Below are 461373 nucleotides of genomic sequence, written 5' to 3'. Positions count from 1 at the left end.
GGCCCAGCGTGCCAGCATCGGTATCGCGCGCACCGGCGGCGGTACCGAGGATTCGAGCGGCGATATTTTTATCGCCTTCGCTACCGGCAACGACGGGCTGCCGCCTGCCGATTACGCCAACAAAGGGGCCTTCACCACCCCGTTGCAGATGGTGAATAACGACTACATCTCCGAGCTGTTTGCGGCGGCGGCCGAGGCGGTGGAAGAGGCGATTATCAATGCCCTGCTGGCGGCCAATACCGTTTCCGGCAACGGCCATCGGGCAGAAGGGTTAAGCGCGGATCAGTTGCTGACCGCGCTGGAACAAGCCGGCTGGCGAGCTTAAGGGTCGGGGCATCTCGCGCCCCGAGTTAATCAGGATTCGCCGCCCGGTTTGGGTGCCGGGTAATCGTAATCCAGCTTGATCGGTTCGGCATACACGCTGTCCCACAGCTGGCTGTAGAGCTTATCCACCCGCTGGCTCATCGCCGGGCTGTGCAGTACCAGTTCCAGATTGCGCGAGTTATCCAGATAACCGCCGGTCCAGTTGCTGGTGCCAATCCACGCCGTTTCGCCGTCGATGGTCATCATTTTGCTGTGGATCACCCGGGCGAACGGGATAAAACCGCTGCTGGCCGGAGGGACAGTGACGATTTTTATCTGCACGTTCGGCACCACCGCCAGGCTTTTCAGCCAGGCGATATCCGGCTTTTTGGTGTTCCAGTTGGCCACCATCAGCTCGATCTTCACGCCGCGTGCGGCGGCGCTGCGCAGGGCGTTGTCGATCACCGCGTAGTAAGGTCGGCTGTGTTCCGGGCCATAAGACAACGGCGCGTAGTCCATCACCTGCACCCGCACGCGTTGTTTGGCGGTTGCCAACAGGCGCGGCAACTCCACCTGCGAGTCAATCACCCCCGCCGGATTATAGGCGCGTGGACTGGCGACCAAATAATTACCCTGCGGCGTTTCGGCCTTTGGCTGGTAAGGCAGCTGCGGCACCGGCTTATCCGCCACCAGCAACGCCTGCGCTTGCCAGTCCTGCTCGAAGATCGCCTGGATCTGCCCGACCACCCCGGCATCGCTGATGCGCAGCCCGGTTTCATGGATATGCGCCAACGCACGCCAGTCAAAGTTCTGGCTGCCGACAAACGCCTGCTCACCGTCCACCAGCAGATATTTGGCATGCAAAATCCCGCCGCTCAGCCGCTGGTAAGGAATAATGCGCAGTTCCAGATTAGGGATCGCTTTTAGCTGTTCCAGCGTCTCAGGGGTAGAGATGCGGATGCCCTTCTCTTCCATCAGAAAACGGATTTTCACCCCGCGCTCGCCCGCCGCCTTCAGGTGTTGCAGCACGCCGTCCAGCAGCGAACCCTGTTGGTTCGCCACGTAGAACTGGCCCAGATCGATGCGGGTTTTCGCCGCATCAAACATTTGCTGCCACACTTCGGCGGTGTTGCGCAGGTCATCCGCCTGCAAAGCGGTTTCCACCGGCGCGGTATACACCAACTCATAGCCGGGAATATCAAAACGCGCCGCCGCACTCTGGCTCAACATCAACAGACAGCTACCCCATAACGCAGTGTAAAGGCGGCCCAGCGGCCGCCGTGGTTGACGGCCATTAGGCATAGCGCGGCGCCTCACTGTCAACCCATTGCTCGCGGTTGCCGTTTTCCGGACGGCTGGTTGGCGCACCGGCACGGATCAGCAGCACCTTCAGCAGTTCGTTAATCCGCTCCATGCGGCTTTGCAGATAGTTGTTGCCCACCAGACACAGCAACGCAATGGCGATACCCAGCCCGGTAGCGTACAACGCGGTACCCATGCCGGCAGAGACCAGGCTCGGCTCGGAGACCCCGGAAGCGGCCAGCGCCTTAAAGGTTTCGATAATCCCCATCACCGTACCCAGCAGCCCCAACAGCGGTGCAGCGGTAACGATGGTTTCCAGCAGCCACAGGCCACGCGCCATCAGCGGTTTGCTCAGCAGGTACTGGGCGTCGATCAGATCGCCGATCGCTTCGCGGTCACCGGCGCGGTGTTTTTGCTCCAATACCGGTGAGATCACCGCCAGCGGCAGGCTGTTGCGCTGGGTCAGCTCATCCGGCAGATCGGCGGTACGACGCACATCCAGCGTCAGCGCCTGCTCCAATTTGCGAGCCTGACGTTGGGTATAAGCGAAATACAGCGCGCGTTCGATAATAATCACCAGCGCTATCGCCAGCGCGGCGTACATCACGTAGAAAATAATGTCGTGCAACAGATTGGCATTCATCATTCAATCCTCCAACCCTGCGGCTTTCAGGCCGCAGGGTATAAATAGTTAAAAGGTGGCTTCCAGCGACACGCTGAAGGTACGTTCTTCCCCGACGTTGTAGTACGGCGTACTGGCCTTCACACCGTCATAAGGCACTGCGTTGAAGGTGGTGGTACGCACCGAAGTCAGGTACTCCTTGTCGAACAGATTGCTGATGCCAAAGCGCAACGCCGCACTCTTGACGATCTTCTTGTCCACCGGCAAATACACCCCTGCCGCCAGATCGACCACCGTGCGGCCGCCGATCTTCTCGTCGTTGGTCAGGTCACCGTAGAACGAACTGACGTATTTACCACTGACGCTGCCGTAATAACGGCTGTCGTCATAACCCAGCGTCATGTTGAGCAGGTTTTTCGGGACGTTCGGCACCTCTTTACCGCTACTCGGTAACGGCAGGCCATTGCTGACAATGTCGCTCTTCTGTTTGGATTGGGTGTAGGTATACGAGGTGTAGTAGTTGAAGTTATGCGGCAACTGACCGCTCCACTCCAGCTCCAGCCCTTTGTTCTCAACGTTGCCGATGTTCATCATCTCGTAGTCACCGGCCGGGTTGGTGGTGGAGATTTGACGATCGCTGTAGCGCATGTAGAACAGCGTGGCGCTCATCAGCATGTCTTCCTGCTGGAAACGCCAGCCCAGCTCATGGTTCCAGCTCAGCTCCGGTTTGGTGCTGATCGAGTCGCCCACGTTGTACAGCACGTAGTTTGGCGGGGTACGCATGTTACGCGTCAGGTTGTAGAACACCTGGTTTTCCGGGTTCAGCTTGTAGCTGGCGCTGAAGTTCGGCAGGAATTCATGGTATTTGGCATCACGCTTTTCCGGCACGTTATACAGGCTGCCCTTGTTATCCCCTTTTCGTTCAACGTACTGATAGGCCAGTCCGCCGACGAAGGTCCAGTCCGGCGTGGCAAACCAGGTATCCTGCAGCCACACTTTTTGTGCCGGGGTGATGGTGTACTGATTACGCCCCTGCACGGTGTTGCCATTGGCGTCCTTCACCTGATCGGAACCGCCCGGTTTGCCCGAGAGTTGTTCAGGGTTACCGTCGTCCTTGATGCCGATAAACGGCTGGGTCTGCGACTGACGCGCGCGTTCATACCAATAACCAATATCCAGGCTGTGCTGATCGTTGATATCCCACTTCAGCTTGGTGGTGATACCCGGCCGCCAGGTCTGGGTCCAGGATGGACGGTAATAGGTGTTGGACTTCAAATTACTGAGATCGTACTGACCGGCCTTATCCGACGTATTGGACAGCACCGAAGCAGTTTGCCCGCTGAAACTACCGCCGTTACCCCAGTAGTAATAGGGTTGCAGGGTCAACGCCAGGTTGTCACGCAGTTGCAGCTTCTGGGTGAATGACAGGGTGAAGGTGTCAAACGGATTACGGTTAAGTTTGTAGTACTTGTTCAACTGGCCCTTGCTGTTGTATTCCGGCGTAGCAGAGTAGTCGTTGGCATAGCGGCCGTCATTTTCAAACTGCGCCTTGCTCAGGGTGCTGTAGTTGACGTTATTCTGTTGGTTGTACTTCATGATCAGGTTGCTGCTGTTGCCGTTGCCGTCCTCATACAACGAGTTCATTTCGAACTTGTTGGAGTACTCGCGCCCTTCCCCGCGCCACTTTTTCGCCTCGGTGTGTGAGTAGGAGATCCAGTTGCTGAAGCCGTTGTACTCACCGGTCTCCAGACGCGCAAAGGTTTTGCTCAGGTTGTTGCTGCCCAGCGTCTGTTTGATGAAGCCGCCGAAATCTTTCGCCGGACGGCGCGTCACCATCCCGATGTTACCGCCGCTGGAACCGATATGCGGGCCGTCCACCTCAGAGGAACCCTGGGTAACGAATATCTCTTCCAGGTTTTCCGAATCGCCCAGCAGGTTCGGGTACACCGCATAGTTGCCGGAGTCGTTGATCGGAATACCGTCCATCGACAGACCGATTTGATCGGAGTTCATGCCGCGCATGGTGTAATCAACGCCGCTCAGGCCGCTGGCGTCGTTACTGTTGACGTTCAGGCCCGGAGTGTATTTCAGTTTGTCGATGGCGTTGGCCGCCGCCGGCATTTTATCCATCGCCTCTTTGGTGACGGTAGAGCGCGACTTGGCGCTGTCGTCCTGCACCATCATGCCACCACCCAGCGACTGCCCTTTGACATTGATGGTACCGACGTCGGTCGAGTCCGCCGCCAGCGCCGTACCCGGCAATATCGCCGACATCACTGCCAGATAAATCCCAGATCGATTGAAAGATTTCATTGTTTCCATCCCATAAAAATCAAACTGTTATGCCAGGCATCAAGGAGCCTGATAATTGAACGTGGCTGAAAATCGTTTTGTTGTTTGCCCGTTGAAAGCCTCGCTTGGGAACGGCTTCACCTGGCTGATGCTTTGCAGACTGCTCAGCGCCGCGCGGTTAAGCAGCATGCTGGTGGCCTTATTGGCGATGCCGGACGAGAGCACCCGACCGCTGCGATCGACCTCCAGCCAGACTTCGACGTTGCCCTGGGGCCGTTCAAGCGATGCCTGCCGACCGCTGGGGTAGCGCTTGCGCTGCTCCAGCTCACGACGCAACGCCTGCAGATAACCGTTTTCGATCGCCTGCGTATTCACTTTCGGGGCTGCCGGGGCTGCCGGAGTAGGTTGTGTCGCCGGCTTGCTGACCAATGCTCTGGGGGCGGTTGGGGCCGCGACGGGTTTGGCCTTTTCCACCGGCCTGGCTTTTTCTTTCACCGGTTTGGGCTTGGGTTTCGGCTTGGGCACCGGCTTGGCTTCGATAATCGGCTCCGGGGCCGGTACGACCGGCTCAGGAATAGCTTCCGGCTCCGGCGGCGGGGGTTCGGGTTGTGGTGGGGTTTCCACCGGTGGTTCCGGCTGAGGTTCAGGATCCGGTTCGACCAGCGCCAGCTCCATGGTGGTTTCGTCATAGCGCGGCTGAATTTTCAGCGCCGCCTGTTGGCTGGCAAACAGCACGCAGCCCACGACGATCAACGCCGGTAACCAGCTGAAAAGGTGACGTGAACGATAGAGCAGATACATGTCACAGCTTCCGTGTGGCGATAGAGACGGAGTAGAAACCGCCCTGGCGCAGGTTATCCATCACCGCCACCAGCCGCTCTACCGCGACGCCTTTGTCGCTGTTGACGATAATGGTGGTGGTCTGGTTTTCCTGCTGCTGTTGCTTCAGCGTGCTGACCAATGCGCTGAGCGCCAGCGGTTGACCGTCGAGTTGCAGTTGATCTTCAGCACCCAGCGTAATGATCGCCTTCTTCTGTGGTTTCAACTGCTGGGCGCTGCCGGCGGACGGCAACTGGGTTTTCAGCCCAAGGGCTGGGATCACGTTCAGGCTAATCAACACAAAAAACACCAGCAAAAACATCATCACGTCGATCATCGGGATCAGTTCGATGTGCGCTTTGTTCTTTTTCGGCTCGTTCCAGTTACGCATGGCACTCCCTCCCAAAAGCAAAGCAGCCAATATAGAGAGCCTATGTTTACCTTTTGTTACGCTTGTGTGATCTTATTTTCACAACGCACATCATTTGAGAGAATTTTCCCAGCGGGTAACGGGTCAGAGGGGTTTTATAACTGGTTAATTGGATATGATTTTTAATGGAATAATGACGACGGGGAACTTATAACGGTTAATGCATAGGCAGGTAGTTTGTGATTATCCTGACACTTTATAGCAAGATCTTCAGACCGTGCTTTTGCATCAGGACTTCGGAGGAGGAGTTCACACAATTAATGGCGGATTTGTGCCAGGTCATCGGCCGTCAAACCGGTCATTTTCATTACCGAGTCGTGGTCGATGCCGTTCGCCAGCATGGCGCGGGCAACGGTAAGCTTTCCTTCAAGCACGCCTTCTTGACGCCCTTTCTCAATACCTTTCTCAATACCTTTCTCTATACCTTTCTCGATACCCTTTTCGATACCTTTCTCGATGCCCTTTTCGATACCTTTCTCGATGCCCTTCTGTTCAAGCTGTTGTGCAATAGTCATTAGTTCATCCCCATGTTGCGGTACCCGCAGTGCCAATTCGCGTACAAAGGCTTCAGCATCGGACGCTTCTCCGGCCAGAAGAATATAGTGTACCAGCGAAATCACCTGTGGCGAAGACAGATAGCCACTCAGCAGGATGGTGGCAAGTTTGTCAGTCAGCTCTGCCAGGTCTCGTTGCCGAATATGTTTCTGCAGCAAGGTCAGTGCGGCCATGCTGCGATGGTCCATGATCTCGTTATCAGGGATAACCGTCACATCAACCAGCGGAAATTCGGCTGTATAGAGTTTTCCCGCCAGTTCCGGATCGTAAAACTCCCGCAGCCAGTTGGTGGAATAAGGATAAGGAGTGCGTTTGCCGGTATAAAACAGGACAGGTATCACCAACGGCAGTTTTTTGTGACCGGCATCCAAGTGTCTCTGCATAGCCGCTATTGCATACCGGATTAGCCTGAAAGCCATGTGTTTATCGGGGGTAGACTGATGCTCAATAAGTACGTGGATATAACCATCATCCTCAGTAGTGGTTTTCAGGCTGTAGAGCACATCGCTGAAATACTGGCGAAGGTCATCTTCAACGAAAGAACCGGATTCCAGTTTCAACGTACTGAGGTCGCAGATGGCACGCAGTTCTGGCGGAAGATGGAGCTCCATAAAATCGCGGGCAATCTCCGGCTGCGTCAAAAATTGACGAAATGCCGCATCGTGTGGCGTTGGCGTTTTGTTTTTCTTTTTCATTCCCAGATAGCCTTTGCGTATTATTTGATTCCACACTATCATAAGCAACTGCCGGGTTATATTATCGACCATGGTAAGATGAACGTGTAACACAGAACTTAATGCGAGATAACACCATGAATTAAAATGGAAATATAGATAAACTTTAAAAGTTAATTCTAGAAATAAATGTATTAACCTGAATTAAATCAGCATGATTATATTATTTAAAAATAGGTTAATCATGGTTGTTCACCTTTGTTATATAAATATCACCCAACGGTAAGAAACATTTAAAATATAACTACCCTTTCCACCGGGCGACAATTTACTTACTTGAGAGATAAATCTTTTTGTTTCAAATAACAGCCATAAAAAAAGACGCCCGCAGGCGTCTTGTTTGCAGCACTGATTTAATCAGTTCACTTTAACCGGCATACCGGAGCGGGCTTTCATCGCCGCGTCCACTTCACTCTGGTTAACGGCAGCATCCATCATCACTTTGCCCACTGGCGCAGAGATGGTCAATGGCACCGGATCTTTCGACTTCAGCTGTTCTTCGTTAGCGGAAAGTGGGTTGTGCACTTCCAGGTAACGGGAACCGTCCGGCTCAACGCTGGCTTTGATCGGCTCGTTGATGAACTGCACGCGGGTACCGACCGGCACGTTGTCGAACAGGAACTTGATGTCGTCAGCACGCAGACGCACACAGCCGTGGCTTACGCGCAGACCGATACCGAAGTTGGCGTTGGTGCCGTGGATCGCGTACAGACGACCGACGTACAGTGCATACAGACCCATAGGGTTGTCCGGACCGGCCGGGAATACCGCAGGCAGGATCTCACCGTCAGCGGCATATTCTGCGCGCATCTTGGTGGTTGGCGTCCAGGTTGGGCCGTCTTTCTTACGTTGCACGGTAGTGGTCCAGTTCAACGGGGTGTCTTTGCCCAACTGGCCGATACCGATTGGCAGCACGATCACCGTGTTGGTGCCTTTCGGGTAGTAGTACAGACGCATCTCGGCACTGTTGATGACAATGCCTTCACGCGGAGCGTCCGGCAGGATCAACTGCTGTGGGATGGTCAGGGTGCTGCCGGCCTTCGGCAGGAACGGATCCACACCCGGGTTGGCTTCCAGCATATTGCTCAGGCCCATCTGGTATTGAGCGGCAAAGCTCTCCAGCGGCAGCTTGCTGTCTTCCGGTACGGTGATTTGGATGTTCTCACCCACCAGACGGCTGTCTTTGGCAGGTAAAGGATAGACAACGGCGAAGGCAGCTTGGCTGAATACCACCAGTGCCGTAAACAGGGTTAGTAACGCGCGAATGCTCATTTTCATCTTCGTGTTGGTTGTGGCCACTGGCAGTTATAGGTTATTTCGGCCATGAATGACCGGATGCGCATTATATGTGCACATCGACCTAAGTGTGAAACATTACCGGCGCAATATCGAACTTTTTTGTAACCTGGTGCGGCACGAAGAGGTGTAACTGTGAAAACCGCCGCTAAAGCGCGGCGATTGCCGGTGATATTCTGCGAATGGGGATCAGGTATTCACAGCGGATCGCCGTGCCGCCGGCGCTACAAACGTCACCTGCCGCGGGATAGAAACGCTCGATATCCTTACCCGGCCGCCGAACGGCTTTCATCATTGGCATCGCGGTGTCGTACAGGCGGGCGATAAAGTTTTGTAACTCTTCTACCTGCCCCTGATAGGCAAAGCTGGCGTAATCGCCCTGCTCGATCAGGACAGCTTCGCCTTCCGCTCGCTCGTCCGCCAGTGCCAGAGTATAAGCCATGCGTTGCCCACCGCGTAGCCTGCTGTCTGCCTCCAGGCTGGTGAGACCATAGACCACCGACGACGACTCGGTCTCCATGGGGAGCATCTGACGCCAGGCGTGCTGACGCAGCTCATTTTTCGAATGCAGCAGTTGCCCCAGCGTACAGCTACGGTGCTGGGTACACCCGACCAATTGCATCGCCGGCAACGTAATGATCTCCGCCTGCGGCAATGGCCCTTCCATCAGCCGCAGCGGCGGCTGCATCCCCTGTCCTGACCAGTCCGTACTGCGGCGGTAACCGGCCGGCGGCATACCGAACTGCTTTTTGAAACAGCGAGTGAACGTCTGCTGAGAGTCAAACTGGTACTTGTCGGCAATGAAGGCCACACCGTGGCTGGTGAGCCGAAGTTCACGTGCGGCAGCCGTCAGTCTTCTGCGCCGGGCGTAAGTTCCCAGGATCTCGCCGGTTAACTCTTTAAACAGCCGCTGCAGGTGCCATTTGGAATAACCTGATTTAGCCGCAATATCATCGAGCGTCAGCGGCTGGTCGAGGTTTTGCTCGATCCAGGCCAGCAGTGCCGTAATCACCTGTTGCTGATACATACCGCTTCCTCAGAGTGCGAAAACCAGCGCTCACTGTATCGGTCGCCGCGCTAGACCACATTGCACAATCAGGACATAATGTTTTTCAATTACGCCAAACTGAGAATTATTCTCATGACCTTTATCACCGAGCCTCGTTTCGATATCGATCAGGTGCCGCGCGCCATTTTTGCCGTGCAGGGTTCCACCATTGATAAAGATTGGGAGATCACCCATCACCGACACCGCAAGGCACAGCTGATTTATACGGTGCGCGGTATGGTCCGTTGCGAGGTGGAAAACGGTCTGTGGCTGGTGCCGCCTCAGTGTGCTCTGTGGATGCCCAGCAATGTGCTGCATAACGCACAAGGGGCCAGCGCCAGCGAATGCTACTGCCTGTTTGTCGATCAGGATGCTATCGCCGGGTTACCAACCCAATGCTGCACACTGGCGGTATCCCCACTGCTGCGTGAGCTGCTGTTCCAGGCCAGCGGGTTCGAACAGCTGTACGACCAACAGGGGCCCGAAGGACGCCTGGCCAGCGTGTTGCTGGATCAATTGGTCAAAGCGCCGGTTGAGAACCTGCACCTGCCGGTCTCCAATGATGCACGCATTCGTCAGTTAACCGAGCGCCTGTTGGCCAACCCGGCAGACAAGGCGACGCTCAGCCAATGGGCGCAGCGTATTGGCATGAGCGAACGCTCGCTCAACCGCACGCTGCAACAGCAAATGGGCATGAGTTTTGGTCACTGGCGGCGACAATTGCACGTGGTATTGGCGCTGCAACGGCTGACCCAGGGCGATAGCGTGCAGCGCGTGGCGTTGGATTTGGGTTACGAGAGTGCCAGCGGCTTTGTCACCATGTTCAGAAAAGCGGTAGGCAAACCCCCGGCGCGTTATCTGGCGGAGAAAAACGCAGCGGATCGGGCACAAGGGACCGGGATCGTCATGTAATGACGAACACTGCCCCAACTAAAAAGTTACTGCGCCAACCAGCCGCCATCCATATTCCAGGCGGCCCCGCGCACCTGCACCGCCGCGTCACTGCACAGGAATAACGCCAGTTCGCCCAGTTGTTCCGGCGTCACAAACTCTTGCGAAGGCTGTTTCTCCGCCAGCAGGTCATTGCGCGCCTGCTGTGGATCGGTTCCGGCGGCAATCCGCTGGTCAATTTGCTGCTGTACCAGCGGCGTCAGCACCCAGCCGGGGCAGATGGCATTACAGGTAATCGCGCTGCGGGCGGTTTCCAGCGCAATGGTCTTGGTCAGCCCCACCACGCCGTGCTTGGCCGCCACATAAGCGGCCTTGTCTTTGGACGCCACCAGCCCGTGCACCGAGGCAACATTGATAATGCGCCCCCAGCCGCGCTCTCGCATGCCCGGCAACGCCAGACGGCTGGTGTGAAACACTGACGACAGGTTAATCGCGATAATCGCATTCCACTTGTCGGCCGGGAAGGATTCCAGCGGAGAAACGTGCTGAATACCGGCGTTATTGACCAGAATATCGGTGCCGCCGAACTCCAGCTCGACATAGCGCATCAGGTCGGCAATCTGCTGCGGATCACTGAGGTCCGCGCCGTGGTAGCCGGGCGCAGCGCCCAAACCCGCGATATGTGCCCTCGCCTGCTCCACTTCGCCAAAACCGTTGAGGATCACCTGGGCGCCCGCGGCGGCCAGACTGGAGGCCAGCCCAAGACCGATACCGCTGGTCGAACCGGTCACCAGTGCAGTTTTACCTTGTAAATTCATGTTATCGCTCCTTTAAACAATGCCGGTCAGGTAGAACACGCCGATCACAAACAGCACTGCGGCGCTCTTGATCAGGGTGATGGCAAAGATGCCGCCATAGGCTTGTCGATGGCTAAGGCCGGTGATCGCCAGCAGGGTGATCACCGCGCCGTTATGCGGCAAGGTGTCCATGCCGCCGCTGGCCATGGAAGCCACCCGGTGCAGCACTTCCAGCGGGATCTGCGCGGCGTGGGCGGCAGCGATAAAGGAATCGGACATCGCCGCCAGCGCGATACTCATGCCGCCGGAGGCCGAGCCGGTGATGCCCGCCAGCAGCGTTACGCTGACAGCCTCGTTCACCAGCGGGTTGGGGATGGTCGCCAGCGCCTTCGACAGCACCAGAAACCCCGGCAGCGCCGCGATCACCGCGCCAAAGCCGTATTCCGAAGCGGTGTTCATCGCCGCCAGAATCGCCCCGCCGACCGCCGTTTTACTGCCCTCCGCCAGCCGCCCGCGAACGTTACGGAAACCAAAAATCAGCACCAGCAGAATACCCGAGACCAGCGCCGCCTCCACCGCCCAGATGGCGGTGATCTTGCCGATCTCGGTGGTGATCGGCTTGGCCAACCCCGGCAGTGTCAGCTCGTGGCTAACGCCATACCACTGCGGGATCCAGTGGGTAAACCCCAGGTTCAACAACCCGACCAGGATCAACGGCATAATGGCGATCAGCGGATTGGGCAAATTGATATTGTCCGGGGTTTCAGGCTCATTCAGCAACTCGGTGCCGTAACCTTCGCCCCGTAGCTGCGCCTTGCGTCGCTGGCGTTCAAGATAAAACAGGCCGACCGCGATGATAAACAGCGAGCCAATCAGCCCCAGCCAGGGTGCGGCCCAGGCGTTGGTACCGAAAAAGCTGGTCGGGATGATGTTCTGGATCTGCGGCGTACCGGGCAGTGCATCCATGGTGAAAGAGAACGCCCCGAGCGCCACCGTCGCCGGGATCAGTCGTTTGGGGATACCGCTCTGGCGGAACAGCTCGGCGGCGAAGGGGTAAACCGCAAACGCCACCACAAACAGCGAGACGCCGCCGTAGGTCAGCAGCGCGCAAACCAGCACAATCACCGGAATGGCATGGCGACGGCCAAGAATGTTAATCGCCGCGGCCACTATCGAACGGGAAAACCCGGACAGCTCAATCAGTTTGCCAAACACCGCGCCCAGCAGAAACACCGGGAAATAGAGTTTGACGAAGCCGACCATCTTTTCCATAAACAGCCCGGTGAAGGTCGGGGCGACCGCGCCGGGATCGGTCAACAACACCGCGCCCAGCGCGGCTATCGGGGCAAACAAAATCACGCTGTAGCCGCGATAAGCGGCCAGCATCAGGACTCCCAGTGCTGCCAGGGCAATCAAAACGCTCATCATCACTCCCTATTGCCCTTGATGTCTGAACAACTCCAGCCATGTTGAGCAACTCATTATTGTTGTTGGGTGCGGTTAAGGTTTCAGGGCGAAACGCAGTTGGTGCGCCCGCCGCTGTTGAATGCGTTCCCTGCGTGCTTCATCCCAGTGATAAAACCCCTGGCCGCTGCGTTGGCCAGTGTTGCCCTGACGAAGCTGTTCCTCCACCAGTGCCATCATCTTTTCATCGGTCGCCAACTCTGGCAGCAAGTGGCGGGCGATATCCGCCACCGTCTCCAGCCCGGTCATGTCGGCGGCCTCCAGCGGCCCAACCATCGCGTAGCGCCGCCCAAGCGAAGCTCGCATCACCTGATCCACCACCTGTGGGCTGGCGATGCCGCTTTGCACGATGTACAGCGCCTCGCGCAGTAGCGCAAACTGCAGCCGGTTGCCGACAAAACCCGGTGCGGCGCGATCCAACAGCACCGCTTCCAGCGCCATGCCACTCAGTAACTGCTGCACCGCGGCCAGATGGCGGGGATCGGTGGCGCTGCCGGGCACAATTTCCACCAGCGGGATCAGGTGGGGCGGGTTCCAAAAATGGGCGATCAGCAAGCGCTGCGGATGGATCATCCGCACTGCCAACTCGTCCGGCGGCAGGCCGCTGGTGTTACTGGCGATCACCGCGTCGTCGGCAATCAGCCCTTCCAGTTGTTCATATAACGCGTGCTTGAGCGCCAGGCGTTCCGGGATCGCCTCTATCAACAGCCGGGCGCGGGCCAGATCATTGAGATCGCCGGTCACGCTCAGGCGCGCCAGCACCGCCGCCTGTTCCGTCGCTGCAAACTGCCCAACGTCGGTCAGTTCCGCCAAAATACTGCCCGCGACCGCCGGGACTTCCGCCAGCCGCTGCGGATCCGGGTCGTACAGCAGGATGTCATGACCATGGCGGGCGAAATGGGTGGCGATGCCAATCCCCATCAGCCCGGCGCCAAGCACTGCATAGTCAGGTGAATGCATAGCTTCCTCCCAGATAATCAGCCGCGCTCGACCGCCAGCGCCACGCCCTGTCCGCCGCCGATACACAGCATCGCCAGCCCCTTATTGACCTCACGCCGCTGCATCTCGTGCAGCAGCGTGACCAAAATGCGGCAGCCGGAAGCGCCAATCGGGTGCCCGAGCGCTATCGCCCCGCCGTTAACATTGACCCGGGCGCTGTCCCATTCCAGTTCGCGGCCCACGGCCAACGCCTGCGCGGCAAAGGCTTCATTGGCCTCGATCAGGTCTACCTCGCTCAGCGACCAACCGGCATTAGCCAGACAGCGACGCGCCGCCGGTACCGGGCCAATGCCCATGATCGCCGGATCAACGCCCGAAGCCGCATAACCGGCAATGCGCGCCAGCACCGGCAGCCTGAGCTCGGCCGCCTTCGCCGCACTCATCAACAGTACCGCCGCCGCACCGTCGTTAATCGAGGAGGCATTACCGGCAGTCACCGTGCCGTCCTGGCGGAACGCCGGACGCAGCCGGGCCAGACTCTCCAGCGTGGCGTCAGCGCGGGGCTGCTCATCCGACGCCACCCGCAGCGGTTCGCCCCTGGGTTTGGGCACCGCTACCGGGGTGATTTCCGACGCAAAATGCCCGGCCTGCTGCGCGGCCTGGGTTTTCTGTTGTGACCGCAGCGCAAACTGATCCTGCTCGCTGCGGCTGATGGCGTATTTCTCTGCCAGATTTTCGGCGGTGATGCCCATGTGATAATCGTTGAAGGCATCCCACAGGCCGTCCTGGATCACGCTGTCGATCAACTGACCGTGGCCCAGACGCAGCCCGGCACGCGCGCCGTTGATCAGGTAATGCGACTGACTCATGCTTTCCTGCCCCCCGGCGATAATCACTTCGGCGTCACCACAGCGGATCGCCTGCACCGCCAGATGGATCGCCTTCAGACCCGAACCGCAGACCTTATTGATGGTCAGCGCCGGTACGCTATAGGGCAGCCCGGCGTTCAGCGCGGTCTGACGTGCCGGGTTCTGGCCACAACCGGCCGTCAGCACCTGCCCGAGGATCACTTCATCCACCTGATCCGCTGGAACACCGCTGCGCGCCAGTAAGGCCTTCACCACCACCGTGCCCAACTCCACCGCCGACAACGTAGCCAGTGCGCCCTGAAAACTGCCAATCGGCGTGCGCGTGGCCGCCACAATCACCACCTGTTGCATGGTTTTCTCCTTGGGTAACGTCATCAGAAGCGCATCTCCGGCACCTGGGCGGGTACGATCAGCCGACCGGCGGTTTTGGCGACAATCTCTTCCACGCTGACGCCGGGGGCACGTTCGCGCAGCACAAAAGCACCGTTCTCAATTTCCAGGTAGGCCAGATCGGTCAGAACCTTGCGAATGCAGTGGGCTCCGGTCAACGGCAGCGTGCAGTGCGGTAACAGCTTGGACTCGCCACTCTTTGACGCGTGGGTCATCACCACGATGATATTTTCCGCGCCTGCTACCAGGTCCATCGCACCGCCCATGCCCTTCACCAGCTTGCCGGGGATCATCCACGAGGCAATATTGCCCTCAACGTCCACCTCAAAAGCGCCCAACACGGTGAGATCAACATGGCCGCCGCGGATCATGGCGAACGACTGCGCCGAGTCGAAAATCGAGGCGCCGATACGGGCGGTCACCGTTTGCTTGCCGGCGTTGATCATGTCGGCGTCCAGCTCTGCCTCGGTCGGAAAACCGCCCATGCCCAACAGGCCGTTTTCGGATTGCAGCATCACGTCCATGCCCGGTGGTACATAGTTGGCCACCAGCGTCGGAATGCCGATCCCCAGATTGACGTAGTCGCCGTCACGCAGTTCTTGTGCCACGCGCTGCGCCATTTGTTCACGGGTAAGCATCGGGTTCTCCTCAGGTCCGCAGGGTGCGCTGTTCAATGCGCTTTTCGAAACTGCCCTGGATCAGGCGGTCGACGTAGATACCGGGGGTGTGGATCGCCGCCGGATCCAGTTCGCCCGGCGCGACAATTTCTTCCACCTCCACCACGGTGATCCGCCCGGCGGTGGCCATCAGCGGGTTGAAGTTCTGTGCGGTGTGGCGATAGATGACATTGCCGAAGTGATCGGCTTTCCAGCCCTTGATGATGGCGAAGTCGCCGGTGATTGCCTGCTCCATGATGTAGGGGCGGCCGTTGAATTCGCGCACTTCCTTGCCTTCGGCTACCGGGGTGCCGTAGCCGGTGGCGGTGAAGAACGCCGGAATACCGGCTCCTCCGGCGCGGATTTTTTCCGCCAGCGTTCCTTGCGGTGTCAGTTCCACCTCCAGCTCGCCGCTGATCGCCTGTTGCTCGAACAGCGCGTTCTCCCCCACGTAGGAGGCTACCACCTTGCTGATCTGTCGATTTTCCAGCAGCAGGCCGAGACCAAAGCCGTCGATGCCGCAGTTGTTTGATACCACCGTCAGGCCGGTCACTCCCAAACGACGGATCTCATTAATCAGGTTTTCCGGGATGCCGCACAGGCCGAAACCGCCCGCCAGCACCGTCATATTGTCCGTCAGGCCTGCCAGCGCTGCCTGGTAGCTTCCGACGCGTTTATCGAGCCCTGCCATTCGCTGCCTCTGAGTGTTCTGTAGCAATGGGCGGTATACCCCTGCTGGTGTAAAGGCATCATCAGGTCACAAAAATGATTTGTTAATTTTGTTTTTGTGCCCCATTGATTTAGAATTTTTATTAATCAATTGTTAATAGCTGTTTTCAAAAGAGTTAAATAATTCAAAAATGAAAATGAGCATCAAACAGTTACGCGCGTTTTTAGCGGTAGCTCACACTCTTAACTTCGCCCAGGCGAGCGAACGGCTGAATATTTCGCAGCCGGCGCTGAGTCTGGCCATTCGCGGGCTGGAAGACGCGTTGGGGGGACAGTTGTTGCTACGTACCACGCGCCGCGTGGCGCTGACGCCGGAAGGGGAGAGCTTCTTCCCGATGGCGCGCCAACTGCTAGCGGACTGGGACAATGCGGAAGAGGCGATGCACCAGCGCTTTACCCTGCAAATGGGTAAGGTGGCCATCGCTGCCATGCCTTCATTCGCCGCTAATCCGCTGCCGCCGATCCTGAAAGTGTTTCGCGATCACTACGCCGGGATCAACGTGGCAGTGCACGATGTGATTAACGAGCAGGTGTTCGAGATGATCCGTGAAGGCCGGGTAGAAATGGGCATCGCCTTCGAACCGGAGCCCAGCGACACCCTGCACTTCACCCCGTTGTGCAACGATCGCTTTGTGGCGGTGGTACCGAAGGATTCGCCGCTGGCAGGCCGGGCGCAGGTGAGTTGGAAAGAGCTGCTGACGCTGGACTTTATTACCCTGCAACGCCCTTCTGCGGTGCGTTTGCTGCTGGAACAAACGCTGGCCAAAAGCGGCAGAACGCTGGAGGTGGCATTTGAAAGCCACCAGTTGGTGACGGTCGGGCGCATGGTGGCCAACGGGCTGGGTGCCAGCGCGGTACCGGCGCTGTGTGAACAACAGATGGGCGAGCTGGGTGCCACCTGCGTGCCACTGTTCGGCCCGGTGATCGAACGGCGAGTCGGGTTAATCCGCCTTGCTCAACACCGTTTGTCTTCGGCGGCCCAGGCGCTGGCCACCGTGATCGAACGGGAAATGGCCGCGGCCCCCTCCTCCACACTGTGATTTTCACCCCAGCCTTCACTGAAATAACTCCCATTCTCAATAAATAATGATTATTATTCGCAAGCATAAAGCCCGGTGCGCCACGACGTGACCGGCAGGACTTTACCTTCAATTCGATGATGAGCTTTCTTGGCCTCAGAGCAACGGCTCTGCGGCGATAGGCTTTTTAACTCCATGGAGAGGTTATGAACTCTGCAACAACTCGCAACCGTCGTTTCGGCGGGCGCACGGCTTTCCCACTGCTGTTACTCACTTCAATGCTGTTTTCCGCCCCGCTGCTGGCTCAGGGCGAGCCAGAACTGCTGCGTAAACCGGTCGGCAAAGGTGCTTATGAGATGGTCTACAGTCAGGGCGAGAACGCGCTGTACCTGGCCACTTCGCAAAGCCGCAAGCTGGATAAAGGTGGCGTAGTCTATCGTTTGGATCCACAAACGCTGGATATCACCCAGATTATTCACAACGACATCAAACCTTTCGGTGCGGCCATTAACAGCAAAACCGACACGCTGTTCTTCGGCAACACCACCAACAACTCGGTGACCGCCATCGACGGCAAAACCGGTGAAGTGAAAGGCCGCCTGGTGCTGGATGCGCGTAAACGCTCCGAGACGGTAAAGCCGTTAGCGCCGCGTGAACTGCTCGCCGACGCCACCACCGATACCCTGTATATCACCGGGCTGGGTGAATCCAGCGTGGTTTGGGTGGTTGACGGCAAGGATCTGACCCTGCGCACCACCATCACCGAGACCGGTAAATACGGCACTGGTCTGGCGCTGGACGCCGCTGCCGGCCGTCTGTATGTGACCAACGCCGACGGCGAACTGGTGACTATCGACACCAAAACCAACAAGGTTGTCAGCCGCAAGAAACTCGATGAGTCCAAAGAGCACTTCTTCCTGAACATCAGCCTGGATCCAGCCACTCACCGCGCCTTTATCACTGACTCCAAGCAGGCGCAGGTGCTGGTTGTCGATACCCGCGACGGCAAAATTCTGAGCACGATCGAGGTACCGGAATCGCTGGCGGTGCTGTTCAACCCGACGCGTAATGAAGTCTACGTGACCCATCGCCAGGCCGGTGAAGTCAGCGTGATTGACGCCAAGAGCTACAAGCTGCTGCAGACGATCAAGACGCCAACCCACCCGAACAGCCTGGCGCTGTCACCGGATGGCCAGACGCTGTACGTCAGCGTCAAACAGGCTTCCAGCCGTGAGAAAGAAGCCACAGATCCGGATGACGTGATCCGTATCGCTTTGAAATAACACCGACAGGCGTAAGGGCTAAACCGGTAGGGGTCGAACATGTTCGACCCGACTTAACCCATTGATTATGCAATAGGGCGCAGCATGCAACGCCCCTACCACGAAGACCTTTAATGCCAGTCAGTTAAGCCTGACTGGCATTTTTATTTCCTTCGATCGATTCCACCTCATTCATCCTGAGCCTGAATGGCGGCTACGGCTTACCCACCAACTCATCGGCGTCCTGGGTCACCGCTTTTTTGGTCGCACGCTGGTAAAGGCACAGCTCTTTACCTGGCTTGTTGTGCATAAACGCCTGCGGGTAACGGCCACTAATCAGCAGCGCCGAGTAACCGACGTCGTCGCCATAATGAATAATGCTGCCAGCGGCTTTGGCACCTTTCAGTCCGCTGGCTTTCAGACAGGCCGCTTGCAGCGCTTTATCGCCGCTGGCCCAGGCGGCTTCGGACGACGCAGCGGCATTGAACGCTGTGATGGCGGCGGCAAACACGATTAAGGCTCTGATCATGGATTTTCTCCGGAATAACCAAGTTATCCGCAGTATATGCAACCGTTTATTATCTAGCCATCAGACAGTGACTCACTCTTCCCAATCCCTTTTCCGCGTCCCCAGTGGGGCGCTGCCGCACAGCGCCCAACCGCTCACCCCGGGATTTTGACCGCTTAGCGCCCCTATAGCACCGCTGACTGAAATTCAGATGTCTTCCCCTGCCCCAAGCCGCAATGATGAGCTGTTCCTATACCTCTATCCGACAGTTATCCGCATTCGGGCCACGCGCCTAAACATCTTATAAGCGGATTAACTCACTCATTTTTTTGCAGATTTGAACTAAGGACACTTCAATGAACCGAGAGGGGATTTTAAAACACATACCCTGGATGCTGCTGGGGATACTCGGCGCTTCCTGCCTGGGTGTGGTGGCGCTGCGTCGCGGCGAGCACATCAGCGCACTGTGGATCATCGTCGCTTCAGTGGCGGTGTATCTGGTGGCCTACCGTTATTACAGCCTGTACATCGCCACCAAGGTGATGAAGCTGGACGCCTTCCGCGCCACCCCGGCGATGGTCAATAACGACGGCCTGAACTATGTGCCGACCAACAAATACGTGCTGTTCGGCCACCACTTCGCCGCCATTGCCGGCGCAGGCCCGCTGGTCGGCCCGGTGCTGGCTGCACAGGTCGGTTACCTGCCTGGCACGCTGTGGCTGTTGGGCGGCGTGGTGCTGGCGGGGGCGGTGCAGGACTTTTTAGTGCTGTTCATCTCCTCACGCCGCAACGGCGCATCGCTCGGTGAGATCATCAAAAAGGAAATGGGGCCGGTACCGGGCACCATCGCGCTGTTTGGCTGCTTCCTGATTATGATCATCATTCTGGCGGTGCTGGCCCTGATCGTGGTGAAAGCGCTGGCGGAAAGCCCATGGGGCGTGTTCACCGTGTGCTCCACCGTGCCGATTGCCCTGTTTATGGGCATCTACATGCGCTTCCTGCGCCCTGGCCGGGTCGGTGAGATTTCGGTGATTGGCATCGTGCTGCTGGTGCTCTCCATCTGGTTTGGCGGCGTGATCGCCCACGACCCGTTCTGGGGCCCGGCGCTGACCTTCAAAGACACCACCATCACCTATACGCTGATTGGTTATGCGTTTATCTCCGCTCTGCTGCCGGTGTGGTTGATCCTGGCGCCGCGCGACTATCTGGCGACCTTCCTGAAAATCGGCGTGATCGTCGGGCTGGCGATTGGCATCGTGATCCTCAACCCTGAGCTGAAAATGCCGGCGATGACCCAGTTTATCGACGGTACCGGCCCGGTGTGGAAAGGTTCGGTGTTCCCGTTCCTGTTCATTACCATCGCCTGTGGCGCGGTTTCCGGCTTCCATGCGCTGATCGCCTCCGGCACCACGCCGAAGCTGTTGGCCAATGAAAAAGACGCGCGCTTTATCGGTTACGGCGCCATGCTGATGGAGTCCTTCGTCGCCATCATGGCGCTGGTCGCGGCTTCCATCATCGAACCGGGCCTGTACTTCGCCATGAACACCCCACCGGCCGCACTGGGCATCACCATGCCAGACCTGCACCGCTTGGGCACCGAAGATGCACCGATGATCATGGCCTCACTGCGTGATGTGACCGCCCATGCGGCGGCGACCGTCAGTTCCTGGGGCTTTGTCATCAGTCCGGAACAGATCCTGCAGACCGCCAAAGACATCGGTGAACCTTCGGTACTGAACCGCGCCGGTGGCGCACCAACTCTGGCGGTGGGTATCGCCCACGTGTTCCACCAGATCATTCCTGGCGCCAATATGGGCTTCTGGTACCACTTCGGTATTCTGTTCGAAGCAATGTTCATCCTGACCGCACTGGATGCAGGCACCCGTTCCGGCCGCTTTATGCTGCAGGACTTGCTGGGTAACTTTGTGCCGTTCCTGAAAAAAACCGACTCGCTGGTGGCCGGTATTGTCGGCACCGCCGGTTGTGTGGGGCTGTGGGGCTACCTGCTGTATCAAGGGGTGGTCGATCCGCTTGGCGGCGTGAAGAGCCTGTGGCCGCTGTTCGGCATCTCCAACCAGATGCTGGCCGCCGTGGCGCTGGTGCTGGGTACCGTGGTGCTGATTAAGATGAAGCGCACCAAGTACATTTGGGTCACCGTGGTACCGGCCGTCTGGCTGCTGATTTGTACCACCTACGCCCTGGGCCTGAAGCTGTTCAGCAACAACCCGCAGCTGGAAGGCTTCTTCTTCCAGGCCGGCGAGTACAAACGCAAAATCGCCGAAGGCGGCGCCGAACTGACCACCCAGCAGGTGGCCAACATGAACCATATTGTGGTGAACAACTACACCAACGCCGGGCTGAGCATTCTGTTCCTGCTGGTGGTGTACAGCATCATCTTCTACGGGGTGAAAACCGCCATGGCGGCACACAAAAACCCGAACCGCAGCGACCAGGAAACACCGTACGTGCCGGTGCCTGAAGAAGCGCCTTCCAACGGCGTAACTGAGGGAGACGTCAAAGTTTCACCGCAGCACTGATGGTGATTTAACGGATACCCTGCATAATGAAATCTGTTATGCAGGGTAATTTTTTTGGGAGAAGGCTTATGTTCGGTAATCTCGGCCAGGCGGGTAAATACCTCGGGCAGGCGGCGCGCATGTTAGTCGGCGTACCTGACTACGATACCTACGTCCAGCATATGAAAGACAACCACCCGGACAAGCCGGTGATGACCTATAAAGAGTTTTTCCGCGAACGCCAGCAGGCCCGCTACGGTGGGGACGGCAAAGGCGGCATGCGCTGTTGTTAAAAGGATCCTGAATGAAACCCATCGCAGTCACCATTCTGACCGGCTTTTTGGGTGCCGGTAAAACCACCCTGCTCCGCCATATTCTGAACGCTGAACACGGCTACAAAATTGCCGTGATTGAAAACGAGTTCGGCGAAGTGCCGATCGACAACGCCTTGATTGGCGATCGCGCCAGCCGCATCACCACACTGAGCAACGGCTGCATCTGCTGCAGTAAATCCAACGAACTGGCAGACGCGTTACTGGACTTGCTGGACGGCGTGGACCAGGGCCAACTGGAGTTCGATCGGCTAATCATTGAATGCACCGGCATGGCCGACCCCGGCCCGATCACCCAGACCTTTTTCTCGCACGAGATCCTCTGCGAACGCTTCCTGCTGGACGGCATCATCACGCTGGTGGACGCCGCACATGCCGATCAACAACTCAACCAGTTCAGCATCGCGCAGGCGCAGGTGGGCTACGCCGACCGTATTCTGCTGACCAAAACCGACGTGGCACCGGACTGTGAAGCGCTGACCCAACGGCTGCAACAGATGAACGCCCGCGCCCCGGTTTATACAGTGACGCACGGCGATATCGATCTAAGCGTGCTGTTCGACATCGAAGGCTTTGTGCTGAACGACAAGCTGAACCTGACGCCGCCCGCCCCGCTGTTCCGCCGCATTCCGCAGGCGCAAAACAACATTCAGTCGATTGTGGTGTACCACGACCAACCGCTGGAGCTGATGCAGGTTTCAGAAGTGATGGAAGGCCTGCTGCTGGAATACGCCGACAGCCTGCTGCGTTATAAAGGGATTTTGTCGATCCAGAACGAGCCGCGCCGCCTGCTGTTCCAGGGTGTGCAACGGCTGTATAACGCCGACTGGGACCGCGAGTGGTTACCTGACGAAGAACGTCGCAGTACTTTGGTAATTATTGGGTTGGATTTGCCGGAAGACACCATTCGCCAGCGGTTTGCCGAGTTGGCGCAAGCCTGAACCTATAGGGCTGCACATTCAATTGCAGCCCACTCATTTAACCTGCCGATGCGGCCCCGCCGCTGCCAAATAAAATAATTTTAAAATCAATTATTGCAATATGGTCATATTCACCTGTAAAAATAAAAAAATAAATAATTAACGAGTTAACCATTAAAAAATAAAAAGACAATGCAAAAATTAATGAAATGTTAAAGTTATTAACCATTCATGTTGACAATAAACAACACAGAAGCTACTGTTATTCCGCCATCAAGGCACATAATAAAAATCTCATTCAACCAAGGTAAGAATAATGGACACCACACCATTTAATTAATAGCTAAGGAAATCCCCGTCATGATTTCACAATCAAAAATCGCCCACTATCAGGTTATTCTTGATGGTGAGGACACGGGTAGCTTTTGCGCCGAGAAGTCACTATTAGATAACTTTGAGAGCAAAGGTATCGATATTCCACATTTATGTCGCGCAGGAAAATGCGGCTGTTGCAAAATGTTGTTAGTCAAAGGTGAAGTGCGTCATGGAAAACAAAGCGCCCTCGCCGAAGATGAGCTTGAGGAAAATATTATATTAGCTTGCTGTGCCTATCCGCTGTCGGATATTGAAGTCGAACTCTATTAAAGAAGGATTCTTTCCGTGAGTATAATTGAAACAACCCTGAAAAAATGGGATCGCGCTGCTATTGTCCGCTCCCGTCCGCGTCGCATACTTAATGAGCAAGATTACCAATCCAGGCAATATTTCCCTACGGAACGTCTGCCGCTTTGCATGCACCCGCGCGTGGCGGCGTTGGGTGACGAAGCGCTGCGCTATATTCAGGTCCAAACGCTTTATCACTATCTGAATGGCATCGCCAACATTGAGCTGGAGATTATTAATGACTCAACCTACAAGTTGTACAAAAATACCGCAGGTGTCGATTTCCCCGCGAATATACGCCTGGAAGCATTAACCGTCGTTGTAGATGAGTCCTATCATGCTCTGGTCGCACTAGACCTTATCAATCAGGTCGAACAAATGACGGGCATAGCACCGCTGAGCATGCCGAAAGACACCGAAGCGTCCTTCGCGCTCGCGCTCGCGCTTGGCCAGACCCCGGATGAACACCGAGAATTATTCCGGCTGGTGTGCGTTTCCCTGTCAGAACAGGCGTTAACCACCGATCTCATCGATGTCATCGACAATGAAGATATTTTCCCCTCCTTCTATCAGATCATGAAAGACCATGTCGCGGACGAAGGCCGACACGCCCGCTTTTCTCAACAGATACTTGGGCATATATGGCGCCACAGCGATACGCATGCAAAAGAGGCGATGAAACGCCCCATCCTGACCTTTATTGAACACTATACGACGGATGCCATCGCTAAAGAATTTAGCGTCCGGATGTTAGATCATTTGAATATGGATGCAGAAACCATCGCCGCCGTCATTCACGACACTTATCCACCTGCCGACACCAAGCCATGGGAAACCAATAATATTGTTACGCAGCAGATGCTGCTGGCACTGGATAAAGCGGGCATACTCGAAGACCTGCCGATTTCGAAAATAGCGCAGGCATAAAACAGATAAACCGAATAAAAACTGGACATCAGCACCGGATGCTCACGTTACACTATTACTAGGAAGCCAATGTGGAACTATTAAACATAGTATTCTCAGGCAATATCCATTGCGGGGAAGCGCTCACCTCAGAAATACAAGAATATGGTCATCATATTTACCCGTTATCTTCATCATCTTTACCAGCCGGGAAAATCGACCTGATAATAACGACAAACAATCATCAGGATGAATTACAACGACTGCAGAAATTATCTGAAAACGTTCTGGTGATATCGTCAAATAAAGAAATAATCACCGATGTAGATAGTTTACAAAAACAAGAATACTTATCCCTGTACTTTATTCAAAAAGAAAAAACCGGCTACCTGTGCGGCAGTCTGATACCCGATACCCGACATAGCCAACGGAATAACGCAGAGCAGTTGAAAGACTTAATCTGCGACGTAGTGGTCTCTCTGTCACGCGGCATACTGCCTGACAATATCAGTTTGCCTCCTTGCATCGGCCAGAAATGTTATTCCGCTCCGCCAGAACGCCTGCGCGCTTTGATCGTCACGCTTTTACAACGCTTGGGTGACCAAACCCAGGGGCGTTGCGCGACCGATCTCTGTTTCGTCACCTGGCGAAAAGAAGCTGACTTTCATACCCTTGCCGAAGACCAGGTCACGCCGGAGAATCAAAACCTGCGGCATTTCTTCTTCAATGAAACCGGCATTCTCAAACAAAACCGATACGCGCAAGCCAATGCGATGATTACCCTCGCCCCCGCCGGCGATGGTGATGGCGTGTTGGTCACGGTAACTGGGGACGATGCCCGTTTCCAACGCTTCACCGACTATCTGGACGCGCTACTCATCTCTCAGGACGATCCCGCTACCGCACCACTGGTCATTTCTCCTGATGAAATACGCCAGTTGGCGTCCTTCAATGATACCGCGGACGCGGCCCTGCTTTCCCAAGATATTGTCACCCTGTTTCGCCGTACGGCGGCGGAAAATTCGGCGCTTATCGCCTTGCATGCCGACGACAGAGAATACAGCTACGCTGAGCTCGATGACGCCTCTGACAGAATGGCTTGTTGGCTGCTCGAACACTGCGGCGACGTAGACGGCCACGACATTATTGCCGTATCCATGCAGAAAACCGCCCTGCTGCCGATCGTAATGCTGGGCATCCTGAAAAGTAATAAGACCTATGTTCTGCTCGACCCGCAGGCCCCGGCAACCCGCAATCAGAATATCCTTAATGATGTGCGACCCACGCTGATCCTGGCCGATACTCTTCTGCAGGCGGGGAATGCGCCGTGCATTGATCCGGCAACCATTAACTACCCGGCAATGACCCTGCCGGCGTCACATCTTCCCCTGCCGTCTGATGGCCTGGCTTACCTCTGTTACACCTCGGGCACCACCGGCAAAGCTAAAGGCGTCATGATCACTCGTGAGGGGCTTGCCAACGTCGCGCAAAACCATCGCGACTTCATGCGGTTGGAAACCGGCAGTAAAGTCCTGTCGATTGCCTCTCTGGGTTTTGATGCTTTTGGCTGGGATGTTTACGGTGCCTTGATCAGCGGATCAACGCTCTACCTCGCGCCTACGACATTGCATACCGAAATCGATGCCTTATTCCGTTACCTCGCGCGGCACGAGGTGAACCATATCACCATTACCCCGGCCATCCTTGAATTGCTGCCACGTGAAGCCTGGAGCGGTTTAAGATCGATGATTGTGATGGGCGATGCACCGCCGGCGGATGTGGTGGCCTGGTGGGCTGAGCAGACTCGTCTGTTCAACGGCTATGGCCCGACAGAGGCCACCATCGCCACCTCCCTGTGCGAATATCAATCCGGCGTGGCCTGGAACTGCATTGGCAAACCGCTGAAGAATTACCGCTGCCATATCCTGGATGCGCACAATAATCTGCAGCCCCTCGGCTTCGAGGGTGAATTGTGCATCGCCGGGCACGGCCTTGCCCGCGGTTATTTGAATCAGCCCGAATTGACCGGCGAAAAATTCATCACGTTCGCCCTACCCGGCAGTCCGGGTAAAGAACGCATTTATAAAACGGGCGATATCGCCAAATGGGATAAACAGGGAAATATTATTTTTATTGGCCGCAAAGACCATCAGGTCAAGATCCGCGGCGTGCGTATCGAAATTGGCGAAGTGGAAACGGCCATTCGCACCCATCCGCAGGTAGAAAGCGTGTGCGTGGTAGCCAAACCGCAGGCCGCCGGCAAAGCGCTGGTGGCGTTTGTGCAAGCCTCGTCGCCGGCCCTGACCGCCGATGGCTTACGGCATTCGCTGGCCCCTCTGCTGCATGCAGCCGCCATTCCGACCGCTTTCGTTTTCTTGCCTGCATTGCCGTTGACCACCAATGGCAAAGTTGCGCGCCAGCAGTTGGAAAACTGGGTTATAGAAGACGGTGACGGCGATATGGCGTTGCCGGAAACCGAAACGGAAGTGATCCTGGAGCGCATCGTGACCGAGGCCATCGGTTGTACCCGCGCCGACGTCACGCAGGACTTTATCTGCCTGGGGGCACACTCGCTTACCATGAGTAAAATCGTTTCGCTGGTCGCCCGGGATTTGTGCTGTCGTCTGAATATCGCCGACCTTTTCCAAAACAATACGATACGTAATCTGGCGGAATATATTGAGAATAAGGCGGTCTCCGCCGACAGGACCGTCCCCATCGGCGAGCAACGCCGTGCGGCGCTCAGCCCCCAGCAAAATTTACTGTGGTACCTGAGCGCGCTGAATCCTGATGATTGCAGTTATAACCTACCCATTGCGGTGGAGATCCGCGGGCCGCTAAATCTTTCGCTGTTCGAGCAGGCCATCAATTTCATTTATGAAAAACATGAAAGCCTGCGTACTCAATTCGGCGAGGATCAGGGCATCGCCTATCAGCATGCGCTGCCGCATATTCCCATTAACCTTGCCGGGCATACCCTCACCGGGCAGCATCCTCCTCTGGAAGACAGGGTGAAACAGCTTTGCGCCGTCCCCTTCGATATTACCCGCCGCCCGCCGGTCACCCTGCGTTTGGTGCAGTACCATGACCAGCACCACGTGTTAGTATGGGTGAAACACAACATTCTGACCGATGCCTGGAGTGAGGACCTCATCCTCAACGATCTTTGGCGGCAATATAATCATCTGTGCGGCGGGGGCCCCTACGCACTGCCGGTACCAGAGGTTCAAACAATTGATATCGTCAATGATGCCGGGGAACCCCGCCTCGAGAGCGATATCGCCTACTGGCAGCAAAAACTGCACGCGTGCAGAGAATTGGATTTCCCCTTAGACATGCCTCGCCCCCTGGCACCGACGCATGCCGGTGAACGCATAGGCCGCCGGTTGGATCCCGCCATCGCGGGGCTGCTGGAACAGCGCGCCAGGGTATTAGGTGCGACTCCCTTCGTTTTGCTTACCGCAGCGCTGACCTATCTGCTGAGTAAATACACTAACCAAGACGATATTGTCATTGGCAGCGCCATCGCCGCACGCGACAATCTTTACCTCGAGCAGGTGAGCGGATTCCACGTCAATACCGTACCGCTGCGCACGGTGCTGAGCGCGGATGACACCCTGGCAACCCTGATCGGTAAAATGACGGAAACCTGTACGGGCGCCTATCGGCACCAACAGCTGTCCTTCGACCGCATTCTCCACCAGATTGATTACGAGCGCGTATCGAACAAAAACCCGCTGTTCCAAATCATGGCCATTCTGCAAAACGCCGGAGACGTGTGCCAGGCAGGCCTCCATGACTGCTCATTGCAAAAATTGCCGGTGTCTTCGGGTTTCTCGATGTTCGACATGACCTGGAACTTCAGCCTGGCCGCAGACGGCATCAGCATTGAGCTTGATTACGCCAGCGAATTGTTCCACGCCGCCAGATTGCAGATGATGCTGAACAATTATGAACAGGTACTGCATCAGCTGCTGACGCAATCCCCCTCGATGGCGCTTGCCGCTATAAACCCGCTCAGCGAGGCGGAGCAAACCCGGCTTTTACAGCTGGCGAGCAATACGACGCAGAGCTCGCGCGGGACGCTGATTGAGCAAATTCATGACCTGGCACGCAGGCAGCCGGATTTACCCGCGGTGAGCTGCGAAAAAGAGAGTTACAGCTACGAGCAACTGTGGCGCCTCTCAGAGCATATCGCCCATTACCTGAGCGAATTGGACAACAACGCGTTTTCTGTCGGTATTATGATGGAAAAGAGCTGCAGGGTGGCGGCACTGATCCTCGGCGCACTCAAGGCCGGCAAATACTATATTCCCATTGATGTCCATTACCCGGCGGATCGCGTGCGGTACATGATTGACGATGCGCGAACGAAAATCCTGGTCACCGACGAAGCAAACGCCACGGTGCCAGCGGATTGCCCGCACGTGACTTTCGAGTCAATACTGTCTGCCAGCCCCGCCGTTGAGCAAACGCGTTCGAACGGAGAAGAGGATCCGCTGGCTTACATCATGTACACCTCCGGCTCTACCGGCAACCCGAAAGGTGTGATGATTAGTCACAGTAATCTGACCAATTTCACCAATGACTTTGCCGACCGATTGGCCCTGGGGCCTGCTGACAAGATGTTGAGCCTGACGAGCATCAGTTTCGATATTTTCGGCCTGGAACTGTTTTGCTCTCTGGCCTCGGGCGCCCATGTCGTGCTGTGCCCGCGGGAAACCGCCATGGATCCCGTCAGGCTTTATCATTTTATCGAGCAGCAACAACCCAGCGTCATTCAGGCCACCCCGACCGTCTGGGGCACCATCGTCAGCCATTTACCGGCGGCGGGCAACCGGCCGCTGACGGTGCTGTGCGGTGGCGAGAAAATGCCCGTCGCGCTGCTTTCACAACTGCGGCGCATCGCCACTCAGGTGCTGCAGGTCTATGGGCCGACGGAAACCACCATCTGGTCAACCTGTGCCGATCTGACCTTTGAGGGCGACAGCACCTGCATCGGCACGCCGATAAACATGACCGAGGCTTTCATCATGGACTCGGCCGGCGGCCTGGTGCCCGGCGGTGCTTTCGGCGAGCTTTGCCTGGGCGGCGCCAGCGTATCTCCGGGCTACTGGAACAACGGTGCGCTGAGCGCCCAGGCGTTCATCAAACGCCAGGTCCTTGGCGCCGTCCGTTACCTGTATAAAACCGGCGACATCGCGCGCTTCAACAGCCGTGGGCAATTGGAATATCTGGGCCGTAACGATCACCAGGTAAAAATTCGCGGCCATCGCATTGAGCTCAGCGAGATCGACCTCAATTTATCCGCCATGGATAGCATCGCGCATGCCTTGAGCCTGATCGTCGGAGAAGGGAATAACGCCAGGATCGTCAGTTACCTGCAAATGGTGCCCGGCGCGGAGTTAAACGAGAAATCTGTGCGCGCGGCGTTGAAGAGCAGGCTGCCCAACATCATGATACCCTCCAGCTTTATGGTGCTGTCCGCTTTCCCGCTGACCAACAACAACAAGATCGACGTTCGCAGGCTACCTACCCCGACGATAACCTACTCGTCCTCCGAAACGGATTACGTGCCGCCGGCCAGCGAGGCGGAACGCGCCATGCAGGAAATCTGGCAAACCGTGTTGATGCAGGAACACATCAGCGTGACGGACAGTTTTTTCAGCTTGGGCGGCAACTCGCTGCAGATCCCACGGCTATTGCACGCCATTCGCCAGGCGATGCACATTTCCCTCACTATCCGCGAATTCATCCTGCACAGCCAAATTCGCGAGCTGACCGCGCTGGCGCTCACCAAAACCAGGGAGGAAGCAGATGGAGTGCATTGAGGTAACCTACCGCGGCCGGCGGTACCGGGTGCATCACCATGAGCGGATCCCGCTGTCCGCCATGCTGAAGTTCGGCGACAACCCAACCAATATCTACGGCGTTACGCCGGCGAGCGCGGCCCCCTTGCGCTACGGCGATTCGCTGGCCAGCGTAGAGCATGGGGGGGCGTGCAATGCCTCCCGCATCTCATTGGTGCCGCATTGTCACGGCACCCACACTGAGTGCGTCGGGCACATCATGCCTGGCGAACATAACGTGGCAGAGTTGGTTTTCGAGCCATTCATTGCCGCTACGCTGATTCGAGTGCCGCTGCAAAGGGCGGGCGAGATGTCGGAAACTTATAATGCGAGCGCCCGGGGAACGGACCTGGTCATTACCCGCACGGCGATCGACGATGCCTTGTCGCAGGTGGCGCCGCATTATCTTCAGGCGTTGGTGATCGCCGCCAAAGCGCCGAGCTGGCGACTGGCGGATGAAATACCGCCTTATTTCAGCCACCAGGCGATGGCGCGCATCGTCGAGCTTGGCGTACATCACCTGGTGGTTGATGTGCCTTCGATTGACCGATTGCACGATGGCGGCAGGATGGACAACCACCGCTGCTTTTGGGGAATGGGCCTGTCGACGGCGGAGGCGCGAGCAAGATTGCGCTGCTCCGTAACGGAAATGGCACAGGTTTCGCCGGCAACCCCGGCCGGCAGCTATTTCCTGTCATTGCATTTGCCGGATTGTTCGGGCGACGCCCTCCCCAGCAAACCCATTTTGTTTCCGTTCTCCCGAGGGAATGACGCAGCATGAATTACTCAGGTTATTTGCAGTTAAATCAGCTACTCGCTTTGCAACAACCGGCCTCGCCACCGAGCGAACACCGCAACGAGAACCTCTTCATCATTACGCATCAGACGTATGAACTGTGGTTCAAACAGCTGATCGATGAACTCCACTGCCTTATCGATCTGATAGAAAACGGAGACATAGCCGCCGCCAACAACGGGCTGATCCGCATCAACGCCATCACGAAAACCGTGGTGAACCAGATTGAGGTGATTTTCACGCTGAAATTCCATGAGTTCCAAAAATTTCGCGGTTACCTTGGTTCCGCCAGCGGATTTCAGTCCTACCAATTTGCGGGCATTGAGGCGCTGTTGGGTAAAGCGAACGGTAAAAAGTTGCAGCAGTACGGTGAAGATCCGGCCATTCAGAAAATGCTTGGCGCGATCATTCGCCCCATATCGCTCTGGCAAACGGTTCAGCGCCACCTGCTACTGCTCAACGATCGCCAGGGACAGCAGACCGAGTCCTTCAAAGACATCATAAAAACCGTGCTGGAGGAAGCTTCCAGCGAGTCGCTGTTGCTGAATCAGCTGCTGGATCTGGACTCGCTGCTGCAGGAATGGCGCTATCGGCACGTCAAGTTGGTAGAAAGAACCATCGGCCAACGTAAAGGCACCGGCGGCTCCGCCGGTTCCGATTACCTGAAATCCACGCTGTTTACGCCGATCTTTGACGAACTGTGGGAGGCGATCCACTGATCGCCTTAGCCGAGAACCAGGGGATCGCGCGATCCCCTTCCCCTTCATCCTGAACGGCGATTAACCTGCCATGCACACCATACCATTCCGGGGAGCCGAGCGATGCCTGAAAGCGCTGACTCCCACACGCCAGGGTAAATTGCGGCTGATTTGCTTTCCTCATGCCGGCGGCAGCGCCGGCACCTTCCGCGCCTGGAGCGGTTTGCTGCACCCGGACATCGAGCTGTTCGCCATGCAATATCCCGGGCGTGAAGAGCGGGCGAACGAAGCACCGGCGTGCCAGCACCGCAGGCTGGTGGCCGAACTGCAGCAGGCGTTGGCCCCCCTGCAGGACAAACCCTGCGTCTTTTTCGGCCACAGCCTTGGCGGCCGGTTGGCCTTGGCGACCGCACTCTCAGCCCGGCTGCCGCCCATAGGGTTGATCGTGTCCGCCTGCTCCACGCCCTACGCGGCAAAGCACGGTCGTTTGCTGCGCCTGACGCGCAGCGCGCTGATTGAAACACTTCACGAGTCCGGGCAAACAGGTGAGATCACCGACGAAAGCGCCGACCTGCTTGACGCCTATTTGCCGCTGATCCGCGCCGATCTCCTACTTGCCAGCCAGCTTATTTTTCCAAGGGAAACACATTTGCCGATCCCGCTGGCGGTTTTTTATGGCGAGGACGATCTTTGGGTCGACAGGCAGGATCTGGCAGATTGGCGGTTGCTGGCCGGGGGCGAAGTGCATGAACAACGCTTCCCCGGCAGGCACCTCTTTTTGAACGAACAGCGCAATGCGGTGATAGGGGCACTTCATACCTTGCTGGCGGGCCCGCTGAGCGCCCCGCCAACTCCGCGCTGAGGGTTAAGCCTGCTCGCTATGGCGTTTACCCAATGTGGCGGTGCGTTCGCCGCGCACCACGGTCCACGCCAGCAGCAGCGCGCAGGCGCTGCTCGCCATCAGCACGATGCCCGGCCGCTGCGCCAACCCGGCCAGCACCAGCCCCGCCGCCAGCATCAGGTAATACATCAGGCCAAGGATTGCGCCCGCAGTGCCCATGCAATCCTTATAATTCTGCAGCGCCCGCGCCAGAATATTGGGGATCGCGATGCCGTAGGCCATAACCACCAGCATCATCGGCAGCACGAACCACAGCTTATCCTCCAACAGGAACACCAGGCCGCCGCCGATCAGCGCCAATACGCAGGCCAGCATCAGCAGCGGCGTAAACAACCACTGTTTGGCGATGAGAAACTTGTTGATTGCCGCGCCGATCCCGACGCCGGCGGCCAGCACAAACCCGGTATAACCAAACCATTGCGGCGGAATGCCCAGCGCTTCAAACCGAAACGGCGCCAGCTGGTAATAGCTGAACATGCAGACGTTGAACAGGGCCACCAGCCATGCGCTGCGCCAGATATCGCCGTCTTTCGCCATGCGGCTAAACGTGCCGAAGAAAGAACTTTTCACCACCTGCGCCGGGCGCGTTTCCGGCAACTGCCATGCGGCATAGGCCAGCAGCAAGGCGGCCAACGTGGCCAGCCCGGCAAACACCCCCTGATAGCCCCAGTAATGGGTCAACAGGGCGCCGCTCAGCACCCCCACCGCAGGGCTGACCGCCATCGCAATCCCCATCACGGAAAACACCCGCGCCAGCTCATAGCCGTCGAACCGGTCGCGAATGGCGGTCTGAGTGCCTACGGAGCCCACCGCCGCACCAAACGCCGCCAGCACCCTGGCCGCCAACAGCAGGGTAAAGCTGGTGCTGAAGATGGCGATGATCGACGCCAGCAGATACAGTGCCAAACCGGCCAAAATGGTGGGACGCCGGCCGATCACGTCACACAAACGGCCCCAAACGACGACCCCGAATGCAAAAGCGAAAAAGTAACAGGACAGGGTTTGCGCCGCGACCTCCGCGCTGACGTGAAAACCGTCGGCAATGTGCGTTAGCGCCGGGCTATAGATCGTTTCCACAATCTGGGGAAACATCATCATCAGTGTCGCCAGGGTGAGGGTCAGTCTGCGTTGCATAGTACATCCCGTATCCAAAAAGAAAGTAGGCCACAAAGTAGCACCTTCCCCGCCCCGACCATTACAATATAAAAGACAAAAAACTTATAAAATCGGACACACTTATGGCATGGCTCAGCGCACAGGACGAATTTGATCCCGATGCGATCAACAATAGCGTGTTAGGCATTGCGGCCGAGCTGGCGCAGCATGATTCCGGGCCGCACTGGCACCACATGGGGCAGTTGCTATTCAGCCAGCAGGGCTGTATGCGCATCACGCTCAATGAAAGCATTTGCCTCCTGCCGCCGGCACGCATTGCCTGGATCCCGCCAAAGGTGGTGCACCGCGTTCAGGTTACCGGCGTGGCGGGCTATCGCTCGGTTTATCTCGACAACCAGCGCTATCCCGACCTTTCGCCCCATTTGGAAGTGCTGTCGGCCTCTTCTTTGCTGCGGGAAGTGCTGGAGCGGATCGCCCTCGCCGACTTTGCCACCCAGTGGGAAAGCGGCCCCAGCGCCAATATTCTTGCCGTATGCCTGGACGAAATACGGCATGCGCAGCGCGAGCTGACCTTATTGCCGCTGCCCAAGGACCGCCGCTTACGGCAACTGGCCGGCATGGAGGAGGTGCCGCCACTCAATGAGCTGGCGCGCTACAGCGGCGCTTCGGAGAAAACCATCAGCCGCATCTTTCGCAAGGAAACCGGGTTGAGCTACCAGCAGTGGCGCCAGCAATGGCGTTTGATCAAAGCCATCGAGCTGCTGGCGGAGGGATACGGCCTGTCAGATATCGCTGGCAAGCTTGAATTCTCCAGCGACAGCGCCTTCTCAACCTTCTTTAAAAATATGACCGGCAGCTCGCCGCGCGCCTATATGCTGATCCGCCGTTAACGGCACGCCTTTTCTGCCACTCAAATACGGCCCCACCGCGACTGAATCCCGCAGCATCAGGCTGGCCGGGAAAGTTGGGCGCTTGCTCAACTCACCGCCGTCCAGCATCGATACTAGCCGATGGATGGTTTCCTTAATCATTTCGGTCACCGGCATTTTCATGCTGGACAGCGAGGGAATGGTATAAGGCGCCAAGGGAATATCATCGAACCCGATCACCGACACGGCGGACGGCACCGGGATTTGGCATTCCGCCAGCCGCTTGATGGCGCCGATGGCCATCTCGTCGTTACTGGCAACAATCGCGCTAAAGGCGTGGCCGCTGGCCAGCAACGTATCGACCGCCGCCATGCCGCTTTGCGCGTTCCACTTCCCTTCGACAATCAGCGCGTCTGTTACGTCAATATCATGCTCCACCAGCGCGGATTTGTAGCCCGACAGCCGCTCCAGCCCGGTAGGGGAATCCAGCGAGCCGGTGATGAAAGCGATATCGCGATGCCCCCGGTCGATCAGCTGCTCCACCGCCGTCGCGCTGGCGGCGTGCTGATCGCTAAAGATGCAGTAGCTGTCGTTGAGCCGGAGTCGGCGGTTGATGACCAGGATCGGCTGCTGGTGCTGGGAAATGATCTCGTCCATTTCGGTAATCGACAAAAAACGCGGGTAGATGATCACGCCGTCGCAGCGCATATCCAGCAGGTATTGAATGGCGGCCTTTTCTTCTGCCGCGGTGTGCTTGCCGTCCGCCAAAATCAGCTGGCGGCCGTTTTCTTCCATAATGCGGGCAGACTGGAACATCAACTCGCTGAAGTAGTTACCGCTGTACAGCGTGTTGGTCACTACCAGCCCGATGGTCTGGGTGGTTTTTGTCGCCAGATTGCGCGCCAGCAGATTGGGCCGGTAACCCGTCTCAGCGATGGCTTTATCCACCAGCTCACGTTTTTCCGGGCTGACATAGCCGCTGCCGGACAACACGCGGGACACCGTCGCTTTCGACACGCCCGCCCTTTTAGCCACCTCAAGTATTGTTGCCATCTCTGCGCCGTCAAAATCGATTGGGTCAGCGCAGTCTACCCAAGACGCCCCCGGTTTGAAATGTTTTCACGCCCGCCTCTGCCGCCGCCCCTGAACTAAAGGTGAGCGGCATCACGAAACTAAAAACCAAAAAATCATAACTCTTGCCACCATGAACATATCACATCATGATTTTGTGAAACCGGTTTCTTGTGGGCGTTTCATTCAGATGGAACGGCGGATCGCCCAGGCAGTAAAAGTTCGCCTTTGGGCAATCCGAATTCCTATCTAGAGAGACGATAATTCCATGCCGAAGAATTACGCAGAGATCTCCCCCGCTATCGTGAAGGCGTTGGGTGGCCTCAACAATATCGAAGCCGTTACCCACTGCATGACCCGCCTGCGGTTCGTGGTGAAAGACAAGGCGCTGATCGACACCCCGGCGCTGAAGGCCATTGATGGCGTCTTGGGCGTGGTGCACAGCGGCGAGCAATGCCAGGTGATCATCGGCAATGAAGTGTCGAAAGCCTATCAGGCAGTGCTGGCGCTCGGTATGCCGGGTGCGACGCCCGCCGCCACACCGGCAAAACGCAAAATCAGCCTGAGAGGGATTGGTGCCGGCATTCTCGACGCCCTGGTCGGCACCATGTCGCCGTTGATCCCGGCCATCATCGGCGGTTCGATGGTGAAGCTGCTGGCGATGATCTTGGATATGGCCGGCGTGTTCGACAAAGGTTCGTCGACCCTGGTGATACTGAACGTGATTGGCGACGGCGCGTTCTTCTTCCTGCCGGTGATGGTGGCTGCCTCTGCGGCGCTGAAATTCAAAACCAACATGTCACTGGCGATCGCCATTGCCGGGGTGCTGCTGCACCCTAACTTTATCGACTTGATGGCCAAAGCGGCGCAGGGCCAGGCGGTGGAGTTCGCCTACATCCCGGTGACGGCGGTGAAATACACCTATACGGTGATCCCCGCGCTGGTGATGACCTGGATATTGTCGTACATCGAACGCTGGGTCGATCGCATCACCCCGGCGGTGACCAAGAACTTCCTTAAGCCGATGCTGATTGTGCTGATTGCCGCACCGATCGCGATTGTGTTTATCGGGCCGCTCGGCATCTGGATCGGCAGCGGGATTTCGGCGCTGGTGTACACCGTGCATGGCTACCTGGGCTGGCTTTCCGTCGCCATTATGGGGGCCATTTGGCCGCTGTTGGTGATGACCGGCATGCACCGCGTATTCACCCCAACCATCATTCAGACCATCGCCGAGACCGGCAAAGAGGGCATGGTGATGCCTTCAGAGATTGGTGCCAACCTGTCGCTCGGTGGCTCTTCACTGGCCGTGGCGTTCAAAACCAAAAACCGCGAACTACGTCAGACCGCATTGGCCGCCGCTGCTTCCGCCATTGTGGCGGGGATTTCCGAACCGGCGCTGTATGGCGTGGCCGTGCGGCTCAAACGCCCGTTGATCGCCAGTTTGATCAGCGGCTTTATCTGCGGTGCCGTCGCCGGTATCGGCGGGTTAGCCAGCCATTCGATGGCTTCGCCCGGCCTGTTCACCAGCGTGCAGTTCTTCGACCCGGCCAACCCGATGAGCATTGTCTGGGTCGGCGGCGTGATGGTGCTTTCCGTGGTGCTGTCGTTCGTGCTCACGCTGCTTTTGGGCTTCGAAGACATCCCGGAAAACGAAGAACCCCAAACCGCGACTGCTGCCCCCGCGGCGAATACCGCTAACGCCGTTAATACCCAATAAAACACTATTTAAGTTACAGAGGATTTCATGTCAGATTCTATATTCCCCGCAGGGTTTTTATGGGGCGGCGCCCTGGCCGCCAACCAGTCTGAAGGTGGTTATCTGGAGGGTGGGAAAGGGCTGACCACGGTCGACATGATCCCGCATGGCCCCAACCGCATGCCGGTAAAACTCGGCCTGGAGAAGCGCTTCACCCTGCGCGAAGACGAGTTTTACCCCAGCCACGGCGCCATTGATTTTTACCACCGCTACCGCGACGACATTGCGCTGATGGCGGAGATGGGCTTTAGCGTGTTCCGCACCTCCATCGCCTGGAGCCGGATTTACCCGAACGGCGACGAACTGACCCCGAACCCGGAAGGCATCGCTTTCTACCGCAGCCTGTTTGAAGAGTGCCGCAAATACGGCATCGAGCCGCTGGTGACCCTGTGCCATTTCGACGTGCCAATGCACCTGGTGACCGAATACGGCTCCTGGCGCAGCCGCAAGATGATCGAGTTTTTCACCCGCTATGCCCGCACCTGTTTCGAAGCCTTTGATGGCCTGGTGAAGTACTGGCTCACCTTTAACGAGATCAACATTGTGCTGCACAGCCCGTTTTCCGGTGCCGGGCTGGTGTTTGAAGCAGGTGAGAACCCCGAGCAGGTAAAATACCAGGCGGTGCACCACGAACTGGTGGCCAGCGCCCTGGCGACCCGCATTGCGCATGAAGTGAACCCCGCCAACCAGGTGGGCTGCATGCTGGCCGGCGGCAATTTTTACCCCTGGTCCAGCAAGCCGGAAGACGTGTGGGCCGCGCTGGAGAAAGACCGCGAGAACCTGTTCTTTATCGATGTGCAGGCCCGTGGCAGTTACCCCTCTTACTCTGCCCGAGTATTCCGCGAGAAAGGCGTGAGCATCGCGATGGAAGAGGGAGACAGCGAAATCCTGAAGAACACCGTCGATTTTGTTTCCTTCAGCTATTACGCCTCGCGCTGCGCTTCTGCCGATATGAACGACAACAACAGCAGCGCCGCCAACGTGGTGAAATCCCTGACCAACCCGCATATTCCGCGCAGCGACTGGGGCTGGGGTATCGATCCGCTGGGTTTACGCATCACCATGAACATGATGTATGACCGTTACCAAAAGCCGCTGTTCCTGGTGGAAAACGGCCTGGGCGCACACGACGAGTTCAACGCCGACGGCGAGATAGTGGACGATTACCGCATCAGCTACCTGCGCGAACACATCCGCGCCATGGCCGACGCTATCGCCGACGGCGTGCCGGTGATGGGCTACACCACCTGGGGCTGCATTGACCTGGTGGCAGCATCGACCGGGGAAATGAGCAAGCGCTATGGCCTGGTTTATGTCGACCGTGATGACAGCGGCAACGGCACCCTTGCCCGTACCCGCAAGAAGTCTTTCTGGTGGTACAAAACCGTTATTGCCAGTAATGGGGCGGATTTGGGCTGATGGGGTTGGATGTGGGATTCGGGGCAGCAGGGGCAAATGATGGTGAGAGTTGCGAGCCGCATTCCAGACCTGGTAGTAAGCCCCTGTAATTCTATACAGGCTGTTTTTTCGCCTTTTGGTCAGCGCTATAGTCTGTTGGCTGCGGCACATTCCGCAGCCGGAGTTAGCGTTCCGAACATACACTGAGCAGCATTATGTATATAATGCTGGGGCCTAGAACATCCAGAATTATGGTGGCCCAGGCGGAGGCTTCGCAAGAAGCGCCGGTTTCCTTAGTGTCCGGTAACGCTAACTCCGTTTGGGCTACCACCATGGGTTTAGCGTCTCATGGTGGTAGCAGCACACCACACTAAGGAGAACGGCCACATGGAAAACACTTTCACCTCACAACCCGCCATAAGTACCCTCACCCTCTATCGCCAACTGTTCAATCAGCTCGATCTTAGCACCTTAGACTCTACTCAGCTCTTAGACCTTGCCGCCCTCTCCGCTGAACAGGCCGAAGGGCTCTGCCACGGCCTGATGCTGTTTGGTGATCTACTGCAAAAGAACCCACAACCCGATGACACCCAATGGGAACAACTGAACCATTACCTCAATGCGACGGCCCACTTGGTGCCAGCACTTTGCAACCTTTATGGCCGTGTGCTGCGGCAGATGGAGTGCCAGAGCTGAGAGGCTAAAAGTCAGAGAAAAAAGAAATAATAAGAACGGTATTAGTTTTGTGCCGTTCTTATCACTCCAGTAAATTTTATAGATCTGACTGACATATCACGATAAACACATTCACGAAGGTAGGCATTTCCCCCGTGGCCTGGCATAGTTAACGCATTCGATAAATCGATGAGTTAGCTGCTGGGTGACAACGCATGGCCGCTGGCAGTACGAAAACGCATTGATCAGAATCTGTTCTGCAATGAGGGGATGGTTTTGCCTACTAAGATAGAGACGTTATCTTCGAAAGACGCTGTTTTAAAAGCCATCGAAGAATATAATTTACTAGGCCGTGATGCCTTCCTAGAAAAATACGAAGTCAAACGAATTAAAAAGTGTGAGCTTCTTTATAATAAAGAAAAGTACGATATCAAAGGTATCGTTGCTGCAGCCTATATTGAGCAGTTCGGAATACCATTCGAAAAAATAAATTCTAACAGTGGTGCTAAGAGCGCTGTCCAAGCACTTAAAAACCTCGGTTTCGAGATCGTCGACACACCACATCCTATAGAGCATTTAGTGAAAGGTAGGCTTTACACACGTAAAGAGCTTATCGACCTCTATGGTGGGCAACTGCAGGGCGGCATCTGGACACCTACAGAGTTCCCCGTCATCTTTATCTTTACCGGTGAGAGCGGCGAGGCTTACGGCTACAAAGACGGTTGGTCAGCTGATGGCAGTTTCGCCTACACCGGAGAAGGCCAAAAAGATGACATGCAGTTTATCCGTGGTAATAAAGCCATCCGCGACCACAAAGAGAATGGCGAAGATATATTCTTATTTGAAGATAATAAAAAAGATAAGGGTGTAAGGTTCGTTGGAATGTTTGAATGTGATACTTGGGATTACATTCGATGCTCCGACTTCGAACAAAAGGATATGCGGCAGGGAATAGTTTTTAATTTATTCCCGGTATCTTCTGCTCGCGAAGTTGATAATGATATTGAGACTTCAGAAGTCACTTCGAAGAAGGAGACGCTCGAGCAGCTACGTGCCAAAGCCATAAAATCATCCATGATGACGGGGCAACGCCGGCAGGGCGACAGTAAGACATCTTGGTTCAAACGCAGCGAGGACGTGAAAAAATACGTACTTCAACGTGCTAACGGCATCTGCGAATCATGTGAGCAACCAGCACCGTTCAAGAAAAAGAATGGCGAACCCTACCTGGAACCACACCACACAAAACGCCTAGCCGATGAAGGCCCCGATCACCCTCAATGGGTTGGTGCTATCTGCCCTACCTGTCACCGCCAGATACACAGTGGGGTTGATGGGAAAGCGCTGAATCAGACTTTGATGGTGAAGTTGGAGCAGAAAGAGACTAGTTTTAAATAGTTTTTCTTTATAAAAAACACTCAAGTAGAACTACTTAGATGATGATGTTTAAAGAGATGAGCCTACGCAAAAGGAGCATCTTTTCCCCACATCATCCTCTGCCCACGCTTTGCGGTGATCCGATAGGAGAGTACAAATGGCATTAGATCTAAGCAATACTTTGGTTATTGGTATAAGTGCTACCGCACTGTTTGATATGAGTGAGTCGGACCGTATGTTTCAAGAGACATCGGTAACAGACCCAGACAGTGCAATTGAGCAATATCGTGCCTATATGCTAGAGCACGAAAATGAACCACTCAAGCCTGGGACTGGCTATCCACTAATCAAAGCATTACTAGGACTAAACCAGCATAAACATGCCGAGGATAAATCACCGTTAGTAGAAGTCGTTGTTATGTCTCGTAATAGCCCAGAGACCGGTATTCGCGTATTAAACACCATCCGCCACGATAAGCTGAACATCTCACGTTCGGCGTTCACCGCCGGAGAAACGGTTGCCGATTACTTAGATGCATTTGATGTAGACCTTTTTCTGACTACAAATGTTGCTGATGCACAGAAGGTAATTGACTCATGCTTCTGTGCTGCAGCCATTTTGAAAGATCCTCCTGCAGATGCTCCAGAGATCCCTGAAGGCCAGGTGAGGATTGCTTTTGATGGCGATGCCGTACTTTTTTCTGATGAGAGTGAATTGGTCTATAAAACACAAGGGATGGAAGCATTCCACGCTCAAGAGAATGCGCAACAAGACATCCCTATGGGGGAAGGCCCTTATGCTACATTGCTCAAAAAGTTGGCAAAACTTCAGGAGCGTCTGCCAATAAGAATGGAATACTCTCCAATCCGTATTGCTCTAGTCACTGCAAGAAACTCCCCATCAGAGATGAGGGTAATTAAAACGCTTCGTAACTGGGGCGTTTACGTTGACGAAGCATTTTTTCTCGGCGGCGTTGGAAAAGATAAAGTTTTAAAGGCATTCAGACCACACATCTTCTTTGATGATCAAGATGTTCATTTGGATGCAGCAGCAAAGCTTGTGCCTTCAGGTAAAGTGCCTTATGCAAGTAATTCAGGGCTCTATTTAGCAGTAGACCCAAAGAGTTGATATGGTAACTAGTTACCAAGCGGGCAAGTGCGGGTAAATCATTCGTCGCAGAGCCTCAATACATGGAGCAATGTGAACGGTGCTCACCCCTTGTCCGCACAGCTATTATCTTCCCACCAGCCGCACGCACTGCTGCCGCATACCATCAAAAATACATGCTGCCAATTCTGGCGGAAACGAAGCAGGCAGCAACCCAGTGACACGTTCAATGACTCTCGGAGTCTCCGCAAGGAGCTCTTCAATAATGGATTCAACCTCCTGTTGGCCTAACCCGGTTATTTCACCCTGTTTTATCCAGTGGCGGCGTCGGATCTGGCTAATGAGGTAATGGTTACTGTTCCCGCGAACGGCCATTGCCAGTTTGCACTTCTGCCAGGCTATTTGGCTATTACCCGGGCCAATCACTGGCCACGCGGATAACACATCGTACAGTGGCGTTAGGTGGTAACGATTTTGTGGTAAATGCGCAAGACTGAAATTCTTTGCATGGCCATCGGTGGCGGCAAGCAGCCAAAAAATGATCTGCGACTTAAAAAAGTGTCTGCGATCTGCTGCAGCCTGATCTGAACGGCTCAGGATTTCCATAATATTGGTAATACCAGGGCCACCATCTGACTGATATTTCCTCAGAGGGGAAACGCCCAGAGCCTGACACATATCCTCTTGTGGCAGACGGATCCACCACTGCCTATCACTTGATAGCTTCCTGTCAAAACGCTCAACGATCAGTGCCTTTTGATCTTCAAACTGCGCAATAGCCGTTCTTGCGACAGGCACTCCATAGTGTTCAAGAATGAGAGAACAGAGCCACTCATTTTCGATGGATGTGCTCATATCAGCCCGCATATTTCCCACCAGCCCCAGCGCTAATTTGAAAATATGCGTGGTCGGCGTATTTCCCTCAGGTAAACACCACTGATTGTCATGCCACAACAGCGCTGTTTTTTCCTGAGCGCCGGCAATAGATAAACGCAGATCGTCATCCTGGCCGTGTTGTCCCGGTAACACCACGGCAGTATTGCGAAGCATCTCGGCAATTTGCGCCTCTGAAAGCGGGCGCTGCCTGATGGAAAAGATCTGGGCGGGTTGCTCGTCAATATCAAGAAGCTGTATAGCGCCAACGCAATCACGGCCAAGTTCAGCCAGTAAATCAAAGGGATCCAGACTTTCGGCATGATAACGCATTGCCAGCCGTCGGCGGATCCCTTCACTATCCGGCAGCAGGTTATCGAAATAATCGCGTACCACGCTACCGCGATAAGGCTGATTCCCCGGCGTGAAAGGCAAAGAAAGCGACAATGGCCTGCCCTGATTATCTGTAATCCAGTCAGGGTGATATTCCAGCCGATCCTCACCTCTGTGCTTTTCCCAATATCCCACTGGGATACCGTTCATCCAGATAGCTAACCGTTGTTGCAAACGACGCATATCATCACCACTGTTCCCGCCTGGCGGGTGAGTCTATATGAGTTGTAGAAGCATCCTCGGTTTCACATCCCGGAGAGATAAGCTCTGAGGAAAACACCATTTCAATACCCAGCACATTAAACACCCTAAACAGACGTTCCAGGCTGGCTGATGCCGGATTTGACTCCAGGCGTGCATAGGTCTGCTGGGTTACGCCCAGCCTCTCAGAGACATCTTTTTGCGTCAGCCCTTTCGCTTTACGAAAACCCACCAGTAAAGGGCGTAGCTGGCTTAGTGTTTTTAACGGATAGACGGTATTCATAGATAGCGGCTCGCTGCCTTATCGCTGTGTACAGATTATAAGCTGTATTATTCACATTACACCCCACAGGCTGTAAATGCAAAATACAGCTTATAGGGTGTTTCATCATAAATACAGCCTAAAGGCTGTTAGTTTAGCTAAATTGAGAGAGGGGTAACTTTGGGACGGAATGCTGACATTTACACCGCATACGGCCACGTTTGGCGAAAGTAGTTCTGGGAGGAATCCCGTGGGTGAGCAGGCCAAGAGCAAAACCGCGCTGAAGTAGAGAGAAGTATCATGCCCTCTCCATATCGAAGGGTCTGCTATTGTAAGTACCCCACCAAAACGGCCCATTCACTTTTTGAGATTTCCGGTTTCTCAGCCATCAGCCGATATTCTTCCGGCGTCAGGTTATTCAGGGATTCATGAGGCCGCTCACTGTTATATTCATTCAGCCAGCGCTCCGTTATTTCCCGTGCTTCATTCAGTGTTCTGAACAGATAAAAATCCAGTATTTCGGTCCGGTACGTTCGGTTAAACCGTTCTATAAACGCATTCTGTGTTGGCTTACCGGGCTTGATAAATTTCAGCATCACGCCATGCTCTTCGGCCCATTGCGCCAGAGCCAGTGATATCAGTTCCGGTCCGTTATCCATCCGCATCTTCAGCGGATATCCACGGTTTGCCACTATCCTCTCCAGCACCCGGACGACACGCTGCGCCTGGATATTCAGGTCAATTTCGATAGCCAAAGCTTCACGGTTAAAATCATCGACGACATTGAAAGTCCGAAAACGTCGGCCACATGTCAGCGCGTCGTGCATAAAATCAATCGACCAACTTTGGTTGAGTGCTTCCGGCGTTACCAGCGGAGCCGGATTACGCACCGGCAAGCGTTGCTTACCCTTACGACGAAAATTCAGTTTCAACAGACAGTAAATCCGGTGTACGCGCTTGTGGTTCCAGACGTGCCCCTGCCTGCGAAGCACCTGAAAAAGCTTCTTAAATCCGTAGCGGGGATAGCGTTCAGCCGCCTCGGTCAGCCTCTGGATCAGCGCTTCATCACGTCGTGTATCCGGTTGATAACGAAACACCGTCCTGCTCAGCGATAACGTCCTGCATGCCTGGCGTATGCTCATCGTAAACTGCGTGGTTAGGTAGCTAACGAGCTCACGCTTTATCGCTGGTTTTAAAGCTTTTTTTCGATGACGTCTCTCAGCGCCCGGCATTTCAGACTCAGATCGGCAAACATCTGCTTCAGACGACGATTCTCGTCCTCAAGATCTTTGATCTTTTTGATATCAGCGGCTTCCATACCGCCATATTTCGCCTTCCAGTTGTAATAGCTGGCTTCAGAAATAGCGGCCTCACGACACACATCTTTGACGGTCCTGCCCGCTTCGACAGATTTCAGGACGGCGATGATCTGGTGCTCGGTGAATCGAATCTTACGCATAGCGATCTCCTCAGGTGACATAATCAGTATGTCGGAAGATCTCTAAAAGTGAATGGGCCGTTTTGGTGGGGTACTTACAGTTGCCAAAGTATTAGGATGTGATATTAGTGCAGTTGATAAGGCTGTGGTCTTTGGGATTTTTCTTGAACTCCCTAAGCTGGATGAAAGCGATATTAAATTATGTCGGGCACAGGGGCAAACCTATATCGATAATGTTATAAACAAGCTAACGCAGTAAATTCCCTTTTCACATCCAAACGGTGAATCGATCTAAAACTTGTTTTTTGGTCGGTGAGCTGTTGAGTTAGTCTCACTGGGAATAGTGGTGATATTTTAAATCTAGAATTGTTATATTTATATTTTATAAGACATTGAATTAAATTGTAATTATTCAAAAAACCTTCAATGAAAAGTTTTATATATATTGACTAATCAATTTTGTTAGAAACCAACGAATTCAAAAGGGCCCAAAGGCCCTTTTTTATATGACTAATAAGTATGTTATATGAACTAAATTATTTAATAAAATTGTATATGATGTCATCCGAAAACTGAGTCTTGAACTCAACTTTAACAGATTTACTTATCTGATTGAAAAGTTCTTGTGCGTGTTTTATCTTGCGATCTTCCTCAAGTCGTAAGCTATCCTTTCCATCTACATTTTTTGTTTCAATGATAAAATTTAAATAATCACCTTTTGTTGTTTTAACAACATAAGCAAAGTCAGGAGAATACGTATAGCCACCCGCTACAGGGATTTTAATGGAGTTCTTCGGAATTTTTGTAAAAACAGCTACAGACTGGATCTCTCCATCGGTTATGTTGAGCCGTTCAAGCTCTGAGTCATAAAAGACTTCTTCAAAAAGATAAGAATCCAATGGTGGCTTTATATTATCATGTAATACACCAAGATCACTTGATAATACCTCATTTAGAGGATTACCGTCTGCACTAGTGAACTTTGTTGGATGAATAGAACCTGAAATCACATTGTAACCAACACTGAACCTGTTGAAAGAATTGTTCAACAAATACCTGCTAAAACCAGATTTAATCTTTCTGATTGTTTGAATGTTCAGGTAGTCAGTTATATTGATAGTGTCTTTTATATCGCAAAACACCTTATGCAAGGTATCCTGTTTAGCAAAAATAGTTTGTGATAAGTTATCAAGAAATTCTCGATAACTCATTGTATTAAGTTTTGCAAAGTTATCATCATCGCTGACGATACTTTTTGACATAGCAGTATCATTATGAATGTAAATTCTATCAATACGAGTATGAACCCCTGATTTAGTAAATCTTTCTGTTTCTTCGAGCATGAATGATTTTAAAATGGATAAGAATTCATTTTCGCTGTTTATCTTATACTCAATCACTGCTTTCTGATTGATTAAATCCCACAGTTCTTTCAGTTCACTGAACTTGCCAGTACGCATTTTAGTACGTCTTTTTCCATCTGTGGCTTTTTTGATTTTGCTTGGTTTTACGCCGGTCGGGAATGCTGCCGGGTATTTACCTTTTAAGCGTGTATAGGAATCAGAATCTTTGAAGTTGTCATTCTCATCAATGATTTCAGCGTCAAAGATTTCGTTCATGAGTATCCTTGATGAAAGATCAGGATACTGAGATAGTATTTTATCCTTAAGCTCCTGAGTAAACTTACTCGGAACGGTTTCTTTGAAAGAGCTATCGTTGACTTCTTTGACAAGAGAATCAACAAAGTCTTTTTCTGTAAAATCAACATAATAGTTGAGTGTAAAATTGCGGTCTTTCACTCGGCACATGTATTCATTCACTGGAAGACGTAACCCACGTCCTACCTCTTGAAGTTTAGATGTGATGCTACCGCTCGAACGAAGCTTACAAATCTGAAAGACGTTAGGGTTATCCCACCCCTCACGCAATGTCCACTTGGAGAAAATGAAACGACGAGGATTATTCAAAGATAACAAAAGCTCTTTGTCATGAAGGATTTCGTTGATTTCCTGCTCAATTTTATCATCTTTATCGCTGTTATCTTTTGAAAAATAACCTCCATGAACAGAAGAGATATCCTTAATAGTTTTTTCAAGGTAGTTTCTATAAAACTCATCTTTCTCTTTTTTTAACAGTTCATTAGCTTCAGCTAACACGAACGCTTCAAACTTAGTTTTCAGGCTTCCGGCAATATCATTACCATCACGATAGCCTTCAATGTCATCAATGAAGAAAAGAGTAAGAGGTTTTATGCGTGGTCTTTGTGTCAGATACTCTTTTTCTAACTTGAAGTGTTCTTTGACAGCTTTACGCATCATGTTATCAGCAAGCGTTTGATCATAAGAGTAGGGGTTTATAGAGCTACCAATTTTTAGCTCTATACCATTACTCAACACTGCAGTGCTCCTGTTTAAAGCATCAAGAGTTAAATCATGGATCGCACTATGCGTTTTAGATAGTGATTCATCTTTGGCTAACCTGAACGTTTTTTTATTGCCATTTTCGCTCAGTTCAAATGTGGCTTCTTTTCCGTCAGATTTGATGAACTTGAGGCTGGCGAAACCATCACCAACAATATCTTCAATGTAAGCATCAATACCTTTAACAAGATCTTCATTAAATGCATCTACGGCTGTAAGACGATAAACTAAGTTCTTATAGCCTTCACTAAAGGTAGCGCCATAACGAATGATATATTGAGCATTAAACTTCTCAATGTTTTCCCATGTTTTTTTACCCGTAGGGAACTTATGAGGCTCATCAATAATGATGAATGGTTTTACCGCACTAAGGGCAGCAAATGGTGTATCAAACTGATTATCAAGCAAACCAACATCATAAGTATCAGTTAAAGACTTGGAGTTAATCATCCCTGAGTTGATTACAAGAACGTGTATATATTTCTTATTGAAATTACTTGCTTCAACAAAATCATGAATAGCTTGGGGCATATACGATTTTGTGTTTTTACCAGAGTTTTTCTGACTCTCAACAACATAAGTCTTTAGCTCTCGCTCGTAATCATCTCGAAAGTGTTCTTTTAAAGCATCACTTTTTAAAAAGTTAACTGTTCCGGCTTTGATTGATAGTGTAGGAACAATAATTATAAATTTATTAATGCCAAATGACTTGTTCAGGTCAAAAATTGTTTTGGTGTAGGTATAGGTTTTACCTGTCCCTGTCTCCATAGAAACATCAATCACATTGCTTTTAGCATCGTAATTATCTTTTAAATGCTCAATGCCATTGAACTCCTGAACATTTTTTATATTGTTGTAGTATTGTTGTTCAGTAAGATTCAGTTCAGGGTTGGCTAACAAGCGGACAGCAACATTATTTGTCTGATGAGGTGTTGCGGAAACAAAAACATTCATCACCGCATCAACGCCTGCCTTTTGATGAGGTAAGTTCTTTTCGAATGTAAACCCTTTAGACATGATTAGTTCCTCACTACCAAATCTATATCAATAGATTTTTTATTAGCATAGCTTTTTAGTGCTTCATTGAGTTCCATCTGTTTTGCACTTTCAAAGTTGCTTCCATAAAACACAACTTTGTTAGGGGCAAAGTCTTTGTTTGAATCCAACTTTTGAAGCAAAGCTTTCAGAGCTTCACTGGTGAAGTTAGGCGCAATCAGATACAGACGACCATCACACAAGTGCGCTTTATAGCTATTAAGCTCAATATTTTCAATTCGTGTTGTTAGCAAACTGCCATCATACACACACCATGTAGTCAATAGGGTGTCATACTGTTCAGGTGTCAATACAGCATCGTCAAAGAAAGTATGGTTAGAAAGTGTTAATTCAGACTCATCTTTGGCGCGGAAATCATCAATTGTTTCAAAAATTTTGAAACCAAGATCGCCTTCATAATTAATCTTATCGTTGTGTATTTTTTTTCCACACTCAATAAGTCGGGCCTTAGTTATTTCAAAAATTGATGTGTATCCCGCTTTAAACGCATCACTGTCATTAGTTGTTTTTTCATCAATCTGTATATTAATGAAATTTCGATTACCACTATCTAAAGAATTTAATTCCATAATAGCATGGCCAGTTGTTCCCGAACCTGCAAAAAAGTCCATGACCATTGCATTGGGGTCGCGCAAAGCAACACACAATTTTTGAATAAGTTTTTTTGGTTTAGGAAAAGACATTAATCCTTTATTATCTAATATAACTCTAAGTTCTTCCTCTCCATCTTCATTAGATCCCCATCCATCACAGAAAAGATTATCTATGTTAATTGATTTGAAGCTACTTTCTGTATCATCACCAACTCGAGATAGTAGATCTTTTAGGGTTTTATATCTTGGTTCATTAACAATTCTTCTTAGATATAAGTCCTGAGTTATGTAAAGTTCACCATTGATAGCATACTCAGTCATTGCGTCTTGCTTATAACGCCAATTACCTTCGATCTTCAGGTCTTCTGCAAGTTTCGAGTTTTCAATAACAAGATCACTATGTAATACGAGATCCATTGTAGATGCTGAAATAACAGAGCCTTTTTTCATAAAAAAATCGCTATCCCTATACTTCGAAACTATACCTTTAGGGACTATTCTGATTTCTCTCTTATTACTTGCATTAACACATGGATAGGTCTCTGTGGCATGATTAACTTCACCAATTAACCCATTAAATTTTTCTTTTGATTTTGAATATACATATATATATTCTTTTACACTACTTATCGTATTTGAAAGAAAAGTCCCTTTTTTCTTTTTTTCCCAAACCAATTGAGAAACGAAATTATTTTCACCAAAGACCTCATCACAAACTAATTTTAATTGTGCGGATTCATTATCATCAATGGAAATGAATATAGCTCCATCTTCTTTTAAAAATTGTTTGGCTATATAGAGTCGTGGATAAATGAAGGTCAACCAAGCACTATGGCTGCTTGAACCTTTTGCAGTAAAATCGAGTATACGTATAGCTTCATCAATATCGATACCCGCCAACTCAGAAAGCTGTTCTGGTGTAAACTTGCGATTATCGTTATACGCAAATCCATCGGAACCAGTGTTATATGGCGGGTCAATGTAAATCATTTTAACCTTTTCAGCATAAGCATTAGCCATATGCTTTAATACTTCGAGGTTATCCCCTTTAATTAAAAGGTTCTGACTGCCCTTGTTTTCATCACGCTGGTTATGTTCTTTATCTTCGGTTAGAAACGTCTTCGGTGGCAGGTTTGCTAACAGCCGGGCATAGGACTTACCCAGCCAGTTTAAGCTGTATGATTCTTTTGATAGTTCAACATCCGACGATTTTAGGATCTCAAGTAGCTTGTCTTGAATGAAAGCCCCATCTTTATCAAAACACTGAGGAAAGTTAGATTTTAAAACAGCAAGTTGTTTACTGTTCGTGGTTTCAACTTCTGAAAAAATCGTTTCTTTTTGCATATCCATTTTAAACCTGATTATTTGGCGTTCGATTTAGTGGTGTTTTTGATTGAAGCTTCACTTAAGCCTATGCGCAGCAGTTCGGCTGCCGCACCATCAATACTTTTGAAGATACGTGCTTCATAAGGCTGTCTGGAGCTACATAAGACCAAGGGTTTACCATTCCACTCTGAACCATCAAAAATTACGCTATACCCGCCTTTAGAGCCTTCTATCATTGCTCTATCAAGTATGCCTGATTTGACCCTTTCCTTAGCCATTGAACTGAGGATGAAATTTCCACCATCAAGACCTGATATCATGGTTATTCCCTCGTTATTTAATGCTGCTACGATATCAAATATTGCTGAAAAATCATAATGAAATGGTTTAATAGCCATCAACCATTGATGACCATTAAACACATTTAAAACAAGTGGTTACATTTTTACGCAATAGGTTATCAAGCGGTTTACGGAGATTTTCTAACCAAAATGATCACCTGTTGGCAAACTCAAACGGTCGGATCACCCTTTCGCAATTAGCATCCAGATAATCGGCCCACCACTGCAGCATCAACCTGCGCTCATCAAGATGTTCAGCAAGATGGATGTAAGCAGCACGCACAGAATTACGTTCTTGATGGCTCATCTGGCGTTCCACGGCATCCTTTGACCACAATCCACACTCTGTCAAAGCACTACAATGCTCTAAAACCATGACCACATACCTCGGTTTTAGTGCCACAGCCCATCCCTCGGAGAGCTGTGTTCACAGTGTTTTCACTCATTGGCTTTTCAGGATTGTGATCGCCTATGAAAATCAGATGATGATCGCCACTGATAGCTTTAATCTCTTTCAAAACTACCAACGCCTGACTACTTAACGGAACAAGATGGGGTGTGCGCATCTTTGAACCACGATGGGAATGTTTCACGCCTTCCAGTGGTTCACGTTCTGTAGGGATGGTCCACATAGCACGTTCGAAATCAATTTCTGACCACCGAGCAAAAACGAAGCTCACTTGATCATATAAATACCATCAAGGTCAACTTGACGGCTAATTTGGTTAACTTTCTACCTTTAAAGCATTCGATACGGTCCAAAAGCTCAGGTATACGTTCAAAATCTAAAGCAGGACGATGCTCACGCTTCGCGACAGCTATTGCTCCCGCCATCTCTTGTGCAGGATTGTAGTCAATTAACCCACTTTGAACGGCATAACGCATTATTGCCGTCGTTCGCTGCTGTAGACGCGCAGCAACTTCATAACGCATGGATGCTTCAACAACTTTGATAGGGGTGAGCAAATCTCTTGTTTTGAGATCAGAAATTTTGCTTTTGCCAATGGAGGGAAAAAGATTATCAGCCAAACTCTTCAATACACGTTCACTATGAGAAGAAGACCATTTTTTACTACAAGAGGCGTGCCAATCTCTGGCGACCGATTCGAAGGTAGTCGAACCGCTTTGTTCAATTTTGTCTTCTGTTTTCTTTTCAGCTGGATCGATACAATCAGATACCAACTTTTTTGCTATTTCACGCCGCTTACGAGCTTCAGCAAGAGTGACCATTGGCTAACCCCCAACTGTTGGTATCAAATGTTATCGAATCGAGAATACCAACGGTTATACCATCAATAGTGGGTAGATGTTGATAGATATGAGTGGACGTCAGGAGATAAAAATAAGGGGAGAAAAGTAGGTAACTACTGGATTTCAGGCATAAAAAAAGACCTCAGTTGAGGTCTATTTACATACTAATGGTGCCGAAGGCCGGACTCGAACCGGCACGTATCTCTACGGTTGATTTTGAATCAACTGCGTCTACCGATTTCGCCACTTCGGCACTGCAAGTAGTATGCGGAAAACGTGGGCATTATACCTTTCAGCGATCCGCGTGCAACACTTATCCGTTGTTCAATGAGTTAAGTGCTGAAAAAATCGTCGCCGAGGTTACGTTGGGCCCGTTTTGTGGGCGCAGCATGCGGCTCCAATCCTGCAACAAACACCAGGGCGCGGCATGCGGCGCCCCTACGTATTAATATCAGCAAGAACAGCCCATCAGGCCAACAGAAACAAAAAAGGCGCAGCCCAATGGCTACGCCTTCTTAAACTGGCTGTCGCGCCGCTACTTGCGTTTTAGCAGCATATAAACGCTGATCAACAAGAACAGCATGCTTGGCAGCAACGCGCCCAGCACCGGCGGCATGTTGTACACCAGGCTTAGCGGGCCGAATATCTGGTCCAGCACGTAGAACAGGAACCCGAAGCTGATACCGGTCACTACACGCACGCCCATCGGCACGCTACGCAGCGGCCCGAAGATGAACGACAGTGCCATCAGCATCATCACCGCAACGGAGAGCGGCGAGAACACCTTACTCCACATGTTCAGCTGGTAACGGCTGGCTTCCTGGCCGCTCTGCTTCAGGTACTTCACGTAGTTGTGCAGGCCACTGATGGAGAGTGAGGTTGGATCCAGCGCCACCACGCCCAGTTTGTCCGGGGTCAGGTTGGTTTTCCATTCGCCGGTCAAGGTTTGGGTGCCGGTAACTTGTTTCGGGTCAGTCAGGTCAGAGGTATCCACCTGCGAAAGCTTCCACACGCCGTCTTCAAAGCTGGCGGTCGCGGCATAACGCACCGTCTCCAGCCTGCGCTGGTCGTTGAAGTGGTAGATGTTTACGCCGGAAAGCTCTTTCTCGCCCGCTACGCGTTCGATGTAGATAAAGTCGGTACCGTCTTTCGCCCACAGGCCGTTCTTGGTGGAAAGCAGTGAACCGCCGTACATCTGCTGTGCACGGTAGTTACGCGCCATCTGGTCGCCCTGCGGCGCCACCCACTCGCCAATCGCCATGGTCAACAGCACCAGCGGAATGGCGGTTTTCATCACCGAACCGGCGATTTGCATGCGGGTAAAGCCAGAAGCCTGCATCACCACCAGTTCACTGCGCGTTGCCAGTTGCCCTAGGCCGAGCAATGCACCCAACAGGGCCGCCATCGGGAAGAAAATCTCGATGTCCTTCGGCACGCTCAGCAGGGTAAACATCCCGGCGCTCAACGCCGTATACTCGCCCTGGCCCACTTTACGCAGCTGGTCGACGAACTTGATGATGCCGGAAAGCGACACCAGCATGAACAGCGTCATGATGATGGTGTTGAAAATTGTCTTACCGATATATCGGTCTAAAACACCAAACATCAGGCCGCTCCTCTCAGGCGTGCACGCAGCTTACGCATCGGCACGGTATCCCACAGGTTCAGCGCCAGCGCGATCGCGAAGTACGCCGCGTTGACCACCCACAGCCATATCATCGGATCCAGCTTGCCCTTGCCGCCGTTAGAACGCAGCGAGGTCTGCAGCAGGAAGAATATCAAATACAGCAGGATGGCCGGCAGCATGCTCAGCACGCGGCCCTGGCGCGGGTTCACCACGCTGAGCGGCACCACCAGCAACGCCATAATCACCACCGACAACACCAGCGTCAGGCGCCAGTGGAACTCGGCACGCGCGTCCGGGTCGTCAGACGCCAGCAGCGTCGTCATCGACATCTGCTCGGCCTGGTTGCCGTCCACGGCGACCGCACGGTGGCCTACCACGGCTTTATAGTCATTGAAATCGGTAATGCGGAAGTCACGCAGCAGCGCGGTGCCCTCAAAACGGGTGCCCTTGTCCAGCGTCACTACCTGCGAACCGTCTTTAATCTGGTTGATCTGGCCGTGCTCGGCCACCACCACGGAAGGGCGTTGGTTGCCGTTCGGCCGCAGTTGCGCCAGGAACACGTTGTTGAAGGTGCTGCCTTTAACGTTGCCGATAAACAGTACCGCGTTGCCATCTTGCGAGGTTTTGAACTGCCCTTCCGCCAGCCCGGCAATACTGGGGTTGGCTTTGGCTTCGCTGAGCACCACGTCCTGATAGCGCGAGGCCATGGGACCTGCCCAGAACACGTTGACCGCTGCCACAACGGAGGTGATCAACGCCAGCACCATCGCCGAGATAATCAGGGTTCGTTTACCCAGTCCGCAGGCATGCATGACGGTGATTTCGCTGTCGGTATACAGCCGCCCAAGCGTCATCAATAGGCCGAGAAACAGGCTTAATGGCAGGATTAGCTGCGCCATCTTCGGCACACCCAATGCGAGCAAAGAAAGAACTAAATTTGTCGGGACATCGCCGTCCACCGCATCGCCTAACACCCTGACCAGGTTCTGACAAAAGAAGATCAGAAGCAGGATGAACAAGATCGCGATTTGGCTCTTTAGCGTTTCCCGTACCAGATATCTTATGATGATCACGCTTATTACGCCTGTGAAAACTTGTCTTTTTGCAGGAAAATCGATAGTTTCATCGCTAATCCGCCATTTATTCTCATCATATGGCAACCGACACAGCTAAAATAGTATTACAACATCTAGCATTTGGGTGTCCTATAGGAACTTGCCTATAGTCGCCAAAACAGAGCAATTTACGCCGTTCAGGTTAACATAACTCGTTAACTCAATGGCGGGAGATCGTTACGGAGTGCGTCATTCTAGCCGTAGCGCCTGCCTTTGTCTTTAAGATTCAGGAGAGTGCATGGAGTTCAGTGTAAAAAGCGGTAGCCCGGAAAAACAGCGCAGTGCCTGTATTGTAGTCGGCGTTTTTGAACCGCGCCGCTTGTCCCCTATCGCAGAACAACTCGACAAAATCAGTGATGGTTATATCAGCGCTTTGCTGCGCCGTGGCGAACTGGAAGGTAAAGTCGGGCAGACGTTACTGCTGCACCATGTACCTAACATTCTCTCCGAACGCATCCTGTTAATTGGCTGTGGCAAAGAGCGCGAGCTCGATGAACGCCAGTACAAACAGGTGATTCAAAAAACCATCAATACCCTTAACGATACCGGCTCCATGGAAGCGGTCTGCTTCCTGACCGAGCTGCACGTGAAAGGCCGCAACACTTACTGGAAGGTGCGTCAGGCGGTGGAAACCGCAAAAGAAACGCTCTACACCTTCGATCAGCTGAAAAGCAACAAAGTGGAGCCACGCCGTCCGCTGCGTAAGATGGTGTTCAACGTGCCGACCCGTCGTGAACTCACCAGCGGTGAACGTGCGATCCAGCACGGGCTGGCGGTGTCTTCCGGCATCAAAGCGGCCAAAGATCTCGGCAATATGCCGCCGAACATCTGTAACGCCGGTTACCTGGCCTCACAGGCTCGCCAACTGGCGGACGCCTTCAGCACCAACATCACCACCCGCGTCATCGGCGAACAGCAGATGAAAGAGTTGGGGATGAACGCCTATCTGGCGGTTGGTGCAGGGTCGCGTAACGAATCATTGATGTCGGTGATGGAATATAAGGGCAACCCGAACCCGGACGCTAAGCCAATTGTGCTCGTCGGTAAAGGGCTGACCTTTGATGCCGGCGGCATCTCGATCAAACCTGCCGAAGGCATGGACGAGATGAAGTACGACATGTGTGGCGCCGCCACCGTGTACGGCGTGATGCGCGTAGTGGCGGAACTGAACCTGCCGCTGAACGTGATCGGCGTGCTGGCCGGCTGTGAAAACATGCCGGGCGGCAGCGCTTATCGTCCGGGCGACGTGCTGACCACCATGTCCGGCCAGACCGTCGAGGTGTTGAACACCGACGCCGAAGGCCGCCTGGTGCTGTGCGACACCCTGACCTACGTTGAGCGTTTCGATCCGGAGTTGGTGATTGACGTTGCCACCCTGACCGGCGCCTGCGTGATCGCGCTGGGCCACCACATCACCGGCCTGATGTCGAACCACAACCCGCTGGCGCACGAACTGATCGGCGCGTCCGAACAGGCCGGCGACCGTGCGTGGCGCTTGCCGATGTCCGACGAGTACTACGAGCAGCTGGACTCCAACTTTGCCGATATGGCGAACATTGGTGGCCGTCCGGGTGGGGCTATCACCGCAGCCTGCTTCCTGTCGCGCTTTACCCGCAAGTACAGCTGGGCACACCTGGATATCGCTGGCACCGCCTGGCGCTCCGGCAAGGCCAAAGGGGCCACCGGTCGTCCGGTCGCCTTGCTGTCGCAGTTCTTGCTTAACCGCGCCGGGTTAAACGGCGACGATTAAATCTGAGTGGTAATTCAGGTATAATCCCGAGGGGCACAGCATGCTGTGCCCCTACACTTTTTATAGGCAGCGGTGAATCAGACCATGAAACAGGCAACGTTCTATCTAATCGAACACGCGGAACCCGCAGGTGCGCTCAGCGCGCATGAGGCCGTGGCCTGCGCCGTTGCCGCCGAACGCTGGCGTTCCGGCAAGCGGGTGTTAATCGCCTGCGAGAGCCAGGAACAGGCCCAGCGGTTGGACGAAGCGCTGTGGCAGCGCGATCCACACCAGTTTGTGCCACACAACCTGGCCGGTGAAGGCCCGCATTACGGCGCCCCGGTCGAACTGTGCTGGCCCGGAAAACGCGGTAACTCCCCGCGTGACCTGCTGATCGCCCTGCTGCCTCAGTTTGCAGATTTTGCTACTGCTTTCCATGAAGTGGTAGACTTCGTCCCTTACGAAGACACCCTGAAACAGTTGGCGCGCGACCGATATAAAGCTTATCGCAGCGTCGGCTTCCATTTGACCACGGCCACGCCGCCAACTCACTGAACAACGATATAAAATGGAAAAGACAAACAGTCACCTCGATACCGCCTACGACCCGAAAGAGATCGAACAGAAGCTGTACGATCACTGGGAAAACCAGGGTTACTTCAAGCCCAATGGCGATACCAACCAGGAAAGCTTCTGCATCATGATCCCGCCGCCGAACGTCACCGGCAGCCTGCACATGGGGCACGCCTTCCAGCAGACCATCATGGACACCATGATCCGCTACCAGCGCATGCAGGGTAAAAACACCCTGTGGCAGGCCGGTACCGACCATGCCGGTATTGCTACCCAGATGGTGGTTGAGCGCAAGATCGCCGCAGAAGAAAACAAAACCCGCCATGACTATGGCCGCGACGCGTTCATCGACAAAATCTGGCAGTGGAAGGCAGAATCCGGCGGCACCATCACCCGTCAGATGCGCCGTCTGGGCAACTCCGTGGACTGGGAGCGCGAGCGCTTCACCATGGACGAAGGCCTGTCCAACGCGGTACGCGAAGTGTTTGTCCGCCTGCACAAAGAAGATCTGATCTACCGTGGCAAGCGCCTGGTGAACTGGGATCCAAAACTGCGCACCGCCATCTCCGATCTGGAAGTGGAAAACCGCGAGTCCAAAGGCTCCATGTGGCACCTGCGCTACCCGCTGGCCGACGGCGCTAAAACTGCCGAAGGCAAAGATTACCTGGTGGTCGCCACCACCCGTCCGGAAACCGTGCTCGGTGATACCGGCGTGGCCGTGAACCCGGAAGATCCGCGCTACAAAGATTTAATCGGCAAAGAAATCATTCTGCCGCTGGTTGGTCGCCGCATCCGCATCGTCGGTGACGAACACGCCGATATGGAAAAAGGCACCGGCTGCGTGAAAATCACCCCGGCGCACGACTTTAACGACTACGAAGTCGGTAAACGTCACGGCCTGACGATGATCAACATCCTGACTTTCGACGGTGATATCCGTCAGGAAGCGGAAGTGTTCAACACCCTCGGCGAAATCTGCACCGACTACTGCAACGAAATCCCGGCCCAGTTCCGTGGCCTGGAGCGTTTCGCGGCGCGTAAAGCCGTGGTAGCCGCCTTTGAAGAGTTGGGCCTGCTGGAAGAGATCAAACCGCACGACCTGACGGTGCCTTACGGCGACCGCGGCGGCGTGGTGATCGAACCTATGCTGACCGACCAATGGTACGTGCGTACTGCCCCGCTGGCGAAAGTGGCGGTGGAAGCGGTTGAGCAAGGCGAGATCCAGTTCGTGCCGAAGCAGTACGAAAACATGTACTTCAGCTGGATGCGTGATATTCAGGACTGGTGTATCTCGCGTCAGCTGTGGTGGGGTCACCGTATCCCGGCCTGGTACGACGTGAACGGCAAAGTCTATGTTGGCCGTAACGAAGAAGAAGTGCGTAGCGAAAACAACCTGGGCCCGGAAGTGGTGCTGAACCAGGACGAAGACGTGCTGGATACCTGGTTCTCTTCCGGCCTGTGGACCTTCTCTACCCTGGGCTGGCCAGAGCAGACCGACGCGCTGAAAACCTTCCACCCGACCAGCGTGATGGTCAGCGGCTTCGACATCATCTTCTTCTGGATTGCACGCATGATCATGCTGACCATGCACTTTATGAAAGATGAAAACGGCAAGCCGCAGGTTCCGTTCAAAACCGTCTACATGACCGGTCTGATCCGCGACGACGAAGGGCAGAAGATGTCCAAGTCGAAAGGTAACGTGATCGACCCGCTGGACATGGTTGACGGCATCTCGCTGGAAGACCTGCTGGAAAAACGCACCGGTAACATGATGCAGCCGCAGCTGGCGGAGAAAATTCGCAAGCGCACCGAGAAGCAGTTCCCGAACGGCATCGAACCGCATGGCACCGACGCCCTGCGCTTCACCCTGGCGGCACTGGCTTCCACCGGCCGTGACATTAACTGGGACATGAAGCGCCTGGAAGGCTACCGCAACTTCTGTAACAAGCTGTGGAACGCCAGCCGCTTTGTGCTGATGAACGCAGAAGGCCAGGACTGTGGCTTCAACGGCGGCGAGAAAGTGCTGTCGCTGGCGGATCGCTGGATCCTGGCTGAATTCAACCGTACGGTGAAGGCTTACCGCGAAGCGCTGGACACTTACCGCTTCGATCTGGCCGCCAACATCCTGTACGAATTCACCTGGAACCAGTTCTGTGACTGGTATCTGGAGCTGACCAAGCCGGTAGTGAGCAACGGCAGCGAAGCGGAACAGCGCGGCACCCGCCATACGCTGATCACCGTGCTGGAAGCCCTGCTGCGCCTGGCGCACCCGGTGATCCCGTTCATTACCGAAACCATCTGGCAGCGCGTGAAAACCCTGACCGGCGAAACCGCAGACACCATCATGCTGCAGCCGTTCCCAGAGTACGACGCCGCGCTGGAAGATACGCAAGCGCTGAACGACCTGGAGTGGATCAAGCAGGCAATCACCGCGGTACGTAACATTCGTGCCGAGATGAACATTGCACCGAGCAAACTGCTGGAAGTGCTGCTGCGCAACTGCAACCCCGACGCTGAGCGCCGCGTGCAGGAGAACCAAAGCTTTATTCAGCGTCTGGCGCGTCTGGAGTCGATCGCCCTGCTGCCTGCCGGTGACAAAGGCCCGTTGTCGGTCACCAAACTGGTGGACGGTGCCGAGCTGCTGATCCCTATGGCCGGCTTTATCGATAAGGACGCCGAGATCGCGCGTCTGTCGAAAGAGATGGGCAAGCTGGATGCGGAAATCGCGTCGATCGAAGGCAAGCTGTCTAACGAAGGCTTTGTGGCGCGTGCGCCAGAAGCCGTGGTCGCCAAAGAGCGCGAACGTCTGACGGCCTGTAAAGAAGGCAAAGTGAAGCTGCAGGAACAGCAGGCGACCATCGCCGCGCTGTAATCTGTCGGTTCGCTGCAACTGTTAAAAACAGCGGGGGCTTCCCCGCTGTTTTTTTTATTGCCGTTGCATCTGGCCCGCTTAAGATGTTATTACAAGATTTAAATGCTGCATGGACGCCGCTGGGATAAAACTCCGGCGCGTTTTGTGTTGCGATAAAAACGAAATTTCGGAACCACTAAGGTTCTTCTTATGGCGAGTGTAAATATGACAACAGCAACCCCAGTACGTCTTCTGGTGCGCCCAATAACGGCTGATGATAATGCCGCTATTGCTAATGTCATTCGCGAAGTCTCCGCCGAGCACGGTTTGACAGCGGACAAAGGCTATACCGTTTCCGACCCCAATCTGGACGTCTTGTATCAGCTCTACAGCCTGCCACGCAGCGCTTACTGGGTGATAGAAGTCGATGGCCAAATTGCCGGTGGTGGTGGTGTTGCGCCGCTGCAGGGCGGTGAAGACGATATTTGCGAATTACAGAAAATGTATTTCCTGCCGGTTTTACGCGGCCAGGGCCTGGCAAAACGCCTGGCGCTGCAGGCACTGGAGTTCGCCCGTCAACAGGGCTTCCGCTGTTGTTATTTAGAAACCACCGCCAGCCTGACGCAGGCCATCGGCCTGTATGAGCATCTGGGCTTTGAGCATATCGACCAGGCGATGGGCACCACCGGCCATGTCGACTGCGAAGTCACCATGCTGAAGACGCTTTAATCTTGCTACTGCGCCCGCGGTAATAACGGGCGCAGCATGCAGCGCCCCTACGCCCTTACCCCGCCTTCTGCTCTTTCCCCGTCACCTCTCCCTTGATAGCCAACTCAATCCGGCTCAGCACCAGGCTGGTCAGGTACGACACTGCAATTAACAACAGCAGGATCAGCGGCGTATAGCGCGGCGCAAAGATCAGCTTTTGAGTGAAGTAATAGCAATAAAAACTGTGGGTCAGCCACATGTACAGCGAATGCTTGCCCAGTTCGCTCACCACCCGGTTCACCGTACTGCCCAGCCCATCGGCGGTTTTCATCAGCGCGATAATAAACAACGGTGTCACCAGCAGCAGCCCCGGGTTATGGGCGACAATAAACACGGCCACCGTCACCATCAGCAAGATCAGCGGATGGGTGCGGCTCAGAGTGGTGATCAGTTTCACCAGCCACGAGTTCGGTGGCATTTTCTGGCTGCGGCCAAACACCATGCCAAAGCCAAATGGCAGCAGCCAGGTGCAATATTCGATCAACACTTCTGGCGCCCCGGCGACATACTGCAACCCCTTGCCACACAGCGCCGCCAAAAACAGCAGCCCCAGCAATGGGCCGATATTCAAGCGCGATAACAGCGGCAAAGAGAGCACGTACAAAACATAGAGTTTAAAGAACCACCACTCGCTGTTATAAGTGGATTTAATGCCAATCAGGTTTTCGAAAAACAGCGACGGCGACAGGGAATATCTTTCGCCCGGAAAGAAGATGATGCCGATCGGCACAAAGATAAACAGCACTATCCAGTAGCTGATATATAAATTTTTCAGCTTGCCCCAGATATATTTAAACGAGACTTCTTTTTTCAGCGAGAATCCGTAACCGGAGAGAAACAGGAACATCGACACGCAAATCTTGCCGAACAGGCCCACAAACATCTCAATATCGACGCTGTTAACCATATGATAAACCGGGATGTCCGGACTAATACGGCTCGGATAGGCAAACAGGTGATGGATTAACATCAGAATGATGGCAATCCCTTTTAAATAATTAGATTTATTAATCGAAATTTCCATATTTCTTAATATCTTATCCAATAACAGGTTTCGCCATCATATAGCAGCTATTTTGCTCTGACACCCTCTTTCCAGATCGGATAAGTCTCATATTTAATATTCCTTTAAGAAACAATGTGCCGGATATTTATAACCCCCCGATTTCTCTCGTCAGCCCATGCCCCTCAAAAAAACCAACAAAATATTAATATCATTATGTTATTTTTTATCCATAAAAATCATATATATAATAAAATTCACAAATGTTTTTTGTGATATTCATTAACAAATTAATGAATTCAAATTGACCTGCCGCCCGCTTGCGATACTCTGCCAATACAGGCTCATGCCGCAATCGCACAGGGAGCAGTCATGTCGGAAAACGCTTTTGATTACATCATTGTTGGCGCAGGGTCCGCCGGCTGCGTACTGGCAGCGCAGTTGATCCGTCGCACTCAGGCACGGGTGCTACTGCTGGAAGCCGGTGGCGACGACAATAATCTGTTCATCAAGATGCCGGCCGGCGTGGCGAAGATCATCGCCAAAAAAAGCTGGCCGTATGAAACCGAGCCGGAGCCGCATGCCAATAACCGCCGCATGCAGATAGCCCAGGGTAAGGTGCTGGGCGGCAGCAGCTCGGTCAACGGCATGATCTATATTCGCGGCCAACGACAGGATTACGACGAGTGGGCCGATCGTTATGGCTGCATCGGTTGGGGCTATCAGGACGTACTGCCCTACTTCAAACGCGCCGAGGCCAACGAAAGCCTGTCGGATGCCTATCACGGCGGTGAGGGTCTGCTGCCGGTCAGCGAGAACCGCTATCGTCACCCGCTCAGCATGGCATTTATCCGCGCCGGCCAGGAGCTGGATCTCCCCTACCGCAACGATTTCAACGGCGACAGCCAGCACGGCGTCGGTTTCTACCAGACCACCACCCACAATGGCGAACGCGCCAGCACCGCACGCACTTACCTGAAAGCGGTGCGAAACGAACAACGGCTGGTGGTGAAACTGAATGCGCTGGTGCACCGGGTGGTGTTCGATAACAACGTCGCCACCGGCGTGGTGTATAGCCAAAACGGCGGCGCCGAAGTTACTGCCCATGCCACGCAGGAAGTGATCCTCAGCGCCGGGGCGGTAGGATCGCCGAAGATCCTGATGCTGTCCGGCATCGGACCACGCGAACATCTGCAACAGTTGGGTATCGAACCGCTGGCGGATCTGCCGGTGGGCAAGAACTTCCACGATCACCTGCATATGTCGATCAACGTCAGTACCCGCGAGCCGATCAGCCTGTACGGCGCCGATCGCGGCCTGCAGGCGCTGCGTCACGGCACCGAATGGCTGGCATTCCGCAGCGGCGTACTGAGTTCAAACGTGCTGGAAGGCGCCGCCTTCACCGACAGCCTGGGTGACGGCAGGCCAGACGTACAAATCCACTTCCTGCCGCTGCTCGACAGCTGGGACGACGTGCCCGGCGAACCGCTGCCCAATATCCACGGCTTCACGCTCAAGGTCGGTTATCTGCAGCCGAAGGCACGTGGCGAAGTGTTGTTGCGCAGTCGCGATCCCAAAGATCCGGTGAAACTACACGCCAACTACCTCGGCCACCCGGAAGATCTGGCCGGCAGCGTGCGTGCGGTGAAGTTCGGCCTGCGTTTCCTGCAAACCGCCGCGCTCAAACCGATTATCAAAGATCTGCTGATGCCACAGCCGGCTTGGCTGAACGATGAGGCGCAACTGGAAGAGTTCGTGCGCAACTTCTGCAAAACGGTATATCACCCGGTAGGCAGCTGTCGCATGGGGCAATCACCGCAGGACTCGGTGACGGATTTACAACTGCGGGTGCACGGTTTTGAACGGCTGCGGGTGATCGACTGCTCGGTGATGCCACAGGTGACCAGCGGCAATACCAATGCGCCGACCATCATGCTGGCAGAAAAAGCGGTGGATTTGTTGCTGGGCGCGCCGGAATAACATCATTCACGGCTGCCCGGCAATCAGGCGGTGACGGGCACGCCGCTGTGGAAGCGGAACTCGCTGTCCGGGGTTTGGATCAGCGCCGCTTCGATACGACCAAAATGGGCCACCCGCTCGCTGATATCGCCACCGGCAATCTGTTCGGCCAATGTCAGGTAGTCCTGATAGTGGCGCGCTTCGGAGCGCAGCAGCGAAACATAGAAGCGGTTTAGCTCGTCGTCCAGGTGTGGTGCCAGCCGGGCGAAACGTTCGCAGGAGCGCGCTTCGATATAAGCACCGCAAATCAGTTTATCAATCAGCGTGACCGGATCGTGGGTGCGGATCTCACGGATCATGCCTTTGGCATAGCGGCTGGCAGTGATTTTCTTATACGGGATCTGCCGCGCCAGCATGATCTCCAGTACCTGCGAGAAATGATGCAGTTCTTCTTTGATCAGCAGCACCATTTTATCTGCCAGATCCTGACCATAGGCCGAGCCGTTTTTCGGCAGGATCTTGCGGGTGAAATTGTTTTGCTTGAACAGCGCTTCCGGCACGCCCTGCGCTTCATGCAGAAACGCCTCGTAAGGCCTGAGCAGGGCCAGCAGCGCATCGCCGCTCTCCTTGTCCGCCACGTAACGACGGATCAACCACATGCCGGTCTGCGCGGCTTTTAACTCACACACCATATGGTCGGTCAGCAACAGCGGCAGGTTTTCCGGGCGACGCGCGGCGTCAATCGAGGCGTCTGGGGTTTCACAGTGCAGGAAGTTTAAAATCGGGGCTAACAGGGATTGGTATTTCATCGGCTCTTATCAGAGGGCCGGCTAGCGCCGGCCCACAGCGTTTATTAATGGCGTTTACCGTCGTCGTCTTCGTCGATGAAGTCACCTTCTTCTTCTTCATCGTCGCCTTCTTCGCCGTTCGGATCTTCAAAGTAGGTGCCCCAACCGTCGTAGTTAACGCCACAACGTGCCGCCAACGCCACCAGTTGCTCAACCTGAGCGTCGATCACTTCGGCGTTCAGACCCACTTCGCTGATCACGTCACAGCACATCACCAGGGTACCGTCTTCCACTTCCAGCTCTTCGGCGTCGGTCACTTCAAAGCCTAACTTGAAGGCTTCGACAGCGGCTTTCTCCAGCACTTCAAACTTCTCGGCAGAGAGATGGTGTTCAATGGTGTAGAGCGCCTCTGGATCGCTGCCGTCTTCCAGCAGTTCTTCGATGATCAGGCGGGTCTCTTCACGTTGTTCGTCTAGCTGTTCGCTGTTTGCCATGCCTATATCCTCAAGTCAAATGGCCTGTATTGCGCCTATTTTCACACACCGTCGGCATTGCTTCCACGATAAACGTGAAAGATTTCCACTGCGGGGTTGAAATTGAATATTCATACATATAAAGTGAATTTAAATTCAATTTAAACGGTAAGGATATACGGCAATGAGTAGCATAAACCCGTTCTACAAACGTCACTTCCTGAGATTAATGGATTTCACCCCGGCGCAACTGCAAGCGCTGCTGAAACTGTCGGCCGATTTGAAGCTGGCCAAGCAACAAGGCAAGGAAACCCGCCACCTGCAGGGAAAAAACATCGCGCTCATCTTCGAAAAAGACTCGACCCGTACCCGATGCTCTTTCGAAGTTGCCGCATTCGATCAGGGTGCTCAGGTCACCTACCTCGGCCCGAGCGGCAGCCAGATTGGCCATAAAGAGTCGATGAAAGACACCGCCCGCGTGCTGGGTCGGATGTATGACGGTATTCAGTATCGGGGTTACGGCCAGCATCTGGTGGAAACCCTGGCCAAACATGCCGGCGTGCCGGTGTGGAACGGGCTGACCAACGAGTTCCACCCGACGCAGTTGCTGGCGGACCTGCTCACGGTGCAGGAACACCTGCCGGGTAAGCCGCTGAACGAGGTAAAATTCGCTTACCTCGGCGACACCCGCAACAATATGGGCAACACTCTGCTGGAAGCCGCCGCGCTGGCCGGGATGGATCTGCGTCTGGTCGCACCGAAGGCCTGCTGGCCGCAGCCGGAGCTGGTCGCGGAGTGCCAGGCACTGGCAAAACAGACCGGTGCCAAGATCACCCTGACCGAAGACATTGCCGAAGGGGTGAAAGACGCGGACTTCCTGTACACCGACGTCTGGGTGTCGATGGGTGAGCCGAAAGAAACCTGGCATGAGCGTATCGGGTTGCTGAAACCCTATCAGGTCAATATGGCGATGGTGAAACTGACCGGTAACCCGAACGTCAAGTTCCTGCACTGCCTGCCGGCATTTCACGATGACCAAACCACCCTCGGCAAGCAGATGGCGGAACAATACGGGCTGCACGGCGGCATGGAAGTCACCGATGAAGTGTTCGAATCGGCGCACAGCGTGGTATTCGATCAGGCAGAAAACCGCCTGCATACCATCAAGGCGGTGATGGTCGCCACCCTCAGCGAAACGCTTTAACACCACCAGCCAGGCATTACGGGCGGGTTCTTAACCCGCCCATCGCCTTCCCGACTAATTATTCCGCCTTCTTTCTCCGTTCAGTGGATTTTTATGCAACAAGCTCGCATAACCCTATTCTGGCCGGAACATACCTTGGTGCTAATAATTTGTTTATTCATCATAAAAAAAAGATAAACCGACCGTATCACAAAAATAAAAAACGCCGTTTTACCGTCAATAGGAATAAAAATTCAAAAAATCACGGATTGATAAGAATATAAATGACAACTTAGTGAATAATTACGCCAACCATCGGCACAAAGAAAACAAAAACAATAAGTTAGAATAAAGCACATTGAACTAAAACCCGCACAAACCTCTTTATTACTGGATAATTAACACCAGGCGCGAGTATTAATTCATTCTGAATAATAGATTTACAAACAAAACAATGACACCAATCAATTCATAGCTTGTTTCATTTCCCGTCCATTTATTACGTGATCTCCATCACAAAACACCCTAAAGCAAAGTTTATTATTCTCCGCAACGCAACGGTACCCATCCTTATGAAAGGAAATTACCTCTTTATTTCTTTTCGTTCGATGTTACTCAAATCTGAAAATAGGGAATGAAATGAATAAGAACTATGTAGGGTCTGAAATAGGCCAACTGCGCAGCGTTATGCTTCATCGTCCTAATTTAAGCTTGAAAAGATTAACGCCATCTAATTGTCATGAACTATTATTTGATGACGTGTTATCCGTCGAACGAGCAGGCGCTGACCACGATATATTCTCCAAAACGCTAAGAGATCAGAATGTCGAAGTATTACTGCTTACCGATCTACTGAAAGAAACCATGGGTATTCCCGCCGCCAAGCAATGGCTGCTGTCAACACAGGTCTCTGATTTCCGGCTTGGGCCGTCACTGGCGGCCGATATTCGTGGCTGGTTGGGCGACTTGTCCGATCTTCAACTTGCCCGCCATATGACGGGTGGCCTGACATATGCTGAGATCCCTGCCAGCTTCAGTAATATGGTGGTCGATACCCATCAGGGCACTGACTTTATTATGAAGCCACTGCCGAACCATTTATTCACTCGCGATACCTCATGCTGGATATATAACGGCGTATCTATTAACCCCATGGCAAAACCGGCACGACAGCGTGAGACAAATAATCTTCGCGCCATTTATAAATGGCATCCTTATTTTTCCAAAGGTGATTTCACCACTTATTTTGGCAACGAAGAACGCAATTATGATCACGCCACGCTGGAAGGGGGCGACGTCCTGGTTATTGGCCGCGGTGCGGTATTAATCGGTATGTCAGAGCGCACCACGCCACAAGGAGTGGAATTCCTGGCGCAGGCACTGTTCCAATCCCATCAGGCAGAGCGGGTCATCGCATTGGAATTACCTAAGCACCGTTCCTGTATGCACCTGGATACCGTAATGACTCACATCAACCTGGATACCTTTTCGGTCTATCCGGAAGTGGTGCGCAAAGAGTCACAGTGCTGGACGCTGACCCCTGACGGGAAAGGGGGCCTGCATCGCCAGCAGGAAAAACATTTCCTGACCGCGATTGAACGTGCCCTGGGTATTACTCAGGTGCAGCTCATCACCACCGGGGGCGACAGCTTCGAAGCCGAACGTGAACAATGGAACGATGCCAATAACGTCCTGACTATCCGCCCTGGCGTGGTTGTCGGTTACGAGCGCAACACCTGGACCAACGAAAAATACGACAAGGCCGGCATCACCGTACTGCCGATCCCCGGCGATGAACTGGGCCGTGGCCGCGGCGGCGCCCGCTGCATGAGCTGCCCGCTGGAACGCGACGCTATCTAACCCCCGACGGAATAAAAACATCATGACTAAACCTACTGTGGTGATTGCCCTGGGTGGGAACGCCCTACTGCGCCGTGGAGAACCGCTTGAGGCGGATATCCAACGCCGCAACGTCTTGCTCGCCAGCCGCCAAATCGCTGCGCTGAGCAAGGACTGGAACGTGGTACTGGTGCACGGCAACGGCCCACAAGTCGGATTGCTGGCGCTGCAAAACAGCGCTTACCCGCAGGTTGCGCCTTACCCACTTGACGTATTGGGTGCAGAAAGCCAGGGCATGATCGGTTATCTGCTGGTGCAGGAGTTGAAGAACTGTCTGCCGGAACAACAAGTCAGTGCATTGCTCACCCAGGTTGAGGTTGACCCTGACGACAGCGCCTTCGGCAACCCCAGCAAATATATCGGGCCGGTCTACGACCAGGAAACCGCGCTGGCGCTAAGCCTGGATAAAGGTTGGACAATCAAACCGGACGGCAAGTATTTCCGCCGCGTGGTGCCTTCACCCAAACCACTCAACATCATTGAAACCGCCGCGATTAACGCACTGATTGCCCAGGGACATCTGGTTGTCTGCGCCGGCGGCGGCGGCATTCCAGTGCTGCGGCAGGAAGGAAAATTACAGGGGATTGAAGCCGTGATCGACAAAGATCTGTCCGCTGCCTTCCTGGCGGAACAAATCAACGCCGACGCTCTGCTGATCCTGACCGATGCCGACGCCGTATATCTCGACTGGGGCACTCAACAGCAGCGAGCGCTGAGAAAGGTGACGCCGAACGATCTGGCCGACATCAGCTTCGACGCCGGATCTATGGGGCCGAAAGTCTCGGCTGCCAGCCATTTTGTACGCTCTCGCCACGGCATTGCCGGCATTGGCGCACTGCAAGATGCCACCCGCATTCTGACCGGCGAGCAAGGTACATTAATCACTCCAAAACATTGAATATAGAGGGAAATCTTATGAGCATCAACTTACGTCATCGCCATTTTCTGAAACTGCTGGATTTCCGTCCCGATGAGATCCAACACCTGATCGATTTGGCCTTCGCGCTGAAAAAAGCCAAATACGGAAAAGCAGAAAAACAACGCCTGTGCGGTAAAAACATCGCGCTGATTTTCGAAAAAACCTCTACCCGCACCCGCTGCTCATTTGAGGTCGCCGCATTCGATCAGGGTGCCCGGGTCACCTATCTCGGCCCTACCGGTTCCCAGATTGGCATTAAGGAGTCGATGAAAGACACCGCCCGGGTGCTGGGCCGCATGTATGACGGTATCGAATACCGCGGCTTCGGTCAGGCGATTGTTGAAGAGCTGGCGGAGTTTGCCGGGGTCCCGGTATGGAACGGTCTGACCGACGAATTCCACCCGACGCAAATTCTGGCGGATTTGATGACCATGCTGGAGCATAAGCCGGGGAAAAAACTCAATCAAATCTCCTTCGCCTACCTTGGGGATGCGCGCAATAACATGGGTAATTCGTTGATGGTAGGCGCGGCAAAAATGGGTATGGATATCCGCCTGGTCGCACCTAAGGCCTTTTGGCCGGACGAAGCCTTGCTGGCCCGGTGTGCCGACATTGCTGCCGAGACCGGGGCCCATATCACCGTGACCGAACTGGTGGATGAAGGCGTAAAAGGTGTCGACTTCCTCTATACCGACGTTTGGGTCTCTATGGGGGAACCCAAGGAAGCCTGGGCTGAGCGCGTCAAACTGATGCAGCCGTATCAGATCAATGCGGCGGTGCTGAAAGCCACCGGCAACCCACAGGTCAAGTTTATGCACTGCCTGCCTGCCTTCCATAACGAGCAAACCAAAGTAGGTAAAGAGATTGAACTTGCCTACGGTCTGAAAGGGCTGGAAGTCACCGAAGAGGTGTTCGAATCCTCCCACTCCATCGTGTTCGATGAGGCGGAAAACCGCATGCACACCATCAAGGCCGTGATGGTCGCCACCCTCGGCGACTGATTTGTGGCGCGGCGGTTAGCCTGCCGCCGCGTCTCTTCATATCTCTGCATCATTATTTTCCTGCTGCGCTGCGCAGCTGGAGGAGCCCTTATGTCTGAAAAAAAACTGGGACTGATGGCGCTTATTGCGTTGGTCATCGGTTCCATGGTGGGTGGCGGCGTATTCAGCCTGCCGCAAAACTTCGCTTCTGTAGCCTCACCCGGTGCGCTGTTGATCGGCTGGCTCATTACCGCCGTCGGGATGATTTGCCTGGCATTGATTTATCAGAATCTCAGCGCCCGCTGTCCAAAGTTGGAAGGGGGGATTTACAGCTATGCCCGCGCCGGGTTCGGTGACTTTATAGGTTTCCAGTCTGCCTGGGGTTACTGGTTCGCCGCCTGGCTGGGCAACGTCTCTTATTCGGTACTGCTGTTCAGCGCCCTCAGTTTCTTCTTCCCGGTATTCGGCCTGGGCAATAACTGGCAGTCAATCCTGGGTGCCTCCATTGTGCTGTGGCTGGTACATGCGCTGGTGTTGCGCGGCGTGCAAGAGACCGCGATGATCAATACCGTGCTGACGGTAGTCAAGGTACTGGTATTGCTGGTATTTATCGCCGCAGTGGTGATCGCCTTCCGCATCGGCATTTTCACCGCAGACTTCTGGGGCCGTATGATGGTGATCGACGGCAGTCATCCCGCACTGTTTGAACAGGTAAAAGGCACCATGCTAATTACCACCTGGGTGTTTGTCGGCATCGAGGGTGCCACCGTGGTCTCCTCACGGGCAGCCAAACGCACAGATATCGGCAAGGCAACCGTGATTGGGTTACTGGGCTGCCTGGTGATTTATATTCTGGTCAGCGTGCTGTCGATGGGCGTGCTGGATCAAGCCACGCTGAGCGGATTAAAAAATCCATCAACCGCTGGGGTGTTGGAATCCGTGATCGGTATTTGGGGCGCACGCCTGGTTGCCGCCGGGGTCGTTTTATCGGTAACCGGCGCACTGCTAGCCTGGACGCTGTTCGCCTCGGAACTGCCGTTTGTCGCGGCCAAAGACGGCATGTTCCCAAAAATATTCACCAAAACTAATGCCAATGGCTCACCCGCAACGTCGTTGTGGATCACCAATGGTTTGATTCAGCTGTTCCTGCTGCTGACGTTGTTCTGTAGTGCCGGTTATCAGGCACTGTTCTCTATCGCCACCGCCGCTATCCTTCCCCCTTACCTGTTCAGCGCCGCCTATGGTTTGAAACTGGCGATCACCGGAGAAAACTACCGGGCAGAGGAGACGCGCACCCGCGATCTGGCCCTCGGATTAATAGGTACCCTCTACGGTTTTTGGCTGTGTTATGCGGCTGGCAGCCAGATGTTGCTGAGTTCGCTGCTGTTCGTTCCCGGTTTGCTGGTCTTCCTGTGGCACAAGAAAACCCAGCGTGCAGAGCGGCTTTTGAAGGGCTATGAAGCACTAATTGCCACCTTTTTGGTCATTATCGCCTGCATTACCGTTTATATGATTGCGACCGGTCATATCACCCTCGGTTAATCATACTTTATTGCATTGATTTATATAGAGTTATCGCTCTTTTTCAAACCAAGGCAGTATTAAAATGACGAATAAAATAGAAACCTCATGGGCAAAGGAACAACGAAAACTGGCACTGTGCCGCAAACTGGTGGTCAGCCAACGTTATTCATCACAGGAGGAGATCCGTCATCAAATGATGCGCAGCGGCTATCAGGGCATTAGCCAGTCGACCGTATCTCGCCTGTTGAAAATTCTGGGGGTCATGAAGGTGCAGAATGCCAAGGGGAAAAAAGTCTATTCTCTCAATGCGCTGCACCACCCGGCGCCCGATATCAACGAGCCGCTGTCAGCGATGCTGATCGACGTCGAGCATAACGACAAGTTTGTGCTGATCCACATGAATTCCGGCTACGCGAAAGCCATGGCGCGTATTATCGATCTTTGCGCCTGGCCCGCCGTATTGGGCGTGATCGCCAGCAGCAATGTGGTGTGGATAGCGCCACGCGATACACGCGATGTCGCTCAGCTGCATCAGCGCCTGCTGAACCTGCTGGACAGCAATGCCGGTCTTTGATACCCCAAAAAGCCCTGGATCGCTCAGGGCTTTATTCGCCATTGAATATGGCGCTCCGCTTAATAGCCTCTTATAGTCTTTTTTTGTCTATCAAATAGCCGATTAACCTTTGTCAGCCACCGGCAAAGGTTCTACCGTGCATGCTGACGGCGAAACGCCGCGAAAACTAACGATAACAAAGACTTCTCGGCACCGGAGCCCGCGGTGCATTCAGGGGAAATATCAATGAAAGCCAAAGTCCTGCCGCTGTTAATTCTTGCCGCACTGTCCACCGCCACGCTGGCTGCCACGCCACCCAATACATTGGTGGTAGTGCAATCGCTGGACGATATCGTCAGCCTCGATCCGGCGGAAGCCAATGAACTGTCCAGTATCCAGACCGTGCCGAGCCTGTATCAACGGCTGGTACAGGCGGATCGCGACGATCCGGCGAAGGTGGTACCGGTGCTGACAGAAAGCTGGCAGGGCGACGCGGCAGCCAAAACCCTGACCATCAAACTGCGCCCACAGGCGGTATTTGCCTCCGGTAACCCATTGACCGCCGATGACGTGATCTTTTCCTACAGCCGCGCGGTGAAGATGAACAAGTCACCGGCGTTTATCCTCAACGTACTCGGCTGGCAGCCGGATAACATCGATGGACAGCTGAGAAAAATCGACGAACATAGCCTGCAACTGAGCTGGACGGCTGACGTCAGCCCGGCGGTGGCGCTGAATATTCTCTCCACGCCGATCGCCTCGATCGTCGATAGCAAGGCGGTGCAGCCCAACGCCAAAGACGGCGACTACGGCAACGCCTGGTTGAAAATGCACTCCGCCGGCAGCGGACCGTTCAAAATGCGCGTCTACCAGCCGCATCAGGCGATCGTGCTGGATGCCAACCCGACGTCGCCGGGCAGCAAGCCGCTGCTAAAAAGCATCATCATTAAAAGCGTGCCGGACTCTGCCACCCGTCGCCTGTTGATCCAGCAGGGCGACGCTGACGTGGCACGCGAGCTTGGCCCGGACCAAACCGTGGCGCTGAAGGGGCAGCCGGGTGTGAAGGTGATGGAGATCCCATCCGCCGAGCAAAATTATCTGGTGTTCAACACCGGCAATACCGCCAATCCGCTGCTGAAAAACCCGGCCTTCTGGGAAGCGGCGCGCTATCTGATCGACTATCAGGGCATCACCAAAGATCTGCTGAAAGGCCAGTACTTTGTTCACCAGAGCTTCCTGCCGGTCGGCTTGCCGGGGGCGCTGAAAGACAACCCGTTCAGCTTTGATCCGGCCAGGGCCAAAGCTATCCTGGCCAAGGCCGGTATCACCAACGCCGCACTGACGCTGGACGTGGAGAACAAACCGCCGTTTATCACCATCGCTCAGGCGCTGCAGGCCAGCTTTGCCGAGGGCGGCGTGAAGCTGGAACTGTTGCCGGCCGCCGGCAGCCAGGTCTATTCGCGGGTGCGCGCCCGCCAGCATCAGGCCGCGATCCGTCTGTGGATCCCGGACTACTTTGACGCCCACTCCAACGCCAGTGCCTTTGCCTATAACGACGGCAAGACCAGCACCGTAGCGGGCCTCAATGGCTGGCAGATCCCGCAGTTAAGCCAACAAACATTGGCAGCGGTGGCCGAAGCCGATCCGGCCAAGCGCACCGCGCTGTATACCGCTATGCAGCAGGAGCTGCAGCGCAGTTCGCCGTATGTGTTTATCGATCAGGCCAAAACCGAAGTGGTGCTGCGCGATAACGTCAAAGGCTACCAGCAGGGTCTGAATGCCGACATGGTCTACTACGATCGCGTCAGCAAGTAAGCGTTGTCCAGCGCAGGGTTACTCCACCGCCCTGCGCCAGGCGGCGGCAAAACGCCCGGCCTTATGCCAGGTTTCCTCCGGCGTTTGGCCTGCACGATACAGATCGGACCCCAACCCTGCGCCCGTGCAACCGGCGGCAAGGTAGTCCGCCAGGTTCTCCGGGGTGATGCCGCCCACCGCGTAAAGTTGGGTGGTTTTCGGCAGCACACTCACCAGTGCCCGGATGTAGCCCACACCCAGCGCACCCGCCGGGAAGATTTTCACGATATCCGCGCCCGCCGCCAGCGCCGCAAACACCTCGCTCGGCGTCATCGCCCCCACGCAGCTAATCAATCCCGCGGCTTTGGCTCGGCGGATCAACAACGGATCGGTATTGGGTGTCACCATCAGCGGCGCACCACTGGCGATCAGCGCCTCCAGCTTTTCGTCGTCGATCACCGTCCCGGCACCAATATGCGCTCGCGCACCGTAGTGCTGTTGCAACAACTGCACGCTTTGCTGCCAGTCGGGCGAGTTGGTGGGCACTTCGATCATTTCAAACCCGGCCTCGAGCAGGCCACTGGCATGCTCCAGGACCTCGGCGGGTGTAATACCACGCAGAATAGCCACCAGCGGTAATTTATAAGGCTGCATAAATCCTCCCGAATCCGTTCAACATGGCGACCTGCGCCTCGATAACCACTGCTTTTTTCCCGGCGATATGACACGCGGCCAGATAATGCGTCACCAGCGGGGCATCCCCCACCAGCGCCAGCCTCTCGCTTTGCGGCCAGCACCGCACCAGTTGTGCCAGTTCTTCACCAATCAACACGCCGGATAACCAGGACGCCACACTGGCCGCCGCTAAATAACCCAGCACCCGTCGCGAGCGGGCGTAGAACAGGCGATTCAACAGGCTATCTTCCCCTCGCAGCGACGCCTGTACGCCATCGGCAAACGCCTGTGGGTCGTTCTCGCCCTCCGCCAAACCTTTGCCCAACAGGCTATGTTGCAGCAACAACTGATACAGCTCACCGGTGATGGCGGTAGAGAAATCTTCTATCAGCACGCCATCGGCCTGAATACTGGGTTTGACCCACTTGCTGTGCGTGCCGGGGAACAGATAAATATCAGCCTGCTGGCAGGCCAGCGCTCCCAGCAGTTGCACCTCTTCACCGCGCATCACGTTGGCACCCTCCTCCTCCCACTGTGCCAGCCCCGGACGTAACCACACCGGGCTGCACAGCGAGGACGGCACGGCAATGCACCCGGCGGCAATCGCTTCCACCGGCAGTGGCAACCTTTGATAGCCGCTGTCCAGCCAGCCGCTGTCACTGCCGACCATGCCGGCCATCAGTACCGGAATTTGCCGCGCTTCGATCCACGCCCGCCACGGTGCCAGCAGCGCCATCAATACGGCATCGTGGCTGCCCGGTTCGACAAACTTTATCCCTTGCGCCGTCTGCTGTTGCGCGACACACGCCCCGTTCTCTATGCGCCAGGTACGCAGGTGGCTGGAGCCCCAGTCAATGGCAATATAATTTGCGGTCATGCTGTTCTCCTGCGCTTAAGCGTTACGGCCAACGGCGGCGCTTTTACCCAACGGCACCTTGACCGCCGGACGGTTTTCCCGCTCGCGGGTAATCATCTCCAGCGCCTGCTCGCGGCTCATTTTGTTGGCCGGTGTCACCAGCGTCACCACTACCGCGCCAATCAGGCTGAACATCACCGAAGGGAAGCAAGGGTTGCCCCAAAACGCCAGCCAATCGCTGTTCATCAGCACTGCCATTGAGGTTGCTGCCCCGCCGATCAGCGCCGCCAATGCCCCCTGCCAGTTAAAGCGGGTCCAGAAACGGCCCAGAATTGAGCAAATAAACAGGCCGGACATGATCATTGAGATCATTTTGGTGATGTAGCTGATGATGTCGTTGGAGGTCAGGGCAAACACCAGCGCCAGCGCAATCACCAGCACCAGGAAGATCCGCGACAGGCGAATCGCCTTGTCTTCCGCCGGCATATGGCCGGTAAACAAGGTGTAGAGATCACGCAGGATGATCGACACCCCGGCGATGGCATCTGAGCTGCCCGAGGACATGTTCGCCGACATCCCGGCCACCAGGATCACCATGGCCACCACGTGCGGCAGTACCTGGGTGCCGAACAAGAAAGCGAAACCGCTGTTTTCCAGATTGGGGTTCATGGTCCAGACCGCCATACCGATGATGGCCGGCAGGAAGGAGAAAAACAGGTAAAGAATGCCGGTAATGGTGAATGACTGACGCACTGACGAGACGGTTTTCGCCGAGTAAATCCGCTGGCGATAAGAAGGGGTGGCCAGTACGCCGACGGCGATCACCAAGGCCAGTGAGAACGCCGGTAACATGCCCAGTTTGTCGATGGCAAACAGGCTTTGCGCCGCGGGATCTACCGCGTGCTGAATGTTAGCCCAACCACCGACATGCTGTACCGCCAACACCGCCATCAAAATAAAGCCGAGGAACAGCACAATAGATTGCACCGTATCGATCCAAACCACCGCAGAATATCCGCCAATACCCACATAAACCACAAAGGCCAGGGCAATAATTACTTTAGCCACGTTAATATCAATACCGCTGGCCCAGGCCAGATATAATCCGCCCCCCAGAATATGGGCACCCAACCAGCCAATAGAGGCAATAAATATCAGCAGCGCGACGACGTTTTTAATTATTTTACTGCCGCCGGTATAATATGATATTTCTTCACTCATGGTCATAAAGCGCATTTTTCTGACCGGGGCAAATAGCCAGGCGACCAGCAATATGCCCGTCGCCCCGCCAATGCCATACAGCATACCGGCCCAGCCGTTGGCATAACCAAAGCCTACCGCACCGACGCTGGAGCCGGTGCCAACCATGGTGCCGACCGTCGAGCCGAGCGTCAGAAACATCGGCAGGGATCGGCCGCCAAGCAGAAAGTCATCGCCGTTTTTTTGGTGGCGCGAAACATACCAGCCAAGTGCAATCATGGCGAGGGCATAAATAGCGAACCAGATAAGGAAAGATAAATTATTCATATCTCACATCCTGTCAGTGTTGGGTAGCAGTAAAATAAGAAAATAAAAATAGCGTTATCTCGCCTGAAATAAATCAGGCGTTTTATTATTAAGGGTGGTTTAACCACCCCGTTACGTTTTATATTTTAGAAAGGGACTATCGGGTAATGCGTGCTGCGTTATAACAGGTAATATCAACTTCAACTTTGCAATCCACCACCAAATCGGCAACCGCGCAAATACGCGCCGGTGGATGAGCGGCGAAAAATTCACGGAACACTTTATTGAAGGACTGGAAATAACGGGCATCGGTCAGAATGACCTTTACGTGTACCACGTCCTCCAGGCCATATCCCGCTTCCAGCATAATATCCAGGCAGTTTTGGATCGCCAGGCGGGACTGATCAATAATACCGCCCTCCACCACTTCACCGTCTTTCATCGGCGTCTGGCCGGAGATATACAGCCAGCCACCCGCTTCTACCGCTCTGGAAAAGGGCAGATGTTGCCCACCAGTGCCGGTGCCACCATCAATACCGTATCTTTTGATCGTCATGCCTTGCTCCTGTCGATTTATTTGCCCTGGCGGCACAAAAACCGCCCGGCGCGCAGGCCAGTAACGGCCTGATGTTCATAACTCAGTACGCCGTTCACCCACACCGCGTCAATCCCGGCGGCGGGTTGTTGTGGCTGGCTGAAGGTTGCGCTGTCTTTCACTTTCAACGCATCGAACAACACCAGATCGGCGTAGTAACCCGTTTTGATCAGCCCACGCTGCGGCAGTTGATAACGCGCCGCGGACATGCCGCTCATTTTGTGCACCGCCACGGTCAGGGGGAAAAGGCCTTCATCGCGGCTATAATGACCCAGTACGCGCGGGAAGGCGCCCCACAGGCGCGGATGCGGCATCGGATCGTTCGGCAAGCCATCCGACCCGACCATGGTCAGCGGATAACTCAGCACCCGGCGTACATCCTGCTCATCCATGTTGTAGTAAATCGCGCCCGCCGGCATCAGCTGCTTGCCGGCCTCATGCAGGCTCATCGACCAGGTTCCGGCGATGTCCCGCAATGACTGCCCCGCCATCTCCGGGTGCGTTTCGGACCAGGTGATGACGATGTCGAATTCATCGGTGATCTGTTTTAAATCCAGCGTCGACGAGCTGGCGGAATAGGGATAGCAGTCACAGGACACATCCTGCGTCTGGCGCACCTTGTCGAACAGTTTTAGCGTTTCCTGGGTGCGGCCCCAGTTTTTGGCCCCGGCACATTTATGGTGTGAAATCACCACCGGCACCCGGCCATGACGGCCAATGCGGAAGGCCTCATCCATCGCCTCGAGTATAGGTTCAAACTCCGAGCGCAGGTGAGTGGTGTAAATACCCTGCTCGCCCGCCAACTCTTCCGCCAGGGCCATCACCTCCTCGGTGGGGGCCGAAAACGCCGTGGCGTAGGCCAGACCGGTGCTCAACCCCAACGCGCCCTGTTGCAATGCCGTGCGCAATTGCTCGCGCATGGCGACGATCTCCCCGGCATTGGCCGGGCGGAACAGGTCATCCATCTGATTGCTGCGCAAGGTGGTATGCCCGATCAGCGTCGCGACATTCACCCCAGGCGTCACGGCTTCCACCTGCTGACGGTAGGCCGCAATAGTCGGGTAAACGAAATGTTCTTTCTCACCCAGCAGGTTCATCGGATCCGGCACCTGGGTTCTGATCACCGCACCGGCCGCGCTGATGCCGCAGTTGCCGACAATCACCGTCGTCACACCCTGGGAAATCTTCGGCAGCATTTCAGGCATGCGGATCACGTTGGTATCATCATGGGTATGCACGTCGATAAACCCCGGAGACAACACCCGCTCCCGGCCATCGATCACCACCTCGGCGTCGGCTTCTATGGCAGGCGCAATCGCCGCGATCCGATCGTCTTTGACCGCAACATCCGCCCGGTACTGCGGCCCGCCGCTGCCGTCGATCACCGTGACATTTTTAAACAGATACTGATACCGCATGAATCATCATCCTTCCGTTATTGTCTGTGGGATACCGGCTCAATCACCCAACGGCTGCCGATCGGCCCCTCCGCGATGGCTGTCCAGCGCCAGCTTGATGCGACGCAACCGGTCCCTGGACTGGCGTTTATTCGCCATGGCCAATGCCGTCGCCAGCACGTCCACCATCGCCAGCATGGCGTAGCGCGAGGTGCTGGGTTTGTAGATGTAGTCATTTTCCCGCACCACCAGCGCCAGCAGTACGTCAGCCTGTGCCGCCAGCGGCGTTCCGGCGGGGGTAATCGCCACCACTTTGGCCCCGTACTGGCGGGCAATGGCGGCACTTTCCACCACTTCCTGCGTGTAGCCACCCAGTGACAGCGCCACCACCACATCCTGTTTGCTCACCGCCGCCGCCATCATGCGGACCAATAGACCGTCACTTTGCGCGATCACCGGCAGCCCGAGCCGGAACAAACGATGCTGCACTTCTGCCGCGCAAATAGTCGAGCCGCCGCCCATGCCAATCGCCAAAATTTGCCGCGCATCGCTGAGCCACCCTACCGCTTTGCCCAACGCCGCTTCATCGATGGTCCGCCGGTTAATGTTCAGGACATTGATGATGGTTTCATAAATCCCCTGGATCCCTTCCAGGTCCGGCTCTTCATGAATAAACCTTTGCCCCACCGCCAACGACTGCGCCAGCTTGACCTTGAGATCACGCACGTCCCGGCAGCCCAGCGTTTTGGCAAACCGCGTGATCGAAGCCTGGCTAACGTTAGCCTGCCGGGCCAGTTCGGCGATCGGCAGCGCAGTTACCGCGTCGGCATCGTCCAAAATAAATTGCGCGATACGTTTTTCGGCGCTGCTCAGCTCGATAAAACGCTCTGTAATGCGCGAGATAATGTCGATTTCAACACCCATCGCCTCACCTCATAGTGGTTAAATTTTGTCATTTACAATGCAAGAAAACAGTGGAAGACTACACAAAAAACAGTTCTAAAAATGATACTTTGTACCCAACTCACGATAATAAATATTTAAAAACCAGTTAAATCAATAATTTTAATAACGATACTCATTTTGAAAAAGATAGAACCCTTAAAGGATAATGTTATGAAATACCAAAAAGATTTCTCCGTTACCCACAAAGCCGCCGTGATGCACAATCACCCTGATGCGCCGGCAAACCTGCTCAATGAGGATGTCTGCCTGCCGGCCGCCGCCATTAAATCCAGCAGCCTGAAAAACAATATTGCCTGGATGCAAAACTATGCCGATATGCGCGGTGTCTCTTTGGCCCCACACGGTAAAACCACCATGACGCCGTGGATCTTCCAGCGACAGGTCGCGCAAGGGGCCTGGGCGATTGGCGTCGGTTCCGCCTGGCAGGCAAAAGTGGCCATGGAAGCCGGTGTGCCTCGGGTACTGATGGCGAACCAACTGGTCGGCAAGGCCAATATGCAACTGATCGCCGAACTCAAAGCGCAGCACCCCAATAGCGGTTTCTTTTGCTGTATCGACAGCCTGAGCAATGCGCAAACCCTCGCGGCGTTTTTCAGCCAGCGCGGGCAAACTCTGGATGTGTTGTTGGAGTTGGGGGTACCCGGTGGGCGCTGTGGCTGCCGCAGCGTGGCGCAGGCGGAACAACTGGCACAGGAAATAGCCGCGCTGCCGGGGTTACGTCTGCAGGGTATCGAACTGTATGAAGGCGTGATGCACGGCGATGACGCCCAGAGCAAAATCGAACAATTCTTGCGTGACGCCGCCGGTCTGCTGCGTACGCTGCACCAGCAAGGCTTGTTGAACGCCGGGGAGGCGATCCTGACCGGTGCCGGTTCTTCCTGGTATGACGTGGTGTGTAACGTCTGGCGTGAAGAAGCGCTGCCGGCAAACTGTCGGGTGGTGATCCGCCCCGGCTGCTACATCACCCACGATCAGGGCATTTACCAGGACGCGCAAAATGCCGTGCTGGCCCGCGACCGCTACGCCTGCGATCTGGCGGGAGAATTAACCTCGGCATTGGAACTGGTGGCGCTGGTGCAGTCGGTGCCCGAACCGGGCCGGGTTATCGTCAACTTTGGCAAGCGGGATGCGGCCTTCGACGCCGGTCTGCCACAGCCAATCGCCCATTACCGCAACGGGGTTCGCCAGGAAAGCGACACCCAGCACCTGATTACCCATGGCATAATGGATCAGCACGCCATGCTGAGCTGCCCGGCTGAATTCCCGCTGCAGGTTGGTGATATTCTGGTGTTCGCCACCTCGCACCCGTGCCTGACCTTTGATAAATGGAAAACGCTGTTTTTGATTGATGATGATTACAACGTTATCGAAACCATAGAGACGTTTTTCTGATGACAGAAAAGGATATCTGATGAATAACCTGCCCACCGACAGCCTCTTATCGGTGCAGAATATTTCCCTGGCCAGCCCAGGGAAACCCCCACGGATTAACCGGCTCACCTTTGCCCTGCAGCAAGGGGAGTCCGTTACCCTTATCGGCCCAAACGGCAGTGGAAAATCCACGCTATTACGGCTGATAACCGGTGAACTCAAGCCCAGCGAAGGTGAAATTCTCTTTCAGGGAACGCCCTTATCCGCCATTAAGCCCCAGCAACGCGCGCGCTCTATCGCCTTGCTTAGCCAGCACGACAATGCAGATTTACGGCTTAAGGTTAACGAGTATGTGACCCTGGGCCGTTTGCCCTGGCAGGCTGAAAAGGGGCAATCCGAGCACCCGTTGATTGTGGCAAAAGCCATGGATGACGTGGGTATCCGCCATCTGCAAGATATGCCATTAGGCCAGCTTTCGGGTGGCGAACGTCAACGTGCCGGGTTCGCCCGGGTGCTGGCGCAGCAGCCGACATTGCTATTACTTGATGAGCCCACCAACCATCTCGATCCCCTGGCCCGACACCAACTGCTGTCGCTGATCCATGAAAAAAACATCGCCACCTTAAAAGTGCTGCATGATCTTGAGTTGGTTCAACCTTTTTCCGACAAAGTCATCATGATGAATCAAGGGGAAATCCTTTGTTATGGCCCCCCCGATGCGGTGCTGGAGTCAGCGCATCTGCAACAGGTGTTTGGTATGAAATCGCTGCAAGCCCGCCACCCGATCACCGGCGCAGCCTTACGCTTTTTCGAGGCGTTACCGCCCTCATCCCGCTGAAATTCACCCAAATCGACGGTTGTTTGATCTAACTACATTTGCCATACAAATTATTCAGGTATGTTGCCCCGGTTTCCAATCAACCGGGCGACTGACTCCGGTTTATCAACCTGGAGTCGATGTGAAAAAGTTATTCCTCGCCGCATTACTGGTATTAACCTCAACAAGCGCCGCTGCTTCTGGCTTCCCTGTCACGGTAGACAACTGTGGCCAGCCACTGACTTTTAGCCAGGCCCCACAGCGTGCCGTGATTCAAGACATCAATATGTCGCAAATGGCGTTTGCCCTGCAGCTACAGCCGTCCATGGTTGGCGTCACCGGGATCTCCGGCTGGTATAAAAACATCCCTGAATTCACCCAGCAGCGAGGGACTATCCCTGAGCTGGCACCGAAATATCCGACCATCGAAAATCTTCTCGCCGTGGAGCCTGACCTGTTCTTCGCCGGTTGGAACTATGGGCTTCGTGGTGATGTAACCCCACAGGCGCTGGCAAAATTTAATATCAAAACGCTGGTGCTGAGTGAAAGCTGCATTCACGTCGACAGTCATCGCCCGCGTGCCAGTCTGGATTTGTTATACGACGACATCATCAGGCTCGGTAAAGTCTTCGGCAAACAGGAAGATGCACAAACGCTGGTCAATGGCTGGAAGCAGCAAGTGGCCGATATCCACAGCAAAGTTGCGACCCAAAAGCCGATAAAGGTGTTCCTTTATGATTCCGGTGAGGATAAGCCCTACACCAGCGGGGCTTACGCGATGCCGACGGCGATTATTGAAGCCGCCGGTGCGAAGAATGTGATGGATACCCTGAATACCAGTTGGACGACCACCAATTGGGAAAGCGTTGCGGCGACGGAGCCTGAATTTATCATTTTGGTGGATTACCAGTCAGAGGCCACCGGCGATATCGACGCACGGCAACGTTTCCTGGAACAACATCCCTTGATGAAACACACCCTGGTGGTGCTCCATCATCGTTATTTGAGATTAAAATATCAGGAGCTGACGCCGGGGCCGGTCAATATTGATGCCATCCACAAACTGGCTTACGCGCTTCACCCCACTGTCTTCATCTGATGACGGAAAAAATGCGTTTCCGGTTGGCATGGGTCATCGCCCCGCTATTGCTGGCAGGGCTGATCCTCGCCAATGTGGCACAAGGCAGCGTGTCGCTCTCCTTTTCACAGGTGATGACCGCGCTGGGTATCACCTCTGGCGAAGTGCCGCCGATGATCAAAAGCATTGTGCTGGAACTGCGTCTGCCCCGAACGCTGCTGGGGTTACTGGCCGGGGCCGGGTTGGCACTGGTCGGCGCGCTATTACAAACCACCACCCGCAATGACCTGGCCGATCCCTTCCTGTTCGGCCTTTCCTCAGGTGCCTCTGCCGGTGTGGTCATGGTGATCACCCGGCTCGGTAATAGCCTCGGGGCCTGGGCATTACCGGTTTCTTCTTTTGTCGGTGGCATACTTTCCGCTGCGGTGGTGATGATTATTTTTATGACTCAATCGCAGAAAGGCACCGAGAAACTGATTATCTGCGGCCTGGCGGTCTCTTTTTTATTCGGCGCGTTCACCAATTATCTGGTGTTTTCCGGTGATCAACGCACCGCCAGCAGCGTGCTCTTCTGGACCCTGGGCGGGCTGGGGCTGGCTCGTTGGGATAATTTGATTTTTGCCTTGATAGCTTTGCTGGTACTGGTGGCATTGATTGCCTTACGCTGGCGCTCGCTGGACGGCTTGCTGGCCGGCGAACAAACCGCAGGTTCTCTGGGTATCAACACCCGTCGCTTACGCACCGAAGTCTTTCTGTGTTGTTCGCTGGCGACCGCGTTACTGGTGGCATTAACCGGCGTGATTGGGTTTGTCGGTTTAATGGTCCCTCATCTGGCACGCCCCTTTACCGGCGTTCGTCACCGGCGTCTGCTGCCGTTGGTGGGCGTATTGGGCGCCATATTGCTCTCAGCCGGCGATCTGCTAAGCAGGGTCATTACCGCGCCCCAGGAACTGCCCATCGGGATTATTACTGCCGGTCTTGGCGGTATTTTTGTGCTGGTTATTTTGCTACGACGAACCCCATGATCGTCGAATAACGCAGTCCGTCTCTGAAAGCCACCAGCCAATCGATTGCGAAAGGACAAAAATCGGCGTTTTAGCGCTTGCAGTGATCAAAAGCGCGAGTATAATGCGCGACAATTTGCCAGGAGAAAGCATGAAAAACGACGTTTGTTTTGTTAGCCACAACCGACAAAACCGACTGCCAATCGGCAGCACACTGCCGTTGTTTCTCCTGTTGCTAAACCGATCGTTTCAAGCCCCTCGTTGAGGGGCTTTTTTTTGCCTGAAAAATCTGTTCAAAGCCCCGCGCCACGGGCACGAGTCGAGGAGAGTGAAAAATGGCCAACCCGCTGTATCACAAACATATCATCTCTATTAACGATCTCAGCCGCGAGGATCTGGAGTTGGTGCTGCGCACCGCCGCCAGCCTGAAAGCCAATCCACAGCCCGAGCTGTTAAAGCACAAGGTGATCGCCAGTTGCTTCTTTGAAGCCTCAACCCGTACCCGCCTGTCGTTTGAAACCTCGATGCACCGCCTGGGTGCCTCGGTGGTGGGCTTTGCCGACGGCAGCAATACCTCACTCGGCAAGAAGGGCGAAACCCTGGCCGACACCATTTCGGTAATTGGCACCTACGTCGATGCCATCGTGATGCGCCACCCACAGGAAGGCGCTGCACGGCTGGCGGCCGAATTCTCCGGCGGCATTCCGGTGCTTAACGCCGGTGACGGTGCCAACCAACACCCGACCCAGACGTTGCTCGACCTTTTTACCATTCAGGAAACCCAGGGCCGCCTGAGCAACATCAATATCGCCATGGTCGGCGACCTGAAATACGGCCGTACCGTGCACTCACTGGCGCAGGCGCTGGCCAAGTTTGAAGGCAACCGCTTCTTCTTCATCGCTCCGGACGCGCTGGCGATGCCGGCCTACATCCTGCAGATGCTGGAAGAGAAAGGTATCCAGTACAGCCTGCACAGCAGCATTGAAGAAGTGGTGCCGGAGCTGGATATTCTCTACATGACCCGGGTGCAGAAAGAGCGTCTGGATCCTTCCGAATACGCCAACGTGAAGGCACAGTTCGTGCTGCGCGCGGCGGATCTGGCCGGGGCACGCGACAACCTCAAGGTGCTGCACCCGCTGCCACGCATTGATGAGATCACCACCGACGTGGATAAAACGCCGTACGCCCACTACTTCCAGCAGGCGGGCAACGGTATTTTCGCCCGTCAGGCGCTGTTGGCGCTGGTATTAAACGCAGATTTGGCTCTTTAAGGGGGAACCGTCATGACTCACGATAACAAACTGCAGGTTGAAGCGATCAAGTGCGGTACGGTGATTGACCATATTCCGGCGCAGATAGGCTTTAAACTGCTGACGCTGTTCAAGCTGACCGCCACCGACCAGCGCATCACTATCGGCCTGAACCTGCCTTCCAACGAGCTGGGCCGCAAAGACCTGATCAAAATCGAGAACACCTTCCTGACCGAACAGCAGGCCAACCAGCTGGCGATGTACGCGCCAAAAGCCACGGTTAACCGCATCGACAATTACGAAGTGGTACGCAAGCTGACCCTCAGCCTGCCGGATCATATCGACGGCGTGCTGACCTGCCCGAACAGCAACTGCATCAGCCGCAGCGAGCCGGTGTCTTCCAGCTTTAGCGTGAAATCCCGCGACGGCGACGTGCACCTGAAGTGCCGCTACTGCGAGAAAGAGTTCGAACATCAGGTGGTATTGCAGGCGGATTAAATCTGCTGTTTTCGCCCGGGGACGGCACTGTTATTCTCCCGGCGACTGCCTATAATGGAAGTCCCCGTAGGGGCGCTGCATGCAGCGCCCAAATGAATCGGGACGAATTTATTCGTCCCCTACGGTGAGCCACGCAGCCCACAACGCTGCGGTTTGAAAGACGAAGGGTATATCAGGAGAAAAAATGTCACGTATTATCAGCACTGAACTCGCCCCGGCAGCCATTGGTCCTTACGTGCAGGGCGTTGATCTGGGCAGCATGATCATCACTTCCGGCCAGATCCCGGTCGATCCTAAAACCGGCGCCGTTGCCGACGACGTAGCCGCACAGGCACGCCAGTCACTGGAAAACGTTAAAGCGATCGTTGAAGCTGCCGGCCTGAAAGTCGCCGACATCGTGAAAACCACGGTCTTCGTAAAAGATCTGAACGATTTCGCCACCGTTAACGCCGCTTACGAAAGCTTCTTCACCGAGCACAGCGCGCCGTTCCCGGCCCGTTCTTGCGTCGAAGTTGCCCGTCTGCCGAAAGACGTGAAGATCGAAATCGAAGCCATCGCCGTTCGTCGTTAATTCCACGCTAACGCGCCCAGCGGTCAGCCATCGGCTGGCCGCTTTTATTTTAGGAAAATTATTATTCCAGTTATTTTATAAAGATAACTCCATTCTCAATATATTTTCATTCCCATAATAAAAATGCGTCTATAATTATTCTTCACCCGGCCGGGCCATGACTCTTCGTAGTTTGTTGATCAGACTAATAATCTCAGGAGAATATACCCATGGCTCAAAGCGTATTGGATCATTTTATCCAACAGGTTGCTTATTTCCCCGAGAAGTTGGCGATAGTCAGTAACAATAAGCGCCTCACTTATCGGCAGTTGGATGATGCCAGTAACCAACTCTGTGGTCGGTTGCAACAGCAGGGTATCAGCCCCGGTGACTATATACCTCTGGTGGCACTACGCACGCCGGAATTACTGATCGGCATGCTGGCGATTATCAAAGCCGGTGCCAGCTATATTCCCATCGATGCCCGATATCCTGAAAAAAGAATTCAAGATATCGTCAGACAAAGTGCGTCTAAAACAATAATATTAAGTAACTTATCAATCGATTTTGAAATAAAAGTCTCGAGCATAAATCCCCTTGTGATTGATAATATAACCTCAGGTGAATTATTTCCCTTTGAATTAATAAAGCCAAAAGGAGATGCAACGGCCTATATTATTTTCACCTCCGGCACCACGGGCAGCCCCAAGGGAGTGATGATTGAGCATCATTCACTGCTGAATATTGTTCTCTGGCATAACCAAAAATTCGCGGTGGATCACCAAAGTCGTTCAACGCTGATGGCCGGCATCGGCTTTGATGTGGCGCAGTGGGAAATCTGGGCGGCATTGACCAGCGGCGGCACGCTGTATTTGCCGGATGAAGAGACCCGCTTGCAACCCTCTGCCTTGCTCAACTTTTTTGCACACCACCAGGTTACCCATGCTTTTGTCCCCACGGTGCTGGTGGCAGACATCGTCAGCGCGCCGCAGCCGGAAAAGCTGACGCTACGCTACCTGTTTACCGCCGGTGAAAAACTCAACCCGGTCGATCTCAGCGGGATAAATTATCCGTTGGTGGATTACTACGGTCCGACGGAAGCGACCATCTTCGCCAGCTGGAATCCGGTCAGCTGTGCGACACAACATGCCCCTGCCACCATCGGTCGACCGGTGGCGGATACCGAGATCTTCATTCTCGACGACAACCTGCAACCGGTCCGCGACCAGCAGCCCGGCGAGCTTTACATCAGCGGCAGTTGCCTGGCGCGTGGCTACCTGAATAACCCGCAGCTCACTGCCGAAAAATTTATTACGCCGCCACATTTCGCCGGTAAACGTCTCTATCGCAGTGGCGATCGGGCACGCTGGCTGCCGGATCAGCGTATCCAGTTCCTCGGCCGCATCGACGACCAGATCAAAATCCGCGGCAATCGGGTGGAGTTGGGGGAAATAGAAAGCATTATGGCGCAGGTTGCAGGCGTGAAGGCAGCCGTCGCCATCGTCACCCAGCCACAGGATCCAGCCAACAAACAGATTCTGGCCTTTCTGGTGGCCGACAAAAATGCCCCTGAGTTACTCGAACGCGTGAAGCAACGGTTGAAGGAAACACTGCCGTCCTACTTCCTGCCCGCCGACTACCTGCTGCTGGAACGTCTGCCGATCAACGCCAACGGCAAAACCGATAAGGCCGCCCTGCTGGCCCTCTCCCGCCCGGATCAACCGACGGTAACAGAAACGCTAACCGGCCGTCGGCAAGCCATTGCCACCCTTTGGCGCAACCTGTTGGGGATGACCGATATCCGTGCCGACGACAACTTTTTCGACGTCGGCGGCCATTCACTGCTGGCGGCAAAGCTGGTGACGGCCATCGACCAGCAGCTTGGGATTAAAGTCTATGTGCGCGATATTTATGAGTACCCAACGATAAACCGTCTGGCACAAGCGCTGGATGAGCGCAGCGGCCATGCTCTGCCAACGGTAGACAGCGAACCGGTGCGTGCTCTGCAAGACGATGTCTGGCTGCCCGAGGGCGTCACCTTCAACCCGGATTATGACCTGCGGCAAATAAGCTCGCCCAAAGCCATTTTACTCACCGGGGCCACCGGATTTGTCGGCGCGCATTTGCTGGCGGAGCTACTGACCACCACCCGCGCCGAACTGCATTGTTTGGTACGTGATCGCCACCAGCAGTCCCCTCAACGACGACTCGATGAGATACTCGCTCGTTATCAGATTGCTTTATCCGCCGAACAGCGCGCACGGATCCATCTGGTCCCCGGTGACGTGGCAGAGCAGAATTTCGCCCTGCCACCCGAGCGCTATGCTGCGCTGAGCCAGCAGGTCGATATCATTTATCACTCAGCGAGCGCGGTGAACTTTATCCAACCCTATTCTTATATGAAACGCGACAACGTGCAGGGCCTGCGTGAAATCATTCGCTTTGCCGCCCACCAGCGCACCAAGCCGCTGATGTTGTTGTCGACGATTTCGGTTTATAGCTGGGGGCATCTGCACACCGGCAAACGGGTGATGCGGGAAAGTGACGATATCGATCAGAACCTGCCGGCGGTGATCACCGACATCGGCTACGTACGCAGCAAATGGGTGATGGAGAAAATAGCCGACCTGGCGGCATCACAAGGTTTACCGCTGATGACCTTCCGTCTGGGGTACGCCACCTGCCACAGCCGAACCGGCGTCAGTGCCAGTTATCAATGGTGGGGACGGCTGGTGAAAACCTGCATTGCCAGCGGCACGCTACCGGCATTGCAGGATCTGCGCGAAGGCCTGACGACGGTGGACTATATGACCCAGGCCATTGCGCATGTCAGCCGCAATCCGCAGGCGCTGGGGAAGAAATTCAACCTGATCCACCAGCACCAGAATAACCTGACGTTGCAGGGCTTCTTCAACCTGCTGGAGCGCGAATTCGGCTACCGTTTCCGACCGCTGCCTTTCGAGCAATGGCGGGCGCAGTGGGAACATAACGGCGATGCGCCGCTCTATCCGTTGCTCAGCCTGTTCAGGGACAATATGGTGAATGGTCAATCGACGGTGCAGCTCTACCAAAATACCTACCAATGGGATTGCAGCAACCTGAAGTATTTTCTGCAGCACAGCGGGATCGAAGAGCCGCGCTTTACCCGGCAAATGCTGCTGAATTATCTGCGGCAGTCTATCGGCACTTCACAGCAATCATTGCAGGTATAAAGACCAGGGCGCCCGGAAATGTGAAAGGTGATTATTGAACTGAATAATCTAATGGCCGCTATTGCGGCCATTGCTGATTACTTATGGGTTCGGTTTCGACGGATACCACCGGCAGCTTCGATAATCGGATCATTTTGAGGTTTAATGTGCTTGGCTGCTTGTTTCAAAACCGCTATCACATCCTCAGGTGAGGCGGTAATTGCCCTCCCACGTGGCGTCAGGCTGTTAATCTCCTCAGAGCTATAGGTTTTGACCATTGTCAGCCCTTCCCCTTCGGCTTTATACACTTCCAGCTCATAGAAAGCAGTTTCCGCTACAATCCGACCTGTAGTTTTAATGACCATATCACCCCCTATAATCCCGTCAGCAGGTCATCATTGTCGCTCAAATATTGTGCAGCATCAACCGAGGCCGATGAATCTGGACGGATTGAGTCTTCGATAAACCATTGGAATAAAGCCTGTGCATCACGATAGAGAATGCCATTATCACCTGAGGTGATATCAATAAAGTGATGTTCATTGATGTAGTAATCAGCGACTCTCGCATTGATCGGTGATATTAGCCGCAAGCCTACGCATTGGGTTTCGACCATGAACAACACGGCTGCATAGAGAGCAAAGCGAAAGGTATTGCCATCAAGACACGAGTCTTGGATGTGGAAATTTTGCAGCATTTCAACATTGAGCACCGCAGGCATATTGCCTGTCGCGGGGCAAAACTGACATATACAGGCACCAGCCGGCCTTTGATCCGCATCCAGAATTTTAAAGCTAAATCTGAAAGCATCGGGATTATCCAGCACCGCTCCGCTCAACGCCCAAGGGATACGCTGATTTTCAGGCTGTTGGCGCGTCTGCACAATGCACCATTCCAAATCCTCGGCGGTTAACATTTGCACCCGAATGTTATGTTCACCGGCAGCAAAGATTTCATTGGTTGTAGCTAATACCCTTTGTCCCAGCTCCTGAACATTAAAATCATGCGGCATTATCAGTCCCTTGAATACTTTATAAATTAATACGTTAGAAATACGACTTCAATTTTATAACGCACTTTTCATTCTGTCTTCGAGGCATCCACTGCTGGGTTTAGAGTTTGAGGCACGCGCCGCAGTTTTGCCCCGTTTTAAGGCGGTGGCCGGGTCGGCTGCACCGAAAGCGGGCTGTTTCCCACCGCAACCCGGCGTTTTCGCGCCATTTACGCTCCTTTATCACCTTGGCACATTTTATGCTGGATCGGTTTACAGCCTGCAATGTCGACGAGGTGACGATGCTGAATATCGATCTGTCCGCTTCACCGTTTTTTGATGAGATGCTTCTGGCTGAGGGTAAACACCGGGGCCACTACAAAGCTTACTGGCATTGGCTGCAACAGGCCGATCAAAAGGCCATTCAGCGCAAAAGGGAAGAGGCTGCACTGCTGTTTCACCGGGTGGGTATTACCTTTAACGTTTATGGTGAGGATGATGGCGCAGAACGGCTGATCCCGTTCGACAGCGTGCCGCGCATCATTCCTGCCGACGAATGGGCGATGCTCGATCGCGGTATTCGCCAGCGCGTCCAGGCGCTCAACGCCTTTCTGCACGATATTTACCATCAACAGCATATTCTGAAAGCCGGGATCATTCCGGCAGAACAGGTGCTGGCCAACGATCAGTACCAGCCCTGCATGCAAGGGGTCGACCTGCACCGTAATATTTACGCGCACATCGTGGGTGTAGACATGGTGCGCGGCGGCGACGGCCAGTATTACGTGCTGGAAGACAATCTGCGCACCCCATCCGGCGTGTCCTACATGCTGGAAAACCGCAAGATGATGATGCGCCTGTACCCGGAACTGTTTGCCCAGCAGCGTATCGCACCGGTAGAACGCTACCCGTCGCACCTGCTGCAAACCCTGCGTGAAAGCTCGCCGATTAACGATCCCACCGTGGTGGTGCTGACGCCGGGCCGCTTTAACAGTGCCTATTTCGAACACAGCTTCCTGGCGCAGCAGATGGGGGTTGAACTGGTGGAAAGCGCCGATCTGTTCGTCAAGGACGGCGCGGTCTTTATGCGCACCACCGCCGGGCCCTGCAAGGTGGATGTAATCTACCGTCGGGTCGATGACGCCTTCCTCGATCCGCTGGCGTTCCGCCCGGACTCGATGCTCGGCGTACCGGGGCTGCTGTCGGTGTATCGCACCGGCAACGTGGTGCTGGCCAATGCCATCGGTACCGGCGTGGCCGACGACAAGTCGATCTATCCGTACGTGCCGGACATGGTGCGTTTCTATCTGCAGGAAGAGCCGATCCTCAATAACGTGCCGACCTGGCAATGCCGTCACAAAAATGAGCTGTCTTACGTGCTGGCGAATCTGGAACAGATGGTGGTGAAAGAGGTCCACGGTGCCGGTGGTTACGGCATGCTGATCGGCCCGGCGGCGAGCAAAGACGAAATCGCCCACTTCCGCACTCTGCTGCTTGCCAAACCGCACAATTACATTGCGCAAAACACGCTGGCGCTGTCGACCTGCCCGACCTTCGTCAACGACGGCCTGGCACCACGGCATATCGATCTGCGGCCTTTTGCCCTCAGCGGGGCAGAAATTCGGCTGGTGCCCGGTGGCCTGACGCGTGTGGCGCTGGCGCAAGGCTCACTGGTGGTCAACTCGTCGCAAGGCGGGGGAACCAAGGATACCTGGGTGTTGGAGGACGACGCATGCTGAGCCGAACTGCCAGTGAACTCTATTGGATGGCCCGCTATCTGGAGCGGGCAGAAAGCATCGCCCGGGTGCTCGACGTCACCAACAAGCTGTCGATGATGCCGATCCGCGACAGCGAAGATCAGGATCTGCAGGTGCCGCTCAACCTGACCAGCACCGGCCAGTTGTACGCCGCCGCCTATCCTGACCTGACCATGGCCAATCTGGTGAGCTTTTTTGCGCTCGACAGCCGCAACCACAGCAGCATTTACAGCTGTCTGCAGATGGGCTGGAACAATGCCCATGCGGTGCGTGGCAGCCTGTCTTCCGAGGTTTGGGAGTGCATTAACGCCACCTGGATCGAGATGAAGCTGATCCGCCGTCAGGGCATCGGCTCGGTGGGGGCAGATGCCTTCTTCGACTGGGTGAAGGAGCGTTCGCACCTGTTTCGCGGCGCGATGTTCGGCACCCTGTTGCGCAGCGACGCGATGTGCTTTATCCGCCTCGGCACTCTGCTGGAGCGGGCCGACAGCACCGCCCGCCTGCTGGGGGTGAAGAACGCACTAATGGACAGCGACGGCGACCCGGTGCGCGAGTATTACCGCATGGACACGCTGCTGCGGGCAGTCAGCGCGCGCGAGGCCTATCACAGCATCTACAAGCAACAGCTCAGCCGCGACACCATTGCCGAACTGATGATCCTGCGTAACGAAATCCCGCGCTCCCTGCTGGCCTGCGTCGGCGATATGGTGCAGCAACTGGAACAGATTGGCGGCAACCGTTCGAATCAGCCACGCCGACTGGCACACACGCTGCACGCCGAACTGCGTTTCAGCAGCATGAAGGATCTGAACCAGGTCGGCCTGAACGACTGGCTGGACGCGTTTCTCGGACAGATTGGCGGCATTGCGGAGAGCATCCATCACACTTATCTGGAGGCACAATGAAACTTAACATTGAGCACAATACCCATTATACCTACGCCCAGCAGGTGCAGCGCAGCACCCAGTATCTGCGTCTGACGCCACAAAATTCACAGCACCAGCGCATCATCTCCTGGCAACTGACGCTGCCGGAAGATGCGGTATGTACCACCGACGCCTTCGGTAACGTGCTGCACGTACTGACGCTGGATCATCCGCATCAGGCGATCACCATTCAGGCCAACGGCGTGGTGGAAATAGAAGATGGCGTAGAGGATCAGGTGATGGGGCATCTGTCACCGCTGGTGTTCCTGCGCCACAGCCCACTGACCCAGCCCGACAGTGCGATCCAGGCGTTCGCCCTGCGCTACTATCAACCGCAGGCGGTGCTGGAAGGGTTGGAAAATCTGATGGGCGAACTGCTGCTGAAAATGCCTTACACCCCGGGCTCTACCAGCGTCACCGACAGCGCGGCTCAGGCGTTCGCGACCGGTACCGGCGTCTGCCAGGATCATACCCACGTGTTCCTGGCCTGTTGCCGCAGCCTGAATATTCCGGCGCGCTATGTCAGCGGTTATCTCTACAGCGAGGACTCAACGCACGTGGCTACCCACGCCTGGGCAGAAGCCTGGGTCGACGAACGCTGGCACAGTTTTGACGTCACCAATAACACTCGCCTGCCGAATCAACACCTTAAGCTGGCGGTGGGCATCGACTATCTGGACGCCTGCCCGGTGCGCGGCATGCGACTCGGCGGCGGCTGCGAGAATATGCAGACCATGGCCGAAGTGCAGATGATGCCCACCGGACAATAGCCTCTTGCCGAAAGTGAAGGTTTACGGCACGCTGGCGTTTGGCGGCGTGCCAGTCTTGTTTTGAGGGATTGTGGAATGACCTATTGTGTGGCCATGCGCTTGGCATCCGGGCTGGTCTTTGCTTCTGATTCACGCACCAATGCCGGAGTGGACCATATCTCCACCTTCCGTAAACTGCACGTGTTCCAGCAGGATGGCGAACGCATGCTGGTGCTGCAAAGCGCCGGCAATCTGGCGACGACCCAAAGCATCATCAGCCTGCTGCAGCGCCGCTGCAAGGACGCCGAGCGCCCCAACCTGCTGAATGCCCCCAGCATGTACGAAGCCGCCACCCTGGTGGGTGAAACGGTGCGAGAAGTGATCCAACGCGACAGCGAAGCCCAGCAAAGCGGCAGCACCACCGACTTCAGTTGCAGCCTGCTGCTCGGCGGCCAGATCCATGGCGAGGAGATGCAGTTATTCCATATCTACCCGCAGGGCAACTTTATCGAAGCCACCCGCGATACGCCCTATTTCCAGATTGGTGAAAGCAAATACGGCAAACCGATTATCGATCGGGTACTGAATTACCACACTCCACTGGAACAGGCGATGCAGTGCGCGCTGATCTCTCTCGACTCCACGCTGCGCAGTAACCTGTCGGTCGGCCTGCCGCTCGACGTGATGATTTACCCACGCGACAGCTTCAGCAGCGCACAACAGTACCGCATCACCGAAGATCATCCGCATTTCAGCGCCATCCGCAAAGGCTGGGGCGAAGGACTGGTCAGCATTTTCAAACAGTTGCCACCGTTGCAGCTGTAGTTTTTTTAGGGCTCAGCATGCGGAGCCCCTACGCATACTGAGCCCAACGATACTGACCTCATTCGATCGCGCTGGCGCGTAGCAAGGCCTCCAGCGGGTAAACCGCCGCAATCACCACTTCGTCGCGTATTTGCGCAGCCGCGTCCAGTTGCTGCTGTATCTGCCCGGCTTCGGCCTGGCTCAACGGCTTGCCCTGCTGATAACGCTCCAACAGCATCAGCCCCAGCGCGGACAACGAACCGACATCCTGCGCCACCGGTGCCAGATCCTGCATCACCCGGTTACCGGCAATCACCGTTTTCACCGGCGCGGTATTCAACTGCCAGCGTTGCAAACGCTCACGCAGCGCCTGTGCTGCCGCCCGGTCGTTGCGATCTTTCACCAACGCCGCAACCTGTCGGCCCATCTCACGCACCGCATTACTCTCCGGTGGCAACGCGTCGGCAAAGCGATTCAGCGGTTCGAACTGGTGGTAATTGCCGGCCCTGAATTTCAGGTGCTGGCGGGTGTAGTACTGGCCCGGCTCCACCGCCTCGGCCAGGGTTTGCAGCGGCGCGATCTGCACGCTGTTCGCCAGCCGGGTGAATTCGCGGGCGGTCTCTGCATGCTGCTGCAAGCCCACCGAGACTACCGACCAGGCATCAACCGCCGCCAGCCGCCGGTACATGTTATTTTCATCGGTCACATCCTGTGCCGACCACAAACGCTCCGCCACCGCAAACCCACGAGGCCACAGCTTGAGATCGAGGATCGGCGCCCTGATGTTCTCCGCCCACAGCGCCGCCTCGCCACCGAGTATATTGGCCTGCTGCTTCGCATCCGGCACCACCGGCATCTTGCCCTCCGGGATCGCCGCAAGCCGGCTGCCGCTGGTCGGGTAACGCATGTTGCCCACCAGCGTATACCCATTGAGTTGGTCCTGCGCCAACGTGAACACCGGACGCGTCTCCCCCATCCAGGTATCGACGCGGAAGCTCACCTGCTGCGGTGAACGCCAGACAATATCCTGCAAGGCGCGGCGGGATTTACCCTTGAAATCGATAAAGCCGCGCCAACCCTGCTTCCCTTCAATCAGGGTAAAACTGCCTTCCACTGCGCTGCCCTTCAGCCGTGGCATGCTGAACTGCCAGCTCTGCGCTTTTTCATCGGGCTGCACCTGGGTGTCTACCCCCAACGGCTGTGGCAGGATCTCATTGCGATAGTGATAGGCTGTGCTCTGCGGTTGATCGAGGTAGAAGCCGGTGGACAGAATGCCCTGATAGCCGTCCTGTGCACTGGCCCCGAGTGAGTCCTGCCCCTGCCAGGACTGAATGACAATGCTGCGCGGCAGCGACGGATGATAAATCTCATCCCAGCCGACCATCTGCCGTTGATGCTGCTCGAGGATTTTTTCCAGCTTCTGGTTGAAGTAGGCCTGCAGCGCGTGGGTGTCCGCCAACTGATGCTGCTGCATAAAGGCCTGAATGGTTTTTGATTGCTTCCACTGGCTGGCATCAACCTCGTCACCGCCGATATGCAGGTAAGGATCGGGGAAGATCGCCGCCAGTTCGCCAATGATGGCGTCTACAAATTGATAAACTTCCTCACGGGTGGGATCGAGCGTCGGCTGGTGTACGCCCCATTTGCGCTCCATGACGTACGGCCCCGGCGCGCTCATCAACTCCGGGTAAGCCACGGCGATGCTGGAAGCATGGCCCGGCAGATCGATTTCCGGCACCACCCGGATGCCTCGCGCCGTGGCGTAGGCCACCACCTGCTGCATCTGTTCACGGGTGTAGAACTGGCCATCGCTGGCCTGCTGTTGCAGTTTGGGGTAATGCTCAGAGGCAAAGCGCCAGCCCTGATCGTCGGTCAGGTGCCAGTGAAACACGTTGAGCTTGGCTGCCGCCATGCCGTCGAGCTGACGCAGGATGTCCGCCAGCGGCAGGAAATGACGCGCTGAATCCATCAGTACCCCGCGCCACGGAAAACGCGGCACATCGGTGATGCTCACCAGCGGCAGGAAGGTGTTCTGCCCGTCGGTCTGCACCAGCTGCAGCAAGGTTTCCATGCCACGTAGCGCACCAAAGCGGGTATTGGCGGTCAGCGTAACGCCCTGTGGCGCCACCGTTAATTTATAGCTTTCATCGCTACCCGGCAGCGGCTGCGCCGCCACTTTGTCTTTGATATTCACGCTGATCACCACGCCTGCGGCTTTTGTGGCCTGTGGTGCCAGCGTCCAGCCGGTTTGCAGCTCAATACGTTGCCGCCAGCGCTGCAGCGCATCGGCCAGATCGTCGCCCTGCAGGTTAATCGACAGCCGGTGATCCAGCACCAGCTTGCCCGCCGGCTGGGTCAGTTCCACCTGCTGCGGCCAAGGCATCAGCGGTAAATCACCGGCCGGCTGCGCCAGCGCGCCCAGGGAAAGTAATAACGATGAAGTCAGTAGCGTATAACGCAGGGATCTGTGCATCAGAAATTCCTCAGAGGAAAAAAATCAATAAAAACAGCGAAGCTATACAAGCTACTGACAAAGGTCGTTATTAGGGAGAGCGTGCCGAAGGGGTCGTAGCGGGCTTGCCCGCCGGAGCGCCCCTCGGTGCGCTAGGCCCGGGTATCTCGGGCGCAAAACAACATTGTCATCTAACTCAACAGCGAAGCTATAAATAAAGACTGAGCACAGGGCAGATGTCCAACAGCGAGGATGAAAAGCCGGGTTGGATCACAAATGCCCCTCCTGCGGACGCAAGAGGGGCGAGGGAATTACTGCCAGCCGTAGCGGCGCACAAACCAGCCTTTCACGCACTGGGTCAGCACCATATAACCAGTCAGGATCAACACCAGCCACGGGAAGTAACCGAGCGGCAGCGCCTGCAACTGCAGGAAACCGGCCAGCGGCGAGAAGGTCAGGCCGATACCGGTGGCAATCACCACCAGGGTCATGATGCACAGCGGCCACGAAGGACGGCTCTGGATAAACGGAATTTTGCGTGTGCGGATCATGTGCACAATCAGCGTTTGCGACAGCAGCCCTTCAACGAACCAGCCGGACTGGAACAGCGTCTGCATTTCCGGCGTGTTGGCCTTGAATACCCACCACATCAGACTGAAGGTCAGCACGTCGAAAATTGAACTGATCGGCCCAAAGAACACCATAAATCGCCCAATATCACCGGAGTTCCAGCGCTGTGGCTGGGTAATCTGATCGTCATCGACGTTGTCGAACGGAATGGCGATCTGAGAAATGTCATACATCAGGTTCTGGATCAGCAGGTGCAACGGCAGCATCGGCAGGAACGGCAAAAAGGCGCTGGCAATCAGCACGCTAAAAACGTTACCGAAGTTGGAACTGGCGGTCATCTTGATGTACTTGAGCATATTGGCGAAGGTGCGACGGCCTTCAATCACCCCCTGCTCCAGCACCATCAGGCTTTTTTCCAGCAGGATAATGTCCGCCGCCTCCTTGGCGATATCCACCGCGGAATCGACGGAAATACCGATATCCGCCGCGCGCAGCGCCGGAGCATCGTTGATGCCGTCGCCCATAAAGCCCACCACGTGGCCCTGTTGACGCAGCAGCTTGACGATCCGTTCCTTATGCAGCGGCGTCAGCTTGGCGAACACAGTAGTACGCGCCGCCGCCTGCGCCAGCTGCTCATCGTTCATCTGTTCGATTTCACTGCCGCGCAGCACATGATCCGCCGCCAGCCCAACGTCTTTGCACACCTTGGCCGCCACCAGTTCGTTATCACCGGTGAGGATCTTCACGGTTACGCCGCTGTTTTTCAGCGCCGCCAACGCCGGCGCCGTACTCTCTTTTGGCGGATCGAGGAAGGCCACATAGCCTTCGAGGATCAGATCGGATTCGTCGGCCACGCCATATTCGTAAGCCTGTGCCGGCAGGATCTTGTTGGCCACCGCCACCACCCGCAGCCCCTGCTGGTTAAGATCGTCGGTAACGCGCCGGATGCGTGCCAGCAACGCCTCGGTCAACGGGATCACCTCATCTTCCTGCCGTACGTGGCTGCAAATCGCCAGCATCTCTTCCAGCGCACCCTTGCAGATCAGCTCGTGGTATTGCGCGTCTTTGGCCACCACTACCGACATCCGACGGCGTTCGAAATCAAACGGGATCTCATCCACCTTGTGGTAATGCTGCAGCGCATCCGGCTGCTGGCTCTGTTCCGCGCAGCTCAGCACCGCCACATCGAGCAGGTTTTTCAACCCGGTCTGGTAGAAGCTGTTCAGCCAGGCGTAATGCAACACCCGGTCGCTGGCGACGCCAAACACGTCGGTGTGGCGCTCCAGCACGATTTTGTCCTGAGTCAGGGTACCGGTTTTGTCGGTGCACAAAATGTCCATGGCGCCAAAGTTCTGAATGGCGTCCAGACGCTTGACGATCACTTTCTGTTTGGACAGTTTCACCGCCCCTTTCGCCAGGGTAGAAGTGACAATCATCGGCAGCATTTCCGGGGTCAGCCCCACCGCCACCGACAGCGCGAACAGCGCCGCTTCCCACCAGTCGCCCTTGGTGTAGCCATTGATCAACAGCACAATTGGCGTCATCACCAGCATGAAGCGGATCAGCAACCAACTGACTTTACTGATCCCGCTCTGGAAGGCATTGGGTTGCTGATCCTGACTGATAACGCGCTGCGCCAACTGGCCGAAGTAGGTGTCGCCGCCGGTGCCAATCACCATCGCCAGCGCGGTGCCGCTCACTACGTTGGTGCCCATAAAGCACAGGTTTTGGCATTCCAGCGGATCCTCCACCTGCCCGCGCAGCTCGGCGATTTTCTCGACCGGCAGCGACTCGCCGGTCAGCGCCGCCTGGCTGATAAACAGATCCTTGGCCGACAACACGCGCAGATCCGCCGGGATCATGTCGCCTGCCGACAACTTGATGATATCGCCCGGCACCAGTTGCGAGATCGACAGTTCCAGGTGTTCGCTTTTACCGGTCAATGCGTCACTACGAATTACTGTAGCGGTATTGCTGACCATCGCCTTCAGCGCGTCTGCCGCCTTGTTGGATCGCGCTTCCTGAATGAAGTTCAGCAGCGTGGAGATCACCACCATCAGGGCGATCACCAGTGCACCGGTCAGATCCTCGGTAGCATAAGAGATCATGCCGAGCGCGGTCAGCAGCAGGTTGAACGGGTTACGGTAGCAGTGCCACAGGTGCTGCCACCAGGCCTCTTGCTGCTGATCGTCAATCACGTTCTCACCGCAGCGTTCACGCACCCGTTCCGCCTCATGGGCGGTCATGCCTTCCGGGTGGCTGTGGAAACGCAGGTAAAGCTCGGTGGTATTGGCCGCAGCACATTCCAGCCGCTGCTGTGCCAGACCGGCAGGCAACCCCTGCGCTTTGCCGCCCAGGCTATCCAACAGGCTGTCACGGTGCACCAAACGGCGCGGTAAATTGCGGCTGAGCAGGCCCAGCAGCTGACGGGGGATGTTTTTTAGTTTCATTTTTTTGCACCTCGTCGCCCATTGCCTCACGGCAGCGGGTGAACGCGGGATCGCCCCCAGCCGGGTTTTTGGACACGCCAAAAGCCTCTGCCTGGGCAGATCCTTATATTTTTTTATAGCAGCAGGAGCGAACGACGGGCGCGCGCTACCGGTTACCGTTTATTACTTCACCGGTAAAACAGCAGCGCAAAGCGGGCAGGTTTTACCGGGGAGCCGAGTCAGGGTCTAACGGGGTCGGATCGGGATCCATACGGTTGATAACCTCCGGTAAATGAAAAGATCAAACGACAAGAGCGGCCGTTCAGCGCAGTACGTAAATCCCTGCACAGCGCCAAGATCCGTTGCGGAAAATAGGCTATGCTGACGGGCATTCAGCGTAGGCCGCCAGTTTACGCCTTTTAACCTCAACGAAAATTAAACCATGCAAAACCGGCTGACCATCAAGGACATCGCACGCCTGAGCGGCGTAGGTAAATCCACCGTATCACGCGTGTTGAACAATGAAGGCAGCGTGAGCCCGCAGACCCGCGAACGGGTGGAAGCGGTGATCCGTCAGCAGGGGTTTACCCCGTCCAAGTCGGCACGCGCCATGCGCGGCCAGAGCGACAAAGTGGTGGGGATTATCGTTTCCCGTCTCGATTCGCCGTCCGAAAATCAGGCCGTACGCACCATGTTGCCGCTGCTGTATCAGCACGGCTTCGACCCGATCGTGATGGAAAGCCAGTTCGAGACCCGGCTGGTGGAAGAGCATTTGCACGTCTTGCAACAACGCAACGTCGACGGGGTGATCCTGTTCGGCTTCACCGGCCTGACGGCGGCCATGCTCAGCCCATGGCAGGATAAAATGGTGGTGCTGGCACGCGAATACGAGGGCTTTTCTTCGGTTTGCTACGACGACGACGGCGCCGTACGGCTGCTGATGGATCGCCTGCAACAGCAGGGCCACCGACATATCAGCTACCTGGGGGTGCAACTGTCGGACGCCACCACCGGTATGCGCCGCCACCAGGCCTACCTCGACGCCTGTCGCCAGCAGCAAATTACCCCGAGCGTGGCCTTGGGTGAACTGAGCTATCAGAGTGGCTTCCAGTTGGCCGCCTCGGCCATCGATGCCCGGACCACCGCGCTGGTGTGCGCCTCCGATACCATCGCCCTTGGCGCGATTAAATACCTGCAACAGGAGCATATTGCCCCGCTGCAGGTATGCGGTATCGGTAATACCCCGCTGCTTAACTTCCTGTTCCCCGAGACGTTTTCGGTTGACCTCGGCTACGGCACTGCCGGGCTGCAGGCCGCCCAACAGTTGCTGGGCCAACTCAGCGGCGAACAGGGCATCCGCCAGATCATCGTGCCTAGCCAACTCGCCTGAGGGCGGGTGGGTTTAGGTGGTGTGATAGCCTCCCCTCAAGGCCGGCCGTCATAGCCATCCCAGTAAGTAGCCACGGCGGAATCCAGCAGGATCTGCCGTTGTTTTTGCGGGTTATCCACTGAATATTCCTGATTGATAAATTTCCCTTTCTTCCCCACGTCGCTGAGGAATTCGGGGCTGCGGAAATAGGCTTCCCGCTGCTGTGCCTGCTGGCGAGTTAATCCCTTGGCCCGATCGGCCTTCCCCATTTGATAGAACTGGTCAAAGAACGGAATAGAGGCTTTTATCGAGTCCGGAATTTGGGTTCGTATTTCTGGGGAAAAATCCTCTCGCGCCATTTGATAAATCGCATGCTTGGCGTGGCGTTCCGGGCTGCTTTTTTGGCTGGTACAGGCACTCAGCAACAGTGCGGTGAAGGCAATAAGCAATCGAGGCAGTGTCAAAGTCATCATTCTTCCTTGAAAAAAGTACGTGGTAGCAACACTCACATAACGTATTGGAGTAATGAGTGCCACTAATCACAATCAACCTATTGATTGTTAAGGGTGACAGTATAGCCAGTGTTGCGCTTGTTCAAGAGAATATTTCCGGATGTTTCGGCCGGCTCTCAAATTCCCCCGCCGCATAAATGGTCATTTTTTTATCGTTTTGTGATCCTCGCCCCAAACCGGGAACGTTCCCATTTCATAAAAAAAGCGGAGTGACTAAGCTTTGATCATTACTCCGACAACACCTCTGCGGCAGTCCCATACCAAGAAAGGTATCTAATAATGAGCAAAGTAAAACAGCAGGATATCGATCGCCTGATTGTGCTGGTGGGCGGGCGCGAGAATATCGCGACCGTCAGCCACTGCATTACCAGGCTGCGTTTTGTTCTCAATGACCCAGCTCTGGCCAAACCGAAAGAAATCGAAGAGTTGCCGATGGTCAAAGGCTGCTTCACCAACGCCGGGCAATTCCAGGTGGTGATCGGCCCCGAGGTTGGGGATTACTACCAGGCCCTGATCGCCACCACCGGCGTCAATGAAGCCGATAAAGAGCAGGCCAAGGTGGCGGCGCGCCAGAACATGACCTGGAGCGAACGCGCCATCTCGCACTTCGCCGAAATCTTCTTCCCCCTGCTGCCTGCTTTAATCAGCGGCGGTTTGATCCTCGGTTTCCGTAACGTGATCGGCGACATCCCGATGTCCGGCGGCCAAACGTTGGCGCAGATGCACCCAGCGTGGAAAACCATCTACGACTTCCTGTGGTTGCTCGGTGAAGCCATCTTCATGTTCCTGCCGGTCGCCATCTGCTGGTCAACGGTGAAAAAAATGGGCGGTACGCCAGTGCTGGGTATCGTGTTGGGCATCACGCTGGTGTCCCCGCAGTTGATGAACTCCTATCAGCTTGGTCAGCAGATCCCGGAAGTATGGAACTTCGGCTGGTTCACCATTCAGAAAGTCGGCTATCAGGCGCAGGTGATCCCTTCCATGCTGGCCGGTATGGCACTGGGCTGGATTGAGACCCGGCTGAAAAAGATCGTGCCGGATTACCTGTACCTGGTAGTGGTGCCTGTGGTTTCACTGCTGCTGGCGGTGTTCCTGGCACACGCATTTATCGGGCCATTCGGCCGTATGATTGGCGATGGCGTAGCCTGGGCGGTAAAAGCCGTGATGACCGGCAGCTTCGCACCAATTGGCGCCGCGCTGTTTGGTTTCCTGTACGCACCGCTGGTGATCACCGGCGTGCATCAGACCACGCTGGCCATCGATATGCAGATGATCCAAAGCATGGGCGGCACCCCGGTCTGGCCGCTGATTGCACTGTCCAACATTGCGCAGGCTTCGGCAGTACTGGGCATTATCATTGTCAGCCGCAAGGCCAACGAACGTGAAATCTCGGTGCCGGCAGCAATTTCGGCCTACCTCGGCGTCACCGAACCGGCGATGTACGGGATCAACCTGAAGTACCGCTTCCCTATGCTGTGCGCGATGATCGGTTCCGCCTTTGCCGGGCTGATCTGCGGCCTGGACGGCGTGATGGCTAACGGCATCGGTGTCGGTGGTTTGCCGGGTATCCTGTCGATCAAACCGCAGTTCTGGATGATTTACACGGTGGCGATCCTGGTTGCCGTGGTGATCCCACTGGTGTTGACCATCATGGTCTACAAACGCAAAGCCAGCCGCGGTGAGCTGCCGGTCTGATTGAAATGTAGGGGCCCGGTACGCCGGGCCCGTTGTCACAAGTCAAAGGTATTACTATGAGCAATCCAATCCCCTGGTGGCAAAACGGTGTCATCTACCAAATCTACCCGAAGAGTTTTCAGGACAGCACCGGTAACGGCTACGGCGATCTGGCCGGTGTGACGGAGCGGCTGGACTATCTGCAGGAGCTGGGGATCGATGCCATCTGGCTGACGCCGGTGTATGTCTCCCCGCAGGTAGACAACGGTTATGACGTAGCAGATTACTGCGCTATCGACCCGGCCTACGGCACCATGGAGGATTTCGATCGTCTGATTGCCGCCGCCCACCAGCGCAGCATCCGCATCGTGATGGACATGGTGTTCAACCACACCTCGACCGAGCACCCGTGGTTCCAAGCCTCGCAGGATCCTGCCAGCCCGTTCCGTCAATTTTATGTCTGGCGCGACGGCGAAGGTGACGCCCTGCCGAACAACTGGCGCTCCAAGTTTGGCGGTAATGCCTGGCAGTGGCACGCCGACAGCGGCCAGTATTATCTGCATCTGTTCGCCACCGAACAGGCGGATCTCAACTGGGAGCACCCACCGGTGCGCGAAGAGCTGAAGAAAGTGTGTCAGTTCTGGGCCGACAAAGGCGTCGACGGCCTGCGTCTCGACGTGATCAATTTGGTCTCCAAGCAGCAGGATTTCCCGTCAGATAGTCAGGGTGACGGCCGCCGTTTCTACACCGATGGGCCACGTATTCATGAGTTTTTGCAGGAAATGAGCCGCGACGTGTTCCAGCCGCGCGGCCTGATGACCGTAGGGGAAATGTCTTCCACCACGCTGGAGCATTGCCGGCAGTACGCGGCGCAGAGCGGTGAAGAGCTGTCGATGACCTTCAACTTCCACCACCTGAAGGTGGACTATGCCGGTGGCGAAAAATGGACCCTGGCGGCACCGGATTATGTCGAGCTCAAGCAGATTTTCCGCCACTGGCAGCAGGGCATGCACAATCAGGCCTGGAACGCGCTGTTTTGGTGTAACCACGATCAGCCGCGCATCGTTTCACGCTTCGGCGATGAAGGCGAACTGCGGGTACCGGCCGCCAAAATGCTGGCGATGGTGCTGCATGGCATGCAGGGCACGCCTTATATCTATCAGGGTGAAGAGATCGGCATGACCAACCCGGGATTTAGCCGCATCGGGCAGTATCGCGATGTGGAAAGCCTGAACATGTACGCCGAACTCAGCGCCCAGGGCAAAAGTGACGCCGAGCTGCTGGCGATCCTGGCCAGCAAATCACGCGATAACGGTCGCACGCCGATGCAGTGGAGCGCCGCGCCGAACGCCGGTTTCACCCAGGGTACGCCGTGGATTGGCTGTGCGGAAAACTACCCGCAGATCAACGCCGAAGCGGCGCTGGCCGATTTGGATTCGGTGTTTTACGCCTATCGCCAATTAATCACTTTGCGCAAGCAGTATCCGCTGCTGACCCACGGCGACTATCGCGATCTGGCTCCTTCGCACCCGGCGTTGTGGTGCTATCAACGGAGCTGGAATGGCCAACGCCTGCTGGTAGTGGCCAACCTCGGCCGCGAACCACTGGCCTGGCAGGCGGAAAACGTAGAGTCGTCCGATTTGTGGCGTCCGCTGATGAGCAACTACGCCGACGCGCCTGTCCAGCCGCAGGCCACCACCCTGCGACCGTTCGAAGCGGTATGGTGGTTGCTGGAAGACTGATGCTGTCGGGGCGTGGCTTGCCGCGCCCTACAGTTTTTTCAGCAGTTCCACCACGCCGGCAGCCTCTTGCGCCAGGCGTTCATCGCTCATATCAAACACCCCCTGCACCAGGTGCGGCGGCAGGTAATCCATGCCGGTCAGGTTGGCCATCGCATGGAACGGGCGCAGCAGATCTGTCACCGGATAGCGGTTATAGCCTTCTGGCGTATAGGCCTGTTGATTGCCGCCGGTAGTGACCACCAGTTGCAAAGGTTTCCCCTGCAGTTGGGTGCCTTCGCTGCCGTAAGCGAAACCGTGGGTTAATACCGCGTCCTGCCATTCGCTGAGGATCGCCGGGGAACTGTACCAGTAGAACGGGAACAGCATCACCACCGCCTCATGACCCTGCAGCAACTCCTGCTCACGCGCCACGTCAATTTGATAGTCCGGGTAAGCGCGCATCAGTTCGTGAACCGTCACATTAGGCAAAGGACGTAGCGCGTCGATCAAGGCTTTGTTGATACGTGAGTCATCGGGAAAACGGTGGGCGGTTAACACTAAAATACGCGACATAGGAGATCCTTGATTAAAATTTGATATCGCATTTTTCCATTTCCTGCGCGTCGGGTGTAGGCTGTTGGTTGTCACTTCAATTTCAACTGAAAGTATCAACCATTATGTCACTGCCCTTTGACGTGCATCGCCTGCTGCCGGCCTTTCTCGCCGCCGCCCAGGCACAGAACTTTTCCGCTGCCGCACGCCAACTGGGTGTCACGCCGGCGGCCATCAGCAAAAATATCCGCGTGCTGGAAGAAAAGCTGGCTCTGCGGCTGTTCCAGCGCAACACCCACAACGTGGTGCTGACCGACGAAGGCAAGGCGCTGTTGCAGCAAGTGGCCCCCTTGTGGCAGGCACTGTCCGCCACGCTGGAAACCGCCGGCAGCGCACAGCAGGTGCCGTCCGGCACGGTGCGCGTCAGCATGATCCCGGGCTTCGGCCGCCAGATGCTGATGCCGTTGATCCCGCAGTTCCTCGAGCGTTATCCGCAGATCGACCTCGATCTTTCACTGGATGCGCGAGTGGTCAATCTGGTGGGGGAAGGTTTTGATGTCGGGATCGGTAGCCGGGTCGATCCCGATAGCCGGTTGGTGGCGCGGCCGCTGTACCCGATGCAGATGGTGCTGGCAGCCTCGCCCGGCTATCTGGCGCAACACGGCATGCCGCAGGATCCGCAAGATCTGTTGCAGCATAACTGTCTGCTGCACCGTAACCCGGCCACCGGCCGCAGCGTAAAATGGCCATTGCAACAACATGGCGAAGCCAAAACGCTGGAGCTGCAGGGTCGCCTGGTCGCCAGCCGACCAGAGATGCTGTTGGATACGGCGTTAGCCGGGCTGGGGATCGTCTGTCTGGCGCGCTGGTATGCGGAACCTCATTTTGCACAAGGCACGCTACAGCCCGTGCTGGCGGACAGCTGGCCGCAGCCGACCCAGCTGTGGTTGTACTATGCCTCCGCCGACCTGCCGCCACGGGTACGCGTCTGGGTTGAGTTCCTGCTCGAGCATTTTCGTCAGCGCCCGTCCTGAGTTTTCTGGCCAAAAATAATCGGTTGTACAGCTAGCGCCCGCTCTTTCCATTTCCTTGTCCTATGTCAAAAAAACCCCGCCAATATCTATATATAGTGCGTTAAGAAACACCGACACCTATATGTAGTAGTTATCAACAAAACTATCCACACGTCGCCTCAGCCCTTGTGCGCTGCGGCATTGCCCTGTGGATAAGCCGAAATCATACCGATACCCAACAGCGTTCAGTCTGCCGGGCATCAGCGCTCCCTCGGGGAACAAGGAGTAACAACGTGAAACCAGTAGTGATTAAACGGGACGGTTGTCAGGTACCTTTTGACGAGGCACGTATTGGGCAAGCTATCGAGCGCGCCGCGCTGGCCGCCGGTATTGTCGATGCCGACTACTGCGCAACCGTCGCCCGCGTAGTCGCTCAGCGGATGTCTCAGCAGCAGCGCGTTGATATCCATGAAATCCAGCAGGCGGTAGAAAATCAGCTGATGGCCGGCGAGTACAAGCAGTTGGCGCGCGCCTATATTGAATATCGCCACGATCGCGACGTCGCACGTGAGCTGCGCGGTCGGCTGAACCAGGAGATCCGCGGCCTGGTGGAGCAAAGCAATATGGCGTTGCTGAACGAAAACGCCAATAAGGACAGCAAGGTGATCCCCACCCAGCGCGATCTGCTGGCCGGGATCGTCGCCAAACATTATGCCAAGCAACACATCCTGCCGCGTGACGTGGTACTGGCCCACGAGCGCGGCGAGATCCACTACCACGATCTCGATTACTCGCCTTTCTTCCCCATGTTCAACTGCATGCTGATCGATCTGAAAGGCATGCTGACCAACGGCTTCAAGATGGGTAACGCCGAGATCGAACCCCCGAAGTCGATCTCCACCGCCACTGCGGTCACCGCACAGATCATCGCGCAGGTCGCCAGCCATATTTATGGCGGCACCACCATTAACCGGATCGATGAGATCCTGGCGCCGTTCGTCAGCGAAAGCTTCAACAAGCATCAGCAGGTCGCCGAGCAGTGGCAGATCCCGGATGCACAGAGCTATGCCATGGCGCGCACCGAAAAAGAGTGTTACGACGCCTTCCAGTCGCTGGAATATGAGGTCAACACCCTGCACACCGCCAACGGTCAGACGCCGTTCGTCACCTTCGGTTTCGGCCTGGGCACCTGCTGGGAATCTCGCTTGATCCAACGTTCGATCCTGAAAAATCGCATCGCCGGGCTGGGCAAGAACCGCAAGACGGCGGTATTCCCCAAACTGGTGTTCGCCATCCGCGACGGTCTCAATCACCAGTACGGCGATCCTAACTACGACATCAAACAGTTAGCGCTGGAATGCGCCAGCAAGCGCATGTACCCGGACATCCTCAATTACGATCAGGTGGTGAAAGTCACCGGATCGTTCAAAACGCCAATGGGCTGCCGCAGCTTCCTCGGAACCTATGAAGAGGATGGCGAACTGGTACACGACGGCCGCAACAATATCGGTGTGATCAGCCTGAACCTGCCGCGTATTGCGCTGGAGGCGATGGGGGATGAGAGCCGCTTCTGGCGTCTGCTGGACCAACGTTTGCTGCTGGCGAAGAAGGCACTGATGACGCGCATCGCCCGGCTGGAAGGCATCAAGGCCCGGGTTGCACCGATCCTGTATATGGAAGGCGCCTGTGGTGTGCGCTTGAAGGCAGACGACAATATCGCCGAGATCTTCAAGAATGGCCGTGCGTCGATCTCACTGGGCTATATCGGCCTGCATGAGACCATCAACGCACTGTTCGGCAACCAGCAACACGTTTACGACGATGAAACACTGCGCGAAAAGGCCGTTGCCATTGTCGCCCACCTGCGGGCCGCTACCGAGAGCTGGAAAGATGAGACCGGTTACGGCTTCAGCCTGTACAGCACGCCGAGCGAGAACCTGTGCGACCGCTTCTGTCGGCTGGATACCGCCGATTTCGGCGTGGTGCCGGGCGTCACTGACAAAGGCTATTACACCAACAGCTTCCACCTCGACGTAGAGAAAAAGGTCAATCCTTACGACAAGCTGGATTTTGAAGCGCCCTATCCCCCGTTGGCCAACGGCGGTTTCATCTGTTACGGCGAATACCCGAACCTGCAGCACAACCTGAAAGCGCTGGAAGACGTGTGGGATTACAGCTACAGCCGCGTGCCTTATTACGGCACCAATACGCCGATCGATGAGTGTTACGAGTGCGGCTTTACCGGCGAATTTTCCTGTACCAGCAAGGGTTTCACCTGCCCGAAATGCGGCAACCACGAGCCGTCCAAGGTGTCGGTGACCCGCCGGGTGTGTGGCTACCTCGGCAGTCCGGACGCCAGGCCGTTCAACGCCGGCAAGCAGGAAGAAGTGAAACGCCGGGTGAAACACCTGGGGAACGGGCAGATCGGCTAACGCAAAGCTCGCAAAGCCCGCTGAGCAACAGTCTGTTCATCGGGCGTTATTGTCGCCACCAATTTGTTCCCGGCCAGCGCGGAAGAAACGGAGCGTACACGCAGTACGTGAGTATTCCGAGCACTGCCCGGGGGCAAAATGGCAAGTAAAATAGCCAGATGGGCAGACCTCACATGAATTACCACCAGTATTACCCCATCGACGTGGTCAACGGGCCCGGCACCCGCTGCACGCTGTTTGTTGCCGGCTGCGTGCACCAGTGCCCCGGTTGCTACAACAAAAGCACCTGGCGGCTCAATTCCGGCCAGCCGTTTAGTCAGACGATGGAAGACCAGTTGATTGCCGATCTGAACGACACGCGTATTCCGCGTCAGGGCCTGTCGCTGTCCGGCGGCGATCCGCTGCATCCGGCCAATCTCTCGGCGGTGCTGCAATTGGTGAAACGGGTGCATGCCGAGTGCCCCGGCAAGGATATCTGGCTGTGGACCGGCTACCGGTTGGCAGAGCTGGATGCCCAGCAAATGCAGGTGGTGGATCGGATTAACGTGCTGATTGACGGTAAGTTTGTGCAGGATTTAAAAGACCCGGCGCTGATCTGGCGCGGCAGCGCTAATCAGGTGGTGCATAAGCTGCGTTGATCATCCCCTCACCCCGGCCCTCTCCCCCAGGAGAGGGAGATGGCCACGTCCACCTATACCAACCCCATTCCCACTACGCCCGTGACGATCCCGCATAGTGCCACCAGCGCGGCGGTCAGGCACAGGGCCTTGGCGGAAAAGGCTTTGTTCAGCATCAGCAGCGAAGGCAGGCTGACCGCCGGCAGGGTCATCAACAGCGCCAGCGCCGGGCCAGTGCCCATTCCCGCCAGCATCATGGTCTGCACAATCGGGATTTCCGCCGCCGTGGGGATCACGAACAGGCAACCGGCGATCGCCAGTCCAATAATCCACAGCAGGCTGTTGTCTATCGCACCATCGGCATGGGGGAATAGCCAGACACGCGCCGCTCCCAGCGCCAGCACCGCCAGAATGTAGATCGGAATGGTGGACCAAAACAGCGACCACAATGCCTTCAGCCAACGGCCAAGAAAGGGCTGAGCCTCGGTTTTCTCCAGTGGTATCACCGGCATTTGCAGTGCCGCAGGCTGCGGATCCTTGGCGGTGGCACGTTGCACCAGCCAGGCGATGCCCAACACCATAATCACCCCGGCCACCAGCCGGATAGCGGCAAACTGCCAGCCAAGCACGAAGCCCATAAAAATCAGCGTCGCCGGGTTCAATACCGGGTTACTCAACCAGAACGCCATCGCCGCCCCGCTGGACACCGACTGACGGCGCAGCCCGGCGGCGACCGGTGCGGCACAGCAGGTACACATCATGCCCGGCAGCGCGATCACCGCGCCCAACAGGGTGCCGGAGAACCGCGGGTGGCCCAACGTACGCATCAGCCAATCACGCGGGATGAGCACCTGCACCAGCGAGCCCAACACCACGCCGAGCACCGCCGCCTTCCACACCGCTGTGAAATAAACCAGCGCATAGTGCCAGGCCGCCAGCCACGGGCTGCTGTCACCGTTAGCCAGTATCGATTTGCCAATCGAGTGGGTATCCGCCGCCAGAAAAGCCTTGCCGTAATAAGGCTGCCATTTGACGTAGTAGAGGCCTACGGCCACCACCAGCAGAAACAGGATCGGTTTCCACAACGGCCAGGGGCGGCTGCGGTGTTCGGTTGCGGTCAGGGGATGTGGCATCGGGTTGGCTCGGTTCAGTAAACAATGACGTCAGCTTAGCGCGCCACGACCACGGGCGCATCATCAGCCTGTCCAAAATAGTTCATCTGTTCGCCACTGACGCGTAACGAGATTGTCATCTGGGCCCGGCAAGATAACGCCAGCTTGAAAGTCATAGGGTAAGCACCAGCACGGTAATAAAGGCTGACAACCCCTGGATTTTAATGAGTATTCGGCACGCCGAGGTTTTTATTATGATGGACTTATCTAGACATCCGACCAGTTTCCCTACCCGTTACCAGCAGATCGCCGCACAGCTTGAGCAAGAGCTGCGTACTCAATACCGCTGTGGCGACTACCTGCCTTCCGAACAACAGCTGGCAGAACGCTATCAGGTCAATCGCCATACCCTGCGCCGCGCGGTCGACCAATTGGTGGATCGCGGCTGGCTGCAACGTCGGCACGGCATCGGCATTTTGGTGCTGATGCGCCCGTATGACTACCCCTTGCATGCCAATACCCGGTTCAGCCAGAACTTGTTCGAGCAGGGCAGCCACCCCACCAGTGAGCGCTTACTAGCAGTATTGCGCCCGTGCAATGGGCATGTCGCCAGTGCACTGTCGCGTGAAGAAGGTGAAACGGTGATCCACCTGCGCACCCTGCGCCGGGTCAACGGCGTGCCAATGAGCCTGATCGACCATTATCTGCCCGATTTGGACTGGTGGCCGGCGCTGCAGCAGTTCCACAGCGGCTCGCTGCACGAATTTATCGAACTCAACATCCACCAGCCGCTGACCCGCCAGCAGACGCGCATCAGCGCACGCCGCGCACAGGCCAAAGAGAGCCGGTTGCTGGAAATTGCCACCCACGCGCCGCTGCTGTGCGTGCGCACCCTGAACGTCTGCACCGGCGGTGACAGCGTGGCGGAATACTCCGTCAGCCTGGCGCGCGCCGACATGATTGAACTGACCATGGAGCACTGAATGCAAGCCTTACAGCCAAGACAACGCTGGATGTCGGTATTGGCGCACAGCCAGCCGGCCCAGTTGCGCAGCCACTGGCAGGCGCTGAACCTCAGCCCGCGCTACCAAACCATTCGCGCGCCGGAGATTGACCTGGCGCAGTTACAGGGCCGCATGGGAGCCACCGGCCGCCGCTTTGTGCTGGGCGACATGACCGTCACCCGCGCGGTGGTACAGCTCGAAAACGGCGGCTACGGCTACAGCTATATCGCCGGACGTGACAAGGCGCATGCCGAACTTTGCGCCCTGGCGGATGCCCTGCTGCAACTACCGGAGCTGGCCGAATTACTGCAACAACAGCTGATTGAGCCACTGGCCGCCTTGCAACATGAGCAACGCCAACTGCGCGCCCGCGCCGTCGCCTCCAGCCGGGTCGACTTCTTTACGCTGGTACGAGGAGATTAACCGATGAGCCTACTGACAGGTTTTGCACAGCCGATTGAACAATCGCAACAGGCTTTCCGCTTGATCCTTAAGGCATTAAGTGAACCGGGCCATATCGTCACCCTGCCAGACAGTCCGGCCTGGGGGGCGCTGAACGCCGCCAGTACCGCTGCGTTATTGACGCTGGCCGATCAGGAAACCCCGATCCAACTCTGTCTGGCTCTGGAAAGTGAGCAAGTGCTAACAAACATTCGCTTCCACAGCGGTGCGCCGCTGGCCAATAACCCCGAAGAAGTGTGTTTTGCCCTGTTCGATGCGCAATTGCAGGCCGCTGATTTACAGGCGTTGCCGCACGGCTGTGAGATTTCCCCCGAGTTCAGCACCACGGTAGTGATACAGCTCGACAGCCTGGACCAGGGTAGCGCACTGCGCCTGACCGGCCCCGGCATTGAACAGCAACGGGTGATCTCGCCCTCGTTGCCGCCGGTGCTGCTGGACTACCTGATTAACCGCCCGCAGCGCTTCCCGCTGGGGCTGGATTTCCTGCTGACCTGCGGTGAGCGCCTGCTGGCGTTGCCGCGGACCACCCATGTGGAGGTGTGCTGATGTACGTTGCCGTTAAAGGGGGCGAAAAAGCCATTGAGGCCGCCCATCAGTTACAGGAACAGCTACGGCGCGGTGACGACAGCGTACCGGCGCTCGGCACCCAACAGATTGAACAACAACTGGGCCTGGCGGTGGATCGGGTGATGACCGAAGGCGGCATCTACGATCCTGAGCTGGCGGCGTTGGCCATCAAGCAGGCGAGTGGCGATTTGGTCGAGGCTATTTTCCTGCTGCGCGCCTATCGCACTACCCTGCCACGGCTGGCGGTCAGCGAGCCATTGGCGACCGAAAATATGCGGCTGGAACGCCGTATCTCGGCGGTTTACAAGGACTTGCCCGGCGGCCAGGTGCTGGGGCCAACCTACGATTACACCCACCGTCTGCTGGATTTTGCCCTGCTGGCCGAAGGCGAAGCGCCGCGTGCGCCGCAGGCCGACGAACCGCTGCCGGAAAACTGCGCCCACGTGTTCGACTTACTCAGTCAGCAGCAACTGGCACTGGCGGAACAGGACGACGGCACTGCGCCGGATGACATCACCCGTAATCCGCCGGTTTACCCCTGTTCACGCTCGGCACGCCTGCAACAGCTGGTGCGCGGCGACGAAGGTTTTCTGCTGGCGCTGAGCTACTCCACCCAACGCGGTTACGGTCGCACCCACCCGTTCGCCGGTGAGATCCGTACCGGTTATGTTTCGGCGGAGATAGTACCTGAAGAGCTGGGTTTCGCGGTAGATATCGGCGAGATCCTGCTGACCGAATGTGAAATGGTCAACGGTTTCATCGACCCGGCCGACCAGCCACCGCATTTCACCCGTGGCTATGGCCTGGTGTTTGGCCGCGCCGAACGTAAAGCGATGGCGATGGCGCTGGTGGACCGCGCACTGCAAAGCCCCGACTACGACGAAGGCATCGCCAGCCCGGCGCAGGACGAAGAGTTCGTGCTGGCCCACGCCGATAACGTCGAAGCCGCCGGCTTTGTTTCCCACCTCAAATTGCCCCACTACGTCGATTTTCAGGCCGAGCTGGAATTGCTCAAGCGCCTGCGACAGGAGTTCAGCGAGCGTCAGGAGGCCCGCGATGAGTGAAGTATTAACCGGCTATAACCTGGGTTATCTGGACGAACAGACCAAACGTATGATCCGCCGCGCCATTCTGAAGGCGGTGGCGATCCCCGGTTATCAGGTACCGTTCGGCGGCCGTGAGATGCCAATGCCTTACGGCTGGGGCACCGGCGGCATTCAGTTGACCGCCAGCGTGATTGGCCGCGCCGACGTGTTGAAGGTGATCGACCAGGGTGCCGATGACACCACCAACGCAGTCTCCATCCGCCGCTTCTTCCAGCGCGTCGCCGGGGTGGCGACCACCGAACGCACGCCGGAAGCCACACTGATCCAGACCCGGCACCGCATCCCGGAAACTGCGCTGCGCGAAGATCAGATCCTGATTTATCAGGTGCCGATCCCGGAGCCGCTGCGCTTTATCGAACCGCGTGAAACCGAGACCCGCAAAATGCACGCGCTGGAAGAGTACGGCGTAATGCAGGTGAAACTGTATGAGGACATCGCACGCTACGGCCATATCGCTACCACCTATGCCTACCCGGTGAAGGTCAATGACCGCTATGTGATGGACCCGTCGCCGATCCCGAAATTCGATAACCCGAAAATGCACATGATGCCGGCACTGCAACTGTTCGGCGCCGGGCGCGAGAAGCGCATCTACGCCCTGCCGCCATTCACCAAGGTGGAAAGCCTGGACTTCGACGATCATCCTTTCACCGTGCAGCAATGGGACGAACCCTGCGCCCTGTGCGGCTCACGCCACAGCTACCTGGATGAGGTGGTGCTCGACGATCAGGGCAGCCGCATGTTCGTTTGTTCCGACACCGATTACTGCCAGCAGCAGCTGGCGCAACCTTCGCAAGAGGTGCAGCACTGATGACTTCTACCCCTCTGAGCACCACGCCACTGCTGTCGGTGACTAACCTCACCCATCTGTACGCACCGGGCAAAGGCTTTAGCGATGTGTCTTTCGATATCTACCCCGGCGAAGTGCTGGGCATCGTTGGCGAGTCCGGCTCCGGCAAGACTACGCTGCTGAAATCCATCTCCGCACGGCTGGCACCGCAGCACGGACAAATCCTTTATCGTCCGCAGGCCGGGCAACAGCATGACCTGTACGCGATGGCGGAAAGCGATCGCCGCCGCCTGCTGCGCACCGACTGGGGTGTGGTGCATCAACATCCGCTCGACGGGCTGCGGCCCAAGGTTTCTGCCGGTGGCAACATTGGCGAACGGCTGATGGCTATCGGCCAGCGTCACTACGGCGACATCCGCCGACAGGCCGGGCAGTGGCTGGAGGACGTCGAGATCCCGGTGTCACGCCTTGACGATCTGCCGACCACCTTCTCCGGCGGCATGCAGCAGCGGTTGCAAATCGCCCGCAATCTGGTGACTCATCCCAAGCTGGTATTTATGGACGAGCCCACCGGCGGGCTGGACGTTTCAGTACAGGCGCGGCTGCTCGATCTGCTGCGCACACTGGTGGTAGAGATGCAGCTGGCGGCGGTGATTGTCACCCACGATCTCGGCGTGGCGCGCCTGCTGGCACACCGGCTGCTGGTGATGAAACAGGGCGAGGTGGTGGAAAGCGGCCTGACTGACCGGGTGCTGGACGATCCGCACCATCCTTATACCCAACTGCTGGTTTCTTCGGTGCTGTCGTAACGCAAGGTAATGATAAATGACTATTCAAATCCGGGTTGAACACCTCAGCAAAACCTTTGTGCTCCACCAGCAGCACGGCACGCAACTGCCGGTCCTGCACGACGCCAACATGACGGTCAGCAGTGGCGAATGCGTGGTGCTGCACGGCCATTCCGGCAGCGGTAAATCCACGCTGCTACGCTCACTGTACGCCAACTATCTGCCCGACAGCGGCCATATCTGGGTCAACCACCAGGGGGAATGGCTGGACATGGTGCAGGCCGAAGCGCGCCAGATCCTGGCGGTACGCCGCCATACCCTCGGCTGGGTCAGCCAGTTTCTGCGGGTGATCCCGCGTATCAGCGCGCTGGACGTAGTAATGCAACCGCTGCTGGAACAGGGCGTCAACCGCGCCGAATGCCGTGAACGCGCCGAGACGCTGCTCAACCAGCTCAACGTGCCGCAACGCCTGTGGCAGCTGGCACCGTCCACCTTTTCCGGCGGCGAACAACAGCGGGTGAACATCGCTCGTGGCTTTATCGTCGACTACCCGATCCTGTTGCTGGACGAACCGACCGCCTCACTCGACAGCCGTAACAGGGCGGCAGTGGTCGCGCTGATCGAGCAGGCCAAACAACGCGGCGCAGCGATCGTCGGTATTTTCCATGATGAAGGCGTCCGTCAGCAGGTCGCCGACCGGTTATATGACATGCAGGCGCCACAGGCGCTGGAGATCCTCTGATGATCATCAATAACGTGAAACTGGTGCTGGAGGATCAGATCGTCGAAGGATCGCTGGAGATCAACGACGGTATGATCCGCAGCTTTGCCGATACGCCAAGCCAGTTGCCGCAGGCATTGAACGGTGAAGGTGGCTGGCTGTTGCCGGGGCTGATTGAGCTGCATACCGACAATCTGGACAAGTTTTTCACCCCGCGGCCGAACGTCGACTGGCCGGCGCATTCGGCCATGAGCAGCCATGATGCACTGATGGTAGCCAACGGCATCACCACCGTGCTGGACGCGGTGGCGATCGGTGACGTTCGGGACGGCGGCCACCGGCTGGAAAACCTGCAAAAAATGATCGACGCGGTGATCTATAGCCAGCGCGCCGGGGTCAACCGCGCCGAGCACCGGCTGCACCTGCGCTGCGAACTGCCAAACGAGAGCACTCTGCCGCTGTTCGAGCAGTTGATGGACAAGCCCGGCGTGTCGCTGGTGTCGCTGATGGACCATTCACCGGGCCAGCGCCAGTTCGCCTCGCGTGAAAAATACCGGGAGTATTATCAAGGCAAATACCATCTTAATGACCAGCAAATGAGTGAATATGAGGAGCAGCAGGTCGGGCTTTCGGCCCGCTGGGCCACGCCTAACCGCGAGGCGATCGCCGCCCATTGTCGGGCGCGTAAAATTTCGCTCGCCAGTCACGACGACGCCACCGCCGACCACGTCAGCGAGTCCTGTGCGCTGGGCAGCGTGATTGCCGAATTCCCCACCACCGAAGATGCCGCTCTCGCTTCGCACCAGCAGGGATTACAAGTGCTGATGGGCGCGCCGAACATCGTGCGCGGCGGTTCGCATTCCGGCAACGTGGCAGCCCATCACCTGGCGGCGTTGGGCGTGTTGGATATCCTGTCCTCCGACTATTATCCGGCCAGCCTGCTGGATGCCGCGTTTCGCATTGCGGCCGATGAACGTAACGGCTACAGCTTGCCGCAGGCGGTGCAGATGATCACCCGTAACCCGGCCAGTGCACTGGATCTGCAGGATCGCGGTACTATCGCCGAAGGTTTGCGGGCGGATCTGGTGTTGGCACGACCACACGGCGAGCACATTTACGTGCAGAACGTGTGGCGTCAGGGCAAGCAGGTGTTCTGATGGCACAGCTTATCTATCTGATGGGCCCTTCCGGCTCGGGCAAAGACAGCCTGTTGGCCGCACTGCGCGCCGATGCCGAAAGTACGCCGCTGGTAGCGCACCGCTATATCACCCGGCCGGCAGACGCCGGCTGCGAGAACCATATTGCGCTCAGCGAAGCGGAGTTCCTGCGCCGCCGTGCCAAAGGGTTATTTGCCCTCGACTGGCAGGCGCACCAGCACCATTACGCCTTTGGCATCGAGGTGGATCTCTGGCTGTTGCAGGGGAGCGACGTGGTGGTCAACGGCTCGCGAGCCCACCTGTCGCAGGCACAGCAGCGCTATGGTGCACAGCTGCTGCCGGTGTGCCTGCAGGTCAGCAGCGATGTTCTGCGCCAGCGCCTGCAACATCGCGGGCGTGAAACTGCCGATCAAATCGAACAACGGCTGGCGCGGGCGGCGGAGTATCAGCAAAAACTGCCCCCTCTTTGCAGCCGGTTGGATAACGACGGCAACCTTGATGACACCCTGGCAGCGCTACTGGCGCTGCTGCCCGCTTCCGCCAAACAACCACAGGATGCCATGCCATGAACGATCCGGCGCAGCCGAAAATCGGCGACAACGTGACGCTTAACCGCAGCCGGCTCGGCCAGTATGTCCATCTGGCCGACGATGCGATCCTCGAAGAGGTGGAAATGGGCGATTACTCCTACACCGCCGGACATAACCAGATTTTTTACGCCACCATCGGTAAATTCGTGTCGATTGCCTCTTACGCGCGTATCAATCCCGGCAACCATCCCACCTACCAGCGCATCGCCCAGCACCATTTCACCTATCGCGCGTCGGAGTACGATCTGGGGGAAGATGACGAGGCGTTTTTCGACTGGCGGCGTGAGCACCACGTGACCATTGGCCACGACGTGTGGATCGGCCATAACGCCATCGTGATGCCCGGTGTCAGCATTGGCAACGGCGCAGTGATTGGCAGCGCGGCGGTAGTGACCAAGGATGTGGCCCCTTATGAAATTGTCGCCGGGGTGGCAGCTAAAAAGATCGGCATGCGTTTTGATGACGCACTGATTGAACGTATTGAACGCAGCCAGTGGTGGCACTGGGACCATCAGACGCTGCAACAACGGCTGGCAGATTTTCGTGATATCCATGCCTTCGCGGAGAAGTATTTATAATCGGGAGTGGCGACATGCAACTGACGTTTCTCGGTACCGGCGGTGCTCAGCAGATCCCGGTGTTCGGCTGTGATTGTCTGGTGTGTCAGCGGGCGCGGCGCGAGCCGGCATTTCGGCGCCGACCTTGCAGTGCAATGCTTAAATTTCAAGGGGAAACGACCTTGCTGGATGCGGGATTGCCTTCACTGGAACGGCGCTTTTCGGCGGGGGAAATTAAACGTTTTTTACTGACACATTACCACATGGATCACGTACAGGGGCTATTTCCTTTGCGCTGGGGCTGCGGAAATTTTATTCCGGTGTATGGCCCGGCCGATGAACAGGGCTGTGACGATCTGTTCAAGCACCCGGGTATTCTGGCGTTTCAGCCACCGTTCAAACCTTTCGAAACGGTGGAACTGGGCGGCCTGCAGATCACTCCACTGCCGCTGCAGCATTCGAAACTCACTCTGGGCTACCTGATCCAGGCTGCAGGGAAATCGCTGGCCTATTTGACCGATACCCTTGGTCTGCCACCAGAGACCGAAGCCTATCTGCGTGGGGTACCCATCGATTTAATGGTGCTCGACTGCAGCCTGCCACCCCAGCCGCAGGCACCGCGCAACCACAATGATCTGACCCGCGCGCTGGAAACCCAGCAACGCTTACAACCCGGCCGCACCCTGCTGACGCACATCAGCCACCATCTCGATCTGTGGCTAATGGACAATGAGCTGCCGCCGGGCCTGGAGCTGGCGTTTGATAATCTCAGCGTGCACTGCGGTAACAATGCAGCCGATCGGATTCCAGCACCTTAACGCCGCTGCCGGGGCTGAACGCCTGCTCCAGCAGCGTCTGTGCCACGTCTTTAGCAGCAACTCCGCGCCATTTTCCGGGCAGTAATTTGAACAAGGGAGCACTCACTCGCTCCAGCCAACGCGGCGAGGAGCGCTCACCCAACAGCATGGATGGCCGTACCAGCGTCAGGCGCGGCCAGTTCTGTTCACGCAGCGCCTGTTCCATTTCACCCTTGGTGCGGTTGTAAAGGAAGGTCGAGCGCGGACTGGCACCCAGTGCACTGACCACCAGACAATGCTGCGCGCCTAACCGCCGACCGGTCAGCGCACTTTCGATCACCAGCGTGTAATCGACGTAGTGAAAATTGGCATCACTGCCGGCCTCGCGCCGTGTGGTACCCAGACAGCAGAACACAATATCGACCGGCTGCTCCTGCTCAGTCAGCAGCGCGAACAAATCATCACCCACAGGGTTATCCAATTTTGGGTGCACCGGCAGTGGCTTACGCGTAGGCGCCACAATCGCCGTGACCTGCGGATCGCCCTGCAGCAGGCGCAACAGTTCGCCACCCACCAACCCTGTAGCCCCTACAATGAATACCCGTGCCATATCTCCTCCGCCAAATTGATCGCTCTGAAAAGTATAGTGTGTTGTGTCAGGCCCGCGTCCAATGCAGCTTTTTACCGAAGCCGAGGGTATTGTCGGTCATCTTCACTTCTTGCAGACTCAGTTGCCAAACTGGCGCTTTCATCACTTTGGCAATCGGGAAACGCTTGCAGTAGCGCGCACGTGCATGCTGTTCTTCATCACCGCTCAGCATCACCGCTTCGGCGCGATACTGCACACCACGGATCAACGCAATGGTCTTCGGCTTCGGCGCAATGGTGCCGACCACCCGGCTATTTTGCAGCATCAACTCGCCGTGACGGGTATGAGTTTCGGTCATTAGCCACAGCGTCATGCGCTCGGCATCAAACACGTAAAAACAGTTGGCGCACCACATGTCCAGGCCATTGCCGGCGCACAGCGTCAGCACATGCTGTTTGCTGAGGAAATGTGCAATCTGTTGCTGCTCTTCAGTCGTGTTCAAGGTCAATTCTCCCTTCTTTATCTGGCTTTATCTTACCCTGTGTTGTTGAAGTCGGTCACAAATAACGATAATTCCATCACCACACAAAATGGAATACATAAACACATTCACTGCATTTATATTCAAAATTTGAATAATTACCCTTCTAACATATATAAAACAAAGTAGATTTATTTTGGCATCATAGACCCGGTTTAAATCCATTTTTTTTGCTCATTCTACGGCGCGGTAAAAATTACCGCTCTGACCACTTCATTTTTTATCAAAATATTTACATCTCAAAAAATGCTCAAAATCATTTTTTATTCAAACCACTGCATAACAAGTGAATAGTTATTTATCAAACAGGCTATTTACGTGACGCTAATCACATATTTTAGTCTGGAGCACGTTAAAATAGCGCCATCTTTTCACTCCATAAGGTGGATTAGAAATGGAAAACAATAACCGTAAAATGGCACACATCAGACGGACCACTCATATTATGATGATGGCCCATCGTAGCTGCTTTAGCTTCGCCTTCTTTAACTGCAGATAACCCCCACCTCTCTCGTTGTTACTCTTAACAGCCTGTCACCATTACGCCTAAATTATTTATCCTGAAAAACCAGGATCGGTATCAATTTAATTTATCCGGTAAATAGTGTAGCTAAATGACTGTTTAGGGTACGCACGAAATAAAATCAAAAATAGAATGAACTCAGGTTATGCCTTTAAGCATTACCTCGTTCTCCTCATGCCTTTATTGAGTGAAGGTATTAACGACAAGATTATTAACTTGTCGATGGGATGCCTTTGCCTGAAGAATGATAAAAATGAATAAATTAAAAATTGCCGCTAATACCAAAACATTAAGCTGCTTTGAAACAGCACGCGAAGTTGTCGATGTACATCAGAGTGATTTTAATGATATTGCTGCCATTGTGCTGTCGGTGGAAGACGTCACGCAAGGCATGGTGGCGCACCTCGAAGAAATTGGCCTGAATATTCCTCTGTTCGTTGCGGTGTGTTGTGAAGAAGAATTGGATAATGACATCCTGCCGGCACTGCATGGCGTATTTGAACTCTGTGGCAAGAACACCCAGTTCTACGGCAAGCAACTGGAGGCCGCAGCGGTAAAATATGAAAGTGAACTGCTGCCACCTTTCTTTAATACGCTGACCCAGTACGTCGAAATGGGTAACGCCACCTTTGCTTGCCCTGGGCATCAGGGCGGTGAGTTCTTCCGTAAGCATCCGGCAGGACGTCAGTTCTTTGACTTCTTCGGTGAAACCCTTTTCCGTTCGGATATGTGTAACGCGGACGTCAAGCTGGGTGATTTATTGATCCATGAAGGCGCGCCCTGCGCGGCACAGCAACATGCCGCCAAAGTCTTTAACGCCGATAAAACCTATTTCGTTCTCAACGGCACCTCCGCCTCAAACAAGGTCGCGACCAACGCCCTGCTGACGCGCGGTGATTTGGTGCTGTTCGACCGCAATAACCATAAGTCCAATCACCATGGTGCGCTGATCCAGGCTGGGGCGACACCGGTGTATCTGGAAACCGCTCGCAACCCGTTTGGCTTTATCGGCGGCATTGACGCGCACTGCTTTGAAGAACGTTACTTACGCCAACAGATCCGCGAAGTAGCGCCGGAACGCGCCAATGAAGCCAGGCCTTTCCGTTTGGCCATCATTCAGTTAGGTACTTATGACGGTACCATTTATAACGCCCGTCAGGTGGTCGATAAAATTGGTCATCTGTGCGATTACATTCTGTTCGACTCGGCCTGGGTGGGTTACGAACAGTTCATTCCAATGATGAAAGACTGCTCGCCTTTACTGCTCGAGCTGAATGAAAACGACCCGGGGATCATCGTTACCCAGTCCGTGCATAAGCAGCAGGCCGGGTTCTCACAAACCTCGCAAATTCACAAGAAAGACAAACACATCAAGGGACAAGACCGTTATTGCAACCATAAACGCTTTAACAATGCCTTTATGTTGCATGCATCCACCAGCCCGTTCTACCCACTGTTTGCCGCACTGGACGTCAACGCCAAGATGCACGAGGGTAAAAGCGGTCGACGCCTGTGGAAAGAATGTGTTCGCGTAGGTATTGAAGCGCGCAAAATGCTGCTGGATACCTGCAGCTTAATCAAACCTTTTGTGCCGGACCAAATTGATGGCAAAGCCTGGCAGTCTTATGACACCGAGACAATGTCTAACGATTTGCGCTTCTTTAACTTCATTCCCGGTGAAAAATGGCACGCCTTTGAAGGCTATGAGGAATCGCAATATTTTGTCGACCCGTGCAAATTGCTGCTCACCACGCCGGGCATCGATACGGCTAGCGGTAACTACAGCGATTTCGGTATTCCGGCGACCATTCTGGCCAACTATCTGCGCGAAAACGGCATAGTACCGGAGAAATGCGATCTCAATTCCATTCTGTTCCTGCTGACCCCGGCCGAAGACATCGCCAAAATGCAGCATCTGGTGGCGCTGATTGCCCGCTTTGAAAAACATGTCGAGCAAGATTCGTTAATTAGCGAAGTTCTGCCTGCGGTTTATAAAAACAATCAGCAGCGCTATAAAGATTATACCCTGCGCCAGCTTTGCCAGGAAATGCACGACCTCTACGTAAGTTACGACGTTAAAGAACTGCAGAAAGAAATGTTCCGGAAAAGCTACTTCCCACGAGTGGCAATGAACCCGCAAGACGCTAATACCGAATTCGTCCGCGGTAATGTTGAATTGGTCTCACTGGCCAAAGCCGAGGGCCGAATTGCCGCCGAAGGCGCTTTACCTTATCCCCCAGGTGTTTTATGTGTGGTCCCAGGTGAAGTTTGGGGCGGTGCCGCTCAACGTTATTTCCTGGCATTGGAAGAAGGCATCAATTTATTGCCAGGCTTCGCACCGGAATTACAGGGCGTGTATATCCAGCAGGATGAAGATGGCTGGAACCGCGCTTACGGCTACGTAATGAAAAATTAATCACCTTACAAGGCGGTGAATTCTATTCACCGCCCGGATCGTATTATAAAAGAGAGAATGATCATGAGTAAGACCAATAATAAAATGGGGGTCGTGCAGCTAACGATCCTGACGGCGGTCAACATGATGGGCTCTGGCATAATTATGCTGCCCACCAAGCTGGCGGAAGTCGGCACTATTTCTATCGTTTCCTGGCTGGTCACCGCCGTGGGTTCAATGGCATTGGCCTACGCCTTCGCCAAATGCGGTATGTTCAGCCGCAAATCCGGTGGTATGGGTGGATATGCCGAATACGCCTTCGGTAAATCCGGCAATTTCATGGCGAACTACACCTACGGTGTGTCGCTGCTGATCGCCAACATTGCTATCGCCATTTCCGCCGTCGGCTATGGCACCGAGCTGTTTGGCGCCAACCTGTCGCCGCTGGGGATCTGTATCGCCACCATCGGCGTGCTATGGCTGGCTACCGTCGCCAACTTCGGCGGGGCGCGCCTCACCGGGAAAATCAGCGGCGTCACCGTCTGGGGCGTAATTATCCCGGTCGTGGGGATCTCGATCGTCGGGTGGCACTGGTTTAGCGGCAGCGCTTATATTGCCGCGTGGAACCCGCACTCGGTACCGACTTTTGAAGCCGTTGGCGCCTCTATCTCCATGACGTTATGGGCGTTCCTGGGGCTTGAGTCCGCCTGCGCCAACACCGACGTGGTGGAAAACCCGGAACGTAACGTGCCAATCGCCGTACTGGGCGGCACCCTCAGCGCCGCGGTCATTTATATCGTTTCGACCAACGTGATCGCCGGCATCGTACCGAACATGGAGCTGGCCAATTCGACCGCGCCATTTGGTCTGGCGTTTTCCCACATGTTCAACCCAACGGTCGGCAAGATCATCATGGCCTTGATGATCATGTCCTGCGTCGGCTCACTGCTGGGCTGGCAGTTCACTATCGCCCAGGTATTCAAATCCTCTGCTGACAGCGGCTTCTTCCCGAAAATTTTCTCCAAACTCAGCAAGGCCGATGCACCGGTCAAAGGCATGCTGACCATAGTAGTGATCCAGAGCGTGCTGTCGCTGATGACCATCAGCCCGTCGCTGAATAAACAGTTCAACGTGCTGGTGAATCTGGCGGTGGTGACCAATATCATCCCTTATATTCTGTCGATGGCGGCGCTGATCATCATTCAGAAAGTGGCGAAAGTACCGGAGAAAAAAGCGCGAATTGCCAACATCATTGCCGGCATTGGCGCACTGTACAGTTTCTATGCCCTCTACAGCTCCGGTGAAGAAGCGATGATGTGGGGCGCTATCGCCACCTTCCTCGGTTGGACGCTGTACGGCATGGTTTCACCGCGTTTCGAAATGGTGGGGAAAAAAGGCTCACAGCAGTAACACATTGACCGCCGGGGATGGGATTGCGCTGGAGAACATGCCATCATATTCCGTCCCTGGCCATCAAAGTTGCTGCATATTCATGACCGAAATACTCCCAACCTGGCACCTCTATATGCTACGCATGCCCAGCGGCATGCTGTATACCGGCATCACCACCGACGTGGCTCGGCGGCTGGCGCAACATCAGGCCGGTAAGGGTGCGAAGGCACTGCGAGGTAAAGGGGAACTGGTGCTGGCGTTTCACTGCCTGGCAGGGGATCGTTCAAGGGCACTGAGACTGGAATATCGGGTCAAGCAACTGAGCAAAATGCAAAAAGAGAGGCTGGTGAGTCACCCGCCTCTTTCGTTGGATTATTTACTGCCGGACGTTGAGGTTAAAGCCGGTTAAACGGCTCGGAGTATTCCACCGCCCCGCTAACGTCAAGCAAGGCATCTTCCGCCAGGGGATAAACCTGGAACGCGGCCTCGGTGTCTGGCCAGCGGCATTGCAGCCCATAGGCAGCAGCCGGCTTAAAGCCAAAGCGACCGTAGTAAGTAGGTTCGCCCAGCACCACTACTGCGGCATAGCTGAACTCGTTCAGCGCATCCAGCCCTTCGTAAATCAGCTTTTCGCCCAGCCCCTGTCGACGCAGACTTTCGTCCACCGCCAGCGGTGCCAGACCGACCCATTGACGATCCTCACCGGCTACGTCCACCGGGCTGAACGCGGCATAGCCCACCACGCCACCTTCGTCGTCGGTAGCAACGATGCCCAGCGTCAGCAGGCCGTCTTCGCGCAGTTGCTGCACCAGGTCAGCTTCGTCATCTCGCCCAAAGGCGCGACGCAGCAGAGCATCAATACCCGCCGCATCTACCGGAATTTCTACGCGGATTAACATGTCAGTGGCACACGGGAAGTTTGCACCGTGCCCTCCTGCAGCCCTGCTTCCACAAACTCGGCCAGTTGCAGCAGGCCAATGCGCAACGGCGCAGGCATGGCTTCCAGCTCGATGGCATCCATCAGATTTTTTACATACAGGCCCAATTCGGTATCCCCTTCAATCTGCAGCCGACGCTGAAAGAACAGCGTATCGGGATCTTGCTTACGCGCTGCGATCAGTATCAGATCGTTGGCGTCGCCGCTGAAGCTGACATCAGCTTCGGCGTGTTGGCTGACAACCAGTTTGTCGTTTTCTACCGTCATAAACCAGTGTAGCGCCAGATCGCGAACTTCGATCTTCAACCAGCGCGATTCGAGAAATTCCAGATCGCCATCTGCCAGCGCCTGACGGAACTGCCAGCCCAACACCTGTTCCAGAAGCTGGCGCTGCAAAGCAAACGGCGTGAATTTTAGCGGTACGCGCAGCAGCGACGGCCCTTGGCGTACAATGCGCGCTCGTAATTGTTCCAACACTGTCGTTCACTCCTTTCAACACAGATGCACTATTTTGCCACAGTGGCGCACGGCTGAAGCGCTCTATATCAACAAATAGTGCATTTCGCCGCCAGCTTTATCAATACGCCAGAAGCTGCCTCAAATCAAAACCTGTTCATCGCGCTTTCACTAAAATTGCCTCCCGATTAGCGTTTGCCGGTTGATGACCCTCACCGGCAACCATTGTGACAGTCTATGCCCGCCATGGGTGTACGGCTAAGTCAGGATAAATCTATGGAGCTGCTTTGTCCCGCCGGTAACCTGCCGGCCCTGAAGGCTGCGGTGGATAACGGCGCCGATGCCGTGTATATCGGCCTGAAAGATGATACCAACGCCCGCCACTTTGCCGGCCTCAACTTTACCGAGAAAAAGCTGCAGGAGGCGGTCGAGTACGTGCATCGCCACAAGCGTAAACTGCACATCGCTATTAACACCTTCGCCCACCCGGACGGCTATGCCCGCTGGCAGCGCGCGGTGGATATGGCGGCACAGCTGGGTGCCGACGTGCTGATCCTGGCTGACCTGGCGATGCTGGAATACGCCGCCGAACGTTATCCGCAGTTGGAACGCCACGTGTCGGTGCAGGCTTCCGCCACCAACGAAGAGGCGATCCGCTTCTACCAGCGCCATTTTGATGTCAGCCGGGTGGTACTGCCGCGCGTGTTGTCGATGCATCAGGTCAAACAGCTGGCGCGTACCAGCCCGGTGCCGCTGGAAGTCTTCGCCTTCGGCAGCCTGTGCATCATGGCCGAAGGCCGTTGCTACCTCTCTTCTTACCTGACCGGTGAGTCTCCCAATACCGTCGGAGCCTGTTCTCCGGCACGCTACGTGCGCTGGCAGCAAACGGCGCAGGGCATGGAGTCACGTCTGAATGGCGTGCTGATCGACCGTTACCGGGATGATGAAAATGCCGGTTACCCTACGCTGTGCAAGGGCCGCTATCTGGTGGACGACGTGCGCTATCACGCGCTGGAAGAGCCCACCAGCCTCAATACGCTGGAACTGTTGCCGGAGTTGCTGGCCGCCAATATCGCTTCGGTGAAGATCGAAGGCCGCCAACGCAGCCCGGCCTACGTTAGCCAGGTGGCCCGCGTCTGGCGTCAGGCTATTGATCGCTGCCAGGCCGACCCCGCCGCTTATCAGGCCGACGCAGGCTGGATGGAAGCCCTGGGTGCCGTGTCTGAAGGCACTCAAACCACGCTCGGTGCCTATCACCGTAAATGGCAGTAGCAGGAGGAAGCATGAAATACGCATTAGGCCCGGTGCAGTATTACTGGCCGAAAACTGAGGTCGAAGATTTTTACCGGCAGGCGGTGAACAGCAGCGCAGAGATTATTTACCTCGGCGAGAGCGTCTGCACCAAACGGCGCGAGATGAAGGTCGGTGACTGGCTGGCACTGGCGCAGGAGATTGCCCGCAGCGGTAAACAGGTGGCTCTCTCCACTCTGGCCCTGCTGCAGGCACCGTCCGAACTGAACGAACTGAAGCGCTATGTGGAAAACGGGGAATTCCTGATTGAAGCCAACGATCTGGGTACCGTGAACATGGCGGCGGAACGCAGCCTGCCGTTTGTCGCCGGCCACGCGCTGAACTGCTACAACGCCTACACCCTGCGCCTGCTGCACCGCCAGGGCATGACGCGCTGGTGTATGCCGGTCGAGCTGTCCCGCGACTGGCTGGTCAAGCTGCTGGAACAGTGCGATGAACTGGGTTTCCGCCAGCAGTTTGAGGTGGAAGTACTGAGCTACGGCCATCTGCCGCTGGCCTATTCGGCGCGCTGCTTTACCGCACGATCGGAAGACCGCGCCAAGGATGAATGTGAAACCTGCTGCATTAAGTATCCACAGGGGCGAGTGATGCGTTCACAGGAACAACAGCAGGTGTTTGTGCTCAACGGCATTCAAACCATGAGTGGCTACTGCTACAACCTGGGCAACGAGTTGACCAGTATGCAAGGGCTGGTGGACATCGTGCGCCTGTCGCCGCAGGGGGCAGAGACGCTGGCGCTGGTCGAGCGCTTTCGCGCCAATGAGCAAGGCACACAGCCATTAACCCTCACCGATCAGGCCGACTGCAACGGTTACTGGCGGCGGGTCGCCGGGCTGGAATTGGTGTCGTAATCGCAGGCACGCGACAGAATATCGGGCCTGCAGGATGGGAGTTTGGTTTTGTAGGCCGGGTAAGCAAGCGCCACCCGGCACAGCGGCAACTACTCTTTGAAGAACCAGTAGCCCTGATTTATCAGCTCTGTCAGCTCAGCCACAAACGCCGGGTTTTGCAACGCATTGCCCAGTTCTGGCTGACCCAGCTCGGTATAACGACACAGCGCATCGGCCGCCCGTGCATCGACGGTGTCCAGAGGTTCGCTGTTGACGAAGAAACTGTCGCCGATGTGCAGCACACGCAAGCCACTCAAACGGGTCAGGGTTTCACCGTCCATCAGTGCATTCAGCACCTCGTGGGCTTCATACGGCGGCTCCGCCATAGCGATATCCAGCTCATGACGCGGCGTGGTGGCAAAACGGCCAAACCACTGCTTAAAGTCTTCCGGCTGGTTGATCATTTCGACCATCATTGAGCGCAGGCGCTCAAGTTCGTGTTCTTCTACCCGGCCCGGATGCTCACGCAGGGTTAAATCAGGATCGCTGTAGTGCGCGCCCCCCAGATCGTTTTCCAGTGCGTAGTCAGCAAAGCTGCTGATCAGGTCGCGGCCATTTGGCCCACGGAAACCCACTGAATAGTTAAACGCCGTTTCGTGGGTGAAGCCGTCATGGGGGAAGCCTGGCGGGATGTACAGAATGTCGCCCGGTTCCAAATCCTCATCAATGATCGGTTCGAACGGATCAACATGCAGCAACGCCGGATGTGGGCAGAATTGACGCATCGGCAAGGCATCGCCAACGCGCCAGCGACGACGGCCCATTCCCTGAATGATGAACACATCGTAGTTATCGATGTGTGGCCCCACGCCGCCGCCCGGCACCGAGAAGGAGATCATCAGGTCATCCAGACGCCAGTCTGGCAAAACGCGAAACGGGCGCACCAGTTCGGCTGAGGGGGCATGCCAGTGGTTCACGGCCTGCGCCAGCAAGGACCAGCCTGTTTCGCCCAGGCCATCGAAATGTTCAAACGGACCGTTGCTGGCCTGCCATTCGCCATGGGTCTGGCTGACCAGACGGCTGTCCACTTCTGACTCCATCGCCAATCCCGCCAGTTCGTCTGGCGTGATGGGGTCGACAAAGTTCGGGAAGGCATTTTTCAAAACAACAGGTTTTTTCTGCCAGTATTTCTCTAAAAACTCGGGCCAGTTCAGATTCAGTTGGTAAGCCATATAATCACACCAGTAAGAGGATCCACGGGCGTGATTATGCGAGAGCCTGCGCCGGTCCACCTTGTTAAGGGTCAAGGAAAGGGTGGCTTCAGCCCTCCTTGCTGGATTGCCGTCTGCGGAGCAGGCTGCGCAGCGCTACGCTGTTGTGCACAAAACCCACGCCGACACCCAGCAGGGTATAAATAATCCCCAGCACCAGCAACATCATCACATCGCCCCAGACTTCGTTCAGCGACAGTCCCATCTGGTTTACCCCAGCAACCGCCTTGGTGGCCCAGGTCGAGGGAATACAATAGGAAATCGCCCGCACCCAGCCCGGCATCGCCTGTAGCGGCCAGATGGTACCGGAGAGGTAGAATATCGGCGTGGTGATAAATGCCAGCGTCAGGTAGATCATTTCAACGCTGCGCAGGCACTCGGTCACCAGCTTACCCAGCCCCAGTACCGCCAACAGGAACGGGAAGGTCAGCAGCAAAATTTCTGGAATGCCCGCCGTTTGGCGGTAACCCAGCACCCACGGCCACAGCACGAACAGCACGATCGACAGGAATAACCAGATCGGCAACAGTGCCGTCAGCCCGCCCAAATGGGCCGCCAGCGGTGGCTTGCCACCGGGCATGCTCTTCATGGCAATGCTGACACGTACGCAGGCAATCAATAACGAGTGCTGCAACAGCATCACCAGCAAGCCGGGGAAGATAATCGCCGCAAAGCTGATGCCGGGGTTGAACACATCCAGCGTCTGCCCCTGTATGGGCGTCAGGATCACCTGCGCCTGGCGTTCGCTGAAACCACTGCGCAACAATAAGCCATTGTTGTACTGGGAAAGGAGCTGTTGATAGGCCGCCACCACGTCTTGCTGGATCTGCCCATTGGCCAGCCGGTTGGTGGCATCGCCGTAAACCGGCACCACGATATTTTGGCCGCTCAGGATCTTTTTCTCCAGATCCACCGGCATGATGATCACCGCGAACAGCTTACGCCAGCCGAGGTCACTTTTTGCCTGCTCAATGCTGTCGTAAGTCACGATGGCAATCTTCGAGGTGGCATCCAGTTGGCGGATCAATTCACGGCTGGCCGTGCTGTGGTCCTGATCGATAACGCCGACCGGCAGATCCCACACCGTTCGGTTGGCATAGACCATGCTCATGACGCACAGCGACAGGATCAGCATCAGCCACATCGGCCGCTCCAGCATGCCCAACAGCACCCGGACGAAGGTTTTCCAGTAGATTTTCATCCTGCGTTCCCTTCTTTCTGCAACCGCGGCAGCAGTCGGTTACGCACCAGCAGCGCGGCCACCAGCGGATAGACAAACAACAACGCGCAAACGCTGAAGATGGCACTGGCCGGTACCTGCCGCAGGAACACGTCAAACATCGCATACAGCGCATGGGTCAAGGGCTCAATATTGGAGATGATGCGTGCCGGTAACGGCATCGACAGCTCCGGTACCGCCATCCCCGAGAAGGTCAGCGCAATACTCACCAGGATGGCGATCAGGCTATAGGCGGTGATGGTGGTGCTGGTAAAGGTATACAACAGCAGGCCAATGCTCTGCGCCGCCATCACGTAGAAGAAGGCTATCATCAGCATGAACAGCGGATTACCGCTGACGCGGGCATCAAAAATGCCCACCAGCGCGGCAATCTCAACCATCAACAGACTGGTGAAACACAGGGTGTAGGGTGCCAGTTTACCCAGCAGCGCCAGGCTGAACGGCCGGGCCGTCAGCAGCGATTTACTGCGCGCCAGCACGTAGATCATGCAGGTCACCACAAACAGCTGTAACAGGTGAATGGTGGCGGCAAACTGCTGGTAATAGATGTAGCTGCCGCTGGCATTGAATAAACTGCCGTACGACAGCGTCACGTCCGCCAGCGGCGGCAAGGTTTTCCCCATCTCGGCGGCGATAATGCTGCGGTAGTTGGCGTTAATCTCGGTCATCAGACCGCTGAAATCCTGGGTGGAATACAACCCGGCCCCATAGAACAACGCGTTGTAGTACATCACCACGCTCGGCTGCTTGCCCGCCAGCGCATTGGCTTCGAAATCCGGCGGCACATACAGCAGCGCGTAATCCTGTGCGCTTCGCAGGCGGTGCAGCGACTCGGCCAACCCGCCGTCATAGAGTTCGACATGGGCATGAGAGCCAGCATCCAGTCTGCGGGTCAGCGACTTGGACAGCGAACTGTGATCGTTATCCACCACCGACACCGGCAGATCGAGCAAGGTGCCTTCGGAAAAGTTGCTGCTGATCAGGCCAAACAGGATCAGCGGAAAAATCCAGCTCAGCCAGTGCACCACCGGGCTGCGGAAGGCAACGCGGCACTCGTTGTCAAACGCGTGGCTGAAGCAGCGCCAACCGGCCCTTACTCTTTCCATAGCCATAAGCTGCTCATCCCTGGACGCAGGCCGTCAACCGGCTGTGACGGATACAGGCGCACTTCAAAGGTTTTCAGATCGAAGTCACCGGTAGCGCGGGTGGCGCGTTTAGTGGCGTAGTCGCCCAGCGGCGCAATGTAACGTACCTCTGCCTCGATCATTTTGTTCTTCAGCGCCGGTACCCGCATCTGGATCTTATCGCCCTTGCGAACATGAGCCAAAATGTCTTCACGCAGGTTAAACACGAAGTAGGCATCCGGAACGCGGATCAGCGTCAGCAACGGGCTGCCGGCATTCAGCAGTTCTCCCACCTCCGCCGGGATCGGCCCCACTTCACCGGCCACCGGGGCTACAACCCGCAGATCGTCCGTCTGGGCTTTCACTTGCAGCAGGTTTTCTTCCGCCGCCCGCAGCGCTGCAGCATATTGCTGGCGCAGTTCGATACGGTCGCCGTTAGTGCCTTCGTCCAGATTGGCCTTGGCCGCCTGCACCTGTTGGAATGCGGTATCACGTGCACGGCGCGAGCTATCCAACTCGGACTTCGAAATATAACCTTTGCCGGATACGCTCAGGTTACGGTTGTAGTCATTCTGCGCATTACGGTATTGCGCCTCGGCCTGCGCCAGGTTGGCACGCAGATTACGGATGCTTTCTTCACGCGTACCGTGCAGAGATTGGTCGAGCTGCGCCTTGGCTTCATCGCGTGACGCCTGTGCAGAACGCAGTTGCGCCATCAACTCCGGGCTATCAAGCTGGATCATGACCTGTGCGGCTTTTACGTCGTCACCCCGCTCCACCAGCCGTTCAATCACTCGCCCCTTGGCTTTGGAGGCCACGATCACCTCCGGTGCGTCCACTTCCCCTTGCAATAACAAATCCTGATTATGCGCGCGGAACAAGATCGCCATGGCGACCGCCACCACCATCAACAGTAAGGTAAACAACGTCTTTTTTTTCATTCTCTCAGCTCCCTGAGCGATAAGCGGCGGGTGGAATCATCACGTCCATATTTCAATCGGCTCCCAAAAAAACCATTTTACTCATAAGGATATCACAAGCACATATATCCTCTTTTATAACCATAAATTGGATTATGCTTTTAACACTAAAAGCACATTTGGCTTTGTAGTTTGCAGACTTCTGCAATCGCCCTTTAAGCGATCAACTCTTTGATGGACGATGTCATGACTGAAAAAACGGCGATACCTGTCTCAGTATTGGATTTATCCCCTATCCCGCAAGGGGCCAAACCGCGCGATGCATTTCACGCCTCTTTAGATCTAGCACAACATGCCGAAAAATGGGGCTTCCAGCGTTATTGGCTGGCAGAACACCACAATATGACCGGCATCGGCAGCGCGGCCACCTCGGTGCTGCTGGGCTATCTGGCCGCCGGTACCCAGAGCATCCGCCTCGGGTCCGGTGGCGTGATGCTGCCCAACCATGCGCCGTTGGTGATCGCCGAGCAGTTCGGCACGCTGGAGTCGCTTTATCCCGGGCGTATCGATCTGGGTCTGGGCCGCGCTCCCGGTACCGACCAACGCACCATGATGGCGCTGCGTCGTCATCTGTCCGGTGAAGTGGATAATTTCCCACGCGACGTGCAGGAACTGCAGCATTACTTCTGTGATGTCCAACCGGGCCAACCGGTGCAGGCGGTACCCGGCCAGGGGCTGCATGTGCCGATCTGGCTGTTGGGCTCCAGCCTGTACAGCGCACAGTTGGCAGCACAGCTCGGCCTGCCGTTTGCCTTCGCTTCCCATTTTGCGCCAGAGATGCTGTTCCAGGCATTTAATCTGTATCGCGATAACTTCAAGCCTTCCGAGCAGTGCCAGCAACCGCACGCCATGGTATGTGTCAACGTGGTGGCCGCCGACAGTGACGCTGAAGCGCGCTTCCTGTTTACCTCGATGCAGCAGCAGTTTATCAATCTGCGCCGCGGCTCGCCGGGTCCGTTGCCAGCGCCAGTCGACAATATCCACGCCTTGTGGACCGCCGGGGAACAATACGGGGTCGATCAGGCGCTGCGCATGTCGGTTATCGGCAATGAAGCTACCGTACGCAGCGGGTTGCAGACGCTACTCAACGAAACCGGTGCGGATGAAATCATGGTCAACGGCCAGATCTTTGACCATCAGGCTCGGCTGCATTCGTTTGAGATTGTCGCCACCGTGAAGGGCGATTTGGTGAAAGGTTAATTAAGCCCGTGGGGGAAACCACTCCCCCACGTTGACTACCCCGTCAGATTTGTTTTACCGCTTCCCGCCTCTGCTGACGTTCTGCTCGTTGGTACTGCAGTGTCCGGCCCAGCAACACCAGCATCAGGCAAAACTCAGCCAACATCGCCACCAGTACCGCTTTGAGGTAGTTGCCGGGTTCAAGATGCAGCACCTGCACTAACAGCGTCCCCAGCAGGATCGGCCCCAGCCCCAACGCGGTCTGCTGAACCGTAGTCAACATCGCGCTACCGGAGCCCGCATGCTCAGTCGGCACGTCAGACAACCCAATACGGAAGAAGCTGCTGACGATAAAGGCCTGGCCAAAACCTATCAGCACCGTCGCCGGGATCAGGTTCCAGACTCCCGGCTGCGGCCAGACCAGCTTTAGTGTTAACATCAGCGCCAACAGGCCTGCTATCTGCATCAGACAGCCAAAGATCAGCGTCCGCATCTCACCGAAGCGCTCCACCACTTTGCTGCTCAGCAGCGATGAGATAAAAAATGCCGCCCCCAGCGCAATAAAGGCATTCCCTGACTGGAACGAACTCAGCCCGGCACCGGCCTGCAGCGTCAGTGCCATCACAAACATGAAGCCGCTCCAACAGGAGAAGAACAGGATGGCGAGCACCAGCCCGAAGCGCACGCTTGGCAAACGCAGTAAGGCAGGCGGTAATAATGGGGAGTTCTGCCGCTGCTCCTGACGCCGTTCAACCTGCCACAGTAACCAGAGCAAGGGAACGCTGGCCACCAACAGCACCAAACACTGCCACGGCCAGTGCCACATCGGTCCCAACGCCAACGGAAACAGCAGGCAGGCAATAGTTAACCCCAGTAACAGGGTGCCGGGCAGATCGAGACTGACTTGTTTCTCCCCACGGGTATTCGGTACCCAACGATAGGCGCAGGCCAGTACCAGCAAACACACCGGGATATTAATCAGAAACACGCTGCGCCAACCAAGTCCACCGATGTTAAAGGTGATCAACAGCCCGCCCAACACCTGGCCCACGATAAACGCCAACCCGCCGATAGCGCCATACAGTCCCAGCGCCCGAGTGTGTTCACGGCCCCGCAGCCCCACATGGATGGTGGCCAGGATTTGCGGCACGATCAAAGCAGCCCCTATCCCCTGCAACACCCGTGCGAGCAGCAAAAACCAGACAGCGTTAGCTAACCCACACATCAATGAGGCGATGCCAAATATCAGCACGCCCCACAGGAACAGATTGCGCCGCCCCAGATTATCCCCCAGGCGTCCGGCCATCGCCAGACACACGGCAAACGCCACGCCGTATACCGCGACAATCAGTTCCAGCTGCGTCGGGCTGGCGCCCAGCGATTGTGCTATCGAATCCAGCCCGACGTTAACGATGGAAAAGTCGATCGTCGGCAATAATTGCCCCGCCAGTAAAATAATCAATCCCGCGCGGCCTAGCCGGATGGCAGGTGGTGGTGTTTTCATTTTCTCATCCATTGAGTTAATCCCATCAAGTGGCCAGTATCCGCTTCAATTTCAACAGTAACCAGTGTTTGATTATGCTGGTATAAACACTACCGGTGTTTGTGGCTGGAGAGGGATTGTGCAATGAAGGGGAAAAAATGGGGCGGTCAATGCCGCCCCTGAGTTAGCGCTGGATCAGATAGCGGATGGTCGGTCCGTCCTGCTGGATATCCAGCACCTTATAGCCGTGGTTGCGTGCATCAAGGGGAATGTTGTTGATCGACTGCGGGCAGTCGCTGATCACCTCGAGGATTTCCCCCGGCTTCAACTGCGGCATCGCCTCCAGCGTCGCCACGGCCGGATAAGGGCAAGGCTCGCCCAGCATATCCAACCGGTAATCCGGCACTATCGCCGCTTGTTTCATGACACACTCCTTAAATTAACCACCTGCGCGTCGGGTTTGGCGCGGAAAAAACGTTTCTCCCACCACAGCATGGCGCCAAACGCCACTGCCAGCAGCAGGTAGGTCACCAACAGGCCGCCAATTGGGCCGAAGGTCTCCAGCAGGTTGACCTTATCGTAGTCGGTGGCCAGCGTTGGGGCCAAATCATCCCAGTAATAGGCCAACAGCGTAGCGCCAATGATATTCCCCAACCCTACCCACCAGTAATGCACCTGACCTTCTACCGCGCGGTACATCCAGCCAGTTTCGCAGCCGCCCGCGAGGACGATGCCGAAACCAAACAACAATCCGCCCAGTACCGCATTGGGGCCAGCCCACATGATTTTTGGTGCCACACCCAGTTGCACGTAGCTGAAAATACCAATGGCACTGGCGGCCATACCGAGAATGATCGCTTTCGCCATGTGAGTACGGCCGCTGATCCACAGATCGCGGAACGCCGAGGTGAAGCAAATTTGCGCCCGTTCAATCAGCAGGCCAAAACCAATGCCAAACAACATGGCAATCCCCAGCTTCGGGGCATCAAACAGCGTCCACAGCGACCAGGCGATCGCCAGACAGAAAACCACCATGCCCAGACGGAAACGACGGCGCGCCTGTTCCGGCTTTTGGGTCAGCGGCGCGGCGGCCTTCACTTTCTGCAATTTGATCGGAATGCGGAACATCGGCAGCAGGGTAAATTTGGCACCAAAGTAAGAACCGGCGGCGGTCGCCAGCGCAAAGAACCAGGCGTGCAGCGAGAACTGCGGAATGCCGGTAAAGAAGGCCGCCAGGTTGCAGCCCATCGCCAGGCGTGCCCCAAAACCGGCGATAATCCCCCCCAGCAGCGCCTGCACAATGCGGATGCGGTTCTGCGGCTGGCGCAGCTTGATGTTGTTGGCCCATAGCGCAGCGGCGATACAGCCGGCGAACATGCCGATGATCATTCTGCCGTCGATGCGCTGTAGTGGCGTCCCTTCAAGGCCGATGACCTTGAAGTAACCCCATTGCTCGGGGTGCAGACCGAACCACTGCAAAACGTGGCCGCCCCAGCGGGTAAACTCGCCGGTCACCGCCCAGAAGGCCCCGGTCAAACCGAAGTAGTAGGTAGAAAGGATCCCGGCGGCAATCACCGCAGGTAAAGGTGCCCAAAAGCGCACCAGGTATTGAGACTTAAACTGCTGCCAACTCATGGCATCTCCCGTGCGTAGTATCCATAAGAAAAAAACCTTATAAATGATACGCCATTTTCTGCCCATTAACGGCGAATTTCAGGCATAATAAATATCCTCCGGCATAGCCGGAGGTTTTTCATATGCGCCTATAAGGCTCTGTTACCAGCCGCGCCCTAACAGGCGCATAGCAATCTGACATTTGCATCTATGGATTACTTACGGCCCGTAAACGGGCTACCTGGATACGGGATCGAGAGTTGCTCACCCATTTTATCCTCTTCCAGTTGGTGCTTTATGTATTCTTGTATCCTGGCCGTGTTTTTCCCTACCGTATCAACGTAATACCCTCGGCACCAAAACTCCCTGTTACGGTATTTGAACTTCAAATCCCCAAACTGCTCATAAAGCATCAGGCTGCTCTTTCCCTTCAGGTACCCCATAAACCCCGATACACTCATCTTCGGCGGGATTTCCAGAAGCATATGAATGTGATCCGCACAGCATTCCGCTTCCAGAATATTCACGTTTTTCCATTCGCACAGCTTTCTTAAAATACTGCCAATCGCTTTGCGTTTTTCCCCGTAGAACACCTTTCTTCGGTACTTCGGCGCAAAAACTATGTGATATTTACAGTTCCATCGGGTGTGCGCTAAGCTCTTTTCGTCCCTCATTGGGACCCCCTTTTGATTTCTTGTTGAACATTTGCAGTTGCCAGACCGCAAACTGTTTTAACAAATCAAAAGGGGTTTTTATAACTGGCTCAAAGCTGAAAGCTTTACTGAACCCCCAGCCTAGCTGGGGGTTTTCTGTGCACAAAAAAACCAGCCCGAAGGCTGGTTTTTAGTCCGATTAACCGTGAACGGCTAAATCAGGCGTTATGCATCACCGAAGCGACGACGTGGTGCAGCCGGAGCGGCGTCATCACGACGTGGGGCGCGCTGGCCGTCACGGTTGAAGTTACCGCCACGACGCTCGCCACCGTTGCCGGCAGGTGCAGCAGCACCGCCTTCACGACGATCACCGAAAGAACGACGGCCTGGGTTTGCCCCTTCACGACGTTCGCCGGTGGAAGGACGAGCCCCACCACGACGCTCACCGTTACCGGCAGGTGCAGGACGCTCACGACGTTCATGCGGCTGTGCATCGCCCAGCAGTTGCATGTTCATCGGCTTGTTCAGGATACGGGTACGGGTGAAATGAGACAGGATCTCGCCCGGCATACCTTTTGGCAGCTCGATAGTGGAGTGGCCGGCAAACAGCTTGATGTTACCAATGTAACGGCTGCTGATGTCGCCTTCGTTAGCGATCGCGCCAACGATATGACGAACTTCAACGCCGTCATCACGGCCCACTTCAATGCGGTACAGCTGCATTTCGCCAACGTCACGACGTTCACGACGTGGACGCTCAGCGCCACCGTCACGGCTGTCTGGACGCGCGTCACGACGACGGTCGCTACCGCGATCGTCACGGTCGTTGAATTCACGACGCTGACGCGGTTTGAACACAGGATCAGCTGGCAGGATCAGAGGACGTTCGCCCTGTGCCATTTTCAGCAGTGCTGCGGCCAGAGTTTCCATTTCCAGCTCTTCTTCACCCGGCTGCAGTTTAGCCAGCAGGCCGCGGTACATGTCCAGATCGCTGCTTTCCAGCTGTTGCTGTACTTTAGCGGCAAACTTGGCCAGACGACGCTCACCCAGCAGTTCTACATTCGGCAGTTCAACTTCTGGAATGGTCAGCTTCATGGTGCGTTCGATGTTGCGCAGCAGGCGGCGTTCGCGGTTTTCAACGAACAGCAGCGCACGGCCGGCACGACCAGCACGGCCAGTACGGCCGATACGGTGAACGTAAGACTCGGAATCCATAGGGATGTCGTAGTTCACAACCAGGCTGATACGTTCAACGTCCAGGCCACGGGCAGCAACGTCGGTCGCGATCAGGATATCCAGACGACCATCTTTCAGACGCTCCAGGGTCTGCTCACGCAGGGCCTGGTTCATGTCACCGTTCAGTGCGGCGCTGCTGTAACCACTGCGCTCCAGCGCTTCGGCCACTTCCAGGGTCGCGTTTTTGGTACGCACGAAGATAATCGCCGCATCAAAGTCTTCAGCTTCCAGGAAACGTACCAACGCTTCGTTTTTACGCATGCCCTGCACAGTCCAGTAGCTCTGGCTGATGTCCGGACGGGTAGTGACGCTGGATTGAATGCGCACTTCCTGCGGATCTTTCATAAAGCGACGGGTAATGCGACGGATAGCTTCCGGCATGGTTGCAGAGAAGAGCGCGGTCTGATGTTCAGCCGGGATCTCCGCCATGATGGTTTCAACGTCTTCGATAAAGCCCATGCGCAGCATTTCGTCGGCTTCATCCAGCACCAGACCGCTCAGGTTAGAGAGGTTCAGAGTGCCACGCTTCAGGTGGTCCAGCAGACGGCCTGGGGTACCAACTACAACTTGCGGGCCCTGACGCAGAGCGCGCAGCTGAACGTCATAACGCTGGCCGCCGTACAGGGCCACAACGTTAACGCCATTCATGTGTTTTGCGAAATCGGTCATTGCTTCAGCAACCTGAACCGCCAGTTCGCGGGTCGGTGCCAGCACCAGAATCTGAGGTGATTTCAACTCAGCTTTCAGGTTGTGCAACAGTGGCAGCGAGAATGCTGCAGTTTTACCGCTACCGGTCTGTGCCATGCCCAGCACATCGCGGCCGTTCAACAGGTGAGGAATACACTCAGCCTGGATCGGTGACGGTTTTTCGTAGCCCAGATCGGTCAGGGCAGAAATGATCGGAGCAGACAGCCCCAGGTCAGCAAAAGAGGTTTCAAGCTCAGTAGTCATGTACACGTGCCTCATTAATAATGGCAGCCAGTCTACATAACTCGTCGAGAAAATTTTCAGTCATTTTCATTGAAAAGTGTGAACCGGCTCAAATTAGATTATAAAACGAACAAAAAAGCCCTCGCCCGTTAAGGCGATAACTTTGGCAAAAAACCAATGTATATCAGGCTGATAGTTGTTCGTCAGCTATTGCTGGTCCGATTCCGATAGGTCGTCTTGTTCTTGGCCCAACAGCGCCAATTCCAACAATGCATAGCGGTGCTCAACGAAGTTGTGAACGTTGTTAGCAACCGTCAGTTTGAACAGCGCCGAAGCGGTGTCCTTGTCCCCCAGACTCAGGTAGTGTTTACCCAAATAGAAGTCAGTTTCACTGAGATGCTCAGCGAGCGAAGTGTTATCCGTTGCATCTGCCTTGAGCCTTTCCATCAGCGTTTTTTCACTGATGTTGCCCAGGTAGAATTCGACAATATTCCATCCCCATTGCCCTCGGTTCGCTTTGTCATAACGCTGCTTGAGCGCTACGTCAGCCTTCTTGGGATCGATTTCTCTTTCCACAAGATACAGCCACAACGAACGGAAGGGATCGTTTGGGTCGTCTTGATAAAACGCCTGCAGATCATCCTGCGCCAACGGGAAGCGGCCGCCATAATAAAGAGCGATGCCCCGGTTTAAACGCGCGTAATTGTAAGTTGGATCAAGCTCTAGTACAGAATCAAACGCTTCATAGGCAGCATCAAAATTGCCTGCCTGCGTTAAGTAAATGCCCAGGTAGTTGAAAACTTCTGGCATATCAGGACGTATCGCCAGCGCTTGCGAGAAATCATTGCGCGCCAGTGCACGTAGCCCGAGGCTATCATACAGTACACCGCGCTCATATAAAAGCTGCGCACGCTCATCGTCCGTCAGTGCCCGGCTGGCAAGTATTTGTTCCATGCGCGCCAGGATCACTTCCTGCTGCAGAGTTGGCTGCAACGGGATCGCCAAAACTTCGTCTTTACGCCAATCATGGTTGCTGCATCCTGCCAGCATGAGTGCTGTCGCAACGTAACACCAGCGCAAGAAAGGCTTCATTTCCCACTCCCGAAGACAAACATTGGATGAACATCCTCTCATCCGTTTGCTAATACGCAGGCATCCTACCCGCGCGATACGAACAGCTCCCAACCCCATGGCTGGGAGCTGTAAATCTATCTATACAGTTATTCTGCTTCAGGCGCAGGTGAACCTGCTTCTGGTGCTGTCGCTTCTTTGATGCTCAGACGCACACGGCCCTGACGGTCAACTTCCAGTACCTTAACCGGTACTTCCTGACCCATCTGCAGATAGTCGGTCACTTTCTCAACGCGCTTGTCAGCGATTTGAGAGATGTGTACCAGACCTTCTTTACCGCCGCCGATCGCCACGAATGCGCCGAAATCAACGATACGGGTAACTTTACCCTGGTAAATACGGCCCACTTCGATCTCGGCAGTGATCTCTTCGATGCGGCGGATAGCGAATTTCGCTTTCTCACCGTCGGTAGCAGCGATTTTAACTGTACCATCATCTTCGATTTCGATGGTAGTACCGGTCTCTTCAGTCAACGCACGGATGACAGAACCGCCTTTACCAATCACGTCTTTGATCTTGTCCGGGTTGATTCGGATAGTGTGAATACGTGGTGCAAACTGAGAGATATCGCCACGCGGGGTGCTGATAGCCTGTTCCATCACGCCCAGGATGTGCAGACGCGCGCCCTTGGCCTGGTTCAGTGCAACCTGCATGATTTCGCGGGTGATGCCTTCAATTTTAATGTCCATCTGCAGCGCGGTAATACCGTCACGGCTACCGGCCACTTTGAAGTCCATGTCGCCCAGGTGATCTTCGTCACCCAGAATGTCAGACAGAACAACAAAGTTATCTTGTTCTTTCACCAGGCCCATTGCGATACCGGCAACGGCAGCCTTGATTGGCACACCTGCATCCATCAGCGCCAGAGAAGCACCACAGACGGAAGCCATGGAAGAAGAACCGTTGGATTCGGTGATTTCAGAAACCACACGCACCGTGTACGGGAAATCTTCTGGTTTAGGCATCATAGCCAATACGCCACGTTTCGCCAGGCGACCGTGACCAATTTCACGACGTTTTGGCGAACCTACCATCCCGGTCTCACCAACGGAGTACGGAGGGAAGTTGTAGTGGAACAGGAAGCTGTCGGTTTTTTCGCCCATCAGCTCATCCAGGTTCTGCGCGTCACGGGCGGTGCCCAGTGTTGCGGTAACCAGTGCCTGAGTTTCACCACGGGTGAACAGTGCGGAACCGTGGGTACGCGGCAGCACGCCGGTGCGCACGTCCAGACCACGGATCATGTCTTTTTCACGGCCGTCGATACGCGGCTCGCCACGCAGCACGCGGCTACGAACGACGTTTTTCTCAACGCTACCCAGGATGTCCTGAATTTCAGATGCGTCCAGAGTTTCGTCCTGTGCCAGCAAGGTTTCAACAACGCTGCTCTTGATCGCATTTACCTGAGCATAACGCTCTTGTTTTTCGGTGATGTGATAAGCGTCGCCCAGGCGGCCTTCTGCCAGTTCTGCAACGCGCGCGTGCAGCGCTTCGTTGACTGCAGGTGCCTGCCAGTCCCACTTGGCTTTGCCAGCTTCGGCAACCAGGGAGTTAATGTTCTCGATAACGATTTGCTGTTGCTCGTGGCCAAAGACCACCGCGCCCAGCATCTGATCTTCGCTCAGAACGTCAGCTTCGGATTCAACCATCAGTACTGCGCCAGCGGTACCGGCAACCACCAGATCCAGGCTGCTTTCTTTCAGCTCGTCGCTGGTTGGGTTCAACACGTATTGATTGTTGATGTAACCCACGCGGGCAGAACCGATTGGGCCATTGAACGGAATACCGGACAGGCTCAGGGCTGCAGAGGCGCCGATCATCGCAACGATGTCCGGGTTAACCTGCGGGTTAAGAGAAACTACGGTCGCGATCACCTGAACTTCGTTCAGGAAGCTGTCCGGGAACAGTGGACGGATCGGACGGTCAATCAGACGGGAGGTCAGAGTTTCACCTTCGCTCGGACGGCCTTCACGACGGAAGAAGCTACCCGGGATACGACCAGCAGCGTAAGTACGCTCCTGATAGTTAACCGTCAGTGGGAAGAAGCTCTGGCCTGGTTTGGCTTTTTTCTGGCCAACTACGGTAACGAATACGGCGGTGTCATCCATGCTCACCATAACGGCGGCAGTGGCCTGACGAGCCATCATACCGGTCTCAATAGTGAGGGTATGCTGGCCATACTGGAATTTGCGAATGATCGGTGTCAGCAAAATTATATCCTTAGATTAGGCGCGCAATCGTATTGACGACTCGACACGCCAGTGACTCGGTTTGCCTTCTCACTACATCCTCGCGACTAATGACAATCCTTATCTCAAGCCTGAGACAAAGCCTCTCATTAGCCGCGCGAACCTCTGTAACGGAAGATCCTGTTTGGAAACATCAGTAATACATTAACCTGATTTGCTTATGCTTCCTAGAAGAAAGGGGCCAAAATAGGCCCCTTTCCACTGAAACTCGCTTGATTAGCGACGCAGACCCAGACGCTCGATCAGGCTGGTGTAACGTGCTACATCTTTACGCTTCAGGTAGTCCAGCAGCTTACGACGCTGAGAAACCATACGCAGCAGACCACGACGGCTGTGGTGATCTTTTTTGTGCTCTGAGAAGTGGCCTTGCAGATGGTTGATCTGCGCAGTCAACAGGGCAACCTGAACTTCGGAAGAACCGCTGTCGTTAGTACCACGACCGAAATCAGCTACGATTTTAGCTTTAGCTTCAACACTTAGAGACATTGTCATACTCCAGATTATAGATAATAAATACAGGCGCCGATCTCTAATTCAGCAACCCAATGCATAAGCTGCGCCATTCTACTCTTAGCGCAGTGCGATCGCAAGACAGTGCGTTTTCTGCCCTTAGTCGAAATATTCAACTACCAGGCGGCGCGGCGCCACACGACCGTCATCGGCAATATCGCCCACGCCAATAAATTTACGCTCTTCACCTTCGGTGATACGCACCATGCCCGAGGCCGGTGCGCCGGCAACCTGAACCGGTTGCCCCTGCTTCACGTAACCCGCGACAACGGGCAGCAGATTCACTTCCGGGTAGTTTTCCACCGGGCTGTCCATTGGCATCAACAGCGGATCGAGAAGCTCGGCCGGGGCGATTTCCTGCCGATGGGCCTGCTCCAGCAATTCATTCAACTGCTCCAGCGTGACCATGCGCTCGGTCGGGTAGGTCGCCACCTGCAGACGACGCAGGTAGATCACGTGCGCACCACAACCCAGCAACTCACCGAGGTCATCGGTGATGGTGCGGATGTAAGTCCCTTTCGAACAGTGAATTTCCAGCTCCAGCTCATCCCCTTCCCAGCGAATAAACTGCAGTTCGTAAACGGTAATGCTGCGCGCTTCACGCGGCACTTCGATACCCTGGCGAGCATACTCATAGAGTTTCTTGCCCTGGTACTTCAGTGCCGAATACATCGAAGGTACTTGCTTGATATCGCCACGGAAGCTGTCCAGCGCCACATCGAGCTGCGCCTGGGTGAAATTCACCGGTCGCTCCTGCACTATCTGGCCGTCAGCATCCGAGGTGTCGGTACGCTGGCCAAGTCGGGCAATCACGCGATAGCGTTTGTCGGAATCGAGCAGGAACTGTGAAAACTTGGTCGCCTCACCGAGGCAAATCGGCAGCATGCCGGTCGCCAGCGGGTCGAGCGCGCCGGTGTGGCCCGCGCGATTGGCGTTATAGAGGCGTTTTACTTTTTGCAGGGCGTCGTTGGACGACAGCCCCTGCGGTTTGTCCAGCAACAGGACACCGTGGATATCACGGCCGCGGCGACGAGGGCGACTCATTAAGCCTCCTCGTCATCGCCTGATGCGGAACGGCGTTCGGCGTCATTCTTCACTACGTTGGTCACCAGGTTGGACATGCGCATGCCTTCAACCAGAGAGTTGTCGTAAGCGAAGGTCAGCTCAGGCACTACGCGCAGACGCATGGCTTTACCCAGCAGCGTGCGGATGTAACCTGAAGCGTCTTCCAGCGCTTTAATGCCTTTAGGCACCAGATCCGGATCGGCGTTTTCGGTCAATACGTTCAGGAAGGTGACGTAAACTTTGGCGTAGGCCAAATCACGGGAAACTTCTACACCAGAAACGGTAGCCATGCCGACACGCGGGTCTTTGACTTCACGTTGCAAAATGATAGCAATCTCTTTTTGCATCTCTTGTGCCACGCGCTGACCGCGGCTGAATTCTTTTGCCATTTTGTGGATTCTCCAGACAAATCGGGGGGCACAAGGCCCCCCAGAACAGACTTAAGCAGATGTGCTAGCGTTAAGCGATGGTGCGTTGGATCTCGATGATTTCGAATACTTCGATCATGTCGCCGACGCGCACGTCGTTGTAGTTCTTAACACCGATACCACATTCCATGCCGTTACGGACTTCGTTAACGTCATCTTTGAAGCGGCGCAGGGATTCCAGCTCGCCTTCATAGATAACCACGTTGTCGCGCAGAACGCGGATTGGGTTGTGACGTTTGATATTACCTTCGGTAACCATACAACCTGCAATGGCACCAAATTTAGGCGATTTGAACACGTCACGCACGGCGGCCAGGCCGATAATCTGCTGCTTGTATTCAGGCGCCAACATACCGCTCATCGCCTGCTTCACTTCGTCGATCAGGTTATAGATCACGGAGTAGTAACGCAGATCCAGGCTTTCTGCTTCAATCACGCGGCGCGCAGAAGCGTCGGCACGAACGTTGAAGCCCAGGATGATGGCGTTGGAAGCCGCTGCCAGCGTGGCGTCGGTTTCGGTGATACCACCTACGCCAGAGCCAACAATCTTCACTTTCACTTCGTCGGTAGAGAGTTTCAGCAGTGATTCGCAAATCGCTTCACAAGAACCCTGTACGTCGGATTTCAGTACGATGTTCAGCTCAGAAACTTCACCGTCGGTCATGTTCGCAAACATGTTTTCCAGTTTGGATTTCTGCTGACGCGCCAGTTTAACTTCGCGGAACTTGCCTTGACGGTACAGCGCAACTTCACGCGCTTTCTTCTCGTCACGCACTACAGTCACTTCATCACCGGCAGCAGGAACGCTGGACAAGCCCAGGATCTCAACCGGAATAGAAGGACCTGCAGAGGTCACTTCGTGACCCAGCTCGTCACGCATCGCACGCACACGGCCGTACTCGAAGCCACACAGAACGATATCGCCTTTATTCAGCGTACCTTCCTGTACCAACACGGTAGCAACCGGGCCACGACCTTTATCCAGGAAGGATTCGATAACTACGCCGCTGGCCATGCCGCTGCGTACCGCTTTCAGTTCGAGAACTTCAGAGCGCAACAGGATAGCTTCCAGCAGTTCGTCGATACCGGTACCGGCTTTCGCAGATACGTGAACGAACTGTGCTTCGCCGCCCCACTCTTCCGGCATAACACCGTACTGGGACAGTTCCTGCTTAACGCGGTCCGGATCGGCTTCCGGCTTGTCAATTTTGTTTACTGCAACGACCAAAGGTACCTTCGCCGCTTGCGCATGCTGGATAGCTTCGATGGTTTGCGGCATCACGCCGTCGTCGGCAGCAACAACCAGAACAACGATGTCTGTCGCCTGAGCACCACGAGCACGCATTGAAGTAAAGGCTGCGTGGCCTGGGGTGTCCAGGAAGGTGATCATGCCGTTTTCGGTTTCTACGTGGTAAGCACCGATATGCTGGGTAATACCACCGGCCTCGCCTGCTGCCACCTTGGTGGAGCGGATGTAGTCCAGCAGAGAAGTTTTACCGTGGTCAACGTGGCCCATGATGGTCACAACTGGCGCACGTGGCTCAGCCGCAGCACCGGTATCACGGTCGCTCATCAGCGCTTCTTCCAGCTCGTTCTCACGACGCAGGATAACTTTGTGACCCATATCTTCAGCAACCAGCTGCGCGGTTTCCTGATCGATAACCTGGTTGATGGTGGCCATTGCGCCCATCTTCATCATCGCTTTGATGACCTGAGAGCCTTTAACCGCCATCTTGTTAGCCAGTTCGGCCACGGTGATGGTTTCGCCGATCACAACGTCACGGTTAACCACCTGAGCCGGCTTGTTGAAGCCTTGCTGCAGAGTGCTTGGCTTACGCTTGCCTTTACCACCACGGGTCACGGCACGCGCTTCTTCACGGTCTGCTTTAGACTCGGAAAGTTTGTTGCCTTTCTTCTGCTTGGTCGCTTTACCGCCACGAGTGCGGGCGCGGCGTTCGCCTTCAACTTTAGCGTCGTTTTCGTCTTCGGCAGCACGGGCGTGCTGGGAAGTGGTTACATGATAATCGGCAGTTTCAACCGCTGCGCTGGCTTTCTCAGCAGCAGCCCATTCTTCGCCTTTCTCTTCGGCCATGCGGCGCGCTTCTTCCGCTACGCGTTTGGCGTCTTCTTCAACCTTGCGCCCAACTTCCTCTTCCGCTTTACGTTTCAGTTCTGCGGCTTCGGCTTCACGGCGTGCTTTTTCTGCCTGTGCTGGCTTGGTCATTTCGTCGGTATGTTGATTCGTCACTTTTTCTTTTTCCGCTGAATTACGCTTAGCGATCTCCGCGGCCTCACGTTTGGCTTGCTCTTCGGCTGCGCGCTTTGCTTCTGCTTCGCGTTTCGCCAGCTCTTCTGCTGCGCGCTGTGCCTGCTCTTCCGCTTCACGCTGTGCCTGCTCTGCCGCTTCAGCCTGTTGGGCTTCTGGCGTATCGCGATTTACATAAGTGCGTTTCTTGCGGACCTCAATTTGCACCGATTTACTTTTACCGCCGGTGCTCGGAATATTCAAGGTGCTGCGCGTTTTGCGCTGCAATGTAAGCTTACCCGGCGCGCTACCGTGTTCACGGTTCAAGTGCGCCAGTAAGGCTTCTTTCTCATGTTGGGTTACAGAGTCGCTCTCCGACTTGTTAATCCCTGCATCAGCAAACTGCTGTACCAGGCGATCAACTGGAGTTTGGATCTCTGCTGCCAGCGATTTTACGGTTACATCTGTCGTCATGCTGTTCCTTCCTGCTACAGTTTATTACGCGTTGTCGCCAAACCAACAGATATTACGTGCGGCCATAATCAGCTCGCCGGCTTGCTCATCGCTAAGCCCTTCAATATCAGCCAGATCGTCAACACCCTGCTCGGCAAGATCTTCCAGCGTACAAACCCCACGCGCGGCCAGTTTAAAGGCCATGCTGCGCTCAAGACCCGACAGGTTGAGCAAATCGTCAGCAGGTTTTTGGTCGCCCAGGCTTTCTTCTTGTGCCAGGGCCAGCGTGGTCAATGCAGCTTTGGCGCGATCGCGCAACGCTTCAACCATATCTTCATCCAGACCGTCGATTTCCAGCAGCTCTTTGATTGGCACGTAAGCCAACTCTTCCAGAGTAGAGAAGCCTTCTTCAACCAGTACGGTGGCGAAATCTTCGTCAATATCAAGATGTTTGGTGAAGGTATCAATGGCGGCATGAGCTTCGGCCTGGTGCTTGGCCTGCAGATCGTCCGCCGTCATCACGTTCAGTTCCCAACGGTCATCGTCACGATGTTGTTTTAACAGCTGGGATGCCAAACGCACGTTTTGGCCATTACGGCCGATCGCCTGTGCCAGATTGCTGGCTTCAACGGCGATATCCATGGTGCAATTATCTTCATCAACCACGATCGAGGCAACATCTGCCGGCGCCATGGCGTTGATGACGAACTGCGCAGGGTTATCATCCCACAGGATGATGTCGATACGTTCACCGCCGAGCTCGCTCGAAACAGCCTGAACGCGCGCACCGCGCATACCGACACAAGCGCCGACTGGGTCGATGCGCTTGTCGTTGGTTTTCACTGCAATTTTTGCACGGGAGCCGGGATCGCGGGCTGCCGCTTTAATTTCAATCACTTCTTCGCCGATTTCCGGTACTTCGATGCGGAACAGTTCTTTCAGCATCTCGGCGCTGGAGCGGCTGACAAACAGCTGCGCACCACGGGCTTCAGGACGAACGGCGTACAGGATACCGCGGATGCGGTCGCCAGGACGGAAGTTTTCGCGTGGCAGCATGTCTTCACGGCCAATGACCGCTTCGGCATTGCTACCCAGGTCCAGCGCAATGCTGTCACGGTTAACTTTCTTCACCACGCCGGTGACGATTTCACCTTCGTGCTGACGGAATGCGTCAACCACCATCGCGCGCTCGGCTTCACGGACTTTCTGTACGATAACCTGTTTCGCGGTCTGAGTGGTGATACGGTCGAAGGTCACAGATTCAATCTGATCTTCGATGTAACCGCCCAGCTCGATGCCTGGCTCTTCATACTGTGCAGCTTCCAGCGTGATTTCACGCGTTGGCTGAGTCACTTCATCTACAGCAACCCAACGGCGGAAGGTATCGAAATCACCCGTTTTGCGGTCAATGCTGACGCGAACTTCGATTTCCTGCTCGTATTTTTTCTTGGTGGCGGTGGCTAATGCGGTTTCCAGCGCTTCGAAAATCTTCTCACGCGGAAGGGATTTTTCATTGGAAACAGCTTCAACAACAGCCAGAATCTCTTTATTCATCCTAGTTGCCTCATCCAAACTTTAAAAGTGGGGTACCAGGTTCGCTTTCTGGATGTTGCTCAGCGCGAACACTTCATCTTTCCCTTCCACAGTAACCGTGATCATCTCGCCATCGACAGACTTGATAATGCCCTGCCATTTGCGACGGTTCTGTACGGCCATGCGCAGGACCAAGCTGACTTCGTCACCGAGGAAACGAGTATAGTGCTCGGCGGTGAACATCGGGCGATCAAGGCCAGGAGAGGAGACTTCCAAGTTGTAAGCGACTGTGATTGGCTCTTCGACGTCCAATACAGCGCTGACCTGGTGGCTGACATCAGCACAATCGTCAACATTGATGCCGTTTTCACTATCAATATAGATACGGAGCGTCGATTGGCGCGCACGAATAAATTCGATGCCTACAAGTTCAAAGCCCAACGCTTCTACCGGTGCCGAAAGCATCTCTGTTAATTTTTGCTCTAATGTGGACAAGCCCACCCCCAAGACATAAAAAAAGGGCCTAATAGCCCAGTGATTCTGTTGCCAAATAACAAAAAACCCCGAAAATTCGGGGCTTTATGCAACTGGACCCTGTTTGCCGCTAAGCGGCTTCGGTGCAACTTTCTAACAAGTGTCATTTTCAAATGTTGATCGAGAAAAGCGGAATTCAATCGAAAAGTGTATTTGAAAATAAACACTTAAAGGAAAGTGGTTGCGGGGGCCGGATTTGAACCGACGACCTTCGGGTTATGAGCCCGACGAGCTACCAGGCTGCTCCACCCCGCGTCCGAAAACGTGGCAAATATTACGCCGATAATCGCAAAATAGCAAGTTATCTCTGGGATTTGGTACCGAGGATGGGACTCGAACCCACAAGCCCGTTAGGGCACTACCACCTCAAGGTAGCGTGTCTACCAATTCCACCACCTCGGTACTGATTCTTACTGCTAACGGCTGTTATTTATATCGAGGTAACAACAACCGTTTTCAAACTCTGTTACTGCCTGGCGCTTACTGCGGGATATCGCTGCTCGGCTTGGTTGGTGCTGCCGGCGCGGTAGTCTGCTCAGATTTCACTGGCTGACCCAGATTTTCCCACTCGCTGCCTTTCTTGGTCTGGTTGGTGCTAAGGTTGCCCAGGATCAGACTGATGACGAAGAACAACGTCGCCAGCACAGCCGTCATGCGGGTCATGAAGTTGCCGGAACCACTCGAACCGAACAGCGTGCCAGACGCACCTGCTCCGAATGAGGCTCCCATATCAGCGCCTTTACCTTGCTGCAGCATAATCAGAGCTACCAGCCCGATTGAGATCAGCAGGAAAATTACCAGAAGAGCTTCGTACATAGTTGTACCCGTATCCTTGCGGCTTCACCGCGTGCCAAATGCTTCACACCCCATAGGCTTCTTTTCTAAAAAGAAGTCGCAGGCGTTATATCAAACTGCCCACTGAAGCGGGTGTGAATACTAACCAAAGGCGCTAAACCACGCAAGGGCAATTTGCAGCCACCGGCGCGTTTGCGGAAAAAAACACCAATAAAATTCGCAGTCTGTGATTTTCGGGGGCAACGACCGCCCCCGGACTCATCAGCGTTCAATTAACCCGCAGATTTCACGGCATCAGCGATACGATGCGCCAGCGCAGTCACCTGCTGCTCGTCTTCACCTTCCACCATCACGCGGATCAGGGGTTCGGTACCAGATTTGCGCAGCAGAACACGACCGCGACCGGCCAGTTCCACTTCAACCTGCTCGGTAATTTTACGCACTTCTTCGGATTCCAGCGGGTTGTGCTCGCCGACAAAGCGCACGTTGACCAGAATTTGCGGCAGCAATTTCATGCCGCTGCACAGATCGTGCAGACTCATACTGTTACGAACAATCGCGGTCAGCACCTGCAGGCCAGCGACGATACCGTCACCCGTAGTAGTTTTGTCCAACAGGATCACGTGGCCGGAGTTTTCCGCACCGATACGCCACCCCAGTTCCTGCAGCTTCTCCAGTACGTAGCGATCACCGACTTTCGCGCGTGCAAAGGGAATGCCCAACTGCTTGAGTGCCAGCTCCAGCCCCATGTTGCTCATCAGCGTACCGACCGCACCGCCGCGTAACTGGCCCTGACGCAGTCCTTCACGGGCAATGATATACAGGATTTGGTCACCATCGACCTTGTTGCCAAGGTGATCAACCATCATCACGCGGTCGCCGTCACCGTCAAATGCCAGGCCGACATGGGCTTTTTCCTGCAGCACACGCTCCTGCAGTTGACGAACGTCGGTCGCTCCGCATTTTTCATTGATATTCATGCCATCCGGCTCAACGCCGATGGCAATCACTGTGGCACCCAACTCGCGCAGCACGCTTGGCGCAATGTGATAGGTTGCGCCATTGGCGCAGTCCACCACGATTTTCAGGCCTTTCAGGCTCAGTTCGCTCGGGAAGGTACCTTTACAGAATTCGATGTAGCGGCCGGCAGCGTCGATGATCCGGCTGGCCTTGCCCAATTCTGAGGATTCCACGCAGGTCAGCGGTTTTTCCATTTCGGCTTCAATAGCTTCTTCAACATGGTCCGGCAACTTGGCCCCATCAATCGAGAAGAACTTAATGCCGTTGTCATAAAACGGGTTATGCGATGCGGAGATCACAATACCGGCTTCAGCACGGAAGGTACGCGTCAGATACGCTACCGCCGGCGTCGGCATCGGGCCGGTGAACGAGGCAGACAGCCCCGCTGCGGCAAGCCCGGCTTCCAGCGCCGACTCCAGCATATAGCCGGAGATTCGGGTATCTTTACCGATAATAATTTTACGAGATCCGTGACGTGCCAGTACCTTACCCGCCGCCCAGCCAAGCTTCAGAACAAACTCAGGGGTAATAGGACTATCACCGACCTTGCCACGAATGCCGTCGGTACCAAAATATTTGCGCTCGCTCATGTCTCTATCATCCCTTAGCTGAAAGTGTTGCCTCGACGACACGCATCGCCTCGACGGTTTCTTTAACGTCATGCACTCTGACAATCTGTGCGCCCTGCATGGCGGCGATCACCGCACAGGCCACGCTGCCGATGACCCGCTGCTCAGGGGGCACGTTAAGTAGTTGCCCAATCATCGACTTACGCGACATTCCCACCAACAACGGCAGGCCGAAGTGATGAAACTCGGACAATCTGGCCAGAAGCTGATAATTGTGCGCTAAATTCTTACCGAAACCGAATCCTGGGTCGAGCAGCAATTTCTGATTTGTAATCCCGGCGGCGTTACAGCGTTCAATATGCCGTTGGAAAAAGGCGTTTACGTCACCAATAAGGTCGTCATAGTGCGGCGCCTGCTGCATGGTTCGCGGTTCACCCTGCATATGCATCAGGCATACCGGTAGCCCAGTTTCTGCGGCTGCGGCCAGCGCACCGGGCTCCTGCAACGAGCGAACGTCGTTAATCAAATGCGCCCCCGCCAGAGCCGATTCACGGATCACCCCGGCTTTTGAGGTATCCACCGAGATAAAGACTTCAAAACGTCGGGCTATCGCTTCCACCACGGGCACTACGCGTGCGATCTCTTCTTCTTCACTGACCTCTGCCGCTCCCGGTCTGGTCGACTCGCCACCCACATCAATCATGGTCGCACCGGCCGAAATCAGTGCATGGGCATGCAACAACGCCTGATTTAGCGAGTTGTGTTGGCCGCCGTCAGAAAAAGAATCCGGGGTTACGTTGAGGATCCCCATCACCCGTGGATGGGAAAGATCGAAAGTCGTGTCTCGCACGGTTAACTGCATTACTAATCCACCTTACTGTTGCCTGGTTCACTGCCCGCCGGACAATAAAAAACCCCGGCATGCCGGGGTTCGATGTTATTACACAGCCAAAGTTACTTGTCTAGCTGTTCAGACATGGTATTGCCTGGGTTTGGCGTACGCGGCTCATCTACCGGCGTTGGGGCTTTTGGTGTGCCACCATTGTCGGAGTTGCTGCCTTTGCTCGCATCGTCCCAACCCGCTGGCGGACGCACGTCTTTGCGGTTCATCAGATCGTCGATCTGTGGCGCATCGATGGTTTCATATTTCATCAGCGCATCCTTCATTGAATGCAGGATGTCCATGTTTTCCATCAACAACGCACGCGCACGGATGTAGTTGCGTTCGATCAGGGATTTAACTTCCTGGTCGATGATGCGCGCGGTTTCGTCCGACATGTGTTTCGCCTTGGCCACGGAACGACCCAGGAACACTTCGCCCTCTTCTTCCGCATACAGCAGTGGCCCCAGCTTCTCGGAGAAGCCCCACTGGGTCACCATGTTGCGGGCAATCGAGGTCGCCACTTTAATGTCGTTCGACGCACCGGTAGAGACTTTCTCTGGCCCGTAAATGATCTCTTCAGCCAGACGACCACCGTACAGAGTAGAGATTTGGCTCTCCAGTTTCTGACGGCTGGCGCTGATTGCATCGCCTTCCGGCAGGAAGAAGGTGACACCCAATGCACGGCCACGAGGAATAATCGTTACCTTGTGTACCGGGTCGTGCTCAGGAACCAGACGACCGATAATGGCGTGGCCTGCTTCGTGATACGCGGTCGACTCTTTCTGCGCTTCGGTCATCACCATGGAGCGACGTTCCGCACCCATCATGATCTTGTCTTTGGCTTTTTCGAACTCAACCATCGACACGACGCGTTTGTTGCCGCGAGCGGCAAACAGCGCTGCTTCGTTGACCAGGTTAGCCAGGTCAGCACCGGAGAAGCCCGGAGTACCACGTGCCAATACTGAAGCATCAACATCTGGCGCCAAAGGCACACGACGAGAATGCACTTTCAGGATCTGCTCACGGCCACGTACGTCTGGCAGACCAACCACAACCTGACGGTCGAAACGACCTGGACGCAGCAATGCCGGGTCAAGCACGTCTGGACGGTTGGTCGCAGCGATGACGATAATGCCTTCGTTGCCTTCAAAGCCGTCCATCTCAACCAGCATCTGGTTCAGCGTTTGCTCACGTTCATCGTGACCGCCACCCAGACCGGCGCCACGCTGGCGACCGACGGCGTCGATTTCATCGATAAAGATGATGCACGGAGCCGCTTTTTTGGCCTGTTCGAACATGTCACGCACACGAGACGCACCGACACCCACAAACATTTCCACGAAGTCGGAACCGGAAATGGTGAAGAACGGCACTTTTGCCTCGCCGGCGATAGCTTTCGCCAACAGCGTTTTACCGGTCCCTGGAGGGCCAACCATCAGCACGCCTTTAGGGATCTTGCCGCCCAGTTTCTGGAAACGGCTCGGCTCGCGCAGGTATTCCACCAGTTCGCTCACTTCGTCTTTTGCTTCGTCACAACCAGCAACGTCGGCAAAAGTGGTTTTGATCTGATCTTCCGTCAGCATGCGGGCCTTGCTCTTGCCAAAGGACATCGCGCCCTTGCCGCCGCCGCCCTGCATTTGCCGCATAAAGAAGATCCAAACCCCGATCAGCAACAGCATTGGGAACCACGAAATAAAGATAGAAGCCAGCAAACTCGGCTCTTCAGGTGGTTCACCAACAACTTTCACATTCTTGGTTAACAACGTATCCAGCAATTTAGGATCGTTGACAGGGATGTAGGTCGTGTATTTGTTACTGTCTTTCTTGGTAACGTTAATTTCACGTCCGTTGATTCGCGCTTCGCGAACCTGGTCCTGGGTCAGCTCGGACATGAAGGTAGAGTAATCCACCCTACGGCCATTCGACTCGCTGGGCCCAAAGCTCTGGAATACAGACATCAACACTACCGCGATGACTAACCAGAGAATTAGGTTTTTCGCCATGTCACTCAAGGGATTAACCTCATATTACAACTGTGTTAACAAACAGCGTTAGGGTACTACAGCTTGCGCCCTGTCGCTACAATGTACACTTCGCGCGAACGTGCGCGGGAAGCGTCTGGCTTACGAATCTTAACCTTCGTAAACAGGGAGCGAATTTCCCGTAGGTACTCGTCAAAACCATCTCCCTGGAACACCTTCACCAGGAAACTTCCGCCTGGTGCGAGGACATCACGACACATTCCCAGTGCTAATTCCACCAGATACATCGATCTTGGAATATCGACGGCCGGAGTGCCACTCATATTCGGGGCCATGTCAGACATAACCACCTGAACCTTGCTTTCACCTACACGTTCCAACAGAGCCTTGATCACCAGTTCATCACGAAAATCGCCCTGAAGGAAATCGACGCCAACGATAGGATCCATTGGTAAAATATCACAGGCGATGATACGGCCGGAACCGCCGATCTGGGTCACGACATATTGCGACCAGCCCCCCGGTGCCGCACCCAAGTCCACTACGGTCATACCGGGTTTAAACAGTTTGTCACTCTGCTGTATTTCATCAAGTTTAAACCAGGCGCGCGAACGCAGCCCTTTTTTCTGCGCCTGTTGAACATATTTATCGCTAAAGTGTTCTTGTAACCAGCGACTGGAGCTAGCAGAACGCTTTTTATTAGCCATCTCGTTTTCCAACTATCATAAAAAGAGTCTTAATGTCAGGTTCGCTGCTCATGTAGACTCACACCGGTGAAGACCGATTTGGTGATATACATGAGATGGCGGTAGAATGTACCGTTTTCAATCCCAACTTAAGCAAAAAAGACAATGAATCTGAATAATAAACAAAAACAGCACCTGAAAGGCCTGGCGCATCCGTTAAAACCGGTTGTCATGCTGGGTAATAACGGTCTCACCGAAGGGGTGCTGGCTGAAATTGAACAGGCTCTGGAGCATCATGAGCTGATCAAGGTAAAAATCGCTGCTGAAGATCGCGAGACCAAAACCCTGATCGCCGACGCTATCGTGCGTGAAACGGGTGCCTGCAACGTGCAAGTCATCGGCAGTACGCTTATTCTTTACCGCCCGTCTAAAGAGCGCAAGATCAGTCTACCGCGTTAATAAGCATTGGGTTAACGAAAAGGTGCCATGCACCTGATTCAGATAAAAGGCCGCGTGCGGCCTTTTTCCTTTCTTTACAAAACCCTGGCGATTTTCTGAACGAATGCAGAGAGATCAGAGATAATCAACCTTCAAGATCTCATAATCGACATCGCCACCCGGGGTTTTTATCACGACCACGTCATCAACTTCTTTACCGATCAAACCGCGCGCCATCGGTGAATTCACCGAAATCAGATTTTTCTTGAAATCGGCCTCGTCGTCACCAACGATGCGGTAGGTCACTTCTTCTTCGCTATCCAGGTTCATCACCGATACGGTGGAGCCAAAAATCACGCGGCCATTATTTGGCATCTTGGTGATATCGATCACCTGCGCGTTCGACAGCTTGGCTTCAATTTCCTGGATACGCCCTTCGCAAAAGCCCTGCTGCTCACGAGCGGCATGGTACTCTGCGTTTTCTTTCAAATCGCCGTGTTCACGGGCGTCAGCGATGTCCGCAATGATTTTCGGACGGCGCACCCCTTTCAAAAAATCGAGTTCTTCACGCAGTTTTTCAGCGCCAAACAAGGTCATCGGAATCTGTTTCATAATGTAAATACCTCTAAATCTTTCCTGTTCAAATAACCGTCATCCTGACGTGTTCGAATGAAAAAACGGTGGGTACATGCCCCCCGCCTCCAGGCGACAAACAAAAGAAGCCTGACTCGGAACTGTTGCCCAAGTCAGGATCGATTTTGCATTTTGATACGCATTTTAGCGTAGAGTTCCTTGAGGGTCATCGTTTACTTTTTCCCTGAATGCACCGTAGTATGACGGCACGTTATCCAGCTGTTATCCCGAGATTATGCGTTTTTCACGAATTGTCAGTGCATTGGCTTGCGCATTTGTTCTAAATGCGAATGCGGCCCCGGTTGAAGATTACACACAATATTTGCCTGATGGGGCCAACCTTGCCCTGGTAGTTCAGAAGATCGGTGCAGACACACCGACCATCGATTATCACTCTCAGCAAATGGCGTTGCCGGCCAGTACCCAGAAAGTGCTGACCGCGCTGGCTGCATTATTGCAGCTCGGCCCCGACTATCGCTTCACGACCACGCTGGAAAGCCAGGGTGATATCAGTGACGGCGTGCTGCGCGGTAACCTGATTGCCCGCTTCAGCGGCGATCCGACCTTTAAGCGCCAAAGTCTGCGCAACATGGTGGCGATCCTGAAAAAACAGGGCGTACGCCAGATCACCGGCGATGTGCTGGTCGATACTTCGGTATTCGCCAGCCATGACAAAGCCCCCGGTTGGCCGTGGAACGACCTGACGCAGTGCTTCAGCGCACCACCGGCGGCGGCGATAGTCGACCGCAACTGCTTCTCGGTGTCGCTGTACAGCGCGCCAAATCCGGGCGACATGGCCTTTATTCGCGTGGCCTCCTATTACCCGGTGAATATGTTCAGCCAGGTACGTACGCTGGCGAAAGGTTCTGCGGACGCCCAATATTGCGAACTGGATGTGGTGCCGGGCGAGTTGAACCGCTTTACGCTGACCGGCTGTCTGACCCAACGCAGCGACCCACTGCCGCTGGCTTTTGCTATCCAGGATGGCGCCAGCTATGCCGGTGCTATTTTAAAAGATGAGCTGAAACAGGCCGGCATTCAGATCGACGGCCACCTGAAGCGTCAGACCCAGCCAGGCCTGAAAGGAACGGTGATCGCCCAAGCTCAATCAGCGCCGCTGCACGAGTTGTTGAAGATCATGCTGAAGAAATCGGACAACATGATCGCCGATACCGTATTCCGCACTATCGGCCATGAGCGTTTTGGCGTTCCGGGCACCTGGCGTGCCGGTGCCGACGCGGTGCGTCAGGTCCTTCGTCAGAAAGCCGGCGTCGATTTGGGTAACAGCATCGTGGTAGACGGCTCAGGCCTGTCACGCCATAACCTGCTGGCCCCGGCAACCATGATGCAGGCATTGCAGTACATTGCGCAGCATGACAGCGAGCTAAACTTTATTTCGATGCTGCCGTTATCCGGCTACGACGGAACCCTGCGTTACCGTGGCGGTCTGCATGAAGCCGGTGTCGACGGCAAGGTTTCTGCCAAAACCGGTGCGCTGCAAGGCGTGTATAACCTGGCCGGGTTTATCACCACCGCCAGCGGACAGCGTTTTGCCTTCGTACAGTATCTGTCAGGCTATGCCGTGCCGCCGGAAGATCAGAAACAGCGCCGTGCTCCCTTGGTGCGTTTCGAAAGCCGCCTGTACCGGGATATTTATCAGAATAACTGAGGGTTATGATGAAACTGCTGATTGTTGAAGACGATGAGCTGCTGCAACAAGGCCTGGCACTGGCATTAGCCGGGGAAGGCTATGCCTGCGACTGCGCCGCCACGGCGGCGGAGGCCAGTGCTCTGCTCCTCACCAGTCAGTACAGTATGATTATCCTCGATCTGGGTCTGCCCGACATGGACGGCGCCAGCCTGCTTCGGCAGTGGCGCCGCCAGCAAGTTGAATTGCCGGTACTGATTCTGACGGCACGTGACGCACTGGAAGATCGTGTCGACGGGCTGGATGCCGGCGCCGACGATTACCTGGTGAAGCCCTTTGCTTTGGTTGAGCTGCAGGCGCGCGTGCGGGCTCTGATCCGCCGCTACCAGGGCCACAGTGACAATCTCATGCAGTTGGACGATCTCCAGCTCAATCTCTCCAGTCAGCAGGTTTATGTTCAACAACAGCCGGTGGAAGTCACTCCAAAAGAGTTCGCCATCCTGTCGCGTCTGATGATGCGCGCCGGACAAACGGTCAACCGTGAACTGCTGCAGCAGGATCTTTATACCTGGCAGGATGATTTGGGCTCCAACACGCTGGAAGTGCATATCCATAACCTGCGCCGCAAATTGGGTAAGGATCGCATCCGTACGGTTCGCGGTATCGGCTATCGCCTGGAATCCTCATCATGATCAGCATGCGCCGTCGTCTGTTGTTGATGCTGGCGCTGATCCTTTTGGTCACCCAGCTTATCAGTGCCTTTTGGCTGTGGCATGAAAGCCAGGAGCAAATCAGCTTCCTGGTGGATGAAACCCTGTCGGCCAAGGTTCGTACCGAGCGTGTCGATACGGAAATCGCCGAAGCGATAGCCTCGTTGCTCGCCCCTTCACTGATCATGATGATCGTCACCCTGCTGGCCTCATTTTGGGCTATCAGCTGGATTATCCGACCGCTTAATCAACTGCAGCAACGGCTGGAAAAGCGCTCCGCCGATAACCTGACGCCACTGCCGCTCAACAGTGACAGTCTGGAAATGATGGCGGTTACCACCACACTCAACCAATTGTTCTCGCGACTGGATAACACCATCCAACAGGAACGGTTGTTTACCGCCGATGCCGCCCATGAGCTGCGTACACCTCTGGCGGGGATCCGTCTGCATCTGGAGTTAATGGAAAAGCAGGGGATCCCGCAAAGCGGACCGCTGATTACCCGCATTGACCAACTGATGCACACCGTCGAGCAATTGCTGATGCTTGCGCGCGCCGGGCAAGATTTTGCCAGTGGCCATTATCAACGCTTCGATTGGGTGAGCGACGTTATTCAACCGCTACGGGAAGAACTCGAGGAGTTGGCTGCGCAACGCGGACAAAGTCTGCAATGGCAGCTTCCGGCCACCGCGCCGGTACATGGCGACCCGGTGCTGTTACGTCTGCTGCTGCGTAACCTGGTGGAGAATGCCCATCGTTATAGCCCCGAGGACAGCAGGATCCAGGTGCAACTGACTCGGCAGGATCGCGGGCATCGGCTACAGGTGATCGATGAAGGACCGGGCGTCAAAGAGAAAATGGTCGGCGAACTCACCCAGGCCTTCCGCCGTATGGATCAGCGCTATGGCGGCAGTGGGCTGGGGCTGAACATCGTGACCCGTATTGTACAACTGCATCAGGGCCGCTTAACGTTGGAAAACCGTCAGGATACCCACGGGCTCAATGCTCAATGCTGGTTGCCGGAAAACGTATTGAAATAAAAAAAGGGCCCAGTATTAACTGAGCCCCTCTCTTCGCAAGATTACTTCTGGTAAACGATTTCGACGCCTTCGTCGTCTTCTTCATCCCAGTCGTCATCCCAGTCGTCATCCGCTTCAGCTTCCACTTCAGCGATCTGTTCACGATGGTAATCATCCCACATGAACTCGACTTTCTCCGGCGCGCTTTCTGCGATGGCCATGGCTTTCGGTTGGGTATTGATAAACTTCATCACATCCCAGCACAGCGCATTGACACCTTCGCGATTGACGGCGGAGATCATGTAGTATTTACCTTCCCAACCCATGCCCTCTGCAATCGCCTTGGCACGTTCGGCAGCTTCTTCTTCGCCTATCACATCAATCTTGTTGAAAACCAGCCAGCGAGGCTTCTGCGACAGATTCTCACTATACTGATTCAACTCATTGATGATGATTTTGGCATTTTCTACCGGGTCAGACTCATCGATTGGGGCGATATCCACCAGGTGCAACAGCACGCGGCAACGCTCCAGATGCTTCAGGAAGCGAATACCCAGACCAGCGCCGTCAGCGGCACCTTCGATCAGCCCTGGGATATCGGCAACCACGAAGCTTTGCTCGTGGTCCATACGCACCACACCCAGGCTTGGTACCAGAGTGGTAAACGGATAGTCAGCCACTTTCGGCTTGGCAGCAGACACGGCGCGGATAAAGGTCGACTTGCCGGCGTTCGGCAGGCCTAACATACCCACATCGGCCAGCAGTAACAGCTCCAGCAGGATGTCACGAGCTTCACCGGCGGTACCCAACGTTTTCTGACGCGGAGCACGGTTGACCGATGATTTAAAACGGGTGTTGCCCAAACCGTGCCAACCGCCCTTCGCCACCATCAGACGCTGCTCATGACGGGTCATGTCACCGAGGATCTCGCCGGTGCCCTGATCCTGCACGCGGGTACCTACCGGTACCTTGATGGTAATATCTTTGCCACGCTTGCCGGTACAGTCACGGCTCTGACCGTTCTGGCCACGTTCGGCGCGGAAAGATTTCTCAAAGCGGTAGTCGATCAGCGTGTTGAGGTTTTCGTCCGCCAACAGATAGACGTCGCCGCCATCGCCGCCGTCACCACCATCAGGCCCGCCGTTCGGGATATACTTTTCGCGACGGAAGCTGACGCAACCATTACCACCGTCACCTGCAACGACCAAAATCGCTGCTTCATCTACAAACTTCATTTACCGTCTCCGTAAATCATTCACCAGGCTGCTTCAAAGGAGCAACCAGGCGGGGTTCTGCCCGTCGCGGCCACCAACGGTGACCAATTGCGGAAAACATGGCGCCCGCTACCACCACGAAAGCACCGACATAGCCGACGACATTTAATGTCGGGGCGGCGAATACGTGTGGCCAGGCCAGCGCCAATAAATCTGAAAAAAGCAGGGTAAACAGCGGTGTCAGCGTCACTAACGCGCTCACCTGTGCCGCCTGCCAGCGCGCCATGGCCTCAGCCAGCGCACCATAACCAATCAGCGTGTTGGCACCACAGAACAGCAGACAGGCTAATTGCCAACCGCTGAGCTGGAAAATCACCTCCGGCCTGGCCAGAGGAAATAACGCCACTGCACATAAAGTGTACAACATTACCAGGATTTGCGGCGAGGCCAATCGACGCAGCAACACTTTCTGCGCAACGCCATAAGTAACCCAGACCGTTGCCGCACACACACCCAACAACACCCCAAGGGTGTAATCCGTCAGGCGGGTGAAAATTTCAATCAGGCTGACGTTGAAGAACAACAGCAACCCGCAGATCAGCATCAGCGCACCAATCACCTGGGTAATGCGCATGCGCTCTTTTAAAATCAGCACGCTGGCAAACATCATGCCGACCGGCGATAGTTGGCCGATCACTTGCGATGCTGTCGGGCTGAGATACTGCAGTGAAGAGCTGAAGAAAATAAAATTCCCCAGCAAGCCTGCGGTGGCGATGGCCAGAATCAACAACCAGCGCGGTTGACGGAACAGGGTCACCGGCGGCAACTTGCCACGCACGGCCAAAATAAGCCCCAATCCAAGTGCAGCAATGGTAAATCGATACCAAACGATGGTAAACGGCTCCATCACTACCAGCACTTCTTTCATCGCAATCGGCAATGCACCCCAGCAAACTGCCGTAGTCACCGCCAGAGAAATGCCAATTCCGACCTGCTGTTTCGTTTCCATCTTACCTTTGCCAGCGCTGACGGGCCGATACACAAGCAGCCCATAAATGTAAAAAGCCCCGCAACGAATTGCGGGGCTTACATCTATTTAGTAAGGCTCGGAAAATTATTCAGCTTCGATGCTGATAAATTTACGATTGCTCGGGCCTTTAACTTCGAATTTGACTTTACCGTCTTTCAAAGCAAACAGAGTGTGGTCTTTGCCGCAACCCACGTTGGTACCAGCGTGGAATTTAGTGCCGCGCTGACGAACGATGATGCTGCCTGCCAGTACTGCTTCGCCGCCAAAGCGTTTTACGCCCAGACGTTTAGCTTCTGAATCGCGACCGTTACGAGTCGAGCCGCCAGCCTTTTTGTGTGCCATTAATCTGCTCCCCTAACTTAAGCGCTGATGCCGGTGATTTTAACGTCAGTGAACCACTGACGGTGGCCCTGCTGCTTACGATGGTGCTTACGACGACGAAACTTAACGATCTTAATTTTCTCGCCACGACCGTGAGCAACGACTTCAGCTTTGATCTTACCGCCATCGACGTAAGGAACGCCGATTTTGATATCTTCGCCATTAGCGATCATCAGAATCTGGTCAAACTCAACTGCTTCACCAGTTGCGATGTCCAGCTTTTCCAAGCGAATGGTTTGACCTTCGCTTACTCGGTGTTGTTTACCACCACTTTGGAAAACCGCGTACATATAAAACTCCGCTTTCCGCGTGCCCAACTGTTTAGTACAGAGCGCGCTATAAATATTCACAATAGGGCGCGAATTCTACGCAATAATCCAGCATATGACAAGAGCAGAATAAGACCAGAAGCAGAAAAAAGAAGAAAAAAAGCACAGTTTCTTTCATGGCGTTTATCTGAGCCGTTTTTCAAGTACAATCAGAGGGACAGTTACCGCCATGTACCGATGTGAGCAGCGATCTCAACGCGGTGAAGAGAAACACAGCTGAAAAAAATACAATGAACCTAGAGCAAATTACCGAGTTAACCGCGCAAGATATGGCGGCCGTGAACGCAACAATTCTCGAACAGCTGAATTCCGATGTCACGCTCATCAATCAGCTTGGCTATTACATTATCAGTGGTGGCGGTAAACGCATCCGCCCGATGATCGCCGTTCTGGCGGCGCGGGCGTTGCATTATCAGGGTGATAAACACATTACCGTGGCTGCGCTGATCGAATTCATTCACACCGCTACCCTGCTGCATGATGACGTGGTGGATGAATCAGATATGCGCCGCGGCAAAGCCACCGCCAATGCCGCCTTCGGCAATGCCGCCAGCGTGCTGGTCGGCGACTTCATTTATACGCGTGCTTTCCAGATGATGACCAGCCTGGAATCGCTGCGCGTGTTGGCGCTGATGTCCGAGGCCGTCAACGTGATAGCCGAAGGCGAAGTGCTGCAGTTAATGAACGTCAACGATCCGGACATTACCGAAGAAAGCTACATGCGGGTGATCTACAGCAAAACCGCACGTCTGTTTGAAGCGGCGGCACAGTCCTCAGCCATCCTTTCAGATGCAAGTGAAGCAGAAGAAAAAGCGCTGCAGGATTACGGTCGCTACCTTGGCACCGCTTTCCAGTTGATCGATGACCTGCTCGATTACAGTGCCGACGGCAGCACGCTGGGTAAAAATACCGGTGACGATCTCAATGAAGGGAAGCCGACACTGCCGTTACTGCACGCCATGCATAACAGCGAAGGCGCACAGAAAACCATGATCCGTGGGGCTATTGAACAAGGTAACGGCCGTCATTTGCTGGAGCCCGTGTTGGAGGCCATGCAGCAATGCGGCTCGCTGGAATATACCCGCCAGCGTGCTGAGGAAGAGGCCGACAAGGCCATTGCCGCGTTGCAGGTTCTGCCGGAATCCGCTCATCGTTCCGCACTGGAAGGATTAGCGCATCTTGCGGTTCAACGTGATTTTTAAGAAACAATAAACGTCTTGCTGTTTCCACAGACCCGCACTGCGGGTCTGCTCATTTCTCCGCTGAAATACGCGCCAGTAAGCTACCGATCCCTTCTCGCATCAGGAACGCCAAAACTTTCTCACGTTCGCTCTCCGTCAGGTGATAGAAATATTCAATCCACACGGCCAGCGGCTCCTTGCGGTCAAACTCATAGCTCGCAGGTTCTTCTTTTAATACCAATAAGTTACGTATCCCGGCAGGCAAGCTGTCAATATGGTATTCCAGCGCTTTCCCCTGCACGCCTTTACGCTGGCGGCTGATCCAGCCTTCACGACGCGCCATCAAATTTATTCCCTGTGGTGAGGAGGGTAATCCTGCTACGCCTGTCAGCTCCTTGGCGGCAAACCACTCTTTTTTCATAGCCATGTTCTCTGGGCAAAAGTCGGCAAATATCTTTTTTTGGGAAATTTATGGGATATTTTTTAAGAAATTTAGTGGTATCCTAGTTTCCGTATAAGCGTTTCATGTTGTTCAAACGATTAATTTTGACCTGTTAGTTATACCACTAACAGAACTTTCGCTAATCAAAAAAGGAATGCAAACATGAACTCAAGGAACAAGGACTGGCATCCGGCGGATATCATTGCGGCTTTACGTAAGAAGGGAACCACACTGGCGGCGGTATCGCGCAAGGCAGGGCTAAGCTCATCAACGCTGGCGAATGCGCTATCGCGCCCCTGGCCAAAAGGGGAATGGTTAATTGCCGAATCACTTAACATCCATCCTGCAGAGATTTGGCCAAGCCGTTATTTCGATCCACACACCCATAACCTGCTGGATCGAAAAGCCCGCATCCGGTCATAGCTTCGGGCATAAAAAAACCGCCGGTACGCTGTCCGGCGGCCTATGTATACTCATGCACCACTGAATGATCAGTTATTGATAAACTTTTCGCCCAGTTCGATATCTTTGTGCAGAACATCCAGCATGTCTTCCAGCGCTTTCTGTTCGAACGCGCTCAGAGTCCCGATGTCTTTGCGTTCTTCAACGCCATTCTTACCCAGCACCAGCGGTTGTGCGAAGAAGCGAGCATATTTGCCATCCCCTTCCACGTAAGCACATTCCACCACGCCTTTTTCGCCTTGCAGCGCACGAACCAGAGACAGGCCGAAACGCGCCGCCGCCTGACCCATTGACAGGGTTGCAGACCCACCACCGGCTTTAGCTTCAACCACTTCAGTACCCGCATTCTGGATACGCTTGGTCAGATCAGCCACTTCCTGCTCGGTAAAGCTCACGCCAGGGATCTGTGACAACAATGGCAGGATGGTCACGCCAGAGTGTCCGCCGATTACCGGTACGTTCAGCTCTTCCGGCTGTTTGCCTTTCAGCTCAGCCACGAAGGTGTTGGAACGGATGATATCCAGCGAAGTCACACCGAACAGTTTATTTTTGTCATAAACACCGGCTTTCTTCAGCACTTCTGCTGCGATAGCCACGGTGGTGTTAACCGGGTTGGTGATAATACCGATGCAGGCTTTCGGGCAGGTTGTTGCCACTTGCTGGATCAGATTACGCACGATGCCCGCGTTCACGTTGAACAGATCTGAACGATCCATGCCTGGTTTGCGTGCAACGCCGGCAGAAATCAGTACCACGTCCGCGCCGTGCAGGGCTGGAGTCGCGTCTTCGCCACTGAAGCCTTTGATTTTAACTGCGGTTGGGATGTGGCTTAAATCGACGGCAACGCCTGGGGTAACGGGGGCAATGTCGTAGAGAGAGAGTTCAGAACCTGAAGGAAGCTGGGTTTTGAGTAGAAGGGCGAGGGCCTGGCCGATACCGCCAGCAGCACCGAGAACTGCAACTTTCATCCTATACTCCTTTATTATCTTAAATATATAAAGCGCCGTGAATATGTTGGGTACGGACCTTAAATTATTACACCTTTAAAAACAATCTCTTAACAGTCTGTTTGAGAACTGGCGCAATAAAACGGCCGATGTCGCGCTCATCTTAGATTAAATCGCTTACGCATTAAGGGCATAGCGCACACTAATCAAAAATACTGCGAGGTTATTCACGAGCAAGTTAACCGGCGGTTACATTACACCCTTACACAACATCAGAACAACATCATTTTAATAACATTTTCTTTACTACCGCAGACGGCTTTTTCGGTCACGGAAAGGGCATATTCATGGGATACGGATTTTGTTAAAATGCTGCCCTTTCCTCATTGTCCGGGCCTTTTTGTTTTTTCCGGGTGTCCTTTTATTGCATAAAAATTCATTTATATGCATAATAATCACTTCAATTGTCAACATTCCACGGTGCAAAATGCGTAATCCCGCAAAGCAGGAAGATCTGATCAAGGCGTTTAAAGCGTTATTGAAAGAAGAAAAATTCAGTTCTCAAGGCGAGATTGTTTTGGCGCTGCAAGAAGAAGGCTTCGAAAACATCAACCAATCCAAAGTATCGCGCATGCTGACCAAGTTCGGTGCGGTGCGTACGCGCAATGCCAAAATGGAAATGGTGTATTGCCTTCCGGCCGAACTCGGCGTACCCACCACCACCAGTCCGCTGAAAAACCTGGTGTTGGACGTCGATCATAACGATGCTGTGGTAGTGATCCACACCAGTCCCGGCGCCGCACAGTTAATAGCCCGCCTGCTGGACTCGCTGGGTAAATCTGAAGGCATCCTCGGCACTATCGCCGGTGACGACACTATTTTCGTTACCCCGGCCAGCAGCTTTACCGCTCGTCAGCTGTACGAAGCCATCCTGACGCTGTTCGAACAAGAGTTATGATGCATAGCGCTAACAAAATGCGGCCAACGGTCGCGTTTTGTTAGCACTTCTTTAACCCTACCCTTACCTTTCCCCCATCATCTACCACGTTTAAAACCAGGTTTCCTCCACACCACAACACATTTCAATGACATTTCACCGTAGCCAGTGATAGCTACTGCTATCTTCCGCACTTTTGGTCAAAAGCACTTACCTCATTGAAATTACATAATTTTAACATTGAAAGATCGTTTTATGAGCGGTTTTTATTCCATCTGGTTATTAAAAATAAGCAACACCATAATAAAGTTTCACAAGAAACTGTTAGCTAACTATTAATTTTTAGGGTTACTAGATGTATACTCATTTCCGTGACGTAAATCACAGTTCATTGGAACTGATAAAAGAATACGAAAAGGCTAAATCATGAAAATTAAAACTACCATCGCAACCATGAGCGTTCTATCCATGCTTTCTTTCGGCGCATTTGCAGCACAATCTGTTGATGCAAATCAGGCCGCAAAAATGCAGGCCGCAGGCACTATTACCGTCAGCGGCGTTGCCGGTGCACCTTCAGACATCCGCCAGGCACTGTCTGAAAAAGCCGATGCCAAAGGGGCAACCGCTTACCGTGTAATCGAAGCGCGCAACGAAGGCAACTTCCACGCCACCGCAGAAATTTACAAATAAGTACAAGGTGTTACCCGGAAACGGGCAATAAAACTCTGGAACCCAGCATTACCGATAACAGCCTTCAAGAATAAAAACGCTGCAAAAGCCCTTCCAGGCGGTTATCGCAACAGGACCCAATATCATGAACATGAAAACTACCCTCGCCGCACTCAGCCTGCTGTCAGTCGTTTCGTTCGGTGCTTCTGCCGCTACGTTAATCACTAATGACCAGGCCAACAATCTTCAGTCTGTCGGTACCATTACCGCCAGCGGCATTACCGGCGCGCCTTCCGATATTCGCCAGGCCCTGTCCGACAAGGCCGACAAGCAAGGCGCTAAAGCCTACCGCGTGATCGAAGCCTACGAAAACGGCAACTGGCACGCGACGGCAGAAATCTACAAATAACAATTCAGGGGACATGCTTACCGAACTGATTACCCTCGTCACTGCCACTGCCGAGTTCTGTCGTAAGCACTGATTCTCTGAAGAAACTTCGTCGTCCTATCCGACGGACCCCGTTGCCCTCGCTCGCGAGGGCTTTTTTATGGGCGTAAAAAAGGGCCGTTACCGGCCCTCTGCACAAAACACTTAAAATTCCCAAGCAATCAATAGGTTGCTTTCGGTTCCGGTTTGTTGGCCAAAGCCTCCAACAGCTGATCGTGGATCCCACCAAAGCCGCCGTTACTCATCACCAAAATATGGTCACCCGGCTGGGCCGTTTTCACGATCATATCCACCAGCGTGTCGAGGTCGGCACTCCAGTGGGCCGGCTGAACGCAGGCTTCCGCCACTTCCGCAACCTGCCAGGGGATATGGTGCGGCTGGAACAGGAACACTTCATCAGCACGGCCAAGGGATGGCGCCAGATCGTTCTTGCTAATCCCCATTTTCATGGTGTTGGAACGCGGCTCGAGCACAGCCAGAATGCGGGCGGTGCCGCCGACTTTGCCACGCAACGCGGCCAGGGTCGCCAGGATCGCCGTTGGGTGATGGGCAAAATCGTCATATACCGTGATGCCATTGGCTTCACCACGTAACTCCAGGCGACGACGAGCATTGATAAAGTCGTCGAGTGCACGGCAGGCATCGGCAGGCAGCACGCCAACATGACGGGTGGCGGCAATGGCCATCAAACCGTTATGCATGTTGTGTTCACCCACCAGCGACCACTTCACTTCACCTACCTGTTCGCCATTGAGGAATACCGCATAATGGCTGGCATCCGGCGTCAGTTTCTGCGCACGCCATGCTCCCTCTTCCCCAACCAGTTCCTGCTCACTCCAGCAGCCCATCGCCATCACCTGTTTCAGGTGGCTGTCATTATCAGGCAAAATGATCTTGCCCTTGCCCGGCACCAAGCGCACCAGATGGTGGAATTGTTTTTGGATCGCTTTCAGATCGTCGAAGATATCGGCGTGATCAAATTCAAGGTTGTTCAGGATCAGCGTACGCGGGCTGTAATGCACAAACTTGGAACGCTTGTCGAAGAACGCGCAATCATACTCGTCGGCTTCGATCACAAAGAACGGGCTGTCGCCCAGGCGAGCAGAAACGTCAAAGTTGCCCGGAACCCCACCAATAACAAAGCCCGGCTGGTAGCCGCAGGCTTCCAGGATCCAGGTCGCCATGCCCGCGGTGGTGGTTTTGCCGTGTGTCCCGGCAACGGCCAACACCCAACGATCGCGCAGCACATAATCGTGCAGCCACTGCGGGCCGGAAACGTAAGGGATACCCTGCTCCAGTACCGCTTCAACGCACGGATTGCCGCGTGTCATGGCGTTACCGATGATCACCAGATCTGGTGCAGGATCCAACTGAGCCGGATCGTAACCCTGGATCAGATCGATCCCTTCCCTCTCCAACAGCGTGCTCATCGGCGGATAGACATTAGCGTCAGAGCCGGTCACCTCATGCCCTAGCGAACGTGCCAGCACCGCCAGCCCGCCCATAAAGGTGCCACAGATCCCAAGAATGTGAATGCGCATAGTTTTCTCATAGAGTACGTCGAATGTTGCCCCCATTCTAACGCTCAGAATCGTCCAGAAGAAATGGATTTGCCTATGAATAGCGTTCATCTTTGGGCTACACTGCTCGCGAATACGTTGGCGGTTTGTTAACAAACCGCTACCCATCCGTAGATTCAGGGATTGTGTCATGAAAACGTTAGGCGAATTTATCGTCGAGAAACAGCACGACTTCTCTCACGCCACCGGCGAGCTGACAGCATTACTTTCTGCAATTAAACTGGGCGCCAAAATCATCCACCGCGATATCAACAAAGCGGGCCTGGTTGATATTCTCGGCACCAGCGGCGTTTCCAACGTACAGGGTGAAGTTCAGATGAAACTGGACCTGTACGCCAACGAAAAGCTGAAAGCAGCATTGAAAGCACGCGGTGAAGTTGCGGGTATCGCTTCTGAAGAAGAAGATGAAATCGTGATATTCGACGGCGAGCGGGCTGAAAATGCCAAGTACGTGGTGCTGATGGATCCGTTGGACGGCTCGTCCAACATCGATGTCAACGTCTCGGTCGGTACGATTTTCTCTATCTATCGTCGCATTACCCCGGTCGGCATTCCAGTGACCGAAGAAGACTTCCTGCAACCAGGTAGCGCTCAGGTCGCCGCCGGCTACGTGGTTTATGGTTCATCCACCATGCTGGTGTACACCACCGGTTATGGCGTGCATGCCTTTACTTACGATCCTTCTCTGGGCGTGTTCTGCCTCTCCCATGAGAAAGTCCGCTTCCCGGCTAGCGGCAATATGTATTCCATCAACGAAGGTAACTACATCAAGTTCCCGCGCGGTGTGAAGAAATACATTAAATATTGTCAAGAGCAGGACGAAGCGACGCAACGCCCTTACACCTCCCGCTACATCGGTTCACTGGTTGCCGACTTCCACCGCAACCTGCTGAAAGGCGGCATCTATATTTATCCAAGCACCGCCAGCCACCCGCAAGGCAAGCTGCGCCTGCTGTATGAATGCAACCCGATGGCGTTCCTGGCGGAACAGGCCGGCGGTAAAGCCAGCGACGGTAAAAACCGTATTCTGGACATTACCCCGGTGAAACTGCACCAGCGAGCACCGTTCTTCGTCGGCACCAAATCCATGGTGGAAGACGCCGAGCGCTTTATCGCCGAGAACCCGGACGAATAACCGGTTCTATGCGGGGGGCGCATTTCGCCCCCCTGCATTATAGTTTGAACGCCGCCATACTCTGCGCCAGCAACTGAGCCTGCTCCTCCAGCGAGCGTGTCGCTGCCGCCGACTCTTCGACCAACGCCGCATTTTGCTGAGCCACCTGATCCATCTGTGCCACCGCCAGGTTGACCTGCTCAATACCGCTGCTTTGCTCGCGCGTAGCCGCAGAAATCTCCCGCATCAACGCCGTTACACGCCCCACTTCACCGGTGATCCCATTCATGGTTTTCGCCGCTGACTCGGCCATCTGTTCGCCTTCCTGCACCCGATTTTGCGATGCTTCGATCAGTCCTTTAATCTCTTTCGCCGACTGCGCGCTACGTTGGGCCAGGTTGCGAACCTCACCGGCTACCACGGCGAAACCTCGCCCTTGTTCACCCGCACGTGCCGCCTCTACCGCCGCATTCAGCGCCAAAATATTGGTCTGAAAAGAGATGCCGTCCATCACGCTGATGATATCGGCGATGCGCCGTGAACTGTCGGTTATCGCCTGCATCTTGTCCATTACCTGGCTGACCACCTCACTGCCCTGATTGGCGATATCAGAGACGCTCAGCGCCAGTTGATTGGCCTGTTCGCAGTTCTCGGCATTCATTTTCACCGTTGAGGTCAGTTGCTCCATGCTGGCGGCGGTTTCCTCCAGCGAAGCAGCCGACTCTTCGGTACGCTGCGCCAGGTGCTGGTTACCGGCAGCCAGTTCGCGTGAACCGGTGTCAATTTGGCTACTGGCATCACGCACCTTACTGACTGAACTGACCAATGCCTGTTGCATCCGCTGCATCGCACGCACCAGACGGCCCATTTCGGTTTCCCCTTCGCCGGTGATGTGGTGCGTCAGGTCGCCGCCGGCGATATGTTCCAGCTGAGCGATAGATTCATCCAGTGGCCGCAGGATAATCACTCGCAACGCAAACCAGGCCAGTACCGCCAGCAATACACTGAGCAGGCCGGCGATCAGGATCAGGGTAATCTTGGTGCTGGCGTTGCTCTCCGCTTCATGCACCCTTTGCTGGCCAATCTTCATGGCAAAGCTACGGAAATCGCTGAGGTCTTTTTCGAAAGCGATGCTCAGGGCGGAGATTTTGGTTTCCTGGATGTCGTAATAATCATCAACTTTGCCGGCCTTGATGGCATCGGCCATTGGCCTGACGCCCTGCTCCAGATAAGCGCGATAGCTGTTTTGCAAACGAGTGGACAATTCGCGCCCACGTTCGGTAACGGTGCCGACGCTGACAAAGCGCGCCATTTCCTGCTTTGACTGCGCAAGGTAATCATAAATGCGGCCCACCGTGGCATCAGACACTTCGATCTGGCCAATTTCGCGCTGGCGCACCGCCAGTGAGGCGGCCGTTCTGGCCCGCAGCGTCAGGTTGGAACTGCTGGCCAGCGATCCCAGTTCTTCCCCCAGGATCTGGTTCAGGGTATTTAACGAACGCGAGCCTTCGTTAATGGCGTTGACGCCGATCGTGCTGACCATAATCAACAGCAGCGTCATCAGGCTCAGCAGGGCAATCAGCCCGGCCTTGACCGTAATCTTTTTTAACATGAGTTGTTCCCGGCTTCAGAAATAGTGAGTTCTAACGTAGAGGAGGTAAAACGCAGAGCCAGACTTCGCCGACTCATTATTATTTGATGAAGTTATCGGCAACCGCGGGAAAAACTTAACGCCGTTGGAGGATTAATCTGGAAATTCAGTGGATGGCCGTCTGCCGGGGTGAGGGTGATGAAAATGGCAGGAAATCGCAAAAGAGTCCGCTATAATAGCCGCCACTCCATTTCTGGTTTGATTAAAGGAAACCGACATGAGCTTGCTTAACGTCCCTGCTGGCAAAGACCTGCCAGAAGACATCTACGTAGTTATCGAAATCCCGGCCAATGCCGATCCGATCAAATATGAAATCGACAAGGACACCGGCGCGCTGTTCGTTGACCGTTTCATGTCCACCGCGATGTTCTATCCGTGCAACTACGGCTACATCAACCACACCCTGTCTCTGGACGGTGATCCGGTTGACGTATTGGTACCAACGCCATACCCGTTGCAGCCTGGCTCAGTGATCCGCTGCCGTCCGGTTGGCGTTTTGAAGATGTCCGACGAAGCCGGTGAAGATGCGAAACTGGTTGCCGTTCCGCACAGCAAACTGAGCAAAGAGTACGATCACATCAAAGATGTGAACGACCTGCCGGAACTGCTGAAAGCACAGATCTCTCATTTCTTCGAGCACTACAAAGATCTGGAGAAAGGCAAATGGGTGAAAGTGGAAGGCTGGGCAGACGCTGCCGCGGCTAAAGCTGAAATCATTGCTTCTTTCGAACGTGCTGCCAAGAAGTAATTCTTAGCCGCCGTCCGATAAAAAAACACCGCTCAGTGAGCGGTGTTTTTTTTTACTTTTCGTCGAGACGCTTCAGCCAGTCACCGCTATTAATCCGCGGGTAACCGTCCACGCTGTGTTTATACAGGTAGATCCACGCACTCCCATAAGGCGTCTGAATCAGCTCGCGCTTATAGTCCTTGGTGTTGCTTTTCAGTTCGTCCAGCTCAGCCAAAATCGATGAGTTGATGCGGTACACCTCACAATGTACCGTGCCCTCTCCAGGGATCGCCGCCGGGTAATGGCCCAGATTATAAATCTGATAGCCTTCGAGCTCATGCTCGCCGAGCCATTGGGCGTTGGTCATCCAATGGCTGTTTCCCTGTTTGCGTCGTAAACTGCCGTAGACAATTATTCGCATCGCTAAAACTCAAACTGATAGAGCAAATCTAATGCCTGGTCGAGACCAGACACCGCTTCAAGATACAATTTAGGCATCAGGCGGTAACGCAACGTCAGCGTGGCCAGCGAGTCGAAAATGCCCACCCCATATTTTACTTGTAAGCCTGGGAGAACATAACCACTCACGACAACCTGGGAACTGTCGCCAACCCCCTGAGTATCCAGGGCCAAATTACTTACGCCAAACGCCTCGCCGATTTTACCCACAAGTTGACCACTTTGTGCAACCCCCATCCCAATTAACATTGAGGTCATTGCGTTGCCATCTGCGCCGGAACTGCCCAATCCCTGCCCACGCAGCAGATAAGACAGCGCTTCCTGCTGGGATTTGGCCGGATCCGAGAACACTTCCAGCTTCGGTGCATCCGCCAACCCGGTGACCCGCACCCCTGCGGTGACGTCGTCTTCGGTAGAATCCGGATTACGGATCGCCTCAAGATTCAGCAACGGCTGATCCGGCGGCCCAGAGAACATCAACTGGCCCTTGCGAACGATCAAATCCTGACCATAAGCATGGAAGCGACCGGAAGGGATGTCAATCTGGCCGTTCAAGCCCAGGCCATTCTTATCCTGCACCACTTTCAGATCGCCCTTCAACCGGGCCTTCAGACCAAAGGCATCCAATCGCACATCGTTGCCAACGTGGATCATCAGGTTGCTGTTGATCGGGATCCCCGCCGTTTTTGGCTGTATCGGTTTAAGTTGGTCATCCAGCATCACTTCATCGGAAGAGACGCCCACCGCACTTTCCGGCAGCTCTTGTACTGTAATACGTGCCCACGGAATATCGACAGAGCCATTGAGTGAGAACAACTGCGGCGTCGCTTCGAATATCAGATCCGGTGAAACATCGATTCGGATCATCGGCGGCACCGTCACCCGCAATTTATCGCCCTTGGCAGCGATACGCGCACGCCAGGCGTTGATGTCGCGCCAGTCCGCATCGCCGGACAGATTAAGCTGACCGTGGGTGGTGCTGACCAGACCTTCCAGCGTCGAGGTCATACCGTCAAAGTTCATCGCCAGACGACCTTCGGTCATGTCAAACGGCATCCAGTGACCGTCGATATCGACCTTGTCCAATGCCATACGACCATATACCAAAGGTTTCTGCGCGTTACCGCCCAGACGCAGGTTGGCATTCAGCATGCCCGCGGCTTTCTCCCCCTGCATCAGCGCCGGATTAATCATCGCCAGGGAAATATTGGTGATGTTGACGTTACCGCTGATATTGCGACGCACCTGTGGATCGACAACCTGTACGTTACCGTCAAACTGACCATTATTCGTCAACTTGATCAACCAGTCGGCTTGCGCCCGACCATTGGCGAGGCCGGCATTAAGATTCAGCTTGTCAAAGGCAATCGGCAGCGCATTACCCTGCACCTGCTGTACCACCTTCACCCCGTTGCCCACCAGCGAGACTTTTGCCTCCGGCAGCGCACCACCCGGTTTCCAGCTCACGTCCGCCCGTCCGGTGAACACGCCACTCAGCGCCGTTTCCGGACCGAGGAAAGGTTTAATCATCGCCAGATCAAAGCGGTTCAGCACCACGCTGGCCTGGCCGCTTTGGCCGGCCTCAATGGTTTTCGGTACGCACAGTTCAGCATTCGGGTTCTGCCAGCAGTGTGGCCCAATGCTGATTTTCTGTGCGGTATTCAGGTAATCAAGCGCAATGGCGCGGGTTAACCGCCATTCCCCCACCGGGGTATCGAAGCGAGTATTGTTCAGGTTGCCACGCCAGCGTTGCTGTTGGCGATCAAAACTGCCCTGCAGCGCCAACTGGCCGGAGACCGGCTTGCCGTCAATTTTCAGTTGCAGCTGATGCTGCTTCTCACTGCCTTTGGCATCCAGCGTCAACAGACTGATGTCCAACGCATCCTGTTTCAGTTGTTCGACGCGTACCGCCAGTTGACCCTGGATCTGGTCGCTGGAGCGTACGTCACCGTCAATTTTCACCCGATTGATATGCAGCGCCTGCCACTGCAGACCGGAAGCGGTCAGGTCAGCCAGCAACTGAGGCGCCTGCAGGTTACCGCGCAGTTTCAGCAAGCCTTTCGCCGTGCCCCCCAATCCTGGCAGTGCCCCGTCCAGACGCGGTGCATCGATGTTCGCATCCAGGTTCCAACTCTTCTCGTCCAGTTGGCCTTTCACGTTCAGTTGGTTGCGTCCCAGGGTCAGATCGATACCCGGGATTTTCCACTGGCCGGCAGCATTGCCACTGAGCGTACCGCGCGCGGTGACCTTGTTTTGCTTCACGTTACCGTCGAGCTGCAGCACCGGCACCTGTAATTGCCAACTGCCGCCGTGCAGACTGCCGCGGGTGGTGATCTTGCCATCCAGCTTCGCCGGCCATTCCGGCCACTGTTTGGCGGTATTGATGCCGCTCAGCGTCAGTTGTGAATTCCAACTGATGGCCTTGCTCCAGTCCACCAGCGCGGTCAGATCGGTATTGCCCTGCAAGGCTGCCAAGCGCAGGCGATCCAGTTTGAACTGTTCAACGTTGCCTTTGCCGTCCAGCGTCAATACCGCCGGTGGCAAGTCCTGACCTTTGATATTGGCGCGGGTCGACAACGCATAGTCTGTTGCCTTGCCGTTAAAGCGCAGGCGGAAATCGTTGATCTGGTACTGCGATTCGCCGCTCAGCGGCCATTTCAGCTGTTTACTTTGCAGCGTCAGCGCCAGCGGTAAACCGACTTCGGCCAGTTGGGTTTGCAGGTCAAGCTGCGCGCCGACCGGACCGGACAGGTTTAGCGCCACCTTAAGTTCTTCACGCAACCCACCGCCGATGTTCAGTTTGACCTTTTCACCCTTGAGCGGATCGATGTTCAGCGTGCTATTCGCCACCATCTCCACCGGCCAGGTGCCCGTCAGCGTGGCCTGTCCCTGTGCCGACAACGTGCCTTGCGGGGATTTGACATCGAAATTGTCCAGCTTGATATGCTGATCCAGAGTACTGGCCTGCAACAACAGGCTGGTGATCAGCACGTCGGTGTCACCGGTCAACCGCAGTTGTTCACCGCTGATCTCCTTGACGGTGATATCCAGCGGCAGGCGAATGTCCGGTAAATCCGGCAGCAGTGGCTTGGCAAACAGGGCTTTCAGCGTTTCACCCAGCGGCTTCTCTTCCGGCTGTGGTGCCGGCTTCACGCCCTGACTGGCTTTTTCCTCTACCTTTTTCGCCACCTCGACCACCGGCTGTACTGCCTCCGGTAACGGGTTCTGTGGGGTTTTTGGCAGGGCAATCAGCAAGCCGCTGATTTTGGTTGGCAGCAGGGTCAGCGCACGTTCCTGCCACTGCGCCCCCGTGCGGAATTCGCCAAGGGAAATTGCCGTATCGTCTACGCTGACTTTGACGTTGTTCAACGCCAGCATTCGCAGGGTAATCGGATATGGCGTACTCAGGTTGGTAGTTGGCTCGCTGGCTTCTGTCACCGGCGCGGACGGCGTCATTTCTTTGGTTTTCACCACCACGTCCACGTCCTGTGCGGTCAAAGCATTGACACACAGCGAACTGTTTTTAAAACAGGCCAGATCGAGCGACAGATGGAACTGTCCGGCATTCACCGTCACGCCCGGCATCTGGTATTTCACACCTTTCAGCGTCAGGTCACGCCAGCCGCCAGTGACGCTGGCAATATCCAGCCCCGGCACCCAGCGCGCCGCACTGTTGATAACCAAATGCAGACCACTGGTGGTCCCGAGCAGGTATGCAACGCCGCCGATCAGCAACAGCAGGACAATCAGAAATCCGAGACAAATCTTTTTTATCAGGCTCATAATTCAGGCCCCAAGCCAATATAGAACTGCACCCCGTGGGTGTCTTTATCCCCAACCGGAGCCGCGATATCCAGCTTCACCGGACCAACCGGTGACTGCCAGCGCACGCCGAAGCCGGCACCGGTCTTAAAGTCGCTCTGCTTGATATCGTTCACCGCCTCGCCGGAATCGACAAACACCGCGCCCCACCATTTGCCGGTCACGTTGTATTGATACTCCAGCGAGCCGGTCAGCATTTTGGAGGCGCCGGTCAGCTTGCCGTCATCATCACGGGGTGAAATGCCCTTGTACTTATAGCCACGGATACTGCGGTCACCACCGGCGAAGAATCGCAGATCCGGCGGTACCCTTTCAAAGTCGTTGGTTTCGATCCAGCCCACCTGCCCACGCGCGACAAAACGGTGCTTGTCGGCCAGCGTACGGATCCAGACGTTCTGCGCCTGCATCAGCGCAAAGTCCACGTCGGAGCCCCAGGTGCTGTCGGACACATCGATAGAATAACGCTGGCTGTCACCCCAGGTTGGCATCAAACCGCCGCGCGAGCGGGTACGGTTAACGCTGACGCCCGGGTACAGCAGCATGGTGGTGTTGGTGACGTTACCCTGAGTAAAGTGGTCAAGACGCCAGGTCAGGTTCAACGCCCGTTGCCAGCCGCTGGAGAGATCCCAGTTACGGGAAACCACCGCTTTTGAGGTGACGGACTTGGTATCGTTGAGATCGACGTTCTTGAAGCCGCCCTGCAACAGGTAGTACTGCTCCAGCGGGTTCTTCAATAACGGGATTTTATAGGTCAAATCAAGCTGCTGTTCCGGGGCCGAAATGCTGGCGCTGGTTTCCAGACTGTGGCCGCGGTCATTGAGCCACGGCTTTTTCCAGGTGCCTTTGATCCGGGGACCCACGTCGGTGGAATAGCCCACCCCGGTTTCGATGGTGTTGCGAGTGCGCGGTGACACCAACGCATCTAACGGCAAAATCTTGTTCTCTTTGGCATCTTGGAAATCAGGGGACACCACCACCGAGTTAAACCAGTTAGTGGCGGACAAACGGCGATTCAGCTCGGCCAGATCTTCCGAACTGTAATAATCCCCCTGATGAAAGGGCACCAGATTTTGCAGATAGTCTTCACGAATTTGCGAGCCGGTGAACTTCACCTGGCCGAAGCGGTAACGCTGCCCACTGTTGAAATCGATGTCCCAATAGGCCTTATGCAGATCTTCCGCCACGCCGAGCTGGCTCTTGGTCATATCGGCATCGAAATAGCCTTTACGCAATGCCAGGCCGGTCAGCGAACCTTTAAAACTGTCGTATTTACCGTGATTGAGGATCTCGCCTATCGTTGGCTTGCCTTTTTTGACCAGCGTCAGATAGTCGTCATCGGTTTTCGCACCGCCTTCCAGCGCGATATTGGCACCGGCAATCCGCACCGGCTCACCCGGGTTAACCTTGGCGTGCAGCACCGGACGAGCCAGCCCTGGACGGTCATCCAGCGTAAAGTCGATGGTCGGCTCATAATAGCCGAGCGCTCGCAGGCCCTGACGGACGGCTTCATCCACACGAGCACGAAAACGGCCATCCGTGCTGACCTCTTCCGGCGTGATGGAAGACAGACGCACCCGGACGTTTTTTTCCAGTTCCCCGCTGAGTCCTTCAACCTGCAGCCGCACATTCGCCGAATACGCCGCAGGCGTGGCGAGCAGCGCACACAAAAAGCACAGGGCACGGTATCGTGGCACGCGTTCTCCTTAATTTATTTTACTTTCCTGTAATAACACTCGCTCTGGGGCCAGGGCCTACTCCGCGCTATCAAGACGGCAACCCTTTTCAGCATGATTCCAGACGCTGCATGTTACGGTTTTACTGTTGCAGTAAGACGCATTCTTCTCTTTTGGCGCTCTAAATACTGCGTTAAGCTGATACATAATCTCAACATGTAGCTTATTGTGAGCAAAGTTGCGGCTAGATACAACTTAACTGCCGCCTCTTAGGCCAATTCTTACTGTAACAACAGGAGTCAATCGTGGTGCCATTCTTTGATAAAACACACACCGTCGACAAGGCAAACTCACTGCCTGGCCGCACCACTCCCATGCCGGTTGCCGCACTCAACGTGGTCACCGATCATTCAATGACTCAAGTGCCGGACGGCATGGCGGTGGCGATCTTCGCCATGGGCTGTTTCTGGGGTGTCGAACGTCTGTTCTGGCAGCAGCAGGGTATCTACAGCACCGCAGCAGGCTACAGCGGTGGCTATACGCCAAACCCAACCTACCGCGAAGTGTGCAGCGGCCAGACCGGCCATACCGAAGTGGTACGCGTGGTATTCGACCCGAAAATCATCAGCTATAAACAGTTGCTGCAAGTGTTCTGGGAAAACCACGACCCGGCGCAGGGTATGCGTCAGGGCGGTGACGTCGGCACCCAGTACCGCTCAGCGATTTATACGCTGTCACCAGAACAGCAGGCCGAAGCGGAAAACAGCCTGCAGCGTTTCCAGCAGGCGATGAACGAGGCCGGCGATAAACGCGCCATCACCACCGAAGTGGCTCCGGCACTGCCGTTCTACTATGCCGAAGACGACCACCAGCAGTATCTGTTCAAAAATCCGGAAGGGTACTGTGGCCTGGGCGGTATCGGTGTTTGTTTGCCACCACAGGGCTAAAACACCGATTGACGGTAATTTTTTAACCGCTGGCGGCCCCTGTAGCGCTGCTGCTATACTGTGCGGGCCGCCTCTGCGGCCCGATAACCTTCTTTCTGGTTGTTATCGCTACTTTTTTTACAATGTACTACCCTTCCTCAAGAGCGCCGTCATCCCGTCGGTACGTATGGATAGATTATGTTAAACAGTATTTTACTGATTCTTTTTCTGATCGCAGTGAGTGCGTTTTTCTCACTGTCGGAAATTTCTCTGGCCGCGTCACGCAAGATTAAACTGAAACTGATGGCTGACGAAGGTAACGTCAATGCCGCCAAAGTCCTCAAACTGCAGGAAACCCCGGGGTTGTATTTTACCGTGGTACAGATTGGCCTGAACGCCGTGGCAATTCTCGGCGGTATCGTTGGCGATGCAGCCTTTTCCCCCACTTTCCAACCGATTTTCGACCGTTTCCTGTCGCCTGAACTGGCAGAGCAGGCCAGCTTCATCTGTTCGTTCGTGCTGGTGACCAGCCTGTTTATCCTGTTCGCAGATTTGACCCCGAAGCGCATCGGTATGATTGCACCAGAGACGTTTGCCGTCCGGATCATCAACCCGATGCGTTTCTCGATCATGATTTTCCGGCCGCTGGTGTGGTTCTTCAACGGCATGGCAAACCTGATCTTCCGCCTGTTCAAACTGCCGATGGTGCGTAAGGACGACATCACCTCTGACGACATCTATGCGGTGGTGGAAGCCGGGGCTCTGGCGGGCGTGCTGCGCAAGCAGGAGCATGAGCTGATCGAAAACGTGTTCGAACTGGAATCACGTACCGTGCCTTCGTCGATGACCTCGCGTGAAAGCGTGGTTTACTTCGATCTGCGTGAGACCGAAGAAAGCATTATCCAAAAGGTCTCGACCCATCCGCACTCCAAGTTCCTGGTGTGTGACGGCAATATCGATCAGGTAGTCGGCTATGTGGACTCCAAAGACCTGCTGAACCGCGTGCTGGGCAATCAGAGCCTGGTACTGAGCAGCGGCGTGCAGATCCGTTCGGCGCTGATCGTGCCGGATACCCTGACGCTGTCCGAAGCGCTGGAAAGCTTTAAAACCGCCGGTGAAGACTTTGCGGTTATTCTCAATGAATATGCGTTGGTCGTGGGTATCATCACACTGAATGACGTGATGACCACACTGATGGGCGATCTGGTGGGCCAAGGCCAGGAAGAGCAGATCGTGGCGCGTGATGAGAGCTCATGGCTGATTGAGGGCGGTACGCCGATCGACGATGTGATGCGTGTTCTGCACATTGATGAGTTCCCGCAGGCGGGCAACTACGAAACCATCGGCGGCTTTATGATGTACATGCTGCGCAAGATCCCGAAACGTACCGACTTCGTGAAATATGCCGGCTACAAGTTTGAAGTAGTCGACATCGACAGCTACAAGATTGACCAGCTGTTGGTGACCCGGTTGAGCGACAAGCCGGCATCGGTACTGCCGAAGGCACCGGAAGAAAACCCCGCCGCCTGATCCCAAGCGATAAAAACGTCAGCGGCCCCATCGGGGCCGCAATTATTTTAGCTTTTGCAGGTAACAACGCTGCAGCTTGAAAGCCGACGGGTAGTCTATCAACCCATCTCAGTCTGCAATAACAACACCTGACGATTGACCTCTGACATCACGCTGAAGTGGCGCCGGTCACGAATTTTCGGTAACAGGATTTTCCCTTCGTCGAATTCGAACGCGCCTACATCTTTGATATACAGCCGGCCACGAAACAGGGTCTTTACGTACTTCGCCACTTTCAACGGATTATAACGCTGGAAGATTCTCATTCTATTACTCTCCTCCGTTTGGTCCATGCGCTCAGCGAGCCGCCAAGGTGGCAGCCTCTAAAGTAAGAACGCAACTTGATTGCCATGTAGTAGACCTAGTAAAGACCATATCGTTCATTTCCGCCTGGTGATCTTCACTGGATTTACACTTTTTGACAGAATTGTATATGATTATATATAATTTTTTCAGTATATCCCTTCAAAATCCAGGTATTACTCCCCAGAAGGAAAAACTGAGATCCGGCTAACAGGACAGACCTCCGATCACCACCTATGCTTTAGGCTGTCGGGTGCTGTCGGCACCGTTTCCCCTTCAAGGAGAAGGCATGAAAAAAAGTCACATGCTCATTGTATCCCTGCTGTTTGCACCCCTTTTGGCCTCTGCGCACAACTTCCAGCTCCAGCAACGCGTCGCGCCAATTGGTGTCAGCGACAAGGGGGAGTTGAACTACGCTAATGATAAGTTTAGCTATCAAAACTGGAATAGCGCGCAGCTCAGTGGAAAAGTGCGAGTCATCCAGCATATTGCCGGGCGCAGTTCCGCCAAAGACATGAACGACCCACTGATAGAAGCGATTAAGAAAGCCAAGCTACCGCACGATCGTTACCAAACGACGACAATCGTGAACACCGACGATGCCCTGCTCGGCACCGCGATGTTTGTCCGCAGCAGCATTGAAGACAGCAAGAAAGAGTTCCCCTGGTCGCAGTTTGTGGTCGACAGCAACGGTAACGTGCGTAAAGCCTGGGATCTGCAGCCGAAGGGTTCAGCCATTGTGGTGCTGGATAAGCAAGGCAGGATCCAGTTCGCCAAAGACGGCGCGCTGACGCCGGAAGAGGTGCAGCAGGTAATGACCCAACTGCACCAGCTCCTGGCGAACTGATTTAGAACAGCGAGACCCGGAAGCCGGGGTTGAGAAAAGATTCACGCGGTGTATAGAGCAGCGGTCTGCCCTGCCAGTCGTGGATCTGCGCCCCGGCGGCCACCGCGACTGCGTGACCGGCAGCGGTATCCCAGATATTGGTGGGCCCAAAACGCGGATAGAGCTGCGCTTTGCCCTCTGCCACCAGACAGAACTTCAGTGAGGAGCCGACAGAAATGGTCTGATGCTCCCCCAACTGTTTCAGGTAATCCTTCAGTTCTTCGTCACTGTGCGAACGGCTCACCACCACCAGCGGCGGATTGGCATTACTGACGCCAATCACCTGACGCTGGCCCTTTTCTTCTTTCCAGGCTTTACCGCGCTCGGCCAGATACAGCACGTCGATCGCCGGGGCATACACCACGCCCATCACCGCCTCACCGCCTTCTATCAGCGCGATATTTACCGTGAATTCGCCGTTACGATTAAGGAATTCCTTGGTGCCGTCCAGCGGATCGACCAGCCAGTAGCGCGTCCAATTCTGCCGTTCTTCCCAGGCCGGTGGATCTTCCTCCGACAGCAAGGGGATTTCCGGCGTTAGTGCCGCCAGGCCACGTTTGATTATGTGGTGCGCTGCCAGATCGGCCGCAGTCACCGGGGAGTCATCTTTTTTCTGTGCGACATCAAGCGGTTGTTCACCGTCATACACCGCCATGATTGCCGCGCCCGCCTCGCGGGACAGTTGGCAAATTTGCTCTAACATCATTCACCTCAGATAGGCAGTTCCGTGGGTCATTTCCCCTTTCTCATTGCTAGCAGCCTAGTTTTTTTTGCATGGAATATCCATCACAACGATTTAACCTGCGGTAATCGTTCAAGTCTTTGCCGTCACAACTGTGACATTTCCTGCGCTCCCTCGGCTAATTTTCTGCCACACTTCACAGTTTGGTGAGACGACCAATGTTAATTACATGTCCCTCTGCGATAAAACTCGAAAAATGGAATGGAGAAAGCCAACAATGATGAAGCGTCCGCTGACGTTGTCTGCCCTCGCTGTGCTGGTTTGCGCCTCGGCACAGGCGGCAACGGTCGATCTGCGCGTGCTGGAAACCACTGACCTGCACAGCAACATGATGGACTTTGATTACTACAAGGATAAACCGACCGATAAATTCGGCCTGGTTCGCACCGCCAGCCTGATTGAACAGGCCCGCCAGCAAGCCGCCAATACGGTACTGGTGGACAACGGCGACATTATTCAGGGCAGCCCGCTCGGCGATTATATGGCGGCCAAGGGCCTGAAACCCGGTGATGTACACCCGGTGTATAAGGCAATGAATACCCTGAACTATGTGGTCGGTAATATCGGTAACCATGAGTTCAACTACGGGCTCGACTACCTGAAAAACGCCATTGCCGGTGCCAAATTCCCGTACATCAACGCCAACGTGATCGACGCCAAAACTCAGAAACCGCTATTCACTCCTTACATTATCGTCAATACGCCGGTAAAAGACCGTGACGGCAAAGAACATAGTTTACGCATCGGTTATATCGGCTTTGTACCGCCGCAAATCCTGGTGTGGGATAAAGCCAATCTGCAGGGCAAGGTCACCGTCAACGACATCACCGAAACGGCTAAACGCTACGTGCCGGAAATGCGCAAACAGGGTGCCGATCTGGTCGTTGCAATCCCACACTCCGGCCTGTCCAGCGAGCCCTATAAGGCCATGGCGGAAAACTCGGTGTACTACCTCAGCCAGGTGCCAGGCATCGATGCCATCATGTTCGGCCATGCTCACGCGGTATTCCCAAGCAAGGATTTCGCCAATATCAAAGGGGCTGACATCGCACAGGGTACGCTGAATGGCATACCGGCGGTGATGCCGGGCCAGTGGGGCGATCATCTCGGCGTGGTCGATCTGCAATTGAATAACGACAGCGGCACCTGGAAAGTCACGGCAGCCAAGGCGCAAGCACGGCCGATTTACGACAAAGAGAACAAAAAATCGCTGGCAGCGGAAGACGCCAAACTGGTGAAAGTGTTGGCGGAAGATCATAAAGGCACGCGGGACTTCGTCAGTAAGCCAGTCGGCAAGGCTGACGACAACATGTACAGCTATCTGGCGCTGGTACAAGATGACCCGACAGTGCAAATCGTGAATAACGCGCAGAAAGCCTACGTCGAGCACTATATTCAGGGCGATCCGGATTTGGCCGATCTGCCGGTGCTGTCAGCCGCGGCACCGTTCAAGGTGGGCGGGCGCAAGAACGATCCGGCCAGCTTTGTTGAAGTGGAAAAAGGTCAGCTCACCTTCCGTAACGCGTCCGATCTCTACCTTTACCCCAATACGCTGGTGGTGGTGAAGGCCAGTGGCAAAGAGGTGAAAGAATGGCTGGAGTGTTCCGCCGGGCAGTTCAACCAGATCGACGTTAACAGCAGCAAGCCCCAGGGCCTGATCAACTGGGACGGTTTCCGCACCTATAACTTCGATGTGATTGACGGGGTTAATTATCAGGTCGACGTCAGCCAGCCGGCGCGTTACGACGGCGAATGCCAGTTGATCAACGACAGGGCAGAGCGCATTAAGGATCTGACGTTCAAAGGCAAGCCGATCGACCCGAAAGCCACCTTCCTGGTTGCCACCAATAACTACCGCGCCTACGGCGGCAAGTTTGCGGGGACCGGCGATCAGCACATCGCCTTCGCCTCACCGGATGAGAACCGTTCGGTACTGGCGGCTTATATCAGCGCTGAAACCCAACGGCACGGCGCGGTACGGCCACAGGTGGATAATAACTGGCGCCTGGCGACGTTCAGTAGCCCGCAGCCACTGGATATCCGCTTCGAAACTTCACCGAGTGACAAAGCCACTGCGTTTATCAAAGCGCACGCCCAATACCCGATGAAAGCCGAAGGGACAGACAGCGTAGGTTTTGCGGTTTATCAGATTGATTTGAGCCGTAAATAAATAAGCAGTAGGCCGAGGGAATCTACCTTTCCTTGGCCATCTACCCCTTTTACTCTCTGGTGCGACCTTTAAATTGCATTTATAATACATGTTATAAATTCTTTCATTTAAAGAGGCACTCCCATGGATTACCGTAACCAATCCCTTGGCGCTCTCGCCATCGCCATTCCCCGGGCATCACGCCTGTTCCGCCTGAACGATTTGGATTTCTGCTGTGGCGGTAAACAAACGCTGCAACGCGCCGCCGAGCGTAAAGGGCTGGATATCGAGCAGTTGGAAAACCAGCTGGCTACCCTCGCCGCCGAACCGGAACCAAGCCATGATTGGCGCACGGCCCCCCTCGGCGACGTGATTGACTATATCCTGCCACGCTTCCACCAGCGGCACCGCGAACAACTGGCCGAGTTGGTACTGATGGCGGAAAAAGTCGAACGGGTTCACGCAGACAAGCCCACCTGTCCACGCGGTCTGGCTAAACAGCTGAACCTGATCCGGCTGGATCTGGAAAATCATATGATGAAAGAAGAACAGATCCTGTTCCCGATGCTCAGACAGGGTATGGGACGCCAGGCGGCTGGGCCGATCTCGGTAATGGAACATGAACATGACGAAGCGGGCGAGCAGTTAGAAGTGGTGAAATTCCTCACCAATAACGTGACGCCACCGGAAGGAGCCTGCAATACCTGGCAGGCGCTGTATGGCGGTATAGACGAGTTCATCGATGACCTGATGGAACACATCAATCTGGAGAATAACCTGCTGTTCCCCCGCGCGCTAAACGGCGCATAAAACAAGGGCGCCACCAAGGCGCCCAGAGAAACCTGTTATAGGATTACAGGATTTCCAGCAGTTCTACGTCAAACACCAACGCGCTGAATGGCGGGATGGATGCGCCTGCACCACGCTCGCCGTAGGCCAGGTCGTGTGGGATATACAACTGCCATTTTGAACCAACCGGCATCAGGGTCAGTGCTTCGATCCAGCCTGGGATCACGCCGCTAACCGGGAACTCAGCCGGTTGACCACGCTCTACAGAGCTGTCGAACACGTCACCGTTAATCAGACGACCGGTGTAATGCACACGCACGCGATCCTGACGGGACGGGATTGGGCCATTGCCCTGCTCCAGCACGGAGAACTGCAGACCGGATTCGGTCAGCGTCACTTCGTCACGCTTGGCGTTATCTTCCAGGAACTTCTGACCTTCAACGGCCATTGCCTGCTGACGATCACGACGCACGGCATCCGCACGTTCGTGGATTTCACGCAGGGCACGGTGAACCACGTCTACCGGAACCGCCGGAGCATTCCCTTCCAGCGCGTCACGCAAACCTGCCAGCAAAGCTTCCGGTTGTAAACCTTCCAGACCGGACTCTTGCAACTGCTGGCCGACCTGTAAACCAATCCCGTAACTCGCTTGCGCTTCAACGCTGTCAAAAGAAGGGGTTGTCATGGGGTTTTCCTTTAGTCTGTAAAAAGTCGAAAGCGCAGCATAACAGCGCCGCAAAGCCGGGTAAAATCTTGTGTGGAGAATGATGACTTTTGTCGTAGAAAAAGAAACAATAACCTTCTGTTAACGCCCGCTTACGCGATCCCAGGCGAGTCGCCTGCCGCAACAGACATGAGTTTGCTGCTGCCTTTCACTTCAATCAGTTAGCGGGCTATACTGGAAGCAGGGCATCGGGCCGTCGGTACAGCCTTTTGTACTCTGATATTTTACGCCGTTGAAGAGAGGTCACCATGGGCAGAATCTCGCCCAGGAGAAGGAAAACCACCCGTGTCTACCAGCCATTGCTGCGCACCTGGCTGAACTTCAGCCAGCGCCTGAAACCAGGCTCCGCGCCAGAGGCGGTAGAAGATCCGGATTCAGAACAACCACCGGAAAAGGGTAAGGGACAGAATATCAAAGCGTTACTGCTGAAGATCTGGCATCTGCCGGACGGTTTTGGTTGGATGGAGCCATTACCCTATTTTCACCGCCGCTGGACCCTGATTTTCGGCATCATCCTGCTGCTGGCGCTGCTGTGGCCATATTCTTCGCAAAACAGCGGGCAGCCCTTCCCGGTCACTCAGCAGGATAACAGCGTCCCATTGCGGGCCGATTTGCAAAATGACGCTCAGCAACAGCACGCCCCTGAGGCGGAACCGGCGGGTAACTGGCAACGCTACCAGATCCAGCCGGGCCAGACGCTGGCACAGCTGTTCCGCGACAATAGCCTGCCAGTGAACGAAGTGTTCGCCATGGCGCAGGTGGAAGGCAACGACAAGCCACTCAGCAATATGAAGGCCGGCCAGGAAGTGCGTATCGAACGGGATACCAACGGTGTGATCACCGCCCTGTCGGTCACTACAGCAGATAACAGCCAGGTGCTATTCCGCCGCCAGGCTGACGGCAGCTATCGCCGCGAGCGTTAATTCGCTAACTGCGCCAACAGAAAGTCGCGCAGCACGACGCCCTGGTTGTGCTGTGTGTCTTTACTGCCATAAAGCAAGGTCACGGGTTGCCCTTGCCGTAATAACGCCACCAGCGGCTGCCAGGCTTCATTTTCCGCCAGTTGCCGTCGGTAGCGGCTTTCAAACTCTTCCCACTGCTCGATATGCTGATGAAACCACTGCCGCAGTGCATTATCCGGCGCGACCTGCTTTAGCCACTGTACGCCCTGTAGCCGTTCCTTGCTGATGCCTCGCGGCCACAGTCGATCAATCAGATAGCAGTTCTCCGGCGCCGGGCCGGTAAAGTCATACACACGCTGTAGGTTAATCTCTGCCATTTGCCGCTGCTCCTCACCCAGGGTGATAACAGGGTAACGCGTTTTGCCGGACGCAGAAAAGCAAAACGCCAGCACGAGGCTGGCGTTTTAACTTGGTGAGCAGCAGCGATTAAGCTTCTGCTACCACAACTACATTCAGCTGTGCGAATACGTCGCTGTGTACCTGGAACTGAACTTCGTGTTCACCAGTGGTACGCAGAACGCCATTCGGCAGACGAACTTCGCTCTTGGCAACTTCAACGCCAGCCGCAGTAACTGCGTCAGCGATGTCGCGGGTGCCGATAGAGCCGAACAGTTTACCTTCGTCGCCTGATTTAGACGCGATGGTGACTGAACCCAGTTCGTTGATCTTGGTTGCGCGAGCTTCAGCAGCAGTCAGAATTTCAGCCAGTTTGGCTTCCAGTTCTGCACGGCGTACTTCGAAGAACTCTACGTTTTTCTTGGTAGCAGGAACAGCTTTGCCCTGTGGTACCAGGAAGTTACGGGCGTAGCCCGCTTTAACGTTAACTTGATCACCCAGGCTGCCCAGGTTTGCTACTTTATCAAGCAGAATAACTTGCATTACCTTATCCTCTTAAAGTCGTTAATAGACGGCGGCCGATTACTGATGACGATCAGTGTATGGCAGCAGGGACAGGTAGCGAGCACGCTTGATGCAGCGAGCCAGCTGACGCTGGTATTTTGCACGAGTACCGGTAATACGGCTCGGGACAATTTTACCGCTTTCGGTAATGTAGTTTTTCAGCGTTGCGATATCTTTGTAATCGATCTCAACAACGCCTTCCGCTGTGAAACGGCAGAACTTGCGACGACGGAAATAACGTGCCATTAGGCTAGTCTCCAGAATCTATCAATTCAATCTGCTCGGCATGCAACACCGTCTTGTTCAGTCCATTGCGCCCTTGATGGCTGCTAATGAAACCTGAAACGGTGAGAGGCGTACCGACCGTTATACTTTGAGTAATGGCCTGATGGGCTTTGCCGCTGATAATCACCGGCATACGACACCAGGCTTGCCGGGTAAAACCGGCTTCCACCTGCACTGAACGGTGCTCAAGCACGAACTGGCAATGTGGAATACCTGACGGGCTCACTTTACGCGTCGGCGTCTTGCACACTGTGCCAGACAACGTCAGCCGATTAGCCGTCACGGTAAATTACTCTTCAGAATCCCCAGCATCTGCATCATCTGCGGTTTCGTTAGCGAAGTCTTCGCGGCGATCGCCACGACGTTCGTCTTTCGCTTTAACCATCGGAGATGCTTCAGTTACCGCGTGCTTAACGCGCATAACCATGCTGCGGATAACGGCGTCGTTGAAGCGGAAGTTTGTTTCCAGCTCATCGATCGCTTCCTGCGGAGCTTCAACGTTCAGCAGAACGTAGTGAGCTTTGTGCAGTTTGTTGATCGGGTAAGCCAGTTGACGGCGGCCCCAGTCTTCCAGACGGTGAATCTGACCAGCAGCGTTAGTGATGGTAGCACTGTAACGCTCGATCATGCCCGGAACCTGTTCGCTTTGGTCAGGGTGGACCATAAAAACGATTTCGTAATGACGCATCGAATTGCTCCTTACGGATTATTCAGCCTCCTGTCAGGGTCAACCGCGGCCCATGGAAGCAAGGAACGTGTATGTGTGTGCGGCTGAAAAAATGACGCGTAATCATACTTGCGCAGGCTGAAAAACTCAAGGGTCGAAGGGGGCTTATTATCGGTAATGCGAAGCGGATGCGAAAATAGCACGATTTGCTGTTAGCAAAACCTATGTACACAAATCCATCAGTTCAAAAAATCCCTCAATGAAATCATCACTGCCGCGTGAATTTCATTCATTTTTTTTGAAGGAGGTCATCAAAATGACGGCCTTTTTAATCCGACGGGAAGGTCTAAAATGGTAGTTATCCGCCGCAGACAGCGCGACGAAAAAGATTTGAGGTTATTCAATACATGCAAATAACTTTTTGCTGCACTGGCATCCGCTGTCAGGCCGTTGAAGCAAACAGTTAAGAGAGGCAATTATGAAACGTATTACCATCGCTACCGCCATTGCTTTGCTGTTTTCCGCCAACGTCATGGCCGCGACCGAGATCACTTCCCATCAGGCTGACCAACGTCAGAGCGTAGGATTCGTCACGCTGAACCAGAATGTGGTCTCCCCGGATGACGCCACCAGCCAGGTGAGCAAGATAGCCGATCAGCGCGGCGCCACTGCCTATCGGATCATTGCCCTGCATGAGCCTGAAAACAACAGCACCATCCACGTCAGCGCCGAGCTCTATCGCTAAGTGAAAATGCAGTACCAGGGAAGCAAGTCGTGCCCAAAACAGTCAATTAAAATACGCAAGTCACCATCAGCCCCCTGCATGCAGGGGGCTTTTTTTACAGCGTTCTCACGAAGAAATCAGCGGTAGCACTGAGCGCCTGCGGCGTAATGCGATGCTTGACCCCCGGCTCAGTGAGCAACGTCAATTGCCGGTCCCAGCCGCTCTGGCGCAGTTCAGTCGCCAACCGCAGGCTTTCCGCCGCCGGTACCAGATCGTCCGCCTCACCGTGCCACAGCAACAGTGGGCGGTCGGCAATTTTTTCCAACTGGTGCTCCAGACCGTATTCCGCCAGCACGGCAATGCGCGTGTCAAAGCCGCTGGGCGACAAAGGCTCCCCCTGCTCATCCAGCGGCGGGAACAGCGTTTGCGCCAGGGAGGTGTAATAACCGGCCCCCATCAGACTGGCAGCAGCCTTCACCCACGGATAACGGGCAAAGCTGCCCAGCGTCGTCATCCCGCCCATTGATGCCCCAGCCACGCCAATACGCCCTCCGGCAACCAGATCGCGCTGCTCAAAATGCGCCTTCAGTGCCGGTAACTCGTCGATATTGCGGCGGAGGATCTCCCAAAATCTGGCCAGCCGCTTCGGTTCATCACCATCAAAACGCTCGCCGTGCAGATCGGCATCCGGCAGTACCACGCGAAACCCGACCTTGGCCAAGGCATAGGCAAAGTAGGCATAGACTTCTTTCGAAGAGGTATAACCATGGTAGAAAAATACCGTCGGCAGCGGTTGATGATACTGTCCCGCGGGCACTGCGTGGATCACCGCAATGTCTCCCACTCGCTCGTCATAGATTTCAATCATCCGTTTTCCCTCTGCGTTGCTGTTGGCCTTCATAATGGCAAACTTGCGCTAAAAAGCATTAGCTTAATCTGTTCCAATTTATAATGGGTTACACTGAAATCATGCTATCCGCTATACCGAGGTGCCTATGAAACCGTCCCGCCTGTTACTGCCCCTGACGCTGGTCACGCTGCTTAGCGCCTGCGGCATAATGACCACTACGCCAAAAGCCCCACCGGCACCCACCGGGCAAGCGCAAGAGATCACCCGGGCGCAAACCGGCAGTCTGGTGAAAATGGGCACCACCAGCGCGCTGGTCCGCGGTAGTCCAATGGATGTAGAGGCGGAAATTCAGAAGAAAGCCAACGCCAGCGGTGCACGCTATTACATGATCATGATGAACAGTGAAACCGTGGTTCCCGGCCAATGGTATTCGCAAGCGATCCTGTACCGGTAAACGCTGGAGTTTTAAAAAGATTTACATTGGCTTTGCACAGACTGAAGTTGGCTGTTGCACACTGGCGGTCAGCGCGCCGCAGCCTGCGGGCGTGGATCCAGGATCCGACCAAGGGGAACGCCATGACACGCTCCGCCGCACTCACCGCCCTCCTGCTTTCAATGGGGTTACTCAGCGCCAGCGCCCAATCCGCTGAATTGGCGCCCGCAGACCGCGTTACGCCGCTTAGCGAAATTGCGGAAATCACCCTGAATAACCTGTCCGGCTCGCCTCAGGATGTCGAACAATTGATTGCCCGCAAGGCTGATGAGCATGGCGCGAGCTATTACCGGATCCTGCGGCTGGAAGAACAGGCGCATCAGCAAGGCTGGCGCGCCTCGGCAATACTCTATCTTTAGTAGGTCATACAGGCCGCATTCAACACGCCGCCACTGATCGATACGCCCCCCAGGAAAATCCCGGCAGCTACGTGATTGGCTTCAATCTTGTCGCTGATACGCGGCATGTAGATTTTCACCGCCGCAAACAGCAGCAGCTGTACCACCAATGCCACCACGCCCCATAACAGGTAGTCCAGCAGGCTGACCGAGTTGATCGCCGCACTGGCCAGCGGGATCACATAACCCAGGCAGGCACCGACAAAACCAAAGGCGGCTGACTGATTGTCGGCCTTGATCAACGCCCATTCGTCATGCGGCGTAATGCGGGTATAGACAAACAAAAACACCAGAACCATGGCAAAGCCACTGAAGAAATAAGAGGCGAATGCCGCCAACGCGCTGAGAATATCCATGTCATTTTCCTGGTCAGAGGTCAGTATCCCTTACGGGCCAAGTGCTGAATTAAAAAGCTTTTCCCGCTGTAGCGCCACTGTTTTCCCTAGCCACCCATCGCTCGGGCGAACAGCGTCTCGCACAGTCGGTCTGGTAATGCTCGTTCACCGCGGGCATCAAGCATCATTTGACACCAGGCTTCCGCCAACGGCGGTGAACTGTAACGCAGAAGCTGCGCTGCGGCGAACAGATTGAATAACGCGCCGGTAACCGTGCGGCCCTGCTCTTCCTGGGGTTTGCGCATCAACTGGAGCAGCCGTCGCCATTGGTGATCAAAGTGGCGGTTCTGTCCCCTGACCTCGCCAAACTCAAGCTCCAGCGCCTCCTGCACCACCGGCAGCTTTCCCCAGGCCCGCATCACGTCCAGACACATAATATTGCCGGAGCCTTCCCAGATACTGTTCACCGGCATTTCACGGTACAGCCGCGGCAGTTCACTCTCTTCGCAGTAGCCAATACCGCCCAGCGCCTCCATCGCTTCGCCAACAAAAGGGATGCCTTGCCGGCAGACTTCAAACTTCGCCGCCGGGGTCATTACCCGACACAGCGCCTGTTCCAAAGGGGCTCCGACGCCAATGCTGTCATAGGCACGCGCCAGGCGCATCAAGGCCGCCGTCTGCCCCTCCAGCCGCAACGCCATCCGTGCCAATACCTGGCGCATCATAGGCTGCTCGATCAGGGGCTTGCCAAACGCCTGCCGCTGCAGAGCGTGGTATAGCGCCACCGACAACGCGCGGCGCATCAAACCCTGGCTGCCCAACGCACAGTCAAAACGCGTCAGACCGCCCATTTTCAGGATATGCCGCACACCGTCCCCTTCCTCACCCACCAGCCAGGCGATGGCATCCTGGAACTCCACCTCACCGCTGGCGTTGGAGCGATTACCCAGCTTATCCTTCAGCCGTTCCAGCCGAATGGCGTTGCGCGTGCCGTCCGGCAAAATACGCGGCAGAAAGAAGCAGGACAGACCGCCCTCGGCCTGCGCCAGCACCAGGTGCGCATCGCTCTGCGGCACCGAGAAGAACCATTTGTGTCCCACCAGCCGGTAAGCTTCCCCCGTGCCCCGTACCGCCAGCGGGTTGGCGGTGGTGGTATTGCTCAATACGTCGGAACCGCCCTGCTTTTCTGTCATCCCCATGCCAATCAACAAACCGCGCTTTTGCCCACCGGGCAACAAATGCGCATCGTAACGGTCGGAAAGCAGCGGCGTCAGCCAGGATTGGAATTCTGCAGGTAATGAGCGCTGCAGCAGTGGAATGGCGCCAAAAGTCATGGTCACCGGACACAGGGTGCCGGCTTCGACCTGGGCATGCAGTACAAAGCGCGCGGCGCGTGCCACGAACGAACCAATGCGGGCATCCTCCTGCCACGGCAGGTTATGCACCCGGTTGGCAATCAGCCCCTGCATCAGGATATGCCAGGCGGGATGGAAACGGACATCGTCCAACCGCTGGCCGGTGGCATCATAGCGCAGCAGCTCCGGCGGATTGGCATTGGCCAGTCGCCCCAGCTCCAGTGACTCCTGGGTGCCCAACTGTTGGCCCAGCGAGGCCAGCACCTCGACATCCCAACCGGCTTGTTCGCGCTGTACCGCTTCATGCAGCGGCGTATCGGACAGGAACAAATTACTGTTCCCCAGTGGCTTCGGCTGATTAAAAACGGTGTGTGTATTCCAGACCATGGGCTTGCTCCCTGATAAAAGCGTCAGGAGTAATTATGGTCGTCAGGGGGATTTCTGCCGCAGGTAAGATCACAGGGTGGGAATTGAGAAAGTAATAAGGGCACAAAATTCTGCGCCCTTACCGGTAAATCAGCTGCGCTGACGCACCGCTTCAAACAGACAGATGCCAGTGGCGACTGAAACGTTCAGTGAAGATACCGTGCCTGCCATCGGGATGCTGATCAACTCATCGCAGTGCTCGCGAGTCAGGCGACGCATACCTTCGCCTTCCGCGCCCATCACCAGCGCCATTGGGCCGGTCATTTTGCTCTGGAACAAGGTGTGGTCGGCTTCGCCGGCAGTGCCGACGACCCAGACGTTCATTTCCTGCAGCAAACGCAGGGTTCGCGCCAGGTTGGTCACGCGAATCAACGGAACGTTTTCCGCCGCGCCGCAAGCTACTTTCTTGGCCGTGGCATTCAGCTGGGCAGAACGATCGCGCGGAACAATGACCGCGTGTACACCGGCCGCATCGGCGCTGCGAAGACAGGCCCCGAGGTTGTGCGGGTCGGTCACGCCATCCAGCACCAGCAGGAACGGCGTATCCACGCTTTCAAGCAACTTCGGCAAGTCATTTTCCTGATACTGACGCCCTTCGCGCACCCGGGCGATAATGCCCTGATGCACCGCGCCCTCGACTTTCTCATCCAGCCACTGGCGGTTTGCCACCTGGATCACAATGCCGGTCGCTTCCAGCTCGGCAATCAGCGGCTGCAAGCGGCGATCGTCACGCCCTTTGAGGATAAACACTTCCAGGAAGCGTTGCGGATCGTTGTCTAACAGGGCCTTGACGGCATGAATACCGTAAATAATTTCGCTCATGATGCTCTTTTAACTGTGCGGCTGGCGTATGCCAGCCGGTGATAATGACGTGTGGCAGATTAAGCCTGCTCAGCACCTTTCTTCTTGCCGGCGCGTTTGGCCTTGGTCGCCGACGCTATTTTCCGGGTTTTGTCGGACACTTTCTTGGCTTTCGCCTTTTTGTCTTTCTTCACCTTGTCAGCGGGTTTGGCTTCGTCTTTACGGAAGGCGCTGTCAGGTTCAAAATTGGCTGGCGCTTTGCCACCACGACGTTTGCGTGGCGCAGAAGTACGGCCTGCACCGGCCCCGCCACGCAGAGTGCGTTGGCCACCATTCTTGGCACGATCGCGTTCGGTTTTGCCTTCACCACGCGGTTTGCGAGTGCTGGAGACCAGAGCGAAGTCGATTTTACGCTCGTCCATATGCACCGCTTCAACGCGGATCTCCACCGTATCACCCAGGCGATAAACCACACCGGAGGATTCGCCAATCAGACGCTGACCGATATTATCGTAGCGATAATAGTCATTATCCAGCGATGATACGTGCACCAGACCGTCGATAAACAGATCGTTCAGGCGGACGAAGAAACCAAAGCCGGTCACGCTGGCAATAATACCGCTGAACACTTCGCCAACGTGATCCTGCATAAAGTCGCATTTCAGCCAGTCGGCCACGTTACGCGTAGCTTCATCAGCACGGCGTTCGGCCATCGAACAGTGTTCGCCCAGCTGCAGCATTTCTTCAAACTCGCTGTGCCAGCCACCGGTCGGCGTCCAGCGCTCTTTCGGCTCACCGTGCTCTTTAGCCAGCTGATATTTGATCGCGCGGTGCATCGCCAGATCCGGGTAACGGCGGATCGGTGAGGTGAAGTGGCCATAAGAAGCCAGCGCCAGACCAAAGTGGCCCCGGTTTTCCGGATCGTAGACGGCCTGCTTCATGGAACGCAGCAGCATGGTTTGCAGCATTTCATGGTCAGGACGTTCGGACACTTCATCCATCAAAGTGGCGTAGTCCTTCGGCTGCGGCTTGTTGCCGCCGCCCAACGTCAGACCCAGTTCGCCCAACACGCTGCGCAATGCGGTAATGTGATCGTCGCTCGGACGATCGTGCACACGGAACAGCGCCGGCTCGTTATTCTTCTCAACGAAGCGCGCCGCGGCGACGTTCGCCATGATCATGCACTCTTCGATCAGCTTGTGGGCGTCGTTACGCACCGTTGGCTCTACGCGCTCAATACGGCGTTCGGCGTTGAAGATAAACTTGGCTTCTTCGGTTTCGAAAGCAATACCGCCACGTTCGGCACGCGCCTGATCCAGCACCTTGTACATGGTGTGCAGTTCCTCCAGGTGCTTGACCAGCGGGTGATAATGCTCACGCAGCTCCTGATCGCCCTGCAAGATGTGCCAGACTTTGTTGTAGGTTAAACGGGCATGAGAACTCATTACCGCTTCATAGAATTTGGCCGTCGACAGACGCCCCTGGGCGGAGATGGTCATCTCACACACCATACACAGGCGGTCAACCTGCGGGTTCAGCGAGCACAGGCCGTTGGACAGCACTTCCGGCAGCATCGGGATAACCTCCGACGGGAAGTACACCGAAGTCGCACGGTTACGCGCTTCGTCATCCAGCGCCGTGCGCGGGCGTACGTAGTAACTGACGTCGGCAATAGCTACCCACAGGCGCCAGCCACCGCCGCGTTTCTTCTCGCAGTAAACCGCATCATCGAAATCGCGCGCGTCTTCGCCATCAATAGTCACCAGCGGTAACTGACGCAGATCGACACGGCCTTTCTTGGCGGCTTCCGGTACCTGTTCGCTGAGGTCGGCAACCTGTTTTTCTACCTGTGGTGGCCAGACATGCGGGATCTCATGGGTGCGCAGAGCGATATCAACCGCCATGCTGGTGCCCATTTTATCGCCGAGGATCTCAACGATCTTGCCCACCGCTTTGGTACGGCGGGTCGGACGCTGGGTCAGCTCAACCACCACCATAAAGCCCATGCGCGCACCGCTGGCGGCCTCAGCAGGGATCAGGATGTCAAAGCTCAGGCGGCTGTCGTCCGGCACCACAAAGCCGGTACCGGCGTCCATAAAGAAGCGGCCGACGATTTGGCTGGTTTTTGGCACCAATACGCGGACGATACGCGCTTCACGGCGGCCCTTACGGTCTGCAGCCATTGCCTGTGCCAGCACCACATCACCGTGGATCGCCATTTTCATCTGCTCGGCTGACAGATACAGGTCGTCTTTGCTGCCTTCAATACGCAGGAAACCAAAGCCATCACGGTGACCGATAACGGTGCCGCGCAGCAGATCAAGGCGTTCCGGCAGTGCATAGCACTGGCGGCGGGTAAAGATTAACTGACCGTCACGCTCCATCGCACGCAGACGGCGGCGCAACGCTTCTAAAGGTTCTTCACCGGTTAAATTCAGCTCTTTGGCCAGCTCTTCGCGGCTAGCCGGCGTTTCTCTTTTCGCCAGATGGGCCAGAATGAATTCACGGCTTGGGATTGGGGATTCATATTTTTCTGCTTCTCGTTCCAGGAATGGATCTTGTGACATTGCGGTTCCTCCGTTGTCATCAGCAGGGTGCCGCTGAGCCTTGTCTTCTCAGCGACGCTTTATTCGACAAGCAATAGCTTGTAGAGCGATGGATTGTCTTCGACCATATCGGCCAGCGTATGGCTGTCCAGCTCTTCAAGGAAATTCTGTACGCCCTGTTGCAGCACCAGTTTCAGGCGACAAGCAGGGGTTATGTGGCAAAAGTTACTGCTGCAGTTAACCAGTGAGAGCGGCTCCAGCGCCCTGACGACATCGCCGAGGCGAATGGTTTCGGCCGGTTTGCCCAAACGGATGCCGCCGTTCTTACCGCGCACCGCGGTCACAAACCCAACCCGGCTTAACTGATTGATGATCTTTACCATATGGTTTCTGGACACGCCGTAGACCTCGGTAACTTCCGAGATGCTGGTCATTTTGTCCGGTGGCAGCGAGGCCATGTAGATCAACGCCCGCAGGCCGTAATCAGTAAAACTTGTTAACTGCACATCTACCTCTGGGTATCATTTTACCCGTCTGATACGCCGATTTTCGGCATTATTCAAAAGATTACTTATTGGATAATAAACCAGCCAGAGAGTTCGCCGCTAATTATTTAGCGTATCTCGGGCTCTGGATAGGTTAAAGAAAGGATTTTTCGAAGTGAAACCGCAACCGGGGAGAAACATGATAAAAACAAACCGGGACATTGCCCGGTTTGTTTTACTGCAGCAAGGCCAGATTATGCGTCGAACGGGTCGCGCAGGATCATGGTTTCGCTACGGTCTGGGCCAGTAGAGATAATGTCTACCGGTACGCCAGTCAGCTCTTCAATGCGCTTGATGTAGTTCAGCGCCGCCTGTGGCAGTTTGCTGTGTTCTTTCACGCCAAAGGTGGTGTCGCTCCAGCCCGGCATGCTTTCGTAGATTGGCTCGATACCTTCCCAACCTTCAGCCGCCAGCGGAGTGGTGGTCATTTCGCGGCCGTCAGGCATGCGGTAACCCACGCAGATCTTCACTTCTTTCAAGCCGTCCAGCACGTCCAGCTTGGTCAGGCAGAAGCCGGACAGGGAGTTGATCTGTACTGAGCGGCGAACAGCTACCGCGTCCAGCCAGCCGGTACGACGACGACGACCCGTAGTGGCGCCGAACTCGTTACCCTGCTTGCACAGGAACTCACCGGTTTCATCGAACAGCTCAGTGGGGAACGGACCTGCACCCACACGGGTGGAGTAGGCTTTAACGATGCCCAGCACGTAATCCACGTAACGCGGACCAATACCTGAACCGGTAGCAACGCCGCCAGCAGTGGTGTTGGAAGAGGTTACGTACGGATAGGTACCGTGGTCGATATCCAGCAGGGTGCCTTGTGCGCCTTCGAACATGATCAGATCGCCACGCTTGCGCGCACCGTCCAGCAGTTCGGACACATCAACAACCATGGCGGTCAGGATATCGGCGATAGACAGCACGTAATCCAAAGTCGCCTGGTAATCAACGGCTTCAACTTTGTAGTAGTTGACCAACTGGAAGTTATGATAATCAACGATTTCCTTCAGCTTAACGGCGAAGGTTTCTTTGTTGAACAGGTCGCTAACGCGCAGACCGCGGCGAGCAACTTTATCTTCGTAAGCCGGGCCAATACCGCGACCGGTGGTGCCGATGGCTTTCGCGCCACGTGCTTTCTCGCGCGCGTTATCCAGCGCAACGTGATAAGGCAGGATCAGCGGGCAGGCTTCGGACAGTAACAGACGTTCGCGTACCGGGATGCCGCGCGCTTCGAGTTCACCCATTTCTTTCATCAATGCGTCTGGAGCCAGAACCACACCGTTGCCGATGATGCTGGTCACGTTTGCACGCAGAATGCCTGAAGGAATCAAATGAAGGACGGTTTTTTCACCGTTAATAACCAGAGTGTGGCCAGCGTTATGGCCCCCTTGGTAGCGCACTACATATTGAGCCCGTTCGGTCAGCAGGTCTACGACCTTGCCCTTACCTTCGTCACCCCATTGAGTGCCCAGTACGACGACGTTCTTACCCATTTTAAAAATCACCGGTTGCTTAAAAATGGATTCTACCACCGTAATTCGTGAGTTTCAGCACTTTTAGCATAGGGTTGCATATTTTTTAGGCTAAACTTTAAACCCCTGCGTGTGTACGCAACATGTAGTAGATCACGCAGCCCGCAACCACTATTCCACCGCCAAATCGACGCAGTGTCGCGTCAGGAAACTGGGTCATCGCCAGTATCATTTTACGCCAGGCCTGCGGGAACAACATCGGGCCCAAGCCTTCCAGCACCAAAACCAGCCCAAGTGCCAGCCAGATCGTTGAATTCATCAGTGACTCCCAAAAAGAAAGGGCCCGCGTTTAAACGGGCCCTCGATCATTAACCTGTCGTGGTTACTTGCGCACGGAATCAGGCGACTTCATGTAGCGGAAGAAATCGCTGTCCGGGCTCAGTACCATCACGTCCTGGTTACTGCTGCTGAAGCTGGTTTCATAAGCACGCAGGCTACGGATGAAGGCGTAGAAGTCCGGATCCTGGCTGAATGCGTTAGCAAACAGTTTGGCCGCTTCGGCATTACCGTCACCACGAGTGATACGCGCCGTACGTTCGGCTTCTGCCAGGGTACGAGTCACTTCATAGTCTGCAGTCGCGCGCAGCTTCTCAGCTTCTTCCTGACCCTGTGAACGGTGACGACGGGCTACCGCTTCACGCTCGGCGCGCATACGCTGGTAGATTGCATCAGACACTTCGGCCGGCAGGTTGATCTGCTTGATACGCACGTCGATTACTTCGATACCCAATGCCGCCATGCTGTTCGGGTTAACCTTCGGCAGTTTGCCGGTGGTTTCCTTTTCAACACGCGCCGCCGCAGAGGCGATAGCGTCATCGGCTTCGGTGGTCGCCACTTCCTGGTCATCACCCACGGTACCGGTGTTCAGCGCGTCACGTACGTCGGACATCAGCTTGCCGCGCGAGTCGGTTACGATGTCTTTCACATCCAGACGACCAATCTCGGAACGCAGACGGTCACTGAATTTACGTTTCAGCAGCACTTCGGCCTGTGAAACATCACCGCCGCCGGTTGCCAGGTAGTAACGGCTGAAATCGCTGATACGCCATTTCAGGTAAGAATCGACGATCAGGTCTTTCTTCTCGCTGGTAACAAAGCGGTCAGCCTGGTTGTCCATAGTCTGGATACGTGCGTCCAGCGTTTTCACTGACTCAATGAACGGGATCTTGAAGTGCAGACCCGGCGCATATACCAGCGGTTTATTGTCGCTGTCACGCAGTACCTTGCCAAAACGCAGCACGATGCCACGCTGACCTTCCTGAACCACGAACAGAGAGGCGTACAACGCCACCAGCACCGCGAGGACGATTACTACAAAAGACTTACGCATTGATTATTCTCTCCCTACGCGAGTGGTGTCGTCACGCTGTGCATTAGCCCGGCGCTGGTCCATGACCGAGCCGTTGCTGGTGCGCTGGCTGCTGGAGCTGGCGCCGCTGTTGGCAGATGTACCCGGGTTGAGACGAATCAGGCTGGTGTCTTTACTGCCGTCAGCTGCCGCGCCGGCTTGGCCACGCAGCATTTGATCCAGTGGCAACACCATCAGATTGTTGCCTTTGTCATTCACCAACACCTTACGGGTGTGGCTCAGGACTTTTTCCATGGTTTCGATATACAGACGCTCGCGGGTAATTTGCGGTGCAGACTTGTATTCCGGCAACAGCTTGGCAAAGCCAGCAACCTCACCCTGAGCTTCCAGGATGGTACGGTCTTTATACGCCTTGGCATCTTCTAGCAGACGCTGCGCCTGACCGTTCGCACGTGGCTGAACTTCGTTGGCGTAAGCTTCTGCCTCACGGATGTACTGCTGCTCGTTTTCACGTGCGGCAATCGCATCATCAAATGCGGCTTTTACCTCTTCCGGCGGACGAGCGGCCTGGAAGTTGACGTCCAGCAGCGTGATGCCCATGTTGTACGGACGAATAGTTTCTTCCAGTACGCGTTGGGTATCGCTACGCACGATAGTACGGCCTTCGGTCAGGATCTTGTCCATGGTGTACTTGCCGATAACGCCACGCAGGGCGCTGTCAGTAGCCTGGCTCAGGCTGTCGTCGGCATTGGTCACGCTGAACAGATACGCTTCCGGATTGGTCACACGGTACTGCACGTTCATTTCTACGCGCACCACGTTCTCATCGGAGGTCAGCATCACGCCAGAAGCGGCCAGTTCACGCACCGATTCCACGTTGACCGGACGAACTTCATCGATGAAGGTCGGTTTCCAGTTCAAACCCGGCTGTACCAGGTGACTGAACTTGCCAAAACGAGTCACGACACCGCGCTCGGCTTCTTTGATGGTGTAGAAGCCGCTGGCGGCCCAAATCACCACCACCGCAACCGCGGCGATACCGATAATACGACCGCTGAGGCCAGGACCCGAGGTGCCCGTGCCGCCGCTGTTATTGCCGTTGGAGCCTTTGCCCCCGCCCAAGCCGCTCAATTTCTTGCTCAGCTTGCGGAAGATATCGTCCAAATCAGGTGGCCCTTGATCGCGACCGCCTTTGTTATTACCGCCAGAGTTGCCGCCATTGTTATTGCTGCTCCCCCACGGGTCGCGGTCCTGTCCGTTATTACCGGGCTGATTCCACGCCATGTTTTAGCTCCATATTCTGTGATTGGGTACTTCAGGCTTACGCGAAGCTCAAATGTAACAGGATATGATCATACTATAAAGTTAATCAGATCCTGTTCCTGTTTGCAGAGGCGACGCCATTCGACGATGGGCATACGCACCACCACACCAATGCTGCCGTCTTCTTCGTTCCACTCTTTCTCAATTGCCTGAAGCTGGTAAAAACGGCTACGAAGACGGCCTGCCTCTGGCGGTAAGCGCAGCTCATAATGCGCGATTTCCCCCGATAAGCGCTCCGTCAACGCCTGATACAGCAACGGGATACCTTCACCGCTGGCGGCGGACAGCCACACCCGGATCGGTAAGTTTTCATCGTTGCGGTCGATACGCGGAACAAAATCATCCAGCATATCTATTTTGTTCATCACTAACAGTGTAGGGATCTCATCCGAGTCAATCTCTGCCAGCACGGTATTTACCGCTTCAATGTTTTCATCGACACGGGTATCCGCGGCGTCGATTACATGTAACAGCAAAGAGGCCTGACGCGTTTCTTGCAGCGTTGCCTTGAAGGCGGCCACCAGATCGTGCGGCAGGTGCCGGATAAAGCCTACGGTATCCGCCAACACGGTATCGCCCACATCGGCCACATCAATGCGCCGCAAGGTTGGATCCAGGGTGGCAAATAGCTGGTCTGCAGCATAGACATCCGCAGACGTTATTCGATTAAACAGGGTGGATTTACCGGCGTTGGTGTATCCCACCAGCGATACGGTTGGCACTTCAGCACGGGTACGCGCACGTCGGCCCTGTTCACGCTGCTTAGCTACCCGCTCCAGGCGGCGTAGAATCAAGCTAATGCGATCGCGTAACAGACGACGGTCGGTCTCTAACTGGGTTTCCCCTGGCCCGCGCAGGCCAATCCCCCCTTTTTGACGCTCAAGGTGCGTCCAGCCACGAACCAAACGCGTGGCGATGTGACGCAACTGCGCCAGCTCTACCTGCAGCTTACCTTCATGGGTACGGGCACGCTGGGCAAAGATGTCTAGAATCAACCCGGTGCGATCGATCACCCGGCATTCGCACAGGCGTTCAAGGTTTCTCTCTTGCGCCGCAGAAAGGGAGTGATCAAACAGGACAACAGATGCGCCACTGGCTTTTACCGCATCTGCAATTTCTTCGGCCTTTCCTTCACCGACAAAGTACTTGGGATGTGGGGCTTTGCGGCTACCAGTCACCACTTGCAAAGCTTCGACACCCGCAGAGGACACCAGGGATTCGAACTCACTGAGATCTTCTGTATCTTTGTCTTGCGAGAAATAGATATGAACCAGGACGGCCTGCTCACCGGCTTCATAACGGTCAAACAAGCGTGCAACCTCTCAAACGGGAACCCGTGAGTTTGGGGGACATAAACAGCCCACGGCTGCTTATGCTCCCCGTCATGGTTGACTCGCAACGCGCTTTATTCAGCGTCATCGCTTTCCTGCTGCGGCTGTTGCGGCGCAGACGGGTTGTTACCATGGTGATAATTACTGGTGCCGCCGCTCGGAGTATTGCTATGGTGCGAAACCGGGCGTGACGGGACAACGGTAGAGATAGCGTGCTTATAAACCATCTGGCTCACCGTGTTTTTCAACAGGATGACAAACTGGTCAAAAGACTCAATCTGGCCTTGCAGCTTAATACCATTCACCAAATAAATAGAAACCGGAACACGTTCACGACGCAATGCGTTCAGGAACGGATCTTGCAAAGATTGCCCCTTAGCCATTCTATCTTTTCCTTATTTGCTTGTTGTTTTTAACTAAGAACCTGTCGGCTCTAAAATAAACGACCTAAAAAATTTGCGCGCTGAATACTCATCAATTGTACACAATCACTCAACCTATGCACTAACAACCTGTATTACCGAGTCCAAAGCCTCTCCCGGCTTCTCGCTGTCCAGCCAATGTACCGAGTCCCAGCCTCGTAACCAGGTCATTTGGCGCTTGGCCAACTGACGCGTTGCGCAAATACCACGATAAACCATCTCATCGTAACTAATCTCGCCAGACAAATATGACCACATCTGGCGATAACCGACACAGCGAATGGAAGGCAAATCCGTATGCAAATCACCCCGTGCAAAAAGTGCACGCGCTTCCGTTTCAAAACCTGCCGCCAACATTTGATGGTACCGCAGCTCGATACGTTGATGAATCAACTCACGGCTGGTCGGTGCTATCGCAAATTGGTGAACATGATACGGCAACGATTCACCCGAAATTTTAGTCAGTTCCGTTAAAGTTTTACCCGAAATAAAAAAAACTTCCAGTGCTCTGGACAGTCTCTGCGGATCATTCGGATGAATTCTCAATGCCGCAACCGGGTCAATCTCTTGTAACTGACGGTGTAAAGCGTCCCAACCCTGCTCTGCCGCCTGCTGTTCGATGCGTTCGCGCACCGCCGGATCGGCGGGCGGTAACGGCGATAATCCTTCCAGCAACGCCTTGAAATAAAGCATGGTGCCACCCACCAGCAGCGGGATACGCCCGGCAGCGGTAATGGCAGCCATTTCTTTCAGTGCGTCGGCACGAAAATCCGCAGCGGAGTAGGCTTCGGCAGGATCGCGTATATCAATCAGCCGATGCGGCGCCTGCGCCAATTCTTCAGCGCTCGGTTTGGCCGTGCCGATATCCATACCGCGGTAAATCAGCGCGGAATCCACGCTGATCAATTCCACAGGCAGGCGTTCACGCAGCGCGATCGCCAATGCGGTTTTGCCCGAGGCGGTCGGCCCCATGATAAAAATAGCCGGGGGACGTGGTGTCATTTCAGTTTCAATCATGCCTAAGTGCTGCCAGTGCAGCCTGTAAATCAACAGGTTGTAAAAGTCCGCTCGGTGGTGATTTGACCAGCTGCGGGCAAAGTCGTTCAACGTCGGTCAACAATTGTATCGCTTGCGAGGTGTTCCATTGCTCATGTTCGCTCCCTAAATGGCGGGCGAACCAGGTAGCCAATACCGCGGGCGACATCTCCTGATGCTCGGCCAAGTAGCCTAACAGTTCGGGTATCAGTTTTTGTAAATTTTGTTGGCGTAATGGTAAAGGTACTGCGCGCAGCGTCACACGCCCATGATCGGCCTGCAGATCCAGCCCCATTTTTACCAATAGCGGCTGATGGTGCACACAGGCAGCCGCTTCTTGCTTGTTCAACGTCAGCTTGATCGGGATCAGCAGCGGCTGAGGCCGCAAACCTTCTGGCGAAGGATTGAGTTGCGCCTGGCGCAGCCAGCGTTCGGCCACTGGCAGATTAAGCAACATCAATTGCTGACGGTTTTCAATCAGCGCATAGCAGGGAGGGTGGATCATCAGCACCCGGCCGAAACTGTGCTGACTGCCGGCCAGCGGCGTTTCCTGCTCGGTTTTTACCGGAGGGAACAGCGGCTGTTTCGGTGTTTCTTGCCGTAGAGGCTCAGCCGCCGGAGTGGCCTGCAACAGTTTGCTGTACAGCTCACCTTCACGTTTCTGATAACCACTGCCCGAATGATAAGCCGGTTGTGGCGCACGCTCACGCGCGACGGCAGGTTCGGTCGATGCGGTTTCGCGGCGCGGTGCCGGCTGCGAGAAGTGGTTGCCACCGGCGGCGACGCGGTTTTCCGGCTGCCAGACTGGTGCAGATGGCTGATCTGTTTCCTCGGCCAGCGGCAGTGGTGCATTGCCAACCTGCTGCAATACGGTGGTTACCGCCTGATAGATAAAGTCGTGCACCAGCCGCGCCTGATGGAAACGCACTTCGTGCTTGGCCGGATGGACATTCACGTCCACCTGATGCGGGTCAACCTCGAGATACAGCACATAAGCCGGCTGCTGGTCGTCTTTCAGTTGATCCTGATAGGCCTGACGGATGGCGTGATTGATCAAACGATCGCGCATCATGCGGCTGTTGACGTAACAATATTGCATTTCGCCCAGTTGGCGCGCGCCGGCAGGATCGGCCACCCAACCGCGAATGGTCAGATCACCGTGCTGCCAGGATATGTTCAATGCATGCTGTAAAAAAGCCGGTCCACAAATGCTGCCCAGGCGACGCTCGTACTGGCTTTCATCTTTCGCCGCACGATACTGGCGCATCAGTTTGCCATTGTGGCTGAGGTTAATTGCCACATCGAAGCGTGCCAGCGCAATGCGTCGCACCACTTCATCGATATGGCCGAATTCGGTTTTCTCGGTGCGCATAAATTTGCGCCGCGCCGGGGTGTTGTAGAACAGATCCAAAACTTCCAGCGTGCTGCCTGTCGGGTGCGCCGCCGGCTTGACCGTTACTGCCTGGTCACGGCCTTCGGCATAAGCCTGCCAGGCTTCGTTTTGTTCTGCGGTGCGAGAAGTGAGAGTCAAACGGGAAACCGAGCTGATGCTGGCTAAAGCTTCACCGCGAAAGCCGAGGCTGACAATGGCTTCCAAATCGTCGAGGGTGCTGATTTTACTGGTGGCGTGACGGGCCAGCGCCAGAGCCAAATCATCCTTGCCAATACCGCAGCCGTTATCACGGATGCGAATCAGCTTGGCGCCACCGCGTTCGATATCAATATCAATGCGCGTCGCCCCGGCATCCAGACTGTTTTCCACCAGTTCCTTGACCACAGACGCGGGGCGCTCGACCACTTCACCGGCGGCAATCTGGTTGGCAAGCTGGGGCGGTAACACCTGGATGGGCATGCTGACTCCTGTAATGTGGGCACTAGGCCTGCGGAATGGTCAGCGTCCGATCCAGCGGCGCGACGTCCGACTTCAGTTTATTCACGCGTTTCAGGTCGCTGACGCTGACACCATAACGACTGGCAATAGATGTCAAAGTATCACCGCGGGTCACTTTGTGCTTCGACGGCTTCTTCACGCTGGGCTTGGCCTTGGCGACCGTGCTGGCTGCGGCAGTTTTACCCGCCGGCACTTTGAGGCGCTGGCCGACCCACACGCCATCTTTCTTCAGCTTGTTCAGCTCACGCAACGCCGCCATGGTGGTGCCATAGCTGTCGGCGATACCGGAGAGCGTTTCCGCCCGCTTCACCACGTGAATCTGTGTTTTGCCGCTAATGCGGCTGCTGCCGGCCGAACTGACGACCGGTGCAGGCTGACTGACGTCTGGTGTTGAGGAGTTAACCGCCGCTGCGACGTCCAGCGGTCGGTTTTCCACCTTTGGGTCGGCTTGTAGCGGATGCGCCAGGAAATAACTGCGCAGGCCGTTATGGATCGCCTTGGCAATTTTTTCCTGATACGCGCTACTGCCGAGCAGCCGCTCCTCCGTGCTATTACTGATAAATCCTGTTTCCACCAGCAATGATGGAATGTCCGGCGAACGCAACACGCCAAGGCTGGCATGTTCCGGACGACGTTTATGCAATGAACCGACGCTTTGCAACTGCTGCAAGACTTTAACCGCGACATCGTAACCCACGCGTTGCGAGTGACCGAACTGCAGATCCAGCACCGCCTGGCTCAGGTAAGGGTCCGCCTGGCTGTTGGCCAGCAGATCACCCGCCCCACCCAGTAATTCAGACTGTTTCTCATGCTGTTCCAGCCAGCCCGCCATCTCACTGTTGGCACGGCGGTTGGACAACACCCAAACCGAGGCCCCGTTGGCACTGCGGTTTGGTGCAGCATCGGCGTGAATGGAGATCAGCACGTTTGCGCCCTGCTTACGCGCCACGTCGGAACGTCCCATCACCGAGATGAAGTAGTCGCCATTACGCGTTAAGACCGGTTTGAACTGAGGATCGGCATCCAGCAACGCCTGCAGGCGACGAGCGATGGCAATAGTGATATTTTTCTCTTTCAGGCCGTTCGGCCCGATGGCACCCGGATCCTGACCGCCGTGACCGGCATCAATCGCCACCACGACCCGATCGCCGGAACCTGCGGAAACGCGGCTGCTACGCGGCGTAACTTCCGATGCGGTACCTGCAACCACGGTTGGCTTATTGGTGAAGGGGTTCGAACCACTCGGCGCTTTACGCACCGGGACTGGCTCAGGCTCAGGTTCACTCACCACCTGCGCTTTGCGCACTGGCTGGCTCACGGCCACCGGAGCAGGCACCGGCACCGGGGCTTTACGCACGACATTTGTATTCGCACGGCCTTCCGCGGCAATGGTAAACACCACGGTATAGATACTGCCGCTCTGGCGTGTCGCCACCCGGGTCTTCGCGCGCTGGGTCAGATCAAACACCAACCGCACGCTCTGGGCATCTTTCGGCGTACTGGAGCGAATGCTTTTCACCAGGTTTTGTCCGCTAAAATTCAGCGGCAGACCGCCAACTTTGCCCTTCTGGTTAACGTCCAGGACCACCCGGTCAGGTCCGTGTAAAGGGAAGAAGGCATAATCCGGCGGGCCATTGAAGCTCACCGAAACCGTAGCTTCGCGCTGGGCATTGGTGACTTTAATATCAGACAGAGAAGATGCCGCCAGCGCACTGGCCGCACCCAAGGGCCCCAATACGGCGATCAGGGCGATTACGAATAGTTTTCTCAACGCATACGTCATTGCGGCGTCATTCCTGTGGCCCGTGAATACGGTCTAAAAGCTGGCTGCCGTAGGCGGAAACCGCCTGAATTTTTGCCTCTCGCCCCTGATCCTGATAGCTGAGATGCAGTTCCAGATCCGGCTCCGGCAATACGCCCGTGCCCTGCTGTGGCCATTCCACCAGGCAAATGGCATCCTGCGCAAAATAATCGCGAATACCCATAAATTCGAGTTCTTCCGGATCGGCTAAGCGATACAGATCAAAATGGTACACCGCCAGCGGTTGCAGCGCATACGGCTCCACCAGCGTGTAAGTTGGGCTTTTAACGTTGCCCTGATGCCCCAATGCCTGCAGGAAACCCCGGCTGAAGGTGGTTTTACCGGCACCCAGGTCACCGTAAAGATAAATTACGCTGGCACGATCGCACGCCTTAGCCAAGACGGCTCCCAATGCGACAGTCGCTGCCTCATCCGGCAGAGGTAAAACGAGTTCTTTCATTCGATAGTTTCTATTTATGCCAACTCAGGATTAACGTAATAAGGAATTTCAGGCAGTAAATCACTCGCCAGCATCCCCCTGATTCCTTGTCTTGCCGCCACGCGATCGGCAGTTGCGCCATGCACCACACATCCGGCACAGGCAGCATCATACAGCGAGAGCTTTTGCCCCAGCAAACCGCCGATGATGCCCGACAGGACATCACCCATCCCGCCAGAGGCCATGCCTGCATTGCCGACGTCGGCGATCGCCATTTGGCCTTGCCGATCGGCAATCAGCGTGCCGGCGCCTTTCAGCACGGCTACGCCACCGTATTGCGCCACCAGGTTACGCACTGCAAGTAAGCGATCACTCTCAATCTCGGCAGTACGGCACCCCAATAGGCGTGCCGCCTCCCCAGGATGCGGGGTAATCACACGATTCTGACGCTTCTCGGGGTTTAATGCCAGTAAGTTAAGCGCATCCGCGTCCCATAACGCCGGTTTATCACTGGCTTGCAATACTTTCAGCGCATTCCTACCCCATTCTCCCTGGCCTAATCCCGGCCCCACGACCAGCACATCAGCCCACTCGAGTGCCTGTTGCAGCGCCTCATCACTCAAAGGCTGCACCATCAGCTCAGGTCTGGCGGTCAGCAAGGGTCCAACATGCTCAATGTGAGTGAGTACTCGCACCAATCCTGCGCCGCTGCGTAAGGCCGCTTCTGCCGCCATACGTATCGCGCCACCAAAGCCGTGATCGCCACCGACTACCAGCAGACGCCCTTGTTCACCTTTATGTGAGCAGGGACGACGCGGTTTTAGCCACTGGGGCAAGGACTCGGCAGTAAGCCGCTGAATCGGTGTCGGTTGCTTCGCCAACCAGCCAGATAATCCTAGCGTACTCTGGTGAAGTTGCCCGACCCAGTCACGAGCCTGACCGGTCAACAGGCCCGGTTTGAGGGCAATAAACGTCATCGTGTGCCTGGCGCGGATCACCGCCCCAGGCGCAGCGCCGCTTTCAGCCAACAGTCCAGAGGGAATGTCGAGTGCGATAACCGGTGCGGGGTGGCGATTAGCGGTTTCAATCAGGGCATGGTATGGCGCTCGTGGTGCGCTGCTCAACCCGGTGCCAAGCAGGCCGTCGATAATCAGGTCGATGCTCTCCGGCCAACGGCTCTCAGCCGGAAGAATTTCGCCGCCAGCAGCCAGCCAGGCCTGCCGTGCTTCGGCAGCCTCAGGCGGCAGTGGGCGCGTGCCTTCGCAGGCGATCAGACTGACCTTGACACCAGCCGCCGCTGCCAGCCTGGCGACCACGTAACCGTCACCGCCATTGTTGCCATGACCGCACAGCACCAGCCAGTGGTGGCCGGCCGGGTATTGGTCAAGCGCCAGGGTATAAGCGGCCTCTCCGGCACGTTGCATCAGTTGGTATAGTGAAATACCTTGCGAGGCGGCGGCGCTGGCTTCCGCACGCCGGATCCAGTCCGCAGACCAGACAGAGTGTGATAAACTGTCAGAGTATTGTTTTTCACTGTGGCCCGTCATGACTCACCCCCTCGATCTCAATCAGCTAGCCCAACATATCAAGCAATGGGGCCAATCGCTAGGATTCCAGCAGGTAGGCATCTGCGACACCGATCTCAGCGCGGAAGAGCCTAAACTACAGGCCTGGCTGGACAAACAATACCACGGCGAAATGGAATGGATGGCGCGCCACGGCATGCTGCGCGCCCGGCCTCATGAGTTACTGCCCGGCACACTGCGTGTCATCAGCGTACGCATGAACTACCTGCCGGCCAAAGCGGCCTTTGCCAGCACATTACAAAACCCTGAGCTGGGTTATGTCAGCCGCTATGCACTGGGGCGGGACTATCACAAATTGCTGCGCCAACGGCTGAAAAAACTCGGCGACCAGATCCAGGCCTATTGTGGCGAGCTAAATTTTCGCCCTTTTGTTGACTCCGCACCGGTGATGGAACGCGCCTTGGCCTCCAAGGCCGGGATTGGCTGGGTTGGTAAACACTCACTTATTCTCAATCGCGAAGCCGGTTCCTGGTTCTTTCTCGGCGAACTGCTGATCGATCTGCCCCTGCCGGTAGACAAGCCGCAACAGGAACAATGTGGCCGCTGTGTCGCCTGTATCACCACCTGCCCGACCGGTGCCATCGTCGCGCCCTACACCGTGGACGCCCGACGCTGCATCTCCTACCTCACCATCGAACTGGAGGGCGCGATCCCGGAAGAGTTCCGCCCACTGTTAGGCAACCGTATTTACGGCTGCGATGATTGCCAACTGATCTGCCCGTGGAACCGTTTCTCACAGCTCACAGACGAAGATGACTTCAGCCCACGAGCTGCGTTGCATGCGCCGCAACTGATTGAACTGTTCGATTGGACGGAAGAGAAATTCCTGCGCATTACCGAAGGGTCCGCTATCCGGCGAATCGGCCATTTGCGCTGGTTGCGTAATATTGCCGTGGCATTAGGCAATGCCCCTTATCAGGATGCGATAGTCATTGCGCTGCGCTCCCGGTTGGAACAGGACGCCATGCTGGACGAACATATTCATTGGGCGCTGGAGCAGCAGTTGGGACGGCGCGAGGCACAGGGTATAGAAGTGCAGACAACGCAGAAAAAACGATTGATTCGGGCTGTGGAAAAAGGATTACCGAGGGATGCCTAAACCCTTGCTTTCGGGCCCAACAGTCACTCTGTGGATTTGTGCATAAAAATAAAAATGCTTTGTCTTTCAACTGCAACAAAAAGAGCAAGTGATCGGTATAACGTTTTTCGATAAATAAAAATGCTTACGAATCAATGCAATAAATATTTCATTTCTGTGGCGTTGATTTTTTGAGCTGAGGGTATTATGTACGCTACCTGTGGATAAGTCTGTTCACAACATTTCGACAGGGTATGTATAACGGGACAAGAAGCCGCGCCGATAAAGGCGTTGGACTAAGTTAAACCGAAGATAAAATTGGAGCGGGAAACGAGACTCGAACTCGCGACCCCGACCTTGGCAAGGTCGTGCTCTACCAACTGAGCTATTCCCGCATTGAGATGCTTGTGCATCCGGCCATCAAACAACAACATGGCCTTTGAATTTTTTGGAGCGGGAAACGAGACTCGAACTCGCGACCCCGACCTTGGCAAGGTCGTGCTCTACCAACTGAGCTATTCCCGCGTCGCATGGGTACTACTTGATACTTTTTTTATTCATCACGCCACATAAAGCAGCATTGTTGAATTTGGAGCGGGAAACGAGACTCGAACTCGCGACCCCGACCTTGGCAAGGTCGTGCTCTACCAACTGAGCTATTCCCGCCCGGCGTAACGATGTCGGAACTAAACGAAATTCTTCATCGGTACGGGGTGCGCATTATACGAGAAATCCTTTCTGCCGCAAGCCCCTGAAAGCAAAAAAACACGTTTTTTGTTTGATTGCCGATTAAAGCGCCAAACTGGCTAATTAAGCGGCGGGATCGGCCGCTTTTGACAAGACGACCCCGGTTAAGGGGCCGTGCATCCATTACAACTTAATGAAATGCTCACGGTAATAGGCCAATTCGCCCACCGACTCACGGATATCATCCATTGCCTGATGAGTGCCCTGCTTTTTAAAACCGCTGAGAATTTCCGGCTTCCAACGACGCGCCAGCTCTTTCAAAGTACTGACGTCCAGATAGCGGTAATGGAAGTAGGCTTCCAGCTCAGGCATGTAACGGAACAGGAAACGGCGGTCCTGGCCCACACTGTTACCGCAGATCGGTGATTTACCTGCCGGCACCCACTGCTGCAGGAAGGCAATGGTGGCCAGCTCGGCGGCATGATCATCGAATTGGCTGGCCTTCACCCGCTCCACCAACCCACTGCCGGTATGAGTGCGCACGTTCCAGTCATCCATCAGGCCAAGCTGCTCATCGGATTGATGCACGGCGATCACCGGCCCTTCCGCAAGAATGTTCAGATTGGCGTCAGTGACCAATGTAGCGATCTCGATGATACGATCGCGTTCAGGATCCAATCCGGTCATCTCCAGATCGATCCAAATCAGGTTATTTTCGTTTCCTGTCATGATATTTCCTGCGTAAAAGCCAAAAGATAAACAAACTGCAGACAAGGCGGCGACCGGCGCTGGCTATTTACCGACGGAGGTCCGCTGCGCGTAGCGGCTAACAACGGTTATTTAATATAAAATAGCGTGTATCATAGTCGTTTTGGTCGCCATGAGCGATAAAGCGGATTCAAGTGAGGCGCAGTGAGCAAGAACAAACTGTCCAAAGGTCAAGAACGCCGCGTGCAGGCGAACCATCAACGTCGTCTGAAACGCACAGATAAGAAACCGGAATTGGATGATTCCCAACTGGGCGAGCCGCAAGACGGCATCGTCATCAGCCGTTTCGGCATGCACGCCGACGTTGAAGCCGCGGATGGCACCCAGCACCGCTGCAATATCCGCCGGACATTGCGTTCGCTGGTGACTGGCGATCGCGTAGTGTGGCGCCCAGGCGTCGGCACCCATGCAGGGGTCAAAGGCATCGTCGAGGCCGTGCATGAACGCACTTCCGTCCTGAATCGTCCCGACATTTACGACGGCGTGAAACCCATCGCTGCCAATATCGATCAGATCGTCATCGTTTCCGCAATTCTGCCAGAGCTGTCACTGAATATGATCGACCGCTACCTGGTGGCTTGTGAAACACTGGAGGTCGAACCGCTGATCGTACTGAACAAAATCGATCTGCTGGATGCCGAAGCACGCAAGCACGTCGACGGCATGATGGATATCTATCGCCATATCGGCTATCGGGTGTTGGAAGTCTCCAGCCAGACGCGTGAAGGCATGGAGGCGTTTGAACAAGCGCTGGTTGATCGTATCAGTATCTTTGCCGGCCAGTCCGGGGTGGGCAAATCCAGCCTGTTGAATGCCCTGCTGCCACCGAGCGATAAGCAAATTCTGGTAAATCAGGTTTCCGATGTCTCAGGCCTCGGGCAACATACCACCACCGCCGCGCGGCTGTACCATTTCCAGCACGGCGGCGATGTGATCGATTCACCGGGTGTGCGTGAGTTTGGTCTGTGGCATCTGGAGCCGGAACAAGTGACTCAAGCCTATGTCGAATTCCGTGACTATTTGGGCGGTTGTAAATTCCGCGACTGCCGCCACGACACCGACCCAGGCTGCGCCATCCGCGGGGCGATGGAGAAAGGCGATATCGCGAAAGAGCGTTTTGAAAACTACCATCGCATTCTGGAAAGCATGGCATCCGTGAAGGTTCGCAAGAACTTTACCGACGCCGCAGGCTGATAATACCGGGCGGCGTTGACTGTGGCGGAGCCACGGTTACAATGCGCGCCCTTTACCCCGATTCACGAGGTTAATGTGCTGGATAGCATCAAAATTAAATTGCAGTATTGGTTACCCAAGCTGGCGCTGACCCGTCTGGCTGGCTGGGGCGCGGATAAAAAAGCCGGTTGGCTGACCCAGTTGGTACTGAAGGCATTCGCCCGTTACTACCGTGTGAATATGCAAGAGTCGCAACACCCAGAGCTGAGTTCTTACGCCAGCTTCAACGAATTCTTTGTGCGCCCGCTGCGTGATGGCGCGCGTCCTATCATCAGCGATGCCAACTGGCTGGCGCTGCCTGCCGACGGTGCGATTAGCCAACTCGGCCCAATCAACGACGACCAGATTTTCCAGGCAAAAGGCCATTACTACAGCCTGGAAGCACTGCTGGCCGGCAACTACATGCTGGCCGAGCCGTTCCGCAATGGCCTGTTCGCCACCACTTACCTGGCACCGCGTGATTATCACCGCGTGCATATGCCGTGCGACGGCGTGCTGCGCGAAATGATTTACGTCCCGGGCGACCTGTTTTCCGTCAACCCGCTGACTGCCGCCAACGTGCCAAATCTGTTTGCCCGCAATGAGCGTGTGATCTGCGTATTCGATACCGCCATCGGCCCCATGGTGCAAATCCTGGTGGGTGCCACCATCGTTGGCAGCATCGAAACCGTTTGGGCCGGCACCGTTACACCACCGCGCGAAGGGATCATCAAACGCTGGACCTATCCGGCAGAAGGCTCTGAAGGCGCTATCGCACTGGAGAAAGGGGCAGAAATGGGCCGCTTCAAGCTGGGCTCAACGGTCATCAACCTGTTTACCCCAGGCAGCGTGCAGTTTGCCCCGCAGTTGAACAACGGCACCGTAACCCGCATGGGCGAGGCCTTCGCAGAAATCCCGGCTGTACCTGCCGCCGCACAAACACCGCAGATCTAAGGGAATTGATACTGTGCGCCTGATTATCACGCTATTGCTCGGTTGTTTATTGTCTCAATCGGTGCTGGCAGCCACGGTGCCTACCGAAAATCAGCTTAAACAGGAGCTGAAGCAGGTAGAGAGCACCAAGAACGCGCCTAATCAGGCGGAAACCACTGAGGCGCTGCAGAGCGCCCTTAACTGGTTATCGGAACGCAAAGAGTCGTTGACCCGCGTTGAGCAGTATCAGCGGGTGATCGACGATTTCCCGAAGATGACGCAGGAACTGCGCCGTCAACTGGTGGTGGAAGACAGTAAGATCTTGCCGAACGGCGATAACCTGCCGGCCAGCGATCTCGAGCAGCAGATCCTGCAAACCAGCAGCCTGCTGCTGGAACAGGCTCGTCTGTTACAGCAGGAACAGGAGCGAACGCGGGAAATCAGCGATTCTCTCGGCCAATTGCCTCAGCAGCAGACCGATGCTCGCCGGGCGCTGACGGAAGTACAGCGCCGCCTGCAGGCCCAGCCTGCCAATCCGACCACCCCGCATGCTCAGGCCGCGCTGGCGTTATTGCAGACCGAAGCTGCTGCGCGCAAGGCCAAAGTCGATGAACTCGAACTGGCACAACTGTCGGCCAATAATCGCCAGGAACTGGCGCGGATGCGCGCCGAGGTCTACAAAAAGCGCCACGAGAAAATCGACATCCAGCTGCAGGCGCTGCGTAATAACCTCAATGCCCAGCGGCAGCGTGAAGCCGAACTGGCACTGGAAAAAACCGAGCAGCTGGCCGAGCAGAACGGTGACCTGCCGAAAAGCATCAGCCAGCAGCTACAGATCAACCGCGAGCTTTCCGCCGCGTTGAACAATCAGGCCCAGCGCATGGATCTGATCTCATCCCAACAACGTCAGGCTGCCGCGCAAACGCTGCAGGTGCGCCAGGCATTAAGCACCATTATCGAACAAGCCCAGTGGCTCGGCTCCTCATCGGCGCTAGGTGAAACCCTGCGTGCCCAGGTGGCGACACTGCCGGAAATGCCCAAGCCGCAGCAGTTGGACGGTGATATGGCCCAACTCCGCGTGCAACGGCTGCAGTTTGAAAGCCAGCTGGAGAAGCTCTCACAGCGTGAGTTTAAGCGCGACGACGGCAGTGAGCTGACCAGCGCGGAACGGCGTATCGTTGACGCCCAGTTGCGTACCCAGCGCGAACTGCTGAATTCACTGCTCTCGGGTTGTGATACCCAAATTCTCGAACTGACCAAGCTGAAAGTCGCCAACACCCAGCTGATTGAAGCGCTGAACGAAATCCGGGACGCCACCCACCGCTATCTGTTCTGGGTACCGGACATTAATCCGATCAACCTGTCCTACCCGATTAACGTGGCGCACGATCTCACCCTGTTACTGTCACTGGATACGCTGTCGCAGCTCGGCGGCGCCTTTATGATGATGGTCACCAGCAAAGAAACGCTGATCCCCATTTTCGGCGCCCTGCTGCTGGTGATTTTCAGCATCAGTTCCCGCAAGCACTACCACGCCTTCCTGACACGCGCCAGCAGCCGGGTGGGCAAAGTCACTCAGGATGAGTTCTTCCTGACGGTACGCACCGTGTTCTGGTCGATTCTGGTGGCGCTGCCGCTGCCGGTACTGTGGGCTGCGCTCGGCTTTGGCCTGCAAAGTGCCTGGAACTACCCGGTAGCCGAAGCCATCGGCAAGGGCGTCACCGCCACGTTGCCGATCTTGTGGGTCTGTATGATCTGCGCCGCCTTCGCCCATCCACAAGGGCTGTTTATCGTGCATTTCCGCTGGCCGGCGAAACAGGTTTCGCGCGCCATGCGTTACTACAAAATGTCGATCTGGCTGATCGTGCCGCTGATCATGGCGCTGATCACCTTCGACAGCCTGAAAGAACGTGAATTTGCCAATACCCTTGGCCGGCTGTGCTTCATCTTGCTGTGTCTGGCATTGGCTCTCGTGACCAACAGCCTGAAACGCGCCGGGATCCCGCTGTATCTGGACAAGAAAGGCTCCGGCGAGAACATGGTCAACACCGCGCTGTGGGGACTGCTGCTGTCGGCACCGGTTTTGGCAGCGCTGGCCTCGGCCGTCGGCTACCTGACCACTTCACAGGCGCTGCTGGCGCGTCTGGAAACCTCGGTCGCCATCTGGTTCTTCCTGCTGGTGATTTACCATATTATTCGCCGCTGGATGCTGATCCAGCGGCGGCGTATCGCCTTTGACCGTGCCAAGCAGCGCCGCGCCGATATCCTGGCCCAGCGTGCTCGCGGTGAGGAAGAAAGCTCACACACGCCTAACAGTACCGAAGGTTCGATGGACCTGGATGATTCGGAGATCGATCTGGACACCATCAGCGCCCAGTCGTTGCGGCTGGTCCGTTCGATCCTGACGATGATCGCGTTGGTGTCGGTGATCGTGCTGTGGTCAGAGATCCATTCCGCCTTTAGCTTCCTGGAAAATATCACCCTGTGGAACGTCAGCTCGACGGTCAATGGGGTGGATACCGCGCATCCGATTACCCTGGGTGCGGTGTTAATCGCCATTCTGGTGCTGATTGTCACCATGCAGTTGGTACGTAACCTGCCGGCGCTGCTGGAGCTGGCGGTACTGCAACACCTGGATCTGACGCCAGGCACCGGCTATGCCATTACCACCATCACCAAGTACCTACTGTTGCTGTTCGGCGCCCTGCTCAGCTTCTCGTGGATCGGCATTGAATGGTCGAAACTACAGTGGGTCGTGACCGCGCTCAGCGTGGGGTTGGGCTTCGGTATGCAGGAGATCTTCTCCAACTTTATCTCCGGCCTGATCATTTTGTTCGAAAAACCGATCCGCATCGGCGATACCGTAACGATCCGCAACCTGACCGGCAGCGTTACCAAGATCAATACTCGCGCCACCACCATTTCGGATTGGGATCGCAAAGAGATCATTGTGCCGAACAAGGCGTTTATCACCGAGCAGTTCATTAACTGGTCGCTGTCGGACAACCTGACCCGTGTAGTACTGACGGTGCCGGCGCCGGGAGAAGCCAACAGCGAAGAGGTGACCAAGATCCTGACCAACGCCGCCGAGCGCTGTTCGCTGGTGTTGGATACCCCGGCACCAGAGGTATATCTGGTCGATCTACAGCAGGGTATCCAAATCTTTGAGCTGCGTATTTACGCCGCCGAGATGGGTCACCGCATGCCGCTACGCCACGAGATCCATCAGTTGATTCTGGCCGGTTACCGCGAGCATGGCATTACACTGCCATACCCACCGTTCCAGGTACGCAGCGAGACGCTATCGCGCTTGACCAGTAATGGCCGTACTCCGCCGTCAACGCCAGCGCCAAACACCAAACGCGAATCGGGCAGTCTGTAAGCGCAGAATGCAAAAAGGGTTCGGCGTGCAATGCAACACCGAACCCTTTTACCACCACAATATACCCTATGGCTTTCAAGTTGCAGCTAGGCGCCCAGCTCGCTCATCCCCAGGCGCTTACTTGAGTAAGTAACTGGGGTGAGCTAGTGCAGGTAACAACGCTGCAGCTTGAAAGACGACGGGTATCGCGGTTACGCGCGCCCAACCGGGAAGGCAATCACTTCACTCAGGCTCTCGGCCCCCAACGCCAGCATCACCAGGCGGTCAACCCCTAACGCCACACCGGAGCATTCAGGCATGCCGTGCTGCAAAGCATCCAGCAGGTTGTTATCAATCGGGTGCTGTGGCAGGCCACGTTCCGCACGCTTGCGGTTGTCCTGTGCAAAGCGCTGACCTTGCTCGCGGCTGTCCGTCAGTTCACGGAAGCCATTCGCCAGCTCAATACCTTTGAAATAAACCTCGAAACGCTCCGCTACCCGGTGATCTTCGGTGCTGATCTCCGCCAGCGATGCCTGGCTGGCCGGGAAGTGATACACGAACGCCGGCTTGTCACGGCCAATGTGCGGCTCCACGCCGACGGTGAACAACAACTGCAACAGCGTATCGCGATCTTCTTCGGTATCGGCAATGTTACTCAGATCAAGCTTGGCCGCCGCTTCACGTAGCTGCGCCTTTTCCGCTGACAGCGGATCGATATCCAGATGACGCAAGAAAGCTTGCTGATATGACAGAGTTTCCGCGCTGTCGCAATCCAGCACCTGCTGCAGCAGATCGTCCACCTCGTTCATCAGCCGGTACATGTCGTAATGCGGACGGTACCACTCCAGCATGGTGAATTCAGGGTTGTGGTGACGGCCGGCTTCCTCATTACGGAAACTACGTCCCATCTGATAGATCGGACCGCTACCCGCCGCCAACAGCCGCTTCATGTGGTATTCCGGGCTGGTCATCATGTACAGCGTCAGGCCATCCGCCGCGCCGGGCCCGACAAAACGCGTCTGGAACGGGAACAGGTGGATATCGGTGACCGTCGCCTGGCTCATGGTTGGCGTCTCAACTTCCAACACGCCACGATCGGCGAAGAAACGCCGGATCTCAGTCAGGATCGCTGCGCGCTTCAACAAATTGGCGATGGGTGCACTTGGCTGCCAGCTTGCCGTTTCGCTCATGGTAATTACTCCGAAATCAAACAGGGGATGCAGTCTACTCGTATCCCGGCATGCAAACAAATTCTTAACAGGCAGGACGCTTTTAACCGAGCCATTAACTGATAAAGCGTTAGTAATAAGGTTAATAAAAGGTGAATAAACGTTAAATCCTGCTGGCAGTAAATTATCCTTCCGGCCAGCGGTTAAAAGGCAAAACAATCGATCACATCAAATTTCTTCTACTTAACTTTAGGTATAGTTAATTCCACATTATTGGTGGGAGATATCTATCCTTAGTGTTAATGCAACGATAATGAACTCAGTTAGTTAGCACCCGAAGAATTTTTATAAATATTAAGCATAGATATTTAATTTGCCGTTCTTAACAAGAATATTGGAGGAATGCAGTGCAAACCTTTAACGCCGATCTTGCCATTATTGGGGCCGGGGGTGCTGGTTTACGTGCAGCAATAGCCGCAGCGGAAGCCAACCCCCAACTGAAAATCGCGCTTATCTCAAAAGTCTACCCGATGCGCAGCCATACGGTGGCCGCTGAAGGAGGCTCCGCCGCCGTCACTCAGGATCACGATAGCTTCGACTACCACTTCAACGACACCGTTGCCGGGGGCGATTGGCTGTGTGAGCAGGATGTGGTCGACCATTTCGTTCACAACTGCCCGCGCGAAATGACCCAACTTGAACAATGGGGCTGCCCATGGAGCCGTAAAGAAGACGGTTCGGTCAACGTACGTCGCTTCGGCGGCATGAAGATTGAACGCACCTGGTTCGCCGCCGACAAAACCGGCTTCCACATGCTGCACACCCTGTTCCAAACCTCCCTCAAATACCCGCAAATCCAGCGTTTCGACGAGCACTTTGTACTGGATATTCTGGTAGATGATGGCCAGGCCCGCGGCCTGGTAGCGATGAACATGATGGAAGGCACTCGCGTACAGATCCGCGCCAATGCCGTGATCATGGCGACCGGCGGTGCCGGCCGCGTGTATCGCTATAACACCAACGGCGGCATCGTCACCGGTGATGGTATGGGCATGGCGTTCCACCACGGCATCCCCCTGCGTGATATGGAGTTCGTCCAATATCACCCTACCGGCCTGCCGGGTTCCGGTATCCTGATGACCGAAGGCTGCCGTGGTGAAGGCGGTATTCTGGTAAACAAAGACGGCTATCGTTACCTGCAGGACTACGGCATGGGTCCGGAAACTCCGCTGGGTGAGCCAAAGAACAAATACATGGAGCTGGGTCCGCGTGACAAAGTCTCGCAGGCCTTCTGGCACGAATGGCGTGCCGGTCGCACCGTCCCTACCCCACGTGGTGATGTGGTCTATCTCGACCTGCGTCACCTGGGTGAGAAGAAACTGCTGGAACGCCTGCCGTTCATCTGTGAACTGGCCAAAGCCTACGTCGGTGTCGATCCGGTGAAAGAGCCGATCCCGGTGCGCCCAACCGCGCACTACACCATGGGCGGCATTGAAACCGATCAAAACTGCGAAACCCGCATCAAGGGGCTGTTTGCCGTCGGCGAATGTTCCTCCGTCGGCCTGCACGGCGCCAACCGCCTGGGTTCCAATTCACTGGCGGAACTGGTGGTGTTCGGCCGGGTGGCCGGAGAGCAAGCCGCTCGCCGCGCGCTGGAAACCGGCCCAGCCAACGGCAGTGCCCTGGATGCTCAAGGGCGCGACGTCGAAACCCGGCTGAACAACCTGATGAAGCAGGAAGGCAACGAAAACTGGGCCAAAATCCGCGACGAGATGGGCATGTCGATGGAAGAAGGCTGCGGTATTTACCGTACACCGGAACTGATGCAGAAAACCGTCGATAAACTGGCTGAGCTGAAAGAACGCTTTAAGCGCGTCAAAATTACCGACAGCTCCAGCGTGTTCAATACCGATCTGCTGTACACCATCGAGCTGGGTTACGGGCTGGACGTGGCCGAATGCATGGCGCACTCCGCCTTAAACCGCAGAGAGTCCCGCGGTGCTCACCAGCGTCTGGACGAAGGCTGTACCGAACGTGACGACGTGAACTTCCTTAAGCATACGCTGGCGTTCCATAACCCGAACGGCGCACCCCGCCTGGAATACAGCGACGTGAAGATCACCAAACTGCCACCGGCCAAACGTGTGTACGGCGCTGAAGCCGAAGCGCAGGATAAAAAGGATAAGGAGCAGGCAAATGGCTGAGATGAACACGCTGAAAATCGAGGTCATGCGCTATAACCCGGAACGCGACTCTGAGCCGCATTTCGAGACCTTCGCGGTGCCTTATGATGAGCAAACCTCGTTGCTCGACGCCTTGGGCTACATCAAGGATAACCTGGCCCCCGACCTTTCCTACCGCTGGTCATGCCGCATGGCAATCTGCGGCTCGTGCGGCATGATGGTCAACCGGGTGCCGAAGCTGGCCTGTAAAACCTTCCTGCGCGAATATACCGGCGGCATGAAGGTAGAAGCGTTGGGCAACTTCCCGATTGAACGCGATCTGGTGGTCGATATGACCCACTTTATCGAAAGTCTGGAAGCGATTAAGCCTTACATCATCGGCAATAACCGCAAACCGGAAGATGGCCCTAACGTGCAGACGCCGGCGCAGATGGCCAAGTATCACCAGTTCTCCGGCTGCATCAACTGCGGCCTGTGCTATGCCGCTTGCCCGCAGTTCGGTCTGAATCCAGAGTTTATCGGCCCGGCGGCCATCACTCTGGCGCACCGCTACAACCTGGATAACCGCGATCACGGCCAGAAACAGCGTATGGCGCAGCTCAATGGTGAAAACGGCGTCTGGAGTTGTACCTTTGTCGGCTACTGCTCTGAAGTTTGTCCGAAGCACGTCGACCCGGCCGCTGCTATTCAGCAGGGCAAGGTAGAGAGTGCCAAAGACTTCATGATCGCCATGCTGAAGCCGCAATAAGGGAGATAAACAGTAATGACAACACAACGTAAGCCCTATGTGCGCACCATGACGCCGACCTGGTGGCAAAAGCTCGGCTTCTACCGTTTCTATATGCTGCGAGAAAGTACCTCGGTACCGGCAGTCTGGTTCAGTATCGTGCTGATCTACGGTGTCTTTGCGCTGAAAGGCGGCGTGGACAGCTGGGCGGGTTTCGTCGGTTTTCTGCAAAACCCGCTGGTACTGCTGATTAACGTCGTCGCCCTGCTGGCCGCGCTGCTGCATACCAAGACCTGGTTCGATTTGGCGCCGAAAGCCGCCAATATAGTGGTCAACAGCGAGAAAATGGGCCCGGGGCCCATAGTGAAAACGCTGTGGGCGGTGACCCTGATCGCCAGCGTGGTCATCCTGGCCGTGGCCTTGGTGTAATCCGGAGGAAACATGATAAATCAAGCACCTAAACGCTCAGACGAACCGGTTTTCTGGGGATTATTCGGCGCCGGCGGCATGTGGGGAGCGATCATTGCCCCCGCTATCGTACTGTTGGTCGGCATTCTGCTGCCGCTGGGGTTGTTTCCCGGCGATGCGCTGGGCTACGACCGCGTACTGGCATTCTGCCAAAGCCTGATCGGCCGCCTGTTCCTGCTGCTGATGATTATCCTGCCGCTGTGGTGCGGTCTTCACCGTATCCACCATGCGATGCATGATCTGAAAATCCATGTGCCAGCCGGCAAATGGGTATTCTACGGCCTGGCAGCAATCCTCAGCGTCGTGACCGTTATCGGCGTAGTGACCCTGTAAACCCCTTCTGGCGGCCCACTTTCGTAGGTCGCCAGCCCTGCCTTTGGGCTACACTGTTTAACTCAATCAGGTAAACAGGAGTCACCCATGCATTTCTGGTCAAAACTTTGTGTGATGCTTTCCGCCGTGCTCTCTGTCGCTTGCAGCGTTTCCCCGCCGAAGGACGTCAAAGTAGTGAATAATTTCGACAGCCAGCGCTATCTTGGAACCTGGTACGAAATCGCTCGCCTTGACCACCGCTTCGAACGTGGCCTTGAACAGGTCACCGCCAATTACACCCCACGCGAAGATGGCGGCCTGAAAGTGATTAACCGTGGCTTTAATACGCAAAAACAACAGTGGCAAGAAAGCACCGGCAAAGCCTATTTCATTGGCTCACCGCAGGTGGCTGCGCTAAAAGTGTCGTTCTTTGGGCCTTTCTATGGCGGGTATAACGTGATTGAGTTGGATACGGATTACCGCTACGCGCTGGTCTGCGGCCCGAACCGGGATTACTTGTGGATCCTGTCGCGCACGCCAGAGCTGGACGCTGCCACACGCGACAGGTTATTACAAACCGCGAAGAACAACGGCTTTGCTATCGATAAGCTGATTTGGGTAAAACAGTCGCACAATCAGTGACTGCTGAACTTCAGCCCGAGTATGCCAACAACGATCAGGCACAGGCTGAGAATGCGCGCAATATTGGTTGATTCGCCCAGTAACACCATCCCCATAATCGCTGCCCCTACTGCACCAATACCGGTCCATACCGCGTAGGCCGTGCCGGCAGGCAACGTTTTCATCGCATGCGCCAACAACAGCATACTGACCACCATGGCGGCAATAGTGATAAGGCTGGGGGTCAGGCGGGTAAAACCATGGGTGTATTTCAGGCCGATAGCCCAAACCACTTCAAGTAAACCGGCAATAAGCAGAATAATCCAAGCCATGTAACAGGCTCCATTACGATGGGGTCGTCCCCGAATGCAGATGCGTAAACAGGTCGTCCCGTTTAGCGTTGTGATATGCGCAGAGATTATACCTTCCGCTGGAGAGGATAACAGCACAAAGGTGCTTGCAGGAGGAAGTTCAGCAGGGGAAACGGTATCCCACGACGATGCCTGTTCGTGGCGGTTCGCGGAATACCGCAGAAATCAGCAAGGTAAGTTATTGCGCGCTACGCTGGATGGCCTTACCGCCAGCCTGAATATCTTCGCCTACGCCCTGAGTGGTATTGCATGCGGTCAATGAGGTTAAGATCATCAAAGAGAAAATCGCGATAATACTTTTCTTCAGCATATGAAAGCCCTTATTTGTCAGTGAGGAAAAAGTACGGCTTTCTAAGCTTAGTAAATATCAGCGGGAGTTGCTGTTTAAAACGGTCTTATTTCGCACTATTACATTAGTGCATTTGATACTTATTAACTGGCTGTTCGCGAGATAGCGCCGCCGAGGTGCTGAACGTCTTCACCGAAGCCACGGAAAGTATTACACCCGCTAAGGGACATCAGTAACAACAGGGAGATAATGGCCAACAGAGTTTTCTTCATTATGTGGATTCTGCCAACAATATGCGGGAGGGGTAAACAAAGGAGCCACGCTGGGCTCCTTTGTTTTGAAACTTATTTTACGCGTGAAACGTATTCGCCAGAGCGGGTGTCAACACGGACAACTTCGCCAATCTGTACGAACAATGGCACTTTAACTACTGCGCCGGTGCTCAGGGTTGCAGGCTTGCCGCCGGTACCGGCAGTATCGCCTTTCAGGCCTGGGTCGGTATCAGTGATTTCAGCTTCGATGAAGTTCGGTGGCTGAACTGCGATAGGACGACCATCCCACAGGGTAACGATACATTCCGCGTTATCTTGCAGCCATTTTGCCGCGTCAGATACGGTTTTTTCTTCAACCCCGTGCTGCTCGAAAGTTTCTGGATGCATGAAGTGATAGAACTCACCGTCGTTGTACAGGTAGTTCATGTTGGTATCTACCACGTCTGCGCCTTCGCAAGAGTCGGTAGATTTAAAGGTTTTTTCAACGCGGCTGCCGGTCAGCAGACGACGCATTTTAACGCGCGCAAACGCCTGGCCCTTGCCCGGCTTAACGAACTCACTGGATTCGATAGCGTAAGGTTCGCCCTCGAACATGATTTTAAGACCCGGACGGAAATCGTTGCTAGAATAAGTCGCCATGATGGCCCTCTGAATATTTAAACTGGTAGCTTAGCCAAAAAAATGGCACACATTATAACCCAAAATACGGCATATAGAGAAGATTGGTTGCATCAACTCGCCGATGTTATTACCGATCCCGATGAATTACTGCAGCTTTTGTCACTGAATACGCATCCGGAACTGCCACAGGGCCGCGAAGCACGCCAGCTCTTTGCGTTGCGCGTCCCTCGCGCCTTCGCTGCACGCATGCGTCCGGGTGATGCCAATGACCCGCTGTTGCGTCAGGTACTGACCGTCAGCGAGGAATTCATCAACGCCCCCGGCTTCACCACCGATCCGCTGGATGAACAGCGTAGCGTGGTGCCAGGACTGCTGCATAAATACCGTAATCGCGCTTTGCTGCTGGTTAAAGGCGGCTGTGCGGTCAACTGCCGCTACTGCTTCCGCCGCCATTTTCCGTATCAGGACAACCAGGGCAATAAGGCCAACTGGCGTCAGGCGTTGGATTATATCCGTCAACACCCGGAACTGGATGAGATTATTTTCTCCGGTGGTGATCCACTGATGGCAAAGGACCACGAACTGGACTGGTTGATCGGTGAACTTGAAGCCATTACGCATCTAAAACGCCTGCGTATCCACACGCGTTTGCCCGTGGTTATCCCGGCGCGTATTACTCCAGAGCTGTGTCGGCGGCTGTCGGCGTCGCGTCTTCAGGTACTGATGGTCACCCACATCAACCATGCCAATGAAATTGACCGCGAGCTGCAGGCCAGCATGGCACAACTGCGTCTGGCTGGCGTCACGCTGCTGAATCAAAGCGTGCTGCTGCGCGGTATCAATGACGATGCCGATACGCTGGCGGCCCTGAGCAACGCACTGTTTGACGCTGGTATTCTGCCTTATTACATCCACGTGCTGGATAAGGTGCAGGGTGCAGCGCACTTTATGGTCAGCGACGACGAGGCGCGCGCTATCATGCAGGCACTGTTGAGCAAGGTTTCCGGCTATTTGGTGCCGCGTTTGACCCGCGAAGTCGGCGGAAAGCCAAGCAAAACCCCTCTCGATCTGCACCTGATGCAAGACTGACTGACGGATATATTGCAGATACAAAAAGAGGCATGCCGGGGCATGCCTCTTTTTTATGTTACGAGTTGCTCATTAGGCCGTTACGGGCACTTATAAACCTGGCCGGCCATTTTGCTGTCCAGCGGGGCAAAGCTTGAAAGCAGGTTCTGACTTGGGCTGGTTGCGCCATAAATCACATTGCCGCCCATCGCTGCGGCCTTGTTGCGCAGATCGTTTGCCGCGCCACGCATGGAGCTGCCTTCACCCCCGTTACCGGACAACCAGTTGCTCTGGGTGCCAGTCACTTCGCCAACCAGCTGGCACTCTGCTGCCGGTTTGGTGTCGGTAAATTTAACCTGCTGACCTGCGGCGGACAGTTCATTGGTGCTGCTGCAACCTGCCAGCAGCACAGCTGCCGAAAGACCCAGTAAGGCTTTAATCCGCATCTTGTTCCCCATATGATATTGAGAATTTCGCAAAAGCTTATCAGAAAGCGATGCCATCTCTTAAGCATCCGTTGCCACTGGTGCCAGGCCAACGTCTTGAGCGACAGCTGATGAAAGATCAGTTTACCAGCTAAATCAGCCTGGTCTGCAAAAATATCATCAAATACAGTGCGACTAAGCACGCAAATACCCATCAATCCACGTTTATCCCATCCCGATGAGTTGATTTTCAGGGTTAATAAGAACCCAACAACTTAAAAAACCTTATATTCATCGAATTTGAGACTACCCGATCTCAATTTTGTGCCACCTTGACGCCAAAGCTCCATTCTCCTTTTTATTCTGTTTTATGGACTCAATCATCGAGGGATATTCTTAATATGAACGGGCAAAAAAACAAAGGGTTACTTCTCCTTTCCAGCGGCGTAATGCTGGCGCTCAGCGGTGCGGCTCATGCCGAAGGCGGTACAGCAGAAAAGGGCATGGGACAATTCAATATTGAATGCCTGTTGTCCCATACCTTACCGGACGATCCGATGATGGCATTTGGCCGCCCGGGGGAATCCATGGTGCACGATTTCTTTGGTAACAAAGAGGCCAATGCCTATAGCACGGTAGATTCACTGATGGCCAAGCCGGATAACACCTGCACTTCAATGGCCGATGGATCCGCCTACTGGGCACCACAAATGTTGGATACCACCAACGGGGAGATCATTGAGCCTGATCATATGAAAACCTACTACCGTAATGCCGATACCCGCTATCCGGTGGTCGCTTTTCCCAAAGGCTTGCAGTTAATGGTCGGGCAACACGAAAGCAGCAGTGCCAAAGAAGGCGTCCTTTATTTTTGTAAAACGGATGAGGGTGGCCATTACACCCGGGATCCTTTGGAAACCTGTCCAACCTATGGCGATGGTCGCACGCAATTTAACCTGGCATTTTCCTTCCCCAACTGCTGGGACGGCAAACACCTGGCCCCTCCGCATCATGGGCCACGCAATGCGGTATATGATGTAGACGGCGTTTGCCCATCCAACTACCCGGTTAAAATTCCGCTGCTGCAGATGAATATTGCTTACGTACTCCCTAACGGAACCAAACTCTCAGCCCTGCGGTTATCGATGAACCCTACCATCACCGGGGGACGGGTTGAGCCCAAATGGGGCAGTCTGTACACCGCTCATGCTGATTTCTTTAATGGCTGGCGTGAGAACACCCTAAAATATGCCACCCATCACTGTCTTAATAGCGACGTCCTGTGCGATAAAAACCTGCCAAGTCTCTACGAGCCGGCGATCGCCGACAGCTATACGCTCGGTGGCGAGTTTGCCAATGCCAACTACGGCAGTGAACCCCGCATGCTGACCCAATATGGCACTGATGACTCACCGGAAAAACGTAAAACCGCCTATTTCAAATTCAAGCTGCCCGAAGAAAAAGAGCTGGACGGAGTGCCCTACAATGGTATTTTCCTGCGTTTCCACAGCAGCAATATCAACGATAACTCAAGCCACATGCTGCGTTTCTATGAGACCAGCACCGAGTGGGATGAAGAGACTTTGACCCAGCGTAATGCCCCAGCCTGCGGTGGGAGACAAGTTTCACGTTCCTGGGTGGGCGCAAATGGCGACTATCGCAACTCGGAGGATATTAGCAACGTAATCAAAGCCGCATGGGCCAGAGGTGCTCGAGAAATATCCTTCTGCGTCACAACCAATTACGGTAAAGAGGCGGCCTTGAGTACCCACGAGAGCGAGTATCCGGCATTTCTGTTCTTCAATAGTCAGCAAAAAGCCACTGCACCTGCGGAAGACTGATCCCACAGAGCATAAAAAAACCCCGGCCAATTGACCGGGGTTTTCAGCACACAAACGTGTGGGGGATGATTACATCATGCCGCCCATGCCGCCCATGCCACCCATACCGCCAGCGCCGCCTAAATCAGGAGCGTCGCCTTTTGGCAGGTCGGTGATCATGCACTCGGTGGTGATCATCAGGCCAGCCACAGAAGCCGCGTACTGCAGAGCAGAACGGGTTACTTTGGTTGGATCCAGGATACCCATCGCGATCATGTCGCCGTATTCTTCAGTTGCTGCGTTGTAACCGTAGTTACCTTCGCCCGCTTTCACGGTGTTAGCAACAACAGATGGCTCTTCGCCGCAGTTCAGAACGATCTGACGCAGTGGGGACTCCATTGCGCGCAGCGCAACTTTGATACCCACGTTCTGATCTTCGTTCACGCCACGCAGTTCACCCAGTTTGGACGCTGCACGAATCAGTGCAACACCACCACCAGCAACCACGCCTTCTTCTACTGCAGCACGGGTTGCGTGCAGAGCATCTTCAACGCGAGCTTTCTTCTCTTTCATTTCAACTTCGGTAGCTGCACCGACTTTGATTACCGCAACGCCGCCAGCCAGTTTTGCTACGCGCTCTTGCAGTTTTTCACGGTCGTAATCAGAAGTTGCTTCTTCGATCTGCTGACGAATCTGGGACACACGGCCCTGAATCGCAGGTTCTTCACCATTACCATCGATGATGATAGTGGTGTCTTTGTTGATCACGATGCGTTTAGCCGTACCCAGATCTTCCAGGGTAGTTTTTTCCAGCTCCAGACCGATCTCTTCAGAGATTACGGTACCGCCAGTCAGGGTAGCGATGTCCTGCAGCATGGCTTTACGACGGTCGCCGAAACCAGGTGCTTTAACCGCAGCCACTTTCACGATGCCGCGCATGGTGTTAACCACCAGGGTAGCCAGCGCTTCGCCTTCAACATCTTCAGCAATGATCAGCAGTGGTTTGCCGGCTTTCGCCACGGCTTCCAGTACTGGCAGCATTTCACGGATGTTGGAGATTTTTTTGTCAGCCAGCAGGATGAACGGGCTTTCCAGTTCGATAGAGCCGGTTTCTGGTTTGTTGATGAAGTACGGAGACAGGTAACCACGGTCGAACTGCATCCCTTCAACAACATCCAGCTCGTCTTGCAGGCCAGTGCCTTCTTCAACGGTGATAACGCCTTCTTTGCCCACTTTTTCCATCGCTTCTGCAATCAGTTTACCGACGGTTTCGTCGGAGTTTGCAGAGATGGTGCCTACCTGAGCGATGGCTTTGGAGTCAGAGCAAGGTACGGACAGTTTTTTCAGCTCTTCAACAGCGGCGATAACCGCTTTGTCGATACCGCGCTTCAGATCCATCGGGTTCATGCCGGCAGCCACTGCTTTCAGGCCTTCGGTGATGATGGATTGAGCCAATACGGTTGCAGTGGTGGTACCGTCGCCCGCAGCGTCGTTCGCTTTAGAGGCAACTTCTTTCACCATCTGCGCGCCCATGTTTTCGAACTTGTCTTCCAGTTCGATCTCACGAGCAACAGATACGCCATCTTTAGTGATGGTAGGAGCGCCGAAGGATTTATCCAGCACTACGTTACGGCCTTTCGGGCCCAGGGTCACTTTTACTGCATCAGCGAGAACATTCACGCCGCGGAGCATTTTCACGCGAGCGTCATTGCCGAATTTTACGTCTTTAGCTGCCATTGGTATTTCCCTTCAACTCGTTCAGTTCAGAAGATAAAGCGTTATTACGCTTCAACAATTGCCAGAATGTCGCTTTCGGACATGATCAACACTTCTTCATTGTCGATCTTCTCTGCTTTCACGCCGTAACCGTCGTTGAAAATCACGATATCGCCAACTTTCACATCCAGCGGCTGGATGCTGCCGCTTTCCAGAACACGTCCTTTACCAACGGCTACTACTTCACCACGAGTAGATTTACCCGCTGCAGAGCCAGTCAGAACGATGCCGCCAGCAGATTTTGATTCAACTTCTTTGCGCTTGACGATAACGCGGTCATGCAATGGACGAATACTCATTGAACGCTCTCCTGTAAGAAGGTCTCTATCAGATTTAGGGTTGTCACCGGATTGTTATTACCGGCCTCGTGGGATTTGAAATGGGGGCATTCCATCCCCCTTCAAGGGGCCAGACAAAAAAATTTTCGCTTTTGATGGCCATACTGGGCTACGGATGCAAAAAACGCGGCCTGGGCCGCGTTTTTTTATCGATCGTTAGGTTTGTCGTGATCGTCAGGCTGGTGATCCAACGTGTAACGATCGTCGTTCTTACGTTGAAACTCGCCGTCAAAAGTATTGCCGTTGGCAGCATCCCCGCCCGGTCCCCAACCGCCAGGACGATAGACCGAAAGATGCGGCATCAGCTTCAGCGTCAGCGATTTCTGCACCGGCGGCAGCAGTAGCAACAGACCCAGGAAGTCGGTGAAGAACCCCGGCACCAGCAGCAGGAAGCCCGCCAACACCAGTGAAACGCTCTTCACCATTTCCGCCGCAGGGCTTTCACCCGCGGCCAGCTTCTGTTGCATCTGCATGAAGGTTTTCATGCCCTGATTACGCACCAGCGAAATACCAACGCAGGAAGTGAACACCACCAGCAACAGGGTGATCGCCACGCCCATGACGGCGGCGACTTTGATAAATAGAGATATTTCTATGTATGCCAACAGAAATATCAGCAGTAACGGTAACCAGCGCACCTGGTTCTCCTCTGGTAGATCTACGCCGCCGCACGGAGGCGACGACGCGAAAAAGGGGCCGGTAAACGGCCGACCTGAATACAATGGGGTCAGCCAATGGTCATTTCAACCAAAGGCCCTTTTTTATTGCTAAAGTTAGTAAACGTGAATGAGATCACAGAACGGGAAACACGTGATTTTAGAAGGCTAAGAAGGTGATCTGGATTCAGTCATTTATTACTAACCAGCATATGATCTGGGCAGCAACGGGCACTGTGGTTAATCGTTTCACGCCTGAAGCCTTCGGCAACATAATTTGGTTACCTGACAATTAATTAATTCGGCAGCAATATAAAGAAGGTTCTCATGTCAAATAACATTCGTATCGAAGAAGACCTGTTAGGAACACGTGAAGTCCCCGCAGAAGCCTATTACGGTGTTCACACTCTGCGTGCGATTGAAAACTTTTATATCAGCAATAGCAAAATTAGCGATGTGCCCGAGTTTGTTCGTGGCATGGTGATGGTAAAAAAAGCCGCTGCGCTGGCGAACAAAGAACTAAAAACCATCCCACGCAAAATCGCCGATGTCATCATCCAGGCCTGTGATGAAGTACTGGATAAAGGCAAATGTATGGATCAGTTCCCGGTAGACGTGTTCCAGGGCGGTGCAGGGACTTCGCTGAACATGAACACCAACGAAGTGCTGGCGAATATCGGCCTGGAACTGATGGGTCATCAGAAAGGCGAATACCAATACCTGAACCCTAACGATCACCTCAACAAATGCCAGTCCACCAACGATGCCTACCCTACCGGTTTCCGCATTGCCGTTTACGCTTCCAACCAAAAGCTGATCGACGCCATCAACCAGCTGCGCGAAGGTTTTGACCACAAGGCCAAAGAATTCGAAACCATTCTGAAAATGGGCCGCACCCAGTTGCAGGATGCGGTACCTATGACTCTGGGTCAGGAATTCCATGCTTTCAGCGTGCTGCTGAAAGAAGAGACTCGCAACCTGCACCGCACTGCCGAACTGCTGCTGGAAGTGAACCTGGGCGCCACGGCGATCGGTACCGCTCTGAACACTCCGGAAGGTTACGCGCAATTGGCGGTACAGAAACTGGCGGAAGTCAGTAATCTGCCGGTCGTGCTGGCCGAAGACTTGATCGAAGCCACTTCCGACTGCGGTGCCTACGTCATGGTGCACAGCGCGCTGAAACGTTTGGCGGTCAAACTCTCCAAAATCTGTAACGACCTGCGCCTGCTGTCTTCAGGCCCACGCGCCGGCCTGAACGAAATCAACCTGCCGGAACTGCAGGCGGGCTCTTCTATCATGCCTGCCAAGGTGAATCCGGTGATCCCGGAAGTAGTCAATCAGGTGTGTTTCAAGGTGATTGGCAACGACACTTGCGTTACCATGGCGGCCGAAGCAGGCCAGTTGCAGTTGAACGTGATGGAGCCGGTGATTGGCCAGGCGATGTTTGAGTCCATCCACATCCTGACCAACGCCTGTTATAACCTGCTGGAAAAATGCATTAACGGCATCACCGCGAATAAAGAAGTCTGCGAGCACTACGTCTTCAATTCTATCGGTATCGTCACCTATCTGAACCCGTTCATTGGCCACCATAATGGTGACATCGTCGGGAAGATCTGTGCCGAAACCGGCAAGAGCGTACGCGAAGTGGTGCTGGAACGCGGTCTGCTGACCGAAGCCGAGCTGGATGACATCTTCTCCGTGGAGAACCTGATGCACCCGGCCTATAAAGCCAAACGCTATACGGATGAAAATGAACAATAACAGACACACCCGGTAGCCCAAAAAGGCACGCTAAATCCTCTGGATAGCGTGCCTTTTTACTTTCCATCGCCCACAAAAATTTAACTTTTTATTTTCAAATAATCTTATTTTGAGGAGTAGACACTATGTTAGCCGTAGAATTGGTTATCGTTCTGCTGGCCATTTTTTTAGGGGCCAGGTTGGGCGGTATCGGGATTGGATTTGCAGGCGGGCTCGGCGTTTTGGTCCTGGCACTGATTGGCGTGAAGCCGGGCAGCATTCCGTTCGATGTCATTTCCATCATCATGGCAGTGATTGCCGCGATCTCGGCAATGCAGGTCGCAGGCGGGATGGATTATCTGGTGCAGCAAACTGAAAAGCTGCTGCGCAAGAACCCCAAACACATCACTATTCTGGCGCCGATCGTCACTTATTTTCTGACTATCTTCGCCGGTACCGGCAATATTTCGCTTTCTGCCTTGCCCGTGATTGCCGAAGTGGCGAAAGAACAGGGCATCAAGCCTTGCCGTCCGCTATCTACCGCCGTGGTATCTGCCCAGATTGCCATCACCGCCTCCCCCATTTCCGCTGCGGTGGTCTACATGTCCTCCGTGATGGAAGGCCATGGCGTCAGCTATCTGCACTTGTTGATGGTGGTAATGCCTTCTACCTTCTGCGCCGTGGTGCTGATGTCGCTGCTGGTCAGCTGGATGTTCGACTCCAAACTGTCTGACGATCCGGTTTACCAGAAACGCCTTGAAGAAGGTCTGGTTACCCTGCGCGGCAACAAGGTGGTGGAAATCAAACCACGCGCCAAAGTCTCGGTGCTGCTGTTCCTGTTGGGCGTACTGTGCGTGGTGGCCTACGCCATCATCAACAGCCCGGGTCTCGGCCTGGTGGCAAAACCCTTGATGAACACCACCAACGCGATTTTGATCATCATGCTGAGCGTCGCCACCCTGACCACCCTGCTGTGCAAAGTCGATACCGATATGGTGCTCAACTCCAGCACCTTTAAGGCCGGTATGAGCGCCTGTATCTGTATTTTGGGCGTGGCCTGGCTGGGTGACACCTTTGTACAGGCCAATATCGACTGGATCAAAGAGACTGCGGGTACCGTGATCCAATCACATCCGTGGCTGCTGGCGGTGATTTTCTTCTTCTGCTCGGCGCTGCTGTACTCTCAGGCCGCTACCGCCAAGGCACTGATGCCAATGGCACTGGCGCTGAACGTCTCGCCATTGACCGCCGTCGCATCCTTTGCCGCCGTCTCCGGCCTGTTCATCCTGCCGACCTACCCTACGCTGGTCGCCGCAGTACAGATGGATGACACCGGAACCACGCGCATCGGACGTTTTGTGTTTAACCACCCGTTCTTTATTCCCGGCACCATCGGGGTGATATTGGCGGTGCTGTTCGGCTTCCTGCTGGGCAGCGTAATGCTGTAATGCTTTCACCGGGGCTGCGGCCCCGGTTTCTCCCCCCGCCCCATTGGCGATAAACTCGCCTTCTAGCCGACCGCCCTTCAAGGTATAGTGCCCACTGATAATCTGGATGAGAGGGCTGAAGATGTCTGATTGCGAAGCTGTCGTCATACTCTGCACCGCACCCGATGAGGGCACGGCTCAAGACCTGGCGGCCCGGGTTCTGGGGGAAAAACTGGCGGCCTGCGTCACGCTGCTGCCCGGCGCATCATCGTTATACTACTGGGAAGGGAAACTGGAACAGGAGTATGAAGTGCAAATGCTGTTCAAAAGCGATCGCCGCCATCAAGACGCCCTGCTCAACTACCTGAAACAACATCACCCGTATCAAACGCCCGAGCTGCTGGTGCTGCCGGTGATGGCTGGAGATAAAGACTACCTGTTATGGATCAACGCCTCATTAAATTGATATTCCTGCTTTGCAGCCTGTTTTTTTTGCCGCAGGCGGCCCAGGCATCGCTATTCTCCCCGAACGGCGGCAACCAGTTCGTGCCGGTCGATCAGGCTTTTGCTTTCGATTTTAAGCAGCAGGACCACCAGCTGACGCTGAACTGGCAAATCCGCCCCGGTTATTACCTCTATCGCCAGCAGATTAAACTGGTGCCACAGCAAGCGACGTTAGGCTCCTTTGAGCTGCCGGCCGGGCTGAGCCACAAGGATGAGTTCTTCGGCGAAGTTGCCATTTTCAAACAACAGCTGAATCTGCCGATCCCACTGCAACAGGCGGCCAGCGGTGCCAGCCTGAGCGTGACTTATCAGGGCTGCGCCGAAGCGGGTTTCTGCTATCCGCCGGAGACGCGGGTGATCCCTCTGGATGCGGTGAGTGCTTCAACCGCACTGCCGGCCAGCGCACCGGAAGAACCGGCACCCGCCAGTCTGCCGTTCTCCCCTTTGTGGGCGCTACTGATTGGTATTGGCATTGCCTTCACCCCTTGCGTGTTGCCGATGTATCCTTTGATTTCCGGCATCATCCTTGGGCGTGAAAAGCCACACAGCAGCGGCCGCATACTGGCGCTGGCGGTGGTTTACGTGCAGGGCATGGCACTGACCTACACGGTGCTAGGCCTGGTAGTCGCCGCCGCCGGGTTGCAGTTCCAGGCGGCGCTGCAACACCCGTATGTATTGATCGGCCTGTCAGTGCTGTTTATCACGCTGGCCCTGTCGATGTTCGGTCTGTATTCGCTGCAGTTGCCCTCTTCGCTGCAAACGCGATTGGCGGGCTGGAGTAACAGCCAACAAGGCGGTTCGCTGCCCGGCGTATTCCTGATGGGCGCACTGGCCGGACTGATTTGCTCCCCCTGCACCACGGCGCCGCTCAGCGCGATCCTGCTGTACATCGCCCAAAGCGGCAATATGTGGGCCGGTGGTGGCACCTTGTATCTCTATGCGCTGGGGATGGGGATCCCGCTGGTGCTGGTGACCCTGTTCGGCAACCGCCTGCTGCCACGCAGCGGCCCATGGATGCAGTATGTCAAAGAAGCCTTTGGCTTCGTGATCCTCGCTCTGCCGGTGTTCCTGCTGGAGCGAGTGATTGGCGATCTGTGGGGACTGCGGTTGTGGAGCCTGCTCGGCCTGGCGTTCTTCGGTTGGGCATTTGCGTTAAGCCTGAAGACTTCCCGTGGTTGGGTCCGTGCACTGCAATTATTGCTGCTGGCGGCGGCAGTGATCGCCGCACGACCGCTGCAAGACTGGGCCTTTGGCGCCAACAGCGCACAGCAGGCAGCGGTGCAACACCTGAACTTCACGCGGATCAGTAATGTAGATCAACTCAATCTGGCGCTACAGCAGGCTCAGGGAAAGCCGGTGATGCTGGATTTGTACGCCGACTGGTGCGTCGCCTGTAAGGAGTTCGAGAAATATACCTTCAGCGATGCCAGTGTTCAGGCTAAGCTGGCTAACGCGGTGCTGTTACAGGCCGATGTCACGGCCAACGACGCCGAACAGGTCGCATTGCTTAAGCACCTGAAAGTCCTGGGATTGCCAACGATTCTGTTCTTTAACGGTACCGGGCAAGAGTTAACGACCCAACGGGTTACCGGCTTTATGGATGCGGCGGCGTTCAACGCGCATTTGCAGAAAACGGTGCAATAAATAACACTGAGGATCGGAACCGAATTTGGAGGAAGCACAAGTGCAACGTGAACACGTCCTTGATACGGCACTGGGGCTGTTGGAACAACAGGGCCTGGCGACCACCACATTGGAAATGCTGGCAGATAAACTCGAGGTGCAACCGGGCGACCTGAAACGGTTCTGGCCGGATCGCGAAGCGCTGCTGTATGACTGCCTGCGCTATCATGGTCAGCAAATTGATACCTGGCGCCGCCAGTTACTGCTGGACGAGACTCTGAGCCCACAGCAAAAGCTGCTGGCACGCTATGACGTTTTGGAAGAATACGTCAAACACGACCGCTACCCCGGCTGCCTGTTTATCGCCGCCTGCAGTTTCTTCCCGGAAGTGGATCACCCGATCCACCAGCTGGCTGAGCAACAGAAACTCACCTCGCTGGATCTGACCCGCGATCTGCTGCGGGAAATGGACGCCGACGACGCCGACATGGTGGCGCAGCAAATGGAGCTGATCCAGGAAGGCTGCCTGAGCAAACTGCTGGTAAAACGCCAGCTACAGGACGTATCCGTCGCCAAGCGGCTGGCGGAAGATATCTTGCAGGTGGCCCAGTGCCGCAGAAACGGTGCGTTAAGCTAATTCAGTGTGCGGCGGTATACCGCCGCCGCAGAATGGCAGCCAACTCGGCACAATTTTCGAACCCTTTGACCGAAAAGCCAGCAACCAGTCGCGTTTTACCTGATTTCATTCACAAAGCCGTTGACTGCCTTCGGCCAATACGGTTTAATGCTGCGCGTTGCCCGGATAGCTCAGTCGGTAGAGCAGGGGATTGAAAATCCCCGTGTCCTTGGTTCGATTCCGAGTCCGGGCACCATATTTAAAGAACCCAGCCTATGGCTGGGTTTTTGCATTTCAGGGATAGGACTCTACATCGAACACGTTCGATTATTCGGCCAAAGGCCTCACCCTGCGGGCCAACGCTAAAGCGTTGTTCAACACGGCGTAAACGCCGGTTGTCCGAGTCCGGGCACCATATTTAGAAGAACCCGCCTATGGCGGGTTTTTTGCTTTCTGAGATACGGACTCTGCATCGAACAGGTTCGATTATTCGGCCAAAGGCCTCACCCTGCGGGCCAACGCTAAAGCGTTGTTCAACACGGCGTAAACGCCGGTTGTCCGAGTCCGGGCACCACTAATTCTGCATGAAAGCACGCTGGTTATAACCCTGAACGGTTGAAAAGTGAAGCCTACCAGATGCGCGTCACTTATCGGCGTCCGGGATTGCTGACGTCGCGCGCGATTGCACGCGCAGCGTGAATCGAACCAGCGGTACGGTCAGCGCCGTCGTCACCAGCGCGAACACCACGAGGATCGTATAGACCTTTGGCGGAAGGATCTGCATCTGCAGACCGATTGACAGGACGATGAGCTCCATCAAGCCGCGCGTATTCATCAGCGAGCTCACCAACATCGCATCGCGTGGCTCAAGTCCGGTGGCACGCGCGCCCAGATAACTGCCGCCGAACTTGCCGATGAATCCGCCCGCGAGGAATACGCCGAACCACATCCATGATGCCGCGTCGTCGATCGTGCCGATCGACGCATGCAGCCCCGCATACGCGAAAAACACCGGCATCAGCACAAGCCTGACAAAACCTTCAACGTTCTCCCGCCACTCATTTGCAATACCGGGCACTCGCCGCACGAACAGCGCCGCCGCAAGTGCGCCAAATGCGCTATGAAATCCGATCAGCGACGTCACGAGTGCCGACGCCATGACGAAACATAACAACACGGCCAAGCGGTCGCGCGCCGCATGCGCAGTCGATGCGAGCCGCACAAGCGTCGGTCGAACCACGAAGCGCACCAGGAACGCGCACAGCAGCAGATACGCCAGCAGGCTGACGAGCATGCGCGCAAATGCCCAACCAGGCCCGCTCGATAGCGAAGCAATAGTTGCAAGCAGTATCCATCCGAGCGCATCCGTCAGCATCGCGGCAGACATGGCGTGCCGTGCGCCCACCATGGCGTTGAGCGCCAGGTCGTCGACGATGCGCGCCATCACCGGTACCGCTGATATCGCAAGCGCGACACCGCAGAAGAGTATATAGGGCAGCGCCGGCGCATCGCTGGCGAGCATGTCTTTCGAGACAGTGGCGACGATCATGCCGATCGCGGCCGGTACGACGAGCCCACCCACGGCGATCGCGACGGGCATGCGCCAACGCCTGTCGCGCAGCGTCTCGCCCAACTCCATATGCAGACCAACCTGAAACATCAGCAGTATCAGGCCGACTTCACCGACTTGCCCCATCGCCGACAGCGTGTGTGGGCCGAACAACGCATCGTAAAAATCCGGGGCGATAGCGCCCAACAGCGAAGGACCCAACAGCAAACCTGCTGCGATCTCGCCGACGACCGCGCACTGGCCGAGCCGTTCGGCAATCCGGCCGCAGACGTTGCAGAGCGCGATCACCAGCACCAGTTGCAACAGCCAGACAGTCATGAATGCCTCGGAAAAAGCGGCGCCGACCTACGCATCACCGCTCACTCGCTACGCGGTCGACCCAGCCCCGGTAGAATGCACGGTACTTGAGCACGAGCTTATCGTACTTGCTGTACGCGCCGCCGCCGTCCGGCTTCATCCCGTTCCAGATTTTAACGTCGAACTTCGCTGCCTGTCGGGTCTGCAGCCCGAACAGCACGTAGTCGGTCGCGCGGCGCAAGACGCCCCCCACCTTTTTGATCGAGATGAGCATGTGCATGACGTTCTTGCCGTCGCTCACCGGCGTCACACACTGGAGCAGCTTGTATTTGAAGTCTCCGTCCAGCGAGACGGTCATGACGCACCCGCCGGGGTAGCCATCGAAGTGCAGGTTCATCTGCGACATGTTCAGGCCGAGCACACGAGCCAGCATGCCGAAGGCCCCGAAATACCGGTCCACGGTGAAGTCGATCCCGGCACCGAACCACGCGCCCGCCTGTGCCAGAGACTCAACCTCCGGCCACGGGTGCCAATCGTCAAACAGCTTGAGCTCGAAGGCCGAGATCGGGAGCTCGTGCACGGGGGACGCGTGTTGCGCGTCGTAGAAGTTCTCTACAATCCGCAAGACAGCCGTCGTCGTATCGAACGCGAAGTGCAGGTGCATAAAGTCGCCGTTGTCGATATCAGCTGCGGCGATTTCGGGCAGCGGGTGCAGCGGCTCTGGGGAGCCGTACCAGACCCACACGTAGCCGTATCGCTCGGCGGTGACCCACGTCGGCTGGCGCACCGATCGCGGCACGGGCTCCAGCCGGCGCACCGTCTGGTTGTGACCGGGGATATGAACGCACTGGCCCTGCTCGTCGTACCGCCAGTGATGAAACGGGCACTGGATGCACCCGTCCTTGACCTGCCCGTCGGCCAGGTTCGCGCCGAGGTGCGAACAGTGGCGGTCCATCACCACGGCCTGCCCCATCGCGCCACGCCACGCCACACACGGACGGCCGAAGAGCGTCAACTCCGTCGGCTTATCCTTGAGGTCGTCCGAGCGCATCGCGACGTACCAACTCGCGGCCACGCTCGTGGTCGCGTCGTACGCCCTCGAAGGATGCTCCTCGACGCTCGTTTGAACCCATTGAATGTCGCTCATCATTTTTGTGTCCTCAACGGCCGATTACTTCTTCCGAGTCAAGCTGATACGGGTCGTAATGTACGCCTTGAGCAGCGCGAACATCGGGTTGTAGTCGAAGTACTTTTTCACCTCTGCCGGCGCGCTGGTTTGTGTCCAGTGCATCAGCTTCATCGCCGGCAGTAGACTGTACTTCGAGTTGTTGAGCTGCGGCTTGTCCCCGGTGATGCAGTACCCGAAACCGAACATCTGCTTGGCGAAGTCTCGTTCGTCGATGAGGGCGTGGATCCGCGCCGCGGCCTCCCCGGTCGGCTTGAGCCCGGCGCTTACGGCCTCGATCTCGGCTTTGGCGTCGTTGAACAACTGGTAGTACCCCTCCATGTCTGCGCACAGGTACCCGAGGTACGGGGGGTCGTTGTCGAGATGATCGAGGTCGCCCTCGTCGCGCGACGCACGGAACCTCGCGTGGGCTTGCACAAGCCGGAACTGCCCGAGGATCGTGCCGACTGCCCACAGCCTGTGGAACGCGTCCCACAAGCGGAAGTCCGTGAACGCCGTGTAGCAGCAGCTGACGAAGTCGTCGTTGTGGTCCAAAAGCTTTTGCTGCAGGCGTTCGATGTACTCGAAGCGATCAGGGGAGAAGTCATCGTCGCGCAGCGCCTTGATGAGGCGCGCCGCGAGCGCGTGGATGGTCACCGCAGTGTTCTCGAGCCCCCGGGAGAAGAGCGGGTCGATGAACCCGTTCGCGTGCAGCATCAGGCAGTAGCGATCGCCGATGCAGGTGGTCGACGAGAACTGCAGGCGGTCGGTTTTGACCCAGTCACGCACCGGTACGGCGTCGCGGAACTGCGCCCCGATGCTCGGGAACCGCGCGAGGAACTCGTCGAATTCTTGCTGCGCGGAGATGTCCGTTTTCGGGTAGACACGCGGGTCAAGCTGCAGGCCGACGCTCACCAGGTTGTTGGTTGACCGCGGATGGTTGTTGAACGGAATCACCCAGAGCCAGCCGCCCTCGAACATGTGGTGCAAGGTCCCCTCGTGCCAGCGCCAGCGCTGCCCCTTGACCTTGAAAATATCGTCGAACGGCTTGACCCCGAGCATATGCGTGTAGAGGCTGCGCGAGTGCGTCTTGAAGCGACACGGCTCTTCGCGGAGATTGAACTTGGTCGCGAGCGGCGCGCGGGGTCCTCCGCAGTCGATCATGTACCGGCCGGTGAACCGTTCGTCCTCGGCGGTGGTCACCGCGACGCCGTCTTTATCGGCGTGGTATTCGGTCACTTTAGTCTTCTGGCGGACCGTGCAGCCGTATTTAATGGCGGCTTGCAACAGGTAGGCGTCGACGTCTTGCCGGTAATAATGGCTCTCCGGTCCCCAGGGCAACTCGGGGATGACGCACTGTGTGAACTCCTTCGGGTCGTGCTCCTGACCGGGTTTGTGGAACACGAAGCCGAAGTTGCGCTTAATGCCCGTGCTCGACGAGACGTAACGCTGCGTCGAGTAGAACGACGTAATGTGGTCGAGCTCCGGAATGCCGTAGCGATCGGCGATGATACGGTTCATTAGAGACGTCTCGGGAATCGACGATTCGCCGATCGTGAACCGCGGGTGCGACGACTCCTCGATGATCAGCACGCGAAACTGCTGTTTGGCCAGGATAGCCCCCATCTGGGTGCCGGACATGCCCGAGCCGAGGATGATCACGTCGAAGTGGTTGTTATCGCGCCCGTTCTCGGGGATCTTCTGAGTCATGAGGGCAAATCTCCTTAATGAGATGGAACAGATGGCCGTGCGCGTCAGAACTCGTTGAGAGCGGTGCGAATGCGGGAGCGCGCGGCAAGCGTGAGCGTGACCAGATCGCCGAGCATGCTGGGCGCGTACCCTCCACTGCCGATTGCCGGGCCGCTTCGCCCGGCTTCGTACACCCGCCCCGCCAATTGAACATGAGGTGCCCGAAAGCGCAGCAGGACCACGAAGATCCGGTTGAGGGCCGCCAGCCCGGCCCGGACGGGTTCGCCCTGCGCACCTACTCGCGCCTCGCCGATCGCGCGGTCGACGAGCGACGGCCTCCCAGCGAACCGAGCGTAGACCGCCCTGTACGCGGGAAGTACATAGGGCAGGTACGTCTCTTTGAATTCTCGATAAGCCTGGTGGTCCGATTGCGAGCCCCACAGGACGTGATCCAGCACGAAGAGGGGCATTTCTACGGCACCGGGGCCAAGGTAGCTCTGGCCCCCGACGCGAATCGGTTCATAGAAGGGGCGGAGTTCATCGTAGAAGACCTGCGGCGAGATGAAGCGGTACGCGTAAACAATCGATTCGACCATTTTTTGCAGATAGGCTGCCAGGTCGTCGCACCCTTGCGCGAACGCGGGCGACCTCAAGGGTACGTCGTGCAGCTCGACGGTCACCGTGATGGCCGCCTCGAGGGCCGCCATCGAGATGCGCACGCTCTCAAGCAGGTGCGCTTCGTCGCTGAGCCCGGTGTAGCTCCGTTGCGCGTCGACCGTCGCGGGGTTCCAGACCGTCACATGCAGGAGCGTCTCACGCGGCGGCAAGTCGGTCATGCGTGCCAGGTCGAGCAGCACCGGCTCGAGCCCGGGCACCACGTCCACGGGTTCGTGTCCGTGCCGCTTGAGCGATCCCAGGAAGAACCCAATGTCCCGCATCGCGGCGGCGGCTTCGACGAAGCCCCAGCCGGAGGGCACACCGCGCACCGGGAGGAACTCACGCAGCAGGCCGACGATACCGGGCACGTCCTTGTTACGGTTCAGGCCCGGCAGTTGCAAAACGAGCGAGCGAGCCTGCAGCGGATCGCAGGTTGCCACGGCAGCGTGCGTGGCGGCGAATACGCATGCCCGGTCCAGGACGCGCTCCACTACCGGCTCTCCGGCGACGCGGGCGTCGGCCCGGGTCGAGACAGCCCCGCTCCGCGCTCGCGTAGCGACCGCAGGTAGTCATAGTTCGTCGGCAGGCTCGCCCGCAGACGCTCGGCCTCACGCTGGATGCGGGCGAACATCACCTCGGCCTTTTCGATCGACTCCGGTCGCAATTGCAAGAGCGGCAGCGACCGGTCGGGCAGCATGCCCAGGCCGGCAAAGATGCAGTAGTAGTTTCCGTTCAACCAGAAGTTCTTGAATTCGAAGTCGAAGGTCTCATAGTACGTGGAATCGTCGAACGACGTGGTGGTCAACGGCAGCCCCGCCTTGTAGCGCTCAACCTTCTCTTTGATGGAGTCGGAGAGCCGCAGGTCGTGCCGGTTCGCAAGCCAGAACGGCGTGTCTTCGCGTGACGAAGTGAAATAGTGCGCTTGGACAAAGTCTCGGCAGTCGTCGAACATGTAGGTGATCTCGGCGTTGAACGCGTCGGCCAACCGCGGGTCGAACGAGGTGTCGGGGAAGTGCTTCACGAGTTGGTAAAGCGCCGCGTAGATGAAGTAAATCCCCGTCGATTCCAGGGGCTCCAAAAAGCACGACGCCAGCCCGATAGAGACGCAGTTGTTGACCCACGACCGCTTGTTGCGCCCGACCCGGAACTTGATCTGATTGAGCGGCTGATTGTCCGAAAGGCCCCAGAGGTTGAGGAAGTCGGTGGTGGCCTGGTCGCGGGAGGTGAACTTGCTTGAGAAGACGTAGCCGCTGCCGAACCGACCCAGCATCGGAATCTTCCAGGTCCACCCCGAGTTCATGGCAATCGAGGAGGTATAGGGTTCGACCCCCCCTTGCGTGTCGTCGTTGGGTACGGCGGTGGCGACCGCGCTGTCGCACAGCAGGTAGTCGGACATGTCAATGAAGGGCTCTTTCAGGGCCTGGTTGATCAACAGCCCCCGCATGCCTGAGCAGTCGATGAACAGATCCGCCTCCAGCTTCCGGCCCTCTTTGGTGAACAGGCTGGAGATGAAGCCGTGCTCGTTCAGGTTAACCTCCACGACCTCATCGACCACTCGGTTCACCCCGCGATCGACGGCCCAGCGCTTCAAGAAATCGGCCACCAAGTGCGCGTCGAAGTGCCACGCGTGGGACATCTGACGGGTGCCGTCATGCAGGCACGGTGCCAGATTGCCATCGAGCGCCCCGGGCTGCGGGTAGCAGGCGTAAGCCATCGACTGCTGAAAGCCCTGTTCGCGCTTGCGCAGCCAGTAGTGGGTAAGCGGCACACCGTCGCAGCTCGGCACATTGCCGAACAAATGGTAGAAGTAATCGTTGCGCGAGTGGTCGGGAGACGCTCTCCAATTCACGAACTTGATGCCGGCCTTGAAGGCGCCGTTCACCTGGGGCATCCACTCCTGTTCCGGTATCCCGAGGAAGTCGAAGAACACCTTCTGCAAACTTGGGATGGTCGCCTCGCCCACACCGATCCGGGGGATCGTCGCAGATTCGATGAGCGTAATGTTCGCCTGCTGTTGGAGCGCCCGGACGAGGTACGAGGCGGACATCCAGCCCGCAGTGCCGCCACCCACGATGACGATATTCTTGATCGGTTTGCTCATGACACTCTCCCATAGGAAGTAGTGGAGATGTTAAATTAGGTTCTAATTCAGACTAGAATCTAATCTAAAAAGTGCAAATTCCGTTTCAGAATTAACTCGGCGATATATCCTCACGCGAACCGCCCCCTCACAACCCTAATTAAGCACCACCTCATCACCGGTTAAAAATATTATTTTCAACCAGTTAGAGTTACGGGAAAAGCAGGAAAAACAAGATCACCTTATTATTCACAATAATAAAATCAAGCCTTGTAACGCCCCGACCCACCCACAAATAACTCACGCACAACACACTATTTTTACTGTATTTTTACAATAAAAAAGCAACGCATCTTATCCAAGATTTCATGTTAGATTTTTTCAATCACCGCCAGTCAAGATTTTTCCTATTACTTAAATAAATACCCTATCAATTAGATATTAATGGATTTTGAATTGTTAGCGCGCTTACAATTCTATAAATTAAACACCCAGTTAGTTATAGGTAATGCATTATCAACTTGCCAGCCAACAAAAATAATCGATACCGATTCATACGTTAATTACGTATAAAAATATCCATAGAATAATATTATTTGCACAATCAAGCATTCAGTCTAAAAACAATTATCCATCTAATTTTAATACGAATACTCAACGACATTCGGAAATTGTTTTCTGCCTCAAATACCCATCCATTGACATATCATCGAGGGTAATCTGGTGAGCTATAACCGTTGGGGTTCAACTTCGCCCCGCCATCGTCGTTAACTAAAGTACCTGACAATCAGCATGGCGCCCGAGCCCAGCAAGATCACATTGATAAGCCTGAGGAATTGCTCACGTGACATCTTCAACGTGAAGTAACGGCCCAGAGTAATCCCCACCAACATGCCCGGCACCAGCACTAATGCCAGCAGTAATAAATCAACGTCCAGATAAACACCGGCCAAGGCAAAAATCACCACTCGGGTCAGGGTGCTCATGCCTATCAGCGTGGTCTGAGTGATGCGGAAAGCTTCTTTTTTCTCAATCCGCCCACTGAGATAAATAGCGTAAATAAAACCGCCGCTGCCAAAAAGCGCGCTGAATACCCCGCCAACCAAACCGAAAGGCACAGCCGCCCTGGGTGAGAATTGCCGGTCAGGCTTTAAACCACTGAGTGAATAGAGCGCGTAAAACACCACAAAAATCCCCAGCGCCAGCAACAGGATCTCTGGCCGGGTTTTCAGCAGGATCGCCGCCCCTAGCAGACTGCCGATGACCATTAATGGAATCAGCCGTTTTAATTCAGGCCATTGCGCGTTCCGCCCGTCGCGACTGACATTAACAATCGCCGCGCACATATCCAGCAGAGCCAGTAAGGGAACGATTTTCGCCACCGGCATATAGAGTGCCATTATCGGACTGGCGACTAACGCAGAACCAAAACCGGCGATGCCGAAAATGACATACGCCACCAATAATGTGGCCGCCAGTACCAAATAACTCGAGAGCGTTAAGGTTTCCTGCACGTGAGCTTTTTCCAATCCATGAGTGTTATTGAGCCACAAGGGCAAAACAGGATGCCTTAACTCCCTGCCCGCCATATCCTAATCCCGGCAAATTTAGTCCATGGCGGCGTTTTTGACCACCTGACCGTTGATGTTACTATAGGCGGATCACAATAGGGCGCGACGACGTTTAAGGACGATATTTGAGTATGGGAAGCACATTCGCTGTATGGCGACTGATTGCCGTGTGCATGATCAGTCTGGGATTACTGGGGTGCGGCTCCGGAAAAAAATCGAACAGCTACAACCGTGATTATGATCAGTTGGCCAGAGGCAGTTATAACGGCAACACCTATACCGTTAAACGCGGCGATACGCTGTTCTATATTGCCTGGATCACCAACAGTGAAGTCAGCGAGTTGGCGCGGCGTAATAAGATCCCCAAACCCTACAACCTGGAGATTGGCCAAAAGCTGGCGCTGAATAATGCGACGGCGAAGAAGGGCAAATCACGCAAAACGCAGTCTACCAGCCAGATTGCAGCCGTTACACCACCGATCCGCAGCAGTATCAAATGCTGGCGTTGGCCAACCCAGGGCAATATCGTCAGCAAGTATTCCACCGCCGACGGGGGCAATAAAGGTATTGATATCGCCGGTAACCGTGGTCAGCCGGTGTTTGCCGCAGCCAAAGGACGGGTGGTGTACGTTGGCAACCAGCTGCGGGGTTATGGCAATCTGATTATGATAAAACACAATGATGAGTACATCAGCGCTTACGCCCACAACAACACCCTGTTGGTTCGCAACGCTCAGGAAGTGAAAGCCGGGCAGAAGATTGCCACCATGGGCAGCACCGGTACCGACAAGGTGATGCTGCACTTCCAAATCCGTTATCGTGCTACCGCATTGGATCCACTGCGCTTCCTGCCGCCTCAGGGCTCCGCACCCGCATGTTGATCCCGAGGTAGACGATAAAAAAAACCCGTCACCAGGCGGGTTTTCCAATCATCGCGCAGAATGGCGATTAAGACTCTTTTATCTGTTTCATCTTGCCGGACAAGAACTCTTTCTCGAAGGCCAACGCCTTTTTGCTGTCGAACTGATGCTCCCATTTAGCCACCACCAGCACCGCCAGCGCATTGCCCACGACATTCAGTGCGGTACGTGCCATATCCAGGATGCGATCTACGCCAGCAATAAACGCTAAACCTTCCAGCGGGATCCCTACACTCCCCAGAGTCGCCAACAGCACCACAAAAGAAACACCCGGCACGCCGGCAATGCCCTTAGAGGTAAGCATCAACGTCACCACCAGCACAATCTCCTGGCCCAGAGAAAGCTCAATGCCGTACAGCTGGGCGATAAAGATGGCCGCAATGCTCTGATACAGCGTCGAACCATCCAGATTGAAGGAATAACCGGTCGGCACCACAAAGCTGGTGATCGCCTTGGGTGCGCCATAAGCCTCCATCTTTTCAATGATGCGCGGCAGCACCGTTTCCGAACTGGCGGTAGAGAAAGCCAGGATCAGTTCGTCCTTCAGAATACGGATCAGCGTCCAGATACGCAGGTTACAGATGCGGGCAACGGCACCCAATACCACTAGCGCAAAGAAGGCGATAGCGAAGTACACCAGCAATACCAGCTTGGCCAAGGGTAACAACGAGGCGAAGCCAAAATTGGCGACCGTCACTGAGATCAAACCAAACACCCCAATCGGCGCATAACGCATGATCATATGGGTGACTTTGAACATGCTTTCCGAAACGGCTTTAAACACCTTCAGCAGCGGCTCTTTGGTTTCTTTCGGCAATGAAGACAACCCAAGACCAAACAGCACCGAGAAGAAGATAATCGGTAGCATGTCGCCTTTGGCCATCGAAGCGAAGATGTTCGACGGAATCAACGACAGAAGGGTGCCAACCAGGCTGTGCGAGCCACTTTGCACCTGTTCGGTGGTTTTTTGATACTGCGAGATATCGACCGCAGTCAGCGTCGACATGTCGATGCCGTGACCGGGTTGAAAAACGTTAGCCAGTGTCAGCCCCACCACTATGGCGATAGTGGTGATCACTTCGAAATAAATAATGGTTTTCAACCCGAGACGGCCCAGCTTCTTCGCATCCCCCACACCGGCAATACCCACAACCAGCGTAGAAATAACGATCGGCACCACAATCATCTTAATCAGGCGAATAAATATGTCACCAGCCGGACTAAGAATATTACTGACCAACCACTCTCGTGATTCAACCTGATTATGGAGCACGGCTCCAACGATAATACCCAGCACCAGCGCGATCATAATTTGCCAGGCAAGACTGATTTTTACACTCTTCATACCCTAAAAGTCCTCAAAGACTCTTTTCGGCACATTTATAGTAATGCGCCGAAAAGAATAATTAATCATTTAATACAGGCTTATGTTAATGACAAGCAAGCGCTCACCTGCCCTTAGTGTGACGCTGTTTAAATCTTTACCATTTGAAAGGCATGGTCTGCAAGCCTTGTTTCATCAGGCCTCAGAATGATATTTAACCAATTTAATTTTTATCTTTAATTTTAAATGGCATAATCCACTGTTATTAAAAGCATAATCTTATGTGATGCAGGTCACGGAATACTCTGATGGATTAATATTTTCACCGGATGAAAATGCGTTAATTCCCACTAAACTTGCATATTTAGTCCAATGAGGATGTTTGTATTATGTTGCATTAAAGTTTTTAAAATGAAAATCACTGACAATGCGCCCCTATACCTCCATCATATTTCAGCCGAAAAACTTCAACTAAATTTATTTATTAGTGAAGTTGGCTGACTATCCAATTATTAATATCAATATCGAATATTAACAATCAGCCATGTTCCAAAATGATTTAATCGGGATTTAATACCAGGTGTATGACATTAACTATTAGCGATAAAAGGTGAGTTTATTGGCGGGTTGTTTATTCTTTTTAGTTCTTTAGATAGTGTTTTCTGGCAAAAACCGCCTATCTGAACGTTTTGTCTCACCAAGCAGGTAGATGACCAACGCAAATGAGGCAGAACTATTACAAATCAATATCTTCGTTGCGTGATCTGCCGCGCAAAAAAGAAACAAAGAATCGGAGCAAACTATACTTAACCTTCAGTTGACATATTATTAACAACTTCAAGGAGAAAAGCCATGAGCCAAGTGCATAAACACGCTATTCCTTCTGCAATTGCAGAACACGCCCTGATTAATTCGACACAATATCAACAATATTATCAACAGTCTGTGCAAGACCCAGAAACGTTCTGGGGCGAGCAGGGAAAAATCCTGGACTGGATTAAACCTTATAGCCGGGTCAAAAACACCTCGTTCGATCCGGGCCATATCAGCATTCGCTGGTTTGAAGACGGCACCCTGAACCTGGCGGCTAACTGCCTCGATCGCCACCTGGCCGAACGCGGCGACCAAACCGCCATTATCTGGGAAGGTGACGATCCCACTCAGTCAAAACAGGTGACTTACAAACAATTGCACCATGATGTCTGCCAATTCGCCAACGTGCTGAGAAAGCTGGGCGTGAAGAAAGGCGACGTCGTGGCTATCTATATGCCAATGGTGCCGGAAGCCGCCGTCGCCATGCTGGCCTGCGCCCGTATCGGGGCAGTGCATTCGGTGATCTTTGGCGGTTTCTCTCCGGAAGCGGTCGCCGGGCGCATTATCGACTCCAACTCCAAACTGGTTATCACCGCTGACGAAGGCCTGCGTGCCGGACGTGCCGTCCCGCTGAAGAAAAACGTCGATGACGCGCTAAAAAATCCAGGCGTAAAAAGCATCACCAACGTGGTGGTATTCCAGCGTACCGGTAAACCGGGTTACTGGCAGGAAGGGCGCGATCTGTGGTGGCATGAACTGACCCAGGATGTTTCGGCCGACTGCCCACCGGAAGAGATGAATGCGGAAGACCCGCTGTTTATCCTTTATACCTCCGGCTCGACCGGTAAACCCAAGGGCGTGCTGCACACCACCGGCGGCTATCTGGTGTATGCCGCCATGACCTTTAAATACGTATTCGATTATCACGACGGCGACGTGTACTGGTGTACCGCCGACGTCGGTTGGGTCACTGGCCACAGCTATCTGCTGTACGGCCCGCTGGCCTGCGGCGCCATTACGCTGATGTTCGAAGGGGTGCCAAACTACCCGGGTGTTAACCGTCTGTCGCAGGTGATCGACAAGCATCAGGTTAATATCCTGTACACCGCACCGACCGCCATTCGAGCCCTGATGGCCGAAGGTGACAAGGCGATCGAAGGGACCAAACGTGACTCGCTGCGCATCATGGGTTCGGTTGGAGAGCCGATCAACCCGGAAGCCTGGGAGTGGTATTACAATAAAATCGGCAACGGTAAATGCCCGATCGTCGACACCTGGTGGCAGACCGAAACCGGCGGCTTTATGATCACCCCGCTGCCTGGCGCCACCGAACTGAAAGCCGGTTCCGCTACGCGACCATTCTTCGGCGTACAGCCGGCGCTGGTCGATAACCTCGGTAACCCGCAAGAAGGTGCCTGTGAGGGTAACCTGGTGATCACCGACTCCTGGCCTGGCCAGGCTCGCACCCTGTTCGGCGACCACGATCGTTTCGAGCAAACCTACTTCTCCACCTTTAAAGGCATGTATTTCAGCGGTGACGGCGCACGCCGTGACGAAGACGGATACTACTGGATCACCGGTCGCGTCGATGACGTGCTTAACGTCTCCGGTCACCGTCTGGGCACCGCCGAGATTGAGTCAGCACTGGTCTCCCACCCGAAAATCGCCGAAGCGGCGGTGGTCGGCATTCCACATAACATCAAGGGCCAGGCGATTTACGCCTATATCACGCTGAACCACGGTGAAGAGCCCACGCCTGAGCTGTATACCGAAGTGCGTAACTGGGTACGCAAAGAGATAGGGCCGATCGCCACGCCGGATGTCCTGCATTGGACAGATTCACTGCCTAAAACGCGTTCCGGCAAGATCATGCGCCGCATCCTGCGCAAAATTGCCGCCGGCGATACCAGCAACCTGGGGGATACCTCAACGCTGGCGGATCCGGCCGTAGTCGAAAAGCTGTTGGAAGAAAAACAATCAATGAAAGTTCCGTCCTAATTTCCGCCGCCTCAGGCCGATCAGCGGGAAGTCCCCGATGGTCGGCTTCAAGCGCGGCGGACTCTATCAATACCTACTGGAGATGCTCTGATGAATGACACCATTTATCAAGGGATTGAGGAAAACCCGCGCTTTATCGAATTGGTGCGAAAACGTAGCCGCTTTGCCTGGCTGCTTTCACTGATTACACTGGCACTGTATGTCAGCTTTATTTTATTGATCGCTTTCGATCCTCAGTGGTTGGGCACGCCGATCGCCGAAGGATCAACCATTACCCGCGGGATCCCGGTAGGCGTAGGCCTGATCGTTATCTCTTTTGTGCTGACCGGGATCTACGTATTCCGCGCCAACGGCGAGTTCGATCGCCTGACTGCAGAAATCCTGCGTGAGGTGAAGAAATGAAGCGTTTACTGCCTGCCGCCGCCCTGCTGACGCTACCGGGCCTGGCCTTTGCCGATGCCATTGGGGGGGAAGTTCAGCGTCAACCCTTGAACATTCAGGCGATCGTCATGTTCGTGCTGTTTGTCGGCGCTACGCTATACATCACCTACTGGGCTTCCAAACGCACCCGCTCACGCCAGGACTACTACACTGCAGGTGGGAAAATTACCGGTTTGCAGAACGGTCTGGCGATTGCCGGCGATTTTATGTCAGCCGCCTCTTTCCTCGGTATTTCCGCCCTGGTGTATACCTCTGGCTATGACGGGCTGATTTACTCCATCGGCTTCCTGATCGGCTGGCCAATCATTTTGTTCCTGATTGCAGAACGCCTACGCAACCTGGGCCGTTATACCTTTGCTGACGTGGCTTCTTACCGACTGAAGCAAAAGCCGATCCGCACCCTCTCCGCCTGTGGTTCACTGGTGGTGGTCGCGCTGTACCTGATTGCTCAGATGGTAGGCGCCGGTAAGCTGATCCAGTTGCTGTTTGGCCTTAACTATCACGTGGCGGTCATCCTGGTCGGTATTTTGATGGTGCTGTACGTGCTGTTCGGCGGCATGCTGGCGACCACCTGGGTGCAGATTATCAAAGCCGTGCTGTTATTGGCTGGTGCCAGCTTTATGGCGCTAATGGTGATGAAATCGGTCAATTTTGACTTCAATACCCTGTTTGCCGAGGCCGTGAAGGTTCATCCGAAAGGCATCGCCATCATGAGCCCTGGCGGGCTGGTGTCCGATCCTATTTCTGCACTCTCACTGGGGCTGGCGCTGATGTTTGGTACCGCTGGTCTGCCGCACATTCTGATGCGCTTCTTTACCGTCAGTGACGCTAAAGAGGCCCGTAAGAGCGTGTTCTATGCCACCGGTTTTATCGGTTACTTCTACATCCTGACCTTTATTATCGGCTTCGGTGCGATCCTGTTAGTTGGCCCTAATCCGGTATTCAAAGACGCCACCGGGGCACTATTAGGTGGCACCAACATGGCGGCGGTGCATTTGGCCAACGCGGTGGGCGGCAACTTCTTCCTCGGCTTTATCTCGGCGGTTGCTTTTGCCACCATTCTGGCGGTGGTTGCCGGCCTGACGCTGGCAGGGGCCTCTGCGGTATCTCATGATTTGTACGCCAGTGTAATTAAAAACGGCAAGGCAACTGAACGTGATGAACTGCGGGTTTCAAAGATTACCGTGGTGATCCTGGGTATTGTGGCCATTGCACTGGGGATTTTGTTCGAGAAACAGAATATCGCCTTTATGGTCGGACTGGCCTTCTCGATTGCGGCCAGTTGTAACTTCCCGATTATCATTCTTTCGATGTACTGGTCACGCCTGACCACTCGCGGCGCGATGATCGGCGGTTGGTTAGGTCTGCTGACGGCGGTGATCCTGATGATCCTCGGCCCAACCATCTGGGTGCAGATCCTGGGACACGAGAAAGCCATTTATCCTTATGAATATCCAGCACTGTTCTCGATGCTGGTCGCCTTTATCGGTACCTGGCTGTTCTCGGTGACCGACAGCTCATTGGCCGGGCAGCAAGAGCGTGAACGTTTCCGCTTCCAATTTGTACGTTCACAAACCGGCCTGGGTATTTCCCAGGGCAGTTCACATTAACCATAAACCAGCGGGTTCAGCATGCTGAACCCGCTCTTATCGCATCACCAAGACTAAGCAATAGGCTCTTTCCTGCCGGTGACTTTACTCTTCGTGTACCTTCAAGCCAATAGCCGCAATCCCCTGCTTAATCGCCTCATTTTGCATATACAGCTGCCAAATGAGACCGGAGCGATAGTTTTCCAGCATGATCACGCTGATCCCTTTTTCCAGGCCGTTGACCGATGAAGCGTACCAGTGTGGCGTAACATCCAGGTTATACCCGCTGTTAAAACCGTATTTCCCCCAGGTATATGGGTGATTTCGGTAATAGTTTTGCATGGCTGCCAGTGACTCTTTTGGCGTGAACACCATTGCCCCTACCGCACCGGAGATCACCATGGTGCCATCCGTATTGGCAGCGGTTGCCGGCGGCGCACCATAGTTGCCATGATAACTGCCATCCGGCCCCTGGCCCGCCGATAACCCCCATGAGTCAGGACCGAAGGTTTTGAAGTTATCCTGTTCATCAATGCTGTATTGGCGACTGATTTGCGAGCTAAGCACCCCGTCATTAAACCAGTCATCACCCAGCTTATCGACCTTGCCACGGAAATCGACCCAGGCATTCGAGAATTGATTGGTAAAACTGGACCCGAACCAGGTGTCAAATACCGGTTTACTGCCACGATAGGATCGCTTGTCACGGCCAATGCTATAGAACATATCGCCACTGACCGGATACGTCGGGGAACCTGCCGCCAGAACATACATGCTGGCTTGCTCTACCGGACCTGACCATTTGATATCATGGAACCCGCCGCCATTTTCCGGGAACCAGGCCATATAAAACTGATTGGTCTTGGCATCGCGGAACCATGGCCATTCGACCTTATGATAAATCTGGTCCGCCATTTGTTTTATCTCACCACCGAAGTATTCGCCGGCAACAATCACCCCATTCAGCGCCAGCGTGGTATCAATGGTTGAAAGTTCAGAAGTCCAGGCTCGTTTCCCGGTCGACTTGTTCAGGAAATGATAGAAGAACCCCTTATGCTGTTCAGCATGGTTCAGCAGCATATTCAGCGTGCCCACCGTGCGGGAAACCCCTTCTTCTCTGCTAATCCAACCATTATCAATGCCAATCGGAATCGCCGACAAGGCAAAACCGACCTGTGCCACATTACAAATTTCGGATGTTTTCGAATCGCTCACCAATCCGTAACCAGGGCTGGCAGGATCACTATTCGCCATTTCCCAGAAGAAATTGAAGCTTTTTCTGGCTTCCAGATCAATCAACGCTGAATCGCTAATCTCACGAACCGGCGGCATTTCCGTATCAAAAACTTGCAGTTCATAGATGGAAGGTAAATCGCTTGCTGCCGTAATATTCAGCCGGATTTGTGATGCTTTAACGCGCGGGAAATAAAGTTTGGCCTGTGGGCCAAGGGTCGTTCCCTGATAAACCGGTAACCACTGCCCGTTTTGCAGAATTTCAAGGGTAAAAGCACTTACCCGAGACTCATACTCTTTAATCTGCACCAGATCGACATTAATCTCGTTCCCAAAATCCACAGTAAGCCATGCGGGCAGCGGAAGGTTATGAGATGCCCAGCGGCTCCCGCCATCACCATCAATGGCTTTATCCGCCGTATACTGTGCCTGGTTAAACCATATGCTGCTGGCACTGGCCTTGGCAGCGATATCCCACAACAGGTTATAGCTTGGCTGCACCTCAAATTGGTGCGTCACCCCTTTGATGCCGTGAGGATAACGTTCCTGAATATAAAGTTGAGAATGTTCCAACAATGGCGGTAGCTCAAGTTTGAAACGGCCATCATCAGCCACCAAACCGCTCAGCGATACCCCGCTGTCCGTGGTAATTTCAAGGGTGCTACCCGGCGTTGCCGCGCCCATTAAATAACGACTTTTATCGGTAACGCCTTGGTTATCCAGGGTGAAAGCCGCAACCACCGTCACCTCACAAACGGCAGAATAGGCACCGTCAGCACTGGTGACCGTTATTTGGGTGAGACCAGGATGGAACGCCGTAACCACGCAAGAGGTTTCATTCACTTGCAAGCCAGCAACTTCTTTGTGCGTATTGCCCCAGTTCAGATCCCCGGCATTCACTGCCTTAATATTGGCGATTAAAGTAAAACCTTTACCGACTTCCAACGTCATCATCTCTTCATTTAGCGTGATGCCAAATGGATCGTCTTGCGTCTGCTGCTGCTCTGTTAATTTCGGCAAGATCTCGCGTCCTTGCTGAGTGGCTACCATCGCATCCTTAATATGCAGGCCGTGCTGAGCTGAATGTCTGCGCGTTGTGAAGGTAAATAATGCCTGCCCGGCAGGTAACGGCTGGTCAGAGATAAACACCAAACGTAACCTTTCTGCCGTCAGTTCCTGACGCAATAGGGTAATACCCGCCAAATGAGGAGTAACCCGCTCTACCAGAGTATTCTCCAATTCGATAGTCAAATCACCGGCACAAAGATCGTATTCGCTATTTTTCAGCGCCAGCTGGTAGCTAGCGACACTATTCGAAGGTGTATTCACCACTTTGGTCATTACCCATTCCGGCAGGTCGGCATCTGACAAATTCTCCTGCGCCGCAAACATACTTTGTAAACCTGTCTCATTGCTGACGTAGGGAATATTCAAAGCATGTAGCACCATACCGGCAATATCTTTAGTCGATCCCCCTGAAACAATTTTTTCACCCCGAGTTTCTCTGGCCACGGTTCGACCATTCGCCGCGATAAAGATGGTTCGCGCCATGGCGGAATTTTGTCCATGACTAAAATTCTGAGTTTGGGTTCCATCGACTTGTTCAGTGCCACCACCATGATCGGGCGAGACAATCACCAGGGTATCTTCACGTAAGCCCTGCCGATCCAACTCACTGAGCAGTGTTTCTATTTGTTTGTCGGCAATGGCTAATGCCTGATAGTACGCAGGGCCATAATAGCCATTCACATGCCCGGCCAAGTCGATCTCGCTCAGATGAACCATCATGAATGCGGTATCTTTCAACTTGCCTGCAGCAATATAAGCCGTCGCCTTGTTCACAATGGCCTTGTCATCACCCTTGACGCATTCCACCCCGAGCGAAGGCTCAATCAAACTGTTGGCAATGGCCTCCCAAGAGACGTAGGCCGCAAGCTTACGGTTTGGCATCGCCTGGCGCAGCCGCTTGAACAACGTCGGATAGGGGCTATTTTCCGGATAATAACTTTCGGCAGCCACACCATTGGTAACCCCGTGTTTACTGGTATCTACACCGGTAAGTATCGCGCCCCAGTTTGGGGCCGAGTCGGATGGCATGACTGACTGTGCTGTGTAGGTCACCGCACCATGCTCGATCACTCCTCGTAAACATGGAATACCTAACCGATCACCAACAATTTCTTTTTTCGCATCGACTGAAGGCCAATAAGGGGCTTGTGGGCTCACACTGGCACCCGCACCATCCATGCCAATAAATAACACTCTCTTATAAGGCATAAAAATAAGCTGTTCTGCAATTCGGGTTTGCTGCTCAGCGGGTGCGCCAATAACGTCAGCCAGCGTGATCACGCCATCCTGATTGCGATCCAGAGATAATGCCGGATTAATAGTCACGTGATGCGTTTCTGCATTCAAAGAATCAATCTGATATAAGCGACCATTTTCATAGAACTGACTATTCAATAAAGAGAATGCACCATTACCCAATACAGCGGTGGTGTTGAAACGTAATTCCCCCATTTTCGTTTTTTGCCAGTCTAGAGGATCATTATCATTAAATGTACGACCGCCATAGCCGCTGATTTTCAAGATCCCCCCATCAGCCACCTGCACAGAGATATCTCTACCGATAGCCTCAATAAATTCAAATGATGAAGGATCATAATGAAGCTCACTGGTGAACTCATCAATCACGTTGACCATATTTTCGGTACGCAAATGCAGATTGAGCGTAAACGCAGAGTCCGCTACCGTTTGTTCTGCCCCAACTAATGCCAGGCTACCGCTAAATTTCTCTGTTAACGGTTTAACGACGAGATCACGGTATTCCTCGTAAAATGCCAGCACCTCTGGTGCACTGACGACTCGGTTGATAATCCGTAATTCATCAATCTGCGTTTCGTTACTTAAACGAAATTGGCCCTTGGCATCTGCACCAATAGCGATATCCAGAGCCGTTGTTGTATCACCCGAAGAGCGAATATCAATCTGTCGTTGCAGTACACCATCTTTATAAAAACAAGCATTGCCAGCACGATCGTGACTCACTGTGATTTGGTGCCATCTGCCATCAGCCATATGGATCGGGTGGTCCGCACCAAGATCGTAACGACTTGCATTACTGCCTTTCCAGTTCCAGCTCAACGTATTTTCATGGATCCCCACCTGCCAGCCGGGATTGCTGCCACTGTTCCAGTCTTTATTCGCGATAATCGTTTGTTCTTGATTCACCGTTGGGGAGTTGATCCAAAAACACAGGCTGAAATCACCGGCTAAATCGTTTGGTAATTCTGCATTGGGAACAGTGAGGAAGGTTTTTCCGTCGAACAGAAATGCACTGGTAGCAAAGTTTGGTGTATATGCCTCTTTGCCGTGAGCGATAGCATGGTAGCCTTTATCTGTGCTTTCATTCAAAGTGCCATCAAACGAGTAGTGAAGGGTTTTAAGAACAGGAACAAGTTGTTGGGCATAAGCTTCATACTCCTGTTGAACCTGCTGAGGCGAAATAATAGTGTTTGATATCTGAACGCGGTCAAGCAAAGCATTTTCCAGGCGGTACTTACCCCATCCATCGGCGCCAATATTGAAATCCAAATGAGTATTGGTATGGCCAGTGCCGGCGATGGAGATGCGTTTTCTCTCCTGCCCATCGATATAAAAAATAGCATCGCCACGCCTATTATGCGTAATAGCAACATGGTGCCATTTAAAGTCAGCAATGAGAATATCACTGACATCTAACCGGCCACCATAAATACCTTTCCAGTTCCACCGCAGTTTTTCACCACTAATACCGATAACCCAACCTATATTTCCACCAACACTCCAGTCTTTATTCGAAAATATAACACCCTCATATTGTGCATTGCTTTTAATCCAGAAAGAAACGCTGAAATCCCCATCCAGCGCCGGGAACAGCTCACTTTGAGGCAGTGTAATATAAGATTTCGTCAACTTAGCAGCTTTGCCGTCAAAACCACGAACAAAGCTAATATCTCCGGTAGCCACACCATGGTAGCCTTGGTCTGAACTGTCTTTCAAATCATCGTCAAAGTTCATCAATACTGCTAATGACTTTTGTAGTTTATCTTTTAGATCATAAAATCTTTGCTTAATTTCCTCGTGGCTTAGGAGCTTATCATGGATCGCCAACTCATCCAGATGACAACCATCCAGAGAATATTTACCCAGCGCATCAGCCCCAATCACCGTGGCATAGTTACTATCAATATTGCCAGAGTTGGCAATGTTAATGGTATAAACCTCTTCTCCATCCTTATAGAAGACAGCGTCACCCTGACGATCAAACGTAACGGCAACATGATGCCAACGGTTGTCTGCAATTTTAATGTTTTGTTCAGCTCCCAGGTCTAGGCGGGATCGGGAGGCACCTTTCCAGTTACAAACCAAATAATCCTTATTAATACCCAGCAACCAACCAATATTAGAACCTTTCCCCCAGTCTTTATTAGAGATAATTACGCCATCACTTGATGTACCAGATTTAATCCAGAATGATAGACTCAGGTTACGATCGGTAGAGAATAAAAATTTATCCTTCACCAAAGAAATAGAGCCTTTTTCGAAATATCCGTCCTGACCAATATTGTTTTTAGTGAGAACAATATTTCCCGTGACTTTTTCTATACTGTTATTACCTGAAACATCTTTAATTTCCGTATTAAAGTCTATTCTTGCCAATAAAGCAGCTGTTTTATCAGCATGTTCCCTCAGGGAGACAGTTTCTTTATATTCTTCGCTCATATTATTTCACCTACATTTTAAAAGGATTTAAAAGTAGGCCGACAATATCATGAGGGTATTAAGACGAAAATTTATCCATGTCGTGTGATAAATCATACAACCAGGTTTATATATTAGAAGGGATATCTCAGAAATAGCGGGCGAAGAATATAGCGTGATTTATGTGATGCACATTGAAGACTGGGGTGAAAATTGAGGAGAATGGCGGCAATTCTTTCTTTCGCACACAGCAAAAAGCCCCATGCTTTCGCATGAGGCTTTCGACTTTAATTAATGCCTGGCAGTGTCCTACTCTCGCATGGGGAGACCCCACACTACCATCGGCGCTACGGCGTTTCACTTCTGAGTTCGGCATGGGGTCAGGTGGGACCACCGCGCTATTGCCGCCAGGCAAATTCTGTTTCATTCCAACCGCCACTCGCGTAGCCATCAGAACCAATCTCGGAACATTCGCTGAAAATCTACTCTCAAATCAAAACACTTTTGGTGTTGTAAGGTTAAGTCTCACGGATCATTAGTACTGGTTAGCTCAATGCATCGCTGCACTTACACACCCAGCCTATCAACGTCTTAGTCTTAAACGTTCCTTCAGGGGGATCAAGTCCCCAGGGAAGACTCATCTCGAGGCAAGTTTCGCGCTTAGATGCTTTCAGCGCTTATCTTTTCCGCACTTAGCTACCGGGCAATGCCATTGGCATGACAACCCGAACACCAGTGGTGCGTTCACTCCGGTCCTCTCGTACTAGGAGCAACCCCTCTCAATCTTCCAACGCCCACGGCAGATAGGGACCGAACTGTCTCACGACGTTCTAAACCCAGCTCGCGTACCACTTTAAATGGCGAACAGCCATACCCTTGGGACCTACTTCAGCCCCAGGATGTGATGAGCCGACATCGAGGTGCCAAACACCGCCGTCGATATGAACTCTTGGGCGGTATCAGCCTGTTATCCCCGGAGTACCTTTTATCCGTTGAGCGATGGCCCTTCCATTCAGAACCACCGGATCACTAAGACCTACTTTCGTACCTGCTCGAGCCGTCACTCTCGCAGTCAAGCTAGCTTATGCCTTTGCACTAACCTCACGATGTCCGACCGTGATTAGCTAACCTTCGTGCTCCTCCGTTACTCTTTGGGAGGAGACCGCCCCAGTCAAACTACCCACCAGACACTGTCCTCACCCCGGATTACGGGGCCGAGTTAGAACATCAAACATTAAAGGGTGGTATTTCAAGGTTGGCTCCACGCAGACTGGCGTCCACGCTTCAAAGCCTCCCACCTATCCTACACATCAAGGCTCAATGTTCAGTGTCAAGCTATAGTAAAGGTTCACGGGGTCTTTCCGTCTTGCCGCGGGTACACTGCATCTTCACAGCGAGTTCAATTTCACTGAGTCTCGGGTGGAGACAGCCTGGCCATCATTACGCCATTCGTGCAGGTCGGAACTTACCCGACAAGGAATTTCGCTACCTTAGGACCGTTATAGTTACGGCCGCCGTTTACTGGGGCTTCGATCAAGAGCTTCGCCTTGCGGCTGACCCCATCAATTAACCTTCCAGCACCGGGCAGGCGTCACACCGTATACGTCCACTTTCGTGTTTGCACAGTGCTGTGTTTTTATTAAACAGTTGCAGCCAGCTGGTATCTGCGACTGGCTTCAGCTCCGAGAGCAAGTCTCTTCACCTACGCGCCAGCGTGCCTTCTCCCGAAGTTACGGCACCATTTTGCCTAGTTCCTTCACCCGAGTTCTCTCAAGCGCCTTGGTATTCTCTACCTGACCACCTGTGTCGGTTTGGGGTACGATTTGATGTTACCTGATGCTTAGAGGCTTTTCCTGGAAGCTTGGCATCAACTACTTCTGCACCGTAGTGCATCGTCATCACGCCTCAGGGTTGAATAAGTAACCGGATTTACCAAGTCACTCCCCCTACACGCTTAAACCGGGACAACCGTCGCCCGGCTAGCCTAGCCTTCTCCGTCCCCCCTTCGCAGTAACACCGAGTACAGGAATATTAACCTGTTTCCCATCGACTACGCCTTTCGGCCTCGCCTTAGGGGTCGACTCACCCTGCCCCGATTAACGTTGGACAGGAACCCTTGGTCTTCCGGCGAGCGGGTTTTTCACCCGCTTTATCGTTACTTATGTCAGCATTCGCACTTCTGATACCTCCAGCAACCCTCACAGGCCACCTTCAACGGCTTACAGAACGCTCCCCTACCCAACAACGCCTAAGCGTCGCTGCCGCAGCTTCGGTGCATGGTTTAGCCCCGTTACATCTTCCGCGCAGGCCGACTCGACCAGTGAGCTATTACGCTTTCTTTAAATGATGGCTGCTTCTAAGCCAACATCCTGGCTGTCTATGCCTTCCCACATCGTTTCCCACTTAACCATGACTTTGGGACCTTAGCTGGCGGTCTGGGTTGTTTCCCTCTTCACGACGGACGTTAGCACCCGCCGTGTGTCTCCCGTGATAACATTCTTCGGTATTCGGAGTTTGCATCGGTTTGGTAAGCCGGGATGGCCCCCTAGCCGAAACAGTGCTCTACCCCCGAAGATGAGTTCACGAGGCGCTACCTAAATAGCTTTCGGGGAGAACCAGCTATCTCCCGGTTTGATTGGCCTTTCACCCCCAGCCACAAGTCATCCGCTAATTTTTCAACATTAGTCGGTTCGGTCCTCCAGTTAGTGTTACCCAACCTTCAACCTGCCCATGGCTAGATCACCGGGTTTCGGGTCTATACCTTGCAACTATTCGCCCAGTTAAGACTCGGTTTCCCTACGGCTCCCCTATACGGTTAACCTTGCTACAAAATATAAGTCGCTGACCCATTATACAAAAGGTACGCAGTCACCCAACTAGTAGGCTCCCACTGCTTGTACGTACACGGTTTCAGGTTCTATTTCACTCCCCTCGCCGGGGTTCTTTTCGCCTTTCCCTCACGGTACTGGTTCACTATCGGTCAGTCAGGAGTATTTAGCCTTGGAGGATGGTCCCCCCATATTCAGACAGGATGTCACGTGTCCCGCCCTACTCATCGAACTCACAATTAATGCATTTTAGTGTACGGGACTATCACCCTTTACTGTGCGACTTTCCAGACGCTTCCACTAACACAAGAACTGATTCAGGTTCTGGGCTCCTCCCCGTTCGCTCGCCGCTACTGGGGGAATCTCGGTTGATTTCTTTTCCTCGGGGTACTTAGATGTTTCAGTTCCCCCGGTTCGCCTCATACGACTATGTATTCATCGTATGATAGTGCAACGAATTGCACTGGGTTTCCCCATTCGGGTATCGCCGGTTGTAACGGTTTATATCACCTTACCGACGCTTATCGCAGATTAACACGCCCTTCATCGCCTCTGACTGCCTAGGCATCCACCGTGTACGCTTAGTCACTTAACCTCACAACCCAAAAGTGTTTCCACCTTCGTGCTGCTACATTTGAGAGACTCTATGACAGGTTAATCCTTACTCCAGTACTTCTACGGAGGAGTAAGTTTCAGCTGTCATGTTTCAATTTTCAGCTTGTTCCAGATTGTTAAAGAGCAATATCTTAAACACGACTCGTTAAAGTCATCTTTAAGATGTTTTCGGTTCGGCAAGAACCGGTGATAATGTCTTTCACTCATTATCGGATGGCGTCCCCAAGGGGATTCGAACCCCTGTTACAGCCGTGAAAGGGCAGTGTCCTAGGCCTCTAGACGATGGGGACACGAAAATCCGATTAAACTGAACGTCTTAATCGGTTCGTATCAGCATGAGTCAGAGACTCATTACATCAACAGGTAGCGCTTTTGCTCATTACTTTTTCATCAGACAATCTGTGTGAGCACTACACGCAATCAATATCATTAGGTAAGGAGGTGATCCAACCGCAGGTTCCCCTACGGTTACCTTGTTACGACTTCACCCCAGTCATGAATCACAAAGTGGTAAGCGCCCTCCCGAAGGTTAAGCTACCTACTTCTTTTGCAACCCACTCCCATGGTGTGACGGGCGGTGTGTACAAGGCCCGGGAACGTATTCACCGTAGCATTCTGATCTACGATTACTAGCGATTCCGACTTCACGGAGTCGAGTTGCAGACTCCGATCCGGACTACGACGTACTTTATGAGGTCCGCTGGCTCTCGCGAGTTCGCTTCTCTTTGTATACGCCATTGTAGCACGTGTGTAGCCCTACTCGTAAGGGCCATGATGACTTGACGTCATCCCCACCTTCCTCCGGTTTATCACCGGCAGTCTCCTTTGAGTTCCCACCATGACGTGCTGGCAACAAAGGATAAGGGTTGCGCTCGTTGCGGGACTTAACCCAACATTTCACAACACGAGCTGACGACAGCCATGCAGCACCTGTCTCACAGTTCCCGAAGGCACTAAGGCATCTCTGCCGAATTCTGTGGATGTCAAGAGTAGGTAAGGTTCTTCGCGTTGCATCGAATTAAACCACATGCTCCACCGCTTGTGCGGGCCCCCGTCAATTCATTTGAGTTTTAACCTTGCGGCCGTACTCCCCAGGCGGTCGACTTAACGCGTTAGCTCCGGAAGCCACGCCTCAAGGGCACAACCTCCAAGTCGACATCGTTTACAGCGTGGACTACCAGGGTATCTAATCCTGTTTGCTCCCCACGCTTTCGCACCTGAGCGTCAGTCTTTGTCCAGGGGGCCGCCTTCGCCACCGGTATTCCTCCAGATCTCTACGCATTTCACCGCTACACCTGGAATTCTACCCCCCTCTACAAGACTCTAGCTTGCCAGTTTCAAATGCAGTTCCCACGTTAAGCGCGGGGATTTCACATCTGACTTAACAAACCGCCTGCGTGCGCTTTACGCCCAGTAATTCCGATTAACGCTTGCACCCTCCGTATTACCGCGGCTGCTGGCACGGAGTTAGCCGGTGCTTCTTCTGCGAGTAACGTCAATGCAATGTGCTATTAACACACTACCCTTCCTCCTCGCTGAAAGTGCTTTACAACCCGAAGGCCTTCTTCACACACGCGGCATGGCTGCATCAGGCTTGCGCCCATTGTGCAATATTCCCCACTGCTGCCTCCCGTAGGAGTCTGGACCGTGTCTCAGTTCCAGTGTGGCTGGTCATCCTCTCAGACCAGCTAGGGATCGTCGCCTAGGTGAGCCATTACCCCACCTACTAGCTAATCCCATCTGGGCACATCTGATGGCGTGAGGCCCGAAGGTCCCCCACTTTGGTCCGAAGACGTTATGCGGTATTAGCTACCGTTTCCAGTAGTTATCCCCCTCCATCAGGCAGTTTCCCAGACATTACTCACCCGTCCGCCGCTCGTCACCCAGAGAGCAAGCTCTCCTGTGCTACCGCTCGACTTGCATGTGTTAGGCCTGCCGCCAGCGTTCAATCTGAGCCATGATCAAACTCTTCAATTAAAAGCTTGATTTGCTTCAACTCGTGAAGCGATGCTCGAAAATAACTTTCGTAATAGTCGTTCTGTTGGACAAGCCAACGAAACAACGTATTGCTTGGTCACTCTTCAAGACTTGATATTTTTTCGAACCCGAAGGTTCTGGATATCGTCTTGTGGAGTGCCCACACAGATTGTCTGATAAATTGTTAAAGAGCAGTGAGTTAGCCGCCGTAGCTTGCTATCTCGAGGTGGCGTATATTACGCTTTCCTCTTTCAGAGTCAACCCCTAAATTTCAGGATTTTTTCTCTTCGAACCCCGGAGACTCTGTGAAGTTGTTCACATGTTCCGTGTCGATGGAGGCGCATTATAGGGAGTTCTCAGCAGGCCGCAATAGGTATTTTCGACAAAAACGATCGTTTGCTGCATTCCACAGCAAAACCCCGCTTTATACCTTGTTGTGCACAAACTTATCCACAGAAGTCATTTGCACGGAAAATTTACGAGCGCCACGCAAACGTTTTCGCTACAATTCCCCGCGACGAAACGCTCCCCTTTTTATGGGGGCGTTACCTGAATCTGTGCCTGATCACCCCTTTATAGAGAGAAAAACCTTTCCTTATAGAGAGTAGAAGGTGGAAATTCACGTAACGCTCTTTTATTGCGACTCCAAAGCCAAGGGATAAAACCATGCAACAACCTCGTCCAATCCGCCGGGCCCTGCTCAGCGTCTCTGACAAAGCCGGTATCGTTGAATTCGCCGAAGCGCTATCCCAGCGTGGCGTTGAACTGCTCTCCACCGGTGGCACTGCCCGCCTGCTGGCAGATGCCGGCCTGCCTGTTACCGAAGTTTCCGACTATACCGGCTTCCCGGAAATGATGGACGGACGAGTAAAGACCCTGCACCCCAAAGTACATGGCGGTATTCTGGGCCGTCGTGGCCAGGACGATGCCATCATGGACCAACATGACATCAAGCCAATCGACATGGTGGTAGTAAACCTTTATCCGTTCGCCCAGACCGTGGCGCGTCCGAACTGCTCACTGGAAGACGCGGTCGAGAACATCGACATCGGCGGCCCTACCATGGTGCGCTCCGCCGCCAAGAACCATAAAGACGTTGCCATCGTGGTGAAGAGCAGCGACTACGCCGCTATCATTACCGAGATGGATAACAACGACGGTTCGCTGCGATACACCACCCGATTCGATCTGGCCATCAAAGCCTTCGAACACACCGCCGCTTACGACAGCATGATCGCCAACTACTTCGGCGCGCTGGTTCCGGCCTACCACGGTGATACTGAGCAACCTGCCGGCCGTTTCCCTCGCACCCTGAACCTCAACTATATAAAGAAGCAAGATATGCGCTACGGTGAGAACAGCCACCAGCAAGCTGCCTTCTATATAGAAGAGAACGTTCAGGAAGCCTCTGTCGCCACCGCGGAACAATTGCAAGGCAAAGCGCTGTCTTACAACAACATCGCCGATACCGATGCCGCACTGGAATGTGTGAAAGAGTTCGCCGAGCCGGCCTGTGTGATCGTCAAGCACGCCAACCCGTGCGGTGTGGCGATCGGTGATGATGTTCTCGCGGCCTATGAGCGAGCCTATCAAACCGACCCTACCTCTGCTTTCGGCGGTATTATCGCCTTCAACCGCGAACTCGACGCCGCCACCGCACAGGCGATCATCAGCCGCCAGTTTGTGGAAGTGATTATCGCGCCGAGCATCAACCAGGAGGCTCGCTCCCTGCTGGCGGCCAAGCAGAACGTGCGCGTATTGGCCTGTGGCCAATGGCAGCAACGTATTGCCGCTCTCGACTTCAAACGTGTCAACGGCGGCCTGCTGGTACAGGATCGCGATCTGGGCATGGTGAGCGAAGGCGACCTGCGTGTGGTATCCGAACGCCAACCGACCGCACAGGAACTGCGTGATGCGCTGTTCTGCTGGAAGGTTGCCAAGTTCGTGAAGTCCAACGCCATCGTCTATGCGCGTGACAACATGACTATCGGCATAGGCGCCGGCCAGATGAGCCGAGTTTACTCCGCCAAGATCGCCGGGATCAAAGCCGCGGACGAAGGCCTGGAAGTCAAAGGCTCCGCCATGGCGTCTGACGCCTTCTTCCCGTTCCGTGATGGCATCGATGCCGCCGCGGCGGTAGGTATCAGCTGTGTGATCCAGCCTGGCGGTTCGATCCGCGATGATGAAGTGATTGCCGCCGCCAACGAGCACGGCATCGCGATGATCTTCACCGACATGCGCCACTTCCGCCATTAATCCCTTTTGCCGCGTGCGCTCCGGCGCACGCTCTGCGTGGAGCACCTAATGAACATTTTAATTATCGGCAACGGCGGGCGCGAACATGCGCTGGCCTGGAAAGCGGCCCAGTCGCCGTTGGCAGATAAAGTCTACGTTGCACCGGGTAACGCCGGCACCGCACTGGAAAGCAATCTGGAGAATGTGGCGATCTCTGCTACCGATATTCCAGCGCTGCTTGCCTTTGCCCAGAGCCATGATATCGATCTCACCATCGTCGGGCCGGAAGCGCCGTTGGTGATTGGCGTGGTTGATGCCTTCCAGGCCGCGGGCCTGAAAATCTTTGGCCCATCCCAGGCGGCAGCCCAATTGGAAGGCTCCAAAGCCTTCACCAAAGACTTCCTGGCGCGCCATAACATCCCAAGCGCCGAGTACCAAAACTTTACCGAGGTTGAGCCGGCGCTGGCCTATCTGCGCAGTAAAGGTGCCCCCATCGTTATCAAGGCCGACGGCCTGGCCGCCGGCAAGGGCGTGATCGTCGCCATGACGTTGCAGGAAGCGGAAGACGCAGTACAGGACATGTTGGCCGGTAACGCCTTTGGCGATGCAGGTCACCGCATCGTGGTGGAAGAGTTCCTTGAAGGTGAGGAAGCCAGCTTTATCGTGATGGTCGACGGCGAGAACGTGGTGCCGATGGCCACCAGCCAGGATCACAAGCGCGTCGGCGACGGTGATACCGGCCCAAACACCGGCGGCATGGGGGCTTACTCCCCGGCACCGGTCGTTACCGATGAAATCCACCAGCGCGCCATGGATCAGGTCATCTGGCCAACCGTGCGCGGCATGGCAGCGGAAGGTAACACCTACGTCGGTTTCCTGTACGCCGGGCTGATGATCTCCGCCGACGGCCAGCCAAAGGTGATTGAATTCAACTGTCGCTTTGGCGATCCGGAAACCCAACCCATCATGCTGCGTCTGCGTTCTGATCTGATCGAACTGTGCCTGGCCGGTGCAGAAGGCAAGCTGGGAGAGAAAACCTCCGAGTGGGATGAGCGTCCTGCGCTGGGCGTGGTACTGGCAGCCGGCGGCTATCCGGGTGATTACAACAACGGTGAAGTCATTCAGGGTCTGCCACAGCAGGAAAGTGCCGACGGTAAGGTGTTCCACGCCGGTACTCGCATGCAGGGCGATGACGTGGTCACCAGCGGTGGGCGCGTGTTGTGCGTAACCGCATTGGGTGAAACGGTGGCACAAGCGCAACAACGCGCCTATCAATTAGCGGAAGGTATTCAGTGGCCGGGGAGTTTCTGCCGCAAGGATATTGGCTATCGTGCGATTGCACGCGGCAAATGATCTGAACACTGAAATGCTAGCCAGGCTCCGCAATGCGGAGCCTTTTTTATAGCTGGTCTTCTTTCGGTTCCCAGCGGCAAAAATCATCGTTCGCCACCAGCAGCAGTTCACGCCCTTCCGGTGCATCCAACCAGGCTATATTCACCGGCTGGCTGCTATTGCGGGCGCGTCGCGCAATCCAGGCTTCGGCACTGCTGTCCAGTTCCGGCTTCAGCGTTTGGCCATCGCAGGTTTGTACTACTCCTTGCTGCCAACGCCCCTGCAGCAGCTTCACCTTGCCGGCGCGCAGCGCATTGCTTAATTCCAGCACTCGTCGGGCCTGGTATTGATACAGCGCGATTTCATCGGCGGTCAGTTGTTCACGCCGCGTAGCCAATTGGCGTTGCATAAAGCTCACTCCGCCGTCATCGGCAAAGCGCAATTGAATAGAGTCTTGATCGCCATCGGCGTCAGTGCGTTTAATCTGACGCAGCTTGCCGTTTTCATATTCGTACAGCGTGGTGACGGTACCCGGACCACGGTAGGGACTGTAGACGCTCATCAACACCAGTGGATGATGCCGATCGTCATCTTTACGCCACAGACGCATAACGCCCTGGTCGGCTACATAGCCGCTGGCCGTAAAGGCAGGGGGATCAGAATGACTGCTGCAGGCGCTCAGGCCGCCGGCAATGCCGATGACCATAAGCGCCTGTCGGATAAACAAAAGGGGCGCTATAGCCCCTCTGTTTAATCTTTTCACCAACACGCAGTATTACTTAACTGCGTCTTTCAGTGCTTTACCAGAAACGAACGCAGGCACGTTAGCAGCTGCGATTTTGATTTCTTTACCAGTCTGCGGGTTGCGACCAGTGCGCTCGTTGCGGTGGTTGACCTTGAAAGTCCCGAAACCAACCAATTGTACTGCATCACCTTCTTTCAGAGACTCAGTAATAGCAGCCAGGGTGGATTCCAGAGCCAGTTTAGCTTGTGCTTTGGAAAGGTCAGCCTTGTCCGCGATTACATCAATCAGTTGAGTCTTGTTCATAAGTTATCCTTACAGTGTGTTTATCGTTTGCAAAGCATCGAGTGCGACGGATATGCCGATGTACAGCACTCCCTGCATACACGCACCGATAGCCACTTTTTTTACGCCCCCCAAATGTAGACCAGACAGGGTGCGGATGTGAAGCCTTAAGGCATGACAAATCAGGCGTTAAATCACGTTTTCTTGCCTTATTGCGTTAAATTTATCCCGATATTACTAACTGCGGCCTCGCGGAGGTCAGAACGTAACCCTTTGATCAGTTCTAAATCACGCTCTTCGCAGTCAGCCAACAGGCGGAAAATTTCCCATTGGATGTCCCATTCTTCCTCTACCGCAGGCAAAACCTTGAGCTCATCGTCGGTCATTTCCTTACCGGCCTGAGTCATTTCCAACATCGCCACGGTGCGAATTGACGTTTCGCTGATGGCGATGGCGTGCTCTAGCGTCTCCCCGCTGAGTCGCGAATGGATCAGTTCCCCTAATGCGATACAGGCGTCAATCGCCGGGTAAACGCCGTAAAGATCGTAATCTTCTGCCGAGGGGATCGCCTCTTCCAACTTCTCCAACTGATTGTCAAAGTTGACCTTGGCGTCCTTGATCACCAGCGTTTCCCACACCAAATCCAGAATGCGGCGATAAATTGCCGGATCGCCGAACTCGGTTTGCAGGCAGAACATCTGGTAATTCGGATACATACGCTCGCACAAACTGGCCATAAAGGTCAAATGTTGCCAGCTCTCAAGTTTTTCCAGACGTAAATGAATCGGGTTACGTAGCATTATTCACTCTCTTACGCGTTATCTGCGCCGCAGTGTACCCGAAATCGGTCATTGCGACACCTCCGGATGCTGCTGTAACCAGCGCTGGAAGGCCGGGCGGCGCGAGGCGATGGCATCGGCCCAACGTGTAGGTTCTGGCAAACGGTAACCCGCCATGCAACGTTGTACCCAGGCGAGCGCACTGTCGGCGCCAACACGATGGCCGGTGGAGATGAACAACGGATTGCAGCGCGCCTTGCTGCGCCATACCCAACCCAACGGCTCGCCTTTGTCCTTCAGCGCAGCCAATGCGCCTGCATCTGCGTCCAATGGGGCGAATTTACCGCACAGGCGCTTTTTGGCTACGCCGATGGTCGGTACGTCAACCAGCAGGCCAAAATGGCTGGCAACGCCCAGGCGGCGCGGATGCGAGATGCCATGCCCATCGACCAGAACCAGGTCCGGTTTCTGATGCAGTTGCTCCCAGGCAGCAAGCAACGCAGGGTATTCACGGAATGATAAAAAACCAGGGATATAGGGCATGGTGGTGCTAACACGAGCCACCTGGTATTCCACCAGCTCCAGCGACGGATAGCGCAGGATGGCGATGGCGGCGCGGGTTACCGCCCCTTCCTGCTCAAAACCCACGTCGGCACCGGCGATGAAGGCCGGTGGATCGACCAAAAAATCATCCTGGCGAATGACTTCAGAGGCGCGAAGCAGTTGCTCCGTACGCAGGGCCTTAGTATCTATCACGTCCAATCCTTAGCGATGGTATTTCCCCGACTGCGCGTGAACCGCCTCAACAAAGGCGCCTGCGTTCTCCGGCGGCACGTCCAGGTGAATACCATGCCCCAGGTTGAACACGTGCCCTTCGCCGTGGCCGAAACCAGCCAGAATGGTTTCCACTTCCTGGCCGATACGCTCAGGTGACGCATACAGCATGGAAGGATCCATATTGCCCTGCAACGCGACTTTGTCCCCTACGCGACGGCGTGCATCAGCGATATCGGTTGTCCAGTCGAGGCCTAACGCGTCACAACCGGTCGCCGCCATCGCCTCCAGCCACTGACCGCCACCTTTGGTAAACAGCGTCACCGGTACACGGCGGCCGTCGTTTTCACGTAGCAGGCCGTCGACAATCTTATGCATGTAGTGCAGTGAGAACTCGCGGTAGTCACGACCGGTCAGCACGCCACCCCAGGTATCGAATACCATCACCGATTGTGCACCGGCTTTAATCTGGGCGTTAAGATACAAGATGACGCTGTCCGCCAGCTTATCCAGCAGCAGGTGCAACGTCGCCGGCTCGGCGTACATCATTTTTTTCAGCTTGGTGAAGGCCTTGCTGCTGCCGCCTTCCACCATATAGGTCGCCAGTGTCCACGGGCTGCCAGAAAAACCAATCAGCGGCACTTCGCCCTTCAGCTCACGACGGATGGTGCGCACCGCATTCATCACATAACCCAGTTCCACTTCCGGGTCGAACGCCGGCAGCTTGTCGACATCGGCACGGCTGGTGATCGGTGAGGAGAAACGCGGGCCTTCACCGGTTTCGAAATACAGGCCCAGCCCCATAGCATCGGGAATGGTGAGGATATCGGAGAACAGGATCGCAGCATCCAGTGGGAAACGACGCAGCGGCTGCAGCGTGACCTCACAAGCCAGCTCCGCGTTCTTGCACAGCGACATGAAATCACCGGCCTCGGCGCGCGTAGCCTTGTACTCCGGCAAATAGCGACCGGCCTGACGCATCATCCATACAGGGGTCACATCCACCGGCTGACGCAACAGTGCGCGCAGGTAACGATCGTTCTTCAACTCATTCATTATGGGGCTCCCTTATTCATCTGCCGGTATTGTAGCGATTTATTGTTCACGGCATAAGGCTACGGTGTCCTCTATCAGGCGACGCGCTACGGTGCCGGGTGGCGGTAGCAGTGGCAACCGATCGTAGCGGTACCAACCGGCGTTAAGCAGCTCTTTGGGATCGTGGCGGATCTCGCCCCGGTGATAATCGGCCATAAAGGCCATCATCAGCGAATGCGGGAATGGCCAGGGTTGCGAGGTGACATAACGCAGGTTTTTGATTTCAATATTACTTTCTTCCATAACCTCACGCGCAGCCGCCTGCTCCAGCGTTTCGCCGACTTCGACAAAACCGGCCAGTACGGTATGAATACCGCCGCGGTGACGCACATGCTGCGCCAGCAGGATCTCATCGTCACGCCGAATGGCGACAATCACGCAGGGTGCGATCTGCGGGTAATAACGCTCCCGGCAGTTGCCGCACAGGCAGGCACTTTCGGTGCGGCTGAGGTGCATTTCATGGCCACAATAGCCGCAGTAGCGGTGGGAACGGTAAAAATCGGCCAGTTGTACGCCACGCCCGGCGAGCTGGAACAGCCCGCGATCGAGTTCAAGCAGTTGGCGCACCGAGCCCATCTCCTGCGGCATCGCGTGGCGCACCAGCCAGACCGGCAGCCCTTCCCATTCGCCAATAGCGCGAGCCATCCGCCCCTGCAGGGAGAATGACGCCGCTGAACCGCACGGTAATTCACCGTTCGGTAACCAAAGTTTGCTTTCCTGGCTGACGATCCACCAGCCATTTTCATTACCCGTTAATGCAAGTTCCATATCGTTGTTGCACAACCTCAGCTTCACTGGCACTCTACAAATCGGCCTTGTTACATTTTAATAACTTACTGTTACGTTTTATTACTTACGGAGTCAAACATGCTCAACCGTTTGGAAAGCCTGACTCAGCGCGTTGGTGGTAGTAATGAATTAGTAGATCAATGGCTTCAGGCGCGCAAGCAATTGCTGGTCGCCTATTGCGCCCTGGTGGGCATCAAACCGAACAAAGAAAAGCATACGCCGCTGAATGAAAAAGCGCTGGAGAACTTTTGCCATAATCTGGTGGATTATCTCTCCGCCGGCCATTTTCATATCTATGACAGAATTATCAAACAAGTGGAAGGCGCATCCAGTCCGAAAATGTCTCTGGCGGTCAACATCTATCCCAAGCTGTGGGCCAATACCGAGCAGATCATGGCTTTCCACGATCGCTATACCGAAGTGGATATCGATCAGGACCTGTGCCTGGAATTGCATCAGTCTTTGTCCGACATCGGTGAAACGCTGGCAGCACGTTTTACCCTCGAAGACAGGTTGATCCAACTGGCGGCTGAAACCTGGCAACAGGCGGAGCCGGACAAGACACTGGATCCAGCCAGCTAAAATGTTGTAGTCTATTTTATTATCCCTCCTATACTGGAGGGCATCTTGTCGGAGTGCCTAGCGCCTGATTTGTTCATCAAATTGGCCAGGCTGAGACCGTTAATTCGGGATCCGCGGAACCTGATCGGGTTAATACCCGCGAAGGGAACAAGAGTAATCTATCGCCATAGGCAGGTGACCCGATTTGGGATAATCCCGCCTTCCCGGCCAGCATTATTACTCCCTCCGAGCTCCAGACAAGCAACTTTCCCAACCCAACACACTGGTAGGAACTTGCTATGTCTAACGTTAAAAAACCCCGTGCCCGTAAAGAGCAACGCGAAGAAGCCCAGCAGTTTATCGACACCCTGCAAGGGGTCTCCTTCCCCAATTCACGCCGTATCTATCTGCAAGGCTCACGTAGCGATCTGCAGGTGCCCATGCGTGAAATTCAGCTCAGCCCGACGCTGATCGGCGGTGAGAAGGACAACCCGCAGTACGAGCAGAACGAAGCCATCCCGGTGTATGACACTGCCGGTCCTTACGGCGATCCTCAATCCGAACTCAACGTGCACACCGGTCTGGCGAAGTTACGCGCGGGTTGGATCACCGAACGCGGTGATACCGAAGCCCTCAAGGGCGTCAGTTCCGGTTTTACCCAGCAGCGCCTGGCCGATGAAGGCCTGGATCACCTGCGCTTTGAACATCTGCCGTTACCACGCAAGGCGCAACCGGGCAAATGCGTCACCCAGTTGCACTACGCCCGCGTCGGTATCATTACCCCGGAGATGGAGTTTATCGCCATCCGCGAAAACATGGGTCGCGAACGCATCCGCGGTGAGGTGTTACGCCACCAGCATCCGGGACAAAGTTGGGGCGCCAACCTGCCGGAGAACATCACGCCGGAATTTGTCCGCCAGGAAGTGGCCGCCGGTCGCGCCATCATCCCTGCCAATATCAACCACCCGGAATCGGAGCCGATGATCATCGGCCGCAACTTCCTGGTGAAGGTTAACGCCAACATCGGCAACTCGGCGGTGACCTCTTCGATCGAGGAAGAAGTCGAGAAACTGGTGTGGTCCACCCGCTGGGGCGCGGATACGGTGATGGATCTTTCTACCGGCCGCTATATTCACGAAACCCGCGAATGGATCCTGCGTAACAGTCCGGTACCGATTGGTACGGTACCGATCTATCAGGCTCTGGAAAAGGTGAACGGCGTAGCGGAAAACCTCACCTGGGAAATGTTCCGCGATACGCTGCTGGAGCAGGCAGAACAAGGTGTTGACTACTTCACCATTCACGCCGGTGTACTGCTGCGTTACGTGCCGATGACCGCCAAACGCCTGACCGGCATCGTCTCCCGCGGCGGTTCGATCATGGCCAAGTGGTGCCTGTCGCATCATCAGGAAAACTTCCTTTACCAGCACTTCCGCGAAATCTGTGAGATTTGCGCCGCCTATGATGTCTCTCTGTCCCTCGGCGATGGCCTGCGTCCTGGCTCGATTCAGGACGCCAATGACGAGGCACAGTTCGCCGAACTGCACACCCTGGGTGAACTGACCAAAATTGCCTGGGAATATGATGTTCAGGTGATGATCGAAGGCCCCGGCCACGTACCGATGCAGATGATCCGCCGCAATATGACCGAGGAGCTGGAGCACTGCCACGAAGCGCCGTTCTATACCCTCGGCCCGCTGACCACCGATATCGCCCCGGGTTATGATCACTTTACCTCCGGCATCGGAGCCGCGATGATCGGCTGGTTCGGCTGCGCCATGCTGTGTTACGTCACGCCGAAGGAGCACCTCGGCCTGCCGAATAAAGAGGATGTCAAACAGGGACTGATCACCTACAAGATTGCCGCCCACGCTGCCGATCTGGCTAAAGGGCACCCCGGCGCGCAGATCCGCGATAACGCCATGTCCAAGGCGCGCTTCGAATTCCGCTGGGAAGACCAATTCAACCTGGCGCTCGATCCGGCCACCGCACGTGCTTATCACGACGAAACCCTGCCACAGGAGTCCGGCAAAATTGCCCACTTCTGCTCCATGTGCGGGCCAAAATTCTGCTCGATGAAAATTTCGCAAGAAGTTCGCGACTATGCCGCCGCGCAGGAAGCGGCCAAACCGATAGAAGTGCAGCTAACCGGCATGGAAAAAATGTCTGCCGAGTTCCGCTCACGCGGCAGCGAGCTGTACCACAGCGCCGGCAACCTGCAAGAGGAGCTGAGCAATGACTGATATCACCACGCCTTTCCCCGCGACTCCGCACAAGTTGGGGCTATACCCGGTGGTCGACAGCGTTGAATGGATTGCCCGCTTGCTGGAAGCAGGCGTCACCACAATTCAGCTGCGCATCAAGGATCTGCCGGATGAGCAGGTCGAAGATGACATTGCCGCGGCCATTGCCCTCGGCAAACAGTACGATGCCCGATTGTTTATCAATGACTACTGGCAACTGGCGATTAAACACGGTGCCTATGGCGTGCATCTCGGCCAGGAGGATTTGGCTACCACCGATCTGGCGGCGATTCACCGCGCGGGGCTGCGTTTGGGGGTTTCTACCCATGATGATAGCGAGCTGGCTCGCGCCATTGCGGTGAAACCTTCCTATATTGCACTGGGGCATATCTTCCCGACGCAAACCAAAGACATGCCTTCCGCCCCTCAGGGTCTGGTGGAGCTGAAACGTCATATTGCCGGATTGAGTGACTATCCGACGGTGGCGATCGGCGGGATCAGCATCGATCGCGTGGCGGCCGTGCTGGAATGTGGCGTCGGCAGCGTAGCCGTGGTCAGCGCCATTACCCAGGCTGAGGACTGGCGCGCAGCGACCGCACAACTGCTACAACTGATCGAAGGCAAGGAGTAATGCCATGTTGAACGATCAAGAGTTCCTGCGCTACAGCCGCCAGTTATTGCTGGAGGACATTGGCCCCGAAGGCCAGGAGAAGCTAAAACAGTCGACGGCGCTGATCGTCGGGTTGGGGGGATTAGGCTCCCCCGCCTCGCTCTATCTGGCCGCCGCCGGCGTCGGCACCTTGTTGCTGGCCGATGACGATACGCTGCACCTCACCAATCTACAGCGTCAAATCCTGTACCGCAGTTCCGACGTAACCCAAAGCAAAGCCGCCCTGGCACAGCGTCAATTACAGGCGCTAAACCCAATGGTGGAGTCCATCGCACTGGAGCAGCGTTTGCAGGGGGAAGTGTTGCAGCAGGCCGTTGAACGCGCCGATCTGATTTTAGACTGTAGCGATAACATGGAAACCCGTCATGCGGTAAACGCCGCCTGTATCAAGGCCGGTAAACCGCTGATCAGCGGCAGTGCGGTAGGTTTCAGTGGTCAGTTGCTGGTGATAGAACCTCCCTATGCCCACGGCTGCTACGCCTGTCTGTATCCGGAACAAACGGTACCCCAGCGCAATTGCCGTACCGCTGGCGTCCTTGGCCCAGTGGTCGGCGTCATTGGCACGCTGCAAGCGCTGGAGGCGATAAAAATGCTGGCGGGCCTGCCTTCTTCCCTCAGCGGCAAACTGCGGTTGTTCGACGGCAGACAACAAAGCTGGAGCACTTTGCAACTCAGTCAGGCCAGCTGCTGCGCGGCGTGCGGAGGCTCAGCATGAAGATCCGGCTTAATGACCAACCGCTGGAGCTGGCGCAACCGCTGAGCGTCACCGCCCTGCTCGAGCAATTGCAGCGCCACCAGCCGGGCACCGCGCTGGCTATCAACCAAACCATCATCCCGCGCGCCGACTGGGCTAACCACCTGGTGCAAGACGGTGATGACATCCTGTTGTTTCAAGCGATCGCCGGAGGCTGACATGCTGCAAATCGCCGATACCACTTTTACCTCACGCCTGTTTACCGGCACCGGCAAATTTGCCACGCCGACGCTGATGCTGGATGCCCTGCAGGCCTCGGGCTCGCAGTTAGTCACCATGGCCATGAAACGTGTTGATCTGCGTGGCGGTAATGACGCCATTCTGGCGCCGCTGCAACAGCTGGGCGTACGCCTGCTACCGAATACCTCCGGTGCGAAGACCGCCGCAGAAGCGGTGTTTGCCGCCCGACTGGCGCGTGAAGCGCTTGGTACCCACTGGGTGAAGCTGGAAATCCATCCCGATGTGAAATACCTGCTGCCGGACCCGATCGAAACCCTGAAGGCGGCGGAAACGCTGGTAAAAGAAGGGTTTGTGGTGCTGCCTTACTGCGGTGCCGATCCGGTGTTGTGTAAACGGTTGGAGGAAGCGGGCTGCGCCGCGGTTATGCCGCTGGGTGCGCCTATTGGTTCCAACCGTGGGCTGCGCACCCGCGATTTCCTCGAGATCATTATCGAACAGGCCAGGGTGCCGGTGGTGATCGACGCCGGTATTGGCGCGCCAAGTCATGCCTTAGAGGCTATGGAACTGGGTGCCGATGCGGTGCTGGTGAATACCGCTATCGCCGTGGCGCGCGATCCGGTGCAGATGGCGCGGGCATTTCGTCTGGCACTGGAAGCCGGTGAGCTGGCACGCCAGGCCGGATTGGGCAGTAGCCAGCGCAATGCCATAGCCTCCAGCCCGCTGACCGCTTTTCTCAGCCAGAGCGAGGAGATGTTGTGATGGCCGATGATTTCAGTAGCCGCTGGCAGCAGTTGGATTGGGACGATATCTCGCTGCGTATTAACAGCAAGACGGCACGTGATGTCGAGCACGCGCTGAATGCGGAAAAACTGACGCGTGAAGATTTTATGGCGCTGATCTCCCCCGCCGCCGCATCCTACCTTGAGCCATTGGCACAGCGTGCGCAGCAGTTGACGCGCCAACGCTTTGGCAACGTGGTCAGCTTCTACGTGCCGCTGTACCTGTCCAACCTGTGCGCCAACGACTGTACCTACTGCGGTTTTTCGATGAGCAATCGCATCAAGCGTAAAACCCTGGATGCCGCCGAGATCGAACGCGAGTGTCTGGCAATTAAGGCACTGGGTTTTGAGCACTTGCTGTTGGTCACCGGCGAACACCAGACCAAGGTCGGCATGGACTATTTCCGACAGCATATTCCAGCGATCCGCCGCCATTTCAGCTCGCTGATGATGGAGGTGCAACCCCTGGAGCAGAAAGAGTACGCCGAACTGAAAGCGCTGGGATTGGATGGCGTGTTGGTGTATCAGGAAACCTACCACCCCGCCACTTACCTGCAGCATCATCTGCGCGGTCAGAAACAGGATTTTCATTGGCGACTGGCCACGCCGGATCGCCTGGGTCGCGCCGGGATCGACAAGATCGGTCTTGGTGCACTGATTGGGCTTTCCAACAGTTGGCGTACCGACTGCTATATGTTGGCCGAACACCTGTTCTACCTGCAGCAGACCTACTGGCAAAGCCGCTATTCCATCTCGTTCCCGCGCCTGCGTCCCTGTGCCGGCGGTATCGAACCGGCGTCGATCATGAGCGAGCCGCAACTGGTGCAGTTAATCTGTGCTTTCCGGCTGTTCGCCCCCGATGTAGAGCTGTCTTTGTCGACGCGTGAATCACCGTTCTTCCGCGATCATATGATCCCGGTGGCGATCAACAGCGTCAGTGCCGGATCCAAAACCCAGCCTGGCGGTTATGCCGACGATGTCGCCCCTGAACTGGAACAGTTCGAACCGCACGATGGCCGTACCCCACAGCAGGTAGCGCAAGCCATCAGCGACGCCGGTTTACAGCCGGTGTGGAAAGACTGGGACGGATACCTGGGGCGCAGCCCGCAGTAATCTGCAAGCCTTGCAGCACCGTTGAAAAAACCAGGGGAGCCTTGCGCAGAAGCTATCGACGTCGCTGGCGGGGCAAATCAGCCCCGCTATAGTGGCGATGCTGGTTGCCAAACCCGGTGCCAGCCGGAGCCGTCACCTCCTCGACAGCTCCGCCTTACCCTCTCCCGGATCACGTCGGATTACCCTCCCGCGTGACTCCGGGTCCTCCCGCTGTTGATATCCGGCTAATCTGCTTTGTTGCCCCTGGGCTGTTTAACGGTGTCATAAAGGCAAAAAAAAACCGCCCCCGAAGGAGCGGTTTATCTGGTCGGAGTCCGGCAATGCCGAACCCCAAGGCGCATTCAACGATTAATCGTTGTTGCCGCCACCCAGGTTGCCTGCATTCAGCAGTTCAGCCAGGTTAGCCGTTGCTTCTTCCGCGCTCACCTGCGGAACAACTGGCGTTTCACCCTGAGCTTTACGACGCATGCGGTCCTGATGATAAGCGTAACCGGTACCGGCTGGGATCAGACGGCCCACGATGACGTTCTCTTTCAGGCCACGCAGTTCATCACGCTTACCGGCAACAGCCGCTTCGGTCAGAACGCGCGTCGTTTCCTGGAACGATGCTGCGGAGATGAAGGACTCGGTCGCCAAGGAAGCCTTGGTGATACCCAGCAGATCGCGTGAGAAGGTTGCCTCGATTTTGCCTTCAGCAGCAAGCTGACGGTTGGCAATCTTAACGCGTGACACTTCAGCCTGCTCGCCTTCCAGGAACTCGGTGCTACCAGCGCTAACGATGGTCCCTTTACGCAGCATCTGACGAACGATAACTTCAATGTGTTTATCGTTAATCTTAACGCCTTGCAGACGGTAAACTTCCTGCACTTCGTTGGTGATGTAGCGAGTAACCGCATGCACACCACGCAGACGCAGAATGTCGTGCGGAGATTCTGGGCCGTCAGAAACAACGTCACCACGCTCCACAACTTCGCCTTCGAACACGTTGAGCTGACGCCATTTTGGAATCATCTCTTCGTAAGCATCGCTGCCGTCCAGTGGAGAGATTACCAGGCGACGTTTGCCTTTGGTCTCTTTACCGAACGAGATAATCCCGCTGATTTCAGCCAGGATTGCCGGCTCTTTCGGACGACGTGCTTCGAACAGATCCGCAACGCGTGGCAGACCACCGGTAATATCCTTGGTACCGCCGGATTCCTGAGGAATACGCGCCAGGGTATCACCCGCACCGATCTGAATGCCGTCTTCCAGCTGTACAATCGCTTTACCTGGCAGGAAGTATTGAGCAGGCATATCAGTACCTGGGATCAATACGTCGTCGCCTTTGGCATCAACGATTTTCAGTGCCGGACGCAGGTCTTTACCGCTACCGGTACGCTCTGCGCTGTCCAGTACTACCAGAGAAGACAAACCGGTCAGTTCGTCGGTCTGGCGGGTAATGGTCTGGCCGTCAACCATATCAGCGAAGCGGATGAAACCACTCACTTCGGTGATAACTGGCATGGTGTGCGGATCCCAGTTAGCAACGGTTTCGCCGCCGTTAACTTCGATGCCGTCGCCTTTGCCCATGACGGAACCGTAAGGCACTTTATAGCGCTCTTTAGTACGGCCGAATTCGTCGATCAGCTTCAGTTCGGTGTTACGAGAGGTAATCACCAGCTTGCCTGCGGCGTTCATTACGAACTTCACATTGCTCAGCTTCAGAGTACCCTTGTTTTTCACCTGGATGCTGGATTCAGCAGCCGCACGAGATGCCGCACCACCGATGTGGAACGTACGCATCGTCAGCTGTGTACCCGGCTCACCGATTGACTGTGCCGCGATAACGCCGATAGCTTCGCCTTTGTTGATGATGTGGCCACGTGCCAGGTCGCGACCATAGCAGTTTGCACACACACCAAAATCGGTTTCACAGCTAACCACGGAACGGACTTTAACGCTGTCGACAGAGTTCTCTTCCAACAGGTCACAAGTCTTCTCGTGCAGCAGGGTGTTACGTGGCACCAGGATATCAGCCGTACCCGGCTTGATGATATCTTCTGCTGTCACACGACCCAGAACACGTTCGCGCAGTGGCTCTTTAACGTCACCACCTTCGATAACCGGAGTCATCAGGATGCCGTTGTGAGTACCACAGTCGTCTTCGGTAACCACCAGATCCTGTGCCACGTCAACCAGACGACGGGTCAGATAACCGGAGTTAGCCGTTTTCAGTGCGGTATCCGCCAGACCTTTACGAGCACCGTGCGTGGAGATGAAGTACTGGAGTACGTTCAGACCTTCACGGAAGTTCGCTGTGATTGGCGTTTCAATGATGGAACCATCCGGCTTAGCCATCAGGCCACGCATACCGGCCAGCTGACGAATCTGTGCTGCAGAACCACGCGCACCGGAGTCGGCCATCATAAAGATACTGTTGAAGGAAACCTGCTGTTCAACAACACCGTCACGGTTGACGACGTCTTCAACAGACAAGTTTTCCATCATCGCCTTGGCAACACGTTCGTTCGCTGCGGCCCAGATATCGATCACTTTGTTGTAGCGTTCGCCGGCGGTCACCAAACCAGACTGGAACTGCTCCTGGATTTCGGCAACTTCGGTTTCTGCTTCTTCGATGATCTCTGCTTTCTTGGCAGGGATTACCATGTCATCGATACCTACTGACGCGCCTGAACGGGCAGCGTAAGCAAAACCGGTGTACATGATCTGGTCAGCAAAGATAACGGTCGGCTTCAGGCCCAGGATGCGGTAACAGGTGTTCAGCATCTTGGAGATAGCTTTCTTGCCCAAAGGCTGGTTAACGATCGAGTACGGCAGACCGCGCGGTACGATCATCCACAGGATGGCACGACCTACGGTAGTGTCGATGATCGAAGTCTGGTGTACAGACTCGCCTTCGGTGTTTTTGATCTCTTCGGTGATACGCACTTTGACACGCGCATGCAGAGAAGCCAGACCGGCGCGGTAAATACGTTCCGCTTCTTTCGGGCCACTCAACACCATGCCTTCGCCTTTGGCGTTAACACAGTCACGGGTCATGTAGTACAGACCCAATACAACGTCCTGAGAAGGAACGATGATTGGCTCGCCGTTCGCAGGTGACAGGATGTTGTTGGTAGACATCATCAGCGCACGCGCTTCCAGCTGAGCTTCAAGCGTCAGCGGAACGTGTACTGCCATCTGGTCACCATCGAAGTCGGCGTTGTATGCCGCACAAACCAGCGGGTGCAGCTGGATAGCTTTACCTTCGATCAGAACCGGTTCAAACGCCTGGATACCCAAACGGTGCAGGGTTGGTGCACGGTTCAGCAGTACCGGGTGTTCGCGGATAACTTCGTCCAGGATGTCCCAAACGACAGCTTCTTCGCGCTCAACCATTTTCTTGGCGGCTTTGATGGTGGTGGCCAGGCCACGCAGCTCCAGCTTGCCGTAGATGAACGGTTTGAACAGCTCCAGTGCCATTTTCTTAGGCAGACCGCACTGATGCAGACGCAGGTATGGACCTACGGTGATTACAGAACGACCCGAGTAGTCAACACGTTTACCCAACAAGTTCTGACGGAAACGACCCTGCTTACCTTTGATCATGTCGGCTAAAGATTTCAGAGGACGCTTGTTGGAACCGGTGATCGCACGACCGCGACGGCCGTTATCCAGCAAGGCATCTACCGCTTCTTGCAGCATACGCTTTTCGTTGCGCACGATGATGTCAGGCGCAGCCAGATCCAGCAGGCGTTTCAGACGGTTGTTACGGTTGATCACGCGGCGATACAGATCGTTCAGATCTGAAGTCGCGAAACGACCGCCATCCAACGGAACCAGCGGACGCAGATCCGGCGGCAGTACCGGCAGCACGGTCAGGATCATCCACTCTGGCTTGTTGCCAGACTGTACGAACGCTTCCAGCAGCTTGATACGCTTGGTCAGCTTCTTACGCTTGGTTTCGGAGTTGGTTTCGTTCAGCTCTTCGCGCAGAGTTTCACACTCTTGCTCCAGATCCATGTTTTTCAACAGGGCCTGAATAGCTTCCGCACCCATCTTGGCGTCGAATTCGTCACCGAACTCTTCCAGCGCATCCAGATACTGCTCTTCAGTCAGGATCTGACGACGCTCGAGGTTAGTCATACCGCCTTCGATAACCACATAGGATTCGAAGTACAGTACACGTTCGATGTCACGCAGCGGCATATCCAGCAACAAACCGATGCGGGATGGCAGCGATTTCAGGAACCAGATGTGCGCAGTCGGTGATGCCAGCTCGATGTGGCCCATACGCTCACGGCGTACTTTGGTCTGGGTCACTTCAACGCCGCACTTCTCACAGATTACGCCGCGGTGTTTTAAGCGCTTGTACTTACCGCACAGGCACTCATAGTCTTTTACCGGCCCAAAGATACGGGCGCAGAAAAGGCCGTCACGTTCTGGTTTGAACGTACGGTAGTTAATGGTTTCCGGCTTCTTAACTTCGCCGAACGACCACGAACGGATCATGTCTGGCGATGCCAGAGCAATCTTGATCGCATCAAACTCTTCGGTCTTAGTTTGCGCTTTCAGAAACTTTAATAAGTCTTTCACGGATTGGCTCCTGTCGGAGTTAAACCTGTTGGGTGCACGCTGACAAACGCGCACCCGTGTGACCTGAACAACCACCCTCAGGCTCCCTAAGGTCGGGAGCCTGAGCTGGAAAAACGATTAATCGCCTTCCAGTTCGATGTTAATACCGAGCGAGCGGATTTCTTTCAACAGTACGTTGAAGGACTCCGGCATGCCTGGTTCCATGCGGTGATCGCCATCCACGATGTTTTTGTACATCTTGGTACGGCCGTTAACGTCATCCGACTTAACGGTGAGCATTTCCTGCAGGGTATAAGCTGCGCCGTATGCTTCCAGTGCCCACACTTCCATCTCACCGAAGCGTTGACCACCGAACTGCGCCTTACCACCCAGCGGCTGCTGAGTAACCAAGCTGTAAGAACCGGTTGAACGGGCGTGCATTTTATCGTCAACCAAGTGGTTCAGTTTCAGCATGTACATATAGCCTACGGTAACCTGGCGCTCAAATTGCTCACCGGTACGGCCATCGAACAGCGTAATCTGACCCGAGGTTGGGACCCCGCCCATTTCCAGCAGTTGCTTGATTTCACTCTCTTTCGCACCATCAAACACCGGCGTTGCGATTGGCATACCTTTTTTCAGGTTCTCTGCCAGACGCAGTACTTCGTCGTCGGTGAAGGTGTTCAGGTCAACTTTCTGGCAGACATCGTCGCCCAGATCGTAGGCCTTCTGAATGAACTCACGCAGCTTGGCCACTTCCTGATGCTGCTTCAGCATTTGGTTGATCTTCTCACCAATGCCTTTCGCAGCCATACCCAAGTGGGTTTCCAGGATCTGACCGATGTTCATACGTGATGGTACGCCCAACGGGTTCAGTACGATGTCAACCGGCGTGCCGTTTTCATCGTAAGGCATATCTTCGATCGGGTTGATCTTGGAGATAACACCCTTGTTACCGTGGCGGCCTGCCATCTTGTCACCCGGTTGGATCTGACGCTTAACAGCCAGATAAACCTTAACGATTTTCAGCACGCCTGGTGCCAGATCATCGCCCTGGGTGATCTTACGACGCTTGGCGTCCATCTTCTTCTCGAAGTCGGATTTCAGCTCGTCGTACTGCTCTGCCAACTGTTCCAGCTGGTTTTGCTTCTCTTCGTCGGTCAGGCCCAGTTCCAGCCAGCGATCGCGTGGCAGCTTGCTCAGCTTTTCAGCTTCAACACCGCCAGCAACCAGCACCGCATGGATACGTGCAAACAGACCGGCTTCCAGGATTTGCAGTTCTTCAGTCAGGTCTTTTTTCGCCTGCTTCAGCTGCATCTCTTCGATTTCCAACGCACGCTTGTCTTTTTCCACGCCATCGCGGGTGAAGACCTGCACGTCAATAATCGTACCGGAAACGCCGTTTGGTACACGCAGAGAGGAATCTTTAACATCAGATGCCTTCTCACCGAAGATCGCACGCAGCAGCTTCTCCTCTGGCGTCAGCTGGGTTTCACCTTTTGGTGTTACCTTGCCAACCAGAATGTCGCCACCGGTCACTTCAGCACCGATATACACGATACCGGACTCATCCAGTTTGGAGAGCGCTGCTTCACCCACGTTAGGGATGTCGGCAGTGATCTCTTCAGGCCCCAACTTGGTGTCGCGAGACACACATGCCAGTTCCTGGATGTGGATGGTAGTGAAGCGATCTTCCTGAACTACACGCTCGGACACCAAGATGGAGTCTTCGAAGTTGTAGCCGTTCCACGGCATGAACGCCACGCGCATGTTCTGGCCCAACGCCAGTTCACCCAGGTCAGTGGACGGGCCATCTGCCAGCACGTCGCCGCGCTCGATTGGCTCACCCAGATTCACACACGGCATCTGGTTGATACAGGTGTTCTGGTTAGAACGGGTGTACTTGGTCAGGTTATAAATATCGATACCTGCTTCGCCCGCGAGCATCTCGTCTTCGTTAACTTTAATAACGATACGGGAAGCATCCACGTACTGGATCACACCGCCACGTCGAGCTACGGCAGTAACACCGGAGTCAACAGCTACAGCACGTTCCATACCGGTACCTACCAGCGGCTTATCAGCGCGCAAGGTTGGAACCGCCTGACGTTGCATGTTCGCACCCATCAATGCACGGTTGGCGTCATCGTGTTCCAGGAATGGAATCAGTGAAGCACCAACGGAAACAATCTGCTGGGTTGATACGTCCATATAGTCAACCTGGTCGCGGCTGAACAGGCTTGACTCGCCTTTGCTACGACAGGTGACCAGGTCTTCTTCGAAGCGGCCGTCTTCACTCAGGTTGGAGTTCGCCTGAGCGATAACGAAGTTGCCTTCTTCAATAGCAGACAGATAGTTGATTTCATCGGTAACCAAACCGTCACGCACGCGGCGGTACGGGGTTTCCAGGAAGCCATACTCGTTTGTCTGTGCGTACACGGACAAGGAGTTGATCAGACCGATGTTTGGACCTTCCGGCGTTTCGATTGGGCACACGCGACCGTAGTGAGTCGGGTGTACGTCTCGAACTTCAAAGCCGGCACGTTCACGGGTCAGACCGCCTGGGCCCAATGCAGAGATACGACGTTTGTGCGTAATCTCGGACAACGGGTTGTTCTGGTCCATAAACTGAGACAGCTGGCTGGAGCCGAAGAACTCTTTCACCGCGGCCGAAATCGGCTTGGCGTTGATCATGTCCTGTGGCATCAGGGTATCCAGATCGCCCAGGGACAGACGTTCTTTAACCGCACGCTCAACACGCACCAGACCTACACGGAACTGGTTCTCAGCCATTTCGCCGACGGAACGGATACGACGGTTGCCCAAGTGGTCGATATCGTCCACTTCGCCTTTACCGTTACGGATACCGATGAGCTTCTTCATCACTTCAATGATGTCGTCTTTGCTCAGGATACCCGAACCTTCGATCTCGTCACGCAGCAGAGAACGGTTGAACTTCATACGGCCAACCGCAGACAGATCGTAGCGGTCTTCAGAGAAGAACAGGTTCTCAAACAGGTTTTCAGCAGCTTCGCGAGTTGGCGGCTCACCAGGGCGCATCATGCGGTAGATTTCTACCAGCGCGCTCAAACGATCGCTAGTTGGATCGACACGTACAGTCTCAGAGATGTACGCACCGTGGTCCAGATCGTTGGTGAACAGCGTTTCGATACGCTTGTGGCCTGACTGGCTCAGTTTGGCCAGCAGATCCAGCGACAGCTCCATGTTGGCTGCGCAGATCAGCTCACCGGTATTGGTATCGATATAGTCCTTCGCGACCACTTTGCCCGCGATGTACTCAACCGGTACTTCAATACTCTGAATTTCGTCTTTTTCGAGCTGACGGATATGACGAGCGGTGATACGACGGCCTTTCTCAATGTAGATCTTGCCGTTGGCTTCGATATCAAACGAAGCAGTCTCACCACGCAGACGTTCTGGAACCAGCTCCATCTGCAGCTTGTTATCACGGATCTCGTAAACTACTTTCGCAAAGAACAGGTCAAGGATCTGCTCAGTGGTGAAGCTCAATGCACGCAGAATGATGGTCGCAGGCAATTTACGGCGACGGTCAATACGTACAAACAGGTTGTCTTTCGGGTCAAACTCGAAATCCAACCATGAACCGCGGTAAGGGATGATACGTGCGTTATACAGCACTTTACCCGAAGAGTGGGTTTTACCCTTATCGCTGTCAAAGAATACGCCAGGACTACGGTGAAGCTGAGATACGATAACCCTCTCAGTACCGTTGATCACAAAGGTGCCGTTTTCGGTCATGAGCGGAATTTCGCCCATATAGACTTCTTGTTCCTTGATGTCTTTGACCGTACCTTCCGGAGCTTCACGCTCATAGATTACCAGGCGCAGTTTTACGCGCAGCGGTGCAGAGAACGTCACACCACGGATCTGGCACTCTTTGACGTCGAAGACCGGCTCACCAAGACGGTAGCTAACGTATTGCAGCTCCGAATTGCCACTGTAGCTCTGGATTGGGAAAACAGAACGGAAGGCGGCTTCTAGGCCGTGCTGCCCTTCTGGATCTTGCTCGATAAACTTCTGGAACGAATCAAGCTGGATAGAAAGGAGATATGGTATGTCCAAAACTTGTGGACGCTTACCAAAATCCTTACGAATACGTTTTTTCTCGGTATAGGAGTAAACCATAGGGTTCCTCAGCTCGCTGGAAAGTCGAACCTATTTGTCCGTCCGGATATAAGGACGGTTCACGCAACACCATTTTGTCGACCGGAAAGCGGGAACACTCTCCGCAATACTCGTTTCTATCACGCTTAAATCATTTCGTTGCGGTGTGCGGCAGATTTTGCTGCGGCAGGGAAGGCAATATATTAAGTCGTCGATAGAAAGAAATATTGGGGTTAGCCAGTAGCCAAACAGTGTGAAACTCTACTGACGCCCTACAGCGCAAAAAGGCTGGTGACCAAAAAGTCACCAGCCATCAGTCTGTTAGTTAAAACAGACTGCACTCAGAAAGCAGTGGCTTATTTAACTTCAACTTCAGCGCCAGCTTCTTCCAGAGCTTTTTTCAGTGCTTCAGCGTCGTCTTTGCTGATGCCTTCTTTCAGTGCTGCTGGTGCAGACTCAACCAGGTCTTTAGCTTCTTTCAGACCCAGGCCAGTTGCGCCACGTACTGCTTTGATTACTGCAACTTTGTTCGCGCCGATACCTTTCAGTACAACGTCGAATTCAGTTTTTTCTTCAACAGCTTCAGCAGCAGCAGCAGGACCTGCAGCTACAGCAGCAGCAGAAACACCGAACTTCTCTTCCATAGCGGCGATCAGTTCAACGATTTCCATTACAGACAGAGCTGCAACGCCTTCGATAATTTGGTCTTTAGTGATAGACATAACAAAAGTTCCTAAAATTCAGAAATAGTTTAAATACGTAAGCAACGGATAAGAAAAAGGGCTTATGCCGCTTCTTTCTGATCGCGCAGTGCAGCCAGAGTGCGAACCAATTTGCCAGCAGCGGCTTCTTTCATGGTTGCCATCAGGCGTGCGATTGCTTCATCGTAAGTAGGCAGAGTTGCCAAGCGGTCAATTTGTGCCGCAGGGATCAGCTCACCTTCAAAGGCCGCAGCTTTAATCTCGAACTTTGCATTCGCTTTCGCGAAATCTTTGAACAGACGAGCAGCAGCGCCCGGGTGTTCATGAGAAAATGCAATCAAGGTAGGACCGACAAACGTGTCTTTCAGGCATTCGAATGGAGTGCCTTCAACTACGCGACGCATCAGGGTGTTACGAACAACACGCATGTAAACGCCAGCTTCACGACCTGCTTTACGCAGTTCAGTCATTTTATCAACGGTAACGCCACGGGAATCCGCAACAACCGCAGACAGCGCGCCTTTGGCTACTTCGTTGACTTCAGCAACAATCGCTTGTTTGTCTTGAAGATTTAATGCCATTAGCTTTTTGCTCCTGGATTTAGCCGGGGGAAATCCCCGGCACTCACATCACTCAACACCTTGTGATAAATCACGCAGTGAGAGCGTTCAAACACGGTGAGCAGAATCCAGCAAAGACTATTCTTTTATAAAAAGAAAAAAATTCTTTAGGCTCTGTCACCGTCTACGCAGGAAGGATTAAGTACCTTTCGATACACCTGCGGTCTTGGACGGAGGCCTGGATAGGCCAGGCTCCAACCGAAAAATCTTTGTCTCGCTGATGGCTATTGCCAATAGCAAAACCTTGGGGGATAAGATTCTAGACAAATCTTAACCCCAAGTCAAAGCGATAATCGCAGGGCGATTAGTTCGCTACAGCAGTCAGGCCGCTTTGATCGATAGCCAAACCAGCACCCATGGTGGTGGAGAGGCTAACTTTCTTGATGTACACGCCTTTAGCCTGGGATGGTTTTGCTTTTTTCAGCGCAACCAGCAGAGACTCGAGGTTTTCTTTCAGCTTGTCTGACTCGAAATCAACCTTACCGATAGTGGTATGGATGATGCCGTTTTTGTCGTTACGATAACGAACCTGACCTGCTTTAGCGTTTTTCACTGCTTCAGCAACGTTCGGAGTAACGGTACCCACTTTCGGGTTTGGCATCAGGCCACGTGGACCCAGGATCTGGCCCAGTTGACCAACAACGCGCATTGCATCCGGGGAAGCAATAACAACGTCGAAGTTCATTTCGCCTTTTTTGATCTGGTCTGCCAGATCTTCCATACCTACCAGCTCTGCGCCAGCAGCTTTAGCAGCTTCAGCGTTAGGGCCCTGGGCAAATACGGCAACGCGAACGGAACGACCGGTGCCGTTAGGCAGAACGGTAGCGCCACGAACGTTTTGGTCAGATTTACGAGCGTCGATGCCGAGGTTAACAGCAACGTCAACGCTTTCTACGAATTTAGCGGTGGCCAGCTCTTTCAGCAGAGCAACAGCTTCGGTGATGTCATACTGTTTAGTAGCATCAACTTTGTCACGGATCACGCGCATGCGCTTGGTCAGCTTAGCCATTTCTTAATCCTCCACTACCAGGCCCATGGAACGAGCGGTACCTTCGATGGAGCGAGTCATCGCTTCAACGTTAGAACCAGTCATGTCCGCAGCTTTGGTTTCTGCGATTTCACGTACCTGAGCACTAGTCACTTTACCTACTTTGTCTTTGTTCGGCTTGCCTGAACCAGACTTGATACCAGCCGCTTTTTTCAGCAGAACTGCTGCTGGCGGGGTTTTGGTAACGAAAGTGAAGGAGCGGTCAGAATAAACAGTAATAACAACCGGAATCGGCAGGCCTTTCTCAACGCTGTCAGTCTTAGCATTGAACGCCTTACAGAATTCCATGATGTTAACGCCTTGCTGACCCAGAGCTGGACCAACTGGCGGACTTGGGTTCGCCATACCGGCTGCAACTTGCAGCTTAACGTAGGCTTGTACTTTCTTGGCCATTTACAATTCCTCGGTTTGGGTAATAACGCCTCGTAAGAGGCTCCCCGTGTTTCACCTCGCTCAACGAGCAAGGCCTATAAAAACAAAAGGCGCGAAATTATAGTTCAATTTCGCGCCTCTGACAAGCGGCAAAAAGCCACTTATTGCTGATTAATTGATCAGCCTTTTTCGACCTGAGCAAAGTCCAGTTCCACTGGCGTTGCACGGCCAAAGATGGAAACGGAAACTTTCAGGCGGCTCTTCTCATAATCCACTTCTTCAACAACGCCGTTGAAGTCAGCGAACGGACCATCGCTAACGCGGACCAGTTCACCCGGTTCGAACAGCGTTTTCGGACGCGGCTTATCACCAACCTGCTGCAGGCGGTTCATAATCGCATCAACTTCTTTGTCGCTGATCGGAGCCGGACGGTCAGAAGTCCCGCCGATGAAACCCATTACGCGTGGAACGCTGCGTACCAAGTGCCAGCTGGCATCGTTCATCACCATCTGAACCAGTACATAGCCCGGGAAGAATTTACGTTCGCTTTTGCGACGCTGTCCGCCACGGATTTCAACAACTTCTTCCGTAGGAACCATGACTTCGCCGAACAGTTCTTCCATATCATGCAGTTTGATGTATTCACGCAGCGATTGCGCTACGCGACCTTCAAAACCGGAAAACGCCTGAACGACGTACCAACGTTTTTTTGGAGCTTCAGACATTTTAGAACCTCAGGCCAGTAATAAACGATACCAGACGGACCAGAATACCATCCAGCCCCCACAGAATCAGTGACATCACGGCAGTTACCGCGGCAACGATCAACGTGGTATGTAGCGTTTCCTGACGAGTTGGCCAGATCACTTTGCGCACTTCAGTACGCGCTTCGCGTGCAAACGCAACGGTGGCTTTGCCTTTGGTCGTCATCAGCGCCACTGCGCCTGCAACGGCGATAACCACTACAACGGCCAGCGCGCGTAATGGCAGACTGAAATCACGGTAGAAATAGTTACCGACAATCGCTACAACCAACAGAACAGCGACGATCAGCCACTTAGCCGTTTCCAGGCCGCGCCCGCTCCCTTGAGCCTCGGTATTCGCACTCATAAACCAACCTGTCACAATGAATTCAGAACAGACAACTTTGCCTCGCACTGCAAGGCAAACCAAACCGATCAAATGCTGCTCGGCAGCATTTCGGTGTTTTACGCTATGACGTATCTCAGTCAATACGCTTTAAGAGCCCATCTCACCAATGATTATGACTGCAAAATCGCTGATGAGATAGGTTCTAGTTCACAGCGTAGAAAAAGGGCATCAAATGATGCCCTTTTACCGCGTGTCGCGTCAAATGTTATCAGCGATTAAGCGATAACTTTGGCAACAACACCAGCGCCAACAGTACGGCCGCCTTCACGGATTGCGAAACGCAGGCCGTCGTCCATCGCGATTGGGTGGATCAGGGTGACTTTCATGTTCACGTTGTCGCCAGGCATTACCATCTCAACGCCTTCTGGCAGTTCGATGGTACCGGTCACGTCAGTTGTACGGAAGTAGAACTGTGGACGGTAGCCTTTGAAGAATGGAGTATGACGACCACCTTCTTCTTTGCTCAAGATGTACACTTCTGAATCGAACTGAGTGTGCGGCTTGATAGAACCTGGTTTAGCCAGTACCTGACCACGTTCGATGTCTTCACGCTTAACGCCACGCAGCAGAACACCAACGTTCTCACCAGCACGGCCTTCATCCAGCAGTTTGCGGAACATTTCAACGCCGGTACAGGTCGACTTAACGGTGTCTTTGATACCAACGATTTCAACTTCTTCGCCAACTTTAACGATACCGCGCTCAACACGACCGGTAACAACGGTACCACGACCGGAGATGGAGAAGACGTCTTCGATTGGCAGCAGGAACGGCTTGTCGATAGCACGTTCTGGTTCTGGGATGTAAGAATCCAGGTAGCCAGCCAGTTCGATGATTTTAGCTTCCCACTCAGCTTCGCCTTCCAGTGCTTTCAGCGCTGAACCACGAACAACCGGCAGGTCATCACCAGGGAAGTCATAAGCAGACAGAAGTTCACGAACTTCCATTTCTACCAGTTCCAGCAGCTCTTCATCATCAACCATGTCGCATTTGTTCATGAATACGATGATGTAAGGAACGCCAACCTGACGACCCAGCAGGATGTGCTCACGGGTCTGTGGCATAGGGCCATCAGTCGCAGCAACAACCAGGATAGCGCCGTCCATCTGAGCAGCACCGGTGATCATGTTTTTAACGTAGTCGGCGTGCCCTGGGCAGTCAACGTGCGCGTAGTGACGAGTCGGGGTGTCATACTCAACGTGAGAAGTGTTGATGGTGATACCACGAGCTTTTTCTTCTGGCGCGTTATCGATCTGGTCGAAAGCACGTGCAGAACCGCCGTAGGTTTTAGCCAGAACGGTGGTGATCGCTGCAGTCAGGGTAGTTTTACCGTGGTCAACGTGGCCGATAGTACCGACGTTAACGTGCGGTTTTGTACGTTCAAACTTTTCTTTAGACATCGATTGTCCCTCTAAGACACGGATAAATCGGTGGTATCACCACATCAACCAAGCAGTTGCTTGTTGAATCCAGAACAGAAAGAAAATCAGGGGGCGAGAGAATAAGAAGTGGTGCTGATAGGCAGATTCGAACTGCCGACCTCACCCTTACCAAGGGTGCGCTCTACCAACTGAGCTATATCAGCACATCTTGGAGCGGGCAGTGGGAATCGAACCCACATCATCAGCTTGGAAGGCTGAGGTAATAGCCATTATACGATGCCCGCATCCTGGAACTCGGCTACCTGACTTTTCTGTAGAATTTTTAGGTGGGAGAAGGATTGTTCGTCGCTTTACTCTCACCCTTCGGGCCGGCTACGCAATGCGCTGCACAACTCGAACCTTGCTGAAGGCTTTCGCCTTCCCCTTCCGCAGATTAACCGTTGCGAGTTTATCGCTGGCCGGTTAGTTGCCGAAGGCAAGATATGGTGGTGGGGGAAGGATTCGAACCTTCGAAGTCTGTGACGGCAGATTTACAGTCTGCTCCCTTTGGCCGCTCGGGAACCCCACCAGATTTTAACTACTGTGACTTGATTGGTGCCGGCTACCGGAATCGAACTGGTGACCTACTGATTACAAGTCAGTTGCTCTACCAACTGAGCTAAGCCGGCATCAAGTGCAGCGCATTCTAGGTAGACCGGACGGCCTATGCAACAAAAAAATTGCGTTAGCTGCACTTTCGCTCACAAATTACCCAATTTTGCTTACTGTCTGGCAATTCATACCGTCAGGCGCACAAAGATTCATCAATCACAGTCATCACTCCCTACACTGTAATTGTTCTTTTGCGAGTGTCGTCCACATATTTTACCTGAACAGCAGTTTCCCCCCATTCGGCAAGCTGTGAATTGAAGCAGGAATACGCCGAAATCGACTTCAGCCTACTGCGCGCCGCTTCGCACAATTGACATAAACTCATACTAATCGCCAACTTTTTCGAAAAAAGTCTACGCCAAAAACGAAGCTGTCTATAATATGCAGCTTGTTTCTTATCTGGAGTTGGCGTCCGGCGCCTTTCCCAACCTGCGTTAACAGGCAGAATTTGGCTTATGATAAAAAGAGATCAATCTTTAGCGACGCCCTATCTTCAGTTCGATCGTACCCAGTGGGCTGCGTTGCGAAATTCGGTGCCGCTGACACTGTCAGAAGAAGAAATTGTTAAACTTAAAGGGATTAACGAAGATCTCTCTTTGGAAGAGGTAGCACAGATTTATCTACCGCTATCCCGCTTGTTGAACTTCTATATCAGTTCCAACCTGCGCCGTCAGGCCGTACTTGAGCAATTCCTCGGCACCGATGGGCAAAAAATCCCCTACATTATCGGTATTGCCGGCAGCGTTGCAGTAGGTAAAAGTACCACCGCACGTTTGTTGCAGGCGTTACTTAGCAGTTGGCCGGAACATCGTAGCGTTGAACTGATCACCACCGACGGTTTCCTGCATCCGAATAAGGTGCTGAACGAACGCGGGCTGATGAAGAAAAAAGGCTTTCCACAGTCTTACGATATGCACAGCCTGGTGAAATTCGTTTCTGAAGTGAAGTCCGGTGCCAAGCGTGTGACCGCTCCGGTATATTCCCATCTGATTTATGATGTTGTCCCCGAAGGCAATAAAGTCATCGAACAACCGGATATTCTTATTCTGGAAGGGCTAAACGTATTACAGAGTGGGATGGACTACCCTCACGATCCGCATCGTGTATTCGTGTCTGACTTTGTTGATTTTTCAATATATGTCGATGCACCTGAAGAACTGCTGCAAAGCTGGTATATCAACAGATTCCTTAAGTTTCGTCAGGGTGCGTTCTCTAATCCTGATTCTTATTTCCATAACTATTCCAAGCTACCTGAGCCAGAGGCTATCAATATAGCCACTCAGCTGTGGAATGAGATTAATGGACTGAATTTACAGGAAAATATCCTACCCACACGTGAGCGAGCCAGTCTGATAATGACTAAGAGTGCTAATCACGCGGTTGAAAACGTGCGCTTAAGAAAGTAGTTTAATAATAGACAAGGGGCACTCTTGCCCCTTATTAATGATAATTATTCGGCGCTACGCAGAGATATTTCCCCACCGATAAATGGCTTAATTACACCTTCTTGATCGAGTAATAAAGCCCCTTGCTGATCGATGCCGCGTGCAATACCAAAGATCTGTTGTTCGCCGATTAACAGTTTAACCGGCCGATCAATAAAGTTATCCAACGCACGCCAGCGCGCAATAAACGGTGCCAAACCATCAATCTCAAACTGTCGCAGCGATTGACGTAACTCATTGAGTAAAGTGGCGGCCAGTTCATTACGATCGATATTAATCCCCGCTTCCTGCAGGTTTATCCAGCCCTGGTTAATCGCATTCGCATTGGTTTCACGCATCGCCAAATTGATACCTGCGCCAATCACCAATTGTGCTGCATCACCGGTTTTACCCGTTAGTTCAACCAGGATACCCGCTAACTTGCGATCGTTAAGGTATAGGTCATTTGGCCATTTGACCCTGACTCCTTCCGCACCCAGGCCTTTCAACACCTCAGCCATCACTATACCGATGACCAGACTCAAACCCATTGCTGCTGCAGGCCCCTGATCCAGTCGCCAGAACATCGAGAGATACAGATTGGCACCAAATGGCGAGATCCATTGGCGACCACGACGGCCACGACCAGCCTGTTGATACTCAGCGACACAGGCATCGCCCGATTGCAGGTCGCCAATACGTTCCAGCAGATATTGGTTGGTGGAATCCACTACCGGTAGCACGGTGACGCGCTTATCAGCCAGTTGGCTAAGAATACGCTCAACATCCAGTAATTGGATTGGGCCAGGCAGGCTATAACCTTTCCCAGGTACGGTATACACATCCAGACCCCACTCACGGATGGTCTGGATATGTTTATTAATGGCTGCACGGCTCATGCCCAGCAACTCACCAAGATGCTCACCAGAATGGAAACCACCATCGGCCAGTATCGCAATCAGCTTAAGAGGGACTTTGGTATCCTTCATGAGAGAACCTCTACGGCATTTAGCTCACCATCAGTACCGATAAAGCGAACTTCCGGCTCGAGCCATACGTCGAACTTTTTCGCTACGGTATTACGTACGTGACGAGCCAGCGCCACCACGTCCTGACTGGTGGCATTATCCGCATTAACCAGCACAAGCGCCTGTTGATTATGTACCGCCGCACCGCCAATTTGGTGCCCTTTCAGCCCACACTGATCGATTAGCCAGCCTGCAGCCAGCTTCACCTGACCATCCTGCTGCGGGTAATGCGGTATGTCTGGATATTCGGTGGTCAATGCAGCGGCTTTTTCACTACCAACCAGTGGGTTTTTGAAGAAGCTGCCTGCATTACCCGTCACTTTAGGATCGGGCAATTTTCTGCGGCGCATTGCACATACAGAGTCAAAGACCTGACGCGGTGTCACCGTTTCAGGGTCCAGCTTTGTCAGATCGCCATAGTTCAGCATCGGCTCCCATTGCTTGCTAAGGCGCAGGCCTACACCAACAATGATATGCCCCTTCTGAAAATGATGCTTGAAAATGCTTTCTCGGTAGCCAAAACCACAGTCTGATGCAGCAATGCGATCGATGGCGCCCGTAGTCAGATCCAATAGATCAACGTAGTCACATACGCTTTTGAGTTCGATACCGTAGGCACCGATATTCTGAATAGGGGCTGAACCTACCAGGCCGGGGATCAACGCCAGGTTTTCCAGGCCGGAAATGCCGGTTTCCAGAGTGCGACAAACCAAACCATGCCAATTCTCGCCAGAGCTAACGTGGAGAAACCAGGCATCTTTCTCTTCTCTGATGTCGATTCCTTTTAATTGATTGATCATAACCGTACCGGCAAAGTCTTCAAGAAACAGGACGTTACTCCCTTCCCCAAGTACCAGCAGCGGCTCTTGGCGCTTCTGCGTTTTCTGCCAAACCTTGATCATTAATTCGATTGTTTCTGCAATGACCAGATGCGCTGCGTTGACCGGGAGCGCAAAAGTATTGTGTTTTTTTAATGACGCGCTTTCAGTAGACATAACGATAAATACCTATACGGAAATGAACCTTCGCCTAGTCTACTCGATTCGGCTCGCCAGGCTAATATTTGTTTTCATAGATAGAGTTTTTATCTGGATAACATCCACCGAGGGAATATTTCCAATTGTTTTATAAGGTATTTTCTATATAAATTAATGGATGAATACGAACCAGACTGGCGTCAACATGATTAATACCTACATTTCTTTAGAAATTGGTCTTATTACTGAGGACTAAAATACTCCATCCAACCTGAGCTATATATATTTAAAGTTATTCATCGTTTTTAAACATTGTTAATATTTATATATTATAGGTAAACAGCTGGGTATTATTCGGGGTTATTGTGGCGGGGAGTTATCTCGCAGGACACGGCGTAGCTGCGTCTGTTCTTTCTTTCGCACACAGCAAAAAGCCCCATGCTTTCGCATGAGGCTTTCGACTTTAATTAATGCCTGGCAGTGTCCTACTCTCGCATGGGGAGACCCCACACTACCATCGGCGCTACGGCGTTTCACTTCTGAGTTCGGCATGGGGTCAGGTGGGACCACCGCGCTATTGCCGCCAGGCAAATTCTGTTTCATTCCAACCGCCACTCGCGTAGCCATCAGAACCAATCTCGGAACATTCGCTGAAAATCTACTCTCAAATCAAAACACTTTTGGTGTTGTAAGGTTAAGTCTCACGGATCATTAGTACTGGTTAGCTCAATGCATCGCTGCACTTACACACCCAGCCTATCAACGTCTTAGTCTTAAACGTTCCTTCAGGGGGATCAAGTCCCCAGGGAAGACTCATCTCGAGGCAAGTTTCGCGCTTAGATGCTTTCAGCGCTTATCTTTTCCGCACTTAGCTACCGGGCAATGCCATTGGCATGACAACCCGAACACCAGTGGTGCGTTCACTCCGGTCCTCTCGTACTAGGAGCAACCCCTCTCAATCTTCCAACGCCCACGGCAGATAGGGACCGAACTGTCTCACGACGTTCTAAACCCAGCTCGCGTACCACTTTAAATGGCGAACAGCCATACCCTTGGGACCTACTTCAGCCCCAGGATGTGATGAGCCGACATCGAGGTGCCAAACACCGCCGTCGATATGAACTCTTGGGCGGTATCAGCCTGTTATCCCCGGAGTACCTTTTATCCGTTGAGCGATGGCCCTTCCATTCAGAACCACCGGATCACTAAGACCTACTTTCGTACCTGCTCGAGCCGTCACTCTCGCAGTCAAGCTAGCTTATGCCTTTGCACTAACCTCACGATGTCCGACCGTGATTAGCTAACCTTCGTGCTCCTCCGTTACTCTTTGGGAGGAGACCGCCCCAGTCAAACTACCCACCAGACACTGTCCTCACCCCGGATTACGGGGCCGAGTTAGAACATCAAACATTAAAGGGTGGTATTTCAAGGTTGGCTCCACGCAGACTGGCGTCCACGCTTCAAAGCCTCCCACCTATCCTACACATCAAGGCTCAATGTTCAGTGTCAAGCTATAGTAAAGGTTCACGGGGTCTTTCCGTCTTGCCGCGGGTACACTGCATCTTCACAGCGAGTTCAATTTCACTGAGTCTCGGGTGGAGACAGCCTGGCCATCATTACGCCATTCGTGCAGGTCGGAACTTACCCGACAAGGAATTTCGCTACCTTAGGACCGTTATAGTTACGGCCGCCGTTTACTGGGGCTTCGATCAAGAGCTTCGCCTTGCGGCTGACCCCATCAATTAACCTTCCAGCACCGGGCAGGCGTCACACCGTATACGTCCACTTTCGTGTTTGCACAGTGCTGTGTTTTTATTAAACAGTTGCAGCCAGCTGGTATCTGCGACTGGCTTCAGCTCCGAGAGCAAGTCTCTTCACCTACGCGCCAGCGTGCCTTCTCCCGAAGTTACGGCACCATTTTGCCTAGTTCCTTCACCCGAGTTCTCTCAAGCGCCTTGGTATTCTCTACCTGACCACCTGTGTCGGTTTGGGGTACGATTTGATGTTACCTGATGCTTAGAGGCTTTTCCTGGAAGCTTGGCATCAACTACTTCTGCACCGTAGTGCATCGTCATCACGCCTCAGGGTTGAATAAGTAACCGGATTTACCAAGTCACTCCCCCTACACGCTTAAACCGGGACAACCGTCGCCCGGCTAGCCTAGCCTTCTCCGTCCCCCCTTCGCAGTAACACCGAGTACAGGAATATTAACCTGTTTCCCATCGACTACGCCTTTCGGCCTCGCCTTAGGGGTCGACTCACCCTGCCCCGATTAACGTTGGACAGGAACCCTTGGTCTTCCGGCGAGCGGGTTTTTCACCCGCTTTATCGTTACTTATGTCAGCATTCGCACTTCTGATACCTCCAGCAACCCTCACAGGCCACCTTCAACGGCTTACAGAACGCTCCCCTACCCAACAACGCCTAAGCGTCGCTGCCGCAGCTTCGGTGCATGGTTTAGCCCCGTTACATCTTCCGCGCAGGCCGACTCGACCAGTGAGCTATTACGCTTTCTTTAAATGATGGCTGCTTCTAAGCCAACATCCTGGCTGTCTATGCCTTCCCACATCGTTTCCCACTTAACCATGACTTTGGGACCTTAGCTGGCGGTCTGGGTTGTTTCCCTCTTCACGACGGACGTTAGCACCCGCCGTGTGTCTCCCGTGATAACATTCTTCGGTATTCGGAGTTTGCATCGGTTTGGTAAGCCGGGATGGCCCCCTAGCCGAAACAGTGCTCTACCCCCGAAGATGAGTTCACGAGGCGCTACCTAAATAGCTTTCGGGGAGAACCAGCTATCTCCCGGTTTGATTGGCCTTTCACCCCCAGCCACAAGTCATCCGCTAATTTTTCAACATTAGTCGGTTCGGTCCTCCAGTTAGTGTTACCCAACCTTCAACCTGCCCATGGCTAGATCACCGGGTTTCGGGTCTATACCTTGCAACTATTCGCCCAGTTAAGACTCGGTTTCCCTACGGCTCCCCTATACGGTTAACCTTGCTACAAAATATAAGTCGCTGACCCATTATACAAAAGGTACGCAGTCACCCAACTAGTAGGCTCCCACTGCTTGTACGTACACGGTTTCAGGTTCTATTTCACTCCCCTCGCCGGGGTTCTTTTCGCCTTTCCCTCACGGTACTGGTTCACTATCGGTCAGTCAGGAGTATTTAGCCTTGGAGGATGGTCCCCCCATATTCAGACAGGATGTCACGTGTCCCGCCCTACTCATCGAACTCACAATTAATGCATTTTAGTGTACGGGACTATCACCCTTTACTGTGCGACTTTCCAGACGCTTCCACTAACACAAGAACTGATTCAGGTTCTGGGCTCCTCCCCGTTCGCTCGCCGCTACTGGGGGAATCTCGGTTGATTTCTTTTCCTCGGGGTACTTAGATGTTTCAGTTCCCCCGGTTCGCCTCATACGACTATGTATTCATCGTATGATAGTGCAACGAATTGCACTGGGTTTCCCCATTCGGGTATCGCCGGTTGTAACGGTTTATATCACCTTACCGACGCTTATCGCAGATTAACACGCCCTTCATCGCCTCTGACTGCCTAGGCATCCACCGTGTACGCTTAGTCACTTAACCTCACAACCCAAAAGTGTTTCCACCTTCGTGCTGCTACATTTGAGAGACTCTATGACAGGTTAATCCTTACTCCAGTACTTCTACGGAGGAGTAAGTTTCAGCTGTCATGTTTCAATTTTCAGCTTGTTCCAGATTGTTAAAGAGCAATATCTTAAACACGACTCGTTAAAGTCATCTTTAAGATGTTTTCGGTTCGGCAAGAACCGGTGATAATGTCTTTCACTCATTATCGGATGGCGTCCCCAAGGGGATTCGAACCCCTGTTACAGCCGTGAAAGGGCAGTGTCCTAGGCCTCTAGACGATGGGGACACGAAAATCCGATTAAACTGAACGTCTTAATCGGTTCGTATCAGCATGAGTCAGAGACTCATTACATCAACAGGTAGCGCTTTTGCTCATTACTTTTTCATCAGACAATCTGTGTGAGCACTACACGCAATCAATATCATTAGGTAAGGAGGTGATCCAACCGCAGGTTCCCCTACGGTTACCTTGTTACGACTTCACCCCAGTCATGAATCACAAAGTGGTAAGCGCCCTCCCGAAGGTTAAGCTACCTACTTCTTTTGCAACCCACTCCCATGGTGTGACGGGCGGTGTGTACAAGGCCCGGGAACGTATTCACCGTAGCATTCTGATCTACGATTACTAGCGATTCCGACTTCACGGAGTCGAGTTGCAGACTCCGATCCGGACTACGACGTACTTTATGAGGTCCGCTGGCTCTCGCGAGTTCGCTTCTCTTTGTATACGCCATTGTAGCACGTGTGTAGCCCTACTCGTAAGGGCCATGATGACTTGACGTCATCCCCACCTTCCTCCGGTTTATCACCGGCAGTCTCCTTTGAGTTCCCACCATGACGTGCTGGCAACAAAGGATAAGGGTTGCGCTCGTTGCGGGACTTAACCCAACATTTCACAACACGAGCTGACGACAGCCATGCAGCACCTGTCTCACAGTTCCCGAAGGCACTAAGGCATCTCTGCCGAATTCTGTGGATGTCAAGAGTAGGTAAGGTTCTTCGCGTTGCATCGAATTAAACCACATGCTCCACCGCTTGTGCGGGCCCCCGTCAATTCATTTGAGTTTTAACCTTGCGGCCGTACTCCCCAGGCGGTCGACTTAACGCGTTAGCTCCGGAAGCCACGCCTCAAGGGCACAACCTCCAAGTCGACATCGTTTACAGCGTGGACTACCAGGGTATCTAATCCTGTTTGCTCCCCACGCTTTCGCACCTGAGCGTCAGTCTTTGTCCAGGGGGCCGCCTTCGCCACCGGTATTCCTCCAGATCTCTACGCATTTCACCGCTACACCTGGAATTCTACCCCCCTCTACAAGACTCTAGCTTGCCAGTTTCAAATGCAGTTCCCACGTTAAGCGCGGGGATTTCACATCTGACTTAACAAACCGCCTGCGTGCGCTTTACGCCCAGTAATTCCGATTAACGCTTGCACCCTCCGTATTACCGCGGCTGCTGGCACGGAGTTAGCCGGTGCTTCTTCTGCGAGTAACGTCAATGCAATGTGCTATTAACACACTACCCTTCCTCCTCGCTGAAAGTGCTTTACAACCCGAAGGCCTTCTTCACACACGCGGCATGGCTGCATCAGGCTTGCGCCCATTGTGCAATATTCCCCACTGCTGCCTCCCGTAGGAGTCTGGACCGTGTCTCAGTTCCAGTGTGGCTGGTCATCCTCTCAGACCAGCTAGGGATCGTCGCCTAGGTGAGCCATTACCCCACCTACTAGCTAATCCCATCTGGGCACATCTGATGGCGTGAGGCCCGAAGGTCCCCCACTTTGGTCCGAAGACGTTATGCGGTATTAGCTACCGTTTCCAGTAGTTATCCCCCTCCATCAGGCAGTTTCCCAGACATTACTCACCCGTCCGCCGCTCGTCACCCAGAGAGCAAGCTCTCCTGTGCTACCGCTCGACTTGCATGTGTTAGGCCTGCCGCCAGCGTTCAATCTGAGCCATGATCAAACTCTTCAATTAAAAGCTTGATTTGCTTCAACTCGTGAAGCGATGCTCGAAAATAACTTTCGTAATAGTCGTTCTGTTGGACAAGCCAACGAAACAACGTATTGCTTGGTCACTCTTCAAGACTTGATATTTTTTCGAACCCGAAGGTTCTGGATATCGTCTTGTGGAGTGCCCACACAGATTGTCTGATAAATTGTTAAAGAGCAGTGAGTTAGCCGCCGTAGCTTGCTATCTCGAGGTGGCGTATATTACGCTTCTCACCCGAAGAGTCAAGCGTTTATTTCGCTTTTCTCTTCCTGACCCGGCGACTTGGTTCTCGTTAGAGGAGTCGTTGTTCCCGGTCAGTGGAGGCGCATTATAGGGAGTTCTCAGAAGGTCGCAACCCCTAAATGCAAAAAACTTTTCAAGCGCGGATTTTTTCGGCAAAGCGCTGCACAAGTCAGCGTTTCCGTCATTTTTCATACTGAATATGACCAAACTCCTGAGCAAAACGGTCCACCTGCTGCCAGTCGGTGTACTCAACTTCTTTACTGGTATCCGTTTCGCCGCCCGTCATTCGCATAATAAGTTGAATCATGACTCGATCGAACCAGCGATAACGTGGGTAACGAAGCGCGCCGGCAAACACGACACACTGTTTTGGCTGCCAGGGGGAAGACAACAGGAACTTGCGGGTATAGGCGTTAGTCTGTGGAGAACGCTTGTCTGCCTTACGTGCGGTCAGGTTCACGCTAAAGAATGCGCTCGGCATCAGGTTCAACTGTTCGGCATGACGCTTAACGAACTTTTCCAGCGTCGGATGGAAATGGCCATAGCGTATTGAGGCACCAATCAGTACCTGCTGATACTGATTGAGGTCGACATTGTCCGCCTGCAGCAAATCGATCACGTCGCAGCGCAGCGTATCCTGCAATTTGTTTGCTATATAAGAAGCGATAGAACGTGTTTGCCCATCACGGCTAGAATAAAGAATCAGTGCCTTCACGGCGTTACTCCTTCTATCAGGATCATTCACGCCAGAACGTCGGCGTAAACAGAACCAGCAGTGTAAAGACCTCAAGGCGCCCGAACAGCATCGTCAGAACCAGGATCCACTTCGCCGGTGCAGGCATAGTGGTAAAGTTATCCGCCACCACTCCCAGCCCAGGCCCAAGGTTATTCAGCGTCGCCGTTACGGCAGCAAAGGCAGAGAAATCATCAACGCCGGTGGCGATAATTGCCAGCATGCTGACGATAAATACCAACGCATAAGCAGAGAAGAATCCCCATACCGCCTCCAGGATACGTTCCGGCAGCGCGCGGTTACCCAATTTAATAGTGTAAACCGCATTAGGGTGCACCAACCTTTTTAGCTCACGCGAGCCCTGCAAATACAGCAGCAGGATACGGATCACTTTCAGGCCGCCACCGGTCGAGCCGGCACAACCACCTATAAATGCGGAACACAGCAACAGCATCGGCAGGAATAACGGCCATTTGGCAATGCTGTCAGTGGTAAAGCCCGCCGTTGTCGCCATCGACACCACCTGGAAGAACGCCTGATTGACCGTTTCCATTCCGGTTTTGTAGACCCCATGCCCCCACAGCACGGCGGTGCACACCACTACCAGCGTCAACTGCACGGCAATAAACATACGGAACTCAGGATCACGCCAATACACTTTCAGGCTGCGGCCGCTCAACAAGGCGAAGTGCAAGCCATAGTTACAACCGGAGATCAGCAGGAAAATCGCAATGATGGTGTTGATGGTCGGACTGGCGTAATAGCCGATGCTGGCATCGTGGGTAGAGAAACCGCCAATAGCGATGGTCGAGAAACTGTGGCCGATGGCGTCAAACACCGACATGCCGGCGCCCCAAAGTGCCAGCGCACAGGCAATGGTCAACAGAACGTAAATCAGCCACAGGGTTTTGGCCGTTTCGGCAATGCGTGGACGCATTTTGTTATCTTTCAACGGCCCTGGCATTTCGGCGCGGTACAGCTGCATGCCACCGACGCCGAGGATAGGCAGTATCGCGACTGCCAACACAATGATCCCCATCCCGCCCATCCATTGCAGCATCTGCCGATAAAACAAAATGGCTTTAGGTAGTGAGTCCAACCCCACCAGCGTCGTCGCCCCCGTGGTGGTTAAACCGGAAAACGATTCGAAGAAGGCATCGGTCAGCGAAAGATTAGGTCGCTCCGAAAATAAAAACGGTAATGCCCCGACGCTGCCCAGCACCGTCCAGAACAACACCACAATCAGAAACCCCTCTCGTGGCTTCAACTCATGCTTTTGTTTACGGTTAGGCCACCACAGCATCAGGCCAATGGTTACCGCCACAAAGAAGGTCTGGCTGAATGCCCGCCCCGCCCCATCGCGGTATATCAATGCCACCAGACCAGGAATAAACATCGTCCCGGAGAACAGGATGACCAGCAAACCAACGATACGGGTTATAGCGCGAAAATGCATTTCAGCACGATCCTTAGCAATTCAGTTGGGGGAATTATTGCGAAATAGGGGTTAATTGCAAATTACCGCGACTGAGATCACGTAATTTATTCCCGAACGCTTCAACGCCGGTGACCGGTAAAGCCAGATGCAGCATGACGGAAGCACCATATTCCCCCTGTACAATCCGCCCTTCAGTTTGCTGCAACAAATTCTCTACCAACGCCAACTGAGCATAGTCACATTGCAAAGTATATTCGGCCTGCGGAATTTTGTAGCTCACGGCCAATTGCTTTAATGCCTGCTGCACACCACTGCCGTAGGCTCTCACCAAGCCGCCGGTACCCAACTTGATACCGCCGTAGTAACGTACCACCACGGCGGTGATTTCGCCGATGCCGCTGCCCATCAGTTGGGCCAGAATGGGTTTACCCGCCGTGCCGGAAGGTTCTCCGTCGTCGGAAAAACCCAACTGCTGTGAGTCCGTCGGTGGCCCGGCGACAAATGCCCAGCAATGGTGCCTGGCCGCCGGATGTTCATCACGAACCTGCTGGATAAATGCCTTTGCCACATCAACCCCGCCGGTCGGTGCCAGCAGGGTGATGAAACGGCTCTTCTTTATTTCTTCGCTGACACTGACGGGGCCTGCCGGGATCGGATAAGGCTGCATCAGGCCAGATTCAGATCGCGCGTCATGTTCTCGATACGCTTTTCGTGGATCACAATATTGTCTTCAATACGGATACCACCATAAGGTTTCAGTGCATCGATGCGATCCCAGGCAAAGTGTTGACTGAATTCACCGCTGCGCCATGGCGCCAGCAGGGACTCAATAAAATACATGCCAGGCTCAATGGTCAATACCATGCCTGGTTGCAACACCCGGGTGCAGCGCAGGTACGGATATTTAGACGGGGCGGCCAGATGGGTACCCTGTTCATCCTGCATAAAGCCGGCTGAGTCATGTACCTGCAGTCCCAGAGGGTGGCCCAGACCGTGTGGCAGGAATGGCGTGGTTAGCCCCTGCTCTACCATGGCTTCTTCACTGATGCCACTCACCAGCTTGTGGCTCTTGAGCAGTTTGGCGACGCGTTGATGCATTTGCACATGGTAATCGGTGTAACGCACGCCAGCTTTGATGGTAGCCATCAGCGCCAGTTGCTCAGTGTTAAGATCTTTTATCAGGTGTGCAAAATCACTGCCGCTCTGGCCCGCGTAGGTTCGTGTCAAATCAGCGGCGTAACCGTTATATTCGGCACCGGCGTCAAGCAGGAAGCTCAGCATTTCGGACGGGGGTTGATGATCCAGCGTGGTGTAATGCAGCACTGACGCATGCTCATTCAGCGCAACAATGTTGTCATAAGGCACATCGGTATCGCGATGCCCCGTCGCCGTGAGGTAAGCCTGGTTGATATCAAACTCACTCATGCCGGACAGGAAGGCCTCATGAGCAGCCCGGTGCCCCATTACAGCGGTCTTCTGTGCTTCGCGCATACAGGCCAGCTCGTAGCCGGTTTTGATGGAACGATGGAAATCGAGGTAGTTCAACACCGCTTTCGGGTTGACGTTTTCCGCCAGGATACCGAGATCGCGAGCACGCTGCTGTGCGTAACCGATATAGCCCACGCGCTCACGCTGGGCAGGAAGCTGCTGCGCGATTTCATCAGCATTGGCCAGCGGTATCAGTTCAACGGACTTGGTCCAGAAACTCTCCGGCAGTGGCTCAACGCTGTGCCAGTAATCTACCGGCGAATAGAACCACAGCTTCGGTTTGTTAACGCCATCCACCCACAGCCAGCAGTTTGGCACTGAAGTGACGGGCACCCAGGCCTTAAAGTGTGCGTTCACTTTGAACGGGTAGCTACGGTCATCCTGGAATATCCGCTGCAATTCCCCGGAATGAATCAGCAACGCATCCAGTTTGTTACGCGTTAACACTTGACGCGCCCGCTTTTGTAGCTCTGCCAGGTGGTCGTTATACAAAGAAGCCAGTGTTTCCATCACAATACCCTTATACATACCATTAGAACGGAATGAGTCATCTTAGCACACCGTTCAGGTGCACCAACCCCATCAGCTCTGGCATGCGGAGCGGTTCGCAAATCACTGTAAACGTCGTTACATCCGTAGCTTAACAATTAGCCAGGCGATCAGGCCAAGCAATGCAATCACGGCTGCCCACAGACCGTGATGCTCGAGTAAAACCGCGCCGGCAGCGGCAATACCCGCCAGACACTGCTGCAGAAAACCACACAGCGCCATAGCATAGGCACCCTGTTCTTTGGCATCGCTCACCGCCATCGCCATGCTGTTGGGGAACAGTACCGCCTGACCAAAAATCGTCAGGCAATACAGCGCGATGAAAACTGTCATACCGGAAAGCCCCACCAGCGTACCGCTCCACCACAGCAGCATAATCGCGATGGTGGTGACGGCGACGATACTCGTCCCCGCCTGCATCAGCCGCTTACCACCAATACGTGCCACCGTCCGGTTTACTGCCATTGCCCCGGTAAAGTAAGCCGCGCCGATCACCAGCCCCAGTGCCCCAAAGGCGGTAACGTTGAGGCCAAACCCCTGCTGCATGATAAACGGGCTCACTTCCTGCAAGGTGACCGTGGTAGCAAACCCCAATCCGCCGACAATCGCCGGCCAGAAGAATCCCGGTCGACGCAGAATAAGCCAATAGGTTGCCACCATGGCCGGGCGCTGGCCCAGGGTGCGACCCGCTTCCAGTGGCAGCGTCACCATTAATAGCAGGATCGCCAACCCGGTCAGCCCCATCAGGACAAAACCCATTTGCCAGTGTGAGTACTGGCTAAGCAGCCCGCCGACAAATTGCCCACCGCCCAACGCGGCGATAAAGGCTATCGACAGAACCGAGAGACGCCTTGCCAGCTCATCGCCACTCCAGTTATCACGAACAATAATTCGCGCGATGATCGCAGCACCGCCGGCGGCCACCCCCTGCAGCGCCCGCAGCATCAATAATTGAGTACCGTTACTGCAAAACGCCAGCAGCGCACTGCAACTGATAAACAGCGCCAGAGACAATGTCAGCGGCAGGCGACGGCCAAAACGATCGGCTGCCGCCCCCCAGAACAATACCGGCAGGGCGGCACCTATCACGAATATCGATATCGAAAGCTCGGTGGCGCGGCGCGTCATTGCCAGTTCCTGCATCACCGTCGGTAATGAAGGTAAATACACCGTCGTTGCCATCTGAGCCATAAACACCAGCAGGCAAGCCAACGTCATGGTTCTGGCGGGAATACTCCAGAAACCGCTGTGTTTTACACATACCGCTTTACTCATTTCACACCTCTGCGTGGGCAGCGCTCTGCTCTGGCAAGAGTAATAGGGCTTTCACACGCCGACAAATCACCATAAAGCATAAAATATAACTTCGTTTTAAATCAAAACACTAACCCAACGCCATGTGATCAGACCAGCAAAAATGCAATCTCTCATTTGCATATTGTTAACATAAAAACCACACTCCTCATCATCTGGTCATACCAGATCAAACGCTGATTCAGGAGATAGACATGCTCTACCAAGGCGAAACATTACAACTACATTGGCTCGACAACGGCATCGCCGAGCTGGTGTTCAATGCCCCAGGCTCGGTCAACAAGCTGGATACCCGCACCGTTGCCAGCCTGGGCGAAGCGCTCGCGGTGCTGGAAAAGCAGACCGAGCTGAAAGGCTTGCTGCTGCGTTCCACCAAGGCCGCCTTTATTGTCGGCGCCGACATCACCGAATTCCTTTCGCTGTTCGCTGCCCCGGCTGAAAAGCTGCAGCAGTGGCTGACCTTCGCCAATGCGATCTTTAACCGGCTGGAAGATCTGCCGGTACCGACCATTTCGGCCATTAATGGCTATGCGCTCGGCGGCGGCTGTGAATGCATTCTGGCAACCGACTTCCGTGTCGCATCACCGGATGCGCGCATCGGCCTGCCGGAAACCAAACTGGGCATTATGCCGGGCTTCGGCGGTTCGGTTCGCCTGCCCCGCCTGCTGGGTAATGACAGCGCGCTGGAAATTATCGCCGCCGGTAAAGACCTCAGCGCCAAAGACGCGCTGAAGGTCGGCCTGGTGGATGCGGTCGTTGCACCGGAAAAATTGGTGGAAGCTGCGCTGAAAATGCTGCAACAGGCCATTGAGGGCAAACTGGACTGGCGCGCTTATCGCCAACCCAAGCTCGAGCCGTTGAAACTCAGCCCAATCGAAGCGGCCATGAGCTTCACCACCGCCAAAGGCATGGTGCTGCAAACCGCCGGCAAACATTATCCGGCGCCAATGACCGCAGTTAAAACCATTGAGGCCGCCGCCAGGCTGGGCCGGGATGAAGCTCTTAAACTGGAAACCGCCAGCTTTGTGCCATTGGCCCGTTCCAAAGAGGCCCGCGCATTAGTCGGTATCTTCCTTAATGACCAGTTTGTGAAGGGTCAGGCGAAGAAGCTGGCAAAAGGTATCGAAGCGCCGAAGCAGGCTGCAGTGTTGGGGGCCGGTATCATGGGTGGCGGTATCTCCTACCAGTCCGCGCTCAAAGGCGTGCCGGTGATCATGAAAGACATCAGCGACAAGTCCCTGACGCTCGGTATGAATGAAGCCGCCAAACTGCTGAACAAGCAGTTGGAACGTGGCAAGCTGGATGGCATGAAGATGGCCCAGGTGCTGTCGACCATTCAACCGACGCTGGATTATGCCGGTATCGAACGCGCACAGGTGATCGTCGAAGCCGTGGTCGAGAATCCAAAGATTAAGGCAGCAGTACTGTCCGAAGTGGAAGGCCTGATCGGTGAAGATACCGTGCTGGCGTCCAATACCTCGACCATTCCGATTAATCACCTGGCAAAATCGCTGAAGCGCCCACAGAACTTCTGCGGTATGCACTTCTTTAACCCGGTACACCGTATGCCACTGGTGGAAATTATCCGCGGTGAGCAGACCAGCGACAGCACCATCGCCGCCGTGGTGGCCTATGCCAGCCGTATGGGCAAAACGCCAATTGTGGTTAACGATTGCCCAGGGTTCTTCGTCAACCGCGTGTTGTTCCCGTATTTTGCCGGTTTCAGCATGCTGCTGCGCGACGGTGCAGACTTCCGCCAGATCGACAAAGTGATGGAAAAACAGTTTGGCTGGCCAATGGGCCCGGCTTACCTGCTCGACGTCGTGGGGATTGATACCGCACACCACGCTCAGGCGGTAATGGCGGCCGGTTTCCCGGAGCGTATGGGTAAAGATTACCGTGACGCTATCGACGTGATGTTCGATAACCAGCGCTTTGGCCAGAAAAACCAGCTGGGCTTCTATCGTTACAGCCAGGACAACAAAGGCAAGCCGCGTAAAGACAACGATGAGCAGACCGATGTGTTGCTGGCCGAAGTCAGCCAACCGCGTCAGACCATCAGCGACGAAGAAATTATCGCCCGTATGATGATCCCGATGATTAACGAAGTGGTGCGCTGCCTGGAAGAAAACATTATTGCCAGCCCGGCCGAAGCCGATATGGCGCTGGTCTACGGCATCGGTTTCCCTCCGTTCCACGGTGGGGCGTTCCGCTACCTGGATACGCTTGGCACCGCCAATTATGTTGAACTGGCCCAGCGTTATGCGCATCTTGGTGCCTTATATCAGGTGCCTGCCGGCCTGCGCGCCAAAGCCGAACATAATGAAAGCTACTACCCGGTGGCAGCCCCGCTGTCCGATGTCTCCACTGGCCAACCGGCATGAGGTCATAAAGATGGAAAACGTAGTTATTGTTGATGCCGTACGCACGCCGATGGGCCGCTCCAAGGGCGGCGCCTTCCGCCAGGTACGTGCTGAAGATCTTTCCGCTCACCTGATGCGCGCCGTACTGAGCCGCAATCCGTCGCTGGATGCCGCCGAAATTGACGACATTTACTGGGGTTGCGTGCAGCAAACGCTGGAGCAGGGCTTTAACATCGCCCGTAACGCTTCCCTGTTGGCCGAGATCCCGCATAGCGTTCCTGCGGTCACCGTCAACCGACTGTGCGGTTCCTCCATGCAGGCGCTGCACGATGCCGCACGCGCCATTATGGTCGGCGATGCACACGTCAGCCTGATTGGTGGCGTAGAGCATATGGGCCACGTGCCGATGAATCACGGCGTGGATTTCCACCCGGGTCTGAGCCGCAGCGTGGCAAAAGCCGCTGGTATGATGGGCCTGACCGCCGAAATGCTGGCCAAGATGCACAATATCAGCCGCCAGATGCAGGATGAGTTCGCAGCACGCTCGCACCAACGCGCGCATGCCGCCACTCTGGCCGGCTATTTCAAGAATGAAATCATCCCAACCACCGGCCATGATGCCGACGGGGTGCTGACCCGCTATGACTTCGACGAAGTGATCCGCCCGGAAACTACCGTCGCAAGCCTTGCGGCGCTGCGTCCGGCATTCGACCCGGTCAACGGTACCGTCACCGCCGGCACCTCTTCGGCCTTGTCTGACGGTGCTTCCGCCATGCTGTTGATGAGTGAGTCACGCGCCAAAGCGCTGGGCCTGAAAGCCCGAGCCCGCATTCGTTCGATGGCGGTGGTCGGTTGCGACCCGTCCATCATGGGTTATGGCCCGGTACCTGCCAGCAAGTTGGCGTTGAAACGCGCCGGACTGAGCGTGCAGGACATCGATCTGTTTGAACTGAATGAAGCCTTTGCCGCCCAGTCACTGCCGTGCATCAAGGATCTGGGGTTGCTGGACAGCATTGACGACAAAATAAACCTGAACGGTGGCGCCATTGCTCTGGGCCATCCATTAGGCTGCTCGGGTTCACGTATCTCTACCACCCTGCTGAACAATATGGAACGCCGTGACGTGCAGTTTGGTCTGGCGACCATGTGCATAGGTCTGGGTCAGGGGATTGCTACCGTCTTCGAACGCGTTTAGCTGTGTCTAGTTGGGATGACTGCGTCAACACTTAAAACCGCAGCATCCCGCCAAGTTTAGTTGCCGTACTTCCCGCCTGTCAGGGGCGGGTTTTTTTATGCCTGAAATCCGCTGACGCCCCAATAAAAAGGGGCAGCCATTGGCCACCCCGTTTGATACCGCTTCGCGCCTCAGATAAACGAGAAGGCGTCGCCAAACATATGCGCTTCCAGCGCGCCACGTTCGGCGCAGAAACGTTCGCGAGCAATTTTTGCCATCTCGAAACGGCCGGCAATATAAATGTCGTGTTCTGCCAGCGTGCCGAAGTCCTGCAACACCGCGCTGAGCACCGTGCCACTACGGCCACGCCACTCTTCTTCCGGCTGTTCAACCACCGGGATCACTTTCAGATTCGGGTGCTGCAACGACAAGGCTTCCAGTTCACTCAGGTCATACAGGTGCTTCAGCTCACGCCCGCCCCAGTAGATAGAGATATCGCGATCCGGCTGCTGTTCCAGTGCGGCCAACAGAATCGAGCGCGCGTAGGAGAACCCCGTACCGCCGGCGATCAACACCAGCGGACGGCTGCCTTCTTCACGCAGCCAGGCCTCACCGTGCGGAATATCAACGGTAATCGCCTGCTCTTTCAGAATACGATCCATCACCGCCATGGCGTACAGATTCAGCTCCGAAGCGCCAATATGCAGCTCAATGTAATCCTTGTCTGTCGGAATCGATGCCAGGGAGAACGGACGCTTGTCGCGCTCATCCATCACCACCATCAGATACTGCCCTGCCTTGAAAGAAAACGGTGCCTCAGGCACCAAACGTACCCGATAAACCGTATCGGTAATGGCCTCTACGGAGGTCACTTTACAGCTCAATATTGTCATGCGTTCCCTCTGTCGGGTCATCAATGCAAAACTGAGAACAAAGCCTGGCGCTACAGCGTCGGTTCTCTGTCACTGAAAATTGCGAGCTCATCCCAGATGTCATCGACGCGCACACGCACCTTTTCATCCATCTGAATCGGACGGCCCCATTCGCGCTGGGTTTCACCCGGCCATTTATTGGTGGCATCCAGCCCCATCTTCGATCCCAAACCGGAAACCGGTGAGGCGAAGTCCAAATAATCGATCGGCGTATTCTCCACCAAAACGGTATCCCTTGCCGGATCCATTCGGGTGGTGATCGCCCAAATCACATCATTCCAGTCGCGTGCGTTGACGTCATCGTCACAGACGATAACAAACTTGGTGTACATAAACTGACGCAGGAACGACCAGACGCCCATCATTACGCGTTTGGCATGACCGGCATACTGTTTCTTGATAGTCACCACCGCCAGGCGATAAGAGCAACCCTCAGGCGGCAGATAGAAATCAACAATTTCCGGGAACTGCTTTTGCAGGATCGGGACGAAGACTTCATTCAGCGCCACGCCCAACACCGCCGGTTCATCCGGCGGACGACCGGTGTAGGTCGAGTGATAAATGGCATCACGACGCTGGGTGATATGAGTGATGGTGAATACCGGGAAGTGGTCTATTTCGTTGTAGTAACCGGTGTGATCGCCATACGGACCTTCAGGTGCCATTTCACCCGGTTCGATATAGCCTTCCAACACGATTTCCGCACTGGCGGGCACTTCCAGATCGCAGGAGATGCACTTGACCACTTCGGTTTTGTTGCCGCGCAGCAGCCCGGCAAAGGCATATTCAGACAGGGTATCCGGCACCGGTGTTACCGCGCCGAGAATGGTGGCGGGATCTGCGCCCAGTGCAACCGCAACCGGGAAACGCTCACCGGGATGCGCCTGGCACCATTCCTGGTAATCCAGCGCGCCGCCGCGGTGCGACAGCCAACGCATGATGACTTTATTCTTGCTCAGCACCTGTTGGCGATAAATACCCAGGTTCTGTCGCTCTTTTTGCGGCCCGCGGGTCACGGTCAGGCCCCAGGTGATCAGCGGTGCGGCGTCTTCCGGCCAGCAGTGCATCACCGGGATACGGCTGAGATCGACATCATCTCCCTGCCATACCTGCTCCTGACAAGGTGCTGAACCCAACACCTTGGTCGGCATGTTCAACACTTGCTTGAACTTCGGCAGTTTATCGAACAGATCGCGAAAGCCCTTTGGCGGCTCCGGCTCTTTAAGGAACGCCAGCAACTTGCCGACCTCGCGCAACGAGCTGACATCCTCCTGGCCCATCCCCAGCGCTACGCGACCGGGAGTACCGAACAGATTGCACAGCACCGGCATGTCGTACCCTTTAGGGTTTTCGAACAGCAACGCCGGGCCGCCCGCACGTAAAGTACGATCGGCAATTTCTGTCATTTCCAGATAGGGATCAATCGGCTGGCTAATGCGTTTTAGTTCGCCTCTCTTTTCCAGCAACGAGAGGAAATCGCGTAAGTCACGGTATTTCATGCTGATCATTATAACGGCCAGTGAGAAGGGCATTATAGGCCCTCTTCACGGTTGTTGCTGCACTTTTGTTAAACACCGGTGAAGACCTCACCGGCACTCAGTGGCACGTGAACGGCACCAGCGGGCTTAATGCCTGCGTATCCTGATACTCCTGGGTCTCCACGCCGTGGCGGAACACCTTGAAGCCCTGGTCTCTGGCACTGAAATAACGCAGATCATTGCCCTCAACGTGCAACAGGCTGCCTTCGCGCAGCGCCACCACAGATTCGCTCGGATTGACTGCACAGAACTCCGCCAGGCGCTCATCACGGGTTTCACCCATGTGGCCACTGATATGGGCGTCAATGTAATGCGGGTTAATTTGTACCGGGAACAGGCTCAACGCCGGCAACACGACGCTGTTGCGCACCGGCATATCATTGGTGGTACGAATGCTAGGCGTGGCCACGTTACACCCGGCACTCCAGCCAACATAGGGAATGCTGCGTTCACCAACGGCTCGCTGGATCGGAACGATCAGGCCCTTCTCATGCAGCATCTGGTTCAGCATCCAGGTATTGCCGCCGCTGACCAAAATACATTCCGCCTGTTCAATCGCCACCGCAGGAGACTCGGCATGGTGAATACTGGTGACCTTGATGCCTAAAGTTTGCGCCAGATCCTGCGCGCGCTGATCGTAATCACTGCGGATCATGGCATATGGGATGAAAACGGCGGACGTAATACCGCGACGCGCGATCATCGCCAACAGGTGGCTCTTGGCATAGCCCAGCAGTTCACTCTCACCGGACAGCTTGCCGTTGCTCAACAGAAATAACTCCATTTCTCCCCCTCAATCAAAAACGATGAATACCGTCACATCAGGCGACAACGCCTCAAGGCATACTGCGACGGTAGCAAATTTTCAGCCCTCTGTTATACCCAAGCCGTGCGGATAAGTGTGTGACCCCTCGCTAATTGCCAACGATTCATACAGATAGCGGCTGTTACATGCTGAAACTTGCATCACTATGTATCCGTAATGGCTTTTGATATGCTTACCGGCTGACAGAAAGGCATGTGAAATTATGGAATCCTGGTATCTACTGTATTGCAAACGCGGCCAACTTTTACGGGCGCAAGAACATTTGGAACGGCAGGAAGTGAACTGCCTGAGCCCGATCATTACGCTGGAAAAGATCGTGCGTGGTAAACGCATCGCGGTCAGCGAACCTTTGTTCCCCAACTATCTGTTTGTGGAATTTGATCCGGAGCGTATCCATACCACCACCATCAGCGCAACACGTGGTGTCAGCCACTTCGTGCGCTTTGGTTCGACGCCGACCACCATCCCACAGAAGGTGATTGAAGAGTTGCAGACGCATACCTGCGAAACCTACTTCGATCCGGAAACGCCGCAACCGGGAGACAGTGTGTTGATCGTCGACGGTATGTTTGAAGGCCTGCAGGCGATTTACACCGAGCCGGATGGTGAAGCACGCTCCATGCTGTTGCTGAATCTGATCAACAAACAGGTCAGTCAAAGCGTGGATAATCGACAGTTCCAAAAACTGTAATGCAAAAAGGCGCCTAGGCGCCTTTATTATTGGAGACAGACAGCTTAGCGCTGCATGGCTTCGTCATGCATCCACTGAGCGACCCGCTTGGCGAAGTAGGTCAGCACACCATCGGCACCGGCACGCTTGAAGCACATCAACGACTCCATCACCGCCGGCTGTTCCTGCAACCAACCGTTCTGAATCGCCGCCATGTGCATCGCATATTCACCGGAAACCTGGTAGGCGAAAGTCGGCACACCGAAGGTGTCTTTTACCCGACGCACCACGTCCAGATACGGCATGCCTGGCTTCACCATCACCATATCCGCGCCTTCCTGCAAGTCCTGCGCAATTTCCTGCAGGGCTTCGTCGCTGTTGGCTGGGTCCATCTGGTAGGTTTTCTTGTTGCCGCCTTTCAGATTGCCGCTGGAACCGAGCGCATCACGGAACGGGCCATAGTAGCAGGACGCATATTTGGCAGAGTAAGCCATGATCTGAGTATTAATCAGGCCCTGATGCTCCAGTTGATCGCGGATCGCACCGATGCGGCCATCCATCATGTCGCTTGGCGCCACGATTTCTGCCCCGGCTTCGGCATGGGACAGTGCCTGACGCACCAGGATCTCTTTGGTGATGTCGTTAATGACATAACCCTGCTCGTCAATGATGCCATCCTGACCGTGGGTGGTGTACGGGTCGAGCGCCACATCCGTCAGAATGCCCAGCTCAGGCACCGCGTCTTTCAACGCGCGTACCGTACGCTGCACCAAACCGTCCGGGTTATAGGCTTCTTCTGCGTGCAGTGACTTCAGGCCAGACTCAATCACCGGGAACAGGGAGATCACCGGCACGCCCAGTTTGGCGATGGCTTCCGCTTCTTTAACCAGCAGATCGATGCTCATGCGCGATACACCAGGCATGGATGACACCGCTTCCTGACGGTTACTGCCTTCCATAACAAATACCGGATAGATCAGGTCGTTAACCGTCAGTTGGTTCTCCGCCACCAGACGACGACTGAAATCATGACGGCGCACGCGGCGCATACGGCGACCTGGGAAGGTACCCGGAAATGCATAGCTCATAGTTTTCTCCTAACTCATTCCAGCCGGAATAACCGGCGGGCGTTCTCATCGGTTTTCTGCCCCAGCCATTCGGGGTCTTCTTGTCGCCAGGCGGCCACTTGCCGGACGATATGAGGCAAAAAACAGGGTTCGTTGCGGCGAGATGCAGGTTTCGGATGTAAATCCCGGGGCAACAGATAGGGGGCGTCGGTTTCCAGCAACAGACGATCCGCCGGAATATGCGGCAACAACGCACGCAATTCCAGGCCACGCCGCTCATCACAGACCCACCCGGTAATCCCCACAGACAGGCCTAGCGACAGGCAGCTTTCTAATTCTTCGGCGGTGCCGGTAAAACAGTGCACCACGGCCGCGGGCAGTTTATCCAACCACGGCGCCAGCAGCGCGGCAAAACGTGCGTGTGCATCACGGCAATGAAGAAAAACCGGCATCGCCAACTCTGCCGCCAGCGCCAATTGTGCGCTGAAGGCCACTTCCTGCTGCTCTGGAGTAGAAAAATTACGGTTGAAATCCAGTCCACATTCGCCAATCGCCGCGACCTGCGGCAGGGAGGCCAGTTCACGGATTTGGTCGGCGACTCTATCGTCCCAACTGCTGGCATGGTGCGGATGCACCCCGGCGGTAGACCAACAAAAATCCGCATGCTGTTGCGCCAGTTCACTGGCTGCCAGACTTTCCTGCAGGTCGGTGCCGGTAATCAGCAATCCTTTCACGCCGGCGGCGCGGGCACGATCCACTACCGCAGGGCGGTCTTTGGCAAACTGTGAACTGGTGAGATTGACGCCGATATCAAACATGGTTTTTTCCAAAGCAAAAGCCGCCCATCGGGCGGCTTGCGACATACTAATTTTTAAACGGCCGGGGGTTCGTCACCCTCGTCTTCTTCTTCCGGTTGCGAACGACGCTTGCCGGTATAGAAACGGGCAAAGAACACGCCCACTTCAAACAGCAGATACATAGGGATCGCCAACAGCGTCTGCGAGAACACATCCGGCGGGGTCAACAGCATGCCAACCACAAATGCCCCGACCAACACGTAAGGCCGTTTCTTTTTCAGGTCTTCCGGCGAAGTGACGCCACTCCAGCACAGCAGAATAATGGCAACCGGCACCTCAAACGCCACGCCAAACGCCATAAACAGCGCCATGACGAAATCGAGATAGTTATTAATATCGGTCGCTATCATCACCCCGGCCGGTGCGGTCTTGGCAAAAAAGCCGAACGCCAGCGGGAACACGATAAAGTAGGCAAACGCCATGCCGAGATAAAACAGCAGACTGCTGGAAACCAGCAAAGGCATCATCAGCCGGCGTTCATGCTTGTATAACGCCGGTGCAATAAATGACCAGACCTGGTACAGGATCACTGGCGCAGAAACAAACACCGAGACGATCATGGTCAACTTGATTGGGGTAAAGAAGGGTGAAGCCACGTCGGTGGCAATCATGCTCGCCCCGGCGGGCAACTGCTTGATCAGCGGCGCTGACACCAGTTGATAAATGTCATTGGCGAAAAAAACCAGCACCAGGAAGATCGCCAGTATGCTGATAATCGAGTTTAACAACCGCTTACGCAGTTCTATCAGATGACTGATAAGGGGTTGGGTATCTTCAACAGCCATGTTTTAACGATCGCCACTAGGTTGGTGAGACGCTGGGGTTTTATCCACAACAGGTTCTGGGGTCGCCTGAGCAGCCGAAGCGGCCGGTTGTTTAACCGGTTCGACCACGGGTTGTGCAACCGGCGGCGTTACTGAAACCACCGGCTCCGGCACGGCAGCCGGGGACGATGCCACGGCCGCGGCTTCTGCTGGCGTCACGCCGTCATGAATGGCTTCAGGATCGGTGACCAGAGGGTTATGGATGGTGTGCGCAGGTTCGGTTTTGATGTCACTGTCGCCCTGATAAGAACGTTTCAGCGATTCCGCCGCGTCTTTCAGCTCATCCATTGACGCCTTCAGCTCCGGCGACAAATTCTGCATGCCCGCCTTCTCTACCTTTTTCAGGCTGTCCTGCAATTCCTGCAGCTTCAGCTCCTGAGAAAGTTCGTTCTGCACCGAAGCCGCCAAAGAACGCAGCGCGCGGATCCAGCCCGAAACTGTTCTTACCGCTACCGGCAACCGTTCCGGCCCGAGTACCACCAGGCCGATAACCAGAACCAGCAGCAGTTCACTAAACCCAATGTCAAACACGGTTTATACCTGCTCTTTGTTCTTCGACTCTTCCGTTTTCACTTCCGGCTGCTTATCGGTAATAGGCTTGGCCGTGAAGTCAGCGTCGTCCAGGCTGCTTTTCTCAGCCGTGTTGGTCGGTGGTGTATTTTCGTCACCGATCGCCTTTTTGAAGCCCTTGATTGATGCACCGAGATCAGAGCCCAAAGTACGGAGCTTTTTGGTACCAAACAGCAGCACCACGATCACTGCGATGATCAACAATTGCGTAATACTAATACCGCCCATTGCAATTACCTCTATTTTTACAGGGTTTTCTCAAAATCCGCCGCATTATACGGCAGATTTTACCAGAGTTTCGAATCAATTCAGGTGGTTCGCTTCCAGCCAATCACCCAGGATACGATGCCGGCCGCTATCAGCCATGCTGGGAACACTTCAACCTCCCCCAGCAGCAAAATCGTACCGCTTACCAATAGTGTAGCGCCAACGCCGAACAAATAACGCGATTGTCCCTGACGGACGCGCTGGGCCTGCATCTGATTGGTCAGCTTATCAACGCTTTGTTGCAACAGTTTATGCTGCTGCAAGCTATCGTAAAATAATTCAGGCAGTTCGGGCAGTTTCTCGGCCCAAAACGGCGCTTTTTCTTTCAGTGCGCGGATCACCGCCGGTATACCGACCTGATCGCGCATCCAACTTTCCAGGAACGGCTTGGCGGTGGTCCACAAATCCAACTGTGGATAGAGCTGCCGCCCCAGACCTTCAACATACAGCAAGGTCTTCTGCAATAACACCAGTTGGGGCTGGACTTCCATATTGAACCGGCGTGCAGTATTGAACAGGTTCAACAGCACGTTGCCAAACGAAATTTCCGACAGCGGCTTCTCGAAGATCGGTTCGCACACGGTGCGGATAGCGAACTCGAAATCCTCCACATTGGTATCCCGTGGCACCCAGCCAGAATCAACGTGCAGCTCCGCGACCTTGCGGTAATCACGATTGAAGAAAGCGATAAAGTTTTCCGCCAGATAGCGTTTATCGTCTTTGTTCAGCGAGCCGACAATACCGCAGTCGATGCCGATGTAGCAGGGATCTTCAGGATGCTCATAACTGACAAAAATATTACCGGGATGCATGTCCGCATGGAAGAAGCTGTCACGGAATACCTGGGTAAAGAACACCTGTACCCCGCGTTCGGCCAACAGTTTCATGTTGGTGCCCTGCTTTTCCAACGTCGGGATATCCGAAACCGGGATCCCGTAGATGCGCTCCATCACCAGCACGCTTTCGCGGCAGTAATCGGAGTAAACCTCCGGCACATACAGCATCGGGCTACCGTCGAAATTGCGGCGCAGCTGGATGGCGTTGGCCGCTTCACGCAGCAGGTTCAACTCGTCCAGCAAGGTCTTTTCATATTCGCGCACCACTTCGCGCGGACGCAGACGGCGGCCATCCGGCATCAGCTTTGGCACCCAGGCTGCCAAACGGTACATCAGGCGGACGTCAGCCTTGATGATCGGCCGGATATCGGGCCGAATCACCTTGAGTACCACTTCCTGCCCGGTCGTTTTTAGCCGGGCGGTATGAACCTGGGCTATCGATGCCGAGGCCAGCGCCTGTTGGTCAAAATCATCAAACCAGGTTTCCAGCGGGCCCCCCATCGCCAACTCAATATGCTTGCGCGCCAGTGCCCCGTCGAACGGTGCAACCCGGTCCTGCAGCAGCGTCAGTTGATCGGCGATCTGTGGTGGGAACAGGTCGCGACGAGTGGACATCATCTGGCCAAACTTAATCCATACCGGTCCCAGTTCCTGCAGAGCCAAACGCAGACGTTCACCCAGAGGTTTATCCGCATGGCGGTTTGGCATCCAGAACAGCAGACGGCGGCCAAATCGCAGCGGCAACGTCAAACGCATCTGGGGGATAAGTTCATCCAGGCCATAGCTGAGAAAAACGCGGACGATCAAATACAGGCGGCGTAGTTCGCCAGGGGTCATCGTTTACCCTCCAACTTGTCCATGCGAGCAATCAGCGTTTCAAGGTTACGAACGGTGGCGTCAACTTCCTCGTTGAACCACACCACTTCCAGTGGGCCTGGCGCCACACGCCACTCTTCCGTCAGCGTTTCCGCCACATAATGCTGTTGCCGCTGGAAGCCGGTCTTCAGCAGGTTCGCACCTTTACCGAGCACCTGCGTGACGCTCTGCGCGGCAATATCGCCGATGTAGGGGGCCAGCCATTCAGCCGGATCCCACTCCGCCAGATCGAGCAACCCAACCAGTTGCTGAACCACCTGAATATCACCTTCGACAATCAGTTCACCGCTGCGCATCAATGGCGAGAGTTGTTGGCGATCTCGCAGCTTCAGCAACACCGAAATACGGCTGCGCACCGTGCAGTCGGCGGTATCGTCAGACTGGCCAAGGACATCGACGCGTTGCTCACTGAAGATCAGCACCAGCGGTGAAGCAAGCTCCTGCAACTCAATACGCAATACCTTACCCGCCAGGCGCAGACGGGCGGCCTTCATGCTGCGATCGCGGAACAGCAGGCTGTTGAGCGATGTTTCCAGCACGCCGGTTAACAACGGGGTTAACAGCATCGGCATATCCATATCAGAACTTGAAGCCGCGATGCAGGGCCACAATACCGCCGGTCAGGTTAAAATAGGTCACGTTGTCAAAACCGGCAGCCCCCATCATGCCCTTCAGGGTTTCCTGATCGGGATGCATGCGGATCGACTCGGCCAGATAACGGTAGCTTTCCGGATCCTTCACCACCAGCTCGCCGATTTTCGGCAGCACATGGAAAGAATAAGCGTCATAGGCTTTTCTCAGCGGTGCCAGCAGCGGCTTGGAGAACTCCAACACCAGCAAACGACCGCCCGGCTTCAGCACGCGGAACATGGAACGCAGCGCTTTGTCTTTGTCGGTGACGTTGCGCAGGCCGAATGAAATGGTGATGCAGTCAAAATAGTTATCCGGGAACGGCAGCGCTTCGGCGTTGGCCTGCACGTAACTGATGTTGCCGATAATACCGCGATCGCGCAGCTTCTCGCGCCCCATCTTCAGCATCGAATCATTAATGTCCGCCAGTACCACCTGCCCCTGCTCACCGACCATGCGGGAGAACTTGGCGGCCAGGTCACCGGTACCCCCGGCCAGATCCAACACCCGCTGCCCACGGCGCACGCCGCTGCAGTCAATGGTAAAACGCTTCCAGACACGGTGGATACCAAACGACATCAGGTCGTTCATCACGTCATACTTTGCAGCTACCGAATGAAAAACGTCTGCCACCATGGCCTGCTTCTCGTCTCGAGCTACGGTGCGAAAACCAAAGTCAGTGGTTTCCTGCGGTTGATCTGCCATTGTCCTGCCTGCTATTCAGTCAATTTAGTGTGGATGAGTGTACCAGAACCCCACGGAATACCCCACCTCGCAGCGGCTGTCATGCCTGCGATGCGGAGCGGGGTTCCTCTGCGGAGTCGTCGTCTTCCGCCTCCGGCAGCGCGCCAACTTCATCGTCGCCCGCCGCCTCGAATTCTTCATCATGCTGCGCACTGGCCTGTTGAGCCAGCAGCGGGTTGATCGGCCTTTTCACCTCAACCCCCAACGCACGGAACCCCTCGGTCTGGCCGATAAGATTACCACGGCCTTCACTCAGTTTGTTCATCGCCTGGCGATAACTCCCCTGGGCCTTATCCAGGCTCTGCCCCAGTGCCGACATATCGTCAACAAACAGCCGCATTTTGTCATACAACCGCGCCGCTCTGTCGGCAATGCGCTGAGCATTCTGACTCTGATGCTCATAGCGCCACAGGTTGGTAATGGTGCGCAGCGCCACCAGCAAGGTGGTCGGGCTGACCAGCATGATATTGTGTTTGAGTGCCTCGCTGATCAGCTCCGGCTCACGGTCGATGGCCAACAGGAAAGCCGGCTCAACCGGAATGAACATCAATACGTAATCCAGCGAACGCAGGCCTGGCAACTGCTGGTAATCCTTGCGCCCCAGCAGGCGGATATGGCCGCGCAGCGAGCCAATATGCTCACTCAGCGCCGCCTCGCGCTCGGCTTCATCTTCGCTGTTGAAGTACCGTTCGTAGGCCACCAGCGACATTTTCGCATCGATGACCACGTCCTTGCCCTGCGGCAGACGAACAATAACGTCGGGTTGCATACGGCTCTGATGGTCCAGCCGCACATTGACCTGGGTTTCGTATTCATGCCCTTCGCGCAGGCCTGAGGCCTCCAGCACCCGGCTTAACACCACCTCACCCCAGTTACCCTGAGTTTTATTGTCCCCTTTCAGGGCCTTGGTGAGGTTAATCGCTTCGCGCGCCATTTGTGCATTGAGCTGCTGCAGATTACGTATTTCGTGGGTCAGCGTATGGCGTTCGCGTGCTTCCTGACCAAAACTGTCCTGCACCTGACGGCGGAAACCGTCCAGTTGCTCGCGCAGCGGCAACAACAGGCGATCCAGACTTTGCTTATTCTGCTCGTCAACCTTCCGCCCGCTGTGTTCAAAAATGCGGTTGGCCAAATTTTCAAACTGGGTAGTGAGACGCTGTTCGCTGTTGATCAGCAGACGCTGCTTCTCTTCTGCCGCCATGCGGGTTTCTTCCAGGCGAATAGTCACCTCCCGCAGCTCGGCCTCTTGCGCGCTGTTAACCTCACGCTGGGCCCGCAGTTCCTGATTCAGCAACTCACATTCGTTACGCCAGTGATCGAGCTGTTGCAGTTTTTCATGTCCGGCCGCCAACTGGCTGTGCAAATTGCGCAGTTCCAAATCACTCTGCCGCATTTGCTGTTCATTACGCTGTAGCGTTTCTTGTCGGGCCGCAATTTCCTGCTGCGTCTGTTGCAGTGATTGTTCCAACAGCCGTAGCTCGGTTTCATGCTGTGCATGTGTCTGCTGCACCCGCAGGCTGGCGATTAGCCACCCCAGCAGCAGGCCGATTGCCACCCCGCCCATACCGTAAACCAAACTGGTATCCACCCTGCCTCCTGTTACACCTGACCGTTCCGGCGTTTTATGCGCCTGTTGCCCGTCACGTTAAGGGGATGCTGTATGGATGTCCAGTCTGTTTTTGCCCCAACGGCGCAAAATTGCGAAACGCTACGCAAGTCAGACCCAAACTAGCCAAACCACTGGCTTAACCACTTGATGCCAAACGCCCCCGGCGCGAGAATGCCGAACGCCCAGATCATCGCCGAAGTGATATTCGCCACCTGAAAATAACGCTGGGGCATGCCGCAAATGCCACCGACCAGCGGTACCACAGCACGCAACGGACCGAAGAAGCGGCCGATGAAAATACCCAGTACGCCCCAACGTTCAAAGAACGCATGGCCACGCGTCAACAATTGCGGATTACGCGATAACGGCCACATGTGCGCCACACGATCTTGATAGTGGTAGCCAATCCAGTAAGAAAGCCAGTCGCCGAAGAATGCCCCTGCGGCAGCGGCGGCCCAGATCGGCCAAAATGCAATGCCGCTTTCACCAATCAACGCTCCCAGCGCCAGCAAGATCACCGTGGCCGGTAACAACAGCGACAGAAATGCCAGTGATTCACCGAACGCCAGGAAGAAGATAATCGGGATAGCCCAGCCTTCGTGCTGACGCACGGTTTCGCTGACCCAGTGGATAATGTCATTGAGGCTCAATATAGGCTCCTGATGCGGGATTTATGGCCCCAAGAATACGCAATGTCGGCCGGGGTCGGTTAAACCCCGGCTAAACACCTGCGCGGTTTACTCGAGGTAGAATGCCTGCAACGCTTCACGCTGGTGTTGGCCCAGGCCGTACTCAGCCTCCAGCCAGCGATCGGTAGAACCATATTGGTCACGGATGCAGCTCAGTGCGGTCATCAGGAACTCTTCGCGAGCACTGAGCACGTAGGCAAACTGCCCCAATGCGGAGGCGTTGAGGCGAATCGACAGTTGATCCAGCATCTGCTCGCGGAAGGTCGCCAGCGTGGTTTCGGTCAGCAGGTAATCTTCTACCACCGTCGCTTCATCAGCCCCCAGCGCAAACAACACCAGCGCCGATCCGACGCCAGTGCGATCCTTGCCCACTGCGCAGTGCTGGACGATGGCACCGTTATCGACGTTGCTCAGCAATTGGGCCAACTGTTTGTATGCCGCATTGCCGAAAGGCAGCCGACGGTAAAGCTCCAGCATAAACGCCTGTGCGTCGAAACCGGCCAGCGTATCGCTGGTCAGTTTTTCCAGATTGGCATTCACCTCATTGCTCAAAGGATTGGCCGGAAAATGATGGTAATCGGCACCGCGCCACAGGATGTCTGGCTTGGCCTGAACTTCATCAGGGTCCCGGTAATCCAGCACCGAGCGTACCGGCACACCGGCCAGGAAGGTGCAGTCGTTTTCCGTCAGACGTTCCAGCGAGCCGGAGCGGAACAGCAGGCCACGCTTGATACGGCGGCCGTCGGCGACGCTGTTGCCGCCGAGATCGCGAAAGTTAATGCCGCCATCAAGCGGCGCCAATGAGGGATGAAGCAAGATCTGGGCGGTCATAGACGTCCTCGTGGTGATTGTCTGAAAAAACGCAACCAGAGAGCAGCAGCAAAGCCGGGCTCAACGGGTCATAGAGGTGGCCATAAAGATGGCGCTGATGAGGTTAACCGTAACAGATTACGGTTGAATGGAGAAACGGGCCGCGTCGGCGACCCGTTGAACTGCGGGGTAATTACAGCAGGCGACGCGCCGCATCAACCACGATCTGCACCGCTTTGCTTTCGGTGTTTTTCATGGTTTCTGCGTTCGGGATTTCCTGCTGGGTGCGGTTAACAATCACACCGGCAACCATACCGGCACGCAGGCCCTGGCTGGCGCACATGGTCAACAGCGTGGCAGATTCCATTTCATAGTTCATCACGCCCATCGACTGCCATTCTTCCATCGAGCCTTTGAAGCGGCTGACGACGCGACCGGAGTAGGTATCATAACGCTCCTGGCCCGGATAGAAGGTATCGGAAGACGCGGTCACGCCAATGTGCGTGGTGGCGCCGGCAGCCTTGGCGGCTTCGACCAGTGCCGTAGTACAGGCAAAGTCGGCCACGGCCGGGAACTCCATCGGTGCGAAGTGCAGGCTGGCACCGTCGAGGCGAACCGCTGCGGTAGTGACCAGGACATCACCAACGTTGATGTTCGACTGGATCGCACCGGTGGTGCCGATACGCAGGAAGGTACGGATACCCAATTGCGCCAGTTCTTCAACCGCGATTGAGGTAGACGGGCCGCCGATACCGGTAGAGCAGACGATCACGGCTTTGCCGTCCAGTTCTGCGCGCCAGGAGGTAAATTCACGATGGGAAGCCAGATGCACCGGATTTTCCATCAGCTTGGCAATTTTCTCTACGCGCTGTGGATCGCCTGGAACGATGGCAAGCTGGGCCCCTTGTAAATCTTTTTTAGTGAGGCCGAGATGAAAAACGTCAGATTGGGACATACGAGACTCCTCATAGATCATGTTTATTGGGAGGAACAAAAAAGTACTCTACTGAAAATTGTCACTCATTTTCGTGACAATCATCACTATGAATAAAGAAACAGACTGCAATCTACATAACTTTTGTGATTTAAGTCACAAAAACAAAGTGAGCAGTCGATATGAACGTCTCAGATGCCCCTAGTCTAGTCGACAAAATGCATCGCCATTTTTCACTCTGTTTCCTGAGCTCAGGGCTGATTACCTGATGAAACTATTTACCAGATGACAGAAAATAACCTTATTTTATCGGTGACTTAGCCACAATAAAGGGAGCTAACACACCTTATGGTGCTAATGCGGGTCAACAGGCGTAATAGCATGATAAAAAGACAACAAAAATGCGCTAAAGCCAGATAATTATTCGTTTTTTACAGACTTGACTGAAAATGCTCCACCCGGTGCCAATAACCGCTAATCTTTCCTATAGTTAATCTCAGCGCTTTTCTCGATTGCATGGAGCCCCGCAATGAAAACCGATCAAGTGATGACATTAAAACAGGCCCAGGGGGGATTCACCCCGGCCGTTACACCCTTGGCTGCTTCGACCATTCTCACCGATGAACAAGGCATTCATGCCGGGGAAACCACCATTCCTTCACAGGGTGACAATCTGCCAGCCTATATCGCCAAACCTGCAGATCACAGCGGCCCCTTCCCGGTGGTGCTGGTGGTACAGGAGATTTTCGGTGTTCACGAACATATTCAGGATATCTGTCGCCGCCTGGCGAAACAGGGTTATCTGGCGATCGCGCCGGAGCTGTATTTCCGCCAGGGGGATGCCAAAGATTACACCGACATCAGCGAGCTGTTCCAAAAGCTGGTGCTCAAGGTGCCAGATCGTCAGGTGCTGGCGGATCTGGATCATGCCGCTCATTGGGCGATGCGCCACGGCGGCGATGCCGGCAAGTTGGCGATTACCGGTTTTTGCTGGGGCGGGCGCATTACCTGGCTGTATGCCGCGCATAACCCACAGCTGAAAGCCGCTGTTGCCTGGTACGGCAAACTGGTGGGTGAGAAAACGCTGAATTCGCCAAAACATCCGATCGATGTCGCTACGCAACTTTCTGCGCCGGTGCTGGGATTATATGGCGGGCAGGATACCAGTATCCCGCTGGATTCGGTGGACAGCATGCGTCAGGCGATCCGCGCGGCCAATGCCGAAGCCGAGATCGTGGTCTATCCCGAAGCCGGCCACGCCTTCTATGCTGATTATCGACCAAGCTATGATGCGGAAGCGTCAACAGACGGTTGGCAACGCATGCTGGCATGGTTCGCCCAACATGGCGTGCCGGGCGTTAAATAAGGGTCAGGGGCAAACATTGCCCCGTCCCTTTTACCATTAACCTAAGGTCAATCCCCCGAACGCGGCGCGCCAGTCGCACTCAAATTTATCCACGGCGGCCTGTACCGCCGGCGTACAAATAAACTGCTCCGCCACATCTACCGGTAGCGTAATGGCTTCACAACCTGCCAGCAGGCATTCCAGCGCCTGACGAGGTGTTTTGAAGCTGGCGGCCAATACTTTGGCCTGTGGCGCATGCAGCGTCAGCAATTGTTGCAGCTCTTGCACGGTAACCATACCGTTGCCGCCCTGGGCATCCAGTCGATTAACATAAGGTGCCACATACTCCGCCCCAGCCAGAGCAGAAAGCAACCCTTGCGCCGCGCCATACACCGCCGTACCTAACGTCGGGATACCCATGCCATGCAGCGTCTTGATCGCCGCCAACCCCTCAGCCGTCACCGGCACCTTCACCACCAGGCCAGGAACCCGCTGGTTAAGCATTACCGCTTCCGCCACCATCTGATCTGCCGTAGCGGCCAGTACCTGAGCGAACAATTTGCCTTCCCCACCCAATGCATCACGCAATGCCGGCAACACTTCCCATAATGAGGTATGTGACGCAGCCACTATGCTCGGGTTAGTCGTCACCCCCTGCAGCGGTAACACTCGCGCCAAACGCTTTACTGCACTGATATCCGCAGTATCCAGATAGAGTTCCATAATTGTCCCTCGAAGCTAAAATGAAGGGCGCCGCAGCGCCCTGAATGGATCACAGTTCCAGTTCTTGTTTCAGCAATGCTTCCACCTGTTGGGCCGTCACGGCTTTCACCAGCGCATCGCGGAAGCCTTCATGCATAATGCGTCGTGCCAGTTTGGAGAAAATGCGCATATGTTGATCACCCGCGGCATGCTTGTTGAGTGTCAGCATGATGATGAACTGCGCCTCTTCATCACCCCAGACGACCGGCTGCGCAAGCTTGGCCACGCTAATAGTGGACTGCTCAATGTGTTCGGATTTGGTATGTGGAATGGCAAAACCAAAACCCAGACCGGTGGAAAAGACAGCCTCACGGGCCCACAAATCGGCAGCCAACTTGCGGGGATAACGACAGCGCCCAGCCAGGAGCAAGTTATCCGCCATACCTTTGATCACTTCTTCTTTACTGCACCAGTCAGCCCCTAGCGCAATACAATCTGGCGTAATCAACGGTGCATCGCTTTGCTCCATACGGAATTGCGCGAGCAGATGTTCCACTTCCAATGAAGTACGGCAAGCCATCGCCCGGTTCAGCAGCAGACGGCATTCACGACTGTCCAATTTGGCCAAGCGGCTTTTAGTGGCGGCAATCGCAGGCGCACTCATGCTGATCTCGTCCAACCCCATGCCTACCAGCAACGGCAGCACCGAGCCCTTGGCCCCCAGTTCACCGCACAACCCTATCCATTTGCCGTGGCGATGCACCTCGCGCACCGCACTGTCCAGGCTGCGTAAGAAGGCCGGGTTCAGACTGTTGTAGTGTTTGATGACTTTGGCGTTATCGCGATCCACCGCCAGCAGGTATTGCGTCAGGTCGTTGCTGCCGATGCTGAAGAAATCAATCTCCTCGCAGCACTGATCGATGATAAACAGCACCGAGGGGACTTCCAGCATGATGCCGAGGGGGATTTTTTCATCAAAAGGGATTTGAGCAGCGCGCAGTGATTGCTTCACTTCCGCCAGTTGGTCTTTCACCCACAGGATCTCTTCCATCGAAGAGATCATTGGAATCATGATCTTCAACGGGCCATGTGCTGAAGCCCGCAGAATCGAGCGCAGTTGGGTATGGAAAAGGGGCAAAAACTCCTGATAGATACGTACCGCCCGGTAGCCGAGAAATGGATTGTTCTCCATTGGGATATTCAGGTAATCCACCGGTTTGTCACCGCCAATATCCATGGTGCGCACGATAATCGCCTTGCCACCGGCCGCCTCTATCGCCTGGCAATAAATGTTATACAGCTCATCTTCCGCAGGTGCGGTCAGGCGATCCATATACAGCATTTCAGTACGGAACAGGCCCACCGCTTCGGCACCATTGCCAAATGCGGCCTGCGCTTCCACCGCATGGGCGATATTAGCCGCCACTTCCATACGGATACCGTCTGCCGTGCGCCCCGGCTGATCAAGATAAGCACTTTGCTGCTGGCGGATTTGCGCGCTCAGCCATTGCTCCTGTTGATAATAGCGGTGAACCGATTCTCTGAGATCGCAGACCACCAGCCCGAGATCGCCATCGATCTGCACCGATTGATTCAGGTAGGGCTGCAATGCCGCGGCATCTACCCCCACCAATGTCGGAATATTAAATGAACGAGCCAGGATCACCGTATGCGAGGTACTGCCGCCACTGCCCAGCAGCAAGCCTTTCAGATAGCGCTTATCCAACTCGAGAAACTGGCTCGGCGTCAGTTCATCGGTGATGCAAATGCTGTCGACATTCAGTGCCTGCTGCGCCGGGAAGCAGCGCTCGCCATAAATATGCTGCAAAAGCTGAAAACTGACATCACGAATATCCAGTTCACGTTCACGCAGATAAGCACTGGCAGACTGCGCCAACTGCCGACTAAAGTGAGCGGCGGCGCTCACAATCGCTGCCGCACAACTTTCCCCACACAACACGGCTTCAAGCAGGTGCTGGCGGAATGCGCCGTCACGTAATAACGAACGGTGCGCTTCCAGCACCGCCGTCGTGGTGCCGCTGCCTGCCATCAGTTGCAGATCCAGCGCCTTACCGAAACGCGCCAGGCCGTCCGCCAGTTGATTTTGTTCCTGTTCAACGCTTTTGGCCGTTGGTAAATCCAGCGAGTTCAAATCGACCCGCGCCAGGTGCACCAGTTTACCGCCGGCAGTGCCCTGGTTGACCGGGCGTGCTCGCAGCAGCCAGGGATTGAGATTGGCCAGAGAGGCCGGGATGGGCTCCTGCTCGGCAGAATCATCCACCTGTGGCAATGCTTCGTCACAGTGTGGGAATTCATGTTCAATGAACTGGCTCAGGCGTTCGGACGCCGCCTGCTCATCTTCCCCTTCAATCGTTACCCGACATTCATCCCCCAACAGGATGTCAGCGCCGATCAGCGACAGCACGCTTTTGCCATCACCGCTGATACCGCGGCGCGGGTTATACCATTCAAAGCGGGAATGAAAACCGTTACAGAGTTTTTCGATATGACTCGCTGGGCGAGCATGAACGCCATTAGGCAGCACGCAGGTAAACGTCACAATTTTAGCCATCACTCTTTCCTCATGCCTTGGCAGCAGTGAACAACACCAATTTGTCACAAGGATAAAAGCCCAACGCGGGTGGCGGCTATCGGACAAAAATGCCAAACACTGGACAAATGTATGATGACGGCATAAATGAGAAGCCGCTCACAAAGCCTTTCTATCAAGGCCGCTTTATCGGGACCCACACTTTGAGGTTGATCGCACTTTTACTCGGACATTACAAAAATCCAGTAAATGGCAATTTTATCCACTGTTTGTTGCTCGGGCAGATGCCTATTGTGATAGCCAACAACCTTTCTCCATCAGGGGTTATTACCCCGATGGTTTTGTCCCCAGAAGCACGCTGGTTGCGGCCAGGGAGTGAGCAATGAAAGATTTGATCGGCATACTTAAAAATACGCGTCAGCATTTAATGACCGGCGTCTCCCATATGATCCCGTTTGTCGTCGCAGGCGGCATTCTGCTTGCCGTCTCGGTGATGTTATACGGCAAAGGTGCCGTACCCGATGCCGCCACCGATCCTAATCTGAAAAGACTGTTCGACATCGGGGTGGCGGGGCTGACGCTGATGGTGCCCTTCCTGGCAGCCTATATTGGCTACTCGATTTCCGATCGTTCCGCATTAGCGCCTTCCGCCATTGGTGCCTGGGTGGGTGCCTCTTTCGGTGCCGGCTTCTTTGGTGCCATCATCGCCGGTTTGCTGGGCGGCATTATCGTGTTCTACCTGAAAAAGATCCCAGTGCCGAAGATCCTGCGCTCGGTGATGCCGATCTTCGTGATCCCGATTATTGGCACCCTGCTCACCGCAGGCATCATGATGTGGGGGTTGGGGGAACCGGTCGGTGCGCTGACTAATGGCCTGACTCATTGGCTGCAAGGCATGCAGCAGGGCAGCATCATCGTACTGGCGATTATCCTGGGGTTGATGCTGGCATTTGATATGGGCGGCCCGGTCAACAAGGTGGCCTATGCCTTTATGCTGATTTGCGTGGCACAAGACGTTTACTCGGTGGTTGCCATAGCGGCCGTTGCCATCGCCACCCCGCCGCTCGGTCTGGGGTTCGCCACGCTGATTGGCCGTAAATACTACAGTGCAGAAGAACGCGAAGCCGGTAAAGCCGCCTTGTTGATGGGCTGCGTCGGCGTGACCGAAGGCGCTATCCCCTTTGCCGCCGCCGACCCACTACGGGTTATCCCTTCCATCATGATCGGTTCCGCCTGTGCCGCCGTTACCGCCGCATTGACCGGAGCGCAGTGCTATGCCGGCTGGGGTGGCCTGATTGTGCTGCCGGTGGTTGAAGGCAAGCTGGGCTTCGTCGCGGCCTTGCTGGTAGGCATGGTGGTCACCGCCCTGCTGGTTAACCTGCTGAAGCGCTTTGCCGCCAGGAAACAGGCCGCCAATACACCGCAGGAAACCAGCCTGGATCTGGATTTCGAAATTAACTGAATAAAAAAGGAGCTGATTATGACGACAATTATCGCAGTTACCGCTTGTCCTTCCGGTGTTGCCCACACCTATATGGCTGCCGAAGCCCTCGAACGTTCAGCCAAAGCCAAAGGCTGGCAGTGCAAGGTGGAAACCCAGGGCTCTATTGGCCTGGAGAACGAACTCAGCACCGAAGACGTGGCAGCCGCCGATGTGGTGATCCTGACCAAAGATATCGGCATCAAATTTGAAGAGCGTTTCAAGGGGAAGACCGTGGTGCGCGTAGCCATCAGCGACGCGGTAAAACGCGCCGACGCCATCATGGACAAAATTGCAGCCCATCTGGCGCAACTGGCCTGAACGTATGCCCGGCCCCATGCCGGGCGCTACCGCCCGCAGACCCTCACAGAAGGAAAACGTGATGACCTCCCGAATCGAACGCCTGAAAACTGCGTTGTTCTCCGCCCCACGTGAAATATCGCTGGAACGTGCGCAGCTTTACACTAACAGTCACCGGCAAACTGAAGGGGAACCGACCCTCATCCGCCGTGCCAAAGCCACCGCGTATATTCTGGATCACGTTGAGATTTCGCTGCGGGCAGACGAGTTAATCGCCGGTAACCGCACGGTGAAACCACGTGCGGGGATCGTATCGCCAGAAATGGACCCCTACTGGCTGCTGGAAGAGCTGGATGCCTTTCCAACTCGTCCACAAGATCGCTTCGCCATTTCTGATGCCGACAAACAGCTTTACCGTGAACAGCTTTATCCCTACTGGGCAACGCGCTCGATGAAAGACTTCATCAACAGCCAAATGCCGGAAGAGGTGAAAACGGCTACGCAAACCCAGATTTTCAGCATCAATCAGACCGACAAGGGCCAGGGGCATATCATTATCGATTATCCCCGCCTGCTGAACCATGGACTGGATAGCTTATTAGCCGAACTGCAACAGCATGTAGTGCAGCAACCGGACAACCCGTTCTACGCCGCCGCGCTGCTGTTGTTACAAGCCTCACAACGCCATATCCTGCGCTATGCCACACTGGCAAGAGGTATGGCGGCCGAGTGCAGCGACGGAACCCGCAGCGCCGAATTGCTGCGTATTGCCAGGGTTTCTGCCCAGATCGCACACCACAAACCACAAGATTTCTATCAGGCTTGCCAGCTATTTTGGTACATGAATATTATTTTGCAGTACGAGTCCAACGCCAGCTCGTTATCACTGGGCCGCTTCGATCAGTACATGCTGCCGTTTTACCAGGCCTCCCTCAATCAGGGAGAAGATCCGGCCTTCCTGCGGGAGTTACTGGAAAGCCTGTGGGTGAAATGCAACGACATCGTCCTGCTGCGATCCACCTCCAGCGCCCGTTATTTCGCCGGCTTCCCTACCGGTTACACCATTTTGTTGGGCGGCCTGACGGAAACCGGCCGCAGCGCGGTAAACCTGCTGTCGTTCCTGTGCCTGGACGCCTATCAGACTATCCGCTTGCCCCAGCCGAACCTGGGCGTACGGGTTAATGAATTTATCGACCGACCGTTCCTGCTGAAAACCGCCGAAACTATTCGTCTTGGTACCGGCATTCCGCAAATATTCAACGATGAAGTGGTCGTGCCGGCATTTCTTAACCGTGGGGTGTCGCTGGAAGATGCGCGTGACTATGCGGTCGTCGGCTGTGTTGAACTGTCGATCCCCGGACGGACCTACGGCCTGCACGATATCGCCATGTTCAACCTGCTGAAGGTAATGGAACTGACGCTGTTGGACAATGAAGGCAATAGCAGCCTTACCTATCCACTGTTATTGGAACAGATCCGTGAGAAGATCCGCCACTACGTTCGGCTCATGGCGCAAGGCAGCAATATTTGTGATATCGGCCACCGCGACTGGGCACCGGTTCCGCTGCAGTCTTCGTTTATCGAAGACTGCCTGAAAAACGGCAAAGACATTACCGACGGCGGAGCACGCTATAACTTCTCCGGCGTACAAGGTATCGGCATCGCTAACCTGAGCGACTCGCTATTTGCCCTGAAAGGATTGGTATTTGAACAGCAGCGTCTGAGTTTTGACGACCTGCTGGCGACGTTAAAAGCCAACTTTGCCACGACAGAGGGGGAAAAAATTCGGGCCAGACTGATTAACCATTTCGATAAGTATGGCAATGATATCGACGAAGTTGACCTGATCAGTGCCGATTTGCTGCGTTTTTACTGCAAAGAAGTGGAGAAATATCGCAACCCGCGCGGCGGCCAATTTACACCAGGTTCCTATACCGTATCCGCCCATGTCCCCTTGGGTGCCGTGGTGGGGGCAACGCCGGACGGACGCTACGCCGGAGAACAACTGGCGGACGGAGGGCTTTCACCGATGCTCGGCCAGGATGCTCAAGGGCCGACGGCAGTGCTGAAATCGGTAAGCAAACTGGATAACTATTTGCTTTCGAACGGCACGTTGCTGAACGTGAAGTTCACACCCGCTACGCTGGAGGGTCAGCAAGGGCTGAACAAACTGGCGGATTTCCTCGGGGCCTTCACCAAGCTCAAATTGCAGCATGTTCAGTTCAATGTGGTGAATGCCGAAACACTGCGGGAAGCGCAAGCCCGGCCGCAGGATTTCGCCGGATTGGTGGTGCGGGTCGCCGGCTATAGCGCATTCTTCGTAGAGCTGTCGAAGGAGATCCAGGATGACATCATCCGCCGTACAGCGCATCAACTGTAACCTTATTGCGCCCGGGTTTGACCGGGCCACTACCGCCGCCCCCCTGGGCCGTATTTTCAACATTCAGCGGTTTTCGCTGAATGATGGACAGGGCATACGTACCCTGGTGTTTTTTAAAGGTTGCCCCCATACCTGCCCATGGTGCGCCAATCCGGAATCGATGTCGGGCAAGTTCCACCTGGTGCGGCGTAAAGCCAAATGCCTGCACTGCCAACCTTGCCTGAATGATGCACAAGAGTGCCCAAGCGGGGCGATGGAGCTTATCGGTCAGAGCATGACGCTGGATGCCCTGCTGCTGCAAATTTTAAAAGATGAGGTGTTCTACCGCAGTTCCGGCGGCGGCGTCACGCTTTCCGGCGGCGAGGTACTGATGCAGGCCGAGTTTGCCGGCCAACTGTTACAGCGCTTGCAGGCATTGGGCATCAATACTGCGATAGAAACTGCCGGGGATGCGCCGTTAGCCAGCGTGCTGGCCCTGGCGGAACATTGCGATCAAGTGTTGTTCGACTTGAAAATCATGAACACCAATGCTGCAAAACGCCTGTTGAACATAAATCAGCCGCGGGTATTGGCAAACTTTACCATGCTGGCACAGCGCGGCATTAAGCTGCTCCCTCGCCTGCCGTTGATCCCCGGCTACACCCTGGACCGGGAGAATATGGCTCAGGTACTGGCATTCCTGGCACCTTTTGGGCTGTCGGAGATCCACCTGCTGCCTTTTCATCAATATGGCGAGGCCAAATATGAACTGCTGGGGCGTGAATATACACTGCGCAATGTTGCTCCCCCGTCAGAGCAGGAGATCGCGCCGTTGCAGGCCATGGCGCAACAGGCAGGGTTCCGGGTAACGATGGGTGGATGACTGGCGATAACAGAGGAAGGGGTATCTTATGGCGATAAAACTGGTGGCCGTGACGGCTTGCGTCAGCGGGGTTGCCCATACCTATATGGCTGCCGAAAGGTTGGAAAAACTCTGTGCTCAGGAAAAGTGGCCGCTGAAAGTCGAAACTCAGGGCGCGCTGGGGATTGAAAATGCGCTGACGGTAAATGACCTGTCTGAGGCCGACGTAGTGCTGTTAATCAGCGATATCCTGCTGGCGGAAAGTGAACGCTTTGAGCACCACCGCTGCGTGCAGATCGGCATCAACACTTTTTTACATACCCCGGAAAAGGCGCTAAGTGCGGTACGTAAAGCCGCCGCATCACCGCAGCAAACGCATATCCGGGTGGTTTAATCCGCCTAGTCCCGCGCTTTCAGTTCGCTATGGTATTGCCCACGATATTCCGAGGGAGAGCGCTCGGTATTTTTGCGAAACAGGCGGCAGAAATAGTTACTGTCGACAAATCCGCAGGCATGCGCCACCTCTTTTACCTTCATGTCATAGCGTTTAAGCAAATGCTTCGCCTGCTCCAGCCGCACGTGATTTAAATACTCGTTAAACCCAACCCCACCGGTTTTTTGAAACAGGTGAGAGAGGTAGTTTGACGAGATATAAAATGCCTGGGCTACCGACTCACGGGTTAGAGGTTCGCGATAATGCTCTTCCAGATGGCAGCGCACTGCGTCGAACAAAGCCTGGCTGCGGGAAGCGGTTTTCACTGAGCTGCCGAACAGATCGAGCGCATGGCTCAACAATCCCTTGGTCAGAAAACGTGCGGTAGCTTGATCGCTTTGACGCCAGGCCAGTTCGTTGAGCGCCTGCAACATAAATGACCCCACACGAGGGCCACGACGCGCCACGTTATCTTTCCCCAACGGCCGCGTATTTTCCCCATCCCAGCCCACCAGGCTGTACCCCAGTTGCTGTTTGCCAAACAACAGGCTGAGCGTGGTTACGGGCCGTTGCCAACGCGGGCTGTTCCACCCTTGCGCCGGAACAAACAGCACATCTCCCGGCAGCAGCAATTGTTGCTGGATACCCTGACCGCCCTCCCAAGCCATCTCCTGTTCACCTTCGATCACCATTTCAAGACGCGGAAAATCCACCTGATAAGCCAGTTCGGGTGCCGGTTGCTGATTACCGGCGAAATACACCTGCCGAATACCCTGCACATCATTAAGCAGTGGTGCCAGCAAGGTTGCAAGCGGGTGTTTCATCGAAGCAATCCTTCAAATCGGGGGTAAAGCGATAGCCGATCATAACCAAAAGCGACAACGAAAACGCGGGGGAAGAACAACAAATGACATCAGCAGCAAACGCCAACAAACTCGACATAAAAAAGGGCGCCGAAGCGCCCAGAATCAGCTCACCAAAATAGGATTATCAGGCCTGCTGTTCGCGCAGACGCTGTGCAGCCAACACCATGTTGGCCAGCGACTGACGGGTTTCCGGCCAGCCACGGGTTTTCAGGCCGCAGTCCGGGTTGACCCACAGGCGTTCTGCCGGGATGTTTTGCGCAGCCTTACGCAGCAACGCTTCGATCCATTCTACGCTTGGCACGTTTGGCGAGTGGATGTCATACACGCCCGGGCCAATTTCGTTTGGATATTCAAACTCTTTAAAGGCCTCTAACAGATCCATATCGGAACGTGAAGTTTCAATGGTGATAACGTCGGCATCCAGCGCGGCAATCGAATCCATGATGTCGTTGAACTCGCAGTAACACATGTGGGTGTGGATCTGTGTGTCGTCTTGCGCCACGGCGGCATTCAGTTTGAACGCATCCACCGCCCAGTTCAGGTAAGCAGCCCAATCGGATTGACGCAGCGGCAGGCCTTCACGCAGTGCCGGTTCGTCAATCTGGATGATGCCGATGCCAGCTTTTTCCAGATCTTGCACTTCATCACGCAGTGCCAGGGCGATCTGTTTGGCAATCACTTCACGGGTCACGTCTTCACGCGGGAACGACCAGCAAAGAATGGTCACCGGGCCAGTCAACATGCCTTTTACCGGTTTGTCGGTCAGTGACTGAGCATACTTCGCCCACTCAACGGTGATGGCTTCCGGGCGGCTGATATCGCCGATGATCACCGGTGGTTTTACACAGCGAGAACCGTAGCTCTGTACCCAGCCGTTTTGGGTGAAGACAAAGCCGTCGAGGTTCTCGCCGAAGTATTCCACCATGTCGTTGCGCTCGGCTTCGCCGTGCACCAATACGTCCAGACCCAAACGCTCTTGTTCTGTGATCGCCTGTTTGATGTGCTCGCTAATGCTGGTGCGGTAGTTATTGCCGTCCAAACGCCCCTGTTTGAAGTCCAGACGCAGGCCACGGATTTCGGTGGTCTGTGGGAATGAACCGATAGTGGTGGTCGGCCAGGCCGGCAGGTTAAAACGCTCACGCTGTGCCTGAGCACGCTCGACGTAAGGACGCTGACGTTCGCTGTCCTGGGCAGTAATTGCCGCCAGGCGTTGACCAACCTGCGCATTATGCACGCGGCTGGACTGACGACGGGCACGGATTGGCGCGCTGTAGACGTCCAGTTCAGCCTGTTTTGCTGCGCCCGGGGCATTCAACGCTGCGCTCAGCAACGCCACTTCGGCACATTTTTGCAGAGCGAAGGCGAACCAGCTTTTCACTTCTTCATCCAGGCGGGTTTCCACGCTCAGATCGATTGGGCTGTGCAGCAGTGAACAGGAAGTCCCGATCCACAGCGGGCGGCTGCCCACTAATGGCTGCAAACGCTCAAACCAGCTGCTCAGATCGGCGCGCCAGACGTTGCGTCCGTTGATCACACCCAGTGACAGCAGCCACTCTTTCGGCAGCGCTTTATTCAATACCTCGATATCGTCGTGGCCGCCAACCAGGTCGACGTGCAGCCCCTGCACCGGCAGCTCACGGAGGGTGTCAAGATTGTGGCCAACGCTGTCGAAGTAGGTAGTCAGCAGCAGTTTTACCTGGCCTTGCAGTGCGTTATAAGCCGGTTTGAAGGCGTTCAGCCACTCCTGCGGCAATTCCAGCACCAGCGCAGGCTCGTCGATCTGCACCCATTCAACGCCACGTTTCGCCAGTTCGGCCAGTACCTGCTGGTAAACCGGCAGGATATCGTTCAGCAGCGACAGGCGGTCAAACGACTCACCCTTCACTTTGCCCAGCCACAGATAAGTGACCGGCCCCAGCAGTACAGGCTTGATTTTGTGACCCAGCGCCAGCGCTTCGTCAACTTCGTCCAGCAATTGGGTCCAGCCCAGTTTGAACTGCTGGCCCTTATGGAATTCAGGCACCATGTAGTGGTAGTTGGTGTTAAACCATTTGGTCATTTCCGCCGCTGCCGCCGGTTCGCCGGTCGGTGCACGACCACGGCCCAGACGGAACAACGTGTCCAGATCGATCGAACCGTCCGCATTCTGATGACGCGCCGGCACGTTGCCCAGCAACAGGCTGGTGGTCAACACATGGTCATACCAGGCGAAATCGCCGACTGGCACTAAATCCACTCCGGCCTGCTGTTGCTGTTGCCAATGACGAGCGCGCAGCTCGCGGCCAACCGCCAGTAGTTCTTCCTGCGTTGAGTTACCTGCCCAGTAGCTTTCCTGAGCTTTTTTCAGCTCACGTCGTAGCCCAACGCGTGGAAAACCGAGTGTGTGATTTAAAATTGCCATCGTCATATTCCCCATTTAGCCGTCCAGATGTTTACACATCCATAATCCGCAGGTACTGTATTAACCACAAGCGCAATTTATTCACTGTCACTGTGAAGGACTCTCATGATCGAACTGAAACACTTACGGACGCTGCAGGCTCTGCGCAATACCGGCTCGCTGGCGGCCGCGGCAGCCCAACTCCATCAGACGCAGTCTGCTCTGTCGCATCAGTTCAGCGATCTGGAGCAGCGTCTGGGCTTTAAGCTGTTCGTTCGCAAAAGCCAACCGCTGCGCTTTACCGCGCAGGGAGAGATCCTGTTACAGCTGGCGGAGCAGGTGCTGCCACAAATCCAGCAGGCACTGCAGACTTGCCACGAGCCGCATCAAGCCACGTTGCGCATCGCCATTGAATGCCACAGTTGTATTCAGTGGCTGACACCGGCGCTGGATAACTTCCGCCAGAGTTGGCCGCAGGTGGTGATGGACTTCAAGTCCGGCGTCACCTTTGACCCGCAGCCGGCATTGCAGCAGGGCGAGCTGGATGTGGTGCTGACCTCCGACATTCTGCCGCGCAGCGGTCTGCACTATTCACCGATGTTTGATTTTGAAGTGCGGTTGGTGCTGGCGCCGGACCACCCGTTGGCCAGCAAGCTGCACATTGAGCCTGAAGATTTAATCGATGAAACGCTGATGATTTATCCGGTACAGCGCCAGCGGTTGGATATTTGGCGTCATTTCCTGCAACCGGCGGGCATCAGCCCGGCGCTGAAAAACGTCGATAATACCCTGCTGCTGATCCAGATGGTGTCGGCGCGGATGGGGATTGCGGCATTACCGCATTGGGTGGTGGAAAGTTTTGAACGCCAGGGGCTGGTGGTGACCAAAACCCTGGGGGATGGCCTGTGGAGTCGTCTGTATGCGGCGGTACGTGATGGTGAGCAGCGCCAGGCGGTAACCGAAGCCTTTATCCGTTCGGCGCGCCAGCACGCCTGCAATCATCTGCCCTTCGTGCGTGATGCCGACCGCCCAAGCGCCGGTGTTGCCAGCGTCAAACCGCTGGCTTCACAATCCTGATAATCAGGGCTGCCTGCGCTTGGGCGGCCCGGTTTATTTACTGATTATCTTGGGTGCCACCCAACGACGATGCACCCACAGCGAAGCGACAATCACCGCCCCACCGATAATAAAACTTGGCCAGTGCGGTTGTTGCTGCCAGATGGCCAGATTCACCAACAGCCCGGCGGGCACATGCATGTTATTCATGATGCCAAGCGTGCCGGCATCCACCTGCGTTGCACCGTAGTTCCACATGAAATACCCCAGCCCGGAAGCCACCACGCCCAGCCATACCAGAATGCCCCATTGCAGGTTGGTGGTCGGCAACTGCTGAGGATTGCCCCACAGGCACCAGGCCACCACCGCCACCACTAACGCGCCCAGGTAGAACCAGGAGAACGCGGTGTGTTGCGGCAACGGGTGCACTTCCATCAGGCGCTTGTAACCGACCATGCCGATGGCAAAGCTGATGTTTGCCGCCTGCACCAGCAGTAATCCCCACCAGAAATGCTCGCTAAGCTGATGGTAACGGATGATCGCCGCCCCCAGCACTGCCAGCAGCGCACTGAATACGTAGCTCCAGCGCAGACGCTGGCCGCTGATCAAATCATAAATCAGCGTGACGTACAGCGGTGTCAGCACGGTAAACAGCAGGAATTCCGGTACCGTCAGGTACATGTAGGCACGGAAGCTGAACAGATACATGATGCCGAGCTGACAGGCCCCCACCAGCATGTACATCAGGATCACTTTCGGTTTGATATTGCGCCAGCGCAGGAACGGCAGGAACACCAATGCCGCCAGGCCGATACGCATCAGCACCGAGAACCAGCTGTCGACCTGACCCGCCAGATATTCGCCAATCAGGCTGAAAGAGAACGCCCACAGAATGGTAGTAATCACCAGAAGTAGCACGATGGGTTCACCCTAAAAATTCACAAAGGGCGATTGTAACGGAAGGCAGGAAAGGTCGTGACGAAAAGGCAGTTTACATCTGTGCAAAATACAAACTGTCGGCAAAATTTCACCGGTGGGTTAGTCTTAATAGAAAACGGAGGTAAAGATCATGAAGCGTTATCACCTGCTCTACGGCCTGTTGCTGCTGTCCGGGTTGGCCACCGCAGCCAACGGCGTCACCGAGCTCAGCTCGCAACAGCAGTTTCTCAACCAACGCAATCAGCAAGCGCAGCAACAGCGCATGCTGAATAACCAGCAGTTGGATCAGCGCCGCCTGCAACAACAGCGGCAGTTCGACAACAATCAGCAGCAACTGCAGCCAAATTCGCCGAACGGCGGGCAACTGCTGCCAAATGGTAACCAACCACGTAACCCGTTCAACCGCACCACGCCTTCGGTGCCGCAGGCTCCGTTGCCGGCTACGCCGATGCGCCCATGAGGATGATCGTAGCCGCTGTCAGCAGGGTAGAGCGGACAGCGGCAAATTTTTAACCCAGGTTAACCATTCGGAAAATCGGGGCCAATCAAATCTATCCGGTCAGTACAAATACAATCAACGCCCCAGTTCAACAACAGGCGCGCACGCGCCGGTTGGTTAACGGTATAAACCAGAATACGTAATCCCGCCGCTTTCAGCGCCGCCACCCGCTCTTCCGTCAGCTCTTTGTGGTTGATGTGCAACGATACGCAGCCCAGACGTTCGGTCAGCGCCGGCCAGTTGTCATCCCACTGATCCAGCAGCAGGCCACGTGGCAGCTCCGGCACCGTGCGCTGTGCCGCCTCAAGTGCCTCAACCGAGAATGATGAAAGCAGCGGATCGGTTTGTCCCTGCCACAGCAGACGCGCCGCCAACGCCACCACCCGGCCGGTTTCGTCATCGCTGCCGGTGGTGGGTTTGATTTCAATGTTCGCCATCATGCCGTGCTGCAGGCAGCGTTCCGCCACCTCGGCCAGCAGCGGTAAACGTTCGCCCTTGTAGGCGGAGTTATACCAGTTGCCGGCATCCAGTTGCACCAGCTTGTCCCACGGCAACTCACCCGCCACGCCCCAGCCGTTGCTGGTGCGATCCAGGGTATCGTCATGCAGCAGAAAAATTTGCCCGTCCTGCGCCAGTTTGGCGTCGAACTCAATCATTTTGTGGCCGTGACGCGCGCCAACGTCGATCGCCGCCAGAGTATTTTCCGGCGCCAGGGAACCGCCGCCACGGTGGGCGACAATGTGTGGGTAAGGCCAGGCTGTGGTCATTGTTCCATCCGTAATCCGCTATCGGTATCAAAAAAGTGCAGTGCCTGTGCAGGCAGCTGTAAATATAGCGTGCTGCCCGCCGCCGGCATAGTTTCATGCGACAGCCGCGCAATCACGCCGTGACCGCCCCACTGCCCGTGCGCCAGATTATCTGCGCCCAACAGCTCCAATGTTTGCAGCACCAGCGGTACACCGCCCTGTTGCTCGGTAGTCAGTTGAATATGCTCCGGACGGATACCGAGCGTCAACGGGCGGCCGCCCCACTGCGCTTTCGCCTGCGGCAAATTCAGCGTCATGCCGTCCGCCAGCAACAATTGGCTGCCGTCGGCACTCAGGGAGCCAGGCAACAGATTCATCGCCGGTGAGCCAATAAAGCTGGCGACAAACAGCGATGCCGGGCGCTGGTAGACCTCGCTTGGGGTACCAATCTGCTCCGCCACGCCCTTGTTCATCACGATCACCCGCTGTGCCAGCGTCATCGCCTCCACCTGATCGTGCGTGACGTACAGGCTGGTGGTTTTCAGTCGACGGTGCAGTTGCTGTAATTCCAGACGCATCTGCACACGCAGCTTGGCATCCAGGTTCGACAAGGGTTCATCAAACAGGAACACCGCCGGTTCACGCACGATAGCGCGCCCCATTGCCACCCGCTGGCGCTGCCCGCCGGAAAGCTCACGCGGCTTACGCTGCAACAGCGGTTCCAGTTCTAAAATGCGCGCCGCTTCTTCAACCCGCTGTTGGATATGCTGTTTACCAAAGCCGCGAATTTTCAGGCCATAGGCCATGTTGTCATACACGCTCATGTGCGGATACAGCGCATAGTTCTGGAACACCATCGCGATGCCGCGATCTTTCGGCTCCATATCAGTCACGCGTTGGCCATCGATATAAATATCGCCACTGGTGGTCCGTTCCAGCCCGGCGACCATGCGCAGCAGCGTCGATTTGCCACAGCCGGACGGGCCGACCATCACGATAAACTCACCGTCCGCCACGTCGAGATCGATCTGCTTAATCACCGGCGTTTTACCGTCGTAAGATTTGGTGACTGCCTGTAGTTTTAAACCTGCCATGTGAAAATTTCTCTCGTTACTTTTCGCTGTCGACGAGACCGCGTACAAACCAGCGCTGCATCAGAAGAACCACCGCCAGCGGTGGGATTAAAGTCAGAATCATCGCTGCCATTACCTGATTCCACTGGGTCGGCGCGCCGGAGGTGGAGATCATGCTTTTGATCCCCGCCACCGCGGTGCCCATTGAGGCGTCGCTGGTGAGCAGGATCGGCCACAGGTACTGGTTCCAGCCGTAGATAAAGGTGATGACAAACAGCGCCGCCAGGTTGGTTTTCGACAGCGGCAGCACGATGTCCCAGAAGAAGCGCATCGGCCCCGCGCCATCAATACGCGCGGCTTCCAGCAGTTCGTCCGGTAAGGTCATAAAGAACTGACGCAGCAGGAAGGTGGCGGTGGCAGAAGCCATCAGCGGCAGCGTCAAGCCGGTGTAACTGTCCAGCAGGTTGAGGTTGGAGATCACCTCCACCGTCGGGAAGATACGCACTTCCACCGGCAGCATCAGGGTGAGGAAAATCAGCCAGAAAAACAGGCTGCGCAGCGGGAAACGGAAGTAAACGATGGCGTAGGCCGACAGCACCGACACCAGGATTTTGCCAAAGGTGATCGCCAGCGCCATGATCACACTGTTGAGCAGCAGCAGCGAAAACGGCACCTTGAGGTTGCCCACGCCACCCTGCCAGATATTGCTGATGTTTTCCCACAGGTGGCCGCCCGGGATCAGGGTCATCGGCACCTGGAACACCTGTTTGTCGTCCAGCGTGGCGGCGACAAAGGCCACGTACAGCGGGAACAGCACCACCAGCACGCCGATAATCAGCATTACGTGGCTGAAGATATCCAGCCCGCGTCGGTTCTCAATCATTGGTAGCGCACCTTACGTTCGACAAAACGGAACTGGATCACCGTCAGGCCAATCACCAACAGCATCAGGATCACCGACTGCGCTGCGGAGCTGGACAAGTCCAGACCGGCAAAGCCTTCGCGGTAGATCTTGTAGATCAGCGTGGTCGTGGACTGTACCGGCCCGCCGCCGGTCGCGGCATCGATCACCGGGAAGGTATCGAAGAAGGCGTACACCAGATTCACCACCAGCAGGAAGAAGCTCACCGGCGTGATCAACGGCAACACCAGATTGAAGAAACGCCGTACTGGCCCGGCACCGTCGATGGCCGCCGCTTCCACCAGCGAGCGCGGAATGGACTGTAATGCCGCCAGGAAAAACAGGAAGTTATAGCTGATTTGCTGCCATACCGAAGCCAGCACCACCAGGAACATCGCCTGCCCGCTGTTCTGCGCGTGGTTCCAGTTGTAGCCCAAGCCGCTGAGGAAATGGGTAATCAACCCCAGACCAGGGTTAAACAGGAAAATCCACAGCACCGCCGCTACCGCAGGGGCCACCGCATAAGGCAGGATCATCAGCGTCTGGTAAATTCGGCTGCCGCGCAGCACGTAGTCCACCAGCGCGGCGAAAAACAGGGACACCACCAACCCAATCCCCGCCACCAGGAAGCTGAAGATCAGCGTGGTGTAAAACGAATCGAGGTAGTAAGGGTCCTGGAACAGCTGGGTAAAGTTATCCAGCCCGACAAACTGGCTGGACAGGCCAAACGGATCTAGGCTCTGCACCGAATACCACAGTGCCTCGCCGGCGGGCCACAGGAAGAAGATTGCGGTGATCAACAGTTGCGGCAGCACCAATACGTAGGGCAGCCAGCTACAGCCGAAACCGGGACGGGAAGATGACATAGGGGTTAACCGTTAATGTGGGGAGAGGGCTGACTGAGCCCCTCTCCCCGGCCCTCTCCCAGGGGAGAGGGGGTGGATCGGTGTCGTTCGCCGGAACGGAGTCCCGGTTGACGCTACTTGGTCTGGGACTCGAAGCGACGCAGCAATACGTCACCGCGCTGCACGGCAGCGTCCAGTGCCTGCTGTGGCGTTTTCTTGCCGGTCCACACACCTTCCAGCTCTTCATCCACCACAGTACGGATCTGCGGCATATTGCCCAGGCGCAGGCCTTTGGTGAACGCTAACGGCGGCTTGTTCAGCATCTGACGTGTCGCCACATCGGCGCCCGGGTTCTTGTCGTAGAAGCCCTGTTGCTTGGTCAGATCGTAAGCGGCGGTGGTGATCGGCAGATAGCCGGTCTTCTGGTGCCATTCGGCGGCAATTTCCGGCTGCGCCAGATACTGCAGGAACTCGGCGACACCCTTGTAGGTGGCGGCATCTTTGCCATTCATCACCCACAGGCTGGCACCCCCGATGATGGCGTTCTGCGGCGCATTCTTGGCGTCGGCGTCATACGGCATCATGCCCACGCCGTAGTTGAATTTGGCGTAGTGTTTGATATCCGCCAGTGAGCCGGATGATGCGGTAGTAATGGCGCAGTCACCGCTGTAGAACTTCTCGGTGGATTCATCTTTACGGCCGAAATAGGTGAAGTCACCCTTCTTGTTCATCTCTTCCAGCAGTTGGATATGCTTGACCTGCAACGGCTTGTTGAACTCCAGCTTGGCGCTGGTGCCGCCAAAGCCGTTGTTTTCCGTGGCGAATGGCACCCCGTGCCAGGCGCTGAAGTTCTCGAGCTGGATCCAACCCTGCCAACCGCTGGCGTAACCGCACTTCATGCCGGCTTCACGCAGTTTGGCGGTATCCGCCGCCAGTTCCTGCCAGGTTTTTGGCGGCTGGTCCGGGTTCAAACCGGCTTTTTTAAACGCGTCCTTGTTGTAATACAGCACCGGGGTGGAGCTGTTGAACGGCTGGGACAACAGATGCCCGCTCTTGTTGTCGGTGTAGTAACCGGACACCGTCGGCACGAATACCGACTCGTCAAAGTTGATACCGGCGTCTTTAAACACCTCATACACCGGCTTGATCGCCTTGCTGGCCATCATGGTTGCCGTACCCACCTCGTACACCTGCAGGATCGCCGGTGCTTTACCGGAGCGATAGGCCGCAATGCCCGCCGCCAGGCTCTGTTCGTAGTTACCTTTATAAACCGGGACAATTTTGACGTCGGTGTGCGACTGGTTAAAGCGGTCCGCCAGGGAATCCACTTCTTTACCCAATTCACCTTCCATCGAATGCCAGAACGGGATCTCGGTCGCCGCCAGTGCCTGAGTGCTGACCGCCAGGGTCAACGCGACGCACAGCGTAGTTTTGCGAATAGCGTAGGTGAGCATGCCTAACTCCTGAAAAAAGCTGGTGTAATAAGCGCGTGAGCGAAAAGAATCAATTCTTGTTCGGAAGCGTTCCCCTATAGCTTTCAAGTCGCAGCCAGGCGTCAACCTGATGGATCCCTCGGAGCTTAGTTAACTAAGTGACAGGGAAGCATCAGGACAGGCAACAACGCTGCGGCTTGAAAGATGACGGGGATAACATGCCATGTTCGGATGACAGAAATATAACCGTCAGATGACAGCCATATGACGGGAGAGTGAAGTGCAGATTGCGGTTTGATGTCGGCGGCGGGGAAAAGTGCCCCGCCGCCGTGGGGATTACAGTGAACGACGCAGGCGGGCAACGGCTTCCTGCATCTGCTGTTCAGTGGCGGTAGCGAACGACAGGCGGAAGGTCGAGCGATCCGGGTTGTCAGAGAAGAAGTATTCCCCCGGCACGAAGACCACACCCTGCTGCAGAGTGGTTTTCAGCCATTCGGTGGCGTTAAACGGCTGACGGAAACGCGCCCACAGGAACATACCGCCCTTCGGCATATCAAAGCTGATGTGGTCGCCCAGCTCTTGCTCCACCAATCCGGCCAGGATCTCCCCTTTTTGCTTGTAGGCTGCGCGGATCTTTTCGATCTGCGTCGGCAGACGATCCAGCCCCAGGTAACATTCTACGATGCTCTGCGACAGCGCGCTGGCGTGCAGATCCGCCGCCTGCTTGATGATCGCCACTTTGTGCAGCAGGAACGGCGGCAGAATTGCCCAGCCCAGACGCAGGCCCGGCGCCAGGATCATGGAGAAGGTCGAGGTGTAGATAATGTTATCGGTATGGCCCAGCACCTGCTGCGAAATCTGGTGCAGCGTGGCGTGGCGCTCTTCGGTAAAGCGCAGCTCGCCGTACGGGTCATCTTCGATGATCAGGAAATTGTGCTCTGCGGCCAGCTTCACCAACAGCTCGCGACGGGCTGCACTCAGGGTGATACCGCTCGGGTTGCCAAAGTTCGGCACCACATACACGCCCTTGATACGCTGGGTTTTCAGCAGCTCGGCCAGCTCTTCGACCACCATGCCATCGCTGTCGGACGACACCGACATGATGTTGGCTTCCGCCAGCTCCAGCGTCTGTAACGCCGCCAGATAGGTCGGACGCTCCACCACAAACACGTCGCCCGGGTTGACGATGGCACGCATCACCAGATCCAGCGCCTGCTGAGATCCTGCTGTCACCATCACTTCTTCGGCGGTGGCAGAAACACCACGCTGGGCGCACAGCTCACAAATGCGCTCACGCAGCACCGGGCTGCCTTCGGTCAGACCATACTGGAAGGCGCTTTTCGGCTGCTCGGTGATCGCCTGATGGGTAGCGATGCTCAAACCTTCGAAATCAAACAGGGCATCAGAGGGGATGCCGCCCGCCAGCGAAATGACGTTTTCCATCTTACTGTGCTTGAGCAATTCACGGATTGCCGAGCTTTTTACTTTTACGATGCGCTGCGCGAGTAACCCTTCTGTGTTCATTTCTTCTTCTTCTCGTAATCGTTAAAAATGCAGGTGCAGCCTGAGTTACCTTTATCGGTAAATTCCCTCTAATACCCTATGGATTTCCAGTTACAGCCAGGCGACCAACTCGCTTATCCTCCAGGAGCTTACTTTAGTAAGTGACTGGGGTAAGCGAGTGCAGTTAACAACGCTGTAGCTTGAAAGACGACGGGTATTTCAGCCGCCCAGATATGCCGACCTAACTGCTTCGTTTGCTAACAATGCGGCTCCCGTATCTTCCAACACCACGCGGCCGTTTTCCAGTACATAACCACGATCTGCCAGTTTCAGCGCCTGATTGGCGTTTTGCTCCACCAGGAAGATGGTCATTCCCTCTTCGCGCAGTTGCTGAATGATGTCAAAAATCTGCTGAATAATGATCGGCGCCAGCCCCAGGGAGGGTTCGTCGAGCAACAGCAACTTTGGTTGGCTCATCAGCGCACGACCGATCGCCAACATCTGTTGCTCACCGCCGGACATGGTGCCGGAGCGCTGAGCACGGCGTTCCAGCAGGCGTGGGAACAGCTCGAACACCCGCTCGATGCGTTGCTGATACTGCTGACGGTCGGCAAAAAAACCGCCCATCGCCAGATTCTCTTCCACCGTCATGCGCGAGAACACCCGCCGCCCTTCCGGCACAATGGCCACCGCCTCACGCATGATACGTGAGGTCTGCCACTGGGTGATGTCCTGATCGAGGAAGGTGATGCTGCCTTCGCTGGCGCGAGGTTCCCCGCACAGCGTGCCGAGCAGCGTGGTTTTACCGGCGCCGTTAGCGCCGATCAGCGTGACTATCTCGCCCTGCTTAATGTTCAGGCTGACCTGATGCAGCGCCTGGATTTTGCCGTAATGGGCGGATACCTGATTAAATGACAACATAAATTATTCGCCCAGATAGGCCCGGATCACATCCGGGTTGTTACGGATTTCTGCCGGGGTGCCCTGCGCCAGCGGCGTGCCCTGGTTCACCACGTAGATGCGGTCGGAAATGCCCATCACCAGCTTCATGTCGTGTTCAATCAACAGTACCGACACCTTATGCTGATTACGCAGTTCGACAATCAGGTGGTCCAGTTCGTCGGTTTCCTTCGGGTTCAGCCCCGCTGCCGGCTCGTCCAGCATCAGCAGTTCCGGCCGGGTTACCATGCAGCGTGCAATCTCCAGCCGCCGCTGTTGCCCGTAAGCCAGGTTACCCGCCGAGCGGTTAGCCATCTCCAGCAGGCCAACCCGCTGCAACCACACCGCAGCACGATCCAACGCATCGGCTTCGGCGCGACGGAAAGCCGGCGTTTTTAGCAGGCCGGCGAAGACGCCGCTTTTCAGATGCTGATGCTGCGCAACCAACAGGTTTTCGATCACCGTCATTTCACGAAACAGCCGCACGTGCTGGAAAGTCCGCACCACGCCCATGCGAGCAATCGTCTGGCCGGGCAACCCTTCCAGGTGACGTTCGCGCAGTTTGATGGTGCCGCCAGTCGGGCGGTAGAAGCCGGTCAGGCAGTTAAAAACCGTGGTTTTTCCGGCACCGTTCGGGCCAATCAGCGAAACAATTTCGCCTTCATTCAGCTCCAGCGCCACATTATTGACCGCCAGCAGGCCGCCGAAACGCATCGACAGCCCTTCGACCTTCAGCAAAGGTTGCACACTCATGCCTGCTCTCCCTTGCCCGCGTGGATATCTGCCGCTTTCAGTTTGAGCTGTGGCCGTTTCATCGGCAGCAGCCCCTGCGGCCGCCAAATCATCATCAACACCATCAGAGCACCCAGCAACAACATGCTGTATTCGTTCAGATCACGCATCAGTTCGCGCGATACCACCAGCAGAATAGCCGCCAGGATCACCGCAAACTGTGACCCCATGCCACCCAATACCACAATCGCCAACACGAAGGCCGACTCGACGAAGGTAAAGGATTCCGGGCTGACAAAGCCCTGACGCGCAGCAAACAGCGTGCCGGCAAACCCGGCGAAGGCGGCGCTGATGGTGAAGGCGGTCAGTTTGATTTTGGTCGGATTAAGGCCCAGTGAGCGGCAGGCGATTTCATCTTCGCGCAGCGCTTCCCAGGCACGGCCCAGCGGCATGCGCAGCAGACGATTAATCACAAACAACGTCAGCACCACCAACAGCAGTGCCACCAGATACAAAAACACGATGCGATCGCTCGGATCGTATTTCAGACCAAAGAAGTTATGGAAGGTGTCCCAGCCGCCGTCACGTAGGCTGCGGTTGAACTCCAGCCCAAAGAAGGTCGGTTTCGGGATCTGGCTGATGCCGTTCGGCCCGCCGGTGATCTCGGTATTGTTCAGCAGCAGGATGCGCACGATCTCACCGAATCCCAAGGTCACAATCGCCAGGTAATCGCCACGCAGCCGCAGCACCGGGAAACCGAGCAGGAAACCAAAGATGGCGGTGACTATGCCCGCCAGCGGCAGGCTTTCCCAGAAACCCAGACCATAGTAGTGGTTCAGCAGCGCGTAGGTGTAAGCGCCAATGGCGTAAAAACCGCCATAGCCCAGCACCAGCAAACCGGACAGCCCCACTACCACGTTCAGACCCAGACCCAGCATCACGTAGATCAACGTCAGGGTGGCGATATCCACCGTGCCACGCGACACCAGAAACGGCCAGGCGACGGCGGCAACAATGATCGCCGCGGCCAGCAGCTTCTGACGCGCAGTGGTGCCATCAAAGCTCGGTAAGACGAATGAAGGGCCGGAGATTTTTTTCAGCCCCTGCTGCATCAGCGGGCGCAGTAACTGGAAGAAGAACACGATGACGCAGCCAATGCCGATCCACATCCAGCGGACTTCCGCCGCGCCATGCACCACCAGTTTGGTGCCGTCGAGACTCAGCTGCATCCCCATCAGGAATGAAGCCATCACAAACAGCACCAGGGTGGCGATCAACGCATTGAGCAGATTGAGTTTCATACCTTCTCAACCTCCGGACGCCCAAGGATGCCGGTTGGCATGATCAGCAACACCACGATCAACAGCGCGAACGACACCACGTCTTTATATTCGGTGCTCAGGTAGGCTGAGGTCAGCGCTTCCGCCACGCCCAGTACCAGGCCGCCAATCATTGCGCCGGGAATGCTGCCGATGCCGCCCAGCACGGCCGCGGTAAAGGCTTTCATACCGGCCATAAAACCAATGTACGGGTTGATCACCCCGTAGAACTGGCCCAACAGCACGCCGGCCACCGCCGCCATCACTGCGCCAATCACGAAGGTCAGCGAGATTACCCGATCGGTATTGATACCCAGCAGGCTGGCCATCTTCAAATCTTCCGCGCAGGCACGGCAAGCGCGGCCCATGCGCGAGTAACGAATAAATATCGTCAGCGCCAGCATCGCCAGGAAGGTGACGACCCAGATAATCAACTGCATGGTGGTGATGGTGGCGGCAAAGCCGTTGCTTTCACCCAACACCCACTGGCCGGTGACCAGGCTTGGCAGCGCCAGATCGCGCGAGCCCTGCGTCAGGCTGACGTAGTTTTGCAGGAATATCGACATCCCGATGGCGGAGATCAGCGCGATCAGACGTTTGGAGTTGCGCACCGGCTTGTAGGCCACCCGCTCAATACTCCAGCCGTAGGCGCTGGCAATGACGATCGACACCAGGAAACCGGCGCCAATCAGCAGCCAGCTAACGTCGATACCCACCATCATCAGGGCGGCGATAACAATAAAGGAGACATAGCTGCCGATCATATAGACCTCGCCGTGGGCGAAGTTGATCATGCCGATGATGCCGTAGACCATGGTGTAACCGATGGCGATCAATGCATAGGTGCTGCCCAACGTGACGCCGTTGAACATCTGCTGCAGAAAATAGAGAACCTGCTCTGACATACTCTAACCCTTGGCTGCGAAACCTGAACGCGAAGATCATTCAGGTAAAGGGATACGGAGCCGGCGAACCGGCCCGCGGGCGCAGCAGAACTGCGCCCTACCCTGATGATTATGGCTTATTTAATCGGTGTTGATGTGCCGTCTGCATGCCACTCGAACACGCCGAACTCGAAGCCTTTCAGATCGCCCTTGTCATCCCAGCTCAGCGGCCCCATTACGGTGTCCACCGGCTTGCCGGTTTTCAGATCCTTGACGATGTCGGCTGGCTCCTGGCTGCCGCTGCGCTCCATCCCGGTGGTCAGAGATTGCAGTGCGGCGTAAGTCGTCCAGACGAACGGACCGGTCGGATCCAGTTTCTTGGCTTTCAGCGCATCCACTACAGGTTTGTTGGCCGGAACCTGATCGTAGCGTTTCGGCAAGGTCACCAGCATGCCTTCAGAAGCGGCACCGGCGATGTTAGACAGTGAGGAGTTGCCCACACCCTCTGGCCCCATAAAGCGGGTGGTCAGGCCGGCCTGTTTGGCCTGGCGCAGGATCTGCCCCATTTCCGGGTAGTAGCCGCCGAAGTAAACGAAATCGACGTTCTCTTTCTTCAGACGCGCCACCAGAGTGGAGAAATCTTTATCGCCGGCGGTGATGCCTTCAAACATCACCACGTCGGTACCCTGTTTTTTCAGGCTGTCACGCACCGAGCGCGCCAGACCTTCGCCGTACTGTTGTTTATCGTGGATCACCGCAATGCGCTTGGGTTTGATCTCACTGAGAATGTATTTGGCCGCCGTCGGGCCCTGATCGGAGTCCAGGCCGGTGGTGCGCATGATCATCTTGTAGCCGCGGGTGGTCAGATCGGCGTTGGTGGCCGCCGGGGTAATCATGATCACGCCTTCATCTTCATAAATATCGGAAGCCGGCTGCGTCGAGGAAGAGCACAGGTGGCCAATCACATAACGGATACCGTCGTTGATCACCTTGTTGGCCACCGCTACCGCCTGTTTCGGGTCACAGGCGTCATCGTATTCCACGCCAACCAGCTTATCGCCCTTGATACCGCCCTTGGCATTGATGTCGGCAATCGCCTGACGGGCACCGGTGAACTCCATGTCACCATACTGTGCGACCGGCCCTGACATCGCCCCGACGATCGCAACCTTAATGTCTTTGGCCATTGCCGCATGCCCGATAGCCATCGCGATACAACCCGCCAACAGCGCCTTACCTTTTGTTAATTTCATCCGCAAATCCCCATCTGTCGTTGTGAACGTACCTGTTGTGTTTGCCTGCACCTGCCCCTTATTTACTGCTTTTATTCATAAGTAATAATGATTTAGGTGTTTTCATGGCAACATTTTCTAATAAGACTTTATTTTTCATGCCATTAAACAGGAATTTTCTGCTGCAAATCAACTTGCACAATCAGGAACAAGCGGTGTAAACAGCATAAAATCCGGATTAAATCTGCGCTGTTTAGCATCAGGCGCAGCGCGTTATGCTGGTTCTCGATCGATTCACTACATATTTACTCGGAAAATGCGTCTTGCAAAAAACATTTCGCCCAGTAATCGTACAGAAAAACTTACACATCGCTCTGCGCAAGATCTATTACACTGTCGGCATCGATTAGCCGTTCGGAAATCCTGCATGAAACTGACTATTGAGCGATTAACCACGCTGTCCCCACAAGACCTTATCGACCTTGGCAAAATCTGGCCGCATCAGCAGCCGGAACAGTGGGAAAGCTGGCTGGGCGGCGATAAAGCGCTGTTTGCCGCTCGCTTCAACGAACGCCTGCTGGGCGCGGTGAAAATCGAGCTGAACGGTGATTACGCCAAGTTGCAGGATTTACTGGTGCGCGAAGTGACGCGCCGCCGCGGTGTCGGGCTGTATCTGGTACAGGACGCCCAGCGCCAGCTGCCGCAGATAACGCACTGGCAGCTTTCTACCGCCGGTCTGACGCCACGCGAACGCGGTGAGGTGGATAACTTTATGCGCGCCTGCGGGTTCACACAGCAAGGCGAACTCTGGCAGCAATGAAACGCAGGCTAATGGCGTTATTAATGCTGGCCCTGGCATCGATCGCCTGGTTCGGCGGCCGTCAGCAGGCACTGCAGTTACCGCAGCCCTGGGATAACCAGGTCTACGTCTGGCAACGGGTCTGGACGCCGCAACATGCAGTGGCGTTGGCGCAAAGCCGCGATCTGTTCCCTGCATTGCGGGTGCTGGGTTTGCAGGTGCATCCGCGTGAAGGCTGGCGTGAGATCCCGGTCAATCTGCCGTTACTGAAACAAGATGGCCGCCCGCTGTGGTTGGTGGCTCGTCTGGACGGACAACTGGCGCAGTTGGATGAGCCCACCATTCGCCAGCGCCTGCTAAAGCAGGTGCAACAGTGGCAGGCCGCCGGGCTGCAGGTCGTCGGCGTTGAAATAGACCATGACGCCGCCACCGCACGTCTGCCTGATTATCAGCATTTCCTCCAGCAACTGCGTCAACAGCTCCCTCACTCACTGCAACTGGGTATTACCGCCTTACCGGCCTGGATCGGCTCCGCGGCGTTGCCGGGTGTATTACAACAGGTGGACAGTTCGGTACTGCAGGTGCATGCGGTGCTGTCTCCTCAGCAAGGGTTATTTTCCGGCCCGTTGGCACTGCACTGGGTAAAACAGTACGCGAAAATCACGCCAAAACCCTTCCGGGTGGCGTTACCTGCCTATGGCATGGGTCTGGTGGGGTTTGATGCGCAAGGTGCACAGGTTGAAAGCGAAGCCTCGCTGCGCGTGGCAGGCACCTCACGCGAGCTGACGGTTGCGCCGCAACAGGTGGCTGATTTTCTGCATCAGCTGAACGCGCAGGCCATGCCGCACCTGCGTGGCATTATCTGGTTCCGGCTACCGCTGGCGGAAGATCGTCGCGCCTGGTCACTGGCTACGCTGCGGGCGGTGATAGAAAACCGGCCGCTCAGCGTCAACTGGCAGGTAAAATTTAGCCCTCAGCCACAGCAAAATGGGTTGAATGATCTGATAATTCATAATAACGGGCCGGTTGACGCCCCGCTGCCCCATGAAATCGTCATCACCGCCAGCGAGTGCCTGGCGGGGGATGCCGCGGGCAATTACCGGCTGGAAAGTGAGCCTCAACGGCAACGCTTTGTCCTGATTAGCGGCGACCAACTACGCGCCGGGCAATCCCGGCCACTGGGCTGGCTACGCTGCCAACAACTGACGCCAGGAGGCACCCTTGTCACACCTTAATACTCGCACCCTTCCACTGGCTGCACTGATCGGCTCAGCGTTAGCGATGCCGATTAACGGTTACGCCTGCGGGCCGGATTTCCCTAACCGTTTGCTGGTCGATCGCAATGGCACGCTGCTGTACATGCCGGAGGGCAACTTTGCCTTTGAAGCCGGCCGCCTGGTCGCCGTGGATAAACAGCTGCCGTTATGGAAAGCGCCACCGCCGCCTATGCCGCCGAAACCCATGCCGCAGCCGCCGGAGACCATCATCATTGGCAAAATGCGCGCCGCCAAAACGGTTGAGGAAGCCGATGCGGTCAATACCCAGGGGCTGTCTGACGCTGCGCGCCTTTACCAATTGGGCGCCGTAGCTTTTGCCGGTGAAGATCCACGTGCCGGCGAATACTTTAAGCAGGTGCTGGCACTGCCCGCCGCAGAGCAGGGCGACTGGGGGCTGCGGGCGCAGTACTCACTGGGTCGGTTGCTGATGAACGACCATGGCATGCCGGAGAACGAGAACGGCGCGGCGACCACGGTAGTTAAACACCCGGCGAAACCACAGCTGGAGCAAGCGCTGGCGGCTTTCCAGCAGGTGATTGAGCGAGTGAAAACCGGCACGACCGATCCGGATCAGCTGGCGCTGAGCAGCCTGGGGCAACAGGCACGTATTCACCTGTGGCTGAATGACGTCACTCAAGCGGCGCGGCTGTATGCGCAGCAGGCGGCACAGGGCGATCAAGAGGGTGGACTGTCGCTGCAGTACGTCTCCAGTTATCTGGTCAACCCTGACCACTTCGAGGTGCTAAAACAGGCGATTGCCGATCCGCTGATCCAACAGCTGGTGACCATCGAACTGTTCGCCCGCAGCAGTAATCTGCAAATGGCCGACACCGACGGCACCAGCAGCCGCTCAACGCAGATCGTCAGCCAAATTCTGACGCTGTTGGATGCTTCAGTGAAAAGCGGCTTCAGCGGCAGCGATCGATTGGCGGCATTGGCTTACCGCGCCGGACAATATCCGATGGCGGCCAGCCTGCTGAAACACGCCGGTGACAGCGGTCTGGCCTGGTGGCTGCGCGCCAAGATGGCGCTGCGTGACGGTGATGTTAAGGCCGCGACCGCAGACTACGCCAAAGCGGCGGCCGCTTTCCCATCCAGTGAAAGCTGGGGCGAGCAGCGCAATGCCGACTTTACGCCGGAAACTATCGTCCCCGAGTGTCGGGTGGCCGGGGAACAGGCGATCCTGGCGTTGGATCGCGGTGACTATCTGCAGGCGATGGATTTCCTGTATCGCGGCAAAGCGCTTTATTGGGCGGACGTCGCCGACGTGGCCGAACGGGTGCTGACCGTCGACGAACTGAAAGGCTTTGTCGATAAGCATGCGCCTGCGCCGACCACGCCGCTGAAACCGGTCAATCCGGATGAATACAACGGCCAGCCCCTCACGCCGGAAGTGCAATTGCGCGAACTGCTGGCGCGGCGGCTGATGCGCGCCGGACGTCCTCAAGAGGCCATGGGTTATTTTGACATCCCTAACTATCGTCAGGTGGCGCAACAGTACGCCGATAAGCTGAAAACGGCTCAGGACAAAACCACCGATAAACTGGCGCGCGCCCAAGCCTACTATCAGGCGGCAACGCTGCTGCGCACCCAGGGGTTAACGTTCACCGGTTATGAGATGACGCCGGATTACGCGATTTATGACGCGGGCTATTCCTATCTGGGGGATGCCTTTGATACCCGTGAATTGAAGCATAAGAGTTGGATCAGCAGCGCAGAGGGCGCGCGGGCCAAAGCGGCATTGCCACCGCAGGATAATCGCTTCCTGCATTATCGTTGGCAGGCCGTCACACTGGCCCAGCAGGCGGCCGATTTGTTGCCGCCTAAAAGCCAGGCCTATGCTGCCGTGCTGTGTAATGCCGCCGGTTGGGTGATCAAACGTGATGCAAAAACCGGTCGGGCGTTGTACCAGCGCTATATCAACACCGGGACTCGTTACCCCTGGGCCAACAAGTTTGGCTATAGCTGCCCGGCACCGGACTTCGCCGCCGTTGCGCCATAACGCCGAATTTCAGGCACAAAAAAGCCCGGCTAGCCGGGCTTTTTAACGCTTACGCGGGATTAGGCTTCGATCGCCATTTTCAGTTTCTTCATGGCGTTCTTTTCTAGCTGGCGTACACGCTCAGCAGAAACACCGTACTGATCGGCCAGCTCTTGCAGCGTGGACTTATTGTCGTCGTCCAGCCAACGGGCACGAATGATGTGCTGGCTACGCTCGTCCAGGCCTTCCATCGCATAGGCCAGTTTGTCTGCGGCGTTGCTTTCCCAGTTATCTTCTTCGATACCTTCGGCGAAGTCAGAGCTTTTATCCTGCAGGTACAGCACTGGCGCCATCGACTGGCCTTCACGGGCGTCGTCGTCCGGCGTTGGATCGAAAGTCATATCCTGTGCCGCCATACGAGACTCCATCTCGCGCACGTCCTTGCTGGTCACGCCCAATTCACGGGCCACCAGTTCCACCTCGTCCTGATTAAACCAGCCCAGACGCTGCTTGGTTTTACGCAGGTTAAAGAACAGCTTGCGCTGTGCCTTGGTGGTCGCAACTTTAACGATACGCCAGTTGCGCAGTACGTACTCGTGAATTTCTGCCTTGATCCAGTGCACCGCGAAGGAAACCAGACGCACCCCAACCTCTGGGTTGAAGCGGCGAACCGCTTTCATCAGGCCGATATTACCTTCCTGGATCAGATCCGCCTGCGGCAGGCCGTAACCAGAGTAATTCCGGGCAATATGAGCGACAAAGCGCAGGTGAGACAGGATGAGCTGCTTAGCGGCTTCCAGATCGCCCTGATAATGCAGCCGTTCAGCCAGCTCCCGCTCTTCCTCTGCCGTCAGCATCGGATAGGTGTTGGCGGCCCGAACATAGGCTTCCAAACTGCCCAGGGGCACTAAAGCTAAAGTTTGCATTTCTTTGGTCATTCAAACCCTCTCTTGAAAAAAACAGGTCATGCAGATGATTATCACGGCGGGGAAATGATTGATTCTACGGCAGTTGCTATTGCAAAAGCGGTCCACACGCCGGGCACCATAACATTTTGCTGCAGATTTTGACCGTGTTCCGCCCTATTAGTTCACAGTTTTTCGATCACATTGTGCATGACAATACGTGACGAAGACTCAGGCCGATAGGGAATTTGTGCGCAAAGAAGAGACTGGATGGTGCTTGGGTTGGTGCCGGTAGCTCTTCTCCCGCAACACGCTCGGAGCAGCAGGAGAAGAGTATACCAAAAAAACTTTATTGTGGTGTAAATCGACGTAAATGTTGCACCGTCGCCAGCCAGGCGGCGATCCAGCCGATCATCGCAGAGACAATCAGCAGTAACAGTGCTTCATCCCAACCCAACCCATGCAGGGTAAAGGTGGTGCCAAAGACCTTGGCCACGCCGGTGACCACCGACTCCAGACGCCACACCATCCCGCCGGACAACAGCAACGACAGCAATGCGCCAAAGAAGCCCAGCATCGCCCCGCCGTTCAGGAACGGCCGCAGGATAAAGCCGTCGGTCGCACCAATCAGCTTCATCACGTTGATGGTGTCACGACGGCTGAAGATGCTCAGTCGCACGCTGTTACCGATCACCAGGAACACCGCCACAATCATCAGCACACCGATCATCGCAGCCACCTGGCCCACCAGTCCGGTCAGCGCCGCCAGGCGGGCAAACCAGCTGTCATCCATCCTTACCTCATCCACGCCCTGTACCGCCGCCACGCGATCGCGCAGGGTGTTGAGGGTGTCGGAACTTTGGAAGCTCATTTTCGGCGTGATAATGGCGACCGCCGGTAACGGGTTCTCTTCCAGCATATCCAGTGCGCCGCCAAAGCCGGACCAGTTGCGGAATTCACCGCGGGCCTCTTCACGCGACAGGTAATTCACTTTCTCTACGCCGGCTTCCGCCTTGATGGCGTCGAGCACTTTCACCGCCGCGTCGTCATCGAGGGATTTATCCAGATAAACCGTCAACTGCGGCGTTGGGTACCATTGGGTCGCGGCGGTACTGACGTTTTTCCAGACGATGTAACACACGCTCGGCAGTGTCAGGGAGATGGCAATCACCATCACCGTCAACAGCGTTGCCAAGGGTTGGCGCAGCATATCCTTGATGGCATTCATCCAGGCGTAACGCCATTGTTCCCGCCAGCCGCCGCGCAGCGCTTTGCTCTTGGCGGTTTTTGCGTTATTCGCCATGATGCGCTCCTCCAGCCATACGACCCTGGCTCAGGCGCAGAGTGCGGTAATTGCGACGGGCAATCAGCCCGGTGTCATGGGTGGCCATCAGCACGGTCACGCCAACACGGTTAAATTCTTCAAACAGGCGCAGAATGCCTTCCGACAGCGCATCATCCAGGTTACCGGTTGGCTCATCCGCCAGCAGCACCGCCGGTTTGTTCACCACCGCACGGGCAATGCCCACACGCTGTTGCTCACCACCTGAAAGCTGGATCGGGAAGTTTTTCGCCTTATCCAGCAGCCCGACCTTGTCCAGCGCAGCAGAAACGCGGCGGCGGATGTCTTCGGTACTGGCACCGGCGATAATCAGCGGCATCGCCACGTTGTCATACACCGTACGATCCAGCAGCAGATGGTGATCCTGGAAAATCATGCCGATCTGACGACGCAGGAACGGCACCTCACTGTTTCTCAGGCGACTGATGTCGTGACCACCAAACCAGATATGGCCGGCGCTCGGCCGTTCGATGCCACAAATCAGTTTCAGCAGGGTACTTTTACCCGCGCCGGAATGGCCGGTCAGAAACGCCATCTCTGCCGGGCGCAGATGAAAATCTACCCCCTGCAGTGCCTGCCGTCCGCCCAGATAAGCTTTACTGACCTGTTCAAAGCGAATCATCCGTATTAATCCTCTCGGGCAAAAAGTGCCTCAATAAAATCGTCAGCCTTAAACGGCCGCAAATCTTCGATGCCTTCCCCAACGCCGATATAGCGAATCGGGATAGCGAACTGATCGGCAATGGCAAAGATCACCCCGCCCTTGGCGGTACCGTCCAGTTTAGTCAGTGTGATACCGGTTAAGCCTACGGCTTCATTAAATAATTTCGCCTGGCTGACCGCATTTTGTCCGGTGCTGGCATCAAGAGTCAGCATAACCTCATGGGGGGCCTGGTCGTCCAGTTTTTTCATAACGCGGACGATCTTCTTCAGCTCTTCCATCAGGTGCGCTTTATTCTGCAGACGCCCTGCCGTATCGGCCAGCAGTACGTCGATACCGCGCGCCTTGGCGGCCTGTACGGCATCGAAAATCACCGAGGCGGAGTCTGCGCCAGTTTGCTGCGCGATGACCGGAATACGGTTACGTTCGCCCCACACCTGCAACTGCTCCACCGCTGCCGCACGGAAGGTATCCCCCGCTGCCAGCATCACCGATTTGCCTTCCGCCTGGAACTGGCGGGCCAGCTTACCGATGGTGGTGGTTTTACCCACGCCGTTCACCCCAACCATCAGAATGACATACGGGGTTTTACCACTAACATCCAGCGGCTGTTCAACTTTAGTCAGAATTTCAGACATTTCCTCCTTCAGCTTGCCGTACAACGCCTCAGCATCTTTCAACTGCTTGCGGCTGGCGTGTTGGGTCAGGGAGGTAATGATTTTACGCGTGGTTTCCACGCCGACGTCGGCAATCAGCAGCTGTTCTTCCAGCTCTTCAAACAGATCGTCATCGATTTTCTTGCCACGGAACAGACCGATAAAACCGGAACCCAGATTCTGCTTGGTTTTCACCAGGCTGCGCTTCAGGCGGGCAAAGAAGCCTTCTTTGGTCGGGCGTTCCTGTTCCTGAGTCACCGCAGGGGCCAGCAGCTCAGGTTGCTGTTGTTCAATCTCTTCAATAATGGCCGGGGCGACGATAATCGGCTCCAGCGCCACGCTGGCCGGCAGAGGCTCTGGCTCTGGCTCTGGCTCTGGCTCTGGCGCAATCACCTCAGGTTCAGGCTCGACCACTTCAGGTTCAATCACAGCAACCGGTTCTGGCTCAGGTTCGATAACCGGCTCTGGTGTAATCACTTCCGGTTCAGGTTCTGGTTCAATAACCGGCTCTGGCGTCAGCACCTCAGGTTCAGGCTCAACCACTGTCGGTTCAACCACGACAACCGGTTCAGGCTCAACCTCGGCAATCGGCTCGGCGATCTCCTCTACTACCGCAGGTTGTTGCTCTGCCGCCACCTGTTCGGTAAGGATAACAATCTCTTCCGCCAGCGTTTCTGCCGCTGTAGGGTGCTCGGTAACCACCGGCACGCTTTCGGCGATATGTTCGCCGGTCAGGCTGCCGTCCCATTCGCCAGGGGTCTCTACGGAGGCGGCAGGCTCAGATTCCTGGGCGGGAAGCTGGTCATCCAGCTTGGGAGCAACCGGTTCAGCCGGTGTCTCCACGGCCTGATTTTCCGCCGGTTCTACCGACGTTTCAGGTTGCTGTTGCTCTTCTTCTTTCTGGCCGAAGCCCAGCCAGGAGAAAAACCCGCGTTTCTTATCTTTTGCCATGTTATGACTCTACTCCGTACCGAAGGCTTGCTTATACTGACAATTATTCCGCCGAGTCTATCACTTTCCCTCGCGCAGCAACACGCATCCGGTATGCTTTCCGCTGTGAAATCAGGCAACAAAGTTTTACCGTTTCCCCCGGCGCGTCTCACCGGTAGAATAGAGGCAACTTTTCGTTAACTTGTGCGGCCTTCACCGCCCCAGAAAGAAATAAAGCAAACCTATGACAAGAATATCGCCCCGGGCGTCGGCCAAAAAACCGCCTCAGGCTGCGGCCGGGCAGATCCGCATTATCGGCGGCCAATGGCGTGGACGAAAACTGCCGGTACCGAATAGCCCAGGGCTGCGTCCGACCACCGACCGCGTCCGTGAAACCCTGTTTAACTGGCTGGCACCGGTGATCCAGGGCGCGCGCTGTCTGGACTGTTTTGCTGGTAGCGGCGCACTCGGCCTGGAAGCGCTGTCACGCTATGCCGGCAGCGTCACGCTGTTGGAGTTTGAACGCCCGGTGGCGCAGCAGTTGGAAAAGAATCTGGCGCTGCTGCAAGGCAAAGGCCATGTGGTCAATACCAACGCGCTGAGCTGGCTGGCGAAAAATGCCCAACCGTTTGACGTGGTGTTCCTCGATCCGCCTTTTCGCAAAGGGCTGCTGGCGGAAACCGTCACGCTGCTGGAGCAACAGGGCTGGCTGGCCGATGAGGCCTGGATCTATGTAGAGGCTGAAGCCGAAAGTGCCGCCACCGACGTCCCGGCCAACTGGCAGCTACACCGTGAAAAAGTGGCCGGTCAGGTGGCTTACCGTCTTTATATCCGTTCTCAAGAGAAAACCGACAATGCTGATTAATCTGGGTCGCCTGCTGATGCTGTGCGTATGGGGCTTTCTGCTCTCCAATCTGTTTCACCCTTTTCCCAAGCCGCTGAAGTACTTCATCGACGTGGCGCTGTTCTTTATGGTGGTGATGCACGGGCTGCAATTGGTGCTGCTGAAGTCGACGCAGCCTAAAGATCAGCCGATAAGCTACTGGCAGGAAGCCAAGATCTTCATCTTTGGCGTTTTCGAACTGCTGGCCTGGCAAAAAAAACAGCCGCCGATCAAAAGAAAATAACACCACGCGGGCGCGGGATCGGGAGCCCTACGGCTGAGCGGTAAAAGAGACAAAGCGTGTGCCCTGTACGAGCAGCATGCCCTGCGCACCTTTCTCTATAGGGCCGTATTGCTGCTGTTTCAGCCGCAGGGTAATGTCCTCTCCCCCACGCTGCGGGTGGAACACTACTTCATACCGCATCGCTTCATTGACGATATGCTCGCGCTGGCGTGAACGGTTATTTGAAGCAGGGAACTCACGCTTATCGCTCACCGTAACCTGCAGGCTGCGTACCGGTGCGCGGTCGTTTTCCGCCTCCGAACGGCGCTGGTTGAAATAGCGATGCGTCGCCAGTACGGCGATCAACGCAATCACGGCGACAAAAAACAGCGGTGGCTTACTCATCTTGATTCCCATTCCCTTCGCGGTTAAATCGGCGTAAACATAGCATTCTCAAGAAAGCGTTGTCGATTACAGGCGTGCTGCCTACACTGCAATCAGGAAGTGACACTGGTGACAATTTGGAGCCGGAGGCTGTGGCTCCCATAATGAATAAGGAAGACATATGAGTTGGCCGTTCCTTGCCGTATTCTTTTCCGGTTGGCTGTTCGTTGACGCCTCCTACCGCGGGCCACGCTGGCAACGTTGGGTGTTTAAACCGGTTACCCTGCTGCTACTGTTATTACTGGCCTGGCAAGCGCCGGTGCTCGGCCCAGCGGGCTATCTGATTGTCCTCGGCCTGTTGGCGACGCTGATCGCCGACGCACTGTTACTGCTGCCGCGCGAACGCGTGCTGTACGCCATCGGTGCATTTTTCCTGTCGAATCTGCTGTATACCCTGAGTTTCGCCAGTCAGATGACCTTCAGCCTGTTTTGGCCGCTGCCATTGGCGCTGCTGGTGATTGGTGTGCTGTTGTTGGCGACTATCTGGACCCGGCTGGAAGAGATGCGCTGGCCGATTGCCACCCTGGTAGCAATGACGCTGCTGATGGTGTGGCTGGCGGGGGAACAGTACTTCATGCGCAGCACCGATTTCGGTTTCTCGCTGCTGGCGGGGACCTCACTGCTGTTGCTGGCCAACGTGGTGTGGCTGCTGAATCGCTATCGCTTTACCTTCCGCGCAGCCGATGCGCTGGTGGCATTCTGCTACTTCTCCGGCCATTTCCTGATTGTACGTTCGCTTTACCTGTAATTTCTCAGGGCGGGTTCGGCTGCCGAACCCGCTATGATTACACCAGCGCCTTCAGCGTCAGGCCGTCGCCCGCACCTGGCTGGTTACGATAAATATCCCCGTCGCGCGAAAAGAACGCCAGCGTGCTGCCGTCCGCCTGTAGCAGAGCGATGCCATCCGGCGCCGGACGCCAGCCGACCACTTCAGCCATTAACACCTTCTTCAGGCAATTCTGCCGATCCACCAGCTGAAAGCCGTTAGTTGCACGCTGTTCACTGGCCAAAAACTCGATCTGGCACTGTTGTTGCGCGTCAGCGACTTGCCATTGCCCCGCCAGTGACCCTGCGGTAGGAAGAACCAAACTGCTGGCCATAACTGCCCCCGTAACCATTATGCTCCCCGCCATTATGGCGGTACGCGCCAAGCTGCCTTTCATATCGGCTCCTGCATAACGCCCGGCCAGGTTGCACCGGGCGTTATCCTCACGGTTACACGATAAAATCAGTGGTGACGTCTACCTGACCCACGATTTTCACCAGGAAGTCCGGCGCCTGATGGCCGCCGATATTCAGGGCTAAATCGCTGACGTTATTTGACGCATTGTAGGACAGCAAGGCTTCGCCCACGGCGCCGCTGAAATGATCGACGAAGTGGATTTGATCGCCACCCTGTTTGCCCTGATTGAAGAACGACAGGTCAATTTTGTCGGCACCTTTCTGGAAATCCTTGATCACATCGGAAGCGCCCGGTGCGGAATCGCTGACCGCAGAGAAGACAAAGATATCCTTGCCTGCGCCGCCCCACAGTTCATCCGCTCCGCCACCGCCGAACAGCACGTCGTTGCCCGCACCACCTTTCAGCACGTTGTTGGCCGCATTGCCAACGAGCACGTCATTGCCCGACCCGCCGATGGCGTTCTCAATGGTCACACCCGCCGCGATAGACACGTTGCCTTTCAGCCCGCCCACGTCGGAGAAGGACTTCTCGTTCAGGTTGATGCGCTGGTTGGCGGTGTAACCGGAGAAGTCGAAAGTATCATTACCGCCCGCATCCCAGGCAGCAAAGATCACTTTCTGCGAGTTGCTGGTGGTGCTGAGGAAATCGCGGCCAGTATTGGAGTTGAAGCCATACACGGTGTCGCCGGTACGGGTCGACAGGTTGGCACCATACAGGTGTTGAATAGCGGCGATGTCATCCAACAGCGGTGCCGCTGCATAGTGTCCGCCGTTATCACCGCCGGTGTTGGTTTCACTCCAGTAGCTCATCAGGCTGAACTCGCGGGTGTCCTCGGCATAGGTGACGTCATTGTAGGTTGGGTTGCCCTCACCGGCGTTGTACTCACCCGGGTGGCTCAGGCCCAGCGCATGACCAATCTCGTGGGTAAACGTCTGACGGCCATAGTCTTCGCTGGCCGGATGTTTAACGTTGGATTGGTTGACGTTGTACCAGGTCTGGCCGCCCAGATCCTGACCCTGATAAATGGTATTCGGCAGGAAGGCGTAGGCCTGGGTGTCGTAGTCATAATGACCGGGACGATCCTGACTGTAGTTGCCGAAGGTGATATTGGCCTTTTGGCCGGCGGCAACTTCGGTGAAGGTGAGATTGGCCACGTCAGACCAGGATTGCAGTGACAGCTTGGCCTGTTGCTGCTGCTCCGCACTGAACTTGCTCAGCCCGGTGTCGCCGGCGACGTTGGTGGATGAGAATTTATAGTCCGGGAACGAGAAAGTTAATTTGGCCGGTTGACCAAAAACTTTATAACCGTTCCAGGTTTGGTTCTCACGGGTAATAAACAGCCCAGCTTGTTCGTTTGAAAATGAGTCCTTGCCATTAACCTGGATCCCGTTGCCACGCTCGTGGTAATGCAACAGATCGTCTACAGCATTGTAGCCGGACCCGGTCGCTGCGAGGCTGGATTCAGTAACTTCAATTGCCTTTTTAGTAGATTGCATTGGTTCGATTCCACTCATTAGCTGATCGTTATCAATCAGACAGATAGACATAACCTGCCCGCTAGCCACGGAGAAGGATCCGCCAGCTAACCGGAAGGGACTTATGCGCCGTTGCCGGCAGTGTGTTAGATAGAATTAATGCATATATATCAGCAAATAAGATTACCGCTATAAATGGTAATCGATTCCAATTATAGGCAGGCTCGCAAAACTGAACATAAAATAATCAGCTATATATTTTCACAACGAAGGAGACTTATGCTGGTTTTTGGCGATCTTTACAATCTAAATGAAACTTAATCGTCACATGTTGGCAACAAACTTCAACAAAAATGCGGCCTGCAGGTGCAAGCGGATCGTGCTGGCATTTAAGTGACAAAAAGTTAAATTTAGCTAAAGAGTTATAGATTAATAACTCTTTATTATTAGCCGCCGGGACCTTTAAGTTTGTATTGGAATAACATCTTATTATTTCGCCTAACGGCCCTGATCCACCCGCGATAACTCCCGCATCACAGTTAGCAATAATTCTCATCCGTTGCTTGACTCTGGAGTTGACTCCAGGGTGTAGAGTCTGGCCAATGAACTTCATTAACGGCCCGGAGGGGGACGCTATGACTCACCATGAAAAGCATAATCATCAGGAACATCACCACGCGGAAGGCGGCTGCGGTTGCAACCACAGCCACAGCAAAACCCAGCACGGTTGCAGCAGTGAAAAGCCTAGTGTCGCCAGCCTTGGCGAACATGCCCATACGCACGATCATGGCGCAGGCGGTTGCAGCACTGACGATCATGAGGATCCGGATGAGGATAGCGACAGATTAGCCGCCGCCCCTCTCTCCGGTAGCCAACGCTACAGCTGGAAAGTCACCGGCATGGACTGCCCAAGCTGTGCCAAGAAAATTGAAAATGCGGTGACGGCGCTCCCGGGTGTCGACAACGCCCGCGTGCTGTTTGCCACCGAAAAACTGGTGGTCGACGCCCAATCCGATATCAGCCAGCGCATTCAGGATGCGGTGAAACAGGCCGGTTTTACCCTGCTCGGCACCCAGACCACCCCAGCCGATTTGCCAAAAACGTCACGCCTTGGCGAGTTTGGCCCCCTGTTGCTGCTCACTGCGCTGATGATCGTCAGTTGGGCACTCAGCCTGGTTAACCCCGAGCTAAGCCGCATTGCCTTTATCGCCACCACGCTGGTAGGCCTGGCCCCGGTCGCCACCAAGGCGGTACGCCTGATCCGCTCCGGCACGCCGTTTGCCATCGAAACCCTGATGAGCGTCGCGGCCATTGGCGCACTCTTTATCGGCGCGACCGCCGAGGCGGCAATGGTATTGCTGCTGTTTATGGTTGGCGAGATGCTGGAATCCTATGCAGCCAACCGCGCACGCCGTGGTGTGAAGGCGCTGATGGAGCTGGTGCCGGAAGACGCCCTGCTGTTGCAGGGAACACAACGCAAACGCGTACCCGTTGCCAGCCTGCGCCCCGGCGATGTGATTGAAATTGCCCCCGGCGGCCGTCTGCCGGCCGATGCCGAGCTGCTCAACCCGTTTGCCAGCTTCGACGAAAGCGCCCTGACCGGCGAATCTGTACCCGTCGAACGTCAGCAGGGCCAGAAAGTCGCAGCGGGTAGTTTGTCGGTCGATCAGGCCGCGCAGATGAAGGTCATTTCCGAGCCGGGTAAAAACGCCATTGACCGTATCCTGCAACTGATTGAAGAAGCCGAAGAGCGCCGTGCGCCGATCGAACGTTTCCTCGACCGTTTCAGCCGTTACTACACCCCAGCAATTATGTTGCTGGCCATCGCGGTGATCCTGGTGCCACCGTTGCTGTATGCACAGCCCTGGGATATCTGGATTTATCGCGGCCTGACCCTGCTGCTGATCGGCTGTCCTTGTGCGCTGGTGATCTCTACCCCGGCGGCGATCACCTCTGGATTGGCAGCCGCCACCCGTCGCGGTGCGCTGATTAAAGGCGGTGCGGCGCTGGAGCAACTGGGCCAGGTGCAAACCATCGCCTTCGATAAAACCGGTACGCTGACGGAAGGCAAACCGACGGTGACCGATGTGCTCCCGCTCAACGGCATCAGCGAACAGCAATTGCTGACCCTGGCCGCCGCCGTCGAGGCCGGTTCCCATCATCCGTTGGCGCAAGCGATTATCAACCGCGCCGAACAGTATGGCGTGCCTCTGCCGCTGGCACAGGGCCGTCGCGCACTGGCAGGCGTTGGGGTCGAGGGTGTTATCGACGGTAAAACCCTGCTGATCAGTGCTCCCGCCAAGCTGGCCGCAGGCCTGCTCACTCCGCAAGACGTCAGTCAGGTAGAACGACTGGAAAATGCCGGTAAAACGGCGGTGGTGGTACTGGAAGACGGTGTGCCTATTGGCCTGCTGGCGCTGCGTGACACACTGCGTAGCGATGCCAAACAGGCGATTGCCGAACTGAAAGCGCTGGGGATCAACGGGGTGATGTTAACCGGTGACAACCCGCGTGCGGCGGCGGCGATTGCCACTGAGTTGGGGCTGGATTACCGTGCCGGGCTGCTGCCGGAAGATAAAGTGAAGGCGGTGACTGAACTGAGCGAACTGCGGCCAACGGCGATGATCGGCGACGGCATCAATGATGCACCGGCGATGAAAGCCTCCAGTATCGGCATCGCGATGGGCAGCGGTACCGACGTGGCGCTGGAAACCGCCGACGCGGCGCTGACCCATAACCGGCTGGTGGGCGTGGCGGAAATGATCCGTATCTCACGCGCAACACACGCCAATATTCGGCAGAACATCACCATTGCGCTAGGGCTGAAAGGGGTATTCCTGATCACCACCCTGCTGGGCCTGACCGGGCTGTGGCTGGCGGTGCTGGCGGACTCTGGCGCCACCGCGCTGGTCACCGCCAATGCCCTGCGACTGCTGAAGAAGCGTCTGTAATAAAACAGCGTGTCGGGGCGCCGTCTATGGCGTCCTGACACACTGACCTGAAAAATAACAGCGGCAAGGCGCACGTAATAACCATAATTAAAGCATGCCTTTACTATATTCTTCCGCCACCTATTCACTGCAATCCGATAAGCCGATGAAGCTTATCAGAGTAATGGTCGAATGAAATCGTCATATTTTAAAGCTCTGAACCTAAGCACCCTCCTTTTTATCCCTACACTGGCTCTGGCGCAGCAGCCTGATTCTGCCGCCACCACACAGCTCATCGATAAAGCAGATCGCCCCATTTTCATCACCCAAAATGCCTTGCCGGCATCCCAATCCCCTGAGCCTACGGCGAAACCCCAGCCAGAGCATCGCCTGCTGCCTATTTGGGGGGACGAAGCACGAGCTCGCGGCTATGACCTGCCGGAACCCTTCGGGATCGGCGTCAATTACATGAACATGCGGCAGAATATTGATGTCGATAGCATCAACTTTACTGGATTAGGTTGGGACACATTCAATCTGCCATCAAATTTGTTCAAAATCGATGTGGGCAAAACCCGCGAACAGAGCAAAACGGAAACCATGCGTCTGGATACCTGGGTGCTACCGTTCCTCAATGTTTACGGCATCGTCGGTCATACCAAAGGCAGTTCGTTGTCCCAGGTCTCCGTTGATGCCGATCCCAGCCAGCACACAGAAATGATGGAAAAAATCATCGCCAATGTCGTACATGGCATGAATAAACAAGGGACATTGCGCGATCTGGATTTCAAACTCGATTTCAAGGGCACCACTTACGGCGCAGGTGCCACGATAGTCGGGGGATATGAGAACTGGTTCGCCTCGGTTGATACCAACTACACCCGCACCAATTTCGATATCCTTGATGGCCAAATTTCCGCACTTACGGTATCCCCTCGCGTAGGTTACCGCTTCCTGGTGCCCGGTATCAGTGGGCAGACTCATCTAAACCTCTGGGTCGGCACCATGTATCAGGACGTGCAGCAAGAGTTCAAAGGCAGCCTGTCTGATTTAAGAATGCCGGCAGAACTTCAGTCCCTGATGGCCCTGGCCAATCAGAAAGGTGAAGGTCGTTTCGAGGTAAAACAGCATCTGCAATCCCCCTGGAATATCTTGCTTGGTACACAATATGAGATCACACGACACTTTAACGTGTTGACCGAGTTTGGCTTTAGCCAACGCAACAGCTTTATGGTCTCGGGTGAATATCGCTTCTGATGGCGATATCGATTCGCAGTTTGCCCCTGGTCTTGTTGGTTCTGCTGTCCGGTGCCCATGCCGCTCTGTTGTCACATCAACAAATAGATGAAATGTTGGCCCCTCTGGGGTCTAACAACCATTTCGACAGCAGTAAAACCATCGATTGGGGTATCTTGCCCGGCCCGTTTTATACTCCAGAACTCGGTCTTGGCATCGGCACTGCCGTGGTGGGGATATACCGACCGGACCGCCATGACAGCATCAGTCAAAATTCGACGCTGGCGTTAAAAGGATTTTTCAGCTCGACCGGAGCCTTTGGTGTCGGTTTTCAAAACCACAGTTTTTTCGCTGAAGACCAATGGCGCTTCTTTGCCGACGGTTCGCTCAATAATATGCCTACCTACTTCTGGGGCACCGGCTACCAGGCTGGGCATAACGACGGTAACAAGGAAAAGTATACTCAGCAGTCATTTCAGATAGCACCACAGCTGCTGTACCGCATTGCAAATGCAACCTACGCTGGGATTGGCTGGGATTTGTCCTCAACGCACGCCAGCAAAACTGAAGAGGGTGACAGCAGCCTGTTCAGGGCCCAAAAAGCCGGGGTTTCATCGTTAAGCTCGGGGATCAGCGGTTCGCTGAATTACGATACGCGTGATTTCGTTTCTAATGCCACACGCGGCCAGTTTATTCGTCTGAGCGACACTTATTTTGCACCGGAATTGGGCGGCGACAGTCGTTTCAATGCCGTTGAGAGTCAATACAATGCCTATCACAGTTTAAGTGCGAAAAGCGTGTTGGCGTTTGATGCCTACAGCCGCCTAACCACTGGCGATATCCCCTGGGACAGATTGTCTGAGCTGGGCGATGACAAACGAATGCGTGGCTATTATCAAGGCCGCTACCGCGACAGGAATGTGTTCAGCAGCCAGATAGAGTACCGTCGCAAGTTGAACTGGCGGCACGGTTATGTGCTTTGGGCCGGAGCCGGAACGCTAAGCGATAAGGCCGGCGATCTGGGCCAAGGGCCCTGGTTACCCACGCTGGGTGCGGGTTATCGCTTTGAATTCAAACCGCAAATGAACGTACGGCTCGATTTTGGGATCGGGCGTGGAAGCAGCGGATTTTACTTTCAGGTTGGGGAAGCTTTTTAATGCGTTCTGTTGCACTGCTGTTTTTGCTGTTGTTGCCCCTCTCGCTGCCGGCCAACCCGTTGGAAACGCTGATCACTTCGCAACCCACCGCTGAAAGCCGAATTGTCTGGCCGGTGGCCGCACCACTGTCACCACCGGGAGGTTTGCGCCCCTGCTGCGCCTTTGGCTATAACCTCAAAGCGCAAGCCTGGGGTATTCCCGTGCCGTTTTATCAATTAGGTAACCTGGTGGATGCCGACCGGCTTGGCTCCCATCAATACAACGACAGCGCTTTCAACGCCATCAGCAACCTGCTGGGCGTTGGCAGTGAGCAGTTGGGATTGATCTACACCCACCGGGGAGGGTTTATCGATATCGCCCACGTCCGCGATACCGCCGACAATACCCTCTTCCTGTTCAGCCAACTGCTCCCCCGATTGGGTCAGCAGTGGCATATCGATCTTAGCCCTGAGCTGGCAACGCGTCGCATACAGCTTAGCGCCTTTACCCCACCTCAGGATGCAGCACAGCGCTATACGCTGGCGGCCTATTTGGCAGGGGAAATCGCCTTTCAAATGGCGGCATGGCATGAGATTGCACAGTGGTATGGCTACCGTTCCGTACCGGGATTTTCTGAGGAGGTCTCGGCTTTTTCACCGGAGGATTTGTATTCCAATCTGCTGGGGGCACGACTGGCGATTGATGCAATTTTGCAAGGACAGGCGGTATCTCTCACTGCCTACAACAGCGCCATGGAGAGGCTGCTCCCTCAGGCTCTGCACCAGCTTGGCGCGGTATCCATCAGGGCAACCCAGCGGCAGTTTGACGGTATTGACGGTGACTGGTGGGACAGCCATCGCCGGGTGCCGGAGAAGTTTTTGGTGTTAAAACGGGATTACACCACCGCAAGCAATCGCCTGCCCGCGCTGCCTCCGTTCGAGAAGACCGCCCCACAGCGCCTGACGATACCGCTACAGGTTCAGGGGTTCCTGCTGGCCAGTCTGGGCGAGCTGCAACTCTGGCCAACAGATGCCATGCACAATCTTCCGGCCCCTGCCCACTATTACCGCCCGCCGGACTTCAATGGCCTGGCATTGCATGCTCGCGCAGCAGACGCACAGCAAATATTACAAAACGCTAAGTAAACAAATGGTTATTAACGTTCAACGCCTTTACGCAATAAATAGCGGTAAGGCGCGGCGTCGGTTTCCTGCGCCACCAGCGTGTGTTCCATAAAGCGGCAGAAACCCGGAATATCGCGGGTGGTAGCCGGATCATCAGCGATGATCAGCAGTGTTTCACCGTCATCCATATGGCGCACGGTCTTGCGCACCATCATTACCGGTTCCGGACAGCGCAGCCCCAGCGCATCAAGCGTCTGGTCGGCCTGGGCAAATAAGTCAGTCATGCAATTTTTCTCGGTCAAAAGCGATCGGCGTACACTCGCCGCATCTCATCAGCGCCTAGTTTACGCCGGTAGTTTTTCTGTGCAAGATGCGTTAACGTTTGCGTTAAATTTAACCATTGCATTGGTTGCGCAAACGCGTATCATGCGGCCGCGCAGCTTATTTCGCGGCGTAGACAAGACATTCTGGGTTCCCTCACCCCACTATTAAAAAGGCTACAACATGTATTCGTTTACTGCTCGACAGCGCCTTACCGCGTTAGTCTGGCTATCGCTGTTCCATATTGTCATCATTACCTCCAGTAACTACCTGGTGCAGTTGCCGATGTCCATTTTCGGCTTTCATACCACCTGGGGTGCATTTACCTTCCCGTTTATCTTTCTGGCTACCGACCTGACGGTGCGAATTTTCGGTGCCCCGCTGGCACGACGCATCATTCTTTCGGTGATGGTACCGGCGTTGTTTATCTCGTACGTGATCTCCACCGTGACCTATCAGGGCGAATGGCAGGGCTTTGCCGCACTGGGTAGCTTTAATCTGTTTGTGGCGCGTATCGCCGTCGCCAGCTTTATGGCTTATGTACTCGGCCAGATCCTCGACGTTCACGTTTTCAATCGCCTGCGTCAGCGCAGTGCCTGGTGGGTTGCCCCTGCCGCCGCCATGTTCCTCGGCAATATCAGCGATACTCTGTCGTTCTTCTTTATTGCGTTCTACAAGAGCAGCGACGCCTTTATGGCCAACAACTGGGTTGAGATTGCCCTGGTGGACTACAGCTTCAAAGTGCTGATCTGCCTGTTGTTCTTCCTGCCGATGTATGGCGTACTGCTGAATATGCTGCTTAAGCGCATCACCGCCCGCCAGGACGACGGCAGCCTGCAAGCAGGCTAACCCGTGTTATCATTGGCGGCCTCACCGACCCGGAGGCCGCCATGACCATCACCATCCGCCACGCCACCCTCGAAGAAATTCACCGCCTTTATCAACAAATCCCCGAATTCGGCAGTTTGCACAGCCTGGCCGATTTGCAGCGGCGTATTGGGTCCGCTGCGGTTAACGCACTGGTCGCCGAGATCGACGGTCAGCCGGCCGGTTTCAAACTCGGTTATCAACAGCAGGAAAAGGTGTTTTACAGCTGGCTGGGGGGTGTGCTGCCGGCGTTTCGTCGCCATGGGATCGCGCAAAGACTGCTGGTTGAACAGGAACGTTGGGCCCGAGCTCAGGGTTACCAGCGACTGACTGTAAAAACGCGCAATCAGTTCCGCGCGATGCTGATGATGCTCATCGGCCATCACTATCAGATTGTTCAACTGGAAAAGAAAGGCGAAGTGGCTGATTATCGGCTATTACTTGAGAAAACCTTGTGACAACATCAGCCTTGCATTTCAACGTGGAATAGGTTGCGATAAGGCAGTGAAACCCTACCTGAAAGGAAGAAGGAAGCCCAATGCGTAAAGTAGCAAAATTGATGGGTATCAGCCTGTTAGTGCTTGGCCTGGCGGCCTGTGACGGCGAAACCAAAGACACCAAGGCGTCGGCAGGTGATGCCGCAGCCAGCGCCCCAGCCGGGCAACAGGTGAGCTTGCTGGATGGCAAGCTGGCATTCACCCTGCCGGTGGGCATGGCGGACCAAAGCGGCAAGCTGGGCAATCAGGCGAACAACATGCACGTTTACGCCGACAGTACCGGCCAGCGCGCTCTGATCGTGATCCTCGGCGATAAAACAGCCGACAGCCTGGAAACCCTGAGCAAGCGTCTGGAAGATACCCAGCGCTCGCGTGACGCCAACCTGCAGGTGATCACCAACAAAGCCATCGACGTTAACGGTGTACCGCTGCGTCAGTTGGACAGCATCATCACCAGCGGCGGCGAGAAAGCCTATTCCTCTATCCTGATCGGCACGCTGGACAACAACATGCTGACCATTCAGGTGACGCTGCCGGCGGATAACCAGCAGCAGGCGCAGAGCGAAGCCGAAGGCATCATCAAAACGCTGAAACTGAACAAGTAATCTTACTCTGGGCGCAGCCCGCTGCGCCCTATGCCAATGCCTGCGCCAGCAAGGTGATCGGATGTTCGCAGCGCTTGCTGGTCGACATCTCGATTTGCCATTTGCAGGTTTCGCAGTCCGTGACCACCAGGTCCACCCCGCTTTCCTCTATTTGACGGAACAGCGACGCACCAATGCCCTGCGACGTCTCATAATTCTCCGATTTAAATCCATAGGTGCCGGCAATGCCACAGCACTGCGAATCCAGCACCACCAGCTCCAGCCCCGGTATCTGTCGCAACAGCTCCAGCGTATAGGCCGTCCAGCCCATTTTCTCCATATGGCATGGCGTATGGTAAGCCACCCGCAGCGGTGTGTGTTTCAGCGGTAACTGGCGACCCTGATTGAGCAGGCGGTACAGATAGCGCGTCGCCAGTTCCACCCGCTCGCGCACCGCCGAGGTATCCACTTCCAGCAAATGCGGATATTCATCACGTAGGGTAAAAGTACAGCTGGAAGAGGTCGCCACCACAGGGATACCCCGCTCCAGTACCGCCTCGTGCAGCGATTCGGCATTCACCCTGGCCTGTTTTTTGGCCTGGGCGATAAAGCCATTGGCGATCAGCGGCACGCCGCAGCATTTCTCGCGTTTCAGCAACTGCACGCCAATACCCATCGCATTAAAGACCTTGATCAGATCCTTACCCAGTTGCGGGTGGTTGTAATTGACGAAGCAGCCGTGGAAGAACGCCACCTGCTCGGCATAACGCTGTTGGGCCTGAGCCTGCTGGCGATACCAGCGGCGGAAGGTGCCGAACGAGTACTTTGGCAGTTCACGCCGATGGTCAATTTTCAGCGCCTTGTCGAGCAGGGCACGCACCGGTTTTAACCCGGTGGCGGCGTTCACAATCGGCGCAAACGGCGTCGACAGCGACCCCATCAGGTCGGTATGACTGAGGATGGCGTCGCGCAGCGTGGGTTTGCTCTGGGCAAAGTCGGCACGGGCGCGCTGAATGATGTCGCCGATTTTGACGTCGGACGGGCAGGCCACCTCACAGCGTTTGCAGTTGGTGCAATACTTCAGCGCTTCGTCATACAGCGCCGGATCCTTCAGCCGCAGGCGCTCGCCGTCCGGCCCTGCCTGTTTGGGCCCTGGGTAAAGCGGATTGACTTTGGCCACCGGGCAATAGGTGGTGCAGACGGTGCACTTGATGCAGTTTTCAAAGCTGTTGTCTTTCTGCAGGCTCATGGACGCTCCTCCTGTGCCGCAATCTGTTGCGCGACGTACAACGCCCCAATCAGCGAAACACCCGCACCGCAGCCCTGCTGCAGGGGATCATAGCCGCCGGTCACTGCACCGATGGCATACAGGTTGCTCAGCGGCTCCCCCTGCCTCAAGGCCCGCAGCCGCTCATCGGTGCGTACCCCAAATTGCAGGTAAGGCTGCGGAGCAAACAGATTGCGGTGGCTCCAGTCTGCGCGATCCGCCCGGCTGTCGACATCCAGCCCAAACACCGGCTCACGTATGCCCTCGAAGTCCGCCACCAGCCCGTTGCTGAAAAAGCTGCCGCTGGCCAACACCACCTGTTGCGCCAGCAACGGAATATCGGTGTGGTTGCGGGTATAGAGGCCAGTGACTCGCCCGGCTTCGATATCCGCCCGCAGCACGCTGTCACCCGGCATGAACACGCCGCCCAGTTGCTGCAGACGCGAACGCAGGGCCTGGTGCAGGCGCATGCCCAGTACCGAAGGCGGCAACGTCGGCAACAGACGGATCGGTTTACCCACCGCCATCTGCAGTGCTGCCAGTGAGCTATCATTTTCCAGCCCCAGACAGGCGGGCAGGAAGATCGCCTCGGCATCACCGGCCAATCGGCTCACCTCGTCCGCCATCGACGTCAGGTTTTCCGGCAGATCCAGTACTCTGGCAATATTCACCGCCCGGAACTCACTGGGGTTGTTGCGCAGCCGGTCGAGCGACGGCAAGTGCATATAAGCGACTTCCGCCTGGATACCCAGGCTCTGCGTCAGGGAACTGGCGGCCAACTGTGGCTGAAAATCCAAAAATCCTTCGATGCCAATCACCGCGATACTTTTCCACGGCAGTTCGCCGTCCAGCGGCGTGATCGGGATGGCCTGAGGACTGAGCCAGGTCGCTCGACGCGTGCCTAATGGCGTAACCCGCAGATGATTACGTTCACTGCTGCCCTGCAGGCTCAAACCACAGCGTTGCAGCAGCTGAGCTGCGTTGTCCGACAGTGCCGCCACCCGTTCGGCACCTATCAGCGCATAAGGATGCCGTGGCGCCTGTAGCGCAAGCGCCGGCATTGCCGCCAGGGGTGAGGTTACCGGGGTGCCGTCGGGTAGCTGCGCCAGCAGATCCAGCGATCCGGATGAAAAATAGAGCGCGCTTTGGCCTGAGCTGACCACGGCGCAACGCTTACCCTGTTCCGCCAGCCGAATGGCACAGGTCATGCCCGCCAGGCCGCCGCCAATCACCACTACGTCAAATCGCATCATCGGCCTCCTGTTCCCCACGGGCATCGAGCCCGCACAATCCCTGGTAAACCCAACTGGTAAATTCACTTTCACGCAATGCATCACCCCAGGCGATCGGCCTTACTCCTTTCCAACGCTCGTTGAGGAAATGCGATAGCTGATCGATCGACTGCTGCGGAGTGGTGACGTTAAAGCGCGTCAGCAACCCGGCGGCACGGCAGGCGCAGAGTTCTCCCTGGCAGGTGCCCATGCCGACACGGGTGCGGCGGCGCAGATCGACCAGGTTATTGACGGTAAGGGAGTTAACCGCATAGCGCACTTCACCGGCGGTGACCGCTTCACATTCACACACCAGGCTGTTATCCAGCCGATCGCCGGCCGGTACCTGACTGGCACGATCGCCGTGGCGATAAACCGCCGAACCACGAATGCTGGCAGGCAGGGAAACCACGCTGCGCACCGTCTCTTCCGCCGACTGACGGGAGCCGGGCAAGGCTTCCTGCGCGGTGGTACAGGGGCTGTCTAACCCTAGCTTTTCACACACTTTATCGGTCGCCCATTGCGCCATCAGCCGGTAGGTCATCAACTTGCCGCCGGTAATGGTGATAAAGCCTTCCAGCCCGTCGCGGCTGGCATGGTCGAGCAGCACGATGCCACGGCTGACATTGCGACCGCTGGGGTCGTCATCGCTGGCCACCAGCGGCCGCACACCGGCATAGGCACGCAGAATACGGGTCTGAGCCAGTTCCGGCGCCAACAGCGCCCCCTCACGGATCAGAATGTCCACTTCCTGCGGCGTCACCAGCATGTTGTCGATCTGGTCATAATCAATGTGGGTGGAGGTGGTGCCAATCACCGAAATGGTGTCGCCCGGCACCAAAATGTCGGCATCCGCCGGTTTGCGGCACCGGTTGATCACCATGTTATTGATGCGATGGCCGAGGATCAGCAGAGCGCCCTTGGCCGGGAACATGCGAATGCGCAGATCGGCATATTCCGCAATCTGCTGGCCCCAGATACCGGCCGCGTTGACCACCACCTCGGCGTGAATATCGTAGTGGCGTGCCGATTGATGGTCGAAAACGCGCACGCCGGTTACGCGATCGCCCGCGCGAAGTAAACCGACCACCTGATGATAAGTGAGGATCTGCGCACCGTGCTCACGGGCATCGAGCATATTGGCGGCGGTCAGACGGAAGGGGTCGACAGTGCCGTCCGGCACCCGCACCGCACCGATCAGCGACGGGTTGGCGGCCGGCTCCAGGCGCAGCGCCAACTGCGGGTCAATTGCTTCGGCTTTGATACCAGCGCTGTGGCAGGAGACAATAAACTGTTGTTGGTAGGCCAGCGAATCCTGCGGCAGCGTGATAAACAGCCCATCGGTACGCTCGATGCAGTGATGCGCAATGCGCTTGAGGATTTGGTTCTCTTCTATGCATTCGCGCGCCGACTCACCGTCGGTCACCGCATAGCGTGCTCCGCTGTGCAGCAGACCGTGGTTACGGCCGGTGGCACCGGTGGCGATATCGTGGCGCTCCAGCAGTATGCAACGCAGGCCACGACGCGCACAGTCACGAGCAATGCCCGCACCGGTCGCACCGCCGCCAATGATGATCACATCCGTTTCGTTATCCGGTGAATGACTGCTCATGAGGCTCTCTCAGGATCCGTGATTATTGGCCTATTGAGCCACAGTCATTGGGGTCTTTGTTTGATAAGGAACAATAACGAACTAGAAACGAAAACCAAATGTCCACAAAAAACCATGAATGTGATCATAATCACGATTTTTGGGCGTTTTTCTATTTCATAACGTTAACGAATCGCTCAAAATCCGCCGGTGTTTCATAAAAGTGTAACAATTGCGCCATTCATCACAGCGACACCAGGCTGATTTGACTAGGATGACGTTCGTTATGGAACAAAAAAACACCACATTCGATATCCGCTCAATCATCAAATGAACGTAAAAGGTCATATTGATGTGATAACTAGATAAAGCCATCGGAGGCGCTCATGTTGAGTATTTTTAAGCCGGCAGCACACATTTCCCGTGTGCCGGTCGACAAAGTCGACCCGCTGTACCGTAAATTGCGCTGGCAAATTTTTATGGGGATTTTCTTCGGTTATGCCGCCTACTACCTGGTGCGCAAGAACTTCACCCTGGCCATGCCTTATTTGATCGACCAGGGCTTCAGCCGCGGTGACCTCGGTTTCGCGCTGTCCGGCATTTCCATCGCCTATGGTTTTTCCAAATTCATCATGGGGTCGGTTTCTGACCGCTCCAACCCCCGGGTGTTCCTGCCCGCCGGCCTGATCCTGGCTGCCGCAGTGATGCTGTTCATGGGCTTCGTACCATGGGCGACTTCGAGCATCGCGGTAATGTTCGTGCTGCTGTTCCTGTGCGGTTGGTTCCAGGGTATGGGCTGGCCGCCATGTGGCCGTACCATGGTGCACTGGTGGTCGCAGAAAGAGCGCGGCGGCATTGTTTCGGTCTGGAACTGCGCCCATAACGTGGGTGGCGGTCTGCCGCCATTGCTGTTCCTGCTGGGCATGGCCTGGTTCAACGACTGGCACGCTGCACTGTATATGCCGGCCTTCGGTGCCATTCTGGTGGCCCTGATCGCCTTTGCATTGATGCGTGACACCCCGCAATCCTGTGGCCTGCCGCCGATCGAAGAATACAAAAACGATTACCCGGACGACTACAGCGAGAAAGCGGAAGAAGAGCTGACCGCCAAGCAAATCTTCATGCAGTACATCCTGCCGAACAAGCTGCTGTGGTACATCGCCGTGGCCAACGTGTTCGTTTACCTGCTGCGTTACGGCATCCTGGACTGGTCACCGACCTACCTGAAAGAAGTGAAGCACTTCTCGCTGGATAAGTCTTCCTGGGCCTACTTCCTGTACGAATATGCCGGTATCCCGGGCACTCTGCTGTGTGGCTGGATGTCGGACAAGGTGTTCAAGGGCAACCGTGGCGCCACCGGCGTGTTCTTTATGACCCTGGTGACCATCGCTACCGTGGTTTACTGGCTCAACCCGGTCGGTAACCCTGGCATCGATATGGCCTGTATGATCACCATCGGCTTCCTGATTTACGGCCCGGTAATGTTGATCGGTCTGCACGCACTGGAACTGGCGCCGAAGAAAGCGGCCGGTACCGCTGCGGGCTTCACCGGTCTGTTCGGTTATCTGGGCGGTTCGGTCGCAGCCAGCGCCATTGTCGGCTACACCGTTGACTACTTCGGTTGGGACGGTGGCTTTATGGTGATGATTGGCGGCAGCGTCGGCGCAGTATTGTTGCTGTTGTTGACCATGCTGAGCGAGAAAAAACACCACGCGGAAATCGCTGCCAACAAACGCGGTTAAGCGTCATACAACTTTCGCATTATTTAAAGGCCGCGCTGCGGCCTTTTTACTACCCCTGCCCCTACAACATGGAGAACAACAGAATGCGGACTCAAGTCAAAGCCCTGCTGACAGGGATTATCCTGGCCACCTCAATGGTCAGCGCCGCACAGGCCGCCGACAAGGTGGTGATCGCCCACCGGGGTGCCAGCGGTTATCTGCCGGAACACACGCTGCCGGCGAAGGCCATGGCCTACGCGCAGGGTGCGGACTTCCTCGAGCAGGATCTGGTGATGACCAAGGACAACGAGCTGGTGGTGCTGCATGACCACTACCTCGACCGCGTCACCGACGTAGCCGAACGCTTCCCGGACCGCGCCCGTAAGGACGGCCGCTATTACGCCATCGACTTTACGCTGGCAGAAATCAAATCGTTGAAGTTCACCGAAGGCTTTGAGATCGAAAACGGTAAAAAAGTGCAGGGCTACCCTGGCCGTTTCCCGATGGGCAAATCTGACTTCCGCGTTCATACCTTCCAGGAAGAGATCGAGTTTGTGCAGGGGCTGAACCATTCAACTGGCAAAAACATCGGTATTTACCCGGAAATCAAAGCGCCGTGGTTCCACAATCAGGAAGGCAAGGATATTTCCAGCAAAGTGCTGGCGGTGCTGAAGCAGTACGGTTATACCGGCAAGGGCGACAACGTTTATCTGCAATGCTTTGACGCCAACGAGCTGAAGCGGATTAAAACCGAGCTGGAGCCGAAGATGGGCATGGATCTGAAGCTGATCCAGCTGATCGCCTATAACAAATGGCAGGAAACCTATGAGCAGAAGGCCGACGGCAAGTGGGTGGAATACGACTATGACTGGATGTTCAAACCGGGTGCGATGAAGCAGATTGCCCAGTACGCCGATGGCATCGGGCCAGACTACCATATGCTGGTCGTGGCAGAGAAATCCAAGCCGGGCAAGGTGGTGCTGACCGACATGGTGAAAGAAGCCCATGCCAATAAGCTGGCGGTGCACCCCTTCACCATCCGTGCCGATGCACTGCCGAACTACGTCACCGACGTGAATCAACTGTATGACGTGATTTACAACCAGGCAGGCGTTGACGGCGTGTTCACCGACTTCCCTGACAAGGGCGTGCAATTCCTGCAAAAGCAGGGCCAGCACAAGTAGTAAAGATCAACGTCTCCCAGGTGACGAATAAAGTCTGCTATTAGGGAGAGCGTGCCGAAGGGGTCGTAGCAGCTTTAGCTGCCGGAGCGCCCCTCGGTGCGCTAGGCCCGGGTATCTCGGGCTTAATCTCAACGTTGTTCTCGAATTCAGGGCGCCGCAAGGCGCCCTTTTCATATCAGGCGATGAACATCTTGCGCAGGTAGTGCGGCACCGCATCGTCGACGTTAGAACCAATCACTTCCAGTTCCGGCAGTTTGTCCTTCAGGCGCTGATGCGCGTCGCGCATGATGCAGCCCTTGCCGGCCATCGACAGCATTTCCAGATCATTCATACCGTCACCGAAGGCAATGCACTCTTTCAGCGTATAACCGATGATCTTGGCCACTTCTTCCAGCGCATGGCCTTTTGATACGCCACCCGCCATCACTTCCAGACAGGTTGGGAACGAGAAACTGACGTTAACCCGATCGCCCCAACGCGCATTGATGGCATCTTCCAGCGGCAGCAGCTTTTCATGATCTTCACAGGTGAAGTACACCTTGCACACGCCGTCGGTTTCCAGCAGGCCCGGCTCGAACAATTGGTACTGGAAAACAGATTCGCGGAAGAACTCTTTCTGTTCCGGGCTTTCGCGGTTAATGAACCAGTCGTCATTACGGTAAACGTTGGTGGTGATGTCCGGATCGTTATGCAGCATACCGTAGAGATCGCGGGCGATGTCTTCGGCCAGGTTGTGGCTGAAAATCAGCTCACCGTCGGTATTGTGCACGCGAGCGCCGTTGGAGGTGATCATAAAGGCGCTGATATCGAGGTTATCGCGGATCTGCGCAACGTCGATGTGATGACGGCCGGTAGCAAAGACAAAATGCACGCCGCGCTGGGTCAGCAGCTTCAACGTCTCTTTGGCGTAAGGTGACAGAGTGTGGTCGGGTGATAGCAGCGTGCCATCTAAATCGGAAGCGACGACGTGATACATAGCGGTAATTTCTAACCTCTAATGGTGTGGTCGGCGGTTGGGGTACCACCTAAATGTTGAGCAAAGAAACGCAGGATTGCGTTCAATGCTTCGGCGCGCATCGCGTCCCGCTCAAACAGGATCTCATGCCGTGCACCTTCGATAACCTGCGGTTTTCCCCCTTCACAGGGATGGCCCGCGTCTGACAATGCCTGACAAAAAGCCTGATGGGAACGGTTGTCGACCACCCGATCCTCACCGGCCTGCAATAATAATAGCGGCGTGGTAATTTTAGCCGCCTGGGCGATGATTTCTCGCCCGGCCTGAAGGCTTTCCCGTACCCAGTGGTAGGTTGGCCCGCCCACCTGTAGCTCGGGATAATCGGCGTAATAGCGTAAACAGCGACGATAGCGTTCACGGCTGTGGGTCAACACGTTGACCACATAGGGCAGCGGCCGCCACTGACCGGTGCCTATCGCATAGTAATCGCGTACCGCCGGGTGCTTCTCCGTCCAGTTCAGAATGCGGTTGGCCATCCAGCCCGGCATCGGTAAATAAATGCCGAACATTGGCGCGCAAAACGCCGCGGCGTCAAAGGCCTGCGGCTGACGAGCCAGAAACTGTGCCAGAATTGCACCGCCCATCGAGTGAGCCAACGCAAAGTGTTGCCGGTAACCGTGCGGCACCACCTCCTGCTGATAAAACTGGGCGAAATCGTCGACGTAATCGGCAAAGTTTATCACATGACCACGGTGCGTATCAGCCAGCAAACGACCTGAACGGCCTTGCCCGCGGTGATCCAGGATCATCACGTCATAGCCGCAATGGAACAGATCGTAGGCAACCTCAGGATATTTAATGTAACTTTCGATACGACCGGGGCTGATCACCACCACTCGCTGATGGCGGGCAGAACTGAAGCGCACGAAACGGATGGGCACGCCGCCCACGCCATTGAACTCGCCCTCCTCACGCAGCCGCCAAAAGTCCAGCAGCGGTCCCGTGGCGAAAGCAGCAAACTGCTTTTCACGCGTTAACCAGTCATTAGTGCTGAGAGTAAACGACGTCATCACATGCCTTTTAGCTGGAGGTAGAGCCTATAAAAATGTGATAAATATTACTATATCCGATGGATTTCAAGTTGCAGCTAGGCGCCCAGCTCGTTCATCCCCAGGAGCTTACTCCGGTAAGTGACTGGGGTGCACGAGTGCAGGTAACAACGCTGCAGCTTGAAAGACGCCGGATAGAGGCTATTTTGGCACATATTGGCACTTTCAGGGAGTACCTCAATGACCTTGGACTGGTGGTTAACCTATCTTCTGACAACCCTTATCCTCAGCCTGTCACCCGGTTCAGGGGCGATCAACACCATGAGCACCGGTATCAGCCACGGTTATCGCGGCGCAGCGGCGTCCATTGCCGGTCTGCAGGTCGGGCTGAGCCTGCATATCGTGCTGGTGGGCATCGGTCTGGGCGCGCTGGTGTCACAGTCGCTGCTGGCGTTTGAAATGCTGAAATGGTTCGGTGCCGCCTATCTGGTATGGCTGGGCATTCAACAGTGGCGTGCAGCAGGTTCGCTGGACTTGCATACGCTGGCGGGGGCAATGCCGCGCCGTCGCCTGTTCCGCCGCGCTATCCTGGTCAATTTGACCAATCCGAAGAGCATCGTGTTTTTGGCCGCGCTGTTCCCGCAGTTTATCTTGCCCAACCAGCCGCAGGCCGAACAGTACCTGGTGCTCGGCGTCACGACTGTGGTGGTGGATATTTTCGTGATGATTGGTTACGCCACCCTGGCCACTCGCATTGCCGGCTGGCTGAAAACACCGCGCCAAATGCAGTTGCTGAACCGCATCTTCGGTTCGCTGTTTATTCTGGTGGCCGGGTTGCTGGCTACGGCACGCAAGGCATAAAGCAAAAAGGCCGAACATGACTGTTCGGCCTTCAAATTTTCTGTGGCAGTGATTAGCGGGTAAAAATAAGGTGTAAACCGAAACCGGTAAACAGCACGCCCGCCAGCCCGTCGATCCACTTAGCCAGTCGCTGATAGCCACGACGCATGGTCGGCAATGCAAACACCACCGCCACCAGGCTGAACCAGACAAAGGTCTCGGCAATGATCAGCAGGAACAAGCCCCAGCGTGCGCCGGCACCAACGTCGTCACCCACAAACAGTGAAAACACGCTGCCGAAATAGATAACTGCCTTGGGGTTCGACAGGTTGGTCAGAAAGCCACGAATAAAGCTGCGCCCAGGCTTCGGCAAGGCCACTTTTACCTCTGGCGCAGGCACCGACTGTGCATTTTGGGAACGGGCGGAACGCAGCAGCTGCCAACCCATCCAGCACAGGTAAATCCCACCGCCGACCATGATAATCTGATGCAGCCAGGCCATTTTTTGCAGGATCAGGTGCAGGCCCATCAACGCTACGCCCGCCCACACCACGATACCCAGTGAAATGCCCATCACGCCCATCATCGCCTCACGGCGAGAGCGACTGGCGGCGGTTTGCGAAACAAAAAAGAAGTCCGGCCCCGGGCTCATCAGCGCAATCAGGTGCACCAGCGCCACGGTCAGAAACAGCATCAGCATGATTTATTGCCCTTAATCTTCATCATTATCGAGGTGATCGCGGATCATCGCCATAAACGGGGCGCCAAAACGCTCCAGCTTGCGCTGACCGACACCGTTAACGCTCAACAGGTCACCGGCCTTGATAGGCATCTGTTCCGCCATTTCCAGCAGCGTGGCATCGTTAAACACCACGTAAGGCGGGATGTTTTCTTCGTCGGCAATCGATTTACGCAGCTTGCGCAGTTTGGCAAACAGCTTGCGATCGTAATTGCCGCCGTAGGATTTCTGGTTGGCACTGCTGCGCGCCTTCAGGCTCTGGATACGCGGCACTGCCAGTTGCAGCTCCAGCTCGCCACGCAGTACCGGCCGCGCAGACTCGGTCAATTGTAGCGCCGAGTGCATGGCGATGTTCTGGGTGATAAAGCCCAGGTGGATCAACTGACGCAATACGCTGGTCCAGTGCTCGGTGGTTTGCTCACGGCCGATGCCGTACACCGGCAGTTTCTCGTGCCCGTATTCACGGATGCGCTGGTTATTGGAACCACGCAGCACTTCGACAATATATCCCAGTCCGAAACGCTGGCCGACACGGTACACGCAGGACAGCGCCTTGCGCGCATCTTCCAGCCCATCGTAACGCTTGGGGGGATCCAGACAGATATCGCAGTTGCCGCAGTTCTGATGTTTGCCTTCGCCAAAATAGTTGAGCAGCACCAGGCGGCGGCAGGTTTGCGCTTCGGCAAAAGCGCCCATGGCGTTCAGCTTGTGGCGCTCTATATCCAGTTGCTGTCCGGCGGGTTTCTCTTCCAGACAGCGGCGCAGCCAGGCCATATCGGCCGGGTCATACAGCAGGATCGCTTCGGCCGGTAAGCCATCACGACCGGCGCGACCGGTTTCCTGATAGTAAGATTCGATATTGCGCGGGATATCAAAGTGCACCACAAAGCGCACGTTGGGTTTGTTAATGCCCATACCAAAAGCGACGGTGGCAACCACCACCTGCAAATCGTCGCGCTGGAACGCTTCCTGTACCTGCGCACGGCGGTCGTTATCCAGCCCGGCATGGTAGGCCCCCACGCTCAGCCCGCGGCTTTGCAGACGGGCCGTAGTGTCTTCTACCTTGGCGCGGCTGTTGCAGTAAATAATGCCGCTCTTGCCACGTTGGTCCTGCACGAAGCGCCACAGTTGGTCGAGCGGTTTAAACTTCTCCACCAGCGTATAGCGGATATTGGGGCGGTCAAAGCTGCTGACCTGCACCAGCGGATCCTGCAGCGCCAGCAGGCGCACGATATCGCCACGGGTGGATTCATCGGCGGTGGCGGTCAGGGCGATCACCGGCATGTTCGGGAAGCGTTGCTTCAACAACCCCAATGCGCGGTATTCAGGACGGAAATCGTGGCCCCACTGCGAAATACAGTGCGCCTCATCCACCGCCAGCAAGGCCGGCGGATTGCCACCGAGCTGATCGAGGAAACTGTCCATCATCAGCCGCTCGGGGGCGATATACAGCATTTTGATCTGGCCACTGCGACAGCCCGCCATTACCTCGAGCTGCTGCTCGCGCGTTTGCGTCGAGTTATAGCAGGCGGCGGCGACGCCATAGGCCAGCAGTTGATCGACCTGATCTTTCATCAGCGAGATCAAAGGGGAAACCACTAACGTCAGGCCATCCATCACCAGCGCCGGGATTTGGTAGCACAACGATTTACCGCCGCCGGTCGGCATGACAACCAGGCAATCCTGCCCACCGATCGCCGTGTTGATAATCGTTTGTTGACCCGGTCGGAATTGCTGGTAGCCGAAGGTATCGCGTAATACCTGTTCGGCCAGCAACTCTTTGTTTATCACTGCTGCGGTTGACACACACTTCCCCATTTTTTGCTGTGTAGCGACGCCTTGATGACAGCCGGACTACATAATATCGTTAAGCATGACACCAACGCCAACCCGTGTCTGCCGGAAGTTGTAATCAATCAAGGATTCGCCATAGCCGCTGAACACCTGAGTATAGAAACGCACGTGCTTGCTGATCGGGTAGCTCCAGCCCATTTCTGCACCGCCGTAGCCGCTGTTCCAGTTGTAGTGGCTGTCGACGCTGAACACACTGTCACCCCAGGCATAACCGACTTTCAGGCGGTAATAGCCCATGTATTTGGTGATATCCGGGTTGTCGTCGCTGCTGTCGCTTTCCGAGAAGCGGAACCAGGGTTTGAGATCCACCTGCCAGTTGCCGTTTTGCGCCATAAAGCGCGCGTAACCCCGGTTCCAACTGCGGGAGGTGGGATCCGAGCGGCCGTTGGACTGGTGGTTCAAACCGACTTCAACATCACGCAGTGTCCAGCCGGCGAAGCTGTAATCGGTCGCCCACCCCAGGAACACCTGCGGTTCGTAGTTGGTCTCGCGGAACGGCGATGATTCACTGTGGTTGGAAAGCTGCCACCAGGAACGTTGAGTATAAGAGGCACCGAGCACCGAGTTGTCACCAAGAATGCCACGCCACAGCGGGAAAGCCAGGCTGAGCTGGTACTTCACTTCATCCTTGCGCGCATTATCGGCCCAGTTATAGGACTTGATGGCCTCTTTGTTGATATTGCTGGTATCGGTGTACAGCACGTAGTTGGTTTCATACGGATACAGCGTGAATGGGTTGTCGTGATCCTGCAGCATGTTGGCAATAATGCTGCCGCGCACCGCCGGTTTATCATGAATTTGCTGCTCTTTGGCTTCTTCCGCCTGAACCAGCGGTGCCGCCGCCAGCGTGGCCAAAATGAACCCTGACAAAATGCGCATAACGTTCCTCACCCCAACAAAATTGACAAATTCTGAAATAAAAACAGGCCATTTTACACACAAAGCCGGTTTTACAGCAGTGTGACGTGTATTTATTGGATTAGTCTGGAAAGCAACAAAATATAGGCATAATATCAACAAACAGTTAACCTGGACTGACCAGTTAGCTTCCCCTACTACACAGAAAAAAATGGGTATTTATGTCTACCACACCACTGACACTTGAAGCCGCCCGCCAGAAGATTGGCGAAATCTTTGTTTATCACATGCCGTTTAATCGCGAGCTGGGCTTAGAGCTGCGCCGCTTTGACGACGACTATGTGGAGCTGAGTTTTACCAATCAGCCCAAGCTGGTGGGCAATGCCGCCCAGAAAATCCTGCACGGTGGGGTGATCGCCTCAGTGCTGGACGTCGCCGCTGGCCTGGCGTGCGCCGGCAGCGTGTTAATGCGTCTGGATCCGTTGATCGAAGAAGAAGTCGCCACCCGTCTTTCGCGTATGGGGACTATCGATCTGCGCGTTGACTACCTGCGCCCTGGCCGTGGCGAACATTTCGTCGCTGCCGCCAGCGTCTTGCGCAGCGGCAATAAAGTCGCGGTCGCCCGCGTCGAACTGCATAACCACGATGGCCTGCATATCGCCAGCGCCACCGCCACCTACCTGGTCGGGTGATTGTGTGCGGTGAGGGTCTTCAGTACACTCACCGCATCTCCGTTTTACCCATCCGAGTAACGTCATGGACGCACAGCAAACACGGCAGGGCATCTTCTTTGCTCTGGCCGCCTATTTTATTTGGGGTATCGCCCCGGCTTATTTCAAGCTGATCCAACAGGTACCCGCCGATGAGATCCTCACCCATCGGGTGATTTGGTCCTTCTTCTTTATGCTGGCGCTGATCTCGCTGGGCCGTAACTGGCCGAAGGTGCGTGCCGCCTGCCACGACCGCAAACGGCTGCTGCTGCTGGCGGTGACCGCAGTGCTGATCGGCGGTAACTGGTTGCTGTTCATTTGGGCGGTGAATAACCACCATATGCTGGAAGCCAGCCTGGGCTATTTCATTAATCCGCTGGTGAACGTGCTGCTGGGGATGTTGTTCCTGGGCGAACGCTTCCGCCGGATGCAGTGGTTGGCGGTGGCACTGGCTTTCGCGGGCGTACTGATCCAGCTATGGCAGTTCGGTTCGCTACCGATTATCGGCCTGGGGTTGGCATTCAGCTTTGCCTTCTACGGCCTGCTACGCAAGAAGATCGCCATCGATGCGCAGACCGGTATGCTGATCGAAACTCTTTGGCTGCTACCCGTGGCAGCGGCCTATCTGTTCCTGTTCGCTGACAGCCCGACCAGCCACCTCGGGGCCAATGCCTGGTCGCTGAACCTGTTGCTGGTGGCCGCCGGTATCGTCACCACCATACCGCTGCTGTTCTTTACCGCTGCAGCCACCCGTCTGCGCCTGTCGACGCTCGGCTTCTTCCAGTACCTTGGCCCTACGCTGATGTTCCTGCTGGCCGTCACCTTCTACGGTGAAACCATCGGTCAGGACAAACTGGTCACCTTCGGCTTTATCTGGGCGGCGCTGCTGCTGTTTATCCTCGACGCGCTCTACACCCAACGTAAACTGCGTTGATGCCAGAGCTAAGTTGAGGCCGGCGTGGCGTGGTTGGAAATAAACCGCGCCATCGCCGGCCCCGTCAGCAGAATCGTGAACAGCCGCAGCGTCTGCATCGCCATCACAAAAGACATATCCACCCGGCTGCCCGCCGCAATGATGGCCACGGTATCCAACCCGCCCGGACTGGTCGCCAGATAGGCCGTCATCAGATCTACCGGCAGAAAGTGCGTCAGCATCCACGCCAGCAGGCCGCAAAACAGCATCAGCGCGACGATCGACACCACCATCTGCGGCAGAGTCCGCAATGCCAGCAAAAATATCGGCCGGGTAAAACGCAGCCCGACGCTCCAGCCAATCAACGTATAGGCCAACGCCAACAGCCATTCCGGCACCTGCAGCGCCATAGTACCGCTGGAATGCAGTGCCGCACCGATGATCATCGGCAACAACAGTGCACCGGAAGGAATGCGCAGCCGGGGGCCCAACCAGGCACCGACAATGGCCACACCCAGCGTTGCCGGGAAGCGCCAGTCCAACGACGGAAACCACTCCAGCGCCGCACTACCGTGCCCCGCCTCATCACCCAGCCCAATGCGGGCCACCATAGCGGCTGCGGTCGCGACAAACAGCACCCGCAGATACTGCATAAAGGCCACCAGTCGAACGTCCGCGCCAAAATCCCCGGCCATTGCCACCATCGCCGACGCTCCGCCAGGCGATGAGCCCCAGGCACCGGTCGGCCCAGGCAAGCTGCTAAAACGCACCAGACACCAGCCGGAAATGCCACTGGCCAGCAGCGTAGCGATCAGCACCAGCAGCACCAGCGGCCAGTCGTCGAGTAACGGCGTGAGAATAGCGGGAGAAAGGCTTTGTGCAATCATACAGCCCAGCACCGCCTGGGCGGCGATAAACAGGTAACCGGGAATGCGAACCGAGGCCCCCAACAACCCCATGGCCACGCCGACAATCATCGGCCCCAGCAACAGCGCAGCGGGAATATGGAAAGTTTGCAGGCCAAACCCCAGCACCAGCGAAGCCAGCAGCAGGATCAACCATTGAATCAAGCGGGGGAACTTCTCCATCGACACGCACGCCTTAAGGACAGATAAGCTAAGCGGGCATTCTACCCTCATTTAGCAGGCTAATCTTTGGCAGCAGCAGAAATATCGGGCGAACAGGGTCGCCCGTCAGATTAAAGCCAGTTTTTGCGTTTGAAGTACAGATAGGGGGCCAGCCCCGCCAGGATCATCAGGCTGATGGCGCCAGGATAACCGAACGACCACTTCAACTCCGGCATAAACTCAAAGTTCATCCCGTAGCTTGAGGCCACCAGCGTGGGCGGCAGGAACACCACCGAAACCACCGAGAAGATCTTGATGATGCGGTTCTGTTCGATATTGATAAAGCCCATCGCCGCCTGCATCAGGAAGTTCACTTTCTGGAACAGAGATTCGTTATGCGGCAGCAGGGATTCGATATCGCGCAGCACTTCACGCGCCTGTTCCAACTGACCGGTCGGCAACCGCGCCTTACGCACCAGGAAGTTCAGCGCACGTTGGGTATCCATCAGGCACAAACGGACTTTCCAGCCGATATCTTCCAGCTCGGCCAGCGTCGACAGCGCCTCGTCGTATTCATCGCCCTGGTGGCCTTCCATGATCACCCTGCTGAGCTTTTCCAGATCGCTGTAGACGTTTTCAATCTCGTCCGCCAACTGCTCAATCTTGGTTTCGAACAGATCCAGCAACAGCTCGTAGGCGTTGCCGTCAACCATCGTCAGGTTACGGGCGCGCATGCGGTACAGGCGAAACGCCGGCAACTCGCGCTCACGCAAGGTATACAGGCGGCCATCGCGAATGGTGAAAGCCACGGTGGAGTTACCGGCATGGTCTTCCGCATCTTCAAAATAGAAGAAGGAGTGAATATGCAGGCCGTCTTCGTCTTCAAAAAAACGCGCGGAGGCTTCGATATCATCCAGCTCCGGGCGTGTTGCCAGGCTTTGGCCCAGCTCGTTTTGCACGCGCTCACGTTCGCCTTCTTCCGGCTCAACCAGGTCAACCCACAGTGACGTAGTGAGATCATCGGAGTCATCCAACTCCAGACGGGACAGGCGGCTGTTCTCTAATTTAAACGCGCTCAGCATCTGCTAAAACTCCCTTGGGGTGACAGGGGTAAACAACGCGTGGAAGCACAGAAACAGGGGGGATGTTGTATCACCAGCTTGTTTCAGACCATGAAGGATCTGACTCATAGCGACACATAAGCGGTCGCCGACAACCACGAAGGCTATCAGCTCAATGGGATAGCCTTAGAAGTTGTACCTGTTGTTGTCCAGGTCAGTGAGCCAGTATCTACTGGGTGTGTCCAAGGCGTATGTCCTCATTGATAATAGTGCGCGCATGTTACGCCGAGAAGAAAAAGTCTGTCAACCGGTTAGGTTCGATAATTGCGCAACAATTCATCGCCATAACCCATGGGGCAGAATCGGCTTAATCCACGATAAACAGTAACGAAATAGTCGCGGCGATCTCTGACCACGCACAGGAATGTTGCTAAGATTAGGCCACGATAAGCTTGCGGACTTTACTGATGAAACAGATTACCGCCCACGACCTGACGGCGATGAGTGAACAGGCCGCTAAAGTGGCACGCCTGCGCGCGCACCGTACCTTACACGAAGAGTTGAGCGACCCGGTGCAACGGCTGGCGATTGCCATGGAACCCGGCACCTATATCCGTCCCCACCGCCATCCGCAAACCTGGGAACTGCTGACGCCGCTGCGCGGCCGCTTTGTGGTGTTGCAGTTTGACGAGGACGGCGTCGTCACCCAACGCACCCTGCTTGGCGAAGAAACCAAAGTGCTGGAGATGCCGGCGTTTACCTGGCATGCCGTGCTGTCGGTTGATCCGGGCGGCGTGGTGTTCGAAGTGAAACAAGGACCCTATCAGGCTCTGTCGGAAGAAGACTGCATGCCGTGGGCACCGCAGGAAGGGGCTGAGGGTACTGAAGCAGTGATGCGTTGGTATGCTACCGCGCAGATTGGCGATCGCTATACCCGTTCTGTTTGATGTGGCTGCAGGGGCGGGTCCATTCGCCCCTGTTAGCGCCAGAGCTTAAACTGTCTCCAGACGGGCGTAGGCAGCCACCAGCCACTTGATCCCTTCACCCGGGAAAGCAACCTGCAGCCGACTGTGTTCGCCGCTGCCTTCCAGATTGACGATGGTCCCTTCACCAAACTTGGGATGGCGCACGCGCTGGCCCAGCTTGTAACCGGTGTCGTTTTCGCTGATCGGCGTGCCCATGCGACGATGGCTCACCGGGCGCGATACGCTGGCGCGCAAACGCACTTCTTCCACACACTCCTCCGGCAGTTCGCCGATGAAACGTGAAGGCCGGTGATAAACCTCTTTGCCGTACAGACGACGTGTTTCGGCATAGGTCAGCGTCAGTTTCTGCATGGCGCGGGTCAGACCAACGTAGGCCAGGCGGCGCTCTTCTTCCAGCCTGCCGCCTTCGTCTAGTGACATCTGGCTCGGGAACATCCCCTCTTCCATACCGACGATAAACACCTGCGGGAACTCCAGCCCCTTGGCCGAGTGCAGGGTCATCAACTGTACTGCGTCCTGATAAGCATCGGCCTGCCCCTCGCCCGCTTCCAGCGCAGCGTGTGACAGAAACGCCTGCAGCGGCATCAGATCCTGATCTTCATCCTGATAGCTGTACTGACGCGTTGCCGTCACCAGTTCTTCAAGGTTTTCGATACGTGCCTGACCTTTTTCGCCCTTCTCCTGCTCATACATGATGAACAGCCCCGAGTCGCGGATCACCCGGTCGGTCTGGACGTGCAACGGCATATCGGCGGTTTCGTGCGCCAGTGAGTCCAACAGTTCGGTAAAGCGTTGCAGCGCGGATGCCGCACGCCCGGCCAGCACTTTGTCCTGTAGCAGCACGCGGGTAGCCTGCCACATGGTCAATTGACGATCGCGGGCCGTGCGGCGCACCTCGTCCAGCGTCCGGTCGCCAATGCCGCGCGTCGGCGTATTCACCACGCGTTCGAAGGCAGCATCGTCGTTGCGGTTGGCTATCAGCCGCAGGTAGGCCAGGGCATCTTTGATCTCCTGACGCTCGAAGAAGCGTTGCCCGCCGTAAATGCGATATGGCATCGCCGTTTGCAGCAGTGCCTCTTCCAGCACGCGTGACTGGGCGTTACTACGATAAAGGATGGCGCAGTCATTCAGCGCACCGCCGTTTTCCTGCCAGGCTTTGATACGGCCCACCACAAAGCGCGACTCGTCGAGCTCGTTAAAGGCGCAGTAGATGGAGATAGGTTCGCCTTCGCCCCCTTCAGTCCACAGGTTTTTACCCATGCGGCCGCCGTTGTTGGCGATCAGGGTGTTGGCCGACTTCAGGATATTGCTGGTCGAACGGTAGTTCTGTTCCAAAAGCACGCTTTGCGCACCGGGGAAATCCTTCAGGAAGCGTTGGATATTCTCCACCTGAGCGCCGCGCCAGCCGTAGATCGACTGGTCATCGTCACCGACAATCATCACGTTGCTGTTATTGCCGGCCAGCAGGCGGATCCAGGCATACTGGATGCTGTTGGTATCCTGAAACTCGTCCACCAGCACGTTGGTGAAGCGTTCGCGGTAATGATTGAGGATATGTGGCTTGTTCAGCCACAGCTCATGGGCGCGCAGCAACAGTTCGGCAAAGTCCACCAGCCCGGCGCGATCGCAGGCTTCCTGGTAGGCCTGGTAGATTCGCAGCCAGGTCGCCTCCACCGGGTTGTTGTAGGTTTCAACATGCTGTGGACGCAGGCCCTCATCTTTTTTGCCGTTGATGTACCACATCGCCTGACGCGGCGGCCATTGTTTTTCATCGATATTCAGCGCTTTGACGATGCGTTTAAGCAGGCGGAACTGGTCGTCACTGTCGAGGATTTGGAAATCCTGCGGCAGGTTGGCATCCAAATGATGAGCACGCAGCAGCCGATGAGCCAGGCCGTGGAAGGTTCCGATCCACATGCCGCCCTGGCTGGTGCCAATCAGGTGTTCGATACGGTGGCGCATTTCCGCCGCCGCTTTGTTGGTGAACGTCACCGCCATAATCGAATACGGCGAGCAGTTCTCTACCGACAGCAGCCAGGCAATGCGATGCACCAGTACCCGGGTTTTACCGCTGCCCGCGCCGGCCAGTACCAACAGGTTGCCACGTGGCGCCGCCACGGCTTCGCGTTGTTTTTCATTCAGGCTGTCGAGCAGATCGGAAACGTCCATAGGCACCATTAATTGGTAAGGGAAAGCGCGTCAGAGACGCGATTCCACTGGGAATTTATACAGAGTTCTGGCAGGGATTATAACAATGCTGTCAGCGATGCCAACTGCGAAATCTCAATATGTGGTAGCAGACGGCTGTCGGCGGCCTGCATCAGGCTGCGCTGGCGGTCGTTGATCCAACAGGCCTGCAGGCCGGAGCGCAATGCCCCGGCGACGTCGGTGGTCAAATCATCACCCACGTGAAGAATGCTTTCAGGGGCAACACCTAACCGCTCAGCGGCCAGTTGATACATGTCCTGATAGGGCTTGGCGCGGCCATCCGGCCCGGAACGCAGCACAAACTGGAAGTAACCATCCAGCCCGCACAGCGCCGGATCGGCATTGCCGTTGGTGATAGCCACCAGCGGAAAACGTTCGCCCAGCGCCTTCAACGTAGCATGTGTCGCGTCCGGTACTTCGATACGGCTGCGCCACAGCGCAAAGTTCTGCATCGCCGCGTCGGCACCGTCGGCAGCTTCGGCATCACGTAGCCCCTGACGGCTCAGCGCCAAATGGATAGCGCGCCAGCGCCACTGGGTGACATCATGATAAATCTCCGGATCCTGTTCACGCAGTTCCTGGCGCAGGCGATGAAAATCCGCCGACTGGAAGTGGTTCAGCCCGGGATGATAGTTCTGCAGAAAGGCCACCGACTGCAGCTCGGTCTGTTTGATCACCGGGCGGTTGTCGTACAGCGTGTCGTCCAGATCAAAGGTCAGCGCCGCCAGCGGCCGCAACGGACGATAAAAATGCATCAGGATTTCCCCCGTTTGGCACGTGGATGCGCGGCATCGTACACGTTGGCCAGATGTTGAAAGTCGAGGTGGGTGTAGATTTGGGTGGTGGTCAGGTTGGCGTGACCGAGCAGTTCCTGCACCGCTCGCAGGTCGCCACTGGACTCCAACATATGGGTAGCAAACGAGTGGCGCAGCTTGTGCGGATGAATGTGACTGTTAACGCCCTGTTTGACGCCCCACTCGGCAAAACGCTTTTGCACGTTACGGGTCGAGATGCGTTTGCCCTGATTGGACAGAAACATCGCGTCGTCTGATGGCCCGAACAGATCGCGCATCGCCAGCCAGTGTTCAAGCCAGGTCACCGCAGTCCGCCCCACCGGCAGCTTGCGTTCCTTACTGCCCTTACCCAGCACCCAGATTTCACCGGCGGCCAGATCGACATGGCGACAATCCAGACCCACCAGTTCAGAAAGACGCAGCCCGGCACCGTACATGACTTCGAGCATGGCGCGATCGCGTACCGCCAGGGGATCGTTAAGATCGATATTCAGCAGCTGATTCATTTTATCGACGTCGATATTTTTCGGCAGATGACGGCCGCTGCGGGGCGTTCGGATCCCTTTGGCGGGGTTGGCAATCAGCATACCCTGGCTGACCTGCCAGTCGAGAAAACTGCGCAACGCCGACAGGCGCAGCGCGAGGCTGGATGACTGTAGCCCGGCGCGCTTACTGCGTGCCGCAAGCTGGCGGACTTTGGCGGCGTCCAGCACCGGCCACTCCGTCACGCCTATCTCCTGCGCCAGCACCATCAGCGCCTGCAGTTGACGTGAATAACTCAACTGGGTGAGCGGGCTAAGCTGACGCTCGACCTTCAGATAGCGCAAAAAAGCGTCCACCGGCTGTTGCAGGCTGGCCGCCAGCGGAGTCATGCGCGTTCGACCCAACGTTCCAGCAGTTCCGGTAACATGCGCGCCAGTTGATTAAGCATCACCGTGCCCATGCCTTGTTGATAGTGTTGCGTATCGCGGCTGCTGAAGATCACCATACCCAGCTCGCCGTCTTCACCCAGCATCGACAGCGCTACCGAGCCGACCAGCTTGGCCTGCGGCAGTAACAACAGCAACTCAGGGCCATTCAGGCTGCCGAGGAAATGCTGTTGGTCACCCAGGCGCTGAATGCGCAGCGGTTCAAACGACGAACGCGTCAGGGCAAGGTGGGTGAAATCGGAAGGCGCACCGATTTTCCAGCTTTCGGAAAACAGGCGGATATTGGCACCGGCCAAACCGAAACCGCGCGCCCAACGCTGCAGGCGGTTAAGCATATCCTGCAGGCTGTCGGCGGTAGCCAGATTGGCCTGTAAATGCAGCAGGCTGGCAAACAGCGTTTCGTTGGCGCTGGCCTGCTCCATCAGCAGGGTAATTTCTTCTTCCAGCCGGTTGATATGATTACGCTGGCGGGCCAGATGCCACTCGACCAACGACACGGTACCGCGAACGGGATGGGGAACGCGCATCTGTTCCACCAACCGCGCGTTGCGGATAAAGAAATCCGGGTTTTGCAGCAGAAACTGCATCACGGCGTCGTCGTCAAGCTCAATGCCTGCGACAGCCTGGTCCTCAACGCTCTTCATAGATGAATAAATCCGTCATATACATGGGTTGCCGGGCCGGTCATAAACAACGGGCTGCCCGGTCCTTTCCAGCGAATATGCAGGCTGCCGCCCGGCAGTTCTACATGCACCTCTTCCGACAGCAATTCCTGTTGGATCCCCACGGCCACCGCCGCACAGGCACCGCTTCCGCAGGCCTGGGTTTCGCCGGCACCGCGCTCATACACGCGCAGTTTGATGTGCTCACGACTGACAACTTGCATAAAACCAATATTGGCCCGCTCAGGGAAACGCTCATGCCCTTCCAGCACCGGGCCGAGCAACTCCACCTTGGCGGTTTTTACCTCATCTACCTGTAAAACACAATGCGGGTTGCCCATCGACACCACGCCGCACAGCACCGTATTCTCCGCCGCACGCATGATGTAAGTCTTTTCTTCTTTGGTCGCGCGGAAGGGCACAGTCTGAGGATCGAAGTTCGGCTCGCCCATATTCACGCACACCAGATCATCATCGGTGACGCTCAGCACCATGCGCCCGGTCTGGGTACTCACGCGAATATCGCGCTTGTTGGTCAGCCCTTTCAGCCGCACAAAGCGGGCAAAACAGCGAGCGCCGTTACCGCACTGCGCCACTTCACTGCCGTCGGCGTTAAAAATACGGTAGTGGAAATCCAGTTCCGGATCGTAAGGCGGTTCTACCACCAGCAGCTGGTCAAAGCCAACGCCCAGGTGCCGATCGGCCAAACGGCGGATCAGCTCGGGTGAAAAATAGACATTCTGTGTAACGGCATCGACCACCATAAAGTCGTTGCCCAGACCGTGCATTTTGGAGAACTGCATATCATACTCCGCTATCCGTCTTGGTTTGCGGTGGCCTGTGCCGCCGCAAACAAGGTGTTACTGAGCGCTCATCGACGGTTTTTGCTGAGAGCTGGAAAGTTCCTGCTGATTTTTCTGTACCTGCTCGCCAGTCTGAACCTGAGTGGCCGGTTTCTTAGTGCTGGCCGGATCGGCTGGAGGGAAGTACAGCGGGCCTTTCAGACCACAGCCGGAGAGCCCGGCAAGCAGAACTGCCATCAGCGCATAGCGTAGTTGTTTTTTCATTTGCATTAATGCCTGTAATTCATGCGTCCAAGGTCTCTATAATCGCAGGTGGATCATGAAAAGCAATAGGAATTGAATATGAACGACAGTGAGTTTCACCAGTTAGCTGACCAACTGATGCTTAATATTGAAGAGACACTGGACGATTTTGCTGGCGATGCGGATATCGATTACGAAACTAACGGCGGCGTAATGACGTTAAGCTTCGAAAATGGCACCAAAATTGTCATCAATCGCCAGGAGCCACTGCATCAGGTTTGGCTGGCGACCAAGACCGGCGGCTATCACTTTAACTACCGTGATGGCGTGTGGCTCTGCGATCGCAGCGATCGCGCCTTCTACCCGTTGCTGAGCGAAGCTGCCAGCGCGCAGGCAGGCGAAGCAGTGAAATTTGCCTGAAAATAACGGCATTCACAGGGGTTCAGCAAACGCGAGCCCCTGTAATGTCAGTGTAGCTGGAACTGCTGTTTCAGCGGCTGAGCGGAACCATCGGTCAGCGGCACACACAGGCTCGACAACACGTTGCTGCGGAACGGGATCACCTGAGTGCGGCCATCAAGCTGCACTATCTGGTAGAACTGCGGCAAATTGAAGTTGATAAAGCTGGAGCCGTAGGTGAAGCGATCGTGCGAGGAAGAATAGAAACGGCTGACGTCACGCACCAGCTCTTCTTTACTGCCTTCACAATGGTGGTAAACCTCAACCCGGTTCGACTCATCCAGAATATAGATGTTAAAGCCCTTGTCGTCCGAGGTGTCTTCAAAGAAGAACTGAATGATCCCCTCACTGGCGAAGCCATCCACAACCGGCGGCAAATGCACCTGATCGGTTTCCACTTTGATCGACAGGCCGTGCAATTTGTTGTTGGAAATAGCGCCATAGAATTCCACCGCGTTTTCCAGCTTCTGTACCGATACGCTTAACCGTTCGAAGAACAGGCCCCAGGTCTGACCGGCAACGCGTACCGCTTTAAAGCGGCCCGGCTCCAGTCGGGTACTCGACAGGCGCAGTTCAATGCACTCCGACACCAATTGCTGGATGCGGGTACGGATCAGGCCGCGCAGATGCTGACTGTAGCAGAATACTTCTACCGATTCCGGCGGGGCGGCGTCCTGATGCATTTTGCCAAGAATGGTCTTCAAGGCTTCCAACACCGATTGCTCACCGCTGAAATGCAGAGTACGCACTTCGTTCCAGGAGTTGCGGTACAGCAGGTCGATACTGCCCACCAGGCATTGCTGCTGCTGGCCGAAGCTGAACACGTCAAGCTTGCGGAAATCGAAATGCACCACCTGATTGCGGAAGGCGGCGGTCGGATCGTTTTCCAGATTGACGATAATCGCCAGATGGCGAATTTCACACGGGCTGTACAAGGCTTTTGGCGTAGGTGCGGCCAGCCGCAGCGGGAAGTGGTGCGACACGTCGGCCACCAGTTCCTGCAGTTTGGCGGTATCGCACAGATTGCCGCTCTTGATGTGTAAACGGGTCTTCGGCGTCAGCAGGCCGTTGAAATAGGCCCAGGCCACCAGTTTGTTCAGGTAGCGGTTATATTCCAGCGGTTGATGGCTGACGATCGAGTCCATGGCCGGTGCCTGATTGTACAGGTACCAGCCGGTGCGGTTGGCGCGGCCAATCGGCACGTGAATAAAGGTTAAATCGTCTTCTGACAGGTCCGGCGAGATCTGCGGGTTCACCAACGTCACCTTGCCGGGCAGCGCTTCAAACGCGGCGTACAGCTTGCGGGTCAGCACGCCGATATCCTGCGGGCTGGCACTGACGCTGAGGTTATTACGACGGGCAAAGCGGATCAGGTTGCGATAGCTTTGCATCATCGCATCCAACAGTTCGTTGTGCGCTTCACGCACCCGTTCGATTTTCCAGTTGGCGCGGTTATCCAGGATCGCCAGACGCTCTTCGTCCCAGCCCCATTCGCTGACCAACTGGCTGAGGATCTCACGACGCCAGCCGACGCAGGCATTAGCGCGCGAAAGTTTTTCACAGACTTTCAGGTAGAAACAGCGGCGGACCAGATCGAGGCGGGTGGTATCGTTGATTTCATTCAGATAATGCGTAACGCGTTCGAGCATCATACAGTAGGAGTCGAGACCGAAGCAGACGATTTCGCCCTGATGCAGGCGTTGCTTGATGTCCATCGCCAACAGCTGGGTATTCGGGTATTCCCAGGAATAGGCTTCCAGCAGCAGGGTCTTCAACACCGCCTTGTAAGGCGAGTCGATGCTTTTGTACAGCTGCCACAGGCTGGCGCCGAAGTATTCTTCCGCCGACAGCGTGCTCAGGCCGCCGAGATCCAGCCACTCGTTCGGCGTTAGCGCACCTTGCGAGTACAGCGACAGCACATACTCATCGTAATGCGCTTCTTCTTCGCCCGGCACCATGTTCCACAAAATGCGTTTGCCGGCCAGGCGCACCGCGGTGCGGTAAAATTCGTCCAGCAGCAGGATATGTTGGGTGGAACCGCAGTCTTCACCGCCCAGGCTGCCACTTTCGTTATGGCGGAAGCGGTTTTCATCGATCAGGAAGAAGCTGACTTCCACCCCCATCGACGCCGCCCACTTTTCCAACAGGCTGCATTTCTGCTGCAGGCGGTTACGCTCTTCGTTGTCCAGCCAGGACTGGTGGCACACCCAGATGTCGAGATCCGAGCTGCAACTCTGGCCGATCGACGACGTGCTGCCCATCGAATAAACCCCGGTAATCGGCAGTTCACCGCTGGCCAGCTTGTCAAACGGGCTGCCCCATTTGTCTTCTAAATCGTTGAGGTATTCTTGCTGGGTTTCATCAGGCGTGTAGATACAGACGCCATGGGGAACGTTACCGTTCAGATAACCTGGCATCAGTGGGTGGTGGTGGTGCAGTAAGGTAGGCAGCAGACTGTATACCCGTTGGAACGCGGGCTTCATGGCCGCTAGGGCGCGATCGATGCGTAATTGATTGATCGCATCCAGTCTCTGCTTCAGTGTCTCGATGTAGAGGTACAAGACGTCTCGCCTGATTATCCCGGTATTTAGAAAAAAACCCGTATTCCATAAGCGCCGTTAGTGTTGGAAGAATATTTGGCAACTTATTGCTGGAAACGTGATCAATCTAACACCTTGCTGATTGACCGTAAAGGAGGTAACGCTTCACTATTATTGTTGCGCCACTCCAAACGATTTACCCGCAGTGTTAACTGCCCCAAAACACATCACACGTCCCGTTGATTCCGTTGTCCTTTATTCGCCTGTGGCTTCTTGCACTGACAGTTTTCACACTCAGTGGTAGGATGAACAGCGAATTATAAAAACGGTAACAAGCATGTTAGACAAAATTATTCGAATTGCCACCCGACAAAGCCCACTCGCTCTCTGGCAGGCACATTATGTGCAGCAGCGTCTGATGGCCAGCCACCCTGGCCTGCAGGTCGAACTGGTGCCGATGGTCACGCGGGGCGACATTATTCTGGATACGCCGCTGGCGAAAGTCGGCGGTAAAGGGCTGTTTGTTAAGGAACTTGAGCTGGCGTTACTGGATGGCCGCGCGGATATCGCCGTCCATTCGATGAAAGACGTGCCGGTAGATTTTCCCGCGGGCCTGGGTTTGGTGACCATTTGTGAGCGTGACGATCCGCGTGACGCATTTGTATCCAATCGTTTCGCCTCGCTCGATCAACTGCCGCTGGGCAGCGTGGTCGGCACCTCCAGCCTGCGCCGTCAGTGCCAGTTACGTGAACGTCGTCCGGACCTGATCGTGCGTGACCTGCGCGGCAACGTCGGTACCCGGTTGTCAAAACTGGACAACGGCGACTACGACGCCATTATTCTGGCGGTCGCCGGGCTCAAACGCCTGGGCCTGGAACAACGCATCCGTAGCCCGCTGAGCCCGGAAGAGTGCTTGCCGGCCGTCGGTCAGGGTGCAGTGGGCATTGAATGCCGCCTTGACGATGAAACCACCCGCGCGCTGTTGGCTCCACTCAATCACGCCGTAACCGAAACTCGTGTTCGCGCCGAACGGGCGATGAATACCCGACTGGAAGGCGGTTGCCAGGTGCCGATTGGCAGCTATGCCGAACTGGACGGCGACAGCCTGTGGCTGCGTGCATTGGTCGGCTCCCCGGACGGCAGCCAGATGGTGCGTGGCGAACGTCGCGGCCCCGCCGCGCAAGCGGAACAAATGGGCGTTGAGCTGGCGGAAGAGTTGCTGGCACAGGGTGCCCGTGAAATTCTGCAGGATGTTTATCAAGGGAATCCCCCGGCATGACGATCCTGGTAACCCGCCCTTCTCCTTCGGGAGAGCAATTGGTGAGCCGACTGCGCGCGCTCGGCCGGGTTGCCTATCATGCCCCGTTGATCGACTTCGCCCCAGGCGGCGATCTGCCCAAACTGCCACAGGCGCTGCAGCAACTTAATGATGGCGATTTGGTGTTTATCCTGTCGCAGCATTCAGTCAGCTACGCCAACTCGGTGATGGGTCGCGTTGGGCTGCCATGGCCTGCCAGGCTGGCCTATTATGCTATCGGTCGCAACACCGCGCTGGCGATGCACCGCATCAGCAGCCTGCCGGTGGAGTACCCACGTGAGCAGGAGATCAGCGAAACGCTGCTTCTATTACCTGCCTTACAGAAGCTGGACGGCAAGCAGGCGCTGATCCTGCGCGGCAACGGCGGGCGCGAGCTGCTTGGCAACAGCCTGAGTGAACGTGGTGCCGCCGTCAGCTATTATGAATGTTATCAACGCAGCCCGGTGCACTATGATGGCAGCGAGCAAAGCGCCCACTGGCAGCGTGCCGGTGTTGATACGCTGGTAGTCACCAGCGGTGAAATGTTACAACAGCTCTATACTTTAGTTCCTGATTACTACCGTTCATCGTGGCTGTTGTGTTGCCGCCTGGTAGTGGTGAGCGAACGCCTGGCTACCCTCGCCCAGGAATTGGGCTGGAGCACAATTCGGGTAGCTGATAACGCCGATAATGACGCGCTGATCCGCGCGCTACAATAAACCTGACTATGGGATGTGCCACTATGACGGAACAAAATACCCCCTCCGCCCCGGTTGAAGAGCCAACCCCAGTGGCTGATAGCCCCAAGCCACCCGACGCTGACAAGCGTAAAGGTAAAAATACCGGTCCAGTACTGGGCGCGATCGCCATCGTGCTGGTCATTGCCCTGGGCGCCGGCGGCTATTACCACACACATCAACAGGCACAGCAGTTGATCGCCGCCAATCAAACCTTGCAGCAACAGCTGGAAGCGCTGAAGCAGAGCCAACAGCAGGAAAGAAGCGCGCTGGAAGGTCTGTTGCAGCAACAGGGTAAAACGCTGGATGCCGCTGACCGCGAGCAAGCGACCCTGACGCGACAACTGAATGAGCTGCAAGAAAAAGTCGCCATCATCTCCGGCAGCGATGCCAAGACCTGGTTACTGGCACAGGCCGATTTCCTGGTGAAAATGGCCGGCCGTAAACTGTGGAGCGATCAGGACGTCACCACCGCCGCCGCTCTGCTGAAAAGCGCCGATGCCAGCCTGGCAGACATGAACGATCCGAGCCTGCTCGAAGTGCGCCGGGCGATTACCGAAGACGTCAGCACGCTGTCCACTCTGACCCAGGTAGATTTCGACGGCATCATTCTCAAGACCAATCAGTTATCCAATCAGGTTGATAACCTGCGCCTGGCGGATAACGACAATGACGAATCACCGATGGATCAGGACAGCAGCGAGCTATCCAGTTCGATCGGCGAGTGGCGGCAAAACCTGACCAAAAGCTGGCACAACTTTATGGCCGACTTTATTACCGTTCGCCGCCGTGATAGCAGTGCCGAACCGCTGCTGGCACCGAATCAGGATATTTACCTGCGTGAAAATATCCGTTCACGCCTGCTGGTGGCCGCGCAGGCAATTCCACGCCACCAGAACGAAGTGTATAAACAGTCGCTGGAAACCATCTCTACCTGGGTCCGCGCCTATTTCGATACTACCGACCCGGCCACGAAAGCTTTCCTGGAAGAGTTGGATACCCTGAGCCAGCAGTCGATCACCATGGACGTGCCGGATCAGCTGAAAAGCCAGCCACTGCTGGAAAAACTGATGCAGACCCGGGTGCGCAATCTGATGACCCAGTCCCCTGCTGCCCACCAGGAGGGATAAGCCATGTTACGCGTGCTATTTCTGTTCCTGGTGCTGATCGCAAGCGTGGTGGTCGGGCCGATGTTGGCCGGCCATCAGGGCTATGTGCTGATTCAGACCGATAACTACAATATCGAAACCAGCGTCACCGGCCTGGTGATCATGGGCGTCCTGCTGTTTGTCGTGCTGCTGGTGATCGAATGGATCCTGCGCCGCGTCTTCCGCACCGGCGCACGTACCCGCGGCTGGTTCCTGGGCCGCAAACGTAGCCGCGCGCGCAAGCAAACCAAGGCCGCGCTGATCAAACTGGCCGAAGGCGATTACAAGCAGGTCGAAAAACTGCTGACGCGCAATGCCGATCACGCCGAACAGCCGGTGGTGAACTACCTGCTGGCTGCCGAAGCTGCACAGCAACGCGGTGACGACTTCCGCACTAACCAGTACCTGGAACGTGCCGCCGAAGCCGCCGATACCGACCAGTTGCCGGTAGATATCACCCGCGTGCGCATCCAACTGGCGCAGGGAGAAAACCATGCTGCACGTCACGGTGTCGATCGCCTGCTGAACCAGGCACCGCGTCATCCGGAAGTGTTGCGTCTGGCGGAACTGGCTTATCTGCGCACTGGCGCTTTTGCCTCGTTGCTGGAGATCCTGCCGTCGATGAGCAAGATTAACCTGCATACCGAGGCTGAACTGCAGGCCCTGCAGCAGCAGGCCTATATTGGCCTGATGAATCAGGCCATGGCAGATGAAGGCAGCGACGGTCTGAAACGCTGGTGGAAAGATCAAAGCCGCAAAACGCGCCATGAAGTTCCACTGCAAATTGCGATGGTGGATCACCTGATTGAATGCAATGACCACGAGCTGGCACAGGAAATCGTGCTCGATAGCCTGAAGCGCCAATACGATGAGCGTCTGGTGCTGTTGATCCCGCGTCTGAAGTCCGGCAATCCGCAACAGTTGGAGAAAGCGCTGCGCCAGCAGGTGAAACAGCATGGCGCCACACCGCTGCTGAACAGCACGCTGGGTCAGTTGCTGATGAAACACGGTGAGTGGCAACAGGCTGCCGATGCATTCCGGGAAGCGCTGAAACAGCGTCCGGATGCCTACGACTACGCCTGGCTGGCGGACGTACTGGATAAGCTGCACCGCTCCGATGAGGCTGCCCAGATGCGTCGTGAAGGCCTGATGTTGACCCTGAAGCAGAACGGCGATTCATAGCGGCAATATCGAGTGATCAAAGCGCGGCATTGATGCCGCGCTTTTTTTTCGCCTGTCGATTATCTACCGGCAAAAAAAAACACTTGCCGCGGTGGCAAGTGTATAAAAAAGCAATCAGGTCTAGGACAACAGGGGCGGTGCCTCACTCAACGTTATGCCCGGAGTGTGATGTCGGGTTGCAAGCAACGCTGACATCGTTCTGGTGGGCAATAGGCACCCTAAATCGGCTCTGCGTCATTCCCAGGGTTTATGAAGCCTAAGGCGAACATAAGAGGTGGAATGAGCATCTACGGAATAGATATAGCACTTGGCGTGCCAACTTTGGGAGAAGTGCCGTTCAGCCTGAAGGAAATAAACTAAAACTATGAATTAAAAGCAATTTAAGCGTCATATTAAATTTATCGCCTCTCATCGGGTATTACCCCACCCTCTCCCTGACCCCAGCAGATATGTCGCCTTATAACGACGACTTAAGCCAAAGTGATTTTTATCGTATTAAATCATGATGTTATATGTCTCAACCTGGCGACAATGCGCCGTGCCGATGTCGCTGAAAGCCAACACGGCTCCAGAAACAAAAAGCAGGACCGCAGGAAGTTAAAAGTGAGGTTTACTGAATGGCAGAAAGCGAAAAGCCCGTTCATTGCTGAACGGGCTTTTCTGAAGGTGGTCGGCGAGAGAGGATGACTGCATCTGCGATGCTGCCCTGCGGGCCGTTGCTAAAGCAACGTTGTCTCGCTGCGCTCGGCTCAAACCTCCTTCGGAGGTGCTCATCCTATAAACTACAGATGTAAAAAAACCCGCTAAAAGCGGGTTTTCTTGAATGTGGTCGGCGAGAGAGGATTCGAACCTCCGACCCACTGGTCCCAAACCAGTTGCGCTACCAAGCTGCGCTACTCGCCGATTTCTTGTTGCAGATACTACCGAATTTTGTCGCTTATGTCTATGTAAATATTAAATTTATTAGACATTTTGTGTGTGGTGCGAAGAGAGGGACTTGAACCCTCACGTCCGTAAGAACACTAACACCTGAAGCTAGCGCGTCTACCAATTCCGCCACCTTCGCACAGTCACAAAACAGCTTACAATTCTTCACTTCTCTTAGGAAGTGGGGTGGCTAATGGGACTCGAACCCACGACAACTGGAATCACAATCCAGGGCTCTACCAACTGAGCTATAGCCACCATTACTTCTTAACTTCACGCGGTAATACTACCACCGCAGCTCTTGCACACAAACTTAATGGTGCGCCCGACAGGATTCGAACCTGAGACCTCTGCCTCCGGAGGGCAGCGCTCTATCCAGCTGAGCTACGGGCGCATAGCGCCGTTGCGGGAGGGGATACTACGGTTTTAACCCAATCCTGTCTAGTGCTTTTTCGCAGAAATGTTGCGTTTGATTACGCTTTGCTCACTCCCGCGCAGGAAAGGGCTCTCCGTAGCCCCTTTTGACCGGTTATTGCTGGGTTTCTGTCCGTTTTTCAGCCGGATGATGTTTCTTGTGCATACCGAAAGCAAAGTAGCACAGACTGACTGCTGCTAAGAATATTGCCCCGACCAGCAGAGAAATACGCGTATCCGGATTAATTCCCATGCCGATCAGCACGCAGACCAGGAAAGCGATGGTCAGATAGTTCACATAGGGGAACATAATTGACTTAAAGCTGTGGGTTTTGATCGCTTCCTTGTGGGCGCGGCGGAAATACAGCTGGCTGATCAGCACCACAAACCACGGCACCATGCCCGGCAGCACGCTGGCACTGTAAACGTAGACGAACACCGCCTGCGGATTGGGGATCAGATAATTCAAGCAGGAACCGACCAGCAAACAGGCGATGGTCACGGCAATACAGTTCACCGGCACGCCGCTGGCAGACAGTCGGGTCAGCGAGGCGGGCAATTGACGGTTCTTGGCCAACGCGTACAGCATACGCCCCCCGCTATACATGCCGCTGTTGCAGCCAGAGAGTGCGGCGGTCAGCACCACAAAGTTAATGATACCGGCGGCGGCAACGATGCCGATTTTGGCAAAGGTCAGCACGAACGGACTGCCTGCGGTGCCAATACCGTTCCATGGGAAGATGGTGACAATGACAAAAATGGCGCCGACGTAGAAGATCAGGATGCGCCACAGGATATTATTAATTGCGCGTTTCAGCGTGACCTGCGGGTTCTTGGCCTCACCGGCGGTAATACCGACCAGTTCAACCCCCTGATAGGATGCCACGACAATACACAACGCAAACAGGAAACCCTTCCAGCCACCGGCAAAGAAACCACCGTGTTCGGTCAGGTTGGCAAAACCGATAGGCTGCCCCCCGTTACCAAAGCCAAACAAGATCACCCCCAGCCCCACCAAAATCATCACAATAATGGTGGTCACCTTGATCATGGCAAACCAAAACTCCAGCTCGCCGTACAGGCGTACCGCCGCCACATTAGCCAACGCCACCATCGCTACGGCGATCAGCGCCGGTAGCCACTGCGGGATCTCCGGGAACCAGAACTGCACGTAGACTCCAATGGCGGTAATTTCCGAGATGCCGACGGCAATCCACATAAACCAATAGCCCCAGGCAGTCAGGTAGCCAAAGTACGGACTCATGTATTTATGTGCATAAACAGCAAAGGAGCCCGCGACCGGCTCCAGGAACAGCATCTCGCCCATCGAACGCATAATAAAGAACACGAACAGCCCGGCGATGATATAAGCCAATAACACCGACGGCCCCGCCCATTTCAGCGTACTGGCCGAGCCCATAAACAGGCCGACACCAATGGTGCCGCCCAGAGCAATCAGCTCGATATGCCGGGCTTCCAGCCCCCGGTGTAGTCCTTGCGGTTTTTCAGTGTGTGGCATAAATCCTCGATAATATTCTTTTGATTGTGTCTGCATGCCGGCCGTTACCGGTCGTTATTGTTTTAATGAAAAATAGCGTAAATCATCTCCCGCCGCGTTGGCGGTCATCAACTTGTGATGGGGCTATCTTACGGCGAGAAAAACGTCGTTCAGCGCGGCCGTATCAGGCGCCAACAGCTGGGGGTAATTTCAGGGCGGTATCGTTTCGCATTTTGCCGCTATAAGCAAACCGCAAGTTAAAACTTTATGGAATAAACACAAGGGGGTTTAGCGGCTGAGGTTATAGAATGTTGGAAAATTGGCCACAAAGCAGGTTATTTGAACAACTTGTTGCGCCGGGACAGAATAATCCGCCCCGGCACCTTCATCACATCTTGCCGCGATAATAGTAACTCACGAATTTCAGCAACCGCAGTTGGCGCCCGATGCGGCTCGGCTGGCTGAGCAGCCGATAGAGCCACTCCAGGCCGAGGTTCTGCCAAACCTTGGGTGCACGCTTCACGTGCCCGGTGAACACGTCGTAGGTCCCGCCTACGCCCATATACAACGCCTGGGGGTGTACCTTGCGACAGTCACGCATCAGGATTTCCTGTTTCGGTGACCCCATGGCAACCGTCACTATGGCGGCACCGCTGGCGCTGATACGCTCAAACAGCGACTCACGCTGTTCCGGCTTGAAATAACCGTCCTGGCTACCGACCAAATTCACATTCCACTGGCTACGCAGCTTCTGTTCGGTTTCTGCCAGCACCGACGGCTTGCCGCCAATCAGAAACACCGGCGTACCCTCACGCCCGGCGCGTTGCATCAGCGCTTCCCACAGATCGGCTCCGGCTACGCGTGACACATCGGCTCCCGGATATTTCCGGCGAATTGACCGTACCATGCTGATACCGTCGGCATACTTGTACTCGGCCTCATCCAGCAAGGCATGCAGCTCAGTATCCTGTTCCGCCGTCAGAATTTTTTCGGCGTTCATGGCGACCAGCGTGCCTCGCTTTACGTGGCCACCGTCGAACAGAAAATCCATGCACTGCGCCATATCGCGAAATCCCCACAGGCTGAAACCGCGCAGCTCGTATTTGGGCACCGAGATTTTTGCTTCCATCTTGTTATTACCCTTACAAAAGGCCGTCGGCCTGCACGGATGAAGCAGGACGACTCAGCGTTCGCGAACGCAGCACCCGCACCTTAATCAATCCGGCAGTATCAAACAGCCAATACAGCAATTTTGCCATCAGCAAACAGGCGCCGAAAATGAGGCAGAAGAACACCACCCGCGAGACAAACGAATCCACCCCTTCTCGCGCCAATACGATGATGTTGAATACCGCACCAAAGCAGAAACCCTGCAATATGGCGGCTTTATAAGGATTCGACTCGCTTTTGCCCATTTCATACAGCCAGTCGAACCATTTGATGATCATCCCCACCAGCACCGCGCCAACAGGAATGAACAACGCGCCGCCCATCACCACCAGCGAACCAATCAGCGTCGGTGAAATGGCCAGGCCGGAATGGTTATTCAGGACTTCCCAAGTGAAGTAGTTGGCGGTGTTCAACACCGTGTCCGGTCGGCCCGGCCACAGCCAGGCTGGAATGAACACGTAGAAATCACGCACTATCGGCGCCAACCCCTGGAAATCAATCTTGTCGTAGTTTTGCAGCAATAACGCCAGGTTTTCCCACGGCGAGAAAGTGTCTCGCGTCAGATAAAGGAAGGTATAAAACGCTTCGGGGCCACTGACGTCCAGGCTATAGCGCTTTAACGCCAGCCAGAACATGCCGACAATACCGAACACGCCCGCGGCCACCAACATCCACAGCGAGATCCAGCCGCGTACAATGCCGATAAACAGGAACAGTGAGAAGGCAATAATGATGTTGGCGCGGGTGCCGCCGACAATCACATAGGTGAGGATGCCAAAAGCCACCGTCGCCGCCAGGAAAAAGAACCAGGCTCGCAGATCTTGCTTCAAGAAATACACCACCAGCATCGCCGGAATGAAGAAATAGAAGAACCGCTTGAGCGCTACGCCAGACACGTCACTGGAGAAGATCTGGCTGTAAGAATTGAGTTTGAACAGCAGGAAGCCGTTTTGCAGGAAGAAAATGCCGACGGTAACCATCGCCACCAATGCCAGCAGGATCCAGGTCAGATGGGTTTCAACCCGGTTCATGCTGAATACCGGTTTACGCGGCTGCACGCTACGCTTTCGCAGCCGGGTTTTATAGCTTACGTAGTAAATCGCATAAAACGCGGTAGCCGAGAGGATGGCGTACAACAAGAATTCTACCGGCACCACCTCAACGTCAAACTGAAACACCAACAGGCAGGTTAGCGGGAAGCCGAAGTAAAACGTCAGCAAATACAGCAGCGAAAAGAAGACGTTGAAATTAAAGCGGACGCGCCGAAACTCCTGGTAGGTCAACGTCAGAACAAACAACGCACCGATCAGGTAGACGACGAATAACCCGCCAAATTGCGCCAGCGTCATGAATTATCCCCTGCCGCCAGGGTTAATGCCTGTTGCCAGCCATCAACGTAGTTGGGATTAAAGAAGGCAATCGCCTGCTTATCGACGGAGGCCAGTTGGCGCTGCGCTTCACGCACTACCGCCTCATCCAGCGAGTCACCGTAGAACAGCACCGGCAAGTGCTGCTCCGCCAGATCCTGCCAGAACGGATTCTGTCGGCTCAGCACGAACGGCACGCCAAACTGGATCAGCAGACACAGCGTGCCAATCCCCTGCTGGCGGTTAAAGATAAAGTAACCGAGGTCGCACTCACGCAGGATATTCAGGTAGTCGTCGAACGCCACCTGCTGCGTCAGTACCTGCAGGTTCTTGGCGCTGAACAGCGCCAGCCCGGCAGTGCGAACCTGTTCAATGTAAGCGTCGTTATTAGCCGGATAGCCCATCGGCAGGATCACGCGCACATCTGGGCCAAACTGCTGGTGAATCGCTTTCAGTGCCTCAACGTGGCGGTTGGTGCGATCGCCAGAGTTCCCCACCAGAATGGTCATCGGCCCGGCCAGATTTTTCTCTACGCTGACACCGGTCAATGCCGGATCCATCCGCGTCGGGAAATACAGCAGGGAGGCCGGTACGCGGGCATGTCGCTGCTGGTAGTGGATCACATCGCCACGGGTCGCGAATACGTGCCCCACCCGCCCCTGTGCAATACGGCGCAGCAAATAGAACAGGCGGAATTTCCAACTGGTGGCGTTTTCATACAAATCGGCGCCCCAAATATGCCAGCTCACCTGCTGGGCTTTGATTTTACCGCTCAGCAATGCCAGCCACAGCGTCGGGTTAAACTGACCATGCAGGAAGAAACGCGCATTGCGATCGGCCTGGGCACGGGCAATCACCGCCATCGCCAGGCTTTTCTTATCCGGATGATATTCAATGTTCAGTTCAGGGAACGGCCCCAAGGCGGCGGCATCTTTGGCGGCCACCATGAAATGGCGTGTCTGATCGGACGGCAGGCGCTTCGCCAACACGTCGTTGAAGAAACGCAGCACCGTCTGATTGTGATGCGGGATGTCAGATCCCAATACGTGAATCAGTGTAGTCATACTCGTCTACGATAAAGAATAAATACGCAGCTACAGAGCGTGAAATACACAATGTAGGTTGCCATGTAAGCCTGTGCCGCACCCAGCGCGCCGTGCAAGGGGATTAACCAATGCGAGAACAGCGTCAACAGCAGGAACTGGCTGACTTCGGTCAGGATATAAAAACGCAGCGACGCCTTGGCGATAACCAGGTAACCAAACACATAGGCACCGACCTTCAGCACATCCCCCACCAGTTGCCAGGCGAACAGATCGCGCATTGCGACGAACTTGTCCGTGAACAGCAGCCAGATGGCGAAATCGCGTAGCAGCCAGACGGTGAAACTTGCCGCTGCCACCGCAGGCAGCACAAATTTCAGCGAGCGCACAATCTCCTGAGAGATGGCACTTTTTTCCTTCAACCGCGACAGCGTCGGCAGCAAATAGACGGTAAAGGAAGCGGTGATAAACTGCAGATACGCGTCAGAAATGCTGCTGACGCCCTGCCAAATCCCCACCTCATCCCAACCGTAATCACGGGCCAGCAGGTTACGCATCATCACATAGGCCACCGGCAGCGTCACTGAAGTGATCAGCGCCATGATGGTGAACTTGCCGAGATGGCTGGCCAGCGCCTTGTCCCATGCCAGCGCCAGATAGCTCAGCGGCAGGGTTTTGCGCCGCCACAGCATCAAGCCGGCGGGCAACACCACTAATGCCGGTACCAACGCCAACCCCGCCAGCGCGCCTTCATAGCCACCCAGCTTAAAGCACAGGTAGTAGGCCACCACGCCAATCAGGCTGCCGCCAATCACCGCCAGCGCATTGCCCATAGCATCGCGGTAGCCCTTCAGCACCGCCATAAACAGGTTGGCGTAGGCAATGCCCATCTGAATAAAGGCCACCGCCCGCACCACGCCAACATAATCAGCATGGCCGAACAGCCCGATACTGATCGGTTCTGCCGCGAACAAGAACCCCAGCGCCAACAGCGTGGAAAAGCCCAGCACGATAGTTGACGCCGTGCCGACGGCCAGTTTCAACCGCTGCGGATCCTGATGGTATTCGGCAACGTACTTAGTGATGCCGTTAAAAATCCCGGCACCGGACAGCACGCCCAGCACGGTAATCAACTGGCGGAAGTTACCCGCCTGCCCAACCCCGCTGGGGCCAAACGCCACCGCCAGCAGTTTCACCACCAACAGTCCCACGCCAATCTTGATCAGCGTGGAACCGGCGGTCCAAATCGATGCTTTTGCCAGCGACATATCAGGCGAAGAAGCTGAGAATGGTATTGATCACCGTGCGCTGAGTGATATCAGTCATATTGTAGAACAATGGCAAACGGACCAGACGTGCGCTCTCTTGGCTGGTGAAGCGATCTTCACCGGCAAAGCGGCCGAAACGATCGCCAGCCGGGCAATCATGTAGCGGAATGTAATGGAACACCGTCATGATCTCGGCTTCTTTCATGTAATCGATAAACGCCGTACGGTCTTCAACATCGCGCAATTTGAGATAGAACATATGGGCATTCTGCACACAGCCCGCCGGGATGGTCGGCAGCACAATGCGGCCCGCCTTGGCCAGTGGCAGGAAACTGTCGTAATACTTCTGCCACAGTGCCAAACGGCGTTGATTGATGCGATCGGCGGCTTCCAATTGGCCCCACAAATAGGCCGCTTGCAAATCTGACATCAGATAGCTGGAGCCGATATCACGCCAGGTGTACTTGTCCACCTGGCCGCGGAAGAACTGGCTGCGGTTGGTGCCTTTCTCCCGAATGACTTCCGCCCGGTCAATCAACGCCGGATCGTTAATCAGCGTGGCACCGCCCTCACCGCCTGCGGTGTAGTTTTTGGTTTCGTGGAAGCTAAAGCAGCCAATATGGCCGATGGTACCGAGCGCCTTCCCCTTGTAGGTGGACATCACGCCCTGCGCGGCATCTTCCACCACAAACAGCTTGTACTTTGCCGCCAGCGCCATGATGGTGTCCATCTCGCAGGCCACGCCGGCGTAATGCACCGGTACAATGGCGCGGGTCTTATCAGTGATTGCCGCTTCGATCTTGCTCTCATCGATGTTCATGGTGTCCGGACGCAGGTCGACAAACACCACGGTGGCACCGCGCAGCACAAAAGCGTTGGCAGTGGAAACAAAGGTAAAACTTGGCATGATCACTTCATCACCCGGCTGGATATCCAGCAGGATCGCCGCCATCTCCAGTGATGCGGTACAGGACGGCGTCAACAGCACCTTCGGGCTGCCAAACCGCTGTTCCATCCACTGCTGGCAACGACGGGTAAAACCACCGTCACCACACAGCTTGCCACTGCCCATCGCAGCCTGCATATAGTCAAGTTCAGTGCCAACAACCGGTGGTGCGTTAAATGGGATCATGTCTTCCTCTGTATAACCAATACGAGGTGCTTTCAATAACAGCACCCTGTCGTTGATAGAGCCGTAGTGCGCCGATGTTACCTAGCTGAGTCGCAACCCGCAGGCGCTGCAGCGACCGGCACTCTGCAATGGCCGCCGCCATCAATCGCGAGCCGATTCCTTTGCCTGCCGCGCCGGGGAACGCCGCCAACAGGCCGATTCGAGCCTCCTGGTCACCCAGTTCACGCAGGCTGACAAAGCCTTCCGGCTGCCCAGTATCGTCCAGTGCCAGCAGACACTGATGGTCAAATGTCCCCAATACCGCCTTTTCTATCCATTCGGCATAAAAGCGGCCGCTATCCTGGGAGTGATACCAGGGGGCGCGGAAACGGCTGGCGGTAAATACGCTGGCAGCAGCCGCACGCAGCACCGGGATATCGGCCGGTACCGCCGAACGAATCGCCTGCGGCGTCACGGTAAGAGGTAATGCACATTCCGTGCCGGTATTCAGCACCAGATCGACTTCACCCTCTACCAATTGGAAACCCAAACGGGCCAAGCCATCCGCCAAAGCAGTTTGATGTGCCGGAATTTTGGCCTGAACCAAGGCATAGGCGGCCAGACCGTCCTCGGCGAGCGCCGGGGACGTAGCGTAAAAATTGAGTTTGGCGCTGTTAAGGGCGAAAAACTCGGTTTCCCAGGCCAGGGGGTCAATAGTGGCGTGGACGTGCATGCAACAGGTCCTGCAGATACTTGCCATAACCGGTTTTGGACAAGGCATTGGCGGCGTGCTTCAGATCTTTATCGTCCAGCCAACCATTACGCCAGGCGATCTCTTCCAGACAGGCAATTTTGAAGCCCTGACGTTTTTCCACCGTCTGCACAAAGCTGCTGGCTTCCAGCAGGCTGTCATGCGTACCGGTATCCAGCCAGGCGAAACCACGCCCCAACAGTTCAACCGTCAGCTCACCACGATCCAGATACATCTGGTTGATGCTGGTGATCTCCAACTCGCCACGCTCCGAAGGCTTAACCTGTTTGGCGAACTCGACAACCTGGTTGTCGTAGAAATACAGGCCTGTCACCGCCCAATCCGATTTAGGTTTTTTCGGCTTTTCCTCGATAGACAGCGCTCGGAAGTTCTCATCAAACTCCACGACGCCAAAGCGCTCAGGATCCATCACCTGATAACCAAATACCGTTGCACCTTCGGTACGTGTCGCTACGCTTTTCAGTTTAGGACTGAAAGATTGACCGAAGAAAATGTTATCACCCAGTACCAGACAGCAAGAGTCGCCATTGATGAACTCTTCACCAATCAGGAATGCCTGCGCCAGGCCTTCCGGCTTTGGTTGCGCGGCATAGCTGAGATTGACACCGAACTGATCGCCATTCCCCAGCAGACGCTGGAATGACGGCAGATCTTCTGGTGTTGAAATAATCAAAATGTCGCGGATCCCCGCCAACATCAGCACCGACATCGGATAATAAATCATCGGCTTGTCGTAAATAGGCAACAGCTGCTTGGAGACGCCGCGGGTAATAGGATGCAACCGAGTACCGGAGCCACCTGCCAGAATAATACCTTTCATACTTACTCCAAAAATCCACTGGGCAGCCACTCAGGCAACCCTGACTAATTTTAGTCGGATAAACCCAAACGTTCACCGGTATAGGAACCGTCCTGAACGCGACGCCACCAGGTTTCATTGTTCAGATACCAGGAAACCGTTTTGCGAATGCCGCTTTCAAAGGTTTCCTGCGGACGCCAGCCCAATTCACGGTCAATCTTTCCGGCATCGATCGCGTAGCGCATATCATGGCCCGGGCGATCCTTGACGTAAGTAATCAGGTCGCGGTATTTCTCCACGCCCTGTGGTTTGTTAGGTGCCAGCTCTTCCAGCAAATCACAGATGGTGTGCACCACTTCAATATTCTTGCGCTCGTTGTGGCCGCCGATATTGTAGGTTTCCCCCACCACACCTTCGGTAACCACCTGGTACAACGCACGAGCGTGGTCTTCCACATACAGCCAATCACGCACCTGCGCCCCGTTGCCATACACCGGCAATGGCTTACCGGCAACGGCATTGAGGATCACCAGCGGGATAAGCTTCTCCGGGAAGTGATACGGGCCGTAGTTATTGGAACAGTTGGTGACCAGGGTCGGCAGGCCGTAAGTGCGCAGCCAGGCGCGGACCAGGTGATCGCTGGAAGCCTTGGAGGCCGAATACGGGCTGCTTGGCGAGTAAGGCGTGGTTTCGGTGAACAAATCTTCCGTACCGTGCAAATCGCCATACACTTCGTCGGTGGAAATGTGGTGGAAGCGGAAGCCTTGTTTCTTCTCCGCATCCAGCGGCTGCCAATAATGACGGGCCGCCTCCAGCATGGTGTAAGTGCCCACCACGTTGGTTTCGATAAAAGCCGCCGGGCCGTCGATAGAACGGTCAACATGGCTTTCCGCCGCCAGGTGCATGATCACATCCGGTTGATACTCGGCAAACACCCGATCCAACGCCGCGCGATCGCAGATATCGACCTGTTCAAACGAATAGCGTGGGTTATCAGCAACTACTGAAAGCGACTCCAGATTGCCCGCATAGGTGAGTTTGTCTAGCACCAGGACACTGTCCTGCGTGGCTTCGATAATGTGCCTCACGACCGCTGAGCCAATAAAACCAGCCCCACCAGTGACTAAAATACGTTTCAACGCCATACTCCTTTGGTATCCACAACCCACGCTTGTTTTATTTCTTCCGGCTTAATTGCCTTGAATTGCTTATGGTCGACCAGCATCACGATCACATCCGCCTGCTGTAATGCGTCGGCCAGCGCTTTCAGCGTCACGTGACCAACCAACGATTTCGGCAGTTGTTCGACGTTTGGCTCAACCACCAGGGTTTCACCCACGTGCCAATCGGCAATCAGATGCGCCACTTCCACCGCCGGGCTCTCACGCAAATCGTCGATATTTGGCTTGAAGGCCAGACCAAAGCAGGCGATTTTCACTTCTGAAGCGCGTTTATCGGTAGCGGCCAGACAGTCGGCCACTGCCGCTTTGACGCGATCAACCACCCACAAAGGTTTTCCGTCATTCACCAGGCGCGCAGTATGGATCAAACGCGCCTGCTGCGGGTTCTGGGACACGATAAACCAAGGATCGACCGCGATGCAGTGGCCGCCAACGCCAGGACCTGGCTGCAGGATATTCACCCGCGGATGGCGGTTTGCCAAACGGATCAGCTCCCAAACATTGATGCCCTGATCGGCGCAAATCAATGACAGCTCATTGGCAAAGGCGATATTCACATCGCGGAAGCTGTTTTCGGTCAGTTTGCACATCTCTGCAGTGCGTGAATTGGTAATCACACACTCGCCTTCGAGGAAAATCTTGTACAGCGTGCTGGCACGCTCCGAGCATTTTGGCGTCATGCCACCAATCACGCGGTCGTTCTGAATTAGCTCAACCATCACCTGCCCTGGCAGCACGCGCTCCGGGCAGTAAGCAATATTGATATCTGCGGCTTCACCCGCCTGCTGCGGGAAGCTGAGATCGCTACGCGCCTCGGCCAGCCACTGCGCCATCTGCTCGGTGGCACCCACCGGAGAGGTCGACTCCAGAATGACCAGGTCGCCCTTTTTCAGCACCGGCGCCAGTGATTTGGCCGCCGCTTCAACATAGGCCAGGTCCGGCTCATGGTCGCCTTTAAACGGCGTTGGCACCGCGATCAGGAAAGCATCCGCAGCCAGGGGTTTGGTCACCGCCTGCAGGTAGCCGCCGTCGACCGCGTCTTTCACCACTTTATCCAGATCGGGTTCTACGATATGGATCGCGCCACGGTTAATGGTATCCACCGCATGTTGGTTAACATCTACGCCCACCACTTTTTTCTTGCGGGAGGCAAACGCCGCCGCCGTTGGCAGACCGATATAACCCAGGCCGATAACCGAAATAGTGTTAAAACTCATAGTGTCACCTGATGATTCTTCAAAGCTTCGAGAATACGTTGGCAGGCATGCCCGTCACCGTAAGGGTTATGCGCTCGGCTCATGGCGTGATATTCGTTTTCGTCCGTCAGCAACCGGGTAACCGCATCAACAATTTTGGCTACGTCGGTTCCCACCAGACGCACCGTGCCCGAATCTACCGCTTCCGGTCGTTCGGTGGTGTCACGCATCACCAGCACAGGTTTGCCCAATGACGGCGCTTCTTCCTGAATACCACCAGAGTCGGTCAGGATCATATAAGCGTTAGCCATCAGGTAGACAAAGGGCAAGTAATCCTGCGGGTCGATCAGGATGATGTTATCAATCCCTTTCAGAATGCGATTGACCGGCTCGCTGACGTTAGGATTGAGATGCACCGGGTACACGACCTGCACCTCTGGATGCGAACGGGCAATTTCTGCCAGCGCGCTGCAAATCCGCTCAAACCCGCCGCCAAAGCTTTCACGACGGTGGCCGGTCACCAGGATCATTTTTTTATTGGCATCCAGGAACGGGTAGCGTTGTGCCAGGCTGTCATGCAATGCAGCATCACCCATCACCCGATCGCGAACCCAGAACAGCGCGTCAATCACCGTGTTGCCGGTGACGAAGATATGATCGTCCGGCAGCAGTTCGCGCAACAGGTTCTGACGCGAGTTTTCCGTCGGGGCAAAATGATACATCGCCAGATGACCGGTCAGTTTGCGGTTAGCCTCTTCCGGCCACGGGGAGTAAAGATCGCCGGTGCGCAGACCCGCCTCTACGTGCCCAACCGGGATACGCTGGTAAAACGCCGCCAAACTGGTCGCCAGCGTGGTGGTGGTATCACCGTGAACCAGTACCACGTCCGGTTTGAACTCTTCAAGAACGCCTTTCAGGCCCTCCAGAATACGGCAGGTGATCTCACTCAATCCCTGACCGGGCTTCATGATATTCAGGTCGTAATCAGGCACTATCTCAAATAACCGTAATACCTGATCCAACATCTCACGATGCTGTGCCGTAACGCAGACTCTTGATTCAAAGGCTTCATCCTGAGCCAGGGCATGTACCAGCGGGGCCATTTTGATGGCTTCAGGTCTGGTGCCGAAAACAGTCAACACTTTCACAGCGAATCTCTTTTGGTCGGTTAACCGCAGGCGTACCTGCGAATTGGGCGCTTACGCACCCATCAGCGAGTTATTATATTATTTTTAATTACGCGGCCGACGCACCAGGGCAACACTTGCGCCAACCAAAGCGCCCATCGCGCCCCACATGATCAACCAGAATATCCGCCGTGGGCTATCACGTTTTACCGGTTCTTCCGGGGTCCGCAAATAGCGGTAAGTCTGAAACTTCTCGTCCAGCGTCGGGCCGACGTTCAATGTCGACAGCATCGCACGATTTTGATCATAATCCAGATCGAAGGTCGGTCCCGAAGCCTGCAGCCCTTCCAAACGCGCCTGCAGCATAGGTTTGCCCAGCAGGAACAGGTCAGAGTCTGGCAGTTGTTCTGCCGGGGTATCGGTCTGAGTCCGGCTGATGCCCTGCGTCTCGGCAATTTTCAGCGCCTGTTGAATGGTGTTCAACTCACGCTTATACACTGCCGCCGCCACCGCTTCCTGGCGCTTGACCTGCGCTTTCATCGAGGTGGTGCGGGCCGCCCAGGCGCCCTGGATCTCTTCGTTCAGATGCTGAGCAGCACGGTGGCTGGCAAACGCCACGTATTGACGTAACAGACGGTTGGCATCCGCCGCCGTTTCCGCCGTCAGCTTCACGCCGTCGTTCGGCACTTTTTTATCATCGCGCGGAGTAAACTGAATGTTGTTAATCAGTTCATCCAGCAATGCCGCATCGGCAGCGGCATCGCCTTCCTGGCGCTGTTTGTAATAATCGCTCTGCAGCCAGAAATCGCGACGCGTATCGTAGGCAGCCAACTGCATAATGAATTCATTATAAGCTTCGTCAGCAATGCCCGGCTGCTCGGCGCTGGCGGCCGGCATCGTCCGCACATCCAGATTACGCAGGAATTGCTGCTGGGAATAATAACCCCCCAACGCATTCACTGTTGGCCGATCAGTAATTGCTGCCGCACTCCACTCCTGTTTCACCAGGTAGGAAACCATCAGCGCAACCACGGCAAATAACGCCGCTATACCGATAATCCATGGCTTACCGCGCCACAGGGTGCAGCACAGGCCGCGGATATCGAGTTCGTTATCCACTGCCGGGATATTCTTGTCAGACATTGTTTCTGGATTCATCACTGCCCAAAAGCCTCTGGTTAAGATACTTGCTTATTGCCGTTCGAACGCCGCAGACGGCGCTTGATACGCTTAATGTAACGTGCAACACGCCAGGCGCGCTTAATGCAGTAACCGTATAAAAAGAAGGCAAGCAAGAATAATGCCAACATTACCCATTCAGGGATAAAAGTAAGACGTTCGCCGAGCACGCCAATGGCCGCCAGCAGTGCCGCCGCCAGGGTAATCAACACGAAAGCCTGCCGTGGCGTAAAGCCCGCGCGCATAATCAGGTGGTGAATGTGTTGGCGATCTGGGGAGAAAGGGCTCATCCCTTTGCGTAAACGACGGTACATGATCGCAATCATGTCCATCAGTGGAATAGCGATAATCCACAGTGCGGTCACAGGGTTGATGGAATGCGCTTTACCCTGCGAGCTTTGCAGCAGCAACCAAATGGCGGTGAAACCGATCAGCGTACTGCCGGCATCCCCCATAAACACTTTATACCGGCGACCGAGAATGCCGAGGTTAAGCAGGATATAAGGAACGATGGCGGCAATCATCGCGAAGCACCAGAAAGCCAGGTCAGAATGGCCGCTCAGGTACAGCAACACGCCCAGCGCGCCAAAAGACACGCACGAGAGCCCCCCCAGCAGACCGTCGATGCCATCTACCATGTTAAAGGCGTTGATCGCAGCCCACACGGCAAACAACGTGACCAGATAGCCGAACGGCCCCAACTGCATTTCCCAGTCACCCAGCACATGGCCAAAACTGCGCAGGTAGAGCCCGGCGAAGGCCATCATCGCAATGCCGACCAGAGCCTGAACCAGCGCTCGAATTTTAACGCTGATATCGAAACGATCGTCAAGAGCACCAACGAACACTAATATCCCCGCGCAAGCGAGGTAGAGTTTGCCATGCGCAATCGATTGGTCAGAGATAAAGAAGGCAAAGCACAGCCCGGCGTAAACAGAAATACCCCCGACCAGAGGGATCAGCCCCTGATGGCGTTTGCGGTAATTAGGTTTATCAACCAGACCAATACGTTTTGCTGCTTTACGAGCAACAAAGAGAAAAGCCAAAGAAAACAGGAAAACAAATAGAATTTCAGTACTCATAGTGAGTAAGTTCACAGTTAACAAGATCTTTGTAGAAGATAAGGCAGCTTAACACGGGCGACAGGCTGTGCCATGGTATCCCGCTACCTTTCAGTCATTTCCTATGACAACAGCCATTCATTCTTATTCCAATGTCTCTGTCTGCTGTTTCGACAGTAGCAATGCGCGAACGACGAAGCGCCGACCGCAAATAAGATGAATTCTCAGTAAGTCACGAAAATAACTTACGTTTCCATTTCTGTTACTTATCGTATCTGCCAAAAGCAAAAAACGCCACGACTAGGCGTGGCGTTCTTTGAATTTTTACTCAATTATGAGCGCATCGTCATTATGAGCGCTTCATCATATCGAAGAATTCATCGTTGGTTTTGGTCATGGCCAACTTGTTAATGAGGAATTCCATTGCATCAATCTCACCCATCGGATGAATGATTTTACGCAGGATCCACATTTTCTGCAGTTCTTCAGAAGTGGTGAGCAATTCTTCTTTACGGGTACCAGAGCGGTTGTAGTCGATCGCAGGGAATACGCGCTTCTCGGCGATTTTACGCGCCAGATGCAATTCCATGTTGCCGGTACCTTTAAATTCTTCGTAGATAACCTCGTCCATTTTCGACCCGGTATCAACCAGCGCGGTAGCGATGATGGTCAGGCTGCCGCCTTCCTCAACGTTACGTGCCGCACCGAAGAAACGCTTAGGACGATGCAGGGCGTTAGCATCCACACCACCGGTCAACACTTTACCGGAAGCCGGAACTACGGTGTTGTAGGCACGTGCCAGACGGGTGATGGAGTCAAGCAAGATGATCACGTCTTTCTTGTGCTCAACCAGGCGCTTGGCCTTCTCGATCACCATTTCTGCAACCTGAACGTGGCGAGAAGCCGGTTCGTCAAAGGTAGAAGCGATAACTTCGCCCTTCACCAGACGCTGCATCTCGGTCACTTCTTCCGGACGTTCGTCGATCAGCAGTACCATCAGCACGCAGTCTGGGTGGTTGTAAGCAATGCTCTGCGCAATGTTCTGCAGCAGCATGGTTTTACCGGCTTTCGGCGGCGCTACAATCAAACCACGCTGGCCACGACCAATCGGCGAAGCCAGGTCCAGCACGCGTGCCGTCAGGTCTTCGGTTGAGCCGTTACCGCGTTCCATCCGCAGACGGGAGTTGGCATGCAGTGGGGTTAAGTTTTCGAACAGGATCTTGCTACGGGCGTTTTCCGGTTTGTCGTAGTTAACTTCGTTAACTTTCAACAGGGCAAAGTAGCGCTCGCCTTCTTTTGGCGGACGAATCTTACCGGAAACGGAGTCACCTGTACGGAGGTTAAAACGGCGGATTTGGCTAGGGGATACGTAGATGTCGTCGGGGCCTGCAAGGTAGGAACTGTCTCCAGAGCGGAGGAAACCAAATCCATCCTGCAATATCTCCAACACGCCATCGCCGAAGATATCTTCTCCACTTTTCGCATGTTGCTTAAGGATAGAGAAGATAATGTCCTGCTTGCGCATGCGGGCCAGGTTTTCCAGCCCCATATTTTCGCCGAGAGTAATCAGCTCAGAAACCGGCGTATTCTTTAATTCGGTAAGATTCATAGTGGTGGGTTCTTAAACTCGGGGTATGTCTCGAACTTGTATCGTGAATGGTATGGCAGCGGGATATATCTTTGGTCTTTCTAGTGGTTGCGTTGGCTTGCCTTGCTCACCTCTGGGCTTAGCGGACTAAGCTGCGGAGATGTGTTCGGTTGCCGACTGGCCACACCTTGAAATCCATTGGATATTCGTGCCTGTTTACTGGACGTTCGACCACCGGGCGCTGAGCTGTCACGGTAAGAAATGGCTTACAGAGGACGCGCGCATTGACGGTTTAAGATCGAAGGTACCTTAAAATTGATTTTGCAAAACTGTTTGATTGCTAAAACGCGGGCTGAGTTCATTTTTTCTTTCAAAACCAGCGGTTCAACACAGAGTAAAGCTTTAGATTTAGACTCTTTAGATTTACAACTTCGGGCAAGTTCTATATGCAGTATGGTTAAACTTAACACGCTTCTTGGCAGGCGTCTAGCGGTGAATTGAACATCCCCGCCAGACGCCTGTATATCCCCGTTGTCTCTCACGCGGCGGCGTTTTCGGCCGCGGCGTCACATCCAGTGGGTATAGGGCTTCCCGCCCGATTACAGATTCGCGTTAAGGAAATCTTTGAGCTGACCTTTGGACAGCGCACCAACCTTGGTCGCGGCCACTTCACCGTTCTTGAACAGCAACAGCGTAGGGATACCACGGATACCGTACTTGGGTGCGGTTGCCGGGTTCTGGTCGATATTCAGCTTGGTGATGGTCAGCTTGCCTTCAAACTCATCGGCAATCTCATCCAGAATCGGAGCAATCATCTTGCACGGCCCGCACCATTCAGCCCAGAAATCGACCAGGATTGGCCCTTCAGCTTTCAGCACGTCGGTGTCGAAGCTGCCGTCAGTCAGGTGAATAATTTTATCGCTCATGTTCTACTCCAAAGGATTGTGTCTACCTTGTTGGTGTAGCATTAACCAACCTAAGGTGACTTTATTTCACCGGATACGCTTTCGTAAAGCAATAGTTAGCTGATATTCTACCACACTATGAGCAAAACACACTTGACCGAACAGAAGTTTTCCGACTTCGCCCTGCACCCGTTAGTCGTTGAAGCCCTTGAAAAGAAAGGGTTTCAATATTGCACGCCTATCCAGGCGTTAGCATTGCCGCTCACGCTCTCTGGGCGTGACGTTGCAGGTCAGGCGCAAACCGGTACCGGAAAGACGTTGGCATTTTTAGCGTCTACTTTTCACTATTTGCTTTCTCACCCGGCGAAACAGGATCGCAAGATCAACCAGCCGCGCGCCTTGATCATGGCGCCAACGCGTGAACTCGCGGTACAGATCCACTCCGATGCGGAAGCCCTCTCCCAATCCACCGGCCTGAAAATGGGTCTGGCGTACGGCGGCGATGGCTACGACAAACAGCTGAAAGTGCTGGAAAGCGGCGTGGATATCCTGGTGGGGACTACCGGCCGTTTAATCGATTACGCCAAACAGAACTATATCGACCTGGGCGCGATCCAGGTTGTGGTGCTGGATGAAGCCGACCGTATGTACGATCTGGGCTTTATCAAAGACATCCGCTGGTTGTTCCGCCGCATGCCTGCGGTCGATCAACGCCTGAACATGCTGTTCTCTGCCACCCTGTCCTACCGCGTACGCGAGCTGGCCTTCGAGCAGATGAACAACGCTGAATATGTTGAAGTGGAACCGGAACAAAAAACCGGCCACCGCATTAAAGAAGAACTGTTCTACCCGTCCAACGAAGAAAAGATGCGCCTGTTGCAGACGCTGATCGAAGAAGAGTGGCCAGACCGCTGCATCATCTTCGCCAACACCAAGCACCGCTGTGAAGACGTTTGGGGCCATTTGGCTGCCGATGGTCACCGCGTAGGCCTGTTGACCGGCGATGTGGCACAGAAAAAACGTCTGCGTATCCTCGATGACTTCACCAAGGGCAACCTCGATATTCTGGTCGCCACCGACGTCGCCGCCCGCGGTCTGCACATCCCGTTGGTGACTCACGTCTTCAACTACGACTTGCCTGACGACTGCGAAGACTACGTTCACCGTATCGGTCGTACCGGTCGTGCCGGCGAAAGCGGTCATTCCATCAGCCTGGCTTGTGAAGAGTACGCACTCAACCTGCCGGCGATCGAAACCTACACCGGTCACAGCATTCCGGTGAGCAAGTACAACAGCGATGCGTTAATGAGTGACCTGCCTGCGCCGAAACGCCTGGCACGCCCACGCGGCGGCAACGGCCCACGCCGTAACTCCGCGCCACGTCGTGGCGGTGCGCCACGCAGCAACCGTAAACGTTCAGGCTGATAGATAATGCTCAGTTCCAGCGCACTTTATGCCGCCATTGACCTTGGCTCCAACAGCTTCCATATGTTGGTGGTACGCGAGGTGGCCGGCAGTATTCAGACCCTGGCGCGCATCAAGCGCAAAGTGCGTCTGGCCGCCGGGCTGGATCAGAACAGTCACCTGTCGCATGAGGCCATGCAGCGCGGCTGGCAATGCCTGAAGCTGTTCTCTGAACGCCTGCAGGACATTCCCCGTGCACAGATCCGTGTGGTCGCCACGGCCACGCTGCGTCTGGCATCCAATGCCGATGAATTCCTGCAGACCGCCGAGCAGATCCTCGGTTGCCCGATCCAGGTGATCAGCGGCGAGGAAGAAGCGCGCCTGATCTACCACGGCGTTGCCCATACCACCGGGGGGCCGGATCAGCGTTTAGTGGTCGATATCGGCGGCGGCAGCACCGAGCTGGTCACCGGTACCGGCGCACAGGCGGCTCAGCTGTACAGTCTGTCGATGGGCTGTGTCACATGGCTGGAACGGTTCTTCAGCGATCGTAATCTGGGACAGGAGAATTTCGAGCGGGCCGAACAGGCTGCACGTGAAATGGTGCGTCCCATTGCACCACAGCTGCGTCAACACGGCTGGCAAATCTGCGTCGGCGCTTCCGGCACCGTTCAGGCGCTGCAGGAAATCATGGTGGCGCAGGGCATGGATGAACGCATCACCCTGTCCAAGCTACGCCAATTGAAACAGCGCGCCATTCAGTGTGGCAAACTGGAAGAGTTGGAAATTGAAGGGCTGACGCTGGAGCGCGCACTGGTGTTTCCAAGTGGGCTGTCGATCCTGCTGGCAATTTTCCAGGAGCTGGGCATTGAAAGCATGATGCTGGCCGGTGGCGCACTGCGCGAAGGACTGGTCTATGGCATGCTGCATCTGCCGGTTGAACAGGACATCCGCAGCCGTACCATTCGCAACCTGCAGCGGCGTTACCTGTTGGATACCGAGCAGGCCGAACGCGTCAGCCAGTTGGCTGCCAACTTCTCACAGCAGGTGAGCAATGAATGGCAACTGGATGCGCGATGTCGCGAGTTATTGCACAGCGCCTGTCTGATCCACGAAATTGGCCTCAGCGTTGATTTCAAGCAAGCGCCGCAACACGCCGCCTACCTGATTCGCCATCTGGATTTACCCGGTTTCACCCCGGCACAGAAAAAGCTGCTGGCCACCCTGCTGCAAAATCAGAGCAACACTATCGATCTGCCGCTGCTGAGCCAGCAAAACGCCCTGCCGCCGCGTATGGCGCAACGTCTATGCCGACTTTTACGCCTGGCGATCATCTTTGCCAGTCGTCGTCGCGACGACACGCTGCCCGCGGTACGTCTGCGCGCTAACAATGATGACGAGTTGACGGTGATCCTGCCGCCAGGTTGGCTGGAACAGCACCCGCTTCGGGCGGAGGCGCTGGATCAGGAAAGTCATTGGCAAAGCTACGTTCACTGGCCGTTGATACTGGAAGAACAACGTTGATATGACAAGGGCGCTAATAGCGCCCTTTCTTTTAACCTTCGCCTTTCGCCTTGGCCAACTGAGCACGAATATTGGCCAGGTGGCTCTGCCCTTTTTGCATCCGTTCTTGCGGGCTAACCACTTTGCGTTCACTTTCCCACGCCAGATCATCCTGCGGCAACTCCAGCAAGAAACGGCTCGGTTCCGGCCGTACCAGCTCGCCATACTGGCGACGTTCGCGACACAGGGTAAAAATCAGCTCTTTTTGGGCACGGGTGATCCCCACATAGGCCAGACGCCGCTCTTCATCGACGTTATCCTCGTCAATGCTGCTCTGATGCGGCAGTAACCCCTCCTCCATCCCCACCAGGAACACATAGGGAAACTCCAGCCCTTTGGAGGCATGCAATGTCATCAACTGAACCTGGTCCAGTTCTTCATCGCTCTCACCACGTTCCATCATGTCACGCAGGGTAAAGCGGGTTACCACCTGGGTCAGCGTCATCGGCTCATCCAGCTCGCTGCCTTCCAGCATTTCCGTCATCCAGCCGAACAGCGTATTGACGTTTTTCATCCTCATTTCGGCGGCTTTCGGGCTGGGTGAGGTTTCAAACAGCCAACTTTCGTAATCGACGCCGTGGATCAGATCACGCACTGCGGCTATAGGTTCACGCTCCGCCAGTTGGGCAATGCCGTCCAGCCAGTGAGTGAAGCGCTGCAGTGATTCTAATCCGCGACCAGTCAGGTGCTGGCTCAGGCCGAGATCGAAACTGGCACGGAACAGGCTTTTGTTACGCTGGTTTGCCCATTCACCCAGTTTTTGCAACGTCGCCGGGCCGATCTCACGCTTTGGCGTGTTAACGATACGCAGGAACGCGCTGTCATCATCCTGGTTGGTCAGAACGCGCAGGTAGGCCAGCAGATCCTTGATTTCCGGCCGCGAGAAAAACGAGGTGCCGCCGGAGATTTTGTAAGGGATGCGGTTTTGCATCAGCATTTTTTCAAACAGCCGCGACTGATGGTTGCCGCGATAGAGGATCGCATAATCGCCGTAGTTGGTTTTCTTCACGAAGTGATGGGCAATCAGTTCCCCCACTACGCGCTCGGCCTCGTGATCCTCATTATTGGCGGTCACCACTTTCAGCTCTTCGCCGTAGCCCAGCTCGGAAAATAGCCGTTTTTCAAACACGTGCGGGTTATTGGCGATCAAGATATTCGCCGCCTTCAGGATACGCTCGCTGGAACGGTAGTTCTGCTCCAGCTTAATCACCTGCAGTGCCGGAAAGTCTTCCTTCAACAGCACCAGGTTCTGTGGGCGCGCCCCACGCCAGGAGTAAATCGACTGATCATCGTCCCCGACCACGGTAAAGCGCGCACGGTTGCCCACCAACAGTTTCACCAGTTCGTACTGACTGGTGTTGGTATCCTGATATTCATCCACCAACAGGTAGCGGATGCGGTTTTGCCAGCGCTCACGCACTTCTTCATTGCGCTGCAGCAGTAAAGTCGGCAACAGGATTAAATCGTCGAAATCCAACACGTTACAGGCACGCATATGCGCGTGATACAGACCGTAGCAATGGGCAAACAACTTGTCGCGTTCGGAACGCGCCAGCTCCATCGCCTTCTGGGGATCGACCAGGTCATTCTTCCAGTTGGAGATGGTGGAAATCAGCTGCGCCACCAGCGTTTTATCATTCTCCAGCCATTTTTCGGTCAGCTCTTTCAACAGTGCCAACTGATCCTGGTCGTCGAACAGTGAGAAATTGGACTTCATCCCCAGCGCAACATATTCACGTTTGATGATCTCCAGCCCCAGCGTGTGGAAAGTGGAAATCAACAGCCCGCGCGCCTCTTTGCGCCCCATGGTTTGCGCCACACGCTCTTTCATCTCACGCGCGGCCTTATTGGTAAAGGTCACGGCGGCGATGTGTCGCGCCTGATAACCACAGTTGTGGATCAGGTGAGCGATTTTGTTGGTGATGACGCGCGTCTTGCCGGAACCGGCACCGGCCAGCACCAGGCAGGGCCCGGTAACGAATTCGACGGCTTGTTGTTGGCTGGGGTTTAATCGCATGGCGCTTTATTGCTCGAATTTATAACGTGGAAGAGGATTGTAGCAGAAAGCGCCGATGAGATTTAACGGGTATAATCAGCGCAATTTCTGTATCGATAAAGGCAATACCATGGCAAAGACGGCGTGCGCCCTGCACATTCTGGTAGATAACGAAAAACTGGCCGACGAACTGCTGGCCAAGCTTAAACGCGGTGTCAGCTTTGACACCCTGGCGCGCAAATACTCAACTTGCCCATCAAAACGCAACGGCGGCTCTCTGGGCGAGTTCAACAAGGGCACCATGGTGGCAGCCTTTGATAAAGCGGTGTTCAGCATTCCGCTGCTGAAGCCCTACGGCCCGGTGAAGACCCAGTTCGGCTACCACATCATCAAAGTACTGTACCGTAGCTGAGGGGGCGAGCGCCCCCTCTCTCGTTACTGTGCGCTGGTCTCTGGCGCGGGTGCGGTATCGGTGGGTTTGACTTCTTCCGATACCACCGCCGGGGCTGGGGACATAATGCCGTTATAGGTTTCCTGTAACTGCTTCATGCTCATCTCCGGCTCCCCTTTCGGCTGCATCAACACCAACGTCGCATCCTGGGATAGCTGAAGCTTCAGCTCCTGATTCAGCACCTCCAGCGTCAATCCGCTCAGGAACTCCTGACGCAGTTTTTGATACTGCTCCGGCGCGATATCCACTACGCCGCTTTGTTGCGAGCGCAAGCGCTGACTCATCAACACATCCGTATCGGTACGGGCATAGGTGGCGAACAGCTTGCTGAGTTGATCGTTTTTCTGCGCCAGCAGGGCATTAAACTCGTCCTGCGACAACCCATTGTTACGTACATTAGCCAATTCGCGAGCGATAAAGCCCAGGCTGTTGTTCAGGTTGTTATTAGGCGTGTCGAGATGGATGGCACATTGAGCACGTTGATATTGCACGCGGCAATCGAAGCCCAGATGCAGGTTCTTCTGGTCACTCTTTTCCAACACCTGCTGGAGATGCCAGAACAAGGCTTCGCGGGCCATATCGCCACGCCAATAGCGGCTCAGATTCTGTGAATCCCGGATCGGGTGCCATGGGGCATCCCACATGATCGACAGAGTATCCTGCTTCACCTGTTCGCTGATCAGGCTGACCGGCTGTGGTGGCAGTGGCGTCAGCGTTGGCATCAGGGCCGGCGTTTCACGCTTGCCTTGCAGCGGCGAAAAGGCTTTGTTGATTTGCTCGCTCAGGCTGCGGCTGTCTACCTTACCCACCACGTACAACGTCATCGCATCCGGGGTGTACCATTGTTGGTAGAATTTTTTCAGTTGATCGATATTCACCGGACGCTTCGGCGGCTGGGCTGGATCGTGCGCCAGCAGCGTCGAGCCTTTCAGGCGATAACGCCACCAGGCATCTTTCGGGTTCGGCGGGAAGGTCCCGACCGGATCAACGCTGGAATTAACCACCGCATGCACCGTATGTTCGTCGATCGCCAGCTTGCCGGTAGTGTCGGAAAGCCACGCCAGCGCTTCTTTCAGCACATCTGGGCGGTTATTCGGCAGGCTGAGATTATAAATGGTGAAGTCATAAGAGCTGATGGCCGGCGGTAAAGGCCGCTCGCTGTCCACGCTCTGTTGCCACAGTGAACGCAGCTGCGGTGGCGTAAAGCTTTCGCTACGCGCCAAAGACAGGCGCGGCAACAGATGGGCAAAGCCAATCTGTTGCGAAGACTCCACTAACGAGCCGGTGTTGACCATCAACCGCAGTTCGACGCGATCGCTCGGTCGTTGCGGCGTGTCTAATATCTGCCATGAAAACCCGTTGGCCAACGCCCCCTGCTGCCAGGCAGGATCGGGTTGTAGTGTTTCAGCCTGCACGCTGCTGTTGGCTGCAGCCAACAGCAGCCCACCTGCTATGAGATGAATTCTGGTGCCCTGCATGTGAACCCCTACTTAATGACTATCCAATTTCTTTATGCAAATGCGGATATTCCAGTTACCGGAATATTAGGCTGCGACCAACAGCCTACAAAACGCCCTGAGTTTCACAGTGGGGCGGAAAGCAGAAAGTGTACCATCGAGTTAGACCGCGCGCCTTTGCGGATGTCACTCATTAGTGTGAAAAATAATGGATAACCGAGTTTTTAATGCAAGAAATCATTACGCGGGGGGATAAAACATCACCGGTTGCGGCTGCAACCGGTGATTTGACGATAAAATCAGGCTGAAGGCAGTGTTTTATCAGCTCCTGAGCCGTGCTTGTTGGACAGGGTGTCATGCAGTTGTTTTTCATCCAACTGTTTACACCATTTTGCCACCACCACCGTGGCCACACCGTTACCGACCAGATTGGTCAGGGCGCGGGCTTCAGACATAAAGCGGTCAATACCCAGGATCAGCGCCAGACCGGCCAGCGGCAGATGGCCCACGGCGGAAATGGTCGCCGCCAGCACGATAAAGCCACTGCCGGTCACCCCTGCCGCCCCTTTAGAGGACAGCAACAGCACCACCAGCAGAGTCACCTGATGGATAACATCCATATGGGTGTTGGTCGCCTGCGCGATAAATACCGCCGCCATGGTCAGGTAGATCGAGGTGCCATCGAGGTTAAAGGAATAGCCGGTCGGAATAACCAATCCCACCACCGATTTTTTGCAGCCCAGTTTTTCCATCTTGTCGAGCATGCGTGGCAGTACCGACTCGGAAGAAGACGTCCCGAGTACGATCAACAGCTCTTCCTTTATATAGCGGACAAACTTGAAAATGCTGAAGCCGTTGGCACGGGCAATCGAGCCCAGCACCACCACCACAAACAACACACAGGTGAGATAGAAGCAGGCAATCAGTTGGCCGAGTTGCAGCAACGAGCCCACACCGTACTTACCTATGGTAAACGCCATCGCCCCGAATGCCCCCAACGGTGCCAGGCGCATAATCATATTGATGATGCCGAAGATCACGCGGGAGAAGCTTTCGATCACATTGAAGATCAGTTGGCCCTTGTCACCCAGACGATGCAGGGCAAAACCGAACAGCACGGCAAACAGCAGCACCTGCAGAATATTACCGCTGGCGAAGGCGCCGATGACGCTACCAGGGATGATGTCCAGCAAGAACGGAATGATACCTTGCTGCTGAGCCTGCTCGGCGTAGACCGCGACCGCTTTGGCATCCAGCGTGCCAGGGTCGATGTTCATCCCGGCCCCCGGTTGTACCACGTTGACGATCAGCAACCCAATCAGCAGCGCAATGGTGCTGACAATTTCAAAATAGAGCAGTGCAATCGCACCGGTGCGGCCTACGGCCTTCATGCTCTCCATACCCGCGATGCCCGTCACCACGGTACAGAAGATCACCGGAGCGATGATCATTTTAATCAGCTTAACGAATCCATCGCCCAGAGGTTTCATCTGCGCGCCAATGTCAGGGTAGAAATGGCCAAGCAGGACGCCCAGCGTTATCGCTGTCAGCACCTGAAAATAGAGGCTCTTAAAGATAGTGAGTTTCATATGAACATCCTTTGGGGGGAAGACACGCACCAGGCGGTAGTCTAGTTATCTCGCCTGTTCATCGCTTGCGCGGAAAATAACACCCACCTAACAACATGGAAATAATTTGTTGCACCACTAGATACATGTTGATACGAATTTAAGAGCTGAAACGCGCCAGCCCGAATGTAAGGCTGTAAATTACGTAAGCCTTTGTTTGCACTAATGCAAAAGAGGTAGATACCCAGTGAAGGTTTTCGGACGGGATTAACGGGCGACGCGGATGCCGCCCATGGCAAAAGGCAAGGAAGGGCCTCAGGCTGGAGGCTGGCAGAACTCGGCTTCAAACTCACTGCGCGGTAAAGGACGAGCAAACAGGAACCCCTGACCGCTATGAATACCGTGCTGCAGCAGCCAGTCACGCTGCTCGGCATTTTCGACGCCTTCGGCCATCACCGGCAACGCTAATACCTCGGAAATCGAACTGACGATGCGCACCATGGCGTCGTCCGTCGGCAGGTCCTGAATAAAGCTCTTGTCGATTTTAATCAAGTCGATTGGCAAACATTTCAATCGGTTAAGGTAATTAAGGCTGGAATATCCCATGCCAAAGTCATCCAGTGCGATGGAAAGCCCCAAATCGTGCAACTCCCGCAGCAGCGCCAGCGCACGATCGAGATCGTCAATACGCACCGTTTCGGTAATTTCCAACAGCAGCTTGCGCGGGTCAATCTGATGCTGCGCCAACAGGCTCTTCAGGTGCGGGACAAAATCCTCGTGCTTCATCTGGATCGGGGACACGTTGACTGCCAGCGGCAGCGTAATACCCCGGGTCTGCCAATCCGCAAGGATCAGGCAGGCCTCTTCCAGGACCCAGTTACCGAGCGGCACGATCACGCCGAGTTCCTCGGCTAACGGAATAACGTCTGCCGGCAGGATAAAGCTGCCGTCATACTGCTGCCAGCGCAGCAACGCCTCGGCGCCGATCACCGCGTTGGACTGCATATCGACCTGCGGCTGTAAAAACAGGGTAAAGCGGCGCTGCTCAATGGCATGCAGGATTTCACTTTCCTGCGTCAGTCGCTTCTGAGTGCGTTCCGTCAGGCTTGGTTCGAAGAACAACACCTGATTTTTGCCTTCGCGGTGCGCCGTCATCATCGCCGAGGTGGCACTGCGCAACAGCTGTTCCGCGCTCTCCCCCGAATTAAGATAATGGGCAATACCGATGCTGGCGCTTGGTCGCAACGGCATTTCCTGCAGGCTCAACGGCGCATTAATCTGCGCCATGATGCGACGCGCCAGCTGCATGGCATGGAACGGACGCTCTACGCCTTTGGCCAGAATGGCAAACTCGGTTTTGCTCAGCTGCGCCAGCACGCCGTTTTCATCGATGCACTCACGCAGCTTCTTCGCCAGCGTCAACAACAGCGCTTCACGCATTGCCGGATTAAGTACGCCGGAGGCCTCGTGCAAGGTTTCAATGCCAATAACCAGCAAATTAAAACGCTCGGGCCGCAGGCTGGAAGCGATATGCTGCTCCAGCAGGGCAGTAAACAACGCCTGATTGGGCAGCTCGGTGACCGGATGATGGGTGCTCATGCGGCTCATCTCGGCATAGGCTTTGGCCAGCCGCTGTTGATTGCGGTTGTAGTTGCGCACCAGCAGCCCCAGTTCATCGTCCTGGTGTAACACCGGCAGCATCAGTTGATGATAAGGCGCTTCTTCCTGCGAAATATTATCCAGCTCTTTAGCCATCGCGCGCAGCGGGTGCACCATCAACCGATTCATACACCAGCTAATGGAAACCGACAGGATCAGCGCCAACAGCAAATAGGTCGATAACATGGTCGACAGCATGCTGAGAATGAATTGGTACATGCGGAACGAATCGGCCTGCAGCACCAGATAAGCCAGTGGCTGCGGGTTGGCCGGCACGCGCTCCAGCGAATAGAGTGGAACGGAAATCTGGATCGGCAGTTCGAACAGGCGAGCGATCAGCGTTGGTACCGGACGTTCCGGCGGGAAATTAGCGTGTAACGCCTGGAATTCGTTCGGCAACACGATATCCGCCCGGCTCAGGATACCCACCGGCAACAGGGTATTCAGCACCCGTTTGGTTTCCGGCACGTCCATGCGCAACACGGCCTCCGCCAGCGGCTGACGGACGGAATGAGCAATATTTTCCAGTTGCTGGGCATAGTCATCCCTGCGCTGCTGCACAAAATGGAATAACTGGATCACGATAAAGATACAGATTGTCACCAGCGCTACGCCGGATACCGTTGCCATCTGTTTAATCGTTAATGAACGCCTGACCCGCAAACCTGCTCTCCGCTACTTCGGGCTGAAATAAAAAAGGGATGAATAATACCCATCCCTCGGACCGGTCTGAGTATACTCGATCGTTGACTGTTTTTATCTGGCCATACCCAGGACAAAACCAAGAAAACCGCGGGTTTCAGTCTTTTCCTAATGGGAATAAACACAGGGTAGCAAAACTACCCTGTGTCCGACACTCTGAATCTACCTGAGTTGGGTTACTTGAAATCGGCGTACGGCATCAGCGGCTGCGGCGGTAAATCCAAATCGCCTTGCCAGCCGGCCATCGAATAGCGCAGATAAATCAATGCGTGGCTTGGCGTATAGTCTTTCGCCTGCTGAATATCGAGACCGGCACCGAGGGTCCAGTGCGAGCTGAGACGGCGCTCAACAATGGCCCGCAGGGTATAACCCACGCCAGAAGAAGAGCTGCCGTCCTCTACCGCAAACTTGTCCGGCAGCGAGTCCGGGATCAACCCCTGCAGTGGATAGCGTTGCTGACTGTTGGTTTTCGAATGGGACAACGACACCGATCCACCCAACTCCCATGACCAATTTTCGGTACGCTGGCGATAATTGACCGGCACCGCCAGCGACATATATTGCTGTGGACTGTAGTAGCCCCCCTGGCCGAGAGAGTAACCGCTCAAATCCTTCTGATAATGCCACAGCATGGTGTTCAGCCCGACGGTGACGCGGCGGTTATCTTCATTGATCAGCTTGTAGTAATAACCGGCCATGAAACGCTCGCGCTGGTTATCCTCAACGTTCTTACCGGTCAACTGATGCGCACTGAGATCGGCCCAGACGCCGTGCGCCTCGCCGCGATCGTAACTGCCGCTCAGACTAACCCCGGTGGCGCGAACGCCGCCCCAGGTGGTGCCGGTATTCGGGTCTCTGGTACCGCCAAATGCCAGTAATGAGCTGGAAACCGGTCGGCGCGAAGCCGCCAGCGTCCAGCCAATGTGGTTCCAGTCATTGCTGTAGGCCAGCCCGCCGACCCAGTCGACCACTTCGAAGCCCATCGGGGTAGTACCGATATCCCCCGACCAGCGATCGTTCTGCCAACCCACCGCCACGCTGGTGCCGGTGGTTTTCTGATGCTCGTCGCCGCTACAGCCCTGAGTATTACAGGTGCCGAAGGTCTCGTAATATTTGCCGCTGCTGTCGGTGGAGAAACTGCCGGCATCCAACTGCACGGTATCGGAACGGAAAAACGCCCGCCCGTCGTACAACGGCATATCCACCTGCAGCATGGTGTCATGCGCTTTGTAATCGGAGATGCCGCCGGTGCCGCTCGAGCCCCAGTAATCGTGATCGAGCGTGACGTTAACGTCCTGCTGACGGTACAAATCCGCCGCGTCCGAGCGGATACCGCGCTTGAGCCAGTCGTCGCCTGGGTTATTGCGCGTCAAATAGGTGTAGCTGTCGTTATCCTGCGGCACGCTCGGCGCAATCCCGCTGGCCACCATCGCCTGTTTATAATCCTGTTGCGCCAGCGCCGGTTGTAATTGGTCACGTTCCAGCCTTGCCGCATCGCGGTAAATCAGCGCCTTCGACTGGCTTGCCGGCTCCGACTGGGCCGCCGTTTTCAGCCGGGTAAAGATATCGGTGGCTTTCTGCGGTTCGCCGACGGCATACCAGGCGTTTGCTTCCCGCCGCTCACTGTTGCCTGAAGGCGTCGGTTCCGACGCTTTGGTTTGCAAACCCTGGCGAGCCTCACTCAGCCTGCCCTGAGCCACATAGGCCTCAATTTCCCCCAGCCGCGCATCCGGGTTATTCGGCTCACGCGTCCGTACCCGCTGATAGTCCGCCAGTGCGGCGTCATAGTCACCCCGCGCCAGCGCCCAGTCGGCCAACTGAAGATCGATGCGGGTATCCGCCGGCTGTCGGCGCAGATAAGCCACCGCGCCCGGCTCGTCACCTGCGGCACGTAGCTGCTCGGCATGCTCCAGCGTCGCCTGCATTTTCAGTCGCTGTGCCAGTTCGCGCATATTGTCGTTCCACTGCGCGGCGGGCAAAGAATTCAACTCCGCCAGTGCCTGCCGGTCGCGATCGCTGCCGGAGAGGTACAGCGCATAGGCATAGCTCAGCTGCGGGTTGCCGCGCTGTTTTTGCGCCAGTCGCTTGAACAGGGCATCCGCCTGTTGTGGCTGCCCGGCCTGACGCAGCGTTTGCGCATAATGGTAAGTCAGCCAGACGTCATCGGGGTCCATCTGCTGGGCACGGCGGTATTTCTCCGCCGCCTGGTGCCACTGTTGCTGCTGAACCAGCTGGTCGGCCTGCTGTTTCAGCATATCGAGTTGCAAGCCTTCGAGCGTGCTGCGCAGTTTATTTTGCTGGCTGCGCGGCAGGCTGTTGAGATAGGCCAGCGCCTTCTCCGGCGACTGACGCTGATAGATATTCACCAGGCCACGCACCGCACTGCCGCTGCCCGGATCCAGCCGTAACGCCTGCTGATAAAAACGCTCGGCGGCGGCGTCATCTTTACGCGCCACCGCAACGTCACCCAGGCCGATCACGGCACTGCTGTCCGTGCTGTCGAACTGCCGCGCCTGTTGATATTTTTGCTGCGCCAACGGCAGATTGCCGGCTTTCAACGCCTTGTCACCTTCGTCGACCGCCAGCCAGTAACTGTTGCTCTTGATCAGGCTCTGCCACTTACTGCTGCCGTAGCCGCTTTTATCGGCCTGCAATGCCTGCCGGAACAGGCTCCGCGCCTGCGGGCGATTACCTGCGCGGGAATAGGCCTGCCCGAGCGCGCCCAGCACTTCGGCATCATTGGGGGACGCCGCCAGCGCTTTCTTCAGTTCAGGGATCGCAGCACGGCTGCCGCCCTTGTCGACCTGTGCCAACCCTCGCACCCGCGCCAGATAGACCGGGTCCGACAACAGCGCCTGCTGCCGGGCCAGTTCTTGCCGGGCGCTGGCCGCCTGATCGCCGGTATCAAATACCCCGAGGAAACGGTTCAGGGCCGCCACGCTTTGCGGGCTGACCGGCATGGCCTTCACTTTCTCCAGCCACAGATCGGCCGCATCTCCGCGCCCGGCTGGATCGGCCGCCACTTTCTGCAGCAAATCATAGGCCTGAGCGTCACGATCCTGACTAAACAGCATCCGCGCCAGCGACATACGCAGCGGTACGTTGCCGGAATATTGTTGATCCAGTGTCTGTAGCTGCTTTAGCGCCGCCGCTTCCTGCCCCGGCAGCCGTGCCACCAGCCGCCAGTATTCCACCGCCAGCTCAAGCGTCGGCGGATCCCCATGGAACAGAGAGTCATACTGCGCCTTCGCCTCCGGCAAACGACCAGCGGTCGCCATCAGCCGCGCCTGCTGCAGCTTTTGCCGGGTTTCCGGCTGGGTCAGCAACAGGTTCATTTCCGCCTGGCGATAGGCGCTGGACTGCGGCGCAATCTTTTTCAGCTTATCCAACTGCTGCTGTGCCAACGCCTGATTCCCCTGCCGCAAGGCCAGCCGCATGCGCGCCGAAATCACATCCGGGTTGTTCGGATCCATCAGTTCAAGCCGGTAGAGCGACTGGCGAACCAGTTCATCCTTATTACTGGCTTCACCGACGCGCACCTGCTCCAACAGCCATTGCTCCGGCGCGACGGTTTCTGCCCCCTGCGCCTGCGGCAACATTGCCAGACTTAAAGGCACCAGGCCCAGCCAGTTTATTCGGAAGTTACGCATTGGCCGCCCCAGGCGGGTTGAAGTTCACCCTGCCGATTAAAACGATAACGTTGTTGATCCCACCCCTGGCCGAACAGCGCCAGCGAGGCACTGAAATAGGCATCGTCGCCCGGCGGGTTTTGCTTAATGCGTTGGCGCTGCACCTGCAACGCCTCGGGTTGATTCGCCAGCATCGGCAGCATCGCGGCGGAGAAGCCCACCGGGCCGTCACCCGTGGTTTTACCGTTGGCAGTATCGGTTTTCTCCGGCGGTACACCTTGTTGAACGGTGAGCTGCGCCATCGGCTGCAACTGCTTGAGCAGCGCCGCCTTGTGTTGATCGTCCTCCGCCAGCATGCCGGCCCACAAATAAACCCGGATAGCATCATAACTGCCGATATTCGGTTTGACGGTGTCCGGCTGCCAGCCTTTGCCAACCTGCCACACCACCCAGTCCGGCGAGAAGCCGTGAGGGGCCGTTTCCAGCCACAACCGCTGATTGGTCTGCTGCATCGCACGCCACGGGCCGTTCAACGCGGCAAAACGCGCCAGCAGTTGCGGCGGCAGGTAGCTCGGGTTGAGCCGCCAGCGATCTTCCGCCACGAACCCCACCTTGCCCGGCAACAGCATCAGCCCCAGACCGGGGATATCCGCCACTTCTTCACGGGCAATACGCTGCAACAGCAGGGTGCCGAGGGTTTGATAGCGACGGCTGTTCCACAGGCGGCCGGCCTCCAGCAGGTTATAGGCAATCCACAGATCGGCATCGGAGGCCGAATTGCTGTCCAGCACCGTCCACTGTTTTTTATCGTCTTCACCCCACAACCAGGCGGGTAAATGGGCGCTGAGATCGCCCGCCGCCAAATTGTTTTCCGTCCACTCCAGCAGGTGGTCGAACGCCGGTCGATCGTTCGCCACCAGCGCAAAGAACAGGCCGTAACTCTGGCCTTCCGAGGTGGTGATACGGTTCGGGCTGCTCGGGTCGATCACCCGCCCCTGCTCGCTGATATAAAACTGTTTGTACTGTTGCCAGGCCGGCCACTCGCAGGCCGCCGCCGCGCTGAAAGCGCACAGCAGCAGCATGCCAAATGTCAGACCTTTCAGCGTCGCAGGCATGGCAATCAGTCCCGATCTTCAGGTGACAAACGACGACGACTGAAGGCCTTCAGACCACGCCACAGCATCAGTGCCAGGATCACCACCACCGCTACCGCGATCACCGCCAGCAATACCGGATGGGTCGACAGTGCGTGCCAGATGCGTTCCCACCACGGCAGGTGACCGACATAATAAACGTCGCCCACTCGCAGGCTGTTCACCCCTGATTCCCGGATCACCGCCACCGAACCAAACACTGCCGCACGCTTGCCACTGTCCAGCAGCGCGTTGTTCAGCAGATCGTAGCCGCGCGGGCTGTCGGCCAGTAGCGCCACAATGCTGCGTTGGCTGTTAAACGGTGACTGCACACCGACTATCGCCGACATCGCACCTTCTGAGCTGATGGTGGTTTTGCTGTCCGCCCTGGTGTCTTCCGCCAGCACGTCCATGGTCGGCAGCGGCAGCTGACGTGTCGGCTGTTTCACCCAGCTTTGGGTCGCGTCCACCAGCAGGTTGATTTTTTTGTCGTCCCGCAGCTCTGGCGGGATAGTGCCGATCATCAGAATATCGGCGTCGCGTTCCTTGGCCTGTGACCAGTCATCACTCACCGTCACCGCCAGCGCCGGGTAACCGGTCTGGGCACCGATAATGCCCATCGCGTTCAGCAATGCACTGACCTGCGGTGGCTGTGGCTGTTTGTTCACCAGCACCAGGGTCTGCGACAAATCGGCCAGGCGGCTGAAAGGGAAACCGGCGTTGGCGAAGGCACGCAGATCCGGCATCGCCATAAAGTGGCGGTAACCAGAGAAATCAATGGTCGATGCACCGTCGATCACCGCATGGTTGGCAGTAAAGGAGTAGGTTTCACAGCGCCCTTCGGCGCCGCTGGCCAGCAGCGTGGTGTAGTCAAAGTCGAAACGCAGCTGATTGGTCGCCCCCAACCGCAGCGCCGGAATATTGACGCTCTTGTCCGAGTCGATCAGCCCCTGGGTCAGCGGCAAACGTAACAATTGAGTGCCCTGCTCATGCTCCGGCACCAGCGAATAGGCCTGCACAAACTGGTTGTTCAGGCTGACGCTCAGGCGCGAGCCGTCCTGAATACGCGGCGCGGTGTAGCGGTATTTCAGATGCATATCAATGCCGGTACTGCGGATCAGGAACAGGTCCGGCGGCAGGTTCATGGTCAGCGAGATCGGGCCGGGCTCGATGCCGCTGGTCTGCAGTTGTTCAGCGTATTGTTGCAGCTCGGCAAAGGTCATCGGCCGGTCGGTTCGCACCCAGTTAGGCGCGTCGTAGGGCTGGCGCGGTGCCAGTTGTTCCACTTTGTCGACCGTGACGTTCTGACCGCGGAACAGGATGTTGCCCTGCGCAATGCCTTTCACTGCGGTGATCAAATCGTTGTCATCGCGCCCCTGTACCAACAGCAGTTTGATGTACGGGTTATCCGGATGGCTGATCATCTCCACCGTCGGGCCATTGACCGGCGGGTAATCCCGCAGGAAGTCCGGGCGCTGCTTATTGGTGGCGAAGACGATGGCATGCTGTTCCGGCAGCTGGTTATACAACGCCGGGAACGACTGGCCACGCCACTGGGCTTTGCTGCCGAACCACGAGGCCAGAATACCTGCGGCACGCTGCTGGGTGATATCCGGCTGGCCGGCAAACACCATCGGCAAGGTCAGTGGTCGGTTGTCGCGGCTGTCAAAGAACGGCTCCGGGAAATGCGACAGTTCGTTCTTCACCGGCAAGGTTTGGTAGCGCAAATTCAACGAGCTGGATTTACTGACTTCAAGCCACAGCGTGGTACTGGCCGGGTTTTCACAAATGTTCTGGTAATGACCGACGAACACCAGTCGCACACGGTTAAAATCGGTGATATAGCGGGGATCGATCGCCATTTGGAGGCGATTGGGCTTGCCGAGCTGCTCTTTGGCCAGGGCAGTCACGCCCATCAGTTCGTCATTGAGGTACACCTTGACCTGTGATTCCACCGGGATCAAAGAGGGTGACGGAGTGAACTCAAGATCGAGCATCGCCTGCGACACCACTTCATCGCTGCGCACGCCAAACTCGACCTGACCATCCGGCCGGGTACCGCGCAGGGTGAAAGTCCCCGGCGGCGGCGCAATCTTGGCAAACGGCAATTGCACGTCACGCACCGGGGCATTCGGATCCTGCGGTGCGACCGATCCCATCGGCGTGGTGACCGGCCCATCGGCAGGCACCGTCACCGGCGGTTGTGCGGCAACGGTCGGCGCGGTGGCTGTTTCAGCCTGAGACAGGGTGCTGATGCCTAAGGCCAGGGCGGTAAACCAGGTTATTTTTCTCGTCATCGTATCATCATCAATGTTAGAGCCTGGGGGCCAGGCGAGTAAGCGGGCGGTTTGCCTATACCACTGTCTCTTTTTGGCTGAAGGCCGGAGCCCTGCCGACGCCGTGCGGGATAAATGACACTACCCACCCAATCAGCGTCGTGGTTCCGACCAGCAGGCGGCGCACCATCGGCGGTGCGTAATCCGCCATACGTATATAACCCCGGAAGCCCAGTGCCAGAACGTCACGCAGGCTTTCGATCGGTTTATCTTCAGGGAACCCGTCCTGCCACAACGCCCAGGTATCGGCGCGGGCAAAGGTACACTGAATAAAATCAATATGTTCACGGGTGCTGAGGCCGACCATGCGGATCCCCACCTTGCTGCCGAAGGCTCGCGTCACCACACACGGGAAGCTGTATTCCTGCTGACCGCGCTTGAGCAACAGCGACACCTTGTCACCGTCTTTCAGCGCATCCGCTACGCGCATCTCAATCCCCACCCCACCGTCGGAATAATCACGCAACGTGCAGGGGAACAGATGCCCGTCAGCGCGAGCGATCGCCGCCGGCATGGCAATCTCCACCCGGTGTGCCTGGCGAACCTGCTTGGCCTCTACCGCCACCGCCACTGCGCCACCGAGGATGGTCATGTTGTACAACACCCATACCAGGCTGATGACGACCGTCATGACTTCATCCGCCGGGCCGTAGCCCAGCCGCCAGACGCCGAAGACCAACCCGGCCAGATTCAAGATCACCAGGAACATATAGGGCCGGGTAATCACCCAGTCGACATGCTCCTCCTCCACCAGCCCGCCTTTGGCGGTCACGTTGAATTTGCCTTTGTGCGGATTGAACAGCGCCACCGTGGTCGGCCGGGCGATGTACCAGGCCAGCACCGTCTCGTAGATCTCGCTCCAGAAAGAGTGGCGGTATTTACCCTGAATGCGTGAGTTGGTCAGGCTGGCGTGGATCATATGCGGCAGCACATACAGCGCGATCGCCAGTGCCGGAGCAAAGATGATATAGGCGTGCAGCAGCAGGAAGGCCAATGGCGCGGTGAGGAAGATCAGCCGCGGAATACCGGACAGGAAGTGCAGCATGGCGTTGGCGTAACACAACCGCTGCGCCAGCTTCAACCCTTTGCCAAACAGCGGGTTATCCAGCCGGAAGATCTGCACCATGCCGCGAGCCCAGCGAATACGCTGGCCAATGTGCGCCGACAGGCTTTCGGTCGCCAGCCCCGCAGCCTGTGGGATACGAATATAGGCCGAGGTGTGGCCGCGACGGTGTAAACGCAGTGAGGTGTGGGCATCTTCGGTGACGGTTTCCACCGCAATACCGCCAATTTCATCCAGCGCGCTGCGGCGCAGAATGGCGCAGGAGCCGCAGAAGAAGGTCGCATCCCACATGTCATTGCCGTCCTGCACCAACCCATAGAACAGCGTGCCTTCGTTCGGTGTCTGACGAAAACGCCCGAGGTTGCGTTCAAACGGATCCGGCGAGAAGAAATGATGCGGGGTCTGCAGCATCGCCAGCTTTTTGTCTTTGAAGAACCAGCCCATGGTCAGTTGCAGGAAGGAACGCGTCGGCACGTGGTCGCAGTCGAAAATCGCCACAAACTCGCCGGTCGCCTGTTTCAACGCGTTATTGATGTTACCGGCCTTGGCGTGCTCATGGGTGGGCCTGGCGATATATTTCACCCCCACCTCTTCGGCGAAAGCCTTGAATTCAGGTCGGTTGCCGTCGTCGAGGATGTAAATGGTCACCTTCTCTTTCGGCCAGTCGATACCCAACGCGGCGTAGATGGTGGGTTTCACCACCCCGAGGTCTTCATTGTAGGTGGGCACCAGCAGATCAATGGTCGGCCAGGTCGTGCTGTCGGCGGGCATCGGTACCGGTTGGCGGTTAAGCGGCCAGACGGTCTGGAAATAGCCCAGCACCAGCACCACCCAGGCATAGGTTTCCGCCACCAGCAGCAGCAGGCCGCAGGTCAGGCTGAGCGGGTCGTCCCAGTTCAGCGTGGCGGTATAACGCCACCACAAATAGCGGCAGGAGACGGTCAGCGACAGCACAATCAACATCAGCGCCGGCAGACGGCCCGGCACCCGACGCACCACCATCGCGATGCCCCACAGCAACAGCACAAACACAAACTGCGCCGACAGGTCGAACGGCTGCGAAATACACAGGATCGCCAGGATCGCCGCCAGAACACCGACAATAATAAACAGCACGCGACGCAGGCGCCGGTTCATCCGGCTCAGTCGTGCCACCGAACGCTGCTCCAGCCCGGCGCTTTCCAGCCGCTGCGGCACCGTTTTCAGCCAGTTGGCATAGCGCAATTGCAGCCGCTGCCAGCCGGCGAAATAATTGCGGCCCAGAGGTTCGCGGTCGGTACGGAACACCAACAGCCACACCCCCTGCACCAGATAGCGCAGCACATCCGCCGGGCGTGGGCGACTAAACGACAGATGCGGGAACCAATAGGCGCGACCGGCTCGCAGCCGTTGCCAACCGGGGGATTCAAAGCGCAGGAAAATCCAGCCCAACGCCACCAGCAGCGTGGTGAAAAAGGCGGTAAATGCCGATGAGCCATGGCGACGGTAGGCGCGATAACGCGTCTGCACCGCCTGTTGGACCGGTGGTACCAGCAGCAGGCTCATGGTGCCGTATCCTTCAGATTGATCAAACACCAGTTGGCCAGCGTCAGCACTTCATCCGCCGCCAGGCTTTCCGGTCGGTACTCGCCCAGGGGTTGCTTCACCGCCAATGCTTCGGCCATCGCCTCATCGCGGTGTATAACCACCGGCAATAACCCGCCCAGCGTTTGCAACCACAGCTGATGCAAATCCTGCTGTAGCTGGCTGGCGGCGAAGTAGTGGTTAATCAGGAAACGGCAGTCGTCCGGTAACGCCTGTTGATGCAGCCGCACCTGGCAATTGGCATCCGGCGCGATCAGCATAAACACACAATCCGCCAGCGGCAGCGCCTGTTGGGCCAGCACCTCGTCATCCGCAGGCAGATCCAGCAGGATCCAGTTGTACTGGGTACTGGCGCTTAGCTGCACCAGATTATCCTGCCAGCGGGCGGGATGTTGCTGACAATGCTGTTGTAAATTTAACCGTTCCGGCGCAGTGAGTCGGCCAAAAGGCAGAAAGTCGAGGTTTTCGCAGTAGCGCATCGCGCCCTGCCGCCAATCGCCGCCGTCCTGCTCTGCCCGGGCCCAGCCGCGCGCCAGCTCAAACGGCGTATTAAAATGCAGGCGCAGTAAGTTATCCGGCGCGAAATCTATCGCCAGCACCGACTCGCCCAACTGCTGTAATGCCCACGCCAGCGCCGCAGTGACCGACGTCGCGCCCATTCCGCCTCGCAAACCCTGCAGCGCAATCACCGGCATAAATTAGCGACTCCCCGTGGTCTGCACCAGTTCGGCCAGCAGCGGCCAGCGCGTCATCATCTGCGTTAAACGCTCCTGACGCGAAATATCGATATAACTTAATTTTGGTAAAGAAAAGGCATGGCTGAGGGCCAGTAGATCATCCTGTGTTTCTGGCGGTACTACTGCATGAAAGCGCGTTAATTGATTATTCATTCTGCCGCCTTTAAAAATAGGCTAATGTTAATTAACTATAGCAACGTAATAAAAAGACATGGCCAATAAGATGATTCCTAAGAGATATTATTACACAGAATGTAAGATTTGTTATTATTGATCCCAATGATAGTATGACTGAATAGCAAGACTCATTTGGCCGCGACGACACTTTCAACGAAAGTAGAAACATAACCTATGGCGCAATCTTTCTCATTAGGTATTCGGCAGATTTGGGAAGAACTGTCTGTCATGCAGGCTCCGGGTCTGTATTGGGTGAATATCGACCGTCAAACCGATGCTAACCTGCTCTGCCAACAAACTTTAGCTGCCCAGGCCGCAACCAGCCAGGTCGCTTTGATTTGCAGCGGAGAAAAACCCGATCGGCTGCTGGCTGAGCTCGCCTCCCCTGCCCTGAAAAAAATTCCGCTGTATCAGCTACCGGAAAAAAAAGCTGCGCTGACGCATTTCAGCGACGACCTGATGCGCGCCTTAAAACCGCAAAACCGCTTGTTAATCCTGTTGGCCCACGCCAGCCTGTGGCAAACCTTCACCAGTGAAGAACTGCGTGACTGGACCCGCGCTACCGGTGCCTGGTTGCGCCGACAAGGCTGCACGCTGCTGATCCTCAGCCACGGCAGCGGCGTCAACAAACTCAAGGGGCAGCTCAGCGCCCAACACCGGATCCTTAACGGCCTGTCCAGCCTGCAATGGCAGCAGGACAGCGCCCAGTATCTGGTCAACTGGTGGAGTACCGAAAACGGCATCAACGCCAACCAACTGCTGACGCTGTATGTCGGTGAGCACGGCTGGCAGGGTGACGATGACAACAAACCCTCCCCGACCGCTATCCGCAGCGACGAGGGCCTGTATCTGGCCCAGCAGAGTATTCTGGAAGGCGCCCCCCCGCTGTCGGCCAACTGGCAGCTGCTGGAAAGCAACGCGCTGCTGGCGCAGCATGGCATGCTGACACTCTCGGCAACGTTGATTTTTGCGCTATACCAGAGCGACGAAATCGATGCACTGGCCCACCAAATTCACAGCCTGCGCCGCCAGCGCGGTAACGGACTGAAAATCGTCGTGCGCGAGATGAGCGCCAGTCTGCGTTACAGCGACGAACGCCTGCTGCTGGCCTGCGGCGCCAACCTGATTGTGCCGCACGTGGCGCCGCTGTCGCGCTTTCTGACCATGCTTGAAGGCATCCAGGGGCAACGCTTCTCACGCCACGTTCCGGCAGATATCGATACCCTGCTGGCCGGGCTGCGTCCATTGCAACTGAAGGGCTATATGCGGCCGGAGGATTTCAGCCAGGCGGTCATTTCGCTGATGGGCAACACGCTGCTGCCGGAAGACGGCAAAGGCGTGATGGTCGCACTGCGCCCGGCTCCAGGACTGCGTGCCGAACAGGCGATGACCCTGTGTTTTTTGCGCCGCTTCGGCGACGTGATGACCGTGGTGCAAGGCCGGCTGGTGCTGTTCCTTTCTACCTGCCGGATTAACGATCTGGATACCGCCCTGAAATTTATCTTCCGCCTGCCGGTGGACGAAGCTTTCAGTAACCGGGTGGTGTGGCACCAGGACGTGGACATTATTTCAGAAATCAAACGGCTGGCGCACAACGCCCCGGTTCCGTTGGCGGCAGCAACCGCCCCGGCGACGCCACGCCAGACCGCCGCCGAGGCCGACAGCCCGCCGGAGCGCCGTCAGCCGGTGGCCTTCACGCTCACCACCGCGACGCAGGAGAGCAAGCATGCTGAATCTTAACGATATTGTGCAGTTGATTATCCTGTGCGCGCTTATTTTCATTCCACTGGGCTATGCCTTTCACCGGCGTTTCCCGCGCTGGCGTCAATACTGGCAAAACCTGTTGTTATCACCGCGCTATTTAAAATCCGTCGGGTTATGGGTGCGCGAAGGTTCTTCATCTCAGATTAAACGTAAGAAGCAGCCATGAAGCCAACAAACACCCCGCAATCCGACAACTCCCTGTGGCGCTACTGGCGTGGGCTGGGCGGCTGGAACTACTACTTCCTGGCCAAGTTTGCCCTGCTGTGGTTCGGTTACCTGAACTTCCATGCGCTGCCAAACCTGGTGTTCATGGCGTTTCTGTTGATGCCGATACCGGCACTGCGCGTGCACCGTTGGCGCCATTACGTGGCGATCCCGATAGGTATCGCGCTGTTCTATCACGACACCTGGCTGCCCGGTATCAACAGCATTATGAGTCAGGGTTCGCAACTGACCGGCTTCAGTGCCCAGTATCTGCTGGAGCTGACCAACCGCTTTATCAACTGGCAGATGATCGGCGCCGCCTTTGTGATGCTGATTGCCTATCTGTTTTTGGCCCAGTGGGTGCGGGTGACGGTATTCACCGTCGCTGCGCTGGTGTGGCTGAATCTGGTCAATATTGCCGGTCCGGCGGTGTCACTGCTGCCGGCCAGCACCACCGCCTCCACCAGCAGCAGCACGCCGGCAACGACAGCCCCGGCGGCTGGCGGTGATAGCGCTCCGGCGGACAGCGCGCCGCCCACCAGCGCCAACCTGACGGCCTATCTGAACCAGTTCTACGATAAGGAAAAATCCCGCGCCACCGCTTTCCCGGCCAGCCTGCCTGCCGATGCTCAACCGTTCGACCTGCTGGTGATCAATATCTGTTCGCTGGCCTGGGCTGACATGGATGCGGTGAAACTGGAAAACCACCCGCTGTGGTCGAAGATGGACATTATGTTCGACAACTTCAACTCGGCAACCGCCTACAGCGGCCCGGCGGCAATCCGTTTGCTGCGTGCCAGCTGCGGCCAGCCCTCGCACCACGACCTGTATCAACCGGTGAACCAGCAGTGCTATCTGTTTGATAATCTGGCCAAGCTGGGCTTCAAAGAACAGCTGATGCTGGATCACTCCGGCGTGTTCGGCAACTTCCTGAAAGAGCTGCGCGAACAGGGTGATATGCAGGCACCACTGATGTCTCAGGCCGGTATCGGCAATGAGCTGGCGTCGTTTGACGGCGAGCCGATCTACAACGATCTGGAACTGCTCACCCGCTGGTTGAGCCAGCAGCAGAAGGGCGGTGATACCCGCAGCGCCACCTTCTTCAACATCATTCCGCTGCATGACGGTAACCGTTTCGTTGGTTCAAACAAGAGTGCGGACTATCAGCCACGGGCGCAGAAGCTGTTCGACCAGTTGAATACCTTCCTTGATCAACTGGAGAAGTCCGGGCGCAAGGTGATGGTGGTGATTGTGCCGGAGCACGGCGCAGCCCTGGTGGGTGACAAAATGCAGATGTCCGGCCTGCGGGATATTCCAAGCCCGAACATTACCCATACCCCGGTGGGCATCAAACTGGTGGGCATGAAAGCGCCACATCAGGGTAGCCCGCTGCAGATTAAGACGCCGAGCAGCTACCTGGCGCTGTCCGATCTGGTCTCGCGCCTGGTCGACGGCAAGGCGTTTACCGCACCGAGCGTAGACTGGCAGGCATTGACGCAGAACCTGCCGCAGACGGCGGTCATTTCAGAAAATGACAACGCCATCGTGATGCAGTATCAGGGCAAGCCCTACATCCGTTTGAACGGCGGTGATTGGGTGCCTTACCCACAGTAAACATGCCTAAGAATATTCCCTTTAATACTCAGCACGCCTTCGGGCGTGCTTTTTTATAGCCGCTATTAAGCAACGTAAAATTAATGGATTCATTTATTATGATCATGCGAAGATTCCTAATGAATGGCTATTTCGTCAGGATTTCGTTGAGAGAAATAAGCGCCATTAATACAGATTGGCTTTTGACTAAATAATCTAATTAATAACCCCTTGGATTAAATCAAAAAAAATGCCGGCGTAGATGCCGGCATTGATATTAATAGTCATTGATAACAAAGTTATGCCGCAGGATTTTCATCCTGATCGACCGCAAAGCAGGCCACCATCTGGTCGCCGTATTGCTTCAACTGAGGCTGCAACTGGGTGCATGGCCCAAAAGCACGACGGCAGCGGGCATTGAATGCACAGCCCGGCGGCGGGTTCATCGGGCTCGGCAGCTCGCCGGTCAGCTTGATACGTTCACGGCGCATATCCGGATTCAGACGCGGCGTCGCGGACAACAGCGCCTGGGTATACGGATGACGCGGATTGTTGAAAATCGCGTCTTTACTGCCCTTCTCCACGCAGCGGCCGAGGTACATCACCATCACTTCGTCGGCGATATGCTCCACCACCGACAAATCGTGCGAGATGAACACATAGGACAGCCCCAGATCCTGCTGCAGATCCATCATCAGATTCAGTACCTGCGCCCGCACCGAGACATCGAGGGCGGAGACCGGTTCATCGGCAATCACCACGTCCGGGTTGAGCATCAGGCCACGGGCGATAGCGATACGCTGGCGTTGACCGCCGGAAAACATATGCGGATAGCGATCGTAATGTTCGGTTTTCAGGCCGACTTTGGCCATCATTTCCAACGCTTTCTCACGACGCTGTGCACTGTTCAACCCGGTATTGATCTGCAACGGCTCCTCGAGGATCTGCCCGACCTTTTTACGTGGGTTGAGCGATCCGTAAGGATTCTGGAACACAATCTGGATCTTCTGACGCCGCAGCTTCTCAGCGGTGACGTCCGGCTTCAGCAAATCCTGTCCCTGGTAGTACAACTCACCGCCGGTCGGCACTTCAATCATTGTCAGCAGGCGGCCCAGCGTCGACTTGCCGCAGCCGGACTCGCCCACCACCGCCAGCGTTTTGCCACGCTCAAGGGTGAAAGAGACGCCATCCAGTGCTTTAACCAGCCGTTCCGGGGCAAAGATGCCCTTCTTGACCGGGTAGTGTTTCTTCAGGTCAATCGCCTGCAATAAGGGTTGGTTCTGGCTCATACGGTCGGCCTCCCCGCATCATCCAGCGGTGTGTGACATTTAACCTGGCGGCCGGGAATAGTGCGTAATTCCGGCTCTTCAGTACGGCAGCGCTCATTGGCATACGGACAACGCGGGTTGAGCAAACAACCGCTTGGGCGGTCATATTTGCCCGGTACCACGCCCGGCAGCGAAGCCAGGCGTGCCTTGTCGGCAGCGAATTCGGGCAGCGCACGCAGTAACGCCTGAGTATAAGGGTGACGTGGCGCACGGAAGATCTCCGATGCCTTGCCGGATTCCACCACCTGACCGGCATACATCACGATGATGTGATGCGCCGCCTCGGACACCAGCGCCAGATCGTGGGTGATCAGCAACAGCGCCATATTTTCCCGCTGCTGCAACTCCAGCAGCAGTTCGATAATTTGCGCCTGGATGGTTACGTCGAGTGCGGTGGTCGGCTCATCGGCAATCAACAGCTTTGGCCGACAGGCAATCGCCATGGCGATCATCACGCGTTGGCTCATACCACCGGACAGCTGGTGCGGGTACACGTCCAGCCGCGAGGCCGGATCGGGGATGCCTACCTGCGTCAGCAGGTCGATAGCCCGCTGACGACGGGTACGACGGTTGCCGCCCTGATGCACCTTCAACGCTTCCATAATCTGGAAACCGACGGTGTAACACGGGTTCAGGCTGGTCATCGGATCCTGGAAAATCATCGCCACTTCCGAGCCCACCAGTTGGCGGCGCTCTTTTTCGGAAATTTTGCGCAGATCCTGGCCGTTAAACTCCAGCTTGTCGGCCATCACCTTACCGGGGAAGTCGATCAGCCCCATGATCGCCAACGAGCTGACAGACTTGCCGGAGCCGGATTCACCGACGATACCCACTACCTGGCCCTGCTCCACGCTGTAACTGATTCGGTCTACCGCGCGGAAAGGGGTGCCTTCGTCACCGAAGTGCACCGAAAGCTTGTCTACATTTAATAACGCCATCTCTCTCGTCCTCTGTTACTGCTTGAGTTTGGGGTCGAGAGCATCACGCAAGCCGTCCCCCATCAGGTTAAATGCCAGCACCGTCAGCAGGATCGCCACACCGGGGAAGGTCACAACCCACCAGGCGCTTTGTGCGAACTGCAACACGTCGGAGAGCATGGTGCCCCACTCCGGCGTAGGCGGCTGTGCACCCATACCCAGGAAGCCGAGAGCGGCCATATCCAGGATAGCGTTCGAGAAGCCAAGAGAAGCCTGGACGATCAGCGGTGCCAGGCAGTTTGGCAGGATATTGATAAACATTTGGCGCATCGCACCGGCACCCGCCACGCGTGAAGCGGTGACGTAGTCGCGGTTCACTTCCACCAGGACTGCGGCACGGGTCAGACGCACATAGTGCGGCAAGGCAACGAAGGTTAGCGCCAGGGAAGCATTGACGATCGACGGACCGAAAATCGCCACCAATACCAATGCCAGCAACAGGCTTGGCAACGCCAGCATGATGTCGACGATACGCATGATGATCGCATCCACCACACCGCCGAAGTAGCCGGCCAGCAGACCCAGTACCACACCCATGATCAGCGACAGCACCACCACCAGACAGCCTACCAACAGCGACAGTCGCGCACCGTACATCAGGCGCGACAGGACATCGCGGCCAACGTCATCGGTACCCAGCAGATATTGCCAACTGCCGCCTTCCTGCCAGACCGGTGGCCTGAGCAGCGCGTCGCGGAACTGATCCGCAGGTGCATGCGGTGCCAGCACCCCGGCCCCGATGGCAATCACAAACATCAGAACGATATATACCAGGCCAACAACGGCCCCTTTATTGCGCTTGAAATAGTGCCAGAACTCCTGCAATGGGCTCATTGGCTTCGGCGCACCTTTAACAACAGACTCAGTGACTTGAGACATTAGAGCGCCCCTTATTTCTTGTGGCGAATACGCGGGTTGACCACGCCGTAGAGCACGTCTACCAGCAGGTTAACCAGAATAATCATACAGGCGACCAGCAACACGCCGCCCTGAACAACCGGATAGTCACGACGTTGCAGCGCGTCCATCAGCCAGCGCCCCAGGCCCGGCCAGGAGAAGATGGTTTCGGTCAGGATCGCACCGGCCAGCATGGTGCCGACCTGCAGGCCGATCACCGTGACGACCGGCAGCAAAGCGTTACGCAACGCATGCACCACAATCACCCGCATGCGGCTCACGCCCTTGGCGCGCGCAGTACGGATGTAATCTTCGCCCAACACTTCCAGCATCGAGGAGCGCGTCATACGCACGATCACCGCCAGCGGGATGGTACCCAGCACGATGGCCGGCAGGATCATATGCATCACCGCGTCAACGAAGTCGCCCGGCTCGCCCCAGATCAGGGTGTCGATCAGCATAAAACCCGTCAGCGGCAGACTATCGTCAAGGAACACCGTATCGCTGACCCGCCCCGAGACTGGCGTCAGATTGAGCTGCACCGAGACCAGCATGATCAGCATCATGCCCCACCAGAAGATCGGCATCGAGTAGCCGGTCAGTGAAATGCCGACCGCGGTATGATCGAAGACTGAGCCTCGCCTGACCGCCGCCAGCACCCCAACCGGAATGCCCACCAGCACGGCGAAAATCATCGCACAGAGGCCCAGTTCCAGAGTGGCCTTGAAGCGGGGAACAAACTCTTCCCACACGGAGATACGGCTTTTAAGGGAAGTACCCAGATCGCCATGCAACACGTTGGATACGTAGGTGAAATATTGTTGATAGAGCGGTTTATCCAGCCCCATTTCCGCCATCAGGTGTGCATGGCGTTCTGCGGAGATCCCGCGTTCCCCGGCCATGATGGTCACCGGGTCACCGGGGATCATATGGACGAATGCAAAAGTCAGCAAAGTAATGCCGATAAACGTTGGGATAACTAACCCCAAACGTCGGAGTATGAACTGCAACATATCCCGAACTCTCTGTATCAATGCCCGGCAGCTCATCGTCCGCCAGGCTTATTAAAGCTCACACACTTCTGGTGTTTCTCTGCCTACGGGCAACAACGCCCCCCCTCCTTTGGGGAGAGAGGGCGCTGACTTAACCGGTAGTGGAATTAATCCAGAGAGACATTCTCAAAGTGATGCTTACCAAGCGGATCCACGACGTAGCCCTTCACTTCTTTACGCACAGGCTCATAAACGGTGGAGTGGGCAACAATCAGCGCCGGAGCCTGATCGTGCATCACTACCTGAGCCTGTTTGTACAGTTCTACGCGTTTGTCGTGGTTCGATTCGGCGCGCGCCGGTTGAATAAGATCTTCAAACGGCTTGTAGCACCAGCGAGAGTAGTTGGAACCGTCTTTGGCTGCGGCGCAGCTAAACAGCGTGGCGAAGAAGTTGTCCGGATCCCCATTGTCGCCGGTCCAGCCCATCATCACCGTCTGGTGCTCGCCCGCTTTGGCGCGCTTGAGGTATTCGCCCCACTCATAGGTTACGATTTTGGCTTTCACGCCGATTTTCGCCCAGTCAGACTGGATCATTTCCGCCATACGGCGTGCGTTCGGGTTATACGGACGTTGTACCGGCATCGCCCACAGGTCGATGGAGAAACCGTCCGCCATGCCCGCTTCTTTCAGCAGTTCTTTGGCCTTGACCGGATCGTAGGTGTAGTCTTTCACCGCGTCGTTATAGCCCCACATGGTCGGCGGGATCAGGTTCTTGGCCGCCTGGCCTGCGCCCTGATAGACCGCGTCGATGATCGCCTGCTTGTTGACCGCCATGGTCAACGCCTGACGCACCTTCAGATTATCCAGCGGTTTTTTCTCAACGTTGAACGACAGGTAGCCAACGTTCAGCCCCGGTTGTTCCATCAGGTTGATGGTTTTGTCCTGCTTCATGCGCGCGATGTCGGCCGGGTTCGGGTACGGCATCACCTGACATTCGTTTTTCTGCAGTTTGGCGTAACGCACTGAAGCGTCCGGCGTGATAGAGAACACTAAACGGTCAATCTTCGGCTTGGTGCCCCAGAAACCGTCAAATGCCTTGTAGAGAATTTTGGAGTCTTTCTGGTATTGCAGCAGTTGGAACGGACCGGTACCGATAGGATTCAGGTCAACTTTTTCCGGGGTGCCGGCTTTCATCATCACGTCGGCATATTCGGCAGACAGAATAGAAGCGAAGTCCATGCCCAGGTCAGCCACAAATGGAGCTTCCGGACGGGTCAGCACAAAGCGTACGGTGTAGTCGTCCACTTTTTCGATTTTGGCAATCAGCTTCGGCATGTCCATGCCTTCAAAGTACTCATAGCTGCCGCCGGAGACTTTGTGATAGGCATTATTGGCGTCCAGCTGGCGTTCGAAGGAGAACACCACGTCGTCGGCGTTGAAATCACGAGTCGGTTTGAAGTCTTTGCTGCTCTGCCACTTCACGCCTTTACGCAGGTGGAAGGTGTAGATTTTGCCGTCTTCGCTAACATCCCACTTTTCAGCCAGGCCCGGCTGAAGCTCGGTGGTGCCGATTTTGAATTCGACCAGACGGTTGTAAATAGGGACCGAGCTGGCGTCGTAGGTGGTACCCGAGGTGAACAACTGTGGGTTGAACCCTTCCGGGGAACCTTCAGAACAGTAAACCAGAGTCTTGGCTTGCACGCTGGCCGCAACGGTCAGCGCAATCAGCCCAATACCGAATTTCAGAATCCCCGTTTTTCCCAAGGAACTTGTCATCGTTTGTGCTCCATTATGTGATGTGATGTGTGTATTACCGCCAGAGCCTGTATTTTTTATTGCGCGGCCTGTGCAGTCGTGCCCGAAGGCTGGGGGGATAGTCGCAAGAGAGCCGGATGGAACGCCTCCCGGTGGGGACGTCTGAGCGTATGGGATTCACTCAAACAACTCTCGCTCTTACCCCTGAGGCTACCAAATTGCCAACTGTTTGGGGTGTCGTCAATATAACCAGTGGGGATTTACACAGACTGTGAGAAACAGCAAACAAACATAAAAAAAACCTTTCTTTAACAGTTGCAGCATGAAAACTTATGCTATGCGGTCATTTTTAGCTCGATAGGCTGTGTTGCAGAAAGTTACTGGTGTTTAACTCCGATAAAAAACAAAAAAAGTTTGTTGCTGAATGATGAATATCTGAACGGTTATTTTTGTGATCTAGGTAAAATACAGGATGAAATGCTGCCCCTCTTACCCGAAAGGGTGAGGTGTCGGCGCTTTTTTTAGTTGAGTGGCACCACAATCTATTCGCCGTAAAAAAACTTTCGTCTGTCAAAAAGCCGGGGGCGAAAGGATATCCCCCGGCAACGTGCTACAACCGATTTATTGCGTGCCGGCGCTGTTGCCTAAACTGGTATTCATATTGTTCAGAATATCCCCGTTATCGGCGTCAATCTCCCAGGAGAACAACCCGCCCAACTGCTTATCCAGCACATACTTGCCCTTGGCCTGCACCGAGCGTGCATCGTCGAAGGTAATCAGGTCACCAGTCGAAGGCTTGAACACATAAGGCGCTTCGGCGGTGGCGTCATAGCTGTACTGCCATTCGCCGCTCATAAACTCATTGGCGATTTGGCGGTAATCCACGATGCCATTTTCCCAGGTGCCTTTGACCGGGCCGGTCGCGGTGCCGGTGAACGGAACGTTGTTCTGGTAGCCGTTCACTCCGGTCCAGCCGCGGCCGTACATGGCGGTACCCACCACGATTTTGCCCGGCTTCACCCCCTGCGTCAGCAGCGCGTTAACGCCATTCACCGTGGTATACGCCGTATCCGGTTTCCAGGAAGGCGCTTTCAGCGCGGTCTGGTGACCCAGATTTTTCAGATCGAACGCGCCATAGAAGTCGTAGCTCATCAGGAAGATGTGATCCATCGAGTTCTGCGCGGTGTTGTAGTCCACCTTGTCGATCTTATCCTTGCCGGCGCTGATTGCGGAGGTCAGTTCATACTTGCGACCGGTTTGTGCTGAAAGCTGGTCCAGCATCGCCCGCAGCTCTTTCATCAGTTGCACATAGGTTGCCCCATCCTGAGCACTGCCCAGTTTCGGGTTAGCGCCCTGCCCGCCCGGGAATTCCCAGTCGATATCCACGCCGTCAAAGAACTTCCAGGTTTGCAGGAATTCTTTCACCGAGCCGACGAAACGATCGCGCTTCACTTTGTCGCCCATAAAGAAGAACGGGTCAGACAGTGTCCAGCCACCAATCGACGGCAGGATTTTCAGGTCCGGACGGGCCTGCTTCAGCGCCATCAACTGACCGAAGTTACCTTTGTAGGGGTCGTCCCAGGCGGTAACCCCCTTCTGCCCTTTCTGCAGCGCGGCAAACGGATCGTGGATCGACACCTTAAAGTCTTCGCGGCCCTGGCAGGAACGCTGCAGTGCCTGGAAGCTGCCTTCGATCTCTTTCAGGCTGTCGTTGATGCCGTCACCGCCGCAGATCGGAATAAAACCGTACAGCAGATGCGTCAGGTTCTGCGCTGGCAGTTTATCGACGGTGAAATTACGGCCATAAACACCCCATTCAACAAAATAAGAGCCGACCACTTTGCCGGAGTCTTGTTTATAAGGCTTATTTTTTTCCAGCAGCGGCTCTTTTAACGGTGCCAAATGGCTACCATCGGTATCTGCCACTACAATTTCGGAGGCATCGCTGGCGGTACAACCGTCGGCATTACATAACGCCACCTGCATTTGATAACGGCCACCTTTATTAACCTTAAAGTTTGCCGTGCCCGAAGCGCCGGTTGAGGCACCGCTCCAGACTTCTTTGCCATTTAATAATACTTTTGCCGTGGTACCGGTATCGCCATTCCATAAATTCCATGAAACAGAAACGTCGGCGGCATCTTTAACCTTCACCAGATTATTATAAGCCGTCGCGGCCTGATCGACTTCGACAATGGCGAACTTGGTATTGCCCCAGGCCAGCGTAGGCTTGCCCGGTACGGCGGCCTGCGCCGCAGAACACAGGGTGCTGCCGATCAGCAACGCCAACAGCGGTTTATTAAATTTGCGCATAACTGATTCCTTTATTCCGAGAGGATAAACATAAAATATTTAATGACGGCCGCCGATTGTCAGAGCAAAACAATTCCGCAATAATCATGGCCGATTAAAATGAATAAATAAGCATTAATCTTTCCCACGTAATGGAAATCTATCATTCCCATCTCGTGTATTCAGACTATAGATAAAATAATCATTAAAACAATAGCGCCATCAACCGGGTTTTATTGAGCAACAATGAATTAATTTAATAATGGATAATCCGCAGCAGTGGGAATAAGGATAGTGAATTAAATACAGGGAAAGGATAAATATTTTTCATGGTTTTGATGTCGTAATTGACATCAAATTAATTTTGATGGTAGCGTAAACATCAACAAGGAATGTTCAATGCCGGCAACACTGGTCATGAAGAGGCGCATTTGGCTGGACACAGACAGTTTGCTTAGTCTGGTTGTCTGGGACGTCACCCCCTCGGTAAGAGGCAGCAACCATAAGTACAAGTATCGTTTGGCCTATGTGGTAAAGGATGAATGCCTATTGCGCTATGACAATGAAGCGGGTAAAGGCGACCACAAGCATCTCGGCATAGCCGAGATCCCAATAGAATTTATTGATATCAATAAGCTGGTTGATGATTTCGTTACCGAAGTGAACCAGCTGAGGAGGCCGAAATGCACACTCTAATGGTCAGTGTCATGCCTGTCCAACAGGCGATCGACGGGCTTAAAACCGATTTTTCCAAAGCATTATCCGGCGCGGATATGGGCAGCAGGCTGATATTCCCGGATGTTAAAACGCTAACCTATGTATTGCTGAACAATAACCGGATGGCGCTACTCGACGAAATGACCGGAGCAGAAGCAATGTCAATCCGCGAACTCTCCAGACGAGTAAATCGAGATTTCAAAGCCGTACATACGGATGTCCAGGCTCTGCTGAATGCAGGAGTTTTAGATAAGAAAGGCACAAAGA

General features: G+C 55.2%; 393 protein-coding genes, 17 tRNA genes, 6 rRNA genes, 2 other RNA genes, 1 pseudogene and 1 riboswitch (2 of these 420 running past the window's edge). Of the genes and pseudogenes, 162 read left to right on the top strand and 257 right to left on the bottom strand.

The annotated features are described in order from the left end of the window. A protein-coding gene (locus NHG65_RS02610; RefSeq protein ID WP_499182919.1) for a DmpA family aminopeptidase crosses the window boundary here: on the top strand, nt 1–325 show its 3' end. It extends 785 nt beyond the left edge of the window; only the last 325 of its 1110 coding nucleotides appear in the window; the start codon falls outside the window, past its left edge; the stop codon is at nt 323–325. A gap of 29 nt (nt 326–354) precedes the next feature. On the opposite strand, the gene NHG65_RS02605 is transcribed toward NHG65_RS02610, so the two are convergent. The 8 genes from NHG65_RS02605 to NHG65_RS02570 all read right to left on the bottom strand — a co-directional run bounded on the left by NHG65_RS02605 (nt 355) and on the right by NHG65_RS02570 (nt 9380). Further along, the gene (locus NHG65_RS02605; RefSeq protein ID WP_499182918.1) at nt 355–1605 is read right to left on the bottom strand and encodes a phospholipase D-like domain-containing protein; all 1251 of its coding nucleotides are present in this window, start codon (nt 1603–1605) and stop codon (nt 355–357) included. Then, a complete protein-coding gene (locus NHG65_RS02600; RefSeq protein ID WP_112349051.1) occupies nt 1598–2248 on the bottom strand; it encodes a MotA/TolQ/ExbB proton channel family protein in 651 nt (216 codons plus the stop codon). The genes NHG65_RS02605 and NHG65_RS02600 overlap by 8 nt, the downstream gene beginning before the upstream one ends. A 48-nt stretch (nt 2249–2296) precedes the next feature. Then, nucleotides 2297–4540: a TonB-dependent receptor family protein gene (locus NHG65_RS02595; RefSeq protein ID WP_499182917.1), complete on the bottom strand. Its 2244-nt coding sequence runs from the start codon at nt 4538–4540 to the stop codon at nt 2297–2299. Nucleotides 4541–4579: 39 nt separating this feature from the next. Further along, on the bottom strand, nt 4580–5320 hold the full coding sequence (locus tag NHG65_RS02590) for an energy transducer TonB family protein (protein WP_499182916.1): 741 nt from the start codon (nt 5318–5320) through the stop codon (nt 4580–4582). A gap of 1 nt (nt 5321) precedes the next feature. Next, the gene (locus tag NHG65_RS02585) at nt 5322–5729 is read right to left on the bottom strand and encodes an ExbD/TolR family protein (protein WP_012005055.1); all 408 of its coding nucleotides are present in this window, start codon (nt 5727–5729) and stop codon (nt 5322–5324) included. A 296-nt stretch (nt 5730–6025) separates the two neighbouring features. Beyond that, a complete protein-coding gene (locus tag NHG65_RS02580; protein ID WP_499182915.1) occupies nt 6026–7018 on the bottom strand; it encodes an Rpn family recombination-promoting nuclease/putative transposase in 993 nt (330 codons plus the stop codon). A 396-nt stretch (nt 7019–7414) separates the two neighbouring features. Next, on the bottom strand, nt 7415–8335 hold the full coding sequence (locus NHG65_RS02575; protein WP_207977975.1) for a L,D-transpeptidase family protein: 921 nt from the start codon (nt 8333–8335) through the stop codon (nt 7415–7417). A 166-nt stretch (nt 8336–8501) separates the two neighbouring features. Beyond that, complete coding sequence (locus NHG65_RS02570) at nt 8502–9380, bottom strand: helix-turn-helix domain-containing protein (RefSeq protein WP_207977977.1); 879 nt, start codon at nt 9378–9380, stop codon at nt 8502–8504. A gap of 114 nt (nt 9381–9494) precedes the next feature. On the opposite strand from NHG65_RS02570, the gene NHG65_RS02565 reads away from it, so the two are divergent. Then, the gene (locus tag NHG65_RS02565; protein WP_499182914.1) at nt 9495–10313 is read left to right on the top strand and encodes an AraC family transcriptional regulator; all 819 of its coding nucleotides are present in this window, start codon (nt 9495–9497) and stop codon (nt 10311–10313) included. 26 nt (nt 10314–10339) lie between these two features. Here the strand turns inward: NHG65_RS02565 and NHG65_RS02560 are convergent, their stop codons facing one another. The 6 genes from NHG65_RS02560 to NHG65_RS02535 all read right to left on the bottom strand — a co-directional run bounded on the left by NHG65_RS02560 (nt 10340) and on the right by NHG65_RS02535 (nt 16098). Beyond that, complete coding sequence (locus NHG65_RS02560; RefSeq protein ID WP_413478194.1) at nt 10340–11110, bottom strand: 3-hydroxybutyrate dehydrogenase; 771 nt, start codon at nt 11108–11110, stop codon at nt 10340–10342. 12 nt (nt 11111–11122) lie between these two features. Then, nucleotides 11123–12517 carry a GntP family permease gene (locus tag NHG65_RS02555; protein ID WP_198404428.1) on the bottom strand — a complete coding sequence of 465 codons (1395 nt, stop codon included), beginning with the start codon at nt 12515–12517 and terminating at the stop codon, nt 11123–11125. A 72-nt stretch (nt 12518–12589) separates the two neighbouring features. Further along, nucleotides 12590–13513: a 3-hydroxyacyl-CoA dehydrogenase family protein gene (locus NHG65_RS02550; RefSeq protein WP_207977987.1), complete on the bottom strand. Its 924-nt coding sequence runs from the start codon at nt 13511–13513 to the stop codon at nt 12590–12592. Between the two features lie 17 nt (nt 13514–13530). Then, nucleotides 13531–14712: an acetyl-CoA C-acetyltransferase gene (locus NHG65_RS02545; protein ID WP_499183456.1), complete on the bottom strand. Its 1182-nt coding sequence runs from the start codon at nt 14710–14712 to the stop codon at nt 13531–13533. Between the two features lie 23 nt (nt 14713–14735). Then, complete coding sequence (locus NHG65_RS02540; RefSeq protein WP_261257117.1) at nt 14736–15389, bottom strand: CoA transferase subunit B; 654 nt, start codon at nt 15387–15389, stop codon at nt 14736–14738. Nucleotides 15390–15399: 10 nt separating this feature from the next. Further along, entirely contained in the window at nt 15400–16098 is a 699-nt protein-coding gene (locus NHG65_RS02535; RefSeq protein WP_499182913.1) for a CoA transferase subunit A, read from the bottom strand. A gap of 169 nt (nt 16099–16267) precedes the next feature. Between NHG65_RS02535 and NHG65_RS02530 the strand changes: the two genes are divergently transcribed. After that, nucleotides 16268–17176, top strand: coding sequence for a LysR family transcriptional regulator (locus NHG65_RS02530; RefSeq protein ID WP_207977991.1), 909 nt, complete (start codon nt 16268–16270; stop codon nt 17174–17176). A 185-nt stretch (nt 17177–17361) separates the two neighbouring features. Further along, entirely contained in the window at nt 17362–18438 is a 1077-nt protein-coding gene (gene yncE, locus NHG65_RS02525) for a 7-bladed beta-propeller protein YncE (protein ID WP_499182912.1), read from the top strand. Nucleotides 18439–18631: 193 nt separating this feature from the next. Here the strand turns inward: yncE and NHG65_RS02520 are convergent, their stop codons facing one another. Further along, nucleotides 18632–18946: a hypothetical protein gene (locus NHG65_RS02520; RefSeq protein WP_499182911.1), complete on the bottom strand. Its 315-nt coding sequence runs from the start codon at nt 18944–18946 to the stop codon at nt 18632–18634. Nucleotides 18947–19281: 335 nt separating this feature from the next. Between NHG65_RS02520 and NHG65_RS02515 the strand changes: the two genes are divergently transcribed. The 9 genes from NHG65_RS02515 (at nt 19282) to NHG65_RS02475 (ending at nt 32467) form a co-directional block, all read left to right on the top strand. After that, entirely contained in the window at nt 19282–21462 is a 2181-nt protein-coding gene (locus NHG65_RS02515; protein WP_499182910.1) for a carbon starvation CstA family protein, read from the top strand. A gap of 68 nt (nt 21463–21530) precedes the next feature. Further along, entirely contained in the window at nt 21531–21734 is a 204-nt protein-coding gene (locus tag NHG65_RS02510; protein ID WP_004953088.1) for a YbdD/YjiX family protein, read from the top strand. An 11-nt stretch (nt 21735–21745) separates the two neighbouring features. Further along, entirely contained in the window at nt 21746–22714 is a 969-nt protein-coding gene (gene yjiA / locus NHG65_RS02505) for a GTPase (protein WP_207977997.1), read from the top strand. 339 nt (nt 22715–23053) lie between these two features. After that, nucleotides 23054–23338: a 2Fe-2S iron-sulfur cluster-binding protein gene (locus NHG65_RS02500; protein ID WP_099063222.1), complete on the top strand. Its 285-nt coding sequence runs from the start codon at nt 23054–23056 to the stop codon at nt 23336–23338. Nucleotides 23339–23353: 15 nt separating this feature from the next. After that, entirely contained in the window at nt 23354–24283 is a 930-nt protein-coding gene (locus NHG65_RS02495; RefSeq protein WP_261427656.1) for a diiron oxygenase, read from the top strand. Nucleotides 24284–24708: 425 nt separating this feature from the next. Further along, nucleotides 24709–30093 (top strand): non-ribosomal peptide synthetase, encoded by a 5385-nt coding sequence (locus tag NHG65_RS02490; RefSeq protein ID WP_219015332.1) that lies wholly within the window; start codon nt 24709–24711, stop codon nt 30091–30093. Between the two features lie 28 nt (nt 30094–30121). After that, nucleotides 30122–30892, top strand: coding sequence for a cyclase family protein (locus NHG65_RS02485; RefSeq protein ID WP_157765442.1), 771 nt, complete (start codon nt 30122–30124; stop codon nt 30890–30892). Beyond that, nucleotides 30889–31626 carry a tryptophan 2,3-dioxygenase family protein gene (locus NHG65_RS02480; protein WP_099063226.1) on the top strand — a complete coding sequence of 246 codons (738 nt, stop codon included), beginning with the start codon at nt 30889–30891 and terminating at the stop codon, nt 31624–31626. Before NHG65_RS02485 ends, NHG65_RS02480 begins: the two co-directional genes overlap by 4 nt. A 70-nt stretch (nt 31627–31696) precedes the next feature. Next, nucleotides 31697–32467 carry a thioesterase II family protein gene (locus tag NHG65_RS02475; protein ID WP_099063227.1) on the top strand — a complete coding sequence of 257 codons (771 nt, stop codon included), beginning with the start codon at nt 31697–31699 and terminating at the stop codon, nt 32465–32467. Nucleotides 32468–32470: 3 nt separating this feature from the next. Here the strand turns inward: NHG65_RS02475 and NHG65_RS02470 are convergent, their stop codons facing one another. After that, nucleotides 32471–33640 carry an MFS transporter gene (locus tag NHG65_RS02470; protein WP_099063228.1) on the bottom strand — a complete coding sequence of 390 codons (1170 nt, stop codon included), beginning with the start codon at nt 33638–33640 and terminating at the stop codon, nt 32471–32473. Nucleotides 33641–33744: 104 nt separating this feature from the next. Here NHG65_RS02470 and NHG65_RS02465 point away from each other — a divergent pair, with 104 nt between their 5' ends. Next, the gene (locus tag NHG65_RS02465) at nt 33745–34512 is read left to right on the top strand and encodes an AraC family transcriptional regulator (protein ID WP_099063229.1); all 768 of its coding nucleotides are present in this window, start codon (nt 33745–33747) and stop codon (nt 34510–34512) included. Here NHG65_RS02465 and NHG65_RS02460 read toward each other — a convergent pair. Then, nucleotides 34450–35544 carry a LacI family DNA-binding transcriptional regulator gene (locus NHG65_RS02460; protein ID WP_499182909.1) on the bottom strand — a complete coding sequence of 365 codons (1095 nt, stop codon included), beginning with the start codon at nt 35542–35544 and terminating at the stop codon, nt 34450–34452. The two genes, NHG65_RS02465 and NHG65_RS02460, sit on opposite strands and share 63 nt — an antisense overlap. Before the next feature lie 286 nt (nt 35545–35830). Between NHG65_RS02460 and ascF the strand changes: the two genes are divergently transcribed. The 6 genes from ascF (at nt 35831) to NHG65_RS02430 (ending at nt 41900) form a co-directional block, all read left to right on the top strand. Further along, complete coding sequence (gene ascF, locus NHG65_RS02455) at nt 35831–37282, top strand: PTS cellobiose/arbutin/salicin transporter subunit IIBC (protein ID WP_499182908.1); 1452 nt, start codon at nt 35831–35833, stop codon at nt 37280–37282. A gap of 27 nt (nt 37283–37309) precedes the next feature. Beyond that, nucleotides 37310–38740, top strand: a complete 1431-nt coding sequence (locus NHG65_RS02450; protein WP_499182907.1) for a 6-phospho-beta-glucosidase — start codon at nt 37310–37312, stop codon at nt 38738–38740. Between the two features lie 194 nt (nt 38741–38934). Beyond that, entirely contained in the window at nt 38935–39093 is a 159-nt protein-coding gene (locus NHG65_RS02445; protein WP_499182906.1) for an ash family protein, read from the top strand. Nucleotides 39094–39106: 13 nt separating this feature from the next. After that, nucleotides 39107–39415 carry a hypothetical protein gene (locus tag NHG65_RS02440; protein ID WP_499182905.1) on the top strand — a complete coding sequence of 103 codons (309 nt, stop codon included), beginning with the start codon at nt 39107–39109 and terminating at the stop codon, nt 39413–39415. Nucleotides 39416–39670: 255 nt separating this feature from the next. Next, nucleotides 39671–40792, top strand: coding sequence for an HNH endonuclease (locus NHG65_RS02435; RefSeq protein ID WP_499182904.1), 1122 nt, complete (start codon nt 39671–39673; stop codon nt 40790–40792). Between the two features lie 136 nt (nt 40793–40928). Then, the gene (locus NHG65_RS02430; protein WP_261257086.1) at nt 40929–41900 is read left to right on the top strand and encodes a 5'-nucleotidase; all 972 of its coding nucleotides are present in this window, start codon (nt 40929–40931) and stop codon (nt 41898–41900) included. Nucleotides 41901–42005: 105 nt separating this feature from the next. Here the strand turns inward: NHG65_RS02430 and NHG65_RS02425 are convergent, their stop codons facing one another. The 10 genes and pseudogenes from NHG65_RS02425 to lptF form a co-directional block, all read right to left on the bottom strand. Beyond that, a complete protein-coding gene (locus NHG65_RS02425) occupies nt 42006–43328 on the bottom strand; it encodes a type II toxin-antitoxin system HipA family toxin (protein WP_499182903.1) in 1323 nt (440 codons plus the stop codon). A gap of 4 nt (nt 43329–43332) precedes the next feature. Beyond that, on the bottom strand, nt 43333–43629 hold the full coding sequence (locus tag NHG65_RS02420) for a helix-turn-helix domain-containing protein (protein WP_499182902.1): 297 nt from the start codon (nt 43627–43629) through the stop codon (nt 43333–43335). Between the two features lie 305 nt (nt 43630–43934). Further along, a protein-coding gene (locus NHG65_RS02415) for an IS3 family transposase (RefSeq protein ID WP_499182901.1) occupies nt 43935–45067 on the bottom strand; the annotation gives its coding sequence in 2 pieces (ribosomal slippage) (nt 43935–44806 and nt 44806–45067; 1134 coding nt in all). 515 nt (nt 45068–45582) lie between these two features. Next, the gene (locus NHG65_RS02410) at nt 45583–48483 is read right to left on the bottom strand and encodes a type III restriction-modification system endonuclease (RefSeq protein WP_499182900.1); all 2901 of its coding nucleotides are present in this window, start codon (nt 48481–48483) and stop codon (nt 45583–45585) included. Between the two features lie 2 nt (nt 48484–48485). Next, complete coding sequence (locus tag NHG65_RS02405; RefSeq protein WP_499182899.1) at nt 48486–50465, bottom strand: site-specific DNA-methyltransferase; 1980 nt, start codon at nt 50463–50465, stop codon at nt 48486–48488. A gap of 11 nt (nt 50466–50476) precedes the next feature. After that, nucleotides 50477–50839, bottom strand: a complete 363-nt coding sequence (locus NHG65_RS02400) for a hypothetical protein (RefSeq protein ID WP_261257065.1) — start codon at nt 50837–50839, stop codon at nt 50477–50479. A gap of 97 nt (nt 50840–50936) precedes the next feature. Beyond that, a pseudogene (locus tag NHG65_RS02395) lies at nt 50937–52015 on the bottom strand (tyrosine-type recombinase/integrase); the annotation flags it as partial. Nucleotides 52016–52201: 186 nt separating this feature from the next. After that, nucleotides 52202–52286, bottom strand: a tRNA-Leu gene (locus NHG65_RS02390). Nucleotides 52287–52568: 282 nt separating this feature from the next. Further along, a complete protein-coding gene (gene lptG, locus NHG65_RS02385; protein WP_099065045.1) occupies nt 52569–53639 on the bottom strand; it encodes an LPS export ABC transporter permease LptG in 1071 nt (356 codons plus the stop codon). After that, entirely contained in the window at nt 53639–54733 is a 1095-nt protein-coding gene (lptF, locus tag NHG65_RS02380; RefSeq protein ID WP_099065046.1) for an LPS export ABC transporter permease LptF, read from the bottom strand. Before lptF ends, lptG begins: the two co-directional genes overlap by 1 nt. A 280-nt stretch (nt 54734–55013) precedes the next feature. On the opposite strand from lptF, the gene pepA reads away from it, so the two are divergent. The 4 genes from pepA to NHG65_RS02360 all read left to right on the top strand — a co-directional run bounded on the left by pepA (nt 55014) and on the right by NHG65_RS02360 (nt 60657). Then, a complete protein-coding gene (pepA, locus tag NHG65_RS02375; RefSeq protein WP_012005018.1) occupies nt 55014–56525 on the top strand; it encodes a leucyl aminopeptidase in 1512 nt (503 codons plus the stop codon). 84 nt (nt 56526–56609) lie between these two features. Then, nucleotides 56610–57059 carry a DNA polymerase III subunit chi gene (locus NHG65_RS02370; RefSeq protein WP_012005017.1) on the top strand — a complete coding sequence of 150 codons (450 nt, stop codon included), beginning with the start codon at nt 56610–56612 and terminating at the stop codon, nt 57057–57059. A gap of 13 nt (nt 57060–57072) precedes the next feature. Continuing rightward, complete coding sequence (locus NHG65_RS02365) at nt 57073–59949, top strand: valine--tRNA ligase (RefSeq protein WP_499182898.1); 2877 nt, start codon at nt 57073–57075, stop codon at nt 59947–59949. 204 nt (nt 59950–60153) lie between these two features. Continuing rightward, nucleotides 60154–60657, top strand: coding sequence for a GNAT family N-acetyltransferase (locus tag NHG65_RS02360; RefSeq protein ID WP_261257028.1), 504 nt, complete (start codon nt 60154–60156; stop codon nt 60655–60657). Between the two features lie 55 nt (nt 60658–60712). Here the strand turns inward: NHG65_RS02360 and NHG65_RS02355 are convergent, their stop codons facing one another. Beyond that, nucleotides 60713–61666 carry an acyltransferase family protein gene (locus NHG65_RS02355; RefSeq protein WP_499182897.1) on the bottom strand — a complete coding sequence of 318 codons (954 nt, stop codon included), beginning with the start codon at nt 61664–61666 and terminating at the stop codon, nt 60713–60715. 405 nt (nt 61667–62071) lie between these two features. Here NHG65_RS02355 and NHG65_RS02350 point away from each other — a divergent pair, with 405 nt between their 5' ends. Continuing rightward, nucleotides 62072–63679, top strand: a complete 1608-nt coding sequence (locus NHG65_RS02350; RefSeq protein WP_261416141.1) for a GMC family oxidoreductase — start codon at nt 62072–62074, stop codon at nt 63677–63679. Between the two features lie 23 nt (nt 63680–63702). Here the strand turns inward: NHG65_RS02350 and miaE are convergent, their stop codons facing one another. After that, entirely contained in the window at nt 63703–64467 is a 765-nt protein-coding gene (gene miaE / locus NHG65_RS02345; protein ID WP_499182896.1) for a tRNA isopentenyl-2-thiomethyl-A-37 hydroxylase MiaE, read from the bottom strand. Nucleotides 64468–64511: 44 nt separating this feature from the next. Beyond that, complete coding sequence (rraB, locus tag NHG65_RS02340) at nt 64512–64940, bottom strand: ribonuclease E inhibitor RraB (protein ID WP_099065051.1); 429 nt, start codon at nt 64938–64940, stop codon at nt 64512–64514. Between the two features lie 163 nt (nt 64941–65103). Between rraB and argF (NHG65_RS02335) the strand changes: the two genes are divergently transcribed. From argF (NHG65_RS02335) to NHG65_RS02305, 7 genes are all read left to right on the top strand, one after another. After that, on the top strand, nt 65104–66123 hold the full coding sequence (gene argF / locus NHG65_RS02335) for an ornithine carbamoyltransferase (protein ID WP_413507212.1): 1020 nt from the start codon (nt 65104–65106) through the stop codon (nt 66121–66123). 618 nt (nt 66124–66741) lie between these two features. Continuing rightward, the gene (arcA, locus tag NHG65_RS02330; RefSeq protein WP_261257020.1) at nt 66742–67962 is read left to right on the top strand and encodes an arginine deiminase; all 1221 of its coding nucleotides are present in this window, start codon (nt 66742–66744) and stop codon (nt 67960–67962) included. 19 nt (nt 67963–67981) lie between these two features. Further along, nucleotides 67982–68899: a carbamate kinase gene (locus tag NHG65_RS02325; RefSeq protein WP_499183455.1), complete on the top strand. Its 918-nt coding sequence runs from the start codon at nt 67982–67984 to the stop codon at nt 68897–68899. A 17-nt stretch (nt 68900–68916) separates the two neighbouring features. Continuing rightward, nucleotides 68917–69921: an ornithine carbamoyltransferase gene (argF, locus tag NHG65_RS02320; protein ID WP_499182895.1), complete on the top strand. Its 1005-nt coding sequence runs from the start codon at nt 68917–68919 to the stop codon at nt 69919–69921. Between the two features lie 90 nt (nt 69922–70011). Further along, nucleotides 70012–71442, top strand: coding sequence for an arginine-ornithine antiporter (arcD, locus tag NHG65_RS02315; RefSeq protein WP_499182894.1), 1431 nt, complete (start codon nt 70012–70014; stop codon nt 71440–71442). 64 nt (nt 71443–71506) lie between these two features. Continuing rightward, on the top strand, nt 71507–71998 hold the full coding sequence (locus NHG65_RS02310) for an arginine repressor (RefSeq protein ID WP_499182893.1): 492 nt from the start codon (nt 71507–71509) through the stop codon (nt 71996–71998). Nucleotides 71999–72223: 225 nt separating this feature from the next. Then, entirely contained in the window at nt 72224–73792 is a 1569-nt protein-coding gene (locus NHG65_RS02305) for an ABC transporter substrate-binding protein (protein WP_499182892.1), read from the top strand. A gap of 18 nt (nt 73793–73810) precedes the next feature. On the opposite strand, the gene NHG65_RS02300 is transcribed toward NHG65_RS02305, so the two are convergent. From NHG65_RS02300 to NHG65_RS02275, 6 genes are all read right to left on the bottom strand, one after another. Further along, nucleotides 73811–74425, bottom strand: a complete 615-nt coding sequence (locus NHG65_RS02300) for a 2-dehydro-3-deoxy-6-phosphogalactonate aldolase (protein ID WP_099065054.1) — start codon at nt 74423–74425, stop codon at nt 73811–73813. Next, the gene (locus NHG65_RS02295; RefSeq protein ID WP_099065055.1) at nt 74412–75323 is read right to left on the bottom strand and encodes a 2-dehydro-3-deoxygalactonokinase; all 912 of its coding nucleotides are present in this window, start codon (nt 75321–75323) and stop codon (nt 74412–74414) included. Before NHG65_RS02295 ends, NHG65_RS02300 begins: the two co-directional genes overlap by 14 nt. 15 nt (nt 75324–75338) lie before the next feature. Then, a complete protein-coding gene (locus NHG65_RS02290; protein ID WP_219015304.1) occupies nt 75339–76829 on the bottom strand; it encodes a sodium:solute symporter family protein in 1491 nt (496 codons plus the stop codon). Nucleotides 76830–76965: 136 nt separating this feature from the next. Then, nucleotides 76966–77364: a RidA family protein gene (locus tag NHG65_RS02285; protein WP_219015303.1), complete on the bottom strand. Its 399-nt coding sequence runs from the start codon at nt 77362–77364 to the stop codon at nt 76966–76968. A 17-nt stretch (nt 77365–77381) separates the two neighbouring features. Next, a complete protein-coding gene (locus NHG65_RS02280) occupies nt 77382–78821 on the bottom strand; it encodes an N-acyl-D-amino-acid deacylase family protein (protein WP_207978054.1) in 1440 nt (479 codons plus the stop codon). Nucleotides 78822–78860: 39 nt separating this feature from the next. Further along, nucleotides 78861–79724 (bottom strand): MurR/RpiR family transcriptional regulator, encoded by an 864-nt coding sequence (locus NHG65_RS02275; protein WP_099065059.1) that lies wholly within the window; start codon nt 79722–79724, stop codon nt 78861–78863. A gap of 192 nt (nt 79725–79916) precedes the next feature. Here NHG65_RS02275 and NHG65_RS02270 point away from each other — a divergent pair, with 192 nt between their 5' ends. The 8 genes from NHG65_RS02270 to NHG65_RS02235 all read left to right on the top strand — a co-directional run bounded on the left by NHG65_RS02270 (nt 79917) and on the right by NHG65_RS02235 (nt 89546). Beyond that, nucleotides 79917–81158: an amino acid deaminase gene (locus NHG65_RS02270; protein ID WP_261427684.1), complete on the top strand. Its 1242-nt coding sequence runs from the start codon at nt 79917–79919 to the stop codon at nt 81156–81158. A gap of 19 nt (nt 81159–81177) precedes the next feature. Continuing rightward, nucleotides 81178–81975, top strand: a complete 798-nt coding sequence (locus NHG65_RS02265; protein ID WP_099065061.1) for an ABC transporter ATP-binding protein — start codon at nt 81178–81180, stop codon at nt 81973–81975. A 121-nt stretch (nt 81976–82096) separates the two neighbouring features. Then, on the top strand, nt 82097–83053 hold the full coding sequence (locus NHG65_RS02260; protein WP_499182891.1) for an ABC transporter substrate-binding protein: 957 nt from the start codon (nt 82097–82099) through the stop codon (nt 83051–83053). Beyond that, on the top strand, nt 83053–84057 hold the full coding sequence (locus NHG65_RS02255; RefSeq protein WP_099065063.1) for a FecCD family ABC transporter permease: 1005 nt from the start codon (nt 83053–83055) through the stop codon (nt 84055–84057). The genes NHG65_RS02260 and NHG65_RS02255 overlap by 1 nt, the downstream gene beginning before the upstream one ends. A gap of 314 nt (nt 84058–84371) precedes the next feature. Continuing rightward, entirely contained in the window at nt 84372–85307 is a 936-nt protein-coding gene (gene pyrB / locus NHG65_RS02250; RefSeq protein ID WP_099065064.1) for an aspartate carbamoyltransferase, read from the top strand. A 12-nt stretch (nt 85308–85319) separates the two neighbouring features. Then, nucleotides 85320–85784, top strand: coding sequence for an aspartate carbamoyltransferase regulatory subunit (gene pyrI / locus NHG65_RS02245; RefSeq protein WP_020825003.1), 465 nt, complete (start codon nt 85320–85322; stop codon nt 85782–85784). A gap of 184 nt (nt 85785–85968) precedes the next feature. Then, a complete protein-coding gene (gene ridA / locus NHG65_RS02240) occupies nt 85969–86355 on the top strand; it encodes a 2-iminobutanoate/2-iminopropanoate deaminase (protein ID WP_085119531.1) in 387 nt (128 codons plus the stop codon). A gap of 209 nt (nt 86356–86564) precedes the next feature. Then, nucleotides 86565–89546, top strand: coding sequence for an amino acid adenylation domain-containing protein (locus tag NHG65_RS02235; protein WP_499182890.1), 2982 nt, complete (start codon nt 86565–86567; stop codon nt 89544–89546). A gap of 77 nt (nt 89547–89623) precedes the next feature. On the opposite strand, the gene NHG65_RS02230 is transcribed toward NHG65_RS02235, so the two are convergent. Then, nucleotides 89624–89890 (bottom strand): hypothetical protein, encoded by a 267-nt coding sequence (locus NHG65_RS02230; protein WP_099065066.1) that lies wholly within the window; start codon nt 89888–89890, stop codon nt 89624–89626. An 8-nt stretch (nt 89891–89898) separates the two neighbouring features. After that, complete coding sequence (locus tag NHG65_RS02225) at nt 89899–90537, bottom strand: hypothetical protein (protein ID WP_198404496.1); 639 nt, start codon at nt 90535–90537, stop codon at nt 89899–89901. Between the two features lie 281 nt (nt 90538–90818). Between NHG65_RS02225 and NHG65_RS02220 the strand changes: the two genes are divergently transcribed. The 4 genes from NHG65_RS02220 (at nt 90819) to NHG65_RS02205 (ending at nt 94773) form a co-directional block, all read left to right on the top strand. Next, complete coding sequence (locus NHG65_RS02220) at nt 90819–92255, top strand: circularly permuted type 2 ATP-grasp protein (protein ID WP_499183454.1); 1437 nt, start codon at nt 90819–90821, stop codon at nt 92253–92255. Further along, nucleotides 92249–93178: an alpha-E domain-containing protein gene (locus NHG65_RS02215; RefSeq protein ID WP_099065067.1), complete on the top strand. Its 930-nt coding sequence runs from the start codon at nt 92249–92251 to the stop codon at nt 93176–93178. Before NHG65_RS02220 ends, NHG65_RS02215 begins: the two co-directional genes overlap by 7 nt. Next, nucleotides 93175–93969, top strand: coding sequence for a transglutaminase family protein (locus NHG65_RS02210; protein WP_085119529.1), 795 nt, complete (start codon nt 93175–93177; stop codon nt 93967–93969). The genes NHG65_RS02215 and NHG65_RS02210 overlap by 4 nt, the downstream gene beginning before the upstream one ends. A gap of 75 nt (nt 93970–94044) precedes the next feature. Next, nucleotides 94045–94773, top strand: coding sequence for a proteasome-type protease (locus tag NHG65_RS02205; protein WP_085119528.1), 729 nt, complete (start codon nt 94045–94047; stop codon nt 94771–94773). Nucleotides 94774–94831: 58 nt separating this feature from the next. Here NHG65_RS02205 and NHG65_RS02200 read toward each other — a convergent pair whose 3' ends face one another. Then, nucleotides 94832–97225 carry a beta-N-acetylhexosaminidase gene (locus NHG65_RS02200; protein ID WP_499182889.1) on the bottom strand — a complete coding sequence of 798 codons (2394 nt, stop codon included), beginning with the start codon at nt 97223–97225 and terminating at the stop codon, nt 94832–94834. Between the two features lie 290 nt (nt 97226–97515). After that, nucleotides 97516–100224: a magnesium-translocating P-type ATPase gene (gene mgtA / locus NHG65_RS02195; RefSeq protein ID WP_499182888.1), complete on the bottom strand. Its 2709-nt coding sequence runs from the start codon at nt 100222–100224 to the stop codon at nt 97516–97518. Nucleotides 100225–100645: 421 nt separating this feature from the next. Here mgtA and treR point away from each other — a divergent pair, with 421 nt between their 5' ends. Continuing rightward, nucleotides 100646–101593 (top strand): trehalose operon repressor TreR, encoded by a 948-nt coding sequence (treR, locus tag NHG65_RS02190; protein WP_499182887.1) that lies wholly within the window; start codon nt 100646–100648, stop codon nt 101591–101593. A gap of 35 nt (nt 101594–101628) precedes the next feature. Here the strand turns inward: treR and NHG65_RS02185 are convergent, their stop codons facing one another. Further along, a complete protein-coding gene (locus NHG65_RS02185; protein ID WP_499182886.1) occupies nt 101629–102045 on the bottom strand; it encodes an Exc2 family lipoprotein in 417 nt (138 codons plus the stop codon). Nucleotides 102046–102363: 318 nt separating this feature from the next. On the opposite strand from NHG65_RS02185, the gene treB reads away from it, so the two are divergent. Both treB and treC read left to right on the top strand, forming a co-directional pair. Next, nucleotides 102364–103779 (top strand): PTS trehalose transporter subunit IIBC, encoded by a 1416-nt coding sequence (treB, locus tag NHG65_RS02180; RefSeq protein WP_012004987.1) that lies wholly within the window; start codon nt 102364–102366, stop codon nt 103777–103779. Between the two features lie 56 nt (nt 103780–103835). Further along, nucleotides 103836–105500, top strand: a complete 1665-nt coding sequence (gene treC, locus NHG65_RS02175; protein ID WP_413478786.1) for an alpha,alpha-phosphotrehalase — start codon at nt 103836–103838, stop codon at nt 105498–105500. Between the two features lie 27 nt (nt 105501–105527). Here treC and NHG65_RS02170 read toward each other — a convergent pair whose 3' ends face one another. Beyond that, on the bottom strand, nt 105528–106052 hold the full coding sequence (locus NHG65_RS02170) for an NAD(P)H-dependent oxidoreductase (protein ID WP_099064528.1): 525 nt from the start codon (nt 106050–106052) through the stop codon (nt 105528–105530). A 104-nt stretch (nt 106053–106156) separates the two neighbouring features. Here NHG65_RS02170 and NHG65_RS02165 point away from each other — a divergent pair, with 104 nt between their 5' ends. From NHG65_RS02165 to nrdG, 3 genes are all read left to right on the top strand, one after another. Next, nucleotides 106157–107065 (top strand): LysR family transcriptional regulator, encoded by a 909-nt coding sequence (locus tag NHG65_RS02165; RefSeq protein WP_499182885.1) that lies wholly within the window; start codon nt 106157–106159, stop codon nt 107063–107065. 272 nt (nt 107066–107337) lie between these two features. Continuing rightward, nucleotides 107338–109476: an anaerobic ribonucleoside-triphosphate reductase gene (gene nrdD, locus NHG65_RS02160; protein WP_207978075.1), complete on the top strand. Its 2139-nt coding sequence runs from the start codon at nt 107338–107340 to the stop codon at nt 109474–109476. Nucleotides 109477–109649: 173 nt separating this feature from the next. Further along, entirely contained in the window at nt 109650–110114 is a 465-nt protein-coding gene (nrdG, locus tag NHG65_RS02155) for an anaerobic ribonucleoside-triphosphate reductase-activating protein (RefSeq protein WP_499182884.1), read from the top strand. 53 nt (nt 110115–110167) lie between these two features. Here nrdG and NHG65_RS02150 read toward each other — a convergent pair whose 3' ends face one another. Continuing rightward, complete coding sequence (locus tag NHG65_RS02150) at nt 110168–111226, bottom strand: permease (RefSeq protein WP_261285472.1); 1059 nt, start codon at nt 111224–111226, stop codon at nt 110168–110170. Nucleotides 111227–111462: 236 nt separating this feature from the next. On the opposite strand from NHG65_RS02150, the gene phnF reads away from it, so the two are divergent. Genes phnF through phnP form a run of 11 tightly spaced genes read left to right on the top strand, consistent with a single transcriptional unit; the run spans nt 111463 to nt 119765 of the window. Continuing rightward, the gene (phnF, locus tag NHG65_RS02145) at nt 111463–112188 is read left to right on the top strand and encodes a phosphonate metabolism transcriptional regulator PhnF (RefSeq protein ID WP_219015321.1); all 726 of its coding nucleotides are present in this window, start codon (nt 111463–111465) and stop codon (nt 112186–112188) included. Further along, nucleotides 112189–112632 carry a phosphonate C-P lyase system protein PhnG gene (phnG, locus tag NHG65_RS02140; protein WP_499182883.1) on the top strand — a complete coding sequence of 148 codons (444 nt, stop codon included), beginning with the start codon at nt 112189–112191 and terminating at the stop codon, nt 112630–112632. Nucleotides 112633–112635: 3 nt separating this feature from the next. Further along, nucleotides 112636–113217, top strand: coding sequence for a phosphonate C-P lyase system protein PhnH (phnH, locus tag NHG65_RS02135; protein WP_499182882.1), 582 nt, complete (start codon nt 112636–112638; stop codon nt 113215–113217). Next, nucleotides 113217–114302, top strand: a complete 1086-nt coding sequence (locus NHG65_RS02130) for a carbon-phosphorus lyase complex subunit (RefSeq protein ID WP_261285470.1) — start codon at nt 113217–113219, stop codon at nt 114300–114302. The genes phnH and NHG65_RS02130 overlap by 1 nt, the downstream gene beginning before the upstream one ends. Continuing rightward, the gene (locus tag NHG65_RS02125) at nt 114295–115155 is read left to right on the top strand and encodes an alpha-D-ribose 1-methylphosphonate 5-phosphate C-P-lyase PhnJ (RefSeq protein ID WP_499182881.1); all 861 of its coding nucleotides are present in this window, start codon (nt 114295–114297) and stop codon (nt 115153–115155) included. Before NHG65_RS02130 ends, NHG65_RS02125 begins: the two co-directional genes overlap by 8 nt. Further along, on the top strand, nt 115155–115943 hold the full coding sequence (phnK, locus tag NHG65_RS02120) for a phosphonate C-P lyase system protein PhnK (RefSeq protein WP_085119509.1): 789 nt from the start codon (nt 115155–115157) through the stop codon (nt 115941–115943). The genes NHG65_RS02125 and phnK overlap by 1 nt, the downstream gene beginning before the upstream one ends. A gap of 16 nt (nt 115944–115959) precedes the next feature. Next, nucleotides 115960–116664 carry a phosphonate C-P lyase system protein PhnL gene (gene phnL, locus NHG65_RS02115; RefSeq protein WP_499182880.1) on the top strand — a complete coding sequence of 235 codons (705 nt, stop codon included), beginning with the start codon at nt 115960–115962 and terminating at the stop codon, nt 116662–116664. Continuing rightward, the gene (phnM, locus tag NHG65_RS02110; protein ID WP_499182879.1) at nt 116664–117800 is read left to right on the top strand and encodes an alpha-D-ribose 1-methylphosphonate 5-triphosphate diphosphatase; all 1137 of its coding nucleotides are present in this window, start codon (nt 116664–116666) and stop codon (nt 117798–117800) included. The genes phnL and phnM overlap by 1 nt, the downstream gene beginning before the upstream one ends. Further along, nucleotides 117800–118369 carry a ribose 1,5-bisphosphokinase gene (phnN, locus tag NHG65_RS02105; protein WP_207978080.1) on the top strand — a complete coding sequence of 190 codons (570 nt, stop codon included), beginning with the start codon at nt 117800–117802 and terminating at the stop codon, nt 118367–118369. The genes phnM and phnN overlap by 1 nt, the downstream gene beginning before the upstream one ends. Continuing rightward, the gene (locus tag NHG65_RS02100; protein ID WP_207978082.1) at nt 118366–118968 is read left to right on the top strand and encodes a DapH/DapD/GlmU-related protein; all 603 of its coding nucleotides are present in this window, start codon (nt 118366–118368) and stop codon (nt 118966–118968) included. Before phnN ends, NHG65_RS02100 begins: the two co-directional genes overlap by 4 nt. Before the next feature lie 14 nt (nt 118969–118982). Then, nucleotides 118983–119765 (top strand): phosphonate metabolism protein PhnP, encoded by a 783-nt coding sequence (phnP, locus tag NHG65_RS02095; protein WP_261427703.1) that lies wholly within the window; start codon nt 118983–118985, stop codon nt 119763–119765. Here the strand turns inward: phnP and NHG65_RS02090 are convergent. Together NHG65_RS02090 and NHG65_RS02085 are read right to left on the bottom strand one after the other, a co-directional pair. Continuing rightward, nucleotides 119716–120354 carry an NAD(P)H-binding protein gene (locus NHG65_RS02090; protein WP_207978086.1) on the bottom strand — a complete coding sequence of 213 codons (639 nt, stop codon included), beginning with the start codon at nt 120352–120354 and terminating at the stop codon, nt 119716–119718. The genes phnP and NHG65_RS02090 overlap by 50 nt on opposite strands. 46 nt (nt 120355–120400) lie before the next feature. Then, on the bottom strand, nt 120401–120835 hold the full coding sequence (locus NHG65_RS02085) for a YhbP family protein (protein ID WP_207978088.1): 435 nt from the start codon (nt 120833–120835) through the stop codon (nt 120401–120403). A 433-nt stretch (nt 120836–121268) separates the two neighbouring features. On the opposite strand from NHG65_RS02085, the gene speFL reads away from it, so the two are divergent. The 4 genes from speFL to NHG65_RS02065 all read left to right on the top strand — a co-directional run bounded on the left by speFL (nt 121269) and on the right by NHG65_RS02065 (nt 125593). Further along, nucleotides 121269–121373 carry a leader peptide SpeFL gene (gene speFL / locus NHG65_RS02080; RefSeq protein WP_112347931.1) on the top strand — a complete coding sequence of 35 codons (105 nt, stop codon included), beginning with the start codon at nt 121269–121271 and terminating at the stop codon, nt 121371–121373. A gap of 277 nt (nt 121374–121650) precedes the next feature. Further along, a complete protein-coding gene (speF, locus tag NHG65_RS02075; protein ID WP_099064512.1) occupies nt 121651–123813 on the top strand; it encodes an ornithine decarboxylase SpeF in 2163 nt (720 codons plus the stop codon). A 63-nt stretch (nt 123814–123876) separates the two neighbouring features. After that, nucleotides 123877–125202 (top strand): putrescine-ornithine antiporter, encoded by a 1326-nt coding sequence (potE, locus tag NHG65_RS02070; RefSeq protein ID WP_099064511.1) that lies wholly within the window; start codon nt 123877–123879, stop codon nt 125200–125202. Between the two features lie 82 nt (nt 125203–125284). Next, on the top strand, nt 125285–125593 hold the full coding sequence (locus NHG65_RS02065) for a GIY-YIG nuclease family protein (protein WP_157765460.1): 309 nt from the start codon (nt 125285–125287) through the stop codon (nt 125591–125593). Here the strand turns inward: NHG65_RS02065 and NHG65_RS02060 are convergent. Then, entirely contained in the window at nt 125580–126083 is a 504-nt protein-coding gene (locus NHG65_RS02060; RefSeq protein ID WP_207978090.1) for a GNAT family N-acetyltransferase, read from the bottom strand. The two genes, NHG65_RS02065 and NHG65_RS02060, sit on opposite strands and share 14 nt — an antisense overlap. Then, nucleotides 126077–126598 (bottom strand): ubiquinone anaerobic biosynthesis accessory factor UbiT, encoded by a 522-nt coding sequence (ubiT, locus tag NHG65_RS02055; RefSeq protein ID WP_085119498.1) that lies wholly within the window; start codon nt 126596–126598, stop codon nt 126077–126079. The genes NHG65_RS02060 and ubiT overlap by 7 nt, the downstream gene beginning before the upstream one ends. 255 nt (nt 126599–126853) lie before the next feature. Between ubiT and ubiU the strand changes: the two genes are divergently transcribed. Both ubiU and NHG65_RS02045 read left to right on the top strand, forming a co-directional pair. After that, complete coding sequence (gene ubiU / locus NHG65_RS02050) at nt 126854–127849, top strand: ubiquinone anaerobic biosynthesis protein UbiU (RefSeq protein ID WP_099064508.1); 996 nt, start codon at nt 126854–126856, stop codon at nt 127847–127849. An 11-nt stretch (nt 127850–127860) separates the two neighbouring features. After that, entirely contained in the window at nt 127861–128739 is an 879-nt protein-coding gene (locus NHG65_RS02045; protein ID WP_099064507.1) for a U32 family peptidase, read from the top strand. 89 nt (nt 128740–128828) lie between these two features. Here NHG65_RS02045 and NHG65_RS02040 read toward each other — a convergent pair whose 3' ends face one another. From NHG65_RS02040 to NHG65_RS02025, 4 genes are all read right to left on the bottom strand, one after another. Next, nucleotides 128829–129950: a ribosomal protein uL16 3-hydroxylase gene (locus tag NHG65_RS02040; RefSeq protein WP_207978092.1), complete on the bottom strand. Its 1122-nt coding sequence runs from the start codon at nt 129948–129950 to the stop codon at nt 128829–128831. A gap of 88 nt (nt 129951–130038) precedes the next feature. Beyond that, nucleotides 130039–131190 carry an ABC transporter permease gene (locus NHG65_RS02035; RefSeq protein ID WP_207978094.1) on the bottom strand — a complete coding sequence of 384 codons (1152 nt, stop codon included), beginning with the start codon at nt 131188–131190 and terminating at the stop codon, nt 130039–130041. Beyond that, nucleotides 131187–132341, bottom strand: coding sequence for an ABC transporter permease (locus NHG65_RS02030; protein ID WP_099064504.1), 1155 nt, complete (start codon nt 132339–132341; stop codon nt 131187–131189). Before NHG65_RS02030 ends, NHG65_RS02035 begins: the two co-directional genes overlap by 4 nt. Continuing rightward, the gene (locus NHG65_RS02025) at nt 132323–133294 is read right to left on the bottom strand and encodes an HlyD family secretion protein (protein ID WP_099064503.1); all 972 of its coding nucleotides are present in this window, start codon (nt 133292–133294) and stop codon (nt 132323–132325) included. Before NHG65_RS02025 ends, NHG65_RS02030 begins: the two co-directional genes overlap by 19 nt. A 225-nt stretch (nt 133295–133519) precedes the next feature. On the opposite strand from NHG65_RS02025, the gene NHG65_RS02020 reads away from it, so the two are divergent. Beyond that, entirely contained in the window at nt 133520–134533 is a 1014-nt protein-coding gene (locus NHG65_RS02020; RefSeq protein WP_207978096.1) for a luciferase-like monooxygenase, read from the top strand. A 43-nt stretch (nt 134534–134576) separates the two neighbouring features. Here NHG65_RS02020 and NHG65_RS02015 read toward each other — a convergent pair whose 3' ends face one another. From NHG65_RS02015 to rlmE, 21 genes are all read right to left on the bottom strand, one after another. Next, nucleotides 134577–136016: an MFS transporter gene (locus tag NHG65_RS02015; RefSeq protein ID WP_207978097.1), complete on the bottom strand. Its 1440-nt coding sequence runs from the start codon at nt 136014–136016 to the stop codon at nt 134577–134579. Nucleotides 136017–136179: 163 nt separating this feature from the next. After that, nucleotides 136180–136419, bottom strand: coding sequence for a sulfurtransferase-like selenium metabolism protein YedF (gene yedF, locus NHG65_RS02010; RefSeq protein WP_004952879.1), 240 nt, complete (start codon nt 136417–136419; stop codon nt 136180–136182). Beyond that, complete coding sequence (yedE, locus tag NHG65_RS02005) at nt 136416–137630, bottom strand: selenium metabolism membrane protein YedE/FdhT (protein WP_129935223.1); 1215 nt, start codon at nt 137628–137630, stop codon at nt 136416–136418. Before yedE ends, yedF begins: the two co-directional genes overlap by 4 nt. A gap of 194 nt (nt 137631–137824) precedes the next feature. Beyond that, a complete protein-coding gene (gene tnpA / locus NHG65_RS02000) occupies nt 137825–138283 on the bottom strand; it encodes an IS200/IS605-like element IS1541C family transposase (RefSeq protein ID WP_129935314.1) in 459 nt (152 codons plus the stop codon). 204 nt (nt 138284–138487) lie between these two features. Continuing rightward, nucleotides 138488–140449 carry a DEAD/DEAH family ATP-dependent RNA helicase gene (locus tag NHG65_RS01995; protein ID WP_099064501.1) on the bottom strand — a complete coding sequence of 654 codons (1962 nt, stop codon included), beginning with the start codon at nt 140447–140449 and terminating at the stop codon, nt 138488–138490. After that, entirely contained in the window at nt 140439–140513 is a 75-nt protein-coding gene (gene yrbN / locus NHG65_RS01990; protein ID WP_223499600.1) for a protein YrbN, read from the bottom strand. The genes NHG65_RS01995 and yrbN overlap by 11 nt, the downstream gene beginning before the upstream one ends. A gap of 122 nt (nt 140514–140635) precedes the next feature. After that, entirely contained in the window at nt 140636–141520 is an 885-nt protein-coding gene (nlpI, locus tag NHG65_RS01985) for a lipoprotein NlpI (RefSeq protein WP_099064500.1), read from the bottom strand. Between the two features lie 128 nt (nt 141521–141648). After that, a complete protein-coding gene (gene pnp / locus NHG65_RS01980) occupies nt 141649–143766 on the bottom strand; it encodes a polyribonucleotide nucleotidyltransferase (RefSeq protein WP_085119483.1) in 2118 nt (705 codons plus the stop codon). 255 nt (nt 143767–144021) lie between these two features. After that, nucleotides 144022–144291: a 30S ribosomal protein S15 gene (gene rpsO / locus NHG65_RS01975; protein WP_012004950.1), complete on the bottom strand. Its 270-nt coding sequence runs from the start codon at nt 144289–144291 to the stop codon at nt 144022–144024. A 123-nt stretch (nt 144292–144414) separates the two neighbouring features. Beyond that, nucleotides 144415–145359 carry a tRNA pseudouridine(55) synthase TruB gene (gene truB, locus NHG65_RS01970; protein ID WP_085119481.1) on the bottom strand — a complete coding sequence of 315 codons (945 nt, stop codon included), beginning with the start codon at nt 145357–145359 and terminating at the stop codon, nt 144415–144417. Beyond that, nucleotides 145359–145769, bottom strand: coding sequence for a 30S ribosome-binding factor RbfA (gene rbfA, locus NHG65_RS01965; RefSeq protein WP_085119479.1), 411 nt, complete (start codon nt 145767–145769; stop codon nt 145359–145361). Before rbfA ends, truB begins: the two co-directional genes overlap by 1 nt. A gap of 70 nt (nt 145770–145839) precedes the next feature. Continuing rightward, on the bottom strand, nt 145840–148527 hold the full coding sequence (infB, locus tag NHG65_RS01960) for a translation initiation factor IF-2 (protein ID WP_207978098.1): 2688 nt from the start codon (nt 148525–148527) through the stop codon (nt 145840–145842). Nucleotides 148528–148551: 24 nt separating this feature from the next. Next, the gene (gene nusA / locus NHG65_RS01955; RefSeq protein ID WP_112347918.1) at nt 148552–150060 is read right to left on the bottom strand and encodes a transcription termination factor NusA; all 1509 of its coding nucleotides are present in this window, start codon (nt 150058–150060) and stop codon (nt 148552–148554) included. A 21-nt stretch (nt 150061–150081) separates the two neighbouring features. Beyond that, nucleotides 150082–150534, bottom strand: a complete 453-nt coding sequence (rimP, locus tag NHG65_RS01950; RefSeq protein WP_071827073.1) for a ribosome maturation factor RimP — start codon at nt 150532–150534, stop codon at nt 150082–150084. Nucleotides 150535–150751: 217 nt separating this feature from the next. Beyond that, nucleotides 150752–150828, bottom strand: a tRNA-Met gene (locus NHG65_RS01945). Nucleotides 150829–150888: 60 nt separating this feature from the next. After that, a tRNA-Leu gene (locus NHG65_RS01940) sits at nt 150889–150975 on the bottom strand. A 78-nt stretch (nt 150976–151053) separates the two neighbouring features. Continuing rightward, the gene (gene secG, locus NHG65_RS01935; protein WP_012004944.1) at nt 151054–151389 is read right to left on the bottom strand and encodes a preprotein translocase subunit SecG; all 336 of its coding nucleotides are present in this window, start codon (nt 151387–151389) and stop codon (nt 151054–151056) included. Nucleotides 151390–151640: 251 nt separating this feature from the next. Then, nucleotides 151641–152978: a phosphoglucosamine mutase gene (gene glmM, locus NHG65_RS01930; RefSeq protein ID WP_085119475.1), complete on the bottom strand. Its 1338-nt coding sequence runs from the start codon at nt 152976–152978 to the stop codon at nt 151641–151643. Nucleotides 152979–152985: 7 nt separating this feature from the next. Next, nucleotides 152986–153819 (bottom strand): dihydropteroate synthase, encoded by an 834-nt coding sequence (gene folP, locus NHG65_RS01925; protein WP_099064497.1) that lies wholly within the window; start codon nt 153817–153819, stop codon nt 152986–152988. Between the two features lie 92 nt (nt 153820–153911). After that, nucleotides 153912–155843 carry an ATP-dependent zinc metalloprotease FtsH gene (ftsH, locus tag NHG65_RS01920; protein ID WP_085119471.1) on the bottom strand — a complete coding sequence of 644 codons (1932 nt, stop codon included), beginning with the start codon at nt 155841–155843 and terminating at the stop codon, nt 153912–153914. Nucleotides 155844–155899: 56 nt separating this feature from the next. Beyond that, the gene (rlmE, locus tag NHG65_RS01915; protein WP_099064496.1) at nt 155900–156529 is read right to left on the bottom strand and encodes a 23S rRNA (uridine(2552)-2'-O)-methyltransferase RlmE; all 630 of its coding nucleotides are present in this window, start codon (nt 156527–156529) and stop codon (nt 155900–155902) included. Between the two features lie 144 nt (nt 156530–156673). Here rlmE and yhbY point away from each other — a divergent pair, with 144 nt between their 5' ends. After that, nucleotides 156674–156967 carry a ribosome assembly RNA-binding protein YhbY gene (gene yhbY / locus NHG65_RS01910; RefSeq protein WP_004933536.1) on the top strand — a complete coding sequence of 98 codons (294 nt, stop codon included), beginning with the start codon at nt 156674–156676 and terminating at the stop codon, nt 156965–156967. Nucleotides 156968–157081: 114 nt separating this feature from the next. On the opposite strand, the gene greA is transcribed toward yhbY, so the two are convergent. After that, nucleotides 157082–157558 carry a transcription elongation factor GreA gene (gene greA, locus NHG65_RS01905; RefSeq protein ID WP_085119470.1) on the bottom strand — a complete coding sequence of 159 codons (477 nt, stop codon included), beginning with the start codon at nt 157556–157558 and terminating at the stop codon, nt 157082–157084. Nucleotides 157559–157814: 256 nt separating this feature from the next. On the opposite strand from greA, the gene dacB reads away from it, so the two are divergent. Genes dacB through pmrB form a run of 3 tightly spaced genes read left to right on the top strand, consistent with a single transcriptional unit; the run spans nt 157815 to nt 160977 of the window. After that, nucleotides 157815–159248 (top strand): serine-type D-Ala-D-Ala carboxypeptidase, encoded by a 1434-nt coding sequence (dacB, locus tag NHG65_RS01900; protein WP_099064495.1) that lies wholly within the window; start codon nt 157815–157817, stop codon nt 159246–159248. 8 nt (nt 159249–159256) lie between these two features. Beyond that, nucleotides 159257–159919 (top strand): two-component system response regulator PmrA, encoded by a 663-nt coding sequence (gene pmrA / locus NHG65_RS01895; RefSeq protein ID WP_099064532.1) that lies wholly within the window; start codon nt 159257–159259, stop codon nt 159917–159919. Further along, entirely contained in the window at nt 159916–160977 is a 1062-nt protein-coding gene (pmrB, locus tag NHG65_RS01890; protein WP_099064494.1) for a two-component system sensor histidine kinase PmrB, read from the top strand. Before pmrA ends, pmrB begins: the two co-directional genes overlap by 4 nt. Nucleotides 160978–161018: 41 nt before the next feature. Here the strand turns inward: pmrB and cgtA are convergent, their stop codons facing one another. The 4 genes from cgtA to rplU form a co-directional block, all read right to left on the bottom strand. Then, nucleotides 161019–162191, bottom strand: a complete 1173-nt coding sequence (cgtA, locus tag NHG65_RS01885) for an Obg family GTPase CgtA (RefSeq protein WP_099064493.1) — start codon at nt 162189–162191, stop codon at nt 161019–161021. A 16-nt stretch (nt 162192–162207) separates the two neighbouring features. Then, nucleotides 162208–163179, bottom strand: coding sequence for a DMT family transporter (locus NHG65_RS01880; protein ID WP_099064492.1), 972 nt, complete (start codon nt 163177–163179; stop codon nt 162208–162210). A 105-nt stretch (nt 163180–163284) separates the two neighbouring features. Then, nucleotides 163285–163542: a 50S ribosomal protein L27 gene (gene rpmA / locus NHG65_RS01875; protein ID WP_004933559.1), complete on the bottom strand. Its 258-nt coding sequence runs from the start codon at nt 163540–163542 to the stop codon at nt 163285–163287. A 17-nt stretch (nt 163543–163559) separates the two neighbouring features. Continuing rightward, on the bottom strand, nt 163560–163871 hold the full coding sequence (gene rplU / locus NHG65_RS01870; RefSeq protein ID WP_012004933.1) for a 50S ribosomal protein L21: 312 nt from the start codon (nt 163869–163871) through the stop codon (nt 163560–163562). Between the two features lie 269 nt (nt 163872–164140). On the opposite strand from rplU, the gene ispB reads away from it, so the two are divergent. After that, nucleotides 164141–165112 (top strand): octaprenyl diphosphate synthase, encoded by a 972-nt coding sequence (ispB, locus tag NHG65_RS01865; protein WP_099064491.1) that lies wholly within the window; start codon nt 164141–164143, stop codon nt 165110–165112. Nucleotides 165113–165161: 49 nt separating this feature from the next. Here the strand turns inward: ispB and NHG65_RS01860 are convergent, their stop codons facing one another. After that, complete coding sequence (locus NHG65_RS01860) at nt 165162–165512, bottom strand: DNA-binding protein (protein ID WP_499182878.1); 351 nt, start codon at nt 165510–165512, stop codon at nt 165162–165164. Between the two features lie 183 nt (nt 165513–165695). Between NHG65_RS01860 and NHG65_RS01855 the strand changes: the two genes are divergently transcribed. Next, nucleotides 165696–165956: a helix-turn-helix domain-containing protein gene (locus NHG65_RS01855; RefSeq protein ID WP_085119457.1), complete on the top strand. Its 261-nt coding sequence runs from the start codon at nt 165696–165698 to the stop codon at nt 165954–165956. Nucleotides 165957–166024: 68 nt separating this feature from the next. Here the strand turns inward: NHG65_RS01855 and mdh are convergent, their stop codons facing one another. Next, nucleotides 166025–166963: a malate dehydrogenase gene (gene mdh, locus NHG65_RS01850; RefSeq protein ID WP_099064489.1), complete on the bottom strand. Its 939-nt coding sequence runs from the start codon at nt 166961–166963 to the stop codon at nt 166025–166027. Nucleotides 166964–167429: 466 nt separating this feature from the next. Between mdh and argR the strand changes: the two genes are divergently transcribed. The 3 genes from argR to yhcN (NHG65_RS01835) all read left to right on the top strand — a co-directional run bounded on the left by argR (nt 167430) and on the right by yhcN (NHG65_RS01835) (nt 168957). Then, nucleotides 167430–167900, top strand: a complete 471-nt coding sequence (gene argR / locus NHG65_RS01845; RefSeq protein WP_020824937.1) for a transcriptional regulator ArgR — start codon at nt 167430–167432, stop codon at nt 167898–167900. A 405-nt stretch (nt 167901–168305) separates the two neighbouring features. Continuing rightward, nucleotides 168306–168569, top strand: a complete 264-nt coding sequence (gene yhcN, locus NHG65_RS01840) for a peroxide/acid stress response protein YhcN (RefSeq protein WP_413502283.1) — start codon at nt 168306–168308, stop codon at nt 168567–168569. Nucleotides 168570–168693: 124 nt separating this feature from the next. Further along, on the top strand, nt 168694–168957 hold the full coding sequence (gene yhcN, locus NHG65_RS01835) for a peroxide/acid stress response protein YhcN (RefSeq protein ID WP_099064487.1): 264 nt from the start codon (nt 168694–168696) through the stop codon (nt 168955–168957). A 200-nt stretch (nt 168958–169157) separates the two neighbouring features. On the opposite strand, the gene mpl is transcribed toward yhcN (NHG65_RS01835), so the two are convergent. Beyond that, a complete protein-coding gene (gene mpl, locus NHG65_RS01830; protein ID WP_499182877.1) occupies nt 169158–170537 on the bottom strand; it encodes a UDP-N-acetylmuramate:L-alanyl-gamma-D-glutamyl-meso-diaminopimelate ligase in 1380 nt (459 codons plus the stop codon). A gap of 169 nt (nt 170538–170706) precedes the next feature. Between mpl and fbp the strand changes: the two genes are divergently transcribed. Then, on the top strand, nt 170707–171711 hold the full coding sequence (gene fbp / locus NHG65_RS01825; RefSeq protein ID WP_099064485.1) for a class 1 fructose-bisphosphatase: 1005 nt from the start codon (nt 170707–170709) through the stop codon (nt 171709–171711). Nucleotides 171712–171748: 37 nt separating this feature from the next. Here the strand turns inward: fbp and NHG65_RS01820 are convergent, their stop codons facing one another. Next, nucleotides 171749–173302, bottom strand: coding sequence for a methyl-accepting chemotaxis protein (locus NHG65_RS01820; RefSeq protein ID WP_099064484.1), 1554 nt, complete (start codon nt 173300–173302; stop codon nt 171749–171751). Between the two features lie 256 nt (nt 173303–173558). Here NHG65_RS01820 and ppa point away from each other — a divergent pair, with 256 nt between their 5' ends. Next, complete coding sequence (gene ppa / locus NHG65_RS01815) at nt 173559–174089, top strand: inorganic diphosphatase (RefSeq protein ID WP_085119444.1); 531 nt, start codon at nt 173559–173561, stop codon at nt 174087–174089. 52 nt (nt 174090–174141) lie between these two features. Here the strand turns inward: ppa and NHG65_RS01810 are convergent, their stop codons facing one another. Genes NHG65_RS01810 through tamA form a run of 3 tightly spaced genes read right to left on the bottom strand, consistent with a single transcriptional unit; the run spans nt 174142 to nt 180043 of the window. After that, complete coding sequence (locus NHG65_RS01810; protein WP_006317485.1) at nt 174142–174489, bottom strand: gamma-glutamylcyclotransferase family protein; 348 nt, start codon at nt 174487–174489, stop codon at nt 174142–174144. Between the two features lie 2 nt (nt 174490–174491). Then, nucleotides 174492–178310, bottom strand: coding sequence for an autotransporter assembly complex protein TamB (gene tamB, locus NHG65_RS01805; RefSeq protein WP_499182876.1), 3819 nt, complete (start codon nt 178308–178310; stop codon nt 174492–174494). After that, entirely contained in the window at nt 178307–180043 is a 1737-nt protein-coding gene (gene tamA, locus NHG65_RS01800; RefSeq protein WP_099064482.1) for an autotransporter assembly complex protein TamA, read from the bottom strand. Before tamA ends, tamB begins: the two co-directional genes overlap by 4 nt. Nucleotides 180044–180327: 284 nt before the next feature. On the opposite strand from tamA, the gene msrA reads away from it, so the two are divergent. Next, the gene (msrA, locus tag NHG65_RS01795) at nt 180328–180969 is read left to right on the top strand and encodes a peptide-methionine (S)-S-oxide reductase MsrA (protein ID WP_390903419.1); all 642 of its coding nucleotides are present in this window, start codon (nt 180328–180330) and stop codon (nt 180967–180969) included. A 177-nt stretch (nt 180970–181146) separates the two neighbouring features. Then, on the top strand, nt 181147–182478 hold the full coding sequence (gene paeA / locus NHG65_RS01790) for a polyamine export protein PaeA (protein WP_099064481.1): 1332 nt from the start codon (nt 181147–181149) through the stop codon (nt 182476–182478). A 98-nt stretch (nt 182479–182576) separates the two neighbouring features. On the opposite strand, the gene NHG65_RS01785 is transcribed toward paeA, so the two are convergent. Further along, on the bottom strand, nt 182577–182783 hold the full coding sequence (locus NHG65_RS01785; RefSeq protein ID WP_012004917.1) for a DUF1107 domain-containing protein: 207 nt from the start codon (nt 182781–182783) through the stop codon (nt 182577–182579). A gap of 326 nt (nt 182784–183109) precedes the next feature. Between NHG65_RS01785 and NHG65_RS01780 the strand changes: the two genes are divergently transcribed. Next, nucleotides 183110–183667: a YtfJ family protein gene (locus NHG65_RS01780; protein ID WP_099064480.1), complete on the top strand. Its 558-nt coding sequence runs from the start codon at nt 183110–183112 to the stop codon at nt 183665–183667. 1 nt (nt 183668) lies between these two features. On the opposite strand, the gene cysQ is transcribed toward NHG65_RS01780, so the two are convergent. Next, a complete protein-coding gene (gene cysQ, locus NHG65_RS01775) occupies nt 183669–184409 on the bottom strand; it encodes a 3'(2'),5'-bisphosphate nucleotidase CysQ (RefSeq protein WP_198404478.1) in 741 nt (246 codons plus the stop codon). A 256-nt stretch (nt 184410–184665) separates the two neighbouring features. On the opposite strand from cysQ, the gene NHG65_RS01770 reads away from it, so the two are divergent. Further along, nucleotides 184666–186618 carry a bifunctional 2',3'-cyclic-nucleotide 2'-phosphodiesterase/3'-nucleotidase gene (locus NHG65_RS01770; protein WP_499182875.1) on the top strand — a complete coding sequence of 651 codons (1953 nt, stop codon included), beginning with the start codon at nt 184666–184668 and terminating at the stop codon, nt 186616–186618. A 123-nt stretch (nt 186619–186741) separates the two neighbouring features. After that, nucleotides 186742–187407, top strand: coding sequence for an iron-sulfur cluster repair protein YtfE (ytfE, locus tag NHG65_RS01765; RefSeq protein WP_499182874.1), 666 nt, complete (start codon nt 186742–186744; stop codon nt 187405–187407). 43 nt (nt 187408–187450) lie between these two features. Here the strand turns inward: ytfE and bamJ are convergent, their stop codons facing one another. Next, nucleotides 187451–188071 carry a BamJ family beta-barrel-assembly machinery protein gene (gene bamJ / locus NHG65_RS01760; RefSeq protein WP_037423251.1) on the bottom strand — a complete coding sequence of 207 codons (621 nt, stop codon included), beginning with the start codon at nt 188069–188071 and terminating at the stop codon, nt 187451–187453. A 287-nt stretch (nt 188072–188358) separates the two neighbouring features. Here bamJ and NHG65_RS01755 point away from each other — a divergent pair, with 287 nt between their 5' ends. Further along, nucleotides 188359–189033 (top strand): OapA family protein, encoded by a 675-nt coding sequence (locus NHG65_RS01755; RefSeq protein ID WP_207978112.1) that lies wholly within the window; start codon nt 188359–188361, stop codon nt 189031–189033. Here the strand turns inward: NHG65_RS01755 and NHG65_RS01750 are convergent. The 5 genes from NHG65_RS01750 to rpsF form a co-directional block, all read right to left on the bottom strand. Continuing rightward, on the bottom strand, nt 189030–189389 hold the full coding sequence (locus NHG65_RS01750; RefSeq protein WP_099064475.1) for a DUF488 domain-containing protein: 360 nt from the start codon (nt 189387–189389) through the stop codon (nt 189030–189032). The two genes, NHG65_RS01755 and NHG65_RS01750, sit on opposite strands and share 4 nt — an antisense overlap. Before the next feature lie 109 nt (nt 189390–189498). Further along, nucleotides 189499–189951, bottom strand: a complete 453-nt coding sequence (rplI, locus tag NHG65_RS01745; RefSeq protein WP_012004910.1) for a 50S ribosomal protein L9 — start codon at nt 189949–189951, stop codon at nt 189499–189501. A gap of 39 nt (nt 189952–189990) precedes the next feature. Beyond that, a complete protein-coding gene (gene rpsR, locus NHG65_RS01740; RefSeq protein ID WP_002210155.1) occupies nt 189991–190218 on the bottom strand; it encodes a 30S ribosomal protein S18 in 228 nt (75 codons plus the stop codon). Between the two features lie 4 nt (nt 190219–190222). Continuing rightward, entirely contained in the window at nt 190223–190540 is a 318-nt protein-coding gene (priB, locus tag NHG65_RS01735; protein ID WP_085119426.1) for a primosomal replication protein N, read from the bottom strand. 6 nt (nt 190541–190546) lie between these two features. Continuing rightward, on the bottom strand, nt 190547–190945 hold the full coding sequence (rpsF, locus tag NHG65_RS01730; RefSeq protein ID WP_006317459.1) for a 30S ribosomal protein S6: 399 nt from the start codon (nt 190943–190945) through the stop codon (nt 190547–190549). A 457-nt stretch (nt 190946–191402) separates the two neighbouring features. On the opposite strand from rpsF, the gene NHG65_RS01725 reads away from it, so the two are divergent. Continuing rightward, a complete protein-coding gene (locus tag NHG65_RS01725; RefSeq protein ID WP_085119424.1) occupies nt 191403–191669 on the top strand; it encodes a YdgH/BhsA/McbA family protein in 267 nt (88 codons plus the stop codon). A 94-nt stretch (nt 191670–191763) separates the two neighbouring features. Here the strand turns inward: NHG65_RS01725 and yjfP are convergent, their stop codons facing one another. After that, nucleotides 191764–192516, bottom strand: a complete 753-nt coding sequence (yjfP, locus tag NHG65_RS01720) for an esterase (RefSeq protein ID WP_219015269.1) — start codon at nt 192514–192516, stop codon at nt 191764–191766. Nucleotides 192517–192643: 127 nt separating this feature from the next. On the opposite strand from yjfP, the gene bsmA reads away from it, so the two are divergent. Both bsmA and NHG65_RS01710 read left to right on the top strand, forming a co-directional pair. Next, nucleotides 192644–192952, top strand: a complete 309-nt coding sequence (gene bsmA / locus NHG65_RS01715) for a biofilm peroxide resistance protein BsmA (protein ID WP_099064473.1) — start codon at nt 192644–192646, stop codon at nt 192950–192952. 122 nt (nt 192953–193074) lie between these two features. Continuing rightward, entirely contained in the window at nt 193075–193350 is a 276-nt protein-coding gene (locus NHG65_RS01710; RefSeq protein ID WP_499182873.1) for a YdgH/BhsA/McbA family protein, read from the top strand. Here NHG65_RS01710 and NHG65_RS01705 read toward each other — a convergent pair. The 16 genes from NHG65_RS01705 to nnr form a co-directional block, all read right to left on the bottom strand. Further along, nucleotides 193347–193745, bottom strand: a complete 399-nt coding sequence (locus tag NHG65_RS01705) for a DUF350 domain-containing protein (protein ID WP_099064471.1) — start codon at nt 193743–193745, stop codon at nt 193347–193349. The two genes, NHG65_RS01710 and NHG65_RS01705, sit on opposite strands and share 4 nt — an antisense overlap. Nucleotides 193746–193831: 86 nt before the next feature. After that, on the bottom strand, nt 193832–195466 hold the full coding sequence (locus tag NHG65_RS01700) for an isovaleryl-CoA dehydrogenase (protein WP_499182872.1): 1635 nt from the start codon (nt 195464–195466) through the stop codon (nt 193832–193834). 129 nt (nt 195467–195595) lie between these two features. Then, the gene (gene rlmB, locus NHG65_RS01695) at nt 195596–196327 is read right to left on the bottom strand and encodes a 23S rRNA (guanosine(2251)-2'-O)-methyltransferase RlmB (protein WP_085119414.1); all 732 of its coding nucleotides are present in this window, start codon (nt 196325–196327) and stop codon (nt 195596–195598) included. A gap of 59 nt (nt 196328–196386) precedes the next feature. Further along, nucleotides 196387–198873, bottom strand: a complete 2487-nt coding sequence (rnr, locus tag NHG65_RS01690; RefSeq protein WP_017891362.1) for a ribonuclease R — start codon at nt 198871–198873, stop codon at nt 196387–196389. 59 nt (nt 198874–198932) lie between these two features. Continuing rightward, nucleotides 198933–199358, bottom strand: a complete 426-nt coding sequence (nsrR, locus tag NHG65_RS01685; protein ID WP_085119411.1) for a nitric oxide-sensing transcriptional repressor NsrR — start codon at nt 199356–199358, stop codon at nt 198933–198935. 233 nt (nt 199359–199591) lie between these two features. Further along, nucleotides 199592–200890, bottom strand: a complete 1299-nt coding sequence (locus tag NHG65_RS01680; RefSeq protein WP_099064530.1) for an adenylosuccinate synthase — start codon at nt 200888–200890, stop codon at nt 199592–199594. Nucleotides 200891–200987: 97 nt separating this feature from the next. Continuing rightward, nucleotides 200988–201188 (bottom strand): DUF2065 domain-containing protein, encoded by a 201-nt coding sequence (locus tag NHG65_RS01675; RefSeq protein WP_017891360.1) that lies wholly within the window; start codon nt 201186–201188, stop codon nt 200988–200990. 63 nt (nt 201189–201251) lie between these two features. Then, on the bottom strand, nt 201252–202259 hold the full coding sequence (hflC, locus tag NHG65_RS01670; RefSeq protein WP_085119409.1) for a protease modulator HflC: 1008 nt from the start codon (nt 202257–202259) through the stop codon (nt 201252–201254). A 3-nt stretch (nt 202260–202262) separates the two neighbouring features. After that, nucleotides 202263–203522, bottom strand: coding sequence for an FtsH protease activity modulator HflK (gene hflK / locus NHG65_RS01665; protein WP_085119407.1), 1260 nt, complete (start codon nt 203520–203522; stop codon nt 202263–202265). Between the two features lie 68 nt (nt 203523–203590). After that, nucleotides 203591–204871, bottom strand: coding sequence for a ribosome rescue GTPase HflX (gene hflX, locus NHG65_RS01660; protein ID WP_085119406.1), 1281 nt, complete (start codon nt 204869–204871; stop codon nt 203591–203593). Between the two features lie 95 nt (nt 204872–204966). Beyond that, nucleotides 204967–205275 (bottom strand): RNA chaperone Hfq, encoded by a 309-nt coding sequence (hfq, locus tag NHG65_RS01655; RefSeq protein ID WP_012004894.1) that lies wholly within the window; start codon nt 205273–205275, stop codon nt 204967–204969. A 114-nt stretch (nt 205276–205389) separates the two neighbouring features. Continuing rightward, nucleotides 205390–206331 (bottom strand): tRNA (adenosine(37)-N6)-dimethylallyltransferase MiaA, encoded by a 942-nt coding sequence (gene miaA / locus NHG65_RS01650; protein ID WP_207978118.1) that lies wholly within the window; start codon nt 206329–206331, stop codon nt 205390–205392. Next, entirely contained in the window at nt 206324–208201 is a 1878-nt protein-coding gene (mutL, locus tag NHG65_RS01645) for a DNA mismatch repair endonuclease MutL (protein WP_262261522.1), read from the bottom strand. The genes miaA and mutL overlap by 8 nt, the downstream gene beginning before the upstream one ends. 22 nt (nt 208202–208223) lie before the next feature. Continuing rightward, nucleotides 208224–210023 carry an N-acetylmuramoyl-L-alanine amidase AmiB gene (gene amiB / locus NHG65_RS01640; protein WP_499182871.1) on the bottom strand — a complete coding sequence of 600 codons (1800 nt, stop codon included), beginning with the start codon at nt 210021–210023 and terminating at the stop codon, nt 208224–208226. Between the two features lie 7 nt (nt 210024–210030). Further along, nucleotides 210031–210501, bottom strand: a complete 471-nt coding sequence (gene tsaE, locus NHG65_RS01635; RefSeq protein WP_012004890.1) for a tRNA (adenosine(37)-N6)-threonylcarbamoyltransferase complex ATPase subunit type 1 TsaE — start codon at nt 210499–210501, stop codon at nt 210031–210033. Nucleotides 210502–210515: 14 nt separating this feature from the next. Continuing rightward, complete coding sequence (nnr, locus tag NHG65_RS01630; protein WP_499182870.1) at nt 210516–212027, bottom strand: bifunctional ADP-dependent NAD(P)H-hydrate dehydratase/NAD(P)H-hydrate epimerase; 1512 nt, start codon at nt 212025–212027, stop codon at nt 210516–210518. On the opposite strand from nnr, the gene queG reads away from it, so the two are divergent. Then, entirely contained in the window at nt 212026–213165 is a 1140-nt protein-coding gene (queG, locus tag NHG65_RS01625; protein ID WP_099064464.1) for a tRNA epoxyqueuosine(34) reductase QueG, read from the top strand. The genes nnr and queG overlap by 2 nt on opposite strands. 298 nt (nt 213166–213463) lie before the next feature. Here the strand turns inward: queG and NHG65_RS01620 are convergent. The 4 genes from NHG65_RS01620 to orn all read right to left on the bottom strand — a co-directional run bounded on the left by NHG65_RS01620 (nt 213464) and on the right by orn (nt 214560). Beyond that, a tRNA-Gly gene (locus NHG65_RS01620) sits at nt 213464–213539 on the bottom strand. Nucleotides 213540–213593: 54 nt separating this feature from the next. Next, nucleotides 213594–213669: transfer RNA gene (locus tag NHG65_RS01615), tRNA-Gly, on the bottom strand. A gap of 65 nt (nt 213670–213734) precedes the next feature. Further along, a tRNA-Gly gene (locus NHG65_RS01610) sits at nt 213735–213810 on the bottom strand. Between the two features lie 204 nt (nt 213811–214014). Beyond that, nucleotides 214015–214560, bottom strand: a complete 546-nt coding sequence (gene orn / locus NHG65_RS01605; protein ID WP_085119392.1) for an oligoribonuclease — start codon at nt 214558–214560, stop codon at nt 214015–214017. A 183-nt stretch (nt 214561–214743) separates the two neighbouring features. On the opposite strand from orn, the gene rsgA reads away from it, so the two are divergent. From rsgA to mscM, 3 genes are all read left to right on the top strand, one after another. Further along, nucleotides 214744–215793 (top strand): small ribosomal subunit biogenesis GTPase RsgA, encoded by a 1050-nt coding sequence (gene rsgA / locus NHG65_RS01600; protein ID WP_078459334.1) that lies wholly within the window; start codon nt 214744–214746, stop codon nt 215791–215793. 75 nt (nt 215794–215868) lie between these two features. Next, complete coding sequence (gene asd / locus NHG65_RS01595) at nt 215869–216765, top strand: archaetidylserine decarboxylase (protein WP_499182869.1); 897 nt, start codon at nt 215869–215871, stop codon at nt 216763–216765. 13 nt (nt 216766–216778) lie between these two features. Beyond that, nucleotides 216779–220126 carry a miniconductance mechanosensitive channel MscM gene (gene mscM / locus NHG65_RS01590; RefSeq protein ID WP_129935268.1) on the top strand — a complete coding sequence of 1116 codons (3348 nt, stop codon included), beginning with the start codon at nt 216779–216781 and terminating at the stop codon, nt 220124–220126. A gap of 191 nt (nt 220127–220317) precedes the next feature. On the opposite strand, the gene epmA is transcribed toward mscM, so the two are convergent. Continuing rightward, nucleotides 220318–221295 carry an elongation factor P--(R)-beta-lysine ligase gene (gene epmA, locus NHG65_RS01585; protein WP_099064460.1) on the bottom strand — a complete coding sequence of 326 codons (978 nt, stop codon included), beginning with the start codon at nt 221293–221295 and terminating at the stop codon, nt 220318–220320. 386 nt (nt 221296–221681) lie between these two features. Here epmA and frdA point away from each other — a divergent pair, with 386 nt between their 5' ends. The 5 genes from frdA (at nt 221682) to blc (ending at nt 225606) form a co-directional block, all read left to right on the top strand. Further along, nucleotides 221682–223478: a fumarate reductase (quinol) flavoprotein subunit gene (gene frdA, locus NHG65_RS01580; RefSeq protein WP_499182868.1), complete on the top strand. Its 1797-nt coding sequence runs from the start codon at nt 221682–221684 to the stop codon at nt 223476–223478. Beyond that, a complete protein-coding gene (locus NHG65_RS01575; RefSeq protein ID WP_085119384.1) occupies nt 223471–224205 on the top strand; it encodes a succinate dehydrogenase/fumarate reductase iron-sulfur subunit in 735 nt (244 codons plus the stop codon). The genes frdA and NHG65_RS01575 overlap by 8 nt, the downstream gene beginning before the upstream one ends. A 15-nt stretch (nt 224206–224220) precedes the next feature. Next, nucleotides 224221–224613 carry a fumarate reductase subunit FrdC gene (gene frdC, locus NHG65_RS01570; RefSeq protein ID WP_085119382.1) on the top strand — a complete coding sequence of 131 codons (393 nt, stop codon included), beginning with the start codon at nt 224221–224223 and terminating at the stop codon, nt 224611–224613. Nucleotides 224614–224625: 12 nt separating this feature from the next. Continuing rightward, nucleotides 224626–224985 (top strand): fumarate reductase subunit FrdD, encoded by a 360-nt coding sequence (gene frdD, locus NHG65_RS01565; RefSeq protein WP_085119381.1) that lies wholly within the window; start codon nt 224626–224628, stop codon nt 224983–224985. 87 nt (nt 224986–225072) lie between these two features. Beyond that, a complete protein-coding gene (gene blc, locus NHG65_RS01560; RefSeq protein ID WP_499182867.1) occupies nt 225073–225606 on the top strand; it encodes an outer membrane lipoprotein Blc in 534 nt (177 codons plus the stop codon). Here the strand turns inward: blc and sugE are convergent. The 4 genes from sugE to efp all read right to left on the bottom strand — a co-directional run bounded on the left by sugE (nt 225600) and on the right by efp (nt 227156). Continuing rightward, complete coding sequence (gene sugE, locus NHG65_RS01555; RefSeq protein WP_017891350.1) at nt 225600–225917, bottom strand: quaternary ammonium compound efflux SMR transporter SugE; 318 nt, start codon at nt 225915–225917, stop codon at nt 225600–225602. The genes blc and sugE overlap by 7 nt on opposite strands. A 217-nt stretch (nt 225918–226134) precedes the next feature. Next, the gene (locus NHG65_RS01550; RefSeq protein WP_044553925.1) at nt 226135–226266 is read right to left on the bottom strand and encodes an entericidin A/B family lipoprotein; all 132 of its coding nucleotides are present in this window, start codon (nt 226264–226266) and stop codon (nt 226135–226137) included. A gap of 122 nt (nt 226267–226388) precedes the next feature. Then, on the bottom strand, nt 226389–226520 hold the full coding sequence (locus NHG65_RS01545; RefSeq protein ID WP_085119376.1) for an entericidin A/B family lipoprotein: 132 nt from the start codon (nt 226518–226520) through the stop codon (nt 226389–226391). A 69-nt stretch (nt 226521–226589) separates the two neighbouring features. Then, complete coding sequence (gene efp, locus NHG65_RS01540) at nt 226590–227156, bottom strand: elongation factor P (protein ID WP_004952647.1); 567 nt, start codon at nt 227154–227156, stop codon at nt 226590–226592. 42 nt (nt 227157–227198) lie between these two features. Between efp and epmB the strand changes: the two genes are divergently transcribed. Continuing rightward, nucleotides 227199–228227, top strand: coding sequence for an EF-P beta-lysylation protein EpmB (gene epmB / locus NHG65_RS01535; protein ID WP_207978132.1), 1029 nt, complete (start codon nt 227199–227201; stop codon nt 228225–228227). A gap of 80 nt (nt 228228–228307) precedes the next feature. Here epmB and NHG65_RS01530 read toward each other — a convergent pair whose 3' ends face one another. Then, nucleotides 228308–228652: a DUF4156 domain-containing protein gene (locus NHG65_RS01530; RefSeq protein ID WP_012004874.1), complete on the bottom strand. Its 345-nt coding sequence runs from the start codon at nt 228650–228652 to the stop codon at nt 228308–228310. 380 nt (nt 228653–229032) lie between these two features. Here NHG65_RS01530 and NHG65_RS01525 point away from each other — a divergent pair, with 380 nt between their 5' ends. Then, nucleotides 229033–230472: a DUF1996 domain-containing protein gene (locus NHG65_RS01525; protein WP_232519116.1), complete on the top strand. Its 1440-nt coding sequence runs from the start codon at nt 229033–229035 to the stop codon at nt 230470–230472. 69 nt (nt 230473–230541) lie between these two features. On the opposite strand, the gene groL is transcribed toward NHG65_RS01525, so the two are convergent. From groL to NHG65_RS01510, 3 genes are all read right to left on the bottom strand, one after another. Then, nucleotides 230542–232188, bottom strand: a complete 1647-nt coding sequence (gene groL, locus NHG65_RS01520) for a chaperonin GroEL (RefSeq protein WP_099065429.1) — start codon at nt 232186–232188, stop codon at nt 230542–230544. 44 nt (nt 232189–232232) lie between these two features. Next, nucleotides 232233–232526: a co-chaperone GroES gene (locus NHG65_RS01515; RefSeq protein WP_085119369.1), complete on the bottom strand. Its 294-nt coding sequence runs from the start codon at nt 232524–232526 to the stop codon at nt 232233–232235. Nucleotides 232527–232711: 185 nt separating this feature from the next. Next, nucleotides 232712–233203, bottom strand: a complete 492-nt coding sequence (locus NHG65_RS01510; protein WP_099065430.1) for an FxsA family protein — start codon at nt 233201–233203, stop codon at nt 232712–232714. A gap of 345 nt (nt 233204–233548) precedes the next feature. Between NHG65_RS01510 and aspA the strand changes: the two genes are divergently transcribed. From aspA to NHG65_RS01480, 6 genes are all read left to right on the top strand, one after another. Beyond that, nucleotides 233549–234985 carry an aspartate ammonia-lyase gene (aspA, locus tag NHG65_RS01505; protein WP_129935278.1) on the top strand — a complete coding sequence of 479 codons (1437 nt, stop codon included), beginning with the start codon at nt 233549–233551 and terminating at the stop codon, nt 234983–234985. Between the two features lie 125 nt (nt 234986–235110). After that, the gene (locus tag NHG65_RS01500; protein WP_112347880.1) at nt 235111–236412 is read left to right on the top strand and encodes an anaerobic C4-dicarboxylate transporter; all 1302 of its coding nucleotides are present in this window, start codon (nt 235111–235113) and stop codon (nt 236410–236412) included. Nucleotides 236413–236533: 121 nt separating this feature from the next. Continuing rightward, a complete protein-coding gene (gene cutA / locus NHG65_RS01495; protein WP_099065432.1) occupies nt 236534–236857 on the top strand; it encodes a divalent cation tolerance protein CutA in 324 nt (107 codons plus the stop codon). Continuing rightward, on the top strand, nt 236833–238539 hold the full coding sequence (locus NHG65_RS01490; protein ID WP_413478860.1) for a protein-disulfide reductase DsbD: 1707 nt from the start codon (nt 236833–236835) through the stop codon (nt 238537–238539). Before cutA ends, NHG65_RS01490 begins: the two co-directional genes overlap by 25 nt. A gap of 40 nt (nt 238540–238579) precedes the next feature. Next, nucleotides 238580–239155 (top strand): transcriptional regulator, encoded by a 576-nt coding sequence (locus NHG65_RS01485; RefSeq protein WP_099065434.1) that lies wholly within the window; start codon nt 238580–238582, stop codon nt 239153–239155. Between the two features lie 159 nt (nt 239156–239314). Further along, a tRNA-Phe gene (locus NHG65_RS01480) sits at nt 239315–239390 on the top strand. A 387-nt stretch (nt 239391–239777) separates the two neighbouring features. Here NHG65_RS01480 and NHG65_RS01475 read toward each other — a convergent pair. From NHG65_RS01475 to NHG65_RS01450, 6 genes are all read right to left on the bottom strand, one after another. Continuing rightward, entirely contained in the window at nt 239778–241022 is a 1245-nt protein-coding gene (locus tag NHG65_RS01475) for a cation:proton antiporter (RefSeq protein ID WP_261427722.1), read from the bottom strand. 34 nt (nt 241023–241056) lie between these two features. After that, entirely contained in the window at nt 241057–242148 is a 1092-nt protein-coding gene (prnD, locus tag NHG65_RS01470) for an aminopyrrolnitrin oxygenase PrnD (RefSeq protein ID WP_489844947.1), read from the bottom strand. A 24-nt stretch (nt 242149–242172) separates the two neighbouring features. After that, nucleotides 242173–243876 (bottom strand): monodechloroaminopyrrolnitrin halogenase PrnC, encoded by a 1704-nt coding sequence (gene prnC / locus NHG65_RS01465; protein WP_099065729.1) that lies wholly within the window; start codon nt 243874–243876, stop codon nt 242173–242175. A 44-nt stretch (nt 243877–243920) separates the two neighbouring features. Further along, a complete protein-coding gene (prnB, locus tag NHG65_RS01460) occupies nt 243921–245003 on the bottom strand; it encodes a monodechloroaminopyrrolnitrin synthase PrnB (RefSeq protein ID WP_499182866.1) in 1083 nt (360 codons plus the stop codon). Continuing rightward, nucleotides 245003–246613: a tryptophan halogenase family protein gene (locus NHG65_RS01455; RefSeq protein ID WP_489844943.1), complete on the bottom strand. Its 1611-nt coding sequence runs from the start codon at nt 246611–246613 to the stop codon at nt 245003–245005. The genes prnB and NHG65_RS01455 overlap by 1 nt, the downstream gene beginning before the upstream one ends. Before the next feature lie 746 nt (nt 246614–247359). Then, nucleotides 247360–248106 (bottom strand): sulfite exporter TauE/SafE family protein, encoded by a 747-nt coding sequence (locus tag NHG65_RS01450; protein WP_099065732.1) that lies wholly within the window; start codon nt 248104–248106, stop codon nt 247360–247362. Between the two features lie 188 nt (nt 248107–248294). Between NHG65_RS01450 and actS the strand changes: the two genes are divergently transcribed. Further along, on the top strand, nt 248295–249044 hold the full coding sequence (gene actS, locus NHG65_RS01445) for an amidase activator ActS (RefSeq protein ID WP_099065733.1): 750 nt from the start codon (nt 248295–248297) through the stop codon (nt 249042–249044). 67 nt (nt 249045–249111) lie between these two features. Here actS and gltP read toward each other — a convergent pair whose 3' ends face one another. Then, nucleotides 249112–250428, bottom strand: coding sequence for a glutamate/aspartate:proton symporter GltP (gltP, locus tag NHG65_RS01440; RefSeq protein ID WP_112347864.1), 1317 nt, complete (start codon nt 250426–250428; stop codon nt 249112–249114). 831 nt (nt 250429–251259) lie between these two features. Between gltP and acs the strand changes: the two genes are divergently transcribed. The 3 genes from acs (at nt 251260) to actP (ending at nt 255269) form a co-directional block, all read left to right on the top strand. Continuing rightward, nucleotides 251260–253218, top strand: a complete 1959-nt coding sequence (acs, locus tag NHG65_RS01435) for an acetate--CoA ligase (protein ID WP_499182865.1) — start codon at nt 251260–251262, stop codon at nt 253216–253218. Nucleotides 253219–253308: 90 nt separating this feature from the next. After that, complete coding sequence (locus NHG65_RS01430; protein ID WP_112347862.1) at nt 253309–253620, top strand: DUF485 domain-containing protein; 312 nt, start codon at nt 253309–253311, stop codon at nt 253618–253620. Continuing rightward, nucleotides 253617–255269: a cation/acetate symporter ActP gene (actP, locus tag NHG65_RS01425; protein ID WP_099065613.1), complete on the top strand. Its 1653-nt coding sequence runs from the start codon at nt 253617–253619 to the stop codon at nt 255267–255269. Before NHG65_RS01430 ends, actP begins: the two co-directional genes overlap by 4 nt. 84 nt (nt 255270–255353) lie before the next feature. Here the strand turns inward: actP and NHG65_RS01420 are convergent, their stop codons facing one another. From NHG65_RS01420 to NHG65_RS01400, 5 genes are all read right to left on the bottom strand, one after another. Next, a complete protein-coding gene (locus NHG65_RS01420; RefSeq protein WP_499182864.1) occupies nt 255354–261245 on the bottom strand; it encodes a LamG-like jellyroll fold domain-containing protein in 5892 nt (1963 codons plus the stop codon). 275 nt (nt 261246–261520) lie between these two features. Further along, nucleotides 261521–261636: ribosomal RNA gene (rrf, locus tag NHG65_RS01415) — 5S ribosomal RNA — on the bottom strand. A 102-nt stretch (nt 261637–261738) separates the two neighbouring features. Then, a 23S ribosomal RNA gene (locus NHG65_RS01410) occupies nt 261739–264647 on the bottom strand. 234 nt (nt 264648–264881) lie between these two features. Continuing rightward, nucleotides 264882–264957: transfer RNA gene (locus tag NHG65_RS01405), tRNA-Glu, on the bottom strand. A gap of 144 nt (nt 264958–265101) precedes the next feature. Next, a 16S ribosomal RNA gene (locus NHG65_RS01400) occupies nt 265102–266644 on the bottom strand. Together the 16S, 23S and 5S rRNA genes with 1 tRNA gene alongside form the textbook arrangement of a ribosomal RNA operon. A gap of 666 nt (nt 266645–267310) precedes the next feature. Between NHG65_RS01400 and purH the strand changes: the two genes are divergently transcribed. Continuing rightward, nucleotides 267311–268900: a bifunctional phosphoribosylaminoimidazolecarboxamide formyltransferase/IMP cyclohydrolase gene (purH, locus tag NHG65_RS01395; protein WP_499182863.1), complete on the top strand. Its 1590-nt coding sequence runs from the start codon at nt 267311–267313 to the stop codon at nt 268898–268900. Between the two features lie 48 nt (nt 268901–268948). After that, nucleotides 268949–270232, top strand: coding sequence for a phosphoribosylamine--glycine ligase (gene purD / locus NHG65_RS01390; protein WP_261418169.1), 1284 nt, complete (start codon nt 268949–268951; stop codon nt 270230–270232). A gap of 46 nt (nt 270233–270278) precedes the next feature. Here the strand turns inward: purD and NHG65_RS01385 are convergent, their stop codons facing one another. The 6 genes from NHG65_RS01385 to nudC form a co-directional block, all read right to left on the bottom strand. Continuing rightward, nucleotides 270279–270917 (bottom strand): DUF1481 domain-containing protein, encoded by a 639-nt coding sequence (locus tag NHG65_RS01385; RefSeq protein ID WP_221344852.1) that lies wholly within the window; start codon nt 270915–270917, stop codon nt 270279–270281. Nucleotides 270918–270986: 69 nt separating this feature from the next. Further along, on the bottom strand, nt 270987–271259 hold the full coding sequence (hupA, locus tag NHG65_RS01380; RefSeq protein ID WP_012004757.1) for a nucleoid-associated protein HU-alpha: 273 nt from the start codon (nt 271257–271259) through the stop codon (nt 270987–270989). Nucleotides 271260–271447: 188 nt separating this feature from the next. Next, on the bottom strand, nt 271448–272038 hold the full coding sequence (locus NHG65_RS01375; RefSeq protein ID WP_099064201.1) for a YjaG family protein: 591 nt from the start codon (nt 272036–272038) through the stop codon (nt 271448–271450). Between the two features lie 48 nt (nt 272039–272086). Further along, nucleotides 272087–272773 carry a deoxyribonuclease V gene (nfi, locus tag NHG65_RS01370; protein ID WP_499182862.1) on the bottom strand — a complete coding sequence of 229 codons (687 nt, stop codon included), beginning with the start codon at nt 272771–272773 and terminating at the stop codon, nt 272087–272089. Nucleotides 272774–272782: 9 nt separating this feature from the next. Further along, entirely contained in the window at nt 272783–273847 is a 1065-nt protein-coding gene (gene hemE, locus NHG65_RS01365) for a uroporphyrinogen decarboxylase (protein WP_219015142.1), read from the bottom strand. A gap of 39 nt (nt 273848–273886) precedes the next feature. Continuing rightward, entirely contained in the window at nt 273887–274654 is a 768-nt protein-coding gene (nudC, locus tag NHG65_RS01360; RefSeq protein WP_499182861.1) for an NAD(+) diphosphatase, read from the bottom strand. 99 nt (nt 274655–274753) lie between these two features. Between nudC and rsd the strand changes: the two genes are divergently transcribed. The 7 genes from rsd to thiH all read left to right on the top strand — a co-directional run bounded on the left by rsd (nt 274754) and on the right by thiH (nt 280975). After that, complete coding sequence (gene rsd, locus NHG65_RS01355; protein WP_099064205.1) at nt 274754–275257, top strand: sigma D regulator; 504 nt, start codon at nt 274754–274756, stop codon at nt 275255–275257. A 39-nt stretch (nt 275258–275296) separates the two neighbouring features. Continuing rightward, a riboswitch (TPP riboswitch) is annotated at nt 275297–275421 on the top strand. A 114-nt stretch (nt 275422–275535) separates the two neighbouring features. Next, nucleotides 275536–277479: a phosphomethylpyrimidine synthase ThiC gene (gene thiC / locus NHG65_RS01350; protein WP_099064206.1), complete on the top strand. Its 1944-nt coding sequence runs from the start codon at nt 275536–275538 to the stop codon at nt 277477–277479. Beyond that, the gene (thiE, locus tag NHG65_RS01345; protein WP_099064207.1) at nt 277472–278110 is read left to right on the top strand and encodes a thiamine phosphate synthase; all 639 of its coding nucleotides are present in this window, start codon (nt 277472–277474) and stop codon (nt 278108–278110) included. Before thiC ends, thiE begins: the two co-directional genes overlap by 8 nt. A 4-nt stretch (nt 278111–278114) precedes the next feature. Continuing rightward, nucleotides 278115–278864: a HesA/MoeB/ThiF family protein gene (locus NHG65_RS01340; RefSeq protein ID WP_499182860.1), complete on the top strand. Its 750-nt coding sequence runs from the start codon at nt 278115–278117 to the stop codon at nt 278862–278864. Further along, nucleotides 278861–279061, top strand: coding sequence for a sulfur carrier protein ThiS (thiS, locus tag NHG65_RS01335; protein WP_085118477.1), 201 nt, complete (start codon nt 278861–278863; stop codon nt 279059–279061). Before NHG65_RS01340 ends, thiS begins: the two co-directional genes overlap by 4 nt. 1 nt (nt 279062) lies before the next feature. Further along, entirely contained in the window at nt 279063–279842 is a 780-nt protein-coding gene (locus NHG65_RS01330) for a thiazole synthase (RefSeq protein WP_099064210.1), read from the top strand. Next, nucleotides 279842–280975 (top strand): 2-iminoacetate synthase ThiH, encoded by a 1134-nt coding sequence (thiH, locus tag NHG65_RS01325; RefSeq protein WP_207980139.1) that lies wholly within the window; start codon nt 279842–279844, stop codon nt 280973–280975. Before NHG65_RS01330 ends, thiH begins: the two co-directional genes overlap by 1 nt. Nucleotides 280976–281323: 348 nt before the next feature. Here the strand turns inward: thiH and rpoC are convergent, their stop codons facing one another. The 14 genes from rpoC to NHG65_RS01255 all read right to left on the bottom strand — a co-directional run bounded on the left by rpoC (nt 281324) and on the right by NHG65_RS01255 (nt 295618). After that, entirely contained in the window at nt 281324–285550 is a 4227-nt protein-coding gene (rpoC, locus tag NHG65_RS01320) for a DNA-directed RNA polymerase subunit beta' (RefSeq protein WP_099064212.1), read from the bottom strand. 117 nt (nt 285551–285667) lie between these two features. Continuing rightward, nucleotides 285668–289696, bottom strand: coding sequence for a DNA-directed RNA polymerase subunit beta (rpoB, locus tag NHG65_RS01315; protein ID WP_099064213.1), 4029 nt, complete (start codon nt 289694–289696; stop codon nt 285668–285670). A 335-nt stretch (nt 289697–290031) separates the two neighbouring features. Further along, the gene (gene rplL, locus NHG65_RS01310) at nt 290032–290397 is read right to left on the bottom strand and encodes a 50S ribosomal protein L7/L12 (protein WP_012004743.1); all 366 of its coding nucleotides are present in this window, start codon (nt 290395–290397) and stop codon (nt 290032–290034) included. 62 nt (nt 290398–290459) lie between these two features. Then, nucleotides 290460–290957 carry a 50S ribosomal protein L10 gene (gene rplJ / locus NHG65_RS01305; protein WP_006323136.1) on the bottom strand — a complete coding sequence of 166 codons (498 nt, stop codon included), beginning with the start codon at nt 290955–290957 and terminating at the stop codon, nt 290460–290462. 343 nt (nt 290958–291300) lie between these two features. Continuing rightward, complete coding sequence (gene rplA / locus NHG65_RS01300; protein WP_112349313.1) at nt 291301–292005, bottom strand: 50S ribosomal protein L1; 705 nt, start codon at nt 292003–292005, stop codon at nt 291301–291303. A 3-nt stretch (nt 292006–292008) separates the two neighbouring features. Next, nucleotides 292009–292437 carry a 50S ribosomal protein L11 gene (rplK, locus tag NHG65_RS01295; RefSeq protein ID WP_006323135.1) on the bottom strand — a complete coding sequence of 143 codons (429 nt, stop codon included), beginning with the start codon at nt 292435–292437 and terminating at the stop codon, nt 292009–292011. A 158-nt stretch (nt 292438–292595) separates the two neighbouring features. Then, nucleotides 292596–293141, bottom strand: a complete 546-nt coding sequence (gene nusG, locus NHG65_RS01290) for a transcription termination/antitermination protein NusG (RefSeq protein ID WP_012004741.1) — start codon at nt 293139–293141, stop codon at nt 292596–292598. Between the two features lies 1 nt (nt 293142). After that, a complete protein-coding gene (gene secE, locus NHG65_RS01285; RefSeq protein WP_012004740.1) occupies nt 293143–293526 on the bottom strand; it encodes a preprotein translocase subunit SecE in 384 nt (127 codons plus the stop codon). Nucleotides 293527–293783: 257 nt separating this feature from the next. After that, nucleotides 293784–294968 carry an elongation factor Tu gene (gene tuf, locus NHG65_RS01280; RefSeq protein WP_261428448.1) on the bottom strand — a complete coding sequence of 395 codons (1185 nt, stop codon included), beginning with the start codon at nt 294966–294968 and terminating at the stop codon, nt 293784–293786. Between the two features lie 109 nt (nt 294969–295077). After that, a tRNA-Thr gene (locus NHG65_RS01275) sits at nt 295078–295153 on the bottom strand. Nucleotides 295154–295159: 6 nt separating this feature from the next. Further along, a tRNA-Gly gene (locus NHG65_RS01270) sits at nt 295160–295234 on the bottom strand. Between the two features lie 37 nt (nt 295235–295271). Then, nucleotides 295272–295387: non-coding RNA, RtT sRNA (locus tag NHG65_RS01265), on the bottom strand. 46 nt (nt 295388–295433) lie between these two features. Beyond that, nucleotides 295434–295518, bottom strand: a tRNA-Tyr gene (locus NHG65_RS01260). A gap of 24 nt (nt 295519–295542) precedes the next feature. Further along, nucleotides 295543–295618: transfer RNA gene (locus NHG65_RS01255), tRNA-Thr, on the bottom strand. Between the two features lie 438 nt (nt 295619–296056). Between NHG65_RS01255 and coaA the strand changes: the two genes are divergently transcribed. Beyond that, a complete protein-coding gene (gene coaA, locus NHG65_RS01250; protein ID WP_085117644.1) occupies nt 296057–297007 on the top strand; it encodes a type I pantothenate kinase in 951 nt (316 codons plus the stop codon). 44 nt (nt 297008–297051) lie between these two features. Here the strand turns inward: coaA and birA are convergent, their stop codons facing one another. The 11 genes from birA to NHG65_RS01195 all read right to left on the bottom strand — a co-directional run bounded on the left by birA (nt 297052) and on the right by NHG65_RS01195 (nt 310367). Beyond that, the gene (birA, locus tag NHG65_RS01245; protein ID WP_499182859.1) at nt 297052–298014 is read right to left on the bottom strand and encodes a bifunctional biotin--[acetyl-CoA-carboxylase] ligase/biotin operon repressor BirA; all 963 of its coding nucleotides are present in this window, start codon (nt 298012–298014) and stop codon (nt 297052–297054) included. Continuing rightward, nucleotides 298011–299048 carry a UDP-N-acetylmuramate dehydrogenase gene (murB, locus tag NHG65_RS01240; protein WP_499182858.1) on the bottom strand — a complete coding sequence of 346 codons (1038 nt, stop codon included), beginning with the start codon at nt 299046–299048 and terminating at the stop codon, nt 298011–298013. The genes birA and murB overlap by 4 nt, the downstream gene beginning before the upstream one ends. A 454-nt stretch (nt 299049–299502) precedes the next feature. Continuing rightward, a 5S ribosomal RNA gene (gene rrf / locus NHG65_RS01235) occupies nt 299503–299618 on the bottom strand. A 102-nt stretch (nt 299619–299720) separates the two neighbouring features. Continuing rightward, nucleotides 299721–302629: ribosomal RNA gene (locus tag NHG65_RS01230) — 23S ribosomal RNA — on the bottom strand. Between the two features lie 234 nt (nt 302630–302863). Beyond that, a tRNA-Glu gene (locus tag NHG65_RS01225) sits at nt 302864–302939 on the bottom strand. A gap of 144 nt (nt 302940–303083) precedes the next feature. Next, nucleotides 303084–304626, bottom strand: a 16S ribosomal RNA gene (locus tag NHG65_RS01220). 439 nt (nt 304627–305065) lie between these two features. Beyond that, nucleotides 305066–305599, bottom strand: a complete 534-nt coding sequence (gene hemG, locus NHG65_RS01215) for a menaquinone-dependent protoporphyrinogen IX dehydrogenase (protein ID WP_099065465.1) — start codon at nt 305597–305599, stop codon at nt 305066–305068. Nucleotides 305600–305621: 22 nt separating this feature from the next. Then, on the bottom strand, nt 305622–307073 hold the full coding sequence (gene trkH, locus NHG65_RS01210) for a Trk system potassium transporter TrkH (RefSeq protein ID WP_012004734.1): 1452 nt from the start codon (nt 307071–307073) through the stop codon (nt 305622–305624). Nucleotides 307074–307107: 34 nt separating this feature from the next. Continuing rightward, a complete protein-coding gene (locus tag NHG65_RS01205; protein WP_085116549.1) occupies nt 307108–307722 on the bottom strand; it encodes an IMPACT family protein in 615 nt (204 codons plus the stop codon). Next, entirely contained in the window at nt 307722–309053 is a 1332-nt protein-coding gene (gene pepQ, locus NHG65_RS01200) for a Xaa-Pro dipeptidase (protein ID WP_499182857.1), read from the bottom strand. The genes NHG65_RS01205 and pepQ overlap by 1 nt, the downstream gene beginning before the upstream one ends. Nucleotides 309054–309170: 117 nt before the next feature. Then, nucleotides 309171–310367, bottom strand: coding sequence for an MFS transporter (locus tag NHG65_RS01195; protein WP_219015133.1), 1197 nt, complete (start codon nt 310365–310367; stop codon nt 309171–309173). Nucleotides 310368–310600: 233 nt separating this feature from the next. On the opposite strand from NHG65_RS01195, the gene fadB reads away from it, so the two are divergent. Together fadB and fadA are read left to right on the top strand one after the other, a co-directional pair. After that, nucleotides 310601–312790 (top strand): fatty acid oxidation complex subunit alpha FadB, encoded by a 2190-nt coding sequence (fadB, locus tag NHG65_RS01190; protein WP_499182856.1) that lies wholly within the window; start codon nt 310601–310603, stop codon nt 312788–312790. A gap of 10 nt (nt 312791–312800) precedes the next feature. Further along, entirely contained in the window at nt 312801–313964 is a 1164-nt protein-coding gene (gene fadA / locus NHG65_RS01185; RefSeq protein ID WP_012004729.1) for an acetyl-CoA C-acyltransferase FadA, read from the top strand. A 170-nt stretch (nt 313965–314134) separates the two neighbouring features. Here fadA and fre read toward each other — a convergent pair whose 3' ends face one another. The 3 genes from fre to pepE all read right to left on the bottom strand — a co-directional run bounded on the left by fre (nt 314135) and on the right by pepE (nt 317197). Next, nucleotides 314135–314836: an NAD(P)H-flavin reductase gene (fre, locus tag NHG65_RS01180; protein WP_499182855.1), complete on the bottom strand. Its 702-nt coding sequence runs from the start codon at nt 314834–314836 to the stop codon at nt 314135–314137. Nucleotides 314837–314886: 50 nt separating this feature from the next. Continuing rightward, entirely contained in the window at nt 314887–316407 is a 1521-nt protein-coding gene (gene ubiD, locus NHG65_RS01175; RefSeq protein ID WP_499182854.1) for a 4-hydroxy-3-polyprenylbenzoate decarboxylase, read from the bottom strand. 64 nt (nt 316408–316471) lie between these two features. Beyond that, entirely contained in the window at nt 316472–317197 is a 726-nt protein-coding gene (gene pepE, locus NHG65_RS01170; RefSeq protein ID WP_099065470.1) for a dipeptidase PepE, read from the bottom strand. Nucleotides 317198–317441: 244 nt separating this feature from the next. Between pepE and rfaH the strand changes: the two genes are divergently transcribed. Next, complete coding sequence (rfaH, locus tag NHG65_RS01165) at nt 317442–317930, top strand: transcription/translation regulatory transformer protein RfaH (RefSeq protein WP_099065471.1); 489 nt, start codon at nt 317442–317444, stop codon at nt 317928–317930. Nucleotides 317931–317974: 44 nt separating this feature from the next. Here rfaH and hemB read toward each other — a convergent pair whose 3' ends face one another. The 12 genes from hemB to udp all read right to left on the bottom strand — a co-directional run bounded on the left by hemB (nt 317975) and on the right by udp (nt 328643). Then, nucleotides 317975–318997, bottom strand: a complete 1023-nt coding sequence (gene hemB, locus NHG65_RS01160; protein WP_099065472.1) for a porphobilinogen synthase — start codon at nt 318995–318997, stop codon at nt 317975–317977. Between the two features lie 14 nt (nt 318998–319011). Beyond that, the gene (tatD, locus tag NHG65_RS01155) at nt 319012–319794 is read right to left on the bottom strand and encodes a 3'-5' ssDNA/RNA exonuclease TatD (protein WP_207978510.1); all 783 of its coding nucleotides are present in this window, start codon (nt 319792–319794) and stop codon (nt 319012–319014) included. A 53-nt stretch (nt 319795–319847) separates the two neighbouring features. Next, nucleotides 319848–320618, bottom strand: coding sequence for a Sec-independent protein translocase subunit TatC (tatC, locus tag NHG65_RS01150; protein WP_099065474.1), 771 nt, complete (start codon nt 320616–320618; stop codon nt 319848–319850). A 3-nt stretch (nt 320619–320621) separates the two neighbouring features. Then, a complete protein-coding gene (tatB, locus tag NHG65_RS01145) occupies nt 320622–321188 on the bottom strand; it encodes a Sec-independent protein translocase protein TatB (protein ID WP_099065475.1) in 567 nt (188 codons plus the stop codon). Nucleotides 321189–321191: 3 nt separating this feature from the next. Further along, a complete protein-coding gene (tatA, locus tag NHG65_RS01140) occupies nt 321192–321455 on the bottom strand; it encodes a Sec-independent protein translocase subunit TatA (RefSeq protein ID WP_085116539.1) in 264 nt (87 codons plus the stop codon). Nucleotides 321456–321535: 80 nt separating this feature from the next. Continuing rightward, complete coding sequence (gene ubiB, locus NHG65_RS01135; RefSeq protein WP_207978518.1) at nt 321536–323167, bottom strand: ubiquinone biosynthesis regulatory protein kinase UbiB; 1632 nt, start codon at nt 323165–323167, stop codon at nt 321536–321538. Continuing rightward, nucleotides 323164–323772 carry a ubiquinone biosynthesis protein UbiJ gene (gene ubiJ, locus NHG65_RS01130; protein ID WP_261123612.1) on the bottom strand — a complete coding sequence of 203 codons (609 nt, stop codon included), beginning with the start codon at nt 323770–323772 and terminating at the stop codon, nt 323164–323166. The genes ubiB and ubiJ overlap by 4 nt, the downstream gene beginning before the upstream one ends. Before the next feature lie 13 nt (nt 323773–323785). Next, the gene (gene ubiE, locus NHG65_RS01125; protein WP_085116537.1) at nt 323786–324541 is read right to left on the bottom strand and encodes a bifunctional demethylmenaquinone methyltransferase/2-methoxy-6-polyprenyl-1,4-benzoquinol methylase UbiE; all 756 of its coding nucleotides are present in this window, start codon (nt 324539–324541) and stop codon (nt 323786–323788) included. A gap of 79 nt (nt 324542–324620) precedes the next feature. Next, nucleotides 324621–326168 carry a DNA recombination protein RmuC gene (gene rmuC / locus NHG65_RS01120; protein WP_207978520.1) on the bottom strand — a complete coding sequence of 516 codons (1548 nt, stop codon included), beginning with the start codon at nt 326166–326168 and terminating at the stop codon, nt 324621–324623. A gap of 140 nt (nt 326169–326308) precedes the next feature. Continuing rightward, nucleotides 326309–326839 (bottom strand): DedA family protein, encoded by a 531-nt coding sequence (locus tag NHG65_RS01115; RefSeq protein ID WP_085116535.1) that lies wholly within the window; start codon nt 326837–326839, stop codon nt 326309–326311. Between the two features lie 87 nt (nt 326840–326926). Then, nucleotides 326927–327709 (bottom strand): tyrosine-protein phosphatase, encoded by a 783-nt coding sequence (locus NHG65_RS01110; protein WP_099065479.1) that lies wholly within the window; start codon nt 327707–327709, stop codon nt 326927–326929. Nucleotides 327710–327881: 172 nt separating this feature from the next. After that, nucleotides 327882–328643, bottom strand: a complete 762-nt coding sequence (gene udp, locus NHG65_RS01105) for a uridine phosphorylase (protein ID WP_085116533.1) — start codon at nt 328641–328643, stop codon at nt 327882–327884. Between the two features lie 508 nt (nt 328644–329151). Here udp and NHG65_RS01100 point away from each other — a divergent pair. Further along, the gene (locus NHG65_RS01100; RefSeq protein ID WP_099065480.1) at nt 329152–329988 is read left to right on the top strand and encodes a dienelactone hydrolase family protein; all 837 of its coding nucleotides are present in this window, start codon (nt 329152–329154) and stop codon (nt 329986–329988) included. A gap of 36 nt (nt 329989–330024) precedes the next feature. Here the strand turns inward: NHG65_RS01100 and fsa are convergent, their stop codons facing one another. Together fsa and ptsP are read right to left on the bottom strand one after the other, a co-directional pair. Beyond that, on the bottom strand, nt 330025–330690 hold the full coding sequence (gene fsa / locus NHG65_RS01095; RefSeq protein ID WP_099065481.1) for a fructose-6-phosphate aldolase: 666 nt from the start codon (nt 330688–330690) through the stop codon (nt 330025–330027). A gap of 49 nt (nt 330691–330739) precedes the next feature. Beyond that, the gene (gene ptsP / locus NHG65_RS01090; RefSeq protein WP_219015126.1) at nt 330740–333241 is read right to left on the bottom strand and encodes a phosphoenolpyruvate--protein phosphotransferase; all 2502 of its coding nucleotides are present in this window, start codon (nt 333239–333241) and stop codon (nt 330740–330742) included. A gap of 361 nt (nt 333242–333602) precedes the next feature. Between ptsP and NHG65_RS01085 the strand changes: the two genes are divergently transcribed. From NHG65_RS01085 to NHG65_RS01065, 5 genes are all read left to right on the top strand, one after another. Continuing rightward, nucleotides 333603–334682: a PTS fructose transporter subunit EIIC gene (locus NHG65_RS01085; RefSeq protein ID WP_499182853.1), complete on the top strand. Its 1080-nt coding sequence runs from the start codon at nt 333603–333605 to the stop codon at nt 334680–334682. A gap of 18 nt (nt 334683–334700) precedes the next feature. Further along, nucleotides 334701–335021, top strand: a complete 321-nt coding sequence (locus tag NHG65_RS01080; protein WP_085116528.1) for a PTS fructose-like transporter subunit IIB — start codon at nt 334701–334703, stop codon at nt 335019–335021. Nucleotides 335022–335082: 61 nt separating this feature from the next. Then, nucleotides 335083–337380, top strand: a complete 2298-nt coding sequence (locus tag NHG65_RS01075; protein ID WP_499182852.1) for a formate C-acetyltransferase — start codon at nt 335083–335085, stop codon at nt 337378–337380. Then, complete coding sequence (locus tag NHG65_RS01070) at nt 337346–338242, top strand: [formate-C-acetyltransferase]-activating enzyme (RefSeq protein WP_219015123.1); 897 nt, start codon at nt 337346–337348, stop codon at nt 338240–338242. Before NHG65_RS01075 ends, NHG65_RS01070 begins: the two co-directional genes overlap by 35 nt. 28 nt (nt 338243–338270) lie before the next feature. Further along, nucleotides 338271–338615: a PTS fructose-like transporter subunit IIB gene (locus NHG65_RS01065; RefSeq protein WP_413478221.1), complete on the top strand. Its 345-nt coding sequence runs from the start codon at nt 338271–338273 to the stop codon at nt 338613–338615. Nucleotides 338616–338620: 5 nt separating this feature from the next. Here NHG65_RS01065 and NHG65_RS01060 read toward each other — a convergent pair whose 3' ends face one another. Both NHG65_RS01060 and metE read right to left on the bottom strand, forming a co-directional pair. Beyond that, a complete protein-coding gene (locus NHG65_RS01060) occupies nt 338621–339478 on the bottom strand; it encodes an AraC family transcriptional regulator (protein ID WP_219015122.1) in 858 nt (285 codons plus the stop codon). A 166-nt stretch (nt 339479–339644) separates the two neighbouring features. Further along, nucleotides 339645–341921: a 5-methyltetrahydropteroyltriglutamate--homocysteine S-methyltransferase gene (gene metE, locus NHG65_RS01055; protein ID WP_261428181.1), complete on the bottom strand. Its 2277-nt coding sequence runs from the start codon at nt 341919–341921 to the stop codon at nt 339645–339647. Nucleotides 341922–342026: 105 nt separating this feature from the next. Between metE and metR the strand changes: the two genes are divergently transcribed. Continuing rightward, a complete protein-coding gene (gene metR / locus NHG65_RS01050; RefSeq protein ID WP_207978535.1) occupies nt 342027–342977 on the top strand; it encodes an HTH-type transcriptional regulator MetR in 951 nt (316 codons plus the stop codon). A gap of 33 nt (nt 342978–343010) precedes the next feature. On the opposite strand, the gene NHG65_RS01045 is transcribed toward metR, so the two are convergent. Further along, complete coding sequence (locus NHG65_RS01045) at nt 343011–343874, bottom strand: carboxylate/amino acid/amine transporter (RefSeq protein ID WP_085116521.1); 864 nt, start codon at nt 343872–343874, stop codon at nt 343011–343013. A 151-nt stretch (nt 343875–344025) separates the two neighbouring features. On the opposite strand from NHG65_RS01045, the gene NHG65_RS01040 reads away from it, so the two are divergent. Continuing rightward, complete coding sequence (locus NHG65_RS01040; RefSeq protein ID WP_129936298.1) at nt 344026–344355, top strand: hypothetical protein; 330 nt, start codon at nt 344026–344028, stop codon at nt 344353–344355. Between the two features lie 59 nt (nt 344356–344414). Here NHG65_RS01040 and ugpQ read toward each other — a convergent pair whose 3' ends face one another. The 11 genes from ugpQ to NHG65_RS00985 all read right to left on the bottom strand — a co-directional run bounded on the left by ugpQ (nt 344415) and on the right by NHG65_RS00985 (nt 356022). Then, nucleotides 344415–345161, bottom strand: a complete 747-nt coding sequence (ugpQ, locus tag NHG65_RS01035; RefSeq protein WP_112349332.1) for a glycerophosphodiester phosphodiesterase — start codon at nt 345159–345161, stop codon at nt 344415–344417. Then, a complete protein-coding gene (locus tag NHG65_RS01030) occupies nt 345158–346234 on the bottom strand; it encodes a sn-glycerol-3-phosphate import ATP-binding protein UgpC (protein ID WP_499182851.1) in 1077 nt (358 codons plus the stop codon). The genes ugpQ and NHG65_RS01030 overlap by 4 nt, the downstream gene beginning before the upstream one ends. A gap of 16 nt (nt 346235–346250) precedes the next feature. Then, entirely contained in the window at nt 346251–347096 is an 846-nt protein-coding gene (gene ugpE / locus NHG65_RS01025; protein WP_499182850.1) for a sn-glycerol-3-phosphate ABC transporter permease UgpE, read from the bottom strand. Then, the gene (gene ugpA, locus NHG65_RS01020; RefSeq protein WP_099065493.1) at nt 347093–347980 is read right to left on the bottom strand and encodes a sn-glycerol-3-phosphate ABC transporter permease UgpA; all 888 of its coding nucleotides are present in this window, start codon (nt 347978–347980) and stop codon (nt 347093–347095) included. The genes ugpE and ugpA overlap by 4 nt, the downstream gene beginning before the upstream one ends. A 113-nt stretch (nt 347981–348093) precedes the next feature. Further along, on the bottom strand, nt 348094–349413 hold the full coding sequence (gene ugpB / locus NHG65_RS01015) for a sn-glycerol-3-phosphate ABC transporter substrate-binding protein UgpB (protein WP_099065494.1): 1320 nt from the start codon (nt 349411–349413) through the stop codon (nt 348094–348096). Between the two features lie 315 nt (nt 349414–349728). Next, nucleotides 349729–350916, bottom strand: coding sequence for an aminotransferase-like domain-containing protein (locus tag NHG65_RS01010; RefSeq protein ID WP_499182849.1), 1188 nt, complete (start codon nt 350914–350916; stop codon nt 349729–349731). Nucleotides 350917–351114: 198 nt separating this feature from the next. After that, the gene (livF, locus tag NHG65_RS01005) at nt 351115–351816 is read right to left on the bottom strand and encodes a high-affinity branched-chain amino acid ABC transporter ATP-binding protein LivF (RefSeq protein WP_085116513.1); all 702 of its coding nucleotides are present in this window, start codon (nt 351814–351816) and stop codon (nt 351115–351117) included. 3 nt (nt 351817–351819) lie between these two features. After that, nucleotides 351820–352587: a high-affinity branched-chain amino acid ABC transporter ATP-binding protein LivG gene (gene livG / locus NHG65_RS01000; protein WP_099065496.1), complete on the bottom strand. Its 768-nt coding sequence runs from the start codon at nt 352585–352587 to the stop codon at nt 351820–351822. Then, nucleotides 352584–353867, bottom strand: coding sequence for a high-affinity branched-chain amino acid ABC transporter permease LivM (locus tag NHG65_RS00995; protein WP_085116511.1), 1284 nt, complete (start codon nt 353865–353867; stop codon nt 352584–352586). The genes livG and NHG65_RS00995 overlap by 4 nt, the downstream gene beginning before the upstream one ends. Continuing rightward, nucleotides 353864–354790, bottom strand: a complete 927-nt coding sequence (gene livH / locus NHG65_RS00990; protein WP_012004699.1) for a high-affinity branched-chain amino acid ABC transporter permease LivH — start codon at nt 354788–354790, stop codon at nt 353864–353866. The genes NHG65_RS00995 and livH overlap by 4 nt, the downstream gene beginning before the upstream one ends. 116 nt (nt 354791–354906) lie before the next feature. Continuing rightward, on the bottom strand, nt 354907–356022 hold the full coding sequence (locus NHG65_RS00985; RefSeq protein WP_012004698.1) for a branched-chain amino acid ABC transporter substrate-binding protein: 1116 nt from the start codon (nt 356020–356022) through the stop codon (nt 354907–354909). Nucleotides 356023–356428: 406 nt separating this feature from the next. On the opposite strand from NHG65_RS00985, the gene panM reads away from it, so the two are divergent. The 3 genes from panM to NHG65_RS00970 are packed head-to-tail and all read left to right on the top strand — an operon-like array spanning nt 356429 to nt 360079. After that, the gene (panM, locus tag NHG65_RS00980) at nt 356429–356821 is read left to right on the top strand and encodes an aspartate 1-decarboxylase autocleavage activator PanM (protein WP_499182848.1); all 393 of its coding nucleotides are present in this window, start codon (nt 356429–356431) and stop codon (nt 356819–356821) included. Beyond that, nucleotides 356818–358035, top strand: coding sequence for a DUF3142 domain-containing protein (locus NHG65_RS00975; RefSeq protein ID WP_499182847.1), 1218 nt, complete (start codon nt 356818–356820; stop codon nt 358033–358035). Before panM ends, NHG65_RS00975 begins: the two co-directional genes overlap by 4 nt. 46 nt (nt 358036–358081) lie before the next feature. Then, complete coding sequence (locus tag NHG65_RS00970) at nt 358082–360079, top strand: hypothetical protein (protein WP_499183453.1); 1998 nt, start codon at nt 358082–358084, stop codon at nt 360077–360079. A gap of 59 nt (nt 360080–360138) precedes the next feature. Here the strand turns inward: NHG65_RS00970 and rpoH are convergent, their stop codons facing one another. From rpoH to ftsY, 4 genes are all read right to left on the bottom strand, one after another. After that, on the bottom strand, nt 360139–360996 hold the full coding sequence (gene rpoH, locus NHG65_RS00965) for an RNA polymerase sigma factor RpoH (protein ID WP_085116506.1): 858 nt from the start codon (nt 360994–360996) through the stop codon (nt 360139–360141). A 316-nt stretch (nt 360997–361312) separates the two neighbouring features. Then, on the bottom strand, nt 361313–362266 hold the full coding sequence (gene ftsX / locus NHG65_RS00960; protein ID WP_012004693.1) for a permease-like cell division protein FtsX: 954 nt from the start codon (nt 362264–362266) through the stop codon (nt 361313–361315). Beyond that, the gene (gene ftsE / locus NHG65_RS00955; RefSeq protein ID WP_012004692.1) at nt 362256–362927 is read right to left on the bottom strand and encodes a cell division ATP-binding protein FtsE; all 672 of its coding nucleotides are present in this window, start codon (nt 362925–362927) and stop codon (nt 362256–362258) included. The genes ftsX and ftsE overlap by 11 nt, the downstream gene beginning before the upstream one ends. 5 nt (nt 362928–362932) lie before the next feature. Then, the gene (gene ftsY / locus NHG65_RS00950) at nt 362933–364573 is read right to left on the bottom strand and encodes a signal recognition particle-docking protein FtsY (protein WP_499182846.1); all 1641 of its coding nucleotides are present in this window, start codon (nt 364571–364573) and stop codon (nt 362933–362935) included. A gap of 223 nt (nt 364574–364796) precedes the next feature. Between ftsY and rsmD the strand changes: the two genes are divergently transcribed. Then, nucleotides 364797–365417, top strand: coding sequence for a 16S rRNA (guanine(966)-N(2))-methyltransferase (rsmD, locus tag NHG65_RS00945; protein ID WP_135314706.1), 621 nt, complete (start codon nt 364797–364799; stop codon nt 365415–365417). Then, nucleotides 365407–365679 carry a DUF1145 family protein gene (locus NHG65_RS00940; protein WP_006317223.1) on the top strand — a complete coding sequence of 91 codons (273 nt, stop codon included), beginning with the start codon at nt 365407–365409 and terminating at the stop codon, nt 365677–365679. Before rsmD ends, NHG65_RS00940 begins: the two co-directional genes overlap by 11 nt. Nucleotides 365680–365706: 27 nt before the next feature. On the opposite strand, the gene NHG65_RS00935 is transcribed toward NHG65_RS00940, so the two are convergent. Then, a complete protein-coding gene (locus NHG65_RS00935) occupies nt 365707–366063 on the bottom strand; it encodes a DUF2500 domain-containing protein (RefSeq protein ID WP_099062150.1) in 357 nt (118 codons plus the stop codon). 160 nt (nt 366064–366223) lie between these two features. On the opposite strand from NHG65_RS00935, the gene NHG65_RS00930 reads away from it, so the two are divergent. After that, complete coding sequence (locus NHG65_RS00930; protein WP_085116501.1) at nt 366224–366850, top strand: lysoplasmalogenase; 627 nt, start codon at nt 366224–366226, stop codon at nt 366848–366850. Between the two features lie 37 nt (nt 366851–366887). On the opposite strand, the gene NHG65_RS00925 is transcribed toward NHG65_RS00930, so the two are convergent. Beyond that, nucleotides 366888–367265 carry a protease inhibitor Inh/omp19 family protein gene (locus NHG65_RS00925; protein WP_499182845.1) on the bottom strand — a complete coding sequence of 126 codons (378 nt, stop codon included), beginning with the start codon at nt 367263–367265 and terminating at the stop codon, nt 366888–366890. Nucleotides 367266–367317: 52 nt separating this feature from the next. After that, nucleotides 367318–368781 (bottom strand): serralysin family metalloprotease, encoded by a 1464-nt coding sequence (locus tag NHG65_RS00920; RefSeq protein ID WP_099062152.1) that lies wholly within the window; start codon nt 368779–368781, stop codon nt 367318–367320. Between the two features lie 614 nt (nt 368782–369395). Here NHG65_RS00920 and NHG65_RS00915 point away from each other — a divergent pair. The 4 genes from NHG65_RS00915 (at nt 369396) to NHG65_RS00900 (ending at nt 375207) form a co-directional block, all read left to right on the top strand. Next, nucleotides 369396–371711 carry a zinc/cadmium/mercury/lead-transporting ATPase gene (locus NHG65_RS00915; protein WP_499182844.1) on the top strand — a complete coding sequence of 772 codons (2316 nt, stop codon included), beginning with the start codon at nt 369396–369398 and terminating at the stop codon, nt 371709–371711. 171 nt (nt 371712–371882) lie between these two features. Further along, entirely contained in the window at nt 371883–372947 is a 1065-nt protein-coding gene (locus tag NHG65_RS00910; protein ID WP_099062153.1) for a hypothetical protein, read from the top strand. Beyond that, the gene (locus NHG65_RS00905) at nt 372947–374083 is read left to right on the top strand and encodes a BamA/TamA family outer membrane protein (RefSeq protein WP_099062154.1); all 1137 of its coding nucleotides are present in this window, start codon (nt 372947–372949) and stop codon (nt 374081–374083) included. Before NHG65_RS00910 ends, NHG65_RS00905 begins: the two co-directional genes overlap by 1 nt. Further along, nucleotides 374083–375207: a DUF4056 domain-containing protein gene (locus tag NHG65_RS00900; protein WP_499182843.1), complete on the top strand. Its 1125-nt coding sequence runs from the start codon at nt 374083–374085 to the stop codon at nt 375205–375207. The genes NHG65_RS00905 and NHG65_RS00900 overlap by 1 nt, the downstream gene beginning before the upstream one ends. An 11-nt stretch (nt 375208–375218) precedes the next feature. Here the strand turns inward: NHG65_RS00900 and tusA are convergent, their stop codons facing one another. Further along, on the bottom strand, nt 375219–375470 hold the full coding sequence (gene tusA, locus NHG65_RS00895) for a sulfurtransferase TusA (RefSeq protein WP_219015106.1): 252 nt from the start codon (nt 375468–375470) through the stop codon (nt 375219–375221). A gap of 220 nt (nt 375471–375690) precedes the next feature. Here tusA and NHG65_RS00890 point away from each other — a divergent pair, with 220 nt between their 5' ends. From NHG65_RS00890 to NHG65_RS00880, 3 genes are all read left to right on the top strand, one after another. Further along, nucleotides 375691–376356 (top strand): 7-cyano-7-deazaguanine/7-aminomethyl-7-deazaguanine transporter, encoded by a 666-nt coding sequence (locus NHG65_RS00890; RefSeq protein ID WP_219015105.1) that lies wholly within the window; start codon nt 375691–375693, stop codon nt 376354–376356. Nucleotides 376357–376397: 41 nt separating this feature from the next. Next, nucleotides 376398–376832: a GNAT family N-acetyltransferase gene (locus NHG65_RS00885; RefSeq protein WP_099062157.1), complete on the top strand. Its 435-nt coding sequence runs from the start codon at nt 376398–376400 to the stop codon at nt 376830–376832. Nucleotides 376833–376912: 80 nt separating this feature from the next. After that, nucleotides 376913–377476 carry a DcrB family lipoprotein gene (locus tag NHG65_RS00880; RefSeq protein ID WP_085116498.1) on the top strand — a complete coding sequence of 188 codons (564 nt, stop codon included), beginning with the start codon at nt 376913–376915 and terminating at the stop codon, nt 377474–377476. Between the two features lie 28 nt (nt 377477–377504). Here the strand turns inward: NHG65_RS00880 and glpC are convergent, their stop codons facing one another. The 3 genes from glpC to glpA are packed head-to-tail and all read right to left on the bottom strand — an operon-like array spanning nt 377505 to nt 381605. Further along, on the bottom strand, nt 377505–378704 hold the full coding sequence (gene glpC / locus NHG65_RS00875) for an anaerobic glycerol-3-phosphate dehydrogenase subunit GlpC (protein ID WP_499182842.1): 1200 nt from the start codon (nt 378702–378704) through the stop codon (nt 377505–377507). Then, entirely contained in the window at nt 378701–379972 is a 1272-nt protein-coding gene (gene glpB / locus NHG65_RS00870) for a glycerol-3-phosphate dehydrogenase subunit GlpB (protein ID WP_099062160.1), read from the bottom strand. The genes glpC and glpB overlap by 4 nt, the downstream gene beginning before the upstream one ends. Next, nucleotides 379962–381605 (bottom strand): anaerobic glycerol-3-phosphate dehydrogenase subunit A, encoded by a 1644-nt coding sequence (gene glpA, locus NHG65_RS00865; RefSeq protein WP_499182841.1) that lies wholly within the window; start codon nt 381603–381605, stop codon nt 379962–379964. The genes glpB and glpA overlap by 11 nt, the downstream gene beginning before the upstream one ends. A 365-nt stretch (nt 381606–381970) precedes the next feature. Between glpA and glpT the strand changes: the two genes are divergently transcribed. Both glpT and glpQ read left to right on the top strand, forming a co-directional pair. Continuing rightward, nucleotides 381971–383326 carry a glycerol-3-phosphate transporter gene (glpT, locus tag NHG65_RS00860; RefSeq protein WP_099062163.1) on the top strand — a complete coding sequence of 452 codons (1356 nt, stop codon included), beginning with the start codon at nt 381971–381973 and terminating at the stop codon, nt 383324–383326. A gap of 83 nt (nt 383327–383409) precedes the next feature. Continuing rightward, nucleotides 383410–384489, top strand: coding sequence for a glycerophosphodiester phosphodiesterase (gene glpQ, locus NHG65_RS00855; protein ID WP_099062164.1), 1080 nt, complete (start codon nt 383410–383412; stop codon nt 384487–384489). Between the two features lie 175 nt (nt 384490–384664). Here the strand turns inward: glpQ and yigL are convergent, their stop codons facing one another. Continuing rightward, nucleotides 384665–385465 (bottom strand): sugar/pyridoxal phosphate phosphatase YigL, encoded by an 801-nt coding sequence (yigL, locus tag NHG65_RS00850; RefSeq protein WP_099062165.1) that lies wholly within the window; start codon nt 385463–385465, stop codon nt 384665–384667. Between the two features lie 11 nt (nt 385466–385476). Then, entirely contained in the window at nt 385477–386514 is a 1038-nt protein-coding gene (gene pldB, locus NHG65_RS00845; protein WP_499182840.1) for a lysophospholipase L2, read from the bottom strand. Nucleotides 386515–386733: 219 nt separating this feature from the next. Between pldB and rhtB the strand changes: the two genes are divergently transcribed. Further along, nucleotides 386734–387354, top strand: coding sequence for a homoserine/homoserine lactone efflux protein (gene rhtB / locus NHG65_RS00840; protein WP_499182839.1), 621 nt, complete (start codon nt 386734–386736; stop codon nt 387352–387354). Between the two features lie 52 nt (nt 387355–387406). Here the strand turns inward: rhtB and rhtC are convergent, their stop codons facing one another. The 3 genes from rhtC to pldA are packed head-to-tail and all read right to left on the bottom strand — an operon-like array spanning nt 387407 to nt 390805. Next, nucleotides 387407–388033 carry a threonine export protein RhtC gene (gene rhtC / locus NHG65_RS00835; protein WP_129936280.1) on the bottom strand — a complete coding sequence of 209 codons (627 nt, stop codon included), beginning with the start codon at nt 388031–388033 and terminating at the stop codon, nt 387407–387409. 12 nt (nt 388034–388045) lie between these two features. Continuing rightward, complete coding sequence (gene recQ, locus NHG65_RS00830; protein WP_099062169.1) at nt 388046–389878, bottom strand: ATP-dependent DNA helicase RecQ; 1833 nt, start codon at nt 389876–389878, stop codon at nt 388046–388048. A 48-nt stretch (nt 389879–389926) separates the two neighbouring features. Further along, nucleotides 389927–390805, bottom strand: a complete 879-nt coding sequence (gene pldA, locus NHG65_RS00825; RefSeq protein ID WP_099062170.1) for a phospholipase A — start codon at nt 390803–390805, stop codon at nt 389927–389929. Between the two features lie 200 nt (nt 390806–391005). On the opposite strand from pldA, the gene NHG65_RS00820 reads away from it, so the two are divergent. Together NHG65_RS00820 and rarD are read left to right on the top strand one after the other, a co-directional pair. Continuing rightward, nucleotides 391006–391476 carry a thioesterase family protein gene (locus NHG65_RS00820; protein ID WP_012004662.1) on the top strand — a complete coding sequence of 157 codons (471 nt, stop codon included), beginning with the start codon at nt 391006–391008 and terminating at the stop codon, nt 391474–391476. Nucleotides 391477–391540: 64 nt separating this feature from the next. Beyond that, nucleotides 391541–392428, top strand: coding sequence for an EamA family transporter RarD (rarD, locus tag NHG65_RS00815; RefSeq protein WP_099062171.1), 888 nt, complete (start codon nt 391541–391543; stop codon nt 392426–392428). Between the two features lie 8 nt (nt 392429–392436). Here the strand turns inward: rarD and NHG65_RS00810 are convergent, their stop codons facing one another. Together NHG65_RS00810 and corA are read right to left on the bottom strand one after the other, a co-directional pair. Continuing rightward, nucleotides 392437–393495 (bottom strand): AbrB family transcriptional regulator, encoded by a 1059-nt coding sequence (locus NHG65_RS00810; protein WP_099062172.1) that lies wholly within the window; start codon nt 393493–393495, stop codon nt 392437–392439. Nucleotides 393496–393605: 110 nt separating this feature from the next. Further along, complete coding sequence (gene corA, locus NHG65_RS00805) at nt 393606–394556, bottom strand: magnesium/cobalt transporter CorA (RefSeq protein ID WP_085116483.1); 951 nt, start codon at nt 394554–394556, stop codon at nt 393606–393608. Between the two features lie 446 nt (nt 394557–395002). Between corA and NHG65_RS00800 the strand changes: the two genes are divergently transcribed. Then, nucleotides 395003–395482 carry a WbuC family cupin fold metalloprotein gene (locus NHG65_RS00800; protein WP_499182838.1) on the top strand — a complete coding sequence of 160 codons (480 nt, stop codon included), beginning with the start codon at nt 395003–395005 and terminating at the stop codon, nt 395480–395482. 45 nt (nt 395483–395527) lie between these two features. On the opposite strand, the gene uvrD is transcribed toward NHG65_RS00800, so the two are convergent. From uvrD to lptM, 6 genes are all read right to left on the bottom strand, one after another. Beyond that, on the bottom strand, nt 395528–397690 hold the full coding sequence (gene uvrD / locus NHG65_RS00795) for a DNA helicase II (protein ID WP_099062270.1): 2163 nt from the start codon (nt 397688–397690) through the stop codon (nt 395528–395530). A 77-nt stretch (nt 397691–397767) separates the two neighbouring features. Next, a complete protein-coding gene (yigB, locus tag NHG65_RS00790) occupies nt 397768–398484 on the bottom strand; it encodes a 5-amino-6-(5-phospho-D-ribitylamino)uracil phosphatase YigB (protein WP_099062174.1) in 717 nt (238 codons plus the stop codon). Continuing rightward, entirely contained in the window at nt 398484–399395 is a 912-nt protein-coding gene (gene xerC, locus NHG65_RS00785; protein ID WP_499182837.1) for a tyrosine recombinase XerC, read from the bottom strand. Before xerC ends, yigB begins: the two co-directional genes overlap by 1 nt. After that, nucleotides 399392–400096 (bottom strand): DUF484 domain-containing protein, encoded by a 705-nt coding sequence (locus tag NHG65_RS00780; RefSeq protein WP_207978568.1) that lies wholly within the window; start codon nt 400094–400096, stop codon nt 399392–399394. The genes xerC and NHG65_RS00780 overlap by 4 nt, the downstream gene beginning before the upstream one ends. Continuing rightward, nucleotides 400093–400917, bottom strand: coding sequence for a diaminopimelate epimerase (dapF, locus tag NHG65_RS00775; RefSeq protein ID WP_099062177.1), 825 nt, complete (start codon nt 400915–400917; stop codon nt 400093–400095). Before dapF ends, NHG65_RS00780 begins: the two co-directional genes overlap by 4 nt. A gap of 57 nt (nt 400918–400974) precedes the next feature. Beyond that, entirely contained in the window at nt 400975–401181 is a 207-nt protein-coding gene (gene lptM / locus NHG65_RS00770) for an LPS translocon maturation chaperone LptM (RefSeq protein WP_017891271.1), read from the bottom strand. 78 nt (nt 401182–401259) lie between these two features. On the opposite strand from lptM, the gene cyaY reads away from it, so the two are divergent. After that, on the top strand, nt 401260–401580 hold the full coding sequence (gene cyaY, locus NHG65_RS00765) for an iron donor protein CyaY (protein WP_099062178.1): 321 nt from the start codon (nt 401260–401262) through the stop codon (nt 401578–401580). 47 nt (nt 401581–401627) lie between these two features. Here the strand turns inward: cyaY and NHG65_RS00760 are convergent, their stop codons facing one another. Then, nucleotides 401628–404180 (bottom strand): class I adenylate cyclase, encoded by a 2553-nt coding sequence (locus tag NHG65_RS00760; protein ID WP_283602415.1) that lies wholly within the window; start codon nt 404178–404180, stop codon nt 401628–401630. 316 nt (nt 404181–404496) lie between these two features. Here NHG65_RS00760 and hemC point away from each other — a divergent pair, with 316 nt between their 5' ends. Genes hemC through hemY form a run of 4 tightly spaced genes read left to right on the top strand, consistent with a single transcriptional unit; the run spans nt 404497 to nt 408523 of the window. Next, nucleotides 404497–405438, top strand: coding sequence for a hydroxymethylbilane synthase (gene hemC, locus NHG65_RS00755; protein WP_207978572.1), 942 nt, complete (start codon nt 404497–404499; stop codon nt 405436–405438). Beyond that, nucleotides 405435–406175: a uroporphyrinogen-III synthase gene (hemD, locus tag NHG65_RS00750; protein WP_499182836.1), complete on the top strand. Its 741-nt coding sequence runs from the start codon at nt 405435–405437 to the stop codon at nt 406173–406175. The genes hemC and hemD overlap by 4 nt, the downstream gene beginning before the upstream one ends. Nucleotides 406176–406198: 23 nt before the next feature. Further along, nucleotides 406199–407323, top strand: a complete 1125-nt coding sequence (gene hemX, locus NHG65_RS00745; protein WP_207978574.1) for a uroporphyrinogen-III C-methyltransferase — start codon at nt 406199–406201, stop codon at nt 407321–407323. A gap of 3 nt (nt 407324–407326) precedes the next feature. Next, the gene (hemY, locus tag NHG65_RS00740; protein WP_099062182.1) at nt 407327–408523 is read left to right on the top strand and encodes a protoheme IX biogenesis protein HemY; all 1197 of its coding nucleotides are present in this window, start codon (nt 407327–407329) and stop codon (nt 408521–408523) included. Between the two features lie 667 nt (nt 408524–409190). Here the strand turns inward: hemY and NHG65_RS00735 are convergent. From NHG65_RS00735 to trxA, 20 genes are all read right to left on the bottom strand, one after another. Continuing rightward, a non-coding RNA gene (locus NHG65_RS00735) (RtT sRNA) lies at nt 409191–409318 on the bottom strand. A gap of 31 nt (nt 409319–409349) precedes the next feature. Continuing rightward, nucleotides 409350–409426, bottom strand: a tRNA-Pro gene (locus NHG65_RS00730). Between the two features lie 76 nt (nt 409427–409502). Then, a tRNA-Leu gene (locus tag NHG65_RS00725) sits at nt 409503–409589 on the bottom strand. A 43-nt stretch (nt 409590–409632) separates the two neighbouring features. After that, nucleotides 409633–409708 (bottom strand) — tRNA-His (locus tag NHG65_RS00720). 59 nt (nt 409709–409767) lie between these two features. After that, nucleotides 409768–409844 (bottom strand) — tRNA-Arg (locus NHG65_RS00715). Nucleotides 409845–409979: 135 nt separating this feature from the next. Continuing rightward, nucleotides 409980–411383 (bottom strand): bifunctional threonine/serine APC transporter ThrP, encoded by a 1404-nt coding sequence (gene thrP, locus NHG65_RS00710; protein ID WP_099062183.1) that lies wholly within the window; start codon nt 411381–411383, stop codon nt 409980–409982. A 367-nt stretch (nt 411384–411750) separates the two neighbouring features. Beyond that, complete coding sequence (wecG, locus tag NHG65_RS00705; protein ID WP_207978576.1) at nt 411751–412491, bottom strand: lipopolysaccharide N-acetylmannosaminouronosyltransferase; 741 nt, start codon at nt 412489–412491, stop codon at nt 411751–411753. A 13-nt stretch (nt 412492–412504) separates the two neighbouring features. Next, nucleotides 412505–413881, bottom strand: coding sequence for an ECA oligosaccharide polymerase (gene wzyE / locus NHG65_RS00700; protein WP_207978578.1), 1377 nt, complete (start codon nt 413879–413881; stop codon nt 412505–412507). Further along, on the bottom strand, nt 413878–414963 hold the full coding sequence (locus NHG65_RS00695) for a TDP-N-acetylfucosamine:lipid II N-acetylfucosaminyltransferase (RefSeq protein ID WP_207978580.1): 1086 nt from the start codon (nt 414961–414963) through the stop codon (nt 413878–413880). Before NHG65_RS00695 ends, wzyE begins: the two co-directional genes overlap by 4 nt. After that, nucleotides 414960–416210 carry a lipid III flippase WzxE gene (gene wzxE, locus NHG65_RS00690; RefSeq protein ID WP_207978582.1) on the bottom strand — a complete coding sequence of 417 codons (1251 nt, stop codon included), beginning with the start codon at nt 416208–416210 and terminating at the stop codon, nt 414960–414962. Before wzxE ends, NHG65_RS00695 begins: the two co-directional genes overlap by 4 nt. Nucleotide 416211: 1 nt before the next feature. Continuing rightward, nucleotides 416212–417342 carry a dTDP-4-amino-4,6-dideoxygalactose transaminase gene (gene rffA / locus NHG65_RS00685; protein ID WP_413478250.1) on the bottom strand — a complete coding sequence of 377 codons (1131 nt, stop codon included), beginning with the start codon at nt 417340–417342 and terminating at the stop codon, nt 416212–416214. Continuing rightward, on the bottom strand, nt 417329–418054 hold the full coding sequence (rffC, locus tag NHG65_RS00680; protein WP_499182835.1) for a dTDP-4-amino-4,6-dideoxy-D-galactose acyltransferase: 726 nt from the start codon (nt 418052–418054) through the stop codon (nt 417329–417331). Before rffC ends, rffA begins: the two co-directional genes overlap by 14 nt. Continuing rightward, on the bottom strand, nt 418032–418913 hold the full coding sequence (gene rfbA / locus NHG65_RS00675) for a glucose-1-phosphate thymidylyltransferase RfbA (RefSeq protein ID WP_176979952.1): 882 nt from the start codon (nt 418911–418913) through the stop codon (nt 418032–418034). Before rfbA ends, rffC begins: the two co-directional genes overlap by 23 nt. Nucleotides 418914–418963: 50 nt before the next feature. Further along, nucleotides 418964–420037, bottom strand: coding sequence for a dTDP-glucose 4,6-dehydratase (gene rffG, locus NHG65_RS00670; protein WP_207978588.1), 1074 nt, complete (start codon nt 420035–420037; stop codon nt 418964–418966). Further along, nucleotides 420028–421290 (bottom strand): UDP-N-acetyl-D-mannosamine dehydrogenase, encoded by a 1263-nt coding sequence (wecC, locus tag NHG65_RS00665; RefSeq protein ID WP_129936261.1) that lies wholly within the window; start codon nt 421288–421290, stop codon nt 420028–420030. The genes rffG and wecC overlap by 10 nt, the downstream gene beginning before the upstream one ends. Then, nucleotides 421287–422417 (bottom strand): non-hydrolyzing UDP-N-acetylglucosamine 2-epimerase, encoded by a 1131-nt coding sequence (gene wecB, locus NHG65_RS00660; protein WP_176979954.1) that lies wholly within the window; start codon nt 422415–422417, stop codon nt 421287–421289. Before wecB ends, wecC begins: the two co-directional genes overlap by 4 nt. Nucleotides 422418–422501: 84 nt before the next feature. Next, the gene (wzzE, locus tag NHG65_RS00655; protein WP_499182834.1) at nt 422502–423554 is read right to left on the bottom strand and encodes an ECA polysaccharide chain length modulation protein; all 1053 of its coding nucleotides are present in this window, start codon (nt 423552–423554) and stop codon (nt 422502–422504) included. A gap of 20 nt (nt 423555–423574) precedes the next feature. Further along, nucleotides 423575–424672 (bottom strand): UDP-N-acetylglucosamine--undecaprenyl-phosphate N-acetylglucosaminephosphotransferase, encoded by a 1098-nt coding sequence (gene wecA, locus NHG65_RS00650; protein ID WP_207978592.1) that lies wholly within the window; start codon nt 424670–424672, stop codon nt 423575–423577. A 313-nt stretch (nt 424673–424985) separates the two neighbouring features. Then, nucleotides 424986–426245 (bottom strand): transcription termination factor Rho, encoded by a 1260-nt coding sequence (rho, locus tag NHG65_RS00645; RefSeq protein ID WP_004950874.1) that lies wholly within the window; start codon nt 426243–426245, stop codon nt 424986–424988. A 578-nt stretch (nt 426246–426823) separates the two neighbouring features. Further along, the gene (gene trxA / locus NHG65_RS00640) at nt 426824–427150 is read right to left on the bottom strand and encodes a thioredoxin TrxA (protein ID WP_037422813.1); all 327 of its coding nucleotides are present in this window, start codon (nt 427148–427150) and stop codon (nt 426824–426826) included. Between the two features lie 117 nt (nt 427151–427267). Between trxA and rhlB the strand changes: the two genes are divergently transcribed. After that, nucleotides 427268–428554, top strand: coding sequence for an ATP-dependent RNA helicase RhlB (rhlB, locus tag NHG65_RS00635; RefSeq protein WP_099062195.1), 1287 nt, complete (start codon nt 427268–427270; stop codon nt 428552–428554). Nucleotides 428555–428560: 6 nt separating this feature from the next. Next, the gene (gene ppx, locus NHG65_RS00630) at nt 428561–430057 is read left to right on the top strand and encodes an exopolyphosphatase (RefSeq protein ID WP_085115762.1); all 1497 of its coding nucleotides are present in this window, start codon (nt 428561–428563) and stop codon (nt 430055–430057) included. A 31-nt stretch (nt 430058–430088) separates the two neighbouring features. Here the strand turns inward: ppx and rep are convergent, their stop codons facing one another. Continuing rightward, nucleotides 430089–432113, bottom strand: a complete 2025-nt coding sequence (rep, locus tag NHG65_RS00625; RefSeq protein WP_099062197.1) for a DNA helicase Rep — start codon at nt 432111–432113, stop codon at nt 430089–430091. A gap of 109 nt (nt 432114–432222) precedes the next feature. On the opposite strand from rep, the gene ppiC reads away from it, so the two are divergent. Next, entirely contained in the window at nt 432223–432504 is a 282-nt protein-coding gene (gene ppiC, locus NHG65_RS00620; RefSeq protein WP_017891252.1) for a peptidylprolyl isomerase PpiC, read from the top strand. A gap of 23 nt (nt 432505–432527) precedes the next feature. Here the strand turns inward: ppiC and NHG65_RS00615 are convergent, their stop codons facing one another. The 9 genes from NHG65_RS00615 to bcsR all read right to left on the bottom strand — a co-directional run bounded on the left by NHG65_RS00615 (nt 432528) and on the right by bcsR (nt 448564). Next, nucleotides 432528–434021: a M16 family metallopeptidase gene (locus NHG65_RS00615; protein ID WP_112349383.1), complete on the bottom strand. Its 1494-nt coding sequence runs from the start codon at nt 434019–434021 to the stop codon at nt 432528–432530. A gap of 278 nt (nt 434022–434299) precedes the next feature. Then, nucleotides 434300–435589 carry a dicarboxylate/amino acid:cation symporter gene (locus tag NHG65_RS00610; RefSeq protein ID WP_085115759.1) on the bottom strand — a complete coding sequence of 430 codons (1290 nt, stop codon included), beginning with the start codon at nt 435587–435589 and terminating at the stop codon, nt 434300–434302. Nucleotides 435590–435883: 294 nt separating this feature from the next. Next, nucleotides 435884–437890 carry a biofilm formation regulator HmsP gene (hmsP, locus tag NHG65_RS00605; protein WP_499182833.1) on the bottom strand — a complete coding sequence of 669 codons (2007 nt, stop codon included), beginning with the start codon at nt 437888–437890 and terminating at the stop codon, nt 435884–435886. 215 nt (nt 437891–438105) lie between these two features. Continuing rightward, entirely contained in the window at nt 438106–441579 is a 3474-nt protein-coding gene (gene bcsC, locus NHG65_RS00600) for a cellulose synthase complex outer membrane protein BcsC (RefSeq protein WP_499182832.1), read from the bottom strand. Further along, complete coding sequence (gene bcsZ, locus NHG65_RS00595) at nt 441561–442673, bottom strand: cellulose synthase complex periplasmic endoglucanase BcsZ (RefSeq protein ID WP_219015086.1); 1113 nt, start codon at nt 442671–442673, stop codon at nt 441561–441563. Before bcsZ ends, bcsC begins: the two co-directional genes overlap by 19 nt. 5 nt (nt 442674–442678) lie before the next feature. Then, nucleotides 442679–444988 (bottom strand): cellulose biosynthesis cyclic di-GMP-binding regulatory protein BcsB, encoded by a 2310-nt coding sequence (gene bcsB, locus NHG65_RS00590; RefSeq protein WP_219015085.1) that lies wholly within the window; start codon nt 444986–444988, stop codon nt 442679–442681. 55 nt (nt 444989–445043) lie between these two features. Further along, a complete protein-coding gene (bcsA, locus tag NHG65_RS00585; RefSeq protein WP_207978606.1) occupies nt 445044–447635 on the bottom strand; it encodes a UDP-forming cellulose synthase catalytic subunit in 2592 nt (863 codons plus the stop codon). Further along, nucleotides 447632–448369, bottom strand: a complete 738-nt coding sequence (bcsQ, locus tag NHG65_RS00580) for a cellulose biosynthesis protein BcsQ (RefSeq protein ID WP_099062204.1) — start codon at nt 448367–448369, stop codon at nt 447632–447634. Before bcsQ ends, bcsA begins: the two co-directional genes overlap by 4 nt. Nucleotides 448370–448372: 3 nt before the next feature. Beyond that, nucleotides 448373–448564: a cellulose biosynthesis protein BcsR gene (gene bcsR, locus NHG65_RS00575; RefSeq protein ID WP_099062205.1), complete on the bottom strand. Its 192-nt coding sequence runs from the start codon at nt 448562–448564 to the stop codon at nt 448373–448375. Between the two features lie 198 nt (nt 448565–448762). Between bcsR and bcsE the strand changes: the two genes are divergently transcribed. The 3 genes from bcsE to bcsG are packed head-to-tail and all read left to right on the top strand — an operon-like array spanning nt 448763 to nt 452170. Further along, nucleotides 448763–450328 (top strand): cellulose biosynthesis protein BcsE, encoded by a 1566-nt coding sequence (bcsE, locus tag NHG65_RS00570; protein ID WP_261417844.1) that lies wholly within the window; start codon nt 448763–448765, stop codon nt 450326–450328. Further along, nucleotides 450315–450518: a cellulose biosynthesis protein BcsF gene (bcsF, locus tag NHG65_RS00565; RefSeq protein WP_085115751.1), complete on the top strand. Its 204-nt coding sequence runs from the start codon at nt 450315–450317 to the stop codon at nt 450516–450518. The genes bcsE and bcsF overlap by 14 nt, the downstream gene beginning before the upstream one ends. Then, the gene (gene bcsG / locus NHG65_RS00560; protein ID WP_261428202.1) at nt 450515–452170 is read left to right on the top strand and encodes a cellulose biosynthesis protein BcsG; all 1656 of its coding nucleotides are present in this window, start codon (nt 450515–450517) and stop codon (nt 452168–452170) included. Before bcsF ends, bcsG begins: the two co-directional genes overlap by 4 nt. A 278-nt stretch (nt 452171–452448) precedes the next feature. On the opposite strand, the gene dppF is transcribed toward bcsG, so the two are convergent. The 6 genes from dppF to chiA all read right to left on the bottom strand — a co-directional run bounded on the left by dppF (nt 452449) and on the right by chiA (nt 460410). Further along, entirely contained in the window at nt 452449–453438 is a 990-nt protein-coding gene (gene dppF, locus NHG65_RS00555; protein ID WP_099062207.1) for a dipeptide ABC transporter ATP-binding subunit DppF, read from the bottom strand. Next, nucleotides 453435–454415, bottom strand: coding sequence for a dipeptide ABC transporter ATP-binding protein (dppD, locus tag NHG65_RS00550; protein ID WP_099062208.1), 981 nt, complete (start codon nt 454413–454415; stop codon nt 453435–453437). The genes dppF and dppD overlap by 4 nt, the downstream gene beginning before the upstream one ends. Before the next feature lie 15 nt (nt 454416–454430). Further along, nucleotides 454431–455333 (bottom strand): dipeptide ABC transporter permease DppC, encoded by a 903-nt coding sequence (dppC, locus tag NHG65_RS00545; RefSeq protein ID WP_099062209.1) that lies wholly within the window; start codon nt 455331–455333, stop codon nt 454431–454433. Nucleotides 455334–455344: 11 nt separating this feature from the next. Next, entirely contained in the window at nt 455345–456364 is a 1020-nt protein-coding gene (gene dppB, locus NHG65_RS00540) for a dipeptide ABC transporter permease DppB (protein WP_099062210.1), read from the bottom strand. A 146-nt stretch (nt 456365–456510) separates the two neighbouring features. Beyond that, nucleotides 456511–458118 (bottom strand): dipeptide ABC transporter periplasmic-binding protein DppA, encoded by a 1608-nt coding sequence (dppA, locus tag NHG65_RS00535; RefSeq protein ID WP_099062211.1) that lies wholly within the window; start codon nt 458116–458118, stop codon nt 456511–456513. Between the two features lie 600 nt (nt 458119–458718). Next, nucleotides 458719–460410, bottom strand: coding sequence for a chitinase ChiA (chiA, locus tag NHG65_RS00530; RefSeq protein ID WP_207978615.1), 1692 nt, complete (start codon nt 460408–460410; stop codon nt 458719–458721). 378 nt (nt 460411–460788) lie between these two features. Between chiA and NHG65_RS00525 the strand changes: the two genes are divergently transcribed. Next, a complete protein-coding gene (locus NHG65_RS00525) occupies nt 460789–461085 on the top strand; it encodes a toxin-antitoxin system TumE family protein (RefSeq protein WP_207978618.1) in 297 nt (98 codons plus the stop codon). Further along, nucleotides 461073–461373, top strand: the 5' portion of a protein-coding gene (locus NHG65_RS00520) for an HVO_A0114 family putative DNA-binding protein (RefSeq protein WP_207978621.1). Its footprint extends 56 nt past the window's final position; 301 of the gene's 357 nt are visible here — the first part of the coding sequence; it begins with the start codon at nt 461073–461075; the stop codon falls past the right edge of the window. Before NHG65_RS00525 ends, NHG65_RS00520 begins: the two co-directional genes overlap by 13 nt.

It is taken from the genome of Serratia myotis, from assembly GCF_027474885.1.
Taxonomy (GTDB): Bacteria; Pseudomonadota; Gammaproteobacteria; order Enterobacterales; family Enterobacteriaceae; genus Serratia; species Serratia proteamaculans.
Note: the sequence above shows the minus strand (reverse complement) of the source record. Positions and strands in the feature narration are given on the sequence as shown.

Bases quoted from the DNA above. Each gene is read 5' to 3' on its own strand.
- NHG65_RS02605 (WP_499182918.1), bottom strand. From the start codon at position 1,605: ATGCCTAATGGCCGTCAACCACGGCGGCCGCTGGGCCGCCTTTACACT.
- NHG65_RS02600 (WP_112349051.1), bottom strand. From the start codon at position 2,248: ATGAATGCCAATCTGTTGCACGACATTATTTTCTACGTGATGTACGCC.
- NHG65_RS02595 (WP_499182917.1), bottom strand. From the start codon at position 4,540: ATGAAATCTTTCAATCGATCTGGGATTTATCTGGCAGTGATGTCGGCG.
- NHG65_RS02590 (WP_499182916.1), bottom strand. From the start codon at position 5,320: ATGTATCTGCTCTATCGTTCACGTCACCTTTTCAGCTGGTTACCGGCG.
- NHG65_RS02585 (WP_012005055.1), bottom strand. From the start codon at position 5,729: ATGCGTAACTGGAACGAGCCGAAAAAGAACAAAGCGCACATCGAACTG.
- NHG65_RS02580 (WP_499182915.1), bottom strand. From the start codon at position 7,018: ATGAAAAAGAAAAACAAAACGCCAACGCCACACGATGCGGCATTTCGT.
- NHG65_RS02575 (WP_207977975.1), bottom strand. From the start codon at position 8,335: ATGAAAATGAGCATTCGCGCGTTACTAACCCTGTTTACGGCACTGGTG.
- NHG65_RS02570 (WP_207977977.1), bottom strand. From the start codon at position 9,380: ATGTATCAGCAACAGGTGATTACGGCACTGCTGGCCTGGATCGAGCAA.
- NHG65_RS02565 (WP_499182914.1), top strand. From the start codon at position 9,495: ATGACCTTTATCACCGAGCCTCGTTTCGATATCGATCAGGTGCCGCGC.
- NHG65_RS02560 (WP_413478194.1), bottom strand. From the start codon at position 11,110: ATGAATTTACAAGGTAAAACTGCACTGGTGACCGGTTCGACCAGCGGT.
- NHG65_RS02555 (WP_198404428.1), bottom strand. From the start codon at position 12,517: ATGATGAGCGTTTTGATTGCCCTGGCAGCACTGGGAGTCCTGATGCTG.
- NHG65_RS02550 (WP_207977987.1), bottom strand. From the start codon at position 13,513: ATGCATTCACCTGACTATGCAGTGCTTGGCGCCGGGCTGATGGGGATT.
- NHG65_RS02545 (WP_499183456.1), bottom strand. From the start codon at position 14,712: ATGCAACAGGTGGTGATTGTGGCGGCCACGCGCACGCCGATTGGCAGT.
- NHG65_RS02540 (WP_261257117.1), bottom strand. From the start codon at position 15,389: ATGCTTACCCGTGAACAAATGGCGCAGCGCGTGGCACAAGAACTGCGT.
- NHG65_RS02535 (WP_499182913.1), bottom strand. From the start codon at position 16,098: ATGGCAGGGCTCGATAAACGCGTCGGAAGCTACCAGGCAGCGCTGGCA.
- NHG65_RS02530 (WP_207977991.1), top strand. From the start codon at position 16,268: ATGAAAATGAGCATCAAACAGTTACGCGCGTTTTTAGCGGTAGCTCAC.
- yncE (WP_499182912.1), top strand. From the start codon at position 17,362: ATGAACTCTGCAACAACTCGCAACCGTCGTTTCGGCGGGCGCACGGCT.
- NHG65_RS02520 (WP_499182911.1), bottom strand. From the start codon at position 18,946: ATGATCAGAGCCTTAATCGTGTTTGCCGCCGCCATCACAGCGTTCAAT.
- NHG65_RS02515 (WP_499182910.1), top strand. From the start codon at position 19,282: ATGAACCGAGAGGGGATTTTAAAACACATACCCTGGATGCTGCTGGGG.
- NHG65_RS02510 (WP_004953088.1), top strand. From the start codon at position 21,531: ATGTTCGGTAATCTCGGCCAGGCGGGTAAATACCTCGGGCAGGCGGCG.
- yjiA (WP_207977997.1), top strand. From the start codon at position 21,746: ATGAAACCCATCGCAGTCACCATTCTGACCGGCTTTTTGGGTGCCGGT.
- NHG65_RS02500 (WP_099063222.1), top strand. From the start codon at position 23,054: ATGATTTCACAATCAAAAATCGCCCACTATCAGGTTATTCTTGATGGT.
- NHG65_RS02480 (WP_099063226.1), top strand. From the start codon at position 30,889: ATGAATTACTCAGGTTATTTGCAGTTAAATCAGCTACTCGCTTTGCAA.
- NHG65_RS02475 (WP_099063227.1), top strand. From the start codon at position 31,697: ATGCACACCATACCATTCCGGGGAGCCGAGCGATGCCTGAAAGCGCTG.
- NHG65_RS02470 (WP_099063228.1), bottom strand. From the start codon at position 33,640: ATGCAACGCAGACTGACCCTCACCCTGGCGACACTGATGATGATGTTT.
- NHG65_RS02465 (WP_099063229.1), top strand. From the start codon at position 33,745: ATGGCATGGCTCAGCGCACAGGACGAATTTGATCCCGATGCGATCAAC.
- NHG65_RS02460 (WP_499182909.1), bottom strand. From the start codon at position 35,544: ATGGCAACAATACTTGAGGTGGCTAAAAGGGCGGGCGTGTCGAAAGCG.
- ascF (WP_499182908.1), top strand. From the start codon at position 35,831: ATGCCGAAGAATTACGCAGAGATCTCCCCCGCTATCGTGAAGGCGTTG.
- NHG65_RS02450 (WP_499182907.1), top strand. From the start codon at position 37,310: ATGTCAGATTCTATATTCCCCGCAGGGTTTTTATGGGGCGGCGCCCTG.
- NHG65_RS02445 (WP_499182906.1), top strand. From the start codon at position 38,935: ATGTATATAATGCTGGGGCCTAGAACATCCAGAATTATGGTGGCCCAG.
- NHG65_RS02440 (WP_499182905.1), top strand. From the start codon at position 39,107: ATGGAAAACACTTTCACCTCACAACCCGCCATAAGTACCCTCACCCTC.
- NHG65_RS02430 (WP_261257086.1), top strand. From the start codon at position 40,929: ATGGCATTAGATCTAAGCAATACTTTGGTTATTGGTATAAGTGCTACC.
- NHG65_RS02425 (WP_499182903.1), bottom strand. From the start codon at position 43,328: ATGCGTCGTTTGCAACAACGGTTAGCTATCTGGATGAACGGTATCCCA.
- NHG65_RS02420 (WP_499182902.1), bottom strand. From the start codon at position 43,629: ATGAATACCGTCTATCCGTTAAAAACACTAAGCCAGCTACGCCCTTTA.
- NHG65_RS02410 (WP_499182900.1), bottom strand. From the start codon at position 48,483: ATGTCTAAAGGGTTTACATTCGAAAAGAACTTACCTCATCAAAAGGCA.
- NHG65_RS02405 (WP_499182899.1), bottom strand. From the start codon at position 50,465: ATGGATATGCAAAAAGAAACGATTTTTTCAGAAGTTGAAACCACGAAC.
- NHG65_RS02400 (WP_261257065.1), bottom strand. From the start codon at position 50,839: ATGGCTATTAAACCATTTCATTATGATTTTTCAGCAATATTTGATATC.
- lptG (WP_099065045.1), bottom strand. From the start codon at position 53,639: ATGTTTGGTGTTTTAGACCGATATATCGGTAAGACAATTTTCAACACC.
- pepA (WP_012005018.1), top strand. From the start codon at position 55,014: ATGGAGTTCAGTGTAAAAAGCGGTAGCCCGGAAAAACAGCGCAGTGCC.
- NHG65_RS02370 (WP_012005017.1), top strand. From the start codon at position 56,610: ATGAAACAGGCAACGTTCTATCTAATCGAACACGCGGAACCCGCAGGT.
- NHG65_RS02365 (WP_499182898.1), top strand. From the start codon at position 57,073: ATGGAAAAGACAAACAGTCACCTCGATACCGCCTACGACCCGAAAGAG.
- NHG65_RS02360 (WP_261257028.1), top strand. From the start codon at position 60,154: ATGACAACAGCAACCCCAGTACGTCTTCTGGTGCGCCCAATAACGGCT.
- NHG65_RS02355 (WP_499182897.1), bottom strand. From the start codon at position 61,666: ATGTTAATCCATCACCTGTTTGCCTATCCGAGCCGTATTAGTCCGGAC.
- NHG65_RS02350 (WP_261416141.1), top strand. From the start codon at position 62,072: ATGTCGGAAAACGCTTTTGATTACATCATTGTTGGCGCAGGGTCCGCC.
- miaE (WP_499182896.1), bottom strand. From the start codon at position 64,467: ATGAAATACCAATCCCTGTTAGCCCCGATTTTAAACTTCCTGCACTGT.
- rraB (WP_099065051.1), bottom strand. From the start codon at position 64,940: ATGGCAAACAGCGAACAGCTAGACGAACAACGTGAAGAGACCCGCCTG.
- argF (WP_413507212.1), top strand. From the start codon at position 65,104: ATGAGTAGCATAAACCCGTTCTACAAACGTCACTTCCTGAGATTAATG.
- arcA (WP_261257020.1), top strand. From the start codon at position 66,742: ATGAATAAGAACTATGTAGGGTCTGAAATAGGCCAACTGCGCAGCGTT.
- argF (WP_499182895.1), top strand. From the start codon at position 68,917: ATGAGCATCAACTTACGTCATCGCCATTTTCTGAAACTGCTGGATTTC.
- arcD (WP_499182894.1), top strand. From the start codon at position 70,012: ATGTCTGAAAAAAAACTGGGACTGATGGCGCTTATTGCGTTGGTCATC.
- NHG65_RS02310 (WP_499182893.1), top strand. From the start codon at position 71,507: ATGACGAATAAAATAGAAACCTCATGGGCAAAGGAACAACGAAAACTG.
- NHG65_RS02305 (WP_499182892.1), top strand. From the start codon at position 72,224: ATGAAAGCCAAAGTCCTGCCGCTGTTAATTCTTGCCGCACTGTCCACC.
- NHG65_RS02300 (WP_099065054.1), bottom strand. From the start codon at position 74,425: ATGCAGCCTTATAAATTACCGCTGGTGGCTATTCTGCGTGGTATTACA.
- NHG65_RS02295 (WP_099065055.1), bottom strand. From the start codon at position 75,323: ATGACCGCAAATTATATTGCCATTGACTGGGGCTCCAGCCACCTGCGT.
- NHG65_RS02290 (WP_219015304.1), bottom strand. From the start codon at position 76,829: ATGAATAATTTATCTTTCCTTATCTGGTTCGCTATTTATGCCCTCGCC.
- NHG65_RS02285 (WP_219015303.1), bottom strand. From the start codon at position 77,364: ATGACGATCAAAAGATACGGTATTGATGGTGGCACCGGCACTGGTGGG.
- NHG65_RS02280 (WP_207978054.1), bottom strand. From the start codon at position 78,821: ATGCGGTATCAGTATCTGTTTAAAAATGTCACGGTGATCGACGGCAGC.
- NHG65_RS02275 (WP_099065059.1), bottom strand. From the start codon at position 79,724: ATGGGTGTTGAAATCGACATTATCTCGCGCATTACAGAGCGTTTTATC.
- NHG65_RS02270 (WP_261427684.1), top strand. From the start codon at position 79,917: ATGAAATACCAAAAAGATTTCTCCGTTACCCACAAAGCCGCCGTGATG.
- NHG65_RS02265 (WP_099065061.1), top strand. From the start codon at position 81,178: ATGAATAACCTGCCCACCGACAGCCTCTTATCGGTGCAGAATATTTCC.
- NHG65_RS02255 (WP_099065063.1), top strand. From the start codon at position 83,053: ATGACGGAAAAAATGCGTTTCCGGTTGGCATGGGTCATCGCCCCGCTA.
- pyrB (WP_099065064.1), top strand. From the start codon at position 84,372: ATGGCCAACCCGCTGTATCACAAACATATCATCTCTATTAACGATCTC.
- pyrI (WP_020825003.1), top strand. From the start codon at position 85,320: ATGACTCACGATAACAAACTGCAGGTTGAAGCGATCAAGTGCGGTACG.
- ridA (WP_085119531.1), top strand. From the start codon at position 85,969: ATGTCACGTATTATCAGCACTGAACTCGCCCCGGCAGCCATTGGTCCT.
- NHG65_RS02235 (WP_499182890.1), top strand. From the start codon at position 86,565: ATGGCTCAAAGCGTATTGGATCATTTTATCCAACAGGTTGCTTATTTC.
- NHG65_RS02230 (WP_099065066.1), bottom strand. From the start codon at position 89,890: ATGGTCATTAAAACTACAGGTCGGATTGTAGCGGAAACTGCTTTCTAT.
- NHG65_RS02225 (WP_198404496.1), bottom strand. From the start codon at position 90,537: ATGCCGCATGATTTTAATGTTCAGGAGCTGGGACAAAGGGTATTAGCT.
- NHG65_RS02220 (WP_499183454.1), top strand. From the start codon at position 90,819: ATGCTGAATATCGATCTGTCCGCTTCACCGTTTTTTGATGAGATGCTT.
- NHG65_RS02215 (WP_099065067.1), top strand. From the start codon at position 92,249: ATGCTGAGCCGAACTGCCAGTGAACTCTATTGGATGGCCCGCTATCTG.
- NHG65_RS02210 (WP_085119529.1), top strand. From the start codon at position 93,175: ATGAAACTTAACATTGAGCACAATACCCATTATACCTACGCCCAGCAG.
- NHG65_RS02205 (WP_085119528.1), top strand. From the start codon at position 94,045: ATGACCTATTGTGTGGCCATGCGCTTGGCATCCGGGCTGGTCTTTGCT.
- NHG65_RS02200 (WP_499182889.1), bottom strand. From the start codon at position 97,225: ATGCACAGATCCCTGCGTTATACGCTACTGACTTCATCGTTATTACTT.
- mgtA (WP_499182888.1), bottom strand. From the start codon at position 100,224: ATGAAACTAAAAAACATCCCCCGTCAGCTGCTGGGCCTGCTCAGCCGC.
- treR (WP_499182887.1), top strand. From the start codon at position 100,646: ATGCAAAACCGGCTGACCATCAAGGACATCGCACGCCTGAGCGGCGTA.
- NHG65_RS02185 (WP_499182886.1), bottom strand. From the start codon at position 102,045: ATGATGACTTTGACACTGCCTCGATTGCTTATTGCCTTCACCGCACTG.
- treB (WP_012004987.1), top strand. From the start codon at position 102,364: ATGAGCAAAGTAAAACAGCAGGATATCGATCGCCTGATTGTGCTGGTG.
- treC (WP_413478786.1), top strand. From the start codon at position 103,836: ATGAGCAATCCAATCCCCTGGTGGCAAAACGGTGTCATCTACCAAATC.
- NHG65_RS02170 (WP_099064528.1), bottom strand. From the start codon at position 106,052: ATGTCGCGTATTTTAGTGTTAACCGCCCACCGTTTTCCCGATGACTCA.
- NHG65_RS02165 (WP_499182885.1), top strand. From the start codon at position 106,157: ATGTCACTGCCCTTTGACGTGCATCGCCTGCTGCCGGCCTTTCTCGCC.
- nrdG (WP_499182884.1), top strand. From the start codon at position 109,650: ATGAATTACCACCAGTATTACCCCATCGACGTGGTCAACGGGCCCGGC.
- NHG65_RS02150 (WP_261285472.1), bottom strand. From the start codon at position 111,226: ATGCCACATCCCCTGACCGCAACCGAACACCGCAGCCGCCCCTGGCCG.
- phnF (WP_219015321.1), top strand. From the start codon at position 111,463: ATGGACTTATCTAGACATCCGACCAGTTTCCCTACCCGTTACCAGCAG.
- phnG (WP_499182883.1), top strand. From the start codon at position 112,189: ATGCAAGCCTTACAGCCAAGACAACGCTGGATGTCGGTATTGGCGCAC.
- phnH (WP_499182882.1), top strand. From the start codon at position 112,636: ATGAGCCTACTGACAGGTTTTGCACAGCCGATTGAACAATCGCAACAG.
- NHG65_RS02130 (WP_261285470.1), top strand. From the start codon at position 113,217: ATGTACGTTGCCGTTAAAGGGGGCGAAAAAGCCATTGAGGCCGCCCAT.
- NHG65_RS02125 (WP_499182881.1), top strand. From the start codon at position 114,295: ATGAGTGAAGTATTAACCGGCTATAACCTGGGTTATCTGGACGAACAG.
- phnK (WP_085119509.1), top strand. From the start codon at position 115,155: ATGACTTCTACCCCTCTGAGCACCACGCCACTGCTGTCGGTGACTAAC.
- phnL (WP_499182880.1), top strand. From the start codon at position 115,960: ATGACTATTCAAATCCGGGTTGAACACCTCAGCAAAACCTTTGTGCTC.
- phnM (WP_499182879.1), top strand. From the start codon at position 116,664: ATGATCATCAATAACGTGAAACTGGTGCTGGAGGATCAGATCGTCGAA.
- phnN (WP_207978080.1), top strand. From the start codon at position 117,800: ATGGCACAGCTTATCTATCTGATGGGCCCTTCCGGCTCGGGCAAAGAC.
- NHG65_RS02100 (WP_207978082.1), top strand. From the start codon at position 118,366: ATGAACGATCCGGCGCAGCCGAAAATCGGCGACAACGTGACGCTTAAC.
- phnP (WP_261427703.1), top strand. From the start codon at position 118,983: ATGCAACTGACGTTTCTCGGTACCGGCGGTGCTCAGCAGATCCCGGTG.
- NHG65_RS02090 (WP_207978086.1), bottom strand. From the start codon at position 120,354: ATGGCACGGGTATTCATTGTAGGGGCTACAGGGTTGGTGGGTGGCGAA.
- speFL (WP_112347931.1), top strand. From the start codon at position 121,269: ATGGAAAACAATAACCGTAAAATGGCACACATCAGACGGACCACTCAT.
- speF (WP_099064512.1), top strand. From the start codon at position 121,651: ATGAATAAATTAAAAATTGCCGCTAATACCAAAACATTAAGCTGCTTT.
- potE (WP_099064511.1), top strand. From the start codon at position 123,877: ATGAGTAAGACCAATAATAAAATGGGGGTCGTGCAGCTAACGATCCTG.
- NHG65_RS02065 (WP_157765460.1), top strand. From the start codon at position 125,285: ATGACCGAAATACTCCCAACCTGGCACCTCTATATGCTACGCATGCCC.
- NHG65_RS02060 (WP_207978090.1), bottom strand. From the start codon at position 126,083: ATGTTAATCCGCGTAGAAATTCCGGTAGATGCGGCGGGTATTGATGCT.
- ubiU (WP_099064508.1), top strand. From the start codon at position 126,854: ATGGAGCTGCTTTGTCCCGCCGGTAACCTGCCGGCCCTGAAGGCTGCG.
- NHG65_RS02045 (WP_099064507.1), top strand. From the start codon at position 127,861: ATGAAATACGCATTAGGCCCGGTGCAGTATTACTGGCCGAAAACTGAG.
- NHG65_RS02040 (WP_207978092.1), bottom strand. From the start codon at position 129,950: ATGGCTTACCAACTGAATCTGAACTGGCCCGAGTTTTTAGAGAAATAC.
- NHG65_RS02035 (WP_207978094.1), bottom strand. From the start codon at position 131,190: ATGAAAATCTACTGGAAAACCTTCGTCCGGGTGCTGTTGGGCATGCTG.
- NHG65_RS02030 (WP_099064504.1), bottom strand. From the start codon at position 132,341: ATGGCTATGGAAAGAGTAAGGGCCGGTTGGCGCTGCTTCAGCCACGCG.
- NHG65_RS02025 (WP_099064503.1), bottom strand. From the start codon at position 133,294: ATGAAAAAAAAGACGTTGTTTACCTTACTGTTGATGGTGGTGGCGGTC.
- NHG65_RS02020 (WP_207978096.1), top strand. From the start codon at position 133,520: ATGACTGAAAAAACGGCGATACCTGTCTCAGTATTGGATTTATCCCCT.
- NHG65_RS02015 (WP_207978097.1), bottom strand. From the start codon at position 136,016: ATGAAAACACCACCACCTGCCATCCGGCTAGGCCGCGCGGGATTGATT.
- yedF (WP_004952879.1), bottom strand. From the start codon at position 136,419: ATGAAACAAGCGGCGATAGTGCCGGATTACCGGTTGGATATGCTGGGC.
- yedE (WP_129935223.1), bottom strand. From the start codon at position 137,630: ATGAGTTGGCAGCAGTTTAAGTCTCAATACCTGGTGCGCTTTTGGGCA.
- tnpA (WP_129935314.1), bottom strand. From the start codon at position 138,283: ATGAGGGACGAAAAGAGCTTAGCGCACACCCGATGGAACTGTAAATAT.
- NHG65_RS01995 (WP_099064501.1), bottom strand. From the start codon at position 140,449: ATGACTACTGAGCTTGAAACCTCTTTTGCTGACCTGGGGCTGTCTGCT.
- nlpI (WP_099064500.1), bottom strand. From the start codon at position 141,520: ATGAAGCCTTTCTTGCGCTGGTGTTACGTTGCGACAGCACTCATGCTG.
- rpsO (WP_012004950.1), bottom strand. From the start codon at position 144,291: ATGTCTCTAAGTGTTGAAGCTAAAGCTAAAATCGTAGCTGATTTCGGT.
- truB (WP_085119481.1), bottom strand. From the start codon at position 145,359: ATGAGTCGCCCTCGTCGCCGCGGCCGTGATATCCACGGTGTCCTGTTG.
- rbfA (WP_085119479.1), bottom strand. From the start codon at position 145,769: ATGGCAAAAGAATTCAGCCGCGGTCAGCGCGTGGCACAAGAGATGCAA.
- infB (WP_207978098.1), bottom strand. From the start codon at position 148,527: ATGACGACAGATGTAACCGTAAAATCGCTGGCAGCAGAGATCCAAACT.
- nusA (WP_112347918.1), bottom strand. From the start codon at position 150,060: ATGAATAAAGAGATTCTGGCTGTTGTTGAAGCTGTTTCCAATGAAAAA.
- secG (WP_012004944.1), bottom strand. From the start codon at position 151,389: ATGTACGAAGCTCTTCTGGTAATTTTCCTGCTGATCTCAATCGGGCTG.
- glmM (WP_085119475.1), bottom strand. From the start codon at position 152,978: ATGAGCGAGCGCAAATATTTTGGTACCGACGGCATTCGTGGCAAGGTC.
- folP (WP_099064497.1), bottom strand. From the start codon at position 153,819: ATGCAGTTAACCGTGCGAGACACGACTTTCGATCTTTCCCATCCACGG.
- ftsH (WP_085119471.1), bottom strand. From the start codon at position 155,843: ATGGCGAAAAACCTAATTCTCTGGTTAGTCATCGCGGTAGTGTTGATG.
- rlmE (WP_099064496.1), bottom strand. From the start codon at position 156,529: ATGGCTAATAAAAAGCGTTCTGCTAGCTCCAGTCGCTGGTTACAAGAA.
- yhbY (WP_004933536.1), top strand. From the start codon at position 156,674: ATGAATCTGAATAATAAACAAAAACAGCACCTGAAAGGCCTGGCGCAT.
- greA (WP_085119470.1), bottom strand. From the start codon at position 157,558: ATGAAACAGATTCCGATGACCTTGTTTGGCGCTGAAAAACTGCGTGAA.
- dacB (WP_099064495.1), top strand. From the start codon at position 157,815: ATGCGTTTTTCACGAATTGTCAGTGCATTGGCTTGCGCATTTGTTCTA.
- pmrA (WP_099064532.1), top strand. From the start codon at position 159,257: ATGAAACTGCTGATTGTTGAAGACGATGAGCTGCTGCAACAAGGCCTG.
- pmrB (WP_099064494.1), top strand. From the start codon at position 159,916: ATGATCAGCATGCGCCGTCGTCTGTTGTTGATGCTGGCGCTGATCCTT.
- cgtA (WP_099064493.1), bottom strand. From the start codon at position 162,191: ATGAAGTTTGTAGATGAAGCAGCGATTTTGGTCGTTGCAGGTGACGGT.
- NHG65_RS01880 (WP_099064492.1), bottom strand. From the start codon at position 163,179: ATGGAAACGAAACAGCAGGTCGGAATTGGCATTTCTCTGGCGGTGACT.
- rpmA (WP_004933559.1), bottom strand. From the start codon at position 163,542: ATGGCACACAAAAAGGCTGGCGGCTCGACTCGTAACGGTCGCGATTCA.
- rplU (WP_012004933.1), bottom strand. From the start codon at position 163,871: ATGTACGCGGTTTTCCAAAGTGGTGGTAAACAACACCGAGTAAGCGAA.
- ispB (WP_099064491.1), top strand. From the start codon at position 164,141: ATGAACCTAGAGCAAATTACCGAGTTAACCGCGCAAGATATGGCGGCC.
- NHG65_RS01860 (WP_499182878.1), bottom strand. From the start codon at position 165,512: ATGAAAAAAGAGTGGTTTGCCGCCAAGGAGCTGACAGGCGTAGCAGGA.
- NHG65_RS01855 (WP_085119457.1), top strand. From the start codon at position 165,696: ATGAACTCAAGGAACAAGGACTGGCATCCGGCGGATATCATTGCGGCT.
- mdh (WP_099064489.1), bottom strand. From the start codon at position 166,963: ATGAAAGTTGCAGTTCTCGGTGCTGCTGGCGGTATCGGCCAGGCCCTC.
- argR (WP_020824937.1), top strand. From the start codon at position 167,430: ATGCGTAATCCCGCAAAGCAGGAAGATCTGATCAAGGCGTTTAAAGCG.
- yhcN (WP_413502283.1), top strand. From the start codon at position 168,306: ATGAAAATTAAAACTACCATCGCAACCATGAGCGTTCTATCCATGCTT.
- yhcN (WP_099064487.1), top strand. From the start codon at position 168,694: ATGAACATGAAAACTACCCTCGCCGCACTCAGCCTGCTGTCAGTCGTT.
- mpl (WP_499182877.1), bottom strand. From the start codon at position 170,537: ATGCGCATTCACATTCTTGGGATCTGTGGCACCTTTATGGGCGGGCTG.
- fbp (WP_099064485.1), top strand. From the start codon at position 170,707: ATGAAAACGTTAGGCGAATTTATCGTCGAGAAACAGCACGACTTCTCT.
- NHG65_RS01820 (WP_099064484.1), bottom strand. From the start codon at position 173,302: ATGTTAAAAAAGATTACGGTCAAGGCCGGGCTGATTGCCCTGCTGAGC.
- ppa (WP_085119444.1), top strand. From the start codon at position 173,559: ATGAGCTTGCTTAACGTCCCTGCTGGCAAAGACCTGCCAGAAGACATC.
- NHG65_RS01810 (WP_006317485.1), bottom strand. From the start codon at position 174,489: ATGCGAATAATTGTCTACGGCAGTTTACGACGCAAACAGGGAAACAGC.
- tamB (WP_499182876.1), bottom strand. From the start codon at position 178,310: ATGAGCCTGATAAAAAAGATTTGTCTCGGATTTCTGATTGTCCTGCTG.
- paeA (WP_099064481.1), top strand. From the start codon at position 181,147: ATGTTAAACAGTATTTTACTGATTCTTTTTCTGATCGCAGTGAGTGCG.
- NHG65_RS01785 (WP_012004917.1), bottom strand. From the start codon at position 182,783: ATGAGAATCTTCCAGCGTTATAATCCGTTGAAAGTGGCGAAGTACGTA.
- NHG65_RS01780 (WP_099064480.1), top strand. From the start codon at position 183,110: ATGAAAAAAAGTCACATGCTCATTGTATCCCTGCTGTTTGCACCCCTT.
- cysQ (WP_198404478.1), bottom strand. From the start codon at position 184,409: ATGTTAGAGCAAATTTGCCAACTGTCCCGCGAGGCGGGCGCGGCAATC.
- NHG65_RS01770 (WP_499182875.1), top strand. From the start codon at position 184,666: ATGATGAAGCGTCCGCTGACGTTGTCTGCCCTCGCTGTGCTGGTTTGC.
- ytfE (WP_499182874.1), top strand. From the start codon at position 186,742: ATGGATTACCGTAACCAATCCCTTGGCGCTCTCGCCATCGCCATTCCC.
- bamJ (WP_037423251.1), bottom strand. From the start codon at position 188,071: ATGACAACCCCTTCTTTTGACAGCGTTGAAGCGCAAGCGAGTTACGGG.
- NHG65_RS01755 (WP_207978112.1), top strand. From the start codon at position 188,359: ATGGGCAGAATCTCGCCCAGGAGAAGGAAAACCACCCGTGTCTACCAG.
- NHG65_RS01750 (WP_099064475.1), bottom strand. From the start codon at position 189,389: ATGGCAGAGATTAACCTACAGCGTGTGTATGACTTTACCGGCCCGGCG.
- rplI (WP_012004910.1), bottom strand. From the start codon at position 189,951: ATGCAAGTTATTCTGCTTGATAAAGTAGCAAACCTGGGCAGCCTGGGT.
- rpsR (WP_002210155.1), bottom strand. From the start codon at position 190,218: ATGGCACGTTATTTCCGTCGTCGCAAGTTCTGCCGTTTCACAGCGGAA.
- rpsF (WP_006317459.1), bottom strand. From the start codon at position 190,945: ATGCGTCATTACGAAATCGTTTTTATGGTCCACCCTGACCAAAGCGAA.
- NHG65_RS01725 (WP_085119424.1), top strand. From the start codon at position 191,403: ATGAAACGTATTACCATCGCTACCGCCATTGCTTTGCTGTTTTCCGCC.
- yjfP (WP_219015269.1), bottom strand. From the start codon at position 192,516: ATGATTGAAATCTATGACGAGCGAGTGGGAGACATTGCGGTGATCCAC.
- bsmA (WP_099064473.1), top strand. From the start codon at position 192,644: ATGAAACCGTCCCGCCTGTTACTGCCCCTGACGCTGGTCACGCTGCTT.
- NHG65_RS01710 (WP_499182873.1), top strand. From the start codon at position 193,075: ATGACACGCTCCGCCGCACTCACCGCCCTCCTGCTTTCAATGGGGTTA.
- NHG65_RS01705 (WP_099064471.1), bottom strand. From the start codon at position 193,745: ATGGATATTCTCAGCGCGTTGGCGGCATTCGCCTCTTATTTCTTCAGT.
- NHG65_RS01700 (WP_499182872.1), bottom strand. From the start codon at position 195,466: ATGGTCTGGAATACACACACCGTTTTTAATCAGCCGAAGCCACTGGGG.
- rlmB (WP_085119414.1), bottom strand. From the start codon at position 196,327: ATGAGCGAAATTATTTACGGTATTCATGCCGTCAAGGCCCTGTTAGAC.
- rnr (WP_017891362.1), bottom strand. From the start codon at position 198,873: ATGTCACAAGATCCATTCCTGGAACGAGAAGCAGAAAAATATGAATCC.
- NHG65_RS01680 (WP_099064530.1), bottom strand. From the start codon at position 200,890: ATGGGTAAGAACGTCGTCGTACTGGGCACTCAATGGGGTGACGAAGGT.
- NHG65_RS01675 (WP_017891360.1), bottom strand. From the start codon at position 201,188: ATGAATTCAACGATCTGGCTGGCACTTGGGCTGGTTTTGGTGCTGGAA.
- hflC (WP_085119409.1), bottom strand. From the start codon at position 202,259: ATGCGTAAGTCTTTTGTAGTAATCGTCCTCGCGGTGCTGGTGGCGTTG.
- hflK (WP_085119407.1), bottom strand. From the start codon at position 203,522: ATGGCGTGGAATCAGCCCGGTAATAACGGACAGGACCGCGACCCGTGG.
- hfq (WP_012004894.1), bottom strand. From the start codon at position 205,275: ATGGCTAAGGGGCAATCTTTGCAAGATCCGTTCCTGAACGCATTGCGT.
- miaA (WP_207978118.1), bottom strand. From the start codon at position 206,331: ATGATTGAAACTGAAATGACACCACGTCCCCCGGCTATTTTTATCATG.
- mutL (WP_262261522.1), bottom strand. From the start codon at position 208,201: ATGCCCATCCAGGTGTTACCGCCCCAGCTTGCCAACCAGATTGCCGCC.
- amiB (WP_499182871.1), bottom strand. From the start codon at position 210,023: ATGACGTATGCGTTGAGAAAACTATTCGTAATCGCCCTGATCGCCGTA.
- tsaE (WP_012004890.1), bottom strand. From the start codon at position 210,501: ATGAAAGAACTCGTTTTACCTCTGCCGGATGAGGCAGCGACTGTCGCA.
- queG (WP_099064464.1), top strand. From the start codon at position 212,026: ATGACTCACCCCCTCGATCTCAATCAGCTAGCCCAACATATCAAGCAA.
- nnr (WP_499182870.1), bottom strand. From the start codon at position 212,027: ATGACGGGCCACAGTGAAAAACAATACTCTGACAGTTTATCACACTCT.
- orn (WP_085119392.1), bottom strand. From the start codon at position 214,560: ATGACAGGAAACGAAAATAACCTGATTTGGATCGATCTGGAGATGACC.
- epmA (WP_099064460.1), bottom strand. From the start codon at position 221,295: ATGAGCGAAACGGCAAGCTGGCAGCCAAGTGCACCCATCGCCAATTTG.
- NHG65_RS01575 (WP_085119384.1), top strand. From the start codon at position 223,471: ATGGCTGAGATGAACACGCTGAAAATCGAGGTCATGCGCTATAACCCG.
- frdC (WP_085119382.1), top strand. From the start codon at position 224,221: ATGACAACACAACGTAAGCCCTATGTGCGCACCATGACGCCGACCTGG.
- frdD (WP_085119381.1), top strand. From the start codon at position 224,626: ATGATAAATCAAGCACCTAAACGCTCAGACGAACCGGTTTTCTGGGGA.
- blc (WP_499182867.1), top strand. From the start codon at position 225,073: ATGCATTTCTGGTCAAAACTTTGTGTGATGCTTTCCGCCGTGCTCTCT.
- sugE (WP_017891350.1), bottom strand. From the start codon at position 225,917: ATGGCTTGGATTATTCTGCTTATTGCCGGTTTACTTGAAGTGGTTTGG.
- NHG65_RS01550 (WP_044553925.1), bottom strand. From the start codon at position 226,266: ATGCTGAAGAAAAGTATTATCGCGATTTTCTCTTTGATGATCTTAACC.
- efp (WP_004952647.1), bottom strand. From the start codon at position 227,156: ATGGCGACTTATTCTAGCAACGATTTCCGTCCGGGTCTTAAAATCATG.
- epmB (WP_207978132.1), top strand. From the start codon at position 227,199: ATGGCACACATTATAACCCAAAATACGGCATATAGAGAAGATTGGTTG.
- NHG65_RS01530 (WP_012004874.1), bottom strand. From the start codon at position 228,652: ATGCGGATTAAAGCCTTACTGGGTCTTTCGGCAGCTGTGCTGCTGGCA.
- NHG65_RS01525 (WP_232519116.1), top strand. From the start codon at position 229,033: ATGAACGGGCAAAAAAACAAAGGGTTACTTCTCCTTTCCAGCGGCGTA.
- groL (WP_099065429.1), bottom strand. From the start codon at position 232,188: ATGGCAGCTAAAGACGTAAAATTCGGCAATGACGCTCGCGTGAAAATG.
- NHG65_RS01515 (WP_085119369.1), bottom strand. From the start codon at position 232,526: ATGAGTATTCGTCCATTGCATGACCGCGTTATCGTCAAGCGCAAAGAA.
- aspA (WP_129935278.1), top strand. From the start codon at position 233,549: ATGTCAAATAACATTCGTATCGAAGAAGACCTGTTAGGAACACGTGAA.
- NHG65_RS01500 (WP_112347880.1), top strand. From the start codon at position 235,111: ATGTTAGCCGTAGAATTGGTTATCGTTCTGCTGGCCATTTTTTTAGGG.
- cutA (WP_099065432.1), top strand. From the start codon at position 236,534: ATGTCTGATTGCGAAGCTGTCGTCATACTCTGCACCGCACCCGATGAG.
- NHG65_RS01490 (WP_413478860.1), top strand. From the start codon at position 236,833: ATGGATCAACGCCTCATTAAATTGATATTCCTGCTTTGCAGCCTGTTT.
- NHG65_RS01475 (WP_261427722.1), bottom strand. From the start codon at position 241,022: ATGACTGTCTGGCTGTTGCAACTGGTGCTGGTGATCGCGCTCTGCAAC.
- prnD (WP_489844947.1), bottom strand. From the start codon at position 242,148: ATGAGCGACATTCAATGGGTTCAAACGAGCGTCGAGGAGCATCCTTCG.
- prnC (WP_099065729.1), bottom strand. From the start codon at position 243,876: ATGACTCAGAAGATCCCCGAGAACGGGCGCGATAACAACCACTTCGAC.
- NHG65_RS01455 (WP_489844943.1), bottom strand. From the start codon at position 246,613: ATGAGCAAACCGATCAAGAATATCGTCATCGTGGGTGGCGGCACTGCG.
- actS (WP_099065733.1), top strand. From the start codon at position 248,295: ATGGGAAGCACATTCGCTGTATGGCGACTGATTGCCGTGTGCATGATC.
- gltP (WP_112347864.1), bottom strand. From the start codon at position 250,428: ATGAAGAGTGTAAAAATCAGTCTTGCCTGGCAAATTATGATCGCGCTG.
- acs (WP_499182865.1), top strand. From the start codon at position 251,260: ATGAGCCAAGTGCATAAACACGCTATTCCTTCTGCAATTGCAGAACAC.
- NHG65_RS01430 (WP_112347862.1), top strand. From the start codon at position 253,309: ATGAATGACACCATTTATCAAGGGATTGAGGAAAACCCGCGCTTTATC.
- actP (WP_099065613.1), top strand. From the start codon at position 253,617: ATGAAGCGTTTACTGCCTGCCGCCGCCCTGCTGACGCTACCGGGCCTG.
- NHG65_RS01420 (WP_499182864.1), bottom strand. From the start codon at position 261,245: ATGAGCGAAGAATATAAAGAAACTGTCTCCCTGAGGGAACATGCTGAT.
- purH (WP_499182863.1), top strand. From the start codon at position 267,311: ATGCAACAACCTCGTCCAATCCGCCGGGCCCTGCTCAGCGTCTCTGAC.
- purD (WP_261418169.1), top strand. From the start codon at position 268,949: ATGAACATTTTAATTATCGGCAACGGCGGGCGCGAACATGCGCTGGCC.
- NHG65_RS01385 (WP_221344852.1), bottom strand. From the start codon at position 270,917: ATGGTCATCGGCATTGCCGGCGGCCTGAGCGCCTGCAGCAGTCATTCT.
- hupA (WP_012004757.1), bottom strand. From the start codon at position 271,259: ATGAACAAGACTCAACTGATTGATGTAATCGCGGACAAGGCTGACCTT.
- NHG65_RS01375 (WP_099064201.1), bottom strand. From the start codon at position 272,038: ATGCTACGTAACCCGATTCATTTACGTCTGGAAAAACTTGAGAGCTGG.
- hemE (WP_219015142.1), bottom strand. From the start codon at position 273,847: ATGAATGAGTTGAAGAACGATCGTTACCTGCGCGCACTGTTGCGTCAG.
- nudC (WP_499182861.1), bottom strand. From the start codon at position 274,654: ATGGAACTTGCATTAACGGGTAATGAAAATGGCTGGTGGATCGTCAGC.
- rsd (WP_099064205.1), top strand. From the start codon at position 274,754: ATGCTCAACCGTTTGGAAAGCCTGACTCAGCGCGTTGGTGGTAGTAAT.
- thiC (WP_099064206.1), top strand. From the start codon at position 275,536: ATGTCTAACGTTAAAAAACCCCGTGCCCGTAAAGAGCAACGCGAAGAA.
- thiE (WP_099064207.1), top strand. From the start codon at position 277,472: ATGACTGATATCACCACGCCTTTCCCCGCGACTCCGCACAAGTTGGGG.
- NHG65_RS01340 (WP_499182860.1), top strand. From the start codon at position 278,115: ATGTTGAACGATCAAGAGTTCCTGCGCTACAGCCGCCAGTTATTGCTG.
- thiS (WP_085118477.1), top strand. From the start codon at position 278,861: ATGAAGATCCGGCTTAATGACCAACCGCTGGAGCTGGCGCAACCGCTG.
- NHG65_RS01330 (WP_099064210.1), top strand. From the start codon at position 279,063: ATGCTGCAAATCGCCGATACCACTTTTACCTCACGCCTGTTTACCGGC.
- thiH (WP_207980139.1), top strand. From the start codon at position 279,842: ATGGCCGATGATTTCAGTAGCCGCTGGCAGCAGTTGGATTGGGACGAT.
- rpoB (WP_099064213.1), bottom strand. From the start codon at position 289,696: ATGGTTTACTCCTATACCGAGAAAAAACGTATTCGTAAGGATTTTGGT.
- rplL (WP_012004743.1), bottom strand. From the start codon at position 290,397: ATGTCTATCACTAAAGACCAAATTATCGAAGGCGTTGCAGCTCTGTCT.
- rplJ (WP_006323136.1), bottom strand. From the start codon at position 290,957: ATGGCATTAAATCTTCAAGACAAACAAGCGATTGTTGCTGAAGTCAAC.
- rplA (WP_112349313.1), bottom strand. From the start codon at position 292,005: ATGGCTAAGCTGACCAAGCGCATGCGCGTGATCCGTGACAAAGTTGAT.
- rplK (WP_006323135.1), bottom strand. From the start codon at position 292,437: ATGGCCAAGAAAGTACAAGCCTACGTTAAGCTGCAAGTTGCAGCCGGT.
- nusG (WP_012004741.1), bottom strand. From the start codon at position 293,141: ATGTCTGAAGCTCCAAAAAAACGTTGGTACGTCGTTCAGGCGTTTTCC.
- secE (WP_012004740.1), bottom strand. From the start codon at position 293,526: ATGAGTGCGAATACCGAGGCTCAAGGGAGCGGGCGCGGCCTGGAAACG.
- tuf (WP_261428448.1), bottom strand. From the start codon at position 294,968: ATGTCTAAAGAAAAGTTTGAACGTACAAAACCGCACGTTAACGTCGGT.
- coaA (WP_085117644.1), top strand. From the start codon at position 296,057: ATGATAAAAAGAGATCAATCTTTAGCGACGCCCTATCTTCAGTTCGAT.
- birA (WP_499182859.1), bottom strand. From the start codon at position 298,014: ATGAAGGATACCAAAGTCCCTCTTAAGCTGATTGCGATACTGGCCGAT.
- murB (WP_499182858.1), bottom strand. From the start codon at position 299,048: ATGTCTACTGAAAGCGCGTCATTAAAAAAACACAATACTTTTGCGCTC.
- trkH (WP_012004734.1), bottom strand. From the start codon at position 307,073: ATGCATTTTCGCGCTATAACCCGTATCGTTGGTTTGCTGGTCATCCTG.
- NHG65_RS01205 (WP_085116549.1), bottom strand. From the start codon at position 307,722: ATGCAGCCTTATCCGATCCCGGCAGGCCCCGTCAGTGTCAGCGAAGAA.
- pepQ (WP_499182857.1), bottom strand. From the start codon at position 309,053: ATGGAAACACTGGCTTCTTTGTATAACGACCACCTGGCAGAGCTACAA.
- NHG65_RS01195 (WP_219015133.1), bottom strand. From the start codon at position 310,367: ATGAGTAAAGCGGTATGTGTAAAACACAGCGGTTTCTGGAGTATTCCC.
- fadB (WP_499182856.1), top strand. From the start codon at position 310,601: ATGCTCTACCAAGGCGAAACATTACAACTACATTGGCTCGACAACGGC.
- fadA (WP_012004729.1), top strand. From the start codon at position 312,801: ATGGAAAACGTAGTTATTGTTGATGCCGTACGCACGCCGATGGGCCGC.
- fre (WP_499182855.1), bottom strand. From the start codon at position 314,836: ATGACAATATTGAGCTGTAAAGTGACCTCCGTAGAGGCCATTACCGAT.
- ubiD (WP_499182854.1), bottom strand. From the start codon at position 316,407: ATGCCCTTCTCACTGGCCGTTATAATGATCAGCATGAAATACCGTGAC.
- pepE (WP_099065470.1), bottom strand. From the start codon at position 317,197: ATGGAGTTATTTCTGTTGAGCAACGGCAAGCTGTCCGGTGAGAGTGAA.
- rfaH (WP_099065471.1), top strand. From the start codon at position 317,442: ATGGAATCCTGGTATCTACTGTATTGCAAACGCGGCCAACTTTTACGG.
- hemB (WP_099065472.1), bottom strand. From the start codon at position 318,997: ATGAGCTATGCATTTCCGGGTACCTTCCCAGGTCGCCGTATGCGCCGC.
- tatD (WP_207978510.1), bottom strand. From the start codon at position 319,794: ATGTTTGATATCGGCGTCAATCTCACCAGTTCACAGTTTGCCAAAGAC.
- tatC (WP_099065474.1), bottom strand. From the start codon at position 320,618: ATGGCTGTTGAAGATACCCAACCCCTTATCAGTCATCTGATAGAACTG.
- tatA (WP_085116539.1), bottom strand. From the start codon at position 321,455: ATGGGCGGTATTAGTATTACGCAATTGTTGATCATCGCAGTGATCGTG.
- ubiB (WP_207978518.1), bottom strand. From the start codon at position 323,167: ATGACCCCTGGCGAACTACGCCGCCTGTATTTGATCGTCCGCGTTTTT.
- ubiJ (WP_261123612.1), bottom strand. From the start codon at position 323,772: ATGCTGTTAACCCCGTTGTTAACCGGCGTGCTGGAAACATCGCTCAAC.
- ubiE (WP_085116537.1), bottom strand. From the start codon at position 324,541: ATGGCAGATCAACCGCAGGAAACCACTGACTTTGGTTTTCGCACCGTA.
- NHG65_RS01110 (WP_099065479.1), bottom strand. From the start codon at position 327,709: ATGACCGCCCAGATCTTGCTTCATCCCTCATTGGCGCCGCTTGATGGC.
- udp (WP_085116533.1), bottom strand. From the start codon at position 328,643: ATGTCCCAATCTGACGTTTTTCATCTCGGCCTCACTAAAAAAGATTTA.
- NHG65_RS01100 (WP_099065480.1), top strand. From the start codon at position 329,152: ATGAAAACCGATCAAGTGATGACATTAAAACAGGCCCAGGGGGGATTC.
- fsa (WP_099065481.1), bottom strand. From the start codon at position 330,690: ATGGAACTCTATCTGGATACTGCGGATATCAGTGCAGTAAAGCGTTTG.
- ptsP (WP_219015126.1), bottom strand. From the start codon at position 333,241: ATGGCTAAAATTGTGACGTTTACCTGCGTGCTGCCTAATGGCGTTCAT.
- NHG65_RS01085 (WP_499182853.1), top strand. From the start codon at position 333,603: ATGAAAGATTTGATCGGCATACTTAAAAATACGCGTCAGCATTTAATG.
- NHG65_RS01080 (WP_085116528.1), top strand. From the start codon at position 334,701: ATGACGACAATTATCGCAGTTACCGCTTGTCCTTCCGGTGTTGCCCAC.
- NHG65_RS01075 (WP_499182852.1), top strand. From the start codon at position 335,083: ATGACCTCCCGAATCGAACGCCTGAAAACTGCGTTGTTCTCCGCCCCA.
- NHG65_RS01070 (WP_219015123.1), top strand. From the start codon at position 337,346: ATGACATCATCCGCCGTACAGCGCATCAACTGTAACCTTATTGCGCCC.
- NHG65_RS01065 (WP_413478221.1), top strand. From the start codon at position 338,271: ATGGCGATAAAACTGGTGGCCGTGACGGCTTGCGTCAGCGGGGTTGCC.
- NHG65_RS01060 (WP_219015122.1), bottom strand. From the start codon at position 339,478: ATGAAACACCCGCTTGCAACCTTGCTGGCACCACTGCTTAATGATGTG.
- metE (WP_261428181.1), bottom strand. From the start codon at position 341,921: ATGGCAATTTTAAATCACACACTCGGTTTTCCACGCGTTGGGCTACGA.
- metR (WP_207978535.1), top strand. From the start codon at position 342,027: ATGATCGAACTGAAACACTTACGGACGCTGCAGGCTCTGCGCAATACC.
- NHG65_RS01040 (WP_129936298.1), top strand. From the start codon at position 344,026: ATGAAGCGTTATCACCTGCTCTACGGCCTGTTGCTGCTGTCCGGGTTG.
- ugpQ (WP_112349332.1), bottom strand. From the start codon at position 345,161: ATGACCACAGCCTGGCCTTACCCACACATTGTCGCCCACCGTGGCGGC.
- NHG65_RS01030 (WP_499182851.1), bottom strand. From the start codon at position 346,234: ATGGCAGGTTTAAAACTACAGGCAGTCACCAAATCTTACGACGGTAAA.
- ugpE (WP_499182850.1), bottom strand. From the start codon at position 347,096: ATGATTGAGAACCGACGCGGGCTGGATATCTTCAGCCACGTAATGCTG.
- ugpA (WP_099065493.1), bottom strand. From the start codon at position 347,980: ATGTCATCTTCCCGTCCCGGTTTCGGCTGTAGCTGGCTGCCCTACGTA.
- ugpB (WP_099065494.1), bottom strand. From the start codon at position 349,413: ATGCTCACCTACGCTATTCGCAAAACTACGCTGTGCGTCGCGTTGACC.
- NHG65_RS01010 (WP_499182849.1), bottom strand. From the start codon at position 350,916: ATGAACACAGAAGGGTTACTCGCGCAGCGCATCGTAAAAGTAAAAAGC.
- livF (WP_085116513.1), bottom strand. From the start codon at position 351,816: ATGTTGTCATTTAATCAGGTATCCGCCCATTACGGCAAAATCCAGGCG.
- livG (WP_099065496.1), bottom strand. From the start codon at position 352,587: ATGAGTGTGCAACCTTTGCTGAAGGTCGAAGGGCTGTCGATGCGTTTC.
- NHG65_RS00995 (WP_085116511.1), bottom strand. From the start codon at position 353,867: ATGAAACTCAATCTGCTCAATGCGTTGATCGCCACCCTGGTGCTGTTT.
- livH (WP_012004699.1), bottom strand. From the start codon at position 354,790: ATGTCAGAGCAGGTTCTCTATTTTCTGCAGCAGATGTTCAACGGCGTC.
- NHG65_RS00985 (WP_012004698.1), bottom strand. From the start codon at position 356,022: ATGAAATTAACAAAAGGTAAGGCGCTGTTGGCGGGTTGTATCGCGATG.
- panM (WP_499182848.1), top strand. From the start codon at position 356,429: ATGAAACTGACTATTGAGCGATTAACCACGCTGTCCCCACAAGACCTT.
- NHG65_RS00975 (WP_499182847.1), top strand. From the start codon at position 356,818: ATGAAACGCAGGCTAATGGCGTTATTAATGCTGGCCCTGGCATCGATC.
- NHG65_RS00970 (WP_499183453.1), top strand. From the start codon at position 358,082: ATGCCGATTAACGGTTACGCCTGCGGGCCGGATTTCCCTAACCGTTTG.
- rpoH (WP_085116506.1), bottom strand. From the start codon at position 360,996: ATGACCAAAGAAATGCAAACTTTAGCTTTAGTGCCCCTGGGCAGTTTG.
- ftsX (WP_012004693.1), bottom strand. From the start codon at position 362,266: ATGGCGAATAACGCAAAAACCGCCAAGAGCAAAGCGCTGCGCGGCGGC.
- ftsE (WP_012004692.1), bottom strand. From the start codon at position 362,927: ATGATTCGCTTTGAACAGGTCAGTAAAGCTTATCTGGGCGGACGGCAG.
- ftsY (WP_499182846.1), bottom strand. From the start codon at position 364,573: ATGGCAAAAGATAAGAAACGCGGGTTTTTCTCCTGGCTGGGCTTCGGC.
- rsmD (WP_135314706.1), top strand. From the start codon at position 364,797: ATGACAAGAATATCGCCCCGGGCGTCGGCCAAAAAACCGCCTCAGGCT.
- NHG65_RS00940 (WP_006317223.1), top strand. From the start codon at position 365,407: ATGCTGATTAATCTGGGTCGCCTGCTGATGCTGTGCGTATGGGGCTTT.
- NHG65_RS00935 (WP_099062150.1), bottom strand. From the start codon at position 366,063: ATGAGTAAGCCACCGCTGTTTTTTGTCGCCGTGATTGCGTTGATCGCC.
- NHG65_RS00930 (WP_085116501.1), top strand. From the start codon at position 366,224: ATGAGTTGGCCGTTCCTTGCCGTATTCTTTTCCGGTTGGCTGTTCGTT.
- NHG65_RS00925 (WP_499182845.1), bottom strand. From the start codon at position 367,265: ATGAAAGGCAGCTTGGCGCGTACCGCCATAATGGCGGGGAGCATAATG.
- NHG65_RS00920 (WP_099062152.1), bottom strand. From the start codon at position 368,781: ATGCAATCTACTAAAAAGGCAATTGAAGTTACTGAATCCAGCCTCGCA.
- NHG65_RS00915 (WP_499182844.1), top strand. From the start codon at position 369,396: ATGACTCACCATGAAAAGCATAATCATCAGGAACATCACCACGCGGAA.
- NHG65_RS00910 (WP_099062153.1), top strand. From the start codon at position 371,883: ATGAAATCGTCATATTTTAAAGCTCTGAACCTAAGCACCCTCCTTTTT.
- NHG65_RS00905 (WP_099062154.1), top strand. From the start codon at position 372,947: ATGGCGATATCGATTCGCAGTTTGCCCCTGGTCTTGTTGGTTCTGCTG.
- NHG65_RS00900 (WP_499182843.1), top strand. From the start codon at position 374,083: ATGCGTTCTGTTGCACTGCTGTTTTTGCTGTTGTTGCCCCTCTCGCTG.
- tusA (WP_219015106.1), bottom strand. From the start codon at position 375,470: ATGACTGACTTATTTGCCCAGGCCGACCAGACGCTTGATGCGCTGGGG.
- NHG65_RS00890 (WP_219015105.1), top strand. From the start codon at position 375,691: ATGTATTCGTTTACTGCTCGACAGCGCCTTACCGCGTTAGTCTGGCTA.
- NHG65_RS00885 (WP_099062157.1), top strand. From the start codon at position 376,398: ATGACCATCACCATCCGCCACGCCACCCTCGAAGAAATTCACCGCCTT.
- NHG65_RS00880 (WP_085116498.1), top strand. From the start codon at position 376,913: ATGCGTAAAGTAGCAAAATTGATGGGTATCAGCCTGTTAGTGCTTGGC.
- glpC (WP_499182842.1), bottom strand. From the start codon at position 378,704: ATGAGCCTGCAGAAAGACAACAGCTTTGAAAACTGCATCAAGTGCACC.
- glpB (WP_099062160.1), bottom strand. From the start codon at position 379,972: ATGCGATTTGACGTAGTGGTGATTGGCGGCGGCCTGGCGGGCATGACC.
- glpA (WP_499182841.1), bottom strand. From the start codon at position 381,605: ATGAGCAGTCATTCACCGGATAACGAAACGGATGTGATCATCATTGGC.
- glpT (WP_099062163.1), top strand. From the start codon at position 381,971: ATGTTGAGTATTTTTAAGCCGGCAGCACACATTTCCCGTGTGCCGGTC.
- glpQ (WP_099062164.1), top strand. From the start codon at position 383,410: ATGCGGACTCAAGTCAAAGCCCTGCTGACAGGGATTATCCTGGCCACC.
- yigL (WP_099062165.1), bottom strand. From the start codon at position 385,465: ATGTATCACGTCGTCGCTTCCGATTTAGATGGCACGCTGCTATCACCC.
- pldB (WP_499182840.1), bottom strand. From the start codon at position 386,514: ATGACGTCGTTTACTCTCAGCACTAATGACTGGTTAACGCGTGAAAAG.
- rhtB (WP_499182839.1), top strand. From the start codon at position 386,734: ATGACCTTGGACTGGTGGTTAACCTATCTTCTGACAACCCTTATCCTC.
- rhtC (WP_129936280.1), bottom strand. From the start codon at position 388,033: ATGCTGATGCTGTTTCTGACCGTGGCGCTGGTGCACCTGATTGCGCTG.
- pldA (WP_099062170.1), bottom strand. From the start codon at position 390,805: ATGCGCATTTTGTCAGGGTTCATTTTGGCCACGCTGGCGGCGGCACCG.
- NHG65_RS00820 (WP_012004662.1), top strand. From the start codon at position 391,006: ATGTCTACCACACCACTGACACTTGAAGCCGCCCGCCAGAAGATTGGC.
- rarD (WP_099062171.1), top strand. From the start codon at position 391,541: ATGGACGCACAGCAAACACGGCAGGGCATCTTCTTTGCTCTGGCCGCC.
- NHG65_RS00810 (WP_099062172.1), bottom strand. From the start codon at position 393,495: ATGGAGAAGTTCCCCCGCTTGATTCAATGGTTGATCCTGCTGCTGGCT.
- corA (WP_085116483.1), bottom strand. From the start codon at position 394,556: ATGCTGAGCGCGTTTAAATTAGAGAACAGCCGCCTGTCCCGTCTGGAG.
- NHG65_RS00800 (WP_499182838.1), top strand. From the start codon at position 395,003: ATGAAACAGATTACCGCCCACGACCTGACGGCGATGAGTGAACAGGCC.
- uvrD (WP_099062270.1), bottom strand. From the start codon at position 397,690: ATGGACGTTTCCGATCTGCTCGACAGCCTGAATGAAAAACAACGCGAA.
- yigB (WP_099062174.1), bottom strand. From the start codon at position 398,484: ATGCATTTTTATCGTCCGTTGCGGCCGCTGGCGGCGCTGACCTTTGAT.
- xerC (WP_499182837.1), bottom strand. From the start codon at position 399,395: ATGACTCCGCTGGCGGCCAGCCTGCAACAGCCGGTGGACGCTTTTTTG.
- NHG65_RS00780 (WP_207978568.1), bottom strand. From the start codon at position 400,096: ATGAAGAGCGTTGAGGACCAGGCTGTCGCAGGCATTGAGCTTGACGAC.
- dapF (WP_099062177.1), bottom strand. From the start codon at position 400,917: ATGCAGTTCTCCAAAATGCACGGTCTGGGCAACGACTTTATGGTGGTC.
- lptM (WP_017891271.1), bottom strand. From the start codon at position 401,181: ATGAAAAAACAACTACGCTATGCGCTGATGGCAGTTCTGCTTGCCGGG.
- cyaY (WP_099062178.1), top strand. From the start codon at position 401,260: ATGAACGACAGTGAGTTTCACCAGTTAGCTGACCAACTGATGCTTAAT.
- hemC (WP_207978572.1), top strand. From the start codon at position 404,497: ATGTTAGACAAAATTATTCGAATTGCCACCCGACAAAGCCCACTCGCT.
- hemD (WP_499182836.1), top strand. From the start codon at position 405,435: ATGACGATCCTGGTAACCCGCCCTTCTCCTTCGGGAGAGCAATTGGTG.
- hemX (WP_207978574.1), top strand. From the start codon at position 406,199: ATGACGGAACAAAATACCCCCTCCGCCCCGGTTGAAGAGCCAACCCCA.
- hemY (WP_099062182.1), top strand. From the start codon at position 407,327: ATGTTACGCGTGCTATTTCTGTTCCTGGTGCTGATCGCAAGCGTGGTG.
- thrP (WP_099062183.1), bottom strand. From the start codon at position 411,383: ATGCCACACACTGAAAAACCGCAAGGACTACACCGGGGGCTGGAAGCC.
- wecG (WP_207978576.1), bottom strand. From the start codon at position 412,491: ATGGAAGCAAAAATCTCGGTGCCCAAATACGAGCTGCGCGGTTTCAGC.
- wzyE (WP_207978578.1), bottom strand. From the start codon at position 413,881: ATGACGCTGGCGCAATTTGGCGGGTTATTCGTCGTCTACCTGATCGGT.
- NHG65_RS00695 (WP_207978580.1), bottom strand. From the start codon at position 414,963: ATGACTACACTGATTCACGTATTGGGATCTGACATCCCGCATCACAAT.
- wzxE (WP_207978582.1), bottom strand. From the start codon at position 416,210: ATGTCGCTGGCAAAAGCATCGATTTGGACCGCCGGTTCCACGCTGATC.
- rffA (WP_413478250.1), bottom strand. From the start codon at position 417,342: ATGATCCCATTTAACGCACCACCGGTTGTTGGCACTGAACTTGACTAT.
- rffC (WP_499182835.1), bottom strand. From the start codon at position 418,054: ATGCACGTCCACGCCACTATTGACCCCCTGGCCTGGGAAACCGAGTTT.
- rfbA (WP_176979952.1), bottom strand. From the start codon at position 418,913: ATGAAAGGTATTATTCTGGCAGGTGGCTCCGGTACTCGGTTGCATCCT.
- rffG (WP_207978588.1), bottom strand. From the start codon at position 420,037: ATGGCGTTGAAACGTATTTTAGTCACTGGTGGGGCTGGTTTTATTGGC.
- wecC (WP_129936261.1), bottom strand. From the start codon at position 421,290: ATGAGTTTTAACACTATTTCGGTTATCGGCCTGGGTTATATCGGTCTG.
- wzzE (WP_499182834.1), bottom strand. From the start codon at position 423,554: ATGAATCCAGAAACAATGTCTGACAAGAATATCCCGGCAGTGGATAAC.
- rho (WP_004950874.1), bottom strand. From the start codon at position 426,245: ATGAATCTTACCGAATTAAAGAATACGCCGGTTTCTGAGCTGATTACT.
- trxA (WP_037422813.1), bottom strand. From the start codon at position 427,150: ATGAGCGATAAAATTATTCACCTGACTGACGGCAGCTTCGACACCGAC.
- rhlB (WP_099062195.1), top strand. From the start codon at position 427,268: ATGAGCAAAACACACTTGACCGAACAGAAGTTTTCCGACTTCGCCCTG.
- ppx (WP_085115762.1), top strand. From the start codon at position 428,561: ATGCTCAGTTCCAGCGCACTTTATGCCGCCATTGACCTTGGCTCCAAC.
- rep (WP_099062197.1), bottom strand. From the start codon at position 432,113: ATGCGATTAAACCCCAGCCAACAACAAGCCGTCGAATTCGTTACCGGG.
- ppiC (WP_017891252.1), top strand. From the start codon at position 432,223: ATGGCAAAGACGGCGTGCGCCCTGCACATTCTGGTAGATAACGAAAAA.
- NHG65_RS00615 (WP_112349383.1), bottom strand. From the start codon at position 434,021: ATGCAGGGCACCAGAATTCATCTCATAGCAGGTGGGCTGCTGTTGGCT.
- NHG65_RS00610 (WP_085115759.1), bottom strand. From the start codon at position 435,589: ATGAAACTCACTATCTTTAAGAGCCTCTATTTTCAGGTGCTGACAGCG.
- bcsC (WP_499182832.1), bottom strand. From the start codon at position 441,579: ATGCGTAACTTCCGAATAAACTGGCTGGGCCTGGTGCCTTTAAGTCTG.
- bcsZ (WP_219015086.1), bottom strand. From the start codon at position 442,673: ATGCCTGCGACGCTGAAAGGTCTGACATTTGGCATGCTGCTGCTGTGC.
- bcsB (WP_219015085.1), bottom strand. From the start codon at position 444,988: ATGACGAGAAAAATAACCTGGTTTACCGCCCTGGCCTTAGGCATCAGC.
- bcsA (WP_207978606.1), bottom strand. From the start codon at position 447,635: ATGAGCCTGCTGCTGGTACCACCGGTCCAACAGGCGGTGCAGACGCGT.
- bcsQ (WP_099062204.1), bottom strand. From the start codon at position 448,369: ATGCCGGTGATTGCGCTGCAGGGTTTGCGAGGCGGAATGGGCGCGACG.
- bcsR (WP_099062205.1), bottom strand. From the start codon at position 448,564: ATGAATAATCAATTAACGCGCTTTCATGCAGTAGTACCGCCAGAAACA.
- bcsE (WP_261417844.1), top strand. From the start codon at position 448,763: ATGGCGCAATCTTTCTCATTAGGTATTCGGCAGATTTGGGAAGAACTG.
- bcsF (WP_085115751.1), top strand. From the start codon at position 450,315: ATGCTGAATCTTAACGATATTGTGCAGTTGATTATCCTGTGCGCGCTT.
- bcsG (WP_261428202.1), top strand. From the start codon at position 450,515: ATGAAGCCAACAAACACCCCGCAATCCGACAACTCCCTGTGGCGCTAC.
- dppF (WP_099062207.1), bottom strand. From the start codon at position 453,438: ATGAGCCAGAACCAACCCTTATTGCAGGCGATTGACCTGAAGAAACAC.
- dppD (WP_099062208.1), bottom strand. From the start codon at position 454,415: ATGGCGTTATTAAATGTAGACAAGCTTTCGGTGCACTTCGGTGACGAA.
- dppC (WP_099062209.1), bottom strand. From the start codon at position 455,333: ATGTCTCAAGTCACTGAGTCTGTTGTTAAAGGTGCGCCGAAGCCAATG.
- dppB (WP_099062210.1), bottom strand. From the start codon at position 456,364: ATGTTGCAGTTCATACTCCGACGTTTGGGGTTAGTTATCCCAACGTTT.
- dppA (WP_099062211.1), bottom strand. From the start codon at position 458,118: ATGACAAGTTCCTTGGGAAAAACGGGGATTCTGAAATTCGGTATTGGG.
- chiA (WP_207978615.1), bottom strand. From the start codon at position 460,410: ATGCGCAAATTTAATAAACCGCTGTTGGCGTTGCTGATCGGCAGCACC.
- NHG65_RS00525 (WP_207978618.1), top strand. From the start codon at position 460,789: ATGCCGGCAACACTGGTCATGAAGAGGCGCATTTGGCTGGACACAGAC.